Here is a 461,373-nt window from a genome sequence, read left to right as displayed (position 1 = left end):
TCCTGAGACTTTTGCCCATAAAATAGTTGTGGGGCAAAAAATATTTGAATCTTTTTCCAATTCTGATGAATTTAATTTTATCAGACATAATCTGAACCCGGTCTTTAAGCTTTCTGATATGATATTTCAGATTGTAAATACGGAAATTGAAAGTATAGAAAGAGATCTTCAGGTGCTGGGTAAAGACGAATCCTGGAAAAAAATCATACAATTGCGTATGGATATTCTTGCCTCTATGATGAGACGGGAAACGGAAGGTTATGTTAAGAATACACTACTGCACCGTTCAAATCCTATTGTTAAAAAATATTGGGGATTTATTGCTCAAAATTATATAGAACAAAAATCAATCCGATGGTATGCAGAAAAGCTTGCAGTAACACCCAATTATCTTAATATTTTATGCAAAAAACATCTGAATATGACGGCAACGGATATGATCCACAGTAAGATTATGCAGGAAGCTAAAAACCAGTTGCGGTATTCGGAAGATCCTATAAAGACCATCTCTTCCAATCTTGGATTTGAAAATAGTGCTGGATTTTCTGCTTTCTTTAAAAAGAAGAGCAATTTCACCCCCACGGAATATCGTTCTTAAATTATTGAAGTAATTGGTTTTTTGAAATCTCAGTGATTCTTGATTGGATAATATTTATTCAGTTCAATGCTTGCTTTCATTAACAAATTATCATTACATAATTAACCGGAATCTTTTAGTTCAGAACTTCTTTAGGCGTTTTGCAGCTATAGGATTTACTGTGTTGAGCCTTAATGTATTGTTTTTCATTTTTACAGTTTTATAATTATTTGTTATAAAATCAGCAAGTATTGAATTGATTTTTGAATATCCTTCATCTGTTACTTTTACTACATTTATCCATAGATTCTAATAGCCTTATTTGCGAAGTACAATTAAGATTCCGTACAGTTTACCTATATCAGTACTTAATTCTCAGATAATAATTTCCTATACACTAAAATAGATAACAAATGAAAAAAGTTAGAATTCTTTTGGCTACACTCCTTGCAGGGGCAGGAAACTACATGATTGCTCAGGTTGGAGTTAATACAACAGCTCCCAAGGTCACACTGGACGTTGTAGGAACGCCTGGTGATACTCAGAAAACAGATGGAGTTATTGTTCCCAGAATTACAGGGGAACAGTTGAAAAATAAAGATAATCTCTATGGTTCTGATCAGGATGGTACAATTATATACGTTACTCAGCCTCTTACCAATACCACCACCAGCAGTAGAACGGTCAATGTGCTGAGAAAAGGATATTACAGTTTCAACTCCACTAAAGGAACAAGCGGAGAGTGGGTGAAAATGTTCTATAATTCACCGGATATTCTGGCAGGGGGAACGGCAGGAAGTGCTCATCCGGGAGCAGCTGTTATCTTGAGTTCTACTGATGGTAATACATCTGTTGGTGATCTTGAAACAAGGACTTTTACCCTTACAGAAAAATCCGTTGTTGTATTTACGATGTCTGTTCCTGTTACAAATGTGCTGAGTGCTAATGGAAGTGCTCTCTCAGACGGAGCATCAAAAGGCTATGGCTCCAATCTGTTTTTAAGTGGTGGGTCCTTTAATAATGCTTTGATATGCAGGCAGGGAGTTTCATTTACAAACAGTGGAAATTTTTATACAACGGGAGTATTTCAGGTAGGCGCCTCAAGAACTTTGGTATTAGATCCGGGAACGTATACGGCAAGGATTCGTGTTTATGTATACGCCGTGGATACAATAGGGATAAGAGCGAGTTTTGGAACCGGTGCCGATACTGTTTTTGATATTATCGGGCAAATTCAATAAGTATTCTTTTGATAGACTCAGTTATATCTTTATGAAATATTGATAAATATTTCTGCATTTGCCGGAGCGACAGTCGTTCTGGCTTTTGTTATAGTCTGAACCATTTTTGAGATAAAAAAAACAGCAGAAAATCCATAGATTTCCTGCTTGTAATAGTGAAATAAATGTGTAATTAATCTGAAATCTACGTGTTCATTTAACTTAAAAACTATTGCCCTCAGATTGATTCAAAAATACATTGATTATTGATAAAGAATAGCATACGAATTATTCAATAAGTTTTCTTTTTTACACATAGATGAAGATAAATGTATACTGTAAAAATATGCAGAGAAAGAAATGATACTCTTTCCCTGCACTTCCATAATTTGTGTTTGAGGAATGAATGAGGCTAGGTGTTTTGTTATTCTAAGAATTATGTTTTTTTGAAATGAAATATTGATGGTTAGGTTGTAGACATCCAATATGACCACTTACTGCCATTAAATACAGCAAGTCTTTTGGCTCCGTTTTTATTGATAAAAACCATCATTCCAGGAGATGGATTGGGAATTGCATCGGTACTTTCTGCAGTTGGTAATAGCAAGGCCTTTGTTTGAGACTCCAGTACAAGCACTCCGCTGGCTGTAGAGCTGTTGGAGCCAATAATCACTTTTGCATTAGGTTCTTCCTGAACTTGACTTTCTGTTGGCTGTGCAGACAGCGCTGTAGTTAAGTCTCCATTCTGGCCACTTAAATCGATCCAGGAACCGTTATAGTATTTAACCCTTGATGCATTGCTCGTTGAGGCATCAAGAAGAATAGTTCCTTCATTGGGAGAAGAGGGAAGAGTGCGTGTATAGGGAAGAATGATTCCTTTGTTTTGCCCTGTTGGAAATTCAAGCAGAACAGATGTTTTATTAGAAGCTGAACCTGTTTCATTTCCAATAATTACCTGTGAGAATGCTATTTGTGATATAATAACAGATAAAATAGCTGATATCTTTTTCATAATATATTATTTTATTATTCATTAAGGACAGGTAGGTGTTGTAAAACAGCTCCATATTCCATCCGCATAGATTTTAAGACATTTATCCGTAAGGTCGTATACAAGCATTCCTTCAATAGGGTTGGTGATATTTCCTAATGAGGCTTTAGGTAATCGGGTGATTACAAATCCTTTGGTATTGGATTCTAATACCATGAATGCAGAACTTCTGACGGTGGGCCAGGTATCCTTACCAGCTCTTTTCAGGGTAGTGATACCAAAATTAGAATTAATGCCAGCTGATGATGTATTCTTATCCTCATAACATACAGTCTGTACATTAGGAGTAGAGGAGTTGCTGTTATCTGAAGTTGTTGTTTCGCTTAAATCCCCACTAATATTTGCTGTATTCGTATAATTTCCGGAATAGTTAACCTTTGCAGTGATATTCAGCACTTCAGAATTACCATCGTTTAGAGTTCCTATATTCCAGATACCGGAAGAATTATCATAGGCGCCAACACTGGCTGAAGAGCTGATAAAACTGTAACCACTTGGAAGCTGATCTGTAACTTTTACATTGGTATTGTTGGATGCTCCGCTATTCTGGGCAGTTAATGTAAAAATAACATTGGTGCCACTTTTAGGATTTTGATTGTTGACCGTTTTTGTTATGGAAAGATTACTTTCCAACGTTGAAATCCCTATTGTCATTCCATCACCTCCTCCCCATGAAGAAGCCTGTCCATCTCCTCTTATGTTTGTTCTTAAAGTAAGTGTTGTAATGCCCTGGCCACTTATCAGGATTGATCCTGAGGCTGAGTTGGCACCTGTGGCAGACGGATTTGTTGCTGTATTCCTGATGGATGTTGAGGTTACGTTGAAGCTTGAACTGTTGCCGGAAAGTCTTGAAAATGAAACGGGAACATTAGATGATACATAATCAAAACCTCCTGCAAAGCCTAATGATCCCTGAAAACCACCCATTCCCCCTATATGAAGAATAGGGTTATTCACAGGCCTGTTGAAGGTAATGGTGAGATCAGCCATCTGATAGGTACCGTTTGTAGAATTACCGGATAATACTGATGAATTTAGAGTGAGATTAATCCCCCGGTTATTGGTAACCATAATTCCTGTGCCGGAAGATGCACCGGAAGCTGTAAAATTATTATTAGAAGGTGCTCCTGCAGAATTCATCAAAGGATACAATGCCGCTCCGGCGGAACCTGTCCATCCTAATCTTGCTGCATTTGAATATACCTGATTAGTAAGAGTAAATGTAGCTTTCAGTTCGGGCTGGTACAGGGCAAAAGATGTACCGCTGGGATTATTGGTGTTTTTTAGAAAATTTATGGTGGCTGTTGTTACAGGGCCATTTCCTGTAGGATTACCATCCCCGGATACCAGTGCAAATTCAAGGTTTGGGGCCGTTTGGCCGTATAGTGGAAATAAAGATGCTACTGATAGGACAAGAATAAACTGTAGTTTTCTATTCATGGTCTTCAATAATTTTAGGGGTCAAGAACTATTTGTTTTTATGTTGGCAAAACTATAAGAATACCTTATTGCAGTATGGTGGCGAATTATTCAATCGTTTTTGGATTTTACACAGATTACAACTTTGTATCTGTTGTCTGATAATTGATGGTGTGTTTCTATTTACGGTTATAATATCAGTAATTAATTGAATGATTTATAGTCATTTGAATAGATGTATTGTTAATACCTTAGAGGGTAAGTAAGGGAGGCTTTTCTCTTATTTGAAAATAGTTATTCATTAGAGATGTTCTCTAACATGTTCTCAACATGTATGCATCAGGTCTATTCTGTAATAGTCTGCCAGAAATCAGATAATCATTTTGTTTAAAACCAATAATTATGAAAAAAGTATTATTTATCTATTGTTATTTATCCTTTACTGAAATACTTTCCGGGCAGGTGGGGGTTGGTACCACCCAGCCGGATCCGTCCGCCGTACTTGATATTGTGTCAAGCAATAAAGGATTGAGGCTGCCTGTTGTAAATTTAGTGTCAACGGAAGATCAGAGTACTATTTCTTCCCCTGTTAAAGGGTTTATTGTATATAATCAGACAGAAAACGGATCGGGGAATACCAGAGTTACCAAAGGATTATACTCATTTGATGGAACCCAGTGGAATAAATTACTGAGCCACCAAAATACAGAGGACAGGATTTTAGAAATTCCTTTTTTGGCTCCTATGTTTGTTGCAAGTAATATTGTTACCGGAGCTCCGGCTTCTCAAACTGCAGGTTCAACAGTTACTCTAACCTTTAATAAACTTGATTATAACTTTCAGAACGGTGCTACAGGAACAGCTCCCAATTATGGAGGGTATACAATACAGGAGGATGGAGTATATTCTATTTCATTTGCTGCAGACATAAGAAATACTACAGGGGATACCAATGGAGAACAGGTGATTTTTGTGAGAAGAAACGGGGCCAATATCTGTGCTTACGGAATGCAGAGAAAGTTTCAGTTTGGGGGGATTTCCAATGACTGTACTTATTCATTATCAACAGGTGATGTTATTTCCTTTACAGCAAGATCAACAGGAGCTGCTTATCAGATATACAATACTAATGTTTCTATTTATCAATCCCATTAAAAACATAATTATGAATACTAAAATTCTTAATCTGTTTGCCGTTTTGTTCATCAGCCAGAGCAATGCACAGATGGTTATAGGCTCAGATCAGGTTTCTGATGCTGCCATTTTAAAACTGGATATGGCAAATAAAGCATTAAAGATTCCTCTACTGTCAATTCCTTCCAAAAATAATACTCAGGTTCCTGTGCAAAACCCAGCAAGAGGACTTTTACTATATAATACGAATCCTATCATTTCAGATAATCTGGATGATGAGGTTTCTTATTGGGGAAATGCAGGTCAATATTATTCAATTACTACCGTAAATGGAATAGAAGACGTTATTCATGACAGCAATATTCCTTTAATGATCTTTAGTACTACTGTTGGGCAAAAAAATAATATTGCCTGTGGTGCCGGGGCCTGCTCAGGCTGGACCTGGACTTCTTTTAATCCTACCTCTGCTGAAATTCTGATTGATTCCTATACAGCATGGAATACCGGGAATAATACTTACACCATACCGGCTACTGATACCTATGTGATAGAATACAATACCAATATTTCAAATAGTTCAAACGGAGACGGAACTTCTTCTCAAAATATTTACAGGAATGGCAACAGTATGAATAATGTGTCCGGTAGATATGTTACATTAACCAACCGGGCATATACCACGGTAATGCTGATTCAGGAGTTTACAAAAGGAGATGTAGTGGACTTTAAATATGTCTATACGCAAAATAATTACCGATTGGAAACAGGAACAGTTAACATTTATAAATATTAAAAAATGGAAAAAAAAATATTGAATATCGGCTTCCTGTTGTCGTTTGTTTTTGTCTTAAGTCAGGTCGGTATAGGGACATCCACTCCAGAACAGGGAAGTGTGCTGGATGTGGTAAGCAGTGATAAAGGAATGTTAATCCCACGGTTACAGTTAAGCAGCATCAATGATATTACCACAGTTCCGGCTACAAGTCAGGATGTCGGTGTGATCGTTTATAATCTTGAAGATGCGGGGATAAGCCCTGCAAATGTTTTCAAGGATACCTATTATATCTGGAATGGTGCTGAATGGGAGGATATTGCTACCTTAAATTTTGCAAGGGAAGTCATTAGTGAAAACAATGTATCAACAACCCTTTTCATAGGCCGTCCGGCGACTGCTGTCACTGCAAATGCATCCGGGGCTTATACTGCCTGGACTAATGTTAGCTTTGACAATGAATCTCTGGATAAACAGAATATACATAGTTCAGGGACATTTTCAATTCCTGCAGCAGGGTTATATGCATTTGCAGGAGGAATCAATATAAGCAGGTCAAATAATGCAGGGGCCAGTAAATATTATGGTGGCAGAATTTTACTGAATGGAGTTGAGGTTGCTACTTCAATCTTTGGTACAGGTGTTGGAGGCAGTGGTGGGTTTATACCCTTATACTGGAATGCCTTGCTGAACGCAGGAGACCAGGTACAGATCCAGTACAGAATGAGAGATACCACAACCACCGGAACTTTTACTGTCACTACTAACTCCAATGTCAGTGTAATCAGGAATTCAAATTAGACGAGTCTGATAATAATAGTTGTCTGAATTTTCTTTGGCAGGCCGTATCTAATATGCGGTCTGCCTTTTTTATCTGTAATAGGGTTATTTGGTATTGAAATCTACCTTTATGATAGATTTGACAAGTTTGAATATAAAAATGATAAGTAATGTTATAATATGAATAAATTGATAAATAATATATGTAATGAATAGCAAACAGCAATTACTAATTTTGCATAGAAGGATTTAGGCTTGTTTTAAAAATAACTGAAATATAAAAAGGAAATCCTCAATAATTTAAATGATTTGATATCAGGATCTGATGATTCGGTCATAATCATCAATGCATGGTAATCATGGAGGTTAACTAATGGAAGTAGGTGTCTTTTGATAAAAAGTTAGGTGTATGATAGAGTAAACCAATATTCTCTAATTGTTTTAATAAATTCTATGAATGAAAAAATAAGTCACCAGTCAATTAATACAGATAATTTTCAATATGATTTCAGTCTCTGCAGTCAGATTGCAATTGATGAAGTAAAGGATAATAGTAGTAAGCATTCTGAAAATATGATGAATACCTTTTTTACTATTTTTTTATTCGAGAAGGCAGATGGTATTCATCATATTGACGGGAAAGAATTTTCAGTGAAAGATTTTCAGATGCATCTTGTATTTCCAGGTCAGGTTAATGAATGTAAGTATGAAAAATTCACCAGTGTCTATAAGGTTATAGTTCCTCATGAGATACTTGATATGTTTGGTAATTATCTGATGTTTCCTATTTCATTTTATAAAAAGAAGCCGGATTTTGAATTGCCCCCTGAAATATTTTATAAGTTGCTTTATGAGTTCCGGTCTATTTATAACGAGATAAAAAAGAATGAAAATATCTGGGAAATTGTATTACCGCGAATTAGAATTATTACCCTTACAATTAGCAAAGAAGCTTGCAGGCAGTCCTTTATAAATAGTGAAAATATTGCCACGAAAAGGCTAGCTGATTTTTTTAAGCTGGTAATACTGAACTTCAGAACCGAAAGAAATGTTAAGTTCTATGCAGATGAAATGTTTTTAACACCCAACTATCTTAATATCATCTGTAAAAGATACTTTAACAAGACGGCTTCTTCTATTATTAACAATGAGTTGATTCTGGAAATTAAGATGCTATTAATCAATTCCAATAAGTCTATAAAAGAAATAGCATTTGATCTTGGGTTCAGAGACCTATCTGGTTTTTCAAGTTTTTTTAGTAACAATACAGGGATGTCTCCCAGGGATTTTTTAATGAAATATGGAAGGAATATTATTCATTGAGCCTGATTAGCTAAACCTTCGTTTCGTTTTACCATTAGAGAGCCGGCAGGATTGGAAAAATACTGTCTACAGGTTTGGTATGACTTTACATTATATCTAAAATTTAAAAAAATGAAACACTTATCAGTAAAATATGTAGGAAGTGATATTATTTATATAGAATGCAACGGTAAAAATGTATACAGGATAGATGACATTATAAAAAAAGAAAACTTCATCTCTATCTTTTTGTTTGAAAAAGGAAATGGAACCCATACAATAGGATCTGAAAACTATCTGATTAAAGAAAAGCAGGTTCATATGGTATTGCCGGGGCAGAAACAGGAGTTCAGCTGTAATGAATCTGCAGTACTGAACCTCATTATGGTATCCAAATGTAAATATATTGAAATAATGGGCGGAGTGCAGATTCCGTCAATTGTCTGCCAGGAGTATCCTGTAGTAGATGTATCTCAGGAGATATTTGATATTCTGGCGAAAGAATACAGAGATGTAGCCTCTGAAATTATGGAAGAATCCTGTGTAATGATGCACATCATTTATTCTAAGATTAAAATTATTCTTCAGAATATCAGCAGAGAAATAAGAAGAACCTGCGGTGGGCTTCGGATTTATGAGCAGCATCCTTTATTATTCACATTTATTGTCTTAATAAAGAAACATTTTAAGGAAGACAGGTCCGTGAGTTTTTATGCCAGTCATTTGGGATTAACAGCAAATTATCTGAATGTATTATGCAAAAAACATTTAAAGAATACCGCTTCAAGAGTAATTGACATGGAAGTTATACCCTTGCTTAAAAGGGATATCATTACTTCTGAAGATCTGCTGATTAATATTGCTTATGATTATAGTTTTCAGAACTATGTACACTTTTCCAGATATTTTAAAAAATATGTAGGTCTTTCTCCAATGGCTTACAGGAGAAAGAAACTGTTGGGTTAATAAAAAGCTTTATTATTCTCAATATATATGAATATTTATAGCCTATTGATGTATTTATAAAATCATAAAGGCATTAAAATTGTTTTAATCATAAAAATGGTTGTTGCAGAGTGAGTAAATTGTACCTTGAAAAAAATCTTGAGTGGGAAGATCAGATTACAGACAGTATTACTTATCTTCCACTGGCGGGAGTAAGTGAAATATCAAATTTCAGATCTCCTGATTCTTATGTATTTATATTTTTCGAAAAATGTAAAGGGATACACTTTATTGATTTTCTAAAATATCAGGAAAATGACAATCAGATTCATATATCATTTCCGGGCCAGATTCACTCCTGGAAAACAGAATCAGCATTGGGGCATAAGCTAATTATTTCCAGGAAGTTTGTAGAAATGAATCTATTTGATACCCGGTTTTCTTCTCAGTATATTAATAGTAATCCTATAGTTAATCTTTCTGAATATCAGTCAGATAAATTGCGTGATGAATTTAATCTGCTCAGCAGAGAAATTGCAGATCAGAATACTCCCCGTAAAATAATCAGTTTAAGAGTTCAGATAATTATTAATCTGATTAATAATATGATCGATAAAGACGCTTCCACTGAGACTGATAAAACAAAAATCCATCCTGTTGTTTCAAATTTTTACAGTCTGATTGAAGAACATTTCTGGGTATCTAAATCCGTGAAATTTTACGCTGAAAAGCTTGCTGTTACAGCTAATTACCTGAATATCTTAGTGAAATCTGAGATCGGGCAGACTGCAAAAGATATCATAGATGCAAGAACCGTTCTTGAAGCTAAAAGAATGTTGCTGGGCAGTAATCTCTCCATTAAGCAGATTTCATTTGACCTGGGCTTTCCATCCATTTCCTTCTTTTCATCATACATCTACAGAAATACAGGATTTTATCCTAAAAATTTCCGGGAAAACGGAGTTTAGCTTTAAAACTCAAAACTCGTCTTTACTTGTTATAAAATAAGAAAGCACTCGAATAATATCTGACATTCTGAGTGATGTCATAATATTTATTTTTAATGAGTATCTAAAATTGTTGAAATTCTGGATAATCACTTTTAATAACGAAAATAAGAATCTATCATATTATGAATTTTAAAGAGTTCCATATTGGAAAATTGATTAAAACAAAAGTAGACGAACTGGGAGTACCTGAAGACCGAATCATCAATTTCTTTAAATTGCCAATGTTGGAGATTGAGGCTATGTATGCAGATCAAAATATTTTGGTAGATAATCTTTTGAAATGGAGCAAGCTTCTTGAATATGATTTTTTCAGATTGTATTCTCATCATCTTATTCTTTACGCGCCACCTTCAGGAAATACACCATCAAAAGGTACTGCTAATTCTTCTTCTCTGCCTATCTTCAGAAAAAATGTCTATAGTCAGGAACTGATAGACTTTGTTCTGGAACAGATTAAAAGTGGAGAAATGACCAAAAATCAGGTTATCAAAGAATATAAAATTCCTAAATCTACTTTAAACAAATGGGAAGTAAAATATTCTGAAGACACGTCACTGCCAGTATCTTAATTTTATTAATACACTAACGTTGAACCGATGAAAAATATACAAGCTCCAGATTACAAAAGGATTTATAGTGATATTGTCAAAAAAAATTACCACATAAGGAAGAGAACTGTAGAAACATTTTGTCCAAAGATAAACTGGAAATTTTAGATGTCATTAACCTGAATAAAATTTTATTTGGGACTCAGTCCTGTAATCAGAAATATAAGGCGTATGATGAGAGGGCAATCAAAGAAATTCTTGCTTATCAGAAGGAACATAAGCTAAACAATAAAGAACTGGCCAAAGTTTTTTCTCTCAGCAGAAATACAGTGGCCCGCTGGAAGAAAGATCTTATATCTGGACGTCCTTACTGTGAAACTGTAGTGCATAAGTGAGCATTCATATATACTGAGCGTGGTCCAATAAAAATTAAAGTCCGAACAATAATTTTAATTTCATTTTTAGCCGGTATGAAAGTTCAGTCTGATAATTGAGGAAGCTGAAAATTTCGTCTGCATCAGTGAAATCTTCCGGTACTTTACAATGGTTAATGTAATTAATATTTCTTCTTTTCATTGTTTCATGTATTATAAGCGCAAATGAATTTTTAGCTGCTTTTTTTCCGGTATGTTGTGAAATACCACCATCATGCAGCCTATATTTATATAAAACCTTCTTAATGAATTTAACTTCTCCCAATTCTAAGATTTTCAAATACAGATCCTGATCAACAGCACTTTTTAAATTGGGATTAATTCCAGACGTTTTTAAATATATATCCTTTCTGAAAGTAAAAAAATGAGCAAACTGAATAGGACAGTTGAAAAAATATCGGTCATTAACAATCTGTTTAGTAGAACTGAAAATTTCTTTTGAAGTAAGCTTTTCATCACATAACATCATTTTAGAATAAGTAGCAACAATATTACTGGTAGAGTGGTACGGTATTATTGATTCTTCCAATGCCTTCGGATGAAGAGCATCATCCGGATCCAGAAATGCACATATATCTCCATTGGCATGCTCTACACATTTACGTTTAGTAAAACCGCATCCTTTGTTTAATGAATTTTGTAATAATAAAAATCTGCCATCATCCTTTATGAGTTCCCGGATTATTTCTAATGAATTATCTGTTGAGCAGTCATCTACAATAATTGCTTCCCAATTATTATATGTTTGATTCATTAAAGATGCAAAGCAATCCGGAAAATACTTGCCATTATTGTAATTCGCAATCAGGATAGATATTTTTTTCATTTTGATATTTCATTAATGATTAGAATATGTACTTACTGTATTTGAAGTAATTGGATTGTATCAGATACTATATTACCTTCCTGTCTGTAAAACTAGAGGTTAAAAAAACACATCGTATACTGCTTTTTATTCAATTACTTTGGTAAATCATCATTTTTTAGAAAGGTGAAAAATAGAGATGAAGCTCTACCTGAGTTGTTTTCTGCCGTAGAGATCAATAGAATGATTACCTTGAATATTTGAAAGAGAATAATGATAAAACAGGTAAGCTTCTGAATAATTTGGTTAATAAGAAAAGCCTTACCTGTCATTATATTTGCAAAGATCAATTTTATGATCAATTTTTTAAAGACACAAAGCAGCTGCCGAATTTTTCATGATCTAATTAATATATGTAGCTGTTTTGTTTTGTTCAGATTTTCTCAATTCATTTTTTTGCAGATGCCGAACTTCACAGGAGATGACTACTATATCTGAAAATCCATAATTTTTGTGTAATTAAAGATAACTCTGGTTGATAATATTAATGTCGTGTTTGGTTTTGTGAGAAATAAATTATTACCTTTTTATATTGAAACAAAACCATTGTGTCATATTCATTTTTGATATCAATATTTTCTAAATTACTGTAAATCTGAATAATGGTAGGGAAGGATGATTTTGCGGAAATAGCATTTAGTGCATAGTTGTTTTTTATAGAATTTATTCTATTTTTTTAAATTTAATCTCTCTATATTGAATTAAAAATATATTTTTGCAGGAAACACAAATAACCATGACGAAAATATATTTTATTTTTATTATGTGCCTTCTCTTTGTTCCCACAAAGGCTCGTGAACATAATAAAAGAGATTCCCTTCAGCTACACAAAAACTTTTCATTCCCAAATCAACCTGCCACCAACTCTTTATATGAATTTCCCTTGGATCAGTTTTCAGGTTTTGCTGATAATGATCCTGAAAATGATAAAGAAATTGGTAAAGCAATAGGAGCTTTCAAAGAACTTGATAAAAGTGGAAATTTCACAAGTACAATTAATCCGAATGACCTTACCGAGTTACCCATTGGGCTTAAAGAAAACAAGTCTAATGTAGAATACAGTATTGTTGTTACAAAAGCAAAATTTACTCCGGAATATGCTTTGATAAACGTATATGCCAGAGTAACTACGCCCCAGCAGGGAGGTGAAAACGGAAAGAAAACACTGTTCTTCGGAGCTGAGGATATAAAATTATCCTATGGCGGAAAAATCATCGGTGATGCAAAGCTTTCATTACTGGGAGATATCAATATGCCTTTTAACCAAAACCAGTGGATGCTTACTCTTGAAGGAGGAAGGATCACTAAAAATGGTGAAAGTGTAAATGACAAAACCTACGTTACTATGGATTGTGACGGGATTAAAGAACTCTCTTTAAAAGGTAATGTTCAGATTTCCAGAAATGTTCTTGTTCCTTTAGACAGCAAAGGAACAGTGCTTCCTGAAATGGGAAATAATGGATTTACGAACAGGGTTCGCGGTGATTTTGCTCTTAAAGCCAGCGATTGGAATGATATTTTAGTGAAAGTAAGCATAAGCCCTTTTGCCATTACTTCTCAGATTAAAAATCAGGATAAAGGCTATTTTTCTTTCTTTGTTAATAATGCAGTTTTGGACCTGAGCGACCTTAGAACAGATCCCAGTGTTCAGTTTCCGCAATATTACAATACCCATGGATACCTGATAGGTGGATCAGAATCCTGGAGAGGTTTATATGTACAGACCTTAAATATTGGTCTTCCACAGGAATTCAAAACAGAAGATCATATTGATACCAGAGTTTCTTTTGAGGCCAATAATCTTTTAATTGATGCTTATGGAGTATCCGGAAGTTTTGCTGCCAATAACCTTTTTCCGATAGAACGGGGAGTAACCAATAGAGAAAATGCATGGAGATACTCTCTGGATAAAATTGGAATTGACCTTGCTGCTTCTAAAATTGTAGGAGCCAACCTGGAAGGGAAAATACAGCTTCCTGTTCAAAAAAATAATGACAGTTCTACGAATTCCATTCCCAATTATTTAGGATATAGAGGTGCCATCACAGAAGAACAGTATCTCATCTCTGTTACGACTCTTAATGATATTAATTTTGATATCTGGAGTGCTAAAGCAACCATTGCTACAGGTTCTTCCATTGAAATGCGGGTAAAAAATAAAGAGTTTCTTCCCAAGGCAATTCTTAACGGAAGTATGGCTATTGCTGCCAATTCTTCGGCAGATGATAACGATCCCAACAGTAAAAAAGATGCAGATTTTAAGGGTATAGAATTTCAGGGACTTATCTTACAGACTAAAGCTCCATTTGTAACGGTTCAGTATTTTGGAGTAAAAGGTGAACAGAAATTAGCAGGCTTTCCGGCAAGTATCAGCAATATTGTTGTGGTTGCAGACGGTTCACAGGCCAATTTAGGGTTTAATGTGACTGTTGGTCTACAGGAAGAACGTTTTTCTGCTACAGGAGGTATGATGATTAATGGTTTGATTGTCAGCGAAAATAACAGGCAGCGATGGAAGTATGATGGCTTCAATCTTACTAAATTGGCACTTAATAACGTAGATATTGGGGTAGGGAAGATCTCCGGAAGCCTTGAAATCATGCGTAAAGACCCTCTGTATGGTAATGGATTTAAAGCACATCTTAAGGCTGAAGTTACAGCGCTTAGTAAAATAACAGTGGAAGTAAATGCTGCTTTTGGATACAGTACTTTCAGGTATTGGGGATTTGAAGGATCTATAAAAGGATTGAGTATTCAGGCCACCGCACTTAAAATTACCGGATTTACAGGAGGTGCATTTTACCGGATGATTCCTGATCGGGAACTGAGTATGAACCCTGCCTATGAAAATAAAGCTTTGGTTCTGAAACCTGATAATACAGTTGGTCTTGCATTAAGAGCGGGTATTTACGGTTCCATTCCAACAGATAAAACCATAGATATCATGGCTGGATTCAGTATTTCAACCAATCCAAATGGTGGTTTAGCCAATATCGGATTTATTGGAGAAGCTGTTGTAATGGCTGATCTTACCAAGCTGGTTCCTGGAGATGCATTGGCAGGAGCACAGAAAAAATTCAAAGAAATGACCGGGAATTCTAAATTTCTGTCAGATCTGAAAAATAATAAAACAGTAAACACCTTTTTGGATACCAAAATGGTTGACGAGCAATATCCTGTTACAGAGAAAATTGATGGAGCTATCTATGCCAAACTTGCGATGAATTATGACTTTAACAATAGTGTATTCCATGCAAGTCTGGATGTGTTTATTGATATTGCCAAAGGAATTATCAAAGGAATCGGTCCTAATGGCCGTGCAGGATGGGCTGTGGTACATATTGCTCCGGATGAGTGGTATATGCACATTGGTACGCCAACTGACATGATTGGTCTTAAGGTTGGTTTTGATAGTTTTTATTTACAGTCGTCCAGCTACTTTATGGTGGGAACCCGTATTCCGGGAAGTCCGCCGCCGCCGGTTGAAGTTGCAGAAATTCTAGGACTTCAGGTGCAGGATCTGGATTATATGAGCAATCTTAATGCCCTTGGAGATGGAAAAGGATTTGCCTTTGGTACACACCTTAAGTTTGATACGGGGGATATGACGGCGCTGTTTCTATATGCCCGTTTTCAGGCTGGCTTAGGAACAGATATAATGCTTAAAAACTATGGCGAGGCTAAATGTTCTAACCGTGGTGGAGATCAGATTGGTATCAATGGTTGGTATGCTAACGGACAGGCTTATGTTTACTTACAGGGCGAACTGGGGATAAAAATCAAGCTCTGGTTTATTAAAAAGAAAATTCCAATTATTAAGGCTGGGGTTGCTGCACTTTTACAGGTAAAAGGGCCGAATCCGTATTGGGTAAGAGGATATCTTGGCGGGTATTATAACCTACTTGGCGGATTGATAAAAGGGCGTTTCAGATTTAAGATGGAATTTGGAGAAGAATGTGTTCTTGAAAATTCATCCGTTCTTGGTGGTATGAAGATTATTACAGATCTGACTCCTAAAAAAGATGAAACGAATGTTGATGTTTTTGCCATTCCACAGGCGACTTTTGGAGTACGTGTCAATGAACCTATCGTAATTCCTGAAGATGATGGTGACCACACCTATAAAGTAGTTGTAGAAAAAATGACCATTATAGATGATCAGGGTAAAGAGATTGAAGGTGTAATAGAGTATGCGAACTCTAAAGATTTTGCCAACTTCGTTTCTGATGATATTCTGCCTCCTAACAAAACACTGAAAGCATTAGCGCAAGTTAGTTTTATGGAGAAAAAGAATGGTATGTATGAAGTAGTAATGGTTGATGGGCAGAAGGCTGTAGAAATAGAAGAACGTACGTTTACAACAGGTTCAGCACCGGAAGCTATTCCTTTATCCAATATAAAATATGCATATCCGGTTGTAGATCAGGAAAATTACTATAGAGGAGAGAGCAGTAACGGTTATATCAAGTTAAAAAGAGGACAGGATTATCTGTTTGAAGATCCGAATTGGAGTACTTCAGTCCTCTTTGCAGCCGAATCACCGATAGAAAGCACCTTCTCTTATAATAATGCTGACAATATTGTGAATTTCAAAGTGCCGGATCTTACCAAGCAGAAAGATTATACATTAGCACTGATTGCAAAAAACAAAAATGGATCTAACGGTTCTTTTGATAATGATACAGTAGAAAATACAGAGAAAACAGAAGAAAGTAGTGATGGGTCAGCCGTTTCTGTTACTACAGAAATAAAGAAAGCACAGAGTCTTTCTAAGAATGGGGAGATCGACAGGCTTTCCTATGTGTTCAGAACCAGTAAGTATAATACACTTTCAGACAAGCTTTCTGCTTTAAATTTCAACCCGTTATGGATTAAGTTAAGCTCTGACGTAGTTATATTACAGAATAATATGAACGCTGATGAATACTTTGATGCTACTGAAATTTCAGGATCAAAATATACAGATAACAAGCCATTAATCAACCTTACTGCATTAATGGAAGATTCTTTTGCAGGCAAGTTTAAAGGACTTATCTACAATAATTATCCAGTTGACGGACTAGAGTTAAACAGAGCGGAAAGCGATGATGATTTTACAGGAATTCCACCAGCAAATGCATTCCCGGTATTTACTTCATATCTGCAGTATCTGGGTAATGATAAAGGAAATGCATTTCTGAAACAGACTTTCCCTTTCAAATATGATCTGTTCAGTTATTATAAAGCAGATTGGTATGAGCTTATTTCTAAAGCAGCATCAAAATATGTAGGTGTACCTGCAACTTCACGATCTCCACTTATTAATGCTTTACTGGAATCCACATTCGGAACTATCCCTTCCATAAAGTATATTGTGAAAGTGAGATACGTTTTGCCAGGGAACAAACAGGGGTCTGAAAAACAAATTAACTATGAATTCAAATAAAGCTGAAGCTTTATCTGATCACTCTATATAAAAAACACAGAACATGATTAAAGATCGTTTTAAATCATATCTAAAAAAACAGCATTACTATATAAAAGTCATTGCATTATTTTTACTGTTGATTTCAGGGCTAATGCCAATGAAAGTGACGGGGCAGCAATATCCTGTAAAGCTGGTTCCTGTTGTCATTCCGCCTTATAGTCTTAGGCTTGCAGATTATGCAGCCAGTACAGACAATAAGCTGCAGCTTCAGGTTTTAATGACTGACCTTTTAGAGCCACAACACCAAACAGGAATAAAATTCTCGCTGGAGGCAGGGCTCAATGCGGTTCCTATAGCAAGATCCAATGATTTTGTTGTAGGAATGAATCCTTTCACGCTTTATCCGGGAAATAATATTACCCTGACGAATGTAGATTTGCGTTCCCTTTTTGAACTGCAGAATCTGGCAGGCATTAATGCTGTACAATACTCAAAGCCTTTGGCAGATGGAGTATACCAGTTTTGTTTTCAGGCTTATGATTATTATACCAAGAATAATCTTTCTTCAAAGACGTGTACCACAGTTTTTATGGTACAATATGATCCACCGATGCTTACCCTTCCGCAAAATGCAGAAAAAATACAGGCATTAGCTCCTTATGGGGGTGGAGCAGGAGTAGTATTCCAGTGGATGCCAAGACAGATTGCTCCAAACACCCGTTATATTTTTACATTAAAAGAACTTTGGGATCAGGGCCAGAGTCCTATTTCAGGTTTCCTTTCAGCACCACCGCTTTGGAGAGAAGAAACCTATGCACCCACTTTGTATTACGGAATTGATAAAACCCAGCTGATGCCGGGTAAAAGATATGCGTGGCAGGTGCAGGCGAAATCAGGAAATCCAGTAGTGGGTGCCAATGCTACAGATGATAATGGAGTTTATAAAAATAACGGACTGTCTGAAATCTTCTACTTTGATTATGTAGAAAACTGTGCTGTTCCTACTTTGCTTATGGCAAAAAATGTAGGGAAAGGAAGGGTTGAAATACGATGGAGCCTTGCAGGGCAACCTGGAGGACTGTACAATGTTCAATACAGGAAAAAAGGAAGCAGTGCAGAATGGGCTACTCAGCAAAGCTATCAGGCAACAGCCATCCTTACAGGGCTTGAAGATAAAACAGAATATGAATATCGCGTAGGAACAGTCTGTGGAAGTGCCCAAACCTTTGGGGATTCTAATCCAACAACAGGAGGAAACAGTGCTGGAAATGCATATAGCTATAGTGGAATTCAGTTGTTTACAACCGATGGCAGTTCTTCAAACAATAACTATCAGTGCGGTATTATGCCGGCCGTGGATATTGCCAATAAAACTCCTTTGCAGACCATGCTGGGGAATAATGAAGTATTTACAGCCGGAGATTTCCCGGTAACCGTATTATCTGCTCAGGGAAGCAATGGTATTTATACAGGAACTGGATTTATTGAAGTTCCTTATTTAGCCGATACAAAAATCAAAGTAAGCTTTACCAACATTAAACTCAATACAGATAAAAAACTGATTGAAGGAACCGTTGAAACTACCTATGATCCAAATGAAACAGCTGTACATTATGCATCAGGTGGACTAGGGGAAACTTTTGGAGATGCTGGGGTAAAAGAAGTAATTGTAGATTATGTTATTTCAGATATAAAGTATACTGCAACGCCACCACCAGGAAAAATTACAGTGTATGGTGATTCCGGTAATGGAGGATCTCCGAGCCAGCAGGATTTCCCGGGTGGAAAAGACTATGAGATTAAGGATAAAGAAGGAAATATCTGGACCGTAGATGAAAACGGAAATGTTACCAAAACAGGCAAGGTTGCAGAAGGAGGAGCATCCAATTCAACCAATACAGATGGAGTTTCCGGTAGTGGAAGTAATGCAGCTGTAACCCAGTATACTGCTAAAGGAATTAAAATAGACTGGAAAGAAGATGCTGCAGGTAAATTTGCCTACGATACACCGGAGAAAACCAAGCTTCCAACATCCAAATATCCATCTGTAAAAGATGCAGACAACAATACAGTCTATGTTCCTTATAAAGCTACGGTTAATAAACAGACAGAACTGTTTGATGCCAGAGTGAATATCTCTGATCCTTCACTTAAAGATGGGAAAATCATCTTTAAAACGTTGGGTACAGGAAAAGCTATTGAAGTTACAGAACTTAGCAAAACCGATACGGAAAGAAACTATCAGCTGAAACTTCCGGGTACATTTGATTACGCAGAAGAAGAGGTGATTGCAGTTCTGATGCCTAAAGAAACAGGCTCAAAACAGAAAGTAATTGCTAGTTTCCGCCTTGTACACCTGAGTCCTGAAGATATTAACGTGAGTTTGGTTCCGTTGGATGCAGTGTCACAGTCTAATTTACAGGCACAAAGTGCTAAGCTGAATCAGATTTACAATAAAATTGGAGTGAAATTCAATGTTAAGGAAGAACCTGTTCTAAATATCAGTTCTATTGTAAGTGGTGATACCATTAACAGTGAAGATTCTGATCTGATGAGTACATATAGCCCTCAGCAGCAGCAGATCAACGCACTTTATAAAGGTACGGATGCAAGATACGTTCTGTTTGTAACAGACAAAAAATCTTCAACCGGACAGAACGGATATATGCGTCTGAATGGGCAGTTCGGTTATGTGTACGGAAATGCGCCAACCAAAACTGGATCCCATGAACTGGGACATGGCGTATTCAAGCTGGAACATCCGTGGAAAGCATTAGGAACCACTGAAAAAGGTACTAATCTATTGATGGATTATGCTGCTGGTGAAGAATTGTCTCATCTGGATTGGAAACAGATCAATGATCCGGCGTTTAAGTTGTATGCGTTCCAGGGGCAGAGTGCGGGGGAATTTTCAGATATTCAGCTGACGCCGGAGTGGGAACCATTTAAATTTAACGGGTCAAGTATTTATCTTTCTGGTGATGTGAAAGAACCCAATGGAGCCGTTCATGGAATTGCGATGTGTAAAAACCAGGATTGTTCAGAAAGAACCAATTACTACTGGGAAAATAGAGGAGGTAAAAATGGTTATTATGCAAAAGGAATATTAGAACCTCTTGCTATTACTCTGCTGTCACAAGAAGAAAAGACAAAGGACCCTTCAATAACATTATTCTGGAACTATGGAAGTTGTGGATACAATAAAAACTATACTACTTCCTGGAAGTATATTAAAGATAAAAAAGGTTTTGATCTTACTAAAGTTACAGATGCCAATTCTATCAGGTATTTGAGTACTGTACCTTGTTTGGATGGCTCAGGAAACAGTGTTATCTCTGATGATATTTGTGTAGGAAAAGATGTGGTTGCCATTAATAAGGGATATAACAAAGTTTTGGAAGTCATTGACTCTAATGATAAACCATTAATTGTTGAAACCATTAAAAATGTAGATGACTGTTCATTAAGATTATTGTCTTATACAGAAATTGAAAAATTAATTAAAAAGTTAGGATATGACACTACGATAAAAGACGATCAGGAATCAGCTATTGTAAGGCTTGCTGCTTCTATTAAGACAGAAAACTTCAAGACCTTCTATACTTTTTTAGAAAGTAATAATAATGAGTTAATTAAAAATCTTGTTAGTCATTTACAGGATAAGATTATTCTTTATGGTGGTAATAATTATACCAACTTTATGGGGGTATTGGTGTCAATGTTTAATAAATATCCTGCATCCATTACAGACAGATGGCCTTCTGAGACAGATAACTTTGCTTCAAGGGTTATTAATCTTAACCCTGTGGATTATGATAAAGATACCACATCTTCTCCTTGGATACAGACATTTACGTCCAAACATAATGATGGTTCATATATATCGGATACCGGAAACATCAGAATTAATGATGTTTACACCACTACAGCATATGTAAATGGAAGTTATGGCAGCGTAGATAGAGAAGAAGAAATAACAGTAGTTTCTCCATTAACGCCAGTCATCATTGTACCTAACAAAGACAAAATTCCTTTAGTGCAATCTGCAATAGATGGTTACGATTTTGGTAATGGCAATTATATCGTTCCTGCAATACTCCTAAAGTATAATAAGGATAAGATCCGTAATGATTATATTGAAAAAGGAGTTATTACAACATTAGATATAGCTACAATATATCTAAGTGGAGGGGCAGCATTGGCTACTAAAGTAACATGGATACGTCGTGCATGGGCAATGGCTGAAGTGGCTGGGGCAGTTGGAAATATAGCCGTTACAACACAAACCGTAAATCCTAATAGTAATCTGGGGAAAGCAATTATTGCTTATAACCTTGGAATGGGTATTATCGGAGTGAAAAACCTTAGTGTTGGTGGCTATAAGTTTATAAGCGGTCTCCCTCAGGCTACAAAAAAATTACTGCAGGAAAATAAAGGATTAAGAAATTTACTAACAGCCCAATATCTGGAATGGAAAACACTTACTACGAATCTTGATAATCTATCTCCTGCAGAGAGAGAGTTGATTACTAAACAGGAGCAGGTTTGGAAAGCTCTGGGAATTGTAGATAAACTTGCAGATATCGTTTATAGAAATGTAAAGTATAATGATTTTATAAAAACATTTACAGCTACTGATGAACAATATAAAGTTGCATATAAACTTTGGGGCGAAGGAAAATGGGATGAATTATTTAATTATTTTAAAACAGAAAAATTAAATGATGGATGGCCACCATTTAGTGGTTTTAGTAAAATTAATCAAACTATTAAAGGAAGTGAGTACAATTTACGAATAGATAGGTTTCAAAATAGGCCGAGTCTTGGAGGAGGTTTTGGAAGTCCTATTCTCCAAAATGGAGAAGGTGTTGATGACTTGGTTTATACTTATGATTCTCGTATGTTGGCTACAGATATGAATGATGGTGATTACTATTTTTCTTTTAAAATGAGTAATAAAGCTACTGATGTAGATTTAAAAATAGGAGATGTGGCACCTTGGTTTAAGAAAAATGTAAATCTTTCCGGCGAACAGATTGAATTTTCTAAAAAATTACAAGATATTGATGTTACTTATTTTAAAGAAATTGAAGCGTTACAAAAAGTCAATGGGCAATGGAGAAAATGTATAATAGAAGGAAAAGGAGTTGTAACAGAGTTACAAAATAGTTTAAATAAATTGCCTAAAAATATAGCAGATGATATTGTAGATTATATCAATGCAGATAAAACTGGAAATAGATTGAAGTACTTTAAAAATGCAGAAAAATCCGGTAAATTAGATAAAACACTAGAAGCATATCAAATTTATAAAAGAAATAAAATAACAACAATATTATGTCCTTAGATCCATATCAGCCACAGACGTTTAAATCCAAATTTAATGATATTCAGCTTGTCACAACGGAGTTTGATGAACCTCATTACGGATATGAAATTTGGAAATGTAAAGTATATATTAATGGGGAAGTATTCCACCATGAGTATTTAAATTATGAGAATAAGTTTTTTGGACTTCCTGAAAATCTTGAAAATTTTGTTTTAGAATCATCCAATGGAAAATTTATATTTATTCCATATGGTCTTTTACTATTAAATACTGAAAGTCTAGAACTTAAAAAATATGATAAAAGCATTGAGAATGATAATAATAAATTCATTTCTAATCTGTTTTTAAATGATTTTCTTATTGTATTAAACCAAAGAGTTATTTGTATTGTAGATATGGATAAGAATAGGTTTATTGAAAAGATATATCCTTATCAAAAATTAGTATTTGAAAAAATGTGGATTGTGAAAAACAAAATCTTTTTTTATATAAAGATAAAGAGCTTGACAAGAGTGATACTTTAATTTTTAATACAGAGGCTTATGCTTTTGAAAACACACATAAATAATAATACTGTATGTCCTTAGCATTAGACAAATCCTACATTTTTGAATCAAAATTCAAGAACATCAAACTGGTTTCAACAGAATTTGATGAACCTTTTTATGGATTTACTTTATGGAGATTCAGGTTGTATTTTGATGATAATTTGTTTATCCATTCTCTTTTAGACTATGAAGGAAAAGGGTGTGGACTGGAAGCCGATTTAGAAAAATTTAAACTTGAATCCGGAGATGGAGCATTTGTATTTATTCCTTATGGTCTGATTATCATGAATACTCATGATCTTAGCTTGAAAAAGTATGATGCAGAGGTAGGAACAAATAATACTTTTATTGAAAACAACTTCTGGGACGATAAACTTTTTGTCCTAAGACAACGTAGTGTTTGGGTAGTGGATTTGAAAGAGCAAAAGCTGCTGCAAAAAACATATCCCTTCGAGAAACTGAAATTTGAAAAAATGTGGCGACAAGGAGATAACGTTAAATTTTTATACAAAGATAAACTAACAGGAGAAGCCCAAACTCTGGAGTATAGCCTGGAAAATAAAAACTTCATAAATGATGTGGTATAGAAACTTATTAACGGTAATAGGACTGCTGCTTATCAATCTTTTATCAGCACAGTCCTGCAATTTTGATGACTTTGTAAACGATTTATCCCAAGGCAATGCAGTCTTTAGAAGTATTGTTAATGAAGAAGATGGTTTCAAAGCCTGGCAGATCCTGGCAGAGGAAGCTCCTGCATTAAGGAAAAATGCAGATGAACTGAACCTCGTTTCTAAAAACCTGAGCGCGATTGAAAAAGCGGGTGGGTATAAGAAGTGGAAGGCAATTAAAGAAAGTATACAAGGGGCAAGAGAGCTTAATTTTACACAACTGATTAAAACTAATTTAAATAAAATAGGAGTAAGTGATGATGTTACTAAATATGTTTTAGCATCAAATTCAAAAGGAGGAGCTTATATATTACAAGGAGTCAATATTGAGGCTAAAGAAATTGCTTTGGCAGATGAAATATTTGTTCTTACAGATCAGAAGAGTATATTTCCAAAAGATAATTTACAAGCAATAGAAGGTTTTTTTGAAAATGGAACGGCGTTTACTATGAAAGAACTAGATAAAAACTTTAATTTCTTTGCAACAAGAATTAATGAAATGTCATCAAAAATTAAAGCAGATCCAAACTTTCAATGGATTGGAACAGAAGGATATTTGAAAATTCCTTTTGATAGTTTTACAAAAAATGATGGGTCAATTCAGGTAGTTACAAGACAGTACGTTGAACAACAGTTTAATGCTTCAATAGGTAGGAATGCATTCACTATTAAGAATGATGGGACTTTAAAAAATATAAGAGTTTTTCTAAAAGATGGAAGTACATTTAATTTTGATTTAACAAAACTAAAACCTTAATTATGAATAAGTATTTAAATGTATCTGAAATATGGTATAATTGGTTTGTTAAGAATTCTATAGAGGTTGTAACTACTATCGATAACCGAGAATTTTTTGAACATAAAATTGAAGGTAAATTCCAAGGTAATCAGATAAATTATGATTTAATATTTCAAATATTTCAAATATTCCAAGAAACATTTACTTTTCTTGAAATTGAAAAAATACGACTTGAATATTCGGAAGGAATTGATTTGGACAATTTACAATTTTACTCGGTGGAAAATATATATGATGAATGGAAAGAAAATATTCTTAGTAAATTTAGTAAAACGATTAAGTCTGATGATTTTTATGAAGATAGTACAACTATTTTCTATAATTATTTCATTAATGTGGATGGAGTTGAAAAAAGGCTTTATCAACTATCACAAAATGATCAAGCTGATATATTTTTATTTTACGATCAAAATAAAAATATTATTAGATATAAGATAAATATTACTTTAAGAAAAATTCTTTTTATGTGTGATAATGATTTTGAATTTAACATGTTACAGAATATACTGGATTATAATAACAATCTTTTAGATTTAGCTAGTAATGGATTTAAAAAAAAACTACAAAAAATTGAATCAATACGTTAATAGGTAGAGCGGACACGAGCAAGATACTCGCGCCAACAGGGGTAACAGTAGTGAATTCATTGCAAGAACTTGGACAAATATTAAAATAATGGGAACATTTTCAAAAGCATTTATAAAATTGGAAGATCTAAAGGTAATTTTAGATGAATTAAAAAATTACCATATCATTGGAAGACAAGAGATGATTGATGAATCTAAACCGTTGTATTATTCCCAAAATAGTAATGAAACAATCATTTTATCCAATAATTATAATAACTATTGGTGTGAAATAGAACTTGAATTTAATTATTCTGTTTATTTATATGATGAATTTTTAAGAAGGCTCTCAAGTAAATTTAATACAATCATACTCTTTGCATATTATCAATCAACTATAGGCGATGGAAGAATTGCAAAATTTAATAGAGGACAGCTTGATTTTTCAATATCTCAGAAATATTTCAAACACAATGGGCATGAGAAAATTTGTTTGGTTGACAATTTTGGAGTATCTGAAGTAATGAAAAAAGAATTTGATATTCCTAAGCTAGGAGAGGATTTTAATAGAATTGATTATGATTTAATAAATGAATTTCTCAGCAATAATGGATTATCACCAGATAATTTAAAAGAATATCAAAAATGGTCTTATTTACATATTGAAAAAATAAATGGATAATCTAAAAAGTATACTTACAAATAGATAAAAAAAACTGATAAAGTAGTGACTACAAAATATAGTCAGCTACTAATGGAAAATATACCAAATAAGCGTTGAGAAATACTATGGATATACTAGATGAAATTTATGAACTGTATAAGCTTTATAATGATTACGGAAAAATTGAAAATGGGAATTCAAATGAATTGATATGCTTAAACCATTTGTTATACGAAACGAAATGGAATCTAAAGAGTTTTGATGAAAAACAAAATATTAGAGAGCATCTTAAAATGAAACTACTCAATATAGCAGGAAGTAAAGAAGAGTATGAAGAGAGATTTGAATTGGAAAATGCGATTATAAATATACACTCACTTATAGATGTAATTGAGAGTAAAATAAATACATTAGGAGGTTTTGATGATTCGATGACTATAAGATTTAAATCGATGCTTTTTGTTGAAAAATATTTGATTAATGAATATAAGAATCCTAAAATTATAAGAACGTCTAATTATGACTTGCTAATAAATCTAATAAAGGAAATACTATCTAATTACAATGTAGAGTACAAGAATGATATAATAAAGTTAAGAGATATTATAATCAAAAAATATAATTTGTTAAATAACAATGGAGATAGGTAGAAAGGATATTTGATCTGTAAAATATGAACTAAAAATTGTATATAAAACAATTCAAAGTATACTGATTATTAATAATGGATTGGAAAACTATTCAAGAAAACTATTCACATCATGTGGGTACTTATAAAAATTTAAAAGATGAATTTTTATGGCTGGATTATGAATATCATTTTGATGAAAAAGATATTGATGAAAATTGGAATAGTAAAAGTAGTAAGGACAAACAATTAGAGAGGATCTATAGATCGAAATCAAGTAAAAAAACAGAAGGTTTTAAACTTGGGTTATTCGCTTATGAGGAAAGTATATTAGATTTAATAGAAGCTTTGTTTGTGACTTTAAACTGTCTAGAAAAAACAAAAAGAAAAAATTTTCAAATTATAAGGTTGATAGCCCACTTGTCTGTTGAACATAAAAACTTAAATAGATTTAGAGACTCCAGAAAGATAAGCAGCCTGTATTATGATAAGATGAAATATATAATTTATGAATGTTTAAATAGTGAATTGGAGACATTTTTTATTAAGAAAACAAACTTACTTTATTTTGAAAGTAAATTGGAAATTGCTCAATTAAATTTTAAAAATACCACTTTAATAAACAATGTTTCTAAATCTTAAGCAATCAAAAAAACTAACAACCAAAACAAAATAATAAACATAAAAACACAATATACGTTGAAAAAATATTTATTGCTTTTTACAATGCTGCTATGCAGTGTTGTCTGGGGACAGCAAAAGAATGCTGACAAACCTATTACCCCTCATATACGTCTGAAAACGGACGCGAAGAAAGACAAAATATCATTAAGATGGGCTGTAGACGAGCCTTTAGCTTGGCAAAGAGCCAATAAAACAGGCTTTGCTTTAAAAAGGTATGTTCTGGCCAGAAATGGAAAAGTACTTCCAAAACCTGAAGAAAAAGACCTTGGAACTTTTAAAGCTGCTTCTGAAAGTGAATGGAAGAAAGTAGTAGAAAAAAATGACAATGCTGCTATTGTAGCCCAGTCTCTTTTCGGGGATAGTTTTGAGGTGGAAATGGGAGAAAAGCAGGGTAAACTAGAAGGTGTTGTCAATAAATCTGCAGAAATAGAACAGCGTTTTGCCTATGCCCTTATGGCAGCTGATCTGGATTTTGAAGTCGCAAAACTTGCCGGATGGGGCTATACCGATACTGACGTAAAACCCAATGAAAGATACCTTTACACGGTAAGTACAGCACAGGATGGAAAATCTATAAATGTAATTTCTGTAAAAGGAGAAGCTCTGGCTTCTCTCACTGCAACGAATGAACTGCCTAAACCACTGGATTTTATTGGAATATTTAGAGACCAAACGGTAACACTGTCCTGGGAATATCTGCAGCTTCGCGAAACTTATACCGCTTATTATGTAGAGAGAGCTCAGGAAGGAGCCGCGTTTAAAGAACTGGGAGACCTTCCGGTGATGAATATGAATGATAATGACGGCAGACAAACCCAGGGAATGGTCTTTGTAGACTCCCTGAAACAGAATAATGCAAAATTCAGTTACAGAATCCGCGGGAAAACTATTTTTGGAGAGTATGGACCTTACTCTGAGATTGTTTCCGGTGTGGGTAAAAAAAGCATGGAAGCTACGCCAAGGATTTCTGAATTGAGTATCGGCGAAGACGAAAGCATTGCTTTAGAATGGGAATTTCCTAAAGAAGCTGAAAAGGATATTGTTTCCTTTGAACTGTTGCATTCCAAAACAGATGCACAGAATAGCTACAAAGCCATCAAAAACAAAATTCCTGTTACTGAAAGGAATTTAGTAACAAAAAGCCTTGCACCATCCAATTATTATAAAATCCAGGCCATTGGAAAAGGTGGTGATAAACGTGAATCGTTCTCAGTCCTAGCACAACCCAATGATACAACACCTCCGGAAACACCAGCCGATTTTAAAGGAAAAATCGATTCTCTGGGAGTCGTTCACTTGGAGTGGAAAGCCAATACAGAAAAAGACCTTGAAGGTTATCATGTTTTCAGAGGAATTCAAAAAGGAGATGAATTGGTAAGGCTTACTCCTCAGGCGATTACTAAAAATAAGTTTGAAGATAAAGTTGTACTGGAGAACCTGAACTCTAAGGTTTATTATTACATCACGGCTACAGACCGACGCAAGAATCAATCAAAACCATCCATTATTCTTGAGCTGGAAAAACCAGATAAAGTAAAGCCACAGGCTCCTGTGTTTACTGAATACAAATTGGAAGACGACGGAAAAATAACGCTACACTGGCTGAAAAGTCATAGTGATGATGTTATTTCCCATCAGTTATTCCGTCAGGCCAAAGATTCAGAAGATAAGAGCTGGAAAATGATCTATGAAACCAAAGAGATCAAACCCGATTATATCTATACAGATAAAGACGTGGAGGTGAATAAGCAGTATACGTACTATATGCTTGCTATAGATAAAAGCAAACTGCAGTCAGATAAATCTCAGGAAATAACTCTCAGAAGCAACAGCTTTAAGCCACAATCCATTCTTACCAATCTCTCCGGTTCAGCAAGCAAAAGTAAAGCACAGATTGAACTGAACTGGAAGATCAATGGAAATGGAGTAGGGGAAATTGTTGTGTACCGTCAGAAAGGCACAGAAAAACCAAGTCTTTGGGGAACATTAACAGGAAATCAGAACTTTTTGGAAGATAAATCTATCCAGGTAGGGAATGATTATACTTATTTATTAAAACCAATGCTGAAAAACAATCAGGTAGCAAAGACAGAAAAAATAACCATTCAATATTAAACACAAAACAAATGAAAAATAATTTATTTCTATTTTTAATCCTCTTCAGTAATTTTCTCTGGGGACAAGGAGGTCAGGAACAATATAAGATTGAATTATATAATCTCAGTTATAGTGTGAATGCAGGAGTGAAAAACTCTACCAGTTCACACGTTCTTATTGAGGTTGTATATAGCGATAATTCTACGGAAGAGCTTTATTTTAGAGATATTCAAAATAACGGTGATAATGAGAATAACTGGGGAATGAGCCCAAGGATTGTATCAAAACGCCCATCATCTATACATACGGAAGGTTTTGTAAACTTCAGAACAGGTACTGATGCGGAATATAACCAATATGATGCTGTTTCTATATGTAATCAGAATGATCATAATGTAGATACCCATACACCAAGAATGACATGGATTACTTACAAAACAAAGATAACACCTGTGCATACTTTGATTTCTCTTACAGAAGCTGGTGCAACCAATACAATACTTCCATCTGAGGATAAAATCAGTTTATTTGCAAGAGAAGGGTTTGATGCCAGTTTGTATAACTATCAATACAGTTTGGATAATATAAATTGGGTAAATGTAAATTCATCTCTGTCTACATTAAATAAATTAAATGTATCAGCAAAAGATCTTTTTGGAAATAACTATTTACAGCATGTAGGAAAGAATATTTATTTTAGAGTGGTTTCCTGTTTGGAAAATGGATCTTACCAATCTGTTTCCTCTCCTGTTGTGCTTACCATTATGCAATCCGCACCCCATATTCTTAGCAACACAGTAAATAAAACAAGATGTTCTGATACAACCGATGGAAGTGTAGTTCTGAACTTTGAAAGGTCACTGATCGCTAATGAAACATTAAAGATTTCTTTAGTGAATACTGATACTGGTGCAGCTGTCTTAAATCAGGATATTACCAGTCAGCTTCAAAACAGTACATCATTTACCCTTGGTAATCTTCCTCCAGGTAAATATAAACTGGATTTATTGGGAACCTACAGTTCAAATGCCACTTACACAGATAGTCCAGGTCATACCATTAGTTTTGAGATCTTAAAGCCTGATCCTGTGATCTTTTCAATGACTTCTCAAACCAATGTATACTGTTTTCAGGGAAATGACGGGATTATTGCATTAACAGCCGGTGGCGGGCAAAATCAGTTTCAATACTCAATAACCAAAGATAATCAGCCTTATCTTGACTGGACAGATTTCAGTAATGGTGCCAATACACAAATACAGAATCTGGCAGCTGGAATCTATAAAATCAAAGTAAGAGATTCCAATCTCTGTGTAGCAAAAGAAGGAGCTAATGAAAAGGAAATCTCAGTAACCATTACCCAGCCTGCAGCGGCAATAGCTATTCCAACATCAGAAACAGAAATAGTTCAGCCAACAGGATATGGATTAAGTAATGGTTATATTTCACTGAGAGTCACAGGCGGAACTCCCAATACTAATGGTACCTATGATTTTGAATGGAGAAAAGATACAGCTAACGGACCTGTAATTACAACAGGAATCACAACTGATGCTGTAAATAATCCTTTTACCATTAAACTTGATGGGCTCCCGGCAGGTAAATATTATTTAACAGTAAAAGATAAAAATTATTCAGGTGCATCAAGCCAGCTTGGGAATTGTGGAATTATTTCTCGGGAATTTACTGTGGATCAGCCATTACCATTAATCTCCAACATTGAAATTCAAAAACAGATATCCTGTAATATAGCCAACGATTACCAGTATAAAGCAGACCTTAATGGTAACGGTACACCGGATGAGGCTGAAGATGGTATTCTGAAAGCAGTCGTAACGGGGGGAGTAGGAACATATACTTATCAATGGCAGATTCAGAATGGTGGTGTTTTCCAGAATATTGCTGGTGCTACGCAATCTACATTGGCAAATCTTACAACAGGTACTTATAAAGTCCTTGTAAAAGATGTCAATAATAATACTGCAGATGCTCAATTTACATTTGTATTTCCTACACAACTTGCAATTACCCTGTCAGCAAGCACCATTGCATGCTACAGCCAGAATAGTGGCCAGGTTTCTGTAAATGCTACAGGAGGTACCGGAGCCTATTCCTACCAATGGAATACCAATGATACCACTCCTACGGTAACAGGATTGTCAGCAGGGAATTATTTTGTTCTTGTTAATGATTCCAAAAACTGTAAAGTAAGCGGCAGTACCCAGATTATTGGGCCGGATCAGCTGCTTATTGAAGATCTTTCAGTAACCCATCCGATTTGTTTTGGAGCAGCTAATGGAGAAATTAAAATTAATATTACAGGAGGTAAAGCACCTTACAATATAGTCTGGTCAAATGGAATGACGGGATTAAATAACATTGGAATTAAAGCTGGAACTTATAATGTTACCGTTACTGATGCCAATGGATGCAGTATTTTCAGAAACTATACCCTTACAGATCCTGCTCAGCTTAAAGTAGATTTAGGATCAGATATTACCTTATGTTTAGGAGATACTCAAACCTATAATGTTGATATCAATGAAGTAGGAGCAACTTATCAGTGGAAAGATCAGACAGGAAATATTATATCTTCCAGTCCATCCATTACCCTATCCAAAGCAGGTACTTATATAGTGTTGATTACAGATTCCAAAGGCTGTACAGCAACAGATGAGGTAGTTATTAAAAACTCTATGGATGTGCTGGATCCACAACTGATGTTAACAACTCATGCTTATGTTGAATCCACAGTAGTACTTGTTAACACCTCACCAACGAAACCTGAAAAAGTAGTATGGGTAATTCCTGATACACCGGATATAAAGGTTCTTAATAAAACAGATGACTTCTTAGAACTGAAATTTTCTAAAACAGGATCCTATGAAATTGGGCTTAAAGGTATGCAGGGAGAATGTGTAAAAACTTTCTATAAAAAAGTAGTAGTTGAAGAAAATACATCAGGAATAAATACAGATCCTGTAAAAGCTTCTAATGTAAGGGAGTTTACTATTCTTCCTAATCCAAACAAAGGAGTATTCAAAGTGCTGGTAGGACTTGATATAGCGGCTCCTGTAAAAGTAAGAATTGTTGATATGATGTCTCATGAAGCCTATCCGGCTGTGGAAATGCCTTCCTCTACATTTTTTACAATACCTTACAGTACTTCACTTCCGGCGGGAACGTATCTTATCATTCTAGAAACAAGGAATGAGGCCCTGGTGAAGAGAATGCTTGTACAATAATAAAACCATGATGACAAAAAATAAACAAATGAGAACCTACAAAAATCTAAACATAATCTACTTTCTTTTTATGGTGTTTCTGTTCAATGGATGTGCCGTGGAAGAAAGTATTCCTGTAAAGGCAGATTTTAGTATAAAAGTGGTAAATAATGATTTTTCAGTTCCTGTAAAAGTGGAAATAAGTAATAAATCTACAGGAGCCGAAACCTATGAATGGTCATTTGAAGGAGCTTCAGTTACCAGCTCTGCTGAAAAAAGCCCACAGCCTGTTACCTATGCAACGCCAGGTGTTTATAAAATCAAGCTGAAAGCTTCTAATAAAGATGGCAATGTAGATACCAAAGAAGTTGAAGTAAAAGCAGATGCTGCAGTACATGTAGACTTTGAATGGCAGATGCAGGGCAGTGATATAGCTCCTGTTACCCTAAAAATGGTTAATAAGTCTTTAGGAGCCACTCAGTTCCTTTGGGAATTTGAGGACGGAAATCCATCTACATCAAATGAAGAAAATCCGAATGTTGTATTTACAACACCGGGAGATCATGTGATAAAGCTTACCATTTCCAATGGGTTGGAAACATATTCCACACAGAAAACTGTGAACGTAAAACCTGCCATGACAGTAGATTTCAACTGGACTGTAGATGCTATTGATAATGATTATCAGGCTCCTGTAGTACTTCATCTTAACAACCTGTCAACCAATGCTACGTCATATGAATGGATTGTTGCTGGTGGAGTTCCGGTTACTTCAACAGTGGCTAGCCCTGATATCACACTTCCTGCAGCAGGAACTTATACGATTATTTTAAAATCAACCAATGATAAAGAGACTAAAACACTGCAGAAACAGGTAACTATATTGCCGGATGCCAACTTGTTATCATTCAGTGATATTCAGTTGGGAATCAATAGCGCTCATGCTGCTGTCGGTTGCTTTTTCTCTTCCGAGCTTGGAAAAGTGATTAAACAAGGGGAAGTAAATCTAACCAATGGTCCCAAAATAGATTTTGCATTCTTTGGACTGAATTCAACATTTTTATATAACCAGTTTGTAGCTCCGGATGAAGTTCAGAATACAGGCTTCATAGCCATTCCTAATGCTGTTCATACAAAAATTATCAACTCACAGGAGTCTGTAGGTGTACAGCTTTCTCCATCAGGTTTTGATGCATTGGGGTCCGGCAATGATTTTTCATCCATTAATTTTGCAGAAACCAATGCAGGGAAATCTCCGTTCAATAATTCGGCAGTACCAAGAGTTGTTCTGTTTCAGACAGCTGACGGAAGAAAAGGTGCTATTAAAATCAAGAATTTCGTAACCAACGGTCCCAATTCTTATGTAGTAGTGGATATTAAAGTACAAAAACAACCTTAAAGCTTTTTATATGAAGAGAATTTATACAAAAAGCATTGTTTTGTTGCTTTTAACATCTGTTTTTACGTTGAATAAGGCTCAGGAAGTAGACCTGGAGAATATTGGAAAAAGAACAGTTGAAGAGCTGAAGAAGAATCCTTTTAAAATAAGTGGTGGAATTTCAGCAAACTCTGTGTTCTACAGTTCCAATGTTTATAGTGGGAGAGCGCCATTTACTTATTTTTTAAATGGAAATCTTAATCTCGGACTTTACAGGTGGAGTATGCCTGTTTCCTACAGTTTTACCAATCAGGGAAGCCAGTTAGGATATCAGGTTCCATTCAAGTTTAACCGGTTAAGCATTGCTCCTAAATATAAATGGATAAAGGCTTATATTGGAGATGCCAATATGACTTTTACACCTTATACTTTTAACGGATTATTGTTTACCGGAGCAGGCTTGGAGCTTACTCCCAATATTCCTCTGAAAGTTGCCGTAATGACAGGCAGACTGAATAAGGCCGTTGAAGATGATGGTAATCCAAATACAATTCCTGCCTACCGGAGAATGGGGTATGGGGCTCATATCAGATGGGAAGAAGAAAGATATAAACTTGGTTTGATAGGGTTTTATGCCAAAGATGATTTAGGATCTTTGGCCATTGCTCCGGATGCCAAAGGAGTCCTTCCACAGGAAAACCTTGTCTTATCCATGACCGGAAGTTTTATGATTGATAAAAATCTGGAAGTTTATGGAGAGTATGCCAATACAGTATTAGTGGAAGACCTGAGAGCTGATTCCCGAGGCGCTGTAAAAAAAGGAGTGGCTTCTAAATTTCTTTCTCCCAATTCTTCTATGCAGAATTATTCAGCTTATAACGGTGGTGTTAATCTCAAACTGAAGAAAGGAATGGTTGGGGTTAGGTATGAAAGAATAGATCCCGGATACAGAACACTGGGAGCCTATTATTTCAATAATGACCTGGAAAATATTACTCTAAATACAGCTTTCACTCTATGGAAAGATAAGTTGTCTCTTGCCGGAAACATAGGAAGACAGCGTGATAACCTGGATGGACAGAAATTTAAACAGACCAGCCGTTGGGTAGGAGCAATCAATGCCAATCTGAAGGCTTCAGATAAACTTATGATTACAGCAAGTTATTCTAACTTTACGATGTTTACCAACAAACAGCTGAATCAGTTTAATAATATCAATAACAATCCGCTGTTGATTCAACAGCCCAAAGACTCTATTGATTATAAACAGATTTCACAGAATACCAATATCAACATAAATTATATTATTTCCAGTACCAAAGAAAAAGTACAGAATATTAATATCAATTATTCCCTTAATGATATGGTAAACAGAGAAAATGGAATCGTAAGAAGAGGTGGGCTTTCCAGGTTTCATAATGCTAATGTGAATTATAGCTTAGGATTTCCTGAAAAGAAGATGAATATTGCAACTTCATTTAATTATACACATACCTATGCTGCTTCTCAGACATCAAGCATCTGGGGACCTGCAGTAACGGTTACCAAAGCTTTCCTTAAAGAAGATAAATTAAAAACCAGCGTTGGGGCATCCTATAATCATTCCGGAAGTTCCACGGCAAACATTAATGTGACCAATTTCAGACTGGGAGCAAACTATATTCCGTGGAAGAGACATAGTTTTGATTTTAATTTTATTCAGATGTTTAGAAAAACCGATCAGGCTATTGAAAACCCAAGTTTAAATGAAATGACATGCACTGTAGGATATAATTACAGCTTTTAGATTGGCGGTATAGAAGAAGAGAACCTTCTTACTGCTTATCATTGAAATTGTTTGTGATGATTTCAATTTTTTGAAAATTGTCACAAACTTACTCCCAAATTTTAGCAATAGCCATAAACAAAAAAATCCTGCAAATAATTTGCAGGATTTTTAATTTGTGATGCTTTTTGAAAATTTCTGTTTTCACATCTTGCGGAGAGTGAGGGATTCGAACCCCCGGACCTGTTACAGTCAACAGTTTTCAAGACTGCCGCAATCGACCACTCTGCCAACTCTCCCTAAACTCCGATTGTATCGTTGTTTTCAGTGGTGCAAATATATAAAAAAATATAATAACTCCACTAATAAAAAACGAACTAAGGTCTATCTGTCGGGTTATCAGGAGTATTATTTTTACTGATGAACCAAATGGAGAGGTGTAACCATTATTTTAGTGCCTTCCTGCATGATTTCTTTTGCTGTAAAGCCTCAATCAATAAAGAAACTGAATGCTGAAAACGATACAAAATGGAAGAAAAGTTATTTTTTTTCGGTCTTAAATGAAATTTTATATTCTCCTGTATCAAAAGGGTAGCCGTCTTCAGATTTTGTGGTTCTGTCTGTTATATAAAAATCGTATTCTGTGTCGTTTTGTAAATCAGTTGTTTCAACCGTCAGAATTGTTTTGGATTCATCTAAGCCTACAATGTTCTTTAATGGAAAATGATCCTTTCCGTTTTTTGAGAAATTAATAGATACTTTTTCATTCATTGGTTTTGAGAATACAATCTGAATTTTTTTAGTACCTGTATTTACATCCTGACTGCCATTTTCAAATTCAATGATCTTTACGAATTGAGGCTGGTGCTCCTTATAATCGGAGAGTATTTGTGCTGTATTTTTCTGATCCTCAAAGTAATCCGATTTTGCTAAAAACTGAAGTACATCAGCTTCGCTATTGAAATTTAATTCAATGATATCCTTAATAGCAGCTTTCTTATCTGATGATTTTTCATAGTATTTTTTGGAAATGACATATCCTACAAAATAGCCAAGATCCGGATTTTTAGCATTGCCATTATAAAACCAATTTTCAATTTTTTTGCTGAACATCTCACTTTTAAAGTCTGACTTTACTTTTTCGTAATTTTTGAACCCATAATCAAGATAATGTGCAGTGAATTTTTTGTTTAAAGCCAATTCAGCAATAAAATCACAGGATCCTTCTTTAATCGCTTTTGATAAAACGTTAATTTCCCCATCTTTTTGAAAAGTATGAATAAATTCGTGCACCGTTACCTGTTCTAATTGAGAAGAGTTGGTAAACTGAAACATTTTTCGTTGATTTTCATTTTCAAATTCCGAAACAACAGTATTAGGATTTCCTGTTATTTTTTCTACTCCTAGCAGTAGATCTTCATGATTGGTGGTTCCGCCGGATTTCAAGGTTCCAATAGTATAATAGATATTCCCTTTGGAATTGTTGGGGTACAGTTTTCCAAGTTTTCTGAAAGCGTTGTTTATCGTTTTGATTTTTTTATCATCAATGAAAGTGTTGGGCCTTATGGAGTTCCAGAAATTTGGATATTTCTCAATTACGTTTAAATAATCCTCTTTTCCGAATTTTTTAATTTCCATAAATGCTTTTAACCCGGCAGTTTTCTTACTTAAGAAAAGATCTTCAAGGATTTCACTTTTATGGTTTTTATTTTTCTGAATACTGTCATAAGCAGTCCAAAAATTATGAATGTCTGTACTGATAATCTTTTGAGCATTTGAGTAATTGCAAAATGCAAAAACAGTTAGTGTAGGTAATATACGTTTTATGAATTGTGTTTTCATAGGGTGATCGTTCAGTTTTTATAATGAAAAAAGGTACAAACCAAATGATTTGTACCTTTCTTGCGGAGAGTGAGGGATTCGAACCCCCGGACCTGTTACAGTCAACAGTTTTCAAGACTGCCGCAATCGACCACTCTGCCAACTCTCCTTAAACTCCGATTATATCGTTGTTTTTAGTGGTGCAAATATAGGAAGTTTTTAGTTACTGGCAAAATATTTTTTGATAAAATTTGATATTTTTTGATTTGGAAGCAATTCATGTATTGAAGAATAAGCTGATTTTTTACTGCTCAAGCGAACATTCATTATTTTAAAAACATGGAGTTTGTCATTGTTTTAATAGCATTTGTTGACTATTAGTATTAAAAAGATAATAAAAGTCGTAGAATTACTACAATTTATGAGATTATGTCTAATTCATTTGTATGTGAATTCTATAGGAAGTATATTGCATAATAAACAACTAAGTATCATGAAAAAAACAAAAATTACACAAGAAATTATGAATAGATAGAGGTGAATCCGTTACTTTCTTTCTAAAATTTACTCTAAAAGTTTTCCAATTGTCGAGGATATAAATAAAGCTGTTAAAAACCGGGAATTTACTGATTTAAGTTTGGATCGAAGGTTTTAATTTTAATGCAAATAAAATATAGTTAATCCAATTTATCTAAAAAGGATATATCATTTTTACTGAAGATGAGATTCATTCAAAATAAACTTGTATTGATTATAAATGAATAATGTAAATCTGTGAAGAAAGTGCAGAAGAAATATTATATAGAGCTTGGAGATACTACTTCAACTATTGCTGATAAATTAGGATTATCCGTTCCTGAGCTTGTGTACTATCATAACCTTAATAGTGGAATAGTGGATGAATACATTTATGGCGATATTCTCCCTGAAAAGCTGAAATATATCCTGCTTCCTATAAATTATGAACAGGAAATTCCTGTTTCCTCAAAAGTTAAATATGCCAATGGTAAAGTAAATAAGGGTATTGGAAAAACAATAAAAAAATATGGGGTTTCTGAACGTTATTTTAATCATGATAAAATAATAAATGAGCTGGATTTTGAAATTGATATTGCGGAAGAGGTTTATAATGAGGTTTCTATAGCTGATTTTAATAAATATTCTGTAAGAGTTAACAATAGTGATAACTTCCGGTTGGTAGAGCAACTTTATCATAAAATTGACAGTTGCCTTTATCCACTTAAGCTTAGCAGTAATAATGATGGAAGCTTTAAAAGTATTGTCAACGGTGAAGAAATTAAACAAAGATGGACACTTTTGCGTCCGGAATTAGAAGAGTATTATCAGGGAGAAACGAGTATAGAGATTTTATCCAGAGCAGAAGAAGCATTATGCAATACAGATGTGCATGGAAGTAAACTGTTGAATAGTTTTTTTTTCAAAATATGGCACAGTCCTGTTTATAGAAGTTATGCAGATAGAAAAATAGTAGAATATGAAGACCGTTACCTTATTTTTCCACAACATACCGGAGTAAAATTTAAAATGAGCCTGACTTCTGATCTGCAGATTAATGAGAATAATAAATTCATAATCCATCTTACGGGGTCTTGTGTAGATAATAGATCTGAAAATGAGCTTTGGAATACTCCTTCTAATGTTTTGGTTAACAGAGATCCTGAAAATATAATAAAAGGAGAAATCAATATGATATTTAAAATGAATGAAACAGATAAAAGAATTTTTTCCGTGGAAGGATTTATAGAATTGCATGGGCAAATTCATCATAAGAGAATTGAAATAGGAATTTATGAATTGTAAATGAACTATAGGGCGTATAGGATGAAACCTCCTTTCGTCGTTTGGAATTTTTCTATATTTGGATTCACCAATGATAGAATTTTATACACCCAATCAACACAAATAAAAATATTATGAGTGAAAAACACTTGGTTTGCCAGGGGGCAATCTGCAAGTGCAATTTCGGTACAACCCCCGATAAACTTAAAGTAAATACCCAGAGCAGACGTTACATCAACGATAAGGATGGTAAGCAAAAATTGACTGCAACTCATGTAGATATAGGCTCAACTTTCGAGAAAAATACCTTCGGAAGCTGTTCTAAAAAGAATAATACTCCCTGTACCGCTGTGGTTACACAATGGAGTGGATATTATGATAAAATAATAATTGAAGACAACGGTGGTAAGGTTTTACTGGAAGACAGTAAAGCAACCTGTCCGATTGGTGGTACTGACTGTATTACCATTATTAATCATGGGCAGATTGCAGAATTGGGGCCTCAAAATATGGAAAAGGCAGATTCTGATGTGATGAAAGAACTTTGCCCTATTCTTACAGAGCCTAAGCGGCCAAGGCATTCTTTAACGTTTAATACAAAGTAGAATCATGGCCAGAATAGTAGTCACTAATCATAATATTGACAATAACAGGATTGTTGTTAATTTCGATACCATTAAAGAAGATTCTTTTCATCTTGAAATGGAGCTTAAAGACAGCCCAGCTGCATCTAAAGCTATCTGGGGAGTTTTCAGTAATGGAGAGCAGCTTGATAGCGGAGACCTCACCAAAGGAAATAAAGTAGAGCTTATTGTTTTGAAATCTTATGCAGGATCTCATGAAAAGCCGCATTTTTTTACTATTTCTGCTAAAGATGAAACAGGAAATACTTTAGCTTCCATACAGCTTATCGTAGTAGCTAAGCCAAGAATTACAGAAGCAAAATGGTGGAACAGCCAGGAAGATAGACAAGCCTATGAAGTAGGCATCAATAATAATAGCACTGTTTTTATAAAAGGAATTGGACTGTATGGACACCCATTGAAAATAGATGTTTATTTTAAAAGACAGGATGGAGAGTCTAAGATTTTGTTTACCAGTATTTTTACTATCAATGAACTTTACAGTTTACAGGGCTTTTATCTCTCTCATGAAGAATTTCTTAAAAATAAAAGTTTTTATGCTTCACTTCTTCCTATTCTTATTACATCTATTGTAGTGCCTGATACACTAGCTGTTACAGGAAAAATAAAACATAGATCTTTAGGGAAACTGTATTTTATAATTTCTTACGATGATCTGTTGTTGTTTGATGGAGATAAGAAAAAGAAATATCTTGATGTTTTCTTTGATTTTAATCAACAGGAAAAGCCTGTTACTACTTTAAGTCCTGTGACGATTTTCGATGAGAAATACTTCACTCAGAAATATGAACCCTGTAAATATGAAAAAATATTTTACAAATATGGAAATTCTCCGGAAGTAAAGCTTTTTGATGAAAAAGAGCCAGTCAGAAAAGATCAGAATGGGCAATTCAGAAACATGAAATTTATGGTTTCTGCCATTGCTCCGCCTAAAGACAGTAAAAATATCAAAGAGCTGAGTATACGGTTGGAGAATGTAGCTACCAAAGAATGCCAGTATATTGAGGGAAATATAAAACAGACTTTCTTTTCGGAAAATGACGAACGTGAGAGAAAAAAACCACATAAGGGTAGGGTAATAGATACCCAGATATTGGAAGATTCCCAGATAAAAGTTCAGGTGGTAAAAGAAGATGAGAGAGTTACCATTTATCCTTCTTTCAATTATCAGTATGATGAAAAAAGCAGCTGGGATTTTTTAAAGAATTATTTTTTATTTTCCAGTATGATGTCTAATACAGACCCTGCCTATTCTACATTGAAAAGTGTATTGATGGATTGGGAGATCAGCAGTAAAGATCTCATACAATATTATAGAATACCCGTAGAAACCTGCCGCTATCATAAAAGCCTGTATTTGAAAACATTTGCAGATGTTGCGTGGGGATTTCATGCATTGTTTGATGATCCATATATTCCTGAATACTATCTTTTTGGCCAGCAAAAAACAATAAAAACCGTAAAGGGGCTGAGTGAAGAATTAGATTGGATTAAAAACAGTCCTATAGCAGATCGTCTTTCAGCAACTATTATTAGCCCTGTAATTGGAACTGCTTTTATTCGTAATTTTATTCTTGATATCATAAAAGATATGGCTGATAGATACGAGTTTGGATTTACTGCTTACTATGATTTTGATAATGCAGGGAAAAAGAATTCAAAACAGATCGACTATGCAGAAAAATACCCTGCAGTATTTAAGGCTATGGTTGCTGGTGTAGTTACTCTGGAAATTCTTATTGATGTCCTGCTCATTATTCTTACGGAAGGAGCTGCACTTGCTAATTTTATTTCGAAAGCGGGAAAAGTAGCTAGTGTTGTCAATAAAGGAGCAAAGATTGCAAATGCCGGAAAAAAAGCAGGAAATATATTGACTAAGTATTCGAAAACTTTTGAAACTGCAAGAAATGTAAATATGGCAAAAAATACTCTTGAAATGATGAAAGGATCATATTTTAGAGGCTATAGATTTGCAGATGATCCCAATATTGGGGTTCAGCCAGTTATGGAAGAGCGAATAAAAATTAGTCCGCTCCTCAATATGGGAATAAAGCAAAAGAAGAGTCTGGGAGAATTATTACTGGATAAAACTCCAGCTGGAATGACTCTAAATATGGCGAAAGCAGCAACAGGAGGATTTGGTCTGGGGGTTAGCAGAATGTTTCTTACAAAAATAAAAGGAGGAAAAGAGGTTGTTGGCTGGTACGGAGCTATTACTTATCCTTTACATGTTGCCAACACGGCCTTGGATGGAGTGTATAAACTTTTGGCATTTGCTACAGATACGGCGTTGAAAGAGGTTTTTGGTGCTGAAGCAGAGTTTGAAAAAGATATTACAGCCCATATAGACCTTGATTTCTGGTTAAAGATTCATAATGCTGAAAAGAGCCTCAATATGGTAACTCTTGCTAAAGGTGAAAGTAAAAAAGATCATTCTTCAATCAGTGTTGCACCTTCAGGAGCTTTTACTGTAAGGTTAAAACTTTCGGGAAGTATCACAAATCAGAATCTATTGGTAAGAGGTATGCATGTATTAACATGGAATAACAATGAAGAAAAAGAAATGCAAAATTTAAATGCAAAAGGAGCGTTTGAGGTAAATGGTAATGTTTTTATTGAAAGACGTTACTATTTTAAAGCAGATAGTAAGCCTTATCATGAAGATAAAATTGCTTTTACAGGATTGGCAGGAGAATATGAGTATACTGCTGAAGTGGTAGGGCAAAGAGGTAAAGGTAAAACTACAGTATTGGCAAAAAAAGAACCTACTCAGTTTATGTTAATGGAGCCTTGTCAATTAGTATTTAATTCTTCAGAAATGACTAAAAATCCATCAGAAAGATAATATGAAAAAACTATTTTTAATAATAATAGCTAATACTTGTTTATTAAGTTGTGCTCAGAAAAAAGAAAATAATCAACCAACAACAATAAATAATTCTAAAAATATGTATGATATCAATCAATATATCTTTCCAGAAGCAAAGGATATTACAGAAACTAATTTTGTGACAAAAGTAAGTTCACAAATTAAGCATTATGATAAAGAACCCATTTATTATGTTAGAATTAATAAGCAAAATTGTTTGATTGAAGTATATATTAATGATGTTTTTAATAATAGTGATTATGAATTATCAAATGTAATTACTCCTATTGGAATTTATCCGGTTTTGAAATCAGGCTCACAGAAAGTTACTGTAAAAATGTATCCTGTTGGAGATTTAATCAATAAAGATTTAGGGTTAGAAAATCAACTTCCGGCTACCAAATTATCAGATAAAGCAAAGGTTGATATTTCAGTAGTCATGATGGATAATAAATCTAAAAAAAGCTTTGATGATGAAAAAATAATTACAACACAAGTAAGCCCAAAAGAAGCTGCTGGAAAAGAATTTTATGAGTTCAGCTTTACCTTTAATGCCGAAGTTCCCTATGAGTTTGAAGGGTGGACAAAAGGGCAGGATTTGAGAAAGCTAGATCAGGATTTGGTAAGAAAGAAAGCATTGGAATTTTATAAAATGATTGGCCAAATTCATGTAAATAATGATATAAATGCTGAATTAAAGCTGGTTTATCCATCTACAACACGAATTCAACAAGTGTTATACAAAGACAATAATATAAAGAATATATTAGAAGAATACAGAGGGTATGTGATAGATAATTATAAGCAGCTTCCCATTACTAAATATAAGATGGATTATATGGGGGATGGGAAACTATTATGCCTTATTACCGATAGCCTGGATCCTAAATTAAGAGGTGGGGGAGCATTAATGCTTGAGTATGGAGAAGACAAGAGTATTTACCAACCCGGTATCACTCTATATCTTCCTGAAGGCAGAGACCTAGCCACACAAGGATTCATGATGTGGAAGTAAAAATAATAGGAATATGGTTGAATTGGTTTTATTTATTCAGATAATAAGCTTAGTATTTTTCTTCAAAATTATCATGGAGAGTGAGTTGGATTCATTCGGATTTTTTTGGTATTGTATTGCAGGTCTTCATTTTCTGTGTATCCTGCGTTTTATTTATGTAGAGATCAACTTTTCTTATCCGTGGTATGATCAGATTATGCAATTTATTTCATTAGGGATTTCTCTATTGATCGTGGTTCCAACTTTAATATACTATCTCATTAAACGTAATAGAAAGCAAAAACAGAAAAAGTAGTTTAAATTCTGGAAAATACATCCATCAAATCAAACCACAAAAAGATAAAAAGGTTGTTGGAAATCAATTATTCACAAGAAAAACTGTAATTTTATCAGAGTTAATATAAAGATAGATTTCAAATTGAGTGTATGATTGAGTTTCAACAATGTATCCTTGAATCGTTTTATAAAAAAATGGGACTGCACAGAATTAGTCTTGCCGATCAGGAGGAAATTAATTCTGAAAAATATAAAACCTATATTAAAATTTTATACTTACCGGAAAATTATACTCTTACTGTAGATTTCAAGCAATATACAACAGAAGTTCCTACAGTTTTCTTTGTCAATAGCAATCAGCACTTCCATATTAAAAATACAGGGAAGGAGCCAGGGCTTATGATTTATTATAACCGTGACTTCTATTGCGTTCAGATCCATGATGCGGAAGTAGCCTGCGACGGGCTTCTGTTTAATAACCTGAGCAATATGCCAATGATTACTTTACATGCTACAGAGGCTATTGTTATTATGCATATCCTGAAGGCAATACAGGATGAATTTAAGGTGAAGCAGGCTCAACAGGAAGAAATGCTGAGGGTTTATCTGAAACAGATCATTATTCTTTCCACAAGGCTATGGAGTGTACAGCATCTGGATAAGGTAAATGATGGGGTTGATCATGATACGGCTTTTTACCGCCAGTTTAGCCTGCTGGTAGAAAATCATTACAAAGAAAAACATACCGTTGCAGACTATGCAGATATCATGGGGATTGCTCCCAAAACACTGACCCACAGACTGAAAAGAATGAATATGTCTCAACCCAACGAAGTCATTAAAGACCGTATCATTCTTGAAGCAAAAAGACTGTTGATTCATACCGCAATGAGTGCCAAACAGATTGCCTATCAGCTGGGGTATGAAGATCCTGCTTATTTTAATAGGTTATTCTCTTTAAAAGTAGGAGATAGTACTTCAAATTTCAGAAAAAAGTACAACGAGGGAAAAATGTACAATTAATATGGCCTTTTGTGGCTTATAAATCTACCTGAGCGGCTGTAGCTTTGCAATATCAATTTATCATTAAGATTCAGAACAGTAAAGCTGTATATATTTTGAAAGCTTTACGTTCTTTTTTATTAACATTAAATACAAATATCATGGCACGGCAAAGACCTTTCAAAGGAGAAAATGATCCTCAGATTTTTACAGAAGTACGTACATTTTTGCAAGCATTAAATTCAGGAGACGGTACACCTATGGAATTTTTAAGTCCGGACGAAGCCCGTCAGATTCTGATTGGTGCCCAGAAATCAGTTGAAGTTAACTATTCCGGAATTGAAGAAACAGAACAGGTGATTAGTCAGAACGGATATGATGTGAATATTCACATTACAAAGCCTAAAGACAGTCAGCCTGGCGCACCCGTATTTATATTCACCCATGGTGGCGGATGGGTACTGGGAGATTATCCTACACACCGCAGACTGGTAAGAGATTTGGTTGTTGAAAGTGGAGCGGTAGCCGTATTCCCGGATTATACCCCTTCTCCGGAAGCAAAATATCCGGTAGCGATTAATCAGATTTATGCTGTAACCCAATGGGTGGCTGAAAACGGAGAAAAGATTGGTGTGGACGGCAAAAACCTTGCTGTTGTTGGAAATAGTGTAGGTGGAAATATGACCGCTGTAATGGCATTAATGGCTAAGAACAATAATGGTCCACATATTAAGTTACAGGTGTTATTATGGCCTGTAGCGAATGCAGATTTTGAAACCGTTTCTTATAACGAATTTTCCGAAGGCAGATTCCTTACCAAAAATATGATGAAATGGTTCTGGGAAAACTATCTGCCGGATACAGAAAAACGTAAAGAAATATATGCTTCACCTTTGCAGGCCTCTCTGGAGCAATTAAAAGGATTGCCTCCTGCTTTGGTTCAGACGGCAGAAAATGATGTACTTCGCGATGAAGGAGAAGCCTATGCAAGAAAATTAAATGAAGCTGGGGTAGAAGTAACCCTTACAAGATACAGCGGTTTAATTCATGATTATGGATTACTGAATCCTTTAGCAGATATACCGGCTATACAAACCGCAATCTTACAGGCTGCTGCAGTGATTAAAGATAAACTTAAATAATCTTTGGTAAGATAGGATAAAACAAAGTCAGCTTAATAATAAGCTGACTTTGTCTATATATAAACCATTACATCAGAATTACATCTTAAAATCAATTATAGATAAATGAGGATTTCTTTATCCCTTTTTTATCGTATTAGATTGTTTTCAGATATAATTCCTGCAATTCCTGAGCTGTAAAGGCTTTGGACGGCAGATGCTGAACCAGCTCACCCTGTCTCATAATCCCTATATGAGTGGCTACACTTGCTGCATTAAAAATATCATGAGTTGCCATCAGAATTGTTTTCCCATCTTTACCCAACTGGCGTATAATTTCTGTAAATTCTGCTGTAGCGATCGGATCAAGCCCGCTGGTGGGTTCGTCAAGGAGAAGAACTTTGGCATCTTTGGCAAGAGCAATAGCTATTCCTACTTTTTGACGCATTCCTTTGGAATAGCCGCCCAAGGCTTTGTGATGGGCTGTTTCCTGAAGTCCGGTACGTTGCAGCAATGCAGATAACTCGTCTTTACTGTAGGTAAATCCTGCAATTTTAGAGAAAAAATCAAGATTTTCTATTCCGGTAAGCTGAGGGTACAGGAGTACGGTTTCCGGGATATAAGCTAGATGCTGCTTTATTTTTTGAGGGTGATCCTTTACTGAAATCTCATTGATGAAAGCATCTCCGGAAGTCGCTTTAATGAGCCCCAGAAGAATGTTGATCGTTGTACTTTTACCTGCACCATTCTGTCCTAAAAGAGCAAATATTTCTCCTTTTTTCACCTCCAGATTAAGAGAGTGAAGGGCTGTAAAATCGTTGTATTTTTTATGTAGGTTGACTGTTTTTAACATAGTTTTCTGTATTTGTTTTGTGAAAGGATAATCAATAAAGCAATGAAGATTAGATAAGGCAGAAAAAACGGAATAAGTGGTATGCTTTCAGAAGCACTGAAAGTTTGTATAGCTTGCTGCTCCCAGTTGACAGATTCAGTGTTTTTTCCTGAGAAAATAAGAGGATAGAAGGATAATCGTTTTCCTTCGTGAAACTTCTTTAATGCAGAAGCATACTGCAGCTGATTGTTCATATCAGTTTTGGCAAGTTGACTTTCTACGATCTGTGTATGAAGGTTGGGAAAAATATACCCTAAATAAATAGCCGCCTGATTTCTTTTCTGCATTTTTTTGGTATACTGTTCTGATGATTTTGAAGATTCCACATCACCCATGTGCTGCATAGCGTAATACCAGGTCCAGGTAAACGTATCATTTTCTTCCACAATGAAATTTTTGTATTGTGGATAGGCTTTGTAGAACTTTTCCATAGTAGGATGTTTTGCTTCGTCCCATTTATTGTGATAGCCATCTCTCTGTTCCATTACTGCCTTTAGAGATTCATGAATAGGGTAGATCCTTTGTATCAGGATATTGCTGCTCATAGGAATTATAAAATTAATGCTCACCCATGCTATAAGAAGGATAAGTGCATTCTGGGCAGATGATTTCCGGAAAGATATTATCCATCGGCATAAGGCAAACCAAAACAAAATATACAGCCATCCGCTCACCATAAAAGCGATATAATATTGATCCAAAGGGATTTTTATCCAGACGGAAGCAATAATGAGTAAGATGATGTAAACCAAGGTTATGGCTAAAAGCCGTATCAGCATTTTATGGTCCAAAAGCTTTCCTAAATGACTGCTTTGCACAGAGAGCAGCTTCCAGGTTCCTTTTTCTTCTTCCTCAGAGATCAGATTATAACAGAATGCAATAATAACTAATGGAAAAAGGAAAATAACTACAAAACTGAAATCAAAATTTCCTACAGCTGCATTGGCAGGATTATAAAAATCAGAATTATAACGCTGTTCCTCAAGATTTCTGATGGTTACTCCCTGAACAGAAGGTGCTACATCACGCATCCCAATGTTTAGGGCCGCCAGTTTGGGCGTTTCATTCAACAGATTAAACTTTATATAGTAAAGAGCGAGTCCCAGATCATCCTTATGAAATCTGGTATTTCGTTCAATACTCTCTTTTTGGAATGCTCCGCTTTTTGAAATGATATCTTCGTTTCGGTCCAGAAATTTTTTCCGGTAAAAATGGCCATAAGGCCGGCCAGCAATAAAAATAGCAATGCCATGAGATAGGCTTTATTGCGATAAAATTGGGTATATAAATAATGATTCATTTAGATTAATTTTAATTTTCTTCCACTTATTTCAATCACGATAATGCATACAGTCAGCCATATAAGCAGAGCAATGCCGGGCATTATCTGTTCTTTCATGGCATCAGACACAGAGGTGTACTGATAATTAAAGTCCGGAAATTTCTTCCAGTTATCTTTGTCTATAATAGCAGGTGGACCACCTTTTTCCGGTTTTATATTACTGATATGTTCAATCTGCAGATTATTTAAATGTTGAGCCATTTGATAACGATAATCTTCAGCTTGCTTTTGAAATTGGGTATAAGAGAAAAAATCTGTTCCAGTGGCGATCATTGAAAAGTTTTTAACAGCAATTGCAGGATTAATAAATCCGGACAGATCTGTAAATCTCTGCTGTCTATTATAAATATCCTGTAGTTTTTGCTGATGTTTGGTATATATGGATGAACTTATTTTTTCTCCTTCTTTCATTACAAACCCACCGTAGTTAAAAGGAAGTTGGTCAGTGGAACTCACTTTATAATGGGCCAGTAAAGAATCTTTAATCTTTTTAAAATGAGGATCATCCGGATTGTGACTGTCCCCAGCTTTTAAAATATCTTTTTCCAGATTGGTTTCAAAGGCAATACGGGAAGGAGTGGAATATAAATTCTGTGCAGCAAACTGAACTCCTTTAGGCAGAATAATAATGAAAAGAAGCCAAAATCCGATAAGGCTGATCAAAGCTGAAGAAGTACTTTTACTGTTGGCTGATATCACAATAGTTAAAGCACTGATGAAAAAATAATACACCATATAAGCAGGCAGTAAAAAAGACAGTCTTATCAGAATATCAGTCCATTCTGTTGTTCCTGCCAGGTATGCTGTCAGAAAAACAGCAGGAATAACCGGAATCAGAAAACACAGTGAAAAGAACCAAAGTCCCAGAACTTTTCCCCAGACAATATCTCTTCCTGAAGCTCCCTGTACACTGGCAATTTTTAAGGTTGCATTCTCCCGCTCCTGTACAATTAAGCCAAATCCTAAGAAAAGGATAATAAGAGGAACTATGGTTTGCAGGATAAAAGCACTACTGAAGGCTCCGAATCTGACCAAAGTACCTGAGCTTCCGGCTTCAGAGAGATTAGCTGTATTCTGTTTATGGGCTTCCAGAAATATAACGTTTCCAAGATAATCATCCAATCCGTTATCAAAGATGCTGAGAGGATGACCAATTCTGAAAACCAAATAGCCGTAATGGGCCATACGGTGCGGATGTTTATCAGGTCTGTGTTCCCAGCCTTCCCGGACTTCTTTCCGGTATTCCTTTATTTTTGAAAAAGTTTCGGTATATTTTGTATACCCTATGCCAATACTTAGCATACAGAATAAGAGGACAGTGATCGTGATAAGCAAGCTTTGTTTTCCTTTAAACAAATCCTGCCAGGTCTTTTTCACCATCAGATTTAAATTTGAAATAGCCATAATTTAAAATTTATAAGTAGCAGTTAGTAAATAATTTCTTGGAGTACCCGGAAATAGCCTGAGGTAGTTTTGTGCCCCAATCCAATATATCTTGTTGGTTATATTGTTCAGGTTGAATGTGAGCTGAATATTAGATTTTGGGGGTGAATAATACACAGCGGCATCCATCGTAGTATATGCCGGGAGTTCAAAACTTCGGGTAAACCACGGGACTTTTGAACTCTGATAAAGCATTCCTATACCGATTCCAAAGTCTTTTATAGCATTTATTGCGGAAAAGTTATAGCGTGTCCATAGGGTAAGAGAATTTTTAGAAGTATTTTCTTTCCTTTTTCCTATAAGATCAGGGTTAGTATCATCTACTATTTTAGCATCAATATAGCTATATCCACCATAGATATGCCATTGAGGGAGAATATATCCGTTAAACTCAGCTTCAAATCCACGACTACGGTCAGCACCTCTTTGTACAAGTTCATCAGGTTCTGCCGGATTATTGGCATTGAGTAAGATATTTCGTTGATGGATCTCATAAACAGCAACATTCAAAGAAATTTTTCCGAAAAGCTGAACTTTGATTCCAAGTTCTTTAAGGTCAGATGTTAAAGGTTTAAACCTTGCTGCAGACTCAGAACCAGCAAGATTAGAAGTATTAGGCATTAAAGTTACGGTATTGGATTGCGGCTGATATCCGGTTAGGTAAGTTCCATACAGATTAATCTGATCAGTTAAACTATAGGTGACTCCGAACCTATACAATAGCTTGTGGTTCTGAAAAGAAGACTCGTTAGCTTCTTTAAAGTGAGTAGTATCCTGGAACCATTCCTGACGTATTCCGGATAATATTTTAAATTTTTTCCAGGTAAAAAAATGCTGAATATAAGCCGCATGCGTAGTTGTTAATGCAGTTGGTAACGGAGTGATGACATTAAGAGTATTAAAGTCAACTCCCTGATGATTAACAGCTCCGGGATTAAGGTCAAACGGATCCACATTAGGTTTGGGAATTATAGTTCCATTGTAATTGATCGTCTGATAATCTGCTGCTTTGGCAGGATTGTAAGAAGAAACTACCGATCCGTTCTTCAGCAGAAAGCCCCTTGCTGCATTTTGTTGACCTCCTTTACGTTTCTCCCATATCTGGTTATCATATCCTATTAATGTCTGGTGCTGAACCGAACCTGTTTTAAAATTGAAATTAAAATAAGCATTAATATTATCAACGGCCCATCTTTGTTTTCTTTGGATAAACTGCATCATTGCCAGGCTGGAAACCGGTTTATTATCCATATCAGGAACAAAAGAATTGGTTGCCCGGTGCTCCTGTAAGTCTTCTCTCCAGTACTGCTTCATATAAGAGGCATTGAAGCTGATAAATGGATTGAAATGATGAGCGACGCTTCCCATAATAATCAGATCCCTGGTTTTAAAAAAATCATCCGGAGCACCAAGGTTTAAGGTTCTGGGAGTACTGTTCAAATCTGTTTTTCCTGCAATAGCACCAAAAATAGGCTGCCCTCTGTCCAGATTTCCATAGAGATCATTAAAAATCATTTCAACATTCACAGATGTTTTTTCATTGGGTACAAATGTGAGGGAAGGAGACAGTAAGAAACCGCTGTTTTTTACATTGTCTCTAAAAGAATGAGCATTTTGATACGCTCCGTTAAAACGATAGAGAAGGGTTTTGCTTTTATTTAAAGGACCTGTAAGATCTGTAGTGACCCTGTAGGTATCAAAGCTGCCTCCGGATGAACTGATCTCATGACGAGGGGTTGACAGTGGCTTTTTTGTCACCATATTAATTGTTCCGCCGGGATCAACACTGGACATGGTAATGCTTGCAGGACCTTTGAAAACCTCTACACGTTCAATATTAGAGGTCATAGGCTGCAAAAATAATATTGCCTTGTCCGCATCCCATTGATAATCTGCCCTTCTTCATTTTGACTGATTCCTCTGATGCTGTATTGATTATAATAGCTGGAAGGGGAGACTCCATTAACATTTTTCATAACCTCTCCAAGCTGAAAGGCCTGGCGGTCTGTAATCAGTTCTTTGGTAACCGTATTAAGCGTTAAAGGAAGGTCTTTGTTTTTCATAGCAATTTTGGTGGCTGCAAAAGAATAATCAGACGTGTAATCTTTAGCTTTTCTTCCGACAATTTCAACGGTTTGTACACCGGTAGATAGCGTATCCTGATGATGAGACTGTGCATGGAGAAATGTAGATGCAGTAATGATTCCTAAGCTAAAAAGCTTCACGGGATTTGGGGAAATAAAATGAATTATTCCCTGATAATAAAAATTATTGGTAATCATGAATAGAGTTGAATAGGGACTGGATATGCCCCATTAATAATTAGGATAGATAGAGTTGATGAAAACCCATGTATCCACAGAATATCAGTACAGACTAAAGAATCTGTATATGTAGAATAAGGGCAGCGTAATTTAGGCTACCGCGAAAAATGAAGCTGGGGGTGCTCTCGAACTGAAAAAGTCGAGGAGACAGCGGTAAGAAATGGCTTTTGGTTGAGGCATCTCGCTGTCATTGGAAGTATTGACTGCAAAATTCATTTGCAAAGGTTCAGGAAGAAGAATATTGTTCATATGCATATGAAGCGCACACTGGCATTCATCATCCTGGGAGAAAGTAGGAATTTTTTCCTCTTTGGAACCCTTTTTATACATTAGTTTCGTCTTCGTGTGTTTAGCATGGTCAAGGCATGTGCTTACCCCACTGACATTCGACATAAATATCAGCAACATACTAAAAACAAAAAAGATTCTGAGAAATTTTTGCATAATCAGGAGAACAAAAATACAATTTAATTTTAAAAACAGACTAAAATGAATAAAAAGTAATAAAAAGAATAATTAGGGTTGTAACTTGATTTCTGTCCACTCATCGTCCTGATCTTTTTGAAACAGACTCCGATCATGAAATCTACTTTCACTAAATGTCAGAAATTCAATACGGATAGGTTCAATTGCATAAGCTCCCCAATTTTCAGGACGGGGAACCTGGGAATTTTCATCCAGCCCCTGGGCAAATGTGTCATATTGTTGAGTTAATTCATTCAGATCATGCAGTACCTTTCCTTGGTCACTGACTACAGACACGATACGGCTCCCAAGATTTCGTTCATTGAAATATTGGTCCACCATTTCTCCTTCCATAACTTGGGCAATACCTTGAATTCTGACCTGACGCTGTGTTTCAGGCCACCAGAATGTTAAAGCCACCTGATGATGAGCCTGAATTTCGTCTCCTTTTCGGGAAGATAAAGTTCCTGATACTATAAACTTTCCGTCCCGAACTTCTTTCAGAGAGACAAAACGGGCATTGGGAAAGCCATCCAGACCTATAGTAGAAAGGCAGCAGGCATATGGTAAACGTTGTTTTCTGGTTTGGATTTCCTGATGTAAATAATGCTGAAAAAGTATAATAATATCGGTAATATTCATGGTGCTTCCGGATTGTAGTACTCAAATTTACACAATATGTCATGGAGATAGTCATTTCTGAATTCTCAAAGTACTTTAATTTTTCATATATGATGAAAAGATCAGGTTGTCAGAAGGTGATCTCATTATTAGAAAGAAATAATATCTGATAGCTACTTCAGGAAGACAATAACTATCAGATTCTTTATTCAATCCGCTTATTCCAATAAATTCTTACGATTATTATTGAAAATATCAGGAGTATTGCCCTCAATCAACAAATCGAAGAACTTTCCGTAACCATGTTCTATTTTATATTCCAGCTCATTTTGATAAAGCGGAAATAGCGTGTGTAAAGTAATGATCCTGTCATCACAGGAGATTTGCATAAAATCATCATCAAAAGTAGCTGAAGGTAATAAAATACAGCTTGTAAACTGTGTATTTTCATCATAAGGTTCAGAAATATCGCTCCATGCCTGTAGAGAATGTCCTTCCGTTAAGAAAGTGTCCTGATGGTGTGGAAACCTGGCCATATCTTTTATCATTCCTATGATCCAGTCGTTTTTTCCTTCACTTGGAAATACTTTTTCAAATTTCAGATCTTTAGGAAGCAAAATCAAAAGTTCCGCAAAAGTGTAGTCTTCTTTATTGGGAATACTATCAGGAACCTGCATTTCCAGCAGACTCATGCCGGAAGTTACAAGCAGATTAAAATCTTCATCTTCAGGCTGAATAAAATACACATCAAGATGAAAGTCGAGAGACAACATCTCATGAAAAACGGTTATTTCTTCACTTTTGAAATTTTCATCCAGGTGTTTTTCCAACGCTTCAACATTTTCATAATAATGCTTTTTATCCTGTATTTTTTTGATCAGTTCCTTGTCCATTTCCATGTCTTTAATTTTTTTGTGTATTGCGTTTAAATATTGTTCTCTCTTCAGGTTTGCTGTTGCTATGGATGATATTCCCATCTTTATCCCACATTACCTGTTTTACTCTTAAATGTAATTTTCCTTTTATAACTTCCAGTTCTATATAATCATTTTTATTTTGTTCTGCCGGAATAATTAATAAATTTCCTTTTACTGTTGCCTGAAGAGCGATGGGAGGTGCTTCACCGGTGCCAATATCTGTAAAAACAGCAAAATCTTTTCCCGGTTCAAAATCAATGGCTACAGAATTAGTGAAATACTTACCGTTATATACCCAATATCCCTTAAAAGCGTCCTTAACACTTTGAGGAATTTCATGGGTTTGTGCACTGAATATGCCTGCTAATAGAAATAATAAAAGATAACACAGCTTTTTCATCATTTTCGTACAAAAATATTTTCCAGTAACAGTCTGTTGATTGTTTGAAATATTACTTTTATAAAGATAATATTATTTTTTTACCTGTTGATAATGAGTGAAAGGGTTTAATTATTTGTCTAACTTTGGTGTAAGGATTAAAAAACTTACTGAAACAAAATAATCACATCATGGAATTTTCACCATTTAATCACGTTGTTAAACTCTGTATCCATGGAATGATTATGGAGGAACAGAACAAACCGGAAGAAGCGGAACAGTTATTTGAGAAAGGTTGGAATGAAGCTACGAACGATTTTGAAAAATTTCTTGCAGCCTATTATATGGCGCGGAATCAAAAGATAGTTTCTGCTCGGTTAAAGTGGTTTGAAATAGCGTTGGAACATGCTTTAAAAGTAGATGATGATTCTGCTAAAAGTGCTTTTCACTCTCTTTACTTAAAGATTGCCCGATGTTATGAAGAGCTTTCATATCCGGAAAAAGCAAAAGAGTATGATAGGCTGGCAATATCTGTACAAGATAAAATTTTTGATAAAGGACCCTTTTATCATGGGACAAAAGCAGACTTGAAAATAGATGATCTGCTAACTGCAGGCGGAAACTCAAACTATAAGGCTGAGTTCAAAATGAATCATATCTACTTTACGGCATTGATAAATGGAGCAGGACTGGCTGCTGCATTAGCGAAGGGAGATGGCCCTGAACGGGTATATATTGTAGAACCTACAGGTATTTTTGAAAATGATCCGAATCTGACCGATAAAAAATTCCCAGGCAATCTCACCCGTTCTTATCGTTCAGAAGCTCCATTAAAAATTATTGGGGAAGTCACAGACTGGAATAAACCTGGCTCTGAAGAACTTCAGAAATTCCGTGGAAAACTGGAAAATAATAAAGGAGAAATAATCAATTAACCGGATATGGATCGATGATATCAAAATAAAAGCGATGAAATCTGAGTTTCATCGCTTTTTTATTACTAAGGTAAATTAATCCTTTTACCCTGTTCCGGGAAAATATATTTTACCTTTAAAGGGTTGTTTTTTAATAGTTCCTGTTTAATAATCTCAGGATTGTTGCCTGTAGGCTTTCTGTGAGTAACCACGATATTAAGGCCTTCCAGATCTTTTTGTCCGGTTTTTATCTTTAGTTTTTCAAGTTCTTCCAACAGTAGGTTAGGGGTGAGGTGTCCAAATAGCAAATGCTCGGGCTGGCTGTTCGGGAAGGAAACTTCAATTAATATAGTGTTCAGCTGTTTTTTTGAACCAATGAAGCTACATTTTTCCAAAGATTGTCCATGCGGTCAGACTTCTCAATTCTGTCAGCTCCGGTGTCACCCAAATACAGCAGATAATGGTTTTCATTTCTTACAAGGGCAGCACTGCTTTTATAGGGATTAACATGGCTCAGCTCATATCCTGTTAAGAAAAAAGAAGTTTTCTGCGTTGGTACTTCCGTTCCTTCCTGAAGTTCGTTATAATGATATTTCCCAAGGATAGGTTTCTGCCCCTGATCCGCAAAATTGATCCAGGTATCTGTAATGAAATAATGATTCTGCAGAATCTGAACTACTGATGGAATGGCAAAAATATCTTTTTTAGAATCAGCCGGAGAGTTGATAATAAGCCCTGCTAAATGATCCAGATGCCCATGAGAAATAAAATATCCTTTGATCTGATCTTTAAGAACCGTTTCTTCCGGACCATTAATACTTTTCTGTTCAATTGCTTTTCGGATTCCGGTATTTACTGTTCCGGCATCAAGACAAAGAAATGTATTGTCTTGGGTCCCTCCAACTAAATAAGCAGATAAATTATCTTCCTGCTCTCCACCATAAATGCCTAATGGAATAACGTCAAAATTTTGTGCCTGGCAGGCCAGATGTAAAACAAGCGCCAGTAAAGAAAATGCTGTTTTTTTCATTATATTAAAAACTAAAAACCTACCCTTTGCGGTAAGTCAGGACAAATTTACATTATTTTTTTCCGGATTTGCTATCAATAACCGTTCATATTGATCTGAAGGAGAACATGGAAATGAAGATTAGAAATTATTAAGAATATGAAAAATGCTGTCTTAGATGAGTTTAAATTGTTATTGTTAGAATAATGGCTTTCGGTTTCCATTCTCTAATTTTCTGCCTATTCATTCTAATTTTAATATCTTTAAACCTCAAAATAATTACTATGAAAATACAACCGTTCACCTTAGTTCTTGCAGTACTTTTTCAATTTTTCAGTTTTACTGCATTTTCACAAAAGACTGCTGCTCTGAATACTTTACTGGACAAGAACTCTGAATTTATTTTTCCACAGACTCCCGATAAAATCTCAAAGGTTTTACATGCAAAAACGATATTTTATGAAGATGCTAATGGTGAGAAATATGCTAAATGGTCTACGAAATCAGGACTGGAGCTTTATTCCGGTCTTGGAAAAAACAATACGGTGAATGAAATGTTTTTTGAGATCCCTGATCATAAAGAAGTAATCGTTGGTGGATTACCTTATGGTCTTATTCTGAATAAAACAACATTAGAGAACGCAAAAAAACAATTCAAAAAATATAATGCAGATGTTCAAAAGCTTGATGCAGGCAGTGAATTTCCGGAAGGTTCAAAATTGATTTTTAAGAAAGGAAAACATTTTACAACGTTGCTTTTTGACGATAAAAACCTTTTAAAATCTTTAAGAATTACTACTGAACTTATTGATCCTGCTGCCAATTAAGCATGGTAAGAATTTTCAATTAGAATAGGAGAAAAATTTGTAAGTTAGCAAGGTTTCACAAAAAACTAAAAACAGTAATCATGGCAGAAAAAGAGTTAAATCAATTAACTGATCAGGAATTAATAGAGAAAAAGAATAAATCTAAATCCGATAAAATAATCAGTGCTGTTCTCATAGGATTTCTTATTGGTGTTGCAGTATACGGTAGTGTAACCCACGGCATAGGATTTTTTACTTTTTTTCCATTAGGTTTTGCTTTATTCCTGGGAACTCAATGGAATAAGCGTAATCAGGCTTTAGAAAAAGAACTGGAGTCCAGAAATCTGAAATAAGAATCAGAATAAGAAAATAAGTCTGCCCAATGATTGAAAGGTCGAGAGCAGGCTTTTTTATTAAACAAGACTTTCATAGGTGAAAATTCTGTCTTCTTCTCTGTACATATTGGATAATACAACAAGATGATTGGTCCCATATTGAAGGGCTTTCTCTTTTAACTTTGATTGGATCGTGTCCGGAGTTCCTGTTACAACCTTATTGAGCAGGGTATTGAACAGTTCTCTGTCTTCACCATTGTCAATAAGAGCTTCAACCTCATCCGGAGATTTCAATGCACCGGGTGCTAAAATTTTTCTGGATTCTACAAACTGATATACCATTCCAAACGCATTACGACGTGCCTGCTCAGGACTTTCCGCAACAGAAGCAGAGATGGCAACCTGAAAAGAAGGCTGACTTCCATACCCTGCCATATTAAATTCCTGCTGATATATTTTCTGGATCTCAGCATTGGAACCGTCTGCAATGAAATCAGCCATAGAGTAGGAAATACCATATTTAGCCGCTTCTTTTGCAGAACTTTCTCCAGAACCTAACCAGGTGATCTCCGGTAATACTGAAACATGGGATGGCTGGGTAAAGAGATTGGTATCTTTATAGTTCTGTTCTTTTAAATACGCAATAATCTCCTCCAGCTTTTCATTAATGTTGTTAAGAACAGGTAGTTTATGACCGTTTAAAGCTAATACTGCATCTTTCAGTCCGCCGGGTGCTTTTCCCAGGCCCAGTATAAAGCGGTCAGGGTAGAATGTGGCAAGCATCTTTGCCCATTCAGCAATTTTGAAAGCTGAATAATTACGAAGCATGATTCCTCCTGTGCCTACTTTGATATTTTTGGTGTTGGCAAGAACGGTTGCGGCAAGAATTTCCGGGCTTGAGCTTCCATAGGCTTCCACACCATGATGTTCAGAATATAAAACACTGTGGTAACCTAGTTTATCTGCCATTTCTGCTAATATCAGGCTGTTTTTGAGTGCAATATCAGCATTACCACCTTTGATGACCGGAGTCTGGTCCAGGATACTTAATTTCAGTTCCATGAGGATGATTTATGAGTCATCAATTTAAGACAAAAAAAGGAGACTGTCTCAAAAGTCAGGAGATAAACTTTTAAGGCAGCCTCTGCTTAAATTAGTTGATTTCTACAAACAATTCTTCCTTCGGTCTTCTTACTCTGTCCAGTTTTGCCCACCAATCGGTTTCTTCATCTTTATAGCCGAGAGCCATTAGAACTGTACTTTTTAACCCCTGTTCAGGCAGATTAAGCAGATTATCTACAGCCTCGTTGTTAAAACCTTCTATTGGAGTAGCATCTACTCTAAGGTCTGCAGCTGCCAATAGCCCGAAACCTAAAGCAATATAGGTTTGTCTGGAAGCATTTGTGAAATGTTGATCCTTACTTTGTTTTTCCAACATACTCAATAAGTTTAAACGATAGTCATCAGTGGAGTTCTGAGGCAGGTTTCTTACCTGATTGCTGAATTCAAAAAAAGAATCCACCCTTTCTGTGGTATATTCATCCCAGGCAGCAAAAACAAGAATATGAGAGGCCTGTACAATTTGATCCTGATTACAGGAAATGGGCTGTAGCTTTTCTCTCAGTTCTTTATTTTTGATAACTAAAACTTTAAACGGCTGTAATCCTGAACTTGAAGGAGCTAGGCGAATGGCTTCCAATATCTGCTCCAGTTTTTCAGTTTCAATGTTTTTTCCGTTGTAGCTTTTGGTTGCAGATCTCCAGTTTAATGTTTCCTGTAGTGACATAATTGTATTATTTATTTACTGATTGATGATGCAAAGTTACGCTACGAATGATTGCTTTTATACACCTGTTTCCTGCAGGTAACCAGTTACCTTTAAGTAACCAGGTTTCATTCACGTTGAATAATTATTTAATTTTGTACTCTAATGATTAAGTATGAAAAAGGAGAGGGTAGAACTGGGACCGGAGTGTAAAAATCATATCCGGGGTGTAAAGGATACCGTATATTTATTGGAAGGTAAATGGAAAACCATTATCATCAGCCATCTGTATTTTGGTGGTAAAATGCGCTTCATGGATCTAAAAAGACAGCTTGAAGGTATTGCGGCAAAAACGCTTTCAAAAGAACTGAAGGATCTGGAAATGAATAATCTGATTATCAGAACCCAAAATAACACAATGCCGGTAACAGTAGATTATGAACTTACAGACTTTGGTAAAAGCCTGCACGATATTATTGATACAATGGCTAAATGGGGAATAGAATACAGGGAACAGCTGCTCAAAAACTAAAAAACAGTACAGATCAAAGTCTGTACTGTTGAAAACAAAAATCTCAGGGACATAAGCTCCTATTCATTCTGTTTATTTACTATCCCCTCAGATAATAAAATGATTTAGTTTCTATTTTTTACAAGAAGCCATCCTGTATAAGAGACAGATTCTTGAATATCTTTTTCTTTCCATGATATTTCATACCAATAGGTTCCACTGCTTACAGGAGTTCCCCCGATAGTGCCATTCCATTTGGGTTCTTTACCTTTCTCTGAAGAATAGATAAGCTGTCCGTATCTGTTGAAAATAGTAAACTTTAATTCCTGTAAGTAAGCCAGTTCACTGTAATCCAAAGTATCATTAATTCCATCATGGTTAGGCGTGATTGTATTGATAAGATTAGGAACCGTTATCTGAATCTGAATGGGTTTACAGTTATAAGAATCCTTTATATAGAATGTGTTTTTACCACGGGGCAGATCTGTAAATACATTAGAATCCTGCCATATCATCCCGTCCCTGGAATACTGATAAGGAGGAACACCTTCTCCAACAATAAGAGTGACGGTATTATTCTTAATATCCACACGTTTAATTTTGGGTGGCGGAACTGGTAATACTTTTACCGTCTGTTTGGTCTGGCAGCCATTATGAGTAAGGATAACCCAATAACTTCCAATAGGAGCTGTTATGGATTGAGTTGTTGCTCCTGTGCTCCATTCGTATGAGGTATAACCGGGCCCGGCATCAAGGGTGGCACGTGCACTTGGACAAATATACTGATCTACCAGAAGATAAGAAGGTTTTGGAGGAATGACTTTCAGAGTTATTTTAGCAAAATCAAAACACCCGTTGGCATTAATTACCTTAACATACACGGTTGTATTTTGAGAAATGAAAGCATCAGGTGTAGTAATTTCATTAAGACCATAAACTGCATCATCAAATGTTGGATAATACTTTTTAGTTACCGGAACGGTAGTCGTAACAACAGCATTATTCAAGTTGAAGATTCCTGTACTGGACTTGTTGGGAATAAAACACCCGGTAAGCTCTGCATCTTTTACCACAGGTTTCGGATGATACTCAAGGGTGATCTTCGCATTGGCTGTACATCCTTCCACAGTAGTAACTTTTACATAAACACTTGCAGATACTGGTGACGGATAAGCATTTGCAGAGATAATTTCATTGATTCCGGCATTCAGATCTGCCAGACTTGGATAATATTTTCTGCCAGCATTAGAAGGTCCGCCTACATTGGCCGTTGTCAGATCAAAAAAGCCTGTTCCGTTTGATTCACAGGTTTTTACCGTTGTATCTGTTAATAGAAGTGGCTGTACAGTTATATTTACCTTTACCTGCTCACAATCTGTAAATTCAGGATCATTTCCACAGAACTTATAGGTGAAAGTATCTGTTGTGGTTCCAGTATTGGCCGTATAAGTTAATATACCAGTAGCAGGATCTACGGTTAAAGTTCCGTTAGCTGGTGGGGTAATAATCTGAACAGTTCCCGGAACAGGTGTCTGTGTTGAATTGGTAAAAGCCGGAGTTATTTTAGTAGGTGTTTTTGCACTGCAGACATTTAAAGCTTTTACAGTATTAACCAGGCAGCTTTGTACCTTGTAAGGATAGGTTATAAGAGGTTTACAGGTTCCTTTTGTGATAGATACGGTGTAATTTCCTGCCTTTGTTGGAATATAAGTATTTGAATTTGCTCCCGGAATAGGGTTTCCGTTGAGATTCCATTGATAATGGTCGAAACCATCTTCCACCTTCAGTACAATCCCAGGCATACAGTCTCCAGAAGTTTTACTGATGACAGGGATGGAATTAAACCCTGCAAAATAACCTCCATATCCTAAGTTTCCACTTCCCCCTGTAATTCCGGCAGTAACAGCTTTGGTTGAGGTTACGGTGATATTTCCGGTGATATTGGGGATGGAGTAGGAAACCCAATCATTTGTACCTGTTACAGGGAAAGGTCCCTCTGTTGCTGCGGGGGTTACCCCATTTACGGCTACAGTAGCACCGGTTTGGGTTAAGATATTAAGCTTTACAAAAAGAGGCGGATTGAAGGTGGTATAATAAGGCATTTCTCCTATTTTTCCAATTTCATCAATCACATTGGGAAGAAAACAGTTAAGGGGTGGGATATAATTAAACCCCTGTGTTGCATCATTATCTTCAATGCCGGATAAAAGCTGATAAACATATACATTTTTGGAAGATTTGATGTACATATTATGATGGGCAGGCCCATTGAGGATATAATTCATTGCGCTTACACGATAATACTGTCCTGCATTTAAAGTAGCTACAGGAGTTGGGTTGTTATTCAGTCTTATTTCTGTATTATTTTCGGTAGCAACAATCAGAGCACCTTCAATTTCCGGAATAAGGTTTCCTCTTCCTTTGATAATAACAAATTCATTGCCCAGACGTTCAACAGGAACAGACTGATCCATAATAATATCTTCACCGTTATAAGGTGGTACCATACCAAACTGCCCGTGATAATTACCATTAGTTACCGAAATAGGTTTGGTAGCTTCTATTTTAGCCCCGATAAATCCGTCCTTATTTCCAGGTTTATTGGCATATCCTGCAAAAGTATAAGACTGTCCTTTGTTTAGGGTAATGGTAACAGAGGGATGGGTAAGCCCATTAAAATTATTATAAAACCAGGTTGTCATGGCATATCCTGAAACTTTGACCTGAGTATTATCTTCAGTAGCTAGAATAGCGCAGGAAAAGTTCTGAGAATTTTGATTGTTCATTAACGGAGCATATACTGCGTAAAACAGTTTGCCAATTCCTGCCTTTCCTTTAGAGGTAAGAATTTCCCCATGATTGATTTCTGAAAACCTGTAGGTGGCAAAGAAAGGAAGGTCACCATGCAGATAAAGACCCCGTGTTTTTACGCTCATAGCATCAGACGTATTCTGGCCCACCATAAGATTAAAAGGAATATCAAAGGTCTGTGGATTTCCTTTACTGATGGTTACTGTTCCTATTACCACATTGTTATTATAGATGGAAACAGGAAAAGGGACATTGCTGTCTGTAGACAGGAAAAGGGCCTGTTTGGGTGACCCGTTACTGCCACTTGCTATCATGGGTGCAAACCAATGATCTGTATCTCTTTGAGCCCAGATTACTGCAGAAAAAAACGACAGTATTAAAGTGAGTATAATCTTTTTCATAAAATTAGAAAAAATGAGTTAAACTGATCATCAGTGTGAATTGTATCCTCTGCTGATGATATTGAAGGTAAGTAACAGTTGAATTTTTTAGGAGTTTTTTAATAGAATCCATCCTGTATATTTTATAACAGCATTCTGTAATGTAGGTTCCTTCCAGGTGATTACATACCAATAGGTTCCTGAAAATACTTGCTTGTTTCCGGATTTCCCATCCCATGTGTAATTATTAAAACGGGTTCCGGCAAAGACATTATTTCCATATCTGTCATATACACTGAAGGATAAATCTTTTTTATAACCAAGCTCTGCATAGGAAATAGTATCATTGATATTGTCTCCGTTGGGAGTGATCGCATTGATAATATTGATAATGGTTAATTCCACTTTTACAGAGTCACAGTTGTAAGAATCTTTTATATAGAATGTATTCTGTCCGTTGGGAAGACCTGTAAATAAGTTGGATTCCTGCCAGTTTATATTATCTAAAGAATACATATAAGGTGGTTGTCCACCAATTACGGTAAGGGTTGCTTTGTTGTTATCAATATCTACATTGCTGATAACAGGCAATGGGGCTACTTTTACACTCACGCTCTGTTTGGTAAAACAATGATCGTGTTCCAGAATAACTGAATAGTCTCCAGGGCCTGCTGCTATAGATGAAGTAGTTGCTCCGGTGCTCCACTGATAGGATTGATACCCCGGTCCGGCATCTAAAATTACAGTTGAGCCAAAGCATACCAACTGATTTTTTAGAAGAGAAGAAGGTTTAGGTGGAGTTACGATAAGATGTACCGTGGCAATTGCTGAACATCCATAGGCATTAATGACTTTAATATATACTGTTGTATCTGATGAAGGATAGACACTTGGGTTAATAATAGGATTAGTGCCGAACTGGGCATCATGCATTGTTTTGTAATATTCTTTGATAACTCCAGTTTCATTGGTTATCTGAGCTTTTGTAAGATCAAAATTTCCTTTGTCCGGGTCCGAATCTGTAGGGCAGGAAGATAATGATGTATTCTGTACTACCGGAGCCGGACTGAACTGTAAACTGATTTTTGCCTGGGCATAACAGCCTTCCAGTGTTGATACTTTTACATATACCTCCTTAGGTGCAGTGGAAGAATAACTATTTGCCGGTATAATTTCATTGGTTCCTGCCTGAAGATCAGCAGTGGAAAGGTAGTATTTTTTTATACCTGAAGCTGGTCCGCCTACATTGGCAGAGGTTAGATCAAAAAGTCCGGTTCCATTATTATTACATGCCATAACAGTGGTGTCGTTTACTGTAACAGACTGAACCTTTACATTTACTTTTACCTCTTCACAATCTGAAAATTCAGGGATATTGCCACAGAATTTATACGTGAAAGTATCCGCAGTGGCACCTGCATTAACGGTATAAGTTAGTATGCCGGTAGTAGGATTAACTGTCAGTGTACCATTTGATGGCGGAGTAATAATTTTTACACTGCTTGGCAGAGGAGTCTGAGTTGAGGTAGTAAATGTAGGAGTGATGGTAACCTGAGAATTGGTAGAGCATACCGTTAAAACCTTTGTGGTGTTGGTTACGCAGCTAAATACTTTGTAAACCGGGGTTGTAGCGGGTGGGCAGGTTCCGCCAACAGAAACCGTTACCGTGTAATTTCCGGATTGTGTTGGAGTGTAGGTATTGGTGTTTGCCCCTGGTATTGGATTTCCATTAAAATTCCACTGATAGGAAGAATAACTGTCATCTACTTCAAGCACCATATCAGGAATACAGGAACCGCTTTTTTTAGCAATAACAGGAATAGAGGAGAAACCGGCAAAATAACCACCATAGCCAACCGCATCATATCCGGCTGCAATTCCGGCAGTAACAGCCTTGGTAGACTGAACGGTAATATTACCTGTAGCATTTTCTACAGCATAGGTTTGCCAGTTTGAATTTCCAGTAACAGGATAAGGTCCTTGAACTCCGGACAGTACTGCTCCGTTAACGGATACTGTGGCTCCGGATTCAGTAATAATTTGTAATCTTACGTTAGGAGTCATTGGAATGAAATAAGGAAGAACATTAATCATTCCTATCTCATCAATTTTTTTGGCAGGAAACAGTTTAATGGGGGAATATAATTGGCTCCTCCGGTATTGTAATAGGTTCCAGCTGTTCCTCCAGACATGAGCTGATAAACGTAGATTTTTTTTGTGGAACGGATACGCATATTGTAATGACCACTAAAATTCTGACTGATATAACCCGTTGCATTAATTCTATAGAATTGTCCCTCATTGAGGGTGGCTATAGGAGTTATCTGATCATTAAGATAAACCTGTGTGTTATTTTCTGTTGCAACTACTATAGCTCCTTCTAATTCATAAGAAATAGGAGCCATACCCTTCATAAGTACAAATTCATCTCCTAAACGTTCTACCGGGACAGACTGATCCATAAATATATCACTTCCACCAGCCCCGTTACCTATAGTCGTCTGTTGTCCGTTAAAATTACCATTAGTAACAGAGATGGGCTTATCAGATTCAATTTTTGCCCCAATGAAACCTGTAAGATTTCCGGCAACAGATCCCTTTCCGTCAATAGTATAGGATTGTCCCTTGTTGAGAACAATAGTAATGGAAGGAGTACTGGTTCCTGTATTACCGTTTGAAAACTGAACACCGGAATTATAACCAGACACCTTTACTGTGGTATTATCCTCTGTTGCTAAAATGCCGCAGGTAAAGTTATACGTAGGATCTGGCTGAGGTAAATTAACATGAGCTACATAGAATTTTGTACCTATTCCAGCCTTACCTTTAGAGGTAAGGATTTCTCCGTGTTTATCTATCGAAAACCTGAATGTACAGAAAAACGGTTTGTCCCCCTTTACATACAATCCTCGTGTTGTAGGAGTAAATACCTGTGACTGTAATGCTGTAATCATATAATCTGTTGGAATATCAAAAGATTGAGGATTGCTTTTACTGATGGTTGCAGTACCAATTACAGTGTTGTTATTATAAATGGTAACCGTGAATGGTAAGACGGAGTCTGTTGAGAGAAACAGAGCCTGCTTATTAGTATTGGATACAAAACCTTGTTTTATAGGAGCAAACCAATGTTCTGTGTCTCTCTGTGCACAAATCTTACCTGTACTAATAAGGAGTATAAGGCTGAATAAAAGCCCTTTCCATACTACAGACCAAAAGCGTGTCTGAAGATAAATGTTTTGATGAATCATAAGGGGATTTTTGTTTTTACAATTAGAAAACTGCTGTTTTTTAGAATGTCAGGAGTGCCTAATTTTGTTTTTTTAGACTATAAGAACATCTAAGTGTGTTTTTTGGAAAATGGGAGAATAATAAGTAGAGTTTTTTCATATAAAGCATAGATAGAAGCCGTTAAAAAAACTGTCTCAGAAACGGCAGAAATAAATCCGCCGCTTCCGTATGACAGTGACAACATATTATTTTTTTACAGCTTTTATTGTTTTAGCTGTTCCGTTTTTGAATATCATTTAATTAAGTAAATGCCTGTTGGAAGATCCCTAAGAGAAACTGATGCTGACGGATTAGTGATTTCTTTTGTAAGCCTTCCTGAGGTATCATAAACTGCCATTGATGAAACCTTTTGATCCGCAGAAATATTAATTGTATCTGTGAACGGATTCGGATATACTATAAATTCCGGAGCAGTTGAAACTTCAGTTGTTCCCAATGATCCATTTTCCCAGTACAGGTCATCTATATAACAAACTGCTTTAGCACTGGTTTCAAAATCACTGCGGATAGCAAGCCTTGCATTGGCAGGAACCGTATTAGGAATATTTACCGTATAATAATTGGCGTTATAAGAAGTATTAGTGATGTCTAATTGCTGAATGAGTACAAATGAACTGGCATTAGCCGGATCTGTTACATATCCTATTTTAAGTTTACCCGTTACTAAAGTACTGTATGCTTTAAATCTCAGCTGATGGGTTCCGGCACTCACATTACTGAATTCCGGTAATACAGCGATAGCAATGTCTCCACTCGAGATAGATCTCAGCATGATATGTCTGTTTCCTGATGCAGCAGGAGTATTTCCGTCAATATTACTTGAAGCAATAAGCCCAACCGTTAACTTCGCCCAACAGGGTGCATTGGTAATAAGCCCTGTATTATAGGTATCAAAATTTTCAGACAGATTTGAAACAGGCGCGCAGGCTGTCAATATAGATGAGATGGAGCTCCATGGACCTTGATCTGTACTGCTGCATCTTGGCCTCACCCAAATATAATAGGTCTTGGCAGTAGCAAGGTTGTTGATGGTATAAGAATTTCCTGCTATATTGATAATATTAGGTGAAGTAGTAGTTGTTGGTGGGGTATTATTCAGACTGTAATAAATATCATACCCTGTAGGAGATGAAACAGAAGCTGTCCACGCTACATCCACAGATGAACTTGTAATATTTGAAGTGGTAACATTGGTAACGGGAAGGCAGGTAGGTTTAGGTTCCCAATATACTTCGTCCCAGTATATGTTTACGGCTGGTACACCATTATGTCTTATAGCAAGTCTTGCATTAGCAGGTACAGTATTCGGAATAACTACATTATATTCATAACCCTCATATACTTTGTTACTAATAGCAACAGGCTGGATTGTGGTAAACGTGGAAACATCCGTATCATTGGTAATATAACCTATATCTAGTACTCCTGGATTACTGCTTACTTTGGCCTTAAAACGTAGCCAGTGAGTTCCTGCATTTACATTATTGAATGTCGGCAAGACAGCAATAGAAACATCTGTAGAATTAAGTGCACTTTGTGTCATTCCTTTGGTATTATTAACTCCAGCTCCAGTGCTGATAGTCAAATAACCTGTTCCCAGTTTATCCCAGCAGTTAGCATTAGATCCACTGGCAACATTTTCAAAATTTTCAAACATGGAGGCCATAGGATCACATTTTGTTTTGAAGGTCCCTCTTAAAGACCATGCACTCTTGTCGGAAGCATCACAAACTGATCTGGCATAGATATAATAAGACGTAAACGACGCTAATCCATTGATGGGAGCTGAAGTTTGAGTACTTGTTCCTGATGCTGGTGTAGAGGCTAATGGCGGAGTACTTGAAGACGAATAATAATACTCATATCCGCTTCCCGGTAAGATAGAAGGCTCAGCCCAGGAGATAATTGCTGTAGAATTTGTAATATTAGAGGCTGTTAAGGCTGATGGAGCAAAGCAGGTTGGAGCAGGATCAATCTTTAATCCAAAATCTACAAAACCGCCATAGTTGTTGGGGCCACAAGGATTTGCAGGAGTTGTTATTGAGGTCCCAGATTGTACTCTTATTCTGTATATTCCCGGCACTTGGCTTGGTGGAATAAAAAATTGTTCATCAACAATACTAAAAGAAGAAGGAGATATAGGGTTTTCATAGAAATCATCAAAATCACCATCGGCATTCCAATCCACCCAAACATAGGATTTAGTTCCACCACTACTATGTTCAAGATGAACATTTACAGTTCCTCCGGGATAAGAAGTAACCATTTGCCCTGAATTATCTACATAAGCCTGATACGAAGTGGCATCATAGTACAGAGCTCCCTGATCAGAAAAAATAGCATTCTTCAGGTAATTGGCCTGACTTGATGCTCCGGCTGTAGGCGTACAGTAGCTTTGGGCACTCAGTTGCCAGGATGGAAGGAGTAAGGCCATCCATAATAAGTATTGCTTTCTCATTTTTATAGTTTATATGTTAAAAGAATTTATCATTGTCAAGGTTTATTTTCAGTGAAAATCCTGTTGGAATTTGATGATGGGGTGATAGAAAACAGGAGTATTCCTTTCAATATTTATTCGGTTAAAATCTCAAAAAGAAGTATTTTGTTTTTTTAATGATAACCTGTTATATGTAATATTTTCTTCAATGAAAATGCAGATAAGTCTAATATTTTGAATCTGTTTTATGCTTGGAGCAATATTAACGTTATATTTGCGCCTGGTAAAAGGATAGGCTTGCAAAATTCATTGGATTTACAAGAATTTAAAATATAAAATACTGTAAATTAATTGATTGTAAAAAGTTGTTTACAGTTGGGATATTGGTGGGAATATTGGTGGAAAACAAACAAAAAACAGATAGTTTCTGGAAAATGATACAAAAAAATAATACTTTGATATTATTTTTTATACTGTTGTGTCCTTTCTTGATGAAAGGTCAGTCTGGCCCCGATTTTACTATTTTAACAGATAAGGCTTTTCAGAAATTATATCAAAATCCTGAAGACTGTATCCGTTATTCTCAGAGTCTTCTGATTAGCGAAAAAAACATTGAACATAAAATAATGCTCCGTAAAATCATTTCATGGGCTTATGCAATGCAGGGAAATTATGTTCAGGCAATTAACACTTCCAACCAAAAGGAAGAGGATGGGCAGGAGGTAAAACAGTCCCGTTTTTCGAAATTATTCGGAGATTTTAATCTTGCAGATCAGTATCAGAATTTAGGATTGTATGATCAATCCAGAAAGATTATTGCAGATATTCTTACAGATCAGAGTTTACAAAATGTCAGCAATGTAAAAGTCAGAATGACGCTTGCAAAGTTGTATCAGCTTCAGGCGATTAACGATGGTGTTTCCGGAAAATATGATTATACCCTGAAAAATTTTGACAAAAGCGATCGGTATCTCGATTATAATAACGAAGAAAATACAATCACCAGACAGGAAAACATGATCTTTCGGTCATTATCTTTAATGAAGAATAATAGATTGTATGAATCTAAAAAACAACTTGATAAGGTTATACTTGAAATTGAGAGCGAAGGAAAATACCCCTTTCTGACAGCTTTTGCTTATGAAGCAGTGTCACGCTATTATTTTCAAAAAGAAGAGTATACAACTGCTGTTTTATATCTTGAAAAAGGGTTTGCAAAAATTGAATATATGCCTTACAATGATATGAAGCTTATTTTCTACGAATTGCTTACCAAAAACTATCTGGCACTTAATGACACTGAAAAATATTCATATTATAATAATCTTTATACAGATTTAAAATCAAAGCTGGATTCCAATAAAAAAGAAGGAATACAGTACATCGTTAAGCTGTTGGAAATTTATCATAAAAAGAATATTAGCTATCAAAAACAAAGTAAATTAAAACAGGTACAGTTTATTGTTGGAGGTATTCTGCTCCTTATTATAGGTACGCTGGTTTGTTTTTATTATGAATTAAGAAGAGGCAGAGATTTGAAAAAGCAACTCATATTTTTTGAGAAGCAAAAGGAAATCATGGTTTTGGCAGTTCATACTAAAACTTCTAAAACATCTCATCCAAAAGAAAACAGGGCACAGGATAAAGACATAGCAAAACTCTCAGAAGAAAAAGAAAAAGAAATCCTGGAAAAACTTAAAGAATGGGAAAACTCCAGGAATTATTTAAGTAGAAATATGTCCATTTCCATTCTTTCCGCAGAAACTGGAATCAACCCCAAATATCTTTCAGAGGTTATCAACAGCAAAAAAGAAAAGAATTTTAACGGGTATATTAATGATCTGAGAATTAGTCATGTAGCTTATCTCTTAAGAACAGACCCGGCTTATCTTAATTATAAAGTGAGCTATCTTGCTGAGTTTGCGGGCTTTTCTTCCCATGGAGCATTTACCAATGTGTTTAAATCCATTACAGGAATGTCTCCCAATCACTACATTCAGGAAATTATAAAGAATAAAAAGTCATGAATAGAGTTTTTCAATTTGTTTTCTTCCTGTTTTTATTCTGCCAGGTCAGTCTTTCCGGACAAAAATATTCCTATGATTCCCTGATGAAAAAAGCCAATCAGGAGATCTATAATAATCCGGAGAATGCCATCCGGATCGGGAAAAAACTATTGCAGAAAGAAAAAGAGGTCAAAAGACTGGTTAAAATTTATCTGATTCTTTCTACTGCAAATATTGCTAAAAGAGACTTTGATGCGTCTTTAAGATACCTGCTGGAAGCAAGAGAATTGGTAAAGAAAACGGATGATCCGGCTATAAAAACCAGAGTGTTAGTGGCTATTGCATTTCAGTATCAGCAGATGGATTTCTTCAGTAAAAGTCTGGAAACAATAGATGAAGCAGGAGAGTACTTATCACAGTTTCCCGAAGATGACCCTGATAAATATTTTGAAACAGCAAGAAGTTATGCTTTGCGCGGAATGATTCATAAAAGCCAGTCTAATCCGGAGATTGCTCTTCAGGAATTTTTGATTGCAGTTAAAAATTTTGATAAGGTAAAAGAGAAAAAGACTTATTTTAATCAGAGTATTGTGTACTATAATATCGGGTACTGTTATCTTTTTCTCAACCAACTGAAAAATGCAGAGTTGGCATTCATGAAATCAATGGAATTTGCCCGTCTTATCGAAGCCAAAAGTTTAGAAGCATTTGCACTGAAGGGATTGGCAGAAATGAATAAATACAATCATCAGAACCAGGTTGCATTAGACCAACTTTTAAAAGCACAGCATTTATCTGAAGAAATAGGAGATCTTACGCTGAATGAGGGAATTTATAAAGAAATGTCTGATAATTATTTAGCCATGGGTAACCAGCAGCTTTATAAACTGTATAACAGAAAAGCCTTTGAGGTAAACGCAGAAAAAGAACAAAACGAATTACGCTCCATTAATCACGCTATTGATATTCATAATAAAGAAATGGCTAAAAAAGCAGAGAAATTACAGAAGATAATATGCTTATTACTGTCGTTGTGATAGCAGGTTCATTAATAACAGGTCTGTTGCTTTATGCCGCTTTGAAAATCAGAAAAAAGAACAGAAAATATCAGGATGAGATTCAGAAGCTTATCCGTTTTTGATTTATAAAAATAAACAGAAATACTACTCCCGAATAGATACAGAAGTAGAAGCTTGTAAAGCAAAAAATAAAACCTGCAGTTCCAGGATGTGCAGATTCTTCTATCGTTATTGTTTCAACAAAGCTTTAAGAATTGTATTTTTAAGTTTTGATGGACTTACCTTCGTCAGTAGCAGGGATTCACAGCCATTAAAGGATGTAAAACGCTTTACAGCATCAGTAAAAGAGGGTAGCCACAACTCCGGAGTAATGTTTGTATTCTCAATATGCAGATGGATCAGCTCCAGTCTTTTATCCTTTCTATGGGCCTTGCAATCCACTCTTCCCATAAATGTATTTCCAAATAAGATTGGCAGACAGAAATAGCCATATTGTCTTTTTTCTTTGGGAACATAACATTCAAGACGGAAATCAAAATCAAAAATCTGTTTAACACGGTCACGGTGAATAATGGAATTGTCAAACGGTGATAATAATCTCACAGCTGAACCGGTTGTATCACTGCGTTTTTCAAGTAAATCATGCTGAATAAATATCGCTGGAAGTCCTTCAATAGAGATTTTCTGTATTTCTCCATTTTCAAGTAAGGACTGAAGGATCAAATTCACATTTTTTTTCAATAGATCTCCTTTCCTGAGATGGGTTATCTGTTTTAAAGTTGTAAAACCATAAGCCTGAAGAGCTGTTTTTGTCAGATATTCAGCAAGTTCAAGTGGAGTAGGCTCTGTTGTATTGATAGACGATGGTAAGACTCTTTCTGTAAGGTCATAGGTTTTCTGCATTCCGCTGCGTCCGCTTATCATCAGATCTCCCTGCATAAATAGTCTTTCAAGAGCCAGTTTTGCAGGCTTCCAGTTCCACCAGCTTCCGGTTTTATCCTTTTTACTCTCAAAATCTCTTGCCATTTTAGGACCTTCAGCCCGGATAGTGTCTACAACATATTCCATAACTTTTTTGTCCGCATTATAATAGTGGGATTCACTTTGTTTTATGTGAAGCATTTGAGGTAATGCATACCGGAAATCCTGCATCGGAAGGTAAGAAGCGGCATGAAACCAGTATTCAAATATTTTACGTTCCTCTACAAGCTCTTCCAGATAATCAGTCTGAAAATCAGGAATTCTGGTCCATAAAGTATGATGATGTGCTCTCTCCACCACTGATAATGTATCAATCTGTATATATCCAAGGTGTTTCAGGGCAGTAAGCACAGCTTCTTTTCCGGATCCGAACGGAGCAGTCTGTACCAGCCCCTGACGTTCTAAAGTGATCAGCTGTAATGTTTGTAATTCAGGTATGTTTTTCATGTCAATAGAATACAAATGTATTGAATAAAAAGAGACAAAGCTCGTTCAGTTTTATTTGAAATAAATAGAAAACTTGCATATCGTATGTATAGGTTTATTTTTAAAAATGTAAAGGACATAAAAGATGCTTTTCAATTATCCGGAATAATTCTATAAAACTGAATTGAAATTCCTGAAAAATTTTATTTCTATAAGATATATGGAATAAAATGGTGTATAAAATACTTTTTAAGTAAGGTTTATTTTTAATTCAATATTTAAAATAATTCCAATTTTTGAAAAAATAGAGTTATTTATTTTAAGTATTTTGTTTTCAATATTTTAAAGTGTTTGTTTTTATGTTTATAGTATCTGTGACGTATGTGTTTATGAGCTTGTAGTGTATCTGTAGCGTATCGGTTTTCTTGGGTTGAGTATAAAATAACTATAACATTGCATCAATATTTATGACGGTGAAAATATAATTGAGAAAATGAAAATGTACTTATAAAAAAGTATTCCCATGCTTATTTTATGGGTGCTGTTTTTATCAGATATCAAGGTTTAGAAGATCAAAAAAAATCAAAGAAATATCATTTGCTTATAGGAACAAAATTATCAATGTAATGTAGCAGAAAGCTTCTTTAGCTAAAACCATATTAACAATCAATTTAAATACAATAAACACAGAATGAAAAAGTATCTACTACCATTATTTGTAATGGCTTACTCGCTCAACTATTCACAAGTTGGCATCAATACTCCCAATCCACAGGGAATCTTTAATATTGATGGGAAAAAAGATAATAATGGCACAGGAAGTCCTACGGGAGTGCAACAGGCCAATGATTTTGTAGTAACAGCCGATGGAAGTGTTGGGGTGGGAACTACATCACCTGATCTGTCTGCAATGCTGGAACTTAATGTCAGTCAGTTGGTATCTGGAAAGCAGAAAGGCTTTCTGGGGCCAAGAGTAGCTTTAACGGCTTATAACGACGCTTCTACAATTCCCAGTCCGGCTACAGGACTGTTGGTTTATAATCTGGGAACTCAATCTACATTTACCTATGCAGGATATGTATATTGGGACGGCTCCCAATGGAGACCTTTGGATGGACGTTCATTACAGCAGGGAAGCATAGGAGCCTTAAGATGTACCGATGCTAATCTTGACCCCTTAACGTATACTGCCGGAACTCCTTTTCAGGGAACAATGACAATTCCTTATACAGGAGGAAACGGTGGAATATATGCTGGACAGGTAATAGGACCCGTAAACGGACTTACCGCAACCCTTACACAAGGAAATTTTGCACAGGGATCAGGAAGTTTAACCTATACAGTCTCCGGAACCCCTACAGTCTCCAGCCCTAATACAACGGTATTTCCTGTTTCCGTCGGCGGACAGACGTGTAATGCAGAAGTAGGTGGCGGTAAGAAACTTAGCCCGGGAGAATATCAGTTCTTCACATATGAGGTTCTTGCCACTACAACAGGATTATTGAGTACGATGATTCCGGATGCACCTATTTTAGGTGGAAAAGTTAGATTGGATATTAGATTTTTGTCCAGTTCTAATACAGGGTCGGGTGGAGTGACTTACAATCCGAGATTAGTGAATGTATCTTCCAGTAATGTTAAAATGTGGTATTCAGCACTATCCAGTGTAGACCGTTTTAGACGGGCCAATATTTTAGTAGCTCCGGGAGGATATGTAGAAACAGATAACGGGATCTATCTTAACTGGGGAGATAATATGAACAGTGCTTCAACACCTATTACTGCTACCAGCAGCTCTGATGATTCTCAGGAAATAGAAACTATAGATCTTGCTATTGATGGAGTTTGGTATCGATTAACCGTTTTTGTTTATGTAGATAACTTAAACGATACAATTCCTGCCAATAACATCAGACGTATTCATATTACAGCACAAAGAATGTCTTCTTAATATTGAATTCCGGCGGGGCTCCGCCCCGCCGGAACCTTTAAAGTATCTGTTATGATTAAGTTGATAAAAAGATACATAAGATCGTTCTTTTGAAGCCTTTGACTTATCCCTTTGAACAAAACACAAATTGATTATAAATACTGCCTTCTTATTAATGAAAGGTTGGCAGTATTTTAAAAAGAAGAAGAATGAATTATAAAAACATTCATATAGGAAATCTCATCAAAACTGCTGTTGCTGAAAGCAGAGTAGAACTATCCCGTATCTGTAATTTTCTGCATTGTACAGAAAAAGAAGTTGGAGAAATGTATACCTGCGGCAGCCTGGATACCCAAATTTTACTGAAATGGAGTAAACTTTTGGAATATGATTTCTTCAGAATCTATTCCCAGCACCTTATTCTTTATGCTCCGGCCACCCCCAAAACGAAAAACGCTTCATCTGCAGATAAAAAACAGGATTACCCCGGTTCCGTAAAAATATTTATACCCGGGAAGTCATAGATTTTATTCTTGAACAGATAAAAAATAGCAAAATGACAAAGGAAGAAATTGTTATACGGTATAAAATTCCCAAAACAACCCTTTATAAATGGATTGATAAATACAGTAAGTAAACCGGATATAGAGAGAATTAAAATATGGAAAAATATAAACAACCGGATTTTAAACAGATTTACACAGACATGATTATCAGTAAATACCCGAATAAATATGGTCTGTGCGAATATTTATTGTCCAAAAATGAACTTTTAGCCTTGGATATTCTGAAGCTTAATACCATTATCTTCGGGGCTTCTGAAAAAAACAACAGCAAGTATCGTTCATATAAAACAACTGATATTCTTAGTATTTTGGATTATCAGAAAGAACATAAACTGAATAATAGCCAGGTAGCCCTTCATTTTAAACTAAGCCGTAATACCATAGCAAAATGGAGAAAAATATTTTTGGTATAAATAGATAATTCTGTAAAAATAACAGTGATTTTTAAACATGAAAGCTTAAGGAAATAGACTTGATATTACCAACTTAAAATGCTTATTATGAGATGTTTTATCATCCTTTCATGATCTTTCTTATCTTCAAAAAGTTGAAATTATAAAACTTATTCCTGTAAATATATTTAATCATAATTAATTATTGAAATGAAATATAAACGCATTTTGGCTATTTTTGTATTGAATTTCATGCTTTTTGCTAAATATCTATAAATTATGTTCCGTAAAATCTGGGATTATATTGCGAACAGGCATATTGCTCCCAATACAGGTCCGCTTGAGCTTATTGAAGCTCAGAGAATGAATCTTTTTGCGTTTTCTATTGGAGCTGTTTTAATCTTTAATGGCTGCAGAGATCTGTTATTTGGGCTAAAAATCAATTTTTATGTTCTATCGGCATTGGGATTATTCTACCTTTACCTTTTCTTTTTTACAAAGGCGAGATATAACCATTTTGTTACGCTGTTTAGCTTAGAACTTTTTATGTTCCTGGTTTTCTTTTTCTCATCCACTACAGGTTTTGAAAACGGATTGTCATTATATTATTTTGTCATTATGCTGGCCTCACTGTTTATTTTTAACTCTAAAAAAACAGTATGGTATAATCTCATTGTTTATCTTACAGCACTCGTTTTTTTCAGCATCAGCCATTATTATGATTTCAGGATATTTACGATTAAAGGAGCAGATAATGTGCTGTTTTCAGAAAATCAAAGGCTGATTACCTTTTTGCAGGTGTTTTTAGGAGTGAGTATCCTTGGGTATTTTATACTCTCAAAGCAGTTCAAGATTGTAAAGTTATATCAGCAGGCGATAAGAAGTGAAAAGATTATAGCCGATATGAGAACAAAACTCAACAGCAAAGATCAGATAGACCTGGAAGGCATTGTAAAGCTGGCTATGAATGATGATATTGCCTTTATTCCTAAAGTAAAACAGACATTTCCCAATTTATATGGTAACCTGTTAGAACTTAATTCTGATATGAATGCTGATGAATTTAAACTTTGTGCCCTGATTAAATTAGGTTTTACAACAAAAGATATTGCGGAGTACAATCACCTTGCAGTACGAACCATACAGACCAGAAAAAGCAGACTCAGAAAATCATTCAGAATCTCTGCCGATGTTGATCTCTATAGATGGATTGATACAATATAGTCAGATAATAATTGATTCATAATATTGTTAATCAGCTTTAGGGACTGTGCTATTTGCGTTTTGAAATAAAAAAGAGTGGTAAAATCTTGTTTTTTGCCTGAAATTAACTAATTTTATCCCAACCAAGTAAACAATCTGTTTTGAGAACAACTCTTAAACCTGTTATAGCTTAGTATTAGCCTTCACAAACCACAGGCTAATTATTCTTTCGTTCAGATAACTCTATCTGAACAGGTTTTCATTTAACCCTATTATTTTACTGCATTGCCAAGAAGGCAACTGTATCTGCTATTTCTGTTTTGACAACTTTGTTGTTCAGAAGGAAATAGGAGAGTGTATTTCTGTTCAATAGCTGTACTTATTGTGTAATGCATGAATAATAGGTGAAAAAATTCTAAAGAATATTAAGCACCAATTATAATGAGTATAGAGTATACATGGGGAGTAAAAGCCCAAAACACCCCGCTTTTGAAAAAGAAATGCAATCATTGTGACAGCGACAGGTTTTACTGCAGTGATAAATTCAGGCTGAATGCCCAAAAAAGAATATTGACATTTGGTTAATTTACCGATGTGTAAAATGCAATAGCCGATACAATATGACCCTTTTTTCAAGAATTAGAACCGAATCTATCAGTAAGGAAATTTTCAACAGACTTTCAGAGAATGATACAGATCTGGCCTGGGAATATGCATTTTCCCGCGAAACAAGAAGGAAAAATAATGCAGAGGCAGATTTAGACAGTGTGGCATATGAAATTCAGTTTGATGAAATTTCGATAGAGCAATTGATGGCTTCAGAAAATGAAATACTGAGTTTTAAAATCAATTGTCCTTTTGAATTTAATCTGAAATTATCTACCGTGGTGAGAACCTGTTTACAACTTTCATCAGGCAAAATGAATCAATTGATTGATGCAAATGCTGTTTTCGTTCATGAAAGACCATTACAGAAAAAACATAAAGTTCAGAACGGAGATATTGTTAAAATTCAAAAAGATATATTGAAGAGTATATTATGCAATGAAGAAAAACACGTTGAAGCAAATGTAAAAGAATAAATCTCAATCAAAAATTAAGCTGTATAATATTTTGCCACTAATTCACAAATAAAAAAAGAATTCGTGCATTAGTGGCAATTAAAAATCTGCATAATCTCCGGAATCTGCGAGATAAAAAATGGTTTTCAAAGAGATTCTTCACTACGCGTTTGAACTACGTTCGAAGACCTTCAGTCTGTATTCAGAATGAGATTTTGGAGACAGACATCTATCTATTGTAATGGATTTATCCGGAAAACTCATCCAGCATATCTGCGGAAGGAACAAAAAACAAAGTTCCTGTCCGGGCAGTACTGAAATCCAGAATTCTGTCGTAATTTCCTGCAGGATCACCAATGAACATATTGGTCAGCATTTTTTCTACAGTACTGAATGTACTTGCATAGCAGATAAAATAAGTTCCCATTTCATTCGTGGAAACATTTCCGAAAGGCATATTGTCTCTAACCACTTTGAAATCATCTCCCACGTTCGCCAAAGCGATGTGAGAATTTTTAGGTTTTACATCATCATCCATTTCGATATCCTGTTCTTTGGATCTTCCGATCACTTTTTCCTGATCTTCTACAGAAAGAGACTTCCAGGCATTCATATTATGGATATATTTCTGAACAAAAAGATAACTTCCTCCCTCATATTCGGGGTCTGTATCTCCTATTACTGCAAAATAATCACGGTCCTTTCCATGTGGATTTTCCGTACCGTCTACAAAACCTAAAATAGATCTGCTGTCCCAATAGCGGAACCCCTGTACCTCTACCACACAATCAGCAATTTCTGTCATAAAATCCGAAATGGTAGAAGCCATATCATACGCCAGACTTTTTTCATCAGAACGAATATGAAAGTGAATATCGCCTCTCGTACTCACCGCAGTGTGTTTACTGCCTTTTATTTCTTCAAATTTTTTAAACTCTTTAGGTAACGGGCTTGGTAATTCAAGTTGTAACCATGCCTCATATCCAATTCCCATTACACAGCTCGCTTTGGAATTCGGAAAACGGTCAAGTGCAGAATTGTTCAGATTGGTAACCAAAGCACACATTCTCTGAAATACAGATTTAATCTTGGCGGCATCTGCATTCTCTTTGAAATTCCAGACTAGGAAATAAGTATTGTTGTTAGGATAATCGGTGACATTTTGAGAGTTCATATTTTTTTGTGTTTCGTTTGCAGACATTTTTATTGTTTCAAATCAATCAAATTTAATAAATGATAATGGTAACCCATCACTTTATTCTTTAGATAAACAATTTATGACATTTTTTTCACAAATTACTGCAAAGACTTTTATATTTTCCATCATTAATCAAGCTGTAAAATGAGTATTATTGTAATGAAATAAACCTTCAATAAATTAATATGGGGCATTGGGAGATTTTTCTGTTCTTTTTGATAATTGCATTTGTGTACTCATCAGTTGGATTTGGCGGTGGTTCCAGTTATCTGGCAGTATTGGCTATGTATAGCCTGCCTTATCAGGAAATCCGCTTAACTGCATTGATCTGTAACGTCATTGTGGTGGTGGGTGGTGTTTATATTTACATTAAAAACAAACAGATCGATTGGAAAAAAGTACTCCCCATTACATTGGTAAGTGTTCCTATGGCTTATTTAGGAGCCATACTGAAAATAAGCCAGGAAACATTTTTCCTGATCTTAGGAGTCACTCTTATCATTGCTGCACTCTTATTATGGATTAAAACAGACTCTAAAAGTGATGAAAAGATATCACAGGAATCAAAATCAGCCATCTTTGGAAATAGCCTTTTAGGCGGTGGAATTGGCTTTTTGTCAGGATTAGTGGGAATTGGTGGCGGAATTTTCCTTTCTCCTTTATTAAATCTGATGAAATGGGATACCCCAAGGAAAATTGCAGCTACTTCCAGTGTTTTTATATTGGTGAATTCCATATCGGGAATTTTCGGACAATTATCAAAACTGTCTGTAGATATGGATTATTTTAGAATTGCAAGCTTATGTCTCGCTGTTTTGATAGGTGGCCAGATTGGATCCAGAATGTCCCTGAAATGGAATCCTCTGGTGATCAAAAGAATGACTGCAGTTCTTGTATTGGTGGCGGGAGTAAATGTTCTCATAAAATATTGGTAAAAAATAGCTTAAAAATAAAATGAAACTTAAAATATTAGCCTTTGGAATAGCGAAAGATATTTTCGGAGCCCCGGAAAAAGAATTAGAATTTCAGGATGGTTTGAATGTGATTCAATTGAAAGAGAAATTGGAACAAGACTTTCCACAACTCATAAAACTGAAATCCTATTTCATTGCAGTGAATGAAGAGTATGCTGAAGACGATCAGACCATTGTAAGCACAGATGAAATAGCGGTGATCCCTCCTGTGAGTGGAGGATAAGCCCAACCATTCGTGCATTCGTGGCGAAAAAAAAGAACTTGTGGAATTAAAGCCAAAATTGAAAAGAAATGATTGACATCAGAATAACAGAAGATACATTAGATATAACCGAATGTCTTACTCTGGCTCAGGACTTAAGTAGTGGAGGTATTGCAACATTTATAGGAACTGTCCGCAACGTCACTCAGAATAAACCAGTCATCCGTTTAGAATATGAAGGGTACCAACCTATGGCTGTAAAAGAAATCAAAAAGATTATAGATCAGGCTATAGAATTATTTTCTGTCCGTAATATTGTGGTTCATCATCGTATTGGAATTTTGTTTCCTGGTGATGCTGCAGTAATTATTGTGGTAAGTGACGGACACCGTGATGCGGTTTTTGATGCCTGCCGTTATATCATTGATACCATAAAGAAAACAGTTCCTATATGGAAAAAAGAAATTTTTGAAGATGGTGAGGAATGGGTTTCCGCCCATCCATAATTGAAGACCGAAAATTCGTATATTTACTATAACAGATTATTCAGATATGAAAACCAATACATTAGAAAATAAATCTGTACAGAAGATAGATATTGTCAAAGTTAAAGAAAACAGCAGCTTTCCCTATACTGATGATCTCTCTGTAGAAGAACCGCTGGAAATCCAGATTTCCTATGGCCAAAAGGACCAGAGGATCAGTAAAAACATATCTGTCACCATGAGAACACCTGGGAATGATGCAGAGCTGGCAGCCGGTTTTCTATTCACAGAAGGAATCATTTCAGGATATCATCAGATTCAGAATATAGATCATCCACAGGCAGAATGCTCCAGAAACCGGGAAAATATTATTGAAGTGGAGTTGACTGAAGATTTTACTCCTCATCTAAAGAATGTTGACAGAAACTTTTATACTACATCCAGTTGTGGAGTATGCGGAAAAGGTTCTATCGAATCCATAAAGACCGTAAGCACTTTTAAGGATATCAAACGGGAAGATCAGATCTTACTATTTGATGTTTTGTATCGGCTATCCAATAATTTACAGTCTTTTCAGAATAATTTCAGTGCCACAGGAGGAATTCATGCCTCAGGAATCTTTGATTTTGAAGGCCAACTATTGGCATTACGGGAAGACGTAGGAAGACATAACGCATTGGATAAACTGATTGGCCATGCATTGTTTACAGGACAACTTCCTTTGAAAGATAAAATTTTGGTGCTCAGTGGAAGAGCCAGTTTTGAACTCATTCAGAAAGCAGCTATGGCAGGGATTACTGTAGTGGCCGCAATAGGAGCACCATCCAGCCTTGCAGTAGAGGTAGCTAAAGAGTTTGATATGACTTTGCTGGGTTTCCTCAGAGACAACAGATTTAATATTTATAATGAAAGCAGCTTCCACAAAATCATTGAAAAATAAAAAAATCGTAATCAAAAATAACCATCACGAACAAATAAAATAATTTGATTTCGTGGTTAAAAGAAATAAACCAAATGAAAATAAGAATAAAAGACAACTCCATCAGATTTCGTTTAACCCAATCCGAGGTTTCAGAATTAGGAAGAAGCGGAATTGTTTCCAGTTTTACAGAGTTTGTAGACAGACCATTCATTTATGCTATAGAGAAAACAAAAGACGCAGTATTATCTGCAGCATTCATTGAAAATAGAATAGTCATGAAAATGCCTGAAGCGATGGTAGAAGAGTGGATATCTACAGATATTGTAGGATTTGACGGGCAGGCAGGTCTGGTAAAGCTTTTGGTAGAAAAAGACTTCGTATGCATAGATAATACGTTGGAAGACCAAAGCGATAACTATCCGAATCCCAATCTTAAATGTTAATCACTTTACAAAATAAAAGGTTATGGAAGACAATAATAAAAAGAAAGTAGAAGAAGAAATCAGCAGAGAACCCAATGCTGAAAATCCATTCACTTTACTTGACCTTAAATTGACACACGTAGAAAAAGCAGCTGCAGGAGTTCCGGCAGTAATGGCTGCTTTTAGTGATTTATTTGAAGAAAAAACACCTGTCCGAGGGATGAGAGCCCTGTTCAAAATGAATCAGATGGGTGGTTTCGACTGTCCAAGCTGTGCCTGGCCGGATCCTGATGATGAGCGTTCCGTTCTTGGAGAATATTGTGAAAATGGGGCAAAAGCCCTTGCGGAAGAAGCCACTACCAAAAGAGTAACGCCTGAATTTTTCAAACAGAATTCCGTATATGATCTGGCAAAATTAGATGATTATCAGATTGGTAAAATGGGCCGACTTACTGATCCTATGTATCTCGCTCCGGGAGCTACTCATTATGAACCCATCAGTTGGGATCATGCCTTTAAAAAAATTGCGGAACACTTTAATGCACTTGAATCTCCGGATCAGGCTGCCTTTTATACATCCGGCAGAACGAGTAATGAAGCATCATTTGTCTATCAGTTATTTGCCAAAGAATTTGGAACGAATAATATGCCCGACTGTTCCAATATGTGCCATGAAACTTCAGGTTCTGCACTTCGTCCAACCATAGGAATCGGTAAAGGAACCGTAACACTGGAAGACTTTTATGATGCAGAAGTCATTGTCATTATTGGTCAGAATCCAGGAACCAATGCCCCAAGAATGATGAGTGCCTTGGCAAAAGGAAAGAAAAACGGAGCTAAAATTATAGCCATTAATCCATTACCGGAAGCTGGATTGATGGGATTCATTAATCCTCAGAGCGTCAAAGAAATCCTTACGGGCGGTGTTCAGCTGGCAGATCTTTATTTACCGGTAAAGATTAACGGAGATATGGCTTTATTAAAAGCTTTGGAGCTTCTTTTAATCGAATTTGAAAAACAAAATCCAGGTAAAGTTTTTGATGAAGATTTCATTAAGAATAAAACAGTAGGATATGAAGACTTTATGAAGCAGTTTGATAAGTATAAGCTTGACGAATTAGCTGAACTTTCAGGGGTTTCCAAAGAAGCTCTTCGCCAGGCTGCAGAAATGATGGCTTTCAAAAAGAAGATTATCGTGAGTTGGGGAATGGGACTTACTCAGCAGCCCAACGGAGTAGATATGATCCGCGAAATCCTGAATATTCTTTTACTGAAAGGAAGTATTGGTAAACCTGGAGCAGGAGTTTGCCCCGTAAGAGGTCACAGTAATGTTCAGGGAAACAGAACGATGATGATTGATGAAAAACCTACTGATGAACAGCTTGATCGCCTGGAAAATTTCTACGGATTTAAAGTTCCGCGTAAACATGGATACGATGTAGTACGCGCCATAAAAGCCATTCATGAAGAAAAAATAAAAGTGATGTTCTGTATGGGAGGTAACTTTATTTCTGCAACTCCTGATACGACTTATACAGCCAATGCTTTGAGAAAACTTAATTTATTGGTATCTGTTTCCACTAAGTTGAACAGAGGACATCTTGTTCATGGAAAAGAAGCTTTGATTCTCCCGACTTATGGCCGAAGTGATAAAGATATTGTCAATGGTGAAGTACAGATCATCACCACAGAAAACTCCATGGGAGTTGTTCAGAGTTCAAAAGGAATGCTGGATGCCGTTTCGGATAACCTCATCAATGAAACCCAGATTGTATGCCGTATGGCAATGGCTACTTTAGGGGATCGTTCTGTGGTAAACTGGCAACGTTTCCACGATAGTTATGATGCGGTAAGGGATGATATTGAACAGTGTATCCCCGGCTTTGCAGACTACAATGTCCGTGTCAGACAAAAAGGTGGATTCTATCTTCCCAATGCAGCAAGAGATGAACAGCGTTTTGCGAAAGAATATGGGGGACGTGCTCCGTTTACGTTAACGGAAATTCCGGACAATACATTAGCTTCTGATGAATATATGATGGCTACAACCCGTACTCACGATCAATTCAATACCACTATTTATGGCTTAGATGACCGCTATCGCGGAATTAAAAATGAGCGTCGTGTCATCTTCATGAACCAAAAAGATATTGATAAAGCAGGATTTAAAGCAGGTGATAAAGTAGACCTTTTTAACTATGATGACGGAATAGAAAGAGTGGCACCTCTGTTTATTATCGTTTCCTATCAGATTCCTGAAAAGAATACAGTTACTTATTTCCCGGAAACCAATGTTTTAGTATCTGTAAATAATGTTGTGAAGGAAAGTAATATGCCAGCTTCCAAATATGTGAAAATCAAGATTAAAAAACACGACCCTGAGGTATATAAAAAAGTAGATGAAATGTTGTATCAGGGAGCCATTCAAAAACCATAATTATTCTTATATTGTTGTATGAAAAAAATACTGCCTGTAGCGCTGCTATTGCTTTCTGGTTGGGCCTTTTGTCAATCCGGATTCAAATTGAAAGTGAATGGGGAAGTTCCCACACCTTTAGAGCTGAGTCTGACTGATTTATCAAAGATGCCGAGAAAAGAAGCCTCTCTTAAAGATAAAGATGGAAGTATTCATATTTACGCTGGAGTTTCCATCCGCGATATTCTTGCAAAGGCTGGAGCACCCTCAGGAAAAGAGCTTCACGGTGAAAATATATCAAAATATCTGTTGGCAAAATGTAAAGATGGCTATCAGGTTTTGTTTTCGTTAGCTGAGTTGGATGCTTCCATTGCAGATAAAAATGTGATTGTAGCAGATACAATGGACGGAAAACCTCTGGCAGAATCCAAAGGTCCGCTCCGTATTGTTGCAGAAGGCGAAAAGAAGCCTGCACGCAGCTCTTATCAATTGGAATCTTTAGTAATAGGACAGATAAAAAAATAATTTTTAAAATAAAGCTTTACAAAAAACGGTATGATTATAAGGAAAAAGGAACATTGGTTTAAAATGCTTTTTGTCTGGCATGGTTCAGTATTACCTGGGCTGTTGCCACGTCTCTTTTTGCTTTTTATCTTATCGCTAGGGATAGTTTATCTTCGTGGAGTTATTTTTTCCTTTAAAATTCCACTTAACCCGGCACCATTAACGTTATTTGGCTTTGTATTGGCCTTATTTTTAGGTTTTAAGAATAATGCCAGCTATGACAGATTCTGGGAAGGGCGTAAATTATGGGGAGCTTTATTAAATACTGCACGTTCTTTAACCCGTCAGGCTTTAACCCTGAAAAATGTAAAAGGCAGCAGTGTTTCTGCTTCCGAATTTATCAATTTGTTAGGAGCCTTTATTTTTGCCCTGAAACATCAGCTGAGAGGAACAGATGCTCATGAAGATTTAAAAGAAAGACTGAGTGAAGATCAGCTAAAAATTGTTTCTGCAGCAAAGTATAAACCTGCTGTTATCATGAGACTATTGGGAGAATGGGTTCAGAAAGCTAAAGACGAAGGAAGTATTGATACGATTCAACAGGCGCGTTTTGACGAAAATTTTGATAAACTTTCTGATATTTTAGGTGGATGTGAAAGAATCGTTTCCACACCATTGCCTTACAGTTACCGTGTTTTACTGCACCGTACCGTATACATTTACTGTTTTCTTTTACCGTTTGGATTAGTAGACTCTCTGAGGTGGTTTACTCCGCTTATCGTTGTGTTTGTGGCTTATACATTTGTGGCATTTGAAGCAATCGCAGATGAAATTGAAGAGCCATTTGGTACAGAGGCCAATGATCTGGCTTTGAACAGTATGTCTGTCATGATTGAAGAAACCATTCATGAAATGGCAGGAGAGGAGATTACTGCATCTAAAAAAGTACAGCAAACGATCATAGATTGATGGTAAGCTTATGGAATCGTTAGGAAAACCTGTTATTTATACCATTGGACATTCTACTCATCCCTTGGAAGAGTTTCTTGAGATGTTGAAATCATTCAATATTAAAGTTTTGGCTGATGTTCGGAGGTTTGCAGACTCAAAAAGATATCCGTGGTTCAGTAAAGAAAATCTGGAAAAAGTATTACCGGAAAATGCTATTGAGTATATCCATTTTGAAGCATTGGGAGGGAGGAGAAAAGTACAGCCCAATTCAGTTAACAGCCGTTGGAAAAATGAATCTTTCCGTGGGTATGCTGATTATATGCAGACTGAAGAATTCTCCAAAGCTATTGAAAAACTTGAAACCCTTGCAAAGATAAATACAACAGCTTTTATGTGCTCAGAAGCCGTATGGTGGAGCTGCCACCGATCTATGATTTCAGATTATCTAAAAGCAAAAGGATGGGATGTGGAACATATTATGGATATTGGAAAAGCGGTAGAGCATCCTTACACAGCTCCTGCAAGAATCAGTAACGGACAGGTTTTCTATTCAGATGCCAGTTTATTTGATTAAATAATCCCTTTATATCATTGCAAGCAAAGCAATCTTCGTGTTGGAAAACGCAAAGGCACAAGTTATTTATATGCTAAATGTTTTAAGGCGCAAAGATTTTATCTGCGATAAAATTGAATGCTGCAGAAATAATCATCTGTGTAAATCTGTGAGATCTGTGGGAAATAAAAACTATCGCTGATTAAGCTGATGACACTGATTCTTTTTGCTAAATACTAATTGCACGAATTTTTATATGAATAAATACAGGCATCAGTTAATACCCCCAAATTATTCGTGCATTCGTGGCCAATAAAACTATCGTGGTATTTCACCAATACCATTTTTCAAAGAAAACACTTCCTTCTCTGGAAATTGTTTTTTTATTTTTCTCACCGCATCCACACTTCGTTTACCGGATTGACAGTAAATTATGATAGGACTTAAAACCGAAGAAATAAAAGGAAAGTGGCTTTCCAGTTCATTTAATGGAATATTTTTTCCACCAATATTAAAGTGTTGATGTTCTTCCTTTGTTCGCACGTCTATAACTTCAAATTTGTTTTGATTTTGCTTAAATTCTTCAAAACTCACAAGTTGAACAGTCTGTGGAAGATCAGTAATTTGAACAGAAGTTTTTCTAAGCTTAATGATCTGAGTCTTGCCATTCATTACATTAATCATCCATAGTTTTCCAGCTAAAGTTTCTTCAGATCCGATGAGGTATTTTATAGCTTCGTTAGCCTGCATACAGCCTACAATTCCGGCCAAAGTTGGAATTACACCACCTTCTCTGCAATTGGGAACCTGAGACTCTTCTGCATTTGGGAAAACATCACGATAATTTGGAGAATATGTACCATCTTTTTGTAAAACATTCCAGATGCTGACCTGACCTTCATGTTGGTAAATAGCCCCATACACTAAAGGTTTTCCAGCCAAGACACAGGCGTCATTCAACAGGCATTTCGTTTCAAAATTATCAGTTCCTTCAATGATGAGGTCAAATTCTGAGATCAATTCCATAACATTAGAAGAAGTGATTCTTAGCCTATAAGGAATAATAGAAACAGAAGGATTTTGTTGCTCCAATCTTTTAGCCGCAACATCTACTTTGTAAACTCCTACATCCTCAGGACTGTACAAAATCTGGCGATGGAGATTGCTTAAAGAAACAGTATCATCATCCGCAATACCAAGAGTTCCAATACCGGAAGAAGCAAGATATTGAGCAGTAGGGCAGCCAAGTCCGCCCATTCCTACAATAAGAACTCTGGCATTTTTTAGCAATTCCTGAGAGGCCGTCCCAAATCCTGGTAAAGCAATCTGACATTGATAACGTTCAAAAGATGTATTCATAATTATTCTTTTTGCCACGAATGCACGAATTTTTAATGCTTATTTATTCCCTTTATTTTTAGAATTATTCATGTATTCGTGGCGATTAAATATTCTCGCAGATCACACAGATTTCGCAGATTTTCAAAATGACTTGGCTATGCAATTATGCAGTACTCAATTTTATCGCAGATAAAATCTTTGCGCCTTAAAAGCATTTAGCATATAAATACCTTGCGCCTTTGCGTTCTCCAACAAAATAATAGAGTCTTAAAACTGAGATTGCTTCGCTTTGCTCGCAATGACAATTGATGTTTTTACTTTTGTTAATCGCCTATGTGTCGATGTGGTAAAAAATCAGCTTTTCAGGATTTGTTGTGCTTTTTCTGCATCTTCAGGCGTATTCACATTCATCAAAGCATCCGGATTATCAGGTTTTAATATCAGGATATCACTATTAATTAAAACCTTACGCGGACAGGTATTTCCAATTCCCAGAAAGTTAAGCAGCAAAGGATAGCTTTTAGGCTCCCAAATCGTAATTAAAGGCTCCGGTAATCCATCAAAAGGGCTTTCATAAGTGGTTGCAGCCTTTTCAGGATCTCTTGACTGTACTAAGAACTCCAGAGATTTTGGATCGAGTAGAGGAAGATCACAGGCCACTACCAGCCATGCTTTATCTCTTTGAGCACGTAATGCAGAAAGAATTCCGCCAAAAGGACCCATATTCAGGAAGGTATCGGTAAGAGCTTTATAATTGGGGTCAAAATTTTCCAGTTGATCCTGTCTGCAGGAGATAAAAACCTTATCACAAAACGGAGCCAGAAGATCAGCCGCAAAATAGCGCTGTTCCTTTCCATGCCATTGAAGGAGATCTTTAGCCTTTCCCATTCTTAAGCTTTTTCCACCAGCGAGAACAAGGCCATTGATTTTAGGAATGACATTAGACTCTTTTGAAATCATTTTTTCCACCTGATTTTTCTATTAATTTAATTTCTTTGATAACAATATCGTGGCTTAATGCTTTACACATATCATAAACAGTGAGTGCTGCAACAGAGGCACCGGTAAGAGCTTCCATTTCTACACCTGTTTTAGCTTCAATGCTGGCAGTGCATTCAATGACAATATCATTTTGCTCATTCAGTTCTATCTGTAAATTACAGTTATCGAGTCCAATAGGATGACAAAGAGGAATAAGTTCACTTGTTTTTTTAGCCCCCATAATTCCTGCAATAATGGCAATTTGGAATACTGAACCCTTTTTTGTTTTGAAATCGTCCTGTTGTAAAGCTTCCAATACATTTTCAGGCAAAGAGATGATGGCTTGTGCAACCGCTTTTCTCTTGGTAACACTTTTTCCACCAACATCTACAATTGCAGGCTGCCCGTTCTTATTAAGATGAGTAAATTCTGACATATATTGTTTTTTTTACCACTGATGTGGTGTTTTTTGCCACGAATTTTCCAAAGGAATCTATATCGTTATATTCCAATATAGTATTCGTGCATTCGTGGCATTTTATACGTTATTTTAATCATTATATTTCCATATTCGGTACACGTCTCCCTTTTTAAAACTATTCTGTTCCAAAGGAAGCTCCATAAAAGCATTCGTGTCCGCAAGATGAGAAAAATCTCCTGAACCATTTGTATTCACCGATTCAGCAGTGAGCTGCCCCAATTGATTTGTACTCAGTTTCACCTGAACAAAATATTGGAGAGCAAATGGAACTTCAATATCGTTTTGTAATACCGCAAACTGAATAGATTTTCCTGATATTTCCAAAGACTTTTCCAGCCAGGGAATAAAGTATCTGTGTAAACACATAAATACAGAAACTGGGTTTCCCGGAAATGCAAAAACAAGTTTCTGTGCATCATTTTTACCAAACCAAAAAGGCTTCCCCGGTCTTTGTTTTATTTTGTGAAAAAGCTTTTCAATTCCCAGTTCTTCACAGACTTGAGGTAAATAGTCAAATTTTCCCATAGATACTCCGCCACTCATTAGCAGCACGTCATATTCATGGATACAACGGGAAATTTCTTTTTTGATCTCTTCATAATCATCGTTGAGGTGAAGAGTATCTGCTTCGATATGATATTTTTTTAAAACAGACTGTATGGTAACTCCATTTGAGCGTCTTAATTGGTAGGGAGAAGGAATAGATTCCGGGCTTATCATTTCATCTCCTGTAGAAATGATGATGATCTTAGGCAATTTCTTTACTGCAACAGAGGTTTTTCCAATAGAAGAGGCTATGCCAATAATTGCCGGAGTGATCACTTGATTGGCCTGTACCAAAATTTCACCTACTTTTTTATCTCTGCCTTTCAGATGAATATTCTGTCCTTTTTTAATATCAATGGTGATACTTGCGATCCCATTATTGATGGAAATGTCTTCATATCGGATTACAGTATCAACCGTTTGATCTAAAGCTGCTCCGGTCATAATTTCTATACATTCAGTTTCCGAATCAGTAGCTACGGAAGGTTCTCCCGCAGACTGTACAGCTTTGATAGGATAGGAACGAATGCCTTTTTCATAAGCAGCATAGCAAATGGCAATTCCATCTACGGTAGGGCGGTCAAAAGGTGGTAAATCCCGATCTGCGGTAAGGTCTTCCGCCAAAACTCTTCCTAATGCTTGGTCATAAGCAATATATTCAATTCCGAAATCATTCGTTTGGGAAAGGATGAGGTCTTCTGCCTGTTGTACGGTTATCATTTCCATAGTTATCCTCCTATTGTTGCCATCGACTGATGAATGGATGATGCGTTAAGGCTCTGCTGTTCTGCTTCCCATCCGTCTTTGGGTTTATGATGTATGCTGTTGATGATGATATTTTTCAATTCGTTATCGGTTGTTCCGGAGCGGATAAGATCTTTTAAATTGATTCCGCCACCTTCATACAGACAGGTTCTCAAGATTCCGGAAGGAGTGATCCGTATTCTGTTGCAATCTCCACAAAAAGAACGGGTATATGCGGCAATAATACCAATGTTTCCTGTAAAACCGGGTATTTTATAATTGTAAGAGGTGGAACTTTTAGGATCTTCCATTTTTTCTATTTCAGGAAAATGATTTCTGATGTGAGTATAGATTTGCGGATAATCCCATTTGGGAGCAACCTCAGCATCATTATTTCCATTGAAAGGCATTTCTTCAATAAAGCGGACATCCACCGGAAGGTCTTTTGTGAGTCCAATCAAAGGAATAATATCTTCAATATTCTGCTGATCCATTACTACTGTATTAATCTTTACTCTGATCTGATTCTTCAGTAAGCTATCGAGCGTTTTCATCACTTTATCAAAGCTTTTACGACGGGTAATTTTGAAAAAACGATCCTCATCCAATGTATCAAGACTAAGGTTGACAGATTTTACTCCAAATGCTTTAAGTTGTGGGATGTACTGTTCGGTAAGAAGTCCATTGGTGGTTAGGCTGATATCTGTAAGCCCATGAAGCTGTGATATTTTTTCAATAAGGCTGATGCAGTTTTTTCTGACAAACGGTTCACCACCTGTGATTCTGATTTTATCTACTCCAAGATCTGTAAAAACAGAACATATTCTGAGCATTTCTTCATCAGTCATCAGATCATTCTGTTTGATCCATGTAAGTCCGCTTTCCGGCATGCAGTAAGTACATCGGAGATTGCATCTGTCCACAACGGCCAGCCTTAGATAGTTGATATGTCTTCCGAATTTGTCTGTTAACATATAAGTAAAGGTAAAAGAACCTTACACAAATATACTTATTGTTTTCACGATAAACTAGAAATATAAATATCGAAAATTAGATAGAAAAAAAAGGTTTGTATCTCTTAAAAGTAAGATATATAGCTTGATAGAAGTGAAAGTTATTGTTTTTATAAACCTGACCAGTCTTAAATGATTATGGAAATATGATATTCTTATCACGGTTTCTGATATTTCCGGACGGGGAAGAAGAATGTATCTTTGCACGCTGCTAAAAACAACAGAAGATAAAAATATATTGAAGGGATTACAGAAACAATATATGAGGTATTTTCATAAATTAGTATTGAAAAGATTGGTATGATAATAGACAAAGAGTTGATTAATAAAAATTCAGTAGAAGAGGTGTTTAACAAAGGAATTGACGTTGTTTTTCAGGATGAGATCAGTGGGGATTCACTTAACTTTTTTCCTGAGAACTGTTTTACCATTATTTTATTAGATCAATGTGATGGTGGGAAATGCACCACCGGCCTGAATCAATACAGTTTAAAAGCTCAGCAATTATTCATCCATCTTCCCAAAAGAGAATACAAATGGGAACTGGCTCCTGGTACAGTAGGAAGAAGATTGATTATTAATGATGAAATTCTTAAAACCTTTTCTCCGACTCTTAAATTCACTTTTTCCTCTTACAGCAAATACGAAATGATAGCCCCTGATGATGAAACCTATCACAGGTTTAGTCTTGAGTTCAATGCTATCAGGAAGGAAATTGCTGCCGATGTTGTCTTTCCGGAACTGATCAACGCAAGGGTAAGGCTTTTAGCCCTTATTATCAATCTTTGGGTAGAACATGCTTACGGGAATAAAGCACTCAGTACTCCGGACAATCTTCCTTTCCGTTTTCATATGCTGGTGGACAAATATTATAAAACACAGAAAAATGTAGCTTTTTATGCTGATGAGCTGTGTATTACCCCTAATTATCTGGGAGTAATCTGCAGAAAACAGTATAAAATTTCACCGCTTGAGTTTATCAAAGAAAGAATTATTCTTGAAGCTAAAAATCTGCTCCACAGTTCAGATAAATCCATTAAAGAAATTGCTTTTGAACTTGGATTTCAGAACTTCTCCCACTTTTCTTATTTGTTCAGAGTAAAAACCGGATCTACTCCGAAAAATTACAGAAAAAAACTGCAGGAAGCTAAGCCGGATTCCGAATAAGCATCAAACAGACATTACAGTACGGAATATATGAACCGCATTTCCTGTAATTCTGATGATTTCAGGGTTGTGATTTTTTACAGTCACTTCAACTTTCATCTGTCCAATTCTATTGATAGTTTCTCCTTGCCTGCCGATAAATTCAAAAGTTCCATCAGAAGTTTCTACAATTCTGTTCTGAACAAGATAACCACCCAAAGGTCCACTGGCATTCCCGGTAACAGGATCTTCCTGAATACCGATAGCAGGAGCAAACATTCTTCCATAGGTTAAAACATCTTTATCATCAGAATCAAATGTAAATACAAAATAACCATTACAGCTAATTGTTTCGCTGAGATTGGCTAAAGCAGTAAAATCAGGATTCAGATGATTAAGTAATGTTCTGCTGTTAATGCCGATCATTACTTTAGAATGTTCTGTAGATGCAATCTGTACTGGACATTTCTCATTCAGATCCCAAATTTTTAAGCCTAAGGCATCTACAATTTTTTGTTTTATTGATGATTCAAAAGCTGGTTCCAGGCTAAAACTTCCCTGAGTCATTGTAATCTGATAGTCATTCTCTTCTTTTAGAATATTGATGGGTAAAATGCCAACCTGTGTATTGATGTTAATGGTACAGGAGTCTAGTTGGTTTTCCATAGCTACCGCATAAAGAGCTCCAATAGTAGCATGTCCACAAATAGGAACTTCAGTAGTGGGGGTGAAGTAACGTACATGGTAATCAAAATTATCATTCTGGTTAGGTTTTAACACAAATGCTGTTTCCGAATTATTGAGTTCCCTTGCAATGAGCTGCATTTCCTCAGCTGTCAGGATTTCAGCATTGAGTACTACACCAGCAGGATTTCCTTTGAATTTTTCTTTTGTAAAAGAATCAATTTGATACACGATTACTTCCTTCATCATAACTTATTAAATTCATCATAAAGATAAGTATAAATGAAATGATATTGTTTGTTTTTGCCTACTAAAGCAGGAATAAAATCTAAATGCATAGAAGTTTTGTTGGAAAACGCTAAGACGCAAGTTATTTATTTGCTTTGTGTTTTTAAGGCGCAAGGATTTTATCTGCGATAAAATTGAATGGCGTATATACAAAGTGTTTGTAGAAAACCAGCGAAATCTGCGAGAGCATATTAATCGGCACGAATGCACGAATAAGTTCTATGACTAAAGAGAAAAAATCAGCAAATAAACATTAAAAATATCCGTGCATTCGTGGCATTTATTTAATCATCATTCAGCCATTCAAGGAAGTTCTGAACCCTTACGCGGCTCACAACAATTTCATGGGGACACTCTGGCTCAAATTCAATTGCCAGCCTGCTGTTAACAACCTTTTTTATTCCTTTAATCGCTTTAATATTGGCAATACAGTTCCGGGAAACCCTGAAAAACACATCTTCTGTAAGTTGACCTTCCAACTGATCCAGAGTGTAATTAATGATATATCTTTTGTTATCAAATGTATGCAGCATGACTACTTTTTCTTCGCTGTAGAAGTAGGCAATGTTTCTGGATTCTACGTAGAGGTATCCGTCACGGGAATGAACAAGAAACCTGTTTTTTACCTTTTTCATAAGGGAAGACTCTACCATCCGGATGCCTATTTCTTTTTGTTCTCTGTCAAAATGAAGATCTTCAAGCTTGATAAGGGCACGTTCCAGATCCTCTTCAGAAATAGGTTTCAAAAGATAGTCTATGCTGTTGACTTTAAAAGCCTGTATGGCATATTCATCATAAGCGGTTGTAAAAATAATAGGAACCTCTACCTTAATAGGATTGAAAATTTCAAAACAGCTGCCATCTGATAGACTGATATCCATCAAAATAAAATCAGGTTTATGTTCCTGTAGAAATTCAACAGATTCTAATACACTTTCTGTTCTTCCCAATAACTGATAATCTGGCCTAAGGTGGTCTACCATTCGTTTCAGTTCAGAAAAAGCAAGACGTTCATCCTCAACAATTAAATATTTTTTCATTCTACGAAAGGTATTTTGACAATAAAATCATTCTGTTCTTCTATTATTCTGAGTTTTGTATGATAACGGTCGTATTGTGTATTCAGAAAAGACAACCCAATTCCTTCTCCTTTAGTGATATCATTTCGTAAAAATATTCTATTTCTGAAAGATATTCCACTTTCATCCACAGAAATGTAGATTAATAAAGGATTGGCAGCAGAACTTACATTATGTTTAAAAGCATTTTCCAGAAGAAGCTGAAAGCTGAAGGCCACCAATTTCCGGTGTTCCCATTGTTCAGTAGGTTCAATCTCTATTTTAAAGCCATTTTCAAATCTTATTTCCATCAGAAACAGATATTGCCGGAAGAAATGCATTTCCTCTTGTAATGTATTAAGTGGTTTTTTACTTACGGATAAGACCTGTCTGTAGACCTGTGATAATGCTTTAGTATATTTATTGGCCTGTTCCTGATTTTCATAGATCAGAGAAGATAATACATTCAGAGAGTTGAACAGGAAATGTGGATTTACCTGCGCTCTTAATGCATTATACTGATACATCAGCATATCCCGTTTCGCTTTCTCAGTAGCTTTAATGGCTTTACGTTCCGCCTGAAAGTAGAAGAGTAGATCAATGACCAGAAGGATGGGTAAATTGGCTGTAATATTGAGAATAAGACTGGTTTTATAAGAAAGTGACTGTCGGATTCCGATATCCATTACCTCTGTCACTGTAAAGCTGAAGATGATGTAGAGAAGAGCACATAACAGGATATTACTTACAAACAAAGCGGAAGCATGTCTATATAAACTGTTGTGTAGAGGAGTAATCTCATTAATGAATTTAATCAAAAGATAATCCAGAAAAGTCATAACCAGCACAATAGGATAGAAGATGGCAAACTGAAGCAGGAAATTATCCCATAAGCTGCTTTTTGACAAAATGCTGCTCTTCAGAATGGTATTGAAGAAAATGATTTGGTATATGGTGTATAAGGTAGTGACCAAAAAGTAATAGAATGGAAGCACATATCTTTTGGTTTTCTTTTCCTGATTCGGGAAAATTTCAGAAAGATCCATATGAAGTTCTGTTTATAAAATAGGTTGGTATTTCTTATTTGCGCCTTTTTGCAAAGTTATATTTTATCCCGGCAGAAATATAGAATGAAGGGTCAAAAGTTGCATTTCCCCATTTAAGAAAACTAGAAGGTTCTCTGTCTCGGTAACGGTCTGTACGTCCAAAGTTAGCACCAAATGTACCACTTACAGTCCAGTTATTGAAACTATATTCAGGTTCCATTCCTAAACTTACATAATGATGATCAAAGTATTTCTTTTGGCTGTCAATCTTAGCAAGAGAAAAGAAAAACTTGGGACGGTTAACAATGCGCAGCGCAAATGCTTCATTAAATCTGTACCCTACAGAAAATTTGGGAGTATAGCTCAATTCAGCATGATATTCCATTCCGCGGGCTTTTTCACTGTGGTACTGGAAGTAAGGGAATGGAATAAGCATTGGCTTGTCAAAAGCATTATTGGCTACAAGAGCAACCCCAAGTTTTATTTTAGGACGAAGCTGCCATATAAAAGAGGAATAAACATTAACCACAAGGTGATCCATATCTAACTTTTTCAGATCGGTATGGGTAGAGTAGACTCCTGCGGATGCTCCACCAATGAACATAAGTTTTTCGTTTAATGGGGTCATATACATTACTCCAAGATCTGCAGAAGCCATTTCTTTAGATAAAGCTTCAGCTGCCACTCCCTTATTACTGAATGAAGTATAGGAAGCATTAAGTGTTGCTGCCCATATGGAAGGCTGTTGGTAGTTTGAAGGTTTTACACTTACAGGAATTGTTGCTGTAAAAGTAGTGGTGAGCACTGAACTTTTCCCCTCTGTTTTGTCGCCGTTATCATTGATGTACTTTTGCTGAGGCAGATATTCAGATCTCAGTTCAATTTGTGCAAAAGCATAAGCTGCCTGTGTGAACGCAGCAATGATCATCCATTTTTTTCTCATTATTTTCTTTTTTTGACATCACAAAGAAACTTTAATATTTATTCAAAATATTGTTGTTCAAGGTGTTAAAAGATGTATTATAGAATAGGATAGATGAAATACACTATTTTTGAGATGAATTTTAGCTTGTGAAAATGAAAATCCACTTTTAAATCGTTTTTCCACGAAATTGAGGACTCAAAATAAGACTGAAAATGCCACGAATGCACTAATAAAATCATTCGTGCATTCGTGGCCAAAATAAGCGGTACTAAATTTTATCGGAGATAAAATCCTCGCGCCTTAAAACGTGTTGAAAGGAAGAAAAAAATAGCGTCTTAGCGTTTTCCAATAAAATATTTAATCCCACTTATTAGCTGTAGAAACCGCATATTTCCCAGCTCCTGCAAAGAAAAAGCTAATTCCCACCAACATATAGATCACCAGTAATTCCAAAGCCCAGCCTCCAAAGTCATTAAGCTTAAAAATATTAGCCGTCTGAGCCAAAACCGTTGCAGTAAAGCAGTTTACAGCAAAAATTAAACCTGCCAAACGTGTTCTGAAGCCTATCATCAGCATAATTGGGGCGATAAGTTCACCAGCAAATACTCCATATCCAAAGAAGGAAGGCAAACCGTGCATGGTGAGCATATCCTCAATAAATCCAATTCCGTGAATCAACTTGTTCACTCCATATACTAACATAGGAAAACCAATGGCGATTCTACTGATTAATAGTCCTAAATCAATGTTCTTTTTCATTATATTATTATTTAAAAGTTATATTTTACAAATGCCCCAACGTTTTCAAGCGTCTTTTTTGCGTTGTTGAACTGGTCAAAGTTGGATGCCACTCCATACATTATTTTGTCCTGTTTTACTCCCAGGCGGATAAACTGTAAGCCTCTCGGATAGCCACTGTCATCAATATTTCCAATCGCTAACACACTGAAATAACCTTGTAGGTTTTCTCTCAGATAAGGAGTATATTCAAATGACACAGACTGTTCAAGAGAAAACCCTTTCTGATAGGTGGTTCCAATAGAGTAGGAAAGGGAATAAGTAGGTTTTGCAATCCTGTATTGTACATAAGCACTGAAGAATGCTCCCGGGTTTTTCATCCCGAATGCAGCATTGATGCTGAATCTTTTGGTAAGATTGTAAGCAAGGGTATTTCGTATAAAGAATATATTTTCTTTGTCTTTGGTATATTCTGTATCAAATAAAGTAAGATTATTGAGCTTTAGCCGATCATTAAAATAATAATTGACATTATGCATATAGGTATAGGAGCGATGTCCTAAAACAAGATCCGGAGTAAAGTTTAGCTTCTGTGCATTCAGACTTAAAGAGACTGATGCAAGAGCTGCTATGGCGATAATTTTTGCCTTCATATTGCACTCATTAAATTTCTGAGAGCAAAATTATTCAGGCGCGGACGGAATAAACTTAAGATATCTTAAGAAACGTCAGACAGGTGTTTTTTTCTTAAATAGCTCAGATATTCTACGGTGATTCCCAGGTAGGAAGCAATCATATATTGAGGAAAACGCTGTTCGATATTGCGGTAAGCTGTTACAAAATTTCTGTATTTAGTATAGGCATCCACTCTTGAATGCTCAAACGTTCTTTCCTGCAGCGTAACATAGGCAGACTGCATTTTCAGTCGCCAGAATTCAGAGATGGCTGGAATTTCTTTATATAAAAGTTCAAGATTCGTTTTACTGATCTGAACAATTGTGGCATCTTCATTAGCCTGGATAAACATTCTTGAAGGAAGCTCACTCAGATAACTGTAAAGATCATTAATCCACCAGTTTTCAATACCAAGCTGGGTGATGTTTTCTTTTCCTTTTTCATCAATGTGATATGAATACAGACTTCCCTGAGCAATAAAGCGCATATGCCTTGAAACCTGTCCTTCGCGAAGCAGATAGTCTTTCTTTTTAAGCTGAATAAACTCCAGTTTTTCAGTTACAAGGGTAATTTCTTCCTTTTTTAAAGGCACAATTTCCTGAAAATGCTCCGTCAGCTGCGAAATAATAATATCCGTATCCATAATGAAGTTGTAAAATCGCCTGTTTTTGCGTACTGACAGGCAGATAATGTCCAAATTTACGGAAATAATATGGCAATTGTAAAGAATGGTTTATATGGAAATACATAGGATCCTTTTTCATATTAAAGAAGAATACTCCAATAGAAATGGAATACTATTTGTAATGCAATAGCAAAACCTGAAATGAATGGAGTTTGTTAGCAATCAGATGTTTATATTGAAATTGCTAATGATTAAAATTTAACAATGATTATCCTTAAATAACTAAAAACATGTTCCCTCCTCAATTAAACAGAATATTTTATTCATACAGCCTTTTCTTTTTATTGCTGCTTTGCTGTGCCGGATCAGCCTATGGCCAGGGTGCGTTTTCTCATCAAAGGTTTGACAGTATTCTTTTGAAAAAAACAGAATCGCTTCGTATTCAGGGAGATTATGAAAACCTTGTACGGCTGAATAAAGACTACCTGAATCTGGCAGAAGAAAAGAATTATAAGGAAGGAATCATCCTTTGTTATATCAATATTTCCAATATTTCAGCAACCATAGGAAATTATAAAAGAGGACTGTCTTATCTTTCCCTTGCTGAAAAAGAACTTAAGAAGGTCAACAGCCCTGTTTTAAAAGCAAGATTGTATCAGGAACATGCTCAGCTGAATGGGGTAATAGGACTTTATAAAAGTGCTTTGGATTTGAATGCCAAAGGACTCTATTATCTCAAAGGTATTTCAGATCAGGACAAACAAAAGTTTTATCTGTACAGGCTTTACGCCAACAGGGCTGATTTCCTGTATAAAGCAAATAAGGCAGATTCAGCATACATTTATTTACAGAAAGGTAAAAGAATTGACGGACAGGGAGTTTTGCTGAATACCCTTTTAGCCAAACATCATTTGATGTACACCAAAAGAAAAGATTCTGCACTGATCTATCTTCAGAAAGCTTCCGATAAAATTGTTAATACCGGTAAGGTAAATGTTCAGAGTGGATTTGTGTATCTTACCTATGGAGACTATTACTTTGCTCTTGAAGATTATAAAACAGCATTGGGATATTACACTAAAGCACTGGATTACTACAGTAAAACCAACAGGTTATATAATATTCCCGGAGTTTATGAATCTATCGCCAAAACGTATAAAATGCTGAATGAACCTCAGAAGGAAGAAGAAGCCATGCAAAAATATACTGAGGAAAAAACTGCGCTGGAAAACATTCAGAATGAAGCCATCAATATTTCAATAGACCATATGCTGAGTGATAAAGACGAAGAATCTAACGGTTTTCAGAGGAAGATTTATCTTTATATAGGCTTTATAGTTATTCTGTCACTGGTTATATTTCTTATACTCTACAGACACAACAGAGCGCTAAGACAGAGGAAAAATGAACTTAAAAGTGAAGCAATTTCTCTGAAAAACAGAATTAATGATTCTTTTGATGAGTTAGTAGGATTAGCCAAGAAGAATGATTCTACCTTTTTGACGAGATTTCAGGAAATCTATCCGGAGTTTTGTCCGAGACTCCTGGAAATCAACCCAAGACTTGGTGCATCAGAAATGACATTTTGTGCCATGATAAAACTGAATTTCACCTCAAAAGAAATTGCAGAATACACCTTTATCCAACATAAATCTGTACAGCAGAAAAAGCACAGATTGCGAAAAAAATTGAATGTTCCTACTGAACAGGAACTGTTTATTTTCTTTGATTCTTTATAAATACAAAGCTAAATATAGGAAAAGGCTATCTTGAAAAGGTAGTTTTTCTTATTTCTAAACCGTTGTAAAGCAAATAGCTGTTGTATTTGAATATCGATGGAAATTCTTGTTTCCGTTCTGGAATTAATTACTTCGTATATACAATCACCTCTTATTTACTGTATTTTCATTGATAGTGACGGGGAGATCCAAAAATCTTAGTGTTGAGAGATTACTGATAATAATTGAAGTAATCTCTTTTTTTGTGAATTGATTTTGCTTCTGTTATCTCTGTTTTATCTTTTAAAGTATATTTTATGATAGTGATTATTGACTGTAAGATTAAAACAACTGCAGCTATTTAGTGTTTGATTTTATAGATATTTGTCGATAAATGCCCTTACTTAGGGGAGAAACAGCAAATGTGGTATAAATGTAGTATGATAAAATTGTGGTTTTTTTGAAGAAGTTTTTAAAATTTGCAAAACCAAAAGAGGGGCAAAAAATAAATACCTTAAAACATAATAAAGATTCTGAAAACACAAAGAGCGGCCCCTCTTTATGATGAAGAAATTAAGAAAAAACTGTTGATAAATTATAAGGTAAATTTAATGAGCAACAGAAAAAAATGTGAGAAAAAAGAAGTAAATTCATTTAATTAAATAAACATATATGAAAAATGTAAAACAATTTATTACAGCAATGGCAGTTGTAGCGTTCGCTTCAGGAGTTTCAGCTCAACTTAGCCCAAAAGGAGCCGGTTCAGACAAAGATAAACATGGTTGTAAAGGATCTGCAGGATATACATTCTCAGTACTTAAAAATGACTGTGTAAGAATTTTTGAAGAAAAAATACAATTGAAAGAAGTAGACAATAAAAAATCTTATACTTCTAATGCAGCAGTAATTCTTAGCGAAGATGCGAAAAAAGCAGAAATATTCCTGCCTTCATCTGATGGAAGCCTTGTGCTTGATAAAATTGCTTCTAAAAAAGCAGTAACGTACAAAAAAGGACAGTATACCCTTACAAAAAACAAAAATGCTTATACCTTAAAACTAGCTAACAAAGTAGTTTTTAAAAGCTAAAAAGCAATCTTCATTAGTAGCAAAGCACAATTGATTTTTAGATACGTGCTTAAAGGCTGTCTCAAAGCGAGGCAGCCTTTTATACTTTGAAAATTCCTTTATTTATCCTGCCCAATGTCCAGCCGGTCAAACTTTCCTTCCGCATTCTTATGAAATTTGAAGAATACAGGAAACGTTCCCCATTGTCCGGCTTTAAAGTTCCCGTGGATATTTTTACCATCATTTTCAACACGGTCTATGGTGAGGAACATCTCTTTGCCGAGTGCGCTGGCGAAAAAAGATTTAAAATCAACCTTATTACCATCATCAGTCATGACTGGGATTTCAGTAAAGAAACTGTACCAGCTTTTATCTCCTGTCTGAAGGGCTTCTATGGCTTGTTTTACCTGAGGGTCTGTTATTTTTGATAGATCCATTGCTAATTGTTTTTTTGAAGTTGGTGTTATTTTTTGTTTTTCCTTAACCGTATTCTGGGCACAGGCTGTACATGAAAACCCTATAGCCAATAGTATTGTAAAATTGAGAGATTTCATATCCATTTTAATTTTTAAGAGGGTGTTGCAGATAAATTATCAGTAGGTTGAGAAAAAGGAAAGGAAGTTCTATCAGTACTCCTTTAAAATCTTTATCCATCAGATGAAAACAGATAATCAACAAAATTCCTGCAGCCATCAGAAAATTTCCCCAGACAAATGTTTTGGGAAACAGTATCAGTATGGAAGCAAGAATAGTTACGGCTCCGTTAATCATCAGTCCGGTTTTATCAAAGCCCCATTTTCCGAACATAGCGGTCATTTCAGGTTTTCCCGACAACATGGCAATTCCCTGCTTAAACCCCATAAAAACAGCAGTAAGAATGAGAATAGAATTAATAACTTTTAAAATCATGTTAAGTGCTTTTTATATTAATTGATCCATTGAATTAATACAAATATGCACGAAATGAATGATTTATATATGGTGAATTTTTCGGAATTTTAAAGTTCAGAGATGGTTGAGACTTACGGGTAATTTCCTTAACCTCAGATTACTTATCTTGCGTTATGTATTTTTTGTAAAAAGAAAACCACAACCTGTAAATCAAATTGTGGTTTTCAATAACTAAGAACTACTTAACTATGATTCTGTTTTCATGTATCCAAAATGTAATGCAGGTTCTTTCCCGAATAAACACGAGAAAATGTTCTGAAACTCATGGATATATTTACATTTGATAGCATTACCATAAATTTTTAACCCTTCCAGTATTTTTGCAGAGCTCAGATCGATATCGTATTTGATAAAAGCTTCCGGCCTTTCATATCTGATACTCTGATCCGAACTGAATGTTTTTGAAAACCCCAGTTTTTCAAGCCATTCCTCAGTGATCTTAATAGGTCTGATGGAATCTGCCGGAATGTAAATACTGTGAATGTCATTTTCAATTTTAACAAAATATGCCTGTTCCACGCTCTGAAAAATCTCCGTGATCGTATAAATCTGATTTTTATACTCAACTAAGTTTTTGATTTTAAGGTCTGCTACGTTCATAATATTTTGAATTTTAGTGGATGATATGGAATCTTATAAGCAACAAATATTATGCCTTGCATTGGTTTGTAAGGGTTTGTTTTCGTGAAGATTAGGTTAAATTTTGATATAAAAAATTAAGAATATGTTAAAATGAAATAAAGTGTAGTTTCAGTTTTTTTTATTTTTTGGAGAGGTATTGGCAGTCGCCAAAAGAAGAGCTGTTACTACAGAAACTATAAGAAAACCAATAAAAACGTTCCAGGAATAGGAATGAAGAAGATATCCGGTACCACTTCCCAAAATACTGGATCCAAAGTAATAAAACAGCCAGTAAATAGAAGTTGCGGAAGACTTCCCCCTTTTGGCATACAGTGCTGCCATCTGACTAGCCATGGTGTGCGATGCAAAAAAGGAAAAAGTAAATAATCCAAGCCCGAAAATGAGAATATAAAGGTTCTCTGACAGTAATAATAAAGCACCAACCAGCATACTGAGAATAGAGCCTTTTAAAATAGCATTTGCCGGAATTCTTTTGGAAAGCCTCCCTACAGTCATCGTCCCGAAAACTCCAAAAATATACATAAGGAATATAAAAGCAATGATAAAATGGCTTAATGAAAATGGTTGGGCTTCAAGTCTGAAGGTCAGGTAATTGTAAACACTCACAAAAACTCCCATAACAAGAGCTGCTATAAGATACAACCGAAGCATATAAGGATTGGTAAGGAAAAACTTCATTTGTTTTACCTTAAGATGATAATCTGTTTTCTGTGGATTGAAAAATTTAGATTCAGGGAAAAGCTTCCAGAATATAGCTCCCAGGATAAGGCTTTCTATTCCAATCACCAGAACCGCATTCCGCCAGCCAAACTCTCCGGCCAGAATGGTCGCCAATATTCTTCCGCTCATTCCGCCAATAGTATTTCCACTAAGATACATACTGATGGCAGTACCTATAACCGCTGCGCTTACTTCTTCTGTAAGATAGGCAAGAGCAACAGCAGAAACCCCGGAAACTACAAATCCTTTAAAAATCCCAATAGCAATCAGAAGACTGAGACTCGGGATCCAGGTGGAAATAATGGTTAATAAAGCAGATGAGACCAATGAAAAAGTCATCAGACCTTTTCTGGAATAACTGTCTGCCTTAAAGGCAAAGAATAATAACCCCAGAGCCATTCCGATGGTGGATGATGAAACCAATAGAGAAGTGTCCCCAACAGATACATTGAAATGCTCTGCAGCCATGGGCAACATAGGCTGAAAAAGATACAGCTGTGCAAATACCGAAAGTCCGGAAAAGAAAATACAAAGTTTTATATATCGGAAACGCTGGCTTCCCTGATCTGCTTTTTCCAATGGATTCATGATTTTTTGCAGTTATAATGCAGTGGTTTCATAGAAAATAAGGTTCAGTAAATTTTCTGATTATTTTTTAATTGTAAAAATCATTATCTCAATCGTTGTGATAGGAACAGATTATAGAGTAGGGAAGTTATAAGACAGACTTCATCAATCAATATAACCAGACTGTTTTCATTTTTTTTAATCTAATAACTTCTCTCTCTTGACTTTCCTGATGCAAATATCAGTGCATCATTTCATATACCTTGATGAGCTCTGCAATATTGGCTACATCAAGCTTCTGGAAGATTCTTTTTTTGTAAGTACTCACTGTTGACATCTGAATATTGAGCTTGTTTGCAATTTCAAGGTTTCCGTTTCCGTCTGCTAAAAGCTTAAAGATTTCATACTCCCTTGATGAAAGTTTTTCAGCAGGATTGCTTTTTTTATTCTGAATGATAAGCCCAATCAGTTCTGCAGGATAAAAATATCCTTTTTCAATCACCGTTCTTACCGCATTTTTAATCTCTTCCTCACTGCTTTGCTTGTTCAGATAACCTTCAGCGCCTTCCCGGATATACTGTATGGCTACATCTTTGTCATACCCTGAGAATACAAGGATTTTTATATCACTCTGTATAGCTTTAAGCTCAGAAATCATTTTTTTATATTGAGTTCCGGGCATATCAATATCCAGGATAATAAGACTGTAATCATGGGATTCCAGCATTTTCTTTACCTGTGCGTAATCTTCTGCAAAATCTATCTTCAGTTCCGGAAAACCGGATTCCAGGACCAATGCGGTACCTGCCCTGACTACATAGTGATCATCAGCAATTAAGATTCTTTCATTCATAGTAAATTAGTTTTTATTGATCATTAATTCCACAATTGTTCCCTGGGGCTGGTTATGCCTGAAACTGATTTCTGCATTTATTTTTTGACCAAATGGATTACCATATGCAGGCCAAGACCTTTTCCCTTAAAGCTAGGAGTTTCTAATTTAGGGTTTTTGAATAAATTCATGTACATATTAATCTGTTCATCCGGCATTCCTGTTCCTGTATCAGAGACTGTTATTATGATTTTCTGGTTAATTTCTTTGGCATTAAGGTATATTTGCCCATCAAAGGTATTCTTTACTGCATTATCAAGAATATTATGGATAATAGCAGCTAAAATGCTTTCATTAACATGTGAATATCCATTGTTTTCTGCAGTATTGATGATTTTTGTTCCTCTTTCTTTTGCAATTTCGCAGAAGAGTTTTTTCTTGATCTCCAAAATCCTGTTCACAGGATATTCCTCTTCTTCAAAAATATTTTCAGCCTTATAAAGTTCAGTATATTCTTTTAAATTCAGAGTAAACTGATAAAGCTGTTCAGATGACTTATAAATGCTGTCAAAATACTTTTTCTGAAGCTCAAGATCATCAGACTCATGAAGCTTCTGCGAAAGCATGGCTATAAACCTTATAGGAGTAGTAATATCATGGCTGATGGTTTCTACCAGTTTTTTCTGATATTCAGTTTCCTTCCGCAAATCACTTTTTACCACTTCAAGAGTAAGAGAAGTTTCCTTCAGTTCAGAATTTTTATTGTGAACAATCTGTTTCAGTACCCTGTTTTTTATTCTTAAAAAATTAGTCATAAGCTGAACAATCACAATGATGATAAGCAAAATGATAATAGATACAGAAACGCGGAAGAGTAGTGTTTGGTAAAAAAACGGTTCAATTTTGAAACGGATAGATTTCTGTGCAAACTGACCGTCCGGAGAAATCAACATTCTTACACTCAGGGTATAATCTCCGGGATCCAGGTTGCTGATGTTGTACTTTAGTTCCTTTCCTGTAGTAACAGGTTCCCATTCAGAATTTTCTTTCCCTGATATTTTAGCTTCTAAATAAAGATTCTCCAGATTGGAATAATAAGGAACATCAATAAAAATGTCCGCTGTTTTATAGTTGTTTTGAAGGTCAAGCGTATGATGGAAATAGTGAGGTTCGGAATTACCTATTCTTACCCTCTCTATGTAAATCTTATTGGGGTCAGGATAGAAAGTTCTTACGCTGTCCGGATTGAAAAATACAAATCCGTCCATTGAAGGAAATACAAAGTCACCATTTTCCAGCGCATAGGCATTAGGCTGTGAACTGCCGTTGAATTCATTGGTAAGAAATCCATCCCTTTTAGTGAAACGATAATAATAAACGGGTCTTTTCCCATCCTGTGCATATTGGAGCAGCTGTTTTTTGGGAACCTTGAAAAGACCGTTATTAGATGATATCCAGTAGAATCCCTTCCTGTCCTCAAGAATATAATGGGCAGACATCAGATGATTATTTCTGTCAGTCGGCATTTTAATAAGCTTTCTGCCTCTGAGAAGATAAAAACCGCTTTTATTGGTCATCACCCAAATCAGATTATCCTTCGTTTTAATAATGCTTTTAACATGGATGTTTTTGTGAATAGGAGTAATGGTTTTACTTCCTAATACTACAGAATACAGACCATTACTGTTGCCCACCAAGATCTCATTTTCATTGTACTGAAAGAAAGTATTAACAAAACCATTAAACTCATACGTATAATCCGGTTTTGAGAACGGATCTTCTTTAAAAATCTGAAGCTGGCTTTTTGATGAATCTGAAAATGAAGCTCCATAAAGATTTCCACTCTGTAAGAATGCCTGAAACCCTTGTTTTATAAAAGTAGAATCCTTCTTTTTATAACCGGAATCCTTGTAAAACTTAATGACACTGCTTCTTTTCCGGATCAATATATTTCCAGCCTTATCATGCATCATAAGATAGTTGTCATTATTACCAAAAGGATATTTATTCACAATACCGTCTCTTCCGAATTCTGTCCCATCTTCCGCAATGATGGTATTCTTACTGAAGGGTAGGGAAGCATAATAAACATTGTTGGAGAAATCTTCTTTTTTCTTGGCAACATAGAAATCGGAGAGTTTCAGAACATTCAGCCCATTATTAAGAGTTCCGAGATAAAGTTTGTTGAATTTCCATCCATAAAACATAGAACAATAGGAGTGGCTGCCTATTTCATTGTATTGTACAAGAAATTTAAGAGAAGGTTTCTTCTGATTGCCTACAACAATGTAAATATCATTGTGGTTGATCACAAAAGTCTGATTTGTGATCTGTTGCCAGTAAATCCTCGTATTGGGGTCATTAAAAAGATTCGGTTCATGATAAACGGAAACTTTTCCGTTATCAATGGAATAAGTCTTTCTGTTTCTTATATTATTAATAAAAAGAACTTCATTGAATACGAACATGTTATTCAAATCCTTATTGGAGAAAGGAATGGAGATTTTTGTTTCATTCCCTTTGTTATCCTTATAAATGATAAGATTGTTTTCAGTAAAACTATAAGTTGAATTTTTGAGTCTTACAAAATATTGGATATCACTATAAAAATTACAGGCCAGAATATTATTTGCAACCCTATGTACAAACTCATTTCCGGTTGTAAAAGTGATTTTATCGCTGCTGTGAAGTTGGGTCAGTTTTGGAAATCTGTTTTTAATAATGACTTTATTCTCCTGAAAATCGTTAAGTACTGTTATACTGTCTTGAGTAGGATCTCCTATGAATTCACCAAAGTGAAGATTATTTATTTTAAAATTATTAAAAGTAATGAAAGAACTTCCGTCATACCGTACAAGGCCATTTTCTGTAGAGATCCAGATAAATCCATATTTATCCTTAACAATAGCCTTCGCACTGCTTTGTGGAAGTCCATTATCAATATTATACCAGGTAGATGTATAGCGTTGTCCGTATATGTTGAAATATAAGCAAGTAAAAAACAATGCCCAAACTCTCATGCAAAACTGATCTGTGTCTCTTGCTAAAGCAAGAAACGGTTAATAATAGTTTTTATACAAGTCGAAGTTTTTTTAATAGAGAAGAACGATTGGAAATAAATTTTTGTCATTAATTTTTTGACTCTGTGTTTAAGCGTTAAAATGGTTTCGTTTGATGCTGTAAAAATAATGAAATTATATAGATAAATCAGCATGTTTTGATTTGTTTTAACATGAGTTTTGTCTGTATTTGTTGATAATGACGCTGATATCAGTCTGGTATTTTGTAGTAATATTTCTACATGGTGTGATATTTTATTTTACGAAATGGATTTTGTAGTCCGCCTTTAAACATTTATTGGCTTATCGGGAAGTATTTTTCTAGATCATCAGAATCTTTTAAAATAATAAATTATAGATTTTAAAAGATAAAATCCTGTGTGTTGGTGTATTAAAATTATTGAAATACAAGAAGATAAGATGTCTGGATTGATGTCTGTTTTCCATTCTGTTTAACCTGTTGCTAATGGCTTTTATCTGCCAGTGTTTTGTAGTAAAAATTTTACAAAAATATTGTGTTTATTCTACAGCTTTTTTTGACTGTCTATAGCAGGTTGTATACTTTTGCAGACAGTTATCACAAAGATGAAAATGCATTATTTACTGCAATAAAGATTCTAAAAACACAAACGGTTAGTCTCAAAAAACAAAGGTCTCTTCAGGGGATCTTTTGTTTTTTTTATCAGGGCTAGTGTAATTTAATGTAAAGAAAACTTAAAAATTAATATTTCCTTTTTTTGAGTTAAAAAGTGGAGTTATTACTTTATTAATTTATCCGAAAAGTTCACCATATAGATTTTAATTCGTATTTTTAATTTTATAATTTTAATTAATTATAAGCAAAAACAAGATGAAAAGAAGTGAAGAAATTGCCCGTCAGTATTTTGATTTTTTAGAAAACCATATCCAGCGAGTAATTTCGGGAGAGGTTTCTGAGTTTATGGAAGTAAATGAAATCGCAGGGCAGCTGGCAATTTCCCATAAACATCTTACCGATACCATTAAAAAGGAAACAGGGCAGCATCCTTGCTACTTTTACGATGAAGAAATTATCCGAAAAGCAAAGCAAATGCTTGCCGACTCAGATTACTCCGTTGCAGAAATCGCACGTATATTTACTTATGATCCCTCAAATTTTTCAAAATTCTTCAAAAAAATGACAGGTATAACACCCGGGGATTTTAGGAGGTCATCCAGAGGGTGAATTTAAAATTCTTCCAAAAAACCCGATAGAGAGTAGGTTTTATATAATTTATTTCTTTATTTTGTGATTAAATATGAGAAATGTTGTTGTTGGTAGGGTTTCCCGGTATGATGTTATTTGATGAATAAATCATTAAAAAAATAATCTTTTATAAATAAGTATGTTAAGGGTATAATTGTAATCTTTTGTCTTTTATTTATAAATATTGTTTTATTGTTGTGTTTTTTTTGTTAAATTTAGGTAAGAAAAAACTAAATAATTTACACTATAGGAAAATTTCGAGGTTACAGATATATAAGTTGTTTTGGTTTTCAATGACTTAGAGATTTTATTGTGCAATTAATAATATTTAATCTTTTGCACAAACTTAAGCCCTCTAAAATAGCTATATATTTGCTCCTATAAACCACAACAAACAAAATTAAGGATGAGCATCAATTTCACAACAGCAACATTTAGGGATTTCGAGAATATCCCAGACTTTGATATAGTTAAAAGAGCGGAGATATTTTATGATTTTTTAGATTATATGAAATCCAACGGACACATGAATTACAGATTGAAAAATAACTCAGGATGTAGCTCTGTGATGAATGTAGATATAGGAGGGAAACCGAACGATTTTGTAAGTTTTGTTTCCAATGATTATCTTGGTTTTACGCAACATCCAAAAGTAAAACAAGCGGCAATTGAAGGAATACAGAAATATGGGACTGGGGCAGGAGCTTCTCCACTTATTGGAGGACATTTTGTTTTTCATGATGATTTGGAAAAAAAGATTTCTTCATTTTTTGGAAGAAAACAAGAGGAAGCGGTCATATTTACAACAGGATATACAGCTAACAGTGCAACTCTTCAGATTTTATTACAAAAAGAAGATATTGCGATTATAGATATGGCTGTACACGCGAGTGTACATGAGGGATGTGCTTTTACCAATACAAAAACATTTCCTCATAATAATTTGGATGCTTTGGAACACATTTTGAAGACATCTGAAAATAAATTTCGTACAAAGCTTGTTATCATTGACGGAATTTATTCGCAAGATGGTGATGTATCTCCTTTGAAAGAGATATATGATTTAGTTAAAAAATATAATGCCTATTTAATGGTAGATGATGCTCATGGTGTTGGAATTTTGGGAGAAACAGGAAGAGGAGCTTTGGAAGAAGCAGGGCTGATGGATAAAGTTGATTTTATTACAGGAACATTCAGTAAAACCTTTGGTAATGTAGGGGGATATGTGATCTGTGATAAAAAATTAGCAGCCTTTATAAGGTTCCAGTCTCGTCAGCAAATATTTTCTGCTACAGCTCCACCATCTACAATGGGGATTATTAAAGCAATTGAACTGGTAGATGAAGAGCCAATGTGGCGCATGAAGCTTTGGGAAAATATAAATTACTTTAAAAAAGGATTGAATGATATAGGATTAAATACAGGAAGTACCTGTTCCGCAATCGTTCCGGTGAAGATAGGTGATCCTAACCTAACTGGAGATGTAGGAAAGCTACTTATTGAGTATGGTGTTTATACTAATCCTATCTTATATCCGGCAGTAGCGAGGAAAGATGCAAGAATCAGAATGGCTGTAATGGCAACTCATGAGAAAAAACATTTAGACAAAACGCTAAATGCATTTGAAGATATCAATAATAAATTGCAAATTGCAAAAAATTTAATAACAACCATGCCTAGAAAAGTTGTACAGGGTCCTATCAGAGATAAGGAGAAGACCAAACAGAAACTGTTGGCCGCAGTTGGTAAAATTTTAAGAGTAAAGGGTTACTCTGGCCTAAAAGTAAGCAAAATTGCAGCAGTAGCTGGTTTTGATAAAAAATTGATCTATGAGTACTTCGGAAGTACTGATAAGTTGATTGATGAGTATATCAAATCTCAGGACTACTGGAGTAATAATCTTGCAGGTGGAGCCGATAATGATTTTAGTGACGGAGGTAAAGAACTGTCTAAAATTGCTTTAATTAATCAATTCGAAAGCCTGAAGAAGAACAAAGAGCTTCAGAAGATTATTCTTTGGGAACTTTCAGAACATAAGCCTATTTTAAGAAAGCTTGCTGATGAGCGTGAGGAAATGGGAGATGTTATGTTTAAGAATATTACAGATCCATATTTTGGAGAAGAAAAAGCAAAAAGATTCAGAGCTATTATGGCATTGCTGATTTCTGGAGCCTATTATCTGAATATTCACACCGCAGCTAATGGAAGCACTTTTTGTGGTTTGGATATGAAAAGTGAAGATGGTAGATCAGAAATAGAAAAAGCAATTGTTGATATTGTTGATTTTGCTTATCAAGACAAAAATAAATAATTAATTAAAAGTTTTCTGATTGCATCAAAAATGAGTTTTTGTGGATAATTTGAAAACTTTTAATTTTCAAATTAAAACTATATTTCTTACTTTTGACCAATGGAAAATTTTATAGTATCTGCAAGAAAATATCGCCCTCAGGAGTTTGACACAGTTGTAGGGCAGTCTCATATTACAGATACTTTAGAACATGCAATTGAAGAAAGCCAGTTAGCTCAGGCGTTACTTTTCTGTGGTCCTCGTGGTGTAGGTAAAACTACGTGTGCGAGAATTCTAGCAAGAAAGATCAATGAGAAAGACGGCTCAGTTTCAGAAGATGGCTTTGCTTATAATATCTATGAATTGGATGCTGCATCCAATAATTCAGTAGATGATATCAGAGAGCTGATAGATCAGGTACGCTTTGCACCTCAGGTTGGTAAATACAAAGTATATATCATTGATGAGGTTCATATGCTGTCTTCTGCTGCCTTCAATGCTTTCCTTAAAACGTTGGAAGAACCGCCGGCTCATGCTATTTTCATCTTGGCTACCACGGAGAAACATAAAATTATTCCAACCATTTTATCCCGTTGTCAGATTTATGATTTCAAAAGAATCACTATCGAAGACATTCAGGGACATCTTAGAAATATTGCCCAGAAAGAAAATATCCAGTACGAAGACGATGCATTGTATCTGATCGCTCAAAAAGCTGATGGTGCATTAAGAGATGCGCTTTCTATCTTTGACAGGCTGTCTACATTCTCTCAGAGAAATATTACGCTGGCAAAGGCTGCTGAAGTATTGAATATTCTCGACTATGATCAATATCTGAATATTGTAGATCTGGCCAAGGAAAACAAAATTCCTGAAGTTCTTTCCGCTTTTAATGATATCGTTAAAAAAGGTTTTGATCCTCATATTTTTGTTGCCGGACTGGGAAATCACTTCAGAGATTTAATGATGGCTCAAAATACTTCAACCATAGATCTGATTGAAGTGGGAGAGAAAACCAAATCTAAGTTTATAGAGCAAGGCCAGAAATGGAGTGCACAGTTACTTATTGATGGGATTGAAATCTGTAATCACGCAGACATTAATTATAAAAACTCCAAGAACCCAAGACTTACTGTTGAGATTGCACTAATGCAATTGGCTTCGCTGACTGCTAATTCAGACGTTACTAAAAAAAAAATTCCTGATACTGGCTCCGTTTCTCAGTGAGAAGCATGAAGTGAAAATCCCTGAAAAAATTCAGGAGAAAAAAGAACCCGCTAAAACAGAACAAACTGTACAGGCTGAACCTGCTCAGACTGCTGTAGTTAGCAAAACCTCAAAGCCTTTATCCAGACCAGGAGTTTCTTCAGGTTTCAGCATTAATTCTTTTCTAAATAAAGAAGAGAAAACTGAGGTTGCGGAAGATGTTGTGGTGAGAGCCGATAATCTTCCCAAAAACCACTTTACAGATACAGACCTTCAGGTTGAATGGAAAATCGTGCTTAAACAGTTGCAGATAAAAAATAATTTTGTCTTTAATGCTGTAAAAACATTTAAACTTGAGAAAAAAGAAGAGAATAAAATCAAAGTTTTGTTCCCTTCAGACTCTGCAAAAGTAGAATTTGATAAAATAAGTGGAGAATTTTTTAATCATTTCAGAAGAAAAGTTCAGAATTATTCTATTGAGGTAGAATACGTGCGAGACGTTGAAAATCTGAAGATTGAGGTAGTCACCAAAAGAAAAATTTACGAAAAATTCATAGAAAAAAATCCACTTTTGAAAGATCTTGATGATTTAATGAAGTTTGATTTGACATAATTTTTATATATTTGTCAAAGTTTTCTGCGAAAAATATCTTTTCGACAAAAACAAATTATAGTAAGAAACGCTAAAACAAAGACATTTCCAGAACAAAATGGAAAAATTATCTAATACATATCTGTCTTTCTTTGCACCCGCTAATTATTTTAGCGGTTATTTTAGCTTTTCTGCTTCTTATTTTAGAAATTTTAGAACGTATTACCGATTTTATTGGTACTGTTAATAAAATTTCTTTCCAAAAAATACAGGAGAAGTAGAGCCCTTTTATTTTCCTGATTCCTTTAAACAATTTTTGAACGGCATTTTTTGAAAAGAATTATAAATTAAATTTTATAATCAAAGGGCTGTTGCTGTGAACTTAACAAAAAAATATAAAAACAATAAAATTTAGAATATGAATTTAAAAGACTTAAAAAACGAGTGGATTGATGGGCTTACACAGCCATTAATGATTGCAGGACCTTGTAGCGCAGAAAGTGAAGCTCAGATGCTTGAGACTGCCAGAAGAATTAAAGAATCAAATGCTCAGGTATCAGTATTCCGTGCAGGAATCTGGAAGCCTCGTACTAAACCTAACGGGTTTGAAGGAGTAGGAGTGATTGGTTTGAACTGGCTAAAAAAAGTAAAAGAAGAGTACGGTTTCAAAACGGCTACTGAGGTTGCGAATGCACATCACGTATTTGCAGCATTAGAAGCAGATGTAGATGTTCTTTGGATTGGAGCACGTTCTACAGTAAACCCTTTCACTGTACAGGAAATTGCAATGGCTTTAAGAGGAACAGATAAACCTGTATTCGTTAAAAACCCTGTAAATCCGGATCTTGCTTTATGGGCAGGAGCGTTAGAAAGGCTTTTAGGACAGGATATTAAAAACCTGGGAGTAATTCACAGAGGATTCTCTACATACCAAAAAACAAAATACAGAAATAACCCGAACTGGCAGATTGCCCTTGATTTCAAAAGCCAGTTCCCGAATATTCCAATGTTAATTGACCCGTCTCACATTTGCGGAAATAGGACAGGATTGGCAGATATCACTCAGGAAGCGCTTAACGTAGGATACCAAGGTGCCATTATCGAAACGCACTCTAATCCTGATGAAGCCTGGAGTGATGCTGCACAGCAGATTACGCCTGAAGTATTAGCAGAATTGATTGGGAACCTAAAAGTAAGAAGTACAAATCTTGCAGGTTTTGAAGGAGAAATGGGAAGACACAGAACTCTGATTTCTGATCTTGATTTCCAGTTAATTGAACTTCTTTCTCAAAGGATGAAAATCTCAGAAAAAATCGGAAAACTTAAAAAAGAGAATGATATCGCGATCTTCCAGCCGGAACGTTGGAAAGTAATCACAGAATACGCAACTCAAAAAGCAAAAGAAACAGGAATGTCTCAGGACTTTATCGAGAAAGTATTCAAAGCAATTCACGAAGAATCTATTGAAGTTCAGAATAATATCATGATCGATAAGAAGTAAATCGAAAATAGCAGACTATAAGAATAGGGCTTAGGGAAAAAGAATTTAGGAAATTGAAACATTTGTTTTAGCCTATATTCTCAACCCTAAGCCCTAATTCCTTATATTTGCACCATATTATCTATGAAAGGAAAAATCATTAAATCTACAGGCAGTTGGTACCAGGTTTTGGAATTGGAAACAAATAAAATTTTCGAGGCCAGGATCAGGGGGAAATTCAAATTAATTAAAACAAGACTTACCAATCCGCTTGCTGTAGGAGATTTTGTGGAATTTCAGTTGGAACAGGATGATATTGCGTGGATTACAAAGATTGAATCACGAAGTAATTACCTGATCAGAAAATCGGTTAACCTTTCAAAAGAAGCGCATATTATTGCGTCTAATATTGATCTTGCCTGTTTTATTTTCACATTGAAGCACCCGGAAACCTCATTAGGCTTTCTGGACAGATTCCTGGCATGTTGTGAAGCTTACAATATTACACCTTTAATTCTTTTTAATAAGATTGATGTTCTCCATGAAGAAGAAATTGAAATTGTAAAAGACATTGAATTTCTTTATCAGGAAATAGGGTATAACACTTTAGAGATTTCATCGTATTCAAAACTTAATCTGGATCAGCTGCAGGAAATACTGAAAGATAAAACTTCTGTATTTTTGGGCACTCAGGATGTGGGAAATCCACATTGGTTAATGCATTGCAACCTGGATTAAACCTTAAAACTTCTGAAATTTCGGATACTCACTTAAAAGGAAAGCATACCACTACTTTTGCACAGATGCATTTCTGGCATTTTGGTGGAAATGTTATTGATACTCCCGGTGTTCGTGAATTTGCAATGATTGATATTGAGAAAGAAGAAGTACAGCATTACTTCCCGGAAATATTCAAGAAGAGAGAAGAATGTAAATTCCATAACTGTCTTCATATTAACGAACCGAAATGTGCTGTTATTGATGCTCTTGAAACAGGAGAGATTCAACATTCCCGTTATGCAACATATATAAAGCTGATGGATGAAGCAGAAGAAGCTGCTCAAAAATAATTATATAAACTCTATCAATAAACTCTATCAATAAACAATTACCTTCATATAATTCATATGGAGTTTTTTTATATTCCAATGATAAATACATTGTAACTGATTGGTTTTTGCCCTGTGTCTCTAAACATTTTTTATTTCATTTTTACTTGTAAAAAAAAGTGAAGAAATAAAAATCTGTTTTTTTCTTTTTTGAATTGAAAAATAATTGATTATTTAAAATAACTCTACTTTTTGTAATTGGAAAAATGTGGCATAACTCTACTTTTTTATGTCATGATTTAAGAAAATAAAAAAATATTAAAAAAATATCAATTATTCCATTGATTGAAATAGAAGCAATACTATATTAATATACTTTTATATGGTTTTTAAATTTATCAAATTATCAAAAAAAGCATTGATTTTTGTCAATAAAAAACCCAGCCGAAGCTGGGTAAAAACTAATAACCATGAAAACTCAAATTAAACATGAGAATCGTAATAGAATTAACAATTACTGTGCCAAAGTTTGGTTCATGATTTCTTAATAAAAGTTATTTTTATGTTAAAAAAAAATTAAAATAGAAATCAAAGATATTTTTTGTAATTTTGCACCATTAAAAAAATATACATTTATGTCTAACATTACATTCACTATGATTAAGCCTGATGCAGTTGCTGACGGACATATCGGTGCAATATTGGGTAAGATTGCTGAAGGAGGTTTTAAAATCAAAGCTTTAAAATTAACTCAGCTTACAGTTGCTGATGCAAAAAAATTCTATGAAGTACACGCTGAAAGACCATTTTATGGAGAATTAGTAGAGTTCATGAGTTCTGGTCCTATCGTAGCTGCGGTTTTAGAAAAAGACAATGCAGTTGAAGATTTCAGAACATTAATTGGTGCTACTAACCCTGCCGAAGCAGCAGAAGGTACAATCAGAAAAATGTTTGCTAGAAGCATCGGAGAAAATGCAGTTCACGGTTCAGATTCTGACGAGAATGCATTAATCGAAGCTCAGTTCCATTTTTCAGGAAGAGAGATTTTCTAAGAGAATTTCTTATAAGATAAAAAATCCGGAGAATTGTTTTCTCCGGATTTTGTTTTTATGTGAGTTCCTATTTTTGAAAGCATTAAAGATTATTTTCAATAGCTCCTACATTTTCTCTGTACAATTCAACAGGCTTATCGAGCAAAACTGCTATAACAGTCATTTGCTTATCCAGTCTTTCTTTTGGGGTGTCAATATAAATAATTCCCGGTCGGTCACTCCAGTAAAGTTTATTGTAGATACTATGGGAAAGCATACTGCCATCACCTACGATTCTTATCCTGGCTATGTTATTTTTTATTCCTTTTAGAGCAATAGGGCCGGTAGGAGTTCCTTCCACAAAAAGATAAAGTGTCTGTTTGTCTTTTGATAAAGCACTCATGCCTGAGAAATGTCCCTCTGGAAGGCCTTTTCCTGTCTCAAATAAAGCTTCTGCGTGTTTGCTTATCCATTGAAGGGTTTCTCTGTTTGTTTGAGGTGTTTTTTTTATTTCCATATCAAGGCCATCATTAGTCAAACCGTCATTTGTTACTAAATTATTACCATAGTTCAGAGAATTGACTATATCATACACTGCATCCTGGGTGTTTTTGATTTCAAGTATCTTGGCCAGAGGCATCTCTGCCTTCTTGAAGTCTTTAAGAAATACAGGTGGATCGTTAAAAGTAATTTCTGCCACAGTAACATCTTTATCAAATTTTACATTGGAGAAGTTCAGAGTAAGTGTTTTTTCAGCATTATAATCTACTGTTACAACAGCAGAAGGGTCTCCGATGATTTTTACTGAATGAGGCTTTGTTTCTAATCCATAGATTTTTGTAAAGTTTTTAGCTTCATCAAGATAAAGAAATAAAGATTTTTTAGAAGTTGATAAAGATGATTTTCCTTTGTAATTATCAAAAGGAATTCCGCGGGTTGTTTCGTAGATGGCCTGCTGATTTTTTGATGTCCAGCGTCCTAGGTTTTTAAGAATTTCAATCTGTTCTTTCGGAATGGAGCCGTCTGATTTCGGACCGATATCAAGTAAAAGATTCCCACCCATACTGATCACATCTGCCAGAGTTCTTACAATCATATTGGGGGTTTTGTAATTTGTGTCATAGGGCTGATATCCCCAGGAATCATTCATAGTGTAACAAAGTTCCCAATATGGATTTTGTGGCGAAAGTACCGGAATACCCTGCTCAGGAGTGTCATAGTCTCCATGATTGTTAAGCCTTGAATTGATGATGATGTCAGGGTTGTATTTCTTAAGTAAACCTAAGGTTTGAGAAGCGTTCCATTCTTCAGAAGTATGCTCCCAGTCTCCATCAAACCAAATAAGATCCGGGGAATATTGTACAGAAAGCTCATGAAGCTGTGTTTGGTAATAGTTAACAAAATTCTGCCAGCGTGCCGGGTCCTTTTTTATTTCGTAACGTTTTTTTGTTCGGGTATTGATATCGTAATAGGGGTGGCTCCAATCCGGTAATGAGAAATAAAGACCTGTTTTTAGTCCTGATTTTTTCAGCGCAGAAACAAAAGGAGTTAAAACATCCTTTTTGCAAGAGAATTTTGAGGAATGTTTGTTGCTTTTTCTGCCTTTGAGTTCCATAGTGAAACTCCATCATGATGTTTGGTGGTAATGACAGCGTATTTTGCTCCGGATTCCTTAATGAGATTTACCCATTGCTCAGGCTGATATTTTGAAGCTGAAAAACCATTCAGCTGTTGCATATAACTTTCGTGATTAATATAATTATTGAAAAAAGACCAGGATTCGGAAATTCCGTTGACAGAGTAAATTCCCCAATGAATAAAAACTCCCAGTTTTGCATTTTTAAACCACTCCATTTTTTACTGTGATCAATTGTCTGAGCTTGTATATCAATGCTGAATGAAGATAGCAATCCAAGGAAAACTGCTTTTATCAGACTGTTTTTCATATGTAGACTTATTTAATCATTAAATATAAATAAAGAAAACATTATAGGGTAAAATACTTTCAAATAATTGTTATTAAGATATATTTATTGTTGTATTTTTATCAATGGAACGTTTATTGTAAAATTCTTCTAAAAAAGCATTATGAAAATTCCAACAGTATTAATGGCAAGTTTATTGGCGGTAGGCATTTCTGCCCAAACTACAAAACCTGTTACAAAATCTAAAAAGCCTGTGAAGAAAGTTAGAAAAGTAGCTCCGGTTCCTGAAAGTCCGGAAAAACCTAAACCAACTACTCCTAAAGCAATTGTTAAACAAGATACCATTAAGCTTAGCCATTTCTCTTGTCCGGCTTGTGGAATGGGATAGAATATGAAAAGGCCTTTGCTAGGATTATCTATGATGGCAGAAGCGGAATTTGTTTCTGCTGTTTTGCCTTTATTACAAAGCAATTCTATTGAAGTGCTTGAATGGTCGTTTGACACATTTTACAACGCAGAAGAGCCTGATTGGTTGAGTAATCTTCTTGATTTTTATGCTGAAAACAATCGCTTAATAGGTCATGGGGTGTATTATTCCTTATTTGATGCCCGTTGGACCGAAAGACAGGAAATCTGGCTGAACAATTTAAAAGAAGAGTTTCATAAAAGAAACTATAATCATATTACTGAACATTTCGGTTTTATGAATACCGAAAATTTTCATCAGGGAGTACCCTTACCCGTCTCTTTACATTCTAAAACACTGGAGATCGGAAAAGATAGACTTTATAGATTACAGGATGCTGTACAGGTTCCTGTCGGGATAGAAAACCTGGCCTTCTCGTTCTCATTGGATGATGTGATGGAACAGGGAGTATTTCTTGATAAACTTACAGAGGATACCAATGGGTTTCTGATTCTCGATCTTCACAATATCTACTGTCAGTCCTGTAATTTCGGAGTTGAAATGCAGGAAATTATAAAATTATATCCCTTGCATAAAGTGAAGGAGATCCATTTGTCAGGTGGGAGCTGGCAGGAAAGTGTTTATGGGAAGAATCCGGTACGGAGAGATACTCATGATGATGCAATTCCTGAACAGATTTTATCTGTACTGTCCTCAGTTTTGTCTCAATGTGAAAATCTGGAATATATTATTATTGAAAGGCTTGGAAATACGATTGATACAGACGAAAAGAAGAAGAGTTTTCTGAATGATTTTGAAACAGTTCGCAGACTTATTGATTTATCAGCAGGCTCGGGCATTGAGAATAATAATTTCTGGACTAAGAAAGACGTTTTACTTTCAGAAAACCCGCTGGAGGATCTGCTTCTTCATGAAGAACAGACATTGCTTACAAAATTGTTGTTCGATAATGCCGGACCTGAATTAGTTAAAGATCAAAAATTCCATTATTTTAAAACAAAAAACTGGGATTCGGAGATGATTCTTACAGCTCAGAATATCATTAAAAAATGGAACCCTTATTGATATTGGAAGTCCTCTAGTAACCACAAATCAAATTATATGAAAATGACAACCGTATTATTAATCATTACAACTGTACTTACAGCGCTCATTGCCGGACTTTTCTATGCTTATTCATGCTCTGTAGTTCTCGGATTAGGAAAGTTATCTGATGCTGAATATCTGAAGGCTATGCAGAATATTAACCGGGAAATTCTGAATCCCGTATTTTTTGCAAGCTTTATGGGAACTGCGATTCTTCTTCCTGTATCAACATTTTTCTTGAGGGGTGAGCAACCTGCCTTTATTTTTATTCTATTGGCTACATTGGCCTATTTGATAGGCGTTTTCGGGGTTACAGTGGTTGGGAATGTTCCTATGAATGATCAGCTTGACCAATTTGATATCTCAGGCTCTACAGCTGAAGCTATCAAGAAATTACGTGATAATTTTGAAAACAGATGGAATTTTCTTAATAATATAAGAACTGTATTTTCAATAATCAGTATAACATTAACGGTTTGTGCTTGTATCTGGCATAAAGAATTATAAAAAAAGCTTTGTTCTAAGTGAAAACACTCAGATTAAAATTCCGTATTTCTACGGATTGACTGGAGTGGATTTTATACGGAACTTTGTTGTGTTGCTAAGAAGAAATTTAAACATTTCAAAATTTTGAAAAAAATTCATAACCAAGACGACTCAAATTCCATTTGAAAAAGGCAGCTCCAAAATGGAGCTGCCTTTTTTATGTTTAAGCTTATCTATTTTTTAGATTTTTAGAAGCTCGATCATTCTTTCCGGACTTTCAGCAGAGAATACTGCATTTCCAGCAACCAAAACATCAGCTCCGGCTTCAAAAAGTTTGGCTGCATTATCAAGATTTACTCCACCGTCTACCTGAATAAGAGCTGTAGAGTTGTTGCTTAAGATCAGATCTTTTGTTTCAGCAATCTTTTTGTAAGTGTTTTCAATGAATTTTTGTCCCCCAAATCCTGGGTTCACACTCATTAATAATACAAGATCAACATCTGCAATAATATCTTCAAGCATTAAAACAGGGGTAGAAGGGTTTAATACAACACCTGCTTTTGCTCCTTTACTCTGAATGTGATGAATGGTTCTGTGAAGATGTGTACATGCCTCATAGTGTACAGAGATAAGATCAGCACCATGGTTGATAAATTCATCAACATATTTTTCAGGTTCCACGATCATTAAGTGAACATCTACAAATTTTTTAGCATGTTGCTGAACGGTTTTCATTACTGGAAAACCAAAAGAAATGTTAGGAACAAATCTACCGTCCATTACATCAATGTGAAACCAGTCGGCCTGAGAATTGTTCAGCATTTCAATGTCTCTTTGCAGATTCCCAAAGTCTGCGGATAAAAGGGATGGAGCAATAAGCTTCGTTTTCATTTTTACTTTTTATACTTTTACTTTTATTATCCTATTGAGAATGAACGATCATGGGTAAAATAATAATTGGCTAGATACCCTGTTATTAAAATCATTTCTATGACAGATAACTTTTTATTATTAATACTTAAGAGTAAAAATCTGTCAATCATAAGGAGTGCAAATAAAATCACTAGGAAAATGACTTCTATTGTAATTCCTAAACTTGAACTTGGATCAAATGTAAATAATTGATAAACAATTAAAGGAATTCCAAGTGTTACCATTATAATGAATATAATGGAGATGAAAGTCGGTTTTTTGAATAGATTATAAAAGACGTTCTTCATTTTAATTAATGATACTTCAGCTTCATTTCAGGTTTAATCTTCAGAACTGTTTCGTAGATCAGCTTAATAACGTTTCCTACGTCTTCTTTAGATACCATTTCTACCGTTGTATGCATATAGCGCAAAGGTAAGGAAATTAAAGCACTTGGTACACCACCGTTAGAGTGCGCAAAAGCATCCGTGTCTGTTCCTGTAGCTCTGCTTGCTGCAGCTCTCTGATAAGGGATTTTTTTGGCTTTTGCTGTGTCAATAATAAGTTCTCTGATCGTATGATGAACACTAGGAGCAAAGAACACTACTGGTCCGGCACCACATTTCTGATCGCCTTCTTTTTTCTTTTCGATCATTGGGGTAGTAGTGTCGTGGGTTACATCCGTTACAATGGCAATATTAGGTTTGATGGTGTCGGCAATCATATCTGCTCCATATAAACCCACTTCTTCCTGTACAGAATTGGTGATATAAAGACCAAACGGAATAGATTTTTTGTTTTCTTTTAAAAGTCTTGCCACTTCAGCAATCATAAAGCCGCCGATTCTGTTGTCAAGAGCTCTGCAGACAAAATATCTGTCATTCATTTCAAAGAACTCATCAGGATAAGTAATCATGCATCCTACAAAGATTCCCATGTCTTCCACTTCTTTTTTGGTAGTGGCGCCACAGTCAATGAAGATATTTTCAATTTTTGGAGTAGGTTCATTCTGATTGGTTCTTGTATGAATTGCCGGCCATCCGAACACCCCTTTTACAATACCGTTTTCTCCGTGAATGTGTACTACTTTAGATGGAGCAATAGTCTGATCTGATCCTCCGTTTCTGATTACATAAATCAATCCGTCATCCGTAATATAGTTTACATACCACGAAATTTCATCAGCATGAGCTTCAATCACTACTTTAAATTCAGCTTCAGGATTAATGATCCCGTAACAGGTTCCGTAGTGATCCACTTCAATTTTGTCTACATAGGGTCTGATGTAGTCCATCCAAACTTCCTGTCCCTTGTGTTCGTATCCTGTTGGAGATGAAGTGTTTAAATATTTCTCTAAAAATTTTAAAGATTTCTTTTCAAATTTCATAAAAAGGAATGATTTTTGCGTTTAATTTTTGTTCTTATAAGTGTAAAAATAATGAATTTTAGTAAGATTATCTGTCTTTTTATGTTCTTTTTTGGAGTCAGTGTTTTTGGGCAGAAAGATACTGTGGTGGCAAAACCGCTGAATCAATACCCTGCTGAATCTTTAAAAGTAGATGAGTTTGGCAATAAATATTATTACGACGAACAGCAGAAAGTTAAAGTCTACGAAGTAAACGGAGAGCCTGTAGTAGTAATGGATGAGTTGGTTTTAGTTAATAAACCGAGGTTTAATAATCAGTTGGATAAAAATTACTACTATTTCTTAAATAAGAAGTTATACAGAGTATATCCATTATTTGTTACCGCTTTACAGCAATACAGAGACATTCAGGTAGACATGAATGATATGGATAACAAAGCCAAGAGAAAGTTTGTAAGAGAAAGGCAGAATATGCTTGCCGATCAATATGAAAAGCAGCTTAGAGATCTTACGACTACTGAGGGGCAGGTTTTTGCAAAACTGATGAACAGAGCAACTGGTAAAAACGTATACGAGATCATTAAAGAACTTAGAGGTGGATTTAGCGCTTTCTGGTGGAATCTGAAAGGAAAGATGGCTGATATTGATCTAAAAGAACGATATGATCCCCACAAAAACAGAACAGATGAATTTGTAGAATCATTATTGCAGTCCAATTGGAATTCAGGGTATTTGAAGCCTTATCCAGGAGCTAGCGATTTTAAAGTCAAGAAATAATAAAATAAAATTCCTGTAAGCTCACTTACAGGAATTTTTCTTTTAATTTATCAAATACGATTTTATCTATAGGAAGTGGGAAAGGATTATCTGGCCTGTCGATATCGATCCATTCTGTTTTTTCAATACATGGATCCAGGATAAGAAACTCTTTCTCGTCAACAATGTTTACTATATAATATATGGTAAGAAGTTGTTCATTTTCTTTGAAACGGGAAACCAAAAAGTTTTCCTGTGTGTAGAAGTGTTCTACGATATCCACTTTTACATTCAGTTCTTCGTCAAATTCACGATGTAGGCACTCCAGCGTTCCTTCACCATATTCCAATCCGCCACCCGGAAATTTCATTAAAGGTTCGCCTGCATATTCCTCAAACAAGGTGAGTACTTTTTTATCTTTTACCGCGCAGCCATACACTCTAATGTTGATCTTGTCTATCATATATATAATGTATAATATTTGTATAGCTAAGGTAATGAATTTTTATGAGGCATATAGCGATAATAGAGGGGAAAATGCTGAAAAATCAATTGCCTTATCTTTTGCTGATTAAAGTTTTGTAGCGTTAATCATTTCTCTTTTCCCTGGAGGTCCCTGTTTTTTCTCTACCTGAAAGTTGAGCTCCTGAAGAATTCTTCTTACACTTCCTTTAGAAGAGTAGGTAGTTAATAATCCGTTAATGGCCATTTTGTCAGCTACCAGTTCAAATAATGGTTTTTCCCAAAGGTCTGGTTGTACTCTTGCCCCAAAACAGTCAAAATAAACAAGGTTGATTTCTGGTAGATTAATGTTCTTCAGGTCAAAAAAGTCACATTCTATCTTTTTAAGGTTGAATCCACTAATGATTTCAACTGGTTTTTCCCAATCTGCCAGATGAATTTTCTGATAAATATTTTTAAACTCAGGGTTATCAAAAAGTTCAAAGTAGGCTAAATCCTTAACTTCGGATTCATTTATGGGGTATTTTTCGAGCGAAAAATAGTTGATGACATGATTTTTGTCAGTTTTTAAATATTCATTAATTGTCACTAAAACATTCAAACCTGTTCCAAAACCTAGTTCTAAAATATTAATTTCGCAATCATTAATTAAATTTAATCCATTTTTGATAAACACGTGTTCTGCTTCCTGAAGAGCACCGTGATGAGAATGGTAGTTTTCATTTAAATCATTGATAAACAATGTTTTACTTCCGTCGTTTGTGGTCTTAATTTCTCTTTTCAAGCTAATTTTTTGTCAAATTTACTCTAAAATTTTTATATTTAGAAAATTATGTTAAATTTGTAGAACATCGTAAAAATTTTAAAAAATGATAATTCAAAAAACTGAAAACTCCAGAATTTCTACATTTGACCCTAACAATTTTTCATTTGGTGGTACTTTCATAGATCATATGATTATATGTGAGTATGAAAACGGAAAATGGGGTGATGTAAAATTAGTTCCTTACGGTCCAATACCATTTACACCTGCTATGATGGGAGTAAACTATGGACAAGCTTGTTTTGAAGGTATGAAAGCCTATAAAGACAAAGACGGGCAGGTTTTCCTTTTCAGGCCTGAAAAGAATTTTGAACGTATCAACAAGTCAGCGAAGCGTCTTGCAATGCCTGAGGTGACTGAGGAAATGTTTTTAGACGGATTAAAAGCATTAGTAGATATCGACAGAGACTGGATCCCTCAGGGTGAAGGAATGTCTTTATATATCAGACCATTGATTTTCGCAACAGAAGAAGCTTTGAAAGCTAGAGTTTCTGAAAAATATATGTTCGCTATTGTAGCAACACCAGCAAAGAGCTATTATTCAGAGCCTGTGTCTGTGAAAATCTCTGACCACTATTCAAGAGCAGCAAACGGTGGAGTAGGTTCTGCTAAAGCGGCTGGTAACTATGCCGCTTCTTTCTATCCAACTCAATTGGCTATTGAAGAAGGTTATGAGCAAATTATCTGGACTGATGATGCAACTCACGAGTATTTCGAAGAGAGTGGTACTATGAACGTATTTGTAAGAATTAACGATACAATTTATACTCCACCAACATCTGAGAAAATCCTTGACGGAGTTACAAGAGACAGCTTCCTTCAGTTAGCTAAGAGAAGAGGAATTGAAGTGAAAGTTGAGCCAATTGCTGTAAAAACAGTTATTGAAGCTTTGAAAAGCGGAGAGCTTAAAGAAGTATGGGGAGTTGGTACTGCTGTGGTAACTACTCAGTTCCAGGCTTTAGGATACGAAGGTGAGAAATTGGCACTTCCAAGATTATCAGACGAAGAAAGCTATGCGGCAATCCTTAAGAAAGATTTAGTAGATCTTCAGAACAACCTTTCCGAAGATCCATTCGGATGGAGAGTGGTTGTAGATCATGCTCTTGAAACAGTTTAATAGTATTTTAAATACATATAGAAAGCCGGGAAATTTCCCGGCTTTTTTGCTTTTGTTTTCTTCAATGACGATTATAAATTTTAACCACAGATTAAGCAGATTTATATAGATGTTTGTGTGTGATTTCTGGTTACAAATTGAGTATATGTGAGCAACTTTATAAAAATAAATCTTTGATTTTTTTAACTTAAGAGCTCCTCTCAGCGTTGTACTTTTAACTTACGAAAACTTAAGTGTTTAAAATCTTTTATGTCTTTTGTGTTTTAATTTTGGTGATAGATCTCACCAGATGCTTTTATATAATTTACATTAATGGTTTAAAGCTTTTGTAATTGATTCACAAAATGTGTATTTTCGCAGAAGTTTATGAAAAAATTACTCTTCATATCAGCTATAAGTCTGTTGAGCTGCAACAGGAATACACAGACGGCACACCCACCTGTGGGCGGGGTTTTAAGCCAGAAAGATCTGGATGTTTCTAAAAACAGAATGAAAAACCTGAACACCATCGAAAGAGGTCAGATTCAGGATTGGATCAATGGACAGAATGTAAAGTTTTATCCAACGCAGCTTAATTATTGGGTGACGGCTGATGGTTTTGATCGTAGAGAAAGAAGAGCAGATAATACACTGATCTCTTATTCTTATGAATTGTATGATTTTGACCAGACCAAAATCTACGATCAGCCTTTTGAAAGAAGAGATGCCAAATTTGGGCATTTTGATGAACTGAAAGCGGTGGAAAATGCTTTGCGTTTTATACATGATGGAGAGGAAGTGACGCTTTTGGTGCCGTCTTCTTTGGCTTATGGAACTTTTGGAGACGAAAAGAAAATAGACAATGATATACCATTAATCATAAAATTAAAAGCTTTATAATACATGAAATTGTTTAACAAGAATATAATTCTGGCAGCGGCAAGTGTTTCGCTGATGAGTTGTACCCCAATTTATAAAAAAATGAACGTAGACAAAGAAACTTACGAAGGTCTTAATGACGGGCTTTATGCCAATCTTCAAACTACAAAAGGTAACATGATTGTGAAGTTTGAGGACAAGAAAGCACCAGTAACTGTAGCCAACTTTATCGGTCTTGCAGAAGGGAAAATCGACAACAAAGCTAAGGCTAAGGGAGTTCCTTACTATGACGGAACTATTTTCCACAGAGTAATCAAAGATTTCATGATCCAGGGAGGTGATCCTCAAGGGACTGGAATGGGAGATCCTGGATATAAATTCGAGGATGAAAGAAACGACCTTAAACACACAGGGAAAGGTATTCTTTCTATGGCGAACTCTGGACCAAACACAAACGGTTCTCAGTTCTTCATTACTGAAGTTGCTACTCCTTGGCTAGACGGAAGACACACAATCTTCGGGAAAGTAATAAAAGGTAATGATGTTATTGATGCTATCGCTAACGTTGAAAAAGGAGCTCAGGACAAACCTAAGACTGATATTGTTTTAGAAAAAGTTTCTATTTTCGGTAAAGGTGACGAATACAAAAACTACGATGCTGCTAAAACTTTCAACGAAGGAAAAGCTAAAATCGCAGAAAATAATAAAGCTTTTGCTGCTAAAGAAGAAGCTGAGAAAAAGAAAAGAGAAGAAGAATTCAAAGCAAACCAGGAAAAATTAGTTGAAAACTTAAAAGCTGGAATGCAAAAAACTGAATCTGGTCTTTACTATAAAATCACTAAAACTACTGACGGTAAAGCTCCAAAAGCAGGTGATAACGTTTCTGTACATTATGCAGGAAAATTAGTAGACGGAACTGAATTCGATTCTTCATTCAAGAGAAATGAGCCAATCGATATTCCAATCGGAATGGGAAGAGTAATCAAAGGATGGGATGAAGGTATCCTATTATTGAAAGAAGGAGAAACAGCTACTTTATTAATCCCACCAGCAATGGCTTACGGAGAAAGAGGAGCAGGAGGAGTTATTCCACCAAACTCTTGGTTAGTTTTCGATGTTGAGCTTGTAAAAGTAAAATAATTGAATCTTTAAGATATAAAAGCCATCCTGAAAAGGGTGGCTTTTTTTGTTTCCTGTCATAAAGTCCCGTAGAAATACGGATGTTGCATAAAAATAAATTATCCCTATCTTTATCTCCAACCAATGAAATAAAAATAGAAAATATGTTTGATCTTAATTACGATTTAATAAAACAGACCATAGAAGCTGAAGTATGTCCGGAGCATAATCTGCATCCAGAGTTTGTAAAAACAGATGATGGATTCGGAATAAAGGCTTGTTGTCAGCCTTTTCATGCTGAATTAGTAGCAAAATCTGAGAAAATGGTAGAGGAGGAGACAACTCAGTTCCTTGAGAAAATGATGAAAGATATTTTTAAAGAATAATCTGTGAAAGCAATGTATAAAAAAACCGCCCTCAACAAAGGGCGGTTTTTCAGTAAAAGAGTGAAATAAAAGTTATATGTTTCTACCGGATCTTTTCTTCATCCCCGTTCCTGCAAGGGAACTGATGAATACAAGTCCAAAGCCGATATAAGCGGCAAAGGCGGTAAGATATACGATTAAGCTATTAAAACTTGGTTTTAAACTGTATACCAGTACAGAAAAAGCAGCAAAGCTCAGGACCAATAACAGGCTCCAGATATGCATTTTTGCAGCGTCTTCATTTCTCTTAAAAATCATTTCAAAAAAGTCTCTCATCATTACTAACATTTTAAGGGTTATACATTAATTAACTGAGAATAAATCTGGTGTAAGTATCATGGTAAAAAGAATAGCATATTTCTTTTCTGGGCTAAGGTTCATGATAACTTTGCCGTTTATTCAATATTATGATACCGGGCTCTAAAGTCCGGGATAAATAATCATTTTTGAATCAATAAATGACTCATGGGTTTATTGATGATACCTGTTAGATACGGGGCATAAATCTGCTGTGAAAAATCAACCGGAGGGCTAGTTAATCACGTTCCCGTATCTTTTACGGCATCGTAGAAAAAAAAGGATTCATATACGAGATATGAACTTTGAATCAGTGGAAAACTGAAAATCCACAGAAAACCTTTTTTCTCATCCTTAGTGCTTTTTTAATTTTTTCTCATAAAAGGGAATGCCAATTTCATGCCAAAGTGATAACTCTACGATTAACACTTTATTTTGAAGTGGTGTATTGTGCTGTTTTTTAAGGAGTTTTGTTTATTATTTCCTTAAACGAAGAAAAATAGATTTTGAATGTAGAATTCTTAGATATAGACTTTGGCTAAAGCCAATGGAATTTAATGTATAATGGGAACGGGCTAAAGCCCGTTTCTGTTGAATTTTTAGAGTACAGTTTTTAAACCATTTCTATTAGAATAATTGTAAAAAAGTTTAATTTTGGAATAGTGAACAAAGAAAACTTAAAAGAAAATATTGAGACTTGTATTGTTAATCTTCAACGATTGGCAATGATAAACTGTTGGAATAAGATATCTCCAAACTATGTTTTTATAGTATCTGATTTTAATGAGTTTGAAAGGCTGAATTTTTTTGAACAAAGAAAGGTTCGGAATAAAGTAAATAAATCTAAAACTATACTTTCATTGGACTCAGTCATAGAGATTCTGAATAAAGAATATCAGGATCTTTATGATATTAATTTTTATATTTTCAAGGCAACAAAGAAAGAAACAGTAATAGAAATTCAGTATTATAGGAAATCAAATTTAGATGCTGATTATTTTGAAATTGTAAAAAATGAGGAACCCATGTTTCATTCTAAAGTTTCAAAACCATACTATGCTAAAGATAACAATAAGTTTGATGTCAATTGGGAACTATGTGGTGTAAGATATTTCTGGAATCATTTTATTGCTCAAATTAGGTACAGGATAAATATCTAATGTCGGAATAATACTTAGTTTATCATTCTGTAATAATCTAAACTAACAATATTTAATAGTTTTATTTGGATTTCTCTGGAATGACAAAAACGCTGCTTGAGATAGGTTTTTTTGTGATTTATTTTATTGTATGGGGTCATTTGTGGAATCATTCGTGCTATTGGTGTTAAAAAAAAGAAAACCCATCAAATCTTATAAGACTCAATGGGTTTATTTATATCAATTATGGTATTCTATTACCAGTTCTTATCAATCATATAGATAATATGGGTCATCGCTACAGCGCCTAGTAAAAGCTCTCTTCTGTTTACTTTTTCAAAGGTGTCTTCCTCAGTATGATGAATATCGAAATAACGTTGAGAATCTGGCATCAGCTCGGCAGCAGGAATTCCCATGTCATGAAGTGGGTAAAGGTCTGTTCCGGAAAACCTTTCTTCAAAATTATACACTCCATAAGGCAGGAATAATTTCGACCAGCCTTGAATCTGTTTTCTTTTAGTATCATCCATATCCAGTGCAATACCTCTAGGAGCAAAACCACCTGCATCGGATTCTATAGCAAAGAGGTGTTTTTCGTTGGTCTCTTTTACTGTTTTACCATATTGGATGCCTCCTTTCACTCCGTTTTCTTCATTGGCGAAACAAACCACCCGAATGGTATGGTTATTCTGTATTCCCAATTTTTTAAATGTTCTTAAGACTTCAATACTCTGAACAATTCCGGCCCCATCATCATGAGCTCCTTCACCTACATCCCAGGAATCAAGGTGTCCACCTACTACAATTACACTCTGGTCTTTCTTCCCTGTAATTTCACCAATCACGGAGTGGGAGAGTTTCTCGCCCTTCATTCCACAGTTGGAATTAAGTTTTGCGGTGATTTTTTGATTCTTTAATAAAACTTCCAGTTCATCTGCTGTGGTACTTCCGATGGCTACTGCAGGAATTTTAGAAATGTTTTCCTCGTAGCGCATAGCTCCTGTGTGCGGGACATCATCAAAAGCTGAAGAAAGAGAACGGATAATGGCAAATTTTCCTCCCTTTTTAGCCGTTAAAGATGCTGCTGTTGTTCTGTATTTAGCGGCATCACCATATCCTTTAAAAGTTTCTATAAATGATTGTTTGAAAGCATAATTAAAGAATAGGATTTTATCCTTTACCTGTTCCGGAGAAAGTTTATTGTATTCATCCATAGATTTAACCATGATGATTTCTCCTGAAACATCTTTTCCTCCTGTTCCTTCAGAATTCCCCAGAGAAAGCATTTTAAGGCTTTTCCAGCTTCCGTTGGAGGTTTTGATATGTAAGGACTCTTTTCCTCTTACCCAGACAGGAATCATCACATCCTGAAGCCATACTTTGTCTGCTCCGGCATCACGAAGTTTTTGTGCTGCCCACTGTACGGATTTTTCATAAGCTTCGGTACCGCTTAAGCGATGGCCGATATTTTTAGTAAGTTCACGAAGATCGCTGTATCCTTTTCCGTTGTTTAAAACTTCAAGAGAGATTTTGCTGAACTGTATTGAATCTTCTTTGGTTTGGCCAAAAACAGCCATTCCCAAGCATAATAATGAGGATGCTAATATCTTTTTCATTGTTACCAATTTTTATCAATCATATAAATAAGTTGTGTCATCACCGTTGAGCCAAGTAGTAATTCTCTACGGTTGACTTTTTCAAAAGTATCTTCTGCGGTGTGGTGAATATCGAAATAACGCTGTGGTTCCGGAACGAGTTCTGCTGTTGGAACGCCCATCTCATGAAGTGGAGCAATATCTGAACCCGAATACTTTCCTTCAAAGTTGTAAACTCCGTAAGGTAGAAACAGGTTTCCCCAGCTTTTGATCTGGTTTCTTTTTACATCATCCATTTCCAAGGAGATTCCGCGGGGAGAGAAGCCACCAGCATCGGACTCTATAGCAAAAAGATGTTTTTCATTGTTGTCTTTTGCTGTTTTTCCGTATTGTTTTCCACCTTTGGTTCCGTTTTCTTCGTTGGCAAAGCAAACTGCTCTGATGGTATGGTTGTTCTGTATTCCAAGTTTTTTGAATGTTCTTAACACTTCAATACTCTGAACAATCCCAGATCCATCATCATGAGCCCCTTCACCTACATCCCAGGAATCAAGGTGTCCACCCACTACAATTACATTTTGATCTTTCTTCCCTGTAATTTCGCCAATAACAGAGTGGGAGAGCTTTTCTCCTTTCATCCCACAGTTGGAATTGAGTTTTGCTGTTACTTTCTGATTTTTTAATAGAGTTTCCAGTTCATCGGCAGTTGTATTTCCAATGGTAACAGCCGGAATTTTTGAAATATTTTCTTCATATCGCATATTTCCTGTATGTGGAACATCGTCCAATGCTGAAGAGAGGGATCTGATAATCGCAAATTTTCCACCTTTTTTGGCTGTCAGTGAAGCTGCGGTTCTTCTGTAGGCCCCAGATTCTCTATAAGAAATAAAAGTCTGCACATGCCCCTGATTGAAAGGGTAATTAAAGAAAACAATTTTATCTTTTACTTTTTCAGCAGGGAGTTTGTCATATTCTTCAAGAGATTTAACCATGATGATCTCTCCGGAAACATCTTTTCCTCCTGTTCCTTCAGAATTCCCCAGAGAAAGCATTTTAAGACTTTTCCAGCTTCCGGTGGAAGTTTTGATGTGTAAGGATTCTTTTCCTCTTACCCAAACTGGGATCATCACTTCTTGAAGCCATACTTTATCAGCTCCGGCATCACGAAGTTTTTGTGCTGCCCATTGTACAGATTTTTCGTAGGCTTCGGAGCCGCTTAGGCGATGGCCTATATTTTTAGTAAGTTCTCTTAGCTCATCATATCCTTTACCGTTATTTAGGATTTCTGTAGAGATTTTGTTGAACTGTATGGAGTCTTCTTTAGTCTGTCCTGATATAAAGGTTATTCCTAAAGTTAATAATGATATATTTATAATCTTTTTCATATTACCAATTTTTATCAACCATAAAAATCATTTGTGTTATAGCAACCGCTCCGAGGAGAAGTTCTCTTTTATTCACTTTATCAAAAGTATCCTGTTCGGAATGATGATAATCGAAATATCTTTGGGTGTCTACAACAAGCTCTGCTAAAGGGATATCAAGTTTTTTTAAAGGAGAGATGTCCTGAATGGCATCTGTTTGGTCAAAATCATAAACGCCATAAGGAAGGAAATATTCTTTCCAGGGGAAAACCAGTCTTCTTCTTTGAGGTGACATATCCAAAGAAAATCCTCGTGGTGAATAGCCACCGGCATCTGTTCCTAAAGCGAATATGTGTTTTTCATCTTTCTTTTTCACAAAAGCAGCATACATTTCGCGACCTTGTCCGCCGTTTTCACTGTTGGCATACAGAACTACCCGGATGGTATGGTTATTTTCATAGCCAAGTGCCTTCAATGTTCTTAAAACTTCAATACACTGAGCAACTCCAGTTCCGTCATCAGTAGCTCCTTCACCAACATCCCACGAATCTAGCTGAGCGCCTAAAACAATAACTTTAGAATCTTTTTTACCCTGAATTTCAGCAATAATATTGGGATTGGTAGTGCTGGCTTTTGATTCGGCAGTCATGTTGATTTTGGCTGTTACTTTCTGCTTCTTCAACGTTTTCTCCAATTCATCTGCTGATCTTACACCGATTGATAAGGCTGGAATTTTAACTTTATCATCCGGCTCATAATAAATCATTTTGGCGTGTGGAGTATCATCATTAGCTGTTGTTAATGATCTTATGATTAATGCTTTTGCTCCTGTTTTAGCAATAACGGATGCGGAAATTAATTTTGATTTTGCAGTCTGTAAATAGGAATCACTGGTATTGATGATTTTCGGGTCCATGGGAACATTCACGAAAACAATTTTGTCTTTTAGCTGGCCTATGGACATGGCGTTCAATTCTGAAGTGGAATTAATTAAAACAATTTCACCTGTCAGATCCTTGCCACCTGTTCCTTCAGAATTTCCGAATGAAAGCATTCTGATATTTCTCCAGTCTCCATTTTCTGCTTTTATCTGTAGGGATTCTTTTCCTCTGATCCATACGGGAGCTTTAGCTTCCTGCCTCCAGATCATATTGATGCCGATTTCCTTGAATTTTTTTTCTGCCCATTCTACTGCTTTTGCATACCCGGGAGTAGCACTGAAACGTGGCCCAATTCCTTTCGTAAGCTCTCCAAGGTTTTCATAAGCCCTGCCATTGGCCATGATCTCGTCTGAGATCTTTTTGAATTCGTCATGGTAATTTAATTTTACAGGAATTGCTGTTCTGCCGGCAGGTTTTTTCTGGACTTTTTTTTGAGAAAATAAAAATCCACTCAAAAAGAGTGGAAGTATAATGAATATTTTTTTCATTTTTTATTTACCTTTCTTTTTCCAACGATAAAAGTAGGAAAAAAATGGGAATTTATTAAGGTTTCATGTCGTACATTACCAGTGCTGTAATCAATTTTGGCTCAATGAATGTACATTTAGGAGGCATACTCAGTTTTAAATCTGAAATTTTAATCATATCATTAAAACTTACAGGATAAATTCCGAATCCGGCTTTTCCTTCTCCGGTATCTATTTTTTCTTTTAAAATATTGATCCCGTTAATGTTGGATGTTCCTTTTACATAAGAGATCAGATCAGAGCTATCCGGATCTTCTATTTTTAAAATTCCTTTGAAGATGTATTTGTCCAATAAATGGTGGTCCAGATTATCTAAAGACATTTCTTTAGAACGAAGATCGTGTTTTACGTGAAGAGAGTAGAACTTACCGTCCAGATACATTGAGATGTGGAATTTCTGAGATGGGAAGTATGGAGTTTCTCCTTTTTCGTGAATTAAGAAATATTGCTCAAGTTCTTTCAGGAACTGCTCGCTGGAAAGACCATTCAGATCATTCAGGACTCTGTTGTAATCATGAATTTTGATGGACTGGTTGGAAACAATAAAACTGTATACAAAGTTATACTGCTCTGTACCGTTGTGTCTTTTGTTTTTATCCTTATGTTTTTTCGCATTTAATGCTGTGGAACCAATTCTGTGGTGTCCGTCGGCAATATAGAATGAATCAATCTGATCAATCACTTCCTTAAACTGCTGCAGCTTCAGACGGTTGTCTATTCTCCAGATTTTATGTCGGATTCCGATAGTATCTATATGATTGAAGATTGGAACATTCTTTTCCTCATGATTCATCAGCAACTCAATTTTCGAGTTGGCAGGGTAGGTAAGCAATACCGGTTCAGCCTGAAGGTTTACTTTTTCAAGGTAATGAGCCAGTTTTTCTTTTTTCTGAGGAATGGTACTTTCGTGCCTTTTGATTTTTCCGTTCCAGAAATCTTCAATACTGGCAAGACCTAAAAGGCCTCTGAAAATTTGTTTGTTAGGATAGATTTGTTCGTAAAGATAATAGGCAGAATTATCCTGAACGAGTTTTTTTTCGTCCAAAAATTCTTCAAATGTGGAACGGATCTTTCTCAAGTTTCGGTCTACATCTTTAGATTTACTTACAACATATGGTTTTATCATGTTGATGTAAGTATTTTCAACTTGAGCTTTTTCTGCTATTTCTTCCTGGGTAAAATTATCCAGTGGATGGGTAGGGAAAGTATCCTCAAAATCTCTGTGAGGTCTTATTCCACGGAAAGGTTTAAAAACAGGCATATTTATCTTATAGTTTCTTTTTGTAGCTTAATAATTTGTTCTGCAAGTTCAACACCGATTTTCTCTTGCGCATCTACCGTATTTCCTCCTACATGAGGGGAAAGGGATAGTGCCGGATTCATCAGTAATGGAAGTTCCGGATTGGGTTCGCTTTCAAAAACGTCCAATGCAGCTCCTGCCACTTTTCCTGAATCAATAAAATCAATCAGTGCCACTTCATTCATCACACCGCCTCTTGCAGTATTTACAATATAGACTCCGTCTTTCATTTTTTCAAACTGTGGAGTATCTATAATGTATTCATTCGTTTTCGGAGTATTGATGCTGATAAAGTCTGATTCTTTAAGAAATGCATCCATATCATTGGTGGAAGTGATTTCAAAGTTCAAAGACTGTCCGTCAAAGAAATTCAAAGTAAGAACTTCTGTTCTCGGGCTTCTTGTCAGAACCTGAATCTTCATTCCTAAAGCAATTCCTATTTTCACGACTTCCTGGCCAATGCTTCCAAAGCCGATTACTCCTAATGTTTTTCCTGAAAGTTCATAAGCATTGCTGAATGACTTTTTCATGGCATTGAAATGAGTTTCACCTTCCAAAGGCATCAGTCTGTTTGATTCGTGAAGGAATCTGGCTAATGCAATGAAGTGTCCGAAAACCAATTCTGCAACAGATTTTGAAGATGCTGTAGGAGTGTTGATAATTTTGATCCCCTTGCTTTTTGCATATTCAACATCAATATTGTCCATTCCGATACCGCCACGACCTATAATTTTAAGTCCCGGGCATGCATCAATCAGGTCCTGCCTTACTTTTGTTGCACTTCTTACAAGAAGAACATCTACATTATTATCGTTGATAAAATTAATAACGTGATCCTGAGCCACTCTATTGTCCAGAATTTCTATTCCGGCTTCTTTTAAAGCTCGTTCTCCTGCTTTTGAGATTCCATCGTTTGCTAAAACTTTCATGTGTTATTTGATTTAAAGATTGAAAGATTTAAATATTTCAAAATTTTAAAACTGGAGCGCAAATTAATAAATTTAAATTAACTGCTTTTAAATCTTTCAATCTTTGAATTTTTTAATGCTAAAATTATTTGATAGATTTCATTACATCCACCAATACCTGTACACTTTCAATAGGTAGGGCATTGTATAAGCTTGCTCTGTAACCGCCAAGGCTTCTGTGACCGTTAAGTCCACTGATACCTGCAGCTTTCCATGCGTTGTCGAATTCCTCTTTTTTGCTTTCGTCTGTAATGTTGAAAGAAACATTCATTAATGAACGGTCTTCTTTTACGCAGAATGTCTCAAATAATGGGTTGCTGTCTATTTCATCATACAGAAGTTTAGCTTTCGCCTCGTTTCTTTGTTCTGCAGCAGCAATTCCACCATTGTTTTCAAGGTGCTGTAATGTTAACAGAGATGCATAGATTGGGAATACCGGTGGAGTATTGTACATAGACTCTTTGGAAATATGCTGAGAATAATCAAGCATAGACAGCATGTTTTCTCTTCCTGTTTTTCCAAGGATTTCTTTTTTGATCACTACTAGAGTAACTCCTGCAGGTCCCATATTTTTCTGAGCCCCGGCATAGATTAAATCAAATTTTGAAAAATCAAGTTGTCTTGAGAAAATGTCAGAACTCATATCACATACCATCAGTGTGTCCACTTCAGGGAAAGATTTCATTTGAGTTCCGTAGATTGTATTGTTGGAAGTACAGTGGAAATAATCGTATTCTGAACCTACAGTATAATTTTTAGGAATGAAAGAATAGTTTTCTTCTTTTGAAGAACCCACTACATCTACAGTTCCCAGTTTTTTAGCTTCTTTAATGGCTCCGGCTGCCCAGGTTCCTGTATCCAGGTAAGCAGCTTTTCCGCCTACTTTCATCAGGTTGTAAGGTACCATAGCAAACTGCATGCTTGCCCCGCTTCCTAAATAAAGTACCTCATAATCGTCACCAAGATTCATCAATCTTTTTACAATTGCACGTGCTTCGTCCATTACTGCAACGAAGTCTTTACTTCTGTGCGAAATTTCAAGAAGAGATAATCCGATCCCGTTAAAATCTAAGATTGCCTGTGCTGATTTTTCAAATACCTCTTGTGGTAAGATACATGGCCCTGCGCTGAAGTTGTGCTTTTTGTTCATATTTTTATTTTTTGGTTGCCTCAGGAAACTGAAATCCTTTAGCTTATTTTAATTAGGTTTATTGGTTTTTTGATTAAAAAAAGCCGTCTCATACATGATGAGACGGAATTTTTTTTATTCGCCGTGTAGGAATGCTTTTTTATTAAGCAGAGCCTCTTCAGATTCTACATGATCTTCGTCTGGTACACAGCAGTCTACCGGACATACCGCAGCACATTGTGGCTCCTCATGGAAACCTTTACATTCTGTACATTTATCAGTTACAATGAAATAAACATCGTCACTTACAGGCTCCTGCGCTGCATCTGCATCTACAGTAAGTCCCGACGGCATTGTAATAGTTCCTTGAAGACTAGTACCGTCAGAAGCTTTCCAATCTACAGCTCCTTCATATATTGCATTGTTTGGACATTCCGGTTCACAAGCCCCACAATTAATGCATTCATCAGTTATTTTAATAGCCATCGCTAATTTTTTTTAAATTTGCACAAAATTACAAAATATTCCCCAATTTTAAAGTAATTATGAATACCGAAAATCAAGTTTTAGGACTTATTAAATTAAGTGGTTATATAAAAGCGTTTTTAGCGAAGAAACCAGAAGATCACAATGAAGATGATGTAAATATTGAATTATTATTAAAGAAGTCTGAAATAGAAAATCCATGGTTTACTGTTGATAATCAGAAAATTGCTTTACAGCAATGGTCAGATCTTCTTAGTGAGGAAAATATTAAAAACTGGCTTAAAAATTATTCAATCTCTAAGATTTCCAAGAGAGTAGGATTGATTTTGGCAGGAAATATCCCTTTGGTAGGGCTTCACGATGTGATTTCTGTGGTACTGAGTAATCATATTCCATTATTGAAGCTGTCTTCTAAAGATAAATATCTGATTCCGTTCTTGTTAAAAAAATGGAAGGAGTTTTCTGACGATCAGGTTCAGTTTGAATTTGTAGAAAAATTACAGAATTTTGATGCAGTTATTGCTACCGGAAGTAATAATACGGCAAGATATCTTGAGTACTATTTTAAAAATCATTTAAGCATTATCCGTAAAAACAGAACTTCTGTTGCTGTTTTAAAAGGTGATGAGACGGATGAAGAACTTCAGCTTTTGGCAAAAGATATTTTCCAATATTTTGGGTTGGGTTGTAGAAATGTAACGAGAATTTTCATTCCTCAGGATTTTGTGATTGACAGATTGTTTGAAAACTTTTTAGGATTCCAGGATATTATCAATCATAATAAATATGCTAATAACTATGATTATAACAGAGCGGTTTATCTTTTAAATCAGGATAAATTCTGGGATAATAATTTTGTAATGCTTAAAGAAGATGATAAGCTATTCAGTCCTCTTTCTGTAATTAATTTCAGCCGATATGAATCATTGGATGATGTTAAAAACTTTATTGCTGAAAATGAAGAAAATATTCAGTGTATTGTGGCCAAAGAAGGGTTGGGGTTTGATTCAATTTCTTTTGGAGAAGCTCAAAATCCGGGTCTTGATACGTATGCAGATAATGTAGATACGATGAGATTTTTAGAACTGGTCTGATTTTCGTATCTTCCATCACTTATTTCACCAAATAATAAAACGAATAATTATGAAAAGAATATTTTTAGGTCTTGCGATTATTGGCGCGCAGTTCGTGTTTGGCCAAAAAGTCGTTGGATTAAAGGTTGAGAATAATCAAAAGAAAGAACAGCCGGCTACCATAAGTAAGGATAAAGTCAATATTTATAATGATAATTTCCAGAAGTTTATCAAAGCTTTGCAGGCTTCGGATTATAAAGCTGTGGATGAAGTTCTTTCTGATAAGGTAAAAGAAATTGTCACAGAAGATGTTCTTAAAAAGGTAAAGGACGGTATTGATGTCAATAAAAAATTTGAAATTTTAAAAGTAGGCTATTATGTTACGATGGATGGTACCAGCCATCCTAATATTAAGTATAAATATGCCGGAGATTCATCATCGAAAGAAGTGATAAGCGCTGTGTTTGAAGATGAAGGGAAACTTCTTGGTGTGTTGCCTGCTAAAAAGGATAAGTAATTTCGATTAATCAAAAAAATATTAACTATGATGACAGATGTTTTAGTCGCTCATTCTTCCGATGTGGAGAAAGCGAATTTTTACAAGAAGACGTATTTGCATGTTGCATTATCAATTCTTGCATTTATTGGAGTTGAGACTATTTTGTTGAAGACTGTGCCTGTAGAGCTTATTGCGATGATGTTTCAGGGAAAATTTACCTGGTTATTAATTATTGGGGTTTTCTGGCTGGCTTCTATTTTAGCCTCTAAATGGTCGCTTTCGCAAAGTCAATCAACGCAGTATCTTGGTTTAGGGTTTTATATTGTACTGGAAGCGGTTATCTTCTTGCCATTACTCTATATAGCTACTAATGTTGCCGGCGGTGGTAATATCATTTTCCAGGCAGCTACTTTAACGGTTGCAATGTTTGCAGGTATTTCTGCAGTTGCTTTTACTTCCAAAAGAGATTTCTCTTTTTTAAGAAATATTATTATTATCGGAGGATTTATCTCTATTGGATTAATCATTGGCGGAATGGCCTTTGGATTTAACCTTGGATTATGGTTCTCTGTAGGAATGGTTATTCTTGCTTCTGCAACTATTTTATATCAGACAAGCAAGCTGAAAGATTCTTATGCTACCAATCAGTATGTGGGAGCGGCTTTACAGCTTTTTGCTTCTATCATGCTTTTATTCTGGTATATCCTGAATATTCTGATGAGCAGAAGAAGTTAATTTGAGTATTTAATTAGCTTTAAATAATAGTCCTGGTGAATTTTTCATCAGGATTTTTTTATTTCCGGGATTTGGATTGGCTTTGTTTTTCTCGCGGATTATGTGGATTGTACAGATTAAAAAAATATCCTTAATCTTTGTTTTTGATTGTGTTGAACTTGAGATTCTACTATCCTTATCAAGGTTATAAACCTTTACAAGGATAGGTTAAACTATTACTATAGTTGGTATTTGTGCTATTAGCGAAAGAAATATTAGTGAAATTTGTGTTTAATAGAAGCTGTGAACCCAAAAAATCCTGATGACCTTGCATCGGGATTTTATTGGATATTCATTAACTATTTTGTGCTTAATACCGCTTCAATAGGATTTGTGATCCTCTGAAGTTCTGTTTCAGTAAAAAGTAGAGTATAGGTTAAAGAACAGGGAAATGTTGTGTTGAGGAAAACCTCAGTTCTTTTCTTTCGTGTTTTTGTAGAATATTAAATGATAAAAACTACTTATCAATAGATCCTAAAACCTTTTGTGCAAAAGAGTTTAGTGCATCTTTTTCGCTCATTCCGTTCTGTACGTTAGCGTGAACTTCTAAAGCTCCGCAAATGTTGGTAATAAGCTCTCCTGCAACATTTAAATCTTCTTCACTTGTTCCTCTGAATTCGCAGAAGCTTTCAAGAACTTCTAATGTTTTTTCTAGATTCTCAGGAGTCTGATTCTGATAGAATTGTCTGATTACTGGTAATTTCATTATGCTAATTCATTAAAAAGGTTAATTAAACTTTCAGCCTGGTTAGATTGAACCTGGTTTACCAATTCACCATTTTTAAAGATAGCGAATGTAGGTAAGTTGTCTACTTTTGCTAATTTTCTGCTTTCAGGAAGTTTTTCAGCATCTACATATAAGAAAGGAATAGAGTCGTTCTCAGATGCTAATTTTTTGAATTTCGGCTTCATGATTCTGCAGTTTCCGCACCATGTTGCGCCATATTGAACAACCACTTTTTCGTTGTCGTTTACTATATTCTGTAATGTATCTTCGGTTAATTCTGTGTACATAATAATAATTTGAAAATGAGATAATTTGAAAATGTGCTAATGATAAAAAGAAAATGAGATAATTTTAGATCATCCGGAGATTAATTTTCAAATTATCTCATTTTCAGATTAACACATTATATTAGTTCTTAGCTAAGTATTCTGCTGTAGAAGTTCTGTCTGCTTTCATTGCATCTTTACCTTCTTCCCAGTTTGCAGGACATACTTCACCGTGTTTTTGAACGTGAGTGTAAGCGTCAATTAATCTTAAGAATTCTTTTACGTTTCTACCTAGAGGCATATCGTTTACCGCTTCGTGGAAGATTTTTCCAGTTTCGTCGATAAGGTAAGTAGCTCTGTAAGTTACGTTAGAACCTGTGAAGATTTCTTCTCCTTCTTCATTGTATTCGAAATCCTGATCTACAATTCCTAAAGTGTTTGCTAATTGTCTGTGAGTATCAGCTAAAAGTGGATAAGTTACCCCTTCAATACCTCCGTTATCTTTTGGTGTGTTTAACCAAGCGAAGTGTACTTCGTTTGTATCACAAGATGCACCGATTACTTTAGTGTTTCTTTTTTCGAATTCACCTAAAGCCTCCTGGAAAGCGTGAAGCTCAGTAGGACATACGAAAGTGAAATCTTTAGGGTACCAGAACAAAAGAACTTTTTGTTGGTTGTTTGTAGCTTCTTCAAGGATGTTGATTCTTAAATCGTCACCCATTTCAGACATTGCGTCGATTGTTAAATTCGGGAATTTTTTTCCTACTAAAGACATAATTTTCTGTTTTTATATTTAAATTTCTGTTGCAAATATAAAGAAGTTTTATCTATCGAACAAATAGTTTTTGATAAATAAAATCTATAATTGTTTTTGATGTGTTGTTAAAGAAAAAAGCCCTGAAACCAGGGCTTTTTGTTATTTTAATATCCAAATATTTCGGTTAGATTAAGTTTTTTAATCTCTCCTAATTTCTGCATATCGGCTTCATTTACTTTGTCTTGAGATGCCACAATACAATATGTATAGTTCTTGTTCTTCATCTCTTTATCATAGAAAGTGTTGATGTCTGCAAAAGATAGCTTTGGAGCCTGTTCATAGACATTCTTTCTGATATCAGAGTTGTTTCCAAGCCTTTGGGCTTTCAGATAAGAGAAAATAATACCATCCTGGGAAATTCTTTCAGAAGCAATTGTTTTTTTCAATCCGCTTTTGGCGGTTTCAAATAATTGTTCTGATTTCGGCAGGGTAGTAAGAAGCTCATTCATTGCAGAAGATGCTTCATTGAACTTATCGGCCTGAGTTCCCACATAAGCCATAATACTGTTCTTATCTTCTTTCTTGCTTGGAAGAGCAAAATAAGAATAGGTAGAATAAGCCAATGCTTTAGATTCTCTGATAGTCTGGAAAACAATAGATCCCATTCCACCTCCAAAGTAATTGTTGAATAAGCTTACTGTAGGGGTAATGGTAGAGTTGTATTGTTCAGAGTTTCTTGCCCAGAAAATTTCAGCCTGTACCATATCGTAATGTGCAAATAAGACTTTATTCTTATCTGTTGGGATCTGTGTAAAGGTTTTGGCTTTTGGAAGCTCTTTAAGCGCTGCAGGAAGTTTATGAACAGGTTTTAAAGAAGCTACCGTTTCAGCTCCGGTTTTAGGTCCATAATACAGTACTTTATGCTTAAAGTTGAATAAGTCGTGTAGGATGTTTACTAGATCTTCAGCTTTTAAGGCATCCAGTTCGGCATCACTCAAAACATTATTGAATGGATTCTGTGCCCCATACTGAGCATAGCTTCTTAATCCGGCCATAATGGTCGCTTTATTCTGCTTAGCGTTGGCTCTGGCTTTCTTAAGTCTTGCTTTGTAGGCATCTAATGCATCCTGGTCTGCTTTACAGTTTTTAATCAGATCTTCAAATAATGCAATTGTTTTATCAAAATTTTCATTCAGACCTTCCAATGAAACATAAGTTTCTTCGTTCCCTGCACTTACCTTGAAGCTTGAAGCTAATTTGTAAAACTCTCTGCTTACGGTTTCTGATGATTTATCATCGGTTCCTAAATATTGCAGGTATTCTGCAGCCAGTGGAAGCATTTTGTTGTTCCATTTTCCGGAATCAAAGTGATAATACATTCTGAATAAAGCATTGTCTGTATTTTTTACAGAAAGCACATCCACATCAGCCAATTTATTTTTAGCAATGTCCTTATCATAGTTTAGCCATACAGGAGCGATTGCTTTTTCAGGCATTTCGTCAATCTTTTTCAGGAAATAAGACTGGTCTTCTCTGTTTACAGAAACAGGTGTAATGGTTGGCTTATCAACTTTTACAGTGTTTTTGTCTTCACCTTTTTTCTTATAAACTGCTACATAATTGTTGTTTTGAAGATATTTGGAAACGAAATCCATAATGTCTTTTTTGGTAAGCTTGGAAATCTCTTCAATATATTCCAGGTTTGCTTTATGGTCTACTTCAGAAGTAAATTCATCCATTAAAATGCTTGCTCTTGAAGCATATTTTTCATCTTTTTGAATGGTATTCTTCTTTTCGTTGTTGATGATAGATTGGATAAGATCATCAGAAAATTCTCCTTTTCTCAATTTGTCGATTTCCTGAAGCAAAAAGTTTTTTACTTCATCTAAAGATTGTCCTTCAGTAGGTTTTCCCTGTAGAAGCAATACTGAATAATCTTTTAAAGCATAAGGAAAGGCATAAGCTGCCAGTAACTTCTGTTTTTTTACAAGATCAAGGTCAATAAGCCCAGCCTGACCGTTGGTAAGCATGCTTCCTACGAAATTTAACAGCCTTGCATCTTTTGTAGAGGCACCTGGAAATCTGAAACCAAGCATTACACTTTCGGAATCAGGTCCTATTACTTCTTTGATTACAGGAGATGTGATAGCTTTTTCCTGTCCAACTTTATATTCAGGAACAGGTTTAGACTTCATGTAAGAGAAGGCCTTGTCAATCTTGGCAATTACTTCATCCGGATTGAAATCTCCGGACATGATGATTCCCATATTGTTGGGAACGTAGTAATTGTTATAATATTCTCTAATGGCATGTAGGGATGGGTTTTTAAGATGTTCAATGGTTCCTATAGTAGTCTGCTTTCCATAATTGTTATTAGGGAAAAGACTGGCAAACATCATGTCGTAAACTTTATCTCCATCATCATCAAGTGATCTGTTTTTCTCTTCATATACCGCTTCAAGCTCTGTGTGGAATAATCTGAGAACCGGCTCTCTGAATCTTTCCGACTGTAATGCCAGAAATTTATCTATTACATTAGACGGAATATCTTCTGTGTACACAGTTTGTTCAAAAGAAGTGAAGGCATTGGTACCGTCACCGCCCATGCCAGCCATCATTTTATCGTACTCGTTGGCAATTGCATATTGGGCTGCTTCTCCGGAAACCCTGTCAATTTCTTTGTAGATTTCCTTTCTTTTGGCTTCATCTTTTGTCTGATTGTATTTCTCATAAAGAGCATCAATCTGATCCAAAAGAGGCTTTTCTTTAGCCCAGTCTTTAGACCCGAACTCATTTGTCCCTTTGAAAAGCATGTGCTCCAGGTAATGGGCAAGACCTGTATGATCTGCTGGGTCTGTTTTACTTCCTGCTTTGGTGGCAATATAAGTCTGGATTCTCGGTTCCTTGTTGGTTGGACTCAGAATAACCGTTAATCCGTTTTTTAAAGTATAATATCTGGCTGCAGTAGGATCGTTAGTAACAAATTTGTATTTGTACCCGTTGGAAGTAGCTTCCTTCCATTGATAATCCTGTCCGAAAGCATGGCCTGCAAAACTAGCTGCTGCAATACTTGTGACGATGGTTAGCTTTTTAAACAAATTCATTGTTGTGGCTGTGTTTTATTTAATTCTTAATTGAATTGCACTAACAGGTCTTTGATTCTTCTCATCGCTTCCCTTAATTCCTCTTCAGAAGCTGCATATGAGAATCTGATACACTCCGGACTTCCGAAAGAGAATCCGCCAACACATCCTACATGAGCATTTTCCAATAAGAACATGGCAAAGTCATCAGAATTGTTAATTTCTGTTCCATTCAACGTTTTTCCAATGTAGTGAGAAATATCCGGGAAGAAGTAGAATGCAGCTTTTGGAAGCAATACTTTGAATCCTGGAATTTCCTGGATAAGTTCATACATAAGATCTCTTCTCTTTTTGAAAGCGTCAATCATGTATCTGTATTCTGATGGGTCAGTTTTTAAAGCAACAATAGAAGCTCTCTGAGCCACAGTGTTTGCACCACTTGTCATTTGCCCCTGTACTTTTTCGCAAGCCTTAGCCAACCATTCCGGGCAGGCAGAATATCCGATTCTCCATCCGGTCATTGCAAAAGCTTTTGACATTCCGTTGATTACAGCGGTCTGTTCATAAACTTCAGGAAACTGAGCAATAGAAGTGGTTTTTGTTTCATAATTGATGAACTCATAGATTTCATCTGAAATAATGGTTACATGAGGGTATTTGGCAACTACTTTAGCAATAGATTTCAACTCATCATAGGTATAATATCCGCCTGATGGGTTACATGGCGAACTGAAAAGGATTGCTTTTGTTTTTTCAGTAATAGTTTCTTCAAGCTGTTCAGCAGTTACTTTGAAATCTGTAACGTAAGAAGTAGGAAGCATCACAGAGTTTCCACCCATCATTTTTACCATTTCATCGTAGCTTACCCAATAAGGAGCCGGAAGCAGAACTTCATCACCATCATTGATGATTGCTGCCAAAACATTTAAAATAGCCTGTTTTGCACCGTTTGAAACACAAATCTGTGTTGGCTTGTACTCAAGATTGTTGTCTCTTTTTAATTTATAAGCAATAGCCTCACGCAGTTCAAGGAATCCCGGAACAGGAGAGTAGTGGCTGTAGTTCTGATTGATGGCATCGAATGCTGCCTGTTTGATATTATCCGGAACGTCAAAATCCGGTTCGCCAAGGGTTAAACTGATTACATCCACTCCGTTCGCCTTCATTTCCCTTGCCTTGTTAGACATTACAAATGTCTGTGAGTATCCAAGTCTTTTTACTCTATCTGAAAGTTTGTCCATTGTATTTTTTTGAATTTTAACAAATATATAATAAAAAGACCTTGCAGGAGTAATAAAAAGAGGGCATGTTTAAAGATTTTTATCAGGTTAAAGAAGCGTTATCCTGTTTGAGGTTAAAGCTGTTTTTTTGAACATACTCTATCTGAAAGTTTGAACAAAGCCAATAAAAACTTACTTTTGCAGATTATAATAATTCACATGTCTACATCGTTACTATTAAAATATTTTCCGGATCTTACTGAAAAACAGTTGGAGCAGTTTGCAAAACTTGAAACTCTTTACAATGAATGGAATGAAAAGATCAATGTAATTTCCAGAAAAGATATGGAATCTTTGTATGAAAAGCATATCCTTCACTCGTTGGGAATTGCAAAAGTGATGGAATTTGCACCTGGAACAAAAGTATTGGATATTGGAACGGGAGGAGGTTTTCCAGGAATTCCGCTGGCGATTCTGTTTCCTGAAACACAATTTACCCTTATTGATTCCATTGGGAAGAAGATTAGTGTGGTGAATGCTGTGTCAGAAGGGATTGGGCTTACCAATGTAACTGCTATCCACGGAAGAGCAGAAAAACTAAAAGAAAAATTCCACTTTGTAGTCAGCAGAGCGGTAACCCAGATGCCAGAGTTTTTAAGATGGCTGAAAGGTAAATTTGAAAAAGAACAGTTTAACCCTAAACATAATGGAATTTTATATTTAAAAGGTGGAGATCTTGCTGAAGAACTTGCCGGACTTAAATGTGAAATTTTCAACCTGAAACACTATTTTGATGGAGAATTTTTTGATACTAAAAAAGTAGTTTATGTATCAAAAGGTAATTTTAATTCCTGATTTTATTTGAATAAGGAATATTTTTGCTAACTTAAGCATTGATAATCAGAAAAATAAAAGGTTATGAAAAAGCTTCTAAATATTGCATTTTCATCATTATTGTCTGGCTTTGCATTGGTTTCGTGTAATGATGATGATGATTATCAGACGATCGAATCCATTGGTAAGGTCAAAATAGACAGTGTAAAGATTGCCAATGACACTATGGCTGTCTTTTCAATACAGCATATCAAAACGTATTCTACCTATTCATCTCAGTGCCAGGGATTTTATGCCTATGATTATATTTATGACAGTGATTTTAAGAGAACTGTTACTGCTTATAAATACATTACCAATGGTCCCTGTGCGCAAAAGAGTTATTCAGCTGTTAATCAGATTAACTTTAATCCACAGAGAACTGGGGAGTATACCTTTACATTCTGGAACGGGGGAAATAACTGGATTACAAAAACAATTGTAGTGAAATAATGAAACTGACCTTTGTATTCTGTTTATTGGCAACTCATGCTATGTTTGGGCAGAAGATTATCTGGCAGGAAGAACAAAAGCTGGTATGGGATAATTTTAAAAATCCTGTCAAAAGAAAAAATAATCCGGATGTTGCAGCTTATACCAATTGTGGCTGGGAATATTCTGTAGTGAAATCTTCCAATCCGAAGTCTCCTGTAAAAATTGAAATAAAGACTGTATTCAATGAGGATAAATCCTGGAAGGATGTTAAAAAAATCAATGAGTATATCCTGTTGCATGAGCAGAAACATTTTGATATTGCAGAGCTTTTTGTGAGAAAATTTAGGAAAAATGTTGCTGAAAAGATCAGGAATTCCGGTGATTATGATAGGTTATTTAAATCTATTTATAATACAGTCTATAACGAATATAAAAACTTCCAGATAGCTTATGACAGGGATACCCGTCATGGGATTGATGAAGTGAAACAAGCAGAATACAATGCTGCCATCTCTCGAGAATTAGAAAACCTTAAAAGCTATCAAACCCTTTGAAATTCCTCAATAAGATCATTCACGAACTGCTGGAACAAAACTCGGATCTATCTGCGTTTAACATCATCCTGCCCGGAAAGCGTCCGATTGTATTTATCAGACAGATTCTTGAGGAAAATAATTATTCAGGGTTTCTTCCCAACTTTTTTACCATTGAGGAGCTGATTAATACCATTGCCGATAAACAGGTGATTCAGGGAATTCCGCTCTGGCTTTTTTCATTTGATGTCTACAGAAGCCTGAATCTGATCCCAAGAGATAATTTTTCAGATTTTTTGAAATGGTTTCCAACCTTGCAGAAGGATTGGGATGACATTCTGAAGTTTTCAGACAGTGATCAGGCGGTTCTGCAATACATGTTTGATGAGGAGAGGATCAAAGAATGGGCTCAGAATCTTGGTGAAGATGATGATGTACCCAGAAAAAAATTCCTTAATTTCTGGCAGAATATGAATGTTTTTCTTCCTGAACTTAAAAGCAGACTGCAGGAAAAGAACTGGGCAACCTCAGGAATGATTCACGAGGCTGCTAAAGCGGGTATCTCGGATTTTGCGGAGAATACCTCGGAACATTTTGTTTTCTGCGGATTTAATGCCTTTACGCCCGTTGAAGAGAAGCTGGTGAGGAATCTTTTGCGACGGAACAAGGCACAGTGCTTTTTCAGGCAGACCGATATTACTTTAATGACGAAAGACAGGAAGCTGGAAAATTTCTCAGAAACCATAAAACATGGAAGGAATTTGATGATAACAGAGTTTTCAAATGGATAGAGGATGATTTTAGTCAACCAAAAAAAATCAAGGTATATGAAGTTTCCGGAAATGTAACGCAAACCAAGGTGTTGCCTGAGATCTTTAAGGAAATCAATAATAAAACCTATTCGAATACAGCAGTAGTCCTGTTGGATGAAAATCTTCTTCCTGCAAGTCTGGATGTAATGCACGGGGTAGATAATCTGAATATCACAATGGGATTCCCATTGAAGAACCTTTCTTTTTCCAATGCCGTAAAACGACTTTTCTACCTGCAGAAACAGCTGGAAAAAAATAAAACGTCATACTATTACAGAGATGTATTTCCTATTCTTGAAGAGCTTCCAAAATCTGCTAAAGATGAATTAATCATCAATGATTTTAAGACGAAAATAGAAGAGAGGAATATCGTTTATATTTCTAACAGACTTTTGAATGAGCTTTTGGGTGAACTGTCCTATTTTGGGCTTCTGCAAAAGGCTGTAAGTACAACTGCTTATCTGGATATTCTCATTTCATTCTGTCATCAGGTGAAATGGCTGGAAATAGATGATATACAGTATGAAAACGTATCTCACTTCGAGAATGCCTTCAGGGTTATTAAAAACCAGTTGACTCCCTATAATATTGAGATCAAAATGGAAACACTGGAGATTCTCATCAACCAACATATCAACTCGGAGAGCATCGATTTTCAGGGTGAACCATTAAGGGGACTTCAGATTATGGGACTGCTGGAAACACGTCTTCTGAATTTTGAAAATGTGATTCTGCTTTCAGTGAATGAAGGAAAACTTCCATTGGGGAATTCTCAGAATACTTATATTCCTTTTGACATCCGAAGATTCTTTGATCTTCATACGTTCCTGGAAAACGACAGTATTTATGCTTATCACTTTTACAGGCTGATCCAGGATGCGAAGAATGTTCATTTGCTGTATAATGCTTTAAGTTCGGGAGTGAATACAGGAGAAAAAAGCCGTTTCATTACCCAGATTGAAATGGAAAGTTCTCATGAGATTGAACACCTGATTATTGAAAATTCTTCAGAACCCATTATCACAAAACCTATAGAAATTTCCAAGACGGAAATTGTGAAGGAACGACTTCAAAAATGGAAGGAAAGAGTATCTGCATCCCACCTTACAAGCTACCTTTATAACCCTATTGATTTTTATTTATCAAAGATTCTGAACACCTCCGAATCGGACGAAATTGAAGAAGAATTATCTGTAAAAAACTATGGAAATTTAGTTCACTACTCGCTTCAGGAGGTTTATGAGATATTGAAAGGTAAGGTTTTAAAAGAAAGTGATTTAGAGAAATCAATTAAAGCGATAGATAAGTATATAAACATTGCCATTGAGAAGCTTAAGCATCAGCCGGAATTCTATGAAAAAGGGATGAACTATATCCACAAGGCTATTGCGAAAAAGGTGATTGAAAATATTCTGAATCATGATCTGGATCTGATCAGACAAGGAAATACATTAGAGATTATCGACATCGAAAGAAGGTTTGAAAATGTAGAGTTTTATCTTGATGGCAATGATAAAATTTCGTTCCTGGGATTTATTGACAGAATTGATAAACTGAACGGAACGTTAAGAATCATTGATTATAAAACGGCTAAAATTAAAAATCTTCATGTGAAAATTGATGAGGATAATGTAGAGACGTATTTTCATAACAGCGACAGAAAACAGGCACTGCAGCTTTGTATTTATCATTATGTGATACAACATCTTCCTGAGTTTTGGGGATATCCAATTGAAACGGGAATCTGGAGCTTTGCTGAGGCTAAAAAAGGCATGGTTTCTCTTGTTTTCGATAAAGGTGATATTGATGATGCTATGAAGTCTGTTAAAAGCCTTATTCTTGAAATCTTGAACCCGGATATTAACTTCGTGGAAACTATAAAGTCTTATTAAGTTTCTATCATTTTTTTACCGTTTTTAGTAGCATTCAGAAATAATCTATTTGGTGCCATGTTTAAATAATTTTTAAATGCAAAGTTGTAATGATTCTAACGCTTTATTTTAGAGAGCCAAGAAGAGTGACTTTGTCGCTGATGAAGCAATAGTCATGCGTACACTTAGAAAGAATCAATGAAGTTGATTCTTTCTTTGCTTGCTTAAAATATTGCAATTGCATTATAAAATCTTTGCGTTAAATTTAAATAGCAGTACTGTTTTCTATTCAATAAACTTTGATGGTTATTAAAAGTTCCGTTAACGGTCAATACTTTTTAAGTTCTTCTAGAATAGGGAAATAGATGAGATTTTTTGTCAGTTTTTATGGTATAATTGTATCTTTACTGTAAAATTTTCATACACATAAAAACAGGCTGCCTCATGAAAAAACTCCTGATTTTGGGAACTTTCATTTTTTCTCTTTTTCTTAAATCCCAGCAGATTAACGATTCTCTGAATGTCAGATTACAAAATGTAACGAAGGATACGAAATTCGGTTTGGCATTGAGTGGTGGTGGTGCAAAAGGATTTGCGCACATCGGTATTCTGAAAATGATCGATTCCCTCGGAATTAAGGTAGACTATATCACCGGAACCAGTATGGGTGGTATTCTGGGCGGTTTGTATGCAATGGGATATAATGCTGACCAGTTAAAGAAAACCATTTATAAAGTTGACTGGAACAGGATTCTGAGCAATAAAATTCCTTATAGCAAAGTCAATATCAGTGAAAAGGATGAGTATGATAAATACATTCTTGAATTTCCTGTCGTAAAGGGAGTTCCAACCCTTCCCAGCTCCTATATTGAAGGGCAGTATATGGGTGAAGTGCTGAATACACTGACCTTTAATGCAAAGCATATCAATGATTTCAGTAAATTAAGAATTCCGGTAGAGCTTACGTCTTCAGATATTGAAAACGGTGGCTTGGTTATGCAGAAAAAAGGGTCTCTGCCATTGGCTATTCGTTCTACATTAGCTATTCCTGCTGCTTTTGCTCCGGTTTATATTGATGGAAAACTGTTGGTTGATGGTGGATTAGATAGAAATTATCCGGCCAATGAGGTTAGACAGATGGGGGCCGATTTCGTTATTGGTGGTTATACAGGATTCAGACTTTTTACAAAAAAAGAGATTGAAAACCCTATGAAAATGATCTATCAGACCCATGCCATCCGTTCTGTGGAAGACTTTAAGCATCAGAAGGCTTTATCAAACATTCTGGTAGACTTTGTAGATCCTTTGGGAGATATTACTACAAAAGACTTCGCCAGGTTCAGAAAGATCATTAAAATAGGGGAAATAGAAGCCAGAAAGCATCTTCCGGAGTTTGTTGCCCTAGCAGAAGCCCAAAAGAAACTAGGAATAAAGTATGAACATGAAATGATCGAAGAAGTAAAGCTTCCCACCACAAAGTTCACGTTCAATGAAGAGGATGGAACACCAATCAGAGATGCGGCTGAAATTGAAGTCATTAAGAGTCAGATGAATTTAACAGAAGGGAAGTATTACGATGCTAAAACGGTGAATGCCGCTATAGATAAGGTATTCGGAATGCGTCAATATGAAAAAGTGTATTATACTTACACTAATGTTAATGATGGGCTTGTGATGAATGTTTTTGTAAAAAGGGCAAAAAAGGAGCTTTCAAGCTAGCTCTTCATTATGACAATGAACAGTCTGTGGGGATTATTGTTAATTATACTTACAGAAATATTCTTTTAAATAGGTCAAGGTTTTTGGCTACGGTGGATATTTCAGAACGTTTCAAAGCAAGAGTTGCTTACCAACAGTTTCTGGATACTAATAGCCGCTGGTGGTTTGATGTTGAGGCAAAAATGATTCACCTTAAAAGTAATGATTTGACCTTCAGATTGAATAGTTTTGACGATGAAAGTGGTAGCGCAAGGTTTCCTAACCATATCTATAGAAATATCACTGGAAAAATAGGGTTGAATTATAATATTTCCCCAAATGCTTTTTTCTCTCTGGGAACAGAATTTAATGTAGAAAGAATGTATACTTTACTGGATAAAATTGATCAGGCAAAAGCGGATACTTATAACAGGAAATTATACAATCACAGCAATTTTAATACTTTTTTAAAATTTGAGCAGAATAATCTCAATAAGAAATATTACTTTACAAAAGGAAATCATCTTCAGATAAATACACGCTTTTATTATGGTGATAGTTATAAATTATATGATTTAGATCGTGTACAGCCTATGTTGTATTCTATATTAAATCCTGAACAGGACTATTATTTTAAACCCAGAAATCTGGTTTCATTCACTGTAAATGAGAATTTTGCTTATCCTATTACAAGGAGGCTGGCAGCGAAGGTGAATCTTTTTCTTGGAGCAAGTTTTGGTTCCGTAAAAGAGGATCGTATACCTTATCTTTTTCTAAATGAGAAATATAATATAGGCGGAAGTGAGTATAATAATGATCTTATGAATCCTGAATTTAACGGACTTCGTCAAAAAGAATTACCTACGAATTCTATTGCTAAAATGGGGGTGTCACTGCAATATAGAGTGATGAAAAGACTCTACATAGCTCCTTCATTTAGTTATGGTAAGATTAGTGATGAATTTTCGCCTTTTACCGATAGCTTTAACATGTTTGGGTATGGGGTAAATTTAGGGTATGAATCCCTAATAGGGCCTATTAATATTAATGTTTCCAGAAATAACCAGCTTGATTTTTCAAGGATATACTTCAGTGTTGGGTTTAAGTTTTAAATCGATACCAGTTATAAAATAAAAAACTCCTTATTTAAATGATCAGTTTGAATAAGGAGTTTTTATTTGTTTTAAGTCAGTGTTTTAAGACTAGATATTTTATTGCCTTGGAATTTCAGGGCGAGGCATCTTATAATAACTTCCTGACATACTTTTCAGAAAAGCCACAATAGCATCTATTTCCTGGTTGTTGAGCTGTAATGGCTTCATTCTTTGATCGGTTACCGGAAACTTGGGATCAGCTTTCTTTTCTTCTGGGCTTGGGTTAATCATCTGCATTCCGCTGTTGTATAAATTCACCACACCATGCAGATCATCCATCAAACCATTATGCATCCATGGAGCAGTGTAATTCAAATCTCTTAAAGAAGGGGTTTTAAATTTACCTAGATCATCGGGATTATTGGTGATATGGTACAATCCAAGGTCTTCATATTCACGTTGATAATAAGTAAGGCCAATATTGTGGAAAGACTCATCTGTCAGATATTTACCATAATGGCAGTTCATACATCTTGCTTTGGTCTGGAACAGATGCATGCCATAGATTTCTTTATCACTCATAGCTTTATGATCTCCTTTGATGAATTTATCCAGCTTGCTTGGCTGACTTCTAAGAGTACGCTGAAAAGTTGCCAATGCGTTGGAAATCTGATTAAACGTAATTTTATCTGTGTGATAAACCTCTTTAAAAAGCTGTCTGTATTCTTTATATTTTGAAAGTTTTCCAGCAAGTTTTTCCGGTTTCATATTCATTTCATTGTGAGCGGAAATAGGGCCTACAAGCTGTTCTTCCAGTGTTTTAGCTCTTCCATCCCAGAAATAAGAAGTTCTGTCTGCAATATTATAAAGAGACTGTGTATTTCTTTTACCCAGCAGATGATCGTTACCTAATGCCACTTCCTGGCCGTCGCTCCAGCCTAATTCAGGATTATGACAGCTGCTGCAGGAAACCTGGCTTGATGAAGATAGTTTGGGGTCAAAGAACAGTTTTTTACCCAGCATTACTTCAGGACGTTCCTGGGTGTCATAATAATTGGAGTCCCATTCTATAGCTTCAAACTCTTTCCAGTCCACATCACTATCTATGGAAGGTTTTGGCCAATACTGGATCGGTTTTTTGTACTGTGCTGCTACTTCTCCATAATCTGTAGTATAGGTTTGTAGAGTATGTTGCATGCAAAATAGGGCGATAAACCCTATCAGCAGTATTAATTTAATATCTGAAAATCTCATATTTTTTACTTAAAATAAGCCTCCTATGGTTGCTGCAAAAAGCATATTATTACTGTTTTTAAAACTGCTGTACATCATTTTACCGCCTACAAAAGCATTTTTAATAACCGGAAAATTGAAATGAAAATTAATATCAAGCTTAGCCTGCCAGAAATCTGAAGACTGAAAGTTGTAGTTTTCCTGTATCATTTCCTGAATAGCCGGTTTACCAAAACTATTAAACATTGCATCTTTTTTGTAGACATCTGTTACGGAAACTCCCATAGAGACAGAAAGGGTAAGCTTGTCTGTAAATGTTTTCATCCATTGATAATCTGCACCGTAGATGAGTTTATTTAAATCAATGATGGAAATAGGGTGGTTGTATTTTTCCTTCTCCTGAATCAGTCCAAAGAAAGGGAGAAATGATGATTTTGCATTTTGATGATTCACTTCAAGGAAGCCCTTGAAGATTACATTGGTTACTTTATGATTGTATTTTTCGGCAGAACCGATCTGTATGTAATTCCTGGAATTATCATTTAAAAACAGGTTCTCAGTTCCTTTTCTGTTGGTGTAGTTTCCAGCTGCTGAAATTCCCCAAAAAATTTTTCCTGTTTCAAAAAACTTACCTAAAGAGAAGTTAAATTGCTGTTCTTTAATCTTAGAGGCATTAAGGTCTGCATATTCGGTCAGAAGTTTATCAAGACTGAATTGTTTGATTCCGGCAGTAAAATACCATGATCTGTTTTCCGCTTCAAAGATCTGTAAGCCACCACCATAAGTCCAGCCTTCATAATAGGCCTGGCGTAGCTTTCCGGAAAGCAATTCGTTGTAGTTTCCCAAACCATTCATATTGTAAATCATTGGGAATCCCTGGTTGCTTACAAAGCTCAGATAATGTTTTTGAGTGTATTTTTCTGCCTCCACATAAGCTCCAATTTTGAATTTTCCCAACATCATTTTGTTTACCCCAAGGGCCAATGAAAAATTAGCTGAAGTGTTTTTGGGTCTTGGATCAATATCACGATAGTTCAAACTTGCCCGGTAACTTCCTGTAATTCCTAAAGTATATGAGTTGATTTGCTTAGAATACCCACCTGAGAAGGAGTAGTTCTCAAATTTCATATCTCCGCCTACGCTGTCTGCCGCTACGTAAGGGTAGATGATATCATAATCAGCATTTTCATTCCATACCACCTGCTTGTTCTTTCCCTGTGAATAGGAGGCATTACCCCAAACCACAGTTTTCGGATCTAATATCTGATGAGTGCTGGTTCTAGCTCCCCAAAGATTTTTTCCGTTACCTTTTTGCTTTATCTCATTAGGAGTATCATTGTTTTGAGTGAATATATTAAAAACTGTAAGCTGATACTTTCTTGAGCCTAGCATATTGGCCGGATTGGTGTTGATATCATTTTTGAGTATCCTCTCATAACTGTACTCTTCACGAATTTTATTCATGATCGTATCATTGTCCTGAGCATAGAGTTCAGCACTAAGAAAAAGAACTGGCAGGATAAGTATGGACTGAAAATGTTTCATTTTAGTTGAATAATGAAGGTTTTACCCCGTGATCAAAGTCTGCAGTGGAATTATTGGTGTCTTTCAAGATATCTTTACCATCTGCATTTTTTCCGATAACCTTTCTTCGGACTGCTTTTCCAAAACGGTTTTTATCCCCGTCAAAAGAAGTTACAGATGTCCATCCCATGTCTAAAGAAGGAGAAGTTACCAACCATTGGAAAGAATCCTGTACACTTAGATTTACTGCATCTGTGATCCATTCATTCGGTATTTTAACGGCTGTTCCATCCATAGGATAAACATCTCCTCCAAAAGTAAGATTGTAAGTATAAGTGTATGAATTCTGGCTTACTAATGATTCATTAGTCATTCCTTGTGGCATACGAGCTAGAGCATATGCATAATATCCCTGGGTGTGAATCACCATTTTTCAAATACATTTGCCATTTTAGGGACAGCAGGATTGTCAATATCATCAGAATCTTCCTTGAAAATCTGGAAATTAGCGTGAGACAGATTGATAGATGAAGGATTAAACTCTTTATGATTAATAGCATCTTCCGCAATTATGATAGATGCTCCCGGCAGTACAGGATAAGTAGTTCCGTTACCTGGAATTCTGATGATTGCTCCGGCAGAGAATGTTGTTCCTGTGATATTCGGGCTGTAATCCTGTTTTTCATTGGTCATAAAAGCAGACTGTATCAGTAACATTCCGTCAGCATATAAAGTTTTGTCTGTATTATTGGTTATTTTAAAATATTGATCACCAAAATACATAGCTCCCTGCGGAGTTGTAGTTCCTGTATAGAATACTTCTTCAAGGATCAGGTCACTGCTTCCGGCTTTCATTGAAATGTCAATAGTTTTGGTCTGTTCAGTACCGTTGATAACCATTCCGGTTTGTGCACCGCCTACCTTTGCTTCAGTTGCTACTGAATTGTCTGAATATACAATGCTACCTTCTACAGTAATATTATAAGTTCCCATAGGAAGAACTGTTTTCAGGGAATTTGTATTCTTAAGCTCCTGGGTAGTGGTGAAACCAGTATTCAGTTCCTTAAAATTTATGGTAAGGTTTTTATATTCTTTTACCTGGATATTTTCCGGAACTACCTTCAACTGTAGGTTTAAAGTGGTCTGTGCCTGTACTTCCGGCGCATCGGAATCTGACGAACATGCTGCAATACTGAATACAGCACACAATGCAAATAGTGTTCTTAATAAATGTTTAAACATAACGTATTGATTTGAAATTGTTATAAATTGAAATTGATCTCCATCCCGAAATAGGGGTCATTAATCCCTTTTCTGTTGATGGTAAAGCCATTGACGTTATAAGGTGCGTAATAGCTGAAAAGCCTGTTGGCAAACATGGAAACGATAACTGTTTTATGTCTGAAACTTTTGGTTACCTTAAGATTAAGATTGGCTTCCAATGGTCTTCTGGTAGCATTATAGCGGTCTTCATTCTGTGCAATCATCAGCCTTTCGAGAAGCGTTCCTTTTGCTGTATCAGGATTAAATGGAAATATATGACCGTTTTGGTCCACATAATGGCTGGGAGCTCCGTTCATAGGATCTAATTTTCTCATCGAATACCATGAAAACTGGAAAGATGTAGAGAAGATCAGGTCTAATTTTGGAATATAGGTATCCATCATCAGATTCGTATTCAGGACTTCGTTTACGGAATTAGGTTCCATTCCGTTATAAAGTCCGAGATAAGGATAAGGTTTCCCATTAATCAGCATATCCGGTCTTTTGTAAACCGGAAGACTGTTCCCGTATTTTGTACGAAACCATGCACCACTCAACGTAAATCTGGTATTGATGACTGGAATTCTGTTGGAAGAATATTGAAATTCCACTCCTTCCTTATCTATTTTACTTCCATTACGTTGTGAAGAATACATAAAGTTTTCCATTAGGTTCTGATAGGGCAGTGTAGTGATGTCCGGCGGAGAAGTTATGGCTTCATGGTTAAGGGCAGAGGTGTCGTATTTTTTATATTCATAGACCGCATATTCGTTCATCGTACGGAAAGCATTGTGCATCTTTTCTTTAAAAACAGTTACAGATAGCTGATGAAGGCCCAGGCTGAAATCTACTCTCGCTTCAAACTTCTCATTGATAGCAGGTTCTATTTCTGTATTTTGAGGATTGTATATCTTGGTTTTATAGTTTACTCTTCTATAATTTGGGTTAGAATGGAAATAATTGAGCTGCTGAATATCTTTATAAATCAATTCAGGGTACAAAAGGTTTAGATCCGGGAATAAACTCTGTTTACCATAACCTAATGTGAATGCCAATTGAGATTTCTTATTCATTATATTGAACTCCGGAAGACTCCATTGGAGGTTGATTCTTGGGTCCAGATAAACTTTTCCATTCATTTTAAAATGAGCGGGGATATTCAGTATTGAATTTCCTCTTAATCCCATTGCCAATATAAGTTGATGCTGTCCAAGGTTTGCTGTACTGATGGTTTCCAAAAACATAGCAGAAGTGGAATAGGCTGGAACATCACGATAGGCACGCGGTCTGAAGGTAGCTTTAGGATCTATAGGTTTATAAATGTCAAATAATTGTCCCTGACCCCAGTTTTTACTGAGTTGCCAGTCGAATCCGGTATTGATCTCATTTTTAATGTGTTTAAAGTCCCATTGGAAATTATTGACCATTTTTACAAAAATATCCAGAGGTTTCCCATCTACTGTATAATCAGAAATATATCGGGCTTCAGGATAATAACCATCGTATTCACCTTCAGTTCTGGAAAGTGGGAAAGCGGTTGCATTTTCCAACTGGATAAATTTGGTTTGTTTTATTTTATCAAACCTCTGATTAACTGTAGCCTGAACTTCTGTTGATCTGTAAAATGAAAGTCCAGTTTTTGTATAATTCAATACATTTGAAAGACTTACAAGATGATTGTTGACTTCATATGAGTTTAGTTGAGATAAATCTGCATCCGGATCAGTTTTTGAACCATCCAGTGAACCTGTGTAGCTAAGATGAGTCTGCCATCTGAATGTACCATGACTTTGTTGTTTCTCTTTGATGAGTGCAAAATTTGCAGTAATCCTTTTATAATTTTCAAGTCGGTCTCTTGGATCAGATTTCGCATTCAGATAATCAATCCCTGCATTTATTTTTAGATCTCGTTCTTTGTCTTCAAATCCTTTACTGATTGCAAATAGTTTGCTGTAACCATCCGCTTTAAATCTGGATTTCCATTTGGTATACCCTGATTTGTTCGTGATTTTAACAATCCCTGACGTCAGGTTTCCATAGATTACAGAAGGAATTCCACGAAGAATCTCCACTTTTTCAATTTGATCTGTAGAAATACTGCGCATATCAACACCGCTTGTAAGATTGAGCCGCCTTTTCAATCCGTTATTGCTTTTATCTAAAAAATCATAAGTATACTGAAGGTTGGCACCGGAGTTCAATGGAGCACCATCTACCAGAAAGGTTGTACCCATTGCAGAAGTATTATAATCATTGCCAGGATTACCAGTTTCACGAAGACTGATCTTATTCACTTGGTTTAAAACAGGGTCTCCGGATCGTCCTCCGGGAAGTAATTCAAGAAGATCTGTAAAACTTGATGGCTGCAAATGCTGCATTGCCCTTTGGCTAATCACAGAAGATGAAGTTAACCCCTTGCTTTCCTTAGCAGTAATAATTACTTCTTCAATAGAATTAATTTTGTCTGTTAATGAAAAAGTAAATACTTCAGGCTTTGTAATGACAATCTTACCAGAATATTGAATGATACCATTTTTTCGAATTTCAATAGCGTATTGACCTGGGATGGCAGTGATAACGGCAATTCCTTTATCGTCTGTAGATACGGAATAGGTATTTTTATCAGATATAATTTTGATTTCTGAACCGGCTGCTGGGGCAGAATGATTATTTCTTACTTCAAATGAAACATTGGCAGACCTGTCCTGTGATTGAACTGTTGAAAATGTAGCGAGAAATAAAAGTGTAAAAATCTGTGTTTTTAATGGGAATCGTGGATCGTTATGTACCATCGGCATTTTTCTTCCGGCAAAGGTAGGAGCCAATAAATAAGATTTCTAATTTTATTTAGAATAATTTAAAATAATTGATAAAAATCATTTTGCTTGCTTCGTGTTTATTTAAGTTTTTAAAAGTGAGAAGTAAATGTAAGGTGTTTATTTAGTGGGTTTTAATGTGTGTTTTGATAAAGCTTTTTAGGGTTTTATTTCTAATTAGTATTGTTGGAGTTATTTTTTTGAAGAATGCTCGCTCAGCAATTTGTGATTATTGTAACACAAAGTTTTATTTTCATGATACTTGATTTTTAAGGAAGCAAATTGTGAAATTAATTTTATTGATTCTCTCTAAGCGTATGTATATTCTTATAGCCTTATCAACGATAAAGTCGGATTTCTTTGCTTCCTGAAAGTATAACAATCTGGTATATAGAGACTTTGTGTTGAAAATGAAAGTGTAAACCTTATTCTTGAATCAAATGGTAATGAAATTAAGGATCTTCATTGTCTTCAAAAGTGTGTAAAAATAAAAAAGCACCCCATTGCTGGAGTGCCAAAATTAACTTGAAAATGATATATAAAAAGGATTAGATGTTAAAGTTTAACTTTTTTATTGATGGTTTTCCCGTTGGAAAGAGTCATTTGTACAACATATATACCCGGTTCCATACTTTTTGATTCAAATTGTTGGGAGTTTACTTCCTGCTGGTGAATCAAAGCTCCGGAAATGCTGTAAATGTTGATATTTTTAATGTTGTCATTAGCTCTGGCTCTTATCTGCTTGTTCTGAGCAAAGATATCTGTACTGCTTTCCAGTCTGCTGTTTCCAATATTTTTATTAAACTGTAAATTATAATATGAGGTAACTACTTCGAATGTGTATTTCTGAGCATCCAGATTTTTTAAACTGATTCCATCGTTTTCTTGATACTGATCTTTTGAAATGGAGGTCACCAGATTTTTATTTTCATCAAAAATATGAACTGCTGAAAGTTCGTTTTCGTCAATTTTCAATTTTAAAATGGAATTGTTCTCTGATTGTACAATTTCATTTTCAGCGATTTCTCTCGGGGTATTTTTAATGTACGGAAGCATTTTTTCCTGATTGTTTTCATTTACTTTTAACAGATAAACTCCATCATTTAAGGAGGACAGGGTACGCTTGTCTGCAGATTTGCTGCTTGCTTTTTCGTTATTAAAATCAGTTACTTCCATCAACTGCATATTCCCAAGATCAGGCTTGATCTGAGATGAAAATAGAGTAGGTGTTTCTGATAAAGTCTCTGCGGACTGTTTTCCAAAAATAGACCCTACTGCAGCCCATTGATTAAAAAGTCCACCGCTTCTTAAAGTATTAAATTTAGCATTGGAAGCCAAAACGAATGGGACAATTCCGCCCACATGGCCAATTGGTCCCCAGTAGAAAGAATCCAGCTTATATTTGTTAAGATCCCACCATGCATAATAGCCACGCTGTACATCAATGGTTTTGGATGTGTTTTCCGGTGGAATAGCAAGATCAACGGTAGAATGCCCAAGAGTCATAGGGGTTTTGTTATACCAGTCGTATACATCTTTGGGCTTCAGACATTGTCTGAATTTATGATTAGGATTGTTGGTTACCTCATTAATAAAATTGGTTGTGAATAGTTTTCTCCATAAAAATGGTCCCCAAAGTAGGCCACCATTGTCCTGAACAACATGATAATTGTATTTCTCAAGATATTCTGCAGAAATGACTTCTGAAATATCATTAGTATAGGTTTTGTATCCGGTATTATTACAGCTGTGAAGTACATTGGCCAGGAATGAGCTGAACGGATAAATATCTTTTTCTAAAACTCCTTTTTTTAAAGTTGTTTCTGACATATCATAAGGACCATCGCCCATATAAGCATATTTGAACTTTAGATTTCCGGGATTTGATGCATTTAATCTTTTTAAAGTAGACATGGCTGCATGCGCTCCTTGTGAGTAGCCTGCAAGGAAATATTCATCATATCGTTTTATATTCAATTGTGATAACACTTTGTTGGCTGCGGTAACAAAATCGATAGTGGCACCGGACTCAGTAGCATAATCTACATAAGGGTGTACACCATCTCCGTCTCCCATCCCTACATAATCAGGAGCCATTAAAATATAACCATTGAGAACATATGAAAGCTCCACTACAAATCCTGCAGTTAGTGCTCCTTTAAAATTGGAAGGAACATTGTGTCTGCTGTCAGTAGTTCCATGATCTGAGACTACTGTGGAAAGTTTCATATTCACATTAGGATACATCAGAAGTCCTGTTGCTTTTACAAGGACATTGTTTTCATTTTTGGTATAATAGGTTATTTTATATCCTTTTAAACCAACATTGAAGCCATTCAGATAACTTACAAAGTCAGGGGCATTTTGTTCACCAAGATTATTGGCTATGAAATTAACAACCCCTTGCGGTGTTAAATCCAGTTTAAGTTCGGAGCTTACGAGGTCTCCAGGCTGCTGGGCGAAATAAAAAGGCGCAGCGAGTCCTATCAAAAAAGTTGTGATTTTCTTCATATCGTGGATTTTTACTATTGTCAAGGTAGTATTTTTATTAATTCTTCAAAAATATTCCGACATTAATAATTATTCACTGAATATTAAATTCTCTGAAATGTGAGTAAAATAAAAGAGTCTGATCCAAAGACCAGACTCTTAATTCTATATTTCCCTTTCCTTAGAAAGCGTTGATACCTGTAATATCTAAACCGGTGATTAACAAATGAACATCGTGAGTTCCTTCATAAGTAATAACTGACTCCAGATTGGCAGCATGTCTCATCATTGGGAATTCACCCATGATACCCATACCTCCAAGGATCTGTCTTGATTCTCTTGCGATATCAATTGCCATTTTTACGTTGTTACGCTTAGCCATAGAAATTTGCGCAGGAGTTGCTTTATGAGCATTTTTAAGGTTTCCTAACTGAAGGCATAACAACTGAGCTTTTGTAATCTCTGTTAAGAATTCAGCTAATTTTTTCTGTTGAAGCTGATAAGAACCAATTGGCTTACCAAATTGTTTTCTTTCTTTAGAATACTGAACTGCTGTACAATGACAGTCGATAGCAGCTCCAATTACTCCCCATGAAATTCCATATCTTGCAGAGTTCAGACAAGATAGAGGTCCTTTTAATCCTGTAACTCCTGGAAGTAAGTTCTCTTTCGGTACTTTTACATCATTGAATACCAGTTCTCCTGTTTTGGAAGCTCTTAAGCTCCATTTATTGTGTGTTTCCGGAGTCGTGAATCCTTCCATTCCTCTTTCAACAATTAATCCCTGTACTTTTCCTTCCTCATTTTTTGCCCATACCACTGCAATATCGCAAAGAGGAGAGTTGGTGATCCACATTTTAGCACCATTCAAAAGATAGTGGTCTCCCATATCTTTAAAATAAGTCTCCATGGAACCTGGGTCAGAACCGTGGTTAGGCTCAGTTAATCCAAAAGAACCAATCATTTCTCCTGCAGCTAATTTGGGAAGGTATTTCTTTTTCTGTTCTTCAGAACCGAACTCATTAATAGGAAACATTACCAGAGAGCTTTGTACTGAAGCAGCAGAACGTACTGCGGAATCTCCTCTTTCCAACTCCTGCATGATAAGACCATAAGAAATCTGATCTAATCCTGAACCTCCATATTCAACCGGAATATATGGTCCTAATGCCCCAATTTTCCCTAATTCTCTCATCAAACCAGGAAGGTCAGTATGATTTTGGGCTGCCTGGTCAATCTGCGGCATTACATAACTTTCAACCCAATCTCTTACAGATTGGCGGATCAGTTTGTGTTCTTCAGTAAGTAAAGCATCAATTCCATAATAATCAGGGATGCTTGTAAGAGGATAATATGACATGATTTTTTGATTTTGTTAAAAATAACATTTTTCGTGGTGTTTGAGAAATTTTTTTGAAAACTTATCTAAATGCTGGTTTTCAAACAGATAATATGGTTTTTTCCTGATTAAGGGATAAAATTCATATTTTAAACCTCCTCATCATTGGAGATTGGATACTGATTAGTGGCATTATGAACTTCTGTTTTGAATTTATACAGGTACGGAGCCTTATTGGCAGAACCATCATATAATTTTTCCAGTCTGTCAAGAATATTAAGACTTAAAATTTTCCTTTGGAAGTTATTTCTTCTGAATTTTTGCCCTAAAATGGTTTCATAAAGAGCTTGAAGATCCTTCATGGTAAATTTTTCAGGCAGAAGATTGCTGGCTGCCACTTCAGTGTTGATATTCATTCTCAGATATTCTAATCCGGTTTCTATGATTCTGTCGTGGTCGAATGCCATCTTAGGAAGATTGTTTACTTCAAACCATTCGCAGCTTTCATTAAAAGCATCCGGGAAAGTATTTGTGAGTGAAAAATCGATGAGGCTGCAGTATCCTACCGTAATAAACCTCTGGAAAATCCAATGGTCTTCCGGTACTTCAATTCCTTTATTTCTAAGAAGAATCTGATGAACGTTATTTTCTGTACGGTCAATTCTTCCAAACGTATGAAATTGCTTTAAAAACAGATCTTTAAGATGGGTCCGCTCATACAAAACCCTTTCTGCTGCTTCCCGAAGGTCTTCATCATTGAAAACAAAACCACCCGGAAGTGACCACAGATCCAGATCATGATACTTTAATAACAGTACTTTCAGAATATTGTTATGAAAGCCGAATATCGTACAGTCTACAGAAATATGAGCCACGAAATCCTTTGTGTCGATCAGTTCCTGAAGTGTTTCTTTGCTTTTTGTGTCTTTGATTTTCATGGATGTAAAAATAAAACTATTTTCTATATTTTCTTTTTGAGACGTTAAAATACATCAAACTAATCACAAAAAGAAGAATTACAGAGCATAAAATATATAATGGATAAAAGTTTAAAAGTTGCTTCCCAAAGAGTATAGCCATGATAATAGAGCTCACGGAACTTCCCAGAGAAGAAAAAATGACAATCAATGAAGTAAACAGGTTGATCTTTTCTTTATCAACCACAGCAATCATTTTTGAATTGACAACAGGGTAGAGCGGAGAGAGAAACAATCCTACAACCGGAAACAGAAATAGAATAACCCTTGAATCTTCAGAATCAAAATACTGAATTCCCAGAATCATAAGCAATAATGCAACGATAAGCGATATACAGATGATATAATATTTTGATAATGAAAATTTACGGATGATATTGGCTGTAATAGTTCTTCCGGCATAGGAAAAAAGGGAAAGAAAAGAGGTGGCCTGAAGAGCAAAAAAAGAATTGACTTTCAGATGATTCTTATAAAATGAAGGCAGCCATGAATTAAATCCCTGTTCTACAAAAACAATAAAGAAAACCACCGCAAGGAATAAAGCAACTACAGGTGTTGTAAATCCTGATAATTCCGAGAATATGCTTTTGCTTTCAGATGGTTTAGACTCCGTTATTTCTATTTTTGAAAGCAGGAATATAGTGATGGCAGATAATAGGGCAATCAACAGAAATCCAAACCTCCAGAATTCGGAATACTGACTGGAAATCAGCCATCCGAAACCTGTATTCACTGCAAAAATCCCTATCATAAAGGAAGCTTCCACGCTGTTCATGGTTTTAGCCAAAGATTTTTCGTCTGAAATATTATTCCTGATGATTCCAAATACACATATTTTTCCAATGGCAAAACAGGCTCCAATAATCGCAAACCAAACTTTATAAAACCAGAACTCTTCTATAAACGGAAGGAGACAGGAACAGACTCCTACTATAGCCAAAGCAGCAATTAATGCTTTTTTTGCTCCGGTTCTATTAATGAAACTTACCGCAAACAGAGAGATAAATGCAATAGGCAGGTCTTTGAATGATTCCAGAAATCCCAGCTCTCCATAAGTGATATTGGCATCTGCAAGCTGAAGGATAATAAGTCCCATACAGTTTAATACCATTGAGAAAATTAGAAAGGTCAGTTTTAACGGGAGAGAAATTTTGGAATGCTTAGCGGTCATTTCGGGAGTTAACTTTATTGAATTTTTATAACTTTTTGTGAATAATTAATGCGAAGATATGGCTTTTAACCCTCAATAATAAACGAAATTTTAAAATATTTATTAATATAATGTTAATTAATTGAAAAAAATATATTTTTATTGTCTCAATTTGAGAATTAAAACAATGACTGTATATGAACATAAGAATATCATTAAGCTTAGGCGCGGTTGCCGTTCTCTATTTCACGGCTAATTTCAGTGCTCAGACTAAGAAGGATACCCTTTCTAAAGAGAATAAAATTGACGAGGTTGTAGTGATCGGTTACGGTACTCAGAAAAAGAGTAATGTAACAGGCGCAATTTCCAGTGTAAGAGCAAAGGATATTGAGGACATTCCTTCAGGTAAACCGGAACAGGTCTTACAGGGGAGGGCAGCAGGGGTCTCTGTTGTTACCAATTCCGGACAGCCAGGAGCTGCCGCAACAGTAAGGGTACGTGGGGTAACCAGTTTCGGAGCAGGAAGTAATGATCCTTTGTGGGTTGTAGATGGTATCGTAGTGGATAATATTGGCTGGCTCAATCAGTCTGATATAGAAAATATTGAGATACTGAAAGACGGTGCGTCCTCTGCAATCTATGGAGTTTCTGCTGCTAAAGGAGTTATTCTGGTAACGACTAAAAAGGGAAGAAAAGGAAAAATGAACTTATCTTATAATGGATTTTATGGGTTAAGTTCTGCTGCTAAAAAGCTTGATCTTCTGAATGCCAGTCAATATGGAATGATTATTAATGAAGCACTGACTAATGGTGGACAACCTGCAAAATTTACAAATCCTCAATCTTTTGGAACCGGAACGGATTGGCAAAAAGAGATTTTTAACACTGCAGAAAGAACTTCTCATGAATTCAGCGTTAGTGGAGGAAATGATAAATCTACTTTTTATTCTTCGTTTGGATATTACGAACAGGACGGGATTGTATTAAAAGATATCTCTAATTATAAAAGAATGAATGTAAGATTAAATTCAACTCATAAAGTGTTTGATTTTCTTACTATCGGGCAAACTTTAACCTATACCCATCAAAAGAATAAAGGGGTAAATGCCAATGATGAGTTTGGTGGACCTTTAAGTTCTGCCATCAATTTGGATCCGATTACTCCTGTAGTAGCTACGGATCCTAATTTATTAAATACTGGTCCATATAACAATGCAGAGCTTTCTCCTTATCTGATAAGAGATCCTTTTGGTAATCCTTATGGAGTATCTACTATTGTTGAAAATGAGATGACCAATCCATTAGCATACAGACAAACACAACTTGGAAAATACAATTGGTCTGATGATTTTGTAGCCAGTGTGTTTGCTGAACTGAAATTTTTAGACCATTTCACATTCAAAACTGCTTTGAATGGAAAACTTTCCTATTGGGGGAAAGAACAGTTTACTCCAAAGTTCTATCTTAATACAAATGCCAGAAATACGGTGTTTAACAGCTTTTTAAGAGAGAGCAATAAAAAATTAGAATGGAATACAGAGAATACTTTAACTTATGATAATAAATGGGGCAGCCATCATTTAAGTGTATTAATTGGACAGGGGGCTTATTTTTATAATATTGGTTCCGGAAGTACTGCTACATTTACCAATTTGCCTGTTAATAATTTTGAAGATGCATCTTTTAATTTTGATGTTCCTGCAGAAAACCGTCTGGCAACAGCTTACGATGGTGTTGAAACGCATAAGGCATCTTATTTTGCAAGGGTTATTTATGATTATGAGGATAAATATCTTTTTACCGGAACAATTCGTAGAGATGGGTCTTCCAAGTTTGCAGGAAACAGGCACTGGGGAAATTTCCCAGCCTTCTCTTTAGGGTGGAATATTTCTAATGAAAATTTCTGGCCGGAGAATAAAATTGTTAACAATTTGAAATTTAGAGGAGGATATGGTGTCTTAGGAAATGATGCAATGGAGAACTTCAGATTTGTAAGCTCACTTAAATCCGGAAGTAATTATACATTTGGTGACAATAACATTATTATTGGATACGCTCCGACTACATTAGAAAATCCCGATCTGAGATGGGAGGAAACTTCCCAGTTGAACGTGGCCGCGGATCTTAAAATCTTAAATGATTTTACCTTAACAGTAGACTGGTATAAAAAGAAAACAACAGATATTCTCCGTCAGGTAGATATTCCAGGATATGTAGGGGTTCCTGATAGACCATGGAAAAATGTAGGAGATATGAATAATACGGGTATAGAAATCAATCTGGGGTATAAAAAAACGTGGTCAGATTTCGGAATTTCAATCAACGGAAACTTTTCTTATCTGAAAAATGAAGTCACAAGACTTGAGGATAATAAACTTTTTGAAAATTTCGCAGGATTCCAATCAATGGGTAATGTGACAAGATTCCAGGTAGGATCACCATACGGGGCTTTCTTTGGATATAAAAATGTTGGTATTTTCCAGACACAGGCTGAAATAGACGCTTATAGAAATGCTAATGGAGATTTAATTCAACCTAACGCTAAACCTGGAGATTTTAAAAGGTTGGATATCAATGGAGATGGAAGGATTAATCAGGAAGATTATGAATATTTAGGAAGTTCAGTACCTAAATTTAATTATGGATTAACCTTGAACCTGAATTATAAAAATGTTGATCTGATGATTTTTGCACAGGGGCAAGGAGGCAATAAGATTTTCCAGGGTCTGAGAAGACTGGATCTTTTCTATGCTAACTATCAGACGACCATTCTTGATCGTTGGACAGGACCGGGAACTTCCAATACCGTGGCTAGACTGGATGTTAACGACAGAAATGAAAACTATACGAAGATGTCTGATTATTATCTTCAAAAAGGAGATTTCGTAAGAATTAAATTAATACAGTTAGGCTATACATTACCTACTGAAGTTTCTAAGAAATTTGGTGCAAGTAAAGTAAGATTCTATGTGACAGGAGAAAACTTATTTACGTTTACAAAATATACAGGATATGATCCCGAAATTGCTGTAAACGATTCTTATGGTATAGACAGGGCTTATTACCCTCAGGCAAGAACATTTTTATTTGGTGCAAACATTCAATTCTAAAATAACATGAAAAACAGATTATATAAAACAATATTATTAGTTGCCCTTACATCAGGAATTGGATTCAGTTCCGTTTCATGTGGTGATGAATTCATTGAAGATGTACAGAATAAAGGAGCTTTTGACTCCAGCAACTATTTCCAGAACGAAGAACAGTCTTTCACGGCATTGGTGTCTGTATATGACTTACTTAGAAAATATTCAGGAGGATTTGAAAATACAGTTACCTTTTTCAATGCCGGGTCAGACGATTTCTATTCAGGAGGAGGAAGCCCTACAGATGGTGCTGGTATACAGAGTTTTTCAAATTATTCAATAGACCAGATAACGGTTCCCAAAACCTATTGGAATGATTTTTACCAGGGAATTGCAAGAGCAAACCTTCTTATCCAGAGAATTCCGGAAGCTAAAATGAATGATCAGACCAGAAACAGGTTTATTGCAGAAGCTAAAACATTAAGAGCTCTCTATTATTTTGAGCTGTTAAAAATGTTTGGAAAAATTCCTTTGATTTTAAAACCAATTGCAGCTTCTGACGATTATTATCATATTCCTCAGGCAGATCCTCAGACCGTTTACAACCAAATTGAATCTGATATTCTTGCTTCAATTAATGATTTACCATTAGCAATTCTTCCAACTAATAAAGCTGAAGTAGGACGAATTAGCCAGGGTACAGCACGTGCTATTCTGGGTAAAATCTATCTGTATAACAATAAAAAAGATCTTGCAGCGGCACAATTTGCAGAAGTGAATGGTACGCCTGGGCAAGCCAGTCAGTACGGATATAAATTGGTTGCTAACTATAATGATCTATGGAAGCCGGATAATAAGTTTACATCAGAATCTATTCTTGAAGTGATGCACACCAATAAAGGAAATTCCGATTGGAGTTTTTGGGGACAGGGAAAAGATGAGGGAAATTCAATCTGTATTATGATTGGACCGAGAGGGTATAACAGATTGCTGCCTACTTCTCCGGATATTGTTTCGGGATGGGCATTCAATACGGCTACTGAAGATCTTTTTAATGTTATGAAAGATGATCCCAGAGTAAATGCTACTATATTTAATGCAAAGCAATTAACGGCTGAAGGTAAAATTACCTATTCCCCTGCTAATAATGATACAGGTTATTTCTTAAATAAATATCTTCCCACAAGAGCTGAGGTATCTTCACTTCCCGGAGCTCCGGAGCTTAATTACAGCAGAAATTATATTGTGCTGAGATTAGCAGATACTTATTTGATGGAAGCAGAAGCCCTCAATGGAAGTGGGGCAAGAGCTCAGGCGTTGCTGGATGCTGTAAGAAGCAGGGTAGGATTGCCATCTGTTCCGGTTTCTCTACAGGCTGTTAAAGATGAAAGAAGAAAAGAACTGGCAGGAGAAGGGCATAGATGGTTTGATCTGGTAAGATGGGGTGAAGCTCCTTCTAAGCTGGCTTCCAGAGGTTTTAAAGCGGGTAAAAATGAAGTATTGCCCATCCCTTACAATGAGCTTATTAATACATCAATTAAGCAAAATCAGGGATATTAAATATGAAGTTTCACAACTTATATAGTTTCTTTAAAGGTACTGCACTGCTTTGCGGTGTAGTACTTTTTCCTTTATCATGCAGCTCGGTTGCTCAGAGTAAAAAGGATGAAGTGAATTACTGGCTTACCAAAGGTGATGAAAGCATTAAATTTCAACCTCAAAGTCCAATCAGATTTGTAAATACGTCCAATAATCTTCAGAATATTGAAATTGATGATACCCAAAAGTTTCAATATATTGATGGTTTTGGATATACATTAACGGGAGGAAGTGTTGAGGTGATTAATCGTTTATCATCATCAAAGAGAAAAGCTTTGTTGAATGAACTTTTCGGAAGTGATAAAAATTCTGTTTCCATCAGTTATCTGAGACTAAGTATGGGGGCTTCGGATCTAGATGGTGAAGTTTTCTCTTATGATGATCTACCTGAAGGACAGACTGATGTTTCTCTTTCCAAATTCACTTTAGCAAAAGATAAAGACTTGATTGCGATGTTGAAAGAGATTTTAGCCATCAATCCTAAGATTAAGATCATTGCAACACCATGGTCAGCTCCAGTCTGGATGAAAGATAACGGAAAATCAAAAGGAGGAAGTTTAAAACCTGAATTTTATGAAACCTATGCACGATATTTTGTAAAATATATTCAGGGAATGCAGAAGGAAGGGATTATTATTGATGCAGTTACTCCTCAAAATGAACCTTTACATCCTGGGAATAATCCAAGTATGTATATGCCATCTGAAAAACAGAGAGATTTTATCAAAGGATATTTAGGTCCTGCTTTTAAAGCCAGCAGTATTAAAACCAAAATTGTTGTATATGATCACAATTGCAATAAACCGGAATATGCTCTTGATATTTTAAAGGACCCTGAAGCATATCAGTATATTGATGGATCTGCTTTTCACTTATATGAAGGCAATATTTCAGCATTAAGCACCGTACACGATGCTTTTCCTGATAAGAATCTATACTTTACAGAGCAATGGACAGGTTCAAAAGGAACTTTCAATGAAGATCTGAACTGGCATATGAAAAATGTAATCATAGGTTCAATGAGAAACTGGAGTAAAACAGCATTGGAGTGGAATCTTGCCAACGACCCGAAATACGGACCTCATACAGAAGGCGGATGTACAGAATGTAAAGGAGCCATTACTATTTCAGACAGTGAAAATTTTACCAGAAATGTAGCTTATTATATTGTGGCTCATGCGTCTAAGTTTATACCGGCAGGGTCACAGCGTATTGCTTCAACACAGACGGAATATTTATCAACAGCAGCATTTAAGACCCCATCAGATAAAATAGTACTGATTGTTCAGAACGATAATAAAGCTGTTGAGAATTTTAATATTAAATTTGCCGGGAAAACCGCACTGGTAATGATTCCTGGACAATCTACAGCGACTTATATTTTTAATTAAGCACGAGAATCTAACTTAGCCAATATGTAATGATCACAGTATGAATTTTAACTTTCAAAATATCATTCAACTTTGTACAGCTACAATGTTTATGCTGTCTGTGGGAAGTTGTGTTTCAGCACAGTCAGATTCCAGACGAAAATTGATCTGGAGTGATGAGTTTAATGGAAAAGGACTCCCTGATTCTTCAAAATGGAATTATGATGTAGGCGGAAGCGGATTTGGAAATGAAGAAGCCCAGTTTTATACCAAAGACAGGCTTGAAAATGCCAGAATGGAACATGGAAATCTGGTTATTGAAGCCAGAAAAGAAGATTGGAAAAAAAATAAATATACTTCTGCAAGACTTTTAACCAAAGGAAAATTTTCATTTCAATATGGAACTATAGAAGTAAGGGCTAAACTTCCCAAAGGAAAAGGAACCTGGCCAGCCATCTGGATGATGAGTGAGAATATGAAGAAATGGCCGGATGATGGTGAGCTGGATATCATGGAACACGTAGGGTTTAATCCGGGGTATATTCATGCTTCAGTACATACTAAAAAATACAATCATATCCAGGGAACACAGAAAACGGATACCTTAATTATAAAAGATGTAAGCGAGAAATTTCATGTGTATAAAGCAGATTGGACACCGGAAAAGATTGATGTCTATATTGATGATAAAAAGTTTTTCACCTATGAAAATACAGAAAAAACCGGGGAAGCATGGCCATTTGACCGACCTTATTTTATCATTTTAAATCTGGCAATAGGAGGTTTTTGGGGTGGAAAAGAAGGAATTGATGACCGTATTTTTCCACAGAAATATTATATAGACTATGTGAGGGTCTATCAAAATAAATAATGAAAAAGAGAACCAATTGGGTTCAAAAAATAATAAATCATGAGAAAACTAATCGTAAGTTGTTTTGTAATAGGGGTTGCCATCAATGTCAATGCCCAGAATTATTGGAAAAAGCATGAAGGGAAAACAGCTAAGGTAATTTTGACCAATTCGAAAGTGAATGAAAGAATGACAGACAAAGGTGCTGTGAAATTTGAACAGTTCGGGCAGCCAAAAGAAACAGAAGCCTGTATTTTTGTAGCTCCTGGTTTTAAATATCAAAAGCTGATCGGAATTGGAGGGGCTATTACAGATGCCTCAGCAGAAACATTCTATAAAATGCCAAAGAACAAACAGAAGGAGATTCTGGATGCTTATTTCGGCAAGAATGGTCTGGGCTACACGGTAGTTCGTACCAATATGAATTCCTGTGACTTTTCCAGTGATTCTTATACCTATGTAGAAGATAATGATACAGCTTTGAAAACGTTTAACGTTGCCCACGATGAGAAATATAAGATTCCATTAATTAAGGAAGCTCAAAAAGCTATTGGAAATAATTTTACCTTCTATTTCTCTCCGTGGAGTCCGCCAGCATGGATGAAATCTAATAAAAGTCTTTACAAAGGCGGAAGATTAGAGAACCAATATTATCAGACCTGGGCAGATTATTATATTAAATTTATCAAAGAATACGAAAAAAGAGGAATTAATGTCTGGGGATTAACCGTTCAGAATGAACCTATGGCTACACAATCCTGGGAATCATGCATCTATACAGCGGAAGAAGAAGGAGAGTTCCTGAAAAATAATCTTGGGCCAACGCTTTGGAAAAATGGCTTTAAGGATAAGAAAGTAATGATCTGGGATCACAACAGAGACCTGATCTATCAAAGAGCTACCACCACACTCAGCGATCCTGAAACTTCAAAATATGCCCACGGAATTGGGTATCACTGGTATGAAACCTGGAATAACAAAACCCAGCTGTTTGATAACCTGGCAGAAACTCACAGGGCTTTTCCTGATAAATTCCTTGCTTTCACAGAAGGTTGTAAGGAACAGTTTGCGATGGATAGAATTTACGATGTAAGTCTTGGAGAACTATACAGCAAGAATATGCTGAACGATTTTAATAAAGGAAATGCTTTATGGACAGATTGGAACATTCTTTTGGATGAAACCGGAGGTCCAAACCATAAAGGAAACTTCTGTTTTGCTCCAATTATTGCCGATACCAAAACAGGAGAAGTGTTTTACACGTATGAATATTATTATATAGGACACGTTTCAAAGTATATTAAACCTAATGCACAGAGGATAGGTTCATCTTCCAACAGAGCTGCTTTAACTTCTTCAGCGTTTATGAATGAAAATGGTCAGCTGGTTACCGTCATCATGAACGATTCTGATAATGATATTGAAACCAATCTTTGGATTGAAGGGATGGCAGCCAAGCTGAATGCACCAGCCCATTCTATACAGACCGTAATTTTATAACATCATATTACTATTATTTTAAGTGGAATCGGCGGCCTCAAAGAGGCCGCCGATTATTTTATAAGATATTTTAAATACTGTTATTCAGCATCATATTTACTGATCACTCTCTGAGTAACCCCTGAGCTGCTGAAACCTCCATCATGGAAAAGATTCTGCATCGTTACTTTTTTAGTAAGATCAGAGAAAAGAGTTACACAATAGTCTGCACATTCAAGAGCTGTAGCATTTCCTAGTGGAGACATATCTTCAGCATAACCAAGGAATCCTCCGAAACCTTTCACACCACTACCAGCAGTAGTCATAGTAGGAGACTGAGAAACTGTATTTACACGTACTTTTCTTTCACCCCAATAGTTTCCGAAAGTTCTTGCAATACTTTCTAGGTAAGCCTTGTTATCAGACATATCATTGTAATCAGGGAATGTTCTCTGAGCTGCAATATAAGTAAGTGCAAGGATGCTTCCCCACTCATTCATACAGTCTTTCTCCCAAGCCACACGCATTACTTTATGGAAAGAAACCGCTGAAATATCCCAGCCTTTTTCCAACCAATCGTAGTTCATTTCCGTATAGTGTTTTCCTTTTCTTACATTGATAGACATTCCGATAGAATGAAGGATAAAGTCGATTTTACCAAATTTTGCAACAGCAGCATCAAAAAGTTTCTCAAGATCTTCGATAGAAGTAGCATCTGCACCTATAACTTCAGAACCTGTTTTTTCGGCTAAACCATTAAGTTCTCCCATTCTTAAAGCGATAGGAGCATTAGATAAGATGAATTCTGCACCTTCCTCATGACATCTTTCAGCAACTTTCCATGCGATAGATTGTTCATTAAGGGCCCCAAATATAATTCCCTTTTTGCCTTTAAGTAAACCGTATGACATAATTTTTTAATGTTTATTGAAATACAAATGTAGCAATAATTGTGGTTATGACATAATAAAAATGGAGCCTTATCAATTATAAGACCCCATTTTCTTGAAAATATTTATATGACTGAAATTTTAATTGGTTTTCTTGTTCCATTCTGCCTTTACATCCTCTGCTGCATCCTTAGTTTTTTCCCAAGCTTCATCAGCTTTGTCCTTAATATCTTCCCATGCATCGGATACATTAGCTTTTACCCTGTCTAGCCAGTCTTCCTGTTTGGCCTCTTCGTCATTATTCCTCTTTTCATTAATATAGTCCTTGGCTCTGTCTGCCAATTCATTGATTTTCCATTTGGCTTTTTCCGTTGCATTCTGTAAAGAGTTTTCTACATTGTTTACTGCATTTTCCGCTTTGTTGTAATCTGAATTGTTCATAATACTATAAATTTGGTTTGGTAGTATTGAATAAACAATAACCATTCCTAAAATTGACCTCCTTTGTTAAACTTTTCATAATCTTTTGTTATACTTTTCTAAATCAACCTTACCTTTATGTTATAAAAATTGATAATTATGGAAAAAATACGCTGCGGCTGGTGCGAGAAAGATGACCTCTACAGAAAATACCATGATGAAGAATGGGGGAAACCTGTTTATGATGATGAAACAATCTTTGAATTCCTTATCCTTGAAAGCTTTCAGGCAGGCTTGAGCTGGTATACCATTCTTTCTAAAAGAGAGAACTTCAGAAAAGCTTTTGATTATTTCGACTATAAAAAGGTTGCCGTCTATTCAGATCAGAAAATAGAAGAGTTGATGAATAACTCTGGAATTATAAGAAATAAACTTAAAATATTGGCTGCAGTAACCAATGCTCAGAGGTTTATGGAAGTTCAGAAAGAATTCGGAAGCTTTTCAAAATATATCTGGGGATTCATAGATGGAACCCCCATTGATAACCAGCCCAAAGCTTTGTCGGAAGTACCCGCAACTACAGAAATTTCTGATATGATTTCCAAAGATCTGAAGAAAAGAGGATTTAAATTCGTTGGTTCAACAGTTATTTATGCTCACATGCAGGCCACAGGTATGATAAATGATCATATTGAAACTTGTTTCATTAGGGAGTGATAAATTATGTTTTATTCAATTTTTGGTGATAATTTTTGTTAATTATTCATCTATTGGTTTTAAATTGTGCAGCTGTTTATTTCACATGATGGTACTAATCAAAGGGTATTTAATCTATTGTTAATTAGTATATTTTTCAATTTTATGTGAGTAGTGGTCTGTTTAATCACACTTAAGTGTTTTAAATTATTGTATTTTCAATGAAATTATGTATTTATTAAAAAGTTTGTATCTTTGCATCCTCAAAAACATAGGTGATGCAAAGAAATTATAAATTAAGATTTAGTCTTCTCTTTTTACTCTTTACGTTTTTTACATATGCACAGATTGGGATTGGGTTGCCCAGTCCGGATGCATCTGCTATGCTTCATGTAAGTGCTAAAGATAAAGGAGTACTTCTTCCAAGTATTGCCCTCAATTCAGATACAGATGCTGTAACAGTGCCTTCTCCGGCAGATGGACTTATCGTTTGGAATAACGGAAAATCTGGACTAACAGAAGCTGGATTTTATTATTGGTTTGCTACTAAGTGGAACAGAATTTCCACTTCTTCCAATACCGGTAAAGGAGATACCGGAACAGGTTGGAATACAACAGGAGAGAATGCCGGGACCTATAGCGGAGCCAATACTGCATTGTCGTTAGGAACAAAAACAATGGATGACCTTATCTTTAAAGTAAATGCTGCTACTGCAGGAAGATTAGGGGTAGATAATTCTGTAAGTTTCGGATTGGGCGCTAATGCCGGTCAGAACGGAATTGCCATTGGAAGTTCAAGTTCTGCATTTCAGGGAATTTCCATTGGTAGTGCAGCCGCAGTTACTGCAAATGAAGCATTGGCGATAGGAAATAAATCCACAGCAGGCGCTTTTAAGTCCACAGCAATTGGGTACAATGCTCAAACCAGTAAAAACGAATCCACAGCGATTGGTAATAACGCTTCAGCAGGAGGTTTCCAGTCTATAGCGGTGGGTTATAATGCAAAGACCAATACAAACAGTGAAACAGCTTTAGGATATAATGCTGTTACCAATAAAGAAAATTCAACAGCAGTAGGCTCCGGAGCAAATGCTCTGGGACAGTTTTCTACTGCAGTAGGATATGGAGCAACTACCTCACAGGCCAATGCTATTGTGTTGGGGAATAATAATGCGAATGTAGGCATTGGCACGGGGGCTCCAAATACTTCCGCAAAATTAGATGTAAACGGACAGTATAAACTGGGAGAGAGGGGGAGTATACAGAAAAACCAAATCAGTTTTGAAGTATGGCCCGGAGTTTCCATTAATAATATGCCTCCAGGGAAATCTACCACATTGGAAATTGCTGTTCCTTCAGGATATCAGCCAGGTTCTACAAGGGCCGTTGTAGTGGTATCCCCAGCAGGAGATTTTGCAGGGAATTCAACATTCTCTATTTCTAATCCAAGAATGACTTCCACCTCAAGTATTACAGTTAATCTTACTAATATCTCAGGAAGTGCAAACAGTCTTAACTCAGGTCATTTTTATGTGATGATTAATGAGTTTTAAATTTGATAATAAGTTTTATTATAGTTGATATGGTGTTAAGGACCTCCGGTTTCGGAGGTCTTTTTTATGTAATGATTTGTAAAATAAAGTAATTAAGTTTAAATATTGTAAACAAAAATATTGTGCACAAAATAAATTAAGTATTTTTGTCTTTTAAAAAATGAATTATGATCGCGCTGTCAGAACATTTGTGCTTCAAAACTTATGCTGTTTCAAGATATATTACGGGCTTATATAAACCTTATCTGGATGAAATTTCATTAACGTATCCTCAATATCTGGTCATGCTGGTATTATGGGAAGATGGTGAAATGAAGATAGGAAAGATTGGAGAACACCTTCATCTGGATAACGGAACATTAACTCCCTTATTGAAGCGTATGGAAAAAAACGGATTGGTCAACAGGAACCGAAGTTTAGAAGATGAAAGAGTAGTGATGATAAGTCTTACAGAACAAGGAAAAGCATTAAAGGATAAAGCTAAGCATATTCCGGAATTGGTTCAGGGCTGCTTTCATCTTGATGAAGAAAAAAAGAAACAGCTGATGTCAGGTATGGATGAAATTTTATCAACACAATCTCAAATCAAAATATGAAAAAAATAGGAATCATCGGATATGGCTGGCTGGGAGCCAAAATTTCGGCATCCATTTCGGATCAGTATGAAATTTATGCAACTACTACAACGGTTGAAAAAGCAAATGAACTCAATGCAGAAGGTACACATGCCATTGTTGCCAGTTTTCCAGACTATCAGCTCAGTGAGTCATATCCCCAATGGGAAGCTGTGAAAAACCTGGATGTTTTAATTATTACAATTCCTATTTCAGAGAAAAGCTGTTGCGTAAGTTCTTTATATAACAGAATTCAGAATTTATCCTCTTTTGTCAGAGATTTTAAAGGACAAATGTTTTTAATGAGCTCTACAGGGGTTTATCCGGATGTATCAAAAGAGATAATAGAAGAAGACCTTCCTTTTGAAAAAGTTTCAGGAGAAAGAATGGTAAGAAATAAATATCCACAGGTGAATATTCTGAGACTTGGTGGATTGATGGGAGATAATAGACTTCTTAAAAACTATAAGGTAAGTAATCTGGATTTTGCTGTGAATCATATACATTATAAAGATATTGCCGGTATTCTTTTAAAAATGATCGAAAATGGAACAGAGAAATCCTTATATAATGTAACAACCCCATTGCATCCGTCAAAAGCTCAGGTCGTCAATGCCCAGAGAAATATAGAAAATGGGGAAGAGGAAACAGAAGTAAAAGGGAAAAAAGTTTTATCCTCAAAATTGGTTTCCGAGTTGGGCTATGTTTTTCAGTATCCTGATCCAAGGAAATTTCATGAGGTTAATTTGAATCATTAAAAAAGTAACTGACTGCAAGAAAAAATCTGCGCAATCCTCAGAATCCGCAATAAAGAAACTCAATAGAAATGGGCTTTAACCTATTCAAAAAAAATAAGCCATCCACTGGCTTTAGCCAAAACCTATAAAAAAACCTCTGGAAAAATCCAAAGGTTTTTATATTTAACAGGGCCTATAGGCTGTTTATTTTACGGTCTGAAAATATTCTTTTTCAGCAAAACTGTAAGCGTGAAACTTATCCATTCCGATCCAGTTGAAAGTCAGTCTAAGTTTCTCACTGTATTTATCAATATTAGAATATTTCTTTTTTAAAGAGTCGTCATCAAAGATGATGGAATCCTGCATGATTTTCCCATCAAATACTCCCAGAAAATAATCATCCACGGGCATACCTCCAAAATCGGAAGTGTGCTGAATGAGAAAGTTTTTGATATGATGTTCTTCAATGAGTTTTATAATATCCAAAACGGTGTGTTTCTCATCCGCCCCCCATAAGACCAGATCGTCAGGCTGATATTGCTTGAAATCATCAAGCAGATCCTGAGCATGGTCATATTTCTGAGCATCCTCAATAAACCAGGATATAGAAGATCCGGGAATATCAAAAGGAACAAACAGGACATTTCTGATCTTAAAATGAACAATACTTTTATCTAATTCAATAGACTGATCGGTAATAAAACAACTGATGTCCTGACCCATAAAGATTTATTTAATAATTCTGTCAAGAACCCAAGTAATCAGGTTTTTCTCAGAGTTGTGGTGGTCTGTAGAGAATTCTCCACGTCTTCTGTTAGCTACTACGTTATTTACAGTAATTGCTTTGTGACCTAGTAATTTTGAAAATGCATAGATGGCAGAGGTTTCCATTTCAAAGTTGGTAACCCCAAGATCGTTCAATGTTTCAAGGAACTTATCATCTACAGCTTTTAGACGAAGCTGTCTTCCCTGTGGAGCATAGAATCCAGGGAAAGTAGCTGTATTTCCATGGTATTTAGCATCTTTGTAGTATTCACCCATTTCTTCTGCCCAGTCTGAGAAGTAAAGCATTGGCTTGATCCTTTCGTAAGGGAATCTTTCCATGAAGCTTTTAGAGAATTCATTTTCAAAATTGTAGTCCTGGTAGAAATGCATTAGACCATCTAATCCTACTACGTTTTGAGTAACCAGCATATTATCAACCTCTACATCAGGGTTCACACTTCCACAAGTTCCCATACGGAATAACTCAAGGGCTTTGTGCTCAGTTTTGAACTCTTTATTTTGAAGATCGATGTTTACAAGAGCATCAAGCTCGTTCATTACGATATCAATGTTCTCTGTTCCAATACCGGTAGACATTACAGTAATTCTTTCTCCACGAAGTGTTCCTGTATGCGTGTAAAATTCTCTTTTATTTTTTTTGATTTCTACGGTGTCAAAAAATTTTGAAACCTTTGCTACTCTGTCCGGGTCACCCACAAGGATGATTTTATCAGCAATATCTTCGGGTAAAAGATTCAAGTGGTATACACTTCCGTCTTCATTCAGAATAAGTTCTGAAGCAGCAAGTTTGTTTAGCATAATTTATATTTTTTTGTTTTTAATCAATGAAAATTGCCTCTTTATAAGGAGAAGCCATGAGTTGATAGATAGAATCATATTCTTCAACAATCCTTTTTTGTCCCTCCATCAGTTCGTATACGGTAACAACAGTTTTTTCAAAGTTTTTAGGATCTTTTCTCTGTGAGGTAATCTCATAAAAGTGATTGTCTTTTTTAAGAATAGAAACCAGTTCTTCTTTGGTAGAATTATTGGAAGACATCATTCCCGGAAATTCCATAACAACGTCTTTAAGTTCCGCATAGTTTTTATAAGGTTTGGTTACCCCGTTGGAATACACATAAACATTCGGAACCGGTTTATCCTGTTCCAGACGCACCAGATAATAGTCATTTCCTTTTTTTCGGCATATATAGCCATTTCCTGTTGCTTTGCAGGTTTATCTGCCTGCTTTTTCTTTTGTGAAAATGCCGTAAGAGAAAGGAAACTCGCTGTAACAGCAAACAATAATTTTGTTTTCATACTCCTATTTTAGTTTTGATGTGTTGAATTTAATTAAAAAAATCCTCTCCCAATAACCTCTCCCCATTATTTTACGGTATTTCAGAATAAACCGCTCCTTAAAGAATAATGAATCTGATTTCGGGGTTTAAAATTAGTGAAAAATATTGTACTAAAAATATAAACATTATTTAATCTGCTATTAAAATTAAGATAACATGAGATGAATAGTTTTGCCGCTAAAAATTCATGAGATCTTATCCACTGCTTATTATTGTCCTTCTGATAGGATTTGCAGTAATGTCTTTTAATCCTGTTTATAAAGGAAAAGAAAGTGAAAATACATTTATTAATAAAGGATTATCTGATTTTAAAGGTAAGCTTGAGCAGTTGAAATCGGATGTTCGTAAGTTCTCTGAGGACCAAATTTCCATTGAAGAATTACAGACATCATTAAGAAACACGAGAAATTCATTTAAAGAAATTGAATTCTATATTGCCTACCATTATCCCGAATTCACTAAAACTCATCTGAATGCAGCCCCTTTGTTTCATATTGAGGCAGCAGGTACGTCGGCTTATACACTTCCGCCTGAAGGATTACAGGTTTTGGATGAACTCATATTTTCCGAAGAAGTAAAAGATGAGAAAGAGAAGATCAAAACCATTACCGATTTTTTATACAACAGCTATTCAGGTTTCTATCTGAGTGCCATGAAAAATGGGATGAGTAAAGGAAATAACAAAACGTTGCCTTTACGTATAGAATTAATCAGAATCTACTCCCTGGGAGTAACAGGTTTTGATACTCCGGGCTCTCTGAATATCTCTGAAGAAGCCAGCCATGCCTTTTCGGGAATGCAGAAATATATCAATGATGATCCTTATTTTAAAAATTATAATACTCAAAAAGCCAATCATACTATAACCGAAGCTGTAAGCTATCTTTCCAAGAATAAAAGTTTTGAAATCTTTGACAGAATTGAGTTTTATAAAAAATATATTCAGCCTTTATATGAAGAATTAGGAAAATGGGATGGAAGGCCAGATGATCTTAAAGAATTTTCCGGTTGGAATGTCAGCAATAAAAACCTTTTCAGCAGTGATTTTTTGGATCCATATTTTTATACATTACTAAAATCCTCAGAAGATAATCCTGATCTTCGGAATCTTGGAAAATCAATTTTCTATGACCAGAACTTAAGTGGTAACGGGAAAATGAGCTGTGCAACATGTCATCTTCAGGAAAATGCTTTTACAGATCTTAAGGCGAAGTCACCAAGTAATGTAGAAGGAAAAACAGTACTGAGAAATTCACCAACTCTATATAATGCTGTTTTTGCCAAAAGATTTTTCTATGATCTGCGTGCCTTTTATCTGGAACAACAGGCTGAACACGTAATTTATAATGAAGATGAATTTAATACAAGCTATGAAAGTATCATTCAGAAGTTAAAAACAAAACCTGAATATAAAAAAGCATTCCGTACCGCTTTTAAAGATGGAAAGATCAGTAAAGAAAATTTTTCAAAAGCATTAAGTTCTTATGTTGCTTCTTTATATTCTTTCGACAGTGATTTTGACCGTTTCATGAGAAATGAAAAGGATGTTTCTGAAGATGTTAAAAAAGGATTCAATCTGTTTATGGGTAAAGCCAATTGTGCAACCTGCCATTTTGCACCTCATTTTTCAGGATTGGTACCGCCATTTTTTAACGAAAACGAGTCTGAAGTTCTTGGTGTAACTACAAAACCGATAAAACAACTTCCTGTGGAACTGGATCAGGACCTCGGAAGAGGAAACAGCCCGGTAAAAAAAGAAAAATCCTGGATTTATGACTATTCGTTTAAAACGGTTACGGTTAGAAATATTGCTCTTACAAAACCCTATTTTCATAACGGAGCCTTCAATACCTTAGAGGAAGTTCTTGATTTTTATAATGAAGGTGGAGGAGAAGGTTTGGGACTAAAGATGAAAAACCAGACGCTTGCTCCGGATAAATTAAACCTTACACAGACAGAGATGAACCAAATTATTGCCTTTCTGAACGCTCTTACAGATGTGAGTAAAGCGAAGTAGGTGAGGTTCGGGGTGCGAGATGTGGGGTTCATGTAACGTTGAGATTTAGATACAGTTCCCTTCAAATAATGAATTAGAGGTTTGAGTCATTTATAAGTGAAAAAATAAATGATTCAAGCCTCTAATTGTATATTTCCATGCTTTATAATCAATATCTAAAATTTGCACCCCACATCCTGAAACACACATCCCGCACCTCAACTATTTAACAGAAACTTAATCCCCTTAACATTAGGTTTTAAATTAATTAATATTCTCCAGTTTATATTTAAACTCCTATTAACAGAAGGATCACCTTTAAAAAATAGTTTTGCAAGGTCTAATAAATCAAATTGAAAATGAAGAAAAAATTACTAACAATTGGAGCTTTGGCTCTACTTGCCGGGTCAACCATTCAGGCGCAGACCGTTATTTTTGATAAGGGTACATCCTGGAGTTACAAGGACCTTGATCAGGCGCAACCTGATGCATGGAAAACTCAAAACTATGATATTTCTTCCTGGCCAGTTGGGAATTCACCACTAGGGTATGGAGATCCTGTTACCACAACTATTCATTCCGGAGCTACAGGATTAATTACAGCTTATTTTGCTAAGGATTTTAACGTAAATCTTTCTACGCTTTCCGATAATATGGAACTTGGAGTAATGAGAGATGACGGGATTGTAGTTTATCTTAATGGTGAAGAAGTAGTAAGAGATAATATGCCTACAGGTACCATTACATTTAATACTTTATCCAGTACAACAATTGATGGTGCTGCAGAGAATGTATATAATGTTTTCTCAATTCCAAAATCAAAATTTATCAACGGAGTGAACAGAATTTCCGTTGAGTTACATAACAGAAGCGCAACCAGTTCAGATCTTAGAATTGATGCCTATCTGAAAACTACATCTACTACAACTCCTACACCGGTTGTATGTAACGGAGCACACATCAGCTGTTTTACATCTATTGTTCCTACAGCACAGACTAACAAACTTATTATTCCAGGAGAGCACAAGTATCAGCTTATTCTAAAAGAAGGAGATAATTATACTGAAGGCGGTGGTTTGGTAGGAGGTCAGAATGACTTTACAGCTTACGTAGGTAAATCAGGAAGCAGTACAAATGGTTATCTTTCTGTGAACCACGAAACCAATCCAGGTGGAGTTACTATGGCTGAGGTTAATTATAATACTGCTACAAAACTTTGGCAGTTGACAAGATCAAGAGCCGTAAATTTTTCGGATCCTAGTTTAGTGCAGACTATCAGAAACTGTTCAGGAGGAGTTACTCCTTGGGGAACAGTAGTAACCGCAGAAGAATCTGTAACTTCTAACGATGTAAACGGTGACGGATACAAAGATTATGGATGGCTTGTAGAAATTGACCCTGCAACCGCTCAGGTTATTTCTAAAAATGCAGACGGCTCTAAAGGTAAACTTTGGGAGATGGGAATCATGAACCATGAAAATGTGGTGATTAATAATGCAGGAACAACAGCATATTACGGTGAAGACGGTGGTACCCATATGGTGTATAAGTATGTGATGGATACTCCAAATAACCTTTCTTCAGGAAATCTATATGTATTAAAATTAGATCAGGGATTAACAGCAGCGGGAGATCCGGCAGGAACTACAGCAACATGGGTTCAGGTTCCGAATAAGACAAAAGCAGACCAGAATAATACCAGCACCAATGCTCAGTCGGTAGGTGGAACAAGATTTAATGGAGTAGAGGATGTAGACATTAGTCCTCTGGATGGTAAGATTTATTTTACAGCAAAAGGATTAGATAAAGTATATCGTTTACAGGATAACGGAACTACAGCTTCTCAGGTGGAAACATTTGTAGGAGGAGCAAACTCTGTATATTCTTTCGAAACTGCACAGGGAACAAAGTCAGAAGCTTGGGGTGATGGAAATGACAACCTTACTTTTGATGAGCTTGGAAACCTTTGGGTACTTCAGGATGGTGGTAAAAACTATATCTGGGTAATTGCACCGGATCATACACAGGCTAATCCGAAAGTAAGATTATTTGCTTCTATGCCGGCAGGGTCTGAGCCTACGGGATTAACTTTCACTCCTGATCATAAATTTGGTTTCTTCTCTATCCAGCATCCGGATTCTACTATTTCTACAGATATTGATGCTACAGGAAATATGATTGACTATAGAGGGAAATCTGCTACAGTAGTTATTGCACTTAAAGGAAATCTTGGAACACAGGGCTCTTTGGGAACAATTGAAAATATAGCAGCTGAAAATACGGTAACAGTAGCACCGAATCCTACTTCAGGAATAGTGAAGATCAACTCTCCAAAGGGATTGAAAGATATTTCAGTAACCGCTTACAGCATGGATGGAAAAATCGTATTTACGAAGAAATTCACCGGAACGAATAAGGTATTAGACCTTGATTTTACACAGCAATTGGAAGGATCCCGTGTTTTAATTCTGAATATTGAAGCAGAAGGAGGATTCCAGAAAACGGTAAAACTTTTAAAGAAATAAAACCATTTATAATTCTGTCTGTCGGTAGCTTTTGTTACTGGCAGACATTTTTTATACAATCCAATCATCTGCAAACGTAAATACCAATTAAGAAACCAGGACTGAATAGGGTCTTTAACATCTTCATATGAAAAAGCTTTTTTTATTTATTTCCATGATCTCACTTTCTCAGATTAACGCTCAGATTGATCCTGTGAAATATCCTACTTTTACCAGTATGGAAGATGCTTTGAACAGTAAAAAAGCTGTTTACAGTATGAGCTTTAGAGAAAAAGGATTATTTAACCTTCCGCCACAGATTGTGAAACTGGATTCATTATTCTTCTTGAATATAATGGCGAATAAGCTTGAGAAGATGGATCAGGAGCTCTTCAAGTTAAAAGAACTGGAATTTTTAAACGTAAATGAAAACAGTATTAAATACATTCCTGATGAAATCAGCCAGCTCCAGAAGTTAACCACTTTTTCCATGAATCTGAATAGCCTTACAAGTATTAATCCCAATATTACAAAGCTTCAAAAACTTAAAGTAGTTCATTTTGATGCCAATAATCTGAATACTTTTCCCGAGGCCCTTATGGAAATTCCAACTTTGGAAGAAATAAACCTGCAGGGAAATCAGATCAGTTTTATTGCTGATCGACTGTATCAGATCAAAAATCTAAAGTTTTTAAACCTGGCTAACAATCAGATTAATGACATGGGAAACCTTTCGTTTCCAAAAAGCTTAAAATATATTGAATTACAGCAGAATACCATTGCAAAACTTCCTGAAAACCTTTTTAAAGCCCAGGAACTTGAATTTCTGAATGCAAGTGATAACAATATCACAGAAGTTTCAGCAAAAATAAAAGGATTAAAAAATATTGTCAGTATGAATTTGGCCAACAATAATCTGAAAGATATTCCTGTAGAAATCAGTCAGCTTAAAAAACTTAAAACCTTGATTCTTACAGGAAATCCTATAGAAAAATCTAAAATTGAAAAATTAAAAACCTTACTGCCGGAAGCCCAGGTTTATTTCTAAACCTATCCGCCAACACGTTTGGTTTTGTAACCCATATCTTTAAGGATAGCCATTATTTTATCACGGTTGTCACCCTGAATGATAATCGTTCCATCCTTTTCAGAACCGCCTATTCCTAAGGTGGTTTTTATTTTCTTTGAGATTTTTTTCAGATCCTCCTCACTGCCTTCCCAACCCTCTACAATCGTTACAGGTTTGCCGTTTCTTCCTTTCTTCTCAAATTTGCATACCAATGGCTCTTTCTGCTTGAATTCTTCTTCAGGCATTTCAAAATCCTGCTCTTCATGTTCAGGAAAAAGATTCTTCAATTGATCACGTAAGTCCATACAGCAAAATTAAAAAAGATTTATGGATTTATAGAGGAAATAAACCTGAAATTATAAAACCATATTAGAGAAATATTTTTAGTTGAGAAACGAAAGAGAGATTTAAATTCAATATAATATTTTATATTTTTGACCGTTAACCTTAAAAACTAAAATGAAAACCAATCACCTTATACTGCTTTCTTTGTTGTCTTTTGGAACGATGAATGCTCAATTTGCAGAAGATCCTCTAAACGCAGTTTTAGAAACGAAAGACGCACAAAACTTCTGGAAAGCCTTTGATAAAATGGAAACCTCCATTGCCAATCCTTTTGTAGAATACATAGACAACGGTTCGCCGGGAGTAAAAAGTTTTATTAAGAATCGTATCATTAATGCAGATTCTCTGTATGCAACAGTGAAAAAAAATAAAGAGGAATATCTTAAAACCAGACATGTATTAGACGGAATTGGGACAAAAGATAAAAAACTAAAAGCAAGTTACAGCGCTTTAAAATATTGGTATCCAAAAGCTAAATTCTCAACCGTCTATTTCGTGTATGGCAGAATGAATACAGGCGGAAATTCTTCCAATGAGGGAATTTCGATTGGAACTGAGCTGTTTAAGAATTTAGATGGAGTAGTACCTCTTATTGTCCATGAGATGATCCATTATCAGCAAAATAATAAAGGTGGAGAAACTTTATTAAAACAAGCTTTAACAGAGGGAGGAGCTGATTTTATTGCAGAATTTGTTTCCGGAGAGCAAATGAATGTAAAAGCGTTTCAGTATGGTGAAGCGAATTCAGATAAATTATACAAAGAATTCGTAACAAGATATAAAAGTGACGATTTAAGAGATTGGTTTTACTGGACTTCCAAAAAAGACGACAGACCTAATGATTTGGGATATTGGATAGGATACAAAATATGTGAAGCCTATTTCAATAAACAGACCGATAAACACAAAGCAGTACATGATATTTTAAACATTGAAGACCCATTTTTATTTTTAAAAGAAAGTGGTTTTCTGGATTCTTACATCCAGGCGTATGCAAAAGAAAAGAATTTAAAATATGATGATTTTTTTCAGGAATTTTCAGGTGAACCTTCAACAGTAACATTAGTAGTGAGTGTTCCCGATAAAAATGATGAGGTTTATATTGCAGGAAATCAGAAAGGGCTGGGGAGTTGGAATGCATCTTCAGTTAAAATGGAAAAGAAAAGTGATTTTGAAAGAACCCTTACTTTAAAAATATATTTACCGGCACAATTGAAGTTTACCAAAGGAAACTGGAATCAGGAAGCCGATGTAAAAGGAGTGGAAAAAGGGCAGAACATTAAAATCGAAAACGTAAAATCAAATAAGTTTACCTATAAAATTAACAGTTGGTTCAAAAATTAGAGTTAATGCTAGATTTGAAGTCAGGCGACTGAAATTTATCAGTATACATTTTAAAATCTGCAAAACCTGTGAGATCTGTGAGAATAATATAGTTTACAGATTATACAGAGGATGCAGATTTTTTCTTTTTACTCTGAATACATAAAAATCAGATCTCCAAATTCTTCTATTCATCGGAAATTCGGTAAATTTGTGTACTAAAGTTTTACAAAATGTCAAAAAAAGCAATATTAGCAATCCTTGACGGATGGGGACTGGGAACAAACCCTGAAGTTTCTGCCATAGACAAAGCAAACACACCATTTATAGATAGCTGTTACCAAAAATTTCCACACACAACTCTTGAAGCTAGCGGTTTAGCCGTAGGTCTTCCTGCAGGACAGATGGGGAATTCTGAAGTAGGGCACATGAACCTTGGAGCCGGAAGAGTGGTTTACCAAAACCTGGTAAAACTGAATATGGCTGTTGAAAACGGTACCCTTGGGCAGGAAAAAGTGATCCAGGATGCTTTTGATTACGCTAAAAAAGAAAACAAAAAAGTACATTTCATCGGATTGGTTTCCAACGGAGGAGTACATTCTCATATCAATCATCTGAAAGGGTTATTAACTGCAGCCAAAGAATTTGGTTTGAATGAAAATGTCTTTGTACACGCATTCACAGATGGAAGAGACTGCGATCCTCACTCAGGATTAGGTTTTATTGAAGAGCTTCAGAATCATATGGAAGCAACTACCGGAAAACTGGCTACTGTGGTAGGAAGATACTACGCCATGGACAGAGATAAAAGATGGGAGCGTGTAAAATTAGCTTACGATGCTCTTGTAGAAGGAGTAGGATTAGAAACTACAGATGCATTGGCTGCCATTAAAGATTCATATGATAATAATGTAACAGATGAATTCCTTAAACCAATCATTTTAGTGAATACCACTGCTACAGGAAATGTTGTTCCAGTGGCTAAGATTATTGAAAATGATGTGGTGATCTGTTTCAACTTCCGTACAGACAGAGGTAGAGAAATTACAGAAGTTCTTTCACAGAAAGATTTCCCTGAATATTCTATGAAGAAACTTAACCTTAACTATATTACATTAACCAATTATGACAAGACATTCCAGAATGTTCAGGTTGTTTTTGATGAAAATGTTTTAACAGAAACAATGGGTGAAGTTTTGGAGAACAATGGTAAAACTCAGATCAGAATTGCTGAAACTGAAAAATATCCACACGTTACTTTCTTCTTTTCAGGAGGAAGAGAGCAGGAATTTAACGGAGAAAAGAGACTGTTGTGCCCAAGCCCGAAAGACGTTCCTACTTACGATTTAAAACCTGAAATGTCAGCTTACGATATCACGAACGTGATTGTTCCGGAATTGGAGCAGGGAACAGCTGATTTTGTATGTCTGAACTTTGCCAATACAGATATGGTAGGACATACAGGAGTTTTTGAAGCAGCAGTAAAAGCAGCAGAAGTGGTAGATCAGTGCATCCAAAAAGTAGCAACAACTGCTTATGAAAACGGATATGCTGTGTTCATTCTTGCTGACCACGGAAATTCAGATGTTATGTTGAATCCGGACGGAACACCTAATACTCAGCACTCAACCAATTTAGTTCCTTTTATTGTGATGGATAAAGACCATACATGGAACCTAAAGCCAGGAAAACTGGGCGATGTAGCGCCTACAATCCTTAATGTAATGGGGGTTGAAATACCAAATGCAATGACAGGAGATATTTTAGTTAGCTAAAATTCAATAATATTGTTAAAAAAATGCCGTTATAGCTATATATCGGCATTTTTTATGATTTATGTCAGATAAGGTATGAGTTGCATACTTTATTATGCGTTAAATAATAAATAAATCATATCTTTGCTAATTAAAAACTGAATATAAAAATGTATCAAAAGCTTGTTAGGAAAGAAGTAATGGGAATATTGGAAAAGGAAGTAGGTTCTTTTCTTGATAAATTTTTAACGCCAATTGAAAAAATATGGCAGCCTTCTGATTATTTACCAGATCCTTCAAGCGAAGAATTTAAGCATGATCTTGAAGAAATTCAGACATTCGCCCGTGAAATGCCTTATGACCTGTTTGTAACACTAATTGGAGACTGTATCACAGAAGAAGCTCTTCCATCTTACGAATCTTGGTTAATGGGAGTGGACGGAATCAATCAGGAAGAAAAAGTAGGCTGGGCAAACTGGGTGAGAGCCTGGACAGCTGAAGAAAACAGACACGGAGATTTATTGAATAAATACCTTTACCTGTGTGGTAGAGTAAATATGAGAGAAGTTGAAATCACTACTCAATATCTTATTAATGACGGATTTGATTTGGGAACCAGTATGGACCCATACAGAAACTTCATCTATACAAGTTTCCAGGAAACAGCAACCAATATTTCTCACAGAAGAGTAGGAACATTGGCAAAACAGTCCGGAAACGGAAAATTAGCTAAAATGTGTGGAGTAATTGCAGCGGATGAAGCAAGACACGCAAAAGCTTACAAACATTTCGTAGCTAAAATCCTTGAAATAGATCCATCAGAAATGATTCTTGCCTTTGAAGATATGATGCGTAAGAAGATCGTAATGCCGGCTCACCTGATGAGACAGTCAGGTCAGAAGGCAGGAGAACTTTGGGGCCATTTCTCAGACGCTGCACAGAGATGTATGGTGTACACAGGTCAGGATTATATCAACATTATGAAAGATCTTTTGGATGAATGGAAGATTGAGCACGTAAAAGGCCTTACAGAAAAAGCAGAAAAAGCACAGGAATACCTGATGAAGCTTCCTGCAAGACTACAGAAGATTACAGACAGAGTTTCTACTCCGGATCTTCAGTTCCAGTTTAGCTGGGTTAAGAGCTAGTAGCCTATATTATTATTTTAAATTATAAAAGTATTGAGTGCCTTTCTTTTTGGCACTCTTTTTATTTCTTATCTTTGCAAAGCTAAAAAAAGAACAAAATGTTAAATAATAAAAAGATTGCTGTTGACTTTGACGGGACTATTGTTGATGATGCTTACCCAGGAATTGGAAAGGCAAAGATCTTCGCTTTCGAGACCTTGAAAAGACTACAGGCAGAAGGATTCAGACTTATTCTTTGGACATACAGACACGGAAAAGCGTTAGACGAAGCAGTAGAATTCTGCAAAAAAATGGAGTGGAATTTTATGCCATTAATTCAAGCTTTGAAGGAGAAGTTTTTGATTCAGCAAATCAATCCAGAAAACTGGATGCAGACTGGTTCATAGATGACAGGAATATTGGTGGATTCCCTGGATGGGGTGAAATCTACAATATTATTCAGGAAAGAATAGAATTCCGTGTAGAAGGAGGAGAAGTATTGGCCTATTCAAAGCTTAAAAAAGAAAAGAAAAAAGGACTTTTCTGGTAAAATAAAATATAACAATCTAGTAGTGTATGATCTATCAACTGATATGGCTACACTGATATATTAATACATAGGTAAATTAATACAATGATTCAATTAAAAACAATAGACGAACTTCGTCTGATGAAGGAGAGTGCCCGATTGGTTTCTAAAACATTGGGAATGTTGGCAAAAGAAATTAAGCCGGGAATTACAACTTTATATTTAGATAAATTAGCACACGATTTTATTAAAGATCATGGTGCTGAACCTGCATTCTTAGGATATGGAGGCTTCCCGAACTCTCTGTGTATTTCTCCGAATGAACAAGTGGTTCATGGTTTCCCGAATAATGAAGTGGTAAAAGAAGGAGATGTTCTTTCTGTAGACTGTGGAGTTGTTTTAAACGGGTTCGTAGGAGATCACGCCTATACTTTTGAAATTGGAGAAGTAAAGCCGGAAGTTAAAAAACTTTTGAAAGTTGCTAAAGAATCCCTTTATAAAGGTATTGAGCAATGTATCAGAGGAAAAAGAATCGGGGATATCTCTCATGCCATCCAGGCACACTGTGAAAAAGAAGGATATGGAGTAGTAAGAGAGCTTGTAGGACACGGTTTAGGAAGACAAATGCACGAAGACCCACAAGTTCCTAACTATGGAAAGCAGGGAAGCGGAAAAGTAATCAAAGACGGTTTGGCTATTGCTATTGAACCGATGATTAACCTTGGAACTGAAAAAGTGAAATTCCACAGCGATGGCTGGACGGTAACTACTTTAGATAACCTGCCATCTGCACATTTTGAGCATGATGTAGCCGTAATCAATGGTAAGCCGGTATTGCTTTCTACATTTGATTATGTATACGAAGCTTTAGGAATCGTAAGTGATGAAGAAAAGCCTTTCCAACTGGATTTTTAATGAAAAAGATAACTAAGCTTTTACTGAATAAAATTCCACGTCCAATGCTTATTAAAATGAGTATCTGGGTAAGACCGCTTATTTATCAGTTTTTCAAAGGAGATCAGTTTTATGATCCTATTGATGGAAGATCTTATCGCAAGTTCCTGCCTTATGGGTACGGAAAGCAAAGAGAAAATGCTCTTTCTCCGGGAACTTTAAGCCTGGAAAGACACCGTCAGATGTGGCTGTATCTTCAGAATGAAACCGATTTTTTCATCAAAAATTATAAAGTACTGCATATTGCTCCCGAACAGGAATTTTTAAGAAAATTCAAGAGAATGAGCAATCTGAACTATATTTCTGCAGATCTATATTCTCCCATTGTAGATGTAAAGGCTGATATTCTTGATTTACCTTTTGAGAATGACAGTTTTGATATCGTATTCTGTAACCACGTTTTGGAACATATTGAAGACGATGCAAAAGCAATGAGTGAACTGTACAGGGTAATGAAGCCCGGTGGATGGGGAATTCTTCAGGTTCCGATGAAAAATTCACTGGAGAAAACCTATGAAGATTTTACCATTACAGATCCGAAAGAACGTCAGAAACATTTTGGCCAGTACGATCACGTTCGCTGGTATGGAATGGATTATTTTGAGCGTTTAAAAAATGCAGGATTTGAAACAGATATCAATTTCTATTCACAGAAATTTTCTGAAGAAGAAATCAAGAAATATGGGTTAAGAAGCAATGAAATCTTACCTGTAGTTTACAAAAAATAAAAAAACCGTCTTCAAATTTGAAGACGGTTTTCATTTTAAAGTATTGATAGATGTTTATGCCCTTGTTAGTGTGATGAAGACACCGCTTTTAATCCTACAACAGAACCAATAAGCGTTACAATAAAGAACACTCTCCAAAAGCTTACAGGATCTTTAAAGAAGATGATTCCCATTAAAGCTGTTCCTACCGCTCCAATTCCTGTCCATACTGCATAAGCTGTACCGATAGGTAATGTTTGTGTTGCTTTTATCAGCAGAAGCATACTGATTGTCATGGTGATCAGGAAACCTGCATACCATAAATACATCTCAGTTCCTGATGTTTCTTTTGCCTTTCCTAAGCATGATGCGAAGGCAACCTCAAATAATCCTGCGATAACTAATATGATCCAATTCATTGTTAAATTTTTCTACTGCAAATTTCAGAATTTCACAGGAGAAAAAATTTTACAATTGTTAAAAAATGATTTGAGTAGGGAAGATGGGAGCTGGAAGAGGGAAGTTATGATGGTCGGACCGGATAATAGTTTGTAATTTTATCAATGAAGAGTTTTCAGAATAAAGAAGTTGGAATGCTCTGAATAAACAGGATTCTTTAAATTATTGATCTTTATATAATTAATTATGATGGTTTTTTTACATATACCATTATATCAATAGAAGCGGGCTTTAGCCCGCTTTCAATATAAATATCATTCCATTGGCTTTAGCCAAAACTTAAAATATTGTTTAAATGATAAGACTGCAAGTTATTTTAAAAAGCTGCCAGAACTTCCATCCTCCATCTCCCAGCTTCCATCCATAAAACAGCAACTTACTTAATCTCCGCCCGAATCCTGCTCAAACTCACCTGCGTAATTCCAAGGTAAGAAGCAATATGACCAAGCTGAACCCTTTTTAGTAGATCAGGCTGATACTGGATAATGTCTTTGTAACGTTCCAGAGAAGTTTTAAATTGTCTTGAAATAATCAACTCTTCAGATTTTATCATCTCTGCTTCTGCAAGCTTTCTTCCCCAATTAGCAATATGAATGTCTTCATTAAAGAGTTTTCTTAAATTCTCGGTTTCCAGGATATACAGATCGCAGTCTTCAAGCAGTTCTATGCTTTCATAGCCGGGTTTATTTTCCACATAGCTCTTCATAGAAAGAACACATTGTCCTTCACTTCCGAACCAGAATGTAATATCATTATCCGAAGTAGAAGAATAAGCACGGGCAATTCCTTTACGGATAAAATAAACATAAGGAATAACCTTATCAGCTTCCATCAAACAGTAGCCTTTAGGATGTGAAACTTCAGTGATATATGCTTTTAAGCTATTTTTGGATGCTTCCGGAAGTATGTAAATTTGGTCGAGAATCTGGTCTATATTCATAAAAGATGAATTCTAATATTCAAAAATATCAGTTTTAGGCAATGCAATACAAAATTATTTTATGATTTTTTCTTATAAAGTAGGGTTGGAAGATTGACGGTCCTGTCGAAGTTTCGCTTGGATGTTTTTCCCTAAGAAAAGAATATTTGGTACAATACTCATGAAAACTTTAGATTTTCAAAACTTAGGTGTACTTTTCTATAACATCATTTTAAACTTTTTAAAGTGAACTTACGTGTTAAAAACTTTTGTGACTTTGTGGTTAAAATAGATAAGTTTAAAAATTTAGTAATATAATCTCTTTGAAATTTCCTCTGAAAAGTCCTGTAAAGAAAAATAACTCTCTTTTTTCTTTTAAATATTCATATTAACCGTAAAGACCAATTTTGTTTTACTAACTTTGCAGTTCGTAATATTATTTTTATGCACAAAGCTGGATTTGTAAACATAGTTGGAAAGCCCAATGCCGGAAAATCAACACTTCTTAACCAATTAATGGGGGAGAAGCTGGCGATTGTAACGCAGAAAGCCCAGACAACCCGTCACAGAATTTTTGGTATTTATAATGAAGAGGACCTTCAGATCGTATTTTCCGATACTCCGGGAGTATTGGATCCTAAATACGGATTGCAGGAAAAGATGATGGATTTTGTAAAGGATTCCCTTCAGGATGCCGATGTATTTCTGTTTATTGTTGATGTAACGGACAAAGCTGAGCCTTCAGAGTTCTTAATTGATAAATTAAATAAAATCCCTGTACCTGTACTTTTATTATTAAACAAAGTAGATCAGACAGATCAGGCAGGTCTTGAAGCATTAGTAGAAACCTGGCATAACAGGATTCCGAAAGCGGAAATCCTTCCTATTTCTGCCCTTAATGCCTTTAATACAGAAGTTATCCTCCCTAAATTAAAGTCTTTATTACCTGAGAACCCACCTTACTATGATAAGGACCAATATACAGATAAGCCGGAAAGATTTTTCGTAAACGAAGCAATTCGTGAGAAAATCCTTTTGAACTATGATAAAGAAATTCCATATTCTGTGGAAGTGGTCACTGAACAGTTCAAAGAAAAAGAAGGAATTATCTTCATTGATTCTATTATTTATGTAGAAAGAGATACCCAAAAAGGAATCATCATCGGGCATAAAGGGGAAGCAATCAAAAAGGTAGGTACAGAAGCAAGATTAGACCTGGAGAAGTTCTTTTCCAAGAAAATTCACTTGAATTTATTTGTTAAAGTGAAAAAAGACTGGAGAAAGAATGATAGAGATCTTAAGAATTTTGGTTACAGATAGACTAAAAATGCTGTAAAACCCGTTGTATTAAAAGATTTTTATTACCTTAGTCTAAATTTTTTAGTAAATGAACTACAATAATTCAAATTCGAGCTCAATACCTAAAGATATTGTTTTATTAGCAGTTAGAGTATTTGTTGGTTTTGCAATGCTTTCTCACGGGTACCCGAAACTCCAGATGTTATTGGCAGGGGGTAAAATTGAATTTTTCGATTTTCTGGGAATGGGGCCGCTTGTTACCCTTATTCTTACTGTAATTGCTGAATTTGTTTGTTCAATATTACTGATATTGGGACTTTTTACAAGAGTCTCCTTAGGGTTTTTGATCTTTACAATGGTCATTGCCGGATTTGTAGTTCATGGAGCAGATCCTTTTGAAAAAAGAGAAATGAGTTTAATTTATCTTTCTGTATATCTTCTTCTGATGATTATCGGAGCCGGAAAAGTTTCTGTGGATCATCTGATTGAAAGAAGAAAAAGAGCTTCAGACTGGTAGAAATTATAGAATATAAAATAAAAAGAGTATCTTCGGATGCTCTTTTTTGTTAGAGTTATTTTTAAGAATGTCTTTATTATTGGGGATTTCAAAAGGATTTTGTATTGATTTCTGTCAAAAATCACTACATTCGTAGAAAATGAATCTATATGAAGATAAAACTGACAATCTGCCTTCTGGCATTTCTCAATTTTTATGATGCACAGGAGAATATTACTTATCAGAAACCTTCTGCCGAAATCCTGAAGCTGGCAGATTATGAAAGACCACCATCTGTTTTGATGAACAACAAAAAAGACTGGGTGGTGTTTACTTACCGTTCAACATATAAGACGTTAGATGATCTTAACCAGCAGGAAATGAAGCTGGGTGGTTTAAGAATCAATCCGGTTACCAATATTGCAAGTACTGTTACGTATTTCAATAATCTTAAAATAAGAAAGTTCAGTGATAAAAATGAAGTTCAGGTAAAAAACCTGCCTACAGGAGCTAAAATTGCTTACGTACAGTTTTCACCGGACGAAAAGAAACTTACTTTTACCAATACAACCAATAAAGGAGTAGAGTTGTGGATCGTAGATATGGAAACTGCTACAGCCAAAAAAATTACACAAGATATCCTGAATGCCAATTTAGGAACTCCGTATCTTTGGTATAACGATTCCCAAAGCTTATTAATCAGAACACTGCCTCAAAACAGACCTGCTTTAATTGATTCAGGAAAGGACCTTCCTACGGGACCCATTGTTTCCACAGCGGATGGAAAAATTTCCCAAAACAGAACGTATCAGGATCTTTTAAAGAATCCTCAGGATGAGAAGAACTTTGAAACTTTAGTTACATCTGAAGCTTTTAATGTAGATTTGAACGGAAACCTTAAAAAGGTGATGAATCAGGATATGTACACAGGATTAAGTTTTTCTCCTGATGGAAACTATCTGTTATCTACAGTTATTAAAAAACCATTCTCTTATATTGTTCCTCTGAACAGATTCCCTATGACTACAACAGTTTATGATATAAAGGGTAATGCTGTAAAAGTGGTGAATGAGATTTCTCTGAACGAAATTATGCCTAAAGGATTCTCATCCGTGAGAACCGGAAAAAGAGAGATGTCATGGAGAAGTGACGCTCCGGCAACATTGGTATATACTGAAGCTCTTGATGGTGGAGATCAGTATAAAACAGCAGAATACAGAGACGAAATCTTCACTTGGGAAGCTCCGTTTACTGCTGCCCCAAAATCATTCTTTAAAATCAAACAGAGATTTGAGGATATAGACTGGACAAATGACCATTATGCATTAGTGTCTGAAGAATGGTATGATACAAGAAACACCAAAACTTTCCTGGTTGATCTTAACAATGGAGAATCAAAAGTAATTGACGACAGAAATTCTCAGGACGTTTACAGTGACCCAGGAGAATTCAATACAGTAAAAAACCAATATGGAAGATCTGTTATTGACTTGAAAGGCGGCAAAGCTTACCTGATGGGTGACGGATTTACAAAAGATGGACAACATCCGTTTGTAGATGAAATGGATATCAAAACCCTGAAGAAAAAAAGACTGTATACTTCCAGTCTTAAAGGTGCTAAAGAAAGCATTGTAGATATTTTAAATCCTTCAAAAGGAGAGATCTTAACAACGCAGGAATCTTCAAGCCAGTATCCAAACTTCTACAAAAAGAATATTAAATCCAATAAAGCTGAAGCGGTAACACATTTTGCCAATCCTTTTGAAAGTATTAAAGATGTTCACAAAGAAGTTATAACGTACAAGAGAAATGATGGTGTTACATTGACGGGAACTCTTTACTTACCGGCAAACTACGACAGAAAGGCTAAGAAAGAAAAATTACCTTTACTGATCTGGGCTTATCCAAGAGAATATAAAGATAAAAATACAGCAGGGCAGAGTACACAAAACGATAACGACTTTACTTTCCCTTATTACGGATCTTTTGTATACTGGGTAACTAAAGGATATGCTGTTTTAGACAATGCGGCCTTCCCAATCATCGGAGAAGGAAAAACAGAACCAATGATACTTTTATTACTCAATTGGTTGCCGATGCGGATGCCGCGATTAATGCAGTAGATCAGTTAGGATACATTGATAAAAAGAAAGTAGCTGTAGGTGGTCACTCATATGGAGCATTTATGACAGCTAATTTATTGACACATTCCAAACTTTTTGCTTGTGGTATTGCAAGAAGTGGTGCCTATAACAGAACATTAACACCGTTTGGGTTCCAGACTGAGCAAAGAAACTATTGGGATGTTCCGGAGATCTATAACACGATGTCTCCATTTATGAATGCAGATAAAATGAAAACTCCATTGCTTCTGATCCACGGTGATGCAGATAATAACCCGGGAACTTTCACCCTGCAGACGGAAAGATATTTCCAGGCACTGAAAAATCTTGGAGCACCGGTAAGAATGGTTCTTCTTCCAAAAGAATCACACGGATATCAGGCGAAAGAGAATATTTTCCACGTTTTATGGGAACAAGATCAGTTCCTTGAAAAGTGTCTGAAAAAATAATAAATATAAGAATTCAGGTTTGAAGCGGGGAGCTGGAAGAGGGAAGTTCTGAAGGGCATAAATAATGGCTGTCTTCTCTTTTTTGAAGCAATTTAATTTTATAGTGACTTTTATTACTTATCACTAAAAGTAACCTCCAGCTCCCTTCTTCCATCTTCCAACCTTACTTCTTAATCAGAACAAGCTAAATATGAAAAGGCTGTCTCAGAAATGAGGCAGCCTTTTTTTATGGAATGATCAACAAAGCTAAGCGGGGGATAAGTTACTGTACAAGAATAAGGAAATCTAACTTTAGATGAAGCTTTATTTACTATTTTCAAAGAACTTGATCAATCTCAATAATTAAAGAAATGACAAGATCTCATTAATAGTCTTCAGTTCCATAAAATTTTCATGTTCCAGATTCACATCATGCTGCTCATGGCTCCAGGTAACATGGTAAGGAATGTGAGCTGCTGATCCGCCAATTTCCAATACAGGTAAAATATCCGATTTAATGGAGTTTCCAAGCATTAGAAAATTTTCTGGTTGGCAGTCAAGATGTTTTAGCAGTTTTTGATAATCATTTTCCTTTTTGTCACTCATAATTTCAATATGATGGAAATAGTCCTGCAATCCGGAATTTTTCAGTTTACGTTCCTGATCAAGTAAATCTCCTTTTGTGGCTACAACAAGCCTGTATTTTCCTTTTAAGCTTTCAAGAGTCTCCGTTACTCCATCTAACAGTTCAATGGGCTTTTGAAGAAGATCCTGGCCTAGCTCAATCGCTCTGTTGACTAATTGCAGAGAAGCAGTATTGTTTGAAACTCTTCCAATGGTTTCAATCATACAAAGCATAAATCCTTTTACACCATATCCATATAAATGAAGGTTCTTCATTTCTGTTTTAAAGAGTTCCTGGGATACGGAATGATGGGGAAGATAGTCTTCAAGCAATGCACAGAATTCCTTTTCTGCTTCCTGAAAATAAGGTTCGTTGATCCAAAGTGTATCATCTGCATCAAAAGCTATAGTGGTAATGTGATTATTCATTTTAGTTTTGTAAATTTCTGCTTCAAATTTCCATATAAAAAATAAACCAGCAAAGGACAATTGTCCCGAAGACCTATGTTACGAACGAATCAATCATTTTTAAGTCATCTTGAAAGGCTTTATCATCAGCAAACCGGAGAAAATATTATGCTGGAATCATTTTCCAAAGGACAGAAGTTATTGATCCAGGATCACACGGTTTCCAAAGTAATGTTGATTAAAGAAGGAATTACAAAATGTTATTTTGAGGAAGAAAACGGAAAAGAGTACATCATTGAATTTCTGGGAAGTGGAGAAATTCTCGGCGAAGTAGAGCTGATTAAAAATATATCTTGCTTGTGTGGTATTGAAGCATTGACAGAAGTTGTAGTATATACCATAAGTCTGGACTATTTTAATGAATTGATTCAAAAAGATCTTGTTTTGAATAATTTACTGTTAAATTCCTTTGCAGAACGTATTATCAATACTTCAAGCAGAGCTTCCTATCAACAGCTTTATACGGTAGAGCATACACTTACACAGCTGCTTAGAATGCAGGCTAAGCAGAATATTCAGATTTCCAAAGAAGATATGGCTGCATACCTCGGAATTGCAGTAAGAAGCTTAAATAGAATTCTGAAGAATCTACAATAAGTATTGTTGGAAAACGCTAAGACGCAAAGAATTATAAAACGAACTGCTTTTAAGGCGCAAGAGAATCAAAGATTCTCAGCAAAAAATATCTGCAATTTATTTGTAGATTATATATTTCTATGTGGTAAAAATTAAACTGATTTAGCCACATAGAAACATAGATTTTAGACATTAATACATTATTTGTGTATAAATGGCCATTATCTATACAGTATTCAATTTTATCGCAGATAAAATCTTTGCGCCTTAAAAACATTCACTCCAAAATAAAATTGCGCTTTTGCGTGTATTAACATAAATAATTTTTTAGTTGTTTATTGTGTTTTAGTGTTGTTTTTACATGGGTGTATTTAGTTTTTTTATTAAAAATAAAATAATTTATGTAAAATAAATGGGGGTATTGTGAAAAATTATTATTTTTGTGACATAAATATTGAATGTGATATCCATGGGAAATTTAAAATTCAGAAGTGCAGAATTAGCCGATTTAAATAAAATTGTAACCATTTACAACTCAATTATTGCTTCAAGAATGGTAACTGCTGATGTAGAAGAAGTTTCCGTAGAAAGCAAAGTGCAATGGTTTAATGAGCATAGTGCTGATACCCGACCACTTTGGATGGTAGAAGATGCTGAAGGGCAGACCGTAGGCTGGGTAAGTTTCAGCTCATTCCATGAAAGACCTGCTTACAGTGGAACTGTGGAAGTGAGTATTTACCTTGATGAAAGCTCCAGAGGAAAAGGGTATGGCAAAACGATTCTCCAGTATTGTATTGACAATGCTGGGAAATTTGGAGTAATTAATCTGGTAGCCCTTATTTTTCTTCACAATGAACCAAGTTTGAAACTATTCAGACACTTTGGTTTTGAAGATTGGGGTACGCTACCTAATGTGGCTGTTTTGGATGGTATTGAACGAAGTTTGAAGATTTTAGGGAGAAGAATTAAATAAATATAAAAGGTTATCTCATCTGGGATAACCTTTTTCTTTGCTGTTACTTAAAAATCTCTCGCAGATTTAGCGGATTACGCAGATGCTTATGGTGAATGTTAATTTGTATAAGTATAAATTTTTATAAAGTCTAAGTGTATAAATTCAATAGGGATGGGCTTTAGCCAAAAATTATTTATAAGGCGATGAAATCGCTTCTTAAGTTTACTTCTCGTATTAAAGTCTGCATGATCTGTTAAATCTGCGAGAGAAATAAAAAAGGCTGCTTCCATAGAAACAGCCTTTTTTATTTTATGCATTCTGCTTAATTCGCTTAGCAGACATATTAAGGAATCGTTTAACAAGGAAAACTGCTGAAACAGTTAATCCCAGTCCAAGAGCAATCCACATTCCGAATGCTCCCATTTCCAATGTTACACAGAAGAAATAGCCTAAAGGAATAGTAATAAGCCAATAGGCAATAAAAGTATAAATAGATGGTATTTTTACATCCTGTAACCCTCTCAGCATTCCTAATGCTGTTACCTGAATTCCATCAGAAAGCTGGAATAAGGCTGCGATAATCATCAGTTTTGATGCCAGAGCGATTACTTCAACTTCTTCTTTTTTAGTAAAGAATGTAGGTAAAATATTTTTTCCTAAAACGAAAAACAATCCGCAGATACACATAAAGATAAATGCAATCTTTAAATTGTTGATTCCTACTTTTCTTAATTCAACAAAATTCTGTTCTCCTAACTTTCTTCCGATCATAACGGTAGAGGCTACACTGAATCCAACGCAAAGGTTGAAGGTAAATGAAGCCATACTCAATGCGATCTGGTGAGAAGCAATATCATGTGCAGAGATTAATCCGCAGATGAAAGCAGCTCCAGCAAAAGCAGTTACCTCAAAGAACATCTGTAAAGCGGTAGGCAATCCTAATCTTACCATTTTATCAAACATAGCCTTAGAAAAGTCTTGTACTTTCAGAGAGAAATCTTTGATATAACGTCTCGTTCTTTTTTCCTTCAACAATACAAAATAAAGGAAAACCACCATGAAGATTCTGGAGATTAAAGTTGCTAAAGCAGAACCTTGTACTCCCATTGGAGGAATTCCCCAAAGCCCTTTGATAAAGACGTAGTTTAAAGCAATATTGATGATGTTGGCAATAATGGTAGCTTTGGTAACCCCAATGGTATAAGATAAGCCTTCTGAAACTTCACGAAGCGTCTGAAAAGCCATGATCGGTATCATACTGACTACCATAATACTTAAAAAGGCTATTGTATCAGGAACAATCTTCTCTGGCTGTCCGGAGTGATAGAGTAGAGGCATTACTGCAAATAATACCAGCATAAGAATAACTCCTACAGCCATATTGATGATAAAACCATGACTAAAAACAGAATTAATAGTAGCATGATCTTCTTTTGAGTGTGCTTCAGAAACCAAAGGCGGTATGGCAAATGAAAAACCCAGTGCCAATACAAATATAGAGAAGAACACCGCATTCCCTAACGAAACAGAGGCTAATGCATCTGCCCCTAATAGTTTTCCGACAATAATATTGTCAAATAAATTCACTGAAACTTGCCCTACCTGGGTGAGCATCACAGGCAGAGCCAAAGTCAGGCATTCTTTTGTGTAGTTTTTGTTTAAAAATTTCATAATATCTTAAGATTCATATAGTTTATCATTCATATAGTCCAAAAAAAAATTTGCAGTAGTTGTACTGCAAATTTTTATAATATTGTAATAATAATTGTATTATTTCCTTACAAAACTTGCAACGTCACTTTCAGAAACAGTGTTTCCACCAAGAATAATCAATCTTTCCACAACATTCCTTAACTCCCTGATATTTCCAGTCCATGAAAGCGCTTTTAAAGCATCAATAGCTTTATCATCAAACTTTTTCATAGCAGTACCATGCTCATCAGCAATCATACCAGAGAAATGTTCAACCAATAATTTGATATCATCTTTTCTGTCATCCAATGGCGGAACATAGATTTCAATTACAGAAAGTCTGTGGTAAAGGTCTTCTCTGAATTTCCCTTCCTCAATCTCCTTCTGCATGTTTTTGTTGGTTGCTGCGATTACTCTCACATCAACTTTTATTTCTTTGTCGCTTCCTACAGGAGATACTTTGCTTTCCTGAAGGGCTCTCAATACCTTAGCCTGAGCAATAAGGCTCATATCTCCAATCTCGTCAAGGAAAATAGTTCCCCCGTTTGCCTGTTCGAATTTTCCCTGCTTATCTTTAATAGCACCTGTAAAAGAACCTTTTACGTGTCCGAAAAGTTCAGATTCAATAAGTTCAGATGGGATCGCAGCACAGTTTACTTCTACCATAGGGCCTCTTGCACGCTCACTTTGGTTGTGAATAGCATGAGCTACCAGTTCCTTCCCGGCACCGTTTGGTCCTGTAATCAAAACTCTGGCATCAGAAACGGCAACCTTTTCAATCATGTCCTGAATCTTCTGCAAAGCAGGAGAGTTCCCGATCATCTGATATTTTTTATTTACCTTTCTCTTTAATGTTTTATTTTCTGTCTGAAGATTTTTGTTTTCTTTCTTCAGCGTTTCTTTAACTAAAGCATTTTTTACGCTGGTAATAAGTCTGTTGATGTCAATAGGCTTGGAGATAAAGTCGTATGCACCCTCTTTCAGGCAGGAAACGGCAGAATCAATGTCTGCATGACCTGAAATCATGATAAATGTAGTTTCAGGTTTCAATACGAGACTCTGCTTTAAAAGCTCGGTTCCTGAAAGCTTAGGCATCTTGATATCAGAGATCACCAATGCGAAATCTTCTTTTTCTACCTGTTTGTAACCTTCAAGGCCGTCTTCGGCGATAACAAATTCATAATCTGTAAGTTCGTCAGAAAGAATACTGTGAAGTACTCCTGAGATTGCTTTTTCGTCTTCTACTATAAGGATTTTTTGCATAGTCGCAAATTTAAATTTTTTGTTTCAATTATTAGCAAAAACTGTACCTAAATATTCTATTGTGAATAGTCTCTTCTTCCGAAAATTGCAGATCCTACTCTCACAGAATTAGCACCACATTCAATGGCTACAGGGAAATCATCACTCATTCCCATTGATAAGGTTTTTAAAGGTTTCAGTTGATTTAATTCATCAAAAAGTGTCTTTAAAGTTAAAAATTCTTTTCTGATCTGTGGCTCATTATCTGTAAAAGTTGCCATTCCCATCAATCCGGTAACTTCAACATGTGGGAAATTCCCATCCATATATTGTTGGAAAATAGTTTTGGCTTCTGATATTTCAAGTCCGAATTTGCTGTCCTCTGCTGCAATTTTTACCTGAAGCAAAACTTTAATAGACCTATTGTTCTTACCTGCTTCTTTGTTGATTTCAGCTAATAGTTTTTCTGAATCTACACTTTGGATGGTATCTATGAAAGGGGCAATATATTTTACCTTGTTGGTCTGCAGGTGTCCGATAAGATGCCACTGGATATCCTGAGGCAGGAGAGGAGCCTTTTCCATCAGTTCCTGAACCTTGTTTTCTCCAAAGACTCTTTGCCCAAGATTATATACTTCCTGAATAGCAGAAACTGGATGCGTTTTTGAAACGGCAACCAGTTGAACATCTGCTGTAAGCTGATCCTGTATTTTTTTGTAATTTTCCTTAATACTCATAAATGCAAAGTTCTGAAATTTAGGCTAAGGTTCAAAGTGTAAACTGATTGAAAAACAGATTTTCTTCAACCCTTAGATTAGTTCAGTACTTCATTAATTTTTGGATACTGAGAAATCTTTCTGAAAACAAACTTGTTACTTTTCTGTAATTTTTCAATAAACAGATCCAATTCGTTAATAGAATCGGTATCTCTCAGATATTGATCATGAGTAAGGAAAACAAGGTGCCTTGAAGTTTTTTCAAGATCATTAAGAAAGATGCTGTCTACTTTTTTCAGCATGGCTTCGTGGCTTCCTTTTAAAGTCATTTTTTGGGTAGGTCTCCATTCAAGATCCCAACCGATCACTTTATAGCCCGCTCTTTTAAGACCATCTGCTGCAGCAGTGGAGCTTTTGATGTCAGTAACATTAATATTGTTAAGTCTCCAGATATTTCTTCCTGGGGTTCTTGCTATTTTATCATGAAGTTTAAGAGTGTCTTTAGCAATATCGAAATCACGTACAACAGCATCAGCACTTTTATAGAAGGCTGTGTATTTGTTATGCGCATGAGTGAAGCTATGGTTGGCCAATTCAATAAGTGGGCTTTCCTTTAAAAGCTTAAAATCATTTTTTTGCTTTGTACTTCCATTAACATGTCTTCCCACTAAAAAAGCGGTGGCACATACATTTCTTTTGTCAAGAATCTTTAAAAGGTTTTCTGTTCCCTGGTTAGGACCGTCATCAAAGGTCAGATAGATTACTCTTTTATCGGGATCTATACTTTCGTCGTCCGTTTTAGGGGCAGTTTCTGCGGCAGGATGTTCCGGTGAACTGGTAGAGGTGTTCACGTCATTCTTAAAATTACAGCTGTGTAATACTACTGAAGTTGCACTCATCAATGCAAACATCCCGAGAAAAGCCTTATTTTTTGACTTTCCCGCAAAAATTTTTCTCATAAAGATATTGGAGTTTTAAATTGTTAAAAATCGTTAAAAATAACGTTTGAATGTTAACAAATTATATGCCATGTTTTTCTTTTATTTTCCTTTTTAAGGTTATTTTAAGAACTTTATTTTAAAGTATTTTTTTATTAAAGTGCTGATTGTTAAGTTATGTTTTTGTTTTCCGTAAATCTTAACATTTATAAATGATAAAACGATAGGTGTTTTCTATATTTGTTGAGATAATAATATTCTTCAAGTAATAGGGAATTAATTTTTAATTAATAAAACTTTAATACATATTGGATTTTGTTTGAGTTTGAAAAGCAGACTTCAGAAATTATGGTTTCAAGAGGTTTTTACATATAAAAAGCCTTTTCATAACTCAGATGAAAAGGCTTTTCTTTTATGTTTTTACAATATTACTTTATATCCAGATCCACTGAATTTAATCTTAATGAATTCAGAATTACAGATAATGAGCTTACACTCATCGCTGCAGCAGCAATCATTGGTGATAGAAGAATTCCGAAGAACGGATACAGTAATCCTGCAGCAACCGGAATTCCTAAAACATTATAAATAAAGGCAAAGAACAAGTTTTCTTTGATGTTTTTAAGAAGCTTCTCGCTAAGTAACTTTGCTTTGGCTACTCCTAAAATATCTCCTTTTAATAAGGTGATCTCAGCACTTTCAATGGCTACATCGGTACCGGTTCCCATTGCAATTCCTATATCGGATTGTGCAAGGGCAGGAGAGTCATTAATCCCGTCCCCGGTCATGGCTACAATTTTGCCCTGTTGCTGTAATTTTTTTACTTCATTCAGTTTATCCTCAGGAAGGCAATTGGCTTTAAAATGTTTGATTCCCAGTTCTTCAGCAACGGCTTTTGCTGTGTGCTCGTTATCTCCGGTCATCATAATAATATCAACCCCTTCACTCATTAATCGGTCTACCGCTTTTTTAGAACTAGCTTTAATTTTATCAGTAAAGCTTATAAATCCTAAAACATTCTGACCCTGTGCTACATAAGAAATCGTGTGTGCCTTTGATTGTACTTCAATTGCCTTTTGTTTTAATACGTTAGGTATCTGAATCTGATGAGAAGTTAATAAGCTCTCGTTCCCAAGATAGGCTGTTTTTCCGTTGATGTTTCCTTTTACTCCTTTTCCAGAAACGTTTTCAAACTGATCTACTTTTTCAGCAGATAAATTTTCGTCCTTTGCTCTTTTGATTACTGCATTGGAAAGCGGGTGCTCTGAGTTTTGATTCAGAGAGAAGGCGAGCTTTAAAATCTGATTTTTATCTTCATTGTTTACGGTTTCAATATATTCTACAGAAGGCTTTCCTTCCGTTAAAGTTCCGGTTTTATCAGTAATCAGAACATTTACTTTATTCATCTGTTCAAGGGCTTCTGCGTTTTTGATCAGAATCCCGTTTTTAGCTCCCTTTCCAATTCCTACCATTAAGGACATTGGAGTGGCCAGACCTAAAGCACATGGACACGCTACAATTAAAACGGCTACAGCATTCACGAAAGCGAATAAACTTCTTTTTCCTTCCGGGCCAAAGAACTGCCATGATACAAAAGTAAGAGCTGCAATAAGAATAACAACCGGTACAAATACTTTTGATACTTTATCAGTTAGTTTCTGGATAGGAGCTCTGCTTCGGCTTGCCTCATTGACCATTTTAATGATTTGAGAAAGTAAGGTTTCATCACCTACTTTTTCTGCTTTCATGATGAATACCTGATTTCCGTTGATTGTTCCAGAAGAGACTTTATCATCAACCGTTTTTTCAACAGGAACAGGTTCTCCTGTAATCATACTTTCGTCAACAATAGAGTTTCCTTCCGTAATTTTACCGTCAACCGGAATTTTTTCACCTGGTTTTACTTTTAATAAATCCCCAATTTTTACCTGAGAAAGCAGTACTCTTTTTTCTTCACCATTCACGATAAGATTGGCTTCATCCGGAGACAGGTTCATAAGTTCCTTAATGGCGTTTCCTGTTTTTTTGTGAGCAGCAGCTTCCATCAGCTGACCTAAAATAACAAGGGTCAGAATAACGCAGACTGCTTCAAAATACAATGGAATCTCATGGTTATGACCACGGATCTCATGAGGAATAATATCAGGGAAAGCTAATGCGGTAATACTGAAAATAAATGCAGCCGCTACACCCAGAGCAATTAAACTGAACATATTAAGGTTCCAGGTTTTGAATGAAACCCAGCCTCTTTTTAACAGGAACCATCCGGAATAGAACATGACCGGAATTGTTAACGCTAACTCAATAAATCCCTGAATCTGATGAGAGAAAGGAAAGTTAATAAACATTCCGCCCATAGAGAGAATAAAAACGGGAACGGTAAATGCCAGTGAAATCAGAAATTTCCTTTTTAGAATGTTGTATGTCTCATCCTCTTCATCCTCGCCACTGTCTGGCATTCTTACAAGATCCATTCCGCAGATAGGACAGCTTCCCGGTTCATCACTGATGATTTCAGGGTGCATAGGACAGGTATATTTTGCTGTTTTCTTTTCTGGATATTTTACCAGATCCATTCCACAAACAGGACATCCTACGTTGGAATCATAAGTTTTGTCTCCTTCACAATACATCGGGCAATAATATCTTCCTGCCATTTCATCAGTAACTTTTGGTGCTTCATGATGATGGCTATGCTGATGCTGATGATGATTGTGATTGTGAGAATGTGAATGGCTATGACTATGGTTTGAAGCTGCATTTTTAGCCATATCTTCAGATATTTCTTCTAAATGCATGTGACATACTGGGCAGTCTCCTTTTTCATCATACACTTTATCTCCTTCACAAAACATAGGACAATAGTATTTTCCCACGCTATCTTTGAAATTTTCAGGAAGGTTTGTTGCTGAATAAGTAGGCTTATGGTTAGGATCTTTCGCTAGCTTTTCTTCAATTGGAACCAGATACATTTTACAAACCGGGCATCTTTCTCCCTGTTTAAAATATACCTTTTCGCCTTCACATTCCATCGGGCAATAGTATACCGATGACGGAGATACGCGGTCCTGAGGTTTTACAAAAGCTTTTTCAGGGTTATTTGGGTCTTCAAGTCTGTATTTTCCTATTTCTGCCAGAGAATCATTTAAAATCGAAAGTGCAACTGTGTGATCAGAAGTTATGGTAGCGGTATTGTTTTCAAGATTTACATCGGCTGTAACTCCTTCAATGCTGTTCAGTTGATTGGATATTTTTTTCTGGCAACCGGAACAGGTCATTCCGAGTATGTTATACTGTTGTTCCATGAGTCTTAAATTTATAGTACAAATTTCCAAAATGAAAACCTAAAGCTGTTATAAATTTAAGGATAATAGTTATAGAATTTGGATTTGAATGTTTGAGGGTGGGAGAGTATTAGAGATGAATGATTGTTGCTGATATATCAGACTCTCAAACCCTCCAACTCTAATGCTCTCCAACTCAATTAAAGAGTATCCAAAGGTTTCCTGTGGTGGTCTTTTAATTTTTTGAACTCTGTAGGCGTAAATCCGGTAACATTGCGGAATTGGGTAGAAAGATGCTGAACACTTTTGTAACCAAGCTTTCCTGCAATTTCCGTAAGGTTGAATTCATTATATAAAAGGAGTTCCTTTACTTTTTCTATTTTCTGAAGGATGAAAAACTGTTCCAGCGTTATGTTTTCATTCTGTGAAAATGTCTTTGAAAGGGAACTGTAATCTTTATGAAGTTTTGAACTTAAAAATTCTGAAAGGAGAAAGTCTTCATCAATATCAAGTTCACTGATTTTTACAATGACGAGATTTTTAATTTTCTCAATCAGCTGATGAGAAGAATCCATAATCCTTTCAAAACCGGTTGAAAGCATTTTTTCCTCAATAGATTGCATGGTTGTAGTGGGAACTTCCGACTCTGTCTCTACTTCTCCCAGAATAATGGAACTGATCTTTATATCAGCATTATTAAAGATGGTCTCTACTGCAGCAATGCATCTGTTGCAGACCATATTTTTGATGAAGATTTTCATATTCCGCTGTTTAACCTGTCTTTTACAAACTCAATCTGAGTTTTGCCATGAGGTGCTGGATTTCCTTCGCTATCCAAATTAACCATAACAATTTTATCAACGGTGATAATCGTCTGGTGAGTCATTTTATTACGGACATCACATCTTAAAGTGATAGAAGAGGAACCAAAGTGGGTTGCTTCAATGCCTATTTCTATAATATCTCCCTGTTTTGCAGAACTTACAAAATTAATCTCTGAAATAAATTTCGTAACAACTTTAGTGTTTTCAAGCTGAATAATCGCATATAATGCTGCTTCTTCATCAATCCACTGTAAAAGTCTTCCTCCAAATAGAGAGTGATTGGGATTTAAATCTTCGGGTTTTACCCATTTTCTTGTATGGTAGTTCATGTTCTTAATAATTTGCAGTACAAATTTAACGTTAAAAGCTGGTGTTGTCAAAAGAATAATATTAATTGATCTGAAAAGAATTATTCATTTTCTCAATCATTTTCTTTTGGAGCGCATGGCTTTTGTCTTCGCAATATCAGGATCTTTTAACAGCTTTTGATATTCTTCACTTTCTATTGCGTATAAAGCCACTTTTCCTTCATTATTGTAATGAAATCCGAATCCATATCTTTTAGCCAGAGGAGAAGAGCGGAGACAAGCCTGGCCTTTTGAAAAGAATTTTTCTCTTTCCTCCTGATTTTCATTTTCTGAAATATCATTCTTAAAAGCATAGCATGCAAAAATAACATCATCGGAAGTATATTGATAGGGGTGTTTACTTATTTTTTCATATTGAAGATTTGCAAATGTCTTTTCTTTCTTTTCAGGCGGAACCTGTGCCTGAGAAATGGGACAGTCTTCTGCGACTTCTATAAAAGTATTCGTGTAATTAGTGGTGTGTTGTTTTATCATAAAATTCAATTAAAGGCTCTGTACATATGATATAAATAGAGTTATAAATATACTATTATTCTCTCTGTTTTAAATAATATCATCCGGTTGTCTGCAAACCGGGATGCGCAATTATTTCTTTTTTATAATTATTTTGAATGATTATGTATTATGTTAACTAACTTTAACTTTTCAATGATTTTTAACTGTAATTATTTAGTAATCAATTGTTTGAGTGTTTGTTTTGATTGGTTGTGGAATTTAAATTCAAACTAAAGTGATAAAGAGATAAAAAAAAGCTTTGATTTGAAATTTTTAATTGTATCTTGCATACGTTTATATTTGGAATCAATATTTGTTCATTAATTTATGTTGTTTTTCTTTTATATACCAAATTTTTATTAATTTTTTAATTTATTCAAAATGAACATTTTTGTTTCAAACATCAATTACGCAACTAAAGAGTATGAGTTGCACGATCTATTCGCAGAATTTGGTGATGTATCATCAGCTAAAATCGTAACAGACAGAGAAACTGGCCGTTCTAGAGGTTTTGGTTTCATCGAGATGGGTGATGAAGAAGGAAAGCAGGCTATTGAAGCTCTTAATCAAAAAGAATTCAACGGAAAAACATTAAACGTATCTGAAGCTAAGCCAAGAGAAGAGAAGCCAAGAAGAAGCTTCGATAACAACAGAGGTGGTGGTTATGGTAACAACAACAGAGGTGGTGGTTACGGTAACAACAACCGTGGTGGTAACGGCGGTGGAAATCGTTGGTAAAAATATAAAGCGGCTTTTAAGCCGCTTTTTTTATGGTTTCTTTTTCTTCTTCTTTTTCTCTTTTTCCTTATCTTTTTCTTTGCTGATTTTTACCTTTTTCTCTTTTTCCTTCTTCGGATTTAATATCTCGTCAGCAACCTCAAACTTTGGATTTTCAACTTTCGCAGGTTTGATTTCAATTTTAAGATCAAAATAACCTTTAAGGTCATCTTGTGTAAGTAGCTTTTCACTGAATAAAAACTCAAGAATTTCTTTTCCTGAATCGTTGAAAAAATTATGAGTAAGTTCTTTTAATAGAAATTTTCTGTATTCTTCAAACGGAACAAGTACTGTATATTTGAAGATTCTCCCTTCTTTTTCAGTAGATAAATACCCTTTTTCAACCAATATTTTCAAATATGTGGAAACCGTGTTTTGGTGTGGTTTAGGTTCCGGATGCTGCTCCATAACGTCCTTCAGATAGAAAGATTCCATTTTCCAAAACAGCTTCATAAAGTTTTCTTCTGCGGCAGTAAGATGATTGATTTTCATATATTCTTCTAATGTTGAAATTGTATATTGCAATAAAGATAAATAAAAGATACCATAAAAGCTATTCCAGCTCCCATAAATACCTCTTTTACCGTATGCCTTTTTAAAATAATTCTGGTAAGTCCTACCAGGCTGGCTATTCCAAGCCATATAAGACCCATTTTCCAGTCTAAAGTGAAAAATAATGCAGCTACAAATATATTAAATGCAGTATGCATAGAACTTTTAATGAAAAAATTGCTGATCTGAAGGGCGAAGAGTAAAATGAGAATAAAAAGCATCACCAGATCAATATATCCATTTTTAATGTAATTGAAAATAAGGTAAATAACAACACAGGCTGCAATAAATACATACAGTGTCTTTCTCTGTACCCTATTAGATACATCCATATTGGTATATCTTCCGGTTTTTACATTCCATACCAGCCAGATAACAACCGGTGCAATAATCATTAATAATAAAGGAAGGAAATAAAGCAGAGATTCCTTAAAAGTATACTCTCTAATACTCATGTACACAAAAAAAATAACCAGGGAAACCAGTGGATTGAAGAAATCTGAGATAACCTTTGAAATTTTGTGGAGAAGCGAAGACTTTTTTTCTTCCATATTTAAGTTTAAAAGTCAAATATAAGATTATAAGGCCAAAAAACAAATGAAGACCGGAAGATCATACTGTTTTTAGGATACTGAAAATACAGGTAAGTGTACGTGATCTTTACTATATAAATTATTTATTATGTTTTTGTTGAAAATAATACGTGCTATTTATGAAAATATTTAATTTTAATTACTTCTGTTTTAAAAAAGAAAAGAGTGATTTTTTGTTGGTTATTTTTGAAATATCGGATAAATAAAAGCAGGTATAAAAATTAATAAACTAATATCAATACATAATATAATGAAACAGCTATTTATATTATCTCTGTTTGTTCTAGGCAGTTTTGTTTTTGGGCAAACCAATTCTTCAAGAGATTCTTCATCGTCAGTTCCTGTTCACCAGTTGAGAATTTACGAAATTCCAAAAGAAAACCGACAGGTATTTTTAAACAGGTTCAGGGATCATGCACTACGGATCATGAAAAAATACGGATTTAATATCGTGTCTATCTGGGAGTCTGAATATGAAGGGAAAACAGAATTTGTCTATTTGCTTGAATGGAAAGATGAAAATACAATGAAAATGGCATGGCAGGGTTTTATGGCTGATAAAGAATGGAAAGATATTAAAGCAGAAACAGCAAAGCTCCACGGTAATTTTGTTAATAATATAGAAGACAGAATACTGAAACTTACAGAATTTTCACCCGAAAAGAAGCTTTTGAAATAACCAAAAGACATGTTAACGATAATTAAAGATGAAGGAAGAAGATAAATAAAACGGAATGTTTTTGTAATTTCCTGTTTCATTAATTATATAAGGAAGACGATACTGACAGGCTGATTTCTTAGATCTTGCACAGAAAAAATAATGGGCGGAATGCCATTTTATAAATGTTTCCCTGGGTCGAAAATTAAGAATAATCCACTCCGCCTGCAAGTAGATTTCAGAGAAAAAACGAAAAGTTACTTATGCATACAATAAAAACAAAGTTTTTTTCATAATTTTGCTCAACTATTTCATCATAAAAAAGCAAGAGCTAACACATGAAAGAATTTTCTAAAGAGGTATACCTGAAGTGGTATGAAGATATGACAATGTGGAGAAGGTTTGAAGACAAATGCCGTTCTCTTTACCTAAAACAAAAGATCAGAGGATTTTTACATTTGTATAATGGTCAGGAAGCAATCCCTGCCGGATTTACACATGCAATGGATCTTACAAAAGACAGTATGATTACTGCTTACAGATGTCACATCCATCCAATGGCGATGGGAGTGGATCCTAAGAGAATCATGGCTGAACTTTGTGGTAAAGCTACAGGTACATCCGGAGGTATGGGTGGATCTATGCACATTTTCAGCAAAGAACACCGTTTCTACGGAGGTCATGGTATTGTTGGAGGACAAATTCCTTTGGGAGCAGGTATTGCTTTTGCAGATAAATATTTTGACAGAAAAGCTGTAAACATTTGTTTCTTCGGAGATGGTGCTGCAAGACAAGGTTCATTACATGAAACATTCAACATGGCAATGAACTGGAAACTTCCTGTAGTATTTGTGGTTGAAAACAACCAGTATGCAATGGGTACTTCTGTAAAAAGAACTGCTAACCACGAAGACATCTATAAATTAGGATTAGGGTATGAAATGCCTTGTCTTGCTGTAGATGCTATGGATCCGGTAAAAGTAGCTGAAGCGGCTTATGAAGCTATTGAAAGAGCAAGAAGAGGAGACGGACCAACGTTCATCGAAGCAAGAACTTACCGTTACAGAGGTCACTCTATGTCTGATGCTGAACCTTACAGATCTAAAGAAGAAGTAGCAATTCACAAAAATGATGATCCAATTGAATTGGTGAAACACAGAATTCTTGAAAATGGATGGGCTACAGAAGCTGAATTGGAAGTAATCGACAATAAGTCAAGAGACTTTGTTGAAGAGTGCATCGAATTCATGGAGAACTCTCCATATCCTGATGCTGAGAAAATCTATGAGTATGTATATGCTCAGGAAGATTATCCATTCTTAGACAAATTAGAAAACTAAAAGATAATGAGTTAATTTGACAATTTGAGAATTTGAAAATGTGATAGAGTATGTCCTTTTTTAATTTTCAAATTTTCAGATTGCTAAATTTTCAAATTAAAATAAATTATGGCAGAAGTAATTACGATGCCCCGCCTTTCCGACACTATGACGGAAGGTAAAGTGGCGAAATGGCATAAAAAAGTAGGAGATAAAGTAAAGGAAGGAGATATTTTAGCTGAAATTGAAACTGACAAAGCAGTTCAGGATTTCGAATCTGAAGTAGAAGGTACCCTTTTATACGTTGGTGTAGAAGAAGGTGCTGCAGCTGCTGTAGACTCTGTTTTAGCAATTATCGGTAATGAAGGAGAAGATATTTCAGGATTAACAGGTGGAGCTGCTGCTCCCGCTGCAGGTGCTGAAGAAACAAAATCAGTAGAACAACCTAAGGCAGAAGCTGTGGAAACTGCTTCAGCAGAAGTTCCGGCAGGAGTGGAAGTGATTACAATGCCAAGACTTTCTGATACAATGACAGAAGGTAAGGTTGCTAAATGGCACAAAAATGTAGGTGATACAGTAAAAGAAGGTGATCTTCTTGCTGAAATCGAAACAGATAAAGCAGTACAGGATTTCGAATCTGAATTCAACGGAGTACTATTGAAGCAAGGTGTAGAAGAAGGTGGTGCATCTCCGGTTGACACTGTGTTGGCTATTATTGGCCCTGCAGGAACTGATGTTTCAGCAGTAGGGGCTCCTAAAGCAGCTGCTCAGTCATCAGAAAAACCAGCTGAACAGAAAGCAGAAGCTAAAACTGAAGAAAAAGCTGCTCCGGCTGCTAACACTTCATCTTCTGACAGAGTGGCAATTTCTCCGTTAGCTAAAAAAATGGCTCAGGATAAAGGAGTTGACATCAACAGTGTTCAAGGTTCAGGTGAAAACGGAAGAATCGTTAAAAAAGATATTGAAAATTATCAGCCGGCTGCAAAACCAGCTGCTTCAGCTCCGGCTGCAAGTGCTGCTGCTCAGGTTGCTGTAAGTTTCGTACAGGGAGAAGATACAGAGACTCCAAACTCACAGGTAAGAAACGTTATCGCGAAACGCCTTTCTGAAAGTAAGTTCTCTGCTCCTCACTACTATCTGATGGTTGAAATCAATATGGATAAAGCGATCGAAGCTAGAAAAGAGATCAACTCTATTCCAGATACGAAGATTTCATTCAATGATATGATTATTAAGGCAACAGCTATTGCTTTAAGAAAGCACCCGCAGGTAAATTCAAGCTGGGCTGGTGATAAGATCATCCACAGAGGAAATATCAATGTTGGAGTAGCAGTTGCTATCCCTGACGGATTGGTGGTTCCTGTATTGAAGAATACAGACCAGATGTCTTACACTCAAATCTCTGGAGCTGTAAAAGATATGGCTTCAAGAGCTAAGAACAAAGGTCTTAAGGCTAATGAAATGGAAGGATCTACATTCTCTATTTCTAACCTTGGAATGTTCGGAATCGAGACATTTACAAGTATTATTAACCAACCAAACTCTGCTATCCTTTCAGTAGGAGCAATCATCGAGAAACCAATCGTTAAGAACGGTCAGATTGTAGTAGGAAACACAATGAAGCTTTCATTAGCGTGTGACCACAGAGTTGTAGACGGTGCTACAGGTGCTCAATTCTTACAGACTTTAAGAACATATTTAGAGAATCCATTAACATTGTTACTGTAATTTCTAAAAGATTTATACTAAAACCTCCCAATCGGGAGGTTTTTTGTTTTTGGGAGCTGAAGAAGTCTAGAAATACAATAAGTCTTAAGAACATCATTGTATTCCAGTTTTTTTATAAAAATAAATTATATTTATGAAATGATTTTCCGGAATCTATAAAAATAAAAAAACGATGAATAAGATAGGTGTTGTTTGTGTTATAATTGTACTTGCCATATTAGGCTTTTTCTTTTTAGCAACTGATTCTGAATTTGTTCTGGAATCAGAACCCCAGGAAGAAACTATTTCTTCAGAAAATAATGTTTTTACTTTGAATCCGAGTTTGAGAATGAAAGATGGTGATATTTATTACACGATTGATACATTTTTATTTGCTGATCGTAAGAAAGAGAATGAGCCTGCTGTTGTTATTGATGAGATTAAAGTAACTCTTAGTTCGGAAGGAAAAAAAATTCCTGTGGATGTAGAAAACTTACAGAGTAGCAAAGGTATTCTCTTTAAACAATCTTCCAATGACATCGTTCATCAGAGTGCCGCAGCTAGGTACTTTTATGTCAATTGTGATCATTCAGAGTATATTTTAAATCTTAAGCTTACTTATGGATTAGAAGGAAAATCTTATACTATAGATAAAGAATACCGGTATAAGAAAATACTACACACTACAGGAAAAAGGTTGATAAAATTATTTTGAATATTATTCTATTGATTATTGGCTTTTAATAGGAGATGCATTTATTATATTTATAGTTACAATATTGTTTTGTTCTATTTATATTTACTATTTTTGAATCATGATTAAAGCAAGAAATATCCATAAATCTTATGGAAATTTAGAAGTACTGAAAGGAGTTGATATTCACATCAAAGTAGGAGAAGTGGTTTCTATTGTAGGGGAATCCGGGGCAGGTAAATCAACATTGCTTCAGATTTTAGGAACTTTGGATCATCCCACTCAATCCGGGAAATATGATACTGAGATTGAGATTGCGGGAGAATCATTTATTAACATGAATGATAAGCAGTTATCAAAATTCAGAAATCAGAATATCGGTTTTGTATTTCAGTTTCACCAGTTGCTTCCTGAGTTTACTGCTTTGGAAAATGTTTTGCTCCCTACTAAAATTGCAGGTGCTAATGAAAGAGAAGCTATGGAAAAGGCCTATGCTTTATTTGAGGACCTTAAAATTGAACAGCGACTGAACCATAAACCTAATCAGCTTTCCGGTGGAGAAGCGCAGAGGGTAGCTGTTGCAAGAGCTTTAATCAATTCACCAAAAATTATCTTTGCTGACGAACCTACAGGGAACCTGGATTCAAAAAATGCAGATGACCTTCACAGACTATTTTTTGACCTTAGAGACAAGTATAATCAGACCTTTGTGATTGTTACCCATAACCCGAATCTGGCTGAAATTACCGACCGTAAGCTTGTCATGAAAGACGGAATGATTATAGAATAGCTTCTTGCTTAGACAGATGATGAAACACTTTATTTTTCTTTTTATACTTTTAGTTTCCTGCTCAAAAGCTGAATCGCAGCAGGCAGATGTGTTGGGTTTGCCCCAATCCAGGATTTCAGAAATTAAGAGTTTTATTAAAGATAAAGACTATAATCAGGATCTGGCAATTTTTATTAACTTTAAAATTGCATCAGGAAAATACCGTTACTTCGTTTACGACCTGAAGAATAATAAAACCGTACAAAAAGCTATTGTTGCTCATGGTTCAGGATCTGTAATTCAAGGGTCAAATGCTTTGAAATTCAGTAATATTGAAGGTTCATATCAGTCTTCTCTTGGGAAATATGCAATTGGAGAAAGTTATGTAGGACAATTTGGGAAAGCTTACCGTTTAAAAGGGCTGGATCCAACCAATGATAATGCAATGCAGAGAGCTATTGTTCTTCATTCTTTTAGCAGTGTTCCTGATGTAGAATCTGAAAAGCTGACATGTCTGAGTTTGGGATGTCCTATGCTTTCATTTAATGCTTTTAAAGAAACAGCAAAATATATTGACAGGTCAGAGAAGCCTATTATCTTATATACATTCTATTAATTTTTTATATTTAATCCCATGTCCTTAAAATCCCTGGCAGAAGATGACAGACCACGAGAGAAGTTCTTACAGAAAGGTAAGAATTCACTTTCTGATTCTGAACTTTTAGCCATTATTATGGGAAGCGGAAACAGGGAAGAGAGTGTAGTAGAGTTGGCCAGAAAGATTCTGGCATCTGTTGATAATAGTTGGCATCATTTAAGTTTGCTTTCTGTTAAAGATCTTATGAAATTCAAAGGAATAGGAGAGGCTAAGGCCATTTCCATCATTACAGCTTTGGAAATCGGAAGAAGAAGAGCGGGACAGGACATTCCTGAAAAATCGGTTATTGGGAACAGTTATGATGCTTATTCGATCCTAAAAAACCAATTGTCGGACCTTAGAACAGAAGAATTTTGGGCTATTTTTCTGAATAACAGTAATAAAGTAATATACACTTCACAACTTACACAGGGCGGAATCAGCCAATCCATTGTAGATGTAAGAGTCTTGTTTAAAACAGCGATCGACCATTTCTCAACAGGAGTGATTATTGCCCATAATCATCCTTCAGGAAGCCTGAAACCAAGCAAAGAAGATATTAACATTACACAAAAAATAAAAGAAGCTGGAAAAGTGTTAAGCATTCAGCTTTTAGACCATATTATCATTACACAGGATTCATATTTTAGCTTTTCGGACACAGGATTATTATGATAAGAAGATTGAAATACAATGAAATTGATTTTGTAAAATATTCTCAGTGTTTAGAAAATTCTGAGCAAAGAAAATACTCTGCAACAAAAGATTTTTTAGACATTACAGCACCCAATCAATGGGAAATACTTGTATATGGAGATTATGAAGCCGTAATGCCTGTCCCTTTTGTGAGAAAATATGGAGTGAAAATCGTTCATAATCCTAAGCTTTGTCAGCAATTAGGAGTTTTCTCCAGCAAAGATGATGTAAATCTGAATGAAAAGTTTTTAAACTATCTGGAGAACCACTATCTGATAAGAGTATATCCCTTTAATGATGGCAATGAACTTCGTACAAAGCTCAGAATAAAGAAAAATTTTCTCATTTATCCTGACGCTTATGAGAAAGTATATGCCAGATATTCCCCTAAAAGAAAGCGAAAACTGAGGTTGGATGAAGAAGTTATAAATCATTCAGAAGTAAAAAGTATTTCTTATGATGAAGCGAAACCTTTTATAGAATCCAATATCGTAGGATTGGGTAAAGAGAGTGATTTGGCTGGTTTTATGGATATTTATGAAAAATCTTACCGTCTGAAATATCTGAGTTTTTCAGCTTTTTATTATCATGGTAAAATTATCAATGCTATTGCTACTTATTCAGACTGTAATATGGTTGCTCTTTTAGGTACTTTCAGTGATAAAGAATATGTGAAATTATCCGGAGCATCAGTATTGATTGATGGGATGATTAAAGAAACAGTAGATACTCATATTTTTGACTTTGAAGGAGGAGATATTCCAAATATAGAAGAGTTTTTCAGAGGATTCCGCCCGGAGCTGAAACCTTATGGAATCATTGAATATTCTAAAAAAGAACTTTTTAAAAAATTAGGATCTTTACTTTTAAAAAGGAAGATCTTTTAGTGATAAAAAGCATTGTTTAGATTGGTTCTAATTTAGTATTATTCCTTACCTTTATAAAACACTTATAATAACCGTTATGTTACAGCAAATTCGTCACTATAAATTATCATATATGCTCTATAACTTATTTAAAAAAAGTAAGTTAAAGCACAATATTCCATTATATAAAAAGTACGGGATCAATAAGAGTTATTTTTCGAGTATTTCAAGTAAAGACTTTGCTCATCTTCCGCAAACACAAAGGAGTATTACTGAAGAAAAACTTTCATCTACTGCTTTTTTTAAAAGTTTATCAGAAGAAAATAAAGAAAATGCCCTTCAATATGATGATAACGGGTATATGATCATTAAAAATTTCATTAGCCCGGAAACAGCAGAAAATATCAATGTAGAGATTGAAAAGCTGATTAAAGACGGAACATTAAAATTCCTTTATGGCGGGAAACTGATGTTTGCGATTCATCATTCTGAAATTATTAGAAATATTGGGGATGATAAGAATCTGCTTGAGTTTTTATCTGTTTTGCTTGATGGCCAGGCCAAGTTGTTTCAAAGCATCAACTTTATTAACGGAAGTCAGCAGAAAACCCATTCCGATAGTATTCATATGACAACATTTCCGTTGGGAGGACTTCTTGGAGTCTGGATTGCCCTGGAAGATGTAGATGAGAATAATGGAGCATTACATTATATTCCTGGGAGCCATAAATTACCTTATTTCCTGAATTCAGATTATGATAATGAAGGAACAGCTTTAAAAATAGGAAAGAAAAGCTATAAGGCCTATGAGGAGTTTTTAGAAAACAAGGTGCAAGAATTGGGGTTAAAAAAAGAAGTTTTCCGGGCAAAAAAAGGAGATATGCTGATATGGCATGCCAATATTCTTCATGGTGGAGAGCCTCATACAGACAAAAACAGAACTAGAAAAAGCTTGGTATATCACTTTTTTGATGAAAATAGTGTGTGCTATCATGAAGTTACACAAAGACCCGCATTATTTGAACTGTAATATCAGAAAATATTAGTAATTTTGCAGTCTAAAATTATGACGAGTCTTTCAGGATATTTACCCTATGCATTTGCATTAATTATTGCAATTCCTTTTCTGGTTTTGCTGAGACAATTTGTACACTCGTATATTACCCTTAAGAACCAGGAACTCAAATTACTTACCGTGAAGTCAAATTCAGAGAATAAAGCCCACTCTTATGAGAGAATGACTTTATTTCTGGACAGAATAAAACCCTCCAACCTGATTCAGCGATTTGATAAAGGATTGGCTGTTCATGAGTTTATTTTCCTTACAGAAAAAGCTATCAACGAGGAGTTTGAATATAATTCTTCTCAACAGCTTTATGTAACGAAAAATTCATGGAAGAATATTGTAGACTCTAAAAATGCCATTATAGATCTTCTTCATAAGACGTATGACGGATTGAAAGGGGAAGTGAAACTTGATGAATTCAAAACTATTTTCATCATGAACTATATGGAAAGCAATGATTATGTTGCTGAAACAATAGAAGATTTAAGAAAAGAAATTTTAATAATAACTTAAAAAATAACAGATAAATAATGATTCCAAATTTTAAAGCACATCCATGGCACGGAATTTCTGCAGGAGAAGATGCGCCAAATGTTGTAAACGTATTTGTGGAAATTGTTCCTTCAGATACTATTAAATATGAAGTAGATAAAGAAACAGGATATTTAAAAGTAGACAGGCCTCAGAAATTCTCTAACATTATCCCTGCTTTGTATGGTTTTGTTCCAAGAACATACTGTGATCAGGAAGTGATGAAGCTTGCTGTAGAATCAGGAGCTACTGATGTAACTATGGGGGATCATGATCCACTTGATATTTGTGTTTTAAGTTCTCACAATATCCACGCTGGAGGTTTATTGATGGAAGCTATTCCAATCGGTGGGTTTAAAATGATTGATGGTGGTGAAGCTGATGATAAAATTGTAGCGGTAATGATTAATGACCACGCATTCGGACATTTCAGAGATATCACTGAGTTACCGGAAGCAGAAGTTAAAAGACTGATGCACTACTTCCTAACATACAAAAACTTACCAGATGAGCCTGCAAAATGCAGAATCCAGGAAGTTTACGGAGCTGAGCATGCAAGAAAAGTAATTAAAGCTTCTCAAACAGACTACGCAGATAAATTCGGAGGATAAGACACTCTGATTTAAATAATAAAAAGGATAAACGGAAAACTGTTTATCCTTTTTTATTGCATTAAAATAAAGTTTCCTCTTCAAGCAAAGCTCATCTTAATATTCTTAAATCTTAATCATTCTTAATGGTTTAAAATCATATTCAGCCCTTGTTTTATCAGCTTTTACATGAGTTTTCAATCCATATAATTTTCAGAAGAATTACGATTCATATTTAAGATTCTTTTAAATAACAATGATAAGTCCATGATATTTTTAATGCTTTGATGGTAATTATTTATTATATTTATTTTTCTATTACCAAAAAAATATTAAACTATGGATCTATTTGTGTTAGTGCCAATTTTTGGTGTGTTAGCTTTGCTTTATACATTTCTTCAGAGCAACTGGGTAAGTAAGCAGAATGCCGGAAATGAAAAAATGAAAACAATCAGCGGACATATTGCTGATGGTGCCATGGCCTTCTTAAAGGCCGAGTATAAAATCTTAACCTATTTTGTCGTCGTTGTAGCCATTCTTTTGGCAGTAATGGGTTCAAGCAATGCCAACTCACATTGGAGTATTGGACTTGCTTTTGCAGTGGGTGCCATTTTTTCTGCTACAGCAGGTTTTATAGGGATGAAAATTGCAACCAAAGCCAATGTGAGGACGACAGAGGCAGCAAAAACTTCCCTGTCTAAAGCTCTTAAAGTTTCTTTTACAGGAGGTTCCGTGATGGGAATGGGAGTAGCAGGACTTGCTGTATTGGGGCTAGGAGCCTTGTTTTTAATCATTAAACAGATTTTTGCACCGGAAGCCACAGTAGATTCCCACGAAATGGAAACAACCATAGAAATTCTTACCGGATTTTCACTTGGTGCTGAATCCATTGCTCTTTTTGCAAGAGTAGGTGGCGGTATTTATACAAAAGCAGCAGACGTTGGAGCTGACCTTGTAGGGAAAGTAGAAGCAGGAATTCCGGAGGATGATCCACGAAATCCAGCAACTATTGCAGATAATGTGGGTGATAATGTGGGTGACGTTGCAGGGATGGGAGCTGACCTTTTCGGATCTTATGTAGCCACAGTACTTGCTACAATGGTATTGGGAAGAGAAACAATGTCTGATGATTCATTCGGGGGCTTTGCTCCGATTCTTTTACCTATGCTGATTGCAGGAACAGGAATCATTTTCTCTATGATAGGAACTCTATTTGTGAAAATAAATGATAATGAAGGTTCATCCACTTCCAGTGTACAGAATGCTTTGAACTTAGGAAACTGGGGTAGTATAGTGATAACAGCCATCGCTTCTTATTTCCTGGTTACTTATCTTCTCCCTGAAAAAATGGTCTTAAGAGGCCATGAGTTTACGAAAATGGGGGTATTCGGGGCCATCATGGTAGGGTTAGTAGTAGGAACCTTAATGAGTATTATTACTGAATATTATACAGCCATGGGAAAAAGACCGGTTTCCAGTATTGTGAGACAGTCTTCAACCGGACATGCTACCAATATTATCGGTGGACTTTCTGTGGGAATGGAATCAACACTGCTTCCAATTATTGTACTGGCAGGAGGTATTTACGGTTCTTATCTGTGTGCCGGATTATATGGAGTAGCAATTGCTGCTGCCGGAATGATGGCTACTACAGCGATGCAGCTGGCTATTGATGCCTTTGGACCCATTGCAGATAATGCGGGAGGTATTGCAGAAATGAGTGAGCTTCCTAAAGAAGTTCGTGAAAGAACAGATATTCTGGATGCTGTAGGAAATACAACAGCAGCTACAGGAAAAGGATTCGCTATTGCCTCAGCAGCATTAACAGCATTGGCATTGTTTGCAGCCTTTGTAGGAATTGCAGGCATTGATGGGATTGATATTTACCGAGCTGATGTTTTAGCAGGTCTGTTCGTTGGAGGAATGATTCCGTTTATATTTTCTTCATTAGCCATCACCGCTGTTGGGCAGGCAGCAATGGCCATGGTGGAAGAAGTAAGAAGACAGTTCCGTGAAATTCCCGGGATTCTAGAAGGAAAAGCGCAACCGGAATATGAAAAATGCGTAGCAATTTCTACCGATGCTTCCATCCGAAAAATGATGCTTCCCGGAGCTATTGCTATTATTTCACCATTACTTATCGGGTTTATTTTTGGCCCTGAAGTATTAGGAGGGTTCCTTGCAGGAGCTACCGTAAGCGGTGTATTAATGGGAATGTTTCAGAATAATGCAGGAGGTGCCTGGGATAACGCAAAAAAATCATTTGAAAAAGGAGTAGATATTAATGGACAAACCTACTACAAAGGCTCAGAGCCTCATAAAGCTTCTGTTACAGGAGATACGGTAGGTGATCCGTTTAAAGATACTTCCGGACCATCTATGAATATCCTAATTAAGCTGATGTCAATCGTTTCCTTAGTCATTGCGCCTACTTTAGCTGTATTGCATAAGGATAAAATTGAAGCAAACAGAAAGGCAAAAATTGAAAGCTTAACCGGAGTTGAAGGAGCAGTCTCAACATCATCGGAGCTTAAGACTCCGGTTACTCCAGGTGAAGTGAAAGGTCATCTTAATGAAAGTGGAGACTTCGTATATGAAACCGGAAATCTGCAAAAAGTAAAACTGAAAGGTGGAAAAACAATAGAATTAGGAGAAACCAGCCAACTGTATCAACTCTATAATGCCATTAATCAGAAAGATAAAGCTGTTCTTGATCCTAATAAGTGGTATACCATCGAAAATCTTTATTTTGAAACAGGATCAAGTGATTTGAAAGCAGGTTATGAATTACAGCTGAATAATATTGCAGAAATTTTGAATGCCTATCCTGATCTGAAAGTAAAATTAGGTGGATATACAGACAATAGCGGTAATGAAGATAGTAATCAGAAGTTATCTAACCTGAGAGCTCAGACAGCAAAACTTAAGCTATTGGAATTAGGAATATCAGCAGATAGGATAGAAGCAGAAGGGTACGGATCACAGCATCCCATTTGTGAAGCCAATGATACAGATGAGTGTAAAGCAAAAAACAGAAGAATTGATGTGAGGGTTTTAGCTCTTTAATTTCAATTATAATCTTAAAAAGCATCGCAATAGCGGTGCTTTTTTAGGATAACACAAAGACACAAGTGTACGAATTATTTTTGCTGAAAATCTTTGATTTTCTTGCGCCTTAAAAGCAATATTTTATTTAAAATCCTTTGCGCCTTTGCGATTTCCAACCTAAAAATCACTTGTGGTTATTATAGACACTTTTTCAGATGTTCCAATGCCTGGATAATCACTTCATCTTTTTTAGCAAAGCTGAATCGGATATAATCTGAATTGTCTTTGGAATTATAAAAGGCCGAAAGTGGAAGGCAGGCCACCTTTTTATCAATAGTCAGCCATTTTGAAAACTCTATATCTGTCATGGTTTTAGAAACATTTCTGAAGTTGACAATCTGAAAAACACTTCCTTCAGCCTCTTGCTCAATGTAAAGAGGAGTCTCTTTAAGTAACTGATTAAAAATATCCCGTTTTCTTTGCATTATAGCTTTGTTTTCTGATGGGTCAAATATTTCCAGATACTTTGCCAGTGCATATTGAGCAGGAGCATTAGCACTGTAGGATATGTATTGCTGATAGCTTCTGAATAAAGCTGTTAGTTCTTCGGATGCAAGCATATAGCTTACCTTCCATCCTGAGGTATGAAACATTTTTCCGAATGAAAAAATACAGAATGTTCTGTTTCTAAGTTCCGGATGAATAAACGAACTGTAGTGTTCTGCTTCATCAAAACAATAGGTATCATAGATCTCTTCAGAAATTAGGTAGATATCCCGGTTGCTTATCAATTCATACAGTTGTTTCCAATCATTCTGCTTCCATACTTTTCCTGTTGGGTTTTGTGGAGAATTGATGATAATAGCTTTGGTCTTTTCAGAGATACAGCTTTTAAATTGAGCCCAATCTATTGTAAAGTCATATGCTAAGTCATAATAAACAGGAATCCCCCCATTCATTACAACAGAAGGTGCATAAGTATAATAAGAAGGCTGTATGATGATTACTTCATCTCCTTGATTTAAAATGGTTTTAAGAGCCGTATATAAAGCAAAGGTTGCACAGGGAACAATAGTGACTTCATTAGCTTTTAAAGAAATACTGTTTTTTCTTTTTATATTAAAATTGATGATATTCTGGATCAATAAAGGGTTTCCTGCTAAAGGTTCATAATCATGGGTATCGAGATCTGTAGCCTCTTTTAGAAAGAATTTCAGGCGTTCATCAATATCAAAATCCGGCAAGCCGAGTGAAAGATCAAAACTTCCGTGTTTTGAAGCCAGTTCAGACATTTCTGTAAAAAAGGAATAATGAGTAAATCCTTGAATTTCTTTCATCTATTTTGTATTTCAGTCAAAAATAATAAAAAATGATATCATTTTAAAATTATTTTTCTTAATATGTTAATGTTTAATTTTGCTTTGTGGATATTTCGTATTATAGGTAGGTTTTTTATAATGGTTGCTACCATCTTACTATCTCAATATTGAAAATTACTTGATGGGATCTTATCTTGTCTATTCCGGATTCAATAAAAAATGTTATTTTTAAGAAATTTATTCTATATGAAAAAACTACTTATTCCGTTATTTGCTCTTGCTTTGATGACAAGTTGCGGAACAGCACAGGTTTCTGCTGATGGAGCATCTGAAAAGCCAACTGCAGTAAAACATGATAAAGCATTTTCAGATGCTTACAAAATGATTAAAGCAGAAGACTTAAAGAAAAACCTGTTTGTTATTGCCTCAGACGAAATGGAAGGACGTGATACAGGAAGCAAAGGACAGAAAAAAGCGGGAGAGTATATTGTTAACTACTATAAAAGCTTAGGAGTTTCTCATCCAAAAGCATTAGGGTCTTATTATCAGAAAGTTCCTTCAGATTTTATGAAAAAAAGAGGCGGTGGTAACTTGCCGGATTCTGAAAATATTCTTGCTTTCATTGAAGGAAGTGAGAAACCTGAAGAAATTGTGGTAGTTTCTGCACATTATGACCATGTAGGAACAAAAAATGGAGTAGTGTATAACGGAGCAGATGATGACGGAAGCGGAACGGTTGCCGTGATGGAAATGGCTAAAGCCTTCCAGCAGGCTAAGAAAGCAGGTAAAGGTCCTAAAAGATCAATTTTGTTTCTTCATGTAACAGGTGAAGAGCATGGACTGTTCGGTTCAGAATATTATACTGATAATCCTGTTTTTCCATTGGCCAATACAGTAGTTGACCTTAATATCGATATGATAGGACGTGATGATCCGGAAAACAGAGGAAAACAATATGTTTATGTGATAGGTTCTGATATGCTGAGCTCTCAGCTTAAAGTAATTAACGAAGCTGCCAACAAGAAAACCAATAACCTGGAACTGAACTATAAATATGATGATCTTAATGATCCTCAACAGCTGTATTACCGTTCAGATCACTATAACTTTGCTAAAAACAACGTTCCGGTAGCATTCTTCTTTGATGGTATCCATGAAGACTACCACAAACCAACAGACGATCCGGATAAGATTGATTATAAGCTTCTGGAGAAAAGAACTCAGTTAGTCTTTACTACCGCTTGGGATATTGCCAACAGAGCTGAAAGAATTGTGGTAGATAAAAAATAGCGTTAGCGAAACACAACCTATACTTATATTTTATCTGAGGATAGTAAAAGTGTACCCTTTATTATGCCACGAATACACGAATCATTTTATTTGTGTATCCGTGGCCATTAAAGAACTTTATTTTTAAATCCTTCTGGATTTTATTAACTGATTAAACAATTTTCAATTCCTTTACCCTGGATTTGAAATAAACCAAAGAGATGATTTACGCATTTGATACTTACTATTATGATGATTATGCCAATACTGTCTGTATTGCCTTTGAAAATTGGACATCTGATCAGGAAGTAGAAATCTTTATAGAACAAACTCCTATCAGTTCAGGATATGAAAGCGGTGCTTTTTATAAAAGAGAATTACCATGTATTCTGAGCTTACTGAATAAAATAGTTGTAAAAGAAGGTGATATCATCATTGTGGATGGGTATGTTACTCTTGATGATGATGGAAAGATAGGCTTGGGTGGACATCTTTATGAAGCTTTACATGAGAAGCATCCTGTAATTGGGATTGCCAAAAATGAATTTACTACACCAGACTTCCAAAGAAGAAATGTGCTGCGTGGTGATAGTAAAACCCCTCTTTTTGTCACTGCAAAAGGAGCCGATGTAGACCAAGTGAAGATATATGTAGCACAGATGCATGGTCCTTACAGAATTCCTACTTTACTTAAAAAGCTGGATCAGCTAAGCAGAGAATAAAAAAAGAGCGATCTTAAAAAGCAAATATAGACTTCTGCTATTCTGAGAGCAGTGAAGAATCTTTACGGATTCCCTTACTTATACAGGATGAGACATTTAGATTAGTTTCATCTTTTTTTGATTTATAAATATACCGATCAGTATATTTCATTATATTTGTATTCAGAGTCAAAAAATATTTTTTTACAACTTAATATACCGATTGGTATTTTTTAATAAACGAAACTATGAAAGAAGTATTCATTATTGCAGCAAAAAGAACTCCTATTGGTGGTTTTATGGGAAGTTTATCAGGTTTTTCAGCACCTCAGTTAGGAGCTATGACAATACAGAAAACGTATGAAAGTGCATTAATATCTCCGGAAAATATAGACAGTGTCTATATGGGAAATGTTTTAAGTGCAGGAGTAGGGCAGTCTCCGGCGAGGCAGGCTGCTTTTTTCTCACAAATTCCGGCAGATAAAGATGCTATTACAGTCAATAAAGTATGTGCCTCGGGGATGAAAGCAGCAATGATAGGAGCACAGCAGATTCAGCTTGGATTGGAAAATCTTGTTATGACAGGCGGAATGGAAAGTATGAGTAATGTTCCTCATTATCATTATCTCAGAAAAGGTCAGAAATTGGGAGATACTCAATTTACTGATGGACTCATTAAAGATGGGCTTTGGGACGTATATCATGACTTTCACATGGGAAGTGCTGCAGAGCTGGGGGTTAAAAAATATAACCTAACGAGGCAACAACTTGATGATTACGCCTTAATGTCTTATCAAAGAGCTCAGGAGGCTGCTGCCGAAAACAAATTCAATGCAGAACTGTTCAGTATCTCAGTAGAAGGAAAGAAAGGAACTATCATTATTGACAGAGATGAAGATATAGATAAGCTGATTCCTGAAAAGATTTCACTGCTTAAACCAGCTTTTGAAAATGATGGTATGCTCACGGCTGCCAATTCAAGCAATCTGAATGATGGGGCTGCAGCTATATTATTGGGATCTTCAGAATCTATACAAGGATATGATCTTAAACCATTGGCTAAAATTATAGCTTATGCTGATGCAGCTCAATCTCCGGAATGGTTTACCACTTCTCCATCCATTGCTATCCAGAAAATCCTGAAAAATACAGGACTCAGTCTGTCTGATATAGATTATTTTGAGATTAATGAAGCATATTCTTCGGTGATTTTGTCCAACCAGCAGATCCTTGGCTATGATTTGGATAAAGTAAATGTGTATGGTGGTGCTGTAGCATTGGGGCACCCAATTGGAGCTTCAGGAGCAAGGATTATAGCTACATTAGCGAATGTTTTGAAGCAGGAAGGTGGAAGATATGGAATTGCAGCAATTTGTAATGGCGGTGGTGGCGCTTCGGCTGTTCTTCTTGAAAATCTGAATTAAACATATAATTTTACATTTATCTTAATATGATAACCCTGCCATTCATTTAAAATATGAAGAACATAAACAAGAATCCAGAAAAATTATTAAAAATCAATCGTGATTCAAAGTTGTTGATAATTATATAATTAACTTTGTTTTCATTGGTTATTTTTCAATTGATTACCCTTAAATATCTTTAAACTGATAAAAATCATTAGATTCTTATTTTTATTGATTCTAAATAAATATAAATTTGTCTCAACAAAAACGAAGAACTCTATGAGAAAAATAACTACTCTTTCTGTTATCCTATTATGTGGGCTTATCAAAGCTCAATACTGCACACCTGCTTTTCAGTATGGAGCAGGGAGTAATATGATAAGCAATGTTGCTTTTGGAAGCATCAACAATCCATCATCAACCAATTCATCTACAACACAGGAATATGAGGATTTTACTTCATTGTCCACAGATTTAGTAGCTGGAAATACATATCCGATATCAATAAAAGGGCCATCAAGTACTTTTCCTAGTGATGTAATGGTTTATATTGATTTTAATGCAAACGGTAGTTTTGATGATGCGGGAGAGAGTTTTTATATAGGGAGGCTGGAAGCGGCTAATCCGGCGAATGCTTTTACGATTGATAGCAACATTGTGATCCCTGCAAATGTATCCGGTGGCAGTAAGAGAATGAGAGTTCTTAAAAATACAAATGTAGCAGCTTATTCAGATCCCAATGCCCAAAACTCTATTTCATCTGCGTGTGATTCAGGATTAAGAGCAGGCCAGACTGAAGATTATATGGTGAATATTCAGGGGAACAACACCAATAATTTCCCTTTCCCTTATTGTGGAGCTGAAGGAGTGACAAGCCTTACAGTAAGTGAAATAACAAGGGTAGAATTTGCCGGAGCTGAAAATGATAGTCCGATTGATGGAAGTTCTGCCGTCATAGAAGACTTTACAGGCACTGTTTTTAATGTTAGCCGCGGAAATGGATATCCAATAACCGTAACGGGTGGAACTCATGGGCAGACAACAGTTTCTGCCTATGCATACATCGATTTTAATCATAATAACCAGTTTGATGCTGACGAAAAGTTTAACCTTGGATATCTGGACAATTCAAATCCGGTTTCCGGCCACGAATCAGGGATTACTTCTGAAACCATTACTATTCCTGCTGGTGCATTGTTGGGGAATACCCGTTTCAGATTAGTAAAAGCGTATGAATCCAGCTCATGGATGGGAACGTTGGAAAACTTGCCGTGCCCCTCAGGATGGTTCATTGGCCAGGCAGAAGATTATACGATCAATATACAGCCTGAAACTCTTTCCACTACAGAAGTTTCCAGGGATAAATCCACTGAGGTAAAAATATACCCAAACCCAACTTCCGGAAATGCAACGATCAGAATGAAAGAAGAACTGGAGAAATATGAAATTTATACGATATCAGGGCAAAAAATTTCAGAAGGGAACTCAGTAATTGTGAATATGAACACTTTTATTCCAGGAACTTATCTGATTAAAATACAGACAAAAGATAAAAAAATAATCACCGAAAAGGTTATTAAAAAATAAACACATATCTAATCATATCCATATCAATTTTTGTTTTTTACCGGCAGATTCTATCTGTCGGTTTTGTTTTGTATGATGTTGGTAATTAAATGGCTTTATTTCTGATCCAAAATATCCAAAAGGTCCTGTTTTGAAAGTCCCTGGAACTTGGTGCCGTCTGTTTTAAGAAGATTTTGAGCCAATAGGGTCTTCTTTTTCTGAAGAGTAAGGATTTTCTCTTCCACGGTATTGGAACAGATCATACGGACAGCAATCACATTTTTAGTCTGTCCAATACGGTAACTTCGGTCAATAGCCTGGTTTTCAGTAGCAGGATTCCACCAGGGATCAATCAGGTAAATATAATCAGCTTGGGTAAGATTAAGCCCGACACCACCGGCTTTTAAACTTATTAAAAACACTCTGATTTCATCATTTTCCTGGAAATTAGCTACTTTCTTTCCTCTGTCTTTCGTTTGCCCGGTAAGATATTCAAAAGGAATTCCATGGCGTTCCAACTCTGGTTTTAACAAGTCCAGCATTCCTACAAACTGAGAGAACACAAGAATTTTATGGTCTTTTGATTTTCCAAGGATCTGTTCCATCAGAATCTCAATTTTAACCGCATTTTCCCCAGAATATCCCTCTTTAATCAGCACGGGGGAATTACAGATCTGTCTGAGTCTTGTAAGGCCTGTAAGAACATGCATGCTGTTTTTATTAAGATCATCGTCATCATTGGCTGCAATAAATTCACGGAGCTCTTTTTCATAAGCATCATAAATTTTACGCTGTTCCGTATTCATTTCGCAGTAAATAACAGTTTCTGTTTTCTCCGGAAGCTCTTTGGCTACCTGTTTTTTGGTTCTTCGGAGAATAAACGGCTTTATTTTCTGCTGAAGTTCCATGGCCCGTTTGCTGTATTCAAACTTATCAATGGGAATAGCATAGATATCTTTGAAAGACTGTTTGCTGCCTAATAATCCAGGACAGGCAAAAGAAAGCTGGCTATAAAGGTCAAAAGTACTGTTCTCAATAGGTGTACCCGTTAAAACAATCCTGTTTCTGGCCTGGAGAAGCCTTGCGGCTTTATATCTTTCGGAATTAGGGTTCTTAATGGTCTGGGATTCATCAAGGAAAATATAATTGAAATTAAAAGTCTTCAGAAAGCGGATGTCTGAAAGCAGCATACCATAGCTGGTAAGAACTACTTCATAATCTAAAAGATGATTAATTGTTTTTTGCCTTTCCGGACCATAATGCACTAAAACTTTTATGGAAGGGGCAAACTTGCTGATTTCTTCCTGCCAGTTGAAAAGAAGAGAAGTAGGAACGACTACAAGGTTAGTAGTATGGCCCCTTTTTTCCCTTTGAGAAAGAATAAATGCAATAATCTGCAGGGTTTTTCCCAATCCCATATCGTCAGCCAGGCACCCGCCAAAGTTGAAGCTGTCCAGGAAGTTAAGCCAGTTTAATCCATCGTGCTGATAATCTCTCAATTCGGCATTCAATTCAGCAGGAATATTGGAATGAGGAATATCTTTGTCTGTCAGAAATTGAGAGGAATATGTACTGATTTCATTCTGAACTTCAGTACTCAGGACTTCTTTTTCAAAAAGGGAAGAGATTTCTGTGAAGTTAATTTTGGGAATCCTCAACAGTTCTTCGTCAATTTCTCCGGCTTGAAAATAAGCTGCCATTTTATCCATCCATTCTTCAGGAAGAATACCCAGACTGCCATCGTCCAGCTGTACAAATTTACTTTTATTTCGTATGGTTCTGTGAAGCTGCTTTAAGGTAGCTTCTTTCTGACCAAAGCCTACCTTTAATTTTGCATTAAACCAATCCAGTCCGCTGGTAATCTGAATGTTGATTTTAGCACGGTGTGGATTAAGCTTATTGTTTTTCAGTTCATTAAAGCCTAAATGATAATTCCTTCATTTCTCCATACTTCAAATGCATTCAAAAACCATTGGTCATCAAGGAATTTGTCTCTGTGTAAATAGAAATACTGATACCCATCCATCTGTTCTTCAAAATCAGGATGCATCTGCATTACCAGAGAAGTAAAACGGGCTTCTAAGGCATCATTTCTTTCTATTTTAAAAGGGTTTCCATTCTGGTCTGTATCAAAAATCTGCTTTCGAGAATATACAGGAACCTCTACCTGCCCATACTTCATAACGGGAGTAATTCCTATATAATTTTCCTGTTGGCGAAGATAAATAACTCTTTCTGTATGAAAACTCTTTTCTTCAAGTTGTACTTTTGTTGCTTTTTGTATGTAGCTGTAATTAATGTGAATACGTTCTTCAAGCGTAGATAGGATTTGTTGCATAAAACCTTCATATTTTGAAGAATGAATCAGCAAAATCTCATTGTTTGCTTTGAAAAACTTAATAACCCTAAGCATGTCAGGATGGTCTATAAAGCTGAAAGTGTTATTGTTATATACAAAATATTCATTTCTGATTACTACATTCCTAAAGGGTACAGATGAATCATTAAACAGTAATTCTCCGGTAATTTCATAAAATGGATCTTTCTTAAATACAGATAGTTGTATCTCTGCACTTAAAGTATTAAGTTTAACAGGTATTAATGATTTTGCGGAGATGGTTTCTGCAATTTCCCGATCATGATAGTATACATCCAGCTCTATTGGATTCTTTACAATGAGCTTTAAAGCTTCCAATTCTGCTGCGTTATAATCTTCATTGTAATTGTTCTGAAAAGAAGAAATAGCGGTATAGAATTTTATATCCAGAGGCTTCTCTGCTTTCCATATCAATTGCATGGCATCTACAGGAGTAACAGGATTTTTAATCTTTCCGGTTTGTGTAATCTCTGCTTCCATGAGAGAAAATACCAGATGATTGTAGTATCTGTGTTTACCAATTACCAATATCTGTTTTTTATCTGTTTCCAGTGCGGCCAGTTCATCCAGTTTAGAAGGAAGTTGGGGAAGTAGCTCTCTCTGAAACATCTGTTCATCCATGGGAAGCATTTCCTTGATTTTGGATGAAATTTCAAGCTTTCCTTCCGTAAGTTCCAGTTGAAAATATTGATCAAGATCAGGTTCGTTTTCTAAACCATATCCTTTGGCTTTTGCTATTAATGTTTTTTACGTAAAATATCATCAAAGAAAATGCGGTAATTCTTCTCTTCCAGAATACAGTGGATAATTTCGGCCTGATGGTTACAAAGCTGAGCTTTAGTTTGATCACAGCTGCAGCTACAGAGCAGAGAATTATTTATACGGCTTACAGAAACAACAGGGAAATCCTGCAGTGAAGTTTTTTTTGTAAAAATTCCTGTGTTATTTTCAATGGCAATGGGATAAACTTCACGAAAATCAGTGATTCCAATAAACGAACTTTCTGTTGTATGTTTTAACAGATCATACACGGAAAGTGTACTGATATTGATGTTTTCAAGAATATATTCAGCCATAAAAAATGATCGGAGCAAACTTACAAAAAAACGATAGAAACAGGATGTTTTAAAAGTAACAATGTATCAGCTCGGCAACGCATCAATAATTGGTCAACTTTTACATGAGGATATTGCTACATTGATTAATCCATTTGGTGAATTATTGAATGTTGTTTGTAGAACAAGTCGGGTTTTAGATAGATAAAAATATATTCTTAAAGATTAATTATTTTATATTCATAAAGGAAATAACTTTGTAATTCACATTAAACCAAAATATTATGAAAAATTTAAACCTTATCTTATTCCTTGTTATGGGAATAATGCTCTATGCACAGCCCTCAATAACAAGAGCTGGTGTTGACCGTGTTAACAGTACCGTGAGTCTCAAATCAGGAGATGTAAGTGGGACTTCTATTACAGCCGGAGCTGCCGGGGCTAATATTACCTGGGATTTTTCAGCATATACAGGGACAAATTCTATTTCTTATCTCAACAGAGCGTGTCCTGGTGAGTCTAACTGTTTCAGATTTCCCGGAGCGAACAGGATTGCAACAATGACTAGTGCTGATACTCATGATTTCAGTGTTATGACAGACCTTGATGCTACGACACTAGGTTCTTATTCAGGGCCTGCATTGGGAGATGTTACAGTTACTTATGTTAATCCTCTGATTGAATATAAGTTCCCGATTACTTATCAGCAGCAGTTTGATGATCCCTATGAGTTCAACAGTGTTTCTGCAGCTATTGGAAATACAAATGAAACAGGGCAGGTGAGTGTTACGGTTGATGGCTATGGCACTGTCATTACTCCCAAAGGAACTTACCCCAATGTGTTGAGAATAAAGAGAATGAGAACTGCTACGCAGACGATTGCCAGCGTACCTGTTCCTCTTGTTGCTACTTATGTCAATGAATCTTATCAATGGGTGAGCCAGACTGATGGCATGGTGCTCAGCTTTGCGATTAATACATTTGTGTTCAATGGAAATACGAATATTTCAAAATCGGTATCTTATCTTGACACGGCTGTGCTTTCAACAGCCAATTTAGATAGTAAAAAAGAAACGATCTCAGTTTATCCGAACCCAAGTACAGATTTTATAACGATAGCCTCAAAAGAAGGCCTTAAAAAGATTACTGTCAGTTCTCTGGAAGGGAGAATTGTTGTAACGGCTGAAAATGTTGATAAAGTTGATGTTTCAAAGCTTGCAAAAGGAGTTTATATTCTTCAGGGAGAGCTGAAGAACGGAAATGTTGTTTCAAAGAAAATAATCAAAAAGTAAATAGTTGATGATATAGAATCAGATGTAAAAGAAATTGAACTTCTACATCTGATTTTTTTTATTTTTAAATGACTTTATTTCTCAGAATATTGGTTTCAGCTCTTTACAGATGTTTCCTTTTCTTGGATTAAGGTCTCAATTTTCTGTTTTGCAGCATCCCATTCATCATCCAAAATGCTGTAATAGGCTGCATTTCTTGTGGTGCCGTCATTTTGAATTTTATCTTTACGTAAGATGCCTTCAAATACACCACCGATTTTTTCAATGGCTTTTCTTGACCTGAAGTTATCGTCTTTTGTTTTCAGCTGTACACGATTGGTCTTTAATACTTCGAAACAGTAGGTAAGTAGCAGTAATTTGCATTCCAGATTAACGGAAGTGCCCCAAAAATCTTTAGTGATCCAGGTCCATCCGATTTCTAATTTTTTATCCGAGGGATATATTTCAAAAAATCGTGTAGAGCCTATCAGTTTTTGAGTTTCTTTATGTCTGATGACAAAAGGGTATTGGTTTCCGTTGTCTCTTTCTGATAAGGCGAATTCGTAGTTCTGATAGAATACCGTTTTATCTGTACCGTCAGTCGGAATTAATGCCCAAAGGTCTTTATCTGCGGCGGCAATGTACAATTCTTCAAGATGTTCTTTTTCCAAAGGAATAAGCTCAACGTTGGCTCCTTCTAAAATGGTTGGGTGTGAAATCCACTTCTCCTTCATAATACTATTTTTGAAGAGCTAATTTAATTAAAAGCACGATATTGTTGTATTAATTTAATTATATTTTTAATATTTACGGAATTAATTTATTAGTTAGTGTTTTCAGCGGAATCAATTCGTCATTACTAGTATTTATTTTTTAATCTTATAATTTTCTCTATAGGTATTGGCTGTAATACCTGTACAGCGTCTGAAATACCTGCAGAATAGGGAAGAATCTACAAACTGCAGTTGGTTACTGATTTCTTTAATGGACAGCGAGGTCGTTTTAAGAAGTTCTTCAGCCTGTTTTATCACTCTGTAACTTATCCACTGTTTAATCGGTTTTCCGGTTTCTTTTTTGATTAGACTGCTTAAATACTGCGGAGAAAGGTGCAGTTGGTCAGAGTAAAACAATACACTTCTTTCCAGGTGGCCATGTTTATTCAGCAATTCAAAGAAATGATCGATAATATCCTGGCTTCTGGTCTGTAAAAGGCTGTTATTCTTGATAATGGGCAGATAAAGTTTTGAAACTACCTCGAGAAGAGCATAAAGCAGATATTGTACAGACTCTACAGTGCTATCTTCCTTGGTTTTGGAATGATAATCCTGGATTAACTTTACCGTAGACCAAATGAGTTTTCTCGCTGTAGATTCAACCTTCATCACCGGACTGAATTTGATCTCATCACTGGCCAGAAGAACAGTCAGAAAGCTGTAAGTACTGATAAAATCCAGAGAGATAAAAAATACGGATAGTTCAAGGTCATTACTACTGGAAATATCTCCCAGATTGGTATCAGGCAGTAACATGATAATAGAATTGGCCTGTATATGATAGGGAAGATTGTTGATTTGAAGATCCAGTGTTCCATTTGATACGAAACAAAGCAGCAGTTTATTTAAATTTCCTGCTTTTACATGAAATTCAGAAAGGGTGTTTACAGTATATTTTTCAATACATAATCCTTCAAAATTTGGCTTTATATCTATCATTTTACAGTGGGATGACTTCTTGGTATGGTTAATAATTTGAGGTGTTATATTCCAGTGATCAAATGTAAGCAGTTAATTTTTCTTTTTAAAAGCATTGTTTAAAATGGAATATAAAATATCAAAAATGGAATGTATTTTATTGGCTGAGTGTTATTAACTTCGCAAACGGAAATTTTAATCAAACACTGTTACAATGCACGATAGAGAATCATTCAATGCGAAAATGCCTACGGCCTGTTTTTTACTTTTCTTTGCCCATGGGCTTGTTTTCTCATCATGGGCGAGTCGTATTCCCATTATTAAAGATGCCTTATCTATCAATGAAGCACAGCTTGGAACGCTTTTGCTTCTGATGCCGATAGGTCAGCTTTCTACGATGATGTTATCCGGAAAATTAATCAGCAGATACGGAAGCAGTACCATCATTAAAAGTTGTTTTTTATTATATCCGGGTTTTCTTTTGCTTATTGGTCTTTCTCCATCTTACTGGATTTTGGCTGCAGTTCTGTTTTTCTTTGGGGTGACAGGAAATTTATGCAATATTGCAGTGAATACTCAGGCCATTGAGATAGAGTCTATCACTAAAAGAACATTACTGTCTTCTTATCATGGAGCCTGGTGTTTTGCCGGCCTGGTAGGGGCATTATTGGGATTGCTTGCGATAAACCTGCATATTGAAACGTTTCATCATTTTGTGCTTACTTTTATCCTTGTTACTCTGATCTGGCTATATAGCAGGAATAATCTTACCAACATTATTCATAAAGCTGAGCCACAAACACAGTCTATTTTTAAATCTGTAAATCCAACATTGGTAGGATTAGGGATCATTGGTTTTTTAAGCATGGCGATTGAAGGAGCGATGTTTGACTGGAGCGGTGTTTATTTTCAGACCATTGTAAAAGTACCGGAAAAGCTTGTTATATTGGGATATACAAGCTTTATCTTAATGATGACTTTAGGAAGATTTGTGGGAAACAGGATTATTGAAAAATTAGGAAAAAGGACCGTATTGCAGTTCTGTGGTATTCTGATGAGTATTGGTCTTTTCCTCAGTATTTTCTTCCCTGAATTATGGATTTGTATCATTGCTTTTATGGTTATCGGACTTGGAGCTTCTTTAAGCGTACCGTCTGTATACAGTACCATTGGTAAGGTGAATACAGTGGCACCAAGTATTGCCCTGTCTTTTGTGTCCAGTATTTCATTCTTAGGCTTTCTGATTGGGCCACCTCTGATCGGTTATATTGCAGAAGGTTTTGATCTCAGATATTCTTTCGGACTTTTTGCCTGCTTTGGTATCCTGTTGAGTATTATGGCTGGAAAGATGGAAATATTCAGAAATAACAAATAATCATTACTGAAAAATAGAACGGACTGTTAGGAGAAACAGTCCGTTTATTTTTATATCCAGTTTTCTATAAGATGAAGCCACAGTGCTTTTTCTTCGTTAATAAGGAAAACTGCTGAAGCTTTTCTTCTGTTTGTTATTCCTTCTGTAGTCTGAATCTCTATATAAGTAGCCAAACCGTGATGCTCAGAACTGTGGATTTCTATATCTTCAATCTGTACACTGCGTTCAGGAAACTTCCCAAACACTGTTGGAAGCCAGTCTGAAAACAGAGATAGAGTAGCTGTGTTTCCATCTCCGTTTACCATTTTGAAATCGGGTGAGAACCCGGAAAGAATTGTTCTCAATAAAGCATCCTGGTCCTGTTCGCTTCCCTGAAACCATTTTTCAATGTTTTTGCAGAAATCTTTTAATTCTGTACTTATTTTTTGTTTGTTGTCCATAAGATTTATTTAAAAATTAGATTCTTTTGATGTTGATGAAAATTAAGAGTTAATATATTGATGCAACCTGCTATTTACCAATATTCCTATGATTTGAATGGTTCCGATCATACCAATAGAGATCGCAAAAGCCTTTGGAAAGCCCAGGATACTGATCAGATTAAAAAATAAAGTTCCGATAACAGCTCCACCCATTACACTTCCTATCTGAATTCCGATACTTACCAGGCCGGAAGCCTGTCCAGCCTTTTCTTTTGTTGTAAAATTAATAGCAGTCCGCATCATCACAGGCATAATAATACCATGTCCCAGTCCTGCGATAAACAGAGTGATATTGGTGATAAAAGAGGGCTTTTGCTGGAAATAAAAACATGATGCACATAGAATAAAGCCGCTCATCAGTAAGCCCAACCCAATATAAATCATTTTATAAGATGATAGCTGTATTTTGGCAGTCATTAACGGGCCTAGGAAAAAGGCAACTCCGTAAGGTACAATGGCTAATCCTGTATGCATGGAATCCTGATGGAGAAATTCCTGAAGATAATAAGGATAACAAATGAACAGACCTGAAGTGAAATTGTAAAAAAAGATGATCACAAGGCTTAATGCGAACGGTTTATACTGAAGCAGCGTAGGATCTATAAGGATGGGATGATTATTTTTCAGTTGATACATTTCATATCTGATAAAAATGAATAATAAAGATATTCCTGATATCATAATAGCAAATATCCACCATGGCCATTGGTACTTCTGCCCGAAAATAAGTGGGCATATCAGCATCAGTAAAGCAAGAATAAGCAGTAATGAGCCTTTAAACTCAATTCCTGAATTGGTTTTTTCATGACTGTTATCCATCGTAAAATGAATTCCGGCAATACAAATAATGGTAATAGGAACATTCACAAGAAATACCAGTTCCCAGGAAAAGTTGCTCCAATGCATACTGAGAAGCAGTCCACCAAGCAATTGTCCAATCACAGAGGCCAAACCAAATACTGAACTAAAGAGGCTTACCGCCTTAGGCTGCTCATTACTGCCGAACAATACTTTTATAGAGGCTAAAACCTGTGGAGCCAGCAATGAAGCTCCAACTCCCTGAAATAACCTTGCGATAATAAGCCATGTTACTGTAGGGGAAAAAGCACAGGCCAAAGAAGAAAATAGAAAAGTATACAATCCAAGTGTGAAGATCTTCTTGCGCCCGTAAAGATCACCCAAACGACCACCGCAAACAACCAGGGCTCCATAGGTAAGTCCGTAAATGGCAATTACCATCTGCAGCTGATGATCGCTGGCTCTGAAGGCACTTTTGATGGAAGGTAATGCCATATTTACAATAAAATAGTCCAGTGGTGAAAGAAAAGCTCCGGCAATCAGAAAATTGAGTGCCTGCCATCGTTTCGGATAGGTATTCATATTTTTTTATGCAAAAATAACCCCGTTATGTTATAGTAAAATTGTACTTTTGAAGGAAATTATAGTGTGTATCTATGAAAGGACTCCATCTTGAAGGGATTAAGGTAAAAGAATTGAAACTTAAGGGAGAGGCTGTTTTTAAAACAAGTACTTTTCTCTCATTTGTCTATATTGTTAAGGGAAAAGGGAAGCTTCTATATGATGAACGTTATATTGATTTTACAGAAGGGAAGCTGTTTATTATTCCCCAACAGGAAACTTACCGTTTTGAGAGTGAGAATGCTGACCTGATCGGTATAGAATGCCCTATTGAGTTTATCGATAAGATTCGCCTGGAAGCAGACCGTATAGAAAGTTGTGAAAATCTGTATAAGCTGCAGTATATCAGTAATAATTATCATGCCCGTGCCGGATGTGTCTTCCGTAATAAAAATGATGAGGATTTTGCGAAAACACTTATTCAGCAGATTGCATATGAATTCAGGAACAGGGTAGAGGATTATCTTATCATCCGCAACTGTATTTCAATTCTGCTTAATCTTATTGCCAGAAATATTATTCAAAGCGAAACCTCGGATCTGCAGGAAAATAGAAAAGCTTTTTCCATTATGAAGATCATTACTTATATTCAAAAGCATATAAAAGATAGAGAAAAGACAGGGATTCAGGTTATTGCAGATCATTTTGGAATTTCCGGAAATTATTTTGGTGAGTATTTTAAACAGCAGACCGGAGTTTCTTACCAGGACTATTTACTGGATTATCGACTTAAATTGGTAGAAACTTATTTGAAATACAGCAGTATAAGACTGAGTGAAATTGCTTATGAGTTGCAGTTCAGTGATGAGAGCCACCTTTCCAAACTCTTTAAAAAATATAGAGGAGTTACTCCCGGTGAATATAGAAAGAAGAATAGGTAAAAAGAAGTATAAATTCATTTTATTATTTGTAATTAATTCAATTTTAATAAGTTATTGTTTTATTTAAAAATTAATATAGTCAACTATATAGTTTGCTATATATTTTTATATATTTACATCAAAGATTTTTAGAATGGATTTTGACTTTATTAAAGAATTGGGATACAAAGCATTGGATAGCAGACTGAAAAGAATCAGTGACCGGATGTCTCATGATGTCAGAAAATTTTATAAAGAATTTGGAATTGACGTAGAACCCAACTGGTATCTGGTTTTTATGTTGCTGCAGAAAAAAGGAGAGATCTCTATTACGGATATTGCAGAACCATTGGGATATTCTCATCCGTCTGTAGTGGTTATTGTAAAGAAAATGACAGAAAAGGGATATCTGGTGATTAAAAAAGATAGTGAAGATAAACGAAAACAGATGATTTCACTGTCTTCTAAAGCGATTGGGATACTTCCCCAATTGGAAAAGGTTTGGGACAGCTGTGAAAAAGCTATTTTAAAATTATTGTCGGAAGATTTATCTATTCTTTCCTACCTCAATACAATAGACGAGGAACTGAAAAACGAGTCTTTCCACAATCGCTTCAAAAACGAATACTTAAAATCAATACAATCATGAAAACATTTCTTCTTATTACCGCATTAGTTTTTTCTAACCTTATGATTTCTGCCACTGAAACCAAAGTGATGGTAAGAGCAAAAGCAAAGGATGCTAAATTTATTGGAAGTTCACTGGGTGGCGCTCACATTATTGTACGAAATAAGCTGAATCAAAGAATTTTAGCAGAAGGAAAAACAACCGGAAGTACCGGAAATACAGATCTGATCATGAAGACACCCAAAGTGAGAGGGAATTCAATTGCTGACGATCAAACGGGTGGGTTTGTAGCAACGGTTGATATTGATGAACCTACATTTGTTACCGTAGAAGTTATTTCTCCTTTAAATAACAGGCAGGCACAGGCAGTTGTAAGTACTGAGCTGTGGCTGATTCCTGGAAAAAATATTTTAGGGGAAGGTATCATTCTTGAAATTCCCGGATATATTATTGATATTTTAAAGCCAAGAACACATCAGTATATTGCGCTGAACTCTATTAAAGGTAAACCTTTTCTGTTTCAGGCCAATATCGTAATGATGTGCGGATGCGTGATTGAAAAAGGCGGCGTCTGGAATTCTGATGAGATTGAAGTGAAGGGAATTCTTAAGAAAGACGGAAAATTTGTTAAGAATATTGATATGTCGTGGGTTTCTACCAATTTATTTGAAGGAAATCATATCATTAATACTCCGGGAAATTACGAGCTTACGTTATATGCCTATCATGAAAAAACAGGTAATACCGGAGTAGACAAGGTAAACTACGTGGTTTTTGAATAACTATCATAAAATATTTTAAAAACAAAAGGAGATCCGGAAAAGATCTCCTTTGTAGATTTTAAAATATATCAGTATAAAAAAATATCTTATTTTTATCAGCTCAGGAAATTGATTATTCCTGATGGTAAATTTTAAACTAATCATCATGAAAAATCTCATTGAAAAAATTATAGATGAGATCAGAAAATTATGAGAAAATATTTTTTATTAGGTTTAATATTGTCCTTATCAGCTCACGCTGAGAAGAAAACTGAACCTACCATATTCCATCAAAGTCATCCTGCAACGATTAAAGAGATCAACTATGTGGATAATGAACCCCGTTATGGTGCTTATATCTCCAGCAGCAACTGTTCTTTTGAAATTTTAATTAATGATATTCCTGTTATAAAGTATAATGACGATTCAGGAAGCAGTCTTTCAGGTTCTTATTTTCCGCTGAATGAATGGATTACTAAAAAAGGAAATCAGAAAATTACCATTAAAATGACTCCTGGGTTTAATCAGGATACGAATGCTTTAAATTCTGAACTTTCTGCCAACTCAGAAATGCAGATTAAGATTATAAAGTCATTGAAAAATGAAGCAGGGAATCCTGAAGAAAATGAAGTACGGAAATATTCAACTTCCAAAAAGAAACGGGTAAGCAGTAATGTATTTGAAGATGCATTCACTTTTTTTGCCGAAGTGCCTTATTATATAAAAACCCTTGAAAACGCTGAAGTTCTCCTTACTGATGATAAAGAGAAACTGCAGGCCCTTGAACAGGAAGTGTTTGCAAAGTATGATAAGATAAGAAATATTTATATGAAAGGTTCTTGGAGTACATTGGCTGCTATTTATTATAACAGAGAAAAAAGGGTAGCACAGCAACTGTACTTACTTCCGGATGAAATAAAGTCCAGATGGAATAATGATTATGTATTCAGGACCAATACTGGTATTACATTTTTTGATTTAAAGCCTGTTGAGGACTATAAAATGACCTTTTACGCAGATGGTAAAATTGTATGCCTTCAGAAGATTAATAATGAAAAATCAGCTCTTTGGGGTGGTTTTAAAAGAAAAGGAAAGGATAATATAACTACAACTTATATTACCCTTTATCTTTATCGTCCCAAAGGAACTAAGGAACTGGAAGTGTATTAAATTTTATAAAGAATCGGCAGTGGCCAATCCTTTGATTGTGTCCAGCCATTCTTTTCTGTCTTTTTCATTCAATTCATACAGCGGGCCTATAAAATGGTTTTCAATGGATGAAACTCCACAATATTCTAAAATTCCTTTCTTGAGCTGGATGAGTCCGCTTGACTGATACTCATCTTCATAAACTTTGAGGGACAGATCACCAGCTGTGGTAATGATTCTTGCCGATTTGGCATTCAATAACCCTTCGCTGTTTCCTTTTTTATCACTTTTAAAAACAATACCCGGAAGAAATGCCCTGTCAAAGAATCCCTTCATTACAGCAGGCATACCCAGCCACCAAACCGGATGTATCCATACCTGATGTTCGCTCCGCTGGATATCTTCCAGAGCTTTTACCAGATCGGGTTCAAGTTCCATTCTTTGCCAGTAACCAAACTGCAAATTAGGATTAAACTTCAGGCTTCCAATAGCAATATACCGTACCTCAGCACCGGAAACTGAAGCGGAATGGATATAAGTTTCTGCAATGGCAGAATTAAAACTTTCCTGAGACGGATGTCCATTGATAACAACAATTTTTTTCATGATTTCTGGGTTAAAATTGATTTAAATAATTTGACCTGTTGGTTGTAGAAAGTTTCAGCGAGCTTAGAGGGAAAGAAATCAAAAGCATGCACTGCCCCTTCAATTTCTAAGAGAGTAACTGAAACGCCTGCATTCTTTAATTTTTCAGCATATTCTTTTCCTTCATCCTTCAAGGGATCCAATTCACATACAATAATGGTAGTATCCGGCAGATCTTTAAAATCCTTCTCATGTAAAGGAACAGAATACTGAGGCGGTTGAACCATTTGATGGCTGAGATAATGTTTCCACATCCATTCAGCAGCTTTTTTAGTCTGCATAGGAGCATTGGCCAGTTCATTCATAGATGAGGTTCTCAGTAAATGATCCGTAGGAGGATAGATTAAGTATTGATGCAGAATATTGATTTCTTTTTTATCTCTTACGTAATGGGCTACTGATGCTGCAATGGTGGCTCCTGCACTGCTTCCGCCAATTATTATCCTGTTTTTGTCTCCATCAATATGGTCTGCTGATTCAGAGAGCCACTGTAAAGCCTTATAACCGTCTTCCATTGCCGCAGGAAACGGATGTTCAGGAGCTAACCGATAATCTACAGAAACGATAACTGTATTAATATCCAATGCCAGTCGGAAAAAAATAAAATCATATTGTTCCGGTGTTCCGTATATAAAAGCACCTCCATGAAAATAGAGCAGTACCGGTAAGTTTTGTTTTCCCTTTGGCCTGTAAACTCTCAGCCTGATATCTCTTTGTGGCTCTGAAGAAGGAATATGGATATTCTCTACACACAGTGGCAAAGGAACAGGTAATGATTCTTCCTTAATCATGATATTCATTTCTTCTTCCCTGATCTTTTCTGGATGATGAGCCAATAAATATTCATAATCAATCTGGTTGAATGGACTGTCAGTAATGGCTTTTAAAAGCTCTGCATCTATTTTTTTCTCCATTATATAAAATTTGTATGGCAAAAATAGACTGATAAAATAGGTGAAAACAGGTATATTTAAAGCTTATTTAGGTACCTTTGAACTATGGCAAGAGAAAATATATACCAATCCCTTGAAGTTTTTTATGAAAAGATAGATCAATGCCCATTAAAGGACAGGCAATTTAACTTTTTTGAGCTGGTGTATGTCATTTCCGGTATTGGAGATCATATCGTTAATGAGAATAAAATTAAATATGTTGCCGGAGACCTGTTTTTAATTACCCCCAATGACTGTCATGGATTTGACCTGAATGGGGTCTGTGAGTTTATGGTGATCCGTTTTGGAGAAAACTACATCAAAGAGTATCAGTGGAAAAGTATAGATCATATTGAATGTCTTTTGTATTATGCCTCTCATCTGTCAGGTTCAGTATTGGTGAATAGTGAGGATAAAAAGATGATAAGTCTGCTGATCCGGAATTTACAGCAGGCGATAGAACATGATTCAGTGTACAACGAAGATCTTACCCGCCACCTGGTAAATGCTGTTATTGTGATTGCAGCAAGGAATATAGCTGTTATCAAGCCTGAGAATATCTCTTCCAATGCAGATGTTCGTGTTCTTCAGATCCTGAATTATATTCAGGAAAATATACGTGAACCTAAACTTCTGAAAGTAGAAGCTATTGCCAATGAGTTTGGATTATCCCCAACTTATCTTGGCAGTTATTTCCGTAAACAATGTAATGAATCTATTCAGCAGTATATTTCTTCCTACAAAATCCGTCTGATAGAGCACAGACTACGTTTCAGTGATAAAAGGGTTCACGAAATAGCCGATGAGTTCGGGTTTGCCGATGAAAGTCACATCAACAAATTTTTTAAAAGACACAGAGGAAAAAGCCTTAAAGCATACAGACTGGAATCAGCTTAGACTAAAGAGCATTAAATACTTCCATAATGGCCTCAATAAGCCCTTTTTCTACTTTGGATTCCGATGAGGTGTCCTGTACAATAGCACGCATATTCCCTGAATCATCCCGTTCAAAAACAACTTCGTGGCCATGCACATCTATATAGAATTTATAGCCATGGGTGAAGGTTGCCAGTTTTACATTGAAAAGTTCTTCTTTTCCTTTATAGGTTATAGGTAACTCAAATTCTTCCATTAGGGGCTTTTGTACATTTAATTTCGGACAAATTTCGGAAATATTATCCTAAGTTTTATCATATTAAAACACGATTTAGAAGTAGGTTGTTATAAGAGACTCATTCTAAGTTACATTCTGTTGTATACGGCTCTTGGAATTCGTTTTAAAATAGCGGCTATAAGGGCCCAGCGCTTAGTAACGTACACTATTTCTCTTTTATTCTGTATGGCTTTAAAGATTTGCTGGCTTGCTTTATCTGCTGTTGCTACCCAGAATAAGCCTTCTCCTTTTGCCATAGCTGTATCTACAAAGCCAGGTCTTATATCCGTAACAAAGATTTCAGATTTCAAATTTTTTGCTTTTTGTCTTAATCCTTCCAGATAATTCATCTGATAGGCTTTTGTGGCATTATAAGCAGGAGCCATTCTGCTGCCACGCAATCCGCCTACAGAAGTTATAGATACCAGATGTCCGGAATTCTGTTTTTCAAAATAGTTGAAGGCCCAGTTAGCAACACATGTAAAACCTATTACATTCGTTTCTGCAGTACACTTTTCAATTTCAAAATCAAGGTTTTCGTTAAGATCACCTGTTCCTGAACAAATAATCATCAGATCAAGACCGCCAAGTTCCTGTACTAGTTTTTCTAAACATTCAGGAATTACTGTAGTATTGGTAATATCAAAAGTGTTGGTGTAGAATGAATTGGGTTTTTGTAGTTTTAAATCATTAAGCAATTCGCTTCTTCTGCCTGTAATGCCTACTTTATAGTGATGTTGTGCTAAAATCTCTGCCAGTCTTTTTCCGATTCCTGATGTTGCTCCAATAATAATTGCCTTTTTCATACTTACATTTTGTCATTAATTGATGGTTGCTTTCAACAGTTGCTAATTTATGGGTTTTAATGAGAAGTTAGGGGAAGTTTTTTGCAAAGAATCAATAACAAATGAAGAAAAGAATATCATCAGAAAGCTGTAGATACAACCAAAAAATATTTTTCAGATAATCAAAAGAAATGATTAATTTTAAGAAAACTTATATCATGAAAACTGGAATCATTATAATAGATCCGGGGCATGGTGGAGTGGTAAATGGTGATGGCTCCGATAGTAATCACGCAGTTTCTGCACTTGGAAACCTTGAAAAAAGCTTATTTCCTGAGATTGGCTTTTTCCTCAATACTGAATTGAAATTCTATCTAAAACAGCAGAAAATATCAAATCAATTTTATCTACGGTTCAGTAATAATAGTACACAAAAGGGTAATTGATCCGTTACTGGATAATTCTAAAATTTGTAATTCAATAAGGAGATATTATTTATTGATCTGCTCATCAATAAATAATGCAGCATATATTTTCGAGTAAAGGTTAAGAAACTATTATCATAGTAGCAAACTGTAGATTCCCCGGTAAAAAGAAACGGCTGAAGAAGATCATACCAAACACTGATGAAACAACCCCATAAAAGGTATTGGAAAAGGGAGACCGTTATAACTGTTTTAAGCTTTTTAAATCAAAATAATAGCTAAAATACTGTAAACAATTTTAAATAACTTAAAAACTAATACCATGAACCTAATGTTTTTATTTGCTGTTGCCGGTACAATAGCCGGACTTGTAAATTTCTTTTATTCTTATCTGTCATTACCGATTAAACCAAAACCAAAAGAAGAGACTGAGGCTCTTTCTGCTGAAGAAGAATCCTGGAGTATGCCACCTCTAACATGGAAATTAGCCTTAACCGGTTACATTATTATCGGAATTGCCGGTGCCCTGCTTACTCCCTTAATTCATGCTGTTGTTGAATTAAAAGGAATTAATAATATTTTAGACAAAAAAGATCAGTTGGTGATCCTTGGTTATGCAATTGTCTTTGGTTTTTCTACCAACCGGATACTTTCCAGTATATCAGAGAGTATTCTGAAAAAGGTAGAGAATTTACTGGTTGAAAAACAGAATAGTGCAAATCTTAGAGCACTATTGGCGGCACAACAACAACAACAACAACAACAACAATTGCAGTTTTTGCTGTCACCAACAGCAGGAGTATGCCCTAATGCTGCCGGATGGGGAAAAGCTCCCGGTTTTACCTCTGCACCCCTTAAAAGTATGGAATGGGCAAACGGTTTACTCAAAGATCAGTTTGGCTGTACCCGGGATTCCGGTAATAAATTTCATGGCGGAATAGACTTGAAGGCAACTGAAGGAACAGAATGCTTTGCATTGGCAGAAGGAACCATTACTGATACGGGATATGGAACCGAATTGGGAAGCTATATTGCTTTGCAATTTAAAGAAGGTGATGTTTTATATGGAGCAGGATACTGCCATTTGAGTGCAATAAGTGTAAAAAAAGGAGATAAAGTAACTTCTGGACAGGTTATTGGAAAAACAGGAAAGAGTGGTAATGTTGGTAGTGATACTCCTCACTTGCACCTGGAAATTCATAAGACCAAATGGTTGACATATTCATCTCTTGAGGAGAGATCCAAAGCATCTCTGGACCCAAATGATTACGTTTAGTATTCACCCAAAAACTAATTTCCATGAGCCAGTTAATACAAAATTATCTCAAAGGTTCAGACGCTAAGCCACATCTTCGATTGTTGGCAGTTGTTGAACTTCAGGAAACCAATCACGGAGAAACCAAGTACTTTGGTATTTTCGCAGGATGTAAGGGAAAAAAAACTATAGATAATGACTTTAATACACAACAATTAAGATGGGACAGTAAGCCTGAAGCCAAACCTGACTGGCATTCAGAAAAGCCTCTGTGGTGCGTTCCACTAAAAGTAAGTGCAGATACCCCTTATACATATGAACTTAATTATTCTAAAGATCCTTTAAAGAACATTTATCAATGCAGGAAAGCTATTGTTAAACTGTATAACGGAAAAGACGGAAAAATAACAAACTGGAAAGATTACAGCTTTCTTCCCGATAAAGATGCTGAGTATCAGGAATTGATTACTTCATGTACCTATTTCGACTTCAATCCAGCCTTTGGAACTGCTCATTACATAAGTGAAAACAATACAGGCGAAGGAATTGGAATCTGGATAACTGATCGAAATATGACGCTTCCCCTGTATAATAAAAAACTTTTCAGACTTGGGGGAGTAGTGAGTGAAATCATAGATGTTTATAAAAACTTTAATGAATTAGAAACCTGGTTCGGAGTCAGACAGCCTGAAGGTGGTGAACATGCTCCATTCTTTACTGTTGATCCTAAAAATAAAGCCAATGCTAACGGCTATGATGTACCGGTTTACTGGAAATATAATGGACGTATTGATGATATTGTAACTTTTGATTTTGACAAATATCCTGTTAAAATCAGTACAAGTTTCAATAATTCTGATTTAGTATCAACCAAAATAAGAGATGAGGATATTGATGACCAATCACAAATTGCATGGCTGGGAAAAGATGCGACCCAAAACAAATTATCCCTTCTTATTGCTGATAAAAAGACGGTTACAGGGGTAGCAGGCACCTATCTTTCAAATAATGGGGAAAGTACTGTAATTAATTATTTGTTGTATCGGTATACCAAAGATTCTGAAGAAAACCGGACTATCCTCTGTAAAATAAAGAATACCACAAACCTTATTCATACCTGGAACGAAAAAACACAGAAAAAGGCTCTGTCTATTCTTGATACCGAAGGTGCGCAACCTATAGGAATTGTTCCGACAATTGAAAATACAGTTTTAAATTCTGTTACGGTTGTATATGATAATGTCAATGGGGTTAACGCCAATTTTTCCAATGTCTATTTTTCCGGAGTTGGGAGCCCCGATATATCATTTCCATTAATCCGAAATAAAGATCTTTTTGCAAAAACCAATCATGTACATCGTATCACAGAACCTTTAATATCCCTTAATGGGGTAGTGTTTGAATCTTCAGAAGGGAATGTTGCAGACAATGGAAGTATCATTATTCTGAACGTCAAGACAGGAAAAACATCTCCTGATTTTAATGACGTTGTATTGCTTGATGGTTCATTTTCTTTTAAATTGAAAAACTATTCTCAGGGAGACGAACTTATAGATAAACTGCAGGTAAGTTTTCAGCTTCAAAAAGCTCAGAGACCACTTTTTTTATGGCAATGGTATAAGGATATAGATAAGGAAGATTTCATAGAGTACTGTTACTCTATCAATAAATTCAGGATTCCTGTTCAGGAGGTGAAAGCATTTGGAAATGATCTCATTGGTAAGGAAAAACTGGTAGCCCCATCTTCTTTAGGTACCTTATCTGAAGGTTTTGGTGAAAGAAGTGAACCTGCATTAGTGATTCCTTTACTTGAAAAACAGGAAAACCTTATTGAAGGTCTACAAAACGCATATTATCTGATGATGTCTGAAAGCTCAAATGTTGCTCAGAACTACAGACTGGAAATGCAGTTGGAAGAAAAGGATCAGATTGGAGGAATAGACAGTACAGCAACAGTAGAAGCCGTAGTACTGAATGCTGCCCCTCAGCAGATTGCTAAAATTAAAACACAACTTCTACGCTCACCATCTACTGATGATGGAATTTATATTTTGGCGAGAAAATCAAATTTCTCCATTGACAGTGGTACTTGGGAAATCTATACAGATAATGCACTGGAAAAAGGATTTGAGCTTAGTCTCCCTTCTCAGGGGATTGGTGAGGCTTATATCAAAAATAAAATTAACAGTGGTGGAGAACCGGAGGAGAACAAGGCCATCGACTACAAGTTTTCTCCATCAGCAGTGTTGCAGATAGCTAATGAACAGCTCAACCGACAATATGTAACACCAGCCTGGAATCTTAAAAACATCTGGGGTGAAGTGGGGAATGGCAGCCCCGGATTACAGCTGATCAAAGCAAAGTTTGAACTGCTGTATGGTTTAGGAGCACAGTTAGAGAATAAAAATGCATTTATTGCAGAACTGGCTCTCAAATTAGGAGCTATACCCAATCCACCACAAAACAATATTGTATGGAAAGAATCAAAATTACAGGAAGAAGCATTTAAAAGCCTGTATATGAAATACCGGGATTTATACAGATCCTGGCAAAGCAGACTGTCTGTTCTTGAAGTGTCTGCTTCTGAATCCTTTCGTCCGGGTAAGTTTACTGACGGAATCAGTTATTTTATCCGTAGAGAAAAAAACCTGTTGAATGAAGATGGCTCGGTTAAAGAACAGGGCAAAGGAGCGCAGTTTAGATGGCCGCTAGGTCTGCAGATTTCCCCTGCAGAGAATGACAAACTATACCATAACCCTAATGGATTGGCAGGAGGTGCATTGTATCCGTTTGAATCATTAGGTGTATATGAACAGTTGTGGCGGGATGGGATCAGTAAAGGTTCCTCTTCCGGAGAAATTGAGCAGCTGGCTTTTACCTCTTTGGGTGGCTATGGCAAGCAAACGGCCAGATTTTCCAGTGATAAGACCGTTATAAAATCAACAACCTCTTTGGGAAGAACCCATTTTCATGCTGTAGAGCGTATCGGAAGAATAGGCGTTTTTTGGAACAGAGCCAAGCACGTGATTGAATATGAACGTACTGTAGTTCCATCAATCCAGTTTAAAGATGAGCAGCCTGAACTATTGGGGAGACCTATTGTAAGAAAAGTAAGAGAATATATTGAAATCCTTGAACCTCTTAGGAAATTTCCTGATCTGGATGGAGTGAGTCTGGATGGAGCAGGTTCTGTAACAGGATGTCATTTTAAAAGTATAAAAATACCGGTTTCATCCTCATGGGGAAGAAATGTAAAAGCAAATGGAAAGGAAATTATTGGCTGGGAAATTCCTTTATGGAATGAAAATGCTGACCCTGAGATCTATCCTTTTCCGCAGGTATTACTGGAACTGTTGCCTCCTAAAGGTGCTGAAATGAAAAATGTTCTTTCTCCATTAGAAAGTGTGGAAAAACTCCATTTTTACACGGATGTTCGTTCAGAAGCACAATTTATTGATGGAAATAAATCGGTAACTCTTAAAATAGAAGCTAATACTGATCAATGGCCTCTGATAAAACATGTAGATTATACCGATGCACCTATGGTTGATATCCACAAAAATGCCAGACCGGCATTGGGAAACACTCCTGAACTGATGGACGCTCCATTACCGGGACCAATAAGTATATTGCCAGGTTATGAACGATTCTGCTTTAAAGTGAAACCTTCGGAAGCAACAAGTTCAGTAAACGGGAGATATATAGAAAATTCAGAGATTAACGGTAAGCTTCGGGTTGTAACCATGATGCGGAGTACTCCAAAAGGAAACAAACTGGCAGAAAAGCTTCCAAATAAGCCCGGAATAGAAACAATACTTAATCAGCTTGCTTTTGATAAAAATAATATCCTGAGTCATTGTGCAAACGGTCTTGAACGTACCAATACAAAGTTATTATCCGGTATAATCCCAGCTGGTGTAACAGAATATGTTTCAGAAGCAGTAGAGAAGATTACTTTTTCTAAAGACCAGATCAAGGCCATTAAAGGTGAACTGGTAAAAGATCCCCAGATGAGCCATTTGGATACTGCTATATGGTCCGCAGCCAACCATTTTGAATTTCCAACAAAGTTACTGTGGAAAAAGACCGTGGAAAGTACTGAAGGATTTATAGCTGCACTTATCACTAATTATAGTCTGCTGACTGATGAGGCTATTAAAAAGGTAAATGCAATAATAGCGGAAGCTGATGAAATAACTGATGGATTTATTGATAAATTATATTATGAAATCGATGGTCAGGTTGTCTCCGTCCGAAAAATTATTGAACAGCTTTCTTTTGAAGTAGGTTCGCTTGCCAGTGAAGCGATGGGAATTATTGAACAAGGAGTAGACGTTATTAAATGTTTTTTACAGCAGGTTGATATGCATTTATCAGATGCTGAAAAAGAAATTTTAAAGATTAAACTGACTATACCGGATGAGGTAATAGATGAAATAAAAAGACTTTTAAACGATAAAAGAAAAAGTATTCTGGATGAGATCACCAGTAATGTTCTGTTAAATAAATTAAATGCTGAATTTAATCTGGAAGAAAGGATCAATGGTTTATTTGACAGTATTCTTAAAGATATAGATGAATCAGAGCCGACTGAAATTAAAGAACTTATCAATTTTTCTGTAAGAAAAACCAAAGAATTGTGTACTAAGATCATCGAATATATTAACGACGGTGATAATTTATCTGAAAAAGTAAGAGAAATAGTCAAGAAAGAATCCTCAGGTCTTAAGGAAGGAGTCAGTACCATAGAAAGCAAGCTTTTAGAAGTACTGAAAGTCCTCAGCAATATAATTACAGTTGAAAATAAGAACCTTAAAGATACTTTAAAAGCCTTTAGTAGAGAAAAAAAGGAATTTTTAGCCTCTGTTAATACTCATTTACATAAAATTGTGAGTGATATTAAGGGAGAACTGGAAGTTGGGCTTAAAAAAGAATTTTCAACAATTCTTGTGAATAATCCAAAAAGTACAACAGCAGGTTTTAAACCCCTTTTTGATTATTTTAAAATAGCAGATGATTACATTAAAAGTATAGCGAGAGAATTGTCATCCTTTTTTCATCAACTGGATCCCGATCAATACAAAGCCGAATTCAGCAAGTATCTTGAACGTTATAAAAGTTATAAAGATCTTGAAGATGCCATCGGAGCTCAACCTCCAAATCCTCAAAATATTCTGGCTGCCGCCAATAAATTTACTGAAGAGCTCAATGAAGACTTGGGTACTCTCACCGGAACATTACTCAATGCCTATTCAGAAGTTAAAAAAACGGAATATGCATACAATGACCTCAGTGATGCAGTAAATAATACTTTATTCAATTACAGAGGAGTATACGATGAACTTGTAGCTCCGGGACTTGGTTTCAACCGTAAGACGATAGCAATGCTTGTAAGTACCGATTGGGAAAACATAGAACAGCGTTTAACCATTACTCCTGTAGTGACGAAATTCAATCAGCTAAAAGAAAACCTTTCTTCACTGGGAATCAGACTGCCTTCTGTTTCTATTACGGATAAGTTTTTAGCACCTGCCAGAGAATGGGGTGAAACGGCCTTGAAAAATTTTCAGAACTCACTGCTGAGCAATTATGATTTTACCAATATTTTAAAAGGAGCAGGTGGTCTTAATCTGGAACGTTTAATCCCTGGATTTAAAATGCCGGATGCATTCAGAAATAATGTTAAAATAATGCATGGTACAGATGTTAAAAACCTAAAAGCCTGGGTAAAAGCAGAAACGAATATAAGTCTTCCCAAGCAGGAACAGCTTTTTGCTATAGGACCGGTAAGTATATCATTGGACAAAGCAGCCACTCTGGTAGGGAATGTAAAAGCAGAGATAGATGCAGACAGTAAGCTGGAAAAAGAAAACTATGGATCGCTAACAGGTTCCTTCATCATAGGATTGCAGGGCACAGAATTAATGCGTTTCAGAGATGCTAAGATAACCTGTGTTAATGATAAATATGATTTTGATTTAGATCCAAGCAGAATGGAAATGTCCGGACTGTTGCAGCTAATTACAGATGCCACTAAACATATTCCTGCAGAATCTGAAGACAGTGAAGAGACTTCAGTTTTTAAAATAGATATTTTAAAGGCAAAGTATCAGAATACAGATATTGAAATCCCGTATGGAGTGAATGCTTCGCTGGATATTCCAGCCATCACAATAGGCGGTGGACCTACCAATATTACCAATCTTGCTTTTGGCGGGTATTTTAGAATGAAAGCTTTTGATGTGGAGAAGAAAACACTCGATTTTAATCTGGGATTAGGATTTTATCTTGGAAAACGAGAAGCTCCATTCATTTTTACAGCCTTCATATTTGGTGGTGGCGGATTTATTGACTGTTCGGTGGATTATGCTCCTTCTTTAAGTAACAGTCTGAATGTCAATTTTGCCATGAGTGTACAGGCAAGTGCAGCATTAGCTTTTAATGCAGGTTGGATTTACGGTAGTGTAATGGTAGGATTGGGCATAGAAGTAATGTATGTTAAAAAAGCTTTCGGTCCCGGTAGCAGAACCAGTGTAATTATGTTCATACAGTTTATCGGACACGTATGTGTTGTTCGTATTATTCATGTTTTTCTGGTTGTACGGCTTGCTATTGCTTATGACGGTCAAAAGATGAAAGGTACCGGAAGAATAAAAGCCTCAATGAGGATTTGCAGATTTTTCACCTTAAAAGTGGAAAAAGATTATACCCATAACTTTTAATGAACATCATCCCATGAATAATTATTTACAAATAGCTATAGACCCAAGTTGTATCCAGGCAACTGATAGTGCAGGAAATCCACAAATGACAGTAGCTGTAAGCATTACCGGACTGTCATTTGATAAAATTAATACAGAAAAAGAATTCTACGGAGCAAAGAAACTGTTGAAAAATTTTAATAGCCATCTTCAATATAGCAGGATCAGACTTTATTTTCTTGATGATTCAGCAGATCCTGTTTTAGAATACAGAGATTACGCTATTGTAGGAAATTCAGCTGCAGGATTGCCTTCTAAATATATGGAGTATGTAAAAAATGAACTGGATACTAATATTCAGGGGAAAACCCGTCTTGAATACAGTTTTGTTGGGATCAATCAGGACATTACTGTTGATGATGAGAATTTTAAAGAGTATGACTATGAAAATGCAGGACAAGGCTATTCTAATATGGCTTTTGCTAATTTTTCTCAAATGCTTGCCCCTCTGAATGAACAGATTGGACTTGTATTTTTTATAGAACAAGATGTAGCAGTTCCCCCAATACCGAATATTCCTGAAGGGGCAACAAGATTCCTGGCATTTCCTTTACGCGATGCTGATGATCCGAATATAAAACCAAATCCAATAGGTTCTGGGCTTTGGGAGCTGGTTTATGGTAAGACGGATGAGGTAGTGGATACTGATACAATAAGTTTCAACAATAAGTATATAAGTATTGAAACCGAAATTCCTGATAAAATAGTAAAAGATGGAAATATTCATCTCAGAGATGAAAAAGGAAACTTTGATGGGAAAGTTGATATTGAAGTACTGCAGGATCTTGACTGGACTACAGATTATTACAACAATATAGGTTCCTATTTAGATTTTCCCGTTCTGCTTCAGGACTGTCTTGGTATTAGCACCAGTATTGAACATATTGTTGCTGATGAAAATTCATTTGAAAAAAATGTAAGAGCTATTGATGGTCTGATGTGGCGGTTGGTATTAGAGCCGTTCTTCCCACATACTAAAGAATTACCTGATAACAGTGGTTATTTTGAAGAAAAGATAGATCCACTTATATATGAGCCTTGGGTAGATATCATAAAGTCAAATGCCAATTTAGTGAAGCTGACAGAGAAATTAAAAGAAATCCTTCTTACTGATTTTAAAGATGGTACGACTGTGGTTAAAGAAGCTCACAGATTCTGTCGGAAGATTGATGAAACCACCAAAAATGTTGTATTATCAATTCCTGAAATGGGGCCCAAAGCTGAATGGGTTGGCAAATGGATAGAATCCTGGGCTGCTGTTATTGAAGACTGCCGGCAATTTTCAACACCTGAAAAAAAGGTCATTATTGAGAAACTGTTTGATGAAACTGTGAAATTTGTTAATGATAATCGACTGCCACAGCCAATAAGATCCAGAAAATATCTTTTAGAATTTATTACACAATATAATCAGGCAGTGTATTATCATCAATACCAGATTTCTGGCGCAACATCTATTGGAAAGTTTATGTCAACACTTGAAACAGATATTGTGCAGGTTTGGGATAGTATCAAAAAAGATCCGCAATGCATTCTGAGTTTCCTGCATAAAGATGAAATGACTGACGATATAAAAAATGTAATTAATGATTATCTAAAAAACAATGTAAAAGGACTAACAGGGAAAATTAAAAAAGAAAAAGCTCCTGTTTATGATCCCCCGGCTATACAGGTAAAGATATATTCTGACAACAGAATACATAACGATACCGATGATATATCAGATGAGATTGCCGGATTTGTATTATTAAATCAGAGAAGCAAAAAAGCTCATGTAAAAGAATTTGAATCTAAACACTGGCATTATCTGAATAAAACGAAAGTAACATTTAATGATACCGATACCGGGACAGAGCTTCTAAAACCCTTATTTCTGCCGGAAGTAGACGGAATGCCTATCCTTTCTTTATCCTTAACCAACCATAAACGGGGTATTGTAGAACCCAATTTGAGATTGTATAATACACCACAGATATCAAATGCTGCAGCTGGAAGTAAAACCGAATCATCTCCCTATAAAATGAAATTTGAATGTCCGGAATTCTGGTATGGCTATCATTATCAATTTGCTGGGTTTGTTGTCTTGAACAGTGGTGTTCTGCCTCCTGTATTGAGATCAGACAGTACTTTAAATACCTTCAAACCTATTCCGGAGATTACTGATGAAACAGGTTTGGTTAAAAATTACCATCACCTTAGAAAAGTAGCCATTGCATCACCTAATGCATCACCAAAGGTACATGAAGTAACCGGACGACCTTTACACCAGGAGCCTCCTTCAGATTTCATGCCATTGGCTAAAGAGCTGTCTTTCTGGAAAGAAAAAGAATGTACCCATCTTACACTTTCAGAATCAGAAAAGTTCAATCATACAATAACCTTTGATGTTTCTAAGGCTACAACGGGTATTTGGGACTGGTTTGCGTTTGAAAGAAAAACACTGGGTGAGTTACTGGATTATAAGGATACTGACCCCTTACTGAAAGCTGTCAAAGCATTTTTAGAGAAAGACGGAAGTGATACCAAAAAAAGTGATCTTAAATTACCTGATCCTGCTGTTTCAGATATTATTCTGGTTGAATGGAGTACTGCATTTCCACAGGCAACAGAAGCAATTCGTTTTGAACTGGATAGCCAACATAAGCAACCATTTAAGGTGTGCTGGAGTGATATTTCAACGGGGTACAATAAAACAGAAAATACCTTTACTGTAAAAAAAGGCGAAATAATAAAAATGAAGTTTTTTTCACTGGTAGATAAAAAATACTTCGTTAAAGGAGGAAGTGAAGAAATGCTGCATGAATCTCTGATTCCGGAAGACAGAACATCAAATACTTATGAAAATTATTTAATGTTTGCTCCAGTGTCTTACTGTTTTGAAGCTGCCAAACACCCTTCCGGACATCTGGAAGAGAAACTTTGGGATCTCATTAAAATTAAAAACGATACTATTGATGTGCCTTTTCAGAATAATGATTATGTAAAGGTCTTTGCCAGTGCCAAAAAATTTACAACCGATATCAGTTTAGAGTTTGCGTACATCAGTCAATTAGAGATAAGGCATCAGCGTTGGTATTGGGATGGGCGTATGGATGTATCCGGTGAACCGGAATATTTGAACAACTATAGTTCTCTTGATCCGGAACCTTCTAAAAAGTATGAAACAACCCAGGCAATGAAATGGGAGGCCTGGTCATTTTCCACCAGACCAGATCATACAGGTACAGTGAGACAGGCCCGTTTAAAATCAAGTGACGGACAGATCAATGAGCAATTACTGTTTTCCATAGAAAATAAAGCAGAAACAAAAGCACTTTATCATCGTTTTGCAGTAACAGCTTACTCCAGGTATGCATTTATAGATAAAATAGGTCCCGGAGAGCATAGAGTCATAGAAGGAAAAGTGCCAATAGACAATACTTTGGTTAAAAATCAATGGAAACGTTTTATTCAGCTGTGTAAACGCGAAGAAAAATTACCTGCTCCTGTCGTAAGATTTTTTATTCCACTCACAGAGTCCATTAAATCTGAACATGAGAAAGCAATACATCAGAATGCTGCACCTATTATGGCTGTAGTAGAAGGAAATGTATTCAATGAAGCTGGTCTGGCATATGGACTTGAAATTGGAATTGAAAAGCTTAAAAAAGATGATACCGAAGCATATCTTAACTTTGGAGCCAGTCCAAACTTGTCTCATATTGCATCTGCACCGTTTTCAGATAAAAATGGGGCAGGTGATTCAGACAATTTTATTTTCGTACCACAGGGACCGGTTGGCTTTACATTCGACTTAGCTGCTGAAAGTCCAAAAATAACTTCATCCGCTTATTTATTGGATTTGTCAAATGAGAATTTGTCAGATGCTGTCCATACCCTGAAAGGGCAGCACCAGGCATGGAGCTTAATGAGAATTGCTACCCGCAGTGTGATCAGGAAGAGATTTTATGGAGGTAACTCAAAAGTAGAAGATTTAACCAGTAAATGGTCTGAAAAAACCTGGGTAGAATATGTGCTTGCCATAGATTCAATTATTCCTGAAGTTTGGATCAATGAAGTAAACAAATATGGAGTTGTGGAATTGAGTGGGGCATCTTTCAAAGATTTATCAGATTCTAACAGTGAATATGAAGAGCAATATGTAGTGGTGACAAAATTGGAAAACGATATGGGAGGTATGCCTGTAGAAAGTTATTATGGAACTTACCGTTACGATGCAGTAAACAAGAGTTTAAAATGGGATCATGGAGAGCAGACTCTTCCTGAAGGACTCAAAGGGTTTATAAGAGTTCTTATTGTTCAGAAAGAAAGAAATCTCAGTTTAGATAAGAATATTTGGCAGTTACTGTTCAATGCTGATGATGCAAAGATCCAGGCGGATGCACAGGTGGCCAGGCCTTTGATAACTAAGAGAGTTCCATTTAAATTTATCCAATAACCTAAGTAAGTTATATAAAGTTTTAAATTGATATCAATAATGTATAAGTTATTGATATCAATTTTTTAATCTATATCTGGTAGCCCCAACAGATGATTTCTCGAATTTTTTTAAAGAAGATTTATTACGAATAGAAAGCATTTATGAATATTTGGATGGAGAACATATAACATCTCGATTTCAGAATTTATAAATAATATAGATTTTTTTCATTTTTAAGAAAGACGCACCAAATATATTTGGTGCGTCTTTCATATACCATATGAAAATATTCTCAATAGAAAACCGGTAAAAAGGCAGCTAAGGTATTGTTGTCAGCCATTTCTTAAGCCACCAAAAGACTACGGCATAAACGGATTCCTCCCTAAAGGTACCTTCCAATTATTCCGTTTCCTTTTGGTATTCTGTCGTTGTCAACCCTTCATATCTGCTTTCTTTTTTCCTGTTTTTCTTTTGAAAAATATTTAGCGAAGCTTTGAGAGGCTTTGGAGATTGGGAGGAGAAGAGAAGCTATTTAAATGTTTAATCACAATATAGTACGGGAAATATAAGTCTCTGCCGTATACAGAGCATAGAAAATGAATTATAATATTGTTAATGAAATAAAACTGAGTTATTCACGAAAAGGGAATTGTGAGCGAGTTATTGAAAACTCGATGGATGCAGTGCAGGTTTTTCGCGAGCATTTTGATAGTGAGATAATAGACTACCGCGAATCATTTTTTACATTATATCTGAATCAGGCTCATAAAGTTTTGGGGATAAAAAAGATTTCAGAATCAGGTATTTCCTCCACGATCGTTGATGTAAGAATTATCATGCAAACAGCACTTTTATGTAATGCATCAGCCATAATTCTTGCGCATAATCATCCGTCAGGGAATTTAAAGCCTTCTGCGGAAGATTTGAGAATTACACAGAATATTAAAGAAGCAGCAAAGTTTTTGAATATCCAATTGTTGGATCACTTTATTTTAACATCTGAAAGTTATCTGTCCTTAGGAGAAGAAGGTAAAATGTGATAATAAGTAACTAATAAAACGGTAATTATAGTTGCCGTTTTATTAGTTTTTGACAGTCTAAATTGCTGTAGCAATTTTGTTTGAAATTACAAGCCTGCTTTGCATTTCATGAAAAGTGTTGCGGTCGATAAGCGGGGCGGTATCATACCGCCCATAATTGAGATACAACAAAAGACTATTTCGTAAGAAATAGCCTGATATATCGTTTTATTGTGGAATTATTTACAATACTCCTACATTTTGATGATTAAATTCAAAACTGAGTTTTTGCTGGTTTCCCATATTATCAGCAACCCAAATATCGAAACTTTGAGATACTGTTGATTCTGAAGTGTAATATAGTCTGAATTCTTTTTCCTGTAATGGATACAGATCATTTGGCTTCATGGCCGGATCATTAAAGATCCGTAAACTGCCTTTTCCATCAGACTGAAAATACCGGATTGAATACCTGGTTCCTGTATAACTTCCGCTAGAGGTGATGCGACACCTGATTTCTACTGTTTCTCCGTTTGCAATATCTTTTTGAACTGGCATTACTATAATTTCAAAAGGGAAGTTCTTTGTAATTGCAAGTTCGTCTTCTGAACATGACGATAAACATAATTCGATTAAAAATAGGGATGCAAATGCATAAAAAATGCTTAAACCTCGTTTGGTGATATTGATTAGTTTTTTCATAATTTTTGTTTAAAGATTAATACGTAGTCCAATTCCTATAGAACTCATCAGTTGATCTTGTGAAGTTTTGAATAAGATCCTTGCTCTGGTTGAAGCAATGATGGCAATACGGTCTGAAAGATAGGTCTCAAGACTGAGTTTGGCACTCATACCATAGATAAACGAAGATTTATTCAGTAATTTTGCTCCATCATAAAGTAGCAATTCTCCCTTATTAATATGCTCATAGCCACCCATTGCTGATAGGCTTGTATTGACCATAAAACTTTTCGTGCGGTTTGCGAGTATATTGAAACTGTAACCAACTTCAGCAGTATAATTTTCAACAGGAATTTTTACAGACTTATAGGGTACTGAATTTTTACTGTATTCCAAACTGTAAAGCATATAATTTTCCCTCTTGGAGAAAATGGCTAGGCCAGTGTTTATAAAATAGCTTTCTGAATCCTTTTTAATAAAAAGCCCTGAATTAATTTCAATACTTTTTTGCTTAGGGATCATTCTTTGCCCATAAACACTATAACTGAGATAAAAAATCATTATAATTATTAATATACTTTTCATATTATTTAAATTTTAAATGTAGATCATCAACTATTTTTGCATGTACCAGATCAGAATTCTCAATCTGAATATTCTGATGACGCCCACCATTTTTTTCGATTAATTCAATTTCCAAAACCTGATCTTCTAAAAGGGTAAACTGATCCAGGAGGAAGAGAAATTCACTGGTAGATTGATAATTTATTGGTGAAAGCATGGGATAGGTTCTAAGAGGTGACAGTATTTTGTCCTGGATAACCGTACGTTTAAGATTCTTTTTATCTACGATCTTAAAGTTGACAAAATCGATATGGTAAGAAAGATTGCTTTTATTTTTTATCTGTATTATAAAATAAAACTTTCCTTCATGAACATAAAGAGACTTGAGAAAAAATTGAATTCCAAAACTTTTCGAACCAATATGCCTTATCGTTCTTTTAGGAATTTCATACAGCGTTTTTACCATCAATTCAGTGAGCGATGACGAATCACCACTAAGTTCTTCAAATTGGACATCGGTACTGTATTGCTTTTCTTTTGATCTTTTAAGTTGCAAGAGATCATAGCTAACCGTATCAGGATATCTGCTGTAAAAGACATCAAAACTGTAAAACTTACCATCTTCTGTAACTACAGAAAAATTGGTTTCCTCTTCAAAATCTCTTACTGACGATTTTACTCTAAGGACATTTGCGATATCTCCAGCTTTGTTGGCGATAAGTTTCTCACTGCCTAAGTCCACATAACGAATAGGTGAGGGGAATAGAATGTGGCTCGTTTTGTTGTAGGTGACTTCCATTTTAAACGGTTCCAGCCTTGCTTCATTTAATGAAGTGAATCCCTGGCTTTCCTGGGATTTTACCCTGCTGAAAATTAGCAGGATAAAAACCAATGTAAAAAATATGTTGGATTGTAATTTCATTGCTTTGTACTTGTATTTTATTAATAAATTTATTTCTTGGAGACCAGGAACACCTGATGACCTGCTTTTACAGTAACTTTCGGTGTTCTGATCTTTTTCTGGAAATATCCCGATATACCCTGAATCAGACCTCTGCTAAGATCTGTGGCTACCTGCTGTCCGGCAGACTGAGTCATCATAATATTGGTTCCCGAATTCTGACTCATATTCGCTGCTATATCTTTTACTGCATTTTGCTCAGGAGAATAGGGAATGTACAACCCAAGCTGCCCGTCATTATCATAAATATCGATATCAACAGGATTGATGCTACCTTTATTTTCAATGCTGGATATCTTTAGAAACAATCTTCCTCCTTCAAACTTGCCAAGGGCCCATACAATAGTACCGGAAGGCAGTACTGATTTCCCAAGTTGCATTGATTCAGTGAGTCTAAGCGAAACTGCGGTTTCTGCAATCAACGTTTTTGTTTCATGAATTATGGCTCTGATACTATTTTTATTTTCCGGAACCTTATTGTTCAGATTTGTCTGCAAACTATTAAATCGGTTGTGGTTCAATGTTGCCATAAAAACACTGTCAGAAAGTTCTCGGTACAAACTGGAAACAACACTATGCTGTATGGATTGTACTGCTACCAGGTTACTCTTTTCATCAGACTTCTTATTGTCTGTAGTTCCTTGAGTGCGAGTCTGCTCCTGAACTTTAGGGTAAGGCAGATACTTGGCAGCCATCTGGTAAGATTTTTCCATCAATTGCAGCTGATCTTCTAATGAAGTATTCGTAGGCTCTGCTGTATTTTGAACGGCTTCCCTTTTTAATCTTGAAATTTCTCTTCTCAAATGATCGACTTCTGTATTATCTCTGCTGTAGAAGTTCCCTAAGGTCTTTTGCGCATTCCTGTAACTAACCAATGCATTTTGATCGGCTTGATTTACCATCGGTACAGATGATTGATCATTGATAGAGTGGGTAAGATGGGAGTCTGCCCAGTAATCGGATAAAGAATTTAAAGCATTTCTTTTTTCTTCGTGCTTTTGCTCCAGTAGCTGCTGCTCATAAGCTTTTTGCTTATCTGATTGTAGTTTGTCATCTGCTGCCTGTGGTATTGCAGTGTTAAATCCCACATTCTCTGCCATCAGATTTTTATCTTTAGGTTTGAAAATTAGATATATACATGCTACGCAGACAATGGCCATAAGAAAATAGATCAAAGGTTTTTTGAACTTTTCCAATCTTTCAATAGGCCTTAACTGTTGCTCTTTCGTATCAACGGGAGATCTTCCTTCTATAATTCTGATATTGTTTCTATTTTCTGAATTCATGGTGCAGCTTTTTTAATGGTAATACTTTTTGGAATGCCATTGATGTGATGTATTGATAAAGAATTGCTTTTTCCTGACCATATATAAAACAATGAAAACACTGTTATAAGGGTGTAAACTACTAAGAACAATTTTGTAAACATTCTTTGACGCTTAGGAGGCAAAGTATTCCAACGGTTTTCCAATCGATGAACGTAACTGTCAATTTTTCTTCTGAATTTTTCCATGGCAATCTTTAGCGTGTAACGGTTTCTATATCTGCGTTTTCAACGACGTTGAATTTTTCCATCGTAAATCCCTGGGGATTGCTGTCCGAACGCACTGAGTTGACGAGGGAGCAGTATGTGACTAGGTTTCTTTTAGTGAGGTTACTAGATCGGATGATATATTGTTTGGCAAATGTTTTTATTTCGTAAGGGTAGTTGTTGAAATCTCCCACAACACTGTCGATCTCAATTCTCTGCTGAATATTTCCGCTGATCATCCTGTTGTAATACCCTTTTTCCGATAGATCTTTATAGTAGTTGAAGGCTGATTGGTCGGCTAGATTGAAAGCTCTCTTAACATTACTTTCAATCGCATTCTTATCAGGAGCAATCGTAAAGAATAATTCATGAAATCTTCTGACATGTTCCCTCGCTTCCACGGGTCTGTTGATCGACATATCCTGCGATAATGCAACCATTAGAGATTTGCCATTGTCCAATACATAAATCTTCTGTCTTTGCTCCTCAGCAAAACTGTAGGATCTGTAAACGACAATTCCGACAACTCCAAAGCACAAAAGGGAAAAAATAAATGTAAAGAGCCTGATCTGCTTAAAGCTGTTTTCTATATTTCTTAAGATTTTAAATTCCATTTTTTGTTTTTTTTGATTATTTAAGCAGCTGTCCTGATATATTACCTGCTGCTGCACCAGCAGCAGCCCCAGCAACATTTCCTGATTTTTGAGCCATCTGTGTAACATTACGCATAAAGTTTCCTGCACCGCCAGCCTGTATGATCCATCCGGTAACGGTTGGAACAGTAAAGTATCCGATAATTCCGATGATCATATAGATGATATAAACGGTATTGGAAGTATCTGGGATAAAGTTGGGATCAGCGAGCATTTCAATATCTTTTTCAATAATTAATGACTGTATCTTTGCAAGGATAGCACTGAACATATCTGTAACAGGGAGCCATAAATACACACTTATATATCGGGTCAGCCATTGCGTTAGGGCAGACTGAAAGCCATCCCATACAGATATGGCAAATGCAATAGGTCCGAGAATAGACAATACAATGAGAAAGAAGGTTCGGATTGTATCGATGACCAAAGCTGCAGCCTGAAAGAGTATTTCTAAAAATTCCCTGAATCCGTCCCTGATATCTTTTTTAATGGCATACATTTCTCGCTCTATATACATTCCTGACATAGTAACCAGATCTGATGGGGACCAACCTAATTCTTCCAGCTTTTTATCAAACTCTTCATCTGAAATAAGGTAAGCCATTTCAGGGTTGCGAAGCATAGCCTCTCTTTCCAGCAGGTCTTTTTTCTGCTGTAGCTCATTGAGATCCAGCACCTCGTTTTCCAACATCGAATGACTTCCCTGAACAACAGGGCTTAAAACCCCATTGATACTGCCAAGAACAAGCGTCGAAAAAAACATAATACATATACCGATGGCAAACGGTCTGAGCATAGGAAACATATCAATCGGCTCAGCACGGCTTAGAGCCTGCCAAACTTTTAGGGATACATAAAAGAGCGCTCCCAGTCCTGCCACACCTTTAGCAACTGCCGCCATATCCGCACACATCGGTATCATTTCGTCATATACTGAACGAAGTACTTCATGTAAATTAGTAGGTTCCATCTTACCAGTATTTTTGATTCACGGTTCCATAAAGATTTAATACCCTTTGGGTATTATTCTGTTTTTTAGCACGCAGGTAACTGACCGAGATGTTTTTGTTAGTATAATACCTTACCAGATTATGATAGTCTTTCACCTCTTTATATACCCGATCAATAACATCCATTCTTTCTTTATCATTCAATGATAGGTTGGTTGAGGTCACAATCTGCTTTAATTCTTTAAGCAGTTCTGTGCTTTCATTAAGTAAAGTGGAATAGCCATTGGCAATAGCAGTCAGTTCCTGTGTATTGAAATTCGGATCGTTCAGCATTTTTCCGAAATTGTTGACATACATTTCCGAAACATCACCTACCAATAACACCGTCTGCTGAACTTTTCGGGCATCTTTAACGAGATTGTTTACTGCTTTGAGCTTGTCATAATATTCTTTTCCCTGTTCATAAACCTTCTTCACTTCATTGAAGTTCTTTACCACATTGGAAACCGTATTTGAGGTTTGCACAATCTCATTGGCAGAATTAAGAATACCCGATGCCAGATTTGCGGGGTCTGTTACCACAAATTGTGCTTTTGCAAGAGATGTTAGAGCCAGTACGATAACCATAACTGTTATAATGGTTGAATTTTTCATTGTTGTAAAATTTTAATTGATCTAATCTTCTTTATTGTTCGGTTTGATTCTCCTAAGAGATATCCTCTTAATGGCATGTTCAACATTGCCGTCAAGTTCTGAAGCCAGATTCATGACTTCAATTTTTTCAGTTTCTTCAGTTGTGTAAGCGAGATATTCCTGAGTTGAAACTTCTGTAGCATATACTGCCGAGTGCGTTCCGCCAAGTCCAATCCAGACTTCTTTGTACAGTCTCTCAGGATCATTGTTCATGTTGATGGACAGTACCTGGGCCTTTTCTTTATCGGTTATACCTAACATGGCCTGGATATCATCGAACTTGTTCATGTACTTTCTCTGATCCAAAAGAATCTTACAATCCGAATTATTGATAATACTCTCTTTAACAATAGGTGACTGAATGATGTCATCCACTTCCTGAGTAACCACAATCGCTTCCCCAAAGAATTTTCTTACCGTCTTGAAGAGATATTTGATGTATTCAGCCATTCCTTCTTTAGCAATCGCCTTCCAGGCTTCTTCGATCAGAATAAGCTTTCTGATTCCTTTCAGTCTTCGCATTTTGTTAATGAAAACTTCCATGATGATAATGGTTACAATGGGGAAAAGGATTTTATGATCCTTGATTGCGTCAATCTCGAAAACAATAAATCGCTTGGATAAAAGATCAAGCTGCCGATCAGAATTGAGCAGGTAATCATATTCACCACCTTTATAGTAAGGTTCCAATACATTGAGAAAATTGGCAATGTCAAAATCTTTTTCCCTGACTTTTTTCTGTTCCAATACTTTTTGGTAATCTTTTTCTACATACTCGTAAAAGCCATTGAAAGAGGGATTTTGATTATTATTCTTGATCTTCTCAATATACCCACTGACTGCATTCGATAAAGCAACTTCCTCGGAGCGGGCCGGGGGTTCATCATCTCTTTTCCAAAGTGTGAGGATGAGTGTTTTAATGCTCTCTCTTTTTTCTATATCAAAGATGCCGTCATCGGTGTAGAAAGGATTGAATGCAATCGGGTTATCTTCAGTGTACGTGAAATAGACCCCGTCCTGACCTTTAGTATTGCCTTTAATCAGTTCACATAATCCCTGATAGGAATTTCCGGTATCAACCAGTAAAACATGAGCTCCCTGTTCGTAATACTGCCTCACCATATGATTAGTGAAAAAAGATTTGCCGCTTCCTGATGGACCGAGGATAAACTTATTCCGGTTGGTAATAATCCCTTGCTTCATCGGAAGATCGGAAATATCCAAATGGATAGGTTTTCCGGTCAATCGGTCTGCCATCTTTATTCCAAAGGGAGATGGTGAGTTCTGGTAATTGGTTTCTTCAGTGAAAAAACATAATGCCGGTTCTATAAACGTATAGAAGCTTTCTTCACTTGGAAAATCTCCTGCATTCCCGGGAATTCCTGCCCAATATAACGTTGCTGTATCCGTTGTGTTATGACGTGGTCTGCATTCCATCAATGCCAGGGCACTTCCGGTATCATTTTTTAATTGTTTAAGTTCAGCAGGATTGTCAGACCAACACATCACATTGAAATGGGCACGAATCGACTGCAGTCCGAAAGAATGTGCTTCATTGAGATATTTCTCAATCCACTCTTTATTGATTTGATTGGCTCTGCTGTATCTTGCTAACGAATGCATATTCCTGGCTGATTTTTCAAACTTAGTAAGGTTGTCATCACTATTGTCAATAAACAGATATTGATTGTAGATGTGATTACAGCTTAACAGCAGTCCAACCGGAGATGCAAATGAAAGCAGGCAGTCACTTCTGTCAGTACTTAACTTTTCGTATCTGCTGTGTGAAGAAACTGTGCCCGGAAGATCATCCGTATCTGACAGGGTATGCATGCTGATACGGTTGTTGCCGATACGCATTTCCTCTGCTCCTAGGTTTAGATCCTGAAGTGATGGATTGATTTCTCTGGACAAAGTAAGATACTGTTCTAATAATCCCGACAGTTCTGCTGTCCCTGTAATCTCGTCAGAAGTCATTTTCTCTAAAAAGACATATCCACTGTCGTTCATAATCCTTTCAAATTGATCAACGGCTTCCATGAATCTGCCAATCAATTCTTTATCCCTGATCTCTTTGGGAATCAAAACTCCTTTACAGAGCGATGAGAAATTACTCTGCATCCTCATCTTTTCCTTCGTAGTTTTGGTCAGAAACAGATAGCAGTAGTGATTAAGGAAAGGTCTTTCGTTAAAGTGCCTTTCAAAAGACCTGGACAGAAAACTTTGGTCTTCTTTCAATAAATCCGGACTGTAATTTTCCTTGATAAACCAATCCTGTTTGTGAACGATGCTGTAATCCGGTAGCGTTTTAATTGCTTTGAACCATGCCGAATGAATGGCATCATATTCTGCAGATGCAACGGTAAACAGTTCGGGAAGCCTTACCTTAAAACAAACAGTAACATCTGCATCTTTTGAAAGAATACAGTTCTCTTCAACGCCAATCAGTGGAAACTTGCTTTCCAATGTTGCTGCTTTTGATTGATTTCTCATGATACAGCATTTTTGACGTTCGATTTTAGATACCTATAGATTGACTTTCTGCTGATGATATATTTAGGATGCTTCTTTCTGGCACCTAGTTTCATCAGACCATGCTCGCCGTATTTATTGTTCAATGAGAAGGTCTGCCAGATCAGAAGACCCGAACCTGACCCACCACAAAATAAACAGAAATAGGTATTGACTCCTGCCATGTACATGATCATTATGAATATGAGTATTCCCAATAATCCGCCTGCAAATATGAACAGATACTGTGCTTTCAATCCTTTGAACTCTACCGTTCTTCCGATTCCTTTGTTGATATGATAGCTAACCATAACCGATGTTTTAAAGGAAGAATGAACGCAGGATTGTTGCGGCAACAATTAAGAAGATACACGCTCCAAACCAGCTGGCAGCAGTTTTACTGGTATCAGGATCACCACTGCTGAACTTGTTGTACACCTTGACCCCTCCAATAAGACCTACAACAGCTCCGATGGCGTAAATTAGCTTAGTAGCAGGATCAAAATACGAGGTGACCATCTGCGTAGCTTCAGTGATTCCGGCGGAACCATTTCCTTGGGCATTCGTAGTCAACCCGATTAAAAGAAGCAATGCTGTTAATACGATTTTTTTTCTTTGTCTTTTCATAGTGAATAGATTTTAATGATTTTAAACCCATGCTTTATGGATCTTGAGACAAAGGTGTATTGTTGTGATATTCAAATCTAGATTAAGTACTTGGCGGAATAAATAGGCACTTACTGGCTTAGTATATCAAAAATTTTTGTGTGAAGTTTTAATTTTTTAAATTGAAACTTTAAAAATTAATAACCACTAGAATATCATATCAAAATGGAGATACATTACATTTGGATCAAAAATTTTTATAACCTGAAGCGAACAGGAATTAATCTGTCATCCAAGTTTATTTTTGAATTCGAAAGAGTAAATGATGACTATTTACTGAAGATTTATGACAATCCGGATTATATTCCAACTTTTATCAAAGAAGAGAATATAAAAAATGTTAATGCTATTATCGGTAAAAATGGCACTGGAAAATCAAGTGTACTTAGATATATTAAAAGTCATCTGCCGGGAGGATTTAATAATATAAAGAATGATGTCTTTGTTTATTCAACGACTGATTCTGAAAATAGTGAAAATTTTTGTGTTACTTATCCTGCTTGGATGAAATTATCAATAGAAAATGCTACAGATGTGGTATTTGAATTAAAGGAATATAGCAACTTTAAATTTGATTCTCATTTAGATAATTGCACATATATTTACTATAACTATATGTTGGAATATGGACAAGATCATGGAAATATAGAAGGATTATATGATATTTCAACATCAGCAATTCTGAAGAAGGAAAGAACAAGGCTTTTGGAAGATGCTGATACTCTGGAAAAGAATCGATTTTTTTAATGAAATCAAGTGATCTTGATTTTCTACACTTACAAGAAGTATCGCAAGCAGTATCTTTTCTAACGCATACACATATAGCAGAAGATAAAGAAGATTTACCGTTTAATAAACCCCCATTTCTTTCAGTAACAATCGATAATTCAGAAAAGCAGATTTTGACCGATAGCAAGTATGGTGATGTAAATGATCTTTTTAAGAAGCTTGAAGAGCGAAAGCCAGATCATTCTGATACTAAAGATCTTTTTATCAGTAATCTTTTAGATGCAATTCTTACAAACTTTTTGATAACTGAGAGAAAATATAGTATTAATAATCCTTATTATCATCAGCTTGATGTTCACTCATCTGAAAGTAGTGATGATTATATAAAAAGATTTTTTCTCTCTATGGAAAACGCAAAATATTGGAGTGAAAGCTATGGAAAATATGTCGAAATACCAAGATTAGATGATTTATCTCATTTGGTATCACGTTTCATTAATATTGTTTCAAATATGATTGACAATAAAGAAATGTATGTCACAGATGAGTTCGTAGCGCAAATTTCTATGGATAAACCTGCTGGAGATAATTTCAGGTCATTTCAACAACTTTATGCCCAAATCAAAGGTATGACATCATTTTTACAATTTAGTTGGAGGTCACTAAGTGCGGGTGAGCAGTCATATTTATCATTCATGGCACGCTTTTATTCATTAATACACGACAAAGTAGAACTAAAAAATAATCTCTGTGTTTTAATAGATGAAGGTGACATGGGATATCATCCGGAATGGCAAAGAAAATTCTTTAAAGAGACTATAGAATTTTTGAGTAAACAATTTAAAAATTATAATATTCAATTAATTTTTACTTCCAATACACCTTTTATAACTTCTGATTTACTTAAAAGCAATATCTTATTTGTAGAAAAATCAGAAAATGGTATTACTCAATTTCTTAGTAAAGTAAATAGTAATGAAAATACTTTTGCTGCAAATATTCATACACTATTTTCTGATTCGTTTTACATGGATGGAGTTTTGATTGGAGAATATGCAAAAGATAAAGTTAATATTGAAATCATTGAATATCTTAAAAATGTTCAAAGCGGCCAGATTCCAAATCCCGAGATTAAATCATTGATTAAACAAATTGGAGAACCAATCCTTCGCAAAAAATTAGAAGAAATGTGGAATAGTGCTTTTGGATTGCAAGAAGAATTGGAGATGCTGAAACAAAGAATTCGAGAGGTTGAACACAAAATTGAAAACAAAGAAAATTAACATCTATGATTCAAATACCGCACAGCTCAGAAGATTTAGACCAAATGGCAATTAATTACTTTAAACTTATTGAAAAAAAATTTAATATCAGAGAAAACCTTCTTAATTGGCCTGAAGATGAATTAAAATCACTAATGGAAGTCATTGAAACAAATTTGTATACTATTTTGACGGGAAGACCCAAGGAATTAGAGGATATTATTGATATGTTGAAGCCGTTAGTTATTACAGCAAAGAAAGAATATGAAGAAAACTATAACAAAATTAACCAGCAAAAACCTCCTGACAAACAGAAGCCTCTTAACCGGACAGGCATAAATAAATGGTTCAAAGAGAAAGTCTTTGAAATATTTAATTACGATGCAAATGCATATTCCTTTACAAAAATGGATAAAGGAGCCATGGCATATGATCATGCTAAAACACTTAATATGAATACTTGTCCATATTGCAATACAAATTTCACCTATACTATAAAAACAAAAAAATTAAAATCGCGACCACAATTTGATCATTTCTATAATAAAGGCAGACACCCTTATTTGGCTCTTTCTTTTTTTAATCTAATTCCAAGTTGTTCTTTATGCAACTCTGGAGCTTTAAAGGGACAAAAGCAATTCAATATAAAAAACAACCTGCATCCCTTTCTGGAATCTTTTGATCAAATTTATCAGTTCAGAACAAATATTGACACCGTTGAATTTTTGGTTTCTCAAAAAAAATTTGATTTAGAGTTGGTACTTTGTGATAATAAAAAAGAATCAGATCCAGATGTTAAGAAAGCAAAAAATAATTTAGATGTATTTGCATTAAATGATCGATATAATTTCCATAAAGATATAGCTGGAGATGTTATAAAAAATGCTCATATTTATTGTAATACTGCAATTGAAGATCTGTATAAGTCTTACAAAATAGGTGATAAAAGTATATTTGAGTCACCCCAAGAAGTTAAGGAACTTGTATTTGGAAATTACTTTAATCCTCTTAGCTTTCATCAAAGAATTCATTCCAAACTTGTAAGAGATATTGCTGAAGAATTCGGAGTTACAATTGAATAATGATTTTTCATATTGGAGAGTTAAGTAAATTCTCCAATATGAAAAATCATTATTCCGCACGTTGGAAGAACCGGATTTTTACTCATTTTCAAAAGAATTATCTAATAGTAAAGCTATTTGACGGGAAGCATTTTCCATAGAATTTTCAAGTAAGGTATATAATTCGGTTCCATACGTTTTCTGAACGATTGCTGCTGCTGTTTCCTTTTGAGATGGGGTAAAACGAGTTTGTTTCGCAAACATCTCCACAGTGCTTAGTTCTTCAAAGGTAACCCCTTGGGCAAAACTGTTATCCTCACCAATGATTCTATATTTTTTCCATTCTTCTTCCTCGTCAATAAAATCAGGGATACTATTAAAACCACACGGTTCTTCCTGCGGATTTGATAGATTGACATTTTCGCTGATGTCATATTCTATCTCTAAATTAGAGGGATTGAAATCAAGTTCATTTTCTTGTCTTTCGGAGGAAGTGATTGTCATAGAATGGAATGAGGTTTTTGCTTCTCCCATAATATTGGCTTGTCTTTTATAATCTGCTTGTTTCTCAGTTTTATGATAAGGAACTTGTTTTTGGATAATTTTGTCATGAAATAATAATAAGATTATAATCAGGAGACATATAATAATGAGAGTTTCCATAGTTTATAGGATTGGTTTAAAGTGATTGTTAAAGTATTCAGTAATCTCACTTCCGTATTCCTGAAAATGCTGTTCAAGTATATTGTCGATATAGGAATACAGGGTTGTCCTTTCTTCTCTGGAAAGTTGTACTAATCGTAATAATCTTTCATGGTACTCTGGACGTATGTAAACCACCTTACCATTACGTCCTGAAGGAAAACGATTTGTTAAAAAGGTGTCTTCATAGTGTAGCTTTTTAGAAGTATTCGTTTTTGTTTTTTCTTTAGACTTATGGACGGCTTGCTGGGCTGTATGATTTTGTTTATCAAGAACCGTTTGTTCGCCGCTGATTACCTGCATTAAATATTCTTCATCAATAGTAGGCTTTTCTAAATCGTTATTATCATTGTTTGTAGCCATCTTTCTGATTTTATAGATTTGTGATTCTTAGAAACTCTTCAATAAATAGATCCATTCTTGTCGCTTTTAAAAGCGGATATTCTGCTGGTAACAGTGTTGATCTGAAAATATTATTTCCGATGTGATCGGATTCCTTACGAAATCGTTTACTGTCCATGATTCGCGTATTCATTATATTCATCTGAAGAGTCACAATCGCTTTTTCGTAGATCTCGTATAACCCAGTCTTTTCCCGGCCATCAATCTGATTCCAGAATAACCACAACGCTTGTTTTGTAAGATCATGCTCACCGGAAGGAAGAGCCATAAAAGCCTTGGTAAATCCTAATGTACTTTCTACAACTAAACGGTCAGCAGTCATTGGGGCAAAAATAAAATCCATGAATTTCAAGGTTGTCAGAACCCCTTTGGTATTGGCGGTACCAGGCAGATCAAAAAAGATAATGTCCGGGACTATAGTAGTTTGGTTACTATATTGGATTGATTCCTCTATTGCATTTTCAGCCTTACAGCGTATGATAGGATATGCTTTTTTGCTAATCAGTTGGAATTGTTTCATAGCAGCCTTTTTATGGTACTCATTCAACATGATTGCTTTTTTATCACGTTCCCGCATATTGCTTACACTGTATTGTGGAAAATCACAATCCATGATTAAAACATTATATCCCAATCGGTAATGCATTACGCTGGCAATTAATGTCGTAATTGTCGATTTTCCCACACCTCCTTTTTGAGTGGAGAAACTAACTTTTAAAGTTTTTTTTGTTGCTTTCATGATGCATGTATTTATTGTTGTTTTATAATTCATATTGGTAAGAATCTGTATAGGTTGATTTATATATCGGGGTACTCCTATATTATCTTAAATATCTAAAGATGTATACATTTACATCATTTTTACAGGGCATATCTGTAACTGCTTTTCTGCTTTTGCGCTTTTATAGTTTTAAAACTTTACATTTTTATGATTTACCCGTTTTATCATCAACTTTATATGTTGCTGTAAAGGAAATAATCTTCAAAACGAGTGTGGATTTTCAGGTAATTGCTGGTATTATTTGGCAGCAATTGGAAGGGGGTAGAATTGTATATATCTGGTTGTTTCTGTTTACATTGTTGTATTGATTTTTTAGAGAGAGTTGGCTGTTTAGTACAACATCTGAAATATATTGTCGCTTGTTACGATAGTTTTTTTAATGCGGTAAATAGGGTGTCCACCGGAACACGGCAAGTTGTGTTTTGAGTGCCTCATAACTGTTTTTTGTGCCTCAAAACAACTTGCCCTGCCGGGAGCTTTGAAACACTCTCCGAAGTCGAGGTTTATAATTTTAAATGGATACCTAATGAATGATCATAAAAATAATTATAGAAATAAAGGAGGGCGAAAACCAAAAGCAGACCCATGTGTTCACCGTTATGTTTTTCGGTTGAATGAAGAAGACAATAGCAAATTTCTGTCTTTATTTGAAGCGTCCGGGATGGATAATAAAGCTAAATTTATAACATCCGTATTGTTTTCAAAAGAAATAAAAACAGTAAAAATAGATAAAGGAACAGTTGATTTCTATATGAGGCTGACTTCCTTTTATTCCCAGTTCAGAGCAGTGGGCGTAAATTACAATCAGGTAGTTAAATTATTATATACCCATTTTACCGAGAAAAAAGCTGCTGCATTTTTGTATAAGCTGGAGAAACATACCGCTGAACTTTCAGTGTTATGCCGGAAAATAATCGAATTGGCTAATACGTTTAATAATGGAAATGTTGAAAAATAATAATCCGATGATTGCAAAAATTGGTAGAAGCAGTAATTTATATAGTGCCTTAGCCTATAATCATCATAAGGTGGAAAAGGGACAGGGACAAATTTTGTTGATGAACAAAATGGTGGAATCTTCAGATGGGATGTATACAATACCCCAACTAATGAGATCTTTCGATCCTTATCTGGCTTCCAATCTAAAGACGGAAAAGCATACTTTACATATATCGCTTAATCCCGATCCGAATGATAAAGTAAGTGATGAAGTATTTGTAAAGATAGCAGAAGACTATATGAATGGGATAGGGTATGAAGAGCAGCCCTATATGGTGTTTAAACACACTGATATCGATCGTACCCATATTCATATTGTTTCAGTATGTGTTGATGAAAATGGCAGGAAAATATCAGATCAATTTGAGAAAAGGCGGTCGATGAATATATGCAGACAACTCGAAAATACTTATAATTTATGGCCAGCCGCAAAACGAAAGAATTTTAAAAATAATTTAGTTTTCAAACCTGTTGATTATCAGAGAGGAAATATTAAACATCAGATAGCCTCTGTGATCCGGAATATAGCTGATGTATATTCTTTTAAAACTCTTGGAGAGTACAATGCTCTGCTTTCAATATTTAATATAGCGGTTGAAAAAATTGAAGGTGAATTGCATGGAAAGCCACAGCGGGGTTTGGTATATTTTGCATTGGATAAAAACAAACATAAGATTGGAAATCCCTATAAAGCTTCAAGGATTGGAAGGGGAGCACTCTTACCTGCACTGGAATCTCATTTTTTAAAAAGTAAAGAATCTATTCTTCAATCGAATAAAACTGAAATAAAGGGCTGGATTGATAATGCCCTCAAAGTGAGTCTTCATGAAAAAGATTTTGTTGAGAAATTAAAGTCTGTGGGTGTTAATACAGTAATCCGCAGAAATGAAGGTGGACGTATCTATGGAATCACATTTATCGATCATAACACCCAAACAGTATGGAATGGTTCAAATTTGGGAAAAGGATATTCCGCTGCTGTTTTTAGTGATTTATGGAAGAACCAGGAGCATTTAAATAAACCCTGTGATGCAATACAGGCAGAAGCGAAATCACTCTCAATAAATCAATTTTTACCCCTTCAACTTAATCCCTTATTTGGATTTTTAAATGATGACAATGATGATTTACGTGACACCGAATCAATGGACTCATTTCCCGGATTGTTGCCAACAGTGCAGGGAGAAGACTATGAAGAACAGTTTTTTTCACAGCAAATGCGGAAGCGGAAAAAGAAAAGAAAAAGATAGTCTGATGGCCTCTTGCACCTAACCTTCTTTTTGCATAATTGCCTGTACTTTTTGCTGTAATTCTTTTTTGTCAGGTAAATACAACTGATATTTGGAAACAAATATTTTATTAGAAATACCACCTGTTGCATATTCCACCAATACTTCATCTTTTTCTGCAGAAAGGATAATTCCTATAGGTTCATTATCATCCACTACATTTTCTTCAGACTTAAAATAGTTCAGATATAAATTCATTTGTCCTATATCATTATGCTCGACCTGTTTTATTTTTAAATCGATCAATATAAAACACTTTAAGATACGATGATAGAATACAAGATCAATATAAAAATGCCTGTTGCGAAGTGATATCTTATACTGTCTTCCTACAAATGTAAAACCTTTTCCCAGTTCTAAAAGAAACATCTGCAGGTTATCAATAATCTTCTGCTCCAGTGCTTTTTCGGTAACACGATGACTTTGAGGTAATTTTAGAAAGTCCAGTATATAAGGATCTTTTATAGCCTCTGTAGAATCGGTTACGATATGACCTTTTTCCGCCAGTTGCAATACTCCTTTTTTATCTTTGCTCAATGCCAGTCTTTCAAAAAGGGAAGAGTTGATCTGCCTTTCCAGTTCGCGATAGCCCCAGTTTTCAAGTACGGCCTGTTTTTCATAAAACTTCCTTGCCGTATTATCAGAAATACCCAACAAAGTAACCAAATGAGTCCAGCTTAATTTGGCAGGCACCGCCTGCCATTTTTGATAAGTCAGATAAAATCTGCGCATATCTAAAATATTACGCCTGCCAAATCCTTTACCGTAACGCTGCCTAAGGTCTTTGGAAAGTGTTGCCAGTAAGTTACTTCCATATTCTGCACGTTCCTCACCGTGCTGCTCATATTCCACGATATGCCTGCCAATTTCCCAGTTGGCTTTCACCAGCTCAGTATTAACTGCCTTAACCGCATTTTGTCTTGCAACCTCAATAGCGGACCCTATGCTGTCCAGTAATTCAGTGTATGTTGATTGTAAAGGTTTCATTGATTTTTTGTTATAGAACAAATGTAAAAAATTCCTTGGTCAACAACTGCTATGATCCGTGAGAAAACCGGTTTTAGAACTATGCCAAATGCTTGCTTATAACGCCGGGCAATGCCAGTGTAGAAAGCAGACTTCTGTTACCCGATAAATTCATCATCCTAACTCTAAAAATAAATGATATGCAGGGTGAAGATGATCTACGGGGCTTAGCTAAAATTATGGCTTTTATGCGTGCCGTCAGTATTTTAATGGTACTGATGCATTATTACTGGTATTGTTATCCCTTTTTTTATGAAAAGGGATGGACATTGGAAGTTATTAACAGAATACTGCTGAATTTCCAAAAAACGGCAGGTTTGTTTTCTTACAGTATTTATACAAAAGTTTTTACCATTGTATTACTCTCTTTAAGTTGCCTGGGAACAAAAGGAGTGAAAGATGAGAAGATAAGTTGGTCTCAGATTATGGGGTTTCTGGCAGTCGGTATTGTACTGTTTTTTTTCAATACTATTTTGCTGAGATGGAATGGGGCAGGCATCCTTTTATATATACTTTCAATGTCAGTAGGATATATTCTCCTCATGATGGCAGGGGTATGGATGAGCCGCTTGTTAAAGCATAATCTGATGGATGATATATTCAATACTGAGAATGAAAGTTTTATGCAGGAAACACGGTTGATGGAAAACGAATATTCTGTCAATCTTCCCACTAAATTCTACTACAGAGGGAAATGGAATCAGGGTTGGATTAACATTGTCAATCCATTCAGAGCAACCATTGTAGTGGGGACACCCGGATCAGGAAAGTCATATGCTATTGTCAATAATTATATTAAACAGCATATCGAGAAGGGTTTCTCCATGTATATCTATGACTTTAAGTTTGATGATCTTTCCACGATTGCTTATAATCATGTCTTAAAACATCAGGATAAATATAAAGTAAAACCAAAATTTTATGTTATCAATTTTGATGATCCCCGAAGAAGCCATCGTTGCAATCCTTTAAATCCTGATTTTATGACGGATATTTCAGATGCCTATGAAGCAGCCTATACCATCATGCTCAATTTAAACAGAACCTGGATTCAAAAACAAGGGGACTTCTTCGTGGAATCTCCCATTATTCTTTTAGCTGCTATTATCTGGTTTCTGAAAATATATGAAAATGGCAAATACTGTACTTTTCCTCATGCCATTGAACTGCTCAATAAAAAATACTCTGAAGTTTTCACGATTCTAACTTCTTATACTGATCTTGAGAATTATCTTTCTCCTTTCATGGACGCATGGCAGGGTGGTGCACAGGACCAGCTTCAGGGGCAAATCGCTTCTGCTAAGATTCCTTTGTCACGAATGATATCTCCTCAGCTATACTGGGTGATGACCGGCGATGATTTTTCTTTGGATATCAACAACCCGAAAGAACCGAAGATATTATGTGTGGGTAATAACCCGGATCGGCAGAATATCTATTCAGCAGCGTTGGGGCTCTATAATTCAAGAATCGTAAAACTTATCAATAAAAAAGGGCAACTGAAAAGTTCAGTGATTATTGATGAATTACCCACGATTTACTTCCGGGGATTGGACAATCTGATTGCAACTGCAAGAAGTAATAAAGTAGCAATATGTCTGGGTTTTCAGGATTTTTCCCAGCTGGCAAGAGATTATGGAGATAAAGAAAGTAAAGTGATTCAGAATACAGTGGGGAATATATTCAGTGGTCAGGTGGTGGGAGACACAGCTAAAAATCTTTCAGAACGTTTTGGAAAAGTCCTGCAGAAAAGACAAAGTATGACCATCAACAGAAACGATACATCCACTTCTATATCCACCCAGCTGGATAGTCTGATACCGGCTTCTAAAATTTCAACATTAAGCCAGGGAATGTTTGTAGGAGCTGTATCTGATAATTTTGATGAAAGGATTGAACAGAAGATGTTTCATGCAGAAATTGTAGTGGATAATGAGAAAGTAGCTGAGGAAGCTAAATCTTATCAGAGGATACCGGAGATTTTATCATTTGTAGATGAAAATGGAGAAGACCGGTTCACGTCAATGATTGAAGAGAATTATAAAAATGTTAAGCAGGATGTTATGAGGATTATTGAAAATGAAATTGAGCGTATTAAAACTGATCCTGAGTTAAAGCATTTAATCCCAAAAGAATAAAGCAAAAATCCCCGAATACCGGGGATAAAAACTAATAACCATGAAAACTCAAATTAAACATGAGAATCAGATGCAAATCTACTGCAAATAAGTTTTTTACAATTCATATCATCTATAAGTTGTATTGTAAATACAGTTTGCTTCGTTTAAATAGAGTGAAAATTACTGACCTATTGGCTTTTTTCAAATTCAAATGAGACTTCAGCTTTGTCATTCAGTATAATATGAGCGTTAAAAATTTTTCCTGATTTACTTTTCATTCCTTTTATTAATGATGTTTTACCTGTGTTAACGAGTCTTTCGATGTCATTTAATGAGATTTGGATACTGCAGATATTTCTAAACAGCAACCAATTGCAACGAGTATCAGGACACTTCACAATATGTTCATGAATAACCAAATGCTGCGTTTTGCATTTTGGGCATATAATCTTGGGAATATGTGGCTGTTCAATGTGGATCTGCAGTAATTCCTTGGTGACAGATGTTGTATAATTTTCGATTTGCTTTTGAAATTCGGATGCATTACATTCATTATTTTCTATACATTGCATTTCTAATTCCCATTCTGCAGTCAAGGAAACATCGGCTATTTTTTTATCTTTTACCAGATCATATACTTTTAATCCTTTATCCGTTGGGATAAGTGATTTATTTTCTCTTTTGATATAATCCCGATGAATCAATGTTTCAATAATAGATGCCCGTGTGGCAGGTGTACCAATACCTATATTTTTTAATATTTTTCGCTGTTCTGCTTCTTCAACACCTTTCCCTGCATTTTCCATTGCAGACAATAGACTTCCTTCAGTATAAAGACTGGGAGCTTGGGTTTTCTTTTCAAGAATAATAATCTCTTTAATTTTGAGCTCTTCACCTTCTCTGAACTCTGGAAACTCCTGAACATCCTCAAAATCATTTGAAGAATTACCGGTGATATTACGCCAGCCTTTTTGTAAGATTTTACATCCTTGGGCTGCAAAATCGAAATGAAGCACCTGTAAATTAATGTCTGTAATTTCTTTAATGCAAGGTTGTGAAACAGCCTCCAATAATCGGAAAGCTATCAACTCATAAATAGCATTTTCTTTTGCCGTTAGTGCTGAAGGAATTTTTTCAGTAGTGAGCAATCCATAATGATCAGTAACTTTCACATCATTGACAATTCTTTTATTAAAGTTTCCCCAAGGAAGTGAACCCGCTGCATTTTTATAAGGCTCTTTTTCCTGAAGAATCCTTATAAGATCAGGTATTTCCGGCCACAGATCTTCCGGGATGTATTGACTTCCCGTTCGAGGATAGGTAATAAATTTATTCTCATAGAGACTTTGAGTAATATTTAGCGTTTCCTCTGCACTGAAATTTAATCTTTTGTTTGCCTCTTTCTGTAGGCTTGTCAAATCAAATAGGAGAGGAGCCTGCTCTTTTACCGTCTTTACATCAATAGAAGTAATTTTTGCTGTTGTGGGGCTTCTTTCCAATGATTTTACAATATCTTCAGCTTGTTTTCTTTCTGTGAATTTTAGTTTTCCAAGACTATTGAATTCAATAAAGTCCTTTTGATGGCGAAGTTCAATCTGCCAGTATTTCTGGCTGATGAATTCTTTGTGCGCCTGATAACGTTTGCAGATTAAACCCAGTGTCGGAGTCTGAACTCTTCCCAATGAATATAATCCATTCCCTGCGGCTACCGTCAAGGCCTGAGTGGTATTAATTCCTAGTAACCAGTCAGCTCTGCTTCTGCACTGACCCGCATGGAACAATCCCTCATATTGACCTCCCGGTTTTAAATTTTGAAATCCGTTTTTAATGGCTTTTTCCGTTAAGGAACTGATCCATAGCCTTTCAAACGGTTTTTTGCAATGCAGGTATTCATAGATATACCGAAAGATAAGTTCTCCTTCTCTTCCTGCATCTGTTGCCACAATAATACTGTCGCATACAGCAAATAGTCTTCCCATGATTTTCAGTTGTTTGGATGCTTCCGGATCCACTATAAACTGTCTGCCTTTTTTTACTTTTCTGATGGTTAATTTGAAAGGTGCGGGTAGAATAGGTAATGCCTGTTGACTAAAGTTTGAAATACCGTAATCTTCAGGCATAGCCAATGCCAATAAATGACCAAAAGACCAGGTAACGGCATAGCCATTACCTGTTAAATATCCATTATTTTTTTCAGTTGCTCCTAAAACCATCGCTATTTCTCTGGCAACACTGGGCTTTTCTGCTAATATTACTTTCATATTGATTATTTTTGAAGTTTATATTAAATGGTTCGTCTTCTTGTGCGAGACTGAGGTTTATCCTGCTGATTGTTATCTTTAGGGGATTGTTGTCCTTTCAGTAATGGCTCTTTTACATTCTTAGTGGTTTCATTGGTCCTACCTTCCGAATTAACCGCAGTTTGGGTTTTGTATCCCTCCGTAGGTTTTGTCTGCTCTCTCACTTTGTTTGGGTTTTGAAAGGAGAAATCAACTTTTCCTGTTTCTTGATTAAGGGTAATATAGCCCTGATAAGGCTGACCTTTTTTATCCAGCAGTTCATCCAGATAGATGGTTTGTCCTCTTTTAAATTTCTCATACTGTTCCTCGTTTAAGTCCTTACCTCTGAATGTTCTTGGAACTTCCGAATGAGATTGTTGCTGATGCTCTTTATGATCGAACAGAAATTCCACATATTTTTTATCAGCATTAAACTGAACACGTGCATTAAAAGGCTCTCCTTTGGTAGAGATCATACCTTCAAGATATAATGCCTGGCCTTCTATCAGTGTTTGCTTTTGTTCTTCATTTAATTTGATGCCTTTAATTTCATTGGGAATTTTTATATTCTCAACTTTGTAAGCAACCAGTTCATTTGTCAGCCTATCTCTGCTGATAACGGAAGGAATAATTTCATCGTTTTTTGGATTGATAAGATCCACAACGCGTCCCATATTGCCATTTTCCATTAAATTTTTCTTGTCTTCTGCGGTAAACTCATGACCCAGAAACTTAAAATTGAAATTGGGTTCTTTTCTTATTCCATGAATATTGATGACCACATCACCCTCATCATTGGTATTCAGTGAAAGCCGGGCATCCATTCTTGTAAGGGCTGTTCCGAGATTGATGGTAACAGGAACGAGTCCATTGGTTTTAAATCCTTTTAACATAGGATCTAAGGCATTTTCTTTTTCTAATTTCTCTTGAGTTAATCCGAATTTTGACATCATATTCCAGTCGATTTGATCAGCGGAATACTGATATTCTTTTTCTGATAAAGGGTTTGTACTCATCGTATTGGTTTTTGGGGTTAATATTTTGTGGGTATTTAGAAATTCTTCACCCTCAGTACTGGGATGAGTAAGGTGGTGTTGGATCTGTTTTCCAATTTTTTCTGATTCTTTGAGTGGCGATTTAAAAAAGTTGAACAAAGTAGGATCTTTGAGCTGACTCAAAAAATTGGAGAAAAAGTTGGAGAATAAATCGCCCTGCTTATCAATCTTTAGAAATTGATTCTGATTCTTTTGAGTGTTAGGTACTGTTTTCAGGTCTCCTTTTTCATCTATTGTTTTTACAGCTTCAATCTTGTTGGTTTTGGGGTTTAAAACCAATAGAATGTTGATTAAAGAAGGATCTTGATTTTGAGTGTTTTGAATGTCTTCCATGATGCTAAATATTTATTTAACATCGAAGGTAGGGTAGAAGGATAAGATAAATTGAAAGTGGCAGTGAACGGAATAATTTGGTCTGGATTGTCTGGATTTGTATTTGTTATTTCAATTTATTCGAATAATATAATAAATAAAGATGAGAATTTTCTTGACAAACTTCTTAGATACATTTTTTTAATTAGCTAACTATTGTACATGCTATTTTAATCCTTAATACGTGGGTTTGTAATATTTATTTAAGTGTTAGATTCTTACAAGATCATATAGTATCTTAAAAGTGCAATGAAATATCCTCAAGTTTATAAATATTTTATATTAAATCACATTAATATGACTTGTTCAGACAAAAAAAACTAAATTTGAACAAAATTTAAAAGCTAATTACTAACTCAAACAACAGGGGAATGAAAAAAATCTATCTCTGTGCATATATCGTATGCACCACTCTTGGGCTATCTGCTCAGGAAGTTCTCTGGCAAAAAGATATCAAATCCTCAACTCAGGATTTTCTAAGTCAGGTCACTACAACAATAGATCAGCAGTATTTGATCACAGGAAGCTCAATACAGAGTGATAAACTCCAACAGGGAAGCAGGCAGAATAACGGTTACGATTTCCACCTGGTTAAACTGAACCAACAGGGAGAAGAAGCCTGGGAAAAGTATTTCTCAGGAAATAACCATGATTATCTCTCTGCTACAGTATCTACTCAGGATGGTGGGTTTCTATTGGCTGGAACATCGTATTCTGGAAAAGGGCTGGATAAAAAGGAAGACTCTAAAGGCGGATCAGATATCTGGCTGATCAGAATTAATGAGTTTGGAGATGAGTTATGGCAGAAAACCTTAGGAACGAGTTCCGATGAAGAAGCAAGAGCAGTGATTCAAAGTACAGATTTAGGCTTTTTTGTAGCCGGAAATGTACAGAACTCATCTAAAGGTTATGGTTCCAAAGATGTATGGATCACCAGACTCGACAAAGATGGAAAAGAACTTTCACAACTTGTCTTAGGTGGAAAAGGGTTGGATGAAGTGGAGAAAATGATTCCGACAAAAGATGGCGGAGCCTTATTGGGAATCTATTCAAGGAGTTCCGAGGTTCGTGTTTCTGGATCTGGGGATAACCCTCGTGGGAATGTATCACCATCTGATCCTCGTACCGCGAATCCCGCATCCCGCACCGCAAAATCCACAGAAAATTTTGGAGAAGGTGATTACTGGATCATCAAACTGGACAAAACCGGAAAAGTAGAATGGGAAAAGAACTTTGGAGGGAAGGGAGACGATCATATCAGAACCCTGGCTTTAACTTCAAACGGTTATCTCATCGGTGGTGAATCCCGCTCCGAAAGATCTGGAAACAAAACCGTAGGTGTTGAAGAAGGAACAGATTTGTGGTTAATTGCCCTTAATGAAAGAGGTGATGAGCAATGGCAGAAATCCTACAATTTCAAGAATCGTGATATTCTGATGGGAGCAAGCGTGATTCATTCTGCAGATGGCAAATCCTCAAAAGGAATTTTATTAGGTGGTTACACTCAGGCCGAAGGAAGAATAGAAAAAGATGATGAAACCTTCTGGATGCTGTATTTAGATGGCAACGGAAATGAACAGTGGCGAAAGCATGTAGCAGGAGAATCCCGACAAAAAGAAGAACGACTTTCAGATGTAAAATTAAATAAAGATGGTTCTATTGTATTAGCCGGAACCAGTGCTAAAGAACTGGGAAAAGAGAACTGGAAGATTGTAAAGCTGGGAGATAAGCAGGTGAATGATCTGATTGAAAAATATGACATCAAGATCTATCCGAACCCAGTTTCAGACTATGCCTATATAGAAATTGGCTTTGATTTCAAAGAAGCCGATATTATGCTGTATGATATGAGTGGAAGACAGCTTCAGAACCTGAAAACCAAGAACAGCGTGACCAAAATTAATACCCAGGCTTTAATACAGGGAGCTTATTTGGTGACTATAAAAACGGATAATAACAAAACAGCGAATGCAAAACTAATTAAAAAGTAAATACGGATGAATAAAATATATATATCGTTATCATTGCTGATAACGTCTTTAACTTTCTCACAACAACTACAAGACAAAATTCAGATAAAATCACCACAATCCTATGCTTTTGAAAAGCATGGAAATGTCCCTATTAATTTATACACAGGAACTTTGGATCTTAAGGTTCCAATCTATTCTATTCCAACCAGTGGAGGAAAGAATATTGATGTTTTCGTTTCATATGATTCATCTGGTTTTTTACCGCATAAGAAATCTGATTTTGCAGGAATGGGTTGGTCCATGCTTGCCGGGGGTAGAATTACAAGGACTTTAAACAGAATTCCGGATGAATATCAAGGTAATCCAACTTGGATGGGGTCAAGCCCATTTGATTCGGGAGTAGATTTTCACGGCTTTCTTACTGGTGTACGTTTGAACGCTTATAGCAATGCACAGGTCTATGACCTGAATAGCGGTGCCGGTGGTATTACAGGATTAGATTGGCGACTTGGAACGGTTGAGAATGGCTATGAGGGAGAACCTGATATTTTTAACTTTAACGCAATGGGGTTAAGCGGAAAGTTTGTTATTGGTAATGATGGTAATGTATTGGTAGAATCAGAAGATCCGAATATTAAAGTAGATTTGTCGGGTATGGTATCCTATGGTGGTAAAGAATTTTGTAAACCACCCAATCAGACTATTGTTGTTACTGATGGACAGGGTAATAAGTATTACTTCGGAGGTGATTTTTCAAAGTATGAAATCAGTTACTCACTACCACAGCCGGGTATGAGTAAGAACAATTGGTTTAAAGGTTTTCCTTATATCAGTTCTTTCAGTCTTTCAAAGGTTGAGTTTACGAATGGGCAGACTGTTACCTTTGGATATGTTCAAGATACGTTAAACAGTACTTTTTGCAGTCTTGCCACTTCGTCATCCAATGTAATGGCCAACTCTAAATTGATGAATTTTGAAGGATACTATCAGGATGGAGCACGAATTGATGACTGGCAAAACTGCCCAGGTGGTTGGGTTGGCTGTGGTTCAGCGATAAGCAGCACCTCAAATCTCAGTGAAAATTTTGTGCTGACAAAACGCTCACTTTTAGAAAGTATTACTTACGGAACTCATCAGATAAAGATCAATTATAAGGATGTCGGATATCCTATCAAGCATTATGAAGGCAGTTCATCAGCGCTTCTGTTTAATGAATATGTAATAGACAATATTCAGCTTTTAGATAATAACCATCTAATACAAAATAATGTGTTTACTTATGAGGACCTTGGAGGAACGAATAGAAGACCTTTTCTTAAGAACATAACGAATCCTGTAAGTAATAAAGTATATGGTTTTGAATATTACAATACAGATAATTTACCCAGATACGTTACCAAGGGAATTGATCATTGGGGATACTGGAATGGAAATGATAACAACCAGAACCTGGCGCCTTATGATACCTATAATGCTATTACTGGAGACTATACACTAAATAATACATTTAGAGATCCTAATGTTCAAAAATATAATGTGGGCTTACTGAGCAAAATAATTTATCCAACTAAAGGTTATTCTGTTTTCGAGTATGAGGCACCTTATTATGGACAGAGGGTAGAAAGAACATCAGCAAGTGCATTTCTTCCTATTCTGATGAATAATGGAGGAGCAATAGGAGGAGCAAGAATTAAAAAACAATATGATTATTCAGAAAACGGTGGAATAATCAATAACAAGGAATATCGGTATACTAATACTTTAAATGGGACAACGTCATCCGGAATACTTATGAACTGGCCTAGATATATTTACTATATTGAATTTAATACTCCTACATCCTATCAAAAGCTAATGATCAGGTCAAGCTCCAATGTACAGCAAAATTCATTAGACAGTTATAATATAGGATATCAAAAAGTTTATGAGATTGATGCAGGAAAAGGTATTACAGAATACGACTTTACAAGTTATGTGGATTATCCGGATATTATGACCCCGGATGCAGGTAATCTTAGAGAATATAACAATATGGGCTCTCCTTCACCATTGAATTTATATAAAAATTTTAAAAACTTATATGGAATTGATCGAACCATCTTAAGGGGTAAATTGAAAACTAAAACTATTTATTCGGAAGGTTCAACAAATCCGCTGAATAAGACTGAATTCACTTATAATGATAATATAGACTATAACCCTAATAACACAAAGGACAATAATAATTATGTGAGTTTTAATCATCTGTCAGGAGCATGGGTGCAGGGGTACAAAAAATATATGAATTCTTCGTCCATTAAAAAGAAGACAGTGACGGATTTTTTTAATAATGCTCCTATAAAAACTACTACAGAATATTTGTATGATAATAACATTCACTTAAACCTTACTAAAGAAAAAACCGAGTATTCATCAGGAGATATTTATGAAACTAAATACCAATATACTAATGATATTTTACATGGAAGTCCTAATCATCCTGCTAGTATGGTTCCTCCTTATGCATTTTTAGTTAACTTTTTCTCTAAAGATCTTCTAGGTATTCCATTAGTTGTCTCTAATTATAAGAATAATAAATTTTTAAATAGAACTCAAACTCTTTATGAGTTTACTCAAAATAATGATATATATAACATAACGAGACCTAGAAAAAAACTGTATTATACGGAAGAAAAAAATGTTATTTCGCAGCCTATGATTACTTTACCTGATACTAATTATGGGTCAGTAGAAGTGAGCTATGATCAATATGATGATAAAGGTAATATATTACAATATACCACGAAAGACGGTGTTTCAACCGTTATCATCTGGGGATATAACAAAACTCAACCAATTGCCAAGATTGAAAATGCAAAACTGGAGAACATTGGGCAGTCATTGATAGATTCGATTGTCAATGCTTCCAATACAGATGCTTTGTTGACTCCTAATGCTGATGAAACAACCTTTTTATCTGCTTTAAATACATTCAGAAATAGTTTAGCTACCTACCAGGTCTCTACTTATACTTATGATCCCTTAATTGGAGTAAGAAGTATCACTCCACCATCCGGAATAAGAGAAAGCTATCTCTATGATTCAGCTAATAGACTAGAAAAAGTAGTGGATGCTAACGGAAACATATTAAAGGAAATGAAATATAACTACAAAAACTAACAACTGATGAAAAAACTCATAATTCCCATAGGCATTGTGCTGAGCCATTCAGTATATGCCCAGCTTACCCAGGGAGAAAACTATATCCAGACCAAAACCTATCTGGATTATAATGGAACTACACCTTCAAAAACCTCAGAAACGGTTCAGTATTTTGACGGTTTGGGAAGACCCAAGCAGGTAGTTAATGTAAAAGCATCACCGCTGGGAAGAGATATGGTCATCCATATTGAATATGACCAGTTTGGAAGACAGGTTAAAGATTATCTGCCAGTTCCCCAGGGAGGAAGCTTAAACGGAGCTATTGTTCCCAATCCGTTATCCAATGCAGCCAATACCCCTTATGGCTCAGAAAAAATCTATTATGAGAAGATCTTGGAAAACTCCCCTTTGGATAGGATTCAACAACAGATTCAAGTAGGTAATGACTGGAACAGTAAGCCTGTAAAATTTGATTATGCAGCCAATATTGACGGTGAAGTAAAAAAATATGTGGCTACTTTTAATTATTCAACCTTTGAATCCAGTATTACTTTACCAGGAACTTATGGTGGTGGCCAGCTGTATAAAAATATCGTTACCGATGAAGACGGCAACAAAACCATCGAATTTAAAAACGGCAAAGGGCAGGTTTTATTAGTGAGAAAAGTAATAAGTGCAACAGAAAACGCTGATACTTACTATGTTTATAATGATTATGACCAACTTGCTTTTGTAATTCCTCCCATAGCTTCTGTTTTACCGTCAACAGACCAAACTACTTTAGATACTATTTGTTATCAGTATAAATATGATGGGAAAAACCGAATGGTAGAAAAGAAAGTTCCTGGCAAAGGTTGGGAATATATGGTATATGATAAAGCTGATAGGCTGGTTTTGACTCAGGATGCTAACCTAAGAGCGAAGGGACAATGGTTGTTTACCAAATACGACCAGTTTTCAAGATCAATTTATACAGGAATATTAGAAAGCCCTGCAGGACGTATTCAACAAGCGAATGTCGTAGAAGGACATGGATCAAATAATGAAATAAGAAGTAATTCGAGTTGGAATAATAGTGGAATGGATTTTTTTTATTCTACAGATAAAGCTTATCCTACTACCAATTTTAAAGTGCTCAGTGTCAATTATTATGATACCTATCCAGGATATAGTTTTAATCCCCCTTTCCCATCAGTAATTCAGGGAGCAGATACTTTAACAGAAGCTATTTCACAGGACGGAAAGAGTACCAAAGGCTTACCTGTGATGAGTATGGTCAAGAATATTGAAGATGATAACTGGACAAAGAATTACACTTATTATGACACTAAAGGCAGAGTGGTAGGAATTCATTCTATTAACCATCTGGGAGGCTATAGTAGAATAGAATCTAAACTGGATTTTGCAGGAGCTGCTAAAACTGTTATCACAAGACATAAACGACTGGTAACCGATACCGAAAGAGTCATTACAGAAACCTTTGAATATGACCATCAGAACAGACTGCTGGTCCACAGACATCAGGTAGATAGTAACCCTGTAGAAATTCTTACCCAGAATACCTATAATGAAATCTCCCAATTGGAATCTAAAAAAGTAGGGGGTATTGCTTTAGGATCACCCCTTCAGCAGATGGATTATAAATACAATATCCGTGGCTGGATGACTAAGATCAATGATCCTAAAAATCTTGGGGGAAAATTATTTGGATACGAGATCAGATATAACAATCCTGAAATTTCTATAAAATCACCAGGCAGGTTTAATGGGAATATTGCAGAGATAGATTGGAAAAACTCATCAGAAGATGTATTTAAAAGATACAATTATGAATATGATGGTCTGAACCGTTTAAAAAACGGTTTCTACTCAGAACCCAATGCTACGAATCCCGGGAATGGTAATTTTGATGAATACCTTACCTATGATCTGAACGGGAATATCAATACCCTGAAAAGAAAAGCCATTCCTGTATCAGGACAAACATCAGCTTTGGTAGATGACCTTGAGTATAAATACACAGGAAACCGTCTGAATCAGGTCATAGAATCTGCGATGAATGATACAGGATATGAGGGTGGTAATAATATGATAGATTATGATGTGAATGGGAATATGACCACTATGAAAGATAAAGGGATTAATTCTATTGTTTATAATCATCTTAATCTTCCCAATGCATTTGTAACGAGCCATCCGGATCCTATCATTGTTGGGCAACAATCTAGTGCTAATATTGGATATTTATACCGTGCAGATGGAACAAAGCTGAGAAAAATCTATTCCACCAGACCTGCTAGAGGAAATACAAGAACCACTATGACTGATTATCTGGATGGATTTCAGTATTCTTATAGAGAAGGTGGGGGAATATGTATAACCTGTCGTACAGAATCTGCTTTTGAAGAACAGGCTTACGGAAGCATCAGCAAAACCTTTCCTGATCTGGGAGATCCCCCAACATGGAAGCTTGATTTTGTACCTACAGCAGAAGGTTTTTACAGTTTCACAGAAAACCGTTATATTTACCAGTATAAAGATCACTTAGGAAATGCAAGAGTGAGTTTTACTAAAAACAGTGAAGGCGTTCTTGAAGTTACGGATACCAATAACTATTATCCTTTTGGACTAAACCATATTTCAGGTATGTTTAGTAGTTCTAATTTTGGGGGATTATATAGCTACAAGTACAATGGCAAGGAATTGCAAGAGACAGGAATGTATGATTATGGTGCGAGATTCTATATGCCTGATTTAGGAAAATTTGGGATACAGGATCCATTAAGTGAATTACAGTTTCAATATAGTCCGTACTCGTATGCTTTTAATAATTCCATTAGTTTTATAGATCCTACGGGTATGATTGGGGAAAGATTTGAAACAGGACCTGGTAATGATAAGAAGACTGAAATTAATCCAAATGAAAGAGGTGGCGCTAATAAACCTATTGAAATTGAGGGAGTTGTAGTGACGGGTATTAAAAAAATTACACAAAAAACAGCTGATGTAATTTCTAAAATAAATATCCAAGAAACATTATCTTTTCTAGCACCAATCAGACCAAACACACCGGAAGAAAATGCTTGGCTTAGAAGTAAATATGGTTATGGTAAAAGCATGTTGGGTGATATAAAAGGTGTAGGAAAGTTAATTATGGATATACCAAGTCTTTTATCTAATTCAATCCAATCAATTGGTGATAGTGAGAATGGTAGAGAAATGATTGCTGCAACTGCAATTTTGCTCATAAACACAAAGAAAGGCAAATTTGGAAAAGTTGTTAGAATGGGAGCTGGAGATGGCAAATTTTTAAAATTGGCAAAAAGTCTTAAATTAAATGCAACTAGTCCAACTTCAAAAAGCATATTAGAGAATGCTGACTTAACTGTACAAGAGTTTATTTCGGCCCATAGGCAAGGTGGAATAAAAGAAGTTTTTCCAGAAGAATATTTGGAAAGTACAGTTAAAGAGGCTTTAAAGAGTGGTGATACTACAGTCAGAAAATTATTAACAGATAATAGATTTTTAAAATAATGGAAAATAAAGATCAAGAAATAAATAAGCTTCTTAGTAAAATAGAAAATGAATCATTACCTGAGTTTAAAATTGTTGACTTTTGGGATGCAGATACGACTGCAATAGGAATTCAAGTAGGAAGTAATTTAATATATGTTTCAACTTTTAATTATGATAAAACCGGTAAGTATAATGTTATTATAGAAGAGTATGATACAGGTAAGATTATTAAAGGTGAAAAAGAAAATTCATATACTGAGTTAATCGAAATTATTCAAAATACATAAATGGCTATGTAGATATTTTAATTTCTAATTATTTAAAAATCTTTTACTTAGCATACCATGTAGAATTATAAATACAAAGCCCTGTAAATCCAGGGCTTTTATTGTTATTAAAATTATTTGGTTTTTTTTCAAATGCTTTTTTGTGAGAGTTAATTCTCTTAAGTGCCAAATACCATTATTTTAAACTTGAAAATGTTTAAATGTGAAAATAAAGAAGTTTTTATATTTTTGAAATCGAAATTTCTAGTTTGTCCTAGGCTTACTGAAGCAATAACCGGACGCTTACCGTACTTGCTTTCTTTATCTCTATGCCAGGCAACAGTACTGTTATTATTCCTATACAAATTGACTAAAACACCATTGAAATGGAAATTGATAAAATTCTTCTGAATTGAATAAACCGAGACTGGTTCAATCTAGGCTTCTCTAAATAATTGTATTAACAATATCCCACTTATAGACTTTTTTTATAAGATCGTTTGTTGGTATTAAAAGCAATATTTTCTAATCTCTGAATATCTTTTCGCAGTTCCAGAAACATATCTGTTACGTTATGATTTGCATTGCTGGGTTCAAAATCCTCCGGAAATATTCCTGAAGCATACTGCCAGACTTCAACAATTTCTTCTAAGGGAATATCATAAGTTTCATAGAACGGATTATCTGCCGCTACAGTAATAGATTTACTTTGCCGGGCAGTGAGTCTCTTGTAAGAAATCCCATCATTGAGGGTCACAAATATGTAGCTTTTATCAGGTTTCAGATCGTCTATATTTTCAACATATTTGCCGATAATGTAAGATCCATCCTTGAAAGGAGGCATGGAATCTCCATAGGCCGGAAAAGCCCGATATTTTCCATTTGTTAAAAAAGGTAGTGAGATTCTTTGCAGTCCTTCAATATACTCCGGATCACTGTAGCCGGATAAATAGCCCATTGATGCTTTTTGTGGGATGATTTCAATGCTGTTATTTCCTAATTGATCCACAACAACAGGTAGGACAATTCTATTATCCGGAAGTTTCAATATATCCTCCAATGGATACTTTCGGATATCAACGGTGAGGAGCAGATCAATACTTAAATTGAAATACTTTGAAATTCTGATCAATATTTCATAAGGAGCTTCTGAACGTCCATCTTCATATTTTGAATACCGGACTCTGCTCAGCATAATTTTATCCGCAAGTTCCTGCTGGGATATTTTTTTCTGAGTTCTTAAAAACCTGATATTATCTGAAAAAATTGACATTGATACAAATTGTATCTGCAAATATAGTTAAAAAGATACAATATGTATCTAATTTTGTAACATGAACCGGTCGATTGTACATATGGATCTGGATACATTCTTTGTATCCTGTGAGAGGCGTAATAATTCTAAGCTTAACGGAATTCCTCTGATTATAGGAGGTGGTGACCGTGGAGTGGTAGCGTCATGCTCCTATGAAGCAAGAAAATTCGGAGTGCGATCTGCTATGCCCATTCGAATGGCACTCAGGTTATGTCCGGATGCAAAAGTCATTCGGGGAGACCATGAACTGTATTCCAATTTATCTCATACGGTGACTGAAATTATTCAGGAAAAAGTTCCGGTAATGGAAAAGGCGAGCATTGATGAATTTTATCTGGATCTTTCAGGAATGGACAAATTTTTCGGATGTTATCAGTGGACAAAAGAAATTGCATCCGCTGTTACTAAGGAAGCAGGACTTCCTATCAGTTTTGCTTTGTCAGCTAATAAGACCGTTTCAAAAATAGGGACGGGAGAATCAAAGCCTGTCGGCAGACTGGAAATCAAAGATTTGGAGATCAGACCTTTTTTAAATCCACTCTCTATTAAAAAGATTCCGATGGTTGGAGACAAAACGTTTCAGTTATTATCAAGAATTGGAATTCGTACCATACATACCCTATCTGAAATGCCTGTTCTGGTTTTACAGCAAATGATCGGTGTAAACGGAAAAGAACTGTGGAAAAAAGCCAATGGGATTGACGAGAACCCTGTAGTACCTTATTCAGAAAGAAAATCCATTTCTACGGAAAGGACCTTTACCAATGATACGATGGATGTGGCAGAACTGAAAAGGCTGATATCCGGAATGGCGGAACAGCTGGCTTATCAGCTAAGACAGGAAAAATGGCTGACCTCAACAGTGGTTGTAAAAATCCGTTATGCCAATTTTGATACGGAAACCAAACAATGTAAGGTTTCTTACACTTCTGCAGATCATACCTTATCAAGAGTGGCTTTGGAATTATTCAATAAAGTATATACCAGAAGAATGCGGCTTCGTCTCGTAGGACTGCGATTTACAGGACTTGTTCATGGGAACCATCAGATGAATCTGTTTGAAGATACAGAACAGCAGATGAATTTATATCAGACCATGGATTACCTGAAGAATCGCTTTGGAATGGGAGCCCTGGGCAGAGCTTCAGGTTTTAATTTTGAAAAATAGAACTTTAAACTTTCAACAATGTTTTTAAATTGTCATTCTTTTCACAGTCTTCGCTATGGAACCTTATCCATAGAAGAATTGGTGAAACAGGCTCATGAGTTAGATATTACAGAACTGGTGCTGGCAGATATCAATACTATTACCGGAATTTATGATTTTAAAAAAGAATGTGAAAGGGTTGGTATTAAACCTATTGCAGGAATTGAGGTTCGAAATGAAGGTAAACTCCTTTATATTGCTATTGCTAAAGAGTTTTCAGGGATAGGTGAAGTGAATACTGTTATTACTGAGCATAACTGTGAGGAGAAAGAACTCTCAGAAGTTGCGCCGGGATTTGAAAATGTATTTGTAATCTATCCTATGAGTAATATTCCTGCTGAGTTGAAGGAAAATGAGTGGATAGGAGTCAGAATAGAAGAATTGAATTTTCTAATAAGACCTGAATATCAAAAACTGATTTCCAAAATGGTTGTACTGCATCCTGTTACCTTCAGAACGAATGAAGAATATGAATTACACAAAATTCTCAGAGCCATTGACCATAATACCTTATTGTCAAAACTGACCAAAAGAGAAGTTTGCAGAAAATCAGAATATTTTATTAATGAACAGTCTATAGCGGAAGTATTTGAAAGATATCCCCAGATCCTTAAAAACACAAAGAAAATTTTAGCAGAATGCAGTTTTGAATTTGATTTTAAAAAGGTAAAGAATAAGCAGTTTTATACAAAATCAAAAGCCAATGATGTAAAATTACTTAAGAGATTGGCGTATTCAGGATTGGAAAAAAGATATGGAAACGATCATGAAGTGGCCAGAAAAAGGGTGGAAAAAGAATTGAAAGTAATTGATGAACTTAATTTCTGTTCCTACTTTCTTATAACCTGGGATATTATCCGCTACAGCAACAGCATGGGGTTTATGCATGTAGGAAGAGGGAGTGGAGCAAATTCTATTGTAAGTTACTGTTTGGGAATAACAGACATCTGTCCATTGGAGCTTGACCTGTATTTTGAACGTTTTTTAAATCTTAACCGAAAATCTCCACCTGATTTTGATATCGACTGGAGCTGGCAGAACAGAGATGCTATATTGGAATATATTTTTGACAGATATGGCAAAGAACATGTTGCCTTCTGCGGAACAAATGTGGAATTTAAATACAAGTCAATTTTCCGGGAAGTGGGAAAAGTGTTTGGACTTCCTAAGGAAGAGCTGGATGAGCTGGCGACAAAACCCATGGAAACCCATGACCAAAACCAAGTTGTTCAGATGATACAGAAATATGGTAAACTACTCGAGAAATTTCCCAATCAGAGAAGTATGCATTCGTGTGGGATTTTGATTTCTGAAGATCCTATTACCCACTATACAGCCCTCGAAATGCCCCCCAAAGGATTTCCGATTGTTCAGTTTGATATGAATGTGGCGGAAGATATAGGGTTGGAGAAGTTTGATATTCTTTCCCAAAGAGGTTTAGGAACTATTAATGATACAGTAGCTCTTGTTAAGAAAACCAAAGGAATTGCAGTGGATATCCGGGATACGTCTTTGTCAAAAGATGAAGAAAAGACCAATGAATATCTGGCCATAGGAAGAACTATCGGATGTTTCTATATCGAATCTCCTGCCATGCGCGGTCTTTTAAGAAGATTGAAATGTGATAATTATAGAACACTGGTAGCAGCTTCCTCTATCATCAGGCCCGGAGTGGCACAAAGCGGAATGATGCGGGAATATATTTTCAGGCATAATCATCCCGACCAGTTTGAATATTTTCATCCGGTATTTGAAGAACATCTGAAGGAAACTTATGGAATTATGGTGTATCAAGAAGATGTTCTGAAGATTGCCCAGCATTTTGGAGGACTATCTCTGGCTGATGGTGATATTTTACGAAGAGCGATGAGTGGGAAAGGAAGATCCATTAAAAAACTTCAGGAAGTAAAAACCAATTTTTTGCATCCTGTAAAGAAAAAGGACATTCAGAAATAATGACAGCTGAAGCATACCGGCAGATTGAATCTTTCGCAGGATATTCTTTTTGCAAGGCCCATTCAGCATCATATGCGGTAGAAAGTTATCAGAGTTTGTATTTAAAGGTATACTATCCTTTGGAGTTTATGGTTTCCGTGATTAATAACCAGGGTGGATTTTACCGGACTGAAGTCTATATTCATGAAGCAAAAATGTCTGGTGGAAATATTCAGGTTCCCTGTATTAATAGCAGTGAGTATCAAACAACATTGAAAGGAACAGATATTTACCTTGGTTTAATGCTTCTGGAAGGGTTAGAAACAAGAATCGCTCACGGTATTGTTGAAGAACGGGAAACTAACGGAATATATACCTCTTTGGAGAATTTTATAAGACGTATTCCCATTGGTATTGAAACTGTACAGATCCTGATTTTTATAGGAGCATTCCGATTTACAGGAAAACCTAAAAATGAACTGCTTGTAGAGGCAAGAATTCTGTTGATCAATTTTAAGCCTGAAAACAGAGGACTTATGCTGATTGAAGAACCCGTTCAGGAGTTTAAACTGCCTGAATTAAAACGGGAACACTTTGAAGATGCTTTTGATGAAATTGAACTCATAGGTTTTCCCGTTTCATGCAGTCCTTTTGATCTTTTACAGACCTCATATAGAGGTTCTGTTTTTGTAAAAGATTTATTGACGTTTCACAAACAGCAGGTTAAAATGCTGGCTTACCTGATTTCAAGGAAGCATGTCCCTACAAAGAAAGGGACCATGTATTTTGGGACCTGGATTGATGTGAACGGAGATTATTTCGACACGGCCCATTTTCCGGATAGCCTGAAACAATATGATTTTCAGGGGGGCGGGTGCTATTTGCTTCTGGGGACCGTAGAAGTCGATTTTCATTTTCCTACCGTTACCATTCATAAAATGGCAAAGATGCCCATGATTCCTGATCCAAGGTATGCGTATGATAAAGAAAAACAGTATGATATCCACAGGCAGATCAGAGAAGATGTAAGCATGACTTATAGAAAGCCTTATCCGCAGTCTCATGAAATCGGATTGCCAAGGCATAAAATGAAGTAATAATTATAGAATATTGAAAGAATGATGAATCAGTTGAGTTTATTTGATACAGAAGAGTTCTATGAATTTCCGAAAGATCTTTTGGAATACAGAGAGCATTTTTTAAGTAAGACAGAAGCCGATCAGTTAAAAGATAAGCTGCTTAATACCGCTCCATGGGAGCAGCGTACACAGAAGATGTATGATAAAACAGTTCTGACTCCACGGCTGACCGCCTGGTACGGAGACCCCAAATATGATAGGTCTGAAGAAGAGAAGAAGCCGACAAATCCATGGACGCCTGAACTTTTTGCTATAAAGGAAAGGATTGAGAAAGAGTTTGGATGTCAGTTTAATGGTGTTTTATTAAATCTTTACAGGAATCATAATGATTCCGTAGCATGGCACAGGGATAAGGAAAGCCGCTATGGCAAGCGGCCTGTTATTGCATCCATAAGTTTAGGACAGACCAGAAATTTTGATTTCAGGAAAAAAGACCACCATGCCAGTAAATATAGTTTACCACTTCCACATGGTTCACTGCTTATTATGAAAGGGGATTTACAGGAAAATTGGGAACATAGGATTGCTAAATCCATCGTGCCAATGAAGGAGCGTATTAATCTTACTTTTCGTTTGATTATAAGGTAGATGAATTTTGTTTTTAAGTTTTTATATAAATAACAATCCTGTTTATGAGCTAAAGCTGGGTACAGTATTCTTATTGAAAAGTAGCATATTATTTGTTGCTCTTTAAAAAAGAAGAAAATGGAAAAAGCAGCTAAAAAAAAGATTCGTCCCTTACAGCAACAAAACCGACCGGGATCAGAAACAAATATGAATCCGGTTCCGGAGACAGCGCCATTGAAATATCCGAAAGAAGGAAAATTAAAAAATAAGATAGCATTAATTACTGGAGGAGACAGTGGAATAGGAAAGGCGGTAGCTTTGTTATTTGCAAAAGAAGGAGCTGATATCATTATTGCTTATCTAAGCGAAACAAAAGATGCCAAGCAGACCCAAAAAGAAGTGGAAGCATTTTCCAGAACATGTACTTTGATTAAGGGGGATTTAGGAAAAGAAAACCATTGCAAAAAAGTAATTCAAAACAGTATTAAAATCCATAAGAAAATAGATATCATTGTCAATAATGCAGGGCTTCATTGGGAAGCAGAATCTATTGAAAAAATTACTACAGAACAATTGCTAACAACTTTTCAAAATAATTTTTTCTCCTATTTCTGGATTACAAAATATGCAATGCCCTATCTTAAGAAAGGAGCAAGCATCATAAACACTTCTTCAGTTACTGCTTACAGAGGAAGTCCCAAACTGATCGATTATTCCGCAACCAAAGGAGCAATCATTTCCTTCACCCGAAGTTTATCTGCAAACCTTATTGAAAAAGGAATCAGGGTAAATGCTGTGGCACCCGGACCGGTTTGGACCCCATTAATTACTTCCTCATTTAAGCCTAAAAAAATTCTGAGTTCGGAAGTGACTCACCTATGAAACGAGCAGGGATGCCCAACGAAATTGCACCTTGTTTTTTGTTTTTGGTCTGTGATGACTCACGTTTTATCAGTGGTCAGGTTCTGCATCCTAATGGGGGAGAAATTGTAAACGGCTAAATTCTTAAGCCAATTTTTCAGGTAAGATAGTAAGCATCGTATTTCTTTCAAGATAAAAGCTCTGGAAGATAACTTATGATCGTAATCATAAATTTTGATATTGTCTTTATCTATTTTTGAAGCTCAATAAAGAAACGTTATTGTTGAATTAGTCAACGTTTGCATAACCATCCGGAATGCAATTTTAATGTTTTCGTTTTATATAAATTAATAATAAAACTTTTAGCCTTCAAAAATGATATTTAATGAAGAACTTTTGCTTTCATTAGGAGCAGAAATGCAGACTTATAAAGCAAATGAGGTAATATTCACAGAAGGTGGACAGCCTAATTATTTTTATCAAATAATACACGGAAGCGTAAAACTGAATAATTACCAAGAAGATGGAAGAGAATTTATTCATAGTGTTCCCTTCAAAGGGCATTGTTTCGGAGAAACGTTTTTATTTTCAGAAGTTCCATATCCTATCAATGCTATTGCATTGGAAGATTCAGATATTCTGAGACTTCCCAAACTGAAATTTCTTGCTTTTTAAAAAATGTCCCAAGTCTTTATGGGAGTTGTATGAATATACTGCGGAGAGAATGTATTACAGATATATTATGCTTAATAATCTTTCGGTAAGCAATCCTTTGTATCGGGTGAGACAATTAATGGATTGTTTGAAAACCTATCATCAGTATGAAGAACCTTTTTCTTATCAGATTCCGTTTACAAGACAACAATTGGCTTCATTAACCGGGCTAAGAATCGAGACTGTAATACGGGTGGTGAAAAAAATGGAAAAGCAAAAAATGGTAAAAATAGAATTGGGTAAAATATTCTATTAGCTTTCAGAATTTTGGTGTTTAATATTTTGGATATCTTTGTTTTTAATGCTGTTTTTATGATTAAGGTCATAAGATAAAGGGAAAATAATGCATTAAATTTGTAAATAACACCGCAAAATTTATTATTATGAAATCAGTATTGTTTCAGCGCTACTTTTAGGTATGCTGCTGAGTCTTACATCCTAACCTTTATTTTAGCTACGTTTTATAACTTGATCTAATTTGTTGAATTATATTGAGTTATATGACTTTGTTGATTTTAGTGTTTTGATAAAGGATATTAATGATGAACTGACAACAATATACTTTTTATGTTTTTCCTTTTTTAATGATTTAACTTTAATTAACAGCATGAAGGTTTAATATTTGTACTCATATCTATAAGTTCCCGGTAATATTTTTTATTAAACGTCAGAAAACATTAAAAAAAAATAATTATGGTTATTAAGGAAAATCTGTTGTATGCAATGGGAGCCAGTACAAATATGTATTCAGCTGGAGAAACGATATTTTCAGAAGGAGCCTGGCCTACATTTTATTACCAGATTATAAAAGGAGAAGCAAAACTGAATAATTACAATGAAGAAGGAAAAGAAACCATACAGATTATCATAGAAGATGGTCAGAGTATCGGAGAATCTTTATTGTTTATGGAAAAACCGTATCCTATGAACGCGGTTGCGATCACTGAATGTGAAATCGTAAAACTTCCGCGAAAGGCATTTCTCAATTTATTGAGAGAAGATGCTGAAATTTCTTATGAAATGAATAAATGTCTGTCTCAAAGACTTTATTTTAAACTGATTATGACTCAGAATCTTTCCTCCCAAAGCCCTATGCTGAAACTTATGGCACTTATGGATTATCTGAAAAGCTTTGCAATAGATCAGAAGCAATATTCCTTTAAAGTTCCCCTAACAAGACAGCAGATGGCGGGTCTTACCGGGCTTTGCGTAGAAACTACAATACGAACCATCAAAGGAATGGAAAGAGCGATGATGCTGAGGATAGAAGACCGTAAAATTATGTATTAAAATTTTTCATCGCCAAAAAACCTTATTTTAAATTAGAGACCATGAAGACAACAAGTTGTATGAATATAGACGAGTCGCTGTTGTATTCATTGGGTGCAGAGTTGAAAACCTTTAAAAAAGGAGAAATGGTCTTTAGAGAAGGAGATCAGGTTTTATATTACTTTCAGATTGTGGAAGGAAAAATGAAGCTTAATACTTATAATGAAGAAGGCAAAGAGTTTATTCACAATATTCTTGGGAAAAAGCAGAGTTTTGGTGATTCCCTTCTTTTTTAGATAAGCAGTATCCTATGAATGCAATCTGCTTATCTCCAACAGAAATCATAAGACTTCCAAAAAATAACTTTATGAAATTGCTGGAAAAGTACCCGCATATTTCAATGGAATGAATCATTGTTTGTCCCAGCGGTTATATTATAAGCTGGTGATGATTCAGAATATGGCTTCACTAAACCCTTCCGTAAGATTAAAAGGGCTATTGGACTATCTCAGAAGTTTTCATGATGAGGACTGTGAACATTGCTTCCCCGTAGAGCTTACCAGACAACAGATTGCCAATTTGGTAGGTCTCCGTGTAGAGACAGTGATCAGAGCCTTGAAAAAAATGGAACAGGAAGGTAAAATTAAAATAGAAAACAGAAAAATTTTATACTAATAATCATTCAATATGACTGGAGTCATAAATAAGTGAACTATTAAGCTGTACATTTGAATTACAAATTATTCTAAACCCTGTTTGAGGGATCATTTTACGAAGTAATGCTTCGGTTTTCAATATCAAAAAAACTCAACTGATTGCTGTCTAATACTAGTCACGGCCGGCAATAGCCATCACTAAATATTAATTATAAAAATTCAGTTATGAACACTAGAAATTCAAAAAATCGAAGTTCAAGAGGACGCTCATCCAGTAATCTTGAAGAAGTATATCAATTAGGGTATGACCATGGATATAACGATGCATCAAGAGAGGAAGATTATGATGATGACTTTGCAGAATATGAAGATTATTTTGACGAAGATGATGATGACGATGACAATTATCATAATAGCTATGACAATGATTATGACGACGATAATTATGATGATGACGAGGATGATGACGATTATAACGATAATAGACGCCGTGGCAGAGGAAATAGCGGAAACCAACAAAGAGACAGCCAGGGAAGATTTACTTCTGGCGGAGGAGGTAATTCCCGAGGGCGTTCTAATTCCGGTTCGGGATCAGGATCAGATTATAGAGGCCGGTCTTCCGGCAATTCAAATTCCTACTCTGGTTCAGGAAGATCAGGAAATGGAAGAAATTCTAATTCAAGATCAGGAAGTAGCAATAGTTCCGGTAGAAACTCTAATTCAGGCTCAGGCACATCAAAAAGAGGATTTGCTTCAATGAGTAAAGCAGAACGTACAAGAATCGCAAGAATGGGCGGACAGGCATCCCACGGAGGTGGAAGAACCTCAGGCCGTTCAGGATTCGGAGGCAGACGTAATTCATAATTCTTTTTCCTGGATTACCTCTTTAAACATATATAAAGGGGTAATCTTTTTCAACATAAACACCATTCACACCATGCCCAATAAAATATTAGAAACGAACAGTACCGTTCCTGTGAAGAAAGGAACGGGAGATAAGCCAACCATCAACAAAGATGAGATGAAGAATGCTCCTCTCCACAAATTCTTCGTGAGTGCGCTGAAAGATATTTACTATGCGGAAAATGCCATTCTTGAAGCATTGGAAAAGATGCAGGAAGCTGCTACAACAGAAGAACTGAAGGATGCTTTTGAAGATCATCATCTTCAGACCCAAAAACACGTTAAGCGTCTGGAAAAAGTCTTTCAGCTCGTTGACGAAAAGCCAGAAAAGAAGGAATGCAAAGCGATTAAAGGAATCATCCAAGAAGGTGAAGAAGTGATCAAAGCAACAGAAGATGGTTCTGCAACAAGAGACGTAGCATTAATTATTGCTGCACAAAAAGTAGAACACTACGAAATTGCCACTTACGGCGGGTTGGCTCAGCTAGCCATAACCATGGGGCATGATAAGGCTGCGGATCTTCTTGAAAGAACCCTTCAGGAAGAAGAAGATACAGATTCTCATCTTACGGATATTGCGGAGACATCCATCAATTTTGATGCAGAACAAGAAGACTAAACTATACAATAAGCCATGTAGTTTTTTCTATGTGGCTTATTTTAATCATGAAATCAAAATATATGGACTGTCAGAAGATTATAAGAACACTGAAACACAAAAATTTTGTAAAAGTAGCCCATACGGGAAAGTGTTTCGAGGATGGAGCTGCAATTTATGCCAAAGAGATCAGAGAAAATATCTTCCTTTTATTTATCATTCTCAAAGATATTGATATCGAAAATATACAGGCGTTAATTGCTCATTTTGACTGTTTCGGCAGTATTGGATTAAAAGAACCGGAACAAATCATGTTTTATTTATCCATAAAAGATAAAAATGACCTTCATTATTTTGAACAATATCTGAGAGCTTCCAATAACTAATACCATTTTTAAAATATGACATTTGAAAACGACGCTTTGCAACATTCCGGGTTAAATGATAAAAATAATGCAATAGAGAATGAGTCTCTATTTCCGCCTATTATCAATTCTTACGGAGTTACAGCTTTTCTGATTAAATCATTGGAAAAGATTAAAAACAATGCTACCTGTGAAGTTCTGAAAGGAGTAATAGATACTTATCTGGAAGAATATATACTTAATATCCGTGAGTTTCATTCTAAAAATACAACAAAAACTACAGATTTGGATGCTGAAATAAGATTTGAATCTCCAGCCTTTACTTTGTATGCTAAAACAGCTTATTATAAAGTTTTGAAAGAAGAAGAGTATATCAACAGGCTTCTTCAAATTCTGGAAAGCAAAGCAGATTAGTTCCGCAGTATTCCCTTATTAACTGCTTTAACAATACACCAACCATAAAAAGATTATGAATATGAAAACCAACGAACCTAATCAAAAAGCAGAGCAGTTGGATGTACACAGTACTTCCAATGAAAATGAAAAGCTCACCACTAATCAGGGATTAAAAATTAATAATAATCAGGATTCTTTAAAAGCAGGAGAGCGTGGCCCTTCATTGCTGGAAGACTTTATTCTGAGAGAAAAGATTACCCATTTTGATCATGAAAGAATTCCTGAAAGAGTAGTTCATGCAAGAGGTTCCGGAGCTCATGGTGTTTTTAAACTTAACAAAAGCCTTGCAGAATACACCAAAGCCAGATTTTTAACAGAACTTGGAAAAGAAACTCCGGTTTTCGTGAGATTTTCAACCGTTGCGGGAAGTAAAGGAAGTACGGATCTGGCAAGAGATGTAAGAGGTTTTGCTATAAAATTTTATACTGAAGAAGGAAACTATGACCTTGTAGCCAATAATATGCCTGTATTTTTTATTCAGGATGCCATCAAATTTCCAGATTTGATACATGCTGTAAAACCGGAACCCGATAATGAAATTCCACAGGCTGCTTCCGCCCACGATACATTTTGGGACTTTATTTCACTCATGCCCGAAAGTATGCACATGATTATGTGGGTAATGAGTGACAGAGCCATTCCTAGGAGCCTCAGAATGATGGAAGGTTTTGGTGTACATTCTTTTAAATTCATCAATGAAGAAGGAAAAGTTCATTTTGTGAAATTTCATTTTAAACCCAGATTGGGAGTGCATTCCGTAGCCTGGAATGAAGCCCAGATTCTTTCAGGAGTAGATTCTGATTTTCATAAAAGAGACCTATGGGAAGCCATCGAAAATGGTGATTATCCTGAATGGGATTTCGGAGTACAGCTTATCCCTGAAGAAGATGAACATCAATTTGATTTTGATCTTCTTGATCCTACCAAATTGATCCCTGAAGAAGAAGTTCCTGTAGAAATCGTTGGAACTTTAACGCTTAACAGAAATCCGGATAATTTCTTTGCAGAAACAGAACAGGTTGCTTTTCATCCGGGACATATTATTCCTGGAATTGATTTTACCAATGATCCATTGCTGCAGGGAAGACTGTTTTCATATACAGATACTCAGCTTTCTAGACTGGGATCTCCTAATTTTCATGAAATACCCATCAACAGATCAATCAATACCATTCATAACAACCAGCGAGATGGTCATATGAGGCAGCAGATTGTCAAGGGAAAAAGCAGTTATGAGCCTAATTCTATCGGCGGAGGCTGCCCTTTTCAGGCTATGATGTCCGAAGGTGGATTTACTTCCCAGCAAGAAAGAATCTCCGGAGAGAAAGTGAGAGAAAGAAGTAAAAGTTTTGTAGATCATTATTCACAGGCTAAACTATTTTACAACAGCCAGTCAACACCAGAAAAATTACACTTACAGAATGCTCTGATTTTTGAATTGTCTAAAGTCACACGTCCCGAAATCAGAGAAAGAATGGTAGGGCAATTGGGGTACGTTGATATGTTCCTTGCATGGAGAGTAGCAGAAAAAGTAGGAGTGGAAGTTAAAAAACTGGAATGGCCTAATCAGAGCCTGCCGGCAGACAGCAATATTATTGAGCTTCAGAGTGAGGAAAGAGAACCTAAAATAAAGATTTCCGAAGCTCTAAGTATGCAGAATACGGTTAAAAATACGATTCAAAGCAGAAAGATTGGGTTTATCATTGCTGGAGGTGTAGATGCAGGAGAGAGTAATGATTTGAAAGTAAAACTAGAAGAAAAAGGAGCGAGGGTGGAACTTATTGCTCCGAGTTTAGCACCTGTGCGAACCAACGATGGCTCAACTTTACTTCCGAAACATTCGCTGACAAGTACGGCAAGTGTTTGCTTTGATGCTTTATACATTGCAGGGGGAGAAGATGCAGTTAAAGAATTATTAATCCCGGAAAACAGGCATTTAGTACTACATTTTATCAATGAGGCCTATAAACATTGTAAAGCCATTTATTTCGGGACAGATACTCAGGTTCTTTATCATAATTCCAATGTATCAGCGAAACAGCATGACGACCCGGGAATTATAACATGGGAAGATGGTGACCAGACAGATAAATTCATTAACGCCATAGCCAAACATAGAGTTTGGAACCTTGAAATGGAAAGAAACGCTTAAATCATACACTTCCTTCATACCACACACACAATCACTTTAAGTATTTTAATATGGAAGCAAATCTGCTATTTATTCACTCAGCAGCTTTTTTAAGCTTTCTTTTTTAACCTCATTAAAAATATACTATTATGGATTTTCAACAGAATCTTCTTGAATATATAAGTCAGTCACTTATGACCACTGGTGAGAGCATTTCCGTTGCAGAAAGTGTTACGTCAGGATGTTTGCAGCTGGCTTTTTCACAGATGCCCAATGCTTCAATGTTCTATAAAGGAGGAATGACAGCCTATTCCTTACCTGAAAAAGTAAGACTGCTAAAGGTCAACAGGAAAGAAGCAGAAGAATGTGACTGTGTTTCTGGAAATATTGCAGAAACAATGGCATTGAATGTTGCAAAATTGTATGAATCTGACTGGGCTATTGCCACAACGGGCTATTGTACACCCATCAGGAATTCCGGTTATAAAATTTTCGCTTATTTCTCATTTTCCTATAAAGGTGAGGTTATTCTGACTAAAAAGCTGGAACTGCATCCTAAAACTCAGGCCCTGAATGCTCAGCTATACTATACAGAATTTATTCTGGGGTGTTTCAAAAGCGAATTAAACAGGCTTTTGATCTTAAAATAAAATTTGTGAATGAAGCAATCAATTGAGTATGGGGTGCTCCTAGAATGACATACATTCTGAAATCTAAATACAGAGAAAGAATAAAAAGGTTTTGAAATGGGAAAATTAGATACAAGATCTGTTTTGATTACCGGAGCCGACAGCGGAATCGGTAAGGCGGTAGCACTTCTTTTTGCATTGGAAGGTGCAGATATTGCCATTATTTATCATTCGAGTGATAACGATGCTGAAAAAACGAAAAGAGAAATTGAAAACCTGAATAGAAAATGCATCATTTTTCAGGGTGATATCAATGATTATGATTTTTGTGAAAAAACGGTAAGAGAAGTTATTTCAGGATTTGGAAAAATTGATATTCTCATCAATAATGCCGGGGTTCAGTTTCCTGCAGACAGTATTGAGCAGCTTGAAGAAAAAAAGATCAGACAGACCTTTGATTCTAACATTGTGGGAATGATTCTATTAACGAAAGTCGTATTTCCCTATCTGAAAGAAGGAAGCTGCGTGATCAATACCACATCGGTTTCTGCCTATCAGGGACATCCTGAACTCCTTGATTATTCTGCCACAAAAGGAGCTATTGTTTCTTTCACCCGTTCATTGGCATTACAGGCTAAGCCAAAAGGAATCCGTATTAATGCCGTTGCTCCAGGGCCTGTGGCTACACCACTTACTGAAGAAACATTTGATGAAAAAGAAGAAAACCCTAACATACCTCCTCTGGAAAGAAATGCAACTCCGGAAGAAATAGCCTTCAGCTTCCTGTTTTTGGCAGGTTCAGATGCCTCACAAATAACAGGACAGGTACTTCATCCCAATGGTGGATTGATTGTAAATGGTTAAAAGTAATAGTGCCGGTAGAACAGTTCTTTCTGAAAGTGATACATTGAGTATCAGATAAATTAACAATTAAAACATTCTTATTATGTACAGAGACGGTGCAAGAAAAAGTATATGGCAGGAAGAGGTCAGGAAATTTTCTACAGAAACTGATCTCAACTCATTATTTGATGTTGCCATAATAGGTGGTGGAATTACAGGCGTTTCAACAGCGCTGAAACTTCAGGAATCCGGAAAAAAATGTGTTCTTCTGGAAGCTTCCAACATTGGTTTTGGAACAACAGGTGGAACAACGGCTCATTTAAATGATTTCTTTGATACTCCCTTTACACAGGCTATCAGTGATTTTGGTTTGGATAATGCTAAACTCTATGCAGAATCCGGAAGAGATGCTATTGAAATCATTGAAGATCATATTGACAGATACAAGATTAGTTGTGATTTTACCAGAAAATCAGCCTACCTCTTTGCATTGGATGAAAAGCAGGAAGAGCGGTTGAAAAGTATCGTTGAAGGAGCTGAAAATGTTGGCCATGAAATGAGTTATGTCAATGAAATTCCTTTTCCGATTCCCTTCAGAGAAGCAGTACTTATTCCCGGACAAGGACATTTTCATCCCATAAAATATATCAAAGGACTTTGTGATGTTTTTATCAGCCTGGGTGGTTCCATTCAGGAAAATTGTCTTTGTGAAAGTCATGATGAACAGGAAGATCATGTTATTTTAAAAACTTCAAAAGGAGAAATAAAAGCACGAAATATTGTTTATGCCACTCACATTCCTCCCGGAGTTAATCTTCTGCACTTTACCAATGCACCTTACAGAAGCTATGTTATGGCATTTACCCTGAAAAATGATAAATACCCTTGGGAGTTAGGGTATGATCTCTGTGAACCCTATCATTATTACCGAATTCAAAATATTGATGGTGAAAATTTATTGATTGCAGGCGGTGAAGATCACAAAACTGGACATGCGGAAGATACCGGAGAATGTTTTTCAAGACTCGAAAATTATGTAAGGAAATACTTTGAGGTTGAAACCGTATTTTACAGCTGGTCCAGTCAATATTATGAACCTGTGGACGGGCTTCCTTATATTGGAAAACTACCGGGAGCTAAAGAAAGAATTTTTGTGGCTACAGGCTTCAGAGGAAACGGAATGATATTCGGGACACTTTCATCGCAAATAATACATGATCTGATCACTACCGGGAAAAGTAAATATGGAGACTTATTTAATCCTTCAAGAATCAAACCCGTTGCAGGATTTTCAGATTTTGTGAAGGAAGCAGCAACTGTGGCCTTTGATTTTGTGAAAGACAAAGTTTTCAAAGATACAATTGAATCCTTTTCAGAAGTTGGAGAAGGTGAAGCAAAAGTAATCCGCTACGATTCAGAATCCTACGCTCTTTACAAAGAAATTGGCGGGACTTTACATTTGCTACGGAGTACATGTCCACACGCAGGATGTGAAGTTCGGTGGAACAGTGCAGAACTAAGCTGGGACTGCCCATGTCATGGTTCCCGGTTCAATGTCAACGGAAAAATCCTTACGGGACCTGCCACAAAGAATTTGCAGAAAGTATTTCCTTATCAAAAACGTGATTCATAAATATTTAACTGTCAGTTTTAAAGCCGAAAATATGTCACACCCAAGTTTCTTTTATCGCAACAGCTTAAGTATTGTATTGCTTACTCTGATGATTATCTTTCTTACAGGGCAGTTTTTTACGGGTTGGAAAACTGAAAATAAAGAATTGATTGCAAACGGGCAGGCAGCATTAAAAATCAATGAATACATTCAGAGCGGACATTTTATACAGGCTACTTTTGAAAACTGGGAAAGTGAATTTCTTCAGATGATGCTGTATGTTTTACTAACGGTATCTCTCAGGCAAAAAGGTTCCAGTGAGTCGAAATCTATGGAGGATAAAGAAGAGGTTGACAGAGAGCCTTTGGCACATTCCAAAGCACCATGGCCTGTGAAAAAAGGAGGAATATGGTTGAAACTCTATAAACATTCCCTATCACTTGTTTTTGCAATCCTTTTTCTGGCAAGCTTTATTTTACATTTCTATGGCAGCCTTACAGCTTTTAATGATGAACAGATGATAAAAAGTAAACCGGTTGTAACAGCATTACAGTATATTTCAGAATCAAGGTTCTGGTTTGAATCTTTTCAGAACTGGCAGAGTGAATTTTTAGCTGTGGCATCCATAGTGATTTTATCAATATGGCTCAGAGAAAAAGGTTCTCCGGAATCTAAACCGGTTGATATGCCTTATGACGAAAATTAAAAATGATACCTATGAAACCTAAAGAAATGTTCGGTGTTCCCATTCAGAAGAAAGGAAGTTACCACGACACAGAATCTAAGAAAAAGTATGTTGCCCCTGAGCATGTTGATCAGGTTTTCAACACACTGAGAGAAAGACTCATGTTAATCAACAATTGGAAAAGCTACTGTGGTGAAGGGTTTGCAGATTTTAAACTTTTCGATTCGAAGGGTGAAATGATCAATAGATACCCTTTAATTGGGGATTATATAAGAATTGATATTCCGGGGCCGGGAACCGTAGAAGCCAGGGGTTTCGACTGGGTTGAAATTGTTGACTTGTTTGAAGAGCAGACCCATGGTATTTGTCTTGATTTTGTGATGATGACTTGCAGGCCTTCGAAAAGCCCTCAGGACAAAACATCTGAATATATAGTACATTTTTATTCTGATCAGGCCACCTCTACATTTGGGATTTTTAAAGGAAGAGACTTTATTCAGGCAGGAATATACGGGAGAAATGAAACACCTAATATGGATGCTCAGTTTTTGGATAAAGCCAGAAACCTGCTGATTGCAGCCGGTGGAATGATAGGGGTATCAAAAATTGAATGGAAAACATTGGTGACTGGTTTGTTGGATTTTTAATAATTTGAAAATAAGGATGTTAAATAATTTATAAAAATATCCCAATAAATACTATTGACATCAATTTGGAAAAGGTTTTGTACTCTAACAGCTAAAAATTAAAAATATGAGAGCGATCTGGAATGGAGCAATAGGTTTTGGATTGGTAAATATACCAATCAAGCTGTACTCGGCCAGTGAATCGAGTACATTAGATCTGGATATGCTGGATAAAAAAGATCTCAGCAATATCAAATACAAAGGGTAAATGAAAATACCCACAAAGAAGTAGCCTGGGAAAATATAGTAAAAGGGTATAAAATAGAAGATAAATATATTGTATTGGAAGATGAAGATTTTCAGGCGGTAAGCCCTGAAAAATCAAAAATTCTCAGCATTTTACAGTTTGTAAAAGAAGAAGAAGTGGATCCTGCTCTTTTTGAAACCCCTTATTTTTTAGAACCTCAAAAAAATGGAGAAGCTGCCTATAAATTATTACTGAAAGCCTTAATGAAAACAAAAATGGCAGGTATAGGTTCCTTTATTTTAAGAGATAGTGAAATTCTTTGCATGATTCGTCCTTATCAGGATGAAATTCTTATGGTCAACAGAATGCGGTATCCGGAAGAAATGAGAGTGTATGAAGACCTGAAAATTCCATCAGGAAAAGCACCGAAAGCTGAAGAACTTAAAATGGCGGAAACATTAATTAAATCTTTAGCAGAAACTTTCGACCCTTCGAAGTACAGGGATACATACAATGAAGACCTTCTGAAAATTATAAAACAGAAAGCAAAAGGTAAAATAAAGAAAGTTAAAGAAACAAAACAGCCTGCGGGAAAAGCAACTGACCTTATGGCAATGCTGAAAGCCAGCCTGGAATCCGGAAAAAGAAAAGCAGGATAAGACTTTAATCAGATAATAATTTTTCGTTCAACTTTAAATTTTTGTAAGATGCCATTAGAAGAATATCATAAAAAGAGAGATTTTAAGGCAACTTCCGAACCGGAAGGCAAAGAAAAAGAAAGTAAAGCAAAACTGAGATTTGTGATTCAGCGTCACGCAGCAACACGTTTGCATTATGATTTTCGACTGGAAATGGAAGGAGTTCTTAAAAGCTGGGCCGTTCCGAAAGGCCCTTCCCTTAATCCTTCAGATAAAAGACTGGCAATGATGGTGGAAGATCATCCTTATGAATATCGCACATTCGAAGGAAGCATTCCCAAAGGAAATTATGGTGCCGGTGAAGTGGAAATCTGGGATGAGGGAACCTATGAACCTTTGGAAAAAATAGACGGAAAAAGTGATGATTTGGTGATGCGTTCGGAACTGCACAAACAATCTCTTAAGTTTATTTTGCACGGTAAAAAACTGAAAGGCGAGTTTGCTTTGGTGAAAATTAAAAATTCAACAGAGGAAAATGCATGGCTTCTTATCAAACATAAAGACCGCTATGCTGTTGCAGAAGATTATGATGCTGAAGAACATACTTCAAAAAATTCTAAAGTAACAGCTTATCTCCAGGAGAAAAGCAGTAAAAAAAAATGACACCGCCGAAAGCTTAAAACATTACAAAAATTATACGCCGGCACTTTCAGGAGAGAGAAAACTTCCCGATTTTATAAAGCCCATGCTCTGTAAAATAAGCGAAAAACCTTTTGACGACAAAGATTGGGCTTTTGAAATAAAATGGGATGGATATAGAGCAATAGCCGATATCAGAAATGGTGAAATCCGGCTATATTCCAGAAACGGACTGGATTTTTCAAAATCATTTAAAAAAGTTGCAGATGCACTCAAAATTCAAAGTCACGAAATGGTTCTGGATGGTGAAATCGTTGCATATGATGATAAAGGAAAACCTAATTTCCAATGGCTTCAGAGAATAGCAGAACAAAATACAGACCTGGTTCTCATCTATCAGGTATTCGATTTGTTATGGCTGAACGGACATTCCACAGAAAATCTTTCTTACCTACAGCGAAAAGAACTGCTTAAAGATGCTCTGATTGAAGATGATGTTATCAAGTATCACGACCATGTTCTTCAAAACGGAAAGGATTTCTTCCAGGCCGCCGAAAATATGGGACTGGAAGGGATTATCGCTAAAAAAGCTGACAGTGAATACAAAGAAAACATCAGAAGCTCCGAATGGCTGAAAATAAAAATTCATAAAAGTGACGAAGCACTGATCTGTGGTTTTACTGCTCCAAAAGGCTCAAGAAAACACTTCGGATCACTTATTTTAGGAAAATACCTGAATGGGGAACTCATATTTTGCGGACATACAGGAACAGGATTTACAGAACGAAGCCTTAAAGAGATTTACCAGAAATTACAACCTCTCGTGGTGAAACAATCGGCATTTAAAATCACCCCTAAAACCAATTCCAAAGCAACATGGTTGAAACCTGAATTAATAGCTGAGATAAAATATACAGAACTTACGAAAGATCATATCTACCGGCATCCGGTTTTTTTTAGACTAAGAGAAGATATTGATAATACAGATGTAAAATTTGATATGGATTCACCTCAAAAACAGCCTGAAATGAAAGCTAAAGCAACGACAAAAAAAGCACCAGATAAAGTCAAGAAAATCGGAAAACAGCAGGTTGCCCTTACCAATCAGAATAAAATATATTTTCCAGCGGACGGAATTACAAAAGGAGACATTATAGACTATTATCAGAGTGTTTCCAGATTTATTTTGCCCCATCTGAAAAACCGTCCCCAATCACTCAACCGTTTTCCGAATGGGATCGAAGGGCTTAGCTTCTATCAGAAAGATGCAGACGAACATACACCGGACTGGGTGGCTCTGCAAAAAATATTTTCTGAAAGTAACGATAAATACATCAATTATATCATTTGTAATGATAAAGAAACGTTGGCCTATCTGAATAATCTAGGCTGTATTGAACTGAATGTCTGGACAAGCCGTATACCAAAGGCCGATTTTCCAGATTATTTGGTACTTGACCTTGATCCTTCTGAAAAAAATACATTTGAAGAGGTGATAGAAACTGCATTAGCTGTTAAAGAAGTTCTGGATAAGGCAGGTATTACCGGCTATCCGAAAACCTCAGGAAGCTCTGGTATACATGTATATATTCCTATGGGAGCGAAGTATACCTATGATCAGGTGAAAGATTTTGGACATGTGCTTATGCAGCTGGTTCATCAGGAACTTCCGGAGCTTACGACACTGGAAAGAAGCCTTCAAAAAAGAGATAAAAACAAAATTTATCTGGATTATTTACAGAACAGACGAGCGCAGACCTTGGCAAGTGTATACAGCGTACGACCAAAGCCCGGAGCCCCTGTTTCCGCACCATTAGAATGGAATGAAGTAAAAAAGGGCCTTCACCCAACCGATTTTACAATCCACAACATGGCAGAACGTTTACAGGAAAAGGGAGATCTCTTCAAATCAGTTTTAGGAAAAGGAATAGATCTTTTAAAGGCTATCAATGGATTAGGAAATGTATAGTGATAATTCAAGGTTTAGAAGGTGAGAGTATTTTAACTTTAACATCGATCAGGTATGAAAAAACATATTGTCATTGTAGGTGGAGGATTCGCAGGGATTAATCTTATAAAATCTTTGGTAAATGATAACAGATTTATAATAACATTGGTAGATAAGAACAATTACCATTTTTTCCGCCGCTTATCTACCAGGTTGCCACTTCTTTTATTGAAGCGTCTAATATTAGTTATCCGTTCAGAAAGTTATTTTCAAACTATAGAAACGTACGGTTTTACATGGGGAGTTTAGTAAGGGTGATTACTGAAACCAAAACGATAGAAACGGAGAATGGAGAGCTTCAATATGACGAGCTCGTTTTAGCAATGGGAACAGAATCTAACTTCTTTGGAATGGAAAATGTCCAGAAATGCGCCCTGCCTATGAAAACTATTGATGAAGCAATTTATGTAAGAAATTATATGCTTTTGACCATGGAAGAAGCAGCAAGAAATAAGAACGTGAAAGACTTCCCGAAGTTACAGAATATCGTGATTGCAGGAGGTGGTCCCACAGGAGTAGAATTGGCGGGAATGATTGCTGAAATGGGACAATATATAGCAGAGAAAGAGTATCCCGAAATTAATCGGAGTTTTTCTCATATTTATCTTATCGACGCCCTTCCTTCTTTACTTTCTCCCATGAGTAAGATGGCTCAGGAAGCAGCTTATGATAAATTAGATAAGCTTGGGGTTAAAATTATTTTAAATGTTGCAGTGAAAGATTATATAAATTCAAAAGTCATACTGGCAGATGGAAAATCTATTGAAACAGAAACATTAATATGGACATCAGGAGTCATTGGCCGGGAAGTAAAAGGGTTACCTCAGGAAAGTATAGGAAAAGGGAGAAGGATTTTAGTAGATGAATACAATAGAGTTAAAGAAACAGATCATATTTATGCTTTGGGAGATATATGCTTGCAGACAACGGAAGAAAAATACCCCAAAGGCCATCCTCAATTAGCACAGGTTGCTATTCAGCAAGGTAAAAATTTAGGGAAGAATTTTAAAAGAATTGAAGATGAGAAAATCCTATCTCCATTTATATATAAAGATAAAGGAACAATGGCCATTATTTCTAAATTCAATGCAGTAGTAGATCTTCCAGGGTTTTCATTTAAAGGAGTTACAGCTTGGCTGACCTGGCTGTTTATTCATATTATTCCTTTGGTAGGTTTTCGAAATAAACTCCGTTTAGCGCTGGATTGGTTAAGATTATTTATTACAAATAATCCTTCAATAAGACTAATCCTTCGACCCAAAAAAAATAATTGGCAGAGCAATAGTAAATGATTGTACTCTGTATGATACTAAAAACCCCTCTAAGAGGGGATAAATAATGCTGGAAATAAATATGGATGATGGTTGTGTAAAGCTAATTAAAGAATAGAATTCTGTTTATGACCTGAATCATAAATAAAACATTTTTAAAGAGATACCTTTGGGTAGATGAGGTCCCAAGAGATGGGCAATGAGACTATTTTTATTGTATAACTTTAATTTTTTTGTTATGAGAAGTTTATTATGGTTAGTAGCAGTTATCTGTATTGTGGTATGGCTTTTAGGGATTTTAGGAATCATACCGGGGATTAGTACAGGATATTTAGTACATGTTCTATTGGTAATCGCAATTATTGTGGTTCTTTATAATATTATTACCGGAAAGAAACCACTTGATTAGATTAACAAGGATTCAAAATCACTTAAAATGTAATTATATGAAAAATTTAATGTTAACCCTTTTGTCAGTCTTTGCTGTCATGGCCTGCACAAAAAAGGAAAAAATAATTGAGCGTCAATCTACAGACACTACGGTAGTAGCAGTGCCTACAGACTCTCAAATGACAGTTACTGATTCTATCGCGATGTCTAATACAAAAGATGTTCAGAAATTAGTCAGTGATCAAGATCGGAAATTTGCAGAGAATGCAGCGAGAGGAGGTACTATGGAAGTGATGATGGGCAAACTTGCCATCGATAATGGCGGAAATACCGCTGTAAAAGCTTTAGGGACAATGATGGTTACTGATCATACCAATGCTAATAAAGAACTTATGAAATGGGCTTCAGAAATAGGACTTACACTGCCTACAGATTTAGATGCTGAAAAGCAAAAAAATATGATGAGCTGAAGTTAAAAAAAGGGGCAGAGTTCGATAAAATGTACGCAGATTTTATGGTGAGTGATCATAAGGAAGATATAAAAGAATTTAAAAAGGAAGCTTCAGAAGGGGCTAACTCTGCATTGAAGTCATTTGCTGAGAAAACAATTCCTACTTTAGAGCACCATTTGAAAGAATCTGAAAAAGCAAAAGGTATAGTAAAATAATATCCTTATAAATTATTATCATATTCTAGTTGTATTCGGGAAAAGAGATATTTTAAAAAAGTATGTTTTTCCCGAATTCTTTTTTTAATAAAGGATGAATTAATTTTGTTATAGATAAAAATGGCACCCTTTGTTTTAATGGGGTGTATGACAATGGTTAAATAAACTCTAATAAATATTACATCTCATTAGTAGATATGGATGATTTTTTTAAGTGTTAGGAATAATTAAGCTATAGCAAAGTACATTTTAGTATTTATATTTATAGTTTGATTTTCTTAACTTTGAAAAATGAAAGAAAAGGTAAAAAGAGTTGTTTCAGAATTCAATACTGAGTTAAAACTAAAAGGTTTCCGTGCGTTTCAGATTGAGCGGGATGGAAACGAAACCCGTATCTATAGCAGGAAAGAATTCTATAAAATCTGCCTTACAACCGGGAAAAGTAAGATTCATTATTCTGATAAAAGTTTCGAACAGGAAGGAACGGTACTTTTTTTCGGAAACCCGCATATTCCATATTCCTGGGAAACCATTTCAACAACTTATAAAGGATATACCATTCTTTTTTCCGAGGAATTTTTCAAGAATTCTGAACGCTCTGAAAGTTTACAGCAGTCATCTTTCTTTAAAATCGGTGGGACTCCTGTTCTGAAAATTACTGAAGAGCAAAGACAGTTTCTTAATACTGTTTTTCAAAAGATAATTGCAGAACAGGAAAGCGATTATATTTATAAGGATGAGCTGATACGCAACTACATCAGTCTTATCATTCACGAATCTTTAAAGCTGGAACCTGCAGAGGATTTCGACCAAAATAAGAATGCGGCATCAAGGCTATCATCAGTTTTTCTAGAACTGTTAGAAAGACAATTTCCCATTGAAACTACAGATCAATCTCTGCAACTGAAATCAGCTCAGGATTTTGCGAAAAACCTGAATGTTCACGTCAATTATCTCAATCGTGCCGTAAAAGAGGTTACCGGAAAATCTACAACGGCTCATATCACAGAACGTATTCTCACAGAAGCAAAAGCATTGCTGCAACACACTGACTGGAATATCTCAGAAATTGCTTTCGCACTTGGATTCGATTATCCTACATATTTTAATAATTTCTTTAAAAAGCAAACAGGAACCAATCCAAAAGCATTTCGTTTGATCGAGGTTTGAATTTCTTAATTTTTGGTTTGATTATCATTAACTGTTAGCACTCCGCTGTTTCTAATTTTGTATCAGTAATTTTTAATACAAAATTCAGATATGAAAATAGCAATAACAGTGATGGCTTTGTCCTTTCTTTTCATTGGGCAGGCATTTGCACAGAATAAAAAATCAAATCAAAGAACAATGATTGCAACCGAACAAAATGAACATTATACTTTTCAGCTCAGTGATAAAGTAACCCGAAAAGCAGTTACCTTCAAAAACCGTTACGGAATAACGCTTTCCGGAGATTTATACATTCCAAAAAATGCAGGTAACGAAAGACTGGCAGCCTTGGCAATCAGCGGACCGTTTGGTGCGGTAAAAGAACAGTCTTCAGGTTTATATGCCAATCAAATGGCGGAAAAGGGTTTTGCTGTTATCGCTTTTGATCCTTCTTATACCGGAGAAAGTGGAGGTGAGCCGAGAGATATTGCTTCCCCAGACATCAATACGGAAGATTTCAGTGCGGCAGTTGATTTCTTAGGACTTCAACACAATGTAGACCGCAACAAAATCGGAATCATCGGAATCTGTGGCTTTGCAACTTTTGCGTTGAATGCGACCATTGCCGACAAACGAGTGAAAGCAGTAGCGACAACAAGTGCTTATGATATTTCCAGAGTGAGCGCCAAAGGATATTATGATAAAATGACTCCCAAAGAACGTACGAAAGCTTTTGAAACAATGAGTCTGCAACGTTGGGTGGATGCTGAAAACGGAAAGCCTGAATATCCGACAACCCATTTACCTGAAAAATTAAACGGTGATGAACCTCAGTTTGTAAAGGATTATTTTGATTATTACAAAACGCCGAGAGGGTATCACAAACGTTCTTTAAATTCCAATAAAGGCTGGACGAAAACGAATTCGATGTCTTTTGCCAACTCGGTAATGTTGAGTTATATTAAGGAAATTTCTCCAAGACCAATGCTTCTGATTGCCGGAGAAAATGCACACTCCAAATATATGAGCGAAGATATTTACAAAATGGCTGCGGAGCCGAAAGAATTGATGATTATTCCGAACGCTGTTCACGTAGATTTATATGACAAAGTGGATGTGATTCCTTTTGAAAAACTGGATCATTTCTTCAGAACAAATTTGAAATAATTGAACATTGCAATAGCTAAATCCGCTTGTTAAAATGGCGGATTTGGCATTTTTATTTTTCTAAATATTAAAAAAATGAGCTTTAACAAAGATATTTTCGCCAGACTAAAAAATGGTGAAACAATTATGCCTAACGACCCGGAAATCTACAAATTGCAGGAAGCTTCTTATGAGGTTAAAAAACAATTAATTCAACTCAATAATTCCACAGAACCGGGTGAGATTTTAAAAATATTAAGTGAGATTGTCGGTGAAAAATTGGAGAATGTAGCGGTATTTACACCTGTTTATATCAACTACGGAAAGCATCTCAGCATTGGTAAAAATGTATTCATTAACTTTGATTGTACCTTTCTTACTTTGGGCGGAATTACTATTGAAGATGATGTTTTAATCGGCCCGAAAGTTAGTTTGATAACTGAAAATCATCCTTTAAAACCTCAGCACAGAAAAGGATTGATAGGAAAATCTATTCATATTAAAAAAAATGCGTGGATAGGAGCCAGTGCAACCATTCTTCCTGGAGTGACGATTGGCGAAAATGCTGTGGTTGCAGCTGGAGCTGTGGTTTCCAAAGATGTTCCGGATAATGTTGTGGTGGGAGGGATTCCTGCAAAAATCATAAAAACAATTGAATGATAAGTAGGTGTAAAATATTTAACTGTTTGATTATTATTATTATTATTATAGTGCTTAGTTTATCTTTATTACTTTAATGATTTCTTTCCTCCGGTTTTCCATCTTCCCAGTCTAATTTTTCATGTGGATAGCTTTGTTTATAGCAAAATATATTTTTGAAAGTAACATTTTTAAGATACTCATCACATTGCCTAAAGAGGATTTCATAAGGATGGACAATTGTGTTCTTCTATGGAACATTTTTTAGCATTATACAGCTAGTCTTTATAAATCACCTTACTTCCTTGTCTATTATTTTCATGATCTCTTTTGCTCTGATTTCATCTACGAATTCTCCAGGTGTTGGATCCGGATAATAACTTAATGCTGCTTTTTCCCTGTGCCACTCTCCATTATAGTATTCTTCTCCCTGTAATCCTGTATCTTTATACATCACTGCTCTTAGTAGTGAATAGTTTTCCTTATTACAGATATTTTCTATCTCAAAGTGATAATATAAAATCTTTTCTATTGTATCTTTTTTATTCATTTTCAAGTAAATTTATATTTTTTTTGAATTTTTTTAACATTATTTTTGATGATATGCATGTTTATGCTATTCATAAGACTGGTTATTTAGTTTCTTTGTCTAATATATATTTTTTAGCAAGTGAAATAGATTGATTCGACGGTTATTGGTGATTTTATTGTTATTATTTTTATAAAAGAACAATCAGTACTTTTGAATACATCAACTATCTAAAATTAATTATCCGTTAAAATATTAAATATGGGAAAAATACTAATCTTTTGCTCCCTTCAGTCTTTTTGCTGTAAGTGACCAGTACATGATGAAATATTTAAATCACAAATTACCAGAGACAAATGGCTTAAATACTATGAAAATAATTAAATATGATACCAGTAAAATTATTAAAAATAGAAAATGTTGAACCGGCAGGCGTAGATAATTTGAATAAATTTATTCTAGGTTTAAATAATGTTATGGGACATCCCATAGAGGTTGTAAATAAGGTCGATAACAATTTTGATGGATATTATTTATTACCAATGGGGTTTACAATTCCCGAAGATGGAAATGGCTCTGTAAAAGAAAATATTAATCAAAAAGTGTTTTTGTTGGGTGTAATTAATAGTAATATTCCAAGAATACTGGAAGAATGCAGGCCGGCGGGATTAACGAATTGGGCACTTTTTTTTAAAGCTGGAACAGGAGTAATAGGGAAGACAGAAGTGATTGATAAAGTATCAAATCGTGAAGAAGGTGAAGATATATGGTATGAAGATTTAGGTTATGATCAGTATATGCCGATATTGCAAGATGGTACTTATGAAACTGTAGCAAAGTCTATTTTAAGTTATTTACAAGCTTATGATGAATGTATAAATAAGTAAGATTTACAATTCTCTTCGAGCCAGGTATACATAGAAAAATATACAGACCCCTAAAATATAAATTTGCTTAAAAAATGAATGAAGAAAAAGAAATAATCAAAATAATTGATTTCATTTATGTTCATGATGATGAAGCTGGATTCAAAGAATTACACAGAAGGGTATTATATAATCAATTAGGAGAAACAGGAGAGACATATTACAATAAACAATGGCATGAATTTTCTCAAATAAATAGTTATTACCCGGACCCAACACCTGGTGAGTTTATAGATGAGGCAAAGGCTGAAGAGATCATACAAATAATAGATAAAGAAGAGAATTGAATTTTTGTAAAACCATTGGCACAGATAATGTGAAATAAAAAAAATGAAAGCAAAAAAAATAATGTACGCTATATCGGCAGTAACTCAGTTTACGTACAATTTCAATAAAGAAAATAATACAAATATTGAAAACACAGAGGAAATACTAGATGGCTCTCCTTTCGTTACCATAGATTTTAAAGATACCCCTTTTCAATTAATTTTTACATATACCTATGAATTGGGAAGAATCCAATATCGGTTAGAAAAAGAAGAAGAGGAATTTCTACCAGTAGCACAGTATCCTTTTCCTCCTGATGAAGATATTCTAAGTTAAAAAAATGAGCACAGTAATTTTGAAATTAAACGGCATTTTTAACATGTCTTTTGGTAAAACATTTTTTACTGGAGAGTCTGAAAATAGCAGTAATTTTATTCATGGTAAATCAAAATGGGATATTTTTATTAATGATGTTTATTTTAATACAATTGAATTTGAGAATGAAAATCTATCATTAGCGAAAAGTGAAATTGAAACAAAAAATAGATCTTTTTCTTATAATGGTTTTTTTGATAAAGAACAATTAGATTTTAAAGGCCAGCACATAATATTGAAATTAAAAGAAAATTAAATTGCTGTCATTCAATCACAATGTTTTTTTAGGGTTTAATATCAAGTAACAGTATTGATTTAACCTAAATAATTTTTTTATAAAATCTAATTAGATGAATAACCAAATGCACGAACTCCTTTATCACTATGATGAAGAAGGAAATGAAGGATATGATTTAAACGAAGTACAGCTCCTTGGAAAAATAGATTTAGACAGAGTTGAAAAATTAAAATTACTTCTCTGTAATGATGATCAATATATTGCTTATCAGGCTATGCTTATTTTGCTTGCCTGGGCAATACCAGAAGGATTTAAACAACTTGATCGGTTCATTTCTGAAAAATGGGATGAAAAAGAAAGTTTTGAGCCTCATAGACTCCACAATGAAGACAATGTATATGATGTAATTACAAACGCCTTATATATTTCGACATTAAATGGAAAGACGGAACAAGAACTCTACCGATATATTGAGTACTTTTTGAAGATTTATGGGGATCAGTTTTTTGAATCTAATCTAAAAGATTTTCTTTTAAAGAAAAACTGCAGACCACTTTTAAAAGAAATAGAAGAGGCAAGTCAAAGAGCCTTGAGAAATAAAAGGTATTATCAGGCAAGTCAGCTGTTTCCAGTACTTGTTTATTATGACCAAGATACTTTTAATAAATACAGAGATATTTTTAGTCATTTAATAAGTGAGGATAATAGAATTGCATATAATATAGAAGAAGCTGAAAAAAGTATTTCAGAGATATAATATTAAAAGGTATAACATTAGTTTCTTAATAGAAAATAGATAATAAATGATGCTCCAAATATCAGTAATTGATGATGAATAGTAATATTTTTTATAACATATTAAGTTTCTTGTAATATGAAAAATTATAAAAAAGAGTTTAATTATATCGTATATTATTCAGATAGTACAAATGAACAAGATGATTTGCACTTCTATGCAGAAGATTTTGGGCAAGAAAAAATGCACGGTATTTTCAAGCTAACTTTAGGCCTTCATTTTCCAGTAATTTTATTTTTACCAAAGATTGAAAATCTAAGTAAATCCTGGCCTCCTTATATTGATTATCATTAATACAATCTGCTCAAGATATTCACAAAGCATTACTTCTTACGGAGTCTTATATTGTTTTACCTTGCAATGAATGGTCAGGACAGGTAAAAATATTAGAGTCTGAAATTAAAAACCCAATTTATTCAGATCCGGAAACTTATTATGGATATCAAAGTACCATCTTTTTTATTACTGATGAAGAATATGAAAACTACAAACAGGAAGCTGAAACAATAGATGAATTAAATGACTTAGAAGAACATAGAGGGTATGAAACGATAAGTCAGACCCGTACAGAAGATTTGGAAAGATATATGAAACTACCTTTGTTTATAAAAGAAAAAGTATTACCCTATTTTAATGATCATGACTTATATGAAATTAGCCGAAAAAAAGATGAAAAAGGCAATATTAACTTTACCCAAACCATAGGAAATAAATAAAAACACATCATTTATCAGAAAAAGGAATTTTTTCTGTTCATACTCTAAAATAATTAATATTTAGGGAAAATCTTATTTCAATAAAAGCAATTCAGCTTCTAAAGATGTGAACAGCCGGTTGACATTTGTATTGTGGCGTTTCTCATATGAATCTTCAGAAGATATAATTATGTTTTATTATTATCTTTAACAGTCTTCGAATTATGTTTTGTAGACGATAAAAACTAATGCCAAAACTTAAATTATATGAAAACAAATTTACTATCAGACCATTTTCTTTCCCAAAGAGTTATACTGCTCTCATTATTATTCCTGCTGAATTCTTTTTCTTATGCTCAGAAAGTATACGTCAGCTCCCAAAATTCGCAGATTTATGGATTATGTGTAGCCTGTTCTCTTCTGGATGCACAAAATACACTAGGAGATAATGAAGATGATTATTCTTCCATGGCAATTCCCATTGGTGCTATTGCCAGAATTGAACAGACTTTGATTTTTCCGACAGTAACCAAACAGGAAAAGATTATTATAGGGATCGGTACAGGGCAGGGGAGTTTATCAGTACAGTTACTGAGCGGTGTTGCTGTAGAAACATTTAACGGGAATATTTCAAATAATGATTATCAGATCGTTAATAATGAAATTCTTAAACTTGGTATAGCTAATCCGACACGAGGAACTGTAGAGCTGTTTGTTTCTAAACCTTTTGATCGTGTAAGGATTACTTTAAACAGTGGGCTTCTAAATCTTAATGGGGGGCTTAAAATTTATTATGCTTACCACAGGCCTCACGGCTGTACGTATCCACCTTTTGATCCTCTGCATTACTATTCGTTTAACGGAAGTCTCAATGATCCAGTAAATGGACATGGGATGATGAGTGCTCTCCCTCCTGTTTACCAAAATAATATGCGCTGCGGGCAGGGGTTGGGAACCACGGATGATCAAACCAAATATAGTCTTACAGGTGAAATCAAAAAAATAAATGGGAAGACATCCCGAGACATTGCCCTTAATCACAGTATTTCATTTTGGGCTAAAATTGCACCTAAGCAACCCGGAAAGAAATCTCCTTCACTAGCAGTTGAACCGATATTGGATAGGCTGGCTGTACTACCGGATAGTCTAAAGCTTGCGATTTCTTCCGCCTATCCCAATTTTGGGCTGGGGGATAATACAGAGTTTGGCTGGGCTCCTAATACATCGTCTTTATTTGAACACTATCTCATCAGGAATAAGGATGGATTAATGGAAGTATTTAAAAATGGTCAACTAGTGGTCAATGGAGGAGCTAATTTTTATTTTGACCTGAATCCTTTTGAGGCTATTATCAATCTGGTGGGGAATAATATCTCCAATATTGTTACCTTGGATCGGGCACAGATTGATGAATTGATCGTATATGATAAAGCCCTGACATGGGAAGAAATAAAGATGTTATATGATTCTTATAACTGGAACGTCAGTGGTCTATCATCTGTCCCGGGTGTAACGTCCAAAACTGATTTTAAAGAGGATATAATAGTAAAAGTTTCTCCTAATCCTACCACAGGTACTGTCAATTTAGAGGGGAATGTGGATTTGGAGAAGTCAGAAGTTTTCATCAGTAATCTCTCAGGTAAAGAAGTATACCGTACTAAACTGATTTCAAAATCTTTTGATATTCCTTCTTATTTGCCTGTAGGGATGTATTTTATTCTTATTAAAACCAGAGGTGAAAAAGTATATAATCGTAAAATTATTCTCAACAGATAATCTTTTTTATAAGATATATTTAGCAACTAATCCTGTCTACAGAGGAAGATATAGTGATTAGTCTACTATAACACAGCAATCCTACCTAATAGTTCATCCAGGTCTGTAGCTTATAGTGAAATTTTAATGGGTTGTGATGCAGAGATTATTGCCTCACTGTTTATAGTTGAGATGATAAATAATGCCTTTATTTTAAGGGTATCTTGAAAATGAACTTTTTTAGTAAGGGCTGGAAGGGAATTATCAAAATTCATCTGAATATAATTAAAATAGCAATACCTTTGGCATCATTTAATTTTGAGTCAGAAAACATGCAGGAAAATGAGCCTTCGTATCAGATATATTCTCCAGGGTCAGTACTGGGACTGTTTAGTAATGCATTGAAGATTAATGCAACGGTTAATCTTATTTACTTAAAAGGTAGATATGCTTATGGGGGTGGTAAGGCGTATGGTAACTACTATTACGACAATTTGTTTTCGGAATCGGATAATATTTCAATTGGTGTTAGAATTTCGGCATTGCTGAGAACGAAAATTGTCAATAATGAGGTGTATACCTTAAAGGGATATATTGAAAAAAGCATCAAAAACTCTTCTGTGGAGTTAAGGTTTGTTGTTGATGAAATTATACAGCAGGAGGAGAAGATGATCTCAGAAGAGGAACTACAACGGTATGAACTTATACAGAACAAACTGGAAAAAGGATCAACGGATCTGGAAACGGTAATCAGAAATAAAATTCTAAAGGAAGAGCCCATCAGAATGGCCAATATTTATGGTAATAATGCAATTGTTCAAAGAGACTTTGCTGAAGGGCTGGATGTATCACAGAAATATTTTCAAATTTCGGAATATACCTGTAATATAACTTCATCCACTTCTATCATTTCTAAAATTGAAGAGGTAGCAGAATCAGATTATGATATTATTGCACTTGTAAGAGGAGGAGGAGATCGTCAGAGTATGGAAGCATTTAATGATATTGCATTATCAAAACTCTTTATCAGTTTACCAGCCGTAACGGTAACAGCTATTGGACATACAGTAGATGAAACTTTACTGGATAAGCTGGCAGATAAACGTTTTCATTTGCCTCATGAATATGGGGCAGGACTGCATACTATTGTTGAAAAGCTTTCACATGAAAAATCAAATTCACGGGCATTACTGATTGATGAGGTTAAAAAAGATGTAGGTAAGCAGTTTGCAGAACAGGTATTAACACTTGAAAAGCAGCTTAAAAAGAAAAATGATGAATTTACCGAAGCTCAGAAGACCTTTAAGGAGCAGTCAGAAAATCAGGTAAAGACTTTTACTGAACAGCTTAAAGTTCGTAATGAAGAGGTAGAGAAGCTAAAGAAAGATCTCTCGGAGAAACATGGAGAACAGATAAAGACTTTGACAGAACAGCTTTCAAAAAGAACGGAGGAATTTCAGAAGTTTCAGGAATTGTCATCTAAACAGCTTCAGGAAATGCAAAAGAACTTTTCTGAGCAACAAAAACTGAGACAGCAGGAAATGGATAGTTACAAAAAGGAGCTTGCTGTTTTATATGAAAAAAATATACAATCAGCTATTAATGAGAAGACTGCTTCTCTAAAGGCTGGAATGGAATCTTTACAGCAGGAAAATCTTAGATTGAATGCTGAGGTGAATAATACTAAAACAGATTATATGAAGATTGTTATTGCTGGTATTATTGCCTTGGTGCTAGGTTTTGTGATAGCGAAAGCTGTATAATACATAATGTTTTTTTTCTATGTAAAGGTTGCTTTCATTATCCTTTAAATTAATTTAAAAGTTTTATTTTCAGATATTTATTTTGTTTCTACCCACGTGGCAGTACCTGCTAGATAGATCCCAAACTTGCCTTAATAATGAGTTGATGGTATAAATTTTGTACTCAAAAATTACCAATTTTTACTAAGAATTTTCATTGTACAACCATATCTAAAAAATAAAAGTATGATCATCGATGAGAATCTTTTGCTCGAAAATGGAGCTGTTTATGAAGATTATCCCGCAAAGGAAATTATCTTTCAAATGGGCGATATGCCACATTTTTATTTCCAGATTGTGAGGGGTACAGTCGAATTGAACAATTACCATGAGGATGGAAAGGAATTTACCTTAAATATTCTCAGGGAAGGACAAAGTATTGGAGAATCACTGCTATTCAGTGAAAAGAACTATCCGATGAATGCAGTAGCTAAAACTGATTGTACGCTATTGAAACTCTCAAAATCTAATTTTTTTAAACTGGTATCTGAAAATCGTGATTTTATGTTTCAGATTTTTAGAAATCTTTCTGACAGATTATTTTATAAGTATGTAATGCTTTTTGGTAATTCAGCATCAGAACCAAGCACTAAAATTATGTCTTTAATGGATTACTTTAAAGAATGTGCACATCAGCCGGAACCGTATAGTTATGAAGTCCCTTTGACAAGGCAGCAGATTGCTAATTTGACAGGTTTGTGTGTCGAAACCGTTATTCGAACTGTCAAAAAAATGGAGCAGGAAGAACTTGTTAAAATTAATGGCCGTCATATCATGTATTAAATTCCCAGATATGCTTTAAATACCACAATAAGCCTTCTATCTATAGAAGGCTTATCTTTTAATCATACTATTCAATTAAGTCAATAAAGAATCTGTTAATGTTCAACGTCATGTAAATTAATTACAACTAAGAAAAACTTTCATAAATCCTTTTTTTTAATCAATTCCTATAAAATTTAACAATTATTTAATTCTCATATAAGTGATCAGATAAGTCTGTATTTTTTTATTTATCTTTGCAAAAAACTTAACCAAGTGAATCTTCCACAAGAAAGAATTAAAAAAAAGATTGTTTCTTATTCAATCAACAAGGCTTTAATAATCATATAATTATGAAGTCCAATGTTTCCAAACCTACTTTTTATACCCATTCTAAATTAAAAGATGATCTCTGCATCAAATATTTATATAAAGGATCTCTGACTGTTGAGTGTTGGAGCTTGAAAATTTTACTCAAGTATCCTTGCAATAAGTGAGAAAAGCCTTTAATGTTTTGACTATCTAATGCTTATCTTATCCATTTTCGTATGTTTCTGAAGAAAAAACAGATATCATTAAAACGATTCGTGCCTATTTTGCTTATGAGTGCTCATATGCAGGATAAGAGAATCAAAGAATTACAAAAAGAAATACAGAAACTGAAAAAGTAATCTGTATTCACATTACTTCCAGGCTAATTTCAAACAATCATTTCTTTAAAACTAAAGTATTTAAACATTTAATTATGCAAAAAAATATTACAATTTTATCTGCTCTTTTATTATCCGTGGCAGTATTAGGTCAGATCGGTGTTAATACACCGGATCCCAAGGCAACGCTTGATATTGCAGCATCACCGGCAGATCTTACTAAAGTAGATGGGGTATTAGCACCAAGATTAACAGGTAACCAGTTGAAGGCCAAAGATGGACTATATCTTGCTGCACAAACAGGTTCTATAGTATATGTAACAGCTGCAGCAGTACCTACAACCACTAAAACTGTAAATATAACCACAGGGGGGTACTATTATTTTGATGGAGCAGTTTGGCAGAAATTAGCGAATGGGGCAGCAGCAGAGCCATGGAACGTAGAAGGCACTACAAATCCGGCAACAGCAAATTCAGAAAATATATACCAGACCGGTAATGTAGCTATAGGTACCCCATATCCCACTACGGGGGTTAGCCTGGATGTAAGAGGAGCCGTTCATTTGGGATCCGGTCATTCTGCAAGTGCCACAATAGGTTTACATTCTCTAGTATCAGGATCGAATAATATTGCTGAAACAGAGTTTTCTGCAATTTTAGGAGGAAGCGGTAATAAGACCATTAAAAATCCTAATAGTTCAAATGTTGTGAGGTCTAATTTTATTATAGGTGGAACTTCTAATGAATCACAAGCACAAGGAGCGGGTGTTATAGGTGGTATTTATAATAAAGCAATTGGCGCGCATTCTATTGTTCTGGGAGGAAGCTTTAACGAAACTCTAAATGCTCATTCGGTAGCTGCAGGTACTTCAAATACAGCAAATGGATATAGTGAATTTGTAGCCGGTATGTTTTCTACTAATTATGCATACACAAGTTTGGTTGGAGATGAAGGAAAAAACCGTCTTTTTAATATAGGTAAAGGTAATAGCGTATCAAGGGCAGATGCTTTTACTGTTCTGGGGCATGGTAAAGTAGGTATTGGTTTTAATAATTTTGAGACCCGCTACACAGGCGAGCTGCTACAAGTTAATGGTAATGCGCAATTGGTTAGTTTACCAACCCAGGGAGCTAACATAGCTACAGATAAAGTGGTAATGGTAGATAATACAGGGGTATTAAAAAGTGTTGCAACAGCAAGCCTAATACCATCTAATCCAGATGCATGGTTTTATACAGGTAATACAGCAACTGCAACATATTTTCTAGGTACACTGAATGACGTACCCCTTACTTTTAAAATAAACAATCAACATGCCGGACAAATAACCAATGAAAATGCGTCGTACGGACACACAGCGTTACGAAATAATACAACAGGTGTTTATAATAACGCTTTTGGTAAATCAGCTTTATCGGCAAATACAACAGGATTTGGAAACCATGCTTTTGGTCGAGACGCTTTAGCCACAAATACTACAGGGGAATTTAACAATGCCTTTGGATATAAATCTTTATCATCCAACACCACAGCACATTATAATAATGCTTTTGGGAATAATACCCTGGCTGTTAATACCACAGGATGGAGAAACAGTGCTTTCGGACAATATACTTTAGCTTCTAATACGGCAGGAAATAGCAATAGTGGGTTTGGAGATGGTGCTTTGTCCTATAATACCACAGGATCTTATAATACAGCTATGGGAGGAGGTAGCTTAGCTTATTCCACAGGTAATAATAATACAGCTATAGGATATGACTCCGGCCCTGTTGGAAGTCAAGTTAATTTGTCAACGATTAGCAACAGTACAGCCATTGGTTATCGTGCAAAAGTACAAACCAGTAACAGTATGGTATTAGGAGCTTCTAACAGTCCAGATGAAATTAATGTAGGTATCAACACTACTGCACCACAAGCTAAACTGCATATTATTAAAAATGCAAGTCAGTTAACACCTGCTATTATAGAAGGCTGTAACGTATACGCAGATAATGCAGCTGCAACAGCAGCAGGCTTACCTGTCGGAGCTTTATACAGAACAGCTATAGGGGTACTAATGGTAAGGTACTGATACTTGTATTTGATTTACTTCTTTGATAAAGTTTACTAAAAGAAGACGCAACAAAATTAAACCAACAATTATGAAACTAAAACAATATTTATTTCCTTAATTGTTGGTTTAGTATTGGCTAATGTTTTTAAATAATTTTTTCTTTAGTGAGGAGAACTGCTAATTGAAATAATGTTTTTGCCTGATATTGTTTAGAAATTGTATTTAATCGTTTTTCAATTAAACTTTTACTGATGGTGATAGAGTGGTAAATAATGAGTTGTTCCCTGATTTCTGTTATCTTATAACCTTCTGATAGATACTTTATGATGAGTAGATCTCTCTTTTCCATTGTTTAAAGATAATGATTTTCAATTTGGATGTTGGAATCAATTGATGTATGGGAACTGAAATAAGATGTATATTAAACTAGTAAAATTAATGCATTCTAACGGCTTAACAAATTTTAAATTTAAATGTCTCATTCATTGCTTTCCATTAAAAGATTTTCGTTTAGTAAAGATCTGCTAAGCTACAGTGTTTCTATTAATAATCGAGTACGATCATACGGTGATTCCCAAAATCTTCTGATTTTTGTTTCCAGATTATTTTCCTTCATCAAAGACTCTTGATAAGAATCTTCAGGAAATAAATTTACATGATCTGATTGAATTGAAATTGAGAATCGATTCATTTGATCTATAAAATACCCTTCTTCTTTTAATTCACGCAACAAGTCCAAAAACAATAAATCCAGCGCCTTATAATCAATTTCAGTTTTAATATTTTTCAGAATTTCATCTATAGAAATAGGTTGATGATAATTCATTTTTTCTGGGTTCCATAAATTATTGTAGTCTACTGTTTGCTTGTTAATTTCTAATCTGAAAGTACTAAGACTTCCTGCATATAAACTGTATAGATTATGCGTCGTGTTTTTTGCAATAATTACACCATATAAGCTATCCTGATTGTTGGTGACAGCTGAATTTAATTGACTAAAACTCTCTATAAAAGAATTTCTCAAAGTGGTTTTATGATGTTGTAAACTTTCATAAGCGGAATTCACCTGTTGTATGATGTCAATTTTTTTAGAATCTAAAGCTTCAACAGTTTGAATTAACATTTGAGAGAATGTCATTTCCAGATCAATCAAATGATCGTCTTCTATTAAAAACAGCTGTTGATTTTCAATATGTGCAACAATAAGATTTTCATTGTATGCATCACCTATAGCAATATAATCACTGTACCCTAACTCCTGAATCATCTCATTTTGCTCTACAAAATCATCTTCCTCATTAAAAACTTCCCCAAATAAATTATCATTAAATCCAAAATTGTTGAGATAGGATATAAAAAAGTCGGGAATATGTTTTCCTAAATTCTCATTTAGTACTCTGATATCTTCTAAGCTAAGTCTCTTTTCTTGTTCAAACCTGTTCATTTGGATTAATGTTTCGATTACCTTCTCCATGACGTATTTTTAGTTGATCTTTTGTTTTCAAAGTAAAGCTTTTAAAATCTGCTAATCACTCCCTATAATCAGTGATTTTATTCTGGTGACTGTAAGGAAATGTAAACCGCCTTGGTTTTGTACAGAGTATTTATTTACTAATTTTTTGTTGACATAATATTAAATTGATAGGTAAAGCAGGAGTGTTAAAGTATACTAAAAAAAGTTATTTTCCATAAACAGTGATGTATATGGCATGTGCATTGTTACTGTTTAAACAGGTTTTTAAGAGAAAACCTGTTTGACACCACATCACTTTATGTATAATTCATTTTGAACTTTTGCCTTCCTATTGACATGGAAGGCTTTTTTATGATCGTTATAATATCAGCTTATTGTGATTGCAATTCAGGATGTTTTATAGTAGCTATACCTTAAATGTGGGGGGATAAAGGAGGTTGTTATTATACCAATTCATCCGGTAATAAAGTATATGTTGATAAAAGCAAATGTAAAGGCTGCTATTAGATTTATCCTGGGAGAGATTCTGGGATTTTTTATATTTGTATGCTTGAATTATTCAAGTTTCTACTGATTTTATGAAGGACCTCCTTTGGGAGGTTCTTTGTATATACTAAGGATACTAAGGCTATTCAAAGCCAACTACAGCCTTTTATCTCCTGTTGTTTGAAGAAAGTTGTCCGGTATGGTAATTTGAAATCTGCATAATTAAGAACATTATGGATACAGAGACAAATGAACAGCCGGATATCATTAAAAAGAAAGCAGATAGTTTACTGGTGTTACATCACGAAACAGGTACTGTTGGGATTGTTCAGGGATTGGGTGAGGATGGTGAACTGCATAGTGTAGATCCCAGGGAACTGAACAATGCAGAAATTGTAAGTATTGATTCTAATGAGAATTCTTTTGCGGAGTTTTATGCTGGATTTTATCATCAGCTTAAAGAGCCTGGAGAGTTTTCGTTTTTTAAGGTAATGGAATATGAAGCCGGGCAGACTGCTTTACACTTACAGAAGTATATTAATGACAGTTCTCATGCAGGAAGAAGGGAATTGAAAAACTATGAAATTTCTATTGATAGTGTAGAGGCTTATAGAAGGGCTGGAGGAGAAATGAAAGGTAAAGGAGAGGACGCTTCTAATAATTATTTATATAAGCCTGAGCAGATGAACTGGAAGATGATGGAGAAGCTGGGGCTGAATAAAGAGATATTGCAGGAGCTTGGAGTTTTGGAATCTATGCTGAAAGGCTATAAAACAGATAAGTTAGTTCCGGTACATATTGATTTGGGAACAGTAAAGGGGAGTATTGAAGCAAGGCTTTCTTTAAAGGCTAATGATTTTGGTGAAGTGGAACTTATATTTCATCCTGTAAGAACGATGCCTGATTTTTCTATACCGTTCTTTGGACATCTATTTTCAGAAGAAGATAAAAGAAATCTTATGGGTAATGGGAATATGGGAAGGGTGGTAGACCTGGTTCATAGGATTACAGGAGAGCTGGTGCCTTCACTTATTAGCAGAGATAGGCTGACTAATGAGGTGATTCAGGCCAGGGCTGAGTTTGTCAGGATTCCACTGGTGATTAAAGGAGTGACCTTGGATGAACAGCAGAGAAAAATACTAAGGGAAGGAAAACCGCTGTATCTTGAAAATATGCTTTCTGCCAGAGGAACATTGTTTAATGCTGCGGTGCAGTATAATGCGGATAAAAGGTATGTGGAGTTTTTGCTGGATAAAAATGTAAGAAGATTGGGAGTGGAAGATTTTAGACCGGTTCCGGAGGTATTTAGAGGGAAGAAGCTTAAGAAATGGCAGATGGAGAAACTTAAGGCTGGGGAAGTGGCGTATGTGGATGGGCTGGTGGATAAGAATGGAAAAAGGTATCAGGGATATTTGAGGTTTGATAAGAGGGTGGGCAAGTTTGAGTTTTCTTTTAAGAATGTGTGGATGGGGGAGCAGAAAGCAGAGAAGGGGAAGAGTAGGAATAGAGGGAGGGGGATGTAAAGGAAGATCATAGATGCAATATTTGAAATGTGGTGTTTTTTGCTGGATTTATGGGAGGTTAGAATATACCTATCTGTATGAGAATTGAGGATACCCGTAAAATCTCATGTCGTTTTTTTGTTATATTTGCGGAAACTTTAATCATGAAAAAACTATTGTTTCTGAGTGTAATCTTTTTGCACATCTTTATTCCTGTCAGTTTACCAAAGATTCAATGACTGTCTTACGCAGTAAAAGCTCACTTATCTATCCTTCATTTAGTACATCTTGTTATCGAACAGGAGATTATGATAAAAAATATCAGCCCCAGGATATGCTTTTTGTAACAGATATTACTGAGTGTAAAGGGTATTCGAGTACAAAAAATATGATAGGTTTTTATTTTGATGGAAAGAAATACTACATGGAAGATAATTCGGAAAATGAAAATGTTTTTTATGTAATGAAGGGCGAACAAAAACAATTAGCGGATGTAAAAGCTAAAATAAATAGTCTTAGCGCTGCTGAAAAAGATAGTCTTGATTCATGGTCAAAAAGATACTCGGAGGTTTATATGCGCAAACTTAAAAGCGAGGTTTACGACAGGATTTTCAGTAAAGAGAAAAACGGGATCGCCATCATTTCAGCATTTCCTACAGAAGATTATTCCTTTACAGGGGCAGAGTTTAAAATATTAAACTTCAGCAAAAAAACAATTAAATATATCACTTTCAATTTTTATGGTAAAAATGCTGTAAAAGACAGAGTAGGTATTAATATGAGTAGGAAAGGAATAGGTCCGGTTGAAAGTTTAGCTTCAGGGGCGTGGTCTTTTGATAATGTTTGGCTTACTGATATTGTTGAAACATTGAAATTAGTATCGGTAAATATTATTTATATGGATGGGTCGAAAAGAACGGTTACAATTACAGATAAGCATTGGCTGGATCAGGAAGATTTGGATCGTTTGAATAGTTTGATGGATTAGGTGGATAGATAATACACTTTGATAACGCTTTATAAAAATTTACTACTCGATGTTAGCTATTACAAATAAGGTTAAAAATTCCATTAAAGTAAGCTTTTAATGGAATTTTTTTTATTTAAAATTTCATTTATTTTACTATTATTAAAACCTATTAGTGAAAGTATACAGCAAGTAAGTAAAACTCGTAGCTTATTGGTTTCCTCCCATAACTCTTGTCCTTCTAGCTCAACTCCTTTACGATCGTAAAAATGAGAATAATAATTTCTAGTTTTTACTACTCTGTCAACTTTAATATTGCTGTTTCGAATAAGGTCTATGGTATTGAAATTATGTATTAAATCGTTTATTCTCTCCTTTAGAATCTTATCAATACCTATAAATCTCTGATGATAACCTTCTAAAGATTGTATGATAGTTAGGAAATCAAGACTTGAAAAGTATCCTTTTTGTTGAATACTCGCGATTAAATGATTTCGAATTGGAGCGAGGCGATCACTTTCTTTAAACCATTTTAGTATTACTTCAGGAAAAATATCAGAAATATCATCGTAAGTAAATAAAAAATTTGAAGAATTAACTTTTTCTGTGGACTCTTTTTTACTTACGTAATATAGTTTTATAGGATCGGAATCCTGCTTCATAACATCATTATATAAAAAAAGTTCAGTTATTAAAACAGGAGTGTGTGTTGCCAATGTTACAAACTTGCAAACAAGAAATACCTTTTCTAATAAATCTGAAAAAGTCTTTTTTTCTTTACATATTATTGATAGAGTGGTGTTTTGGTTAAACGTAAATTCTGTGTGTTCAAAATTTCCATTAAATTGACCATTGCCACTTAGGGTTAATTGATATCCTTCTGTAATATCAAAACTCTTTTTCCAGTTGGAAGCTTGATCCGCAGAAACTTCCACTTTTTTTACTTTATTACTATTTTCACAAAAGTAAAATGAACGTTCAATAATAGCAGGATGTTTCCATTGTGAAAGAATAGGAGTGTGTAAAGAAATTTGATTAAAGAAATTATCTTTAGTAGAATTTAAATGTAAACCTTCTAAGACATAACGACATTCATAAGTACTTAAGTGGACAGAATTCGAAGGATTTATACCTAATGATTCTCGACAATTAAATAAGGTTATTTTTTTACTATCAATAAGATCACCATGTATTGTTTCTACAGTTGATACTTTATTTTCCAATATTGTTTTTATTATGCTTTCTGATTCTGTATTATAACATCCAAACAATTCTAATACTATCTTGTCAGGCGTAATTATTAATGTTCCGCCAATTTTGTTTTCCGGATCACTTGGTATATACCAAAGTCCTTTGAATTCTTTATTTTTTTTCATGAATTTATATAACTGAAAATATTTTAATAAATGCTTTATAATCGAGTGTTACTATAACATTCTGATTTGTATATTAATTTATTCTTTACCATTCCCACCTATTTTTCTTCTTGGTTTCTAACGAGTTTTTATCAACACCTTCCATTAAATAGTCTTCTGCATTTTTTGCTGGATTGTACCAATCAAGTTTTTTTTCAGCCCAGTCAATCCATTCTTTTTCTGTAGCACTATTGGATTTCATATATTCAAAATACTCTTTTAGAATCATAAATTTCTTCCATCGATGGGCATCATTATAAAAAGAAATAAATTTTGTAAGCTCTTCATCCTTCAATTTTTGTTTTGCTTCCTCAATCTTTCTAAGCTCCTCTCTCTTATCACTTTCAATTTTCCAAACTCTTCTGTTTTCAGCCATTCTTTGAAACTCAGTTTCCACTTTTATCAAAATTTTTTCAATTTGATCTTCAACAAGTAATTTATCTGTGTCTGCAAATTCAGTGGTCCCGTATTGTACGATCTTAACTGCTAGTTTACCGTTTGCTATTAAATCTCTGCTTTTCCATCCTCTTTCATTCGTAGTATCTTTAATATTACTTTTTTCTTTAATATATAGTGTAATTTTATCTTCATATGCTGCGAATTTTAATCCGTCAGAATCTACACTTACTCTATAACCTAAAGTTTTGAAATTCTTTATTAGATTATCCAATATTCTTAATGAACGAGAAACATTTTTGGGTGAAACAACGATATTGGGTAATCCACTATCCGTATGAATGGTTCCTATTATTTTTGCATAATCACGAATTTTTTTGTTCGCAAGGTTAGCTTGCACTTTGCTAACAATTTCGTCAGGTTTGCTTAATCGTTCAGGTACTTTTAAAATCAATGCAGAATTACTCTTAATCTTTTCAGTAACAATCTGTTTGAGTGAATTTATAGGATTAGGGTCATTTTTATTTCTATCTACATGAATTTTGATCTCTTTTTCATTTTCTTGTTGTGGCAATGGGGTTTTTACTACTTTCTTGCCAAACTGTAATTTTTGCCAGTATCCCATAGGTGGCAAAGGAATATCAAATTTTTTACAGATCTTTCTCAGTCCGTTATCAGACAAATTAAATTCTTTAGATAATTTAGTTAGAGGTGTAGTCCATACCTTATCATAGAGTTCTGTTCGAGTAAGCTTAATGATATTATTCATTATAGTATCTTAAATAAATTTAGGGATTATAGTAACTTTAAAACTTTCAGCAAATTTTCCTGTTCTTAAATGTTTTATTATAATTTAGGTATCAAAATTTATTAGTCAGGAAATTCTTTATTTAAGTCATTTTTAAATCCAAGTTGGGATAATACTATACATATTGCAATTTTTCTTAGGCAATAAACTTGTAGTTGGAGCTGATCTGGTTTTATAGAGTTAAGGCTCCCATGTGTAATAGAATCTCTTGTTTTCTTTAGCTTTGCAAAAGTATACCCGAAAATTGTAGGATCGACATTATTGAGTCGTAAAGTCTCTTCTAATGGGCTCTTAAATGGCTTAAATTCTAACTTATCGATAGTACCTCTAATTTTCTTTTCAAATTCCATCTGATCTTTTTTATTTACCAGATAATTTTTTAGACTTTTATATACCTGATCTGAAATAGATTTTTTATCAGTATTAAAAGCAAACTTTTCTTGATCTTGCTTAATATTAAAAATCTCAATAATATTGAATAGAAGCAGAAATGCTGATGAAAAATCAACTTCCCTTGAATGAAGGATATTATCAATAGCTTTTGAAATTTTCTTTTCATTCTGACTATATTTAATGTACCACTTCTTTTTCAAGAAATTTTCAATTCGATTATTTTTTTTGAGAAAAATGGATACCGTTTCCATGTCTGAAACGTACGTTTGGTTATTTGGCTCTGTATCTCGAAATATATATATATCTTTTTCTGTACGGAAAATAAGTTTTTCCATTTTAACTCTAACATTGAAAAAGAATGAAAATAGATTGCAAATAATTTCAATGTGATGCTTAATTTCGTCGTAGTCAATGTTTTCAAATTTGAAGTTAATTGTTCCTTTCTTTTTTACAGTAAATTCTTCACTCCCTCTATGCTCATTACTTGTATATTCTAGTTCTGGCCTGAAAGACATATTGTCAATTTTATAGAAATTGGACATACCATCCATCCTTGATATTGAAAATATATTTTTATTACGATGATTAGTGAAAAAAGAATAAAATTCATTAACAACTTGTAATCCATTTTTATTTAGAAATGCAATACCACTGTTGATATTTTCTTTATATGTATTATCCTTAATAATGCAAATAGTGGTTAACCATATTGTAAAATATCGATATTGATCATTGGTTTGAAATGATAAAACCTTATAAATTCTACTTTTATCAAAAATTAATGAAACTTTAGAGTCAATAATGTGAAAATTCTCTTCAAATAAACCTAAAGGATTTTCTGAATTGGAATAATAAGCATCTATTCTTGAGGTGATGTCATTTTCAATAATTTGTATATATATTTCTTTATCTGAGACAAAAAGATGAGCATGGTGCTCTTTATCAGATATTCTTTCATCTTTAAATTTGAGGTCTAAACAGTAATAATTTTTCATGGAAGGTTAATTTTGAGTATGGTACTTTAAATAGTTCGACAACACTCCTGAAGGGGTTTTAGCATTTTTATTAAGAATCTTGGTATTGGCGAAAACAATGAAATTATCTTTGGCCCTAGAAACAGCTACATTGAGCATATTCGGTTTGTTGTCTCTATCGAAAAATAGGGTTCCTTTATCTTCGTCACCGTAGACCATTGAGAATAAAACAATAGGTCTCTCTGCACCTTGTAGGGCGTGAACTGTTCCTATTTTAAAGTCATCAACTTTAAACCCTGCATCTTTTAAAGCCGATTTTAAACTGTTTTTTTGTCCTGTAAATGGAGTAATAATACCGACAGCATGTTCAATTGACTTATATTTCTTTTCAATTTCTGTTTTGTTGTCTGTCAGCCAGTTAATAATTGTTTTAACTTCTTCAATATTAAACCTGCTGCCATTTGGGTTTCTTGTAGATTGGCCATCAACATGAATGCAGTGCATTGGAGGGAAAAGTAAATCTTTTTTTGCTTTTCCCCTTAAGGGAATAAGTTTACCATCATAAGCTAATACATTGCAGTAGTTAATGATTTCATCATAACATCTTCTGTGTTCAGTAAGCAGTACTCCTTTTTCATGTAAATTGGCTTCCTTAAATCCTGATGCATTTTGAGCCATTTTCATAATACTGCCGGTAGAAGAAAGAAAACCTTTAGGGTCAAATTCTTTTTCATAAACAATATCATCATATTCCTTGATAATTTCACATTTTTTAAGGTTACCTATATCAATTTTATGGGTAACATTCCAAATGGGTTCTATCTGTTTTACATCTCCAACAACGACAGCCTGTTTAGCTAAAGCAAATGTGGCAATACCTACTTCAGGAGATACCTGGCCTGCTTCATCAACAATGAGATGATCAATAAAATTAAATAGAGGCGGATTATCATGTATTTTGTTGCCTTCTCCACTTATTCTTAAAAATTTATAAAAACTGAAAAACTTTGGCGCCATGAAGAATGTACTGACAAAGCATGGGGTTAACATAGCATGTCTTTTCCATCTGTTAATCATGGGTTCTTTTCCTTTTCCATTAAATTTAGGATCAAAAAGATCAGATTCAAGCTGTAGTAGATACCTTCCTTCCCAGTAATGTAAAGCCAACTGAAATGCTTTATGGCGCAGTGAAATATCAAGTTCATCATAAAAACAGTTGGCATTTATTTTTTCTTCTATTTTTATGTGCTCACACTCCCAATACTTTTCTTCTGAACGTGGAGGGTTACCTTTAATAGAATTTTTATTCTTCCATAGTTTCCATTTTTCAATGGAATCAATAATCCTTTTAGCGGTCTTTATCTTAGAATCTATGGTATCAAGAATTTCATTTTTCTTGAACACAAAATTTTCAGGAATTGCAATTTGGGAATCTCTCAGGATTATTTTTACTTCCGAAGCGCGGTTTTTAAGTGCAGATTGTATTCCCAGAAAGCAAAAGAACTTTCTAAAGAATGGTTCATTGTTAAAATAGGTAATGATATTTTGTTCAGTTTTAACCAGGTCCTCAACATCATTTTTGAGTACATCTTCATTGAGCAAATCTTCCTGATAATAATTGGAAATTTTCGAATTATTTAGAAGGTAATTACACGTAAAAACATGTTCAGATTGTAAATAAGCCTTCCACGTATCACCGGAGTCTTTTAGGATTTGTTCAATGTCTGAAATTTCTGTTCGTAATTGTTGGACTACGGAAGATATACTGAGAGCAGTAGAATTAAAGTATTCGTTACTTTTTTCTAAAAAATATTCTTTAGCATCCTGTAGAAACTCTAAGTTTTCTATGTCGTTGAAAAGGCCGTTACCATTTAGTTTTTTATAGTTGATCCCTTTTAATTCGATTTCTTTTTTCCTGGTTGAAGGAAGATAGGTTGCATATCCGTCAACATCAGGAATCCATCTGCCCTGTAATTTTCCTTCTCTTGTGTTTGATTTTGAGAAACTGTCTATAATATTGGTAACTGCCTGATTGTTGGTAGAGCATGCTAAAATTATGGGTGCATCTTCACCCCTAAGGGCACTTTCAACCATCTTATTGGCAACAATACTTTGTAATAGAGTGGTTTTGCCTGTACCTGGGGGACCATTGACAGCAAAAACTTTTTCATTGGATCCTAAAAGTGTATTTAAACTTTTTCTTTGTGAAATGGAAATAGGAAAATCAAAACCCATCTGCCCGAGATGCAGCTCATTGGTATTTATTAAATCAGGAACAGTAATAGGTAATTTTTCCTCATTGTTGTTTAAGGTTATGAAAGATTGTAAAAGTTCCGGAAGATTCTTTTGGTGAAGAATTTTTTCATACAGCTCTATGATTCCCATTGCAGCATTCATTTCCTCTTGTGGGAGTAATACTATGGTATTGAAAATAGTTTCGTAAGCTCCTGATTGGTATTTGCATAGCTCCTGACCAATTACTTCTTTAAATATATCCTTTACGTATTTTACATATTCAGGATATTTTGAATAGTTTTCTTTTCCAAGGGTAGTAGCTAAATCTACTTCTTCAATGTTTGCAAAAATAAATTCAGTACGTTCATCGGCAAGGGGTTCCAGATATTGTCTTTGGAACAAGGGAAACATTTCATCAGGAATATAAAGTTTCCCGTTTCTGTCTAAATAAGCAGAGTACCAGAAAGGAAATTTGGGTTTCTTGTCTTTGAGATGAACAAGATGATCTGATGCTGGTTTAAGCTTGAAGGGTGCTATAAGAACAAATATGTGATCTATGGTGATCCAGTCTTCATCGGCTTTATTTTTAATCCCTCTTTTTTCATTGATTCTACGTTCCTCATAGTCGATAAGTGTATTGACTTTTTGAAGATCTGCAATAGAATTGTCTTCAATATTGAAATCTTCAATTTCAAAATGCTGAGCACCATCAATTTCAATATTCGTATTAAGAGAGTCTGCTAAATTCTTTTTCCAATAGGTGAGCCATTTATAATGTTCTTGATTCATTTGTGATTGGTTAGTAAAAGTCATATCAAGCTAAAATAAGATAATTATATGAGATTATTTTATGGGAAGCCGTAAAAATATGTGATCTGATTAACTGGTTATAATTTATTTTTGCCTTTAGAAATTATATTTTTAAAATGGTCGGATTATTTGCAATAAATCTTTTTTATAATCTATTGTATTGTTTCAGAAAAAATATTTTTTTAATGGTGGTTTTGTGAGATCTTATAAGTGATCAAATTTGGTCACTTTATTTTTAACTTTATTTTCTCAAAATTTCGTATCATTAAACAAAGTCCCATAAACTCATAAGGTATAAGTTTAATGTAACAACATATGAAAATTGAATAAGGACTGATTTCAACTAAAGACTAAAATTTAGATTTACCAATTGAAAATTTAGAAAAAGTTGATTGCAAAAAAAATTATAGCTGAATATGAAAGAGAATTAAGAAGAGAAATAACCAATGCACTTTTGCAATCTGCTAGAGCGTAAGGAATGACTGGAGGTAGACCAAAGGGCTATACAAAAGAAACAATTTCTACGTTGATACTTATGCGTTCTGTTTATAAATATCCAACTAAAGTGGATGGGGTTCGCAAGAGTTTGGTTTTGATTTGGCTACGTTTTATCGTTACGCTAATAGATTACGTTGTAAGATCATATTTTTGAGTATTATTAACCATTAATGATAAATTGTAAAATATTTATTAATTTAAGAGAATATAAATTAATTTGTAAACTAATATCATGCAAAGTCAAAAAGAAATTGAAGCGATTTACTTCAAACAGCCTCTATATCGAAAACTTATACTTAATAGTTTCAATACACAATTATTAGTCGATTTTTTTCATTATCAAGATAAAGTTGAGGGTTTTAATCCAAAATTAAATGAGAATACAACATTTAAAGTTCATTTTAGTAAGCCGTATAAAAACAATAGTGTTAGCAGTGATCCAGCAGCCTATTATCCAGGCATTTATATGTTTGAGCTAATTTGCTTAAGAAATGAATTCACACTTACATATTTTTTCGAAATAATTAAAGAAGAGAAAAATAGTAATATAGAATATAGTTTAGTAAAAATTGGACAAACTCCATCTCTTGCAGATTTAGAATTTTCTAGGCTAGATAAATATGTTAGATTAATAGAAAAAAAATGGATACGTGAATTAAAAAAAGCTATTGGATTAGCTGCTAATGGAATTGGTATAGGATCATTTGTCTATATAAGAAGGGTTTTCGAAAATTTAATTGAAGTAAAACGAAAAGAACAAATTACATCGTCTTTATGGGATGAAGTTAAATATCAGAGTTCAAAAATGGATGAAAAAATTTTACTTCTGAGAGATAATTTACCATCTATTCTAGTATCAAACCGTAAAATATATTCTATTGTTAGTAAAGGAATACACGAATTGTCTGAACAAGAATGTTTAGAGTATTTTCCAATTATGCAAGATGCTATAATATTAATTTTAGAGGAAGATTATAGAAAAAAACAAGAGAGTGAGCGACTTATTGAAATGGAAGCAAATATTAATAAAATTCATCAAAATCTAAAGAATTATGAATAACTATTTAGTTTTGGAAAACCCTAGCTTGACACATTGTAAGCTTTTTTAAAATAGAATTAAATACTTAATACTAAAAATGAAATTTGCAAAATACATTACTAAAGATCAGATTAAACAATTAGAATATGAAGTTTTATCAAAAGATTTGTTAATATATTTAACAAGAATACTTTTAGAATGGATAGAGAATGTTGAATATCCTGAAGATATCATCGCAAGAAAAAATAGGATTATAAATCTATCAAGTACTATTGCAGGAGATCTAATCTATATATTGGAATCTGATAATATGGGGGCTTACCAACAAGCGGAATATGATTGGCATGATAGTAAGTTTCTCTTAGTGTTTAGGCGATTAAATACTATTCAATTTATTGAATTTGCTTGTGAATTATTAAGAGCCAGTTATTTTACTATCGACTTTTTAAATGCAGCTTTAAAATCAGAGGGTGCATCGTTTCGTTTTGTTAGAGATAGAGGAAATTATGCAATTGAAGTATTTAACATTGATCAAATAGAAGAAGCTGATACTTCGGAGGAACATCCTAATATTCGTTTGTTGATTTCTAGAATGGAGACTTCATTAGAAAAAGAAGATTATTCAGGTGTTTTACATTCCAGTGCTAGTGTTTATGAAACGATGGCAAAAGATGTTGTTGGAATTCCAACGGTGCAAGACAAACATTAAAAAGCTTTTTTGAAAGGTATAAACTAGATTCAAATTTGCCACTCCCAATTTTAGACTTTATATTAGAAACTTACGATAAAAGAAATGTTACGCCACTAGCTGGACATGGAAGTTTAGATGAACCAACAATTACTCGAGATCAGGCAGTAGTTTTAGTCGAGATGACTAAAAGTATTGTAAGAATTGAAGGTAAACTAAAAAGAGAAATATAATTGTCGCCAATGAAAGATGCGATCATTCTTATTTCCTTTATTAAAATTATAGCTTTAAATAGTAATCTTAAATAACATAAAAATGATGAAATAAAGAAAATGGTCGTTAAAAAATAATATTTACGCAAATAGACTGCGTTGTAGGATTGTATTTTTGTATTATGTAAATTATATTAGATCTAATATTCAAGCAAAATGAAAGACATGGATAAAATTGAAGATAATTCTTCGTTTGAAGAATTTAGAAATAATTTGAAGGGGGGAAAGTCAGTAAAAAAAATTGTATCATTCTTAGCACCTTTAAGTTCAAGAGCTAAAGAAATTTTGGATGCATTTGAAAATTTTGATGATATTGAAAAACAATTTAATGAGATTTCCAAAAGTCCAGACAAATTTAACAATTACTTCAGTGGACTTGGCTGGATTGCTCACGAGTCAGGTAATCACGACCTGATTATGGAATGCATTAATTTGGCAGAATCTGACAATTTAAAAGCTGCTGAGGAGAAACTTGCCGATCATTATACTTCCGAGGAAATACAATGGTTGGTAACTTCAACATACGGTGTTCCTGAGTTTAGAAAGCGAAATAGTTTAATTAATGTGGCATTTGAAGATACAAAAGCCCAAAGATTTCACTCTGCCATCCCATTACTGTTAATGATTATTGATGGTACTGTCAATGACATCAGTAAGAGCAAAGGCTTTTTTGCGGAAAATACTGATCTTACCGCCTGGGATTCTATTGCTGCGCATAGTACAGGTCTCTCCAAGCTTAGGGACATTTTAAATGTGACACGAAAGTCGACAACTACTGAAGAGATATTTTTCCCCTACAGAAATGGAATATTGCATGGTAGAGATATTTCTTATGCTAATAAATATGTTGCTGGCAAAGCATGGTTAACATTATTTGCTATTAATGATTGGGCAAAAGCTTTGCAAAAAATAAAGAAAACCCACCCAAAGAGACTAAGAAGGCCACACTGAAAGAGGCATTATCAGACTTGAAAGAAGCTACTGATAAATACAAATTACAGAAAGAAAAAAGAGCGGAAACTGATAAATTCATGAATCATTGGAAATCCAGAAAACCTATGGCAAATATAGATTTTCCGGTTCAAGGAACAGAGGAAAAATATACAGAATTTACACCAGAACGAGATGTTGTTTGTTTTTTAACGAATTGGCAGAAAGGTAATTATGGTCAAATGGCTAAACAGATCTGTTTTTTTCGGATGAATTTAATATGGGTAAAGAAGCAGGAAGAGTCCGAAAAATTTTTGACCAAAAGAATCTGAAAACCTTTGAAATACTATCAGTTGAACATCAATCGCCTGCAATTGCAGAAGTAAAGGTAAAAGTTTGTGTATTATTTAACAAAATAGAATATACAAAAGAAATAATATTGCGAATGCTTTATCAGAATGAGCAACGAGAAAATATGGTGTATGGCCAAAGCGGTGGTGTTTGGAGGTATATGGATTCTTTCTTTTTTCATAAAATCGAAATGCTGGATTGGGATTATTAAAAATTGATATTTCTCCACTACTTCCAGATGATATTATGATCCCTACTCAAATTTTAGGAGAATATTTTGAGTCAGGACGCTCCAATTTTGTTGTCGTAAAATGTTTTACCTACTGTTTCTTAAAATACTAAAAATATAGAAGACGATATATATATAATAATGAGGATATGGCTTGACGTTATGAACTAAAATAACGTGAAAGAATATAAAATACCTCCTTCAAGAATACAATAAAATTACGCTTAAAAATATGGGAAAAATACCTATAACTTTTCTTCATTATTTTATTTATCATTGTCGCTATAAAAAAAATTATTGCTAAAAAATAAGAATCATAAAATTTATAATGAAAAAAAATTTTTGCTTTTTTATCTTTCTAATGAGGCTAATTTCTGATTCTCTAAGCTTATACCCTCAGAGAATTATATTCAAACAACAGAACGTCTTGATGCTGATTGTATTAAAAATTAGTGACAGTATCTTTCAATATTTCTTATGGAGGAATAAAAGAATTTTTAGATAATTGTGAAAGCGGCTGGAAATGAGAATACAAAGAAAGCTTTTTGTCTAAATAAAATTATTTAGTGGCTTAAAAAATATACTATGTGATTTTTGGAACTAATTTGTAAAAATATAAACTACCTAATTTGATTAGCAGTTGGAGGAGGCTTAATTTATCTGATACAGGATTTTATGTCAGTTAATTTCTAATCTTTCTTCTGCCTTTATTTAAGATGAATGTAAAACTGGCTAACAATCAGAATGTGGTAGTTTTTTTGATATGTAAAATTTAAAATTATAACCATGGCGAATAGTCTCACTTTACATCAAAAAGAACAATTTAACGAAATTTTAGAAGAACTTGGAAAAAACCTAGATATCAGCGAAACACAACATAATGCAGTAGCAAAAAGTTATGATGCTGTAGGTCTTCATTTAGCTAAGCATGATTCACCAATTGGGAAATATGATCCTCAAATATTGCCTCAAGGTTCATTTATGTTGGGGACAATGATTCAGCCAATTCATGAAAATGACGATTTAGATATAGATTTGGTATGTCAGCTTGTTGGGAAACAAGATTATTGGACTCAATTTGATTTAAAAAAAGCGGTTGGTGACCAATTAAAATCCCATGGCACATATAGCAAAATGATCAAAGAACCAGAAGGAAGAAGATGTTGGACGTTAGTATATTCTGAAACAGCAAATTATCATTTGGATATTTTGCCCTGTATTGTTGATAGTGGCTATCGTGTTCTTTTAGAAAAAGCATTTTCAAATTTTGACCAAACTGAAAATGAGGCTTTAGCATTAAGGATTACTGATACTGTTGAAGATAATTATAAAACAGAAACTAATCATCTTAATTGGTTAAAGAGTAATCCTTTTGGCTATGCAAACTGGTTTTTTCAACAGGCTACTTTAGATATAACAAAAGCTAAACTAATAACTGAGTCTATTAAGCCAATTCCGGAATATTCTCAGGAAAAATTACCGCTTCAAAGAATTGTACAAATTCTCAAAAGACATAGAGACATGATGTTTGATGGTAATGAGCAAAAACCGATTTCTATTATTATTACTACTTTGGCTGCTAAAGCTTATAAAAAAGAAACCAATATTTTAGAAGGGCTTTTAAATGTGACAGCTGCTATGAAAGATTTAGTAACGGTACAGTATTCTCCAAAACATAACAAAAATATAGATTGGATTGAAAACCCAATCAACTCATTAGAAAACTTTGCAGATAAATGGGTTGAACATCCTGAACGTAAGAAAAATTTTAATAATTGGATAGATAAGGTACAACGAGATATTTTTGATGCAATCAATTCCAATGGCTTGCACATAATTCGTGAATCTTTAGAAAAATCTTTAGGTCGAAATGCTATCAATGCTACATTTAACAATATTGCTGAAAAATCTAGACAATTAACTGAAAGTGGTAAAAACTGTATTGATGCAAATATAGGAATAACATCCTTAGGGGCGGCAACTATCAAACCACATACATTCTATGGCAAAGAAGACTTATAAAAATAATAAGATCAAGAAGCTTACGGTAGCTGTACAAGCTAGTTTACTAAGAAGAGTATTTCCGACATCAAAGATTACAAATTTTCGTGATAAAGAATTGATTTGGCAACATATTATTAAGCCATCCCCATTAAGTGCAGAATATGCGGTTAAATTGCATTATAAGATGGGTGACCGTCCACATGTTTATATTTTAGAACCCAAACCGCTGACTTTAGCAAAAAGTGCTAAACGATTACCACATGTCTATGACCAAGCGAAACAGAGACTTTGTTTATATTATCCCGATGGAAAACAATGGAACTCTACTATGCCATTAGTAGAAACTGTTATTTGGTGGACTTTTGAATGGTTGTATCACTATGAACTGTGGCTTGGGACTGATGATGATTGGAAAGGCGGTGGTATTCACCCTTTTGTAAATCAAACTAAAATTGAAGATACTATTAAATCCAATAAATAATATGAGCGTTTCAAACATTCCGCAAGCAACCAAATTAATTTTGTGGGGTAAAGCAGCTGGTAGATGTCAATATAGGGGGTGTAATAAATCCTTATTTCTAGATGTTTTAACAAAAAGTGAATTCAATCAATCTTACATTGCGCATATTGTAGCTGATGTGCCAAATGGCCCAAGAGGGGATTCTACAAAATCAGCATTACTACAAAAAGAAATTAGTAATTTAATGTTGTTATGCGATACTCATCACCGAAAAATAGATAAGGATGACGTACTAGGGCATCCTGAGGCACTTTTATTAGAAATGAAGAATGAACATGAGGAAAGAATTGCAAAAGTAACAGAGATATCTCATGACATGGAAAGTCATATTGTGACCTATAAAGCAAATGTGGGTGTTCATACACCAAATATTACTTATGAATCTGTAAGTGAATTTTTATTACCTATGTATTATCCTGCTCAACCTTTTGCAATAGAACTGGGTCTTACTAATAGTGCTCAACGTGATCGTGATGATTCATTTTGGCAGGTCGAGCTTGCAAATTTACAGACACAATATGATGAGCAATTAAGACCAAAATTTAGAAGAGGCGATATAGGGCATATTTCACTTTTTGCATTTGCGCCTATTCCACTTCTTATGAGATTAGGAGTTTTATTAAACGATATTCATGACATTGAAGTTCATCAACCAGTAAGAGATCCAAAAACATGGAATTTAGAAGATAATAAGGATTCTGTTATATATTCTGTTATTCAACCATTGAAACCAACCCAACCAATAGCTGCACTTAACATTTCTTTAAGTGCTATTATTAATAATGACAGAATTACTAATGTTTTAGGAACTGAATGTTCAATATATACTCTTACAATCGATAAACCTTTTAATGATTTTTTAAAAAATAAAATTCATTTAATAGATTTTAGCGCAAAAGTTCGCCAAATCTTAAATGAAATTAAAGCTATTCATGGAGGACATACTGAGTTACATATCTTTCCAGCAATGCCAATTGCTACTGCAATTGAATTTGGTCGAGTATGGATGCCCAAAGCTGATATGCCTTTGATAATTTATGATGAAAATAATGGTTTTAATAAAGCCATCGAAATTAGAAATACTTAATTTGTATACTTACCAATAAAATAAATATTATTATGGCGGATTACGCAATATCAGGCGTCTGGAAAGATGACAATAGCACAATTATAAACTATGCAATACATACTGTGAATTTAGAGAAAAATATAGTTTATCATGCTACAAAATATTCTAAAGCGGAAGCTATTAGATTATTAGAAAATCCTCAAAATTCGGCCAGAACTCTACTCTTGAATTATACTTCACAATCTTGGAAGTGGGGAACTACGGTTAACGTTGTTGGTTCTGGAGCAAATAGATATTTACGAACAACGCAAGATAAAACAGTTAAGGATAACTTAGCTCATCTAATAAATTATTCGTTTGTATGCAACGATTTCAAGTAACAAGAAAGATGGAATTGGTGGAATCTGAAAAGTTTTTCTGATTTTTAGTGGCAAATAGAAAATTAAAGAATAATGCAAGCAGTCAACAAAAGAAATAAGATATAAAGTAATTATTTAAATGTGTTATGCGCTTGTAAATTATGATAAAGAAAAACCAACTCTTATTATAAATTGCCCTGATATATATTCTACGGATAGACTTAAAAATGAAATATCAGTAGAGTTTATAAATATGTCTCCATTATTTGATCAAATAGATAAAGATAGTCCTGATCAGGATATGCTTGGATATCCTTATAACAAAGCACTAGAAATTAAAAATACATATGCTGTTTTGTTATCCATAGATAGTTTTCAAAAGTTTCCCACTAAAGCGATTATATCTTATGATATTAATAAATTAGTGTTATCACATAGGAGAGCAACATGCTATTCGAATGCTTACAGGAATTGAGGAAAGAAATGACAGGTCATTTTTAAGAGTTTAGTAATTACAAAAACAAAAAGTCTAATCTATAGGTTAAGCTTTTGTGATTTTACTGATAACTGTCTTTTTCCTTTTGATGATACTCGAACTCACCGAACAGGCAGTCCTTCATGCTTAAGAAGATATTTTTGTCACCTCTTAAAAATCGCGGAAGAATAACGCCAGTAGACAATAAAAGCAGTAATATAACTGCTATTAATATAGAAAGTGTTTCAATGAAGGTTGATTTTAAAAAAATTATAAATTATATTGATGTCGATAACTGGAATTGCTGATAGATTAAGAAGTGTCTATAGCTAGTGGAACTATTAAAAAAACAAGTTCCTGAAACTTACAATACAAGAACAATACTTTGATAATCTTATTATATTATAAAGTATTTAGAAGAGAACGCAATTGGATTCATTTGCCTAATAAACTTCCGATCTTTATCTCATGATATGTGTCTGTAAAACCTCCAAACATAATTTTTACAAAAGTTTAATAGATTATTGATTTTGATACTAGTTTTATTTTCTTGTTCAATTCTAGGAGGAAGCTCTAATAATCATAAAAGGATTTTAGCAAAGTTGATGAAGTTGTGATGTTCTGCGAAAAAGATTTAGATTATTTGTTCTGGCTAAATCATCTAATTTTTACATTTGCAATAGTTCTCGATTCTTGCTGGTAACTACAATTAGCAAAAAGTAATTTTGATCTATTAGAAGAATTTAGGATAATTAAAAGGGAATTATATTAATTTTAAACTCTATGAAGATTAATTAATGAGACCTATGATTATTGTATTTAATCTGGTATATTAATGCCTTTTGAATTTTCAAATTCTTTAAAGAAGTTTTCTAAGGAATAACGTTCATGTCTTAGTATATTATAGATTGTGGACATTGGTACATCATAACCTTCAGATAGCTTCAATTTTGAAATTGTAGAAGATGTAATTCCGCATAATTTAGCATATTTATTTTGTGAAACAATATTACCCTCCTGATCGTAGTATTCGCGAAGAAATTTACTTTCAATAAAATTGCATAAATGTTTATTTACTAAAGCATTTTTTCTATTCAGGACGTCTTTATTTTGCATATTCAGAATAATCATTATTCAAAACAAAAGATTTAATTGAAATTTACTGTTCGTTATAGCGAATGATGTTGTTTTTTTATTTATATTTGTAAAATAGGTTACAATAAATGTAACTTAGCGATACTTCAACGAAATATTAGAAGCTATTGCTTAGAATCTCAATTCGAAAACTGGTAATTTTTAACACACGAGATAATAAGCAGGAAGCTCACGACCTAGGCGTGGGCTCTCTTATCTGTGTGTAAGGTATACCAGTACCCCGAATTGGATAATGTAGAGTCCCATGCCGTTTTTTATTTTATGCAGTTCTGCTTTTCTACATTATCTTTTTATTCTAAGCTCGCTTTACAAAATAGAGGTATACTGATACGGTACAATGGGGTGTACAATCCATTGCGGCTTTAGTGCTTTCACGGGAACACAAATTTTATTCATATTCATATTAATTAGTTTTTTTTGATGGACTGGGGCAGTAGGTTTTGCTGTTACCTCAGTTGGGCTTTTGTTCCTAGTCCATTTTTAAGATGGTTAGATGCTGTATGGAAGGAGTGTGAAGAGAGGAAAGGAATAATGGGTAATTATTAATTAGTAGAATAGATAAGAAGTAATAGAAATGTAAGGTATAATAACCATAGAAATAGAGAAGATAAAAAGAAAAGCCCTTTCCCTGTAAGTTGACCGCTTGGTAGGAAAGAGCATTGTCTAATAAATTAAACTTATTCAAAAGTATGAAAAAAAACTTTTGCAGCCTGGGTCATGTTCAAATGGCTTTTGGGTTAGCATTGCTGGTGTCTTGCACAGCAATAGGACAGGTACGTGAGATTTCAGGTACGGTCACAGGGAAATCAGGTGCTTTAAGTGGGGTTTCGGTATCTCAGGAAGGAAAGGATCAGGTAGTATTAACGGGAAGTTCAGGAGCCTATCGGATACAGGTTTCAGGGAAGAGTGCGGTACTGGTGTTCAGGTACGCTGGGTACCTGGTGAAGAGGGTGAAGGTGGGAGATAGGGATAAGGAGGATGAGGATGAAGAAGAAGAAGGGAGCAGGGGAAATGGAAATAATGAAGTGGACAGGAGCGTGATCAATGTTTCGCTTGAGCTGGATTCTGAGAATGATGGTAAGGAGGCCGATGTGGGTACGGATAAGGCTGTAGTGACGGGGATTGGGGAGATTGTGCTGAATGCAGGGTATTATAAAGTTCGGGATAGAGAGCGGACGGGGAGTATTGCGAAGGTGTCAGCGAAAGAGATTGGGAATCAGCCGGTAGGAAATGTACTGGGAGCGGTGCAGGGGAGAATGGCTGGGGTAAGCATTACCCAGGGTGGTGGAATGCCGGGAGGTGGTTTTGATATTCAGATTCGGGGAAGGAACAGCTTGAGGACCTCTTCCAATAGTGAGATTGATGGGAACCAGCCTTTATATGTGATTGATGGGGTTCCTGTAGGAGGGGATATGAAGTCTGAGTTCTCAACACTCGTTATTCCTTTGCGGAGTATTAATCCGTTAAATGCCATCAATCCTAATGATATTGAAAGTATTGAAATCTTAAAGGATGCGGATGCTACGGCGATATATGGTTCAAGGGGAGCGAATGGGGTAGTATTGGTGACGACGAAAAATGGAAAGTCAGGGAAAACGGAGCTGAGTCTTACCACCAATTATGGGATAAGTAAGGCGATGATGGGACTTACCATGATGAATACAGGGCAGTATCTGGGAATGCGGAAACAGGCCTATGCTAATGATGGAATCTCTGTCTATCCTGCGAATGCGTATGATATCAATGGGAAATGGTCACAGGATCGGTATACGAACTGGCCTGAGAAGCTGATTGGAAATTGGGCAGCTTCTTCATCCACTCAGCTGTCATTGAAAGTGGGAAGTGAGACGACCAGTTTTCTGATCAGTCTGGGAAGAAATGAACAGGCTACGGTATTTGAAAAGGATTTTAAATATGTGAGCCATACCCTGTCTGGGAACCTGTCACACCGTTCTAAAGACAGGAAATTCCAGATGACGCTTGCCAATCAGTTTTCCTTTCAGAAAAATAATGTGGTCAATGAAGATATTACCCAGAAATCACTGCTGCTGGCACCGAATGCTCCGGAGCTTTATAAACCGGATGGCAGCCTGAATTGGGAGAATAATACTTTTACCAATCCCGTGGCGGTGTACAACAGTTCTTATCAGAATAAGACCATACAGTTCCTGAGCAGTCTTAATGCGCAGTTTGAACTGCTTCCCCATACGGTGGTTAAGCTGAATGGGGGGATTAACTATGCTGCTTTTGAAGAATGGTCACTGCGGCCCAATACCATTTATAACCCTTCGTTTGTAACAGGACAGTCAAGCTTTTATTCAAGTTCTTCGAAAAGCAATAATAACCGCTTTTCCTATATCGCAGAGCCTCAGTTAGAGTGGAGCTTGAAAAGGGGAGGACATGAGCTGACCGTCCTGTTGGGAGCGAGTGTACAGGTAGAAGAAAATAGCAGGGAATCGATGCGGGGAAGTGGTTTTGCAAGCAATGCTTTATTGCAGAATATCGGAGCAGCACAGACCAAAACCATTGCTGATCAGGTAAGCACACAGTACAGGTATGCAGCGGTATTCGGAAGAGTAAACTATCAATATAAAAACAGGTATATACTTAATATTACTGGAAGACGTGACGGGAGCAGCCGTTTTGGAGAAAACCGGAAGGTGGCATCCTTTGGAGCGTTGGGCGGAGCATGGCTGTTTTCTGAGGAAGCTTTTTTTAAGGAGAGTTCATGGCTGAGCTTTGGGAAACTGAGAGGAAGCTATGGGATTACAGGAAGCGATAATATCGGAGATTATCAGTATCTGGATAATTTTACAGTGTCTGATTATATCTATAATTCAGTCACAGGACTGGTTCCTTCACGGCTGTATAATCCTGATTTCAGTTGGGAGAAAACCCGTAAGTTGGAAACGGCATTGGAGCTTGGATTCTTGAAGAACCGCCTGAATTTGTCAGTGTCATGGTATCGTAATACGAGTTCCAATCAGTTGGTAGGTTATCAGCTTCCTGCAATTACCGGGTTTACTTCTGTACTGGCTAATATGAACGCCGTAGTGGAAAATAAAGGCTGGGAGCTGGAGTTGAATGCAAGACCCTTTTCCGGGGAGCTGTTAAAATGGACATCCGGATTTAATATAAGCATTCCCAAAAATAAGCTGCTCTCATTTCCGGGACTTGAAGGATCACCCTATGAAAATATATTTATTGTAGGACAGCCCGTATCCATAGTGAAGCTGTATCAGCTGGAGGGAATTGATCCTGCGACAGGGGTGTACCGATTTAAGGATTTTAATGGTGATGGTAAGATAACAGCGCCTGAGGATAATAAGGTGGTGGAAAATATCGGAGTCCGCTATTTTGGAGGGTGGAGCAATACCCTGCAATACAGGAACTGGGATTTTTCCTTTCTGTTTCAGTTTGTAAAACAGAGGAATCTTAATTATAACAGCATAATGCCTTTGCCGGGAGGAATGGTTAACCAGCCCGTAGAGGTATTGGATGTATGGTCACCTCAGAATCCTTCCGGGGCTTACATGCCTTACAGCACGGGGACAGTAGGAGATCAGAATAGGGCGCAGAACAATTTCAGAAGCAGTACGGCAAGTGTTTCAGATGCGTCATTTATAAGGCTTAAAAATGTTCAGCTGACCTATACCTTACCGTTGAAAAGTAGGGTGCTGAAAACGGTAAAAATATACTTTCAGGGACAGAATCTTCTGACCTGGACAAAGTATTTTGGGATGGATCCTGAATTTACGGTAGGTGGATTTTTACCCCCCATGAAAACCTATTCTTTCGGTACACAGATTAACTTTTAAATCTAAAAATCATGAAATCATCAATCATTCTTTATATAAAAAATATAGCAGTTGTATGTACTGTAATAAGTATAACAGGAAGCTGTGAAAATATGCTGGAGGCAGATCCGCCTTCTAATCAGCTGGATGCAGGGCAGGTATTTGAAAATGTACAGACTGCCGATGCTGCTTTAGCCGGGCTGTATGCCAATATCTGGGATAATTCTCCGTTGTCGGGAGGTGCGCAGGGAAGCGGGGCTCTGTTGGGGAGCTACACTGATGACCTGGTCTGCTATTATGCTTCGGGAGAAAGCAGTGGAGCACTGGATCTCTATAATAACCTTCAGATTGCATCGAATTCTACGGTATATATGTACTGGGCATCAGCCTATAAAGAAGTGTACATGAGCAATGCAATTATAGAAGGAACAGAAAACTCAAAATCACTGCCGCAGTCAGAAAAAAATAGGATTAAAGGGGAAGCTCTTTTAGTGCGGTCTATCCTGTTTTTTTATCTTCAGCAGGTATTTGGAGATATTCCACTGCCTTTAAGTACGGATTATAAAATCAACCAGTCTCTTGGGAAAACGTCTGCTTCTCAGGTGCTCTCTCAAGTAGAGAGTGATCTGGAGGCAGCATCAGGGTTGTTGGCGGATGATTACAGGAATGCGGAAAGGATTTTTCCTAACCGTAAGGTGGCCCAGCTGATGTTGGCGAAAACTTACATGCTTGAAGAAAAATGGAGTGAGGCAGAGGCTTTATTAAAGACCATTGTTTCAAGCCCTTTGTATACTTTTGAAACTGATATTACCAAAGTCTTTCAAAAGTCTGGAAAACACATCTTATGGCAGTTAAAACCTAAAAATAATAATGATCCTACAAGCGAGGTTCAGACCTATTACTTTTCCGGTGCCGCGCCTACACAGTATGCCTTGAATAATGATCTGGTGAGTTCTTTTGCTCAGGAAGATAAAAGAAAGCAAAATTGGATGGCAGCGGTGACGATTGGGGTAAATACGTGGTACAGGGCTGATAAATATAAGAATCGTACAGCAAATCCTACAGAGTATTCCGTGGTATTCAGAATAGAGGAAGCTAATCTTAATCTGGCAGAAACGCTCGTTATGCAGAATAAATGGGCAGAGGCGTTGCCATATATTAATGCTACACGATTGCGTGCAGGACTATCAGCCTTGACGGATCTTAGTTCAAAAGAAACCGCATTGAATGAGATTCTTTCAGAATCCCGTAAAGAGTTCTTTTGTGAAATGGGACACCGCTTTATAGATCTTAAAAGACTGGGGAAACTCAATACACTGAGCCCTGTAAAGCCCAGCTGGAAGGAATACCATCAGCGTTGGCCTTTACCACAGAAAGAACTCCTGCTGAATACCAACCTTAAACCTCAGAATAATGGTTACTAAATGGATCATGAAACTGTTGCTTTTTATTCTTCTATGGTTGATGGTAGGGGAGTTTTCAGGGCAGAAGGTTTCTAAAGACACCATGGATCATTGGCTCTCAGGTTTTCATGGAACAGAAGGCGGAGCTATGTCACCGGATGGAAGATGGGTGGTCATGAAGAAAGACTATAAGGATAAAGACAGCCTGTTTATTTTTGATACCCAGGATAAAAAAAATGCTCATAAGATGGGAGAGCAGGCTTCCATGGGTACTTTTTATTTTGGGCATTATGCTATGCTTACCGGGGGAGATAAGGTTCTTTGGGTTAATCTTATTACACGTGTGAGAAAAGAATATCAACATGTAAAACAGAGCAGTGTGTGGTCTTCAGATGGATATAGTATCCTAAACACATTGGGAGAATTGCAGGTGATGGATAAAGAAGGAAAGGTCCTAGCCCGGGAAAGTGATATAGTCTATTACCTGACCGATGGGAAAGGGAACCTTTTTGCGGAGAGAAAAACAGATTCCGGATATGATATTCTTAAGCTGGAGGGAAAGGAATTTAAAAAGCTGATCTCCTTGGCTGAGTTGGAACGAATGGAGTTAACGGATTCTGGGCATTATCTGGTAATTCATAAACAGTCCAAAATGAAAGGATTTCGTAATATTATGGTAATGAATGTTCTCTCAGGGAAATGGTTTCATCCTTTGGGAGAACAGGATATGCAAGCTGATTTCTTTAGGTTTAAGGAAGTTGGAATGGAATCATCCTGTCTTATTGAAATGGTGAATCTGGTTCCCTATCCAGAAAAAGAGGTTCAGATATGGTATGGGAATGACAGGGATCTTGAAAGTAGGGAGCGGGGGAGAAAGAAGTCCCAAAGGTATTGGATATGGAACCCAGGGAGAGATAAAGCAGTTTCCTTAGCTGTTGATGAAGAAGAAACGATAAGCTCAATAGGAAGTGATCGGTATTTCATGGTTTTTAAAAGTGATGAAATGCAGGATTATATTCATCATATTCCTGATCTGAATATCAGTTTGTATACTGTGCAGACAGGGGAGCGAAAGAATATAGGAGTCGTTAGACCTTTGCTGGTTAGCTCAGAAGATGGCAGGCAGTTGTTAATGATGGATTCCAAGGGATTTTGGCAGCTCTTGAACGTGGAAACTTTTGAAAAGCGGAGCATTGAAGGTCAGGGATTAAAGAAACCTTATTTTAGTAAGGACGCAAAAACAATTTATTTTGAAAGTGATAACGGACTTTGGCTATACTCTGCAGGAAATGGAAGGTTATATCCAGATACTGTGGGAAGAGGAAAAAAAGTAGAAATTCTGGGCGGTAGACAGCATCCGTTGTGTAACGGTTTTAATTTCTATCAGAATTTTATGGAGGATAGTGGTGTGCTGCTAAAAGTGAGTGATCAGGAAAAAGGAGAGGTGTCTTACCATAGGCTTACAAATAAGAAGAATACGATGCTGTATTCTTCCAGTGAAAATCTGAAATCAGTATCTTTCAGTGATGATGGGCAGAAAATGACTGTTTTAGAGGAGAACTTTAACAGTCCGCCGAAGCTTTGGATGATAGATACTCAAAGGAAGCAGAAAAAGCTTGTGTTTGATACCGCCGTATCGGATCCGAATGCGAAATTGTTAAAACAGCAGATTGTTTCCTATTCAAGCTCTTCCGGGTTACCCTTAAAAGGGATTTTATATTATCCGATGGATTATGATCCTTCAAGTCAATACCCCCTTATTGTGCATATTTACCAAAAGCAGTCCGATAAGGCTTCAACATATCTTCTGCCAAGGTATGATGAAGTGGGTTTTAATATCCGTATCTTATTGGAAAGGGGGTATTTTGTATATCTTCCTGATTGTGTAACTGAAAAGGGATCTCCCGGATGGTCAGGGCTGGACTGTGTGAATCGCTCTTTGGATGCTTTGGCTGAATATCATTTGAAAATAGATAAAATAGGATTGATAGGACACTCTTTTGGCAGTTATCTGACTAATTTTATAGCCACGCATTCCAATCGGTTCGCAGCCTATATTTCCGGATCGGGAGTAAGTGACCTGGTAAGTTCTTACTTCTCCTATAACAGCAACTATTCAAGTCCCCATTACTGGCAGTTAGAAACAGGGCAATATGAAATAGGACGTTCTTTTTTTCAGGATAAAGAGCTATATCTTGAAAACAGTCCTGTTTTGAATGCGGATAGGTTGAGTGCTCCCGTCTTGTTATGGACCGGATTGAAGGATAGAAATGTAGTTCCTGAACAGACGATGGAGTTTTATATGGCACTGCGCAGAAGCAGTAAACAGGTGGTCGCTTTATTATATCCTGATCATGGGCATGATCTGGGAATAGGAACTCAAGAAGCCTGCGATTTAAACAGGAGAATACTAGAATGGTGGGATTATTTTCTGAAAGGAAAATCGGAGAGTAGGTGGATAAGTAAAGAAATGAAAAAGGATGCTGATTAGCATCCTCTTTTTTATTGTCATGGTTTAAATGGTAAAAAGCTAGTTATTGTATAAGTAATTTATATTTTAATTGAGCATCATGGTCTTCAGGTTCTTTTTCAATGTATAATTTAAGATATTCAATCGCTTGTTTTTTTTGACCTGACAATCTATAGGCTTCACTTATGTAATAATAGCCATAAGTTGAGTCTGGAAAAAGGCGATTATTTAGCTTAAATAAATCTATTGCCTGATTAGTCTTTTTTTCGAACAATAGCTTACAGCCATATCGTTCAATAAGATTTTCTCTTAATGAATATTTCTTTGAATTTTGTTCTATTTGCTTAATACCGGCTTCATAACCTTTGTTGCAAACTGTCTCAATTATATTTTTAGTGTAAAAGAAATTGTCAATTGATGCTGTTGAACCCACTAATTGCTTTTTAATTAGATTACTTACTTCCCAGTAATTTTCAACGTCTCCATTTGTTAGAATAACAACAGTATAGTCCAAATCCGGATAGATCATAAGTTCACAGGCAATACCATCGTGCCCACCGGTATGGCCAATAATTCGATGCCCGTTGATGATGTTTTCTTCAAATCCATAACCATACTTTCCTTCTCTATACTTCACTTTACCGGACGTACAAAGAGTTGTGTTTTCTTTGGTCAATAAAATATTGTTTTGTAAAGCATTGGCGAAGCTTAAAAGATCCTCGGCTGTTGAATAGCCTCCTCCAGCAGGAGTTCCTTTGACCATATTTGAGAAAATATTATTCTTCCATTGCCTTGGTTCTTCCAATGACATTGTGTAGCCGATAGCCAGATTTGAAATGGCATGATCCAATTCGTAAGCATCAGTATTAATCATTTTTGCAGGTTGATATAGGTGTTCTTTTACGAAGTCAAAATAATTTTGACCTGACACCTTTTCAATAATTAATCCTAGAACCATATATCCAGAATTGCTGTACAGGAAGTCACTACCAGGAGCAAATGCCAGTTTTTTATCAGCAAACAATGGAAGGTAAGCCGCAACAGTTTTGAAGTTAACTTTTGCGACCTTATCGTATTCCTCCCAAAAACTGGACATTCCTGAAGTATGCGTTAATAATTGATGGATGGTCACAGACTCGGCAACTGTTTTATTAGGATAATCCAAAAGATATTGACCCACTTTATCTTGAAGAGAGATTTTGCCGGATTCTACCAATTGCATAATAGCGATTGCTGTGAACATCTTATTGATAGAAGCTAAGTTGAACTTTGTGTCAGGTTTATTTTTAACACGATCCGGTAAATTAGCAAAACCAAATGCTTCTTTATATATCGGTCTTCCATTTTTTGCAATGAGAACAACTCCGCTTAAGTTATTTTCTTTTTCAAGAATTTTTAAGTGAGACTTTATAGGATTAACGATGCTTTCTAAATTTTGTGATTGAACGACGATAGGTTGTAAAAAAGCAATTATGAAGAGAGAGGTAGTAAAATATAGGTGACGCATTATCATAGTGTATCATTTACGATTAAGAGACAAATGTAATTTAATCATAAAGGGGAAAATTGTACAATTGTAAACCATCTATAAAAATAGCCAGTTAATTTGATTTTTTTCCAGCGTAGATGTTTTTTTAAAAAAGCCTTTGGAGAGAGTCCTGTTACAGATCTGAACTCTCTTGTCATATGAGACTGGTCAAAGTAATTAACACTATATGAAATATCCGTTAAGCTGTTTTTTGACTTATCTGATGCATAGATTTTAACTGCATTTCTAAATCTTAGTATCTTTTTAAATTGGGAGGGTGTTTTGCAGATATGCCTGTCAAAGTGTTTGTTCAATGTAGTGCGTGAAATGGCATGTTTTTGACATAGTTCAGTAATGGTTAGATCGTCATTTTTATTACCCATCATTTCAGAGAGAACTGTTTCAAGGAAATGATGCTGAAATCCAATTAATTTGGATAGCCAATAACTTTCAACAGCTTTAATTTTCTCGGTATCATTTTGCAAAGAAAGAATGTCAATCATCGCTTTTTTATAATCTTTAAAAGGTAAAAATTCAGAGAAATCTGAATGGTTGTAATGGTGTAATTCGTATTCCAAGAATGAATTAATAGCTAAAGGTTTAAAATAGATCGTAATTTCGTTTATCTTCCCTTCGTATTGGATATACACTGGCTTATTGAAGTTAGACACTATATTTGTTTCAATCTCATTGTCATCGCATTGCTGGATTATTAATTTATTTCCTTTATTAATCGATTTTGATTTTTCACTAACAGTTACAATGGTAAAAATAGACGGGAAGGTGATATAATTGATGGGCTTTTCGTCAGATGTATGTCTAAGTATATAAATACTCTCTATATATTTTTTAAGTAAAGGATTTGAAGGGGAGTAAACTTTTATTTCCATGAGGTGTGGTGGGGATTTTGGACCTGACTAAATTGGTTGTTTATTTATTGAATAAAAGTAGATTCACTTGCCGTTAAGGAGCCTTTTAATTTATTATGTGTTAACAACAAAGCCATAGAAATTGCTTGATAGATGGTTTTTGATTATAAAAATTTAAGGAACTAAAGAGCTTGGTGTAATCCCGAATTGCTTTTTAAAAGCAAATGAAAAATGGGAGAGGTTTTCAAATCCTACTTCATAGCAAACATCCAAAGGTCTTTTTTTCTTTTCAGTAATCTGATAATAGGCAAGTTCCAAACGTTTATGAGTCAACCACCGTTGTGGAGTCATCGTGAAAGCCTTTTTGAAATCCCGCTTAAAGGTGGTAAGACTTCTGCCCGTAAGGTAACCAAACTTTTCCAGCGGGAGATTGAACATAAAATTCTTTTCCATGTATTCGACAAGACTGATTTTCCCGGGTTCTTCAAAATTAGCAAGCACATGATCGATTTCCTGGTTCAGGGTTCTGAGAATACTGATAGCTTCGGTAATTTTAATGGAAGCAATATCCACAGGGATATCCTTCATGTCAAAATAGGGAATAAGCGATGCCAGACAACTTTCCAGCAGAGGGTGATTATTGAAACAAAAAATTTTAGGTGAATTTTGGGGTTGAGGATTTATATCCTTATCTGCATAAAAATTCCTTAATGTTTCCAACGATAAATGCATGACCACAGTTTTGTGGGGTTCACCGTCTTTAGGATAATTAATAATAGTAGCCAACTGATTTCTGGGAATTAGAAAAATATCCCCCTTTCCAAATATATAGGTAGCATCTGCCTGTACAATCTTGGTTTCTCCTGAAAGAAACCAGACCAGCATATGCTCATCAAACATAATGTCCGACTTGAAAAACTTGTCTTCGTAGCTTGAAAGCTTTATATCTTCGGTAATGTATCGGGCTTGGTATTCCATGTTTTTTGCTTTTTTAAGAAGGAAATCAATAACGTAAAGATAAGAAATAGCATCATTTACTTTGTTTAAAAGTTCATAGGTAATGGAAGAGAAGCAAAATGGCTATCTTGCCTCTCTTTTATGATTGTTATTAATTCTAAACAGATTGTCCGCCATCCACCAGAAAATTGGCTCCGGTCAGAAAACCAGCATTTTCACTTGTTAAATAATTAATCATATCAGCCACTTCTTCTGCTTTTCCCATCCTTCCCATTGGAATGCTTTGTATCAGGTGATTTTCTAATTCTTCATTCAAACCGATTTTATCCATGATTTCTGTCGCGATGGGGCCTGGACTTACGGCGTTAATGCGTATTTTTCTCGAAGCCAGTTCAAGTGCCGCTATTTTTACGACTGCATTGATGGCAGCTTTACTGGCGGCATATATAGAAGCGCTTTGTGGCGAAATGGTTGCAGAAGTAGAAGAAAGGATAATGACAGAAGCACCATCATTAAGTAACGGAATAAAGCGGCTTAATGTAAAAAAGGCTCCTTTGAAATTCACATTCATGATTTCATCAAATAAACTTTCCGTTGTCTGTTCGATGGTGGAAAATTTTGTAATACCGGCGTTGATAAGCAAGATATCAACCTTTCTACATTGTTGCTTTACCTGACTGACCAGATTTTCTATATCATTTAATTTCGACTGGTCAGCAATCATTGCTGTTGCATTCAATTCATCAGCAGCTTTCTCAATAGCTTCTTTCCGTCTTCCCGTGATGATAATGTGAGCACCGTTTTCTTTTAGTTTTTTGGCTGTGGCATAGCCAATACCGCTGTTGCCACCGGTAATAACGGCTATTTTACCTTTTAAATTTTTCATTTTTTTGCTTTTTAGGACTGAGTTAGATAAAACATTCGTAGAATAATCAGTATTTACGGATTGAAGCGGATACCCGTCATCTCTTCAGTCAGCTTCCATAGTTTCTTGGCATTGTTTTCATCCAGTGAATAAGGATGTACTCCTTTCTGGTCGGTACTGTCTGATGAGAGTACTGCGATGTCCCCATCCTCACAATAGACCCCACCAATATTCTCAAGTAAAGGACTGGTAGCACACCAAACTGTTGTAGCAGCTCCTTGTGGGACAGTTTTTAACGATGCCGCTACTTCAGGTAACATATTGCCATCAGCATCCACGAAACCCATTTTTTGAAATAGTTCCAGTGGAGCTTCCCTGCCTAATTCTGTTCCGCCAATAGAACCGGGATGAACCGCATAGCTTCTGATATGGGAAGATTGTCCCCGTACATCCAGTTCCATCGAAAAAAGATTGACGGCTGTCTTGGATTGTCCATAGCCCAATAAAGTTTCATATTCTCTATGCACGAAGTTAGGATCATCAAAATTAAAAGACGCAAAATGATGACCGTGGGAAGAAACATTAATAACCCGTGCTCCATTGGCTTTTTTTAATGCAGGCCATAATCTGGCGGTGAGTTGGAACAGTGCTAAATAATTGGTTGCCAGTTGAGATTCTATACCCCGTGCATCTCTGCGAAGGGGTACCCACATAATGCCTGCATTGTTGATCAATAAATGTAAAGGTCTTTCCGACGCTATAAAATTTTCTGCAAAAGCATCAATAGAGACGGGAGACATTAAATCCATTGCAGCAATTTCCACATTGGCAATTCCTTCCAGATTTTTCTTTGCCTTTTCAATATCACGTGCAGGTACGATTACTGTAGCTCCTGCTGCGGCGAGAACCTTTGTGGTTTCCAGTCCAATTCCAGTATTGCCACCTGTGACAATAGCTACTTTTCCGGTAAGATCGATGTTTTGAATGACATCATGAGTTGTTGATTTTGCATTGAAGCCTGAACCGATTGGTTGTTGTTGAGCTCCCTGATAATTATTCTTTTCCATTTTGAATACGTTTAATTATTATTACTGAGACAAAATTAGAGAAGCTTACCCTGCTCGGCTTTGTTCAAAAGGCCTAATTAACTTTGTTCAAAAGGGCAGGTGATTTTATAATAATTATTGAAAATGTCTAAAAATCGAACAGTTTAAAACTGAACATGCATATTCAGATTTAAATCATAAGATGAACAGAACAATTCCTGAATATCAGCAGTGCATTTTCTTTGTTTTGGTTAAGATAATCCTCATTCCGGCAACGTAAGTATATCTGTTTAGAAGCAACTTTGCATTTATAGTAATACAATTAAAAAATGGAAAATAGTCAAAAAGAAAAAGTTTGGTTCATTACAGGATCTTCAAGAGGATTTGGAAAAATATGGACAGAAACCGCCTTGAAACGCGGAGACAAAGTGGCTGCTACAGCACGTAATATCAATAGTATTGCAGCCTTAAAAGAAACGTATGGCGATCAGGTTTTGGTTCTTGAAGTGGATGTAACCAATGCCTTACAAGTGCAAAACGCTATGAGTAAGGCCAATGAATATTTTGGAAGATTAGATGTCGTGTTTAATAATGCCGGATATTCTTTGGTAGGAACCATCGAAGAGGGCAGCACCGATGAGGTAAAAGCCATGTATGAAACAAATATTATAGGATCTATTCACGTGATTCAGGCAGCATTACCAATACTACGGGCCCAAGGTCACGGCCATATTTTGGGGACATCCAGCGCCGTTGGCATTTACAGTAATCCTTTAATTGGGTATTATTGCTCTTCAAAATTTGCGTTTGAGGCGATTTACGATAGTTTATCAAAGGAAGTTGCAGGATTTGGCATCAAAGTTACACTGATTGAACCCGGGGCTTATAATACTGAATTTGGAAGTGCCGAATCGCTAAAAATAGCAAGCAAAAGACTGGCGGATTATGATGATTTGAAAAGCAGGCTGATGGAAAATTTACAAAAACTGGAACGAGGAAATCCTATTGCCACTCCCGATGCCATATTTGCCGTAGTCGATACAGAAAATCCGCCGTTGAGATTACTTCTGGGTAAAAATGATTTGCCACATATCCAACAAATCTATGCTGAACGCCTTCAGGAATGGGAAACCTGGAAAACTATTTCAGTAGCTGCCCAAGGTTAAGCCATCTGTTATGTTTTTGAAATGCTTTTATTCGCTTTTCTTTTTAGTGAGGAAAAGCGAATATTGCTTAACTTGTAATCCAGAATTTTTATCACATGGCTTCAAAAGAATCGAATCATCCCGTAAAAAGATTTAATACGCTGGCTGAGGTGATGGAGGCCTCTGGTTTTCCGCCACCAAAGCACCCTTTAATCGTTTTGTTAAACGGTGTAGACAAACCACTAAAAGGTCGTGCCCCTAATAAATCGCACGTACTGAATTATTATAAAATAGCCTTTAAACCGGATGCCGGAGGAGAGTTAATGTATGGTCAGACTAAATTTGATTTTAAAGAGGGAGGTTTGTTTTTTGTGGCTCCACAACAGATTCTATCCTCAATAGATGAGAATGATAAAGAGGAAACTGCGGAACAAAAAATACTGAGTCCGCAGATCACATTACTTATAGATCCTGATTTTTTACTGCAATACCCATTGGCACAAAAGATCCATCAGTATCACTTTTTCTCTTACGCTGCTAATGAAGCGCTTCACCTTTCGGTCAAAGAAAAAGAAACCATCCTGTCTTTATTCAGAGATATAGAAGAAGAGCTTGAAAATCGTATAGACGACATGAGCCATAATGTGATCATATCTCAAATTGAACTGTTATTGAACTATGCACAACGTTTTTATAACAGGCAATTTCTTACCAGAAAACAGAACTACCCGAGTCTTACCGATCGTATTGATCATTTGCTGGAGGATTATTTTAAAAGTGATAAGGTCCTGAATTCCGGAGTTCCAACCGTTCATTATTTAGCCGATCAGCTACATATGTCAGCAAGTTATTTAAGTGATCTTTTACGAAATCTTACAGGGCAAAACACTCAACAGATTATTCATGATAAAATGATTTACCAGGCTAAAAATAAGTTATCTACTACAGCTCTCACTATTTCCGAAATCGCGTTTGAATTAGGATTTGAACAGTCCCAATCCTTTAGCAGATTATTTAAATTAAAAACCAACCAAAGTCCAAAGCAATATAGAGCTCAATTCAATTAAGTTTTACAGTTGCCTAAAGGTTAACAATCTTACCTGTCCATATAGATAAGTAAGGAAATTAAAAAGGATGCTGATCAGCATCCTTTCTTTATTGTTATGGTTTAAATAAAACACTGCCACACTCGGTAGGGCTTATCGGCGCACTATGAAGTGGCGTTACACCATCTGCTGACCATCTGCAGACAACGTTTTGAACGGTGCTGCATTCCTGGCCAACTTGAATACATAATCCGGATTCAGGATCCATTCGGTACGTTGGAATAACCGTACTTCTGTTTGTGTTTGCTGCTTTAGTTGCAAAAGCAGCGCCTGTGCCCAGTAATACTAAGGCAGCAGGGATCATTAACTTTTTCATAATATAAAGTATTTAGTGATGCCTACTCTGATATAAGGTTTTCGGCTTCCCCTTGTATTGATTTTCGGAATTGATACCGTAACAGCTGTTTTCCTGATAAGATATAAAGTCCATGGTCTGTAACCATAATATCGTCGACCTTTTGCTGTGGCAGATAGAAGCTTCCTACATATTCATTACGGTCTGTTCTGTAGATGTCGACTGCTTTTCTTCCCTTGCGGATTCTGACTGGCTCAAATTTTCCAGGCTGTCCGGAAACATTATAGACATAATTTCCATAAAGAGCACTGATGATATTAACTCGTAATGGCGGTGCATTCATGATATGGGTACCGTCTGAAAGCTTGGTAATAATGAGCTTGGCTGTAGAGGTAGGATCTATGGTGGTCTGTTTCTTTACCTCTGGCAGTGCATTTCCCATAAGAATAAACTGGTTTCTGTAGAAATACGTATAAAGAAATTCCCCACTGTATTTCTGGTTTTCGGTAAGCTTGCCGTCACAGTCGAAAATACCGTCTATTTGTTTTTCCAGGACAGAAGGAAATAATTTGATAGTATTCTTCTGACCGAGATTAAGCCGGGCAATAGTGTAGTGATGGGTTTTACTGTCCTGGGTTCTAAGCGTGAAATCCAGAGAATCAATGACTGCCAGTTGGGAAAAGAAGGCATCATCTTTACTGATAGTCCTGGCGGAGGACTCATTTAATTTACCTCTGTAAATAATAGGAACAGTGCCATCATAAAGATAATAGTACGGAGGCTTAACTTTTATTTGCAGACTCTTGAAAGGATAGTTAATACAATCAGGTACAATGGTAAAGGATGAAATATGGTTGAGTTTATAGGTGATTTTTGTTAAAACCATTGGTGTACTCCGGCTTCCAAAGTATAAACCCGCACTGTCCCTTCCAGCAAAATAATAATGCGAGTTGTCAAGATCTCTTTTTTCCTTTTCTATTAAATAATTAGGCAGGAACTTTCTGGTGAAATTATTTTCTTTTTTGATTATATACTCAGAACGGAGGAAAAGAATGATAACAATTGAAAGTGATAAAATAACGGTGAAGCTTGAATAAAGAATAAGTTTTATTCTCTGCGTTTGCCTCTGCTTTTCAATGAGAACAATCGCTGTTAATGAAATAAAAATACATAGCGAATTAAAGATCAGGTGTTCTGTCCAGTCCATTTTCTCCAAAATTCCTCCGCATGAACATGGAATAAAGTCACTGTAATTAAGAATGAGGAAAATATAGACCGTAAAAGCGGTCATCATACCCAATGAACAGTAAAGTCCTGTTAAGCGCAGCCTGGGAACCAGTAAAAAGGCAACAATCACAAGTTCCAAAATAATAACACTGTAGGACGTTAGCCCAGCAAAAGCATTAAGAAGTGGTGATTGAGAAATCTGCATCTGAAAATTCTCAAAATCAAAAACCTTACTTAGGGCTGCATACGTAAACAGAAGTACAAAAAATAAGAGATGGCGATGGGGGTGAGTTGAGTTAGCTTTTTCATATGAGAGTGTTCAGGATTGATATAATAACATCCATAAAACCTTTACGCCACAGTATTCCGGCATTGCCGTTTTTTCAGAAATAGCTATGGTAGTGGTAAAAGTTCCAAGGTTTTTCCATATTCCGCTGACAGGACATTTTTGGCCTGATTTTACAGGGAATAGTGGTTTCGTATCGCTGGTCATCTTTTGTTATTATAGGTTCCCGATGGTCTCCAGTGATCGCGGTCTTTTGGTGGATCCGTTTCCTTGCAGATGGTACTGTCTGACCTTGCTGATAAAACACTGTTGTTTTGAAGGTCTTCATCCGTTTGGTGGATTTCATCTGTGGAAACTATAGGATCGAACTGACACGACTGTATCATTATTGAGAATATAATTCCCGTTGAAATATAAATTAAGTTCTTCATGATCTGGGATTTAAAAATGTTAATAATCCCGGCCGGTTTTTTTAGAATTCTGAGAACGAAGGTATAGTAAGTTTTAACCGGAAAAAAGGTGTTTTGGTCTGATTTATAAAAAATGAGGTTATGTTTTGTAAATTGAGTCAAGGTGGAATTATGATTGTATATGCTTGTAAATAAGTATTTTATAATATTTATTTTATTGTGTTTAATTCTCTTGTTTATGAAATAAAAGAATTGTTGTATGATTTTGCTTACTTTTGAATAATATTCACTGAATTATAAAAAAATATTAATAAAACTTTTTCCATTTTGAAAAAAGCAATATTTATTTTCGTATGTATTGGTATTTTAATGAATGGTCAGAAGTTTTCAGACTATAGGGCACGGTATGATAATTTAGAAGAAAATGATCACCGTGCTATGGAATTTATAAATCCCTATATTAAAAAGGCAAAAAAGGATAGGAACTATAAGGAACTTTCACAAGCTTATAGGGATGCGGTTTACTTCAGTAAGAATAATAAGCTGGTCTACGCAGACAGTATATTAGGAGCCGCTATTCAGTCAGAAAATCATGATTTAATAGGGAATGCCTATTTAACCAAAGGAAGTATTTATTATTTTACCTTACGGAAATATCAGAAAGCCCTGGATGAATATATAAAAGCTTGGGATTATCTGAAGAATTCCAAAGATTCTTACCTGCATTATAAGAATCTGTATCATATAGGGATAGTTAAAAGTTACCTGGGATATTATGAAGAAGCCTATAAGATTTTTTCGAAATGTAAGGGGTACTATAATAAACAGGATACACCGGAAACCCTTCCCAATCTGCGCCATAACAGAAAGAGAGGATATTTGAACAGTCTTAATCAGATGGGGATATGTCTTATATTTTTATCGCGTTATAAGGAGGCAGAAGAATTGGTCTCTGAAGGTCTTCAGGAGTCTGCTAATGATAAAAATTTTGATCTGGAACGAAGTTATTTTTATAAACTTAAAGCCATCTTAGGCTATCTTAAAAATAATGATGAAGAAGCACTGGCAGATTTTAACACGGCATTGGGAGCTATTGAAAAAGCAAATGATTTTACAAACGCTTCTGTAATTTATTTTTTAAAAGGTAAAATTCTGCTGAGAACTAAAAAAAATGTGCAGGGCATTGATGTACTCAAAAAAGTGGATTCAATATTCCAGAAAAATAATTTTGTATTACCAGCGACCAGAGAAACATATGAACTGCTTATTGATTATTACAGGCATGAAGCAGATTCTAAAAAAGAACTTTACTATACCACCCAATTACTGAAATTTGATAAAATATTATCCACAGATTTTAAGTATCTCTCCACTAAGATTCATAAAGAATATGATACAAAAGATCTTGTGGAATCACGTAAAAAATTAGAAAATAAAACCTACTACATTTTAGTAATAGTAGCAGTTTCAGCTAGCAGTATTCTAGTATTCTTTGTAATAGACTATTATATGGCAAGGAAGAAGAGAAGAAGAGAAAAGGTAGATGATCAGACAACAATTGATGATTCTAATGAATCCAGTCTTCCCAAATCTTTAAAAGTACCAGAAAAATTGGTTGAAGATGTTTTAAGTAAGCTGCAGCAGATGGAAGAAAAGAATTTTTATCTTGAAAAGGGACTGACACAAAATCAGCTGGCTAAGAAACTAAAAACCAATACAGCTTATCTATCTGCAATAATTAATGAACATAAAGGATGCAATTTTAATGCTTATATTAACCGGTTAAGGATTATCTACGCAAAAGAAATGCTTACTCATGATCAGCATTGGCGAAAATATGCAATTGATGATATTTCTAAAGAATGCGGCTTCTCAAATAGATCCAACTTTTCTAAATTATTTCTTGAAATGACATCGATGAGCCCCGTGGAGTTTATCCAGAAAATAGAAATTGATAAAAGTAACGGGTTGAAAATGTAGTAGTAACGACTGATGAAAAAAGAAGGCTCGTTTAATTTTTGTACTTTTTATGTAAAAATATGGAAGTACAACTGTTTTTTAAAAAGTGTAAAAAATTACAAGAAGAACTGCTTGAAAAATTAGAAATGATTGAATTAACCACTCCTGAAGATAGAATAGGGTGCTGTGAAAAATCATTAATGGAAATTGATACAGCTATACGGTTCATCAAGTCAAGAGTAAGCGAACTTGAATTTTCATCTGTAGCAGATGAAATATATTTCTTTAAGGAGATAAAGCCCTTTTTTATTGCCCGTTTTATTTATTATTCAAACCTTTTATCAATTGAGGCAGCGAAACCAAATGCAGGACAGCTAAATCTTAAAGAATATTACAGTTGTGAACTGGAAGCGCTTAAAGATTTTTATCAGCAGCATATTGATTTTTATGAATACTATCGAAGAAAAGCAGCATTTCTGGATCAGAAATATTTTGTCAGGAATCAGTTTGACCTTAAAACAAAGCTTGAATCAGGATTATATAACTACGATGAAAAATTTGCGACCTCCCATGATCACTTAATTGCTCAGATTCTTGCCAATGACCTTTTGGAAAAATATCTCCTGAAATCTATCAATGAAACTGAAGGATATGTTTATGAAAAAGTGAATGACAAATCCCCCTTATATTGGTCTTCTTCAAAGTCTGGTTTGGTAGAACTTTTATATGCCCTTCATCAGACACGATGTTTCAATGGCGGAAATATAGAGTTCAGTGAGGTAATACGCTTCAGCGAAAAATCACTGAATGTTAATCTGGGAAATTTTTATAAAACCCTTCACGAAATCAAAAGCAGGAAAATTAACAGGACCAAGTTCCTTCAGCTTTTAAATGATCATCTTGATCAGCTATTTACAGATTCGGATCAGTAAACTTGTTTTTGTAGTCATAAATCTTTCGGTAGTTACGATGACCTACCGAAATAATTTCGTTGGGAAGAATAAACTTTGCTTCACTAAAAAAAATATCATGAATATTGACAGAACAGAATTTATACTATGGATGCAGAGAATTATGACAAGATTTGATATCCTAAGTGAAAAAGTAAAAGAAAATCAAAGCGCATTAAACAGCATTGATGGAGAACAGCTCCTGGATAATCAGGATGTTTTACAGCTGCTTAAAATCAGTTCAAGATCATTACAGCGATACCGGTCCGACAAAAAGTTGCCGTATTATACAATAAGTGGTAAATTATATTACAAACTCTCTGATGTGCATGAGTTGATCAGAAATAGTTTTAGCAGGTCTAACTAAAATCAGTGCTTCACTTCAAAGGTTAAATATTTGATGCAATTCGTATTAAGAAACTTTTTTACTGTATATCATTATGGTCAGAATTTTGTTTTTGTAGAGGTTATTCTCTTGTGGAAGAAAAACACTGCAGAAATAGTCTATTGTATTATTGAGAATATATCTTGAATGAATATTATCAATTTTAGAATAAAAATACGTTTAAGTTCGTTTATAAATTAGTGTTAATTGATAAAATATACTTTCTTAAACTGCCTTTTTAAAGGCAGTTTTTTTATTGTATTTTCTTACTTTCTTTAAAAGTTTTAAACACTTAATTATCATTTTCTAAATAAAAATAGAGTAAATAAAAGTATATTTATAAACTTAAATAAGTATATTTGTGTACTAATTTATTTTATATGAATTTTGATCTTATAAAAGAAGTTGTTGGATTTGTTCAGCAATTTATGGAACAGAATGAAGATAAAGTACTATATAGTAACGATCTTCAGGGATTTACAGAATGGATCAATGCTTCTTCAACGTTTTCTTATGAGAAAGAAAATCCGGATTGGGTAGGGAAGGAATTGGGAAGAAGCTCAGATAGCGTTATCAATACTTTATTGATAAGAATGGGGAGGTATGCAAAAACCTACTCCCGGTCAATTGGTAATTCCGTTTTCTCAAGCCAGGACGACTTTATTTATCTGATAAGCCTGAAGACTAGGGGAGCGATGTCTAAAATGGAACTCATACGGCATAATGTGAGTGAAAAATCTTCCGGGATTCTTATTATTAACCGCTTAATCCTTAATGGCTGGGCTGAGCAGACCACCTATCATAAAGATAGAAGAATCAAATATATTCAGATCACTGAGAAGGGGCAAGCCATACTGCATGAACACATGGATGAGATCCGTAAAGCTTCAAAAGTGGTAGTGGGAAATCTGAACTACTCTGAACAGATGCTGCTCATCTCTATCCTCTCTAAACTTGATGAATTTCATGATTCTTTTTATCGGATGCAAATGGATTCTAATGATTTGCTGGATGTTGTGTATAAAAAAATGAATTAATGAAACAGATAAAACTATCTGAAAAACTATTAAATAAATAACAATGAATACTGGAAGCTTAAGAAAGAAAATTGCTGTGATCGGTTCTGGATTTTCCGGGCTTTCTGCTGCCGCATATGCTGCAAAATCTGGAAATGAAGTACATGTATTTGAAAAGCATCAGCAGCCAGGAGGACGGGCAAGACAGTTTAAGACAAAAGAAGGATATGTGTTTGATATGGGACCAAGCTGGTACTGGATGCCTGATATTATCGAAAGTTTTTTCAATGATTTTGGCTGTAAAGTATCCGATTTCTTTAATCTTGTTTCTTTGGATCCTCAGTTTGAGATGGTTTTTTCAGAAGAAAAAATTTCTATTCCTGAAAAAAATGAAGATATCCGGAAACTATTTGAAAAAATAGAACCAGGATCGGCTACGCAATATGATGAGTTTATGAAGTCTGCCCAATTTAAATATCAGGTAGGAATGAAAGAATTTGTAACAAAGCCTTGTTATAACTGGCTGGAATTTGCTTCTTTAAAAATAGGGCGAAGTGCAGTACAACTTGATCTTTTAAGTAATTTCAGAAAATACGTTTCAGGTTATTTTACTGATTCCAAACTAAGATCTCTGATGGAATTTCCTGTTATATTTCTTGGAGCTTCCCCGCAACGTATTCCGGCTCTTTACAGTCTGATGAATTACGGAGGGTATGTTTTGGGAACAAAATATCCTATGGGTGGTTTTTATCAGCTTGTTCTTGCAATGAAGGAAGTGGCGGAAAGACAAGGGGTAATCTTTCATTTTAATCGCGAAGTACAAAAAATCAATACAAAAAACGAAAGGGTATCTTCCATAACAGTAAATGATGAAACATATGAATTTGATGCCGTAATCGCCTCATCAGATTACCATCATACAGAAACTTTAATCCCAAAGGTACTTAGGAATTATGATGAAGAATATTGGAAAACGAGAACTTTTGCTCCATCCTGTCTCATTTATTACCTCGGGGTAAAAGGGAAGATCCCTCATTTAAAACATCATACACTGTTCTTTGAGAACGATCTTGATGATCATATAGACTGCATTTACAAAGATAAAAAATGGCCTGCCAAACCGCTTTTTTATGCCTGCTGCCCTTCTAAAACCGATCCGTATGTATCCCCTGAAGGCTGTGAAAATCTCTTTTTGCTGTTGCCTCTTGCTCCAGGAATACATGATGAAGAGCACTTAAGAGAAGAATATCTTCTAAAAATGCTTGATAGAATAGAAAAATATACAGGAGAAACGGATCTTATTTCCAGAATAGAATATAAAAGAAGCTATTGTGTAAGCGATTTTATTTCCGATTATAATGCTTACCAGGGTAATGCCTACGGATTATCCAATACTTTATCACAGACAGCAGTTTTAAAGCCTAAGATCAAAAACAGAAAGCTCCGGAATCTTTTTTATACAGGGCAGTTAACGGTTCCGGGACCTGGTGTTCCCCCCTCAATAATTTCAGGAAAAATTGTAGCAGATGAAGTGAGTAAACTAAAAATAAAATAATATGAAAAAACTGTTTGATGAATTGTCTTACGAAGTCAGTAAGTACACTACAAAAAAATACAGTACCAGTTTTTCATTAGGAATACTGGCGTTGAAGCCTTCCATCAGACCTGCAGTGTATGCTGTTTACGGGTATGTCCGTCTGGCGGATGAAATTGTAGATAGCTTTCATGGGTATGATAAAGAAAAGCTCCTGAAGAGGTTAAAGACTGAAACTTATGAGGCGTTGGAAGATGGCATATCACTCAATCCTATTTTGCATTCATTTCAGGAAACGGTGTGTCAGTATAAGATTGACAGACATCTGATTGATCAGTTTCTGCACAGTATGGAAATGGATCTTCATAAAATAGATTATAATTCAGAACTGTATAAAGAGTATATCTACGGGTCTGCAGAAGTAGTTGGGCTGATGTGCCTGCAGATATTCACAGAAGGTAATAAACAGCAATATGAGAAGCTTAGACCCTTTGCGATGAAATTGGGATCTGCTTTTCAGAAAGTTAATTTTTTGCGGGACCTGAAAGATGATTATCAGATTTTAGGAAGGACGTATTTCCCGTCCCTGAATATGTCAGTCTTTGATAATACAGTAAAAACCCGGATTGAAGAGGAGATTGAGGAAGAATTCAAAGAAGCATTGCAGGGGATTAAAAAACTGCCGGGTTCATCCATCTTCGGAGTATACCTTGCCTACAGGTATTATCTTTCCCTTTTTGAAAAAATAAAGAAAACAAGTTCACAAAATATGCTTCAGCAAAGAATAAGAATTGCCAATTCGCAAAAGCTGTTGGTTGCATTCAAAAGCTATATCCGTTACAAATCTGCTTATTTCTAACAGTAAATTCCGGTTTAAAAATGATTTTTTGGAATGTTTAACGATCAATAAAAATAAATGATGTACAGATTATACAGAGAGCAACAGTTGAATTGCAGTATTGAAAAAGCATGGGATTTTTTTTCATCTCCTCATAATTTATCGGAAATAACTCCTGAGAGTATGGGGTTTATAGTACTTTCCGATGTAAAGGATAAACCTATTTTTAAAGGAATGGAAATAGACTACACAGTTTCTCCAGTGCTGGGAATTCCGTTGAAATGGAAGACCATTATAAGCCAGGTTGATGACTATAAAAGTTTTACAGACTTTCAGAAAGCAGGTCCATATAAGCATTGGAATCATTTTCATGAATTTATTCCTAATGAGAATGGAGTACTCATGAAAGACACCGTAGATTATGAACTCCCGATGGGGATGTTAGGTAAAATGGCCCATCAGTTATTTGTAAAAGAAAAGCTCAGAAGTATTTTCGATTTCAGATATAGGGTTTTGAATGACCTTTTTAATAATAAAGATCATTAAAATGAATGTTATGATCGTTTTAGGTGTATTTATTTTAATGGAAGGAGCTACCTGGCTGATCCATCGCTATATTATGCACGGCTTTCTGTGGTTCCTGCATCGGGATCATCATGATCATAGCCATGATGGGAAACTTGAAAGAAATGATTGGTTTTTCTTCATTTTTGCAACTCCTGCTATTGCTTTATTATACCTGGGAGTACAGCAGGATTTTAGTTATTGTTTTTTTATTGGTCTGGGAATAAGCCTTTACGGAATGGCCTATTTTTTTGTGCACGACATTTTTATCCATCAGAGGGCAAAAGTCTTTACCAAAACAAAGAATCCCTATTTCCTTGCGATAAGACGGGCCCATAAACAGCATCACAAACATCTGGGCAAAGAAGATGGAGAATGCTTTGGCTTTCTGTGGGTTCCTGTTAAATATTTTAAAATGTATTTTTATAAAAAATGATGCCTTATACTTACATATTGATTAACTTTTCCACTGTCATCATCTGCTTTTTGGCTTCTTTCGACGGAAGAATACAGTTTAATAAACTTTTTGGGAAATTTCTGCTCTCATCCACCATTGTCGCAATTCCTTTTATTGCCTGGGATATTTGGTTCACGGCTAAAGGCGTATGGTGGTTTGATCTTAATTATACCTTAGGATTTAAAATAGCGGGGCTTCCCCTAGAAGAATGGCTGTTTTTTTACTGTATTCCTTTCGCCTGTGTTTTTACTTATTATTGCCTGGAAAAATATTTTACTCTTGGATGGACTGATGGTTTAAACAATCTCATTGTATTTACATCTTTCGTTGTTCTTGGTGTTGTAGGACTTCTTTATTATGAAAGAATATACACTTTGCTGACGGTAGTTGTAACGATACTTACTCTTTGTTATCTTCACTTTATAGCTCAAAAAGAATGGATAGGAAAAGCCAGTTTCGTATATATGGTTCTGATGCCCGGCTTTTTTGCAGTGAATGGAATTTTGACAGGTTCTTTAATTCCTTCCCCGGTTGTTAATTATAATCCTAATGATTTTTTAGGCATTAGAATGGGAACTATACCTATAGAAGATGCTGTTTATGGCTACAGCCAGTTTTTACTCAATATTTATTTCTTTAAAAAAATAACTGAAAATGAAAAATAGAATAATTCTTACAGTATTACTATGCTGCGCGTTGTTGAATAGTATGATTTCCTGTTCCTCTATGCCTGAAAAAGCACAGCCTGTCGGACAGTTTGATGTCAATCGTTATTTAGGAACATGGTATGAAATTGCAAGATTCGATTATCGTTTTGAAAAAGACCTCGATAATGCAATGGCTCAGTATAGCCTTAATGCAGATGGAAGTGTAAAGGTAGTCAACAGCGGATATAATTTTAAAAAGAATAAATGGGTTTCTGTCACTGGTACTGCTGAATTCAGAGGTGAGAAAGATATTGCAGCCTTGAAAGTGAGTTTTTTCGGACCTTTCTATGCCGGATATAATATAGTTGCTCTGAATGATTACAAATATGCATTGGTTGCAGGTAAAAACTTAGATTATCTCTGGATTCTGTCCCGTGAAAAGACTATTCCGGAGAATGTAAAACAGGTTTTTATCACCAAAGCCCAGGAAATCGGTTATGATACATCAAAATTAATATGGGTAAAACAGGACAAAAAAAGTCCGTTCGTTAAATAATGATATAAACTTTAAAAAAGAAAAAAATGCTCAAAATACAAGCTCAATCAAAAATACCTACAGATTACGGCATCTTCACTGTATATGCATTTTCAGAAAGTGAAGAAAACTGGACTCCCCATTTGGTTTGGGTGGCAGACAATACAGATTTTACGACACCAGTAAATGTACGTTTCCATTCAGAATGTATTACAGGGGAAGTTTTTCATTCCAAAAAATGTGAATGCGGGCAACAATTGGATGCTGCTATGAAATACATGTCTGAAAAAGGAGGGGTGATTGTCTACCTCCGTCAGGAAGGAAGAAATATTGGAATCATCAACAAGCTTCGGGCTTACGGACTTCAGGAAAAAGGTTTGGATACCGTTGAAGCCAATTTGCAGCTCGGACTCCCGGCGGACGGAAGAAATTTTGATATAGCCGTTGAAATGCTAAACATTTTAGAGATAAAAGAGATCAACTTGTTAACTAATAATCCGGATAAAATTAAAGCTGTTGAGAACAGTGATCTCATTCTCAACAGCAGAATTCCTCTTGAAATTGACTCTCATGAAATGAATAAAGGGTATCTCATAAAGAAAAAGAATTACTTCGGTCATCTTTTGGAGAAGATATAAGATCTTATCTATTCAGTATAGCTTTGAATATGAGATAAATAGTTTAAATGTGCAATAAATAGCTAAAAGGTAATTTGATATTTTAAGATATTTTAACATTTTAAATATTCTTTTAGGTATAAACATTGTTTATTTATATACCAATTACTAAAATATTATATTATGAACAATTCAGATTACAACAAAGCGGAAAATGCAGTTAATGAAACAGAAAACTCTCTAAAAAATGCAGCTGATAATGCAAAATGGAAAATCAGTGAATTAGCGGATAAAGCTAAAGATTATATCAATGAAAAAAGAGAGAATGATCAGGAAGCTACACAGGAAGATTGGTTAGACCGAGTGAAATCAAATGTTTCCGATGCATGGGAAGATATTAAAGACAAGGCGGACGATGCATGGGAAAAGACAAAAGATGCCGCTGAAGATGTAAAAGCAGAATGGAGAAAGAAAACCAATTAATGCATAAGTTAGTTTAATAGTCAATGACCGGTACCGGGAGGTACCGGTCATTGTTTTTATTTGAAAAGTATATTTATGTTCTATTTTTATGGATCAGCTGGTCTTCAATAAAATGACAGAAATGAAGAAAACCAAAATTTTAGTACAATATTCTGCGGCCTTCCAACTTTACTATTTCCTGATGAGCCATTTTTTTTATCGTTCTGATCACAGTTTCAACCCTCAATCCGGTTAGATCAGCAATTTGCTGGCGGGTAAGTTCCACATGAAAACACTGTTGGCAGTCTCCGTCATGATAACTTTTCAGGTAGTCCAATAATCCTTTAAGGCGCTGGATAGGATCTGTTGAGGCCATATCACGTACCATTAAACTATTATAGTATAATCTTTGCGATAAGCAAATATTCATTTCCAGAGAAAGATCAGGGTGGGTTTTAATCATTTCTATAAAATTATTTTTAGGCAGCCTCACCACTTCTGTGGCCTGTAAACTTACCGCATTGGTGGGGTAAATTTTTTCGATAAAAAGTAACGGGTCCCCAAAACTCTGATTTTTGCCCAGGATGTTATGAATAAATTCTTTCCCGTTTTCAGTAAACGTGTTTAGCTTTACTTTGCCACTTATAATCTGGAAATAATATTGAGAATGTTCACCTTCTTTGAAAATAAACTCCTTGGGCTTATATATAACAGTTTCACCTCCGAATGAATAAAGAATCTCCACATCAATATTCATACAGCTTATTGTTTTTTTCATAGTTTGTTTTTTTTTGAAATTAGAGTGTTTTTCTTAAGATATTATAAGAAGTTTCAATCCCTGTGCCATTGATTTTTTTTCATGTAAAACGTGGTATGGAATTATTAAGGATTATCCTTTAAAAATTACTGTTTTTCGAAATATTGTGAGTATTTTTGAAGCTAAAGTATCCGTAACTAATTATTGATTTTAACTTCTATGATTTTAATTGTTGATGACAACCAAAGTAACCTTTATTCACTTCAAAAATTACTTGAATCTAAGGACTTCCAGGTCGAAACGGCCAGCTCTGGTGAAGAGGCTCTTGGTAAAGCGCTGAAAAATGAATATGCCTTAATCATTTTAGATGTTCAGATGCCCGATATGGACGGCTTTGAAGTTGCAGAAACTCTTTCAGATTACAGCAAAACGAAAGATGTACCCATTATATTTTTATCAGCAGTCAATACAGATAAAAAATTTATCACGCAAGGTTATGCTTCCGGTGCTAAAGATTACGTTACCAAACCAGTAGATCCCGAAATACTTTTACTTAAAGTAAAAACGTTCTATAATCTTCAGGAGCAGAATATTGCCATGAAAAAAACACAGCAGAATCTCGAACTTGAAGTGAAAGGACGACGGGAATCTCAGGTTACCATGAAATCTCAGCTGGATCATTTTCATCTCATGTTAGAATCTCTCCCTCAAATTGCATTTACGCTTAATGAAGAAGGAATTGTCGATTTTGTGAACGGTAAATGGTACCAATATTCTGACAATGAACAAAGTTTCCCTGAAACACATCCTGATGATCGGAATATAAAGGAAGAATTAGAAAGGTGCAGAAAGAAAGGAAAAGCTCTGGAATTAGAAATCAGAATTAAAAATATTGTCTCAGGGAAATACCGTTACCATTTGCTGAGAATAACTCCGGTATACGATGAAAATCATATTAAAAACTGGGTAGGAACATTTACTGATATTGATGATCAGAAAAAAGTAGAAAAGGAAAAAGACGAATTTTTAAGTATTGCAAGCCATGAATTAAAAACTCCTTTAACCAGTATTAAAGCATATGTTCAGCTCTTGGAAAGAAAGCTGAAACTAGATAAAGAAACTCCGGAAGCAGGGTTTGTTACTAAAGTTCAGGGGCAAATTGAAAAACTCAATACCCTAATTACTGATCTGTTGGATGTGTCAAAAATTGAAAATGGCAAACTTAAAATTAACAAAAAGCCCGTTAACCTGGAAAACGTTATCAGTAATGCGGTGGAAACGATATTACAGACCCATGATGAGCAACAGGTTAGAATAGAACGCCACGGAACAAAACCAGATATTTTAATTCCATTGGATGAGATTCGTATTGAGCAGGTACTCATTAATTTTCTGACAAATGCTATTAAATATTCCCCTGACAATAATCAGGTAATTGTGACAACATTTGTAGATAGAGAAGCTCAGGAAGTAAGAGTAAATGTAACAGACTTTGGTATTGGAATCCCTGATTTTAAACAGGATGCTGTATTTAAAAAATTCTATAGAGTAGAAGAATCATCATTGCAGTTCCAGGGAATGGGAATCGGATTGTTTATATGTGCTGAGATTATCAAGCAGCATCATGGGAGTGTGGGGGTTTCCAGTATCGTAAACGAAGGCTCTACCTTTTATTTTACTCTACCTTTAAATTAATTTTCATGCCTAAAAAAATTATAAGAAATCTTCAGGTCGGGATAGGTCTTTCTCTTCTGATTTTAATAACAAGTTCAGTGGCCTCATACTGGAGTATCCAGAATCAGATGAACCACCGTGAAAGTCTTTCCAAAAGCAGACGTTCAGTGACAGCCGTGAAAGATGTGCTGGTGGCGCTGCTGGATGCAGAAACGGGAAACAGAGGGTATCAGCTTACCGGAAGAGAAGATTTTCTGGAGCCTTATAAACGGGGTGTAAGAGAATATTCTAAAGCTTTGGTGTTGGTAGAATCATTGGGACTACAGGATAAAAACCAGCAGGAAAGACTGTCCGCATTAAAACTCGCAGTCAGTCAGGTGATGGATAATCTGAAAAATCTGGTAGAGAACAGACGAAGAGGAAATGTGATGACTCAGCAGCAGATTACTACGGGTAAAGCCTATATGGATGAATGCCGCAAAATTGTAAAAGATTTTGTACAATATGAGGAGAGTCAGGTTGAAATTAAAAATAAAGATTTAACACGTTCATCAGAAACAACAGTGATTTTTATTGTTTTTTCTGCACTGGCGGCAGTAGTTGTAACTGCATTTTTCTATTTTAAAATGCGCGCGGATCTCATCAGAAGAGATGAACTTGAGAAGATGCTGAGAGATAAAGATCAGGAAATGACGCGTCGCGTAAGTGCCATTCAAAAAATTGCGAATAGAGTAGCCAATGGTGATTACAGCGAGAAAGCAGTGGATAATTCGGAAGATGATCTTGGGGACCTTGTAGAATCCCTGAATCACATGACTGAATCGCTTAAAACATCTTTTGATAAAATTAATAAGAGCGACTGGCGTCAGAAAGGTCTTGCTTTACTGAATGAATCCCTGGTTGGAAATAAATCAGTACAGGAAGTTTCTGGTAAGGCTTTACATCAGTTGATTGAATATGGAAATTGTATCAACGGTTCATTGTATCTTTTTGATGAGGGTATCCTAAAACTTAATAAAGCATTTGGATTAGAAACCAATATGAAGAGAGCTTTTGATCCGGGTGAAGGAATGGTAGGACAGGCTTTTCTGAACGCTAAAACGCAGGTATATAACAATCTTCATGAAGAAGATTTTGTCGTAACCTTTGCCAGTAGCACTATTAAGATCTACGGAATAATTCTGATCCCTATTTTTGCAGATGGACATGCAATAGGAGTTATTGAAATGGGATCTACCTCCAATTTTGATGAAGACAGAATCAGTTATTTTGAGGAGTGTTGTGTGAATATAGGAATAGCACTGAATGCTGCTAAGGGAAGAGAAAAAGAGCAGCAGCTTCTGGAAGAGACTCAGGCTCAGTCTGAAGAATTACAGGTACAGCACTCAGAGCTTGAAAATCTCAATACTGAATTGGAAGCCCAGACACAAAAACTTCAGGCATCAGAAGAAGAGTTAAAAGTACAGCAGGAAGAATTAATGCAGGCCAATGCAGAGTTGGAAGAGCGATCGCGATTACTGGAAGAAAAAAATCATTTAATTGCAGAACGAAATAATGAAATTCAGAAAAAGGTAGAGGAGCTGGCACTCAGCACAAAATATAAGTCTGAATTCTTAGCCAATATGTCCCACGAATTGAGAACTCCCCTTAATTCAATTCTTCTTTTATCAAGGTTAATGGCAGAAAATCCGGATAAAAACCTTAATGAAGACCAGGTGGAGTCTGCAAGAGTCATTCAAAGTTCAGGAACAAGTTTATTGACCTTAATAGATGAAATTCTTGACCTGGCAAAAATAGAATCCGGTAAAATGACACTGGAGTACCAGAAGGTTGCAATTGAAGACGTTGTTAAAGATCTGAAAAGTCTTTTCAGTCCTGTATTTCAAGAGAAAGCACTTCCTTTCAATATCCAGATTGATTCAGACGTACAGGAATTGATAGAAACTGATCGTCTCAAAGTTGACCAGGTCCTAAGAAACCTGTTGTCTAATGCTTTAAAATTCACAACAGAAGGAAGCATTGATTTGCATATCAAAAAACACTCTCAAAAGCCTAAATTTATTGTGTTCTCGGTAAAAGATACCGGCATAGGAATCGCGACTGATAAACAGAAAATTATTTTTGAAGCGTTCCAGCAGGCTGATGGATCTACAAAAAGAAAATTTGGAGGTACCGGTCTGGGACTTTCAATAAGCCGTGAAATTGCAAAACTTTTAGGTGGAGAATTGGTGCTGGAAAGTGAAATCAATAAGGGCAGTGAATTCAGTTTTGCTATTCCTGTATATCCAGTTACTGAAATTGCTCATTCTGAAACTGAACAGGATCTGGTCGAGATTATTCGTGAAGATGTTGAAGAAATTCAAAGTATTCTTGATGAAGGGGAAGTTGGTCAGGTCAATACCTTAAAAATACCTGATGATGTGGAGGACGATAGGGATAATATCCAGGAAGGTGATAAAATAATCCTTATTATTGAAGATGATACTAATTTTGCAAAAGCATTGCTGAAATACGCTCATTTACAAGATTATAAAGGAATTGTGGTAGTAAGAGGTGATTACGCTCTTTCTGCTGCTCAGCAGTATCATCCTCATGCAATCTTACTGGATGTTCAACTTCCTGTAAAAGATGGATGGGAAGTGATGGATGAACTGAAGTCGAACTCTGAGGTGAAACATATTCCTGTACATATGATGTCTGCCCTTCATGTAAAAAAAGAAAGCCTTATGAAAGGTGCTGTTGATTTTATTAATAAACCGATAGCTCTTGATAAAATGACTGATGTATTCAGGAAAATTGAAGAAGCACTACAAAAAGGACCTCAAAAAGTTTTGATTGTTGAGGAAAACGCCAAGCATGCCAATGCATTATCCTATTTTCTGAGTAATTTTAATATTTCCTTATCAGTAGAAGATAATGTAGAAGATAGTGTAAAAGCACTTACTTCAAATCTTGTTGATTGTGTAATCCTCGATGTCGGGGCTGCAAAAGATAATGATTACCATATTATTGAATCTATCAAAAGCTATGAGGGACTTGAAAATCTTCCCATCATTATTTTTACTGAACACCATTTATCAAAAGAAGAAGAACTTAAAATAAAACAGTACGCAGATTCTATTGTGGTAAAAACAGCCCATTCCTATCAGAGAGTTTTAGATGAAGTTGGTCTATTTTTACATCTGGTAGAAGAAAAAAATGAGTCTGCGGAAAATAACAGAGGTAGAATGTTGGGATCTTTAACGGAGGTTCTGAGTGGCAAGAAAATATTGATTACTGATGATGATGTTCGCAATATTTTTTCTTTAACCAAAGCACTGGAAAAATATAAAGTTGAAGTAATTGTGGCTATGGATGGTAAACATGCTCTTGAACAAATTGATAATAATCCTGATATAGACGTTATCCTGATGGATATGATGATGCCGGAAATGGATGGTTATGAAACCATTAAGGTGATAAGAAAAATGCCGGCATTTAAAAAGCTGCCTATTATAGCGATTACTGCCAAATCGATGATTGGAGAGCGTGAAAAATGTATTACCGCAGGAGCTTCTGACTATATCTCAAAACCGGTAGATATTGATCAGTTACTATCGCTCCTTCGTGTTTGGTTGTATGAAAGTTAAACAGATAAAATTCTGATGGATAAGAAAATCTTAATTGTGGATGATGACCCACGCAATATATTTGCATTGAAATTAACCCTTAAAGCAAGGGGATATGCGGTTGAATCCTGTACTATGGCTCAGGATGCTTTAGAAATCCTGAAATCTGGTTCCTCTTATATTGTTCTGATGGACATGATGATGCCCGGAATAGATGGTTACGAGGCGGTAAAAATGATAAGAAATACTCCTGAAATCAAACATGTCCCTGTAATTGCAGTAACTGCGCAGGCAATGCCTGAAGACCGCCAGAAATGCCTGGAAGCAGGAGCCGATGATTACGTATCAAAACCAATTGATGTTGATCTTTTAATAGTAGCAATAGAAAAAATTTCATAGATGCTGGAACCAAGTATCATAAAGATGAAGAAATAGAATATCTTATCCGGGATGTTTATGATTTGTATGGTTATGACTTTTCTGGTTATAGCAGGGCTTCTTTTAAAAGAAGAGTAAATCGAATATGTCTTTTAGACAGATTTACAAGTTTTGCAGAGCTCAGATATACCATTATCAAGGATGCTGAATATCTGAAGCGCTTTGTAGAAGAAGTGACAGTAAATGTTACCGAAATGTTCAGAGATCCCTCTTTTTTTAAAATATTAAGGGAGAAAATACTCCCTCAGTTAGGTACTTATCCCCTGATCAGGATCTGGATCGCAGGCTGCTCAACAGGTGAAGAAGCTTATTCTATAGCAATTCTACTGAAAGAAGCCGGTCTCTACAGTAAGTCTCTGATTTATGGGACTGACCTAAACCCCGCGGTTCTTGAAACTGCAAGAGCAGGTGTTTTCCCTCTACAGCAGATGAAGGTTTATTCTGAAAATTATATGCTTTCTGGTGGGATCAGAGATTTTTCTGATTATTATACCGCCAATTATGACAGCGTAAGATTTGATAAAAGTTTACAGGAAAAACTGATTTTATCAACGCACAATCTTGTGTCTGATAGTTCCTTTAATAGCTTTCAACTGATTGTCTGTAGAAATGTACTTATTTACTTTGACAGGGAACTTCAGGAAAGAGTATTCAGACTTTTTGATAACAGTTTAGAGAATTTAGGTTTTCTTGCATTAGGTGCAAAAGAAACACTACGATTTTCTGCTATTGACAAACATTATCATCAGATTGAAGATCAGAAAATCTGGAAAAAATTGACCATCACTAATATCTTATACTATGAAATCACCAATCAGTACGAGATTAATTGTGATTGGAGGATCAGCGGGAAGCCTTCAGGTAATTATTGAAATGATTAAAAACCTGGATGATAATATTCATATTCCCATTTTGCTGGTCATCCATCGCAAAGCACAGTCCGGAGATATTCTTAGGACTTTACTGCAACAGTTTACCAGAATATCTGTTGTAGAGGTTGAGGATAAAACACAGCTTGAAGACAATACGATATATATTGTTCCTGCCGATTATCACTTATTGTTTGAGAATACTAAAATGATGTCTTTAGACAGTTCTGAGAAAATGAATTATTCGCGTCCTTCCATAGATGTGACATTCAGGTCTGCAGCAGAGATTTACGGTGAAGATGTAATTGGTGTTCTGTTGTCGGGAGCTAATGCTGATGGAGTAGAAGGGTTAAATTATATCAAAAAAATAATGGAAAAGTATGGATTCAGGATCCTGAATCCGCAGAAGTGGAATACATGCCCAGACATGCTATGGAAGAAATTGATTATGATCTGATTATTAAACCTGAAACTTTAGCGAATTATATAAAACAATTATAATATTTAAGAATATAAATAATCATAAACAATATGAGTAAAAAGAAAATTTTGATATTCGATGATGATACGGCGATCTTAGAAGTTATTACCATCATATTTGAAGAAAATGGATATGAAGTTAAAATCTCAGAAACATCACATGATATTATTGAGAAAGTAGCAGATTATCAGCCCGATGTTATTCTCATGGATAACTGGATCCCGAATATAGGAGGTGTAGAAGCTACAAAACTTCTTAAAAGCACGGAAGAATTTAAACATATTCCGGTAATTTATGTCACGGCTAATAATGATATCGTTTCCTTAGCATCAGAAGCACAGGCAGATGATTATGTTTCAAAACCATTTAATTTAGATGATCTTGAAAGAATGGTGGAAAAACACATAAAAGAACAGGTCTGACAGCAGTCATGCAGCGATAAAATCTCTCAGTTTCTGAGAGATTTTTTACTTTTCATAAAGGTATTTTATAATCTGTGTTTTCGTTAATGTACGCATATTAATTCCCTGAATTAAAGAAGATAATAAGAAATAAAGATCAGGATTTTCCAAAATAATGCTTGAAAAAGTCTTGACGAGAATTAATTTTTGTGATATAATATTATGTGTAACCATATATTCATTGCTAACATTTATTTCGATATTTAAATCTTTTTTTATAACCGAGTTGAAAAACTCAGCAATGAGGTTTTGATCTTTCCTCATATCTAATCGTTCAGTTTCCAACAAGTCCATAACACTTGTTTTATTCTGCTTATAATTTCACAAACTTTATGCCGTAGATTATGTGGCGTATTAATATACTATTTGTAATTATTATTAGTATATTTGTATTGTAATATAAAAGAATTATTTTAAAAGATCAAATCATGAATAAAGTGAATATCTTTTGGTTCCGGAGAGACCTCAGACTGGAAGATAATACAGGACTTTATCATGCACTTAATACAGGTGTAAAGGTTGTTCCTGTCTTTATTTTCGATACTGATATTTTAAACAGTCTTCAGAATAAAAGTGACAGAAGGGTTGACTATATACATCAGGCTTTACAGTACATTCATAAAGAACTTAAAAAGTATGGTAGTGGACTTCTTGTTTATTATGGAACTCCAATAGAAGTCTTTAAAAAAATAATCAAAGATTTTAATGTAGATAGTGTTTTTTGTAATAGGGATTATGAACCGCAGGCTATAAAAAGGGATGGTCACATAGCTGAGCTCCTTCTGAATTATCATATCAAGATGGAGGATTTTAAAGATCAGGTGATATTTGAAAAAAATAATATTCTGAAAAATGATCTTTCTCCATATACTGTTTTTACCCCATACTCTAAGAAATGGAAAGAAAATCTGAAAAATATAAAAACGCTTGATATAAACCGGGATCAGTTTGCTGATTATAATGGACCTTCGGATATCATTTCGTTAAAAGAAATTGGATTTAAAAAGTCGAATTTTGAATTCATGAAACCTGAACTCAATAGCGATATAATAGATTCTTACGGAGATTACCGCGATTTCCCTGCAATGGATCATACCACCCATCTTGGTGCAGCATTGCGCTTTGGAACCATTTCCATTCGAAAATGTGTTCAATATGCTGTTAAACATAATGATACCTGGCTTAATGAACTTATCTGGAGAGAATTTTTTATGCAGATTCTTTATCATTTTCCGAGTGTTGTTCATCGGTGCTTTAAAACGAAATACGAGCATATTGGCTGGAGAAATAACGAAAAGGAATTTAAGGCATGGTGTGAAGGAAGAACAGGATATCCCATTGTAGATGCTGGAATGAGACAACTTAATGAAACAGGATTTATGCACAATAGGGTAAGAATGATCACAGCCAGTTTTCTTACTAAACATTTGCTTATTGACTGGCGATGGGGTGAAGCCTATTTTGCTGAAAAACTATTAGACTATGACCTTGCGGCCAATAACGGAAACTGGCAGTGGGCGGCAGGTTGTGGTTGTGATGCAGCACCATATTTCAGGATTTTCAATCCTTACGAACAGGCCAAAAAGTTTGATAAGGATCATTACTACATCAGAAAATGGCTTCCCGAGGATTACAGTGTAGAACCTATTGTTGAACATGCAAAAGCAAGAGAGAGAGCACTAAAGATCTACAAGGAAGCACTCACAGAATATTAGTATAATCATTCATTTATAAAATAAATAACATTGGCTAAAAAAGGAATTTTATTAATCAATCTTGGATCACCGAGGTCAACAGCTGTAAAAGATGTAAAGGAATATCTGGATGAATTTCTGATGGATGAAAAAGTAATTGATTATCGTTGGATCTTCCGGGCGCTTCTTGTTCAGGGAATAATCCTTAAAACCAGGCCTGCTAAATCTGCAGAAGCTTATAAAACTGTATGGACTGACGAAGGCTCTCCACTTATTGTCATCACAAAAAAAGTACAGCAAAAATTACAGAATCTGGTGGATATCCCTGTGGAAATAGGCATGAGATATGCACAACCAAGTATTGAAACGGGTATCAGGAATCTTGTTGAAAAAGGAATCAATGAAATCGTACTCTTTCCCCTTTATCCACAGTACGCAATGAGTACCACTGAAACAGTGATTGGAAAAGCAGAAGAAATTCGAAAGAAGAAATTTCCAGATGTAAGAATAAACTATGTACAGCCTTTTTATAACCGAGATTTTTATATAGATTGTCTGGCGGAAAGTATAAGGGAGAAACTTCCTGAAAATTTTGATGCCTTATTATTTTCCTATCATGGTGTTCCTGAACGGCATATTTACAAAACAGACCCTACAAAAACATGTAATATGAATGATTGCTGTTATAAAGATAATCATCCCAGTCACGCATTCTGCTATCGCCACCAGTGTTTTAGTACAACTGAGCAGGTCATCAGAAAATTAGAATTACCAAAAGATAAGGTCATTGTTTCCTTTCAATCAAGATTGGGAAAAGACAAATGGATGGAGCCTTATACTGACCATACATTAGAAAGTATTCCAGGAAAAGACATTAAAAATATTGCAGTTGTCTGCCCGGCATTTGTTTCAGACTGTCTGGAAACTCTTGAAGAAATATCGGTTGAGGGACAAGAGCAGTTTCTGGAAGCTGGGGGAGAAAATTTCACCTATATCCCTTGTCTGAATGACGAAGATAGATGGATTGAAGTGGTTCGAACCTTATGCGAAGAACAGCTTGAACAATTTTATTTCCTCTAGTTTTGAGTATATTATTGCACGATTCTTTAGAAAATTAGGTATTTTTGTAAACTATTTAGCGGATATGAATTATACACTTATTAAAGATTATATAGACTTGTTGCAGAAGTTCGAAAATGAAACCCTTGCTTATCCTGATCTATATCCGGGAACAGTTGAAGGCTTTAAAGCCTGGATTTCTGATAATGAAAATTCAACCCAAAAAAGTCATTCTGAGGAGCCTTATTGGGAAGGGAAGGAGAATGGAAGAACACCTGAAAGTGCTATAAGTACATTGCTTGTTCATCTTAACCGGTATGCTAAGACTTATTCAAAATCCGCCATTCTGGATTCTGAATTTTCTACTCAGGAAGACTTTATTTATCTCATTAATTTAAAAGCTTTTGGTGAAATGACGAAGATGGCTCTTATCAAAAAAAATATTCATGATAAGCCTGTAGGAATGCTCATTATTACCAGACTTTTGCGTCAAGGACTTATTGAACAAACAGATTCTGATCTTGATAAAAGAAGTAAACTGATCCGTATTACTGAGAGAGGGCTGCAGATCCTGGAAAAACAAATGGAAAAGATTCGACAGGCTACTAATATTGTTGCAGGAAATCTTACTCGCACAGAAAAAATGGAACTGATACGTATCCTTAATAAGCTGGATCGTTTTCATTATCCTATTTTTTCACGAAACATCAATTCAGAACAACTTATTAATACTGTGTATGATGAGTATACTTTTAAAATTTCGTAGAATATTAAAGTACTAATGAATTACACAGAGTTTTTAGTAGTTTAGCATGACCAATGATTAACTTGGAAAGCCAACACATACTGTCTTATAGTATAATGCATTAGATTGGAAGGTTTTTAGTCAAAATATTTATTAAGCCGACATTTGTAAAAGTGTCGGCTTAGTTTTTTAATTATTGCACAGGGGGCCTTACCAATAGGTACTACTTTTATATTAAAAATATCTTGATGATTGCGTGGGGCTAACATACGAGACCACACTTTTTTAAGAAAATGGTGTATATTCGAGATTTACTTTAGAACATATTTAATTTACATTTATGATCTCTGCAGTGGCTATTGTAGCCATCAAAGAGCTCCCCTATAAGAACTATTTGACCATATATCGTTATGATGTGAAAAAGAAGGGTTGTACTTAAAAAACTCAGGCCAAATATTACGAAAATCAAAATAGCTACTGAAAACAAACTGTTTATAGAATTGATGACTAAGGTATGAAAAGACAGAGTTCTTTATTTAGAAGGATTTGTACAGGCGAATTTCTTGTAAAGGGAGACATTTACTGCAAAATATAACTTATTGATTGCTAAATATGTAATTTAACTGAATTACTCTTTTAATTTATGTTCCAAAACAATAATTTGAGCATGGAAAGAGTAGAAATAAGTAAAATAACTGTTGAAGAGCTGACTGAGCTTCTCAAAGCTGATAGTGTGAAGGTTAGCCTGGAAGAGGCTGAAATGGTTTTAGTATTTTTATATTCAATTGCCAATCTTGTTATTCGTGAAAAATTGAACTTTGAAATAATTCCGCAAAGCCTGCAAAAGTTGCCGCTACGCGGTAGTGGGCTTTATCTAATGGAAGGCAAAGTAGTAGTGGATTACGATTGTCCGGCCATAGAAGTACACCGTTGCGCGAAGATGCCGCTAAAGCCAGATCCGAGAAGTGTGTAGGGTTTAAATTTTTTACATTTATGCTTGTCCTGCAATAGCAAAACCCGTATCTTGGAAGTGTTGATGTATTGCATATCAACTAAAAAACTTTTACCCAAAACCAAATTAACAAGCATCATTTTCAATGAATCAATACCAAATTTTTTCCAGACCAAGACATTTACGTTATATATTTTTTATTGATATCAATTATTCTTTTGAAAAACTTATAAAGCTAGTCCATCTTAACCAAAGGCAATGGGGAGGGAGGTGTAATCCTATAGTCCCTGTGAAAGATGGGGCAATCGTAGAAGGTTATTTAGATGTAATAAAATATTATGATCCGGACTATATTTTTTATTCAAATGATGTAGATCCGGAGGTTATACAAAAACTTTGTTTTTTTAACCCGGTAGGATATTATAATCTGGACAAAGAACCAAGAGATGAAGATATCTTGGGGGTGGATGCTTTATATTTTGTATCGCACTTCGACCATCATTATAGCATCCTTATGCCTGAAGGTTTATATAGAACAGGGAGCCCTCTTTTGGAGTTTTATCAAACAAACTTTGGCTTAACTTCTAACGTGTCAATAGGTGAAGATAAAATAGCAAAACACTTGAACCAGATAAAAATAACCCCTGATAATTTTTCATCGCTGAATAAAATTATTTATGAGCATAAACCTATCTTCCAATCACTGTTATCTAAGCGAAACTTAAATACAAAAATATTAAGGAGCTGTGGACTTGCCCGCTACGATTCATCTGAAATTGTAATAGCAAAAGATAAAACAACAACTGTCGATTTACTTTACTATTGGAACCGGCAACTATTTGAATGCCATCATGTAATATACCTTACTGTTGATGAACTGTTGTTACTGGCTACAGACAAATATTTTGGAGCTATACTTAGTGATTTAAGCTGGGATAATGTTATTGAAATTGTTTCTTTCACACTTCCTAAAGAAGAGATTGAAGAGCTTATAAAAGAACATTTAAGACCAATAATCACGTACAAAAGCATTCATCATAAAGAGGTATCAAATTTTCCGTTTACCGTAATGGACAATAAAGGTTTACATGAGCGAGAATATGGAGAGCAGCCTGTAATTCAAACCCTTTTTTCCGAAGATAATTTACTTTTTATCCCCTCACTGAGTTTTACTGAAAAAGTAGGTTTTTATCCTCAGAAATGGGCCATTGACATTGAAATAAATCAATTGAATAAACCGGGCAGGAAATTACTTCAGTTTCCATTGACTACTGATACACAGTATATAGTAAGAGCGGAAACCGGGAGGATTAACAGAAACCGAAATATTTCTTTTTTTGTCCATAATATGCAAAACGATCCTGGAACCGTTGAAATGAATATTCCAGATTTTAACCTTCTTTTACATCAATTGATAAAGCATCCTGTTTTTCAGGGAACCGAGTCGAAGACAAAATACATAGAGATAGGCCCACATGATAGTAGCAATCGGATGAATTCTTTTATCCGTACTTTTAATTCTGATTTTAAAACAATTGACAGTTTTTTTAAGGATAAATTTTGGGTAGATATTTTTGAAGGTTTATGCACCAGTGAAAAGGCTGCCGGTGATTCGATTTCCTTTCAGGATATATTGACGTATTGTATCAAGATATATGAAGAAAATATTGCACCGCTTGGCCAAAAAGAAGATACCCTTACAAATGCAGAAAATTTAGGATTGGGGCTACAGCAGCTGCTAAAAACATTATGTGAACTGGGTGTTTTTCTTCAGGGTTTTAGATTAAAATGTTCGTATTGTTCTTCTATATTCTGGTATCATTTAAAAGAAGCAAACAGTAAAATTAACTGTAAGGGATGTTTGGAAGATTTTAATATGCCTGTTGAAGAGGTTTTTTCATACAAACTAAATGACCTGATAAAGAATAACATATTCCAGTCCAGAACACAACGAGATGGGAATCTTACTGTTATCAGAACGCTGATACACCTTGGTTTACGTAGCCACAAATCATTTGCATACAGCCATCAATTAAATCTTTATGATGATTATCGAATCAGAAAACCTGCCAATGAAATAGATGTTGTGGCATTGGTAGATGGTAAACTGATTATCGGGGAGGCCAAACATAACAGTAAAGAATTTGGCGCTAACAGTAACAAATCCTTAAACTCCCTTATTGAAGTTGCGAAAGATATACATCCTGATAAACTTATACTTTCCTGTTATAAAGATGAGCAAGACAAACTTGATAAAGCACGAAAATATTTGGTACACCATTTCAGAAATGATGATTATGCTCCTGAAATAGTGGCATTGCTTCTGCATGAACCGGATTACGTTGAATTAGGCGGAATGAAATATTTCTATTATTAAAAGTGGCCGGCATAACGCCGGCTTTTTTAATAACGGTCTTATTTGTAAATTGGCAACCTCCCAAAAAATACTAAATCTACGCCATGATAAAAACCGAGATCACCATTAACATAAACCGAAAAGCGGATATAGAACAGATAGAACAGAAAATTATCGGGAGCCAAATTCAGTCGCCTATTTTTGTCCGTGAGTATGAACATAGTTATCAAATAGACTTTACCAGCGATTACGAACAATGGGAACTGGACAATGCTATACTGGAGTGTTTTCCCGGATATGCCTACACATCAGGTCTTGAAAGAGGGCGTAAAGAAATCAGGCTTCAAATATCCCGCTATCAATCTCCCTATTCAACAGATGGTTGGGGAAGACAAATTGAAGATCCTGTAAACCAAACAAAATATCTTGTCAAAAAAACGGTTGAAAAACCCGAGAGATTCAGCCCCGAAATCAAAGTTTTATTTGGAGATGAAGCGCAATATTATTATGTGAATATTATAAATGGCGTGAAAAAATCAACCGATGAACGGGGCGTTTTATTGATAGATGATTTTAAAACAAGAAATGAAAATACCAACGCGCCCTTTTTTAATGATAGGCTTTATCCATCTCCTCATGAGGCTTTTGATTCGGCGTACTATAAAATGCAGGATCTGGTTGAAGCAGATTTTAAATTTTATCTGGAAAAGAAAAAGAAGGAAACAACGGCGATACAAAAGATTCCAAGAAAAATTATCAGGGATTTTATAAAAGCCTGTAATAATGGTGACATAGACGAGGTTTTAAAAAAACTTCATGAAAATATGTCCTTTGAAAAATTGCTGAACCACAAAACGACAATCAGAATTGATGGAATGATTGAATTCAAAGAATACCTTCGATCTCCCGATCAACCATTATGTGGAAAGGATTTTACCATCCGGTCGTCCTGGCATTTGGAATTGCCAATTGTAAGCATTAACCTGCGGTATTTTCCAAGGGCTACGGGGCAGGAAATAAATCCGGTGCAAAAACACCTGCACATACAGTTTAAATTAGAGGATGGTAAAATTATCAGGATTATAGTTGCGGGTTAGGATACACATATAAAAAGACAATCTCGTTCACAAGAAGAGATTGTCTTTTTTGTAAAAGTGAAATAGCTAAATTGAAATCTTTTTGAATAATGTGTAATAATCCTTTTACTTCTAAGGTATACCTGACCTTGCTTATTTAATTTAATCAATATTTTATTTTTGCGGATAACTCTAAAGTATGAACGTATTTGTATCCTGGGTTATCGTTTCCGTATTTATGTGAAAGGCCAATATATGTATTCTTAAAGAGCTGCCTGTCAACGGATGACTTTATAAGTCCGGCGAAATTGTCTGTTGTAAGTTGCTGAACATCTGACGCTATATAGTAGTAATTTCCTGCTACTTTGAAAATCCAGGTCTCTTCATTTTGTGCGTTTAAAATTCTTGTTTTGTAGTCTATCAATAATCCCGCTGTTGAATATAAAGCACCGGTATCATTAATTTTACTGTGTCTGTAACCGAGATTTGAAAATCCCCCAAAAGCGATTGAATGAACAGATTGAACATAAGTATTTTCAGTTGCGTCTTTATGTTTTTGTGATATTAGGTTAGCCAATAACTTGAGTTGGCCAAAAACTAATTTTTCTTGAAAAAGCTTATCTGAATTATATGAGGGATTAAATTCGATTGCTTTATTCCAAGCAGATGTCCTTAAATTGTCTTTACTTTTCCATTTCTCTCCATAAAATGCCTTCCCCATATTTATTTGAACTAAAATATTGTTTTCAGATGAAGTAACACCGTCACCAATATTCACATCTGAGGTAGGCAGGATGTAGAAATTATCATGGTTAAAAAGTAAAAATCTTCCTTTTTTTTCATCAATTTTTTCCGTCCTGTTAAAATCAAATGAAAAAGTTTGGACAATTTTATTTTTTTGAAAATCGTGAGCTGCACCGACTCTAATAAAGTCTTGTCCAAAAATTTTATTGGTTAAAATGATGGGCAGCACAAAAAAACTGAAAATGATTTTTGATTTCATAGCAGTACATATTTTAAGATTTTCAAAATATCCTCTCCGGTCTTTAATTTTACAAACATATCATTTCGCAATTGTGTGGGATTAATATTTCGCCAAGCAATGCAGATGTCAGCACAAAAATTGTCTTTAAACTCCGCAGCAATATAGTTGTCCTTTATTGCTCTTTTAAGGTTTATTTTTGTATAATCTAATGGGGTGTAAGCAGCAATGATTTTCTGCAATTTTTCTTCGTTTGTCATGGTAATAGTGTTTTAGTTATTTGTTTAATCTTTAATATATTTACACGGGTATGTCAAGTGTATCTTGGTTATTATAATGCTCTTACCGCTATACAGTCTAGGTTTTTCTCAATGGCAAATTATTTAACCGGTTTTTGAATTTCTACACTTTGTTCCTTTTTTATCCTGCCAAAACATCAATAGGGATATATAGGCAATCAGTTTACCGACCTTTATTTTTTCTGATACTAATTAATCTTTGGATAGGCGCCTAAGGTAATCTGTACTCTTTGTTCCTGATAAATGTTTGGGTTTACTGTTGGGGTGATTAAGGTAAGATACGTTTTATCACCTGGTTTATAATGGCTCAGCGCATCCGTAAAAGTCTGGCCACTATAAACGGAATAGGATCCTATTTTTGTCATTAGAGTTCCCGGTGTAATATTATTCTGATGTAAAGCACCTCCTGTAGTAATGGGGCCCAAAATAACGCCATTGACAGGTTGTATAATAACATTTCCAAATCCATTTGACATATACAAATTGTTTTGGAAAGAAATAACATCTACTATACCCAGAGAGGCTCTAAATTGCACGTCTTGTGAAACTATAACAGGTTGGGTGACGGCGTGCTGAAGCGTGATCGTCCGGGTTTGGCTCCAATTCGATACCAGATTTGTCATTTCACTGCTGTTTAATACTCTTCGGAAGGTATTATTGCCGCCCCCTGAATAATTTCCCCATCTTATACCATTGGCAATAAAACCGATGTAATCCTTTTTTCCTAAAGCAGCAACAGCCTTTTCTATGTTGGGCGCTAAATCAGGATTATTGTTTTGTAATGACTCGACTAATTTCAAATGTAAATTTTCCAAAGTGGTATTTCCTTCAGCTTTTGCTTTTGCAGCAGAGTTAATATGGTTTTGTATTACTTCCGTCCGAGATAAAATAGGGAAAAATACGCTTTCAAACTCTTTAATCATTTGGTCATCGGCATCATACATTTCGATAGTTGTATTGGCAATACTATTACTTGTATTTTGTTGGGTTACCTGTTGATCAAAAGAAGATTTGATTGATTTTTTACTACTACCAAATCCTAAAAACGACCAGCCGCTTGACTTTTGGCTAACACTACTTTGATAGGCCTCATCCAAAAACTGGTTCACAATAGCAGATGCATCTATATGTGCATTGATGTAACTACCTTTAGAATCTCTAAACTTATAGCTAATTAATATTAACCCATTGCCATCTGCAATTAAATTTTTAACATACTCCGTAGGGTAGTCAATTGTGATATCACTAAGCTTGCTACCAGTAGCAATCCATGTATTTGGAATCCGTTTTGTATAAACAACCTCACCTCCCGCCTCAACAATTATTTCTAACTCTGTTGGAGATATTATTTGAGCCTTATAGTTTGCATTATAATCACTAATAAGCTGCTGTTGAGGATTAAGTACATCACTTTGATACTTGGTCGCTGTTGCAATAATCTGATTATGCAATGGAGTGCCGGGTAAAAGTAGGGGGGTAATATAAGGGACCCCGGTAACCACATTTCTTACCATATCGGGAGCATAAGCCTGAATGGATGTATTTTTTTATTGCAGCAATAATGCCTGCTTTTTGCGTTTCATTGGGTAACGCGAGATCCTGAGTTACCGAAATAATCATTGAACGTATATTTTCATCACCCTGATAGGTTTCCCGCCCTTGTTTATCAATAAATTTAATTTTATTTAAATCAAGTTTGAGAACAGGTAATATAAATATTCTGGCGGCCGTACCTTTTGCCACATTTTCATAAAAACCATGAGTGGTGTACGGATAGTATTTACCTTTATTGTCAATAGCAATAAAATTTTCAACATCGAATCGGTTGGAATTTGGGGTTACCTGTGAATGAATGGTGTTTAGGCATAGAAAAGATAACACCAATGCGGTAAAATAAATATTTTTCATTTGATTTGTTATTTAAAGGTTACGGTAATTTTTTTGTTGGGTGTGCTATTAGGGTTGTTAGTCCCGTAAAATGCTTCTTTTAGCTTTACATAGGCTGCCGAACTATTGAGTACAGAACAATTTTCAACTTTAGCATCTGTGCCAACCAAGACACATCCTTCAATCTGCGTTGTGTAATTACCCATGTGAATTTGTACACCGGTCCTATTAGGAACATTATCCAACTGAATTCTCCATCCATCTTTTTTGTCATATCTTAAGATTCCCTTGTAAGTGCCTATGGGGATACAGCTAATGTTGTTTAGATTATCTTTCCAGGGTAATTCTAATGTGTAACAAATGCTTTTCCCGTTTGCAATCAGGTAACCCATGGTACAGTTACTGGACGATAATTTTCTATCAACTGTCAATTCAAAATTTTCGTGAGAGTAAAAGGAGGGGGAGAGGATTGAAGCCAACCCCAATATGAATAATATAGGTTGCATGTTTTATAGTTTTTTAGTTATTAGAATGATTTAGAGCATCCGGCTACAGGAGTTGCAGGAGGTTAAGCATATTGATATAATCGTAATGCTTAAAAAAGCAAATAAAAATTTTGAGTTTTTCATATTTATTGGTTTGGGGGATTAGTTTTTCATAAGGATGGGTTACTGCTTAATAGATCTCGCTTAATCTATCAAGACTAAGTTACATCAGTTCCTCTATTTATAAAATACCACAAAGGGGTTATTTTTATTTTCAAAATAAAAGTGTATAGTGTGGCATAAGAAGAGTAGCCTTTCGCTAGTTAAATTTTCTCCGCTTAAACTGATAGGATAAAGCAAGGCCGATAACGAAGAAAAATATGCCCATGATAAATAAAGTATAATCCATGGCAAGGTTTTTTAGTACCTTCAAAAATTGTCGTCAAATTATATTTGCTACACTGTATCGTATTTAGTTTGCATTGGATGAGAATAATTTGATGTTCTCTTTATCAGGTTGTTAGCTGTAATAAATTAAAAAAATATTATCAGATCTTCAAGAATAATTGAAAAAATATAAAAGCCGGAGTAGAAACCCCGGCCGTTTGTAAACCTCAAAGTGTAAGAAATATTTATTCTTTGTTTTTAGAAGTAAATTCAAATACCATCGACCGCTCATTTCCAAAATGATCTTTCACCCAATGGTAAACGACTGCTGTTCTTTGGAAAGAGAAGTATAATACAAGTTGAAAGTCTCAGAAGGCAATAGATACGGTTCATTGAGTAATAACGCCGGCGCTTTTATATCTTTTTCTTCCGGCCTGGAAACACAATCTGCACATTTTTTCCAGATGTCTTCGCTGGATTGGTTCATCCGGAGCAGGCCTTCACCATCGTACTGAAAATATCGGATGTGGTACTTTACACCATTGTAGTTGCCCGTCTTTTTTATCTTGCATCTTATCTCTATGGTTTGATTGGTCATCACACCATTTGGCACCGGGCGTGTTTTTATCTCAAAAGGAAAATCCGTCTGGATATCCAACCCCTTTTCACAGGCTGTAAGCAGTAATACTGTTATCATCATCGATGCAATAAAGAACCCTCGTCTTAATTGCTGAAAAATGATAAATCCTTTTTGTATGTATAATTGTTAATAATCTTACTGGTTAAATAATGATTTAAAAATATAACGCAATCCCACACCAATAGTAGGGCGGAAGCGTTCCATGGAAGTTCCCAAGATATATTTTGTTTTCCCTTGCAGGAAAAAAACAAACCGGTTGCCCAGGTAAGTTTCTAATGTTAGGCGGCCACCCCCGCCATATACAAACTGGTCCTTATTGTTGATAACCGCGCCATTTTCTTGGGAGCAAAAATCAGGTAGAGGCATCCTGCAAAGGCAATGGCCATCAGTAAATAGATGCCCCATTTTTTTATGCGCTGTGCATTACCCGCAGCAGGCACTTCACCGGGTGTCGCTCCTGTTTTCTGTTCGTGGATCAACACAGATGTCCTTTTGTTTTTTCTTCTTCCATCTTATTTAAGTTTTTGGGGTAAGGTGATGTCTGGTGTAACCTGTTTCTTCAGGGTATTGACAGGAATAGGGTTTTCAATATGCTGTACCGGAATCTTGTTTTTACCGGCATCCATATAGGTCCTACCATTGCCATAATAGTCAACAGAAAATACCCGATAGAAAATATCCATAGCAGCTTAACGCGTTGCTTACGGTTGAGCCTGCTACAACGTTCCTGCAAGAGCGGCTCCCAGTTTGTAATTATTTGTTTTATCTTTTTCATGTGTATCCCATATTTTCCGAACACCCACTTTCAACAAGTTTGCTATTCATCAATAATGATACAACGAGAATGCCCGTTGCTGCTGCCAAAGAAATAGAAATTACTAACCATTACAGGGAAGATGGGCTAGAAATTGAAATCACCAGTGTTCATGCTGTAAAAGGACAAACACATTGTGCAACTTTATATTTAGAGCCCTATTATCAGAGTAATTACGAATCAGAAAGATTAACAAACCAATTCTTAGGAAATAGTTTTAATGATAATAGGGTGTATCATAAGAGTTCTATTAAAATGGCATATGTTGGGTTTTCACGGCCAACGGATTTGCTTTGTATTGCTATTCATAAAGATTGATTTGATAGGCACCTTCAGGATATTAATAAGGATGAATGGGAGATAATAAATGTATCTTGAAAAAATGATTAAGCACTACCTTAGTTCTTGTATTTTTGTTTTTCAGCAATTCAATCTCGCTTTTGAGTGCATGAATCAGATTTGTATCCTCCGCATGGAATTACGTTGAGTTTCCAATAAAGTCATCGTTTGTGTCTTTTATAATTTGGTCGTCATAAACTATTTTGTATATGGATAGTATTTCAAAAAAATAATGTTATTGTGCGGTTATTTAGCATTTGTGATAATAGCTTGTTAATGGAGTTTCTATATGCTAACTTCATTGTACGTTTGCATAATGTATTTTCGTACTAATTACGGATTCCCATAATTGTTTTGGTATTTGTTTTTGGTATATTTGTGCATACAGGAAAACACCAAATACAATTACATTAAATGTCTGCCATAGCTGCTTTACGTGGTTATAGAACCCAGTTTTTATATTCACTACATTATATGTTATCCACACTTGAAAATGATTTGATTTACCGGTTAGAAGGTGAAGAAGATTTAGATGTATTAGATAATCAAGGAGAACTTCTTTATGCTATACAATTAAAGAATCTTGGTAAAACCATTACCTTATCAGACATTTTATCCGATAAGAAAACCTCATTTATAAAAAGGTTTTTAGAACGATATGTTTCCGCAGTTCCCGTATTGGTATCTTACAGTGAAGTAAGCGCTGATTTGAAGAATTGGAATCAACATGCAGGAGGTATTTCTAAAAAAGAAAAAGAGATTTTAAAAAAATACAAACTCTCAGAAGAAGCGTGGAAATTAGTCAAGTCTAAAATACAATTCAAGGAAATTTCAGAGGATACGGTTGCGGAGGAAGTCGAAAGAATGATGAAAGAGCACTTCCCGGAAATAGACCCAACACCAACAGCAGGTTATTTATTGTACTGGCTACAACTCATTGCAGAAAAACAACAGCCTATTACTGCAAAAGACTTTTATAGCAAGGTTCAGGACTTTGCATTGTATATCGTTAAAAGAATTGCGATACATCAACAATATGGCCTGGTTTTAAAACCTTTGCATAAAGTTTCAACAAATGATGTAAATCAGGAACTCTTAGAAAAAGAGTTTTATCATGCAACGTTGACAAGATTTGAACATATTTTATTAGGGCTTGATGTGAGCAGAGAAGGCTATTTACAAAAAATAAAAGATAGCCTAATCGGGAATAATATAGTGGTGGTTAAAGGTGCATCCGGACAAGGGAAAACAGCTTTACTTTACAGCTATGTACACCATTATAGTAATGATTGGCTTTCTTTTGAGTTGAATATTCAACAAGACCCTGTGATTTCACAGCAATCAATTCAAGCCATTGCTGCCATCAGTAAGAAATTAGATATTCCTGTTGTTTTTGTTATCAACGTTAACCCCAACACGACTGATTGGCTTCAGATTGTAAAAGAATCAGCACATTTCAATCATATTAAATTTCTGGTTGCTATAAGAAATGAAGATTGGTACAAAGCGACGGCTGCAGGTATAGAGTTTCAACATCAAGAATTGGATTTATCTCTTTCGGAGGATGAAGCTAAAATGATTTATTCCAATTTGAATGAAAGAAATAAGATTTGTCATTTTACTGATTTTGAAGAAGCCTGGATACAAATGGGTGGTAATGTTCCTTTATTGGAATTTGTTTATTCTATTACCCAGGGAGATTCCTTATATAATAAATTAAAGCATCAGGTTCGGCAAATCGCAAGTGAGGGTTCTTATAACAGTAACCAGCAAATTGCGTTTTTAAGGATTGTTAGTTTGGCGGACTCCCTTGGAGCAAAAATTGATGTTTCCAAATTGGATACAAATGTAGACTACCAGTTTATTCTGGAAAAATTAGAGAATGAATATTTAATCAGGCGGTCATCCGACCGGAAATATATACAGGGCTTACATATCGTAAGGTCTGCCAAATTAGTTGAAATTCTTTTTGACGAGTTTACGAATAGTAAACTTGGATATGCCTATAAAGCCATTCCTTTACTTGCGGAAGAAGATCTGTATTTATTTCTCCTACAATTATTTTATGAAGAAGTTTTTGATCCCCAACTTTTTATTGAGGATATATCCAAACAGGTAGTTGTAAATAATTGGTCTATTTATACGGCGATTCTCAAAGCGTTTATTTGGGTGGGTATCGGTGTGTATGTTGAACAAAACCGCACAATCATAGATGAATGTAGAGATCTTTGCAACGGCGCATGGGTAATGTTTACTGGTGTTAGATTTGGTGTCAACTACGACCCAAGCGGTATGCTCGACATGATTAATGCCGATGAAGCGTTTAGAGAAAAGATTAAGGACATTAATGAAAGATTGCTTCCGCAGCAGGATATTTTCAATTTAGCATCAGCTATAATCAATAAACTTCCTTTTCCTGATGCGCCACCCCTTAATACTTTTGAATGGAGATCTTATGGAGAAGCGCTATTTTGGTTAAGAAATATTCCCAATAATAAAGATGCTGTGCCGGACATTCCGGAGTATCAATTTGAATCAGCATTTAAAACTATGGATAGCAAAAGTTTATCAAAATTGATGTTGGGAATGTATTCTTATTCACCAGTATTAAATGCAATCAGAGAGAAACATATTGACTTCTTTATACAAAGAATAAAAAAAGATTTTGACATTATCCATTTATCTGTGAACGATGGCCAGGTGGATGTGCACTTTGTCATTGATATTATCAAGTACAATTTTGAAAGATCAACAAATGGTTTTGCTGTGAATATTCTGGATATTATCAGGACTGCTTTACCCGATCAAAAGCAGTTCAATACCCAAGGGCATGGACACCGGTTTAAGTTGCTTTCTATGGATTATGATGAAACACGCCAGAATATTTCCATTGAAAATATGCATTTAGAAGAATGGGTAGCTATAAATTCATGTTTTATCAAACTTTATGATTATAAAAACAGGCCAGCAGATTGGAATGAATATCGTACAATGTTAAATCAATGGGAAGTATTAGCTAAGGAAAAGATCAATGAATATAATAGCGCTTTCAAGCAGTTATATAAGGGGAGTAAGACGTATACACCAGTTGTTCCTATTATGCACAATGCATTATTTCAATGGCCTGAAAAAATTTTGGAGCCACAATGCATTACTGATCCGTTAGGAATATACCAGGTAGAAAAGAGCCAATCGGGTGAGAAAAATGACAAAGAAGATGTAACCCAAAAATTGAAGTCTAAATATGAAAAGTTTTTTGTAAGCCTATCTGATTTTAAGAGCAGTTTTGAAATTTTTATGCAACAGTCTGCCAGCACACTGTATTCAAAGATCAAGTTAAAGACTGAACAAGGGCATAACCATGATGAACAGATTGAGTATTTATCCCAAATTAACTTATCTGATGCCATCAAAAGATTGAAAGCATATAATCTCAACTATGAAAGCACTTTTGGAAACATCGATTCCAAACATGGTACACAAATAAAAACCAATGCACTCCTGACGGCAGCCACTTTCTGGAGAGATTTTTTAAATGATAGTACAAAAGGGGAGCATTCTTTCAAACGAATTCTGAAGCTGAAAGATGATTTTGAAAAAAAGATTATCAAAGCTTGTAAAGATGCTTCTGCTTCCAATATATTTTCTGTACAATATATCAACAATGATAAGACGGGTAGAAAGCCGGTTTTCATTATTGATAGTGATAGCCCTATTTTGTCACTTACCGGATATGCAGAAATTTATGAAGTCATTTATTCCATAATTGGGATGCCGGAAAATACAAGTCTTAAATACCTTATGCTGGAATTGTGGTTTCCAAAAATTTATTTTATTCAAACAGTACGTGGAAAAAGTATGAACCATCTTTGCAATGAAGTACGATTCGTTACAATCATGGAAAAGCCATTTGAAGAACAAGGTGTTATTAATTCCATGCCAAAGCGTATTGATGAAAATATTATTGAAAGCCTCAGAATTGAGAGTTGGAGGCTTCTGTACCCCGAACTTAATGAAGTATTAAAAGTTTCAGAACAATATAGTCGATTGGTATTTTTAGTCGATCATTTTCATGATCTCCGTCATTTTGATGAATTGGAGCTTACCGACCCGGAAAATGAAAATTTAAAACAACATATTGAAAAAATTCGTGCTGAAATGCAGCAATCATTTCAAGCGGTACTTGATGCATTGGTTCTTTGGGCGAACATGTTCCCTATAAATGAAAAAAACTATCTGGAAAATGAAATGGAAAGAGCATTTTACAAGGCATTCATTGATATTCAGGGTAACCTATATCCTGAATCAATAGTATTTGAAGAAAGCACTAAAATCAGTATTGATATGGAAGCAATTTCCAAATGGTCTGAGCGATTAAGAATTTGTACACAGCATTGGGGAATGTTTCTGCTATTATTAAATGAAAAAATTATTAATTCTTATCAAAATGAAACTAGTAAATAGCAATGCATAGCAATGTAAGATTTTTCGATTGTGATATTCTATAATATGGTATTTTGAAATTGTTTTCTTACAGCAGAGGAAGTAATCTATTAGTAGAAAGAATGGGTACTATGAATCGCCTTACGATAACAGTCTTTGGAAGAGAGTGGTGGAGGGGTAAGATTTATTTTAGTAATTTGGTAAGCAGAATAAAACAAGACTTAAGGAATGGCAAGTATTAAACGCCCCACATTCAATGTCCAGATTTTGGAAGGGCTGTGAAAAACAATTGCAGATACAAACAATGGTTTAACCGGCTCAGAAATAGGGAATTTGCTGGTAAATGTTCAGATTTCGGATGTTGATCCAAGCAGTACAAAATGGAAAGATTGTTTAATGCTTTTGTCGTATGTCAAAATAAAGAGCAATGTTCAAATTCGATTCTAAGATTTATTCAACAAGCAATGATGCCTGTCAGGTATATTGGGAATGAGGAATTGTTTCACGACCGAAGATTGGAGGTAAATAAACGCTTGGCGTTTATAGGAGTGGAGCTAAAAGAGAACGGAAAATTTATAGAGGTGAATGTAGCTACGACAATTTCCGAAGCGGAAGAAAGAGCCAACCGCTTAAAGCACAAATTGGAAAACCGGAATACACATGCTGAGATATTTAACTACTGTAAATCCCAGTTATTGGTCAATAATTATTTTCACGCTGTTTTTGAAGCTACCAAAAGTGTCGCAGACAGACTAAGAAAAATGACAGGATTGTACACTGATGGCAGTGTTCTGGCTGACACTGTTTTTTCAACAAGCACTCCATTGGTTCGTATAAACAATATGCAGACAGCTACAGATAGGAGCGAGCAACTTGGACTTTGTTACTTAATCAAAGGTATTTTCGGTATGATAAGAAACTCGACAGCTCATGAGCCTAAGGTTTCTTTTTTGATAACAGAAGAAGAGGCATTAGATACTTTAACGACAATCTCTCTAATTCACAAAAAACTTGATAAAGCAATTTAAGAAAAGAGCGTTTATAAAATAAATAAACGCTCTTTTTTAAATATACCTTTAAAGTTTTTTAGATAAAATAGTAAGAAACAATATTTTGGTTTTGTTGTATGTTAAGACAACGTTTTTTTAGTCATCGTTACAATACCTGACTTTTGCAGTTCTTCAAAAATGATTCTGATGTTTTCAATAGATTGGACTTGCGTACCAAAGCGACCTTCTCTTTCGTTACTAAACGTAAATACAACCCTTTCTTTTGCGCGCGAAAGAGCAACAAAAAAGGCGCATTTGTCTTCATCAGGTTGACGCTGAAAACTCCAAAAGGCTCCGTCTTCAAGACCAATAAAAATTACCGTATGGTATTCTAAGCCCTTACTTTTGTGAATGGTCATTACCGGTATCGTATCCTTTCCAACAAGTGTATCCAATGCCAAAATAATATCTTTTGAAACAGTATAATTCGTAATCAGTTCATCCTGGACTTTGTTTATGGAATTGATAAGCTCTTGGGAATTTCGATAGTTTGGAAAATAGGCTATTATACGGTCTGTATCAGCAAATTTCATGATTTCGGAGACAAGTTCTTTAATATTATCTTCAGTTAATGCTAATCCAACATATTTTTTTCGCACTTCTTTTACAAACGACAACAGCTCCCATTCCAGTTTTAGCAATTGGGTATCTTCCATTTCAGTGCGGAGATTACTTATGAAATCGAAAACATATTTTTTTGCTTCAAAATTCTTCTTATCAAAAATTGTATAAAGTGCGTTAATGATATACTCACAAACTTCTTGCGTAAGAATATCCTGAAACTTACTTTCATCACGGGCATTTATTCCATTAGCATTAAAGTATTCAATAAGCTTGCCGGCATAGGAGGACAAATTTTGTTTTACAAGGATGCAAATGTCTCTTGGCGTAACAGCACCTTCTTTAATCCAATCAGAAACTTCCTGAAAAAGTACCTGCATCTCAACATCTGGATTTTTAAATGTCCAGACAAAGCAATCTCCTTGATCCGGATGCCATTTGGAGGATGGAGTGGCCAAGTCGGTTTTGCCAAGCAAATCTTTAGTAAGATGATTTAATAAATGAACCAATCGCGGAGCACATCTAAAGTTCATTGTAAGAGGAACACGAGTAGCTTTAGCATCCCGGATAAAATCATCAAACACCGTTTCTCTTGCTCCCGCCCACATCATAATTCGTTGTTTGTCGTCACCAACGGCAGTAAAAAAACTATCACTATCCAAAAAACAGCTTTTAAACAGTTCATATTGTAAATCCGTAGTGTCCTGAAATTCGTCAAGGAAAACATACTTATAGGTTTGTTGCAAATATTGTTTAATCTTAGGATTGGCAATAATGATCAGTTCGGCCAATCTCATTATCATTGGAAACGACAGCGCGGATGGAGTTGATTGTAACATTCTACTCCACACTTTATTTCTAATGTTTTCGGCTGCAGTATTCTTGGAATGTGGTAGTTGTGCATTGTGCAATGCAAATATTTGATCCTTGTTCGTACTATTGAAATAGTCAACGTCTTCAGATTGGTAATACTCCAGAATAGCTCGATCACTAAGTACAACTTCGTATGCATTTCCAAATTTATATTCATCGGGCAATGCTTGCTTGAATCTATCCAATAGTTGCTTGGCAAATGAATCAAAAGTCATCGAATCAAATCTTTTTGAAAGCTCGCCTCCACACCTTTCACGAACTCGTTCTTTTAAATTATATGCGGCATCTTTTTTAAAACTTATAGCCAGAATTTTATAAGGAAACGGGCACGTGTTTGTCTGCAAAAGGTAGCAAGCCTTTTGTGCCAATAATTCCGTTTTCCCTGCTCCGGGGCCTGCAACGACCAAATGGTTTGCAGAACTTTTAGCAATCTCCAAAGCATTTGATTCAAGTTGCATATCATCTGCGGGCACCCACAGTTCCGGTTTAATTCTTTTCATCTCCCTCGCCTGTTTTTAAAATAACAGTGATACGCTCAAAAATTTCAGTAAATACTTGAGGCAGGTTTTCTTTAATCTCCTCATCACTAATAGATGACAGTACTTGGATATGTGTAATAGGTTTTCCTCTTCCCAAGAAGTGGTAGTTGTACCAAATCATTAATTCTTTTTCCTCATCCAAATAGGTTTCGCCTGTTGCATCTTCTGATTTAAGCGTAGCATGAACTGCCGTGTTTACCTTTTTCTCAAATTCTGCCGGATTCTTTGCTTTATCCGGAATCTGTGGACCTCCTCTTTTTGGAATGGCCGCCTTGTAAAATTCAGGATAATGTGTGAGCATTAGAAAGTCCAAATCAAGAGGGCTGGCATAAAATATTTTATATGATTTCAAAAAGTTTACCCAGCTATTTAAGCTTTTAATAGAATCTTCGTTAGTTAGATCCCACGTATGCATTTCATCCAGTTCGTTGTCAGTTAGAATACCATCAGAAGTTTTCAATAGCTTTTTTTTGTTTATTCCAAGTTCAATAAGTTGTTCTAAAGCGTATTTAATTCTTCCCCAGCCACCACCGCCTCTTTCTATATCCAAATCAAGAAGCGTGATATATGGGATATGCAGGGCACCCAATAATCTCCAAATATGATGTACAAACCTGTGCCCTAATGGTGCAAAAGTGATGATATTATCATCAAAGTCTACATCCATTACATCCATCAATCTGTTGAATATAACTTCTTCGCTATCACCTTCACCTATAACGGCCAATCTTGCAAAATAAATTTCAGGATAATTGCGGACAGCTTCTTTCACATATTTGTATGCCTCATCCGACTTTGCCGGAAGTAATATTTGATTGACTTCTGTTTCATAGTTTTCTGTAACTCTGAAATGAAGAATTTGCTCGGGTTCCAATCGCTTTATAATTGCTGGAGTGTGAGATGAAAGCAATACTTGTGAATTTTCTTTTCCTGAAATTGATTTAAGAATTTTGATCACCCTCCCCAGCAACTGCGGAGCAATATGGTTTTCCGGTTCTTCAATGGCTAATACTGTAAGTAATGGTCTTGTTATACCAATGGTTTCTTCATCTTCGGTCATTTTTTCTTCTACATCTAAAAGAGAACATACCAATGTTAAATAAAAAAGTGAGCGATATCCTTCGCCTAATTCATCGATGCTAAACGGTCTGTGAGGGGCGGTTGGACTGAAGGATATTTCTAACTTTCTAAGAATAGCGTCAAGATCGCTTCCTCCAAAACTTAGTGTTGTTTCACTATAACGTTTATCTTTATGAAACTTTTGCCAAAAGGAGGTAATAGAAGTTTGAATGGTATTAAACTCCGGAAGCCCTTTAAACGCTTCATTAATCTCATTTATTTTTGTATCAAACTCTACTTTAAACTCTTCTTTCCAATTGATTTTTTTTAATAGTCGGTGCAGAATACTTCCAGAGGCATATTTTAACTGTTCTCCCGGTCTTCGGATGGCCGGAACATAATATATTTGGATAAGGCTTCTAAGATGATTGGGGAAAACTTTCTTGGCATCAATGTCTTCCGGTTCACCTTCTGCAACCTTGATAAAATAGGTGTTCATTTCTATTTCCCCTTGAATGTTAATATCAGATTTTTTCCAGCTTGCCTCCAGCCTTATGCGCAAATAAGGGTCTTCACCTTCGTCGTCCACTACCATTTCTGAAAAGAGATGAGGGACAGAATCATCTCCATCTGTTGGAAAATCTATTCTTACTTCGATAGAAAGTTCTCTTTCTGTAATGTTTTCGGGTTTTTCACCCTTTCCAATATGAAAGTCTGATTGCGAAATATCTCGTTCCATCAGTGTTGAGCCGAAGAGCTTCCTTAATGCTTCCAAGGCAGAAGTTTTGCCTGCACTATTTAATCCAATAAAGCCAGTCAGCTTATCTTGTAGAGGAATTGTTACCTCTGCAGGCCCAAAAGATTTATAGCCCTTTATTTTTATTGTAGATATTCTCATAATGATATTTCAAGTTATTAGATTATTTTCATTTTATTTTTTTCTACCATGATTTTAACATGGATGGAAATCTTTTTTGTCATTATATTGTTCACAGTTGTATTTAAACTAAAATACAAAAGCTCATGCTATCAAGATTATGGTTTTCCGTAATTAGGCAGAATTGTTATTAATTAAAGCAAGAATCTATAAGCATTTGTGGTTGGTTTTATTAAATTATCAAAAACTTATTTGCTAAGTTTATAAAACATTACACATATCTTTATAGAAGTCACATTGTCCCCATAAATTCTTATTGCCAATGACATAGATTCGCTTTTTTGCACGGGTGAGCGCTACATTGAGCATATTGGTTTTTGAGAAGCCCAATTTCTGGCTCCCAGAGATTTTGGATCACTACCCAAAACAAGGAATACAATATCGGCTTCCTTGCCCTGAAATCTATGAATAGTGCCACAAGAAACCTTCGGATCATTTTTAAATTCCCATTCACAAAAGCTGGCGACCAAAGCAAAAGGAGAAATAATAAAAATTTCGTCCTGATATTCTTCACCTCTTAATTCCTGTATTTTTATTTTCAGCAATTCAATCTCATCTTTGAGAGTGTGCTTGTTGACCAGGGTTGTATCCTCTACATGAAACCAAGTAGAATTTCCAATAAAGTCGTTGTCGGTGTCATCTTTAGTGTCTTTTACCATTTGCCCGTCATAGGCTATTTTGTTGGCAATGTCAAACATTGGATTATCGCATCTTCGATGGGTACGAAGAGGAAAGCCTGTCCATATCTGTTCGTCAGAATTTGCAAGTGGCATATAAGTACCGTTTAGCGATATTCGATCGGCTAATTGCTGTACAGAAGTTTGTACCGGCGACCATATTCCATCTACCTTTTCCTGTTGCATGAGCTTATAGACCAGATTTTTTGGAATCGTTACAACCGGTTTAACTTGCAAAGGATCGCCAACAATCACACATCGCTTAGATCGGTAAATGATGCCTGCAGCAGATTACGGAGTGGCCTGTCCTGCCTCATCAATCAATAACCATCCGATTTGATCTTTTTCTTTATTCGGGAATAAACGGCTGACCGAAGCAAGGGTAGTGGATACAACGGGTACACATAAAAAGAAAGTACTCCATAAATTACTAACGATATTTTCCTGAACACTTGTGTATCCGGAAAGCATTTCAAAAAAGAGATTGAGGTTATTGCGTACATGTTTGGCATTTGCCATAATCGCATGTTGATGGAGTTCTATGCTTAATAGGAATATTTCGCTTCTCAATTGTGCAATCTGAGCAGAGTGGTAGGGCATCCTTTTATGCAGCTCGTCCATAGGGAGGGAAATAAAATCAGCATCCACCAAATCCTTATGAGCAAGACAATAACAGCCAATTATATATTCTAACTGCCTAATTGAAAGGTTGGGTGGATTTCGCATTTAAGTTTAAATGCCTGATAAATAAATGCGAAAATGGAGCGTGTAGAAATAAAAAAAATACCTGTTGAAGAACTCATTGAACAACTCAAAACTGATGGTGTTGAAATTAGTGTTGAAGAAGCCATTCAGATTTTAGAGTTTCTATATTTTATTGCAAATTTGGCAATGGATGAAAACTTTGATATAGAAATATTACCAGTCGCATAGTTTCTTTTCCCATTAATTTGTTTTGCTTGCTTATTTCTGATTCAATTATCTATTGTATTGATTGTCAGTGATTCAATATTTTGTATCTTTATTCAAACACTAATTTAAAAAAATTATCATGAACAATGTTGCTTTATACATTCGTGTTTCGACCGATGAACAGGCCGATAAAGGATATTCTCAACGTGACCAGGAAGAACGTTTAAAAAGATATTGTGAAGCTAACAGTCTTAAAGTTGACAGGGTTATTTTTGAAGATCACTCAGCCAAAAATTTTAATCGACCACAGTGGAAAGAACTTTTATTAGATCTAAAGAAAAAAAGTTCCAAAATAAATATCATATTATTTACTAAATGGGATCGTTTTAGCAGGAATGCAGGTGATGCATATCAAATGATAAGCCTTCTTACTAAGTTAGGAGTAGAAGTTCAATCTGTTGAACAACCTTTAGACCTTTTTATACCTGAAAACAAAATGATGCTGGCAATCTATCTTGCAGCACCAGAGGTAGAAAATGACAGAAGAGCATTAAATACTTTTTATGGTATGCGAAGAGCGAAGAAAGAGGGTCGCTGGATGGGTAGTGCCCCTTTTGGCTATATAAATAAAATTAGTGACGACGGCAAGCGAAAGTTTATAGAACCCAAAGAGCCGGAAGCGTCAACAATGCGACACATCTTTAGTGAAATTATAAAACAAGTTGAGGCCCCTGAAACAATAAGACGAAGGATTGCAAAAACAGGAGTTAAAACCCTGAGCAACCAGGCTTTTCATGTAGCCATAAGAAATCCTGTTTATTGCGGAAAAATATTTATTCAAAAATTTAAAGAGGAAGAAGCTCATTTTGTAAAGGCTCAACATGCACCACTTATAAGCGAAGAATTGTTCAATGAGGTTCAATTGATTCTGGAAGGAAACAAGCGGAAATCAAGAAAGTACATAAAATTAACCTCCGCAGAGATTTTTCCCTTGCGTGGATTTTTAACATGCCCTAAATGTGGTAGTAATTTAACCGCTAGCGGTTCAAAAGGTTATAGTAAAATTTACTATTATTACCATTGTAGTTCTCCGTGTGGATTCCGTCATAGTGCAGAAGATGCAAATGATCTTTTTATAGAGGAGTTAAGAAAGTTTGAATTTCTACCGTCTATACAAAAGACACTACAAAACATCGTTTTAATGGCTTACAAAAAATATAAGGGTAAAGCAGATGATCGAAAAAGAAAAATAATTACGGAGATAGATGCCTGTAACAGCAAAATTACTATGGCCCGTGAAAAATTATTGACAGAAAAAATTGATGATGATGATTATCTAATTATAAAAAATGAGTGTAAACAAAAAATTGAAAATTTAGAGAATCAACTTCAAATATGCTTAAATACAAATCGAACTGAAGGAAAGGTTGATGACCGGCTAAGTAAATCATTATCGGTTATTTGCAATCTTTCATCATTGTACAATGCAAGTAATATAGAAACGAAACGAAAGATTATTAGTTCGATTTACCCCGAAAAAATTGAATTTACCGGAAAGCAATATCGAACTGATAGAGTAAATGCTATTGTTATGTATACTTCATTGATAAATAGATTGTTATATATTGGGATTAACAAGGATACTCGTAAAAATATGGAGTATCCCTGTGAGGTAGCCACACCAGGAATCGAACCCGGATCTAAAGTTTAGGAAACTTTTGTTCTATCCATTGAACTATGTGGCTTTTAGAGTAATAAAATTACAAATTATTCTTTTAAACATTTAAAACTATAAGGCTTTGTTTAACCATAGACCGCTTGAGTTTTCACAGATGTCTGTACATATTTCTGGATTATTATTTTGAATAAAGCAGTTGTTATAAGGAGACAGATCCCTTTGAAAATAAAAGAATCTGCCCTTTAGAGGCAGATTCAGTAGATAAGACATCTCATTTTTTTAATTAGACAACAATAAAAAAGCACAGCCGACAATGCTGTGCTTAAATTTTTATTTCAAATTTAATTGCAATTTCAAGAGTAGTAAGAAAAGCAAATAAAGTTTCCACTTCGATGTTTATTACATAGTAAATGTAGTGATATTTTTAATACGAAATATGAATTTAATGTTAAAATTCACAAGTTATCCACAATTTGTTGTGGATAAGTATGGAGTTTCTCAACAATTTATCTCTTAAAAAGGTAAAGAAACCTTTAATACTGGCGTTCTTCAAGGTATTTCAGAATAAAATCATTCAATATTTTTTTTTCTTCATCACTACCTTTATTATCCATATGACTGTGGTTGATTGTTGTGGATTGAATCGTCATGTGGTACTTTTTCTGTTCTTCTTCGGTAGGCAGCACCCCTTCATCAGCCGGATAATCATTGGATCGTAAAGAATATATTTTAGGAACGGCAGTTCTTGGAAGAAACATTCTGCGATTATCCATGGTAATTATTTTATGCACCAGATTAGGATGCTGATTTCCAAATAAAGCCACCATATCTCCACCATTGGAATGTCCAATTAGGGTAAGGTGTTTATAATCCAGCTCCGGATTCGTTTTTTTAAGCTCATTCAATACATATAATATATTGTCGGAACCGCTTTGCCAGAAAGGTCTTCTTACTAACTGCAGATTTCCTTCTACAGGTAGAGGAGCATCAGTAGTCTGTTCATGTTGAATACTGACTGTGAAATATCCTTTTGAGGCTAATTTCTCCGTTAAATAAGAATAAACAAAGTAATCACCTCCTTTATTAAATCCATACCCATGATTAAAAATAACGACCTGCTGATTGGTCATTTTCTTATTTGTTTTTGGCAGATAGTAAGCAACAGGAATTTTACGGTTTCTGTTTTGGTCGAAGAGAGTTAATGTATCTCTTTTTACTTCATATTCATGATGTGAGTTCATGTTTTTCTTTACAGAACAATGAATAAGAATCACGAGAACTGGAAGTAAATATGTTGCTTTTTTGAATGTCATAGAAAATGGATTGATTACAAAAATCTGAATTTTCCTGATATAAAGCTCTTGCTTTGGAAAAACTTTTATAAATGTAAACTTAAAAAACAAAAGGGTAGTAAAAAAACAGCTCTATCTATAAAAATAAAATAGAGAGCTCAATGGCTCTCTGTTTTTATTTATTTTTCAAGTTTTTCCTTGATGTATTTTGCGGTATAAGATTTTTTGTTTTTAGTCAGGTCTTCCGGAGTTCCGGCAAAAACAACCTCACCACCATGTTTTCCTGCTTCCGGGCCAATATCAATGATGTAATCAGCACATTTGATAATATCCGGCTGGTGTTCAATAACAATAACAGAATGACCAAGATCAATTAATGCCTGCAATGATTTCAACAGCTTTTGAATATCATGGAAATGAAGACCTGTAGAAGGTTCATCGAAAATAAATAATGTTTTGTCTGTAGTGACTCCTTTCACTAGGAATGAAGCCAGTTTCACACGCTGAGCCTCACCACCGGAAAGAGTAGAAGAGCTTTGTCCCAGTTGTAAATAACCTAATCCTACTTCCTGTAAAGGTCTCAGTTTGGTCACAATTTTTTCTTCGTTGTTATCTTTGAAGAATTCCAGAGCTTCATCCACAGTCATGTGAAGAATATCAGAGATACTTTTCTCATCAAACTTCACTTCAAGGACTTCACTTTTGAAACGGGTACCTTTACAAACTTCACATTCAAGCTCGATATCAGCCATAAACTGCATGGAAACACTGATGACTCCTTCACCTTTACATTCATCACATCTTCCGCCGTCTACGTTGAAAGAGAAATGTTTAGGTTTATACCCCATCATTTTGGCTACTTTCTGTTTGGCAAAAAGATCACGGATATCATCATAAGCTTTCAGATAGGTTACAGGGTTTGAACGAGAGGATTTTCCAATAGGATTCTGATCAATCAGTTCAATATTTTTAATGAGCTTTTTCGGGAATTCTACAGAATCATAATCTCCTTTTTTACCACCCATTCCTAATTGAATCTGAATGTCATTGGTGAGAATTTCCTTCATCAAAGTAGATTTTCCACTTCCTGAAACTCCTGAAATAACGGTTAAACTCTCCAAAGGAACGTCTACATCAATATTTTTAAGGTTATTTTGGCGGGCCCCTTTAATATGAATCCATTCTTTTGCTTTTCTTCGTTTCGTCGGAACTTCTATTTCCAGTCTTCCTGTAAGATATTCTGAAGTAAGTGTATTGGCTTTTTTCAGATCTTTATAATCTCCTGCAAAAACAAGTTCTCCACCAAGATAACCAGCTTCCGGGCCAATATCAATAATATAATCGGCAGCATGCATCACATCTTCATCGTGTTCTACTACAATTACGGTATTTCCTAAATCACGAAGGTTTTTTAAGACTTCAATAAGGTTTTCAGTATCCTTGGAGTGCAACCCGATAGAAGGTTCATCCAATATATAAATAGAACCTACCAAAGAACTTCCTAAGCTTGTTGCCAGGTTAATTCTCTGACTTTCTCCTCCGGAAAGAGTATTTGATGTCCTGTTGAGTGTTAAATATCCTAATCCAACTTTCAATAAGAATTCAAGTCGGGTAGTAATTTCGTATAATAATCTCTTCGCAACTTCTTTGTCGTGGTCGGATAATTTTAAACTGTTGATCATTGGAGCAAGTTCATCCAATGGAAGCTCAATCATTGACTGGATATTATGTCCGTCAACTTTTACCCAGCTTGTTTCTTCACGTAATCTCAGTCCTTCACAGGTAGGGCAGAGCGTTTTTCCTCTGTATCGGGAAAGCATAACTCTGTACTGGATTTTATAAAGGTTTTCTTCAAGCATTTTGAAGAAATTGTTGATGCATGGGAAATTGCTTTTACCATCACCTTTCCAAAGGAAATTTTTCTGTTCTTTGGTTAATTGATGATAAGGTTTATGAATAGGGAAGTCTCCCGCTTTTTTAATGAAGTCTTTTTTCCACTCACTCATCGTTTCTCCTTTCCAGCAGACTACAGCGTCTTCATAGATGGATAATGTTTTGTTAGGAACTACCAGGTCTTCATCAATTCCGATTACTTTTCCATAGCCTTCACAAGCCGGACAGGCTCCGTACGGGTTATTGAAGCTGAAGAAATGAACATTCTGCTCAAGAAATTCCATTCCATCCAATTCAAATTTATTGGAAAATTCTTTTACCTTTTCGGTGTCTGTATTTTTTAAAGAACAATAGCCACGGCCTTCATAAAATGCCATTTGAATAGAATCAGCCAGTCGCTGTAAAAAGCTTTCATCTTCTTCATAAGAAAAACGGTCAATCACAAGATTGATCTTCATTCCTTTTTCCGGAGCAAATCCGAAGCTTTCCAGATCTTCAATTCCTGCTAGATTTCCGTTGATCTCAAGTCTTGTGAAACCAGCCAGTTTTAAAATATTCAGGGTTTCCTTAAAATTATCAGCATCATATTCCAATGGAGCCGTTAATAAAAAGGAAGTGTCTTTTTTAGAAGCCTTAATGAAATCAACTACGTCAGAAACGGAATCTTTTTTCACTTCTTCTCCTGAAACCGGAGAAAATGTTTTTCCAATTCTTGCAAACAAAAGCTTCATATAATCATAGATCTCTGTAGATGTTCCTACTGTAGAACGTGGATTGGATGAAATGACTTTTTGCTGGATTGCGATGGACGGTGCAAGTCCTTTAATGTCATCCACCTTAGGCTTTTCTAATTTTCCTAAAAACTGGCGGGCATAAGAACTTAAGCTCTCAACATATCTTCTCTGTCCTTCTGCGTAAATGGTATCGAAGGCAAGAGATGACTTACCGCTTCCTGATACTCCTGTAATAACAATCAGTTTGTTTTTCGGGATCAGGACATCTATATGTTTCAGATTGTTAAGATGGGCATTCTTAACGAAAATCTGTTTTTTTATATCTATTTCTGTAATATCAGCCATATTTTGTTTATTCATAAAATCAACTGTACAGCCTTGTAAACTGCCGGTTAATGGTGTTTTCCGGATTATTCCGGGGTGTCATCAATTGAACATTCAAATTATTTCCAGATTCAGCTGAAATAGACAACATAGTTGCAGGATGTTGTTCAAAATGCAGTTGAAAAAGAATGTTTTTGCCGTAAAATTAAGACCCACAAAATTACGAATTTTTAGCGAAAATTATATGCTTCTCTTATGACTAAAATTATATGAAAAAATAAAAAAAATAGAAGAATGATATCCCAATTTGGAGCTCATAAAAATGGTATTTTAGATCTGTTTTGTGGAATTATTATCTTTTCATAAGTTGTTATTATTGAATTTTAAACAGTTTTTGATCTTTTAACAGGTTTTTTTATTTGGGTATTGTTTTATATTTTAAAATTATTTAAAATTGTATTCATAAATATGTAATATAGAAATGAGAAAATTATTCAGAGATCTAGTTACACATTTAATGAGAAAAAGATAGAATACTCCCTCAAAAGACACAGACGCAGCATCTACGCCGCGTCTTTTTTTATGACAAGTATCATTTGCCTGTCTTCATGAACTCCCTTACTTTTGAACCTTGTTAAAAGAAACTACGGAAACGATTATGATCAAAAAGATAGGAAGTGTTTTTTTTCTGGGATCTTTACTTTTGGTAAACGCACAGGAAAAGACTACAGATATTGAAAACATTGAATTTCAGGGGAAATTTATCTCTACACCATACAAAAGTGCTAACCAGAATATTACTGTTATTACCAAAGAAGATATTGCCAATGCTCCATCCAAAAGTATTGATGAAATCCTTCAGCAGGTTCCGGGTATGGATATCAGAAGGAGAGGATCTAATGGAGTTCAGAGTGATATAAGCTTCCGTGGAAGTTCATTTGAACAGGTTCTGCTATTATTAAACGGAGTAAGAATCAACGATTCTCAAACGGGACACAATTCTATGAATCTTCCTGTAGATCTTGAAGATGTTGAAAAGATTGAGATCATAAAAGGACCTGCTGCCAGACGTTTTGGACAGAATGCTTATGCCGGAGTCATTAATGTGATTACCAAACCTGGAGTAGGAAAAAAAGTTAAAATAAGTGCAGAAGGTGGTGACTACAGCTCTTATAGTTTAGGGTTCAATGCCCAGATGGGAAATGAGAAATTTGCCAATACTCTTCAGGCTAATGCTTCAGGATCAGAAGGATATATGTATAATACGGATTATGAAATCAGAAACGTATTCTACCAGGGAAAACTGAATATTAAGAATGGAGATGTGAGGCTTCAGGCTGGTTTTTCTGAAAAGAAATTTGGGGCTAATGGATTTTATGCATCTAAAAGTGCTATAGATCAGTATGAAGAAATGCAGGCTTCCATTGTAAGTGTGGCGCATCAGCAGACGTTTGGGAAATTAAAGCTTAATTCTAATGTATATTGGAGAAGAGGGCAGGATATGTATCTTTATAACAGGCAGAAACCTTCCATTTACAGGAATATGCATATCGGGAATAATGTAGGTGGAGAGATTAATTCAAGTTACCAGTGGGGATTGGGAACTACCGGAGTGGGTGTGGAACTGAGAAAGGAATTTCTTGTAAGCAGCAATTTGGGTAATCCGAACCGTTTTGTTTCTCAGGTTTTCTTTGAACACCATTTTTCACTATTAGATAAAAAATTAAACATCAGCCCAGGAATTTCATGGGCAAACTATTCTAAAGAAGGTAATTTCTTCTATCCAGGATTAGATGTGGGGTATAATTTCAATCCGAATAATAAAGTGTACGGAAATATTGCCAAAGTACACCGTATTCCGACCTTTACTGATCTTTATTATGTAAGCCCGCAGGAGCGTGGTAACCCAAATCTGTTACCTGAAAATGGAGTTTCATCTGAGATAGGATATCAATATCAGAATCAAAAGATTTTAGCTAAAATCAGTGGGTTTTTAAGAGACTCAAAAAATTCTATTGACTGGATAAAAAAGGATATTAATGATAAAACTTGGATTGCTGAAAATGTTGGGAACATCAAAATCAAAGGAATAGAAACTGAGATTAATTACAAAATGAACAACTGGCTGAAAATGATGGCAGGGTATACCTATATTGATGGTAAGTTTCAGAAATCCAATGAGTTTGTTTCAAAATATATTATGGATAATCTGAGACATCAGTTCATTAGCAAGGTGGAAGTAAAGTTCCTGAGAGGTTTCACAAATGAATTAGTTTACAGATATAATGAAAGGCAGAATTTAGGAAGTTATCAGCTGTTAGATAACAAACTAAGCTTCAGTAAAAAAGACTATTCAGTATATGTTCTAGTGAATAATATTACCAATACAAAATACACGGAAGCATTTGGAGTTGAAATGCCGCAAAGGTGGTTCCATATTGGTTTTTCTTATACAATCAATATGAAGTAAGTGTTAATTTAATATTAATGAAAGTTAATATTAACAAATTGTTAAAAAATATACATTTGCAAAAATTTTTTATGAAACGGTTTTTAGGTTTAGGTCTACTTCTTAGTCTATCTTTTTTCAAAGCACAGGAACATGTTTCCAGCTTCAACGCAGTGACTCTAACCTATAAGTTTCATCCTAAATTCTTCATTTATGGAGAAGGGCAATTGAGAGGTAACGAAGATTATACCTACCCTGATTATTATGAAATAAAAGGGGGATTAGGGTATAATCTTACCAAGAATCACAAACCATTTGTGGGGCTTGGAAGATACGTCAACTATAAGGATAAAAAATTAAGCAGAGAAGAATTCAGGGTTTGGCTTCAGGATGTCATTGATGTTAAAAAAGGCATCGTGAAGTTTGAAAACCGTTTCCGTGTGGAGAAAAGCTGGTTTTATGAACCACAAATTGATAAGACTTCTCAAAGAATGCGTTACCGTTACCGTCTGAATGTAAGTGTTCCTTTAAACGCTAAAACAATCAAAAAGGGGACTATTTTTGCCAATGCTTATGATGAGCTATTCCTGGTAACCCCGATGAAGCCTACTTTTGCCAGAAACAGAGTCTATGGCGGTTTCGGCTATCAGATCGATGATTATTTCGGAATTGTAAGCGGATACCTTTGGCAGCGTGAATTTGAAGCAAAAGGAAATAAAAACTTACATTTCATTTATCTGGCCTTAAACATCAATATTGATGGTACAAATCATGAGGTTAAAACGTATGATTTCCCTGGTGCAGATTAATATTTCTCTATCAGATAACGATAGGCTTTAAGATATTTATTGAACCTTTTAATGTCCTTAGGAGTAAGCTCACGGTTTACTCTTCTAAGGTCCATATTATCACGAAGGTCATTAAGCTTTACGGCAACAGCCAGAGGAGATCTTTCTGTTCTCTTGACAAATTCATCGTAATCTTCTTCAGGATCAAATTTAGTAAGGCAGCTGATGGCAAAAATGATGTATTCCGGAAAGCCCTCAGTTCTTAAATAATCCAGACTGAATTCTATCGGATGGTCTTCCACCACGTCATGCAGAACACCCACAATTTTCTCATCCATCGTTTTACCGTATTCCATTACGCGCATTACGTGTGCAATGTAAGGAGCGTGGTATTTATCAGTTTGCCCTTTATGTGCCTTATCGGCAATTTTTATAGCTCTATGTAGTAATTCTTCTTTTGTCATTTTTTCTATGAAAATAGAGTACAAAAATAAAAAATGCCTTAAAAAATAAGACATTTTTATTGAGATTATTTAATATTGTTTTACAAGTTTGTTTCTTCCTCTACTGAGGCATTGGGAGCATTGTTTTTAACAGATTCTATTCCGTTTTCCATACCATTATCTGATTCATACATCTGGCTGGTTCCGATAATCTGCCCGTTTCCGGCTTTAAGGTTAAAATAACATCTTCCATCTCTGGCGGTATTTCTTTCAAATTTGGCATCTTCCTGTGCATTAGTTTTTACAGAACTGATTCCATTTTCGCAGGATGGTTTTGTACTGTATCCCTGACTTGTTAAAATGATCTGTCCGTTTACAGCTTTAAGGTTAAATTGAAATTCGCCATTGGCTCTTTTAGAAATAATAAATTTTCCCATATGTTTTATTTTGAGTTACATGGTTTTAGCTAAAATAAAGTTAGGAAAAAATATTGAAATCTGAAATTCTTTGAGACTTCTGTAAGAACAATAAAAAAACGCCCCAAAATGGGACGTTTTGAAATCAAATTTATGTTATTAAGACTAATAAGTTCCTTTTTCAATATAGTGAGCCGCTACTTTTTCAGTTAATGCCACTACATTCGGATGATTAGTATACTTAGTGAATCTTCTTAATCCTGAAAGCATCATTCTCTGCTCATCTCCTTCAGCGAAAGAAATAATTCCTTCTTTAGCTGCTACGATGATTTTCTCAACAGCTTTGTAAAGGTTTAATTGAGCCATTGCTGCTTCTACAGAATCAGGAGAGAAATGTTTCTCAGCTCTTAATACTGCAGATTCTGCCATGTAGATTTGGTTAAGGATTTCAGAAGCATTCAATAATAAGTGTTGTTGCTTTTCAATATCCATCATATATTTCTGAAGAGCAGCTCCGGAAACCATAAGGAATACTTTCTTAAGGTTTGCGATAATTGCTTTCTCTTCGCTCATGAATGCTGAATAATCAGGAACTTCAAATGAAGGAATACCCATCAATTCTTTGCTGATTGCCATTGCAGGAGATAAAAGGTCTAATTCACCTTTCATTGCTCTTTTAATAAGCATTCCCACCGCTAATAATCTGTTGATTTCGTTTGTTCCTTCATAGATTCTTGAAATTCTTGAATCTCTCCATGCAGCTTCCATTGGAGTATCTTCAGAGAATCCCATACCTCCGTATACCTGGATTCCTTCATCTGCAGTGTGCTGAGCAAGATCAGAAACAAATACTTTAAGGATAGAACATTCTACAGCGAATTCTTCAACACCTTTAAGCTCTGCAGCCTGATGATCCATTCCACCTGCTACCAATTCGTCAATTTTATCCTGAACGTTTTTCGCAGCTCTGTAAGAACCAGCCTCACTTACAAAAACACCTGTTGCCATTTCAGCAAGTTTCTTTCTGATGGCTCCGAAAGTAGAGATAGAAACTCCAAACTGTTTTCTTTCGTTAGAATACTGGATAGAGTGGTTTAAGATTCTTCTTTGTGCATCTAAACAAGCAGCTGCTAATTTAATACGACCTACGTTCAGTGCATTTAAAGCGATTTTGAAACCATTGTTTCTTTCTCCTAAAAGATTCTCTACAGGAACTTTCATATCATTGAAGAAAACCTGACGGGTAGAAGAGGCACGAATACCTAATTTGTGTTCTTCTTCACCGAAAGTTAAGCTTTCAGGATTCTCCAACTCAGATCTGTTGATGACGAAACCTGTGATGTTTTATCATCATCAATTTTAGCGAATAAAGTGAATGTGTCTGCAAATCCTGCATTAGAGATCCACATTTTCTGACCATTGATGATATAGTGTTTTCCATCCTCAGAAAGCTTAGCTCTTGTTTTTCCAGAGTTGGCATCAGAACCAGCATCCGGTTCAGTTAAGCAGTAAGCTCCGAATTTTGTTCCAGTAGCTAAGTCTGGAAGATATTTTTTCTTTTGCTCTTCAGTTCCGTAAAGAACGATTGGCAAAGTTCCGATTCCTGTGTGTGCTCCATAAGCTGTAGCCAATGAACCTGTAGTTCCGGAAAGGTAGTCGCAAGCTAACATCGTCGTTACAAAGCCCATTCCAAGACCTCCGTACTCTTCAGGAACTGCAATACCTAACATTCCCATATCACCAAGTTTACGCATCGTTTCTTCAGTGAATGCATAATCTTTCTTTTCGAAACGTTCTCTTTGAGGGACAACCTCTCTATCTATAAATTCCTTCGCCGAATCACGAAGCATTTTTTGTTCTTCATTCAGTTCTTCAACACTGAAAATTTCGTTTGCAGGAATTTCCTTGATCAGGAATTCACCTCCTTTTAATGTAGCCATATATTATTTTGTTTTTATAATTTTTTGAGACTTTTAGATAATAGACGGATAGATGATAGATTTTAATGCTAACTGTTTTCTTTCTGTCTATTATCTCTTCGTCTATTATCTTATTAATCCTTATTCAAAGTATTTTGAAATACCATTGTTGCTTTTTGAAATTCTTCAATTTTAATTTCAAAGATTTCACTTTTTTCGTCAGATAAATATTTTCTGTGATTTGCTAACAATATCTGTGTCTGCAATTCAAATGATGAACCTAAAGAAATATCTAAAAAATGACTGAATGACTTATTCGTTCTACTTGAACCCTCGGCTATGTTTGATGGAATTGAGATTGCACATCTGTCCATTTGACTTTTCAAACCATATTTTTCATGCGGTGGAAAAGTATCTGTTAGATCTAATGTACTTTTTGATAATTCCAAAGCCAATTGCCAGATTTTAAGTTTCTTAAAATTATGTCTTTTGAAATTAGCCATGCATTTCTAGTATCTTCAAGTCTATTATCTATCTGTCTATTATCTTACTGTCTATAACAATTCAAAAATAGAAGCTGCTCCCTGTCCGGTTCCTACACACATAGAAACCATTCCGTATTTATTTCCACGTCTTCTCATTTCGTCAAGAAGCTGAACGGTTAGTTTAGTACCTGTACATCCTAGCGGGTGACCAAGTGCAATTGCTCCTCCGTTTACGTTTAAGATATCGGGATTTAAACCTAATTCTTTCTTAATTGCCACTGATTGTGATGCGAATGCTTCGTTTAGCTCGATCAAATCGATGTCTTTTAATTCAAGACCTGCCTGTTTAAGGGCCTTTGGAATAGCGTAAACTGGCCCCATACCCATGATTCTTGGTTCAAGACCTGCTGCTGCATACGCTGCTAATCTTGCTTCCGGCTCAAGACCTAATTCTTTTACCATTTCTTCACTCATTACTACTACGAAAGCAGCACCATCACTCATCTGAGAAGAGTTTCCGGCCGTTACACTTCCTCCGTTAGCGAAAACAGGTCTAAGTTTAGCCAAACCTGCAAGAGAAGTATCTGCTCTTGGCCCTTCATCCACAGAGAAATCAAATTTCTTAGTCTGTAATTTCTGATTTTCATCTAAGAAGTTATATTCTACAGGGATCGGAACAATCTGGTTAGCAAATTTGCCCTCCTGATTAGCTTTTAAAGCTTTCATGTGAGATTCAAAGGCAAACTGATCCTGTTCTTCTCTGGTAATATTGTATTGTTTTGCTACTTCTTCAGCAGTATAACCCATTCCCCAGTAATAATCAGGGTTTGTTTTAGCGATATCTGTTTCAGGAACCGGCTTATAACCACCCATTGGGATATAAGACATAGATTCTGTACCTCCAGCGATGATACAATCAGCCATTCCTGCCTGAATTTTTGCAGAAGCAATAGCAATCGCTTCACTTCCTGATGCACAGTATCTGTTTACTGTTACCCCAGGAACTTTATCTGTATTTAGACCCATTAGGGAAATCAAACGGGCTACGTTTAATCCTTGCTCTGCTTCTGGCATTGCATTTCCTACGATAAGGTCATCAATTCTGTTTTTATCTAATTGCGGAAGCTCAGCCATTAATTTTTCAATAACGGTAGCTGCCATTACGTCAGGACGTGTAAAGCGTAGAGAACCTTTTGGTGCTTTTCCTACTGCTGATCTGAATCCTTTTACGATGTATGCTGTTTTCATTTTTTTGTTTAATTAAATTGTTTTTGAAAGATTTTTGCCTCATAGAGGTAAACTGTTCATAGATCTGTTGTTTTGCAAGCTGTGGAGCTCCGTAGGAGCGACCTGTTAGTCTTCAATCCATTCAAATAAATATTTTGAATTATATTCAATTTCAAATTTTGACATAAAATCCAGATATTCTTCTCTAAAAGTTTTCTTTTTATGGTGCTCTTCCTGGTTTAAAATATATTTTACAACCGAATCAACACTACTTTTAGAATAAGAAAAAGCTCCGTATCCTTCCTGCCAATTGAACTTTCCATTGATCCATCCTTTTTCATTGATGAATTTTGAAGAACCCGCTTTGATATCCCTTACTAAATCTGAAACTGACAAGGTCGGATTCATACTTACAAGGATATGAACGTGGTCTGGCATTGCAAAAACTGCGAATAATTTTTGATTTCTGTTAGAGACTATACCTGTAATCAATTTATGCAATTCTTCTCTGTTTTCTTTGGTAATAAGATTTTCTCTTCCTTTTACTGCAAAAACAATTTGAATATAAATCTGTGTATAGGTATTGGCCATAAAACTAACATGATTTGGTATTATCAGGTCGCCTCTACGAGGCTCTGCCATTTCTAAAAATTATTCGTTGTCTAGTAACAGTTCGCTCCTACGGAGCTCCCTATTAGTTTCTCAATGGCTTCCCATTTTGTAACATATACTGAATTCTCTCTAAAGTTTTTCTTTCACCGCAAAGCTGAAGGAATGTTTCTCTTTCAAGGTTCAATAAATACTGCTCAGTAACAACTGTTGGTTCAGATAAGTTTCCACCTACCATTACGTTGGCTAGTTTGTCTGCAATTTTCTTATCGTGCTCGGAGATGTATTTTCCTGTTAACATCTGGTCTGTTCCTACGTAGAACATTCCTAATGCATCTTTACCAAGAACTTTTACTTTCTGCTCAATTGGCTGAGTATATCCTTGCTCTGCTAATAGTTTTGCTACTTTTTTAGCTTCTGCAATCTGTCTGTTTTTGCTTACGGAAACAATGTCTTTTCCTTTTTCAAGGATTCCCATATCGTAAGCTTCATAAGCTGAAGTCGCTACTTTGCCCATTGCAATGTTCATGAAGGCATCACGAAGTCTGTTGTTTTTCACATCATCACTGTGGAATTCTCTGGAAGTTCTTAAAGCAAGTTCTTTAGTACCACCACCACCAGGAATTACACCCACTCCGGTTTCAACCAGTCCAATGTAAGTTTCTGCTGCTGCAACCACTCTGTCTGCGTGCATAGTCATTTCACATCCACCTCCTAAAGTCATTCCATGAGGAGCAACTACTACAGGAATAGAGGAGTAGCGTACTCTCATCATAGATTTCTGGAAGTAAGCAATCGCCATATTTAAATCATCCCAATCCTGCTCAATAGCCATCATAAGGATCATAGCAAGGTTAGCTCCTACAGAGAAGTTTGCCCCTTGGTTTCCTACAACTAATCCGTCGTATTCTTTTTCTGCTAAATCAATAGCTCTGTTTAATCCATCTAAAACTTCGCCTCCAAGAGAGTTCATTTTGGAACGGATCTCGAAGTTGATGATACCATCACCTAAATCAAGAATAGCTGAACCTGAATTGCTCCAAAGAGTTTTATTTTTTCTGATGTTATCAAGGATAATGAAGGCATCCTGTCCAGGAATTTTGTTGTATGCTCCTGAATTTTTGTCAACATAAATGCTTTGCCCTTCATCGTTAACTTTATAGAATGTTTCTACATTTTTAACCCAGTCAGAGACTTCATATCCGGCATCTTTAGCCAGTTCAATACCTTTTTGAACTCCTACAGCATCCCAGATTTCAAATGGACCATTTTCCCATCCGAAACCAGCTCTCATAGCGTCGTCAATTTTGTAAACTTCGTCAGAAATTTCAGGAACTTTATGAGAAACATAAGCGAATAATGCACCTAATGATTTTCTGTATAGTTCACCAGCTTTATCTTTACCGCCGATTAATACTTTGAATCTGTCGATTGGCTTATCAATAGCTTTTGTTAATTCTAAAGTAGGGAATGATGATTTTCCTTGAAGTTCATATTCCAATGTATCAAGGTTCAGTCCGTGAATTTCAGATTTACCTTCTGCATTTTTCACTTTTTTATAGAATCCCTGCTCTGTTTTTGAACCTAGCCATTTATTATCCATCATTTTCTGGATATAGGCAGGAAGAGCAAATACATCATTAAAGTCATTCGCTTCAACACCGCTTTGGCGAACTCCGTTAGCCACCATTACTAATGTATCAAGACCTACAACGTCAGCAGTTCTGAAAGTTGCAGATTTTGGACGTCCGATTACAGGACCTGTTAATTTATCAACATCAGAAACTGTAAGTCCTAATTTCTGTACATTATGAAGAAGATCCATCATAGAGAATACTCCGATTCTGTTGGCGATGAATGCAGGAGTATCTTTTGCTAAAACGGTAGTTTTACCTAAGAATTTAGCTCCATAGTTCATATAGAAATCAATGATTTCCGGATCTGTATCGTTAGTTGGAATAATCTCAAGAAGAGGAAGGTATCTTACCGGGTTGAAGAAGTGAGTTCCTGCAAAGTATTTTTTGAAATCTTCGCTTCTTCCTTCTGTTAAAAAGTGGATTGGAATCCCAGAAGTATTGGAAGAAATTAATGTTCCCGGCTTTCTGAACTGTTCAATTTTTTCGTAAACAGACTTTTTAATATCAAGTCTTTCCACTACTACTTCAATAATCCAGTCTGTATTTTTAATTTTTGGTAAATCATCATCGAAGTTTCCGATTTTGATTCTATCTGCAAACTTTGGTGAATAAAGTAGTGCAGGGCTAGCTTTTTTAAGTTTTTCGAAGTTTTCAGTAGCAATTCTGTTTCTCACTACCTTATCTTCTTTAGTCAAACCTTTTTTCTGTTCAGCTTCAGTCAATTCAAAAGGAACAATATCCAAAAGTGACACTTCCACCCCAATATTGGCGAAGTGAGCTGCGATACCGCTACCCATAATTCCTGAACCAAGAACCGTTACATGTTTGATTCTTCTTTTCATATCTATTTTTTTATTATTTATAGGGTTATATGAACTTGCAGTTCATGATCATTTATTTTCTATGGTTTAAGAGTTCATTGGCTATTTTCATGATCTCAGTCATCACATCTTTAAAAGTATCCATCTTTTCTGGACTAATTTTCTCCATTACTTTTTTATTAAAGTTGACAACAACTTCCTTAGACATGTTTCTGGAATTTAGACCTTTATCTGTAAGTTTGATAATCACCTCTCTTTTATCTGTGGTGGTTTTTTCCTTATAGATATAGCCGTTATCTTCCAGAAGTTTGATAATTCTTGTGAGGGAAGTGGGTTCTATGGCCATTTTAGGTCCAAGATTCGTACTTCGCGTACCTTCTTTGGGATCAATTTTAAGAAGAGTGAGGGCTTGTACTGCTGTGGAATCATGTTCCTGAGCCAATTCTGTGTACATTTTAGAAACAGCCAACCAGGTCTGTTTTAAAATTAAATCTACGTTTTCTATTTTTTCCTTATTATTATCCATCATTTTTGCGCTAATGGTTTTACCCAAATTTAGTAAATATTATGCATGCATAATATTTATTAACGTTAAATTTTGTTAATAAGTTGATAGTAAACAAGTTAAATTGTATGATTTGCATAATACTATGCATGCATAGTATGTGAAATAATCAAAGAAAAGTATTGATTAATAAATGTTTCCAATGAAATTTATGATTTCTTCAAAGGATTCGCATTGTTGTTTCTGGGAATCGTTAGTAATTACCCAAAAACTGTTCTGAAATTCAAAATTAAGAGAAGAAAGGTCTTTTGCGAAGTTTTTTTGAAGCAAAGAATACAGCATTTCCTTCTGAACCTGCGGTGCAGAGATATGTGGTGGAATAAAACTCTCATGTATTTGAAATAAAGAGGCATTCGTCAGTTCATCATGTTGAAGTAATAGATCTTCTACAATTCCTGAATGAAGCTGCGAGTCTTTTACGTACCATATTTTATCTGCAAATTCTTTAGCTAACCGCCAATCATGTGAAGAAAACAGAATGAGTTTATTCTGTTCTTTAGCCAATTTTCTCAGCGTTTTAAGAATAATAATTTTATTTTTCTCATCCAGATGAGTAGTAGGTTCATCCAGTATAATAACAGGAGAGTTCTGTGTAATGGCTCTTCCAATAAAGGCTTTCTGAAGATTCCCATCCGAAAGATTCTTAAGAAGCGTGTATTTGTATTGTCCGAGATCCAACACTTCAATAATATAAGCTACTTCTTCACGGTCTTCCTTTTTCAATTCAAAATAAAAAGGGTAGTAGATGTATTTTCCCAAAGAGATAAGATCTTCCACTGTATAATGCTGCGGAATCACCGATTTAGAAAAAACAATGGCGATATTTTCAGCAATTTCTTTTACGGAAAGCTTTTTCACATTCTTACCATTGATCAGTATTTCTCCATCTAACAAGGGAATCTGATGGAGAATAGACTTAATTAAAGTGGTTTTTCCAACCCCATTATTTCCAATCAATAAGCATACATCACCAAGTTTCAAACCTGCATTAGCATTTGAAATTAATGTTTTATTATATCCAATATTGGCTTGTTTGATCTCTAGTTGCATATTTGATGTTGGATAAAAAAGCAAAGGTGCAAATTGTTTTACAAAAATACTCTTTTAGGATACAAGGAATTTGACTTTATTTTGTTTTTTATTTATAAATGATTGACAACTCTCATGACTCCATTTTTAAAAACATCTGATTGAAAATTAAGTAACATTCCTAGTTTACAATGAGTCATTTTTAAATACGTTAAAAGTTGTGCCTTATGAACCGGGCTGATGAAGTCTACTGTTTTTATTTCTAAAATGACTTTGTTTTCTATTATTATATCAAGTCTGAATGCATTTTCAATTTTCAAATCCTCATAAATAATGGGAAGCATTTTTTGTCTCTCTACTGAAAATCCCGATTTTGTTAGTTCATAAAATAGACATTCTTCATAAACGTGTTCAAATAATCCTGATCCTAACTTTTTATGAATTTTTAAACCGGCTTCAAAAACAATTTTTGATAATTCATTTTCTGTCATTTGTTGTGTTTTTATACTTATAAATATAAGGATTGTTGGAGAAACGTAAAGACACAAAGGATTATCATAAATATTGCGTTTTTTTTAAGGCGCAAGAAAATCAAAGATTTTCAGCAAGCGAAGTGTCTTATTTTTATGCATCATTAAATTTTATCAGAGATAAAATCTTTGCGCCTTAAAGTATTAAGCAGGTAAAAACACTTGCGCCTTTGCGTTTCCAACAAAGATTTACACTTTATTCTGCTTCAAAAGTATCAGCAAGATCATCTGAGTTTTAAGTATAGTACTTCCCTTTATTATTTATTTTCTGTTTTTATCTTTTTATAAATATTGAGGATTGTTGGACAAACGCAAAGGCGCAAAGGATTATCATAATATTGCGTAAATTTTTAAGGCGCAAGAAAATCAAAGATTTTCAGCAAGCAAAGTGTCTTATTTTTATGCGTCATTAAATTTTATCGGAGATAAAATCTTTGCGCCTTACAGCATGAAGCAGGTAAAAGAAATTGCGTCTTTGCGTTTTCCAACAACAAAAACTACACTTTATTCTGTTTTAAAAGCATCAGTAAGATTACTGGAATTCCGAATACAGAACTTATGACATTCAATGGAATTTGAGTTTTTTCTGCAATCACAGAGAAGAATAACATGATCAGCATTCCCAGGAACATATTTAAAATCCATTGCTGCCATAGTTTTGACGGATTGTAAATCAATCTGCAAAAATGGGGAACAATAATTCCGATAAACAGAATGGGGCCTAAAAAGGCAGTAATAGAGGCAGAAAGTAGGGAAGAAGCTGCTATTATCAGAAGCTTTAAATATTTTAGATTAACTCCCAAACTTTGAGCATATGAAGTTCCTAAGGAGTTTCCTATTAATGGTTTTATAGATTTGAAACAGAAAAACAGTCCTATTAATACTAAAGCCGATAATACATAAATTTGATTTCTGGTGACCATATTGTTGGCTCCGAAAGACCATAAAATATAGTTTTTCAGGCTTTGATTTTCAGCATAAAACTGTAATAGGGAAACAATAGCTCCTGCAAAAGCAGATATCAGAAATCCGAAAATAATCAGGTAAGACTTATCCTGAAATTTATTGGACATGGATAGGAGAACCAGCATCAGCAATAAACTTCCTCCAATAGCTGATAAACTCAGAAAACTGTTTTGCAGAAATTCCGGGATTAGGATATTATGAGAGAAGAGAATGTAAAATGCTACTGATAAACTGGCTACAGAAGTAATTCCCAGAATGTCCGGTCCGGCCAATGGATTTTGAAAATATTCCTGCATCAGAAAACCTGATGTCGGAATTGAGATTCCTGCTAATAGCATAACAAAAACCCTGTTGATACGGATTTCTGCTATTTGACTCTGTGCAGTATCCCTAAAGAAATCCTGAAGGCTTAAACTTAAAAATCCTGTGTTCAGATTAACGATTGCGCCTCCAATGATTGCAATAATTAACAATAAACACAGGATTTTAAATCTTTTTGACATGATTCAGAAAGATGTATATTTTATTTTAGAAAAGCATCGATTTTAGAGTTTAATGCTTCCTCAGTCATCATTCCTAAAAATTCATCTGTTTTATCTCCTTTTCTCATGAACGTAAAAGGAATGGAACCGCCATCCCATTGTTTAAAGTTTTTGGAAAAGAAACTTGGATCCAGTTTTTGTCCATCCAATAAAATAACATTGCTCCCAAGGTTGTGTTCTGCCACAAAATCTTTCACAGCAGTATCCCAATCTGCTCTGTCATCAAGGTTTACGAAAGTGAACTTTACAGGTTTATCCTTTAATTCCTGCATTTTGTTTTTAAAACTTGGAATTTCTCTGATGCAAGGGCCACACCATGTTGCAAAAAAATTGGTAACATATAAAGTGTCATTATTTTTAGCTAAATGCTGACCTACATTTTCAGGAGATAGTTCTTTGGGAATATATGCAGCTGTCTGAACAGGTGTGTTTTGAGTTATAGCTGCTGAATCTGTAGCAACAGTACCTTCTTCAGTTTTTGAAGCTTCTTTTTACAGCTGTAAAGAGCAGTCAGGATCAAGGTGGATAAAATTATCTTCTTCATAAATTATTTTTTATCTATTTTTGAATTGAAGTATGGAACAACAAATCTATAAAGGGAAACTGATACAGTTTCATCCGTTAAAAATAGCGAAAAAGGTAGAGCTGACCAAAAATACTTTTTCTCTGGAGTTCGATATTCCGGAGAATTTGAAAGAAAACTTTAAGTTTGATGCCGGACAGTTCGTGAGTGTAAAATTTCTATCACATGGAGAAGAAGTTATTAATGATTATTCGATGACTTCCGCTCCTTATGAGGGAAAAATATGTCTGGGAATAAAGGTTAATTCTCCTGATGGAGCTACTTCTCAGCTATTTCAAAACTACAGTGAGGGTGATGAATTAATGGTAAGTGAGCCAGCCGGAAGATTTACCATAGTATCTAAACCGAGTGAATTCAGAACTATTGTTGCTTTTGCTGCCGGTATTGGAATTACACCTATATTAAGCCATTTTAAAAACATTCTTCACAATGAACCCAGAACCAGACTGTTTCTGTTTTTCGGAAATAAAAGTTCGGAAGATCTTATTTTTAGAGATCAGCTGGATCATCTTGCGAGAACCTGTGGGGACAGGCTTCAGATTTTTTATTTCTTTTCGCAGGAAAAAACGGCCGATCAGTTTTTCTATGGCCGGCTGGATGAAAAAAAATTAAATTTAATTATCAACCAGATCCTGCATTTGGATGATACCGATGAAGAATCTACGATCTGGGATGCTGTGGATGAAGTGCTGATCTGTGGAAAAGGAGAGATGATTAAGACTCTTGCCAATGCCTGCTATCACCATGGAATTCCAAAGAGAAATATTCACTTTGAACTTTTTGAAGAATATAATGATGATATTTATCCTGTAGAAAAAGAATTTCCACTGATTGAAAATATTGAAGTGGAATTTACCATGCTTGGAAAAAAATATACTACCCAACTTCCTGATAATAAGGATAGAATACTACAGCAATTACTGCTTCAGAAGTTTCCGGTTCCTTATTCATGTAAATCCGGAATCTGCGGAAGTTGCGAATGTTCTTTAGAAGAAGGAGAGGTGGAACTACTGGAAAATGAATACCTTACCGAAAAAGAGGAATTACAGGGGCATATATTAGCTTGCATGTCAATAGTGAAAAGTAAAAAAATAAAGCTTAACTTTGATCTTAGTTGAGAATTATTAGGAACATATTTAACCTCGGATTTGTATCATTAGAATTGGGAATTTTAATGATATGTTTCTGCAATGTGTGGGTTTTTGGACTTACAAACGGGCGTACCTATACCAAAATTTCAAAAATTCCGCCAAGAGAAATTGCTCTTGTCCTCGGAACTTCTCCTAAGATGAGATCGGGACTTTCCAATCCTTATTTTACCAAGAGAATGGATGCCGCTGCTCTTCTTTACCATCATGGAAAAATCAAGAAAATTATTGTAAGCGGAGAAAAGAGTAAGGGGTACAATGAACCTGCTGCCATGAAAAATTATCTGGTTAATCAGGAAGGAGTTCCCGGAGATATTATTGTTGAAGATCCAAAAGGATTTAATACTTATAAAAGTATTCTTCGTTGTAAAGACGTCTATAAAAAGAAAAACGTCATTATCGTTTCTCAGGGATATCATAACCTTCGTGCTTTATTTTTTGCAAGAAATAACGATATGAATGCACTGGGGTTTGATGCGCAGGATGTAACTAAGCCTGAAAGTTTCTACAGAAACCAGACGAGGGAAATCCTCGCCCGTGTTATTGCTGTAGTGTATTTTATTTTGGGAGTATCTCCGGATTAGAAAGGATATCCGAAGGCAAAGTTAATCGTTGGCTTGAAAGGCTGTAATGTTTTAAATCTCCATCGGTCACCTTCCGGCTTATTCGGATCAAAGATCTTGTAAGCGAAGTCTAATCTTAAGGTGATATAAGCCACATTTATTCTTAAACCGAATCCACTACCAATTCCCATCTGTCCTAAGAATTTATTGAATCTGAACTGATCCTGATGAGCATCATTATGATTACGAAGGCTCCATGTATTTCCAATATCTGTAAATAAAGCTCCTTCATACATATTGTTAAATGGAATTCTGTACTCAATATTGGTGGTCAGTTTTACATCATTCGTCATGTAGGCACGTATTCTTTCATCCACCTGAGAAGCTGCAGGACCTAATCCACCGAATGCGACCCAAGCTCTGATATCATTGGAACCTCCATTGAAATAAGATTTGATGATTGGCATATCTTTGGAGTTTCCGTACGGAATACCCACTCCAATAAACTGACGGAGCACTAAAGTCTGGTTACCATTAAACTTGAAATACTTTCTTGTATCAATGTCAAACTTTACAAACTGAGCATAAGGAATACCAAAGATTGTTTTTTGAGGGGCTGTAACAACTCCACCATCATTACTTTTCTTATTGAATAAACTTAGGATATTACCGGCAAGTTCCACTTTACCATTAAAATAAAAGGCATTAGGGTAATCTTTTTTCCAATTTCATTATAAACAAAATTGTAGATCATAGAAGAAATAAAGACATCCTCAGTCTGTCTTTCTTTATTAATAAGACTTCCTCTGAATGTTGTTAATCGATCCAAACCTTCCTCATTAAGTGAAGCACGATAGGCAGGATCATTAATAATTAGTTCGGATGCACTGTCCAGGGTAAGTATTCCGGATTTTATTTTATCATCAAGACTAAGTTCTCCTGGATAATGAGCAGAATAATCAGCAAATATTTTTTTTCTTACTTCTTCATCATTAACGAAATAATCATAATAAGCATTTTTATTTTTTGTTAAACTGATCTGTGTATTAAATAAGGTAAGCTTATGATATACTAAATCATTTACCGTTGCTTGGTAATTTAATCCTGTATTAAAGTTAACCCTTCCCAGTCCGATATTATTCTGTATAGAAGCTCCCAATAAAATAGACGATGTAGGTGTATACCTTTTAGGGATGAATTTATAATAGTTGAACGGTAATAATAATCTCGGGAAGTTCAGGGATGCCTGAGCCGAGATTTCATATGCCAATACTCTTTTATCCGTATTTTCTGTACTTGCAATAGATCCAAATGTACCGGAAAGACTTGTAGAAAGGTTTTCTGCCCCTCTGAACAGGTTTCTGGTAGTAAGGTCTATAGAAGGGGAGACCCCAAGATTCAGAATCTGAGAATAGTTAAGGTCTGTTCCTACTTTAAGCTCATATTTAGGAAGCGGTTTCAGAATGTATAAAACATCTACAATACTGTCATTAGGAGCTGTAAATCCCCCTTGTCTTAGTGAATCCCTTGCTTTTACAATGCTGAAATTGTTCATCGTAAGAAGGTTTCTCTTAGTAACATCCAGTTTCTGTTGGTCGTAAGTCTGTTTGCTGTCTACAATAATGGTTCTCCATAGTGATGATGTTTTATATTTATCATTCATTTTATGGAACCTAATTCTTCTTAAGCTATCTTTAACTGTATTCTTAGGATAGTCACTGGCTTCATCTACAATGGCAACATCAATATTTCCAAAAGTAGCTTTCTTATAAGGTCTGTCCAGAGAATCTTTATGAATTTCCAGTGTAAGAGGAACCTGTTTTTTGCTTTTCAAAGAATCAGCAACAAAGTAAACTTCCTCATTGTTATTGTTGAATTTATAATACCCAGACTCTCTCATGAGGTCTGTAATTCTTGTTACTTCTTTTTCGAGAACAGTTTGATCCAGTATCTTGCCGGATCTTACCAATGTTTTATTCAGATGGGTATTATAAACCTGTTTAATGCCCTGATCCGGAATATTAAAAAAGTAATCTTTAATATAGGTAGGATCATTATGTTTGATAAAATAGTTTACGGCTGCTTTTTTAGAAGCAGAGTCAAAATCATGTCTGTATTTTACTTCTGCATCCCAAAAACCTCTGTAGGTTAACCTTTTTTTGATCGATTCAGCACCTTTTTCACTTCTGGTTTGATCCAGAATAACAGGTGGCGAACCCCAGGTATGTAATAAACGGTCGAAGAAAAGATTTTTTCCGACACTGTTTTTCATATTGTACTTAATAAATAAAGAGTCTCTCAGCTTCTGATCTCTCATTTCACGGGGATACGTCATGTATTCATTAAGGATTGTGTCGTATTTAGGGTTGGCCATGTTATAAAACATAAGACCTAAGGGCATAAAAAGAATTTGCTTCTTATTAGGCTTCTGCTGAACATAATCTTTCAGCTCTTCATCAAAAAATTCTTTCTTATCCTCGAATTCAAAATTGTTCTTAGTAAGCAGATAATCACCATCTGGAACTTTTTTTGTGGTACTACAAGCATAAAGGAGACCAACAAATGTTGCAAATGAGATAATTTTATAATATTTTTGAGGAGAATTCTTATAATGCTTACAGCTCATACAATAAAAGTTTTACAATCTTTAGATAAAAAGAAGTTCAGACAAAAATACAATTTGTTTTTGGTTGAAGGTAATAAAATCATTTGTGAACTTTTCAATTCTAACTTTAAAGTTAAAGAAATATTATCAACCGATCCGCAAAAATTGGACCGTACTGATATCCCTATTACTCATATCTCTGAAAATGAGTTAAAAAAATCAGCTTTCTTAAAACCCCGAAAGATTCTGTTGCCGTGTGCTATCTGGCAGAAGAAGAACCGTGGGCCGATAAGAAAATACAGTTGGTTCTGGATGGAATTCAGGATCCGGGGAATTTAGGAACAATTATCCGGTTAGCAGACTGGTTTGGGATAGAACAGATTATTTGCAGTGAAGATACTGTGGATGTCTATAATCCAAAGGTAATTCAGGCAACAATGGGATCGTTTACCAGGGTAAATGTTGTGTATACAGACCTTGTTGAATATCTTTCCAAAACAGAAAATGTAAATATCGGAACAGATATGGCCGGAGAAAACCTCTATACCTTTGACAAACCTGAAAAAATCAATCTGATTCTTGGAAATGAAGGAAACGGAATGAGACCGGAGACAGAAAAATTACTGCAGAAATGTATTACTATTCCAAGGTTTGGAAAATCCCAGTCTACAGAAAGCCTGAATGTATCAATGGCAGCGGGGATTATTTTAGGACAGTTATTTTCTAAATAAAAAATTATGGCTTAGAGAATAATTTATATTTTCTAAGCCATAACTTCTTAAATCAGCTGTTCCATACTGGAAACGCTTTTATTTTTTGGTATACTTCCAATTTTTTTCTTACATATTTAAGGGCAATAGGAGCGAGGTAAATCAATGCAGCTCCTACCAGTTTATTCTTCCAGTTAGAACTTTTCATATTCTTTTTGGCATAATTACCAACGATAGCGGTTACACCAAGTTTAATAATACTGTCTGCAATATTTCCTTTGAAAGCCGTGCTGGCAAGTCCTACAGCTGTATTTTTACTGATCAGAAGATCTTTAACCTCTGAAGTAAGCTGTTTGGCAATGACATCCTTTCTAAGAACCACTTTTTCATCACCGTCTTCATCTACTTTTTCCTGGAGGTACTGGTCGCTTAATCCGTTGGTAAACGCACTAAGGCTTTCTTTTGTGTTCTTAAAAGTAAGAAGGTTTTCAAGATCATTAATTTCACCCTGGAGCAGTTTTTTCTTTCTTCTTAGCTCTTCTATGCTTTCGTATTTTCTACTCATGGCTTGAATGATTTAAAAATTTAATAACCTGATCGGCAACATTATTCACAATCTTGTTTTTGAATGCAATGACAAAAGCCATTACCAGCGCATAAAATGCCGCTACAATTAAGAACCCGTACGAGTAATTATCCAATGCTTTACCAATAAGAAAAGCAATTCCAAAGTTGAAAAGGATAATAAAAAAGCAAAAGCAACAAGCAGTACTACAAAGTAGGTAATGAGCCCGGCAGAAAGGGAAGACTTTTCTGTAGCTTCTATTTTCAGAAGGTCTATTCTCTTAGAGGCGTATTCTTTAATAGTTTCTATCATTGTTTTTTTTAAAGTTACAAAAAAAGGAACTTTCGCACAAAAGTTCCTTTCTGTAATTTACTTAAAAAAGATAAATTACTTATGATTTAAGATCATTAAGTTCTGCTTCTACATCTTTTACTACATCTGCTGTTTTAGAAACAATCTGATCTTTGTATTTATCATATCCGTCTTTCATAGTATGTGCTACGTTATTAGCTGTTTCTTTGAAAGTAGAAGAAATATTTCCATACTGGTCTTTTACTTTTTCAGAAACCTCACCGTATTTGTCTTTAGCTTGATCTTTAAGATCATTTGCTTTATTTCTGATTTTTTTTCTTGTTTCTTTTCCTTCTTCCGGTGCATATAACATTCCTAAGATTACACCTGCTGCAGCACCTGCAAGAAGTCCCGCTAATATACCTGCTGTATTTTTTCCGTTTTTAGACATTTTAAGTTTTTTAATAGTTAATAATAGATTAGTTTTTACACTAGTAAAACTTACAATTTGTATACCAAAGGAGGCTGTATGCCTATTAAAAATTGTTAAATCTTTTCGATGTAAGAAAGAATCAGTTCTATGGTTTCTTCTTTAGTAAGGTCTGAATTATCAATTACTGTAGCGTCGTCTGCCTGCTTCAATGGGGCTATTTCGCGCTCACTGTCGATTTTGTCTCTTTCAATAAGGTTTTGCTTTACCTGCTCTTTATCGGCTTCAATTCCAAGACCCTTTAATTCAAGAAATCTTCTGTTGGTTCTTTCATCAATACTGGCAGTAAGAAAGAATTTATAGTCCGCATTTGGCAGAACTACTGTCCCTATGTCACGTCCATCCATAATAACACCGCCTTTTTCTGCTATAGAACGCTGAGACTGCAATAATAATCTCTCACTTCTTTTTGCTTGGCTACCAGACTTACATTGTCTGAAACTTCATTGGTACGGATTTCCTTAGAGATATCTGTATTGTTAAGATAAAGGACAAGTGTTCCGTCGTTGTTTTTAAATTCAAGATGGATCTGATCTAAAGATGAAAATAAAGTGTTCAGATCAATTTTTCCTTCTTTATCCAGGCAGTTTTGCAAAGCAAACCAGGTAACTCCTCTGTAAAGCGCTCCTGTATCCATATGAATAAGTCCTAGCTTATCAGCAATGATTTTGGAGATAGAACTTTTTCCGGTAGACGAGTACCCATCGATAGCTATTACAGGTTTTTTCATACTGCAAATTTCAAGATTTTTTTTAGAAAATCAAGAAATAATAAGAAATTTTAAGATGGATTTAAGATTTTTCTTATTCTCCTCTGTGGCTGGAAAGATCCATGGAAACTCCTATCTGATTGACGTTCGATGAGTTGTGGTATCTTATGTGAGCATAATCTATACGGAATCTTGACACTTTAATTCCGAATCCGCCGGAAAGTCCTGAAAAGTTTCTCTGATCTGCCACAGCAAGTTCATTTCCTCTTTTTACATTATATCCCAATCTGATATTAAAGTTTTTTTCAGGAAATAATTCTGCTCCTAAAGAGAAGTGGTCTGCAATTTTCCTGCCCGCATTCACTTTCTGACCATCTTTATTGTATTCAGATGAAATATTAAATTGCTGAAGGTCGTGTGCCGTAATGGTAATAGCAAGAGGGAAGTTCTTTAATATCTTTGTGTATCCCAGATCTACTCTGAATGGAAGGTTTTCACGGGTTCCGTTGAATGATTTCAGCTGAAAACCGAAGTTCCTCAATACAAGGGAAAGAACTTCTTTGTTCTTTTTATTATGATATGTAATTCCGGCAGTTCCTGAAATTGCAGAAGAAGTATAGTTGTCTATTTTTGAGGTAATGAAATTTAATCCTCCACCAATCGTCCAGTCTTCTTCAAACTGGTAAGCATATCCGGCACCGATAGCTACATCTGAAGCCTTATATTCTCCATCCTGAAAACCACTTTCGTCGGTTCTAGGGATACTTCCATAGCTCATATACCTTGCATTGATGGTAGCCATATGGCCATTTTCAAAGTCTTTGGCATAAGCAATGGTTCCGTATTTGGAGTCGGCAAGGTAGGCTGTAGCATTTACAGAAAGCTGCTTGTCTGAATCTTTATTTAACAGGGCCGGGTTTGCAATAGCAAAGGAAACATCATAATCTCTTATCGAAATTGCATCTCCACCCAAGGCTGCCTGTCTTGCAGATACAGGTACATTTAAGAACGGATACACATTTGTTCCTGTTTGCGCATAAGAAACAATTCCTGATAGAAATAATGAAAAAATGATAATTTTCTTCAACTCAATTTATAATTAATGCAAAAATAATCCTTTTTCGTACTTTTCAAAATATTTCTTACATTATTTCTAATTAAATATTTTTCTTTTACCAATATTTTTAATGATTATATTTGCAAAATCAAATTTGGGGAAACCCACTCTAGTAAAAAGCTTATTAAAAATAAAAGATGAAATATAAAAGAATCCTTCTGAAACTTAGCGGTGAGGCCTTAATGGGGAACAGACAATACGGTATTGACAACGAAAGACTGCAGGAATATGCTGCTGAGATCAAAAAAGTAGTTGAAAAAGGCTGTGAAGTAGCGATCGTCATTGGAGGAGGAAATATTTTCCGTGGTGTTGCCGGGGCAGCAAAGGGAATGGACAGAGTGCAGGGAGACTACATGGGAATGTTAGCAACTGTAATTAACGGAATGGCGTTACAGGGTGCATTGGAGGATGCAGGGATCAAGACAAGACTTCAGTCTGCTATCGAAATGGATAAAGTGGCTGAACCTTTCATCAAAAGAAGAGCAGTAAGACACCTTGAGAAAGGGAGAGTAGTGATCTTTGGTGCAGGAACAGGAAATCCTTATTTTACAACAGATACAGCTGCAACATTGAGAGCAATTGAAATTGGAGCAGACGTTATTCTTAAAGGAACAAGAGTAGACGGTATTTATGACAGCGATCCTGAAAAGAATGCTGATGCAGTAAAATATAATTCACTATCTTTCGACGAAGTATTTGAAAAAAACCTTAAGGTAATGGATATGACTGCCTTTACTTTAAGCCACGAGAATAAATTACCTATCATTGTATTCGATATGAATAAAGATGGAAATTTAATTAAAATCGTGGAAGGAGAAAATGTAGGTACTCTGGTTGATTTGTAATCAGATGATAAGTAACAGATAGTAGTTATGAGCGGTTTAGGATTACTCATTGCCTATTATTAATTACTCATCATTTATTGTTTATCAATCATCATTTATCACTAATGTGCAATTTATCAAACTATACTATAATAATGGAAGAATTAGATCTAATATTAGAATCTGTAAAACAGGACATGGACGCAGCGGTAAAACACCTTGACCATGCATTTCAAAGAATCAGAGCAGGACGTGCTTCTACATCAATGGTTCAGGATGTAATGGTTGAATATTATGGAGCAATGACTCCTATTAACCAGGTTGCCAATGTTTCTGTTCCGGATGCAATGACTATCTCTATTCAACCTTGGGACAGAACAGCAATTAATGCTATTGAAAAAGCAATTATTAATTCTAATTTAGGATTTGCACCTTCTAACAACGGGGAAAATATCATCCTTAATGTACCCCCTTTAACGGAGGAAAGAAGAAAAGAACTTGCAAAACAGGCTAAGAGCGAAACTGAACAGACAAAAATCGTTGTAAGAAACGCAAGACAGGACGGTTTGAAAGAACTTAAAAGACTGGAAGGAGTTTCTGAAGATGTTGTGAAAGGTGTGGAAGAAGAAATCCAGACGTACACAGATAAGTATGTGAAGCTTTGTGACGAGCATCTTAAGACAAAAGAAGCTGAAATTATGAAAGTATAATTTTCAGTTTTTGAAAATACAGAAAGAGGATTCCGGATTTGGAATCCTCTTTTTTTGGAATGAAATTATTTATAAATTCATCAGAATTATCAGTTTGTTATAATATATTGATAAGTATTATCGTTATATTTATCGGATTATTCCTGGAAATACTGTAGAACAGGATAACAACATAAAGATGATGACCAGAATTATTGGAGTGGGAAACTATATCCCGTCTGAAACAATTACCAATTTATTTTTTGACAAGCATATTTTCCTTAATGAGGCAGGAGTTTTATTAAAAGACAATAATGCTTCTATCACAGAAAAATTAAAGAAGATTACAGGCATTGAAGAAAGAAGATATGCAAAAAGTACACAAGTTACCTCAGATTTGGGGCTTAAAGCAGCACAGGCTGCTATAGAAAATGCAGGAATAGATCCTGAAACCTTAGACTATATAATATTTGCCCATAATTTTGGAGATGTCCGGTTTGGAACGGTTCAGTCTGATATGGTTCCGAGTCTTGCCGCCCGAGTGAAGCATTTATTAGGAATAAAAAATAATTTCTGCGTTGCTTACGATGTTTTATTCGGATGCCCAGGTTGGATTGAAGGCGTAATACAGGCGAATGCATTTATCAAAGCAGGGATTGCCAAGCGTTGTCTGGTGATTGGAGCAGAAACACTTTCCCGTGTTGTGGATATTCATGACAGAGACAGTATGATCTATGCTGATGGTGCTGGTGCAGCTGTTCTGGAGAATAGTCCGAATGATGAATCTGGGATTAAATCTCATCTATCCGCTTCCTATACCTTTACGGAAAAAGACTATTTGTATTTTGGAAAGTCTTATAATAATGAACGCTGTCCGAATACTAAATACATTAAAATGGATGGAAGGAAAATCTATGAATTTGCCCTTCTTCATGTTCCTGAAGCCATGAAAAAATGTCTGGATGACAGTGGATATTCAATTCATGAATTAAATAAAATTATTATTCATCAGGCTAATGAAAAAATGGATGAAGCCATTGTGAACAGGTTTTATCAACTGTATAATACTCCGGCTCCGGAACACATAATGCCTATGGTAATTCATAAACTGGGCAATAGTAGTGTAGCTACCATTCCGTCATTACTTGCTATGATTTTAAAAGGGGAATTAGAAGATCATGAGATTAAAAAAATGATATTGTTTTGTTTGCTTCAGTAGGAGCAGGAATGAATATTAATGCTTTTGTTTATCAATTTTAATGATTAAGCAGTAATTTAATAAAAAAAAGAGACTCTAAATCCAGAGTCTCTTTTATCATATTCAGTAATTTATTTACAGTTTTCGTTGTAATCTGTAATAACTTCTTCCACAATTTCCGGAACGTTTGACATCACATCATCAATCTGACTTTTAATCAATCTGCCAAGGCCTGATCTTTTCTTTTCGTTGTTCTTCAGGGATGCATAAGAGCCACTGGTCATTTTGCCTTTGGCATAACTGCAGTCTGCAATAATTATTTTAGCTTTGGCAAAAGTAAGTTCTTCAATTTTACCACCCTTTTTGCTGTAGATATAAGACGGGTGTTCTCTCATTCTTTTAGTTTCTGCTTCTGCAGCAGCTATCTGGCTGGTTCCGGCTGAGAAAGTAGTAGGATAGCCATATAATTTATATACCTTAATCTTTCCGTCTGTTACAATTTCTGCGAACTGTGTACTTTTTGTAAGGTTATTAAAGGCTTTGATATTGCCACTTAAGCCTCCTGTTGCTGTACTGAATCCTTCTTTGGTATTGGTGTATTTGATGTTTTCAAAATGTCTCTCATTGTTGTTATCATCAAAAGCAACATATTCTTTGATGTCATCCGTATCCAGTGTTTTGAATTTCTGTTTCTTTTTAGCTTTATCAATATCGGATACAGCGATAAATTTGACTTTCTTCTGATTATCCCAAGGAGATAGGGCGTCTCCATTCAGTCTTACGATTCCTTCGATTTTTTTGCCACTTTTGTCGATGATATAGCCATATCTTTCATCTCCCTTTAATGCATAATCCGTGTTGTTGTCTTCCTGTGCATAAGCATTAATAGAACCCAGTGCAAACAGGCCTATAGCCAGTACTTTTTTCATGTAGTTACAGTTTTATTTTTTGCAAATATAATCTTTTTTGAAAAGGAAAAGGCAGGAAGTTGGAAGCTGAAAGAGAGAAGTTATTTTAGTTGAAACAACAAGGGAAGTATGTGGAAAAATAATACATGATTGTAATATTGTATTTTATCCTTGCTATTGAACTTTAATTTACTTTTTTTGATGAAATAGCTGATAGTAACGTCCAACTTTCTATTTTCAGCTTTCAAAAAACAAAAAAGCCCGTAAAACCCGGGCCTTTTTGTTTTTTGAAATTATTGATATCTCTTATGTTCTTTGCTTTTTGAGAACCTTTTTGTAATAGGTTTGAACAATACTTTGTATTTTTCGGCATCAAACAATTGTGAATCTGTAAGCGCTTTATAAGTCATCCATACTCCAAAAGGGAAAAGAATGAGATTAGGAAGCCATGCAGCAAGATAAGGATTCATTTTACCACTCCAGGACATGTTTTCCACCCCAACATTGATGACATAGAAAACAATGAAGATAACAATGGCAATAATAACCGGAAGTCCCATTCCTCCTTTTCTGATGATAGACCCCAAACTTGATCCAATCAGGAAGAAAATAAGACAGGTTACCGAATAGGAAATATATCTCTGCTGATAAATAACAATCTTACTGAAGTATTTTACATTGGTACTGAACTCATTCTTTTTAGCTTCCAGTGTTGATTTTAGATTGTCAAGCCTTGTATAAGAGTTGTAGATCATCTCAAGTTTTTTATCACTCTTCACTGTATCCATCTTTATCTGTGCTTTTGGAGCTACTTTAGGTTTGTTAGCCTGATCCATATAAGCAACTACACTATTAGCCTGGTTTAAAACATCTGTCCCTATACTTTTAAAGAACAGCGCATTTTCTTTTTTACTGACAGCAATAGTTGAGTTGAGTTGATTATAAGTCTGAAAACGGTAGTCATCTGTAATCTGTTCCTTTTCGATAGCCTTGTTGATAAGCTCACTGATGTCAAAGTGATTCACTAATGTATCAAATTTAATAGCCTGGTCGGGCTGTTTCTGTCTTACAGCTTCTCCTTTTCCGGCAAAGTTATCTTCAAATACATATCCATTATATAAGACTAACTTCAGGAAGTTTTTGTTGGCTGCAGGTACAAATTTTCCTTTTTCGGCTACTACAGACTGCTGGTTATCGTAAGTGCTGGCTTTTTTATGAACAAAAACTCCTTCAATATTTTCTCCATTCTCACCATAGATTTTGTCAAATTTTACCAGATACCCAGGGATCTGATCAATAAACTGCCCAGGGGTAAAGTTGATAGCAGGTTTCGTTTGAGCAATATTAAAAAGCATATTCTTTGCTTTTCTCTGAAAATCAGGAATAATATTGTTGGAAAAGAAGAACAGCATGATGGCTAGAATGGTAGTAATTCCCAATAAAGGAGCCATTACCCGGGTAAGTGGAATCCCTGCAGCTTTCATGGCTGCCAACTCATAACGTTCTCCAAACTCTCCAAATGACATGATACTTGCCAGAAGGATGGTGAGGGGAAGAACCATACTGATAACGTTCACCCCAAGGTAAAAAAGAAGTTTCAGGATCTGCCAGTAGCTTAATCCTTTTCCCATAAACTGTCCTAACTGAACCCAGATAATGTTTACAATAAAAATGAAAAACAATACGCTGAATATAAAGAAAAACGGTCCAAAGAAGGTTTTTATGATATATTTGTCTAGTATTTTTAACATGTGCCAAAATTAATCAAAAAGCCGCAAATTTGCGGCTTTTATATTTTGTTATTTTTTTTCTGAAGTGAAATTGACCAAAGGTGAATTTACCTTTTTGATTTTCAACTTTTAAAGTTCTGTAATGATATAGTTTTTGAACTTATTTTTGTCAAAAACAAACATATTAGGATCCAGATCCTGGTTTTCTTTGTATTCTTTAATGGCAATTACTGCAACATCTTTGTTGTTTCCGTGCTGTTCAAGTTTCACCATTTGTTTTTTGCAGAATCTACAAAAAGGTAAACAAATTGAATTCCGTTTGCTTTTACTGGAGTAAGCTTAATGAAATCTGTATTGACACCGTTTACTGTTTTCTTACCATTATAAGTTACATTATATTCGTTTCTGTAGTTTGTAAGATAGTTGATAGGGGAGAACATAGCACTGTTTCCATTAGGTTTTGCAATGGTTACTTCCATATCATCAGCGTTGATGTTGTAGATTTTATTTCCATCAAAGATCTGTTCTGTATCCATGATCTTCAATTTGTATTTATCTCCTGCAGTATAATAGATACCAGGTTCTGTTTTATTTACCTGACCGTTAAGCCCGCTTCCGAAAGAAAATTTGAAGTAAGAATTCTTTTTAGAATTGTAATTGGCTGTAATGTCATCCAATATCTTTTTAGCTTTTGCGTCTATTTTCTGAGCATTAGCCATTCCTACTGCACCTACCACAAAACTTCCCAATATAACTTTTGAAATAATATTCTTCATTTTTCTTATTTAATAATCTTTAGATAATTTTAAACTTTCAAGGTTAAAGATTCTTGTATTTTCCTTTAACTACGCAGATCTTCCAAAAACTGTTCCAAAGAATGAAGGTCACTGATAAGAACCTCTCTTGCCTTAGCTCCATTAAATCCACCTACAATGCCACTTGCTTCAAGCTGATCCATAATTCTTCCTGCTCTGTTATATCCCAGTTTCAATTGTCTCTGAAGCATTGAAGTAGATCCCTGTTGTGTAGAAACGATAATCCTTGCTGCTTCTTCAAATAATGCATCCTTTTCATTAGGATCAAAAGCACCTACTGCGGAGCTGTTTGCATCTTCTGAAACATATTCCGGCAGGATGAATGCTGATGAATATCCTTTCTGTTCTCCAATGAATTCAGCAAGTCTTTCTACTTCAGGAGTATCTACAAAAGCACACTGAAGTCTTAAAATTTCATTACCGTTGAAGTAAAGCATATCTCCTTTACCAATCAGCTGATCTGCTCCCGGAGAGTCAAGAATAGTTCTTGAATCCACACTTGAAATTACTCTGAAGGCAGCTCTTGCTGGGAAGTTGGCTTTAATCATACCTGTAATTACGTTTACAGATGGTCTTTGTGTAGCAACAATCAGGTGAATACCAACGGCTCTTGCAAGCTGTGCTAATCTGGCAATCGGTAATTCAACCTCTTTTCCCGCAGTCATAATCAAGTCTGCAAACTCGTCTACAACCAATACAATATAAGGAAGGAAACGGTGGCCGTTTTCAGGGTTTAATTTTCTTTCAGCAAACTTCTTGTTGTACTCTTTAAGGTTTTTACAGAAAGCGTTTTTCAGAAGGTCATATCTTGTGTCCATTTCAATACACAGAGAGTTCAGGGTATTGATTACTTTGTTGGTATCTGTGATAATAGCTTCTTCAGCATCCGGTAATTTCGCTAAATAGTGTCTTTCAATTTTTGAATATAAAGAAAGTTCCACTTTTTTAGGGTCAACCATTACGAACTTCAATTCACTTGGATGTTTCTTGTAGAGTAGGGAAGTAAGAATTGCATTAATCCCTACAGATTTACCCTGTCCTGTTGCTCCTGCCATCAGTAAGTGAGGCATTTTGGAAAGATCAGCCATGAAGATCTCATTAGAAATGGTTTTTCCGAAAACAACCGGAAGATCCATATCTGTATTCTGGAATTTATGAGAGGCAATTACAGAACGCATAGAAACCATCGTAGGATTTTTTCTTGGTACTTCAATACCAATGGTTCCTTTTCCTGGCATTGGAGCGATGATTCTGATTCCTAATGCAGAAAGGTTCAATGCGATATCATCCTGTAGCTTCTTAATAGCAGCCACACGAATTCCCGCTTCCGGTACAATTTCATATAAAGTAACTGTTGGACCGATGGTTGCTTTAATCTCAGCAATACCTACGTTAAAGTTTTTAAGAAGCCCAACGATTTTATTTTTATTTTCCTCTAATTCTTCTTTGTTGATGGAAATTTCCTCGTTACCATAGTCTTTTAACAATTCAACAGGTGGCATCTGGAAATTAGCAAGATCCAATTTATGATCATATAAACCATGTTTGTCTACAAGTTCCTGAGACTTTTTGTCGGAATCATCCAAAATATCAATTACCGGAGCTACTTCTACATTAAACTTAATGTTTTCCTGTGCTGGCGCAGATGTTACGGGAACAACAGGAGCCGGAGCTGAAACAGGAATAGAAATAGCCGGGTTCATATCAAAAGCATCTTCCGGGCTTGAAACCGGAATTGTTGGTTTTGTAGAAAGATTTAAACTTACAGGCTGAGCAACCTCTTGTGGTTCATTGTCAAATGAGGTATGGTTTGGAGTTGTAATAGTCTCAATATTGCCTGTTGACTGAACTTCAGAAAAGCCTTTTGAAATATTTACAGGTTCCGTTTCTCTAACCTTATTGATAGAGCCATTGGATGTAGAACTGGTGATGTCACTTACTGTAACATTGGTTGCCATTTTTTCTTCAGTTTCTGTCTCATCAATTTCTTCTTTTAATTCCTCATCAGCTTCAAAATCTTCATCAGAGTCAGGCATCATGGATTTTACTTTTCCAATCGTATTTTCATTGATTTTGCTCAATTTTGCCTTGATGGAACTTGGGCGAAGATTAAATTCAAGAATAAAATACAAAAGAATACTTGCTGCCAATACAGTCCATAACCCTACAGACCCGATGATGGCATTTAGGTAATCCATAATCTGATATCCGTAAACACCACCAAGTACACCTTGTCCTTTAGTAAGTGCCCCCATGAAAATAGGCAGCCAGCAAATAAAGAACAGAGAATGCCCAATTGTTTTCCAGGGTTTAAAGGTTTTCTTTTTTAGGATCAGGGTTCCTACAACCAGAAATAAAAATGCTATAATAAATGAGGCTATACCTATACTTTCAAATATGAAAATGTTTCCAAACCAGTCTCCGGCTTTACCGAAAATGTTTGAAGATTTTATACTCTTGTCCAGCATAGTTCCTGCCTGGCTTTGGTCCGCTTTCCAGTTCATTAAATAAGAAATGAATGATAAGGCGAGAACAGCGGAGAACAGTATAAAAGTAAGCCCGAAAAATATACGTGGCTTAGATAAGATTCTGCCTTTTTCAGGCGATTCAGTCGGTTTTTTTTGTGTCTTTTTGTCCATAAGTATCAATGAGGCAAATTTAACGTTTTTTCAATACTAAAAGGAATCTTTTTTCTTCAAAAAACATTTTATAATACCACTTTTTACTGCGATTGTTTCAAGTTAATTTAAAAATATTTTGTGCTGCAAAATATTGGCTGAAATAAAAATAAGGTTATTTTTTTTGTTTATCCAAATACTGAGCTGTTAAATTATATTAATTGATTTTTATTTCTTTGATATGAAGACTTTAAAAGGAAATCTAATTTTAATTTAAAAAATATTTTGAATGAAAAAAACAATAATAATAGGTCTAAGTGTGATTATTATACATTGTTACCTTAAGTGTTGTTTTTTTATTTGTCAATTTTAAAGTAGTAAATGGATATTATTCACATTTCAAATGATTTACTTCTGCTAAATTGGTGAAAATTTTTCATATATTTGTGATCTATAGAGAATTGATAAGTTGTTTTTACGGTCTTAAAGGATATTCTGCCTGACGAAAAAAGAACTTTATAAATCTTCATTTTTTAATCAATTTCCATATTCCATTTTTCTTAAAGAACTGGTGATCTTTTATTTGATTTACCAGTATAAAACAGATACGAACATTTTAAAGATACATTAATGAGAAAGCAGTTATTCTTTGTGTTCTTGTTGGGTAATTGTATGGTATGGGCTCAGTCTCCGGGCGGGGTTTCCACTAATTTACAGATATGGATGAAAGCCGATGCAGGTACAGCTACCACAACAGATCATACACAGGTTCCCATTTGGGGAAATCAAAAAACAGGCGGAGTAAACGGAATTGCCAATCAGGGAATGCCTGGATACTATGCAGATCCCGGAGTGGGAGCCATACCTGTTTACCGTTCTGCAACTTCAATTCCGAGTTTTAATTTTAATCCCGCTATAGAAATTGTGAGTACCAATGGTTATAGGTCAGGATATAAATTTCCGTCAGGGTTTCCTGATGATGTTACAAAATCACTTACTTCATACACTCATCTTACCAGAACCGCATCAGCTACCTACAGAACTGTTTTTGTGATGAATGGTACTACACGGAGTTCTAATCCTACAGCTATTGCAGGGATTTGGCAGTCCCCGTTTTTCGGAACAAGAACTAACCGTCCTGAATTTTATAATGAAAAAGAATCCGGAGATGTATTTTTTGGAACGAATACGATCAATACAGTAGGAACTAATGTGCCCAGTATTCAGTCTTATTATAATGATATAGTAGGAGGTAATGTGAAATATTTTTTTGATAATAATGGTCTTACCTATGGTGGCCCTTCAAATGATATTTCTTCCATATACAACTATCCGGGAATGGTCCTTTTGATGGATAACGATGCCGGGTCTGGCTCCACTTCATTGGAAGGAGACAGAATAGGAGAGTTTATCTTATATTCCGAAACGCAGACTCCCGTAGAAAGACAGAGGGTGAACTCTTATCTTGGCATCAAGTATGGAATTACTTTGGAACAGCCCCAAAATTACTTAAGCTCCGATGAGACGATAACATGGAATTCCGGTTTGAATACTTCTTTTAATCATAATATTTTTGGAATAGCCAGAGACGATATGTCGGTTTTAGACCAAAGGGTAAGTAATAGTATTAATGAAGACAATAATATTATGCTCACACTGGCTACTACAAATAATTTTATTTTACCCAGTGCTGATGCTGGCAGAACACCTTTTGTTCAGGATAAAACCTTTTTGGTAGCAGGTGATAATAATGTTCAGGCTCTTCCTTTGGTTAATTATGGTACCTCAGGGAAGATTATTCAGAGAAATTGGTTGGCTCAGAGAACGAACGATTCAGGTTCAGTATGGCTTCAGGCAGATCTTTCAAGATATACAGATATATTGGCAACTGATAAAATTTTTATGATGATTGCGGATGATGCAGGATTTAGTCAGAATGTGAAAATAATATCTGCCACAAACTTTATAAATGGTAAAGCTGTATTCAATTATTCATTTCCAGCTAATCAGTACTTCACCTTCGGGACTAATCTTCAGGCATACTGTACTAAAGATCCTGCTACGGGAACTCCGGACAGTATAACAAAATTAGGAATTACGGGGCATGCAGGATTACAGGCAAACTGGCCGGCAATTATCCCGAACGGATTTATTGCTCTTGAATCTACAAATAAAGGCTTTGTGATCACCAGAACTACAGCTGCCAATATTGCTCTTCCGGTTGAAGGAATGCTGATTTTTGATACCGCTGATAATTGTATCAAACTCTACAACGGAACTTCTTGGAATTGTATTGTAAGATCTTGCAATGAATAAAAAATCACTCAAAAATAGAATAATGAAAAATATAATATTACTCACAGGATTTTTGTTTTCAGGATTTGTTTCAGCCCAAGTTGGAATTGGGAAAGAAATGGTGGATGGAGATGGAATACTCGATTTTGCTCTTAATACTACGAATGGCATTATGCTTCCAATCGTAGAGACTCTGCCTAATGATGCTGTTGCGGGAACTATTCTGATGGATAAAAACGATAAAATTGTAAAAATGAAAGATAGTTCAGCATGGGTTGAACTTAGTGATGCCGGCTCTATTAATAATGCTACTTTTAATACTAGTACTGAAGTACCCGGCCCTAACAGAGTAATTATCGGGAATTCTACAACAAATGCTCCCGGAGTATTGGTGTTGGAATCTACAGATAAGGCTTTAATATTACCCAAAATAGCAGATCCTCATATCAATGTTAAAAGTCCGTATCCCGGAATGATCTGTTATGATACAGTAAGTAAAACTATGGCTGTATTTGATGGATTGAAATGGAGTTACTGGAAATAAAGTAAAGTATGAAACCGGGGGATTGGTCCTTCGGTTTTTATTTTATAATGATGTGCTTTTTTGAACTAGTTCAAATGTCAGAACTGTAAAGCTTACTAGCTTTGTCTCATAAAATGGAATCAATGAAAAATCTATTAAAAAACAAACTGACTTTATGTCTGGCTTTATTATCACTGATATCAATGAACGCACAACAAAAAAGAAAAATGGAAAACACAGCATTATTAATTATCGACGTACAGAACGATTACTTCCCTGGAGGGAAAATGACATTAGAAGGAGCTGAACAGGCAACCAAAAACTCTCAGCAGATATTGGAATATTTCAGGAAAAACAATCTTCCAGTCATTCATATCCGTCATATTTCAACCAATGAGGGAGCGACTTTCTTCTTACCGGGAACTTCAGGGACTGAGATTCACTCTTTGGTTTCTCCCTTAGCTGGTGAAAAGGTGATTGAGAAACATTTTCCTAACAGTTTCAGAGAGACAGAACTGTTAAGTTACCTTCAGTCAAAAAATATTAAAAATCTGGTGATTACCGGAATGATGACAGATGTCTGCGTAGAATCTACAACTAGAGCGTCTTTTGATTTCGGGTTCAGAAATGTCATTATTGGAGATGCTACAGCAACAAGAGACAGGGAACTTTATGGGCAGGTTATAAAAGCATCAGAGGTTCAAAGATCATTTTTAGCAGGGATATCTGCTCTCGGAGGTCTTTATACCAATATTGTAAAGACAAACGATTTCTTAAAAGATAAATAGGGTTAATTTGTCTTATTAATGAATAAAGATATCAGGAATATTGATATCTTTATTTTTGTTAAATACCATCATGTTCAGTCTGCTTTATAAGAATATCAGCCGCTATATTGATCTTTCTGAGGAAGAGTTCAAGCAGTTTTCTGCACCTTTCCAATTAAGAAGCTTTAAAAAGAAAGAAGTTGTTCTGAAAGAAGGAGACTATTGCCTTTTTGAAGGCTTTGTTCTGAATGGATGTTTTAAAATCTATTACCTGAATGAAAACGGATTTGAACAGACCTTGTATTTTGCAGTAGAAGGATGGTGGATTACAGATATTGACAGTCTGCTTAATGATGTACCAAGTATTTTAAATATTGAAGCCCTTATGGACAGTGAAGTTTTGATGATTTCAAAAAAAGATAAGGAAGCGCTTTATGAAACCATGCCACAAATTGAAAAGCTTTTCAGAATCATGAATCAACGGTCATCAGTAGCATTACAGAGAAGAATTCTTTCTTTAACAGGTAAAACGGCAGATAAACGCTATATCGAATTTTTGGAGAAATATCCCGGACTGGAACAAAAACTTACCCAACAGCAGGTAGCTTCCTATCTTGGCATTACCCACGAATTTTTAAGCAAAATCAGGAAACGGATTTCACTGGAAAAATAAATAACCAAATGTCTTCAAGTAATCTCGGTAAAGAATAAAAATGATTGTTTATTTTTAAATTAAAATAACATGAAAACAATATTATTATCATGCTTGCTGTGTTTCTCAAATGCATTTTCACAGTCTTATGAAACTTTGATGAACAAAGCTGCAACAAATTTGCAGGCAAAAAAATATTGTGATGCACTTTCAAATTTTAAAAAAGCTTTTAATCTGCAAACAGAAATTGGACTTTATGATTATGTAAGTGCTGCTTCTGCTGCTGCTAATTGTAATGACACAAAAACTGCTGTTGAATGGCTTAAGAAAGGGTATAAGCTGGGACTAGGGAAAAGTAGGGATGAAATAAGTTTTTTACAAACCAATGAACGATTTAAAAATCTTAATCAGAATATAGAATTTAAGCAGCTGTTGGGAGATATGGAAAATAAGCTGGTTCAGATTGAAAAGCTTAAAAAGCAGGAAACCGAACAATGGAATCAGGAGATCGTTAAAAACCAGATTACAGAAAATATTCCTTTTAATCAGGCTTCACCAGGATTTGCTTTATATTTTACAGAAGCAGAAGGAATGAAGGTTCCCTATATCGTTTTTGTACCGAAGGGATACAAATCTTCAAAGCCCATAAAAGTTATTTTCTTCCTTCATGGGGGTGTAAATACAATTAATGAATTTTACTATCAAAACCCAGGAGTAAAAAAAGAACCTATTTTTTCTGTTGGGAGCGGTTTCAATGCCATTATTGTATATCCTTTTGCTAAAAAAGATTTTGGCTGGATGAATCAGCAGAAAGCCTTTGAAAATATTTTTACCATCCTGAATGATGTTGAAAAGAAATATAACGTAGATAAAAATAAAATCTATTTGGGCGGAATGTCTAATGGTGGAACTGCGGCGTTTTGGTTTGCATCACGGAAAGAAACTCCATTTAAAGCTTTTTATGCCTTTGCTCCCAATCCCGTGTTAAATATTGGTGCTATTCCATTTGAAAATATCACAAAAGATCATCCACTATATACGATTAGTGCAAAAGATGATTATGTGTTTGGTTATAATGAGGTGATGAAGATTTATAACCAAAATAAATCTAAAGCAAAAGGATGGAATTTTCAGACAATAGAAAATGGTTCACACGATTTTATCTATAAACCAGAAATCAGTAAAGAGCTTTTAACAAACTTTTTTTCTGAGGTTTTAAGATGAAAAAATATAAATCACAAATAGAAGTCTTCAATCACTGATATAGGTATTATGAATCTGTATTCTTTCGGTGTTAGAAATTGATTTTTTTACAATAACTCTAATATTATTAAGAACGATTCAAAATAAGGAAAACCGGGATCAAAGTGACAAAAAACAGCTTTTTTTCAGTGCTTTATGGTTTATCATCCTTATTTTTGCATGTCAAGTACATATCAACATGAAGAAGCTCCAAGATATTATTATCTCAACCAGGACAATGGCTGTATTGTTACTGGTTTATGCATTCGCAATGGCCTATGCAACGTTCTTAGAAAACGACTACGGAACTCCTACAGCAAAAGCATTAATTTATGAGGCGAAATGGTTTGAACTCATCATGGTGCTGCTTATCGTTAACTTCATAGGAAATATCGGAAGATACAGACTGTGGAAAAAGGATAAATGGCCGGTTTTGGTTTTTCACCTTGCCTTTGTATTCATTTTCATTGGTGGTGCCATCACAAGATACATCAGTTTTGAGGGCACAATGCACATCAGAGAAGGGGAAACATCCAACGAAATTGTAACGGATAAAAATTTCCTTAAAATCCAGATCGAGGAAAAAGGAGATGTCCTTAACTATCAGGATATTCCTTATCTGATGTCTCCACTTCACAAAGATCTTAATGCCACTTACGACTTCCACGGAAAAGAAGTAAAGATCTTTGCAAAAGAATATATTCAGAGAAAAAAAGACAGCTTATTGGCTGAGCCTAACGGAACTGAATATCTTCACCTGGTTTCAACAGGAAAAACAGGAAGACAGAACATTTATATCAAAGCCGGAGATACAAAATCAATTAACGGAACTTTGGTAACTTTCAACAGAGCGATTGAAGGAGCTGTTGAATTCAAAAATGAAGGTGGTAAATTATTCATCAAAACTCCAGTAGATGCAAGTTTCATGACTATGGCAACTCAGGCTACCGGAAATACTGTAAAAGATGAATTCCAGCCTTTAGCATTGAGAAGTTTATATACAATCAATGAATTAAAACTGGTAGTACCTGAAGGCCTTAAAAAAGGAAAGCTGATGGCTATTGAAGGTGATAGAAAGAAAGATATCAACGTACCGGATATGCTTCAGATTGAATTACAGGGGCCAAAAACAAAACAATTGGTTGACCTTTTTGTGGAAAAAGGAAATCCAAATGCATACAAACAAATTACCATGGACGGATTGAACATTATGGTTGGATTCGGGCCAAAAGTTTACAATACTCCTTTTGCATTAAAATTAGATGATTTCGTTATGGAAACGTATCCGGGAAGTAACTCTCCAAGTGCATACGAAAGTCACGTGAAAATTGTTGATGAAGGAAAAGAAACTCCTTATAAAAT

396 protein-coding genes, 3 tRNA genes and 14 pseudogenes (2 of these 413 running past the window's edge) are annotated in these 461,373 nt (G+C 35.4%); 237 read left to right on the top strand and 176 right to left on the bottom strand.

Annotation, left to right across the window (positions count from 1 at the left end; all coding sequences use genetic code 11):
- Together BOQ64_RS02260 and BOQ64_RS02255 are read left to right on the top strand one after the other, a co-directional pair.
- Nucleotides 1-598, top strand: partial view of a helix-turn-helix domain-containing protein gene (locus BOQ64_RS02260; protein WP_129056397.1) — the 3' portion only. It extends 227 nt beyond the left edge of the window; only the last 598 of its 825 coding nucleotides appear in the window; its start codon lies beyond the left edge, outside the window; it ends in the stop codon at nt 596-598.
- A 392-nt stretch (nt 599-990) separates the two neighbouring features.
- The gene (locus tag BOQ64_RS02255; protein WP_129056399.1) at nt 991-1,818 is read left to right on the top strand and encodes a hypothetical protein; all 828 of its coding nucleotides are present in this window, start codon (nt 991-993) and stop codon (nt 1,816-1,818) included.
- Between the two features lie 445 nt (nt 1,819-2,263).
- On the opposite strand, the gene BOQ64_RS02250 is transcribed toward BOQ64_RS02255, so the two are convergent.
- Nucleotides 2,264-2,809, bottom strand: a complete 546-nt coding sequence (locus BOQ64_RS02250) for a hypothetical protein (protein WP_129056401.1) — start codon at nt 2,807-2,809, stop codon at nt 2,264-2,266.
- A gap of 21 nt (nt 2,810-2,830) precedes the next feature.
- A complete protein-coding gene (locus BOQ64_RS02245; RefSeq protein WP_129056403.1) occupies nt 2,831-4,288 on the bottom strand; it encodes a DUF11 domain-containing protein in 1,458 nt (485 codons plus the stop codon).
- A gap of 381 nt (nt 4,289-4,669) precedes the next feature.
- Here BOQ64_RS02245 and BOQ64_RS02240 point away from each other — a divergent pair, with 381 nt between their 5' ends.
- The 8 genes from BOQ64_RS02240 to BOQ64_RS02205 all read left to right on the top strand — a co-directional run bounded on the left by BOQ64_RS02240 (nt 4,670) and on the right by BOQ64_RS02205 (nt 11,153).
- Nucleotides 4,670-5,422 carry a hypothetical protein gene (locus BOQ64_RS02240; RefSeq protein ID WP_129056405.1) on the top strand — a complete coding sequence of 251 codons (753 nt, stop codon included), beginning with the start codon at nt 4,670-4,672 and terminating at the stop codon, nt 5,420-5,422.
- A 10-nt stretch (nt 5,423-5,432) separates the two neighbouring features.
- A complete protein-coding gene (locus tag BOQ64_RS02235; RefSeq protein ID WP_129056407.1) occupies nt 5,433-6,194 on the top strand; it encodes a hypothetical protein in 762 nt (253 codons plus the stop codon).
- A 3-nt stretch (nt 6,195-6,197) separates the two neighbouring features.
- Nucleotides 6,198-6,974 (top strand): hypothetical protein, encoded by a 777-nt coding sequence (locus BOQ64_RS02230; RefSeq protein WP_129056409.1) that lies wholly within the window; start codon nt 6,198-6,200, stop codon nt 6,972-6,974.
- Between the two features lie 432 nt (nt 6,975-7,406).
- On the top strand, nt 7,407-8,276 hold the full coding sequence (locus BOQ64_RS02225; RefSeq protein ID WP_129056411.1) for a helix-turn-helix domain-containing protein: 870 nt from the start codon (nt 7,407-7,409) through the stop codon (nt 8,274-8,276).
- 111 nt (nt 8,277-8,387) lie between these two features.
- On the top strand, nt 8,388-9,221 hold the full coding sequence (locus tag BOQ64_RS02220) for a helix-turn-helix domain-containing protein (RefSeq protein ID WP_129056413.1): 834 nt from the start codon (nt 8,388-8,390) through the stop codon (nt 9,219-9,221).
- Nucleotides 9,222-9,331: 110 nt separating this feature from the next.
- A complete protein-coding gene (locus BOQ64_RS02215; protein WP_129056415.1) occupies nt 9,332-10,168 on the top strand; it encodes a helix-turn-helix domain-containing protein in 837 nt (278 codons plus the stop codon).
- A 164-nt stretch (nt 10,169-10,332) separates the two neighbouring features.
- Nucleotides 10,333-10,779, top strand: coding sequence for a transposase (locus BOQ64_RS02210; protein ID WP_129056417.1), 447 nt, complete (start codon nt 10,333-10,335; stop codon nt 10,777-10,779).
- 119 nt (nt 10,780-10,898) lie between these two features.
- The gene (locus BOQ64_RS02205; RefSeq protein WP_317127654.1) at nt 10,899-11,153 is read left to right on the top strand and encodes a hypothetical protein; all 255 of its coding nucleotides are present in this window, start codon (nt 10,899-10,901) and stop codon (nt 11,151-11,153) included.
- A 34-nt stretch (nt 11,154-11,187) separates the two neighbouring features.
- On the opposite strand, the gene BOQ64_RS02200 is transcribed toward BOQ64_RS02205, so the two are convergent.
- Entirely contained in the window at nt 11,188-12,018 is an 831-nt protein-coding gene (locus BOQ64_RS02200; RefSeq protein WP_129056421.1) for a glycosyltransferase family 2 protein, read from the bottom strand.
- Nucleotides 12,019-12,793: 775 nt separating this feature from the next.
- Here BOQ64_RS02200 and BOQ64_RS02195 point away from each other — a divergent pair.
- The 13 genes from BOQ64_RS02195 to BOQ64_RS02135 all read left to right on the top strand — a co-directional run bounded on the left by BOQ64_RS02195 (nt 12,794) and on the right by BOQ64_RS02135 (nt 35,838).
- Nucleotides 12,794-17,482 carry a hypothetical protein gene (locus tag BOQ64_RS02195; protein ID WP_185147054.1) on the top strand — a complete coding sequence of 1,563 codons (4,689 nt, stop codon included), beginning with the start codon at nt 12,794-12,796 and terminating at the stop codon, nt 17,480-17,482.
- Nucleotides 17,483-17,525: 43 nt separating this feature from the next.
- On the top strand, nt 17,526-22,811 hold the full coding sequence (locus BOQ64_RS02190; RefSeq protein ID WP_129056423.1) for a fibronectin type III domain-containing protein: 5,286 nt from the start codon (nt 17,526-17,528) through the stop codon (nt 22,809-22,811).
- The gene (locus BOQ64_RS02185; RefSeq protein WP_129059622.1) at nt 22,802-23,317 is read left to right on the top strand and encodes a hypothetical protein; all 516 of its coding nucleotides are present in this window, start codon (nt 22,802-22,804) and stop codon (nt 23,315-23,317) included. Before BOQ64_RS02190 ends, BOQ64_RS02185 begins: the two co-directional genes overlap by 10 nt.
- A 53-nt stretch (nt 23,318-23,370) precedes the next feature.
- Nucleotides 23,371-23,928, top strand: a complete 558-nt coding sequence (locus BOQ64_RS02180; RefSeq protein WP_129056427.1) for a hypothetical protein — start codon at nt 23,371-23,373, stop codon at nt 23,926-23,928.
- Entirely contained in the window at nt 23,915-24,769 is an 855-nt protein-coding gene (locus BOQ64_RS02175; protein ID WP_129056429.1) for a hypothetical protein, read from the top strand. The genes BOQ64_RS02180 and BOQ64_RS02175 overlap by 14 nt, the downstream gene beginning before the upstream one ends.
- 2 nt (nt 24,770-24,771) lie before the next feature.
- Complete coding sequence (locus BOQ64_RS02170) at nt 24,772-25,398, top strand: hypothetical protein (RefSeq protein ID WP_129056431.1); 627 nt, start codon at nt 24,772-24,774, stop codon at nt 25,396-25,398.
- An 88-nt stretch (nt 25,399-25,486) separates the two neighbouring features.
- Entirely contained in the window at nt 25,487-26,059 is a 573-nt protein-coding gene (locus BOQ64_RS02165) for a hypothetical protein (protein WP_129056432.1), read from the top strand.
- 107 nt (nt 26,060-26,166) lie between these two features.
- The gene (locus BOQ64_RS02160; RefSeq protein WP_129056434.1) at nt 26,167-26,691 is read left to right on the top strand and encodes a hypothetical protein; all 525 of its coding nucleotides are present in this window, start codon (nt 26,167-26,169) and stop codon (nt 26,689-26,691) included.
- 74 nt (nt 26,692-26,765) lie between these two features.
- A complete protein-coding gene (locus tag BOQ64_RS02155; RefSeq protein ID WP_129056436.1) occupies nt 26,766-27,311 on the top strand; it encodes a hypothetical protein in 546 nt (181 codons plus the stop codon).
- Between the two features lie 57 nt (nt 27,312-27,368).
- Nucleotides 27,369-29,468: a hypothetical protein gene (locus BOQ64_RS02150; RefSeq protein ID WP_129056438.1), complete on the top strand. Its 2,100-nt coding sequence runs from the start codon at nt 27,369-27,371 to the stop codon at nt 29,466-29,468.
- Between the two features lie 11 nt (nt 29,469-29,479).
- Nucleotides 29,480-32,695: a SprB repeat-containing protein gene (locus BOQ64_RS02145; RefSeq protein ID WP_129056440.1), complete on the top strand. Its 3,216-nt coding sequence runs from the start codon at nt 29,480-29,482 to the stop codon at nt 32,693-32,695.
- 28 nt (nt 32,696-32,723) lie between these two features.
- A complete protein-coding gene (locus tag BOQ64_RS02140) occupies nt 32,724-34,073 on the top strand; it encodes a PKD domain-containing protein (RefSeq protein ID WP_129056442.1) in 1,350 nt (449 codons plus the stop codon).
- A gap of 10 nt (nt 34,074-34,083) precedes the next feature.
- Nucleotides 34,084-35,838: a hypothetical protein gene (locus BOQ64_RS02135; protein WP_129056444.1), complete on the top strand. Its 1,755-nt coding sequence runs from the start codon at nt 34,084-34,086 to the stop codon at nt 35,836-35,838.
- Between the two features lie 193 nt (nt 35,839-36,031).
- On the opposite strand, the gene BOQ64_RS02130 is transcribed toward BOQ64_RS02135, so the two are convergent.
- The 3 genes from BOQ64_RS02130 to BOQ64_RS02120 form a co-directional block, all read right to left on the bottom strand.
- Nucleotides 36,032-36,116: transfer RNA gene (locus tag BOQ64_RS02130), tRNA-Ser, on the bottom strand.
- A 241-nt stretch (nt 36,117-36,357) separates the two neighbouring features.
- Complete coding sequence (locus BOQ64_RS02125; protein WP_228448077.1) at nt 36,358-37,659, bottom strand: hypothetical protein; 1,302 nt, start codon at nt 37,657-37,659, stop codon at nt 36,358-36,360.
- 63 nt (nt 37,660-37,722) lie between these two features.
- Nucleotides 37,723-37,807, bottom strand: a tRNA-Ser gene (locus tag BOQ64_RS02120).
- A 605-nt stretch (nt 37,808-38,412) separates the two neighbouring features.
- Between BOQ64_RS02120 and BOQ64_RS02115 the strand changes: the two genes are divergently transcribed.
- The 6 genes from BOQ64_RS02115 (at nt 38,413) to BOQ64_RS02090 (ending at nt 46,386) form a co-directional block, all read left to right on the top strand.
- Entirely contained in the window at nt 38,413-39,459 is a 1,047-nt protein-coding gene (locus tag BOQ64_RS02115; protein WP_129056446.1) for a hypothetical protein, read from the top strand.
- A 113-nt stretch (nt 39,460-39,572) separates the two neighbouring features.
- Entirely contained in the window at nt 39,573-40,043 is a 471-nt protein-coding gene (locus BOQ64_RS02110) for a DUF4280 domain-containing protein (RefSeq protein WP_129056448.1), read from the top strand.
- Nucleotides 40,044-40,047: 4 nt separating this feature from the next.
- The gene (locus BOQ64_RS02105) at nt 40,048-42,927 is read left to right on the top strand and encodes a hypothetical protein (protein ID WP_129056450.1); all 2,880 of its coding nucleotides are present in this window, start codon (nt 40,048-40,050) and stop codon (nt 42,925-42,927) included.
- Nucleotide 42,928: 1 nt separating this feature from the next.
- The gene (locus tag BOQ64_RS02100) at nt 42,929-43,966 is read left to right on the top strand and encodes a hypothetical protein (RefSeq protein WP_129056452.1); all 1,038 of its coding nucleotides are present in this window, start codon (nt 42,929-42,931) and stop codon (nt 43,964-43,966) included.
- Between the two features lie 426 nt (nt 43,967-44,392).
- Nucleotides 44,393-45,265, top strand: coding sequence for a helix-turn-helix domain-containing protein (locus BOQ64_RS02095; RefSeq protein ID WP_129056454.1), 873 nt, complete (start codon nt 44,393-44,395; stop codon nt 45,263-45,265).
- A gap of 140 nt (nt 45,266-45,405) precedes the next feature.
- A complete protein-coding gene (locus BOQ64_RS02090) occupies nt 45,406-46,386 on the top strand; it encodes an alpha/beta hydrolase (RefSeq protein ID WP_129056456.1) in 981 nt (326 codons plus the stop codon).
- Nucleotides 46,387-46,522: 136 nt separating this feature from the next.
- Here BOQ64_RS02090 and BOQ64_RS02085 read toward each other — a convergent pair whose 3' ends face one another.
- The 9 genes from BOQ64_RS02085 to BOQ64_RS02050 form a co-directional block, all read right to left on the bottom strand.
- Nucleotides 46,523-47,218 (bottom strand): ABC transporter ATP-binding protein, encoded by a 696-nt coding sequence (locus BOQ64_RS02085; protein WP_129056458.1) that lies wholly within the window; start codon nt 47,216-47,218, stop codon nt 46,523-46,525.
- Nucleotides 47,212-48,327 carry a DUF3526 domain-containing protein gene (locus BOQ64_RS02080; protein ID WP_129056459.1) on the bottom strand — a complete coding sequence of 372 codons (1,116 nt, stop codon included), beginning with the start codon at nt 48,325-48,327 and terminating at the stop codon, nt 47,212-47,214. The genes BOQ64_RS02085 and BOQ64_RS02080 overlap by 7 nt, the downstream gene beginning before the upstream one ends.
- A 230-nt stretch (nt 48,328-48,557) precedes the next feature.
- Nucleotides 48,558-50,003, bottom strand: coding sequence for an ABC transporter permease (locus BOQ64_RS02075; RefSeq protein ID WP_228448075.1), 1,446 nt, complete (start codon nt 50,001-50,003; stop codon nt 48,558-48,560).
- Between the two features lie 3 nt (nt 50,004-50,006).
- The gene (locus BOQ64_RS02070) at nt 50,007-51,890 is read right to left on the bottom strand and encodes a TonB-dependent siderophore receptor (protein WP_228448073.1); all 1,884 of its coding nucleotides are present in this window, start codon (nt 51,888-51,890) and stop codon (nt 50,007-50,009) included.
- Nucleotides 51,887-52,324 carry a TonB-dependent receptor plug domain-containing protein gene (locus BOQ64_RS23585; RefSeq protein WP_228448071.1) on the bottom strand — a complete coding sequence of 146 codons (438 nt, stop codon included), beginning with the start codon at nt 52,322-52,324 and terminating at the stop codon, nt 51,887-51,889. The genes BOQ64_RS02070 and BOQ64_RS23585 overlap by 4 nt, the downstream gene beginning before the upstream one ends.
- Nucleotides 52,325-52,456: 132 nt before the next feature.
- Entirely contained in the window at nt 52,457-52,759 is a 303-nt protein-coding gene (locus BOQ64_RS02065) for a hypothetical protein (RefSeq protein WP_129059621.1), read from the bottom strand.
- Nucleotides 52,760-52,882: 123 nt separating this feature from the next.
- The gene (locus BOQ64_RS02060; protein ID WP_129056463.1) at nt 52,883-53,473 is read right to left on the bottom strand and encodes a pyridoxal 5'-phosphate synthase; all 591 of its coding nucleotides are present in this window, start codon (nt 53,471-53,473) and stop codon (nt 52,883-52,885) included.
- 197 nt (nt 53,474-53,670) lie between these two features.
- Nucleotides 53,671-54,345 (bottom strand): suppressor of fused domain protein, encoded by a 675-nt coding sequence (locus BOQ64_RS02055; protein WP_129056465.1) that lies wholly within the window; start codon nt 54,343-54,345, stop codon nt 53,671-53,673.
- Between the two features lie 10 nt (nt 54,346-54,355).
- A complete protein-coding gene (locus tag BOQ64_RS02050; protein ID WP_129056467.1) occupies nt 54,356-54,772 on the bottom strand; it encodes a hypothetical protein in 417 nt (138 codons plus the stop codon).
- Nucleotides 54,773-55,269: 497 nt separating this feature from the next.
- Between BOQ64_RS02050 and arr the strand changes: the two genes are divergently transcribed.
- A complete protein-coding gene (gene arr, locus BOQ64_RS24780) occupies nt 55,270-55,683 on the top strand; it encodes an NAD(+)--rifampin ADP-ribosyltransferase (RefSeq protein ID WP_410494455.1) in 414 nt (137 codons plus the stop codon).
- A gap of 65 nt (nt 55,684-55,748) precedes the next feature.
- On the opposite strand, the pseudogene BOQ64_RS02040 reads toward arr, so the two are convergent.
- Nucleotides 55,749-56,692, bottom strand: a pseudogene (locus tag BOQ64_RS02040) (MBL fold metallo-hydrolase).
- A 263-nt stretch (nt 56,693-56,955) separates the two neighbouring features.
- Here BOQ64_RS02040 and BOQ64_RS02035 point away from each other — a divergent pair.
- Nucleotides 56,956-57,498, top strand: a complete 543-nt coding sequence (locus tag BOQ64_RS02035; RefSeq protein ID WP_129056472.1) for a hypothetical protein — start codon at nt 56,956-56,958, stop codon at nt 57,496-57,498.
- Nucleotides 57,499-57,578: 80 nt separating this feature from the next.
- Nucleotides 57,579-57,830: a hypothetical protein gene (locus tag BOQ64_RS02030; protein WP_129056474.1), complete on the top strand. Its 252-nt coding sequence runs from the start codon at nt 57,579-57,581 to the stop codon at nt 57,828-57,830.
- A 60-nt stretch (nt 57,831-57,890) separates the two neighbouring features.
- On the opposite strand, the gene BOQ64_RS02025 is transcribed toward BOQ64_RS02030, so the two are convergent.
- Entirely contained in the window at nt 57,891-58,874 is a 984-nt protein-coding gene (locus BOQ64_RS02025; protein ID WP_129056475.1) for an MsnO8 family LLM class oxidoreductase, read from the bottom strand.
- Nucleotides 58,875-58,965: 91 nt separating this feature from the next.
- On the bottom strand, nt 58,966-59,598 hold the full coding sequence (locus tag BOQ64_RS02020) for an NAD(P)H-dependent oxidoreductase (RefSeq protein ID WP_129056477.1): 633 nt from the start codon (nt 59,596-59,598) through the stop codon (nt 58,966-58,968).
- Nucleotides 59,599-59,752: 154 nt separating this feature from the next.
- Here BOQ64_RS02020 and BOQ64_RS02015 point away from each other — a divergent pair, with 154 nt between their 5' ends.
- Nucleotides 59,753-60,109: a winged helix-turn-helix transcriptional regulator gene (locus BOQ64_RS02015; RefSeq protein ID WP_129056479.1), complete on the top strand. Its 357-nt coding sequence runs from the start codon at nt 59,753-59,755 to the stop codon at nt 60,107-60,109.
- A gap of 104 nt (nt 60,110-60,213) precedes the next feature.
- On the opposite strand, the gene BOQ64_RS02010 is transcribed toward BOQ64_RS02015, so the two are convergent.
- From BOQ64_RS02010 to BOQ64_RS01995, 4 genes are all read right to left on the bottom strand, one after another.
- Nucleotides 60,214-63,300: a T9SS type B sorting domain-containing protein gene (locus tag BOQ64_RS02010; protein ID WP_129056481.1), complete on the bottom strand. Its 3,087-nt coding sequence runs from the start codon at nt 63,298-63,300 to the stop codon at nt 60,214-60,216.
- An 87-nt stretch (nt 63,301-63,387) separates the two neighbouring features.
- The gene (locus BOQ64_RS02005; protein WP_129059619.1) at nt 63,388-65,373 is read right to left on the bottom strand and encodes a gliding motility-associated C-terminal domain-containing protein; all 1,986 of its coding nucleotides are present in this window, start codon (nt 65,371-65,373) and stop codon (nt 63,388-63,390) included.
- A gap of 2 nt (nt 65,374-65,375) precedes the next feature.
- Complete coding sequence (locus tag BOQ64_RS02000; protein WP_129056485.1) at nt 65,376-66,530, bottom strand: IgGFc-binding protein; 1,155 nt, start codon at nt 66,528-66,530, stop codon at nt 65,376-65,378.
- A gap of 272 nt (nt 66,531-66,802) precedes the next feature.
- On the bottom strand, nt 66,803-69,028 hold the full coding sequence (locus BOQ64_RS01995; protein ID WP_129056487.1) for a fibronectin type III domain-containing protein: 2,226 nt from the start codon (nt 69,026-69,028) through the stop codon (nt 66,803-66,805).
- Nucleotides 69,029-69,462: 434 nt separating this feature from the next.
- Here BOQ64_RS01995 and BOQ64_RS01990 point away from each other — a divergent pair, with 434 nt between their 5' ends.
- Complete coding sequence (locus BOQ64_RS01990; RefSeq protein ID WP_164975725.1) at nt 69,463-71,034, top strand: helix-turn-helix domain-containing protein; 1,572 nt, start codon at nt 69,463-69,465, stop codon at nt 71,032-71,034.
- Nucleotides 71,031-72,050: a hypothetical protein gene (locus BOQ64_RS01985; RefSeq protein WP_129056491.1), complete on the top strand. Its 1,020-nt coding sequence runs from the start codon at nt 71,031-71,033 to the stop codon at nt 72,048-72,050. Before BOQ64_RS01990 ends, BOQ64_RS01985 begins: the two co-directional genes overlap by 4 nt.
- Nucleotides 72,051-72,260: 210 nt before the next feature.
- Here BOQ64_RS01985 and BOQ64_RS01980 read toward each other — a convergent pair whose 3' ends face one another.
- Complete coding sequence (locus BOQ64_RS01980) at nt 72,261-73,460, bottom strand: winged helix-turn-helix domain-containing protein (protein WP_129056493.1); 1,200 nt, start codon at nt 73,458-73,460, stop codon at nt 72,261-72,263.
- Between the two features lie 670 nt (nt 73,461-74,130).
- Between BOQ64_RS01980 and BOQ64_RS01975 the strand changes: the two genes are divergently transcribed.
- The 5 genes from BOQ64_RS01975 (at nt 74,131) to BOQ64_RS01955 (ending at nt 78,612) form a co-directional block, all read left to right on the top strand.
- Nucleotides 74,131-75,390 (top strand): hypothetical protein, encoded by a 1,260-nt coding sequence (locus tag BOQ64_RS01975; RefSeq protein WP_129056495.1) that lies wholly within the window; start codon nt 74,131-74,133, stop codon nt 75,388-75,390.
- Between the two features lie 188 nt (nt 75,391-75,578).
- A complete protein-coding gene (locus tag BOQ64_RS01970; RefSeq protein ID WP_317127579.1) occupies nt 75,579-75,893 on the top strand; it encodes a transposase in 315 nt (104 codons plus the stop codon).
- Nucleotides 75,894-76,030: 137 nt separating this feature from the next.
- Nucleotides 76,031-76,348, top strand: coding sequence for a helix-turn-helix domain-containing protein (locus tag BOQ64_RS01965; RefSeq protein ID WP_129056497.1), 318 nt, complete (start codon nt 76,031-76,033; stop codon nt 76,346-76,348).
- 258 nt (nt 76,349-76,606) lie between these two features.
- On the top strand, nt 76,607-77,551 hold the full coding sequence (locus tag BOQ64_RS01960; protein WP_228448069.1) for a helix-turn-helix transcriptional regulator: 945 nt from the start codon (nt 76,607-76,609) through the stop codon (nt 77,549-77,551).
- A gap of 599 nt (nt 77,552-78,150) precedes the next feature.
- Nucleotides 78,151-78,612 carry a DUF1062 domain-containing protein gene (locus BOQ64_RS01955; RefSeq protein WP_262708720.1) on the top strand — a complete coding sequence of 154 codons (462 nt, stop codon included), beginning with the start codon at nt 78,151-78,153 and terminating at the stop codon, nt 78,610-78,612.
- Nucleotides 78,613-78,838: 226 nt separating this feature from the next.
- Here BOQ64_RS01955 and BOQ64_RS01950 read toward each other — a convergent pair whose 3' ends face one another.
- Complete coding sequence (locus tag BOQ64_RS01950; RefSeq protein ID WP_129056499.1) at nt 78,839-79,765, bottom strand: Dyp-type peroxidase; 927 nt, start codon at nt 79,763-79,765, stop codon at nt 78,839-78,841.
- 209 nt (nt 79,766-79,974) lie between these two features.
- On the opposite strand from BOQ64_RS01950, the gene BOQ64_RS01945 reads away from it, so the two are divergent.
- The 9 genes from BOQ64_RS01945 (at nt 79,975) to BOQ64_RS01905 (ending at nt 87,239) form a co-directional block, all read left to right on the top strand.
- Nucleotides 79,975-80,724, top strand: coding sequence for a sulfite exporter TauE/SafE family protein (locus tag BOQ64_RS01945; RefSeq protein WP_129056501.1), 750 nt, complete (start codon nt 79,975-79,977; stop codon nt 80,722-80,724).
- 19 nt (nt 80,725-80,743) lie between these two features.
- Nucleotides 80,744-80,986 (top strand): MoaD/ThiS family protein, encoded by a 243-nt coding sequence (locus BOQ64_RS01940; RefSeq protein ID WP_129056503.1) that lies wholly within the window; start codon nt 80,744-80,746, stop codon nt 80,984-80,986.
- 68 nt (nt 80,987-81,054) lie between these two features.
- Nucleotides 81,055-81,471: a molybdenum cofactor biosynthesis protein MoaE gene (locus BOQ64_RS01935; RefSeq protein ID WP_129056505.1), complete on the top strand. Its 417-nt coding sequence runs from the start codon at nt 81,055-81,057 to the stop codon at nt 81,469-81,471.
- Nucleotides 81,472-81,517: 46 nt separating this feature from the next.
- Nucleotides 81,518-82,390 (top strand): formate dehydrogenase accessory sulfurtransferase FdhD, encoded by an 873-nt coding sequence (fdhD, locus tag BOQ64_RS01930; protein ID WP_129056507.1) that lies wholly within the window; start codon nt 81,518-81,520, stop codon nt 82,388-82,390.
- Nucleotides 82,391-82,464: 74 nt separating this feature from the next.
- The gene (locus tag BOQ64_RS01925) at nt 82,465-82,815 is read left to right on the top strand and encodes a DUF7009 family protein (RefSeq protein WP_129056509.1); all 351 of its coding nucleotides are present in this window, start codon (nt 82,465-82,467) and stop codon (nt 82,813-82,815) included.
- A 22-nt stretch (nt 82,816-82,837) separates the two neighbouring features.
- A complete protein-coding gene (locus BOQ64_RS01920) occupies nt 82,838-85,231 on the top strand; it encodes an FdhF/YdeP family oxidoreductase (protein ID WP_129056511.1) in 2,394 nt (797 codons plus the stop codon).
- 18 nt (nt 85,232-85,249) lie between these two features.
- Nucleotides 85,250-85,735 carry a molybdopterin-dependent oxidoreductase gene (locus BOQ64_RS01915; RefSeq protein ID WP_129056513.1) on the top strand — a complete coding sequence of 162 codons (486 nt, stop codon included), beginning with the start codon at nt 85,250-85,252 and terminating at the stop codon, nt 85,733-85,735.
- 30 nt (nt 85,736-85,765) lie between these two features.
- Nucleotides 85,766-86,683, top strand: coding sequence for a bestrophin family protein (locus BOQ64_RS01910; RefSeq protein WP_129056514.1), 918 nt, complete (start codon nt 85,766-85,768; stop codon nt 86,681-86,683).
- A 10-nt stretch (nt 86,684-86,693) separates the two neighbouring features.
- Entirely contained in the window at nt 86,694-87,239 is a 546-nt protein-coding gene (locus BOQ64_RS01905; RefSeq protein ID WP_129056517.1) for a DUF488 family protein, read from the top strand.
- 297 nt (nt 87,240-87,536) lie between these two features.
- Here BOQ64_RS01905 and BOQ64_RS01900 read toward each other — a convergent pair whose 3' ends face one another.
- The 5 genes from BOQ64_RS01900 to moaA all read right to left on the bottom strand — a co-directional run bounded on the left by BOQ64_RS01900 (nt 87,537) and on the right by moaA (nt 92,285).
- Nucleotides 87,537-88,577 carry a HesA/MoeB/ThiF family protein gene (locus tag BOQ64_RS01900; protein ID WP_129056519.1) on the bottom strand — a complete coding sequence of 347 codons (1,041 nt, stop codon included), beginning with the start codon at nt 88,575-88,577 and terminating at the stop codon, nt 87,537-87,539.
- A 336-nt stretch (nt 88,578-88,913) separates the two neighbouring features.
- Nucleotides 88,914-89,519 (bottom strand): NTP transferase domain-containing protein, encoded by a 606-nt coding sequence (locus BOQ64_RS01895; RefSeq protein ID WP_129056521.1) that lies wholly within the window; start codon nt 89,517-89,519, stop codon nt 88,914-88,916.
- Nucleotides 89,500-89,976: a cyclic pyranopterin monophosphate synthase MoaC gene (moaC, locus tag BOQ64_RS01890; protein WP_129056523.1), complete on the bottom strand. Its 477-nt coding sequence runs from the start codon at nt 89,974-89,976 to the stop codon at nt 89,500-89,502. Before moaC ends, BOQ64_RS01895 begins: the two co-directional genes overlap by 20 nt.
- A gap of 114 nt (nt 89,977-90,090) precedes the next feature.
- The gene (locus tag BOQ64_RS01885; RefSeq protein WP_129056525.1) at nt 90,091-91,293 is read right to left on the bottom strand and encodes a molybdopterin molybdotransferase MoeA; all 1,203 of its coding nucleotides are present in this window, start codon (nt 91,291-91,293) and stop codon (nt 90,091-90,093) included.
- A 2-nt stretch (nt 91,294-91,295) separates the two neighbouring features.
- On the bottom strand, nt 91,296-92,285 hold the full coding sequence (gene moaA / locus BOQ64_RS01880) for a GTP 3',8-cyclase MoaA (RefSeq protein ID WP_129056527.1): 990 nt from the start codon (nt 92,283-92,285) through the stop codon (nt 91,296-91,298).
- A 339-nt stretch (nt 92,286-92,624) separates the two neighbouring features.
- On the opposite strand from moaA, the gene BOQ64_RS01875 reads away from it, so the two are divergent.
- Nucleotides 92,625-93,491 (top strand): helix-turn-helix domain-containing protein, encoded by an 867-nt coding sequence (locus BOQ64_RS01875; protein WP_129056529.1) that lies wholly within the window; start codon nt 92,625-92,627, stop codon nt 93,489-93,491.
- A gap of 3 nt (nt 93,492-93,494) precedes the next feature.
- On the opposite strand, the gene BOQ64_RS01870 is transcribed toward BOQ64_RS01875, so the two are convergent.
- From BOQ64_RS01870 to BOQ64_RS01840, 7 genes are all read right to left on the bottom strand, one after another.
- A complete protein-coding gene (locus tag BOQ64_RS01870) occupies nt 93,495-94,403 on the bottom strand; it encodes a PhzF family isomerase (RefSeq protein WP_185147053.1) in 909 nt (302 codons plus the stop codon).
- A gap of 323 nt (nt 94,404-94,726) precedes the next feature.
- The gene (locus BOQ64_RS01865; RefSeq protein WP_129056531.1) at nt 94,727-95,482 is read right to left on the bottom strand and encodes a LytR/AlgR family response regulator transcription factor; all 756 of its coding nucleotides are present in this window, start codon (nt 95,480-95,482) and stop codon (nt 94,727-94,729) included.
- Nucleotides 95,479-96,546 carry a sensor histidine kinase gene (locus BOQ64_RS01860; protein ID WP_129056533.1) on the bottom strand — a complete coding sequence of 356 codons (1,068 nt, stop codon included), beginning with the start codon at nt 96,544-96,546 and terminating at the stop codon, nt 95,479-95,481. Before BOQ64_RS01860 ends, BOQ64_RS01865 begins: the two co-directional genes overlap by 4 nt.
- Nucleotides 96,547-96,580: 34 nt before the next feature.
- Nucleotides 96,581-97,489 carry a DUF6268 family outer membrane beta-barrel protein gene (locus BOQ64_RS01855; protein ID WP_129056535.1) on the bottom strand — a complete coding sequence of 303 codons (909 nt, stop codon included), beginning with the start codon at nt 97,487-97,489 and terminating at the stop codon, nt 96,581-96,583.
- Nucleotides 97,490-97,828: 339 nt separating this feature from the next.
- Nucleotides 97,829-98,230 (bottom strand): DoxX family protein, encoded by a 402-nt coding sequence (locus BOQ64_RS01850; RefSeq protein WP_129056537.1) that lies wholly within the window; start codon nt 98,228-98,230, stop codon nt 97,829-97,831.
- A gap of 11 nt (nt 98,231-98,241) precedes the next feature.
- The gene (locus BOQ64_RS01845; protein ID WP_129056539.1) at nt 98,242-98,862 is read right to left on the bottom strand and encodes a hypothetical protein; all 621 of its coding nucleotides are present in this window, start codon (nt 98,860-98,862) and stop codon (nt 98,242-98,244) included.
- Nucleotides 98,863-98,927: 65 nt separating this feature from the next.
- Complete coding sequence (locus tag BOQ64_RS01840) at nt 98,928-99,527, bottom strand: Crp/Fnr family transcriptional regulator (protein WP_129056541.1); 600 nt, start codon at nt 99,525-99,527, stop codon at nt 98,928-98,930.
- Nucleotides 99,528-99,799: 272 nt separating this feature from the next.
- On the opposite strand from BOQ64_RS01840, the gene BOQ64_RS01835 reads away from it, so the two are divergent.
- Entirely contained in the window at nt 99,800-101,248 is a 1,449-nt protein-coding gene (locus BOQ64_RS01835) for a tetratricopeptide repeat protein (protein WP_129056543.1), read from the top strand.
- 651 nt (nt 101,249-101,899) lie between these two features.
- The gene (locus BOQ64_RS01830) at nt 101,900-102,313 is read left to right on the top strand and encodes a hypothetical protein (protein ID WP_228448067.1); all 414 of its coding nucleotides are present in this window, start codon (nt 101,900-101,902) and stop codon (nt 102,311-102,313) included.
- 98 nt (nt 102,314-102,411) lie between these two features.
- On the opposite strand, the gene BOQ64_RS01825 is transcribed toward BOQ64_RS01830, so the two are convergent.
- From BOQ64_RS01825 to BOQ64_RS01800, 6 genes are all read right to left on the bottom strand, one after another.
- A complete protein-coding gene (locus tag BOQ64_RS01825) occupies nt 102,412-102,846 on the bottom strand; it encodes a hypothetical protein (RefSeq protein ID WP_129056545.1) in 435 nt (144 codons plus the stop codon).
- A gap of 7 nt (nt 102,847-102,853) precedes the next feature.
- Nucleotides 102,854-103,201 carry a DoxX family protein gene (locus tag BOQ64_RS01820; protein WP_129056547.1) on the bottom strand — a complete coding sequence of 116 codons (348 nt, stop codon included), beginning with the start codon at nt 103,199-103,201 and terminating at the stop codon, nt 102,854-102,856.
- A gap of 228 nt (nt 103,202-103,429) precedes the next feature.
- Nucleotides 103,430-103,843 carry a hypothetical protein gene (locus BOQ64_RS01815; protein WP_129056549.1) on the bottom strand — a complete coding sequence of 138 codons (414 nt, stop codon included), beginning with the start codon at nt 103,841-103,843 and terminating at the stop codon, nt 103,430-103,432.
- A gap of 150 nt (nt 103,844-103,993) precedes the next feature.
- Nucleotides 103,994-105,193 carry an MFS transporter gene (locus BOQ64_RS01810; protein WP_129056551.1) on the bottom strand — a complete coding sequence of 400 codons (1,200 nt, stop codon included), beginning with the start codon at nt 105,191-105,193 and terminating at the stop codon, nt 103,994-103,996.
- A gap of 220 nt (nt 105,194-105,413) precedes the next feature.
- A complete protein-coding gene (locus tag BOQ64_RS01805) occupies nt 105,414-106,025 on the bottom strand; it encodes a response regulator transcription factor (RefSeq protein ID WP_129056552.1) in 612 nt (203 codons plus the stop codon).
- 77 nt (nt 106,026-106,102) lie between these two features.
- Nucleotides 106,103-109,024, bottom strand: a complete 2,922-nt coding sequence (locus BOQ64_RS01800; protein ID WP_129056554.1) for a sensor histidine kinase — start codon at nt 109,022-109,024, stop codon at nt 106,103-106,105.
- Nucleotides 109,025-109,913: 889 nt separating this feature from the next.
- Here BOQ64_RS01800 and BOQ64_RS01795 point away from each other — a divergent pair.
- From BOQ64_RS01795 to BOQ64_RS01765, 7 genes and pseudogenes are all read left to right on the top strand, one after another.
- Nucleotides 109,914-110,267 (top strand): helix-turn-helix domain-containing protein, encoded by a 354-nt coding sequence (locus BOQ64_RS01795; protein WP_129056557.1) that lies wholly within the window; start codon nt 109,914-109,916, stop codon nt 110,265-110,267.
- A 427-nt stretch (nt 110,268-110,694) separates the two neighbouring features.
- Nucleotides 110,695-112,599 carry an aminotransferase class I/II-fold pyridoxal phosphate-dependent enzyme gene (locus BOQ64_RS01790; RefSeq protein WP_129056559.1) on the top strand — a complete coding sequence of 635 codons (1,905 nt, stop codon included), beginning with the start codon at nt 110,695-110,697 and terminating at the stop codon, nt 112,597-112,599.
- A 99-nt stretch (nt 112,600-112,698) separates the two neighbouring features.
- The gene (dnaX, locus tag BOQ64_RS01785) at nt 112,699-113,805 is read left to right on the top strand and encodes a DNA polymerase III subunit gamma/tau (RefSeq protein ID WP_129059618.1); all 1,107 of its coding nucleotides are present in this window, start codon (nt 112,699-112,701) and stop codon (nt 113,803-113,805) included.
- Between the two features lie 10 nt (nt 113,806-113,815).
- Nucleotides 113,816-114,397, top strand: coding sequence for a hypothetical protein (locus tag BOQ64_RS23580; RefSeq protein WP_228448065.1), 582 nt, complete (start codon nt 113,816-113,818; stop codon nt 114,395-114,397).
- Nucleotides 114,398-114,794: 397 nt separating this feature from the next.
- Complete coding sequence (locus BOQ64_RS01775) at nt 114,795-115,877, top strand: chorismate mutase (protein WP_129056561.1); 1,083 nt, start codon at nt 114,795-114,797, stop codon at nt 115,875-115,877.
- Between the two features lie 123 nt (nt 115,878-116,000).
- Nucleotides 116,001-116,926: pseudogene (rsgA, locus tag BOQ64_RS01770) on the top strand (ribosome small subunit-dependent GTPase A).
- A 614-nt stretch (nt 116,927-117,540) separates the two neighbouring features.
- A complete protein-coding gene (locus BOQ64_RS01765) occupies nt 117,541-117,957 on the top strand; it encodes a nucleoside-diphosphate kinase (protein ID WP_034687444.1) in 417 nt (138 codons plus the stop codon).
- An 82-nt stretch (nt 117,958-118,039) separates the two neighbouring features.
- Here BOQ64_RS01765 and BOQ64_RS01760 read toward each other — a convergent pair whose 3' ends face one another.
- Nucleotides 118,040-119,551 (bottom strand): alpha-L-fucosidase, encoded by a 1,512-nt coding sequence (locus tag BOQ64_RS01760; RefSeq protein WP_262708719.1) that lies wholly within the window; start codon nt 119,549-119,551, stop codon nt 118,040-118,042.
- Entirely contained in the window at nt 119,485-119,790 is a 306-nt protein-coding gene (locus BOQ64_RS24440) for an alpha-L-fucosidase (protein WP_262708718.1), read from the bottom strand. Before BOQ64_RS24440 ends, BOQ64_RS01760 begins: the two co-directional genes overlap by 67 nt.
- Nucleotides 119,791-120,024: 234 nt before the next feature.
- Here BOQ64_RS24440 and BOQ64_RS01755 point away from each other — a divergent pair, with 234 nt between their 5' ends.
- The 3 genes from BOQ64_RS01755 to BOQ64_RS01745 are packed head-to-tail and all read left to right on the top strand — an operon-like array spanning nt 120,025 to nt 121,881.
- Entirely contained in the window at nt 120,025-120,249 is a 225-nt protein-coding gene (locus tag BOQ64_RS01755) for a hypothetical protein (RefSeq protein ID WP_129056563.1), read from the top strand.
- 3 nt (nt 120,250-120,252) lie between these two features.
- Nucleotides 120,253-121,353 (top strand): DUF692 family multinuclear iron-containing protein, encoded by a 1,101-nt coding sequence (locus BOQ64_RS01750; protein WP_129056564.1) that lies wholly within the window; start codon nt 120,253-120,255, stop codon nt 121,351-121,353.
- 42 nt (nt 121,354-121,395) lie between these two features.
- A complete protein-coding gene (locus tag BOQ64_RS01745) occupies nt 121,396-121,881 on the top strand; it encodes a DUF1772 domain-containing protein (protein WP_164975724.1) in 486 nt (161 codons plus the stop codon).
- 219 nt (nt 121,882-122,100) lie between these two features.
- Here the strand turns inward: BOQ64_RS01745 and rpe are convergent, their stop codons facing one another.
- Both rpe and BOQ64_RS01735 read right to left on the bottom strand, forming a co-directional pair.
- Nucleotides 122,101-122,751: a ribulose-phosphate 3-epimerase gene (gene rpe / locus BOQ64_RS01740; RefSeq protein WP_129056568.1), complete on the bottom strand. Its 651-nt coding sequence runs from the start codon at nt 122,749-122,751 to the stop codon at nt 122,101-122,103.
- 334 nt (nt 122,752-123,085) lie between these two features.
- The gene (locus tag BOQ64_RS01735) at nt 123,086-124,159 is read right to left on the bottom strand and encodes a M42 family peptidase (protein ID WP_129056570.1); all 1,074 of its coding nucleotides are present in this window, start codon (nt 124,157-124,159) and stop codon (nt 123,086-123,088) included.
- A 51-nt stretch (nt 124,160-124,210) separates the two neighbouring features.
- On the opposite strand from BOQ64_RS01735, the gene BOQ64_RS01730 reads away from it, so the two are divergent.
- Nucleotides 124,211-124,915 (top strand): DUF4294 domain-containing protein, encoded by a 705-nt coding sequence (locus BOQ64_RS01730; RefSeq protein ID WP_129056572.1) that lies wholly within the window; start codon nt 124,211-124,213, stop codon nt 124,913-124,915.
- Nucleotides 124,916-124,940: 25 nt separating this feature from the next.
- Here BOQ64_RS01730 and BOQ64_RS01725 read toward each other — a convergent pair whose 3' ends face one another.
- Together BOQ64_RS01725 and mnmD are read right to left on the bottom strand one after the other, a co-directional pair.
- Nucleotides 124,941-125,357 carry an NUDIX domain-containing protein gene (locus BOQ64_RS01725; RefSeq protein WP_089733908.1) on the bottom strand — a complete coding sequence of 139 codons (417 nt, stop codon included), beginning with the start codon at nt 125,355-125,357 and terminating at the stop codon, nt 124,941-124,943.
- 108 nt (nt 125,358-125,465) lie between these two features.
- Nucleotides 125,466-126,140, bottom strand: a complete 675-nt coding sequence (mnmD, locus tag BOQ64_RS01720) for a tRNA (5-methylaminomethyl-2-thiouridine)(34)-methyltransferase MnmD (RefSeq protein ID WP_129056574.1) — start codon at nt 126,138-126,140, stop codon at nt 125,466-125,468.
- Between the two features lie 85 nt (nt 126,141-126,225).
- On the opposite strand from mnmD, the gene BOQ64_RS01715 reads away from it, so the two are divergent.
- The 4 genes from BOQ64_RS01715 (at nt 126,226) to BOQ64_RS01700 (ending at nt 129,659) form a co-directional block, all read left to right on the top strand.
- The gene (locus BOQ64_RS01715; RefSeq protein WP_129056576.1) at nt 126,226-127,296 is read left to right on the top strand and encodes a branched-chain amino acid aminotransferase; all 1,071 of its coding nucleotides are present in this window, start codon (nt 126,226-126,228) and stop codon (nt 127,294-127,296) included.
- Nucleotides 127,297-127,662: 366 nt separating this feature from the next.
- Nucleotides 127,663-128,175, top strand: coding sequence for an FKBP-type peptidyl-prolyl cis-trans isomerase (locus tag BOQ64_RS01710; protein WP_129056578.1), 513 nt, complete (start codon nt 127,663-127,665; stop codon nt 128,173-128,175).
- Between the two features lie 81 nt (nt 128,176-128,256).
- Nucleotides 128,257-129,294: a peptidylprolyl isomerase gene (locus tag BOQ64_RS01705; protein WP_228448194.1), complete on the top strand. Its 1,038-nt coding sequence runs from the start codon at nt 128,257-128,259 to the stop codon at nt 129,292-129,294.
- Nucleotides 129,295-129,437: 143 nt separating this feature from the next.
- Nucleotides 129,438-129,659, top strand: coding sequence for a hypothetical protein (locus BOQ64_RS01700; protein ID WP_129056580.1), 222 nt, complete (start codon nt 129,438-129,440; stop codon nt 129,657-129,659).
- Nucleotides 129,660-129,731: 72 nt separating this feature from the next.
- Here the strand turns inward: BOQ64_RS01700 and BOQ64_RS01695 are convergent, their stop codons facing one another.
- Nucleotides 129,732-129,977, bottom strand: a complete 246-nt coding sequence (locus tag BOQ64_RS01695; protein ID WP_129056581.1) for a hypothetical protein — start codon at nt 129,975-129,977, stop codon at nt 129,732-129,734.
- Between the two features lie 680 nt (nt 129,978-130,657).
- On the opposite strand from BOQ64_RS01695, the gene BOQ64_RS01690 reads away from it, so the two are divergent.
- Nucleotides 130,658-131,155, top strand: coding sequence for a hypothetical protein (locus BOQ64_RS01690; RefSeq protein WP_129056583.1), 498 nt, complete (start codon nt 130,658-130,660; stop codon nt 131,153-131,155).
- A gap of 236 nt (nt 131,156-131,391) precedes the next feature.
- On the opposite strand, the gene BOQ64_RS01685 is transcribed toward BOQ64_RS01690, so the two are convergent.
- The 7 genes from BOQ64_RS01685 to BOQ64_RS01655 all read right to left on the bottom strand — a co-directional run bounded on the left by BOQ64_RS01685 (nt 131,392) and on the right by BOQ64_RS01655 (nt 139,444).
- Nucleotides 131,392-132,750 (bottom strand): M20/M25/M40 family metallo-hydrolase, encoded by a 1,359-nt coding sequence (locus BOQ64_RS01685; protein WP_129056585.1) that lies wholly within the window; start codon nt 132,748-132,750, stop codon nt 131,392-131,394.
- 2 nt (nt 132,751-132,752) lie between these two features.
- Nucleotides 132,753-134,114 (bottom strand): M28 family peptidase, encoded by a 1,362-nt coding sequence (locus BOQ64_RS01680; RefSeq protein ID WP_129056586.1) that lies wholly within the window; start codon nt 134,112-134,114, stop codon nt 132,753-132,755.
- A gap of 1 nt (nt 134,115) precedes the next feature.
- Nucleotides 134,116-135,522 carry a M28 family peptidase gene (locus BOQ64_RS01675; RefSeq protein ID WP_129056588.1) on the bottom strand — a complete coding sequence of 469 codons (1,407 nt, stop codon included), beginning with the start codon at nt 135,520-135,522 and terminating at the stop codon, nt 134,116-134,118.
- 55 nt (nt 135,523-135,577) lie between these two features.
- Nucleotides 135,578-136,822 carry a DUF1015 domain-containing protein gene (locus tag BOQ64_RS01670; RefSeq protein ID WP_129056590.1) on the bottom strand — a complete coding sequence of 415 codons (1,245 nt, stop codon included), beginning with the start codon at nt 136,820-136,822 and terminating at the stop codon, nt 135,578-135,580.
- Nucleotides 136,823-136,824: 2 nt separating this feature from the next.
- Nucleotides 136,825-137,790: a D-2-hydroxyacid dehydrogenase gene (locus BOQ64_RS01665; RefSeq protein WP_129056592.1), complete on the bottom strand. Its 966-nt coding sequence runs from the start codon at nt 137,788-137,790 to the stop codon at nt 136,825-136,827.
- 124 nt (nt 137,791-137,914) lie between these two features.
- Nucleotides 137,915-138,979, bottom strand: coding sequence for a 3-phosphoserine/phosphohydroxythreonine transaminase (serC, locus tag BOQ64_RS01660; RefSeq protein ID WP_129056594.1), 1,065 nt, complete (start codon nt 138,977-138,979; stop codon nt 137,915-137,917).
- Nucleotides 138,980-139,093: 114 nt separating this feature from the next.
- Nucleotides 139,094-139,444: a 4Fe-4S binding protein gene (locus tag BOQ64_RS01655; RefSeq protein ID WP_123860506.1), complete on the bottom strand. Its 351-nt coding sequence runs from the start codon at nt 139,442-139,444 to the stop codon at nt 139,094-139,096.
- A gap of 59 nt (nt 139,445-139,503) precedes the next feature.
- Between BOQ64_RS01655 and BOQ64_RS01650 the strand changes: the two genes are divergently transcribed.
- The 3 genes from BOQ64_RS01650 to BOQ64_RS01640 are packed head-to-tail and all read left to right on the top strand — an operon-like array spanning nt 139,504 to nt 141,751.
- Nucleotides 139,504-140,538: an acyl-CoA reductase gene (locus BOQ64_RS01650; RefSeq protein ID WP_129056596.1), complete on the top strand. Its 1,035-nt coding sequence runs from the start codon at nt 139,504-139,506 to the stop codon at nt 140,536-140,538.
- A gap of 49 nt (nt 140,539-140,587) precedes the next feature.
- Entirely contained in the window at nt 140,588-141,034 is a 447-nt protein-coding gene (locus BOQ64_RS01645) for a peptidylprolyl isomerase (protein WP_129056598.1), read from the top strand.
- A gap of 27 nt (nt 141,035-141,061) precedes the next feature.
- Nucleotides 141,062-141,751, top strand: coding sequence for a Bax inhibitor-1 family protein (locus tag BOQ64_RS01640; protein WP_129056600.1), 690 nt, complete (start codon nt 141,062-141,064; stop codon nt 141,749-141,751).
- Nucleotides 141,752-142,247: 496 nt separating this feature from the next.
- Here BOQ64_RS01640 and BOQ64_RS01635 read toward each other — a convergent pair whose 3' ends face one another.
- The 5 genes from BOQ64_RS01635 to BOQ64_RS01615 all read right to left on the bottom strand — a co-directional run bounded on the left by BOQ64_RS01635 (nt 142,248) and on the right by BOQ64_RS01615 (nt 147,864).
- Nucleotides 142,248-142,496 (bottom strand): DUF6952 family protein, encoded by a 249-nt coding sequence (locus tag BOQ64_RS01635; RefSeq protein ID WP_002980002.1) that lies wholly within the window; start codon nt 142,494-142,496, stop codon nt 142,248-142,250.
- On the bottom strand, nt 142,496-142,804 hold the full coding sequence (locus tag BOQ64_RS01630) for a thioredoxin family protein (RefSeq protein ID WP_034698499.1): 309 nt from the start codon (nt 142,802-142,804) through the stop codon (nt 142,496-142,498). Before BOQ64_RS01630 ends, BOQ64_RS01635 begins: the two co-directional genes overlap by 1 nt.
- A 121-nt stretch (nt 142,805-142,925) precedes the next feature.
- Complete coding sequence (locus tag BOQ64_RS01625) at nt 142,926-143,558, bottom strand: peroxiredoxin (RefSeq protein WP_066692332.1); 633 nt, start codon at nt 143,556-143,558, stop codon at nt 142,926-142,928.
- Nucleotides 143,559-143,704: 146 nt separating this feature from the next.
- Nucleotides 143,705-146,644 carry a M16 family metallopeptidase gene (locus tag BOQ64_RS01620; RefSeq protein ID WP_129056602.1) on the bottom strand — a complete coding sequence of 980 codons (2,940 nt, stop codon included), beginning with the start codon at nt 146,642-146,644 and terminating at the stop codon, nt 143,705-143,707.
- A gap of 26 nt (nt 146,645-146,670) precedes the next feature.
- Nucleotides 146,671-147,864: a pyridoxal phosphate-dependent aminotransferase gene (locus BOQ64_RS01615; RefSeq protein WP_129056604.1), complete on the bottom strand. Its 1,194-nt coding sequence runs from the start codon at nt 147,862-147,864 to the stop codon at nt 146,671-146,673.
- A 198-nt stretch (nt 147,865-148,062) separates the two neighbouring features.
- On the opposite strand from BOQ64_RS01615, the gene rsmG reads away from it, so the two are divergent.
- The 6 genes and pseudogenes from rsmG to BOQ64_RS23570 all read left to right on the top strand — a co-directional run bounded on the left by rsmG (nt 148,063) and on the right by BOQ64_RS23570 (nt 155,177).
- Nucleotides 148,063-148,698: a 16S rRNA (guanine(527)-N(7))-methyltransferase RsmG gene (gene rsmG / locus BOQ64_RS01610; protein WP_129056606.1), complete on the top strand. Its 636-nt coding sequence runs from the start codon at nt 148,063-148,065 to the stop codon at nt 148,696-148,698.
- A gap of 63 nt (nt 148,699-148,761) precedes the next feature.
- On the top strand, nt 148,762-149,169 hold the full coding sequence (locus tag BOQ64_RS01605) for a hypothetical protein (protein ID WP_129056608.1): 408 nt from the start codon (nt 148,762-148,764) through the stop codon (nt 149,167-149,169).
- The gene (locus tag BOQ64_RS01600) at nt 149,169-149,705 is read left to right on the top strand and encodes a DUF922 domain-containing protein (RefSeq protein WP_129056610.1); all 537 of its coding nucleotides are present in this window, start codon (nt 149,169-149,171) and stop codon (nt 149,703-149,705) included. The genes BOQ64_RS01605 and BOQ64_RS01600 overlap by 1 nt, the downstream gene beginning before the upstream one ends.
- A pseudogene (locus BOQ64_RS01595) lies at nt 149,702-152,388 on the top strand (PD-(D/E)XK nuclease family protein). The gene BOQ64_RS01600 and the pseudogene BOQ64_RS01595 overlap by 4 nt, the downstream one beginning before the upstream one ends.
- 423 nt (nt 152,389-152,811) lie before the next feature.
- The gene (locus BOQ64_RS23575; protein ID WP_228448063.1) at nt 152,812-154,086 is read left to right on the top strand and encodes a patatin-like phospholipase family protein; all 1,275 of its coding nucleotides are present in this window, start codon (nt 152,812-152,814) and stop codon (nt 154,084-154,086) included.
- A 26-nt stretch (nt 154,087-154,112) separates the two neighbouring features.
- On the top strand, nt 154,113-155,177 hold the full coding sequence (locus tag BOQ64_RS23570; RefSeq protein WP_228448061.1) for a BamA/TamA family outer membrane protein: 1,065 nt from the start codon (nt 154,113-154,115) through the stop codon (nt 155,175-155,177).
- Between the two features lie 99 nt (nt 155,178-155,276).
- On the opposite strand, the gene BOQ64_RS01585 is transcribed toward BOQ64_RS23570, so the two are convergent.
- From BOQ64_RS01585 to BOQ64_RS01550, 9 genes are all read right to left on the bottom strand, one after another.
- Nucleotides 155,277-156,413, bottom strand: a complete 1,137-nt coding sequence (locus BOQ64_RS01585; RefSeq protein ID WP_129056612.1) for a cytochrome-c peroxidase — start codon at nt 156,411-156,413, stop codon at nt 155,277-155,279.
- A 9-nt stretch (nt 156,414-156,422) separates the two neighbouring features.
- Nucleotides 156,423-157,937: a DUF6850 family outer membrane beta-barrel protein gene (locus tag BOQ64_RS01580; RefSeq protein WP_129056614.1), complete on the bottom strand. Its 1,515-nt coding sequence runs from the start codon at nt 157,935-157,937 to the stop codon at nt 156,423-156,425.
- A 1-nt stretch (nt 157,938) separates the two neighbouring features.
- Nucleotides 157,939-158,346, bottom strand: a complete 408-nt coding sequence (locus BOQ64_RS24435) for a DUF4876 domain-containing protein (protein ID WP_262708716.1) — start codon at nt 158,344-158,346, stop codon at nt 157,939-157,941.
- Nucleotides 158,340-159,158, bottom strand: a complete 819-nt coding sequence (locus BOQ64_RS24430) for a DUF4876 domain-containing protein (protein WP_262708715.1) — start codon at nt 159,156-159,158, stop codon at nt 158,340-158,342. The genes BOQ64_RS24435 and BOQ64_RS24430 overlap by 7 nt, the downstream gene beginning before the upstream one ends.
- A 20-nt stretch (nt 159,159-159,178) precedes the next feature.
- Nucleotides 159,179-162,004, bottom strand: a complete 2,826-nt coding sequence (locus BOQ64_RS01570; protein WP_228448059.1) for a TonB-dependent receptor plug domain-containing protein — start codon at nt 162,002-162,004, stop codon at nt 159,179-159,181.
- Between the two features lie 546 nt (nt 162,005-162,550).
- Nucleotides 162,551-164,506: a T9SS type A sorting domain-containing protein gene (locus BOQ64_RS01565; protein WP_129056616.1), complete on the bottom strand. Its 1,956-nt coding sequence runs from the start codon at nt 164,504-164,506 to the stop codon at nt 162,551-162,553.
- Between the two features lie 160 nt (nt 164,507-164,666).
- Entirely contained in the window at nt 164,667-165,845 is a 1,179-nt protein-coding gene (locus BOQ64_RS01560; RefSeq protein WP_129056618.1) for an acyl-CoA dehydrogenase family protein, read from the bottom strand.
- Between the two features lie 128 nt (nt 165,846-165,973).
- On the bottom strand, nt 165,974-166,762 hold the full coding sequence (locus BOQ64_RS01555; protein ID WP_129056620.1) for an NUDIX hydrolase: 789 nt from the start codon (nt 166,760-166,762) through the stop codon (nt 165,974-165,976).
- A 16-nt stretch (nt 166,763-166,778) separates the two neighbouring features.
- The gene (locus BOQ64_RS01550; protein ID WP_129056622.1) at nt 166,779-167,972 is read right to left on the bottom strand and encodes an MFS transporter; all 1,194 of its coding nucleotides are present in this window, start codon (nt 167,970-167,972) and stop codon (nt 166,779-166,781) included.
- A 176-nt stretch (nt 167,973-168,148) separates the two neighbouring features.
- Between BOQ64_RS01550 and BOQ64_RS01545 the strand changes: the two genes are divergently transcribed.
- Genes BOQ64_RS01545 through BOQ64_RS01525 form a run of 5 tightly spaced genes read left to right on the top strand, consistent with a single transcriptional unit; the run spans nt 168,149 to nt 176,356 of the window.
- Complete coding sequence (locus BOQ64_RS01545; protein WP_129056624.1) at nt 168,149-171,061, top strand: SusC/RagA family TonB-linked outer membrane protein; 2,913 nt, start codon at nt 168,149-168,151, stop codon at nt 171,059-171,061.
- A 6-nt stretch (nt 171,062-171,067) separates the two neighbouring features.
- The gene (locus tag BOQ64_RS01540; protein WP_129056625.1) at nt 171,068-172,597 is read left to right on the top strand and encodes a RagB/SusD family nutrient uptake outer membrane protein; all 1,530 of its coding nucleotides are present in this window, start codon (nt 171,068-171,070) and stop codon (nt 172,595-172,597) included.
- 2 nt (nt 172,598-172,599) lie between these two features.
- Nucleotides 172,600-174,027: a glycoside hydrolase family 30 protein gene (locus BOQ64_RS01535; protein WP_129056627.1), complete on the top strand. Its 1,428-nt coding sequence runs from the start codon at nt 172,600-172,602 to the stop codon at nt 174,025-174,027.
- Nucleotides 174,028-174,067: 40 nt separating this feature from the next.
- The gene (locus BOQ64_RS01530; RefSeq protein ID WP_129059617.1) at nt 174,068-174,877 is read left to right on the top strand and encodes a family 16 glycosylhydrolase; all 810 of its coding nucleotides are present in this window, start codon (nt 174,068-174,070) and stop codon (nt 174,875-174,877) included.
- A 39-nt stretch (nt 174,878-174,916) separates the two neighbouring features.
- Entirely contained in the window at nt 174,917-176,356 is a 1,440-nt protein-coding gene (locus BOQ64_RS01525; protein WP_129056629.1) for a glycoside hydrolase family 30 protein, read from the top strand.
- A gap of 80 nt (nt 176,357-176,436) precedes the next feature.
- Here the strand turns inward: BOQ64_RS01525 and BOQ64_RS01520 are convergent, their stop codons facing one another.
- Both BOQ64_RS01520 and BOQ64_RS01515 read right to left on the bottom strand, forming a co-directional pair.
- Entirely contained in the window at nt 176,437-177,246 is an 810-nt protein-coding gene (locus BOQ64_RS01520; protein ID WP_062670284.1) for an enoyl-ACP reductase, read from the bottom strand.
- Between the two features lie 120 nt (nt 177,247-177,366).
- On the bottom strand, nt 177,367-177,666 hold the full coding sequence (locus tag BOQ64_RS01515) for a hypothetical protein (RefSeq protein ID WP_129056631.1): 300 nt from the start codon (nt 177,664-177,666) through the stop codon (nt 177,367-177,369).
- A gap of 138 nt (nt 177,667-177,804) precedes the next feature.
- Here BOQ64_RS01515 and BOQ64_RS01510 point away from each other — a divergent pair, with 138 nt between their 5' ends.
- From BOQ64_RS01510 to BOQ64_RS01495, 4 genes are all read left to right on the top strand, one after another.
- Nucleotides 177,805-178,362, top strand: a complete 558-nt coding sequence (locus BOQ64_RS01510) for a DNA-3-methyladenine glycosylase I (protein WP_129056633.1) — start codon at nt 177,805-177,807, stop codon at nt 178,360-178,362.
- A gap of 257 nt (nt 178,363-178,619) precedes the next feature.
- Entirely contained in the window at nt 178,620-179,894 is a 1,275-nt protein-coding gene (locus BOQ64_RS01505; protein WP_129056635.1) for a hypothetical protein, read from the top strand.
- Between the two features lie 167 nt (nt 179,895-180,061).
- Nucleotides 180,062-180,490: a MarR family winged helix-turn-helix transcriptional regulator gene (locus BOQ64_RS01500; protein ID WP_129056637.1), complete on the top strand. Its 429-nt coding sequence runs from the start codon at nt 180,062-180,064 to the stop codon at nt 180,488-180,490.
- Nucleotides 180,487-181,266, top strand: a complete 780-nt coding sequence (locus BOQ64_RS01495) for a hypothetical protein (protein WP_129056638.1) — start codon at nt 180,487-180,489, stop codon at nt 181,264-181,266. Before BOQ64_RS01500 ends, BOQ64_RS01495 begins: the two co-directional genes overlap by 4 nt.
- Nucleotides 181,267-181,449: 183 nt before the next feature.
- Here the strand turns inward: BOQ64_RS01495 and BOQ64_RS01490 are convergent, their stop codons facing one another.
- The 4 genes from BOQ64_RS01490 to BOQ64_RS23560 are packed head-to-tail and all read right to left on the bottom strand — an operon-like array spanning nt 181,450 to nt 183,330.
- Complete coding sequence (locus tag BOQ64_RS01490) at nt 181,450-181,968, bottom strand: hypothetical protein (RefSeq protein ID WP_129056640.1); 519 nt, start codon at nt 181,966-181,968, stop codon at nt 181,450-181,452.
- Nucleotides 181,969-181,974: 6 nt separating this feature from the next.
- Entirely contained in the window at nt 181,975-182,829 is an 855-nt protein-coding gene (locus BOQ64_RS01485) for a nucleoside phosphorylase (protein WP_129056642.1), read from the bottom strand.
- Between the two features lie 19 nt (nt 182,830-182,848).
- On the bottom strand, nt 182,849-183,187 hold the full coding sequence (locus BOQ64_RS01480) for a hypothetical protein (RefSeq protein WP_228448055.1): 339 nt from the start codon (nt 183,185-183,187) through the stop codon (nt 182,849-182,851).
- Nucleotides 183,130-183,330, bottom strand: coding sequence for a hypothetical protein (locus BOQ64_RS23560; protein ID WP_228448053.1), 201 nt, complete (start codon nt 183,328-183,330; stop codon nt 183,130-183,132). Before BOQ64_RS23560 ends, BOQ64_RS01480 begins: the two co-directional genes overlap by 58 nt.
- 228 nt (nt 183,331-183,558) lie before the next feature.
- Here BOQ64_RS23560 and BOQ64_RS01475 point away from each other — a divergent pair, with 228 nt between their 5' ends.
- The 3 genes from BOQ64_RS01475 (at nt 183,559) to BOQ64_RS01465 (ending at nt 188,919) form a co-directional block, all read left to right on the top strand.
- Nucleotides 183,559-185,388, top strand: a complete 1,830-nt coding sequence (locus tag BOQ64_RS01475) for a cytochrome-c peroxidase (RefSeq protein WP_129056644.1) — start codon at nt 183,559-183,561, stop codon at nt 185,386-185,388.
- A gap of 338 nt (nt 185,389-185,726) precedes the next feature.
- Nucleotides 185,727-187,892 (top strand): alkaline phosphatase PhoX, encoded by a 2,166-nt coding sequence (locus BOQ64_RS01470; RefSeq protein WP_129056646.1) that lies wholly within the window; start codon nt 185,727-185,729, stop codon nt 187,890-187,892.
- Nucleotides 187,893-188,019: 127 nt separating this feature from the next.
- Nucleotides 188,020-188,919 carry a leucine-rich repeat domain-containing protein gene (locus BOQ64_RS01465; RefSeq protein WP_129056648.1) on the top strand — a complete coding sequence of 300 codons (900 nt, stop codon included), beginning with the start codon at nt 188,020-188,022 and terminating at the stop codon, nt 188,917-188,919.
- Nucleotides 188,920-188,921: 2 nt separating this feature from the next.
- On the opposite strand, the gene BOQ64_RS01460 is transcribed toward BOQ64_RS01465, so the two are convergent.
- A complete protein-coding gene (locus BOQ64_RS01460; protein WP_068943063.1) occupies nt 188,922-189,245 on the bottom strand; it encodes a translation initiation factor in 324 nt (107 codons plus the stop codon).
- Between the two features lie 154 nt (nt 189,246-189,399).
- On the opposite strand from BOQ64_RS01460, the gene BOQ64_RS01455 reads away from it, so the two are divergent.
- From BOQ64_RS01455 to BOQ64_RS01430, 6 genes and pseudogenes are all read left to right on the top strand, one after another.
- Nucleotides 189,400-190,629 (top strand): DUF2268 domain-containing putative Zn-dependent protease, encoded by a 1,230-nt coding sequence (locus tag BOQ64_RS01455; RefSeq protein WP_129056650.1) that lies wholly within the window; start codon nt 189,400-189,402, stop codon nt 190,627-190,629.
- A gap of 212 nt (nt 190,630-190,841) precedes the next feature.
- Entirely contained in the window at nt 190,842-192,383 is a 1,542-nt protein-coding gene (gpmI, locus tag BOQ64_RS01450) for a 2,3-bisphosphoglycerate-independent phosphoglycerate mutase (protein ID WP_129059616.1), read from the top strand.
- Nucleotides 192,384-192,532: 149 nt separating this feature from the next.
- On the top strand, nt 192,533-193,510 hold the full coding sequence (locus BOQ64_RS01445) for an acyl-ACP desaturase (RefSeq protein ID WP_065394661.1): 978 nt from the start codon (nt 192,533-192,535) through the stop codon (nt 193,508-193,510).
- Between the two features lie 98 nt (nt 193,511-193,608).
- Nucleotides 193,609-194,039 (top strand): annotated as a pseudogene (locus BOQ64_RS01440) (BT0820 family HAD-type phosphatase).
- An 84-nt stretch (nt 194,040-194,123) separates the two neighbouring features.
- Nucleotides 194,124-194,933 carry a type I methionyl aminopeptidase gene (map, locus tag BOQ64_RS01435; RefSeq protein ID WP_129056652.1) on the top strand — a complete coding sequence of 270 codons (810 nt, stop codon included), beginning with the start codon at nt 194,124-194,126 and terminating at the stop codon, nt 194,931-194,933.
- Entirely contained in the window at nt 194,933-195,700 is a 768-nt protein-coding gene (locus BOQ64_RS01430) for a class I SAM-dependent methyltransferase (RefSeq protein ID WP_129059615.1), read from the top strand. The genes map and BOQ64_RS01430 overlap by 1 nt, the downstream gene beginning before the upstream one ends.
- Nucleotides 195,701-195,765: 65 nt before the next feature.
- On the opposite strand, the gene BOQ64_RS01425 is transcribed toward BOQ64_RS01430, so the two are convergent.
- Nucleotides 195,766-196,098, bottom strand: a complete 333-nt coding sequence (locus tag BOQ64_RS01425) for a DMT family transporter (protein WP_050021122.1) — start codon at nt 196,096-196,098, stop codon at nt 195,766-195,768.
- 416 nt (nt 196,099-196,514) lie between these two features.
- The gene (locus BOQ64_RS01420; RefSeq protein ID WP_129056656.1) at nt 196,515-197,078 is read right to left on the bottom strand and encodes a Crp/Fnr family transcriptional regulator; all 564 of its coding nucleotides are present in this window, start codon (nt 197,076-197,078) and stop codon (nt 196,515-196,517) included.
- 423 nt (nt 197,079-197,501) lie between these two features.
- Between BOQ64_RS01420 and era the strand changes: the two genes are divergently transcribed.
- The 3 genes and pseudogenes from era to BOQ64_RS01405 all read left to right on the top strand — a co-directional run bounded on the left by era (nt 197,502) and on the right by BOQ64_RS01405 (nt 201,424).
- Nucleotides 197,502-198,377, top strand: a complete 876-nt coding sequence (gene era / locus BOQ64_RS01415; RefSeq protein WP_129056658.1) for a GTPase Era — start codon at nt 197,502-197,504, stop codon at nt 198,375-198,377.
- A 67-nt stretch (nt 198,378-198,444) separates the two neighbouring features.
- Complete coding sequence (locus tag BOQ64_RS01410) at nt 198,445-198,873, top strand: DoxX family protein (RefSeq protein WP_129056659.1); 429 nt, start codon at nt 198,445-198,447, stop codon at nt 198,871-198,873.
- 149 nt (nt 198,874-199,022) lie between these two features.
- A pseudogene (locus tag BOQ64_RS01405) lies at nt 199,023-201,424 on the top strand (prolyl oligopeptidase family serine peptidase).
- 342 nt (nt 201,425-201,766) lie between these two features.
- On the opposite strand, the gene BOQ64_RS01400 reads toward BOQ64_RS01405, so the two are convergent.
- Nucleotides 201,767-202,456 (bottom strand): HAD family hydrolase, encoded by a 690-nt coding sequence (locus BOQ64_RS01400; protein ID WP_129056661.1) that lies wholly within the window; start codon nt 202,454-202,456, stop codon nt 201,767-201,769.
- A 75-nt stretch (nt 202,457-202,531) separates the two neighbouring features.
- On the opposite strand from BOQ64_RS01400, the gene BOQ64_RS01395 reads away from it, so the two are divergent.
- Both BOQ64_RS01395 and BOQ64_RS01390 read left to right on the top strand, forming a co-directional pair.
- Nucleotides 202,532-203,092, top strand: a complete 561-nt coding sequence (locus tag BOQ64_RS01395; protein WP_129056663.1) for a Crp/Fnr family transcriptional regulator — start codon at nt 202,532-202,534, stop codon at nt 203,090-203,092.
- A 448-nt stretch (nt 203,093-203,540) separates the two neighbouring features.
- Nucleotides 203,541-204,044, top strand: coding sequence for a GNAT family N-acetyltransferase (locus BOQ64_RS01390; protein WP_129056664.1), 504 nt, complete (start codon nt 203,541-203,543; stop codon nt 204,042-204,044).
- 291 nt (nt 204,045-204,335) lie between these two features.
- Here BOQ64_RS01390 and BOQ64_RS01385 read toward each other — a convergent pair whose 3' ends face one another.
- The 8 genes from BOQ64_RS01385 to BOQ64_RS01350 all read right to left on the bottom strand — a co-directional run bounded on the left by BOQ64_RS01385 (nt 204,336) and on the right by BOQ64_RS01350 (nt 213,564).
- Nucleotides 204,336-205,697 (bottom strand): MATE family efflux transporter, encoded by a 1,362-nt coding sequence (locus BOQ64_RS01385; protein ID WP_129056666.1) that lies wholly within the window; start codon nt 205,695-205,697, stop codon nt 204,336-204,338.
- A 99-nt stretch (nt 205,698-205,796) separates the two neighbouring features.
- Nucleotides 205,797-206,981, bottom strand: coding sequence for a sigma-54-dependent transcriptional regulator (locus BOQ64_RS01380; protein WP_129056668.1), 1,185 nt, complete (start codon nt 206,979-206,981; stop codon nt 205,797-205,799).
- Nucleotides 206,982-207,037: 56 nt separating this feature from the next.
- Entirely contained in the window at nt 207,038-207,697 is a 660-nt protein-coding gene (locus tag BOQ64_RS01375; protein ID WP_129056670.1) for a YggS family pyridoxal phosphate-dependent enzyme, read from the bottom strand.
- Nucleotides 207,698-207,774: 77 nt separating this feature from the next.
- Entirely contained in the window at nt 207,775-208,635 is an 861-nt protein-coding gene (locus BOQ64_RS01370) for a polysaccharide deacetylase family protein (RefSeq protein WP_129056672.1), read from the bottom strand.
- Nucleotides 208,636-209,042: 407 nt separating this feature from the next.
- Complete coding sequence (locus BOQ64_RS01365) at nt 209,043-211,919, bottom strand: heavy metal translocating P-type ATPase (protein WP_129056674.1); 2,877 nt, start codon at nt 211,917-211,919, stop codon at nt 209,043-209,045.
- A 179-nt stretch (nt 211,920-212,098) separates the two neighbouring features.
- Nucleotides 212,099-212,659 carry a helix-turn-helix domain-containing protein gene (locus tag BOQ64_RS01360; protein WP_129056676.1) on the bottom strand — a complete coding sequence of 187 codons (561 nt, stop codon included), beginning with the start codon at nt 212,657-212,659 and terminating at the stop codon, nt 212,099-212,101.
- The gene (locus BOQ64_RS01355) at nt 212,656-213,051 is read right to left on the bottom strand and encodes an acyl-CoA thioesterase (protein ID WP_129056678.1); all 396 of its coding nucleotides are present in this window, start codon (nt 213,049-213,051) and stop codon (nt 212,656-212,658) included. The genes BOQ64_RS01360 and BOQ64_RS01355 overlap by 4 nt, the downstream gene beginning before the upstream one ends.
- Nucleotides 213,052-213,147: 96 nt before the next feature.
- Nucleotides 213,148-213,564 (bottom strand): DUF6157 family protein, encoded by a 417-nt coding sequence (locus tag BOQ64_RS01350; protein ID WP_228448051.1) that lies wholly within the window; start codon nt 213,562-213,564, stop codon nt 213,148-213,150.
- Between the two features lie 402 nt (nt 213,565-213,966).
- Here BOQ64_RS01350 and BOQ64_RS01345 point away from each other — a divergent pair, with 402 nt between their 5' ends.
- A complete protein-coding gene (locus tag BOQ64_RS01345) occupies nt 213,967-214,323 on the top strand; it encodes an RNA recognition motif domain-containing protein (RefSeq protein WP_066699719.1) in 357 nt (118 codons plus the stop codon).
- Between the two features lie 30 nt (nt 214,324-214,353).
- Here the strand turns inward: BOQ64_RS01345 and BOQ64_RS01340 are convergent, their stop codons facing one another.
- Both BOQ64_RS01340 and BOQ64_RS01335 read right to left on the bottom strand, forming a co-directional pair.
- Entirely contained in the window at nt 214,354-214,854 is a 501-nt protein-coding gene (locus BOQ64_RS01340; RefSeq protein ID WP_129056680.1) for a BlaI/MecI/CopY family transcriptional regulator, read from the bottom strand.
- Between the two features lie 8 nt (nt 214,855-214,862).
- Nucleotides 214,863-215,465, bottom strand: a complete 603-nt coding sequence (locus BOQ64_RS01335) for a phosphatase PAP2 family protein (RefSeq protein ID WP_129056682.1) — start codon at nt 215,463-215,465, stop codon at nt 214,863-214,865.
- A 292-nt stretch (nt 215,466-215,757) separates the two neighbouring features.
- On the opposite strand from BOQ64_RS01335, the gene BOQ64_RS01330 reads away from it, so the two are divergent.
- From BOQ64_RS01330 to BOQ64_RS01275, 12 genes are all read left to right on the top strand, one after another.
- Nucleotides 215,758-216,186, top strand: a complete 429-nt coding sequence (locus tag BOQ64_RS01330; protein WP_129056684.1) for an NIPSNAP family protein — start codon at nt 215,758-215,760, stop codon at nt 216,184-216,186.
- 317 nt (nt 216,187-216,503) lie between these two features.
- Nucleotides 216,504-217,505 carry a pyruvate dehydrogenase (acetyl-transferring) E1 component subunit alpha gene (gene pdhA, locus BOQ64_RS01325; protein WP_129056686.1) on the top strand — a complete coding sequence of 334 codons (1,002 nt, stop codon included), beginning with the start codon at nt 216,504-216,506 and terminating at the stop codon, nt 217,503-217,505.
- 108 nt (nt 217,506-217,613) lie between these two features.
- Nucleotides 217,614-219,212, top strand: coding sequence for a pyruvate dehydrogenase complex dihydrolipoamide acetyltransferase (locus BOQ64_RS01320; RefSeq protein WP_129056687.1), 1,599 nt, complete (start codon nt 217,614-217,616; stop codon nt 219,210-219,212).
- Between the two features lie 172 nt (nt 219,213-219,384).
- Nucleotides 219,385-219,906, top strand: a complete 522-nt coding sequence (locus tag BOQ64_RS01315; RefSeq protein ID WP_129056689.1) for a hypothetical protein — start codon at nt 219,385-219,387, stop codon at nt 219,904-219,906.
- A gap of 100 nt (nt 219,907-220,006) precedes the next feature.
- Entirely contained in the window at nt 220,007-220,675 is a 669-nt protein-coding gene (locus tag BOQ64_RS01310) for an ABC transporter ATP-binding protein (protein WP_129056691.1), read from the top strand.
- A 16-nt stretch (nt 220,676-220,691) separates the two neighbouring features.
- On the top strand, nt 220,692-221,270 hold the full coding sequence (locus BOQ64_RS01305; RefSeq protein ID WP_129056693.1) for a murein L,D-transpeptidase catalytic domain-containing protein: 579 nt from the start codon (nt 220,692-220,694) through the stop codon (nt 221,268-221,270).
- Between the two features lie 18 nt (nt 221,271-221,288).
- A complete protein-coding gene (gene radC, locus BOQ64_RS01300) occupies nt 221,289-221,966 on the top strand; it encodes a RadC family protein (protein WP_129056695.1) in 678 nt (225 codons plus the stop codon).
- A complete protein-coding gene (locus BOQ64_RS01295; RefSeq protein WP_129056697.1) occupies nt 221,963-222,874 on the top strand; it encodes a hypothetical protein in 912 nt (303 codons plus the stop codon). Before radC ends, BOQ64_RS01295 begins: the two co-directional genes overlap by 4 nt.
- A gap of 112 nt (nt 222,875-222,986) precedes the next feature.
- Entirely contained in the window at nt 222,987-223,883 is an 897-nt protein-coding gene (locus BOQ64_RS01290; protein ID WP_228448049.1) for a phytanoyl-CoA dioxygenase family protein, read from the top strand.
- A 36-nt stretch (nt 223,884-223,919) separates the two neighbouring features.
- Nucleotides 223,920-224,432, top strand: a complete 513-nt coding sequence (locus BOQ64_RS01285) for a hypothetical protein (RefSeq protein ID WP_066699697.1) — start codon at nt 223,920-223,922, stop codon at nt 224,430-224,432.
- A 17-nt stretch (nt 224,433-224,449) separates the two neighbouring features.
- Entirely contained in the window at nt 224,450-225,061 is a 612-nt protein-coding gene (locus BOQ64_RS01280) for an inorganic pyrophosphatase (protein WP_129056700.1), read from the top strand.
- A 318-nt stretch (nt 225,062-225,379) separates the two neighbouring features.
- Nucleotides 225,380-228,106, top strand: coding sequence for a sodium-translocating pyrophosphatase (locus tag BOQ64_RS01275; protein ID WP_129056702.1), 2,727 nt, complete (start codon nt 225,380-225,382; stop codon nt 228,104-228,106).
- Nucleotides 228,107-228,285: 179 nt separating this feature from the next.
- Here BOQ64_RS01275 and BOQ64_RS01270 read toward each other — a convergent pair whose 3' ends face one another.
- Nucleotides 228,286-229,425 (bottom strand): aminotransferase class I/II-fold pyridoxal phosphate-dependent enzyme, encoded by a 1,140-nt coding sequence (locus BOQ64_RS01270; RefSeq protein WP_129056704.1) that lies wholly within the window; start codon nt 229,423-229,425, stop codon nt 228,286-228,288.
- 228 nt (nt 229,426-229,653) lie between these two features.
- Between BOQ64_RS01270 and BOQ64_RS01265 the strand changes: the two genes are divergently transcribed.
- From BOQ64_RS01265 to BOQ64_RS01250, 4 genes are all read left to right on the top strand, one after another.
- A complete protein-coding gene (locus BOQ64_RS01265) occupies nt 229,654-230,697 on the top strand; it encodes a M28 family metallopeptidase (RefSeq protein WP_129056706.1) in 1,044 nt (347 codons plus the stop codon).
- Between the two features lie 200 nt (nt 230,698-230,897).
- On the top strand, nt 230,898-231,398 hold the full coding sequence (locus BOQ64_RS01260) for an endonuclease V (protein ID WP_129056708.1): 501 nt from the start codon (nt 230,898-230,900) through the stop codon (nt 231,396-231,398).
- 227 nt (nt 231,399-231,625) lie between these two features.
- A complete protein-coding gene (locus BOQ64_RS01255; protein WP_129056710.1) occupies nt 231,626-232,801 on the top strand; it encodes an acetyl-CoA C-acyltransferase in 1,176 nt (391 codons plus the stop codon).
- 261 nt (nt 232,802-233,062) lie between these two features.
- Nucleotides 233,063-234,370, top strand: coding sequence for a T9SS type A sorting domain-containing protein (locus BOQ64_RS01250; RefSeq protein ID WP_129056712.1), 1,308 nt, complete (start codon nt 233,063-233,065; stop codon nt 234,368-234,370).
- A gap of 95 nt (nt 234,371-234,465) precedes the next feature.
- Here BOQ64_RS01250 and BOQ64_RS23555 read toward each other — a convergent pair whose 3' ends face one another.
- The 3 genes from BOQ64_RS23555 to BOQ64_RS23545 all read right to left on the bottom strand — a co-directional run bounded on the left by BOQ64_RS23555 (nt 234,466) and on the right by BOQ64_RS23545 (nt 237,802).
- A complete protein-coding gene (locus BOQ64_RS23555; protein ID WP_262708732.1) occupies nt 234,466-236,199 on the bottom strand; it encodes a DEAD/DEAH box helicase in 1,734 nt (577 codons plus the stop codon).
- Nucleotides 236,200-236,270: 71 nt separating this feature from the next.
- Nucleotides 236,271-237,356: a hypothetical protein gene (locus tag BOQ64_RS23550; protein ID WP_228448047.1), complete on the bottom strand. Its 1,086-nt coding sequence runs from the start codon at nt 237,354-237,356 to the stop codon at nt 236,271-236,273.
- A gap of 107 nt (nt 237,357-237,463) precedes the next feature.
- Nucleotides 237,464-237,802 (bottom strand): hypothetical protein, encoded by a 339-nt coding sequence (locus tag BOQ64_RS23545; protein WP_228448046.1) that lies wholly within the window; start codon nt 237,800-237,802, stop codon nt 237,464-237,466.
- Between the two features lie 263 nt (nt 237,803-238,065).
- On the opposite strand from BOQ64_RS23545, the gene BOQ64_RS01240 reads away from it, so the two are divergent.
- On the top strand, nt 238,066-239,073 hold the full coding sequence (locus BOQ64_RS01240; RefSeq protein ID WP_129056713.1) for a T9SS type A sorting domain-containing protein: 1,008 nt from the start codon (nt 238,066-238,068) through the stop codon (nt 239,071-239,073).
- A gap of 95 nt (nt 239,074-239,168) precedes the next feature.
- On the opposite strand, the gene BOQ64_RS01235 is transcribed toward BOQ64_RS01240, so the two are convergent.
- Both BOQ64_RS01235 and BOQ64_RS01230 read right to left on the bottom strand, forming a co-directional pair.
- Entirely contained in the window at nt 239,169-239,786 is a 618-nt protein-coding gene (locus BOQ64_RS01235; protein ID WP_129056715.1) for a GNAT family N-acetyltransferase, read from the bottom strand.
- A 132-nt stretch (nt 239,787-239,918) separates the two neighbouring features.
- Entirely contained in the window at nt 239,919-240,764 is an 846-nt protein-coding gene (locus tag BOQ64_RS01230; RefSeq protein WP_228448044.1) for a helix-turn-helix domain-containing protein, read from the bottom strand.
- Between the two features lie 193 nt (nt 240,765-240,957).
- On the opposite strand from BOQ64_RS01230, the gene BOQ64_RS01225 reads away from it, so the two are divergent.
- Complete coding sequence (locus tag BOQ64_RS01225; RefSeq protein WP_129056717.1) at nt 240,958-242,118, top strand: MFS transporter; 1,161 nt, start codon at nt 240,958-240,960, stop codon at nt 242,116-242,118.
- Between the two features lie 50 nt (nt 242,119-242,168).
- Here the strand turns inward: BOQ64_RS01225 and BOQ64_RS01220 are convergent, their stop codons facing one another.
- Nucleotides 242,169-242,558: a hypothetical protein gene (locus tag BOQ64_RS01220; protein WP_129056719.1), complete on the bottom strand. Its 390-nt coding sequence runs from the start codon at nt 242,556-242,558 to the stop codon at nt 242,169-242,171.
- Between the two features lie 42 nt (nt 242,559-242,600).
- The gene (locus BOQ64_RS01215) at nt 242,601-243,980 is read right to left on the bottom strand and encodes an MFS transporter (protein ID WP_129056721.1); all 1,380 of its coding nucleotides are present in this window, start codon (nt 243,978-243,980) and stop codon (nt 242,601-242,603) included.
- A gap of 74 nt (nt 243,981-244,054) precedes the next feature.
- Here BOQ64_RS01215 and BOQ64_RS01210 point away from each other — a divergent pair, with 74 nt between their 5' ends.
- The 4 genes from BOQ64_RS01210 to BOQ64_RS01195 all read left to right on the top strand — a co-directional run bounded on the left by BOQ64_RS01210 (nt 244,055) and on the right by BOQ64_RS01195 (nt 247,438).
- The gene (locus BOQ64_RS01210; protein ID WP_129056723.1) at nt 244,055-244,900 is read left to right on the top strand and encodes an AraC family transcriptional regulator; all 846 of its coding nucleotides are present in this window, start codon (nt 244,055-244,057) and stop codon (nt 244,898-244,900) included.
- A gap of 133 nt (nt 244,901-245,033) precedes the next feature.
- Nucleotides 245,034-245,528, top strand: coding sequence for a MarR family winged helix-turn-helix transcriptional regulator (locus BOQ64_RS01205; protein WP_129056725.1), 495 nt, complete (start codon nt 245,034-245,036; stop codon nt 245,526-245,528).
- Nucleotides 245,525-246,289, top strand: a complete 765-nt coding sequence (locus BOQ64_RS01200) for a hypothetical protein (RefSeq protein WP_129056727.1) — start codon at nt 245,525-245,527, stop codon at nt 246,287-246,289. Before BOQ64_RS01205 ends, BOQ64_RS01200 begins: the two co-directional genes overlap by 4 nt.
- Nucleotides 246,290-246,478: 189 nt before the next feature.
- Nucleotides 246,479-247,438 (top strand): hypothetical protein, encoded by a 960-nt coding sequence (locus BOQ64_RS01195; protein ID WP_129056729.1) that lies wholly within the window; start codon nt 246,479-246,481, stop codon nt 247,436-247,438.
- 3 nt (nt 247,439-247,441) lie between these two features.
- Here BOQ64_RS01195 and BOQ64_RS01190 read toward each other — a convergent pair whose 3' ends face one another.
- Nucleotides 247,442-248,023: an NAD(P)H-dependent oxidoreductase gene (locus BOQ64_RS01190; RefSeq protein ID WP_129056731.1), complete on the bottom strand. Its 582-nt coding sequence runs from the start codon at nt 248,021-248,023 to the stop codon at nt 247,442-247,444.
- The gene (locus tag BOQ64_RS01185) at nt 248,020-248,976 is read right to left on the bottom strand and encodes an alpha/beta hydrolase (protein ID WP_185147052.1); all 957 of its coding nucleotides are present in this window, start codon (nt 248,974-248,976) and stop codon (nt 248,020-248,022) included. Before BOQ64_RS01185 ends, BOQ64_RS01190 begins: the two co-directional genes overlap by 4 nt.
- Before the next feature lie 84 nt (nt 248,977-249,060).
- Here BOQ64_RS01185 and BOQ64_RS01180 point away from each other — a divergent pair, with 84 nt between their 5' ends.
- Nucleotides 249,061-249,891 (top strand): AraC family transcriptional regulator, encoded by an 831-nt coding sequence (locus tag BOQ64_RS01180; protein ID WP_185147051.1) that lies wholly within the window; start codon nt 249,061-249,063, stop codon nt 249,889-249,891.
- 1 nt (nt 249,892) lies between these two features.
- Here the strand turns inward: BOQ64_RS01180 and BOQ64_RS01175 are convergent, their stop codons facing one another.
- Nucleotides 249,893-250,126 carry a hypothetical protein gene (locus BOQ64_RS01175; protein WP_129056733.1) on the bottom strand — a complete coding sequence of 78 codons (234 nt, stop codon included), beginning with the start codon at nt 250,124-250,126 and terminating at the stop codon, nt 249,893-249,895.
- A 110-nt stretch (nt 250,127-250,236) separates the two neighbouring features.
- The gene (locus BOQ64_RS01170) at nt 250,237-250,953 is read right to left on the bottom strand and encodes an SDR family NAD(P)-dependent oxidoreductase (RefSeq protein WP_129056735.1); all 717 of its coding nucleotides are present in this window, start codon (nt 250,951-250,953) and stop codon (nt 250,237-250,239) included.
- A 197-nt stretch (nt 250,954-251,150) separates the two neighbouring features.
- Here BOQ64_RS01170 and BOQ64_RS01165 point away from each other — a divergent pair, with 197 nt between their 5' ends.
- From BOQ64_RS01165 to BOQ64_RS01145, 5 genes are all read left to right on the top strand, one after another.
- The gene (locus tag BOQ64_RS01165; RefSeq protein ID WP_129056736.1) at nt 251,151-251,378 is read left to right on the top strand and encodes a hypothetical protein; all 228 of its coding nucleotides are present in this window, start codon (nt 251,151-251,153) and stop codon (nt 251,376-251,378) included.
- A 301-nt stretch (nt 251,379-251,679) separates the two neighbouring features.
- The gene (locus BOQ64_RS01160; protein ID WP_129056738.1) at nt 251,680-252,633 is read left to right on the top strand and encodes a M23 family metallopeptidase; all 954 of its coding nucleotides are present in this window, start codon (nt 251,680-251,682) and stop codon (nt 252,631-252,633) included.
- A 23-nt stretch (nt 252,634-252,656) separates the two neighbouring features.
- Nucleotides 252,657-259,334 (top strand): hypothetical protein, encoded by a 6,678-nt coding sequence (locus tag BOQ64_RS01155; protein WP_129059614.1) that lies wholly within the window; start codon nt 252,657-252,659, stop codon nt 259,332-259,334.
- A 13-nt stretch (nt 259,335-259,347) separates the two neighbouring features.
- Complete coding sequence (locus BOQ64_RS01150; protein ID WP_129056744.1) at nt 259,348-263,811, top strand: hypothetical protein; 4,464 nt, start codon at nt 259,348-259,350, stop codon at nt 263,809-263,811.
- A 578-nt stretch (nt 263,812-264,389) separates the two neighbouring features.
- Entirely contained in the window at nt 264,390-264,833 is a 444-nt protein-coding gene (locus BOQ64_RS01145) for a JAB domain-containing protein (RefSeq protein ID WP_129056746.1), read from the top strand.
- 222 nt (nt 264,834-265,055) lie between these two features.
- Here BOQ64_RS01145 and BOQ64_RS01140 read toward each other — a convergent pair whose 3' ends face one another.
- The 10 genes from BOQ64_RS01140 to BOQ64_RS01095 form a co-directional block, all read right to left on the bottom strand.
- The gene (locus BOQ64_RS01140; RefSeq protein WP_129056748.1) at nt 265,056-265,514 is read right to left on the bottom strand and encodes a DUF3872 domain-containing protein; all 459 of its coding nucleotides are present in this window, start codon (nt 265,512-265,514) and stop codon (nt 265,056-265,058) included.
- A gap of 9 nt (nt 265,515-265,523) precedes the next feature.
- Nucleotides 265,524-266,078 (bottom strand): conjugal transfer protein TraO, encoded by a 555-nt coding sequence (locus BOQ64_RS01135; RefSeq protein WP_129059613.1) that lies wholly within the window; start codon nt 266,076-266,078, stop codon nt 265,524-265,526.
- A 1-nt stretch (nt 266,079) separates the two neighbouring features.
- A complete protein-coding gene (gene traN / locus BOQ64_RS01130) occupies nt 266,080-266,979 on the bottom strand; it encodes a conjugative transposon protein TraN (RefSeq protein ID WP_129056752.1) in 900 nt (299 codons plus the stop codon).
- A gap of 29 nt (nt 266,980-267,008) precedes the next feature.
- Nucleotides 267,009-268,304, bottom strand: a complete 1,296-nt coding sequence (gene traM / locus BOQ64_RS01125; RefSeq protein WP_129056754.1) for a conjugative transposon protein TraM — start codon at nt 268,302-268,304, stop codon at nt 267,009-267,011.
- 235 nt (nt 268,305-268,539) lie between these two features.
- Complete coding sequence (traK, locus tag BOQ64_RS01120) at nt 268,540-269,163, bottom strand: conjugative transposon protein TraK (protein WP_129056756.1); 624 nt, start codon at nt 269,161-269,163, stop codon at nt 268,540-268,542.
- Nucleotides 269,164-269,179: 16 nt separating this feature from the next.
- Nucleotides 269,180-270,172: a conjugative transposon protein TraJ gene (gene traJ / locus BOQ64_RS01115; protein WP_129056757.1), complete on the bottom strand. Its 993-nt coding sequence runs from the start codon at nt 270,170-270,172 to the stop codon at nt 269,180-269,182.
- Nucleotide 270,173: 1 nt separating this feature from the next.
- Nucleotides 270,174-270,779 carry a DUF4141 domain-containing protein gene (locus BOQ64_RS01110; protein ID WP_410494456.1) on the bottom strand — a complete coding sequence of 202 codons (606 nt, stop codon included), beginning with the start codon at nt 270,777-270,779 and terminating at the stop codon, nt 270,174-270,176.
- A gap of 48 nt (nt 270,780-270,827) precedes the next feature.
- Nucleotides 270,828-273,338, bottom strand: coding sequence for a TraG family conjugative transposon ATPase (locus BOQ64_RS01105; protein WP_129056761.1), 2,511 nt, complete (start codon nt 273,336-273,338; stop codon nt 270,828-270,830).
- On the bottom strand, nt 273,335-273,667 hold the full coding sequence (locus tag BOQ64_RS01100) for a DUF4133 domain-containing protein (protein WP_129056763.1): 333 nt from the start codon (nt 273,665-273,667) through the stop codon (nt 273,335-273,337). Before BOQ64_RS01100 ends, BOQ64_RS01105 begins: the two co-directional genes overlap by 4 nt.
- Nucleotides 273,668-273,677: 10 nt before the next feature.
- Nucleotides 273,678-273,983 (bottom strand): DUF4134 domain-containing protein, encoded by a 306-nt coding sequence (locus BOQ64_RS01095; RefSeq protein ID WP_129056766.1) that lies wholly within the window; start codon nt 273,981-273,983, stop codon nt 273,678-273,680.
- Between the two features lie 204 nt (nt 273,984-274,187).
- On the opposite strand from BOQ64_RS01095, the gene BOQ64_RS01090 reads away from it, so the two are divergent.
- The 3 genes from BOQ64_RS01090 to BOQ64_RS01080 are packed head-to-tail and all read left to right on the top strand — an operon-like array spanning nt 274,188 to nt 277,095.
- A complete protein-coding gene (locus BOQ64_RS01090; RefSeq protein ID WP_129059612.1) occupies nt 274,188-274,769 on the top strand; it encodes a hypothetical protein in 582 nt (193 codons plus the stop codon).
- Nucleotides 274,769-276,034: an AAA family ATPase gene (locus BOQ64_RS01085; protein ID WP_129059611.1), complete on the top strand. Its 1,266-nt coding sequence runs from the start codon at nt 274,769-274,771 to the stop codon at nt 276,032-276,034. The genes BOQ64_RS01090 and BOQ64_RS01085 overlap by 1 nt, the downstream gene beginning before the upstream one ends.
- 5 nt (nt 276,035-276,039) lie before the next feature.
- Nucleotides 276,040-277,095: a hypothetical protein gene (locus BOQ64_RS01080; RefSeq protein ID WP_129056770.1), complete on the top strand. Its 1,056-nt coding sequence runs from the start codon at nt 276,040-276,042 to the stop codon at nt 277,093-277,095.
- 78 nt (nt 277,096-277,173) lie between these two features.
- On the opposite strand, the gene BOQ64_RS01075 is transcribed toward BOQ64_RS01080, so the two are convergent.
- The 3 genes from BOQ64_RS01075 to BOQ64_RS01065 are packed head-to-tail and all read right to left on the bottom strand — an operon-like array spanning nt 277,174 to nt 278,917.
- Nucleotides 277,174-277,737, bottom strand: a complete 564-nt coding sequence (locus BOQ64_RS01075; RefSeq protein ID WP_129056771.1) for a conjugal transfer protein TraD — start codon at nt 277,735-277,737, stop codon at nt 277,174-277,176.
- Nucleotides 277,738-277,740: 3 nt separating this feature from the next.
- Nucleotides 277,741-278,139, bottom strand: coding sequence for a DUF3408 domain-containing protein (locus tag BOQ64_RS01070; RefSeq protein ID WP_129056773.1), 399 nt, complete (start codon nt 278,137-278,139; stop codon nt 277,741-277,743).
- A gap of 10 nt (nt 278,140-278,149) precedes the next feature.
- Entirely contained in the window at nt 278,150-278,917 is a 768-nt protein-coding gene (locus tag BOQ64_RS01065) for a ParA family protein (RefSeq protein WP_129056775.1), read from the bottom strand.
- Nucleotides 278,918-279,485: 568 nt separating this feature from the next.
- Here BOQ64_RS01065 and mobA point away from each other — a divergent pair.
- Both mobA and mobB read left to right on the top strand, forming a co-directional pair.
- On the top strand, nt 279,486-279,917 hold the full coding sequence (gene mobA, locus BOQ64_RS01060) for a conjugal transfer protein MobA (RefSeq protein ID WP_129056777.1): 432 nt from the start codon (nt 279,486-279,488) through the stop codon (nt 279,915-279,917).
- The gene (mobB, locus tag BOQ64_RS01055) at nt 279,898-281,208 is read left to right on the top strand and encodes a conjugal transfer protein MobB (RefSeq protein WP_317127581.1); all 1,311 of its coding nucleotides are present in this window, start codon (nt 279,898-279,900) and stop codon (nt 281,206-281,208) included. The genes mobA and mobB overlap by 20 nt, the downstream gene beginning before the upstream one ends.
- A gap of 18 nt (nt 281,209-281,226) precedes the next feature.
- On the opposite strand, the gene BOQ64_RS01050 is transcribed toward mobB, so the two are convergent.
- The gene (locus BOQ64_RS01050) at nt 281,227-282,234 is read right to left on the bottom strand and encodes a YhcG family protein (protein WP_129056781.1); all 1,008 of its coding nucleotides are present in this window, start codon (nt 282,232-282,234) and stop codon (nt 281,227-281,229) included.
- Nucleotides 282,235-282,413: 179 nt separating this feature from the next.
- On the opposite strand from BOQ64_RS01050, the gene mobC reads away from it, so the two are divergent.
- Nucleotides 282,414-284,411 (top strand): conjugal transfer protein MobC, encoded by a 1,998-nt coding sequence (gene mobC, locus BOQ64_RS01045; protein WP_129059610.1) that lies wholly within the window; start codon nt 282,414-282,416, stop codon nt 284,409-284,411.
- A gap of 170 nt (nt 284,412-284,581) precedes the next feature.
- Here the strand turns inward: mobC and BOQ64_RS01040 are convergent, their stop codons facing one another.
- Entirely contained in the window at nt 284,582-286,654 is a 2,073-nt protein-coding gene (locus BOQ64_RS01040; RefSeq protein WP_129056783.1) for a type IA DNA topoisomerase, read from the bottom strand.
- Between the two features lie 23 nt (nt 286,655-286,677).
- Nucleotides 286,678-288,060, bottom strand: coding sequence for a DUF3945 domain-containing protein (locus BOQ64_RS01035; RefSeq protein ID WP_129056785.1), 1,383 nt, complete (start codon nt 288,058-288,060; stop codon nt 286,678-286,680).
- A gap of 410 nt (nt 288,061-288,470) precedes the next feature.
- Here BOQ64_RS01035 and BOQ64_RS01030 point away from each other — a divergent pair, with 410 nt between their 5' ends.
- From BOQ64_RS01030 to BOQ64_RS01015, 4 genes are read left to right on the top strand one after another with little or no spacing between them, the layout of a single operon-like run.
- Complete coding sequence (locus BOQ64_RS01030; protein ID WP_129056787.1) at nt 288,471-290,090, top strand: T9SS type A sorting domain-containing protein; 1,620 nt, start codon at nt 288,471-288,473, stop codon at nt 290,088-290,090.
- A gap of 6 nt (nt 290,091-290,096) precedes the next feature.
- Nucleotides 290,097-293,231 (top strand): hypothetical protein, encoded by a 3,135-nt coding sequence (locus BOQ64_RS01025; RefSeq protein ID WP_129056789.1) that lies wholly within the window; start codon nt 290,097-290,099, stop codon nt 293,229-293,231.
- A 6-nt stretch (nt 293,232-293,237) separates the two neighbouring features.
- The gene (locus tag BOQ64_RS01020) at nt 293,238-296,747 is read left to right on the top strand and encodes a DUF6443 domain-containing protein (protein WP_129056791.1); all 3,510 of its coding nucleotides are present in this window, start codon (nt 293,238-293,240) and stop codon (nt 296,745-296,747) included.
- The gene (locus BOQ64_RS01015) at nt 296,747-297,016 is read left to right on the top strand and encodes a hypothetical protein (protein WP_129056792.1); all 270 of its coding nucleotides are present in this window, start codon (nt 296,747-296,749) and stop codon (nt 297,014-297,016) included. The genes BOQ64_RS01020 and BOQ64_RS01015 overlap by 1 nt, the downstream gene beginning before the upstream one ends.
- Before the next feature lie 158 nt (nt 297,017-297,174).
- Here BOQ64_RS01015 and BOQ64_RS01010 read toward each other — a convergent pair whose 3' ends face one another.
- On the bottom strand, nt 297,175-297,393 hold the full coding sequence (locus tag BOQ64_RS01010; RefSeq protein ID WP_228448188.1) for an alpha-ketoglutarate-dependent dioxygenase AlkB: 219 nt from the start codon (nt 297,391-297,393) through the stop codon (nt 297,175-297,177).
- A 77-nt stretch (nt 297,394-297,470) separates the two neighbouring features.
- Nucleotides 297,471-298,268 (bottom strand): XRE family transcriptional regulator, encoded by a 798-nt coding sequence (locus BOQ64_RS01005; protein ID WP_129056794.1) that lies wholly within the window; start codon nt 298,266-298,268, stop codon nt 297,471-297,473.
- Between the two features lie 61 nt (nt 298,269-298,329).
- Here BOQ64_RS01005 and dinB point away from each other — a divergent pair, with 61 nt between their 5' ends.
- The 30 genes and pseudogenes from dinB to BOQ64_RS00870 all read left to right on the top strand — a co-directional run bounded on the left by dinB (nt 298,330) and on the right by BOQ64_RS00870 (nt 324,321).
- Nucleotides 298,330-299,478: a DNA polymerase IV gene (gene dinB / locus BOQ64_RS01000; RefSeq protein WP_129056796.1), complete on the top strand. Its 1,149-nt coding sequence runs from the start codon at nt 298,330-298,332 to the stop codon at nt 299,476-299,478.
- Between the two features lie 18 nt (nt 299,479-299,496).
- Nucleotides 299,497-302,549, top strand: a pseudogene (locus BOQ64_RS00995) (DNA polymerase III subunit alpha).
- A 21-nt stretch (nt 302,550-302,570) separates the two neighbouring features.
- Nucleotides 302,571-303,179 (top strand): alpha-ketoglutarate-dependent dioxygenase AlkB family protein, encoded by a 609-nt coding sequence (locus BOQ64_RS00990; RefSeq protein WP_228448042.1) that lies wholly within the window; start codon nt 302,571-302,573, stop codon nt 303,177-303,179.
- A 117-nt stretch (nt 303,180-303,296) separates the two neighbouring features.
- Nucleotides 303,297-304,040: an SDR family NAD(P)-dependent oxidoreductase gene (locus tag BOQ64_RS00985; protein ID WP_317127653.1), complete on the top strand. Its 744-nt coding sequence runs from the start codon at nt 303,297-303,299 to the stop codon at nt 304,038-304,040.
- Nucleotides 304,037-304,159, top strand: coding sequence for an SDR family oxidoreductase (locus BOQ64_RS24650; protein ID WP_317127652.1), 123 nt, complete (start codon nt 304,037-304,039; stop codon nt 304,157-304,159). The genes BOQ64_RS00985 and BOQ64_RS24650 overlap by 4 nt, the downstream gene beginning before the upstream one ends.
- Nucleotides 304,160-304,394: 235 nt before the next feature.
- Complete coding sequence (locus BOQ64_RS00980) at nt 304,395-304,694, top strand: Crp/Fnr family transcriptional regulator (protein ID WP_129056800.1); 300 nt, start codon at nt 304,395-304,397, stop codon at nt 304,692-304,694.
- Nucleotides 304,684-304,989, top strand: coding sequence for a helix-turn-helix domain-containing protein (locus tag BOQ64_RS00975; RefSeq protein WP_129056801.1), 306 nt, complete (start codon nt 304,684-304,686; stop codon nt 304,987-304,989). Before BOQ64_RS00980 ends, BOQ64_RS00975 begins: the two co-directional genes overlap by 11 nt.
- Before the next feature lie 437 nt (nt 304,990-305,426).
- The gene (locus tag BOQ64_RS00970) at nt 305,427-306,023 is read left to right on the top strand and encodes a Crp/Fnr family transcriptional regulator (RefSeq protein WP_129056803.1); all 597 of its coding nucleotides are present in this window, start codon (nt 305,427-305,429) and stop codon (nt 306,021-306,023) included.
- 41 nt (nt 306,024-306,064) lie between these two features.
- Nucleotides 306,065-306,298 (top strand): Crp/Fnr family transcriptional regulator, encoded by a 234-nt coding sequence (locus BOQ64_RS23540; RefSeq protein WP_228448040.1) that lies wholly within the window; start codon nt 306,065-306,067, stop codon nt 306,296-306,298.
- Between the two features lie 163 nt (nt 306,299-306,461).
- A complete protein-coding gene (locus BOQ64_RS23535) occupies nt 306,462-306,677 on the top strand; it encodes a helix-turn-helix domain-containing protein (RefSeq protein WP_228448038.1) in 216 nt (71 codons plus the stop codon).
- Nucleotides 306,678-306,883: 206 nt separating this feature from the next.
- Nucleotides 306,884-307,522, top strand: coding sequence for a KGG domain-containing protein (locus BOQ64_RS00960; protein ID WP_129056805.1), 639 nt, complete (start codon nt 306,884-306,886; stop codon nt 307,520-307,522).
- Between the two features lie 73 nt (nt 307,523-307,595).
- Nucleotides 307,596-308,180: a ferritin-like domain-containing protein gene (locus BOQ64_RS00955; protein ID WP_129056807.1), complete on the top strand. Its 585-nt coding sequence runs from the start codon at nt 307,596-307,598 to the stop codon at nt 308,178-308,180.
- A 47-nt stretch (nt 308,181-308,227) separates the two neighbouring features.
- Nucleotides 308,228-308,545: a hypothetical protein gene (locus BOQ64_RS00950; RefSeq protein ID WP_228448036.1), complete on the top strand. Its 318-nt coding sequence runs from the start codon at nt 308,228-308,230 to the stop codon at nt 308,543-308,545.
- 15 nt (nt 308,546-308,560) lie between these two features.
- Nucleotides 308,561-308,938: a hypothetical protein gene (locus BOQ64_RS00945; protein ID WP_129056811.1), complete on the top strand. Its 378-nt coding sequence runs from the start codon at nt 308,561-308,563 to the stop codon at nt 308,936-308,938.
- Nucleotides 308,939-308,993: 55 nt separating this feature from the next.
- Nucleotides 308,994-311,132 carry a catalase gene (locus BOQ64_RS00940; RefSeq protein ID WP_129056813.1) on the top strand — a complete coding sequence of 713 codons (2,139 nt, stop codon included), beginning with the start codon at nt 308,994-308,996 and terminating at the stop codon, nt 311,130-311,132.
- A 128-nt stretch (nt 311,133-311,260) separates the two neighbouring features.
- Complete coding sequence (locus tag BOQ64_RS00935) at nt 311,261-311,761, top strand: CinA family protein (protein WP_129056815.1); 501 nt, start codon at nt 311,261-311,263, stop codon at nt 311,759-311,761.
- A gap of 96 nt (nt 311,762-311,857) precedes the next feature.
- A complete protein-coding gene (locus BOQ64_RS00930) occupies nt 311,858-312,604 on the top strand; it encodes an SDR family oxidoreductase (protein WP_129056817.1) in 747 nt (248 codons plus the stop codon).
- 82 nt (nt 312,605-312,686) lie between these two features.
- Nucleotides 312,687-314,216, top strand: coding sequence for an FAD-dependent oxidoreductase (locus tag BOQ64_RS00925; RefSeq protein ID WP_129059609.1), 1,530 nt, complete (start codon nt 312,687-312,689; stop codon nt 314,214-314,216).
- Nucleotides 314,217-314,247: 31 nt separating this feature from the next.
- Nucleotides 314,248-314,901 carry a DUF6766 family protein gene (locus tag BOQ64_RS00920; protein ID WP_129056823.1) on the top strand — a complete coding sequence of 218 codons (654 nt, stop codon included), beginning with the start codon at nt 314,248-314,250 and terminating at the stop codon, nt 314,899-314,901.
- A gap of 11 nt (nt 314,902-314,912) precedes the next feature.
- Complete coding sequence (locus tag BOQ64_RS00915) at nt 314,913-315,527, top strand: hypothetical protein (RefSeq protein WP_129056825.1); 615 nt, start codon at nt 314,913-314,915, stop codon at nt 315,525-315,527.
- A gap of 106 nt (nt 315,528-315,633) precedes the next feature.
- Nucleotides 315,634-315,774, top strand: coding sequence for a hypothetical protein (locus BOQ64_RS23530; protein ID WP_228448034.1), 141 nt, complete (start codon nt 315,634-315,636; stop codon nt 315,772-315,774).
- On the top strand, nt 315,762-316,412 hold the full coding sequence (locus BOQ64_RS00910) for a Ku protein (RefSeq protein WP_228448186.1): 651 nt from the start codon (nt 315,762-315,764) through the stop codon (nt 316,410-316,412). The genes BOQ64_RS23530 and BOQ64_RS00910 overlap by 13 nt, the downstream gene beginning before the upstream one ends.
- Nucleotides 316,413-316,460: 48 nt before the next feature.
- Nucleotides 316,461-317,054, top strand: coding sequence for a DNA polymerase ligase N-terminal domain-containing protein (locus tag BOQ64_RS00905; RefSeq protein WP_129056827.1), 594 nt, complete (start codon nt 316,461-316,463; stop codon nt 317,052-317,054).
- An 82-nt stretch (nt 317,055-317,136) separates the two neighbouring features.
- Nucleotides 317,137-318,999 (top strand): DNA ligase D, encoded by a 1,863-nt coding sequence (gene ligD, locus BOQ64_RS00900; protein WP_129056829.1) that lies wholly within the window; start codon nt 317,137-317,139, stop codon nt 318,997-318,999.
- 182 nt (nt 319,000-319,181) lie between these two features.
- Nucleotides 319,182-320,330, top strand: a complete 1,149-nt coding sequence (locus BOQ64_RS00895; RefSeq protein ID WP_317127657.1) for an NAD(P)/FAD-dependent oxidoreductase — start codon at nt 319,182-319,184, stop codon at nt 320,328-320,330.
- Nucleotides 320,331-320,547: 217 nt separating this feature from the next.
- Nucleotides 320,548-320,718: a lmo0937 family membrane protein gene (locus BOQ64_RS00890; RefSeq protein ID WP_129056831.1), complete on the top strand. Its 171-nt coding sequence runs from the start codon at nt 320,548-320,550 to the stop codon at nt 320,716-320,718.
- Nucleotides 320,719-320,755: 37 nt separating this feature from the next.
- Nucleotides 320,756-321,366: pseudogene (locus tag BOQ64_RS24425) on the top strand (DUF4142 domain-containing protein).
- Between the two features lie 291 nt (nt 321,367-321,657).
- Nucleotides 321,658-322,536 carry a helix-turn-helix domain-containing protein gene (locus tag BOQ64_RS00880; protein ID WP_129059608.1) on the top strand — a complete coding sequence of 293 codons (879 nt, stop codon included), beginning with the start codon at nt 321,658-321,660 and terminating at the stop codon, nt 322,534-322,536.
- 90 nt (nt 322,537-322,626) lie between these two features.
- Entirely contained in the window at nt 322,627-323,682 is a 1,056-nt protein-coding gene (locus BOQ64_RS00875) for an alpha/beta hydrolase (RefSeq protein WP_129056835.1), read from the top strand.
- A 75-nt stretch (nt 323,683-323,757) separates the two neighbouring features.
- Complete coding sequence (locus BOQ64_RS00870) at nt 323,758-324,321, top strand: DapH/DapD/GlmU-related protein (protein ID WP_129056839.1); 564 nt, start codon at nt 323,758-323,760, stop codon at nt 324,319-324,321.
- Between the two features lie 271 nt (nt 324,322-324,592).
- Here BOQ64_RS00870 and BOQ64_RS00865 read toward each other — a convergent pair whose 3' ends face one another.
- Entirely contained in the window at nt 324,593-324,850 is a 258-nt protein-coding gene (locus BOQ64_RS00865) for a hypothetical protein (RefSeq protein WP_129056841.1), read from the bottom strand.
- Nucleotides 324,851-325,215: 365 nt separating this feature from the next.
- Here BOQ64_RS00865 and BOQ64_RS00860 point away from each other — a divergent pair, with 365 nt between their 5' ends.
- The 10 genes from BOQ64_RS00860 to BOQ64_RS00815 all read left to right on the top strand — a co-directional run bounded on the left by BOQ64_RS00860 (nt 325,216) and on the right by BOQ64_RS00815 (nt 335,170).
- The gene (locus BOQ64_RS00860; protein WP_129056843.1) at nt 325,216-325,716 is read left to right on the top strand and encodes a hypothetical protein; all 501 of its coding nucleotides are present in this window, start codon (nt 325,216-325,218) and stop codon (nt 325,714-325,716) included.
- Nucleotides 325,717-325,790: 74 nt separating this feature from the next.
- Nucleotides 325,791-326,042 (top strand): hypothetical protein, encoded by a 252-nt coding sequence (locus BOQ64_RS00855; RefSeq protein ID WP_129056845.1) that lies wholly within the window; start codon nt 325,791-325,793, stop codon nt 326,040-326,042.
- 61 nt (nt 326,043-326,103) lie between these two features.
- Nucleotides 326,104-326,358 (top strand): hypothetical protein, encoded by a 255-nt coding sequence (locus BOQ64_RS00850; RefSeq protein WP_129056846.1) that lies wholly within the window; start codon nt 326,104-326,106, stop codon nt 326,356-326,358.
- Nucleotides 326,359-326,362: 4 nt separating this feature from the next.
- On the top strand, nt 326,363-326,653 hold the full coding sequence (locus tag BOQ64_RS00845; RefSeq protein WP_129056848.1) for a hypothetical protein: 291 nt from the start codon (nt 326,363-326,365) through the stop codon (nt 326,651-326,653).
- A 94-nt stretch (nt 326,654-326,747) separates the two neighbouring features.
- The gene (locus tag BOQ64_RS00840; protein WP_129056850.1) at nt 326,748-327,392 is read left to right on the top strand and encodes a hypothetical protein; all 645 of its coding nucleotides are present in this window, start codon (nt 326,748-326,750) and stop codon (nt 327,390-327,392) included.
- 117 nt (nt 327,393-327,509) lie between these two features.
- The gene (locus BOQ64_RS00835; RefSeq protein WP_129056852.1) at nt 327,510-327,725 is read left to right on the top strand and encodes a hypothetical protein; all 216 of its coding nucleotides are present in this window, start codon (nt 327,510-327,512) and stop codon (nt 327,723-327,725) included.
- A gap of 668 nt (nt 327,726-328,393) precedes the next feature.
- The gene (locus tag BOQ64_RS00830) at nt 328,394-329,902 is read left to right on the top strand and encodes a T9SS type A sorting domain-containing protein (protein WP_129056854.1); all 1,509 of its coding nucleotides are present in this window, start codon (nt 328,394-328,396) and stop codon (nt 329,900-329,902) included.
- Between the two features lie 311 nt (nt 329,903-330,213).
- On the top strand, nt 330,214-331,644 hold the full coding sequence (locus tag BOQ64_RS00825) for an exodeoxyribonuclease VII large subunit (RefSeq protein ID WP_228448032.1): 1,431 nt from the start codon (nt 330,214-330,216) through the stop codon (nt 331,642-331,644).
- A 225-nt stretch (nt 331,645-331,869) separates the two neighbouring features.
- Complete coding sequence (locus tag BOQ64_RS00820) at nt 331,870-332,466, top strand: Crp/Fnr family transcriptional regulator (protein ID WP_129056858.1); 597 nt, start codon at nt 331,870-331,872, stop codon at nt 332,464-332,466.
- A gap of 724 nt (nt 332,467-333,190) precedes the next feature.
- Nucleotides 333,191-335,170 (top strand): hypothetical protein, encoded by a 1,980-nt coding sequence (locus tag BOQ64_RS00815; protein ID WP_129056860.1) that lies wholly within the window; start codon nt 333,191-333,193, stop codon nt 335,168-335,170.
- 511 nt (nt 335,171-335,681) lie between these two features.
- Here the strand turns inward: BOQ64_RS00815 and BOQ64_RS00810 are convergent.
- Nucleotides 335,682-336,626 carry a hypothetical protein gene (locus BOQ64_RS00810; RefSeq protein WP_129056862.1) on the bottom strand — a complete coding sequence of 315 codons (945 nt, stop codon included), beginning with the start codon at nt 336,624-336,626 and terminating at the stop codon, nt 335,682-335,684.
- Between the two features lie 719 nt (nt 336,627-337,345).
- On the opposite strand from BOQ64_RS00810, the gene BOQ64_RS00805 reads away from it, so the two are divergent.
- Both BOQ64_RS00805 and BOQ64_RS00800 read left to right on the top strand, forming a co-directional pair.
- On the top strand, nt 337,346-338,635 hold the full coding sequence (locus BOQ64_RS00805; protein WP_129056864.1) for a DUF3945 domain-containing protein: 1,290 nt from the start codon (nt 337,346-337,348) through the stop codon (nt 338,633-338,635).
- A gap of 313 nt (nt 338,636-338,948) precedes the next feature.
- Nucleotides 338,949-339,602, top strand: a complete 654-nt coding sequence (locus BOQ64_RS00800; RefSeq protein WP_129056866.1) for a hypothetical protein — start codon at nt 338,949-338,951, stop codon at nt 339,600-339,602.
- Nucleotides 339,603-339,685: 83 nt separating this feature from the next.
- On the opposite strand, the gene BOQ64_RS00795 is transcribed toward BOQ64_RS00800, so the two are convergent.
- The 4 genes from BOQ64_RS00795 to BOQ64_RS00780 form a co-directional block, all read right to left on the bottom strand.
- Nucleotides 339,686-340,957: a HEPN domain-containing protein gene (locus BOQ64_RS00795; RefSeq protein WP_129056868.1), complete on the bottom strand. Its 1,272-nt coding sequence runs from the start codon at nt 340,955-340,957 to the stop codon at nt 339,686-339,688.
- 85 nt (nt 340,958-341,042) lie between these two features.
- Nucleotides 341,043-342,161, bottom strand: coding sequence for a hypothetical protein (locus BOQ64_RS00790; RefSeq protein ID WP_129056870.1), 1,119 nt, complete (start codon nt 342,159-342,161; stop codon nt 341,043-341,045).
- 101 nt (nt 342,162-342,262) lie between these two features.
- Entirely contained in the window at nt 342,263-343,588 is a 1,326-nt protein-coding gene (locus BOQ64_RS00785; protein ID WP_129056872.1) for a HEPN domain-containing protein, read from the bottom strand.
- A 6-nt stretch (nt 343,589-343,594) separates the two neighbouring features.
- The gene (locus BOQ64_RS00780) at nt 343,595-346,591 is read right to left on the bottom strand and encodes a DEAD/DEAH box helicase (protein WP_164975722.1); all 2,997 of its coding nucleotides are present in this window, start codon (nt 346,589-346,591) and stop codon (nt 343,595-343,597) included.
- Between the two features lie 751 nt (nt 346,592-347,342).
- Here BOQ64_RS00780 and BOQ64_RS00775 point away from each other — a divergent pair.
- The 8 genes from BOQ64_RS00775 (at nt 347,343) to BOQ64_RS00735 (ending at nt 354,592) form a co-directional block, all read left to right on the top strand.
- Nucleotides 347,343-348,170, top strand: coding sequence for a hypothetical protein (locus BOQ64_RS00775; protein WP_129056875.1), 828 nt, complete (start codon nt 347,343-347,345; stop codon nt 348,168-348,170).
- 76 nt (nt 348,171-348,246) lie between these two features.
- Complete coding sequence (locus BOQ64_RS00770) at nt 348,247-348,858, top strand: hypothetical protein (protein ID WP_129056877.1); 612 nt, start codon at nt 348,247-348,249, stop codon at nt 348,856-348,858.
- Between the two features lie 416 nt (nt 348,859-349,274).
- The gene (locus BOQ64_RS00765) at nt 349,275-350,060 is read left to right on the top strand and encodes a hypothetical protein (protein WP_129059607.1); all 786 of its coding nucleotides are present in this window, start codon (nt 349,275-349,277) and stop codon (nt 350,058-350,060) included.
- 259 nt (nt 350,061-350,319) lie between these two features.
- On the top strand, nt 350,320-350,601 hold the full coding sequence (locus tag BOQ64_RS00755) for a hypothetical protein (protein ID WP_129056881.1): 282 nt from the start codon (nt 350,320-350,322) through the stop codon (nt 350,599-350,601).
- Nucleotides 350,602-351,405: 804 nt separating this feature from the next.
- Entirely contained in the window at nt 351,406-352,641 is a 1,236-nt protein-coding gene (locus tag BOQ64_RS00750) for a nucleotidyltransferase (RefSeq protein WP_129056882.1), read from the top strand.
- Complete coding sequence (locus BOQ64_RS23525) at nt 352,622-353,104, top strand: hypothetical protein (protein ID WP_228448030.1); 483 nt, start codon at nt 352,622-352,624, stop codon at nt 353,102-353,104. Before BOQ64_RS00750 ends, BOQ64_RS23525 begins: the two co-directional genes overlap by 20 nt.
- Nucleotides 353,076-354,230 carry an SAVED domain-containing protein gene (locus BOQ64_RS00740; RefSeq protein WP_228448028.1) on the top strand — a complete coding sequence of 385 codons (1,155 nt, stop codon included), beginning with the start codon at nt 353,076-353,078 and terminating at the stop codon, nt 354,228-354,230. The genes BOQ64_RS23525 and BOQ64_RS00740 overlap by 29 nt, the downstream gene beginning before the upstream one ends.
- 32 nt (nt 354,231-354,262) lie before the next feature.
- A complete protein-coding gene (locus BOQ64_RS00735; protein WP_129056884.1) occupies nt 354,263-354,592 on the top strand; it encodes a DUF3892 domain-containing protein in 330 nt (109 codons plus the stop codon).
- Between the two features lie 1,273 nt (nt 354,593-355,865).
- On the opposite strand, the gene BOQ64_RS00730 is transcribed toward BOQ64_RS00735, so the two are convergent.
- Nucleotides 355,866-356,162 carry a hypothetical protein gene (locus tag BOQ64_RS00730; protein WP_129056886.1) on the bottom strand — a complete coding sequence of 99 codons (297 nt, stop codon included), beginning with the start codon at nt 356,160-356,162 and terminating at the stop codon, nt 355,866-355,868.
- A 728-nt stretch (nt 356,163-356,890) separates the two neighbouring features.
- Here BOQ64_RS00730 and BOQ64_RS00725 point away from each other — a divergent pair.
- From BOQ64_RS00725 to BOQ64_RS00715, 3 genes are read left to right on the top strand one after another with little or no spacing between them, the layout of a single operon-like run.
- A complete protein-coding gene (locus tag BOQ64_RS00725) occupies nt 356,891-360,019 on the top strand; it encodes a SusC/RagA family TonB-linked outer membrane protein (protein ID WP_129056888.1) in 3,129 nt (1,042 codons plus the stop codon).
- Between the two features lie 11 nt (nt 360,020-360,030).
- Entirely contained in the window at nt 360,031-361,422 is a 1,392-nt protein-coding gene (locus BOQ64_RS00720) for a RagB/SusD family nutrient uptake outer membrane protein (RefSeq protein WP_129056890.1), read from the top strand.
- Nucleotides 361,412-363,892, top strand: coding sequence for an alpha/beta hydrolase family protein (locus BOQ64_RS00715; protein ID WP_129056892.1), 2,481 nt, complete (start codon nt 361,412-361,414; stop codon nt 363,890-363,892). The genes BOQ64_RS00720 and BOQ64_RS00715 overlap by 11 nt, the downstream gene beginning before the upstream one ends.
- A 43-nt stretch (nt 363,893-363,935) precedes the next feature.
- On the opposite strand, the gene BOQ64_RS00710 is transcribed toward BOQ64_RS00715, so the two are convergent.
- From BOQ64_RS00710 to BOQ64_RS00690, 5 genes are all read right to left on the bottom strand, one after another.
- Complete coding sequence (locus BOQ64_RS00710; protein WP_164975721.1) at nt 363,936-365,378, bottom strand: serine hydrolase; 1,443 nt, start codon at nt 365,376-365,378, stop codon at nt 363,936-363,938.
- A 44-nt stretch (nt 365,379-365,422) separates the two neighbouring features.
- Nucleotides 365,423-366,289: a helix-turn-helix domain-containing protein gene (locus BOQ64_RS00705; protein WP_129056896.1), complete on the bottom strand. Its 867-nt coding sequence runs from the start codon at nt 366,287-366,289 to the stop codon at nt 365,423-365,425.
- A 153-nt stretch (nt 366,290-366,442) separates the two neighbouring features.
- On the bottom strand, nt 366,443-367,246 hold the full coding sequence (locus BOQ64_RS00700; protein ID WP_129056898.1) for an AraC family transcriptional regulator: 804 nt from the start codon (nt 367,244-367,246) through the stop codon (nt 366,443-366,445).
- A 136-nt stretch (nt 367,247-367,382) separates the two neighbouring features.
- A complete protein-coding gene (locus tag BOQ64_RS00695) occupies nt 367,383-368,111 on the bottom strand; it encodes an SDR family NAD(P)-dependent oxidoreductase (protein ID WP_129056900.1) in 729 nt (242 codons plus the stop codon).
- Between the two features lie 53 nt (nt 368,112-368,164).
- On the bottom strand, nt 368,165-369,157 hold the full coding sequence (locus BOQ64_RS00690; protein WP_129056902.1) for an SDR family NAD(P)-dependent oxidoreductase: 993 nt from the start codon (nt 369,155-369,157) through the stop codon (nt 368,165-368,167).
- 308 nt (nt 369,158-369,465) lie between these two features.
- Here BOQ64_RS00690 and BOQ64_RS00685 point away from each other — a divergent pair, with 308 nt between their 5' ends.
- On the top strand, nt 369,466-370,302 hold the full coding sequence (locus tag BOQ64_RS00685; protein WP_129056904.1) for an SDR family NAD(P)-dependent oxidoreductase: 837 nt from the start codon (nt 369,466-369,468) through the stop codon (nt 370,300-370,302).
- A 95-nt stretch (nt 370,303-370,397) separates the two neighbouring features.
- A complete protein-coding gene (locus BOQ64_RS00680) occupies nt 370,398-371,348 on the top strand; it encodes a helix-turn-helix domain-containing protein (protein ID WP_129056906.1) in 951 nt (316 codons plus the stop codon).
- Between the two features lie 94 nt (nt 371,349-371,442).
- On the opposite strand, the gene BOQ64_RS00675 is transcribed toward BOQ64_RS00680, so the two are convergent.
- The 4 genes from BOQ64_RS00675 to BOQ64_RS00665 form a co-directional block, all read right to left on the bottom strand.
- Entirely contained in the window at nt 371,443-371,691 is a 249-nt protein-coding gene (locus BOQ64_RS00675) for a hypothetical protein (protein ID WP_228448027.1), read from the bottom strand.
- A gap of 34 nt (nt 371,692-371,725) precedes the next feature.
- The gene (locus BOQ64_RS00670; RefSeq protein WP_129056910.1) at nt 371,726-373,165 is read right to left on the bottom strand and encodes a MauE/DoxX family redox-associated membrane protein; all 1,440 of its coding nucleotides are present in this window, start codon (nt 373,163-373,165) and stop codon (nt 371,726-371,728) included.
- A 63-nt stretch (nt 373,166-373,228) separates the two neighbouring features.
- A complete protein-coding gene (locus tag BOQ64_RS22960; protein ID WP_164975720.1) occupies nt 373,229-373,402 on the bottom strand; it encodes a hypothetical protein in 174 nt (57 codons plus the stop codon).
- On the bottom strand, nt 373,399-373,626 hold the full coding sequence (locus tag BOQ64_RS00665) for a hypothetical protein (protein WP_129056912.1): 228 nt from the start codon (nt 373,624-373,626) through the stop codon (nt 373,399-373,401). Before BOQ64_RS00665 ends, BOQ64_RS22960 begins: the two co-directional genes overlap by 4 nt.
- A 306-nt stretch (nt 373,627-373,932) precedes the next feature.
- Here BOQ64_RS00665 and BOQ64_RS00660 point away from each other — a divergent pair, with 306 nt between their 5' ends.
- The 12 genes from BOQ64_RS00660 (at nt 373,933) to BOQ64_RS00605 (ending at nt 383,590) form a co-directional block, all read left to right on the top strand.
- Nucleotides 373,933-375,585 (top strand): helix-turn-helix domain-containing protein, encoded by a 1,653-nt coding sequence (locus tag BOQ64_RS00660; RefSeq protein ID WP_129056914.1) that lies wholly within the window; start codon nt 373,933-373,935, stop codon nt 375,583-375,585.
- 59 nt (nt 375,586-375,644) lie between these two features.
- Nucleotides 375,645-376,496, top strand: coding sequence for an RteC domain-containing protein (locus tag BOQ64_RS00655; RefSeq protein WP_129056915.1), 852 nt, complete (start codon nt 375,645-375,647; stop codon nt 376,494-376,496).
- Between the two features lie 97 nt (nt 376,497-376,593).
- Nucleotides 376,594-376,881, top strand: a complete 288-nt coding sequence (locus tag BOQ64_RS00650) for a helix-turn-helix domain-containing protein (protein ID WP_129056917.1) — start codon at nt 376,594-376,596, stop codon at nt 376,879-376,881.
- A gap of 398 nt (nt 376,882-377,279) precedes the next feature.
- Nucleotides 377,280-377,936, top strand: a complete 657-nt coding sequence (locus tag BOQ64_RS00645) for a MarR family winged helix-turn-helix transcriptional regulator (protein ID WP_129056919.1) — start codon at nt 377,280-377,282, stop codon at nt 377,934-377,936.
- 43 nt (nt 377,937-377,979) lie between these two features.
- Nucleotides 377,980-379,470, top strand: coding sequence for a phytoene desaturase family protein (locus BOQ64_RS00640; RefSeq protein WP_129056921.1), 1,491 nt, complete (start codon nt 377,980-377,982; stop codon nt 379,468-379,470).
- A gap of 1 nt (nt 379,471) precedes the next feature.
- Nucleotides 379,472-380,308: a phytoene/squalene synthase family protein gene (locus BOQ64_RS00635; RefSeq protein ID WP_129056923.1), complete on the top strand. Its 837-nt coding sequence runs from the start codon at nt 379,472-379,474 to the stop codon at nt 380,306-380,308.
- A 57-nt stretch (nt 380,309-380,365) separates the two neighbouring features.
- Nucleotides 380,366-380,833, top strand: a complete 468-nt coding sequence (locus BOQ64_RS00630; protein ID WP_129056925.1) for an SRPBCC family protein — start codon at nt 380,366-380,368, stop codon at nt 380,831-380,833.
- Nucleotide 380,834: 1 nt separating this feature from the next.
- Nucleotides 380,835-381,287: a sterol desaturase family protein gene (locus tag BOQ64_RS00625; RefSeq protein WP_129056927.1), complete on the top strand. Its 453-nt coding sequence runs from the start codon at nt 380,835-380,837 to the stop codon at nt 381,285-381,287.
- Nucleotides 381,284-381,973, top strand: a complete 690-nt coding sequence (locus BOQ64_RS00620; RefSeq protein WP_129056929.1) for a lycopene cyclase domain-containing protein — start codon at nt 381,284-381,286, stop codon at nt 381,971-381,973. Before BOQ64_RS00625 ends, BOQ64_RS00620 begins: the two co-directional genes overlap by 4 nt.
- The gene (locus tag BOQ64_RS00615; protein ID WP_129056931.1) at nt 381,963-382,511 is read left to right on the top strand and encodes a lipocalin family protein; all 549 of its coding nucleotides are present in this window, start codon (nt 381,963-381,965) and stop codon (nt 382,509-382,511) included. Before BOQ64_RS00620 ends, BOQ64_RS00615 begins: the two co-directional genes overlap by 11 nt.
- 26 nt (nt 382,512-382,537) lie before the next feature.
- Nucleotides 382,538-383,128, top strand: a complete 591-nt coding sequence (ribA, locus tag BOQ64_RS00610; RefSeq protein WP_129056933.1) for a GTP cyclohydrolase II — start codon at nt 382,538-382,540, stop codon at nt 383,126-383,128.
- A 162-nt stretch (nt 383,129-383,290) separates the two neighbouring features.
- A complete protein-coding gene (locus BOQ64_RS00605; RefSeq protein WP_129056934.1) occupies nt 383,291-383,590 on the top strand; it encodes a hypothetical protein in 300 nt (99 codons plus the stop codon).
- Between the two features lie 139 nt (nt 383,591-383,729).
- On the opposite strand, the gene BOQ64_RS00600 is transcribed toward BOQ64_RS00605, so the two are convergent.
- Nucleotides 383,730-384,347: a Crp/Fnr family transcriptional regulator gene (locus BOQ64_RS00600; protein ID WP_228448023.1), complete on the bottom strand. Its 618-nt coding sequence runs from the start codon at nt 384,345-384,347 to the stop codon at nt 383,730-383,732.
- A 198-nt stretch (nt 384,348-384,545) separates the two neighbouring features.
- Here BOQ64_RS00600 and BOQ64_RS00595 point away from each other — a divergent pair, with 198 nt between their 5' ends.
- From BOQ64_RS00595 to BOQ64_RS00570, 6 genes and pseudogenes are all read left to right on the top strand, one after another.
- The gene (locus BOQ64_RS00595) at nt 384,546-386,021 is read left to right on the top strand and encodes a response regulator (protein ID WP_129056936.1); all 1,476 of its coding nucleotides are present in this window, start codon (nt 384,546-384,548) and stop codon (nt 386,019-386,021) included.
- 5 nt (nt 386,022-386,026) lie between these two features.
- Complete coding sequence (locus tag BOQ64_RS00590; protein WP_129056938.1) at nt 386,027-389,629, top strand: response regulator; 3,603 nt, start codon at nt 386,027-386,029, stop codon at nt 389,627-389,629.
- Between the two features lie 15 nt (nt 389,630-389,644).
- Complete coding sequence (locus BOQ64_RS00585) at nt 389,645-390,007, top strand: response regulator (RefSeq protein ID WP_065394352.1); 363 nt, start codon at nt 389,645-389,647, stop codon at nt 390,005-390,007.
- 62 nt (nt 390,008-390,069) lie between these two features.
- Entirely contained in the window at nt 390,070-390,918 is an 849-nt protein-coding gene (locus tag BOQ64_RS00580; protein WP_262708712.1) for a CheR family methyltransferase, read from the top strand.
- Nucleotides 390,848-391,416 (top strand): annotated as a pseudogene (locus tag BOQ64_RS00575) (chemotaxis protein CheB). The gene BOQ64_RS00580 and the pseudogene BOQ64_RS00575 overlap by 71 nt, the downstream one beginning before the upstream one ends.
- 30 nt (nt 391,417-391,446) lie before the next feature.
- A complete protein-coding gene (locus BOQ64_RS00570) occupies nt 391,447-391,818 on the top strand; it encodes a PleD family two-component system response regulator (protein WP_129056942.1) in 372 nt (123 codons plus the stop codon).
- 45 nt (nt 391,819-391,863) lie between these two features.
- Here BOQ64_RS00570 and BOQ64_RS00565 read toward each other — a convergent pair whose 3' ends face one another.
- Nucleotides 391,864-392,151: a hypothetical protein gene (locus BOQ64_RS00565; protein ID WP_129056944.1), complete on the bottom strand. Its 288-nt coding sequence runs from the start codon at nt 392,149-392,151 to the stop codon at nt 391,864-391,866.
- Between the two features lie 134 nt (nt 392,152-392,285).
- Here BOQ64_RS00565 and BOQ64_RS00560 point away from each other — a divergent pair, with 134 nt between their 5' ends.
- The 6 genes from BOQ64_RS00560 to BOQ64_RS00535 all read left to right on the top strand — a co-directional run bounded on the left by BOQ64_RS00560 (nt 392,286) and on the right by BOQ64_RS00535 (nt 399,760).
- The gene (locus BOQ64_RS00560; protein WP_228448021.1) at nt 392,286-393,572 is read left to right on the top strand and encodes a cryptochrome/photolyase family protein; all 1,287 of its coding nucleotides are present in this window, start codon (nt 392,286-392,288) and stop codon (nt 393,570-393,572) included.
- A 30-nt stretch (nt 393,573-393,602) separates the two neighbouring features.
- Nucleotides 393,603-394,631, top strand: a complete 1,029-nt coding sequence (gene hemH, locus BOQ64_RS00555; RefSeq protein ID WP_129056947.1) for a ferrochelatase — start codon at nt 393,603-393,605, stop codon at nt 394,629-394,631.
- 64 nt (nt 394,632-394,695) lie between these two features.
- Entirely contained in the window at nt 394,696-395,376 is a 681-nt protein-coding gene (locus tag BOQ64_RS00550; protein ID WP_129056949.1) for a MarR family winged helix-turn-helix transcriptional regulator, read from the top strand.
- Between the two features lie 646 nt (nt 395,377-396,022).
- Nucleotides 396,023-396,328 carry a hypothetical protein gene (locus tag BOQ64_RS00545; protein ID WP_129056950.1) on the top strand — a complete coding sequence of 102 codons (306 nt, stop codon included), beginning with the start codon at nt 396,023-396,025 and terminating at the stop codon, nt 396,326-396,328.
- 124 nt (nt 396,329-396,452) lie between these two features.
- Entirely contained in the window at nt 396,453-398,684 is a 2,232-nt protein-coding gene (locus BOQ64_RS00540) for a hypothetical protein (RefSeq protein WP_129056952.1), read from the top strand.
- Nucleotides 398,685-398,767: 83 nt separating this feature from the next.
- Entirely contained in the window at nt 398,768-399,760 is a 993-nt protein-coding gene (locus BOQ64_RS00535; protein ID WP_129056954.1) for a nuclear transport factor 2 family protein, read from the top strand.
- A gap of 145 nt (nt 399,761-399,905) precedes the next feature.
- Here BOQ64_RS00535 and BOQ64_RS00530 read toward each other — a convergent pair whose 3' ends face one another.
- From BOQ64_RS00530 to BOQ64_RS22955, 9 genes are all read right to left on the bottom strand, one after another.
- Nucleotides 399,906-400,742, bottom strand: coding sequence for a hypothetical protein (locus BOQ64_RS00530; protein WP_129059604.1), 837 nt, complete (start codon nt 400,740-400,742; stop codon nt 399,906-399,908).
- A complete protein-coding gene (locus BOQ64_RS00525; RefSeq protein WP_129056958.1) occupies nt 400,739-400,981 on the bottom strand; it encodes a hypothetical protein in 243 nt (80 codons plus the stop codon). Before BOQ64_RS00525 ends, BOQ64_RS00530 begins: the two co-directional genes overlap by 4 nt.
- Nucleotides 400,982-401,208: 227 nt before the next feature.
- A complete protein-coding gene (locus BOQ64_RS00520) occupies nt 401,209-402,471 on the bottom strand; it encodes a hypothetical protein (protein WP_228448018.1) in 1,263 nt (420 codons plus the stop codon).
- Nucleotides 402,464-402,928, bottom strand: coding sequence for a hypothetical protein (locus tag BOQ64_RS00515; protein ID WP_129056962.1), 465 nt, complete (start codon nt 402,926-402,928; stop codon nt 402,464-402,466). The genes BOQ64_RS00520 and BOQ64_RS00515 overlap by 8 nt, the downstream gene beginning before the upstream one ends.
- Before the next feature lie 8 nt (nt 402,929-402,936).
- Nucleotides 402,937-403,413 (bottom strand): DUF5675 family protein, encoded by a 477-nt coding sequence (locus BOQ64_RS00510; protein WP_129056964.1) that lies wholly within the window; start codon nt 403,411-403,413, stop codon nt 402,937-402,939.
- A 673-nt stretch (nt 403,414-404,086) separates the two neighbouring features.
- Entirely contained in the window at nt 404,087-404,479 is a 393-nt protein-coding gene (locus BOQ64_RS00505; protein WP_129059603.1) for a TraQ conjugal transfer family protein, read from the bottom strand.
- A 75-nt stretch (nt 404,480-404,554) separates the two neighbouring features.
- Nucleotides 404,555-404,785 carry a conjugal transfer protein TraO gene (locus BOQ64_RS00500; protein ID WP_228448182.1) on the bottom strand — a complete coding sequence of 77 codons (231 nt, stop codon included), beginning with the start codon at nt 404,783-404,785 and terminating at the stop codon, nt 404,555-404,557.
- Complete coding sequence (locus tag BOQ64_RS23520) at nt 404,698-404,898, bottom strand: hypothetical protein (RefSeq protein ID WP_228448216.1); 201 nt, start codon at nt 404,896-404,898, stop codon at nt 404,698-404,700. Before BOQ64_RS23520 ends, BOQ64_RS00500 begins: the two co-directional genes overlap by 88 nt.
- 33 nt (nt 404,899-404,931) lie before the next feature.
- Nucleotides 404,932-405,102, bottom strand: a complete 171-nt coding sequence (locus BOQ64_RS22955; protein WP_164975719.1) for a hypothetical protein — start codon at nt 405,100-405,102, stop codon at nt 404,932-404,934.
- A 92-nt stretch (nt 405,103-405,194) separates the two neighbouring features.
- Between BOQ64_RS22955 and BOQ64_RS00495 the strand changes: the two genes are divergently transcribed.
- The 3 genes from BOQ64_RS00495 (at nt 405,195) to BOQ64_RS00485 (ending at nt 411,043) form a co-directional block, all read left to right on the top strand.
- Nucleotides 405,195-405,551 (top strand): hypothetical protein, encoded by a 357-nt coding sequence (locus BOQ64_RS00495; RefSeq protein ID WP_129059602.1) that lies wholly within the window; start codon nt 405,195-405,197, stop codon nt 405,549-405,551.
- Between the two features lie 435 nt (nt 405,552-405,986).
- The gene (locus BOQ64_RS00490; RefSeq protein ID WP_129059601.1) at nt 405,987-410,036 is read left to right on the top strand and encodes a hypothetical protein; all 4,050 of its coding nucleotides are present in this window, start codon (nt 405,987-405,989) and stop codon (nt 410,034-410,036) included.
- A 359-nt stretch (nt 410,037-410,395) separates the two neighbouring features.
- A complete protein-coding gene (locus BOQ64_RS00485; RefSeq protein ID WP_228448016.1) occupies nt 410,396-411,043 on the top strand; it encodes a TIGR02391 family protein in 648 nt (215 codons plus the stop codon).
- A gap of 101 nt (nt 411,044-411,144) precedes the next feature.
- Here the strand turns inward: BOQ64_RS00485 and BOQ64_RS00480 are convergent, their stop codons facing one another.
- From BOQ64_RS00480 to BOQ64_RS00465, 4 genes are all read right to left on the bottom strand, one after another.
- Nucleotides 411,145-412,998, bottom strand: coding sequence for a UvrD-helicase domain-containing protein (locus BOQ64_RS00480; protein WP_129056976.1), 1,854 nt, complete (start codon nt 412,996-412,998; stop codon nt 411,145-411,147).
- Nucleotides 412,985-414,994, bottom strand: coding sequence for an AAA family ATPase (locus BOQ64_RS00475; protein WP_129056978.1), 2,010 nt, complete (start codon nt 414,992-414,994; stop codon nt 412,985-412,987). Before BOQ64_RS00475 ends, BOQ64_RS00480 begins: the two co-directional genes overlap by 14 nt.
- Nucleotides 414,995-415,329: 335 nt before the next feature.
- Nucleotides 415,330-415,896 carry a hypothetical protein gene (locus BOQ64_RS00470; protein ID WP_129056979.1) on the bottom strand — a complete coding sequence of 189 codons (567 nt, stop codon included), beginning with the start codon at nt 415,894-415,896 and terminating at the stop codon, nt 415,330-415,332.
- 105 nt (nt 415,897-416,001) lie between these two features.
- Nucleotides 416,002-416,331 (bottom strand): hypothetical protein, encoded by a 330-nt coding sequence (locus BOQ64_RS00465; RefSeq protein ID WP_129056981.1) that lies wholly within the window; start codon nt 416,329-416,331, stop codon nt 416,002-416,004.
- Between the two features lie 138 nt (nt 416,332-416,469).
- Between BOQ64_RS00465 and BOQ64_RS22950 the strand changes: the two genes are divergently transcribed.
- Together BOQ64_RS22950 and BOQ64_RS00460 are read left to right on the top strand one after the other, a co-directional pair.
- Entirely contained in the window at nt 416,470-416,643 is a 174-nt protein-coding gene (locus tag BOQ64_RS22950; protein WP_164975718.1) for a hypothetical protein, read from the top strand.
- Nucleotides 416,644-416,761: 118 nt separating this feature from the next.
- Nucleotides 416,762-418,333, top strand: coding sequence for a recombinase family protein (locus BOQ64_RS00460; RefSeq protein ID WP_129057104.1), 1,572 nt, complete (start codon nt 416,762-416,764; stop codon nt 418,331-418,333).
- On the opposite strand, the gene BOQ64_RS00455 is transcribed toward BOQ64_RS00460, so the two are convergent.
- From BOQ64_RS00455 to uvrA, 3 genes are all read right to left on the bottom strand, one after another.
- A tRNA-Arg gene (locus tag BOQ64_RS00455) sits at nt 418,296-418,367 on the bottom strand. The genes BOQ64_RS00460 and BOQ64_RS00455 overlap by 38 nt on opposite strands.
- 466 nt (nt 418,368-418,833) lie before the next feature.
- Complete coding sequence (locus BOQ64_RS00450) at nt 418,834-419,541, bottom strand: alpha/beta hydrolase (protein ID WP_228448014.1); 708 nt, start codon at nt 419,539-419,541, stop codon at nt 418,834-418,836.
- Between the two features lie 230 nt (nt 419,542-419,771).
- Nucleotides 419,772-422,564: an excinuclease ABC subunit UvrA gene (gene uvrA / locus BOQ64_RS00445; RefSeq protein ID WP_129056987.1), complete on the bottom strand. Its 2,793-nt coding sequence runs from the start codon at nt 422,562-422,564 to the stop codon at nt 419,772-419,774.
- Nucleotides 422,565-423,201: 637 nt separating this feature from the next.
- On the opposite strand from uvrA, the gene BOQ64_RS00440 reads away from it, so the two are divergent.
- Nucleotides 423,202-425,013 (top strand): TonB-dependent receptor plug domain-containing protein, encoded by a 1,812-nt coding sequence (locus BOQ64_RS00440; protein ID WP_129056989.1) that lies wholly within the window; start codon nt 423,202-423,204, stop codon nt 425,011-425,013.
- Between the two features lie 71 nt (nt 425,014-425,084).
- Complete coding sequence (locus tag BOQ64_RS00435; protein WP_129056991.1) at nt 425,085-425,801, top strand: DUF2490 domain-containing protein; 717 nt, start codon at nt 425,085-425,087, stop codon at nt 425,799-425,801.
- Here the strand turns inward: BOQ64_RS00435 and BOQ64_RS00430 are convergent.
- The 12 genes and pseudogenes from BOQ64_RS00430 to BOQ64_RS00375 form a co-directional block, all read right to left on the bottom strand.
- Complete coding sequence (locus tag BOQ64_RS00430) at nt 425,798-426,244, bottom strand: phosphohydrolase (RefSeq protein WP_129056993.1); 447 nt, start codon at nt 426,242-426,244, stop codon at nt 425,798-425,800. The two genes, BOQ64_RS00435 and BOQ64_RS00430, sit on opposite strands and share 4 nt — an antisense overlap.
- Nucleotides 426,245-426,324: 80 nt before the next feature.
- Nucleotides 426,325-426,660 (bottom strand): YegP family protein, encoded by a 336-nt coding sequence (locus BOQ64_RS00425; protein WP_129056995.1) that lies wholly within the window; start codon nt 426,658-426,660, stop codon nt 426,325-426,327.
- A gap of 144 nt (nt 426,661-426,804) precedes the next feature.
- A pseudogene (locus BOQ64_RS00420) lies at nt 426,805-428,579 on the bottom strand (acyl-CoA dehydrogenase family protein).
- A gap of 113 nt (nt 428,580-428,692) precedes the next feature.
- A complete protein-coding gene (locus BOQ64_RS00415; RefSeq protein ID WP_129056999.1) occupies nt 428,693-429,061 on the bottom strand; it encodes a four helix bundle protein in 369 nt (122 codons plus the stop codon).
- A 51-nt stretch (nt 429,062-429,112) separates the two neighbouring features.
- Nucleotides 429,113-430,291, bottom strand: coding sequence for an acetyl-CoA C-acyltransferase (locus BOQ64_RS00410; RefSeq protein ID WP_129057001.1), 1,179 nt, complete (start codon nt 430,289-430,291; stop codon nt 429,113-429,115).
- A gap of 105 nt (nt 430,292-430,396) precedes the next feature.
- Complete coding sequence (tnpA, locus tag BOQ64_RS00405) at nt 430,397-430,861, bottom strand: IS200/IS605 family transposase (RefSeq protein WP_129057105.1); 465 nt, start codon at nt 430,859-430,861, stop codon at nt 430,397-430,399.
- Between the two features lie 103 nt (nt 430,862-430,964).
- The gene (locus BOQ64_RS00400; protein ID WP_129057002.1) at nt 430,965-433,358 is read right to left on the bottom strand and encodes a 3-hydroxyacyl-CoA dehydrogenase/enoyl-CoA hydratase family protein; all 2,394 of its coding nucleotides are present in this window, start codon (nt 433,356-433,358) and stop codon (nt 430,965-430,967) included.
- Between the two features lie 52 nt (nt 433,359-433,410).
- Complete coding sequence (locus BOQ64_RS00395) at nt 433,411-433,863, bottom strand: MarR family winged helix-turn-helix transcriptional regulator (RefSeq protein WP_129057106.1); 453 nt, start codon at nt 433,861-433,863, stop codon at nt 433,411-433,413.
- A gap of 165 nt (nt 433,864-434,028) precedes the next feature.
- Nucleotides 434,029-434,952, bottom strand: a complete 924-nt coding sequence (locus BOQ64_RS00390) for an ABC transporter ATP-binding protein (RefSeq protein ID WP_129057004.1) — start codon at nt 434,950-434,952, stop codon at nt 434,029-434,031.
- 92 nt (nt 434,953-435,044) lie between these two features.
- Nucleotides 435,045-435,422: a GxxExxY protein gene (locus BOQ64_RS00385; protein ID WP_129057006.1), complete on the bottom strand. Its 378-nt coding sequence runs from the start codon at nt 435,420-435,422 to the stop codon at nt 435,045-435,047.
- A gap of 536 nt (nt 435,423-435,958) precedes the next feature.
- Nucleotides 435,959-436,930, bottom strand: coding sequence for an iron ABC transporter permease (locus tag BOQ64_RS00380; RefSeq protein ID WP_185147050.1), 972 nt, complete (start codon nt 436,928-436,930; stop codon nt 435,959-435,961).
- A 20-nt stretch (nt 436,931-436,950) separates the two neighbouring features.
- On the bottom strand, nt 436,951-437,373 hold the full coding sequence (locus tag BOQ64_RS00375; protein WP_228448180.1) for a TlpA family protein disulfide reductase: 423 nt from the start codon (nt 437,371-437,373) through the stop codon (nt 436,951-436,953).
- Nucleotides 437,374-437,545: 172 nt separating this feature from the next.
- On the opposite strand from BOQ64_RS00375, the gene BOQ64_RS00370 reads away from it, so the two are divergent.
- Both BOQ64_RS00370 and BOQ64_RS00365 read left to right on the top strand, forming a co-directional pair.
- Nucleotides 437,546-438,670: a ferredoxin--NADP reductase gene (locus BOQ64_RS00370; protein ID WP_129059600.1), complete on the top strand. Its 1,125-nt coding sequence runs from the start codon at nt 437,546-437,548 to the stop codon at nt 438,668-438,670.
- 56 nt (nt 438,671-438,726) lie between these two features.
- Nucleotides 438,727-439,284, top strand: a complete 558-nt coding sequence (locus BOQ64_RS00365; protein WP_410494453.1) for a vancomycin high temperature exclusion protein — start codon at nt 438,727-438,729, stop codon at nt 439,282-439,284.
- Here the strand turns inward: BOQ64_RS00365 and BOQ64_RS00360 are convergent.
- Nucleotides 439,281-441,889, bottom strand: a pseudogene (locus tag BOQ64_RS00360) (BamA/TamA family outer membrane protein). The gene BOQ64_RS00365 and the pseudogene BOQ64_RS00360 sit on opposite strands and share 4 nt — an antisense overlap.
- Between BOQ64_RS00360 and BOQ64_RS00355 the strand changes: the two are divergent.
- Nucleotides 441,875-442,599: pseudogene (locus tag BOQ64_RS00355) on the top strand (TrmH family RNA methyltransferase). The pseudogenes BOQ64_RS00360 and BOQ64_RS00355 sit on opposite strands and share 15 nt — an antisense overlap.
- Before the next feature lie 52 nt (nt 442,600-442,651).
- Here BOQ64_RS00355 and BOQ64_RS00350 read toward each other — a convergent pair.
- The 5 genes and pseudogenes from BOQ64_RS00350 to porQ all read right to left on the bottom strand — a co-directional run bounded on the left by BOQ64_RS00350 (nt 442,652) and on the right by porQ (nt 445,720).
- Nucleotides 442,652-443,143: a phosphoribosyl-ATP pyrophosphatase gene (locus BOQ64_RS00350; RefSeq protein WP_228448012.1), complete on the bottom strand. Its 492-nt coding sequence runs from the start codon at nt 443,141-443,143 to the stop codon at nt 442,652-442,654.
- Nucleotides 443,144-443,251: 108 nt separating this feature from the next.
- The gene (locus BOQ64_RS23515) at nt 443,252-443,455 is read right to left on the bottom strand and encodes a hypothetical protein (RefSeq protein ID WP_228448010.1); all 204 of its coding nucleotides are present in this window, start codon (nt 443,453-443,455) and stop codon (nt 443,252-443,254) included.
- A 79-nt stretch (nt 443,456-443,534) separates the two neighbouring features.
- On the bottom strand, nt 443,535-443,885 hold the full coding sequence (locus BOQ64_RS00340) for a YtxH domain-containing protein (RefSeq protein WP_089734174.1): 351 nt from the start codon (nt 443,883-443,885) through the stop codon (nt 443,535-443,537).
- 95 nt (nt 443,886-443,980) lie between these two features.
- Nucleotides 443,981-444,654: pseudogene (gene cmk / locus BOQ64_RS00335) on the bottom strand ((d)CMP kinase).
- Nucleotides 444,655-444,727: 73 nt separating this feature from the next.
- Nucleotides 444,728-445,720 (bottom strand): type IX secretion system protein PorQ, encoded by a 993-nt coding sequence (gene porQ / locus BOQ64_RS00330; protein WP_129057015.1) that lies wholly within the window; start codon nt 445,718-445,720, stop codon nt 444,728-444,730.
- Nucleotides 445,721-445,887: 167 nt separating this feature from the next.
- On the opposite strand from porQ, the gene pyrH reads away from it, so the two are divergent.
- The 3 genes and pseudogenes from pyrH (at nt 445,888) to BOQ64_RS00315 (ending at nt 448,523) form a co-directional block, all read left to right on the top strand.
- Nucleotides 445,888-446,595 carry a UMP kinase gene (pyrH, locus tag BOQ64_RS00325; RefSeq protein ID WP_129057017.1) on the top strand — a complete coding sequence of 236 codons (708 nt, stop codon included), beginning with the start codon at nt 445,888-445,890 and terminating at the stop codon, nt 446,593-446,595.
- 134 nt (nt 446,596-446,729) lie between these two features.
- On the top strand, nt 446,730-447,284 hold the full coding sequence (gene frr / locus BOQ64_RS00320) for a ribosome recycling factor (protein WP_129057019.1): 555 nt from the start codon (nt 446,730-446,732) through the stop codon (nt 447,282-447,284).
- 178 nt (nt 447,285-447,462) lie between these two features.
- Nucleotides 447,463-448,523, top strand: a pseudogene (locus BOQ64_RS00315) (3-oxoacyl-ACP synthase III family protein).
- Nucleotides 448,524-448,592: 69 nt separating this feature from the next.
- Here the strand turns inward: BOQ64_RS00315 and BOQ64_RS00310 are convergent.
- The 4 genes and pseudogenes from BOQ64_RS00310 to BOQ64_RS00295 all read right to left on the bottom strand — a co-directional run bounded on the left by BOQ64_RS00310 (nt 448,593) and on the right by BOQ64_RS00295 (nt 454,553).
- On the bottom strand, nt 448,593-449,390 hold the full coding sequence (locus tag BOQ64_RS00310; RefSeq protein ID WP_129057021.1) for a hypothetical protein: 798 nt from the start codon (nt 449,388-449,390) through the stop codon (nt 448,593-448,595).
- 272 nt (nt 449,391-449,662) lie between these two features.
- Nucleotides 449,663-451,120, bottom strand: coding sequence for an LptF/LptG family permease (locus tag BOQ64_RS00305; RefSeq protein ID WP_129057023.1), 1,458 nt, complete (start codon nt 451,118-451,120; stop codon nt 449,663-449,665).
- A 108-nt stretch (nt 451,121-451,228) separates the two neighbouring features.
- Nucleotides 451,229-451,875, bottom strand: a pseudogene (locus BOQ64_RS00300) (LolA family protein).
- Nucleotides 451,876-451,940: 65 nt separating this feature from the next.
- A complete protein-coding gene (locus BOQ64_RS00295) occupies nt 451,941-454,553 on the bottom strand; it encodes an FtsK/SpoIIIE family DNA translocase (RefSeq protein ID WP_129057024.1) in 2,613 nt (870 codons plus the stop codon).
- 609 nt (nt 454,554-455,162) lie between these two features.
- Between BOQ64_RS00295 and BOQ64_RS00290 the strand changes: the two genes are divergently transcribed.
- The 6 genes from BOQ64_RS00290 to ccsA all read left to right on the top strand — a co-directional run.
- A complete protein-coding gene (locus BOQ64_RS00290; protein WP_129057025.1) occupies nt 455,163-456,848 on the top strand; it encodes a hypothetical protein in 1,686 nt (561 codons plus the stop codon).
- Nucleotides 456,849-456,870: 22 nt separating this feature from the next.
- On the top strand, nt 456,871-457,371 hold the full coding sequence (locus BOQ64_RS00285; RefSeq protein ID WP_129057026.1) for a hypothetical protein: 501 nt from the start codon (nt 456,871-456,873) through the stop codon (nt 457,369-457,371).
- A 122-nt stretch (nt 457,372-457,493) separates the two neighbouring features.
- A complete protein-coding gene (locus BOQ64_RS00280; RefSeq protein ID WP_129057027.1) occupies nt 457,494-458,138 on the top strand; it encodes a cysteine hydrolase family protein in 645 nt (214 codons plus the stop codon).
- Between the two features lie 70 nt (nt 458,139-458,208).
- The gene (locus BOQ64_RS00275) at nt 458,209-458,790 is read left to right on the top strand and encodes a Crp/Fnr family transcriptional regulator (protein ID WP_129057028.1); all 582 of its coding nucleotides are present in this window, start codon (nt 458,209-458,211) and stop codon (nt 458,788-458,790) included.
- A 69-nt stretch (nt 458,791-458,859) separates the two neighbouring features.
- On the top strand, nt 458,860-459,993 hold the full coding sequence (locus BOQ64_RS00270; protein ID WP_129057029.1) for a hypothetical protein: 1,134 nt from the start codon (nt 458,860-458,862) through the stop codon (nt 459,991-459,993).
- Between the two features lie 217 nt (nt 459,994-460,210).
- Nucleotides 460,211-461,373 carry the 5' end (the start) of a cytochrome c biogenesis protein CcsA gene (gene ccsA / locus BOQ64_RS00265; protein WP_129057030.1) on the top strand. 2,113 nt of this gene lie beyond the right edge of the window, so only the first 1,163 of its 3,276 coding nucleotides appear in the window; its start codon is at nt 460,211-460,213; its stop codon lies beyond the right edge, outside the window.

Origin of the sequence: Chryseobacterium sp. CH25 (assembly GCF_004119455.1) — a bacterium.
GTDB lineage: Bacteria > Bacteroidota > Bacteroidia > Flavobacteriales > Weeksellaceae > Chryseobacterium.
The sequence above is the reverse complement of the archived record's forward strand: the minus strand, read 5'-3'. Positions and strand labels throughout refer to the sequence as shown.

Bases quoted from the DNA above. Each gene is read 5' to 3' on its own strand.
- BOQ64_RS02255 (WP_129056399.1), top strand. From the start codon at position 991: ATGAAAAAAGTTAGAATTCTTTTGGCTACACTCCTTGCAGGGGCAGGA.
- BOQ64_RS02250 (WP_129056401.1), bottom strand. From the start codon at position 2,809: ATGAAAAAGATATCAGCTATTTTATCTGTTATTATATCACAAATAGCA.
- BOQ64_RS02245 (WP_129056403.1), bottom strand. From the start codon at position 4,288: ATGAATAGAAAACTACAGTTTATTCTTGTCCTATCAGTAGCATCTTTA.
- BOQ64_RS02240 (WP_129056405.1), top strand. From the start codon at position 4,670: ATGAAAAAAGTATTATTTATCTATTGTTATTTATCCTTTACTGAAATA.
- BOQ64_RS02235 (WP_129056407.1), top strand. From the start codon at position 5,433: ATGAATACTAAAATTCTTAATCTGTTTGCCGTTTTGTTCATCAGCCAG.
- BOQ64_RS02230 (WP_129056409.1), top strand. From the start codon at position 6,198: ATGGAAAAAAAAATATTGAATATCGGCTTCCTGTTGTCGTTTGTTTTT.
- BOQ64_RS02225 (WP_129056411.1), top strand. From the start codon at position 7,407: ATGAATGAAAAAATAAGTCACCAGTCAATTAATACAGATAATTTTCAA.
- BOQ64_RS02220 (WP_129056413.1), top strand. From the start codon at position 8,388: ATGAAACACTTATCAGTAAAATATGTAGGAAGTGATATTATTTATATA.
- BOQ64_RS02210 (WP_129056417.1), top strand. From the start codon at position 10,333: ATGAATTTTAAAGAGTTCCATATTGGAAAATTGATTAAAACAAAAGTA.
- BOQ64_RS02200 (WP_129056421.1), bottom strand. From the start codon at position 12,018: ATGAAAAAAATATCTATCCTGATTGCGAATTACAATAATGGCAAGTAT.
- BOQ64_RS02195 (WP_185147054.1), top strand. From the start codon at position 12,794: ATGACGAAAATATATTTTATTTTTATTATGTGCCTTCTCTTTGTTCCC.
- BOQ64_RS02190 (WP_129056423.1), top strand. From the start codon at position 17,526: ATGATTAAAGATCGTTTTAAATCATATCTAAAAAAACAGCATTACTAT.
- BOQ64_RS02185 (WP_129059622.1), top strand. From the start codon at position 22,802: ATGTCCTTAGATCCATATCAGCCACAGACGTTTAAATCCAAATTTAAT.
- BOQ64_RS02180 (WP_129056427.1), top strand. From the start codon at position 23,371: ATGTCCTTAGCATTAGACAAATCCTACATTTTTGAATCAAAATTCAAG.
- BOQ64_RS02175 (WP_129056429.1), top strand. From the start codon at position 23,915: ATGATGTGGTATAGAAACTTATTAACGGTAATAGGACTGCTGCTTATC.
- BOQ64_RS02170 (WP_129056431.1), top strand. From the start codon at position 24,772: ATGAATAAGTATTTAAATGTATCTGAAATATGGTATAATTGGTTTGTT.
- BOQ64_RS02165 (WP_129056432.1), top strand. From the start codon at position 25,487: ATGGGAACATTTTCAAAAGCATTTATAAAATTGGAAGATCTAAAGGTA.
- BOQ64_RS02160 (WP_129056434.1), top strand. From the start codon at position 26,167: ATGGATATACTAGATGAAATTTATGAACTGTATAAGCTTTATAATGAT.
- BOQ64_RS02155 (WP_129056436.1), top strand. From the start codon at position 26,766: ATGGATTGGAAAACTATTCAAGAAAACTATTCACATCATGTGGGTACT.
- BOQ64_RS02145 (WP_129056440.1), top strand. From the start codon at position 29,480: ATGAAAAATAATTTATTTCTATTTTTAATCCTCTTCAGTAATTTTCTC.
- BOQ64_RS02140 (WP_129056442.1), top strand. From the start codon at position 32,724: ATGAGAACCTACAAAAATCTAAACATAATCTACTTTCTTTTTATGGTG.
- BOQ64_RS02135 (WP_129056444.1), top strand. From the start codon at position 34,084: ATGAAGAGAATTTATACAAAAAGCATTGTTTTGTTGCTTTTAACATCT.
- BOQ64_RS02125 (WP_228448077.1), bottom strand. From the start codon at position 37,659: ATGAAAACACAATTCATAAAACGTATATTACCTACACTAACTGTTTTT.
- BOQ64_RS02110 (WP_129056448.1), top strand. From the start codon at position 39,573: ATGAGTGAAAAACACTTGGTTTGCCAGGGGGCAATCTGCAAGTGCAAT.
- BOQ64_RS02105 (WP_129056450.1), top strand. From the start codon at position 40,048: ATGGCCAGAATAGTAGTCACTAATCATAATATTGACAATAACAGGATT.
- BOQ64_RS02100 (WP_129056452.1), top strand. From the start codon at position 42,929: ATGAAAAAACTATTTTTAATAATAATAGCTAATACTTGTTTATTAAGT.
- BOQ64_RS02095 (WP_129056454.1), top strand. From the start codon at position 44,393: ATGATTGAGTTTCAACAATGTATCCTTGAATCGTTTTATAAAAAAATG.
- BOQ64_RS02090 (WP_129056456.1), top strand. From the start codon at position 45,406: ATGGCACGGCAAAGACCTTTCAAAGGAGAAAATGATCCTCAGATTTTT.
- BOQ64_RS02085 (WP_129056458.1), bottom strand. From the start codon at position 47,218: ATGTTAAAAACAGTCAACCTACATAAAAAATACAACGATTTTACAGCC.
- BOQ64_RS02075 (WP_228448075.1), bottom strand. From the start codon at position 50,003: ATGGCTATTTCAAATTTAAATCTGATGGTGAAAAAGACCTGGCAGGAT.
- BOQ64_RS02070 (WP_228448073.1), bottom strand. From the start codon at position 51,890: ATGACCTCTAATATTGAACGTGTAGAGGTTTTCAAAGGTCCTGCAAGC.
- BOQ64_RS23585 (WP_228448071.1), bottom strand. From the start codon at position 52,324: ATGATTACCAATAATTTTTATTATCAGGGAATAATTCATTTTATTTCC.
- BOQ64_RS02065 (WP_129059621.1), bottom strand. From the start codon at position 52,759: ATGTCGAATGTCAGTGGGGTAAGCACATGCCTTGACCATGCTAAACAC.
- BOQ64_RS02060 (WP_129056463.1), bottom strand. From the start codon at position 53,473: ATGAATATTACCGATATTATTATACTTTTTCAGCATTATTTACATCAG.
- BOQ64_RS02055 (WP_129056465.1), bottom strand. From the start codon at position 54,345: ATGGACAAGGAACTGATCAAAAAAATACAGGATAAAAAGCATTATTAT.
- BOQ64_RS02050 (WP_129056467.1), bottom strand. From the start codon at position 54,772: ATGATGAAAAAGCTGTGTTATCTTTTATTATTTCTATTAGCAGGCATA.
- BOQ64_RS02035 (WP_129056472.1), top strand. From the start codon at position 56,956: ATGAAAATACAACCGTTCACCTTAGTTCTTGCAGTACTTTTTCAATTT.
- BOQ64_RS02030 (WP_129056474.1), top strand. From the start codon at position 57,579: ATGGCAGAAAAAGAGTTAAATCAATTAACTGATCAGGAATTAATAGAG.
- BOQ64_RS02025 (WP_129056475.1), bottom strand. From the start codon at position 58,874: ATGGAACTGAAATTAAGTATCCTGGACCAGACTCCGGTCATCAAAGGT.
- BOQ64_RS02020 (WP_129056477.1), bottom strand. From the start codon at position 59,598: ATGTCACTACAGGAAACATTAAACTGGAGATCTGCAACCAAAAGCTAC.
- BOQ64_RS02015 (WP_129056479.1), top strand. From the start codon at position 59,753: ATGAAAAAGGAGAGGGTAGAACTGGGACCGGAGTGTAAAAATCATATC.
- BOQ64_RS02010 (WP_129056481.1), bottom strand. From the start codon at position 63,300: ATGAAAAAGATTATACTCACTTTAATACTGTCGTTTTTTTCTGCAGTA.
- BOQ64_RS02005 (WP_129059619.1), bottom strand. From the start codon at position 65,373: ATGATTAATGTTCTTCCTTATTTCATTCCAATGACTCCTAACGTAAGA.
- BOQ64_RS02000 (WP_129056485.1), bottom strand. From the start codon at position 66,530: ATGATTCATCAAAACATTTATCTTCAGACACGCTTTTGGTCTGTAGTA.
- BOQ64_RS01995 (WP_129056487.1), bottom strand. From the start codon at position 69,028: ATGAGAAAGCAATACTTATTATGGATGGCCTTACTCCTTCCATCCTGG.
- BOQ64_RS01985 (WP_129056491.1), top strand. From the start codon at position 71,031: ATGAATAGAGTTTTTCAATTTGTTTTCTTCCTGTTTTTATTCTGCCAG.
- BOQ64_RS01980 (WP_129056493.1), bottom strand. From the start codon at position 73,460: ATGAAAAACATACCTGAATTACAAACATTACAGCTGATCACTTTAGAA.
- BOQ64_RS01975 (WP_129056495.1), top strand. From the start codon at position 74,131: ATGAAAAAGTATCTACTACCATTATTTGTAATGGCTTACTCGCTCAAC.
- BOQ64_RS01970 (WP_317127579.1), top strand. From the start codon at position 75,579: ATGAATTATAAAAACATTCATATAGGAAATCTCATCAAAACTGCTGTT.
- BOQ64_RS01965 (WP_129056497.1), top strand. From the start codon at position 76,031: ATGGAAAAATATAAACAACCGGATTTTAAACAGATTTACACAGACATG.
- BOQ64_RS01960 (WP_228448069.1), top strand. From the start codon at position 76,607: ATGTTCCGTAAAATCTGGGATTATATTGCGAACAGGCATATTGCTCCC.
- BOQ64_RS01955 (WP_262708720.1), top strand. From the start codon at position 78,151: ATGACCCTTTTTTCAAGAATTAGAACCGAATCTATCAGTAAGGAAATT.
- BOQ64_RS01950 (WP_129056499.1), bottom strand. From the start codon at position 79,765: ATGAACTCTCAAAATGTCACCGATTATCCTAACAACAATACTTATTTC.
- BOQ64_RS01945 (WP_129056501.1), top strand. From the start codon at position 79,975: ATGGGGCATTGGGAGATTTTTCTGTTCTTTTTGATAATTGCATTTGTG.
- BOQ64_RS01940 (WP_129056503.1), top strand. From the start codon at position 80,744: ATGAAACTTAAAATATTAGCCTTTGGAATAGCGAAAGATATTTTCGGA.
- BOQ64_RS01935 (WP_129056505.1), top strand. From the start codon at position 81,055: ATGATTGACATCAGAATAACAGAAGATACATTAGATATAACCGAATGT.
- fdhD (WP_129056507.1), top strand. From the start codon at position 81,518: ATGAAAACCAATACATTAGAAAATAAATCTGTACAGAAGATAGATATT.
- BOQ64_RS01925 (WP_129056509.1), top strand. From the start codon at position 82,465: ATGAAAATAAGAATAAAAGACAACTCCATCAGATTTCGTTTAACCCAA.
- BOQ64_RS01920 (WP_129056511.1), top strand. From the start codon at position 82,838: ATGGAAGACAATAATAAAAAGAAAGTAGAAGAAGAAATCAGCAGAGAA.
- BOQ64_RS01915 (WP_129056513.1), top strand. From the start codon at position 85,250: ATGAAAAAAATACTGCCTGTAGCGCTGCTATTGCTTTCTGGTTGGGCC.
- BOQ64_RS01910 (WP_129056514.1), top strand. From the start codon at position 85,766: ATGATTATAAGGAAAAAGGAACATTGGTTTAAAATGCTTTTTGTCTGG.
- BOQ64_RS01905 (WP_129056517.1), top strand. From the start codon at position 86,694: ATGGAATCGTTAGGAAAACCTGTTATTTATACCATTGGACATTCTACT.
- BOQ64_RS01900 (WP_129056519.1), bottom strand. From the start codon at position 88,577: ATGAATACATCTTTTGAACGTTATCAATGTCAGATTGCTTTACCAGGA.
- BOQ64_RS01895 (WP_129056521.1), bottom strand. From the start codon at position 89,519: ATGATTTCAAAAGAGTCTAATGTCATTCCTAAAATCAATGGCCTTGTT.
- moaC (WP_129056523.1), bottom strand. From the start codon at position 89,976: ATGTCAGAATTTACTCATCTTAATAAGAACGGGCAGCCTGCAATTGTA.
- BOQ64_RS01885 (WP_129056525.1), bottom strand. From the start codon at position 91,293: ATGGAAATGATAACCGTACAACAGGCAGAAGACCTCATCCTTTCCCAA.
- moaA (WP_129056527.1), bottom strand. From the start codon at position 92,285: ATGTTAACAGACAAATTCGGAAGACATATCAACTATCTAAGGCTGGCC.
- BOQ64_RS01875 (WP_129056529.1), top strand. From the start codon at position 92,625: ATGATAATAGACAAAGAGTTGATTAATAAAAATTCAGTAGAAGAGGTG.
- BOQ64_RS01870 (WP_185147053.1), bottom strand. From the start codon at position 94,403: ATGATGAAGGAAGTAATCGTGTATCAAATTGATTCTTTTACAAAAGAA.
- BOQ64_RS01865 (WP_129056531.1), bottom strand. From the start codon at position 95,482: ATGAAAAAATATTTAATTGTTGAGGATGAACGTCTTGCTTTTTCTGAA.
- BOQ64_RS01860 (WP_129056533.1), bottom strand. From the start codon at position 96,546: ATGGATCTTTCTGAAATTTTCCCGAATCAGGAAAAGAAAACCAAAAGA.
- BOQ64_RS01855 (WP_129056535.1), bottom strand. From the start codon at position 97,489: ATGAGAAAAAAATGGATGATCATTGCTGCGTTCACACAGGCAGCTTAT.
- BOQ64_RS01850 (WP_129056537.1), bottom strand. From the start codon at position 98,230: ATGAAAAAGAACATTGATTTAGGACTATTAATCAGTAGAATCGCCATT.
- BOQ64_RS01845 (WP_129056539.1), bottom strand. From the start codon at position 98,862: ATGAAGGCAAAAATTATCGCCATAGCAGCTCTTGCATCAGTCTCTTTA.
- BOQ64_RS01840 (WP_129056541.1), bottom strand. From the start codon at position 99,527: ATGGATACGGATATTATTATTTCGCAGCTGACGGAGCATTTTCAGGAA.
- BOQ64_RS01835 (WP_129056543.1), top strand. From the start codon at position 99,800: ATGTTCCCTCCTCAATTAAACAGAATATTTTATTCATACAGCCTTTTC.
- BOQ64_RS01830 (WP_228448067.1), top strand. From the start codon at position 101,900: ATGAAAAATGTAAAACAATTTATTACAGCAATGGCAGTTGTAGCGTTC.
- BOQ64_RS01825 (WP_129056545.1), bottom strand. From the start codon at position 102,846: ATGAAATCTCTCAATTTTACAATACTATTGGCTATAGGGTTTTCATGT.
- BOQ64_RS01820 (WP_129056547.1), bottom strand. From the start codon at position 103,201: ATGATTTTAAAAGTTATTAATTCTATTCTCATTCTTACTGCTGTTTTT.
- BOQ64_RS01815 (WP_129056549.1), bottom strand. From the start codon at position 103,843: ATGAACGTAGCAGACCTTAAAATCAAAAACTTAGTTGAGTATAAAAAT.
- BOQ64_RS01810 (WP_129056551.1), bottom strand. From the start codon at position 105,193: ATGAATCCATTGGAAAAAGCAGATCAGGGAAGCCAGCGTTTCCGATAT.
- BOQ64_RS01805 (WP_129056552.1), bottom strand. From the start codon at position 106,025: ATGAATGAAAGAATCTTAATTGCTGATGATCACTATGTAGTCAGGGCA.
- BOQ64_RS01800 (WP_129056554.1), bottom strand. From the start codon at position 109,024: ATGAGAGTTTGGGCATTGTTTTTTACTTGCTTATATTTCAACATATAC.
- BOQ64_RS01795 (WP_129056557.1), top strand. From the start codon at position 109,914: ATGAAAAGAAGTGAAGAAATTGCCCGTCAGTATTTTGATTTTTTAGAA.
- BOQ64_RS01790 (WP_129056559.1), top strand. From the start codon at position 110,695: ATGAGCATCAATTTCACAACAGCAACATTTAGGGATTTCGAGAATATC.
- dnaX (WP_129059618.1), top strand. From the start codon at position 112,699: ATGGAAAATTTTATAGTATCTGCAAGAAAATATCGCCCTCAGGAGTTT.
- BOQ64_RS01775 (WP_129056561.1), top strand. From the start codon at position 114,795: ATGAATTTAAAAGACTTAAAAAACGAGTGGATTGATGGGCTTACACAG.
- BOQ64_RS01765 (WP_034687444.1), top strand. From the start codon at position 117,541: ATGTCTAACATTACATTCACTATGATTAAGCCTGATGCAGTTGCTGAC.
- BOQ64_RS01760 (WP_262708719.1), bottom strand. From the start codon at position 119,551: ATGGAACTCAAAGGCAGAAAAAGCAACAAACATTCCTCAAAATTCTCT.
- BOQ64_RS24440 (WP_262708718.1), bottom strand. From the start codon at position 119,790: ATGGAGTGGTTTAAAAATGCAAAACTGGGAGTTTTTATTCATTGGGGA.
- BOQ64_RS01755 (WP_129056563.1), top strand. From the start codon at position 120,025: ATGAAAATTCCAACAGTATTAATGGCAAGTTTATTGGCGGTAGGCATT.
- BOQ64_RS01750 (WP_129056564.1), top strand. From the start codon at position 120,253: ATGAAAAGGCCTTTGCTAGGATTATCTATGATGGCAGAAGCGGAATTT.
- BOQ64_RS01745 (WP_164975724.1), top strand. From the start codon at position 121,396: ATGACAACCGTATTATTAATCATTACAACTGTACTTACAGCGCTCATT.
- rpe (WP_129056568.1), bottom strand. From the start codon at position 122,751: ATGAAAACGAAGCTTATTGCTCCATCCCTTTTATCCGCAGACTTTGGG.
- BOQ64_RS01735 (WP_129056570.1), bottom strand. From the start codon at position 124,159: ATGAAATTTGAAAAGAAATCTTTAAAATTTTTAGAGAAATATTTAAAC.
- BOQ64_RS01730 (WP_129056572.1), top strand. From the start codon at position 124,211: ATGAATTTTAGTAAGATTATCTGTCTTTTTATGTTCTTTTTTGGAGTC.
- BOQ64_RS01725 (WP_089733908.1), bottom strand. From the start codon at position 125,357: ATGATAGACAAGATCAACATTAGAGTGTATGGCTGCGCGGTAAAAGAT.
- BOQ64_RS01715 (WP_129056576.1), top strand. From the start codon at position 126,226: ATGATAATTCAAAAAACTGAAAACTCCAGAATTTCTACATTTGACCCT.
- BOQ64_RS01710 (WP_129056578.1), top strand. From the start codon at position 127,663: ATGAAAAAATTACTCTTCATATCAGCTATAAGTCTGTTGAGCTGCAAC.
- BOQ64_RS01705 (WP_228448194.1), top strand. From the start codon at position 128,257: ATGAACGTAGACAAAGAAACTTACGAAGGTCTTAATGACGGGCTTTAT.
- BOQ64_RS01700 (WP_129056580.1), top strand. From the start codon at position 129,438: ATGTTTGATCTTAATTACGATTTAATAAAACAGACCATAGAAGCTGAA.
- BOQ64_RS01695 (WP_129056581.1), bottom strand. From the start codon at position 129,977: ATGATGAGAGACTTTTTTGAAATGATTTTTAAGAGAAATGAAGACGCT.
- BOQ64_RS01685 (WP_129056585.1), bottom strand. From the start codon at position 132,750: ATGAAAAAGATATTAGCATCCTCATTATTATGCTTGGGAATGGCTGTT.
- BOQ64_RS01680 (WP_129056586.1), bottom strand. From the start codon at position 134,114: ATGAAAAAGATTATAAATATATCATTATTAACTTTAGGAATAACCTTT.
- BOQ64_RS01675 (WP_129056588.1), bottom strand. From the start codon at position 135,522: ATGAAAAAAATATTCATTATACTTCCACTCTTTTTGAGTGGATTTTTA.
- BOQ64_RS01670 (WP_129056590.1), bottom strand. From the start codon at position 136,822: ATGCCTGTTTTTAAACCTTTCCGTGGAATAAGACCTCACAGAGATTTT.
- BOQ64_RS01665 (WP_129056592.1), bottom strand. From the start codon at position 137,790: ATGAAAGTTTTAGCAAACGATGGAATCTCAAAAGCAGGAGAACGAGCT.
- serC (WP_129056594.1), bottom strand. From the start codon at position 138,979: ATGAACAAAAAGCACAACTTCAGCGCAGGGCCATGTATCTTACCACAA.
- BOQ64_RS01655 (WP_123860506.1), bottom strand. From the start codon at position 139,444: ATGGCTATTAAAATAACTGATGAATGCATTAATTGTGGGGCTTGTGAA.
- BOQ64_RS01650 (WP_129056596.1), top strand. From the start codon at position 139,504: ATGAATACCGAAAATCAAGTTTTAGGACTTATTAAATTAAGTGGTTAT.
- BOQ64_RS01645 (WP_129056598.1), top strand. From the start codon at position 140,588: ATGAAAAGAATATTTTTAGGTCTTGCGATTATTGGCGCGCAGTTCGTG.
- BOQ64_RS01640 (WP_129056600.1), top strand. From the start codon at position 141,062: ATGATGACAGATGTTTTAGTCGCTCATTCTTCCGATGTGGAGAAAGCG.
- BOQ64_RS01635 (WP_002980002.1), bottom strand. From the start codon at position 142,496: ATGAAATTACCAGTAATCAGACAATTCTATCAGAATCAGACTCCTGAG.
- BOQ64_RS01630 (WP_034698499.1), bottom strand. From the start codon at position 142,804: ATGTACACAGAATTAACCGAAGATACATTACAGAATATAGTAAACGAC.
- BOQ64_RS01625 (WP_066692332.1), bottom strand. From the start codon at position 143,558: ATGTCTTTAGTAGGAAAAAAATTCCCGAATTTAACAATCGACGCAATG.
- BOQ64_RS01620 (WP_129056602.1), bottom strand. From the start codon at position 146,644: ATGAATTTGTTTAAAAAGCTAACCATCGTCACAAGTATTGCAGCAGCT.
- BOQ64_RS01615 (WP_129056604.1), bottom strand. From the start codon at position 147,864: ATGGACAAACTTTCAGATAGAGTAAAAAGACTTGGATACTCACAGACA.
- rsmG (WP_129056606.1), top strand. From the start codon at position 148,063: ATGTCTACATCGTTACTATTAAAATATTTTCCGGATCTTACTGAAAAA.
- BOQ64_RS01605 (WP_129056608.1), top strand. From the start codon at position 148,762: ATGAAAAAGCTTCTAAATATTGCATTTTCATCATTATTGTCTGGCTTT.
- BOQ64_RS01600 (WP_129056610.1), top strand. From the start codon at position 149,169: ATGAAACTGACCTTTGTATTCTGTTTATTGGCAACTCATGCTATGTTT.
- BOQ64_RS23575 (WP_228448063.1), top strand. From the start codon at position 152,812: ATGAAAAAACTCCTGATTTTGGGAACTTTCATTTTTTCTCTTTTTCTT.
- BOQ64_RS01585 (WP_129056612.1), bottom strand. From the start codon at position 156,413: ATGAGATTTTCAGATATTAAATTAATACTGCTGATAGGGTTTATCGCC.
- BOQ64_RS01580 (WP_129056614.1), bottom strand. From the start codon at position 157,937: ATGAAACATTTTCAGTCCATACTTATCCTGCCAGTTCTTTTTCTTAGT.
- BOQ64_RS24435 (WP_262708716.1), bottom strand. From the start codon at position 158,346: ATGGTGATTCACACCCAGGGATATTATGCATATGCTCTAGCTCGTATG.
- BOQ64_RS24430 (WP_262708715.1), bottom strand. From the start codon at position 159,158: ATGTTTAAACATTTATTAAGAACACTATTTGCATTGTGTGCTGTATTC.
- BOQ64_RS01565 (WP_129056616.1), bottom strand. From the start codon at position 164,506: ATGAAGAAAATCACAACTTTTTTGATAGGACTCGCTGCGCCTTTTTAT.
- BOQ64_RS01560 (WP_129056618.1), bottom strand. From the start codon at position 165,845: ATGTCATATTATCCTCTTACAAGCATCCCTGATTATTATGGAATTGAT.
- BOQ64_RS01555 (WP_129056620.1), bottom strand. From the start codon at position 166,762: ATGAAAATCAAAGACACAAAAAGCAAAGAAACACTTCAGGAACTGATC.
- BOQ64_RS01550 (WP_129056622.1), bottom strand. From the start codon at position 167,972: ATGACCGCTAAGCATTCCAAAATTTCTCTCCCGTTAAAACTGACCTTT.
- BOQ64_RS01545 (WP_129056624.1), top strand. From the start codon at position 168,149: ATGAACATAAGAATATCATTAAGCTTAGGCGCGGTTGCCGTTCTCTAT.
- BOQ64_RS01540 (WP_129056625.1), top strand. From the start codon at position 171,068: ATGAAAAACAGATTATATAAAACAATATTATTAGTTGCCCTTACATCA.
- BOQ64_RS01535 (WP_129056627.1), top strand. From the start codon at position 172,600: ATGAAGTTTCACAACTTATATAGTTTCTTTAAAGGTACTGCACTGCTT.
- BOQ64_RS01530 (WP_129059617.1), top strand. From the start codon at position 174,068: ATGAATTTTAACTTTCAAAATATCATTCAACTTTGTACAGCTACAATG.
- BOQ64_RS01525 (WP_129056629.1), top strand. From the start codon at position 174,917: ATGAGAAAACTAATCGTAAGTTGTTTTGTAATAGGGGTTGCCATCAAT.
- BOQ64_RS01520 (WP_062670284.1), bottom strand. From the start codon at position 177,246: ATGTCATACGGTTTACTTAAAGGCAAAAAGGGAATTATATTTGGGGCC.
- BOQ64_RS01515 (WP_129056631.1), bottom strand. From the start codon at position 177,666: ATGAACAATTCAGATTACAACAAAGCGGAAAATGCAGTAAACAATGTA.
- BOQ64_RS01510 (WP_129056633.1), top strand. From the start codon at position 177,805: ATGGAAAAAATACGCTGCGGCTGGTGCGAGAAAGATGACCTCTACAGA.
- BOQ64_RS01505 (WP_129056635.1), top strand. From the start codon at position 178,620: ATGCAAAGAAATTATAAATTAAGATTTAGTCTTCTCTTTTTACTCTTT.
- BOQ64_RS01500 (WP_129056637.1), top strand. From the start codon at position 180,062: ATGATCGCGCTGTCAGAACATTTGTGCTTCAAAACTTATGCTGTTTCA.
- BOQ64_RS01495 (WP_129056638.1), top strand. From the start codon at position 180,487: ATGAAAAAAATAGGAATCATCGGATATGGCTGGCTGGGAGCCAAAATT.
- BOQ64_RS01490 (WP_129056640.1), bottom strand. From the start codon at position 181,968: ATGGGTCAGGACATCAGTTGTTTTATTACCGATCAGTCTATTGAATTA.
- BOQ64_RS01485 (WP_129056642.1), bottom strand. From the start codon at position 182,829: ATGCTAAACAAACTTGCTGCTTCAGAACTTATTCTGAATGAAGACGGA.
- BOQ64_RS23560 (WP_228448053.1), bottom strand. From the start codon at position 183,330: ATGAAAACAAAATTATTGTTTGCTGTTACAGCGAGTTTCCTTTCTCTT.
- BOQ64_RS01475 (WP_129056644.1), top strand. From the start codon at position 183,559: ATGAGATCTTATCCACTGCTTATTATTGTCCTTCTGATAGGATTTGCA.
- BOQ64_RS01470 (WP_129056646.1), top strand. From the start codon at position 185,727: ATGAAGAAAAAATTACTAACAATTGGAGCTTTGGCTCTACTTGCCGGG.
- BOQ64_RS01465 (WP_129056648.1), top strand. From the start codon at position 188,020: ATGAAAAAGCTTTTTTTATTTATTTCCATGATCTCACTTTCTCAGATT.
- BOQ64_RS01460 (WP_068943063.1), bottom strand. From the start codon at position 189,245: ATGGACTTACGTGATCAATTGAAGAATCTTTTTCCTGAACATGAAGAG.
- BOQ64_RS01455 (WP_129056650.1), top strand. From the start codon at position 189,400: ATGAAAACCAATCACCTTATACTGCTTTCTTTGTTGTCTTTTGGAACG.
- gpmI (WP_129059616.1), top strand. From the start codon at position 190,842: ATGTCAAAAAAAGCAATATTAGCAATCCTTGACGGATGGGGACTGGGA.
- BOQ64_RS01445 (WP_065394661.1), top strand. From the start codon at position 192,533: ATGTATCAAAAGCTTGTTAGGAAAGAAGTAATGGGAATATTGGAAAAG.
- map (WP_129056652.1), top strand. From the start codon at position 194,124: ATGATTCAATTAAAAACAATAGACGAACTTCGTCTGATGAAGGAGAGT.
- BOQ64_RS01430 (WP_129059615.1), top strand. From the start codon at position 194,933: ATGAAAAAGATAACTAAGCTTTTACTGAATAAAATTCCACGTCCAATG.
- BOQ64_RS01425 (WP_050021122.1), bottom strand. From the start codon at position 196,098: ATGAATTGGATCATATTAGTTATCGCAGGATTATTTGAGGTTGCCTTC.
- BOQ64_RS01420 (WP_129056656.1), bottom strand. From the start codon at position 197,078: ATGAATATAGACCAGATTCTCGACCAAATTTACATACTTCCGGAAGCA.
- era (WP_129056658.1), top strand. From the start codon at position 197,502: ATGCACAAAGCTGGATTTGTAAACATAGTTGGAAAGCCCAATGCCGGA.
- BOQ64_RS01410 (WP_129056659.1), top strand. From the start codon at position 198,445: ATGAACTACAATAATTCAAATTCGAGCTCAATACCTAAAGATATTGTT.
- BOQ64_RS01400 (WP_129056661.1), bottom strand. From the start codon at position 202,456: ATGAATAATCACATTACCACTATAGCTTTTGATGCAGATGATACACTT.
- BOQ64_RS01395 (WP_129056663.1), top strand. From the start codon at position 202,532: ATGTTACGAACGAATCAATCATTTTTAAGTCATCTTGAAAGGCTTTAT.
- BOQ64_RS01390 (WP_129056664.1), top strand. From the start codon at position 203,541: ATGGGAAATTTAAAATTCAGAAGTGCAGAATTAGCCGATTTAAATAAA.
- BOQ64_RS01385 (WP_129056666.1), bottom strand. From the start codon at position 205,697: ATGAAATTTTTAAACAAAAACTACACAAAAGAATGCCTGACTTTGGCT.
- BOQ64_RS01380 (WP_129056668.1), bottom strand. From the start codon at position 206,981: ATGCAAAAAATCCTTATAGTAGAAGACGAAAAAGCAATCTCAGGAGTA.
- BOQ64_RS01375 (WP_129056670.1), bottom strand. From the start codon at position 207,697: ATGAGTATTAAGGAAAATTACAAAAAAATACAGGATCAGCTTACAGCA.
- BOQ64_RS01370 (WP_129056672.1), bottom strand. From the start codon at position 208,635: ATGAGAAAAATTTTTGCGGGAAAGTCAAAAAATAAGGCTTTTCTCGGG.
- BOQ64_RS01365 (WP_129056674.1), bottom strand. From the start codon at position 211,919: ATGGAACAACAGTATAACATACTCGGAATGACCTGTTCCGGTTGCCAG.
- BOQ64_RS01360 (WP_129056676.1), bottom strand. From the start codon at position 212,659: ATGAAAATCTTCATCAAAAATATGGTCTGCAACAGATGCATTGCTGCA.
- BOQ64_RS01355 (WP_129056678.1), bottom strand. From the start codon at position 213,051: ATGAACTACCATACAAGAAAATGGGTAAAACCCGAAGATTTAAATCCC.
- BOQ64_RS01350 (WP_228448051.1), bottom strand. From the start codon at position 213,564: ATGATAAAACAACACACCACTAATTACACGAATACTTTTATAGAAGTC.
- BOQ64_RS01345 (WP_066699719.1), top strand. From the start codon at position 213,967: ATGAACATTTTTGTTTCAAACATCAATTACGCAACTAAAGAGTATGAG.
- BOQ64_RS01340 (WP_129056680.1), bottom strand. From the start codon at position 214,854: ATGAAAATCAATCATCTTACTGCCGCAGAAGAAAACTTTATGAAGCTG.
- BOQ64_RS01335 (WP_129056682.1), bottom strand. From the start codon at position 215,465: ATGGAAGAAAAAAAGTCTTCGCTTCTCCACAAAATTTCAAAGGTTATC.
- BOQ64_RS01330 (WP_129056684.1), top strand. From the start codon at position 215,758: ATGAAACAGCTATTTATATTATCTCTGTTTGTTCTAGGCAGTTTTGTT.
- pdhA (WP_129056686.1), top strand. From the start codon at position 216,504: ATGAAAGAATTTTCTAAAGAGGTATACCTGAAGTGGTATGAAGATATG.
- BOQ64_RS01320 (WP_129056687.1), top strand. From the start codon at position 217,614: ATGGCAGAAGTAATTACGATGCCCCGCCTTTCCGACACTATGACGGAA.
- BOQ64_RS01315 (WP_129056689.1), top strand. From the start codon at position 219,385: ATGAATAAGATAGGTGTTGTTTGTGTTATAATTGTACTTGCCATATTA.
- BOQ64_RS01310 (WP_129056691.1), top strand. From the start codon at position 220,007: ATGATTAAAGCAAGAAATATCCATAAATCTTATGGAAATTTAGAAGTA.
- BOQ64_RS01305 (WP_129056693.1), top strand. From the start codon at position 220,692: ATGATGAAACACTTTATTTTTCTTTTTATACTTTTAGTTTCCTGCTCA.
- radC (WP_129056695.1), top strand. From the start codon at position 221,289: ATGTCCTTAAAATCCCTGGCAGAAGATGACAGACCACGAGAGAAGTTC.
- BOQ64_RS01295 (WP_129056697.1), top strand. From the start codon at position 221,963: ATGATAAGAAGATTGAAATACAATGAAATTGATTTTGTAAAATATTCT.
- BOQ64_RS01290 (WP_228448049.1), top strand. From the start codon at position 222,987: ATGCTCTATAACTTATTTAAAAAAAGTAAGTTAAAGCACAATATTCCA.
- BOQ64_RS01285 (WP_066699697.1), top strand. From the start codon at position 223,920: ATGACGAGTCTTTCAGGATATTTACCCTATGCATTTGCATTAATTATT.
- BOQ64_RS01280 (WP_129056700.1), top strand. From the start codon at position 224,450: ATGATTCCAAATTTTAAAGCACATCCATGGCACGGAATTTCTGCAGGA.
- BOQ64_RS01275 (WP_129056702.1), top strand. From the start codon at position 225,380: ATGGATCTATTTGTGTTAGTGCCAATTTTTGGTGTGTTAGCTTTGCTT.
- BOQ64_RS01270 (WP_129056704.1), bottom strand. From the start codon at position 229,425: ATGAAAGAAATTCAAGGATTTACTCATTATTCCTTTTTTACAGAAATG.
- BOQ64_RS01265 (WP_129056706.1), top strand. From the start codon at position 229,654: ATGAAAAAACTACTTATTCCGTTATTTGCTCTTGCTTTGATGACAAGT.
- BOQ64_RS01260 (WP_129056708.1), top strand. From the start codon at position 230,898: ATGATTTACGCATTTGATACTTACTATTATGATGATTATGCCAATACT.
- BOQ64_RS01255 (WP_129056710.1), top strand. From the start codon at position 231,626: ATGAAAGAAGTATTCATTATTGCAGCAAAAAGAACTCCTATTGGTGGT.
- BOQ64_RS01250 (WP_129056712.1), top strand. From the start codon at position 233,063: ATGAGAAAAATAACTACTCTTTCTGTTATCCTATTATGTGGGCTTATC.
- BOQ64_RS23550 (WP_228448047.1), bottom strand. From the start codon at position 237,356: ATGCTTCCCATGGATGAACAGATGTTTCAGAGAGAGCTACTTCCCCAA.
- BOQ64_RS23545 (WP_228448046.1), bottom strand. From the start codon at position 237,802: ATGGCTGAATATATTCTTGAAAACATCAATATCAGTACACTTTCCGTG.
- BOQ64_RS01240 (WP_129056713.1), top strand. From the start codon at position 238,066: ATGAAAAATTTAAACCTTATCTTATTCCTTGTTATGGGAATAATGCTC.
- BOQ64_RS01235 (WP_129056715.1), bottom strand. From the start codon at position 239,786: ATGAAGGAGAAGTGGATTTCACACCCAACCATTTTAGAAGGAGCCAAC.
- BOQ64_RS01230 (WP_228448044.1), bottom strand. From the start codon at position 240,764: ATGATAGATATAAAGCCAAATTTTGAAGGATTATGTATTGAAAAATAT.
- BOQ64_RS01225 (WP_129056717.1), top strand. From the start codon at position 240,958: ATGCACGATAGAGAATCATTCAATGCGAAAATGCCTACGGCCTGTTTT.
- BOQ64_RS01220 (WP_129056719.1), bottom strand. From the start codon at position 242,558: ATGGACAACAAACAAAAAATAAGTACAGAATTAAAAGATTTCTGCAAA.
- BOQ64_RS01215 (WP_129056721.1), bottom strand. From the start codon at position 243,980: ATGAATACCTATCCGAAACGATGGCAGGCACTCAATTTTCTGATTGCC.
- BOQ64_RS01210 (WP_129056723.1), top strand. From the start codon at position 244,055: ATGAAAGGACTCCATCTTGAAGGGATTAAGGTAAAAGAATTGAAACTT.
- BOQ64_RS01205 (WP_129056725.1), top strand. From the start codon at position 245,034: ATGGATTTTGACTTTATTAAAGAATTGGGATACAAAGCATTGGATAGC.
- BOQ64_RS01200 (WP_129056727.1), top strand. From the start codon at position 245,525: ATGAAAACATTTCTTCTTATTACCGCATTAGTTTTTTCTAACCTTATG.
- BOQ64_RS01195 (WP_129056729.1), top strand. From the start codon at position 246,479: ATGAGAAAATATTTTTTATTAGGTTTAATATTGTCCTTATCAGCTCAC.
- BOQ64_RS01190 (WP_129056731.1), bottom strand. From the start codon at position 248,023: ATGAAAAAAATTGTTGTTATCAATGGACATCCGTCTCAGGAAAGTTTT.
- BOQ64_RS01185 (WP_185147052.1), bottom strand. From the start codon at position 248,976: ATGGAGAAAAAAATAGATGCAGAGCTTTTAAAAGCCATTACTGACAGT.
- BOQ64_RS01180 (WP_185147051.1), top strand. From the start codon at position 249,061: ATGGCAAGAGAAAATATATACCAATCCCTTGAAGTTTTTTATGAAAAG.
- BOQ64_RS01175 (WP_129056733.1), bottom strand. From the start codon at position 250,126: ATGGAAGAATTTGAGTTACCTATAACCTATAAAGGAAAAGAAGAACTT.
- BOQ64_RS01170 (WP_129056735.1), bottom strand. From the start codon at position 250,953: ATGAAAAAGGCAATTATTATTGGAGCAACATCAGGAATCGGAAAAAGA.
- BOQ64_RS01165 (WP_129056736.1), top strand. From the start codon at position 251,151: ATGAAAACTGGAATCATTATAATAGATCCGGGGCATGGTGGAGTGGTA.
- BOQ64_RS01160 (WP_129056738.1), top strand. From the start codon at position 251,680: ATGAACCTAATGTTTTTATTTGCTGTTGCCGGTACAATAGCCGGACTT.
- BOQ64_RS01155 (WP_129059614.1), top strand. From the start codon at position 252,657: ATGAGCCAGTTAATACAAAATTATCTCAAAGGTTCAGACGCTAAGCCA.
- BOQ64_RS01150 (WP_129056744.1), top strand. From the start codon at position 259,348: ATGAATAATTATTTACAAATAGCTATAGACCCAAGTTGTATCCAGGCA.
- BOQ64_RS01145 (WP_129056746.1), top strand. From the start codon at position 264,390: ATGAATTATAATATTGTTAATGAAATAAAACTGAGTTATTCACGAAAA.
- BOQ64_RS01140 (WP_129056748.1), bottom strand. From the start codon at position 265,514: ATGAAAAAACTAATCAATATCACCAAACGAGGTTTAAGCATTTTTTAT.
- BOQ64_RS01135 (WP_129059613.1), bottom strand. From the start codon at position 266,078: ATGAAAAGTATATTAATAATTATAATGATTTTTTATCTCAGTTATAGT.
- traN (WP_129056752.1), bottom strand. From the start codon at position 266,979: ATGAAATTACAATCCAACATATTTTTTACATTGGTTTTTATCCTGCTA.
- traM (WP_129056754.1), bottom strand. From the start codon at position 268,304: ATGAATTCAGAAAATAGAAACAATATCAGAATTATAGAAGGAAGATCT.
- traK (WP_129056756.1), bottom strand. From the start codon at position 269,163: ATGGAATTTAAAATCTTAAGAAATATAGAAAACAGCTTTAAGCAGATC.
- traJ (WP_129056757.1), bottom strand. From the start codon at position 270,172: ATGGAACCTACTAATTTACATGAAGTACTTCGTTCAGTATATGACGAA.
- BOQ64_RS01110 (WP_410494456.1), bottom strand. From the start codon at position 270,779: ATGGTTATCGTACTGGCTCTAACATCTCTTGCAAAAGCACAATTTGTG.
- BOQ64_RS01105 (WP_129056761.1), bottom strand. From the start codon at position 273,338: ATGAGAAATCAATCAAAAGCAGCAACATTGGAAAGCAAGTTTCCACTG.
- BOQ64_RS01100 (WP_129056763.1), bottom strand. From the start codon at position 273,667: ATGGTTAGCTATCATATCAACAAAGGAATCGGAAGAACGGTAGAGTTC.
- BOQ64_RS01095 (WP_129056766.1), bottom strand. From the start codon at position 273,983: ATGAAAAGACAAAGAAAAAAAATCGTATTAACAGCATTGCTTCTTTTA.
- BOQ64_RS01090 (WP_129059612.1), top strand. From the start codon at position 274,188: ATGGAGATACATTACATTTGGATCAAAAATTTTTATAACCTGAAGCGA.
- BOQ64_RS01085 (WP_129059611.1), top strand. From the start codon at position 274,769: ATGAAATCAAGTGATCTTGATTTTCTACACTTACAAGAAGTATCGCAA.
- BOQ64_RS01080 (WP_129056770.1), top strand. From the start codon at position 276,040: ATGATTCAAATACCGCACAGCTCAGAAGATTTAGACCAAATGGCAATT.
- BOQ64_RS01075 (WP_129056771.1), bottom strand. From the start codon at position 277,737: ATGGAAACTCTCATTATTATATGTCTCCTGATTATAATCTTATTATTA.
- BOQ64_RS01070 (WP_129056773.1), bottom strand. From the start codon at position 278,139: ATGGCTACAAACAATGATAATAACGATTTAGAAAAGCCTACTATTGAT.
- BOQ64_RS01065 (WP_129056775.1), bottom strand. From the start codon at position 278,917: ATGAAAGCAACAAAAAAAACTTTAAAAGTTAGTTTCTCCACTCAAAAA.
- mobA (WP_129056777.1), top strand. From the start codon at position 279,486: ATGAATGATCATAAAAATAATTATAGAAATAAAGGAGGGCGAAAACCA.
- mobB (WP_317127581.1), top strand. From the start codon at position 279,898: ATGGAAATGTTGAAAAATAATAATCCGATGATTGCAAAAATTGGTAGA.
- BOQ64_RS01050 (WP_129056781.1), bottom strand. From the start codon at position 282,234: ATGAAACCTTTACAATCAACATACACTGAATTACTGGACAGCATAGGG.
- mobC (WP_129059610.1), top strand. From the start codon at position 282,414: ATGCAGGGTGAAGATGATCTACGGGGCTTAGCTAAAATTATGGCTTTT.
- BOQ64_RS01040 (WP_129056783.1), bottom strand. From the start codon at position 286,654: ATGAAAGTAATATTAGCAGAAAAGCCCAGTGTTGCCAGAGAAATAGCG.
- BOQ64_RS01035 (WP_129056785.1), bottom strand. From the start codon at position 288,060: ATGGAAGACATTCAAAACACTCAAAATCAAGATCCTTCTTTAATCAAC.
- BOQ64_RS01030 (WP_129056787.1), top strand. From the start codon at position 288,471: ATGAAAAAAATCTATCTCTGTGCATATATCGTATGCACCACTCTTGGG.
- BOQ64_RS01025 (WP_129056789.1), top strand. From the start codon at position 290,097: ATGAATAAAATATATATATCGTTATCATTGCTGATAACGTCTTTAACT.
- BOQ64_RS01020 (WP_129056791.1), top strand. From the start codon at position 293,238: ATGAAAAAACTCATAATTCCCATAGGCATTGTGCTGAGCCATTCAGTA.
- BOQ64_RS01015 (WP_129056792.1), top strand. From the start codon at position 296,747: ATGGAAAATAAAGATCAAGAAATAAATAAGCTTCTTAGTAAAATAGAA.
- BOQ64_RS01005 (WP_129056794.1), bottom strand. From the start codon at position 298,268: ATGTCAATTTTTTCAGATAATATCAGGTTTTTAAGAACTCAGAAAAAA.
- dinB (WP_129056796.1), top strand. From the start codon at position 298,330: ATGAACCGGTCGATTGTACATATGGATCTGGATACATTCTTTGTATCC.
- BOQ64_RS00990 (WP_228448042.1), top strand. From the start codon at position 302,571: ATGATGAATCAGTTGAGTTTATTTGATACAGAAGAGTTCTATGAATTT.
- BOQ64_RS00985 (WP_317127653.1), top strand. From the start codon at position 303,297: ATGGAAAAAGCAGCTAAAAAAAAGATTCGTCCCTTACAGCAACAAAAC.
- BOQ64_RS24650 (WP_317127652.1), top strand. From the start codon at position 304,037: ATGAAACGAGCAGGGATGCCCAACGAAATTGCACCTTGTTTTTTGTTT.
- BOQ64_RS00980 (WP_129056800.1), top strand. From the start codon at position 304,395: ATGATATTTAATGAAGAACTTTTGCTTTCATTAGGAGCAGAAATGCAG.
- BOQ64_RS00970 (WP_129056803.1), top strand. From the start codon at position 305,427: ATGGTTATTAAGGAAAATCTGTTGTATGCAATGGGAGCCAGTACAAAT.
- BOQ64_RS23540 (WP_228448040.1), top strand. From the start codon at position 306,065: ATGAAGACAACAAGTTGTATGAATATAGACGAGTCGCTGTTGTATTCA.
- BOQ64_RS23535 (WP_228448038.1), top strand. From the start codon at position 306,462: ATGGCTTCACTAAACCCTTCCGTAAGATTAAAAGGGCTATTGGACTAT.
- BOQ64_RS00960 (WP_129056805.1), top strand. From the start codon at position 306,884: ATGAACACTAGAAATTCAAAAAATCGAAGTTCAAGAGGACGCTCATCC.
- BOQ64_RS00955 (WP_129056807.1), top strand. From the start codon at position 307,596: ATGCCCAATAAAATATTAGAAACGAACAGTACCGTTCCTGTGAAGAAA.
- BOQ64_RS00950 (WP_228448036.1), top strand. From the start codon at position 308,228: ATGAAATCAAAATATATGGACTGTCAGAAGATTATAAGAACACTGAAA.
- BOQ64_RS00945 (WP_129056811.1), top strand. From the start codon at position 308,561: ATGACATTTGAAAACGACGCTTTGCAACATTCCGGGTTAAATGATAAA.
- BOQ64_RS00940 (WP_129056813.1), top strand. From the start codon at position 308,994: ATGAATATGAAAACCAACGAACCTAATCAAAAAGCAGAGCAGTTGGAT.
- BOQ64_RS00935 (WP_129056815.1), top strand. From the start codon at position 311,261: ATGGATTTTCAACAGAATCTTCTTGAATATATAAGTCAGTCACTTATG.
- BOQ64_RS00930 (WP_129056817.1), top strand. From the start codon at position 311,858: ATGGGAAAATTAGATACAAGATCTGTTTTGATTACCGGAGCCGACAGC.
- BOQ64_RS00925 (WP_129059609.1), top strand. From the start codon at position 312,687: ATGTACAGAGACGGTGCAAGAAAAAGTATATGGCAGGAAGAGGTCAGG.
- BOQ64_RS00920 (WP_129056823.1), top strand. From the start codon at position 314,248: ATGTCACACCCAAGTTTCTTTTATCGCAACAGCTTAAGTATTGTATTG.
- BOQ64_RS00915 (WP_129056825.1), top strand. From the start codon at position 314,913: ATGAAACCTAAAGAAATGTTCGGTGTTCCCATTCAGAAGAAAGGAAGT.
- BOQ64_RS23530 (WP_228448034.1), top strand. From the start codon at position 315,634: ATGAGAGCGATCTGGAATGGAGCAATAGGTTTTGGATTGGTAAATATA.
- BOQ64_RS00905 (WP_129056827.1), top strand. From the start codon at position 316,461: ATGCCATTAGAAGAATATCATAAAAAGAGAGATTTTAAGGCAACTTCC.
- ligD (WP_129056829.1), top strand. From the start codon at position 317,137: ATGCTCTGTAAAATAAGCGAAAAACCTTTTGACGACAAAGATTGGGCT.
- BOQ64_RS00890 (WP_129056831.1), top strand. From the start codon at position 320,548: ATGAGAAGTTTATTATGGTTAGTAGCAGTTATCTGTATTGTGGTATGG.
- BOQ64_RS00880 (WP_129059608.1), top strand. From the start codon at position 321,658: ATGAAAGAAAAGGTAAAAAGAGTTGTTTCAGAATTCAATACTGAGTTA.
- BOQ64_RS00875 (WP_129056835.1), top strand. From the start codon at position 322,627: ATGAAAATAGCAATAACAGTGATGGCTTTGTCCTTTCTTTTCATTGGG.
- BOQ64_RS00870 (WP_129056839.1), top strand. From the start codon at position 323,758: ATGAGCTTTAACAAAGATATTTTCGCCAGACTAAAAAATGGTGAAACA.
- BOQ64_RS00865 (WP_129056841.1), bottom strand. From the start codon at position 324,850: ATGAATAAAAAAGATACAATAGAAAAGATTTTATATTATCACTTTGAG.
- BOQ64_RS00860 (WP_129056843.1), top strand. From the start codon at position 325,216: ATGATACCAGTAAAATTATTAAAAATAGAAAATGTTGAACCGGCAGGC.
- BOQ64_RS00855 (WP_129056845.1), top strand. From the start codon at position 325,791: ATGAATGAAGAAAAAGAAATAATCAAAATAATTGATTTCATTTATGTT.
- BOQ64_RS00850 (WP_129056846.1), top strand. From the start codon at position 326,104: ATGTACGCTATATCGGCAGTAACTCAGTTTACGTACAATTTCAATAAA.
- BOQ64_RS00845 (WP_129056848.1), top strand. From the start codon at position 326,363: ATGAGCACAGTAATTTTGAAATTAAACGGCATTTTTAACATGTCTTTT.
- BOQ64_RS00840 (WP_129056850.1), top strand. From the start codon at position 326,748: ATGAATAACCAAATGCACGAACTCCTTTATCACTATGATGAAGAAGGA.
- BOQ64_RS00835 (WP_129056852.1), top strand. From the start codon at position 327,510: ATGAAAAATTATAAAAAAGAGTTTAATTATATCGTATATTATTCAGAT.
- BOQ64_RS00830 (WP_129056854.1), top strand. From the start codon at position 328,394: ATGAAAACAAATTTACTATCAGACCATTTTCTTTCCCAAAGAGTTATA.
- BOQ64_RS00825 (WP_228448032.1), top strand. From the start codon at position 330,214: ATGCAGGAAAATGAGCCTTCGTATCAGATATATTCTCCAGGGTCAGTA.
- BOQ64_RS00820 (WP_129056858.1), top strand. From the start codon at position 331,870: ATGATCATCGATGAGAATCTTTTGCTCGAAAATGGAGCTGTTTATGAA.
- BOQ64_RS00815 (WP_129056860.1), top strand. From the start codon at position 333,191: ATGCAAAAAAATATTACAATTTTATCTGCTCTTTTATTATCCGTGGCA.
- BOQ64_RS00810 (WP_129056862.1), bottom strand. From the start codon at position 336,626: ATGGAGAAGGTAATCGAAACATTAATCCAAATGAACAGGTTTGAACAA.
- BOQ64_RS00805 (WP_129056864.1), top strand. From the start codon at position 337,346: ATGGATACAGAGACAAATGAACAGCCGGATATCATTAAAAAGAAAGCA.
- BOQ64_RS00800 (WP_129056866.1), top strand. From the start codon at position 338,949: ATGCTTTTTGTAACAGATATTACTGAGTGTAAAGGGTATTCGAGTACA.
- BOQ64_RS00795 (WP_129056868.1), bottom strand. From the start codon at position 340,957: ATGAAAAAAAATAAAGAATTCAAAGGACTTTGGTATATACCAAGTGAT.
- BOQ64_RS00790 (WP_129056870.1), bottom strand. From the start codon at position 342,161: ATGAATAATATCATTAAGCTTACTCGAACAGAACTCTATGATAAGGTA.
- BOQ64_RS00785 (WP_129056872.1), bottom strand. From the start codon at position 343,588: ATGAAAAATTATTACTGTTTAGACCTCAAATTTAAAGATGAAAGAATA.
- BOQ64_RS00780 (WP_164975722.1), bottom strand. From the start codon at position 346,591: ATGAATCAAGAACATTATAAATGGCTCACCTATTGGAAAAAGAATTTA.
- BOQ64_RS00775 (WP_129056875.1), top strand. From the start codon at position 347,343: ATGCAAAGTCAAAAAGAAATTGAAGCGATTTACTTCAAACAGCCTCTA.
- BOQ64_RS00770 (WP_129056877.1), top strand. From the start codon at position 348,247: ATGAAATTTGCAAAATACATTACTAAAGATCAGATTAAACAATTAGAA.
- BOQ64_RS00765 (WP_129059607.1), top strand. From the start codon at position 349,275: ATGGATAAAATTGAAGATAATTCTTCGTTTGAAGAATTTAGAAATAAT.
- BOQ64_RS00755 (WP_129056881.1), top strand. From the start codon at position 350,320: ATGGGTAAAGAAGCAGGAAGAGTCCGAAAAATTTTTGACCAAAAGAAT.
- BOQ64_RS00750 (WP_129056882.1), top strand. From the start codon at position 351,406: ATGGCGAATAGTCTCACTTTACATCAAAAAGAACAATTTAACGAAATT.
- BOQ64_RS23525 (WP_228448030.1), top strand. From the start codon at position 352,622: ATGGCAAAGAAGACTTATAAAAATAATAAGATCAAGAAGCTTACGGTA.
- BOQ64_RS00735 (WP_129056884.1), top strand. From the start codon at position 354,263: ATGGCGGATTACGCAATATCAGGCGTCTGGAAAGATGACAATAGCACA.
- BOQ64_RS00730 (WP_129056886.1), bottom strand. From the start codon at position 356,162: ATGCAAAATAAAGACGTCCTGAATAGAAAAAATGCTTTAGTAAATAAA.
- BOQ64_RS00725 (WP_129056888.1), top strand. From the start codon at position 356,891: ATGAAAAAAAACTTTTGCAGCCTGGGTCATGTTCAAATGGCTTTTGGG.
- BOQ64_RS00720 (WP_129056890.1), top strand. From the start codon at position 360,031: ATGAAATCATCAATCATTCTTTATATAAAAAATATAGCAGTTGTATGT.
- BOQ64_RS00715 (WP_129056892.1), top strand. From the start codon at position 361,412: ATGGTTACTAAATGGATCATGAAACTGTTGCTTTTTATTCTTCTATGG.
- BOQ64_RS00710 (WP_164975721.1), bottom strand. From the start codon at position 365,378: ATGCGTCACCTATATTTTACTACCTCTCTCTTCATAATTGCTTTTTTA.
- BOQ64_RS00705 (WP_129056896.1), bottom strand. From the start codon at position 366,289: ATGGAAATAAAAGTTTACTCCCCTTCAAATCCTTTACTTAAAAAATAT.
- BOQ64_RS00700 (WP_129056898.1), bottom strand. From the start codon at position 367,246: ATGGAATACCAAGCCCGATACATTACCGAAGATATAAAGCTTTCAAGC.
- BOQ64_RS00695 (WP_129056900.1), bottom strand. From the start codon at position 368,111: ATGAAAAATTTAAAAGGTAAAATAGCCGTTATTACCGGTGGCAACAGC.
- BOQ64_RS00690 (WP_129056902.1), bottom strand. From the start codon at position 369,157: ATGGAAAAGAATAATTATCAGGGAGCTCAACAACAACCAATCGGTTCA.
- BOQ64_RS00685 (WP_129056904.1), top strand. From the start codon at position 369,466: ATGGAAAATAGTCAAAAAGAAAAAGTTTGGTTCATTACAGGATCTTCA.
- BOQ64_RS00680 (WP_129056906.1), top strand. From the start codon at position 370,398: ATGGCTTCAAAAGAATCGAATCATCCCGTAAAAAGATTTAATACGCTG.
- BOQ64_RS00675 (WP_228448027.1), bottom strand. From the start codon at position 371,691: ATGATCCCTGCTGCCTTAGTATTACTGGGCACAGGCGCTGCTTTTGCA.
- BOQ64_RS22960 (WP_164975720.1), bottom strand. From the start codon at position 373,402: ATGACCAGCGATACGAAACCACTATTCCCTGTAAAATCAGGCCAAAAA.
- BOQ64_RS00665 (WP_129056912.1), bottom strand. From the start codon at position 373,626: ATGAAGAACTTAATTTATATTTCAACGGGAATTATATTCTCAATAATG.
- BOQ64_RS00655 (WP_129056915.1), top strand. From the start codon at position 375,645: ATGGAAGTACAACTGTTTTTTAAAAAGTGTAAAAAATTACAAGAAGAA.
- BOQ64_RS00650 (WP_129056917.1), top strand. From the start codon at position 376,594: ATGAATATTGACAGAACAGAATTTATACTATGGATGCAGAGAATTATG.
- BOQ64_RS00645 (WP_129056919.1), top strand. From the start codon at position 377,280: ATGAATTTTGATCTTATAAAAGAAGTTGTTGGATTTGTTCAGCAATTT.
- BOQ64_RS00640 (WP_129056921.1), top strand. From the start codon at position 377,980: ATGAATACTGGAAGCTTAAGAAAGAAAATTGCTGTGATCGGTTCTGGA.
- BOQ64_RS00635 (WP_129056923.1), top strand. From the start codon at position 379,472: ATGAAAAAACTGTTTGATGAATTGTCTTACGAAGTCAGTAAGTACACT.
- BOQ64_RS00630 (WP_129056925.1), top strand. From the start codon at position 380,366: ATGATGTACAGATTATACAGAGAGCAACAGTTGAATTGCAGTATTGAA.
- BOQ64_RS00625 (WP_129056927.1), top strand. From the start codon at position 380,835: ATGAATGTTATGATCGTTTTAGGTGTATTTATTTTAATGGAAGGAGCT.
- BOQ64_RS00620 (WP_129056929.1), top strand. From the start codon at position 381,284: ATGATGCCTTATACTTACATATTGATTAACTTTTCCACTGTCATCATC.
- BOQ64_RS00615 (WP_129056931.1), top strand. From the start codon at position 381,963: ATGAAAAATAGAATAATTCTTACAGTATTACTATGCTGCGCGTTGTTG.
- ribA (WP_129056933.1), top strand. From the start codon at position 382,538: ATGCTCAAAATACAAGCTCAATCAAAAATACCTACAGATTACGGCATC.
- BOQ64_RS00605 (WP_129056934.1), top strand. From the start codon at position 383,291: ATGAACAATTCAGATTACAACAAAGCGGAAAATGCAGTTAATGAAACA.
- BOQ64_RS00600 (WP_228448023.1), bottom strand. From the start codon at position 384,347: ATGAAAAAAACAATAAGCTGTATGAATATTGATGTGGAGATTCTTTAT.
- BOQ64_RS00595 (WP_129056936.1), top strand. From the start codon at position 384,546: ATGATTTTAATTGTTGATGACAACCAAAGTAACCTTTATTCACTTCAA.
- BOQ64_RS00590 (WP_129056938.1), top strand. From the start codon at position 386,027: ATGCCTAAAAAAATTATAAGAAATCTTCAGGTCGGGATAGGTCTTTCT.
- BOQ64_RS00585 (WP_065394352.1), top strand. From the start codon at position 389,645: ATGGATAAGAAAATCTTAATTGTGGATGATGACCCACGCAATATATTT.
- BOQ64_RS00570 (WP_129056942.1), top strand. From the start codon at position 391,447: ATGAGTAAAAAGAAAATTTTGATATTCGATGATGATACGGCGATCTTA.
- BOQ64_RS00565 (WP_129056944.1), bottom strand. From the start codon at position 392,151: ATGGACTTGTTGGAAACTGAACGATTAGATATGAGGAAAGATCAAAAC.
- BOQ64_RS00560 (WP_228448021.1), top strand. From the start codon at position 392,286: ATGAATAAAGTGAATATCTTTTGGTTCCGGAGAGACCTCAGACTGGAA.
- BOQ64_RS00550 (WP_129056949.1), top strand. From the start codon at position 394,696: ATGAATTATACACTTATTAAAGATTATATAGACTTGTTGCAGAAGTTC.
- BOQ64_RS00545 (WP_129056950.1), top strand. From the start codon at position 396,023: ATGGAAAGAGTAGAAATAAGTAAAATAACTGTTGAAGAGCTGACTGAG.
- BOQ64_RS00540 (WP_129056952.1), top strand. From the start codon at position 396,453: ATGAATCAATACCAAATTTTTTCCAGACCAAGACATTTACGTTATATA.
- BOQ64_RS00535 (WP_129056954.1), top strand. From the start codon at position 398,768: ATGATAAAAACCGAGATCACCATTAACATAAACCGAAAAGCGGATATA.
- BOQ64_RS00530 (WP_129059604.1), bottom strand. From the start codon at position 400,742: ATGAAATCAAAAATCATTTTCAGTTTTTTTGTGCTGCCCATCATTTTA.
- BOQ64_RS00525 (WP_129056958.1), bottom strand. From the start codon at position 400,981: ATGACAAACGAAGAAAAATTGCAGAAAATCATTGCTGCTTACACCCCA.
- BOQ64_RS00515 (WP_129056962.1), bottom strand. From the start codon at position 402,928: ATGAAAAATATTTATTTTACCGCATTGGTGTTATCTTTTCTATGCCTA.
- BOQ64_RS00510 (WP_129056964.1), bottom strand. From the start codon at position 403,413: ATGCAACCTATATTATTCATATTGGGGTTGGCTTCAATCCTCTCCCCC.
- BOQ64_RS00505 (WP_129059603.1), bottom strand. From the start codon at position 404,479: ATGATGATAACAGTATTACTGCTTACAGCCTGTGAAAAGGGGTTGGAT.
- BOQ64_RS00500 (WP_228448182.1), bottom strand. From the start codon at position 404,785: ATGCCTCTACCTGATTTTTGCTCCCAAGAAAATGGCGCGGTTATCAAC.
- BOQ64_RS22955 (WP_164975719.1), bottom strand. From the start codon at position 405,102: ATGGATATTTTCTATCGGGTATTTTCTGTTGACTATTATGGCAATGGT.
- BOQ64_RS00490 (WP_129059601.1), top strand. From the start codon at position 405,987: ATGTCTGCCATAGCTGCTTTACGTGGTTATAGAACCCAGTTTTTATAT.
- BOQ64_RS00485 (WP_228448016.1), top strand. From the start codon at position 410,396: ATGGAAAGATTGTTTAATGCTTTTGTCGTATGTCAAAATAAAGAGCAA.
- BOQ64_RS00480 (WP_129056976.1), bottom strand. From the start codon at position 412,998: ATGAAAAGAATTAAACCGGAACTGTGGGTGCCCGCAGATGATATGCAA.
- BOQ64_RS00475 (WP_129056978.1), bottom strand. From the start codon at position 414,994: ATGAGAATATCTACAATAAAAATAAAGGGCTATAAATCTTTTGGGCCT.
- BOQ64_RS00470 (WP_129056979.1), bottom strand. From the start codon at position 415,896: ATGCAACAGGAAAAGGTAGATGGAATATGGTCGCCGGTACAAACTTCT.
- BOQ64_RS00465 (WP_129056981.1), bottom strand. From the start codon at position 416,331: ATGGACGAGCTGCATAAAAGGATGCCCTACCACTCTGCTCAGATTGCA.
- BOQ64_RS22950 (WP_164975718.1), top strand. From the start codon at position 416,470: ATGGAGCGTGTAGAAATAAAAAAAATACCTGTTGAAGAACTCATTGAA.
- BOQ64_RS00460 (WP_129057104.1), top strand. From the start codon at position 416,762: ATGAACAATGTTGCTTTATACATTCGTGTTTCGACCGATGAACAGGCC.
- BOQ64_RS00450 (WP_228448014.1), bottom strand. From the start codon at position 419,541: ATGAACTCACATCATGAATATGAAGTAAAAAGAGATACATTAACTCTC.
- uvrA (WP_129056987.1), bottom strand. From the start codon at position 422,564: ATGGCTGATATTACAGAAATAGATATAAAAAAACAGATTTTCGTTAAG.
- BOQ64_RS00440 (WP_129056989.1), top strand. From the start codon at position 423,202: ATGATCAAAAAGATAGGAAGTGTTTTTTTTCTGGGATCTTTACTTTTG.
- BOQ64_RS00435 (WP_129056991.1), top strand. From the start codon at position 425,085: ATGAAACGGTTTTTAGGTTTAGGTCTACTTCTTAGTCTATCTTTTTTC.
- BOQ64_RS00430 (WP_129056993.1), bottom strand. From the start codon at position 426,244: ATGACAAAAGAAGAATTACTACATAGAGCTATAAAAATTGCCGATAAG.
- BOQ64_RS00425 (WP_129056995.1), bottom strand. From the start codon at position 426,660: ATGGGAAAATTTATTATTTCTAAAAGAGCCAATGGCGAATTTCAATTT.
- BOQ64_RS00415 (WP_129056999.1), bottom strand. From the start codon at position 429,061: ATGGCTAATTTCAAAAGACATAATTTTAAGAAACTTAAAATCTGGCAA.
- BOQ64_RS00410 (WP_129057001.1), bottom strand. From the start codon at position 430,291: ATGAAAACAGCATACATCGTAAAAGGATTCAGATCAGCAGTAGGAAAA.
- tnpA (WP_129057105.1), bottom strand. From the start codon at position 430,861: ATGGCCAATACCTATACACAGATTTATATTCAAATTGTTTTTGCAGTA.
- BOQ64_RS00400 (WP_129057002.1), bottom strand. From the start codon at position 433,358: ATGAAAAGAAGAATCAAACATGTAACGGTTCTTGGTTCAGGAATTATG.
- BOQ64_RS00395 (WP_129057106.1), bottom strand. From the start codon at position 433,863: ATGGATAATAATAAGGAAAAAATAGAAAACGTAGATTTAATTTTAAAA.
- BOQ64_RS00390 (WP_129057004.1), bottom strand. From the start codon at position 434,952: ATGCAACTAGAGATCAAACAAGCCAATATTGGATATAATAAAACATTA.
- BOQ64_RS00385 (WP_129057006.1), bottom strand. From the start codon at position 435,422: ATGACAGAAAATGAATTATCAAAAATTGTTTTTGAAGCCGGTTTAAAA.
- BOQ64_RS00380 (WP_185147050.1), bottom strand. From the start codon at position 436,930: ATGTCAAAAAGATTTAAAATCCTGTGTTTATTGTTAATTATTGCAATC.
- BOQ64_RS00370 (WP_129059600.1), top strand. From the start codon at position 437,546: ATGGAACAACAAATCTATAAAGGGAAACTGATACAGTTTCATCCGTTA.
- BOQ64_RS00365 (WP_410494453.1), top strand. From the start codon at position 438,727: ATGATATGTTTCTGCAATGTGTGGGTTTTTGGACTTACAAACGGGCGT.
- BOQ64_RS00350 (WP_228448012.1), bottom strand. From the start codon at position 443,143: ATGAGTAGAAAATACGAAAGCATAGAAGAGCTAAGAAGAAAGAAAAAA.
- BOQ64_RS23515 (WP_228448010.1), bottom strand. From the start codon at position 443,455: ATGATAGAAACTATTAAAGAATACGCCTCTAAGAGAATAGACCTTCTG.
- BOQ64_RS00340 (WP_089734174.1), bottom strand. From the start codon at position 443,885: ATGTCTAAAAACGGAAAAAATACAGCAGGTATATTAGCGGGACTTCTT.
- pyrH (WP_129057017.1), top strand. From the start codon at position 445,888: ATGAAATATAAAAGAATCCTTCTGAAACTTAGCGGTGAGGCCTTAATG.
- frr (WP_129057019.1), top strand. From the start codon at position 446,730: ATGGAAGAATTAGATCTAATATTAGAATCTGTAAAACAGGACATGGAC.
- BOQ64_RS00310 (WP_129057021.1), bottom strand. From the start codon at position 449,390: ATGAAAAAAGTACTGGCTATAGGCCTGTTTGCACTGGGTTCTATTAAT.
- BOQ64_RS00305 (WP_129057023.1), bottom strand. From the start codon at position 451,120: ATGTTAAAAATACTAGACAAATATATCATAAAAACCTTCTTTGGACCG.
- BOQ64_RS00295 (WP_129057024.1), bottom strand. From the start codon at position 454,553: ATGGACAAAAAGACACAAAAAAAACCGACTGAATCGCCTGAAAAAGGC.
- BOQ64_RS00290 (WP_129057025.1), top strand. From the start codon at position 455,163: ATGAGAAAGCAGTTATTCTTTGTGTTCTTGTTGGGTAATTGTATGGTA.
- BOQ64_RS00285 (WP_129057026.1), top strand. From the start codon at position 456,871: ATGAAAAATATAATATTACTCACAGGATTTTTGTTTTCAGGATTTGTT.
- BOQ64_RS00280 (WP_129057027.1), top strand. From the start codon at position 457,494: ATGAAAAATCTATTAAAAAACAAACTGACTTTATGTCTGGCTTTATTA.
- BOQ64_RS00275 (WP_129057028.1), top strand. From the start codon at position 458,209: ATGTTCAGTCTGCTTTATAAGAATATCAGCCGCTATATTGATCTTTCT.
- BOQ64_RS00270 (WP_129057029.1), top strand. From the start codon at position 458,860: ATGAAAACAATATTATTATCATGCTTGCTGTGTTTCTCAAATGCATTT.